General features: G+C 60.9%; 420 protein-coding genes, 3 tRNA genes, 4 pseudogenes and 1 riboswitch (1 of these 428 running past the window's edge). Of the genes and pseudogenes, 260 read left to right on the top strand and 167 right to left on the bottom strand.

Annotated elements, in window-relative coordinates:
• The first annotated feature begins 997 nt into the window (after positions 1 to 997).
• Positions 998 to 1381: a DUF6124 family protein gene (locus KI235_RS04665; RefSeq protein ID WP_013692262.1), complete on the top strand. Its 384-nt coding sequence runs from the start codon at positions 998 to 1000 to the stop codon at positions 1379 to 1381.
• Between the two features lie 198 nt (positions 1382 to 1579).
• On the opposite strand, the gene KI235_RS04670 is transcribed toward KI235_RS04665, so the two are convergent.
• Positions 1580 to 2296: an SIMPL domain-containing protein gene (locus KI235_RS04670; protein WP_003197790.1), complete on the bottom strand. Its 717-nt coding sequence runs from the start codon at positions 2294 to 2296 to the stop codon at positions 1580 to 1582.
• Positions 2297 to 2530: 234 nt separating this feature from the next.
• Here KI235_RS04670 and KI235_RS04675 point away from each other — a divergent pair, with 234 nt between their 5' ends.
• From KI235_RS04675 to KI235_RS04690, 4 genes are all read left to right on the top strand, one after another.
• Entirely contained in the window at positions 2531 to 3790 is a 1260-nt protein-coding gene (locus KI235_RS04675; RefSeq protein WP_003197792.1) for an ATP-binding protein, read from the top strand.
• A complete protein-coding gene (locus KI235_RS04680) occupies positions 3787 to 4347 on the top strand; it encodes a response regulator transcription factor (protein ID WP_003177957.1) in 561 nt (186 codons plus the stop codon). The genes KI235_RS04675 and KI235_RS04680 overlap by 4 nt, the downstream gene beginning before the upstream one ends.
• Before the next feature lie 98 nt (positions 4348 to 4445).
• Complete coding sequence (locus KI235_RS04685) at positions 4446 to 6173, top strand: ABC transporter ATP-binding protein/permease (protein ID WP_027911945.1); 1728 nt, start codon at positions 4446 to 4448, stop codon at positions 6171 to 6173.
• A gap of 277 nt (positions 6174 to 6450) precedes the next feature.
• Positions 6451 to 7197, top strand: coding sequence for a FadR/GntR family transcriptional regulator (locus KI235_RS04690; RefSeq protein ID WP_003197797.1), 747 nt, complete (start codon positions 6451 to 6453; stop codon positions 7195 to 7197).
• A gap of 175 nt (positions 7198 to 7372) precedes the next feature.
• Here the strand turns inward: KI235_RS04690 and KI235_RS04695 are convergent, their stop codons facing one another.
• Positions 7373 to 7729: a hypothetical protein gene (locus KI235_RS04695; RefSeq protein ID WP_100264347.1), complete on the bottom strand. Its 357-nt coding sequence runs from the start codon at positions 7727 to 7729 to the stop codon at positions 7373 to 7375.
• A 372-nt stretch (positions 7730 to 8101) separates the two neighbouring features.
• Between KI235_RS04695 and kdgD the strand changes: the two genes are divergently transcribed.
• The 5 genes from kdgD to KI235_RS04720 all read left to right on the top strand — a co-directional run bounded on the left by kdgD (position 8102) and on the right by KI235_RS04720 (position 14808).
• Complete coding sequence (kdgD, locus tag KI235_RS04700; RefSeq protein WP_003177964.1) at positions 8102 to 9013, top strand: 5-dehydro-4-deoxyglucarate dehydratase; 912 nt, start codon at positions 8102 to 8104, stop codon at positions 9011 to 9013.
• Between the two features lie 129 nt (positions 9014 to 9142).
• Positions 9143 to 10588 (top strand): aldehyde dehydrogenase family protein, encoded by a 1446-nt coding sequence (locus KI235_RS04705; protein WP_003197801.1) that lies wholly within the window; start codon positions 9143 to 9145, stop codon positions 10586 to 10588.
• Between the two features lie 86 nt (positions 10589 to 10674).
• On the top strand, positions 10675 to 12039 hold the full coding sequence (locus KI235_RS04710; RefSeq protein ID WP_003197804.1) for an MFS transporter: 1365 nt from the start codon (positions 10675 to 10677) through the stop codon (positions 12037 to 12039).
• Between the two features lie 13 nt (positions 12040 to 12052).
• Positions 12053 to 13606 (top strand): galactarate dehydratase, encoded by a 1554-nt coding sequence (gene garD, locus KI235_RS04715; RefSeq protein WP_003197806.1) that lies wholly within the window; start codon positions 12053 to 12055, stop codon positions 13604 to 13606.
• A gap of 260 nt (positions 13607 to 13866) precedes the next feature.
• The gene (locus KI235_RS04720) at positions 13867 to 14808 is read left to right on the top strand and encodes an AEC family transporter (protein WP_003197808.1); all 942 of its coding nucleotides are present in this window, start codon (positions 13867 to 13869) and stop codon (positions 14806 to 14808) included.
• A 106-nt stretch (positions 14809 to 14914) separates the two neighbouring features.
• Here KI235_RS04720 and KI235_RS04725 read toward each other — a convergent pair whose 3' ends face one another.
• The 6 genes from KI235_RS04725 to gatC form a co-directional block, all read right to left on the bottom strand.
• Positions 14915 to 15295, bottom strand: coding sequence for a carboxymuconolactone decarboxylase family protein (locus KI235_RS04725; protein WP_003177973.1), 381 nt, complete (start codon positions 15293 to 15295; stop codon positions 14915 to 14917).
• The gene (locus tag KI235_RS04730) at positions 15292 to 16353 is read right to left on the bottom strand and encodes a calcium/sodium antiporter (RefSeq protein ID WP_028237167.1); all 1062 of its coding nucleotides are present in this window, start codon (positions 16351 to 16353) and stop codon (positions 15292 to 15294) included. The genes KI235_RS04725 and KI235_RS04730 overlap by 4 nt, the downstream gene beginning before the upstream one ends.
• 49 nt (positions 16354 to 16402) lie before the next feature.
• Positions 16403 to 16780, bottom strand: a complete 378-nt coding sequence (locus tag KI235_RS04735; protein ID WP_003197811.1) for a septal ring lytic transglycosylase RlpA family protein — start codon at positions 16778 to 16780, stop codon at positions 16403 to 16405.
• 133 nt (positions 16781 to 16913) lie between these two features.
• Positions 16914 to 18359 (bottom strand): Asp-tRNA(Asn)/Glu-tRNA(Gln) amidotransferase subunit GatB, encoded by a 1446-nt coding sequence (gene gatB / locus KI235_RS04740; RefSeq protein ID WP_003197813.1) that lies wholly within the window; start codon positions 18357 to 18359, stop codon positions 16914 to 16916.
• Positions 18360 to 18369: 10 nt separating this feature from the next.
• Positions 18370 to 19821 (bottom strand): Asp-tRNA(Asn)/Glu-tRNA(Gln) amidotransferase subunit GatA, encoded by a 1452-nt coding sequence (gene gatA, locus KI235_RS04745; protein WP_003197814.1) that lies wholly within the window; start codon positions 19819 to 19821, stop codon positions 18370 to 18372.
• 16 nt (positions 19822 to 19837) lie between these two features.
• Positions 19838 to 20125, bottom strand: coding sequence for an Asp-tRNA(Asn)/Glu-tRNA(Gln) amidotransferase subunit GatC (gatC, locus tag KI235_RS04750; protein ID WP_003197816.1), 288 nt, complete (start codon positions 20123 to 20125; stop codon positions 19838 to 19840).
• 214 nt (positions 20126 to 20339) lie between these two features.
• On the opposite strand from gatC, the gene mreB reads away from it, so the two are divergent.
• The 8 genes from mreB (at position 20340) to tldD (ending at position 31640) form a co-directional block, all read left to right on the top strand.
• Positions 20340 to 21377, top strand: a complete 1038-nt coding sequence (gene mreB / locus KI235_RS04755) for a rod shape-determining protein MreB (protein WP_002555108.1) — start codon at positions 20340 to 20342, stop codon at positions 21375 to 21377.
• A 140-nt stretch (positions 21378 to 21517) separates the two neighbouring features.
• Positions 21518 to 22669, top strand: a complete 1152-nt coding sequence (gene mreC, locus KI235_RS04760; protein ID WP_080684703.1) for a rod shape-determining protein MreC — start codon at positions 21518 to 21520, stop codon at positions 22667 to 22669.
• Positions 22666 to 23154 (top strand): rod shape-determining protein MreD, encoded by a 489-nt coding sequence (gene mreD, locus KI235_RS04765; protein WP_003197820.1) that lies wholly within the window; start codon positions 22666 to 22668, stop codon positions 23152 to 23154. The genes mreC and mreD overlap by 4 nt, the downstream gene beginning before the upstream one ends.
• 37 nt (positions 23155 to 23191) lie before the next feature.
• Entirely contained in the window at positions 23192 to 23788 is a 597-nt protein-coding gene (locus KI235_RS04770; RefSeq protein ID WP_212795562.1) for a Maf family protein, read from the top strand.
• Positions 23789 to 23844: 56 nt separating this feature from the next.
• Entirely contained in the window at positions 23845 to 25302 is a 1458-nt protein-coding gene (gene rng, locus KI235_RS04775) for a ribonuclease G (protein ID WP_018613976.1), read from the top strand.
• A gap of 60 nt (positions 25303 to 25362) precedes the next feature.
• Positions 25363 to 29166, top strand: coding sequence for a YhdP family protein (locus KI235_RS04780; RefSeq protein WP_212795563.1), 3804 nt, complete (start codon positions 25363 to 25365; stop codon positions 29164 to 29166).
• Between the two features lie 162 nt (positions 29167 to 29328).
• Positions 29329 to 30192, top strand: coding sequence for a carbon-nitrogen hydrolase family protein (locus KI235_RS04785; protein ID WP_041931114.1), 864 nt, complete (start codon positions 29329 to 29331; stop codon positions 30190 to 30192).
• Between the two features lie 5 nt (positions 30193 to 30197).
• A complete protein-coding gene (tldD, locus tag KI235_RS04790) occupies positions 30198 to 31640 on the top strand; it encodes a metalloprotease TldD (RefSeq protein ID WP_003197828.1) in 1443 nt (480 codons plus the stop codon).
• A gap of 46 nt (positions 31641 to 31686) precedes the next feature.
• Here tldD and yjgA read toward each other — a convergent pair whose 3' ends face one another.
• Complete coding sequence (gene yjgA / locus KI235_RS04795; RefSeq protein WP_003197830.1) at positions 31687 to 32211, bottom strand: ribosome biogenesis factor YjgA; 525 nt, start codon at positions 32209 to 32211, stop codon at positions 31687 to 31689.
• A gap of 252 nt (positions 32212 to 32463) precedes the next feature.
• On the opposite strand from yjgA, the pseudogene pmbA reads away from it, so the two are divergent.
• From pmbA to KI235_RS04825, 6 genes and pseudogenes are all read left to right on the top strand, one after another.
• Positions 32464 to 33809: pseudogene (gene pmbA / locus KI235_RS04800) on the top strand (metalloprotease PmbA).
• A 257-nt stretch (positions 33810 to 34066) separates the two neighbouring features.
• Positions 34067 to 34462 carry a hypothetical protein gene (locus KI235_RS04805; protein ID WP_003197833.1) on the top strand — a complete coding sequence of 132 codons (396 nt, stop codon included), beginning with the start codon at positions 34067 to 34069 and terminating at the stop codon, positions 34460 to 34462.
• Positions 34455 to 35831, top strand: a complete 1377-nt coding sequence (locus KI235_RS04810; protein WP_003197835.1) for a class II fumarate hydratase — start codon at positions 34455 to 34457, stop codon at positions 35829 to 35831. The genes KI235_RS04805 and KI235_RS04810 overlap by 8 nt, the downstream gene beginning before the upstream one ends.
• Before the next feature lie 27 nt (positions 35832 to 35858).
• Entirely contained in the window at positions 35859 to 36299 is a 441-nt protein-coding gene (locus KI235_RS04815) for a hypothetical protein (RefSeq protein ID WP_013692271.1), read from the top strand.
• A gap of 2 nt (positions 36300 to 36301) precedes the next feature.
• Positions 36302 to 36925: a superoxide dismutase gene (locus KI235_RS04820; RefSeq protein ID WP_013692272.1), complete on the top strand. Its 624-nt coding sequence runs from the start codon at positions 36302 to 36304 to the stop codon at positions 36923 to 36925.
• A gap of 19 nt (positions 36926 to 36944) precedes the next feature.
• Positions 36945 to 37835, top strand: a complete 891-nt coding sequence (locus tag KI235_RS04825) for a ZIP family metal transporter (RefSeq protein ID WP_003197841.1) — start codon at positions 36945 to 36947, stop codon at positions 37833 to 37835.
• Positions 37836 to 38017: 182 nt separating this feature from the next.
• Here the strand turns inward: KI235_RS04825 and KI235_RS04830 are convergent, their stop codons facing one another.
• From KI235_RS04830 to KI235_RS04875, 10 genes are all read right to left on the bottom strand, one after another.
• On the bottom strand, positions 38018 to 38293 hold the full coding sequence (locus tag KI235_RS04830; protein ID WP_003197843.1) for an HPr family phosphocarrier protein: 276 nt from the start codon (positions 38291 to 38293) through the stop codon (positions 38018 to 38020).
• Between the two features lie 15 nt (positions 38294 to 38308).
• Positions 38309 to 39166 carry an RNase adapter RapZ gene (gene rapZ, locus KI235_RS04835; RefSeq protein ID WP_003197845.1) on the bottom strand — a complete coding sequence of 286 codons (858 nt, stop codon included), beginning with the start codon at positions 39164 to 39166 and terminating at the stop codon, positions 38309 to 38311.
• A gap of 2 nt (positions 39167 to 39168) precedes the next feature.
• Complete coding sequence (gene ptsN, locus KI235_RS04840) at positions 39169 to 39633, bottom strand: PTS IIA-like nitrogen regulatory protein PtsN (protein WP_003197847.1); 465 nt, start codon at positions 39631 to 39633, stop codon at positions 39169 to 39171.
• A gap of 12 nt (positions 39634 to 39645) precedes the next feature.
• The gene (gene raiA, locus KI235_RS04845) at positions 39646 to 39954 is read right to left on the bottom strand and encodes a ribosome-associated translation inhibitor RaiA (RefSeq protein ID WP_003178005.1); all 309 of its coding nucleotides are present in this window, start codon (positions 39952 to 39954) and stop codon (positions 39646 to 39648) included.
• A 76-nt stretch (positions 39955 to 40030) separates the two neighbouring features.
• Positions 40031 to 41524 carry an RNA polymerase factor sigma-54 gene (locus tag KI235_RS04850; protein ID WP_003197849.1) on the bottom strand — a complete coding sequence of 498 codons (1494 nt, stop codon included), beginning with the start codon at positions 41522 to 41524 and terminating at the stop codon, positions 40031 to 40033.
• 164 nt (positions 41525 to 41688) lie between these two features.
• Positions 41689 to 42414, bottom strand: coding sequence for an LPS export ABC transporter ATP-binding protein (gene lptB / locus KI235_RS04855; RefSeq protein WP_003197851.1), 726 nt, complete (start codon positions 42412 to 42414; stop codon positions 41689 to 41691).
• A complete protein-coding gene (gene lptA / locus KI235_RS04860; protein ID WP_003197852.1) occupies positions 42414 to 42962 on the bottom strand; it encodes a lipopolysaccharide transport periplasmic protein LptA in 549 nt (182 codons plus the stop codon). Before lptA ends, lptB begins: the two co-directional genes overlap by 1 nt.
• Complete coding sequence (gene lptC, locus KI235_RS04865) at positions 42949 to 43518, bottom strand: LPS export ABC transporter periplasmic protein LptC (protein WP_003197854.1); 570 nt, start codon at positions 43516 to 43518, stop codon at positions 42949 to 42951. The genes lptA and lptC overlap by 14 nt, the downstream gene beginning before the upstream one ends.
• Positions 43519 to 43525: 7 nt before the next feature.
• Positions 43526 to 44050 carry an HAD family hydrolase gene (locus KI235_RS04870; protein WP_003197856.1) on the bottom strand — a complete coding sequence of 175 codons (525 nt, stop codon included), beginning with the start codon at positions 44048 to 44050 and terminating at the stop codon, positions 43526 to 43528.
• Positions 44051 to 45025 carry a KpsF/GutQ family sugar-phosphate isomerase gene (locus KI235_RS04875; protein ID WP_038858725.1) on the bottom strand — a complete coding sequence of 325 codons (975 nt, stop codon included), beginning with the start codon at positions 45023 to 45025 and terminating at the stop codon, positions 44051 to 44053.
• Between the two features lie 274 nt (positions 45026 to 45299).
• On the opposite strand from KI235_RS04875, the gene KI235_RS04880 reads away from it, so the two are divergent.
• The 10 genes from KI235_RS04880 (at position 45300) to hisC (ending at position 53389) form a co-directional block, all read left to right on the top strand.
• The gene (locus tag KI235_RS04880) at positions 45300 to 46109 is read left to right on the top strand and encodes an ATP-binding cassette domain-containing protein (protein ID WP_003197859.1); all 810 of its coding nucleotides are present in this window, start codon (positions 45300 to 45302) and stop codon (positions 46107 to 46109) included.
• Positions 46109 to 46906, top strand: a complete 798-nt coding sequence (gene mlaE, locus KI235_RS04885) for a lipid asymmetry maintenance ABC transporter permease subunit MlaE (protein ID WP_003197860.1) — start codon at positions 46109 to 46111, stop codon at positions 46904 to 46906. Before KI235_RS04880 ends, mlaE begins: the two co-directional genes overlap by 1 nt.
• Positions 46906 to 47373 (top strand): outer membrane lipid asymmetry maintenance protein MlaD, encoded by a 468-nt coding sequence (gene mlaD, locus KI235_RS04890; protein ID WP_003178020.1) that lies wholly within the window; start codon positions 46906 to 46908, stop codon positions 47371 to 47373. Before mlaE ends, mlaD begins: the two co-directional genes overlap by 1 nt.
• Before the next feature lie 11 nt (positions 47374 to 47384).
• The gene (locus KI235_RS04895; RefSeq protein WP_003197862.1) at positions 47385 to 48038 is read left to right on the top strand and encodes an ABC transporter substrate-binding protein; all 654 of its coding nucleotides are present in this window, start codon (positions 47385 to 47387) and stop codon (positions 48036 to 48038) included.
• Between the two features lie 8 nt (positions 48039 to 48046).
• Positions 48047 to 48352, top strand: coding sequence for an STAS domain-containing protein (locus KI235_RS04900; RefSeq protein ID WP_003197864.1), 306 nt, complete (start codon positions 48047 to 48049; stop codon positions 48350 to 48352).
• 115 nt (positions 48353 to 48467) lie between these two features.
• On the top strand, positions 48468 to 48707 hold the full coding sequence (locus KI235_RS04905) for a BolA family protein (protein ID WP_003197866.1): 240 nt from the start codon (positions 48468 to 48470) through the stop codon (positions 48705 to 48707).
• Positions 48708 to 48729: 22 nt separating this feature from the next.
• On the top strand, positions 48730 to 49995 hold the full coding sequence (gene murA, locus KI235_RS04910) for a UDP-N-acetylglucosamine 1-carboxyvinyltransferase (protein ID WP_003197868.1): 1266 nt from the start codon (positions 48730 to 48732) through the stop codon (positions 49993 to 49995).
• Between the two features lie 243 nt (positions 49996 to 50238).
• Positions 50239 to 50874, top strand: a complete 636-nt coding sequence (gene hisG, locus KI235_RS04915) for an ATP phosphoribosyltransferase (protein ID WP_003197870.1) — start codon at positions 50239 to 50241, stop codon at positions 50872 to 50874.
• Positions 50875 to 50997: 123 nt separating this feature from the next.
• Positions 50998 to 52335, top strand: a complete 1338-nt coding sequence (hisD, locus tag KI235_RS04920) for a histidinol dehydrogenase (RefSeq protein ID WP_003197871.1) — start codon at positions 50998 to 51000, stop codon at positions 52333 to 52335.
• Position 52336: 1 nt separating this feature from the next.
• Complete coding sequence (hisC, locus tag KI235_RS04925; protein WP_003197873.1) at positions 52337 to 53389, top strand: histidinol-phosphate transaminase; 1053 nt, start codon at positions 52337 to 52339, stop codon at positions 53387 to 53389.
• Between the two features lie 187 nt (positions 53390 to 53576).
• Here the strand turns inward: hisC and KI235_RS04930 are convergent, their stop codons facing one another.
• A complete protein-coding gene (locus KI235_RS04930; protein WP_013692276.1) occupies positions 53577 to 55715 on the bottom strand; it encodes a methyl-accepting chemotaxis protein in 2139 nt (712 codons plus the stop codon).
• Positions 55716 to 55933: 218 nt separating this feature from the next.
• Between KI235_RS04930 and KI235_RS04935 the strand changes: the two genes are divergently transcribed.
• Positions 55934 to 56749: a M48 family metallopeptidase gene (locus KI235_RS04935; RefSeq protein WP_003197877.1), complete on the top strand. Its 816-nt coding sequence runs from the start codon at positions 55934 to 55936 to the stop codon at positions 56747 to 56749.
• A gap of 126 nt (positions 56750 to 56875) precedes the next feature.
• Here KI235_RS04935 and KI235_RS04940 read toward each other — a convergent pair whose 3' ends face one another.
• The 3 genes from KI235_RS04940 to KI235_RS04950 form a co-directional block, all read right to left on the bottom strand.
• Positions 56876 to 57460, bottom strand: coding sequence for a TMEM165/GDT1 family protein (locus KI235_RS04940; RefSeq protein WP_003197879.1), 585 nt, complete (start codon positions 57458 to 57460; stop codon positions 56876 to 56878).
• 89 nt (positions 57461 to 57549) lie between these two features.
• Positions 57550 to 57670, bottom strand: a riboswitch (yybP-ykoY riboswitch).
• Between the two features lie 50 nt (positions 57671 to 57720).
• Positions 57721 to 58719, bottom strand: a complete 999-nt coding sequence (locus KI235_RS04945; protein WP_003197881.1) for a class I SAM-dependent methyltransferase — start codon at positions 58717 to 58719, stop codon at positions 57721 to 57723.
• Between the two features lie 33 nt (positions 58720 to 58752).
• The gene (locus KI235_RS04950) at positions 58753 to 59718 is read right to left on the bottom strand and encodes a 2-hydroxyacid dehydrogenase (RefSeq protein WP_003197883.1); all 966 of its coding nucleotides are present in this window, start codon (positions 59716 to 59718) and stop codon (positions 58753 to 58755) included.
• A 144-nt stretch (positions 59719 to 59862) separates the two neighbouring features.
• Between KI235_RS04950 and KI235_RS04955 the strand changes: the two genes are divergently transcribed.
• The 6 genes from KI235_RS04955 to KI235_RS04980 all read left to right on the top strand — a co-directional run bounded on the left by KI235_RS04955 (position 59863) and on the right by KI235_RS04980 (position 69587).
• Positions 59863 to 60492 carry a LysE family transporter gene (locus KI235_RS04955; RefSeq protein ID WP_003197884.1) on the top strand — a complete coding sequence of 210 codons (630 nt, stop codon included), beginning with the start codon at positions 59863 to 59865 and terminating at the stop codon, positions 60490 to 60492.
• 156 nt (positions 60493 to 60648) lie between these two features.
• Entirely contained in the window at positions 60649 to 62331 is a 1683-nt protein-coding gene (locus tag KI235_RS04960) for a fatty acid--CoA ligase (RefSeq protein ID WP_003197887.1), read from the top strand.
• Between the two features lie 331 nt (positions 62332 to 62662).
• Complete coding sequence (locus tag KI235_RS04965) at positions 62663 to 64519, top strand: DUF1302 domain-containing protein (protein ID WP_003197889.1); 1857 nt, start codon at positions 62663 to 62665, stop codon at positions 64517 to 64519.
• Positions 64520 to 64544: 25 nt separating this feature from the next.
• The gene (locus tag KI235_RS04970) at positions 64545 to 65909 is read left to right on the top strand and encodes a DUF1329 domain-containing protein (RefSeq protein WP_003197892.1); all 1365 of its coding nucleotides are present in this window, start codon (positions 64545 to 64547) and stop codon (positions 65907 to 65909) included.
• 358 nt (positions 65910 to 66267) lie between these two features.
• On the top strand, positions 66268 to 69003 hold the full coding sequence (locus tag KI235_RS04975) for a LuxR C-terminal-related transcriptional regulator (RefSeq protein WP_013692280.1): 2736 nt from the start codon (positions 66268 to 66270) through the stop codon (positions 69001 to 69003).
• A gap of 83 nt (positions 69004 to 69086) precedes the next feature.
• A complete protein-coding gene (locus KI235_RS04980) occupies positions 69087 to 69587 on the top strand; it encodes a methylated-DNA--[protein]-cysteine S-methyltransferase (protein ID WP_013692281.1) in 501 nt (166 codons plus the stop codon).
• Between the two features lie 132 nt (positions 69588 to 69719).
• On the opposite strand, the gene KI235_RS04985 is transcribed toward KI235_RS04980, so the two are convergent.
• From KI235_RS04985 to dctP, 5 genes are all read right to left on the bottom strand, one after another.
• Entirely contained in the window at positions 69720 to 71624 is a 1905-nt protein-coding gene (locus tag KI235_RS04985) for an alkaline phosphatase D family protein (RefSeq protein WP_013692282.1), read from the bottom strand.
• A gap of 147 nt (positions 71625 to 71771) precedes the next feature.
• Positions 71772 to 72767: a TRAP transporter substrate-binding protein gene (locus tag KI235_RS04990; RefSeq protein ID WP_003197900.1), complete on the bottom strand. Its 996-nt coding sequence runs from the start codon at positions 72765 to 72767 to the stop codon at positions 71772 to 71774.
• Positions 72768 to 72876: 109 nt separating this feature from the next.
• The gene (gene dctM, locus KI235_RS04995; protein ID WP_003197901.1) at positions 72877 to 74160 is read right to left on the bottom strand and encodes a C4-dicarboxylate TRAP transporter large permease protein DctM; all 1284 of its coding nucleotides are present in this window, start codon (positions 74158 to 74160) and stop codon (positions 72877 to 72879) included.
• Positions 74157 to 74789, bottom strand: coding sequence for a TRAP transporter small permease (locus tag KI235_RS05000; RefSeq protein ID WP_003197903.1), 633 nt, complete (start codon positions 74787 to 74789; stop codon positions 74157 to 74159). The genes dctM and KI235_RS05000 overlap by 4 nt, the downstream gene beginning before the upstream one ends.
• A 65-nt stretch (positions 74790 to 74854) precedes the next feature.
• Positions 74855 to 75799, bottom strand: a complete 945-nt coding sequence (dctP, locus tag KI235_RS05005; protein ID WP_223524323.1) for a C4-dicarboxylate TRAP substrate-binding protein DctP — start codon at positions 75797 to 75799, stop codon at positions 74855 to 74857.
• Between the two features lie 408 nt (positions 75800 to 76207).
• On the opposite strand from dctP, the gene KI235_RS05010 reads away from it, so the two are divergent.
• The 9 genes from KI235_RS05010 to KI235_RS05050 all read left to right on the top strand — a co-directional run bounded on the left by KI235_RS05010 (position 76208) and on the right by KI235_RS05050 (position 84854).
• A complete protein-coding gene (locus KI235_RS05010) occupies positions 76208 to 76720 on the top strand; it encodes a T6SS effector amidase Tae4 family protein (RefSeq protein WP_003197908.1) in 513 nt (170 codons plus the stop codon).
• Positions 76717 to 76944 (top strand): hypothetical protein, encoded by a 228-nt coding sequence (locus KI235_RS05015; RefSeq protein WP_003197910.1) that lies wholly within the window; start codon positions 76717 to 76719, stop codon positions 76942 to 76944. Before KI235_RS05010 ends, KI235_RS05015 begins: the two co-directional genes overlap by 4 nt.
• A gap of 598 nt (positions 76945 to 77542) precedes the next feature.
• Positions 77543 to 78697, top strand: a complete 1155-nt coding sequence (locus KI235_RS05020) for a mandelate racemase family protein (protein ID WP_038858554.1) — start codon at positions 77543 to 77545, stop codon at positions 78695 to 78697.
• Between the two features lie 72 nt (positions 78698 to 78769).
• A complete protein-coding gene (locus KI235_RS05025; protein WP_028237159.1) occupies positions 78770 to 80392 on the top strand; it encodes an ABC transporter substrate-binding protein in 1623 nt (540 codons plus the stop codon).
• A 34-nt stretch (positions 80393 to 80426) separates the two neighbouring features.
• The gene (locus tag KI235_RS05030) at positions 80427 to 81464 is read left to right on the top strand and encodes an ABC transporter permease (RefSeq protein ID WP_013692286.1); all 1038 of its coding nucleotides are present in this window, start codon (positions 80427 to 80429) and stop codon (positions 81462 to 81464) included.
• Positions 81464 to 82369 carry an ABC transporter permease gene (locus tag KI235_RS05035; protein WP_013692287.1) on the top strand — a complete coding sequence of 302 codons (906 nt, stop codon included), beginning with the start codon at positions 81464 to 81466 and terminating at the stop codon, positions 82367 to 82369. The genes KI235_RS05030 and KI235_RS05035 overlap by 1 nt, the downstream gene beginning before the upstream one ends.
• Positions 82370 to 82379: 10 nt before the next feature.
• Positions 82380 to 83219 carry an ABC transporter ATP-binding protein gene (locus tag KI235_RS05040; RefSeq protein WP_013692288.1) on the top strand — a complete coding sequence of 280 codons (840 nt, stop codon included), beginning with the start codon at positions 82380 to 82382 and terminating at the stop codon, positions 83217 to 83219.
• 10 nt (positions 83220 to 83229) lie between these two features.
• Positions 83230 to 83997 carry an ABC transporter ATP-binding protein gene (locus tag KI235_RS05045; protein ID WP_212795564.1) on the top strand — a complete coding sequence of 256 codons (768 nt, stop codon included), beginning with the start codon at positions 83230 to 83232 and terminating at the stop codon, positions 83995 to 83997.
• Positions 83998 to 84131: 134 nt separating this feature from the next.
• Entirely contained in the window at positions 84132 to 84854 is a 723-nt protein-coding gene (locus KI235_RS05050; RefSeq protein ID WP_013692290.1) for an oligogalacturonate-specific porin KdgM family protein, read from the top strand.
• Positions 84855 to 87198: 2344 nt separating this feature from the next.
• Here the strand turns inward: KI235_RS05050 and KI235_RS05055 are convergent.
• Positions 87199 to 87942, bottom strand: coding sequence for a FadR/GntR family transcriptional regulator (locus KI235_RS05055; protein WP_013692291.1), 744 nt, complete (start codon positions 87940 to 87942; stop codon positions 87199 to 87201).
• A 97-nt stretch (positions 87943 to 88039) separates the two neighbouring features.
• Here KI235_RS05055 and KI235_RS05060 point away from each other — a divergent pair, with 97 nt between their 5' ends.
• The gene (locus KI235_RS05060) at positions 88040 to 88753 is read left to right on the top strand and encodes a FadR/GntR family transcriptional regulator (protein ID WP_053161890.1); all 714 of its coding nucleotides are present in this window, start codon (positions 88040 to 88042) and stop codon (positions 88751 to 88753) included.
• 62 nt (positions 88754 to 88815) lie between these two features.
• On the opposite strand, the gene KI235_RS05065 is transcribed toward KI235_RS05060, so the two are convergent.
• Entirely contained in the window at positions 88816 to 89865 is a 1050-nt protein-coding gene (locus KI235_RS05065; protein WP_013692293.1) for a hypothetical protein, read from the bottom strand.
• Positions 89866 to 89982: 117 nt separating this feature from the next.
• On the opposite strand from KI235_RS05065, the gene KI235_RS05070 reads away from it, so the two are divergent.
• The gene (locus KI235_RS05070; RefSeq protein ID WP_013692294.1) at positions 89983 to 90354 is read left to right on the top strand and encodes a PH domain-containing protein; all 372 of its coding nucleotides are present in this window, start codon (positions 89983 to 89985) and stop codon (positions 90352 to 90354) included.
• Positions 90355 to 90410: 56 nt separating this feature from the next.
• On the opposite strand, the gene KI235_RS05075 is transcribed toward KI235_RS05070, so the two are convergent.
• Positions 90411 to 90827: a VOC family protein gene (locus tag KI235_RS05075; protein WP_003197916.1), complete on the bottom strand. Its 417-nt coding sequence runs from the start codon at positions 90825 to 90827 to the stop codon at positions 90411 to 90413.
• 290 nt (positions 90828 to 91117) lie between these two features.
• Here KI235_RS05075 and KI235_RS05080 point away from each other — a divergent pair, with 290 nt between their 5' ends.
• The 4 genes from KI235_RS05080 to KI235_RS05095 all read left to right on the top strand — a co-directional run bounded on the left by KI235_RS05080 (position 91118) and on the right by KI235_RS05095 (position 94769).
• Positions 91118 to 92278 carry a hypothetical protein gene (locus KI235_RS05080; RefSeq protein ID WP_212795565.1) on the top strand — a complete coding sequence of 387 codons (1161 nt, stop codon included), beginning with the start codon at positions 91118 to 91120 and terminating at the stop codon, positions 92276 to 92278.
• A gap of 303 nt (positions 92279 to 92581) precedes the next feature.
• Entirely contained in the window at positions 92582 to 93286 is a 705-nt protein-coding gene (locus KI235_RS05085; RefSeq protein WP_003197919.1) for a hypothetical protein, read from the top strand.
• A gap of 38 nt (positions 93287 to 93324) precedes the next feature.
• Positions 93325 to 93978, top strand: a complete 654-nt coding sequence (locus KI235_RS05090; RefSeq protein WP_114731589.1) for an arylsulfatase — start codon at positions 93325 to 93327, stop codon at positions 93976 to 93978.
• A 41-nt stretch (positions 93979 to 94019) separates the two neighbouring features.
• Positions 94020 to 94769 (top strand): TIM barrel protein, encoded by a 750-nt coding sequence (locus tag KI235_RS05095; protein WP_003197927.1) that lies wholly within the window; start codon positions 94020 to 94022, stop codon positions 94767 to 94769.
• A gap of 125 nt (positions 94770 to 94894) precedes the next feature.
• Here the strand turns inward: KI235_RS05095 and KI235_RS05100 are convergent, their stop codons facing one another.
• Positions 94895 to 95407 (bottom strand): GNAT family N-acetyltransferase, encoded by a 513-nt coding sequence (locus tag KI235_RS05100; RefSeq protein WP_003197928.1) that lies wholly within the window; start codon positions 95405 to 95407, stop codon positions 94895 to 94897.
• Positions 95408 to 95813: 406 nt separating this feature from the next.
• On the opposite strand from KI235_RS05100, the gene KI235_RS05105 reads away from it, so the two are divergent.
• A complete protein-coding gene (locus KI235_RS05105; RefSeq protein WP_013692300.1) occupies positions 95814 to 96359 on the top strand; it encodes a DUF4256 domain-containing protein in 546 nt (181 codons plus the stop codon).
• A 57-nt stretch (positions 96360 to 96416) separates the two neighbouring features.
• On the opposite strand, the gene KI235_RS05110 is transcribed toward KI235_RS05105, so the two are convergent.
• The gene (locus KI235_RS05110) at positions 96417 to 97925 is read right to left on the bottom strand and encodes a hypothetical protein (RefSeq protein WP_212795566.1); all 1509 of its coding nucleotides are present in this window, start codon (positions 97923 to 97925) and stop codon (positions 96417 to 96419) included.
• Positions 97926 to 98512: 587 nt separating this feature from the next.
• On the bottom strand, positions 98513 to 98917 hold the full coding sequence (locus tag KI235_RS05115) for a DUF488 family protein (RefSeq protein ID WP_028237258.1): 405 nt from the start codon (positions 98915 to 98917) through the stop codon (positions 98513 to 98515).
• Between the two features lie 184 nt (positions 98918 to 99101).
• Between KI235_RS05115 and KI235_RS05120 the strand changes: the two genes are divergently transcribed.
• The 3 genes from KI235_RS05120 to KI235_RS05130 are packed head-to-tail and all read left to right on the top strand — an operon-like array spanning position 99102 to position 104675.
• Positions 99102 to 99938 carry a helix-turn-helix domain-containing protein gene (locus KI235_RS05120; RefSeq protein WP_180988348.1) on the top strand — a complete coding sequence of 279 codons (837 nt, stop codon included), beginning with the start codon at positions 99102 to 99104 and terminating at the stop codon, positions 99936 to 99938.
• Complete coding sequence (locus tag KI235_RS05125; protein WP_212795567.1) at positions 99938 to 102325, top strand: 7TM-DISM domain-containing protein; 2388 nt, start codon at positions 99938 to 99940, stop codon at positions 102323 to 102325. Before KI235_RS05120 ends, KI235_RS05125 begins: the two co-directional genes overlap by 1 nt.
• 1 nt (position 102326) lies before the next feature.
• A complete protein-coding gene (locus KI235_RS05130; protein ID WP_212795568.1) occupies positions 102327 to 104675 on the top strand; it encodes a TonB-dependent receptor in 2349 nt (782 codons plus the stop codon).
• Here KI235_RS05130 and KI235_RS30335 read toward each other — a convergent pair.
• The 3 genes from KI235_RS30335 to KI235_RS05140 form a co-directional block, all read right to left on the bottom strand.
• A complete protein-coding gene (locus KI235_RS30335; RefSeq protein ID WP_348532467.1) occupies positions 104659 to 104916 on the bottom strand; it encodes a diguanylate cyclase in 258 nt (85 codons plus the stop codon). The genes KI235_RS05130 and KI235_RS30335 overlap by 17 nt on opposite strands.
• Positions 104841 to 105743, bottom strand: a complete 903-nt coding sequence (locus KI235_RS05135; protein WP_244864287.1) for a GGDEF domain-containing protein — start codon at positions 105741 to 105743, stop codon at positions 104841 to 104843. Before KI235_RS05135 ends, KI235_RS30335 begins: the two co-directional genes overlap by 76 nt.
• Positions 105744 to 105941: 198 nt before the next feature.
• Positions 105942 to 107585, bottom strand: coding sequence for an alkaline phosphatase D family protein (locus tag KI235_RS05140; RefSeq protein WP_212795569.1), 1644 nt, complete (start codon positions 107583 to 107585; stop codon positions 105942 to 105944).
• Between the two features lie 356 nt (positions 107586 to 107941).
• Here KI235_RS05140 and KI235_RS05145 point away from each other — a divergent pair, with 356 nt between their 5' ends.
• The 3 genes from KI235_RS05145 to KI235_RS05155 all read left to right on the top strand — a co-directional run bounded on the left by KI235_RS05145 (position 107942) and on the right by KI235_RS05155 (position 109843).
• The gene (locus KI235_RS05145) at positions 107942 to 108427 is read left to right on the top strand and encodes a DUF3592 domain-containing protein (protein WP_212795570.1); all 486 of its coding nucleotides are present in this window, start codon (positions 107942 to 107944) and stop codon (positions 108425 to 108427) included.
• Between the two features lie 68 nt (positions 108428 to 108495).
• Positions 108496 to 109101 (top strand): hypothetical protein, encoded by a 606-nt coding sequence (locus KI235_RS05150; RefSeq protein WP_013692307.1) that lies wholly within the window; start codon positions 108496 to 108498, stop codon positions 109099 to 109101.
• Positions 109102 to 109483: 382 nt separating this feature from the next.
• Positions 109484 to 109843: a DUF6124 family protein gene (locus KI235_RS05155; RefSeq protein ID WP_212795571.1), complete on the top strand. Its 360-nt coding sequence runs from the start codon at positions 109484 to 109486 to the stop codon at positions 109841 to 109843.
• A gap of 157 nt (positions 109844 to 110000) precedes the next feature.
• Here the strand turns inward: KI235_RS05155 and KI235_RS05160 are convergent, their stop codons facing one another.
• The 7 genes from KI235_RS05160 to KI235_RS05190 form a co-directional block, all read right to left on the bottom strand.
• Positions 110001 to 111245 carry an IS256 family transposase gene (locus KI235_RS05160; protein ID WP_212795572.1) on the bottom strand — a complete coding sequence of 415 codons (1245 nt, stop codon included), beginning with the start codon at positions 111243 to 111245 and terminating at the stop codon, positions 110001 to 110003.
• A 280-nt stretch (positions 111246 to 111525) separates the two neighbouring features.
• Complete coding sequence (locus KI235_RS05165) at positions 111526 to 112356, bottom strand: hypothetical protein (protein ID WP_212795573.1); 831 nt, start codon at positions 112354 to 112356, stop codon at positions 111526 to 111528.
• A 128-nt stretch (positions 112357 to 112484) separates the two neighbouring features.
• Positions 112485 to 119024, bottom strand: coding sequence for a CHC2 zinc finger domain-containing protein (locus KI235_RS05170; protein WP_212795574.1), 6540 nt, complete (start codon positions 119022 to 119024; stop codon positions 112485 to 112487).
• 627 nt (positions 119025 to 119651) lie between these two features.
• Positions 119652 to 120011, bottom strand: a complete 360-nt coding sequence (locus KI235_RS05175; protein ID WP_212795575.1) for a hypothetical protein — start codon at positions 120009 to 120011, stop codon at positions 119652 to 119654.
• 383 nt (positions 120012 to 120394) lie between these two features.
• Positions 120395 to 120646 (bottom strand): hypothetical protein, encoded by a 252-nt coding sequence (locus KI235_RS05180; RefSeq protein ID WP_212795576.1) that lies wholly within the window; start codon positions 120644 to 120646, stop codon positions 120395 to 120397.
• 98 nt (positions 120647 to 120744) lie between these two features.
• Positions 120745 to 121074 carry a hypothetical protein gene (locus KI235_RS05185; protein WP_003197976.1) on the bottom strand — a complete coding sequence of 110 codons (330 nt, stop codon included), beginning with the start codon at positions 121072 to 121074 and terminating at the stop codon, positions 120745 to 120747.
• A 367-nt stretch (positions 121075 to 121441) separates the two neighbouring features.
• Positions 121442 to 121526: transfer RNA gene (locus KI235_RS05190), tRNA-Leu, on the bottom strand.
• Positions 121527 to 121634: 108 nt separating this feature from the next.
• On the opposite strand from KI235_RS05190, the gene queA reads away from it, so the two are divergent.
• The 6 genes from queA (at position 121635) to KI235_RS05220 (ending at position 127718) form a co-directional block, all read left to right on the top strand.
• Complete coding sequence (gene queA / locus KI235_RS05195; protein ID WP_013692319.1) at positions 121635 to 122684, top strand: tRNA preQ1(34) S-adenosylmethionine ribosyltransferase-isomerase QueA; 1050 nt, start codon at positions 121635 to 121637, stop codon at positions 122682 to 122684.
• A 14-nt stretch (positions 122685 to 122698) separates the two neighbouring features.
• Positions 122699 to 123814 carry a tRNA guanosine(34) transglycosylase Tgt gene (gene tgt / locus KI235_RS05200; RefSeq protein ID WP_161796642.1) on the top strand — a complete coding sequence of 372 codons (1116 nt, stop codon included), beginning with the start codon at positions 122699 to 122701 and terminating at the stop codon, positions 123812 to 123814.
• Positions 123815 to 123857: 43 nt separating this feature from the next.
• Entirely contained in the window at positions 123858 to 124196 is a 339-nt protein-coding gene (gene yajC / locus KI235_RS05205; RefSeq protein ID WP_003197982.1) for a preprotein translocase subunit YajC, read from the top strand.
• Positions 124197 to 124259: 63 nt separating this feature from the next.
• The gene (secD, locus tag KI235_RS05210; protein ID WP_027913128.1) at positions 124260 to 126128 is read left to right on the top strand and encodes a protein translocase subunit SecD; all 1869 of its coding nucleotides are present in this window, start codon (positions 124260 to 124262) and stop codon (positions 126126 to 126128) included.
• Positions 126129 to 126137: 9 nt separating this feature from the next.
• Positions 126138 to 127052 (top strand): protein translocase subunit SecF, encoded by a 915-nt coding sequence (gene secF / locus KI235_RS05215; protein ID WP_003197985.1) that lies wholly within the window; start codon positions 126138 to 126140, stop codon positions 127050 to 127052.
• A gap of 117 nt (positions 127053 to 127169) precedes the next feature.
• Complete coding sequence (locus KI235_RS05220) at positions 127170 to 127718, top strand: glycine zipper 2TM domain-containing protein (RefSeq protein ID WP_003197986.1); 549 nt, start codon at positions 127170 to 127172, stop codon at positions 127716 to 127718.
• Between the two features lie 754 nt (positions 127719 to 128472).
• Here KI235_RS05220 and suhB read toward each other — a convergent pair.
• Positions 128473 to 129291 (bottom strand): inositol-phosphate phosphatase, encoded by an 819-nt coding sequence (suhB, locus tag KI235_RS05225; protein WP_003185165.1) that lies wholly within the window; start codon positions 129289 to 129291, stop codon positions 128473 to 128475.
• Between the two features lie 144 nt (positions 129292 to 129435).
• On the opposite strand from suhB, the gene trmJ reads away from it, so the two are divergent.
• From trmJ to KI235_RS05335, 22 genes are all read left to right on the top strand, one after another.
• Positions 129436 to 130206 (top strand): tRNA (cytosine(32)/uridine(32)-2'-O)-methyltransferase TrmJ, encoded by a 771-nt coding sequence (trmJ, locus tag KI235_RS05230; protein ID WP_003197989.1) that lies wholly within the window; start codon positions 129436 to 129438, stop codon positions 130204 to 130206.
• A gap of 1 nt (position 130207) precedes the next feature.
• A complete protein-coding gene (cysE, locus tag KI235_RS05235) occupies positions 130208 to 130984 on the top strand; it encodes a serine O-acetyltransferase (protein ID WP_003197992.1) in 777 nt (258 codons plus the stop codon).
• 268 nt (positions 130985 to 131252) lie between these two features.
• Positions 131253 to 131744 carry a Fe-S cluster assembly transcriptional regulator IscR gene (gene iscR, locus KI235_RS05240; protein ID WP_003185160.1) on the top strand — a complete coding sequence of 164 codons (492 nt, stop codon included), beginning with the start codon at positions 131253 to 131255 and terminating at the stop codon, positions 131742 to 131744.
• Between the two features lie 50 nt (positions 131745 to 131794).
• Positions 131795 to 133009 (top strand): IscS subfamily cysteine desulfurase, encoded by a 1215-nt coding sequence (locus tag KI235_RS05245; RefSeq protein ID WP_003197994.1) that lies wholly within the window; start codon positions 131795 to 131797, stop codon positions 133007 to 133009.
• A 43-nt stretch (positions 133010 to 133052) separates the two neighbouring features.
• Positions 133053 to 133439 (top strand): Fe-S cluster assembly scaffold IscU, encoded by a 387-nt coding sequence (gene iscU, locus KI235_RS05250; protein WP_003185157.1) that lies wholly within the window; start codon positions 133053 to 133055, stop codon positions 133437 to 133439.
• Between the two features lie 25 nt (positions 133440 to 133464).
• Entirely contained in the window at positions 133465 to 133788 is a 324-nt protein-coding gene (gene iscA, locus KI235_RS05255; RefSeq protein WP_003185155.1) for an iron-sulfur cluster assembly protein IscA, read from the top strand.
• Positions 133789 to 133796: 8 nt separating this feature from the next.
• Positions 133797 to 134318: a co-chaperone HscB gene (gene hscB, locus KI235_RS05260; protein WP_003197997.1), complete on the top strand. Its 522-nt coding sequence runs from the start codon at positions 133797 to 133799 to the stop codon at positions 134316 to 134318.
• Positions 134319 to 134368: 50 nt separating this feature from the next.
• Positions 134369 to 136231 carry a Fe-S protein assembly chaperone HscA gene (hscA, locus tag KI235_RS05265; protein ID WP_212795577.1) on the top strand — a complete coding sequence of 621 codons (1863 nt, stop codon included), beginning with the start codon at positions 134369 to 134371 and terminating at the stop codon, positions 136229 to 136231.
• 3 nt (positions 136232 to 136234) lie between these two features.
• The gene (gene fdx / locus KI235_RS05270) at positions 136235 to 136576 is read left to right on the top strand and encodes an ISC system 2Fe-2S type ferredoxin (RefSeq protein WP_003198002.1); all 342 of its coding nucleotides are present in this window, start codon (positions 136235 to 136237) and stop codon (positions 136574 to 136576) included.
• A gap of 13 nt (positions 136577 to 136589) precedes the next feature.
• Positions 136590 to 136790 (top strand): Fe-S cluster assembly protein IscX, encoded by a 201-nt coding sequence (gene iscX, locus KI235_RS05275; protein ID WP_003198004.1) that lies wholly within the window; start codon positions 136590 to 136592, stop codon positions 136788 to 136790.
• 88 nt (positions 136791 to 136878) lie between these two features.
• A complete protein-coding gene (ndk, locus tag KI235_RS05280; RefSeq protein ID WP_003185145.1) occupies positions 136879 to 137304 on the top strand; it encodes a nucleoside-diphosphate kinase in 426 nt (141 codons plus the stop codon).
• A gap of 28 nt (positions 137305 to 137332) precedes the next feature.
• The gene (gene rlmN / locus KI235_RS05285; protein WP_003198007.1) at positions 137333 to 138481 is read left to right on the top strand and encodes a 23S rRNA (adenine(2503)-C(2))-methyltransferase RlmN; all 1149 of its coding nucleotides are present in this window, start codon (positions 137333 to 137335) and stop codon (positions 138479 to 138481) included.
• A gap of 12 nt (positions 138482 to 138493) precedes the next feature.
• The gene (gene pilW / locus KI235_RS05290) at positions 138494 to 139252 is read left to right on the top strand and encodes a type IV pilus biogenesis/stability protein PilW (protein ID WP_003198009.1); all 759 of its coding nucleotides are present in this window, start codon (positions 138494 to 138496) and stop codon (positions 139250 to 139252) included.
• Complete coding sequence (locus KI235_RS05295) at positions 139252 to 140274, top strand: RodZ family helix-turn-helix domain-containing protein (protein WP_003198012.1); 1023 nt, start codon at positions 139252 to 139254, stop codon at positions 140272 to 140274. Before pilW ends, KI235_RS05295 begins: the two co-directional genes overlap by 1 nt.
• Positions 140275 to 140277: 3 nt before the next feature.
• Complete coding sequence (gene ispG / locus KI235_RS05300) at positions 140278 to 141387, top strand: flavodoxin-dependent (E)-4-hydroxy-3-methylbut-2-enyl-diphosphate synthase (protein ID WP_003185136.1); 1110 nt, start codon at positions 140278 to 140280, stop codon at positions 141385 to 141387.
• 22 nt (positions 141388 to 141409) lie between these two features.
• Positions 141410 to 142699, top strand: coding sequence for a histidine--tRNA ligase (gene hisS, locus KI235_RS05305; protein ID WP_003198015.1), 1290 nt, complete (start codon positions 141410 to 141412; stop codon positions 142697 to 142699).
• Positions 142700 to 142739: 40 nt separating this feature from the next.
• The gene (locus KI235_RS05310; protein WP_003198017.1) at positions 142740 to 143381 is read left to right on the top strand and encodes a tetratricopeptide repeat protein; all 642 of its coding nucleotides are present in this window, start codon (positions 142740 to 142742) and stop codon (positions 143379 to 143381) included.
• A complete protein-coding gene (bamB, locus tag KI235_RS05315) occupies positions 143374 to 144525 on the top strand; it encodes an outer membrane protein assembly factor BamB (protein WP_003198019.1) in 1152 nt (383 codons plus the stop codon). Before KI235_RS05310 ends, bamB begins: the two co-directional genes overlap by 8 nt.
• A 133-nt stretch (positions 144526 to 144658) precedes the next feature.
• Positions 144659 to 146131, top strand: a complete 1473-nt coding sequence (gene der / locus KI235_RS05320) for a ribosome biogenesis GTPase Der (RefSeq protein WP_003198021.1) — start codon at positions 144659 to 144661, stop codon at positions 146129 to 146131.
• A 234-nt stretch (positions 146132 to 146365) separates the two neighbouring features.
• On the top strand, positions 146366 to 147514 hold the full coding sequence (locus KI235_RS05325; RefSeq protein ID WP_027913132.1) for a pyridoxal phosphate-dependent aminotransferase: 1149 nt from the start codon (positions 146366 to 146368) through the stop codon (positions 147512 to 147514).
• Complete coding sequence (locus tag KI235_RS05330; RefSeq protein WP_003198024.1) at positions 147502 to 148293, top strand: amidohydrolase; 792 nt, start codon at positions 147502 to 147504, stop codon at positions 148291 to 148293. Before KI235_RS05325 ends, KI235_RS05330 begins: the two co-directional genes overlap by 13 nt.
• 68 nt (positions 148294 to 148361) lie before the next feature.
• Positions 148362 to 148781, top strand: a complete 420-nt coding sequence (locus KI235_RS05335; protein WP_003198027.1) for a hypothetical protein — start codon at positions 148362 to 148364, stop codon at positions 148779 to 148781.
• A gap of 597 nt (positions 148782 to 149378) precedes the next feature.
• On the opposite strand, the gene leuA is transcribed toward KI235_RS05335, so the two are convergent.
• From leuA to xseA, 3 genes are all read right to left on the bottom strand, one after another.
• On the bottom strand, positions 149379 to 151058 hold the full coding sequence (leuA, locus tag KI235_RS05340) for a 2-isopropylmalate synthase (protein ID WP_003198029.1): 1680 nt from the start codon (positions 151056 to 151058) through the stop codon (positions 149379 to 149381).
• A gap of 446 nt (positions 151059 to 151504) precedes the next feature.
• Positions 151505 to 152326, bottom strand: coding sequence for a peptidoglycan DD-metalloendopeptidase family protein (locus KI235_RS05345; protein WP_003198031.1), 822 nt, complete (start codon positions 152324 to 152326; stop codon positions 151505 to 151507).
• A 3-nt stretch (positions 152327 to 152329) separates the two neighbouring features.
• Complete coding sequence (xseA, locus tag KI235_RS05350; RefSeq protein WP_003198033.1) at positions 152330 to 153709, bottom strand: exodeoxyribonuclease VII large subunit; 1380 nt, start codon at positions 153707 to 153709, stop codon at positions 152330 to 152332.
• A gap of 220 nt (positions 153710 to 153929) precedes the next feature.
• On the opposite strand from xseA, the gene KI235_RS05355 reads away from it, so the two are divergent.
• From KI235_RS05355 to KI235_RS05380, 6 genes and pseudogenes are all read left to right on the top strand, one after another.
• The gene (locus KI235_RS05355; RefSeq protein WP_003198035.1) at positions 153930 to 154697 is read left to right on the top strand and encodes a sulfite exporter TauE/SafE family protein; all 768 of its coding nucleotides are present in this window, start codon (positions 153930 to 153932) and stop codon (positions 154695 to 154697) included.
• A 70-nt stretch (positions 154698 to 154767) separates the two neighbouring features.
• Positions 154768 to 155316: a hypothetical protein gene (locus KI235_RS05360; protein ID WP_003198037.1), complete on the top strand. Its 549-nt coding sequence runs from the start codon at positions 154768 to 154770 to the stop codon at positions 155314 to 155316.
• Positions 155317 to 155558: 242 nt separating this feature from the next.
• The gene (gene guaB / locus KI235_RS05365) at positions 155559 to 157028 is read left to right on the top strand and encodes an IMP dehydrogenase (protein ID WP_028237046.1); all 1470 of its coding nucleotides are present in this window, start codon (positions 155559 to 155561) and stop codon (positions 157026 to 157028) included.
• A gap of 79 nt (positions 157029 to 157107) precedes the next feature.
• A complete protein-coding gene (guaA, locus tag KI235_RS05370; protein ID WP_003198041.1) occupies positions 157108 to 158685 on the top strand; it encodes a glutamine-hydrolyzing GMP synthase in 1578 nt (525 codons plus the stop codon).
• 388 nt (positions 158686 to 159073) lie between these two features.
• Positions 159074 to 159348, top strand: a pseudogene (locus KI235_RS05375) (hypothetical protein).
• Between the two features lie 4 nt (positions 159349 to 159352).
• The gene (locus KI235_RS05380; protein WP_212795857.1) at positions 159353 to 159877 is read left to right on the top strand and encodes a DNA-binding protein; all 525 of its coding nucleotides are present in this window, start codon (positions 159353 to 159355) and stop codon (positions 159875 to 159877) included.
• 177 nt (positions 159878 to 160054) lie between these two features.
• Here KI235_RS05380 and treR read toward each other — a convergent pair whose 3' ends face one another.
• On the bottom strand, positions 160055 to 160759 hold the full coding sequence (gene treR / locus KI235_RS05385; protein ID WP_003198045.1) for a trehalose operon repressor: 705 nt from the start codon (positions 160757 to 160759) through the stop codon (positions 160055 to 160057).
• 245 nt (positions 160760 to 161004) lie between these two features.
• Between treR and treP the strand changes: the two genes are divergently transcribed.
• From treP to KI235_RS05420, 7 genes are all read left to right on the top strand, one after another.
• A complete protein-coding gene (gene treP, locus KI235_RS05390; protein WP_003198050.1) occupies positions 161005 to 162447 on the top strand; it encodes a PTS system trehalose-specific EIIBC component in 1443 nt (480 codons plus the stop codon).
• A gap of 72 nt (positions 162448 to 162519) precedes the next feature.
• On the top strand, positions 162520 to 164166 hold the full coding sequence (gene treC / locus KI235_RS05395) for an alpha,alpha-phosphotrehalase (protein ID WP_212795578.1): 1647 nt from the start codon (positions 162520 to 162522) through the stop codon (positions 164164 to 164166).
• A gap of 143 nt (positions 164167 to 164309) precedes the next feature.
• Positions 164310 to 165533: a carbohydrate porin gene (locus tag KI235_RS05400; protein ID WP_013692328.1), complete on the top strand. Its 1224-nt coding sequence runs from the start codon at positions 164310 to 164312 to the stop codon at positions 165531 to 165533.
• Positions 165534 to 165607: 74 nt separating this feature from the next.
• Positions 165608 to 168142, top strand: a complete 2535-nt coding sequence (gene ptsP / locus KI235_RS05405; RefSeq protein WP_027913136.1) for a phosphoenolpyruvate--protein phosphotransferase — start codon at positions 165608 to 165610, stop codon at positions 168140 to 168142.
• Between the two features lie 2 nt (positions 168143 to 168144).
• Positions 168145 to 168432 (top strand): PTS transporter subunit EIIB, encoded by a 288-nt coding sequence (locus KI235_RS05410; protein WP_027913137.1) that lies wholly within the window; start codon positions 168145 to 168147, stop codon positions 168430 to 168432.
• 285 nt (positions 168433 to 168717) lie between these two features.
• On the top strand, positions 168718 to 170703 hold the full coding sequence (locus KI235_RS05415; protein ID WP_212795579.1) for a tetratricopeptide repeat protein: 1986 nt from the start codon (positions 168718 to 168720) through the stop codon (positions 170701 to 170703).
• 124 nt (positions 170704 to 170827) lie between these two features.
• Positions 170828 to 171223 carry a DUF6632 domain-containing protein gene (locus tag KI235_RS05420; protein ID WP_013692331.1) on the top strand — a complete coding sequence of 132 codons (396 nt, stop codon included), beginning with the start codon at positions 170828 to 170830 and terminating at the stop codon, positions 171221 to 171223.
• 13 nt (positions 171224 to 171236) lie between these two features.
• Here KI235_RS05420 and KI235_RS05425 read toward each other — a convergent pair whose 3' ends face one another.
• Entirely contained in the window at positions 171237 to 171875 is a 639-nt protein-coding gene (locus KI235_RS05425) for a TetR/AcrR family transcriptional regulator (protein WP_200889243.1), read from the bottom strand.
• Between the two features lie 359 nt (positions 171876 to 172234).
• On the opposite strand from KI235_RS05425, the gene KI235_RS05430 reads away from it, so the two are divergent.
• The 6 genes from KI235_RS05430 (at position 172235) to KI235_RS05455 (ending at position 179588) form a co-directional block, all read left to right on the top strand.
• The gene (locus KI235_RS05430; protein WP_013692333.1) at positions 172235 to 172756 is read left to right on the top strand and encodes a nuclear transport factor 2 family protein; all 522 of its coding nucleotides are present in this window, start codon (positions 172235 to 172237) and stop codon (positions 172754 to 172756) included.
• Positions 172757 to 172940: 184 nt separating this feature from the next.
• The gene (locus tag KI235_RS05435; protein ID WP_039012722.1) at positions 172941 to 174194 is read left to right on the top strand and encodes an oxidoreductase; all 1254 of its coding nucleotides are present in this window, start codon (positions 172941 to 172943) and stop codon (positions 174192 to 174194) included.
• A 122-nt stretch (positions 174195 to 174316) separates the two neighbouring features.
• On the top strand, positions 174317 to 175813 hold the full coding sequence (locus KI235_RS05440) for an MFS transporter (RefSeq protein ID WP_013692335.1): 1497 nt from the start codon (positions 174317 to 174319) through the stop codon (positions 175811 to 175813).
• A gap of 358 nt (positions 175814 to 176171) precedes the next feature.
• Positions 176172 to 177467 (top strand): oxidoreductase, encoded by a 1296-nt coding sequence (locus KI235_RS05445; protein ID WP_013692337.1) that lies wholly within the window; start codon positions 176172 to 176174, stop codon positions 177465 to 177467.
• A 4-nt stretch (positions 177468 to 177471) separates the two neighbouring features.
• Entirely contained in the window at positions 177472 to 177996 is a 525-nt protein-coding gene (locus tag KI235_RS05450; RefSeq protein ID WP_212795580.1) for a nuclear transport factor 2 family protein, read from the top strand.
• A gap of 221 nt (positions 177997 to 178217) precedes the next feature.
• Positions 178218 to 179588 (top strand): MFS transporter, encoded by a 1371-nt coding sequence (locus KI235_RS05455; RefSeq protein ID WP_212795581.1) that lies wholly within the window; start codon positions 178218 to 178220, stop codon positions 179586 to 179588.
• 516 nt (positions 179589 to 180104) lie between these two features.
• On the opposite strand, the gene KI235_RS05460 is transcribed toward KI235_RS05455, so the two are convergent.
• The 3 genes from KI235_RS05460 to KI235_RS05470 are packed head-to-tail and all read right to left on the bottom strand — an operon-like array spanning position 180105 to position 182934.
• Positions 180105 to 180989 carry an acetoacetate decarboxylase family protein gene (locus tag KI235_RS05460; protein ID WP_013692341.1) on the bottom strand — a complete coding sequence of 295 codons (885 nt, stop codon included), beginning with the start codon at positions 180987 to 180989 and terminating at the stop codon, positions 180105 to 180107.
• Positions 180990 to 181049: 60 nt separating this feature from the next.
• On the bottom strand, positions 181050 to 181973 hold the full coding sequence (locus KI235_RS05465; RefSeq protein WP_212795582.1) for a fumarylacetoacetate hydrolase family protein: 924 nt from the start codon (positions 181971 to 181973) through the stop codon (positions 181050 to 181052).
• Positions 181974 to 182001: 28 nt separating this feature from the next.
• Positions 182002 to 182934, bottom strand: coding sequence for a VOC family protein (locus KI235_RS05470; protein WP_013692343.1), 933 nt, complete (start codon positions 182932 to 182934; stop codon positions 182002 to 182004).
• Positions 182935 to 183248: 314 nt separating this feature from the next.
• Between KI235_RS05470 and KI235_RS05475 the strand changes: the two genes are divergently transcribed.
• The 3 genes from KI235_RS05475 to KI235_RS05485 all read left to right on the top strand — a co-directional run bounded on the left by KI235_RS05475 (position 183249) and on the right by KI235_RS05485 (position 186344).
• Positions 183249 to 184772: a carbohydrate porin gene (locus tag KI235_RS05475; RefSeq protein WP_158307170.1), complete on the top strand. Its 1524-nt coding sequence runs from the start codon at positions 183249 to 183251 to the stop codon at positions 184770 to 184772.
• Between the two features lie 208 nt (positions 184773 to 184980).
• A complete protein-coding gene (locus KI235_RS05480; protein WP_013692345.1) occupies positions 184981 to 185520 on the top strand; it encodes a kinase inhibitor in 540 nt (179 codons plus the stop codon).
• 5 nt (positions 185521 to 185525) lie between these two features.
• Positions 185526 to 186344 carry a helix-turn-helix transcriptional regulator gene (locus tag KI235_RS05485; RefSeq protein ID WP_039010639.1) on the top strand — a complete coding sequence of 273 codons (819 nt, stop codon included), beginning with the start codon at positions 185526 to 185528 and terminating at the stop codon, positions 186342 to 186344.
• A gap of 54 nt (positions 186345 to 186398) precedes the next feature.
• Here KI235_RS05485 and KI235_RS05490 read toward each other — a convergent pair whose 3' ends face one another.
• From KI235_RS05490 to KI235_RS05510, 5 genes and pseudogenes are all read right to left on the bottom strand, one after another.
• Positions 186399 to 187943, bottom strand: coding sequence for a DHA2 family efflux MFS transporter permease subunit (locus KI235_RS05490; protein ID WP_043042532.1), 1545 nt, complete (start codon positions 187941 to 187943; stop codon positions 186399 to 186401).
• Between the two features lie 751 nt (positions 187944 to 188694).
• Positions 188695 to 189351, bottom strand: a pseudogene (locus KI235_RS30340) (FCD domain-containing protein); the annotation flags it as partial.
• Positions 189352 to 189462: 111 nt separating this feature from the next.
• Entirely contained in the window at positions 189463 to 190074 is a 612-nt protein-coding gene (locus KI235_RS05500; RefSeq protein WP_013692349.1) for an NAD(P)H-dependent oxidoreductase, read from the bottom strand.
• A complete protein-coding gene (locus tag KI235_RS05505; RefSeq protein WP_013692350.1) occupies positions 190071 to 190673 on the bottom strand; it encodes a nitroreductase family protein in 603 nt (200 codons plus the stop codon). Before KI235_RS05505 ends, KI235_RS05500 begins: the two co-directional genes overlap by 4 nt.
• A 24-nt stretch (positions 190674 to 190697) precedes the next feature.
• Positions 190698 to 191978 (bottom strand): acyl-CoA dehydrogenase family protein, encoded by a 1281-nt coding sequence (locus KI235_RS05510; RefSeq protein WP_039010647.1) that lies wholly within the window; start codon positions 191976 to 191978, stop codon positions 190698 to 190700.
• A gap of 277 nt (positions 191979 to 192255) precedes the next feature.
• On the opposite strand from KI235_RS05510, the gene KI235_RS05515 reads away from it, so the two are divergent.
• The 4 genes from KI235_RS05515 (at position 192256) to tadA (ending at position 196390) form a co-directional block, all read left to right on the top strand.
• Positions 192256 to 193788, top strand: coding sequence for a hypothetical protein (locus KI235_RS05515; RefSeq protein WP_212795584.1), 1533 nt, complete (start codon positions 192256 to 192258; stop codon positions 193786 to 193788).
• 141 nt (positions 193789 to 193929) lie between these two features.
• Positions 193930 to 194364 carry a nuclear transport factor 2 family protein gene (locus tag KI235_RS05520; protein WP_060613410.1) on the top strand — a complete coding sequence of 145 codons (435 nt, stop codon included), beginning with the start codon at positions 193930 to 193932 and terminating at the stop codon, positions 194362 to 194364.
• A 152-nt stretch (positions 194365 to 194516) separates the two neighbouring features.
• Positions 194517 to 195893 carry a multicopper oxidase family protein gene (locus KI235_RS05525; RefSeq protein WP_003198067.1) on the top strand — a complete coding sequence of 459 codons (1377 nt, stop codon included), beginning with the start codon at positions 194517 to 194519 and terminating at the stop codon, positions 195891 to 195893.
• On the top strand, positions 195893 to 196390 hold the full coding sequence (tadA, locus tag KI235_RS05530; RefSeq protein ID WP_003198069.1) for a tRNA adenosine(34) deaminase TadA: 498 nt from the start codon (positions 195893 to 195895) through the stop codon (positions 196388 to 196390). The genes KI235_RS05525 and tadA overlap by 1 nt, the downstream gene beginning before the upstream one ends.
• Positions 196391 to 196592: 202 nt before the next feature.
• Here the strand turns inward: tadA and cmoB are convergent, their stop codons facing one another.
• The 8 genes from cmoB to ccsA all read right to left on the bottom strand — a co-directional run bounded on the left by cmoB (position 196593) and on the right by ccsA (position 205972).
• Positions 196593 to 197549, bottom strand: a complete 957-nt coding sequence (cmoB, locus tag KI235_RS05535; protein ID WP_013692355.1) for a tRNA 5-methoxyuridine(34)/uridine 5-oxyacetic acid(34) synthase CmoB — start codon at positions 197547 to 197549, stop codon at positions 196593 to 196595.
• Positions 197546 to 198289: a carboxy-S-adenosyl-L-methionine synthase CmoA gene (cmoA, locus tag KI235_RS05540; protein WP_003198073.1), complete on the bottom strand. Its 744-nt coding sequence runs from the start codon at positions 198287 to 198289 to the stop codon at positions 197546 to 197548. Before cmoA ends, cmoB begins: the two co-directional genes overlap by 4 nt.
• Positions 198290 to 198407: 118 nt before the next feature.
• The gene (locus KI235_RS05545) at positions 198408 to 199043 is read right to left on the bottom strand and encodes a lysoplasmalogenase (RefSeq protein WP_003198074.1); all 636 of its coding nucleotides are present in this window, start codon (positions 199041 to 199043) and stop codon (positions 198408 to 198410) included.
• Positions 199044 to 199045: 2 nt separating this feature from the next.
• Complete coding sequence (locus KI235_RS05550) at positions 199046 to 199438, bottom strand: protease inhibitor I42 family protein (RefSeq protein WP_003198077.1); 393 nt, start codon at positions 199436 to 199438, stop codon at positions 199046 to 199048.
• A 216-nt stretch (positions 199439 to 199654) separates the two neighbouring features.
• Complete coding sequence (gene lon, locus KI235_RS05555; protein WP_003198079.1) at positions 199655 to 202069, bottom strand: endopeptidase La; 2415 nt, start codon at positions 202067 to 202069, stop codon at positions 199655 to 199657.
• Positions 202070 to 202277: 208 nt separating this feature from the next.
• Entirely contained in the window at positions 202278 to 203591 is a 1314-nt protein-coding gene (locus KI235_RS05560; RefSeq protein WP_003198081.1) for an MFS transporter, read from the bottom strand.
• A gap of 314 nt (positions 203592 to 203905) precedes the next feature.
• Entirely contained in the window at positions 203906 to 205147 is a 1242-nt protein-coding gene (locus tag KI235_RS05565) for a CNNM domain-containing protein (protein ID WP_003198082.1), read from the bottom strand.
• 12 nt (positions 205148 to 205159) lie between these two features.
• Positions 205160 to 205972, bottom strand: a complete 813-nt coding sequence (ccsA, locus tag KI235_RS05570) for a cytochrome c biogenesis protein CcsA (protein ID WP_003198083.1) — start codon at positions 205970 to 205972, stop codon at positions 205160 to 205162.
• Between the two features lie 206 nt (positions 205973 to 206178).
• Between ccsA and ffh the strand changes: the two genes are divergently transcribed.
• From ffh to KI235_RS05625, 11 genes are all read left to right on the top strand, one after another.
• The gene (ffh, locus tag KI235_RS05575; RefSeq protein ID WP_003198085.1) at positions 206179 to 207555 is read left to right on the top strand and encodes a signal recognition particle protein; all 1377 of its coding nucleotides are present in this window, start codon (positions 206179 to 206181) and stop codon (positions 207553 to 207555) included.
• A 251-nt stretch (positions 207556 to 207806) separates the two neighbouring features.
• Positions 207807 to 208058: a 30S ribosomal protein S16 gene (gene rpsP, locus KI235_RS05580; protein WP_003198088.1), complete on the top strand. Its 252-nt coding sequence runs from the start codon at positions 207807 to 207809 to the stop codon at positions 208056 to 208058.
• Between the two features lie 5 nt (positions 208059 to 208063).
• Positions 208064 to 208600: a ribosome maturation factor RimM gene (rimM, locus tag KI235_RS05585; RefSeq protein WP_003198090.1), complete on the top strand. Its 537-nt coding sequence runs from the start codon at positions 208064 to 208066 to the stop codon at positions 208598 to 208600.
• Positions 208582 to 209355 (top strand): tRNA (guanosine(37)-N1)-methyltransferase TrmD, encoded by a 774-nt coding sequence (gene trmD / locus KI235_RS05590; RefSeq protein WP_170845966.1) that lies wholly within the window; start codon positions 208582 to 208584, stop codon positions 209353 to 209355. Before rimM ends, trmD begins: the two co-directional genes overlap by 19 nt.
• 45 nt (positions 209356 to 209400) lie before the next feature.
• A complete protein-coding gene (gene rplS / locus KI235_RS05595) occupies positions 209401 to 209751 on the top strand; it encodes a 50S ribosomal protein L19 (RefSeq protein ID WP_003175895.1) in 351 nt (116 codons plus the stop codon).
• Between the two features lie 132 nt (positions 209752 to 209883).
• The gene (gene xerD, locus KI235_RS05600) at positions 209884 to 210780 is read left to right on the top strand and encodes a site-specific tyrosine recombinase XerD (protein ID WP_003198093.1); all 897 of its coding nucleotides are present in this window, start codon (positions 209884 to 209886) and stop codon (positions 210778 to 210780) included.
• A 285-nt stretch (positions 210781 to 211065) separates the two neighbouring features.
• A complete protein-coding gene (locus KI235_RS05605; RefSeq protein WP_003198095.1) occupies positions 211066 to 211797 on the top strand; it encodes a DsbC family protein in 732 nt (243 codons plus the stop codon).
• Between the two features lie 132 nt (positions 211798 to 211929).
• Positions 211930 to 213234, top strand: a complete 1305-nt coding sequence (locus KI235_RS05610; protein WP_003198098.1) for a homoserine dehydrogenase — start codon at positions 211930 to 211932, stop codon at positions 213232 to 213234.
• Positions 213235 to 213339: 105 nt separating this feature from the next.
• The gene (thrC, locus tag KI235_RS05615) at positions 213340 to 214749 is read left to right on the top strand and encodes a threonine synthase (RefSeq protein ID WP_212795585.1); all 1410 of its coding nucleotides are present in this window, start codon (positions 213340 to 213342) and stop codon (positions 214747 to 214749) included.
• 120 nt (positions 214750 to 214869) lie between these two features.
• A complete protein-coding gene (locus KI235_RS05620; protein ID WP_013692360.1) occupies positions 214870 to 216240 on the top strand; it encodes a transporter substrate-binding domain-containing protein in 1371 nt (456 codons plus the stop codon).
• A gap of 184 nt (positions 216241 to 216424) precedes the next feature.
• Positions 216425 to 216712 (top strand): DUF3509 domain-containing protein, encoded by a 288-nt coding sequence (locus KI235_RS05625; protein ID WP_003198105.1) that lies wholly within the window; start codon positions 216425 to 216427, stop codon positions 216710 to 216712.
• Positions 216713 to 217195: 483 nt separating this feature from the next.
• Here the strand turns inward: KI235_RS05625 and KI235_RS05630 are convergent, their stop codons facing one another.
• Positions 217196 to 218395: a CaiB/BaiF CoA-transferase family protein gene (locus KI235_RS05630; protein ID WP_003198107.1), complete on the bottom strand. Its 1200-nt coding sequence runs from the start codon at positions 218393 to 218395 to the stop codon at positions 217196 to 217198.
• A gap of 147 nt (positions 218396 to 218542) precedes the next feature.
• On the opposite strand from KI235_RS05630, the gene KI235_RS05635 reads away from it, so the two are divergent.
• From KI235_RS05635 to KI235_RS05645, 3 genes are all read left to right on the top strand, one after another.
• Entirely contained in the window at positions 218543 to 219085 is a 543-nt protein-coding gene (locus tag KI235_RS05635) for a YaeQ family protein (RefSeq protein WP_003198109.1), read from the top strand.
• A gap of 89 nt (positions 219086 to 219174) precedes the next feature.
• Positions 219175 to 220884, top strand: coding sequence for a single-stranded-DNA-specific exonuclease RecJ (gene recJ, locus KI235_RS05640; protein ID WP_003198111.1), 1710 nt, complete (start codon positions 219175 to 219177; stop codon positions 220882 to 220884).
• A 247-nt stretch (positions 220885 to 221131) separates the two neighbouring features.
• Positions 221132 to 222238 (top strand): NADH:flavin oxidoreductase/NADH oxidase, encoded by a 1107-nt coding sequence (locus tag KI235_RS05645; RefSeq protein WP_003198112.1) that lies wholly within the window; start codon positions 221132 to 221134, stop codon positions 222236 to 222238.
• A 202-nt stretch (positions 222239 to 222440) separates the two neighbouring features.
• Here the strand turns inward: KI235_RS05645 and KI235_RS05650 are convergent, their stop codons facing one another.
• Positions 222441 to 224069, bottom strand: coding sequence for a glucan biosynthesis protein D (locus KI235_RS05650; protein ID WP_013692362.1), 1629 nt, complete (start codon positions 224067 to 224069; stop codon positions 222441 to 222443).
• A 361-nt stretch (positions 224070 to 224430) separates the two neighbouring features.
• Here KI235_RS05650 and KI235_RS05655 point away from each other — a divergent pair, with 361 nt between their 5' ends.
• Positions 224431 to 224616, top strand: coding sequence for a hypothetical protein (locus KI235_RS05655; protein ID WP_003198116.1), 186 nt, complete (start codon positions 224431 to 224433; stop codon positions 224614 to 224616).
• Between the two features lie 45 nt (positions 224617 to 224661).
• Here the strand turns inward: KI235_RS05655 and KI235_RS05660 are convergent, their stop codons facing one another.
• The 9 genes from KI235_RS05660 to KI235_RS05700 form a co-directional block, all read right to left on the bottom strand.
• On the bottom strand, positions 224662 to 224961 hold the full coding sequence (locus KI235_RS05660) for a type II toxin-antitoxin system RelE/ParE family toxin (protein WP_003198117.1): 300 nt from the start codon (positions 224959 to 224961) through the stop codon (positions 224662 to 224664).
• Complete coding sequence (locus tag KI235_RS05665; RefSeq protein ID WP_003198119.1) at positions 224924 to 225187, bottom strand: ribbon-helix-helix protein, CopG family; 264 nt, start codon at positions 225185 to 225187, stop codon at positions 224924 to 224926. The genes KI235_RS05660 and KI235_RS05665 overlap by 38 nt, the downstream gene beginning before the upstream one ends.
• A gap of 146 nt (positions 225188 to 225333) precedes the next feature.
• Complete coding sequence (locus KI235_RS05670; protein WP_003198121.1) at positions 225334 to 226758, bottom strand: gamma-aminobutyraldehyde dehydrogenase; 1425 nt, start codon at positions 226756 to 226758, stop codon at positions 225334 to 225336.
• A gap of 147 nt (positions 226759 to 226905) precedes the next feature.
• Entirely contained in the window at positions 226906 to 227724 is an 819-nt protein-coding gene (locus KI235_RS05675) for an ABC transporter permease (protein WP_003198122.1), read from the bottom strand.
• Positions 227714 to 228661: an ABC transporter permease gene (locus KI235_RS05680; protein WP_013692364.1), complete on the bottom strand. Its 948-nt coding sequence runs from the start codon at positions 228659 to 228661 to the stop codon at positions 227714 to 227716. Before KI235_RS05680 ends, KI235_RS05675 begins: the two co-directional genes overlap by 11 nt.
• 1 nt (position 228662) lies before the next feature.
• Positions 228663 to 229700, bottom strand: coding sequence for an ABC transporter ATP-binding protein (locus KI235_RS05685; RefSeq protein WP_003198125.1), 1038 nt, complete (start codon positions 229698 to 229700; stop codon positions 228663 to 228665).
• 191 nt (positions 229701 to 229891) lie between these two features.
• Positions 229892 to 231043: a putative ABC transporter substrate-binding protein YdcS gene (gene ydcS / locus KI235_RS05690; protein ID WP_013692365.1), complete on the bottom strand. Its 1152-nt coding sequence runs from the start codon at positions 231041 to 231043 to the stop codon at positions 229892 to 229894.
• A gap of 90 nt (positions 231044 to 231133) precedes the next feature.
• Positions 231134 to 232591: a gamma-aminobutyraldehyde dehydrogenase gene (locus KI235_RS05695; protein ID WP_003198130.1), complete on the bottom strand. Its 1458-nt coding sequence runs from the start codon at positions 232589 to 232591 to the stop codon at positions 231134 to 231136.
• 193 nt (positions 232592 to 232784) lie between these two features.
• Entirely contained in the window at positions 232785 to 233699 is a 915-nt protein-coding gene (locus KI235_RS05700; RefSeq protein WP_003198132.1) for a LysR family transcriptional regulator, read from the bottom strand.
• Positions 233700 to 233881: 182 nt separating this feature from the next.
• Between KI235_RS05700 and KI235_RS05705 the strand changes: the two genes are divergently transcribed.
• From KI235_RS05705 to KI235_RS05775, 15 genes are all read left to right on the top strand, one after another.
• Positions 233882 to 234592, top strand: coding sequence for a tellurite resistance TerB family protein (locus tag KI235_RS05705; RefSeq protein ID WP_003198134.1), 711 nt, complete (start codon positions 233882 to 233884; stop codon positions 234590 to 234592).
• A 235-nt stretch (positions 234593 to 234827) separates the two neighbouring features.
• Positions 234828 to 236450 carry a methyl-accepting chemotaxis protein gene (locus tag KI235_RS05710; protein WP_003198136.1) on the top strand — a complete coding sequence of 541 codons (1623 nt, stop codon included), beginning with the start codon at positions 234828 to 234830 and terminating at the stop codon, positions 236448 to 236450.
• Positions 236450 to 236986 (top strand): chemotaxis protein CheW, encoded by a 537-nt coding sequence (locus tag KI235_RS05715; RefSeq protein WP_003198139.1) that lies wholly within the window; start codon positions 236450 to 236452, stop codon positions 236984 to 236986. The genes KI235_RS05710 and KI235_RS05715 overlap by 1 nt, the downstream gene beginning before the upstream one ends.
• Positions 236983 to 238248: a protein-glutamate O-methyltransferase CheR gene (locus KI235_RS05720; RefSeq protein ID WP_003198140.1), complete on the top strand. Its 1266-nt coding sequence runs from the start codon at positions 236983 to 236985 to the stop codon at positions 238246 to 238248. Before KI235_RS05715 ends, KI235_RS05720 begins: the two co-directional genes overlap by 4 nt.
• Positions 238245 to 238916 (top strand): chemotaxis protein CheW, encoded by a 672-nt coding sequence (locus KI235_RS05725; protein ID WP_028237035.1) that lies wholly within the window; start codon positions 238245 to 238247, stop codon positions 238914 to 238916. The genes KI235_RS05720 and KI235_RS05725 overlap by 4 nt, the downstream gene beginning before the upstream one ends.
• A complete protein-coding gene (locus KI235_RS05730; RefSeq protein WP_212795586.1) occupies positions 238913 to 241177 on the top strand; it encodes a hybrid sensor histidine kinase/response regulator in 2265 nt (754 codons plus the stop codon). The genes KI235_RS05725 and KI235_RS05730 overlap by 4 nt, the downstream gene beginning before the upstream one ends.
• Positions 241174 to 242184 carry a chemotaxis response regulator protein-glutamate methylesterase gene (locus KI235_RS05735; protein ID WP_212795587.1) on the top strand — a complete coding sequence of 337 codons (1011 nt, stop codon included), beginning with the start codon at positions 241174 to 241176 and terminating at the stop codon, positions 242182 to 242184. Before KI235_RS05730 ends, KI235_RS05735 begins: the two co-directional genes overlap by 4 nt.
• A 45-nt stretch (positions 242185 to 242229) precedes the next feature.
• On the top strand, positions 242230 to 243231 hold the full coding sequence (locus tag KI235_RS05740; RefSeq protein WP_003198149.1) for a diguanylate cyclase: 1002 nt from the start codon (positions 242230 to 242232) through the stop codon (positions 243229 to 243231).
• 157 nt (positions 243232 to 243388) lie between these two features.
• Positions 243389 to 244484, top strand: a protein-coding gene (prfB, locus tag KI235_RS05745; protein WP_095963568.1) for a peptide chain release factor 2 whose coding sequence is annotated in 2 segments (ribosomal slippage) — positions 243389 to 243460 and positions 243462 to 244484 — 1095 coding nt in all. Because the reading frame shifts where the segments join, the coding sequence is not laid out codon by codon here.
• Between the two features lie 109 nt (positions 244485 to 244593).
• The gene (gene lysS / locus KI235_RS05750) at positions 244594 to 246096 is read left to right on the top strand and encodes a lysine--tRNA ligase (protein WP_003198151.1); all 1503 of its coding nucleotides are present in this window, start codon (positions 244594 to 244596) and stop codon (positions 246094 to 246096) included.
• A 101-nt stretch (positions 246097 to 246197) separates the two neighbouring features.
• Positions 246198 to 246914, top strand: a complete 717-nt coding sequence (locus KI235_RS05755; RefSeq protein WP_003198153.1) for a TetR family transcriptional regulator — start codon at positions 246198 to 246200, stop codon at positions 246912 to 246914.
• Positions 246915 to 247055: 141 nt separating this feature from the next.
• A complete protein-coding gene (locus KI235_RS05760; RefSeq protein WP_003198156.1) occupies positions 247056 to 247610 on the top strand; it encodes a hypothetical protein in 555 nt (184 codons plus the stop codon).
• Positions 247611 to 247646: 36 nt separating this feature from the next.
• Positions 247647 to 248924: a flavohemoglobin expression-modulating QEGLA motif protein gene (locus KI235_RS05765; RefSeq protein WP_003185001.1), complete on the top strand. Its 1278-nt coding sequence runs from the start codon at positions 247647 to 247649 to the stop codon at positions 248922 to 248924.
• Between the two features lie 145 nt (positions 248925 to 249069).
• A complete protein-coding gene (locus KI235_RS05770; RefSeq protein WP_003198158.1) occupies positions 249070 to 249975 on the top strand; it encodes an alpha/beta hydrolase in 906 nt (301 codons plus the stop codon).
• On the top strand, positions 249972 to 250301 hold the full coding sequence (locus KI235_RS05775; RefSeq protein WP_003198160.1) for a hypothetical protein: 330 nt from the start codon (positions 249972 to 249974) through the stop codon (positions 250299 to 250301). Before KI235_RS05770 ends, KI235_RS05775 begins: the two co-directional genes overlap by 4 nt.
• A 188-nt stretch (positions 250302 to 250489) precedes the next feature.
• On the opposite strand, the gene KI235_RS05780 is transcribed toward KI235_RS05775, so the two are convergent.
• From KI235_RS05780 to KI235_RS05790, 3 genes are all read right to left on the bottom strand, one after another.
• The gene (locus KI235_RS05780) at positions 250490 to 251278 is read right to left on the bottom strand and encodes an OmpA family protein (protein WP_027913149.1); all 789 of its coding nucleotides are present in this window, start codon (positions 251276 to 251278) and stop codon (positions 250490 to 250492) included.
• Positions 251279 to 251329: 51 nt separating this feature from the next.
• Positions 251330 to 251743 (bottom strand): DUF4398 domain-containing protein, encoded by a 414-nt coding sequence (locus KI235_RS05785; RefSeq protein ID WP_003198164.1) that lies wholly within the window; start codon positions 251741 to 251743, stop codon positions 251330 to 251332.
• Positions 251744 to 252026: 283 nt separating this feature from the next.
• Positions 252027 to 252371: a hypothetical protein gene (locus KI235_RS05790; protein ID WP_003198166.1), complete on the bottom strand. Its 345-nt coding sequence runs from the start codon at positions 252369 to 252371 to the stop codon at positions 252027 to 252029.
• Positions 252372 to 252551: 180 nt separating this feature from the next.
• Here KI235_RS05790 and ppc point away from each other — a divergent pair, with 180 nt between their 5' ends.
• The 7 genes from ppc to KI235_RS05825 all read left to right on the top strand — a co-directional run bounded on the left by ppc (position 252552) and on the right by KI235_RS05825 (position 259895).
• Positions 252552 to 255182, top strand: a complete 2631-nt coding sequence (gene ppc / locus KI235_RS05795; protein WP_003198168.1) for a phosphoenolpyruvate carboxylase — start codon at positions 252552 to 252554, stop codon at positions 255180 to 255182.
• A 291-nt stretch (positions 255183 to 255473) separates the two neighbouring features.
• Positions 255474 to 256121 carry an adenylate kinase gene (gene adk / locus KI235_RS05800; RefSeq protein ID WP_003198170.1) on the top strand — a complete coding sequence of 216 codons (648 nt, stop codon included), beginning with the start codon at positions 255474 to 255476 and terminating at the stop codon, positions 256119 to 256121.
• A gap of 93 nt (positions 256122 to 256214) precedes the next feature.
• On the top strand, positions 256215 to 256892 hold the full coding sequence (gene tsaB / locus KI235_RS05805; RefSeq protein ID WP_003198172.1) for a tRNA (adenosine(37)-N6)-threonylcarbamoyltransferase complex dimerization subunit type 1 TsaB: 678 nt from the start codon (positions 256215 to 256217) through the stop codon (positions 256890 to 256892).
• Between the two features lie 261 nt (positions 256893 to 257153).
• Positions 257154 to 257465 (top strand): hypothetical protein, encoded by a 312-nt coding sequence (locus tag KI235_RS05810; RefSeq protein ID WP_003198174.1) that lies wholly within the window; start codon positions 257154 to 257156, stop codon positions 257463 to 257465.
• Entirely contained in the window at positions 257465 to 258325 is an 861-nt protein-coding gene (locus KI235_RS05815; protein ID WP_003198176.1) for a DUF72 domain-containing protein, read from the top strand. Before KI235_RS05810 ends, KI235_RS05815 begins: the two co-directional genes overlap by 1 nt.
• A 33-nt stretch (positions 258326 to 258358) precedes the next feature.
• Entirely contained in the window at positions 258359 to 259180 is an 822-nt protein-coding gene (locus KI235_RS05820) for an isocitrate lyase/phosphoenolpyruvate mutase family protein (protein WP_003198178.1), read from the top strand.
• Between the two features lie 16 nt (positions 259181 to 259196).
• On the top strand, positions 259197 to 259895 hold the full coding sequence (locus KI235_RS05825) for an extensin family protein (RefSeq protein ID WP_003198180.1): 699 nt from the start codon (positions 259197 to 259199) through the stop codon (positions 259893 to 259895).
• Position 259896: 1 nt separating this feature from the next.
• Here the strand turns inward: KI235_RS05825 and KI235_RS05830 are convergent, their stop codons facing one another.
• Positions 259897 to 260517, bottom strand: coding sequence for a hypothetical protein (locus KI235_RS05830; RefSeq protein ID WP_003198181.1), 621 nt, complete (start codon positions 260515 to 260517; stop codon positions 259897 to 259899).
• A 91-nt stretch (positions 260518 to 260608) separates the two neighbouring features.
• Here KI235_RS05830 and KI235_RS05835 point away from each other — a divergent pair, with 91 nt between their 5' ends.
• Positions 260609 to 261391, top strand: coding sequence for a class I SAM-dependent methyltransferase (locus tag KI235_RS05835; protein ID WP_212795588.1), 783 nt, complete (start codon positions 260609 to 260611; stop codon positions 261389 to 261391).
• A gap of 229 nt (positions 261392 to 261620) precedes the next feature.
• On the opposite strand, the gene KI235_RS05840 is transcribed toward KI235_RS05835, so the two are convergent.
• Complete coding sequence (locus KI235_RS05840; RefSeq protein ID WP_003198185.1) at positions 261621 to 262256, bottom strand: TetR/AcrR family transcriptional regulator; 636 nt, start codon at positions 262254 to 262256, stop codon at positions 261621 to 261623.
• 94 nt (positions 262257 to 262350) lie between these two features.
• Between KI235_RS05840 and KI235_RS05845 the strand changes: the two genes are divergently transcribed.
• Positions 262351 to 263451: an efflux RND transporter periplasmic adaptor subunit gene (locus KI235_RS05845; protein WP_003198187.1), complete on the top strand. Its 1101-nt coding sequence runs from the start codon at positions 262351 to 262353 to the stop codon at positions 263449 to 263451.
• Positions 263452 to 263457: 6 nt separating this feature from the next.
• A complete protein-coding gene (locus tag KI235_RS05850; protein WP_003198188.1) occupies positions 263458 to 266523 on the top strand; it encodes an efflux RND transporter permease subunit in 3066 nt (1021 codons plus the stop codon).
• 135 nt (positions 266524 to 266658) lie between these two features.
• On the opposite strand, the gene KI235_RS05855 is transcribed toward KI235_RS05850, so the two are convergent.
• From KI235_RS05855 to plsB, 4 genes are all read right to left on the bottom strand, one after another.
• Positions 266659 to 267348, bottom strand: a complete 690-nt coding sequence (locus tag KI235_RS05855; RefSeq protein WP_003198190.1) for a DUF4197 domain-containing protein — start codon at positions 267346 to 267348, stop codon at positions 266659 to 266661.
• A gap of 33 nt (positions 267349 to 267381) precedes the next feature.
• Entirely contained in the window at positions 267382 to 267777 is a 396-nt protein-coding gene (locus tag KI235_RS05860) for a YbaY family lipoprotein (protein ID WP_212795589.1), read from the bottom strand.
• A gap of 91 nt (positions 267778 to 267868) precedes the next feature.
• Complete coding sequence (locus tag KI235_RS05865) at positions 267869 to 268243, bottom strand: hypothetical protein (RefSeq protein WP_013692378.1); 375 nt, start codon at positions 268241 to 268243, stop codon at positions 267869 to 267871.
• 188 nt (positions 268244 to 268431) lie between these two features.
• On the bottom strand, positions 268432 to 270930 hold the full coding sequence (plsB, locus tag KI235_RS05870; protein ID WP_114731646.1) for a glycerol-3-phosphate 1-O-acyltransferase PlsB: 2499 nt from the start codon (positions 270928 to 270930) through the stop codon (positions 268432 to 268434).
• Positions 270931 to 271170: 240 nt separating this feature from the next.
• On the opposite strand from plsB, the gene KI235_RS05875 reads away from it, so the two are divergent.
• Positions 271171 to 271380, top strand: a complete 210-nt coding sequence (locus KI235_RS05875; protein WP_003198198.1) for a cold-shock protein — start codon at positions 271171 to 271173, stop codon at positions 271378 to 271380.
• Between the two features lie 147 nt (positions 271381 to 271527).
• Here the strand turns inward: KI235_RS05875 and KI235_RS05880 are convergent, their stop codons facing one another.
• The 3 genes from KI235_RS05880 to dapE all read right to left on the bottom strand — a co-directional run bounded on the left by KI235_RS05880 (position 271528) and on the right by dapE (position 273948).
• The gene (locus KI235_RS05880; RefSeq protein ID WP_053161935.1) at positions 271528 to 271905 is read right to left on the bottom strand and encodes a hypothetical protein; all 378 of its coding nucleotides are present in this window, start codon (positions 271903 to 271905) and stop codon (positions 271528 to 271530) included.
• Positions 271906 to 271987: 82 nt separating this feature from the next.
• A complete protein-coding gene (locus tag KI235_RS05885) occupies positions 271988 to 272797 on the bottom strand; it encodes a putative RNA methyltransferase (protein ID WP_003198202.1) in 810 nt (269 codons plus the stop codon).
• Positions 272797 to 273948, bottom strand: a complete 1152-nt coding sequence (gene dapE / locus KI235_RS05890; protein ID WP_003198203.1) for a succinyl-diaminopimelate desuccinylase — start codon at positions 273946 to 273948, stop codon at positions 272797 to 272799. The genes KI235_RS05885 and dapE overlap by 1 nt, the downstream gene beginning before the upstream one ends.
• Before the next feature lie 212 nt (positions 273949 to 274160).
• On the opposite strand from dapE, the gene tcdA reads away from it, so the two are divergent.
• Entirely contained in the window at positions 274161 to 274979 is an 819-nt protein-coding gene (gene tcdA, locus KI235_RS05895) for a tRNA cyclic N6-threonylcarbamoyladenosine(37) synthase TcdA (protein ID WP_013692379.1), read from the top strand.
• A 117-nt stretch (positions 274980 to 275096) separates the two neighbouring features.
• Here tcdA and KI235_RS05900 read toward each other — a convergent pair whose 3' ends face one another.
• The 4 genes from KI235_RS05900 to KI235_RS05915 all read right to left on the bottom strand — a co-directional run bounded on the left by KI235_RS05900 (position 275097) and on the right by KI235_RS05915 (position 278245).
• A complete protein-coding gene (locus KI235_RS05900) occupies positions 275097 to 275501 on the bottom strand; it encodes a SufE family protein (protein WP_003198207.1) in 405 nt (134 codons plus the stop codon).
• Positions 275498 to 276703: a cysteine desulfurase gene (locus KI235_RS05905; protein WP_028237032.1), complete on the bottom strand. Its 1206-nt coding sequence runs from the start codon at positions 276701 to 276703 to the stop codon at positions 275498 to 275500. Before KI235_RS05905 ends, KI235_RS05900 begins: the two co-directional genes overlap by 4 nt.
• Positions 276704 to 276815: 112 nt before the next feature.
• Positions 276816 to 277850, bottom strand: a complete 1035-nt coding sequence (gene dapD, locus KI235_RS05910) for a 2,3,4,5-tetrahydropyridine-2,6-dicarboxylate N-succinyltransferase (RefSeq protein WP_003198211.1) — start codon at positions 277848 to 277850, stop codon at positions 276816 to 276818.
• 32 nt (positions 277851 to 277882) lie between these two features.
• Entirely contained in the window at positions 277883 to 278245 is a 363-nt protein-coding gene (locus KI235_RS05915) for an ArsC family reductase (protein WP_003198212.1), read from the bottom strand.
• A gap of 176 nt (positions 278246 to 278421) precedes the next feature.
• On the opposite strand from KI235_RS05915, the gene KI235_RS05920 reads away from it, so the two are divergent.
• The 3 genes from KI235_RS05920 (at position 278422) to KI235_RS05930 (ending at position 282654) form a co-directional block, all read left to right on the top strand.
• Entirely contained in the window at positions 278422 to 279777 is a 1356-nt protein-coding gene (locus tag KI235_RS05920) for a hypothetical protein (RefSeq protein WP_003198215.1), read from the top strand.
• A 183-nt stretch (positions 279778 to 279960) separates the two neighbouring features.
• Positions 279961 to 281607 carry a Na+/H+ antiporter gene (locus KI235_RS05925; RefSeq protein WP_003198216.1) on the top strand — a complete coding sequence of 549 codons (1647 nt, stop codon included), beginning with the start codon at positions 279961 to 279963 and terminating at the stop codon, positions 281605 to 281607.
• Between the two features lie 687 nt (positions 281608 to 282294).
• Positions 282295 to 282654: a DUF6124 family protein gene (locus KI235_RS05930; RefSeq protein ID WP_123351224.1), complete on the top strand. Its 360-nt coding sequence runs from the start codon at positions 282295 to 282297 to the stop codon at positions 282652 to 282654.
• A gap of 180 nt (positions 282655 to 282834) precedes the next feature.
• Here KI235_RS05930 and KI235_RS05935 read toward each other — a convergent pair whose 3' ends face one another.
• The 5 genes from KI235_RS05935 to map form a co-directional block, all read right to left on the bottom strand.
• Positions 282835 to 283137, bottom strand: a complete 303-nt coding sequence (locus tag KI235_RS05935) for an XRE family transcriptional regulator (RefSeq protein WP_003198220.1) — start codon at positions 283135 to 283137, stop codon at positions 282835 to 282837.
• Between the two features lie 10 nt (positions 283138 to 283147).
• The gene (locus KI235_RS05940; protein WP_028237030.1) at positions 283148 to 283489 is read right to left on the bottom strand and encodes a type II toxin-antitoxin system RelE/ParE family toxin; all 342 of its coding nucleotides are present in this window, start codon (positions 283487 to 283489) and stop codon (positions 283148 to 283150) included.
• A 173-nt stretch (positions 283490 to 283662) separates the two neighbouring features.
• The gene (gene dapC / locus KI235_RS05945) at positions 283663 to 284862 is read right to left on the bottom strand and encodes a succinyldiaminopimelate transaminase (protein WP_003198225.1); all 1200 of its coding nucleotides are present in this window, start codon (positions 284860 to 284862) and stop codon (positions 283663 to 283665) included.
• A gap of 136 nt (positions 284863 to 284998) precedes the next feature.
• Positions 284999 to 287701: a [protein-PII] uridylyltransferase gene (locus tag KI235_RS05950; RefSeq protein ID WP_027913159.1), complete on the bottom strand. Its 2703-nt coding sequence runs from the start codon at positions 287699 to 287701 to the stop codon at positions 284999 to 285001.
• A 44-nt stretch (positions 287702 to 287745) separates the two neighbouring features.
• Positions 287746 to 288528, bottom strand: a complete 783-nt coding sequence (gene map, locus KI235_RS05955) for a type I methionyl aminopeptidase (protein WP_003198229.1) — start codon at positions 288526 to 288528, stop codon at positions 287746 to 287748.
• 432 nt (positions 288529 to 288960) lie between these two features.
• Here map and rpsB point away from each other — a divergent pair, with 432 nt between their 5' ends.
• The 23 genes from rpsB to ispD all read left to right on the top strand — a co-directional run bounded on the left by rpsB (position 288961) and on the right by ispD (position 315193).
• Positions 288961 to 289698 carry a 30S ribosomal protein S2 gene (gene rpsB / locus KI235_RS05960; protein WP_003198231.1) on the top strand — a complete coding sequence of 246 codons (738 nt, stop codon included), beginning with the start codon at positions 288961 to 288963 and terminating at the stop codon, positions 289696 to 289698.
• A 194-nt stretch (positions 289699 to 289892) separates the two neighbouring features.
• Positions 289893 to 290756, top strand: coding sequence for a translation elongation factor Ts (gene tsf, locus KI235_RS05965; RefSeq protein ID WP_003198233.1), 864 nt, complete (start codon positions 289893 to 289895; stop codon positions 290754 to 290756).
• Positions 290757 to 290968: 212 nt separating this feature from the next.
• Positions 290969 to 291712, top strand: coding sequence for a UMP kinase (gene pyrH, locus KI235_RS05970; protein WP_003198235.1), 744 nt, complete (start codon positions 290969 to 290971; stop codon positions 291710 to 291712).
• A complete protein-coding gene (gene frr, locus KI235_RS05975; protein ID WP_003198238.1) occupies positions 291709 to 292266 on the top strand; it encodes a ribosome recycling factor in 558 nt (185 codons plus the stop codon). The genes pyrH and frr overlap by 4 nt, the downstream gene beginning before the upstream one ends.
• Positions 292267 to 292279: 13 nt before the next feature.
• Entirely contained in the window at positions 292280 to 293035 is a 756-nt protein-coding gene (uppS, locus tag KI235_RS05980; RefSeq protein ID WP_003198241.1) for a polyprenyl diphosphate synthase, read from the top strand.
• Entirely contained in the window at positions 293035 to 293841 is an 807-nt protein-coding gene (locus KI235_RS05985) for a phosphatidate cytidylyltransferase (protein WP_013692381.1), read from the top strand. Before uppS ends, KI235_RS05985 begins: the two co-directional genes overlap by 1 nt.
• Positions 293838 to 295028 carry a 1-deoxy-D-xylulose-5-phosphate reductoisomerase gene (gene ispC, locus KI235_RS05990; RefSeq protein ID WP_003198244.1) on the top strand — a complete coding sequence of 397 codons (1191 nt, stop codon included), beginning with the start codon at positions 293838 to 293840 and terminating at the stop codon, positions 295026 to 295028. Before KI235_RS05985 ends, ispC begins: the two co-directional genes overlap by 4 nt.
• A gap of 52 nt (positions 295029 to 295080) precedes the next feature.
• Positions 295081 to 296433 carry an RIP metalloprotease RseP gene (gene rseP / locus KI235_RS05995; protein WP_027913160.1) on the top strand — a complete coding sequence of 451 codons (1353 nt, stop codon included), beginning with the start codon at positions 295081 to 295083 and terminating at the stop codon, positions 296431 to 296433.
• A 74-nt stretch (positions 296434 to 296507) separates the two neighbouring features.
• Positions 296508 to 298895: an outer membrane protein assembly factor BamA gene (bamA, locus tag KI235_RS06000; RefSeq protein WP_212795590.1), complete on the top strand. Its 2388-nt coding sequence runs from the start codon at positions 296508 to 296510 to the stop codon at positions 298893 to 298895.
• Between the two features lie 45 nt (positions 298896 to 298940).
• Positions 298941 to 299444 carry an OmpH family outer membrane protein gene (locus KI235_RS06005; protein WP_003184901.1) on the top strand — a complete coding sequence of 168 codons (504 nt, stop codon included), beginning with the start codon at positions 298941 to 298943 and terminating at the stop codon, positions 299442 to 299444.
• Positions 299445 to 299447: 3 nt separating this feature from the next.
• Entirely contained in the window at positions 299448 to 300503 is a 1056-nt protein-coding gene (gene lpxD, locus KI235_RS06010; RefSeq protein WP_003198250.1) for a UDP-3-O-(3-hydroxymyristoyl)glucosamine N-acyltransferase, read from the top strand.
• A gap of 105 nt (positions 300504 to 300608) precedes the next feature.
• Complete coding sequence (gene fabZ / locus KI235_RS06015; protein WP_003184897.1) at positions 300609 to 301049, top strand: 3-hydroxyacyl-ACP dehydratase FabZ; 441 nt, start codon at positions 300609 to 300611, stop codon at positions 301047 to 301049.
• Positions 301046 to 301822 (top strand): acyl-ACP--UDP-N-acetylglucosamine O-acyltransferase, encoded by a 777-nt coding sequence (gene lpxA, locus KI235_RS06020; RefSeq protein ID WP_003198252.1) that lies wholly within the window; start codon positions 301046 to 301048, stop codon positions 301820 to 301822. Before fabZ ends, lpxA begins: the two co-directional genes overlap by 4 nt.
• A 2-nt stretch (positions 301823 to 301824) precedes the next feature.
• Positions 301825 to 302955 carry a lipid-A-disaccharide synthase gene (lpxB, locus tag KI235_RS06025; RefSeq protein WP_003198254.1) on the top strand — a complete coding sequence of 377 codons (1131 nt, stop codon included), beginning with the start codon at positions 301825 to 301827 and terminating at the stop codon, positions 302953 to 302955.
• Positions 302952 to 303611, top strand: coding sequence for a ribonuclease HII (rnhB, locus tag KI235_RS06030; protein ID WP_212795591.1), 660 nt, complete (start codon positions 302952 to 302954; stop codon positions 303609 to 303611). The genes lpxB and rnhB overlap by 4 nt, the downstream gene beginning before the upstream one ends.
• Before the next feature lie 140 nt (positions 303612 to 303751).
• Positions 303752 to 307273 carry a DNA polymerase III subunit alpha gene (gene dnaE / locus KI235_RS06035; RefSeq protein ID WP_003198259.1) on the top strand — a complete coding sequence of 1174 codons (3522 nt, stop codon included), beginning with the start codon at positions 303752 to 303754 and terminating at the stop codon, positions 307271 to 307273.
• A 149-nt stretch (positions 307274 to 307422) separates the two neighbouring features.
• Positions 307423 to 308370, top strand: a complete 948-nt coding sequence (locus KI235_RS06040; protein WP_003198261.1) for an acetyl-CoA carboxylase carboxyltransferase subunit alpha — start codon at positions 307423 to 307425, stop codon at positions 308368 to 308370.
• Between the two features lie 133 nt (positions 308371 to 308503).
• Positions 308504 to 309832 carry a tRNA lysidine(34) synthetase TilS gene (gene tilS, locus KI235_RS06045; RefSeq protein WP_013692386.1) on the top strand — a complete coding sequence of 443 codons (1329 nt, stop codon included), beginning with the start codon at positions 308504 to 308506 and terminating at the stop codon, positions 309830 to 309832.
• 274 nt (positions 309833 to 310106) lie between these two features.
• A complete protein-coding gene (locus KI235_RS06050) occupies positions 310107 to 311738 on the top strand; it encodes a CTP synthase (protein ID WP_003198266.1) in 1632 nt (543 codons plus the stop codon).
• A 4-nt stretch (positions 311739 to 311742) separates the two neighbouring features.
• On the top strand, positions 311743 to 312588 hold the full coding sequence (gene kdsA / locus KI235_RS06055; RefSeq protein WP_003198268.1) for a 3-deoxy-8-phosphooctulonate synthase: 846 nt from the start codon (positions 311743 to 311745) through the stop codon (positions 312586 to 312588).
• A 161-nt stretch (positions 312589 to 312749) separates the two neighbouring features.
• A complete protein-coding gene (eno, locus tag KI235_RS06060) occupies positions 312750 to 314039 on the top strand; it encodes a phosphopyruvate hydratase (protein ID WP_013692387.1) in 1290 nt (429 codons plus the stop codon).
• Between the two features lie 171 nt (positions 314040 to 314210).
• Complete coding sequence (ftsB, locus tag KI235_RS06065) at positions 314211 to 314489, top strand: cell division protein FtsB (RefSeq protein ID WP_003184873.1); 279 nt, start codon at positions 314211 to 314213, stop codon at positions 314487 to 314489.
• Positions 314486 to 315193, top strand: coding sequence for a 2-C-methyl-D-erythritol 4-phosphate cytidylyltransferase (gene ispD, locus KI235_RS06070; protein ID WP_003198271.1), 708 nt, complete (start codon positions 314486 to 314488; stop codon positions 315191 to 315193). The genes ftsB and ispD overlap by 4 nt, the downstream gene beginning before the upstream one ends.
• 167 nt (positions 315194 to 315360) lie before the next feature.
• Here ispD and KI235_RS06075 read toward each other — a convergent pair whose 3' ends face one another.
• Positions 315361 to 316257, bottom strand: a complete 897-nt coding sequence (locus KI235_RS06075) for a LysR substrate-binding domain-containing protein (RefSeq protein ID WP_003198274.1) — start codon at positions 316255 to 316257, stop codon at positions 315361 to 315363.
• Positions 316258 to 316364: 107 nt separating this feature from the next.
• Between KI235_RS06075 and KI235_RS06080 the strand changes: the two genes are divergently transcribed.
• The 8 genes from KI235_RS06080 to rpoS all read left to right on the top strand — a co-directional run bounded on the left by KI235_RS06080 (position 316365) and on the right by rpoS (position 323488).
• Positions 316365 to 317477 (top strand): S-(hydroxymethyl)glutathione dehydrogenase/class III alcohol dehydrogenase, encoded by a 1113-nt coding sequence (locus KI235_RS06080; RefSeq protein WP_003198276.1) that lies wholly within the window; start codon positions 316365 to 316367, stop codon positions 317475 to 317477.
• An 8-nt stretch (positions 317478 to 317485) separates the two neighbouring features.
• Entirely contained in the window at positions 317486 to 318331 is an 846-nt protein-coding gene (gene fghA, locus KI235_RS06085) for an S-formylglutathione hydrolase (protein WP_212795592.1), read from the top strand.
• 43 nt (positions 318332 to 318374) lie between these two features.
• Positions 318375 to 318848, top strand: coding sequence for a 2-C-methyl-D-erythritol 2,4-cyclodiphosphate synthase (gene ispF / locus KI235_RS06090; protein ID WP_003184863.1), 474 nt, complete (start codon positions 318375 to 318377; stop codon positions 318846 to 318848).
• The gene (truD, locus tag KI235_RS06095) at positions 318845 to 319903 is read left to right on the top strand and encodes a tRNA pseudouridine(13) synthase TruD (RefSeq protein ID WP_003198280.1); all 1059 of its coding nucleotides are present in this window, start codon (positions 318845 to 318847) and stop codon (positions 319901 to 319903) included. The genes ispF and truD overlap by 4 nt, the downstream gene beginning before the upstream one ends.
• Positions 319891 to 320640, top strand: coding sequence for a 5'/3'-nucleotidase SurE (gene surE, locus KI235_RS06100; RefSeq protein WP_003198282.1), 750 nt, complete (start codon positions 319891 to 319893; stop codon positions 320638 to 320640). Before truD ends, surE begins: the two co-directional genes overlap by 13 nt.
• A 41-nt stretch (positions 320641 to 320681) precedes the next feature.
• Positions 320682 to 321317, top strand: a complete 636-nt coding sequence (locus KI235_RS06105) for a protein-L-isoaspartate(D-aspartate) O-methyltransferase (RefSeq protein ID WP_170862085.1) — start codon at positions 320682 to 320684, stop codon at positions 321315 to 321317.
• Between the two features lie 211 nt (positions 321318 to 321528).
• Entirely contained in the window at positions 321529 to 322374 is an 846-nt protein-coding gene (locus tag KI235_RS06110) for a peptidoglycan DD-metalloendopeptidase family protein (protein ID WP_003198287.1), read from the top strand.
• Between the two features lie 106 nt (positions 322375 to 322480).
• A complete protein-coding gene (gene rpoS / locus KI235_RS06115) occupies positions 322481 to 323488 on the top strand; it encodes an RNA polymerase sigma factor RpoS (RefSeq protein WP_003198289.1) in 1008 nt (335 codons plus the stop codon).
• A 1433-nt stretch (positions 323489 to 324921) separates the two neighbouring features.
• On the opposite strand, the gene fdxA is transcribed toward rpoS, so the two are convergent.
• From fdxA to KI235_RS06130, 3 genes are all read right to left on the bottom strand, one after another.
• On the bottom strand, positions 324922 to 325245 hold the full coding sequence (gene fdxA / locus KI235_RS06120; RefSeq protein ID WP_003198291.1) for a ferredoxin FdxA: 324 nt from the start codon (positions 325243 to 325245) through the stop codon (positions 324922 to 324924).
• 142 nt (positions 325246 to 325387) lie between these two features.
• The gene (gene mutS / locus KI235_RS06125) at positions 325388 to 327955 is read right to left on the bottom strand and encodes a DNA mismatch repair protein MutS (protein ID WP_167331288.1); all 2568 of its coding nucleotides are present in this window, start codon (positions 327953 to 327955) and stop codon (positions 325388 to 325390) included.
• A 753-nt stretch (positions 327956 to 328708) separates the two neighbouring features.
• Positions 328709 to 329062, bottom strand: coding sequence for a DUF6124 family protein (locus KI235_RS06130; RefSeq protein ID WP_212795593.1), 354 nt, complete (start codon positions 329060 to 329062; stop codon positions 328709 to 328711).
• Positions 329063 to 329610: 548 nt separating this feature from the next.
• Between KI235_RS06130 and KI235_RS06135 the strand changes: the two genes are divergently transcribed.
• From KI235_RS06135 to recX, 24 genes are all read left to right on the top strand, one after another.
• Positions 329611 to 330345, top strand: coding sequence for an XRE family transcriptional regulator (locus KI235_RS06135; protein WP_039012729.1), 735 nt, complete (start codon positions 329611 to 329613; stop codon positions 330343 to 330345).
• 460 nt (positions 330346 to 330805) lie between these two features.
• On the top strand, positions 330806 to 330964 hold the full coding sequence (locus tag KI235_RS06140; protein ID WP_080684707.1) for a Com family DNA-binding transcriptional regulator: 159 nt from the start codon (positions 330806 to 330808) through the stop codon (positions 330962 to 330964).
• Between the two features lie 38 nt (positions 330965 to 331002).
• Positions 331003 to 331584, top strand: coding sequence for a DUF642 domain-containing protein (locus tag KI235_RS06145; protein ID WP_028237203.1), 582 nt, complete (start codon positions 331003 to 331005; stop codon positions 331582 to 331584).
• A gap of 66 nt (positions 331585 to 331650) precedes the next feature.
• Entirely contained in the window at positions 331651 to 332001 is a 351-nt protein-coding gene (locus tag KI235_RS06150) for a phage holin family protein (protein WP_038855972.1), read from the top strand.
• A 36-nt stretch (positions 332002 to 332037) separates the two neighbouring features.
• On the top strand, positions 332038 to 332550 hold the full coding sequence (locus tag KI235_RS06155) for a hypothetical protein (protein ID WP_039010711.1): 513 nt from the start codon (positions 332038 to 332040) through the stop codon (positions 332548 to 332550).
• A 3-nt stretch (positions 332551 to 332553) separates the two neighbouring features.
• On the top strand, positions 332554 to 333165 hold the full coding sequence (locus KI235_RS06160; protein WP_038855974.1) for a phage baseplate assembly protein V: 612 nt from the start codon (positions 332554 to 332556) through the stop codon (positions 333163 to 333165).
• 11 nt (positions 333166 to 333176) lie between these two features.
• The gene (locus tag KI235_RS06165; protein WP_018607976.1) at positions 333177 to 333509 is read left to right on the top strand and encodes a hypothetical protein; all 333 of its coding nucleotides are present in this window, start codon (positions 333177 to 333179) and stop codon (positions 333507 to 333509) included.
• Positions 333506 to 334501, top strand: a complete 996-nt coding sequence (locus KI235_RS06170) for a baseplate J/gp47 family protein (protein WP_038855975.1) — start codon at positions 333506 to 333508, stop codon at positions 334499 to 334501. The genes KI235_RS06165 and KI235_RS06170 overlap by 4 nt, the downstream gene beginning before the upstream one ends.
• Positions 334498 to 335133, top strand: coding sequence for a phage tail protein I (locus tag KI235_RS06175; protein WP_039010714.1), 636 nt, complete (start codon positions 334498 to 334500; stop codon positions 335131 to 335133). The genes KI235_RS06170 and KI235_RS06175 overlap by 4 nt, the downstream gene beginning before the upstream one ends.
• A complete protein-coding gene (locus KI235_RS30345) occupies positions 335134 to 337077 on the top strand; it encodes a phage tail protein (protein WP_080766440.1) in 1944 nt (647 codons plus the stop codon). It abuts the gene before it with no gap.
• 7 nt (positions 337078 to 337084) lie between these two features.
• Positions 337085 to 337504, top strand: coding sequence for a phage tail assembly chaperone (locus tag KI235_RS06185; RefSeq protein ID WP_043042925.1), 420 nt, complete (start codon positions 337085 to 337087; stop codon positions 337502 to 337504).
• Positions 337505 to 337591: 87 nt separating this feature from the next.
• On the top strand, positions 337592 to 337801 hold the full coding sequence (locus KI235_RS06190; RefSeq protein WP_039010715.1) for a hypothetical protein: 210 nt from the start codon (positions 337592 to 337594) through the stop codon (positions 337799 to 337801).
• Between the two features lie 2 nt (positions 337802 to 337803).
• Positions 337804 to 338970: a tail protein gene (locus KI235_RS06195; protein WP_027912179.1), complete on the top strand. Its 1167-nt coding sequence runs from the start codon at positions 337804 to 337806 to the stop codon at positions 338968 to 338970.
• A complete protein-coding gene (locus tag KI235_RS06200) occupies positions 338970 to 339476 on the top strand; it encodes a phage major tail tube protein (protein WP_027912180.1) in 507 nt (168 codons plus the stop codon). The genes KI235_RS06195 and KI235_RS06200 overlap by 1 nt, the downstream gene beginning before the upstream one ends.
• A 169-nt stretch (positions 339477 to 339645) precedes the next feature.
• Entirely contained in the window at positions 339646 to 340212 is a 567-nt protein-coding gene (locus tag KI235_RS06205) for a phage tail assembly protein (protein ID WP_039010719.1), read from the top strand.
• A gap of 128 nt (positions 340213 to 340340) precedes the next feature.
• On the top strand, positions 340341 to 342518 hold the full coding sequence (locus KI235_RS06210; protein WP_027912182.1) for a phage tail tape measure protein: 2178 nt from the start codon (positions 340341 to 340343) through the stop codon (positions 342516 to 342518).
• Entirely contained in the window at positions 342518 to 342901 is a 384-nt protein-coding gene (locus KI235_RS06215) for a phage tail protein (protein WP_027912183.1), read from the top strand. Before KI235_RS06210 ends, KI235_RS06215 begins: the two co-directional genes overlap by 1 nt.
• On the top strand, positions 342894 to 343106 hold the full coding sequence (locus tag KI235_RS06220; protein ID WP_027912184.1) for a tail protein X: 213 nt from the start codon (positions 342894 to 342896) through the stop codon (positions 343104 to 343106). Before KI235_RS06215 ends, KI235_RS06220 begins: the two co-directional genes overlap by 8 nt.
• Positions 343107 to 343115: 9 nt before the next feature.
• Positions 343116 to 344132, top strand: a complete 1017-nt coding sequence (locus KI235_RS06225) for a contractile injection system protein, VgrG/Pvc8 family (RefSeq protein WP_027912185.1) — start codon at positions 343116 to 343118, stop codon at positions 344130 to 344132.
• Between the two features lie 129 nt (positions 344133 to 344261).
• Complete coding sequence (locus KI235_RS06230; RefSeq protein WP_013692401.1) at positions 344262 to 344825, top strand: glycoside hydrolase family 19 protein; 564 nt, start codon at positions 344262 to 344264, stop codon at positions 344823 to 344825.
• Positions 344807 to 345343 carry a lysis system i-spanin subunit Rz gene (locus KI235_RS06235; protein WP_013692402.1) on the top strand — a complete coding sequence of 179 codons (537 nt, stop codon included), beginning with the start codon at positions 344807 to 344809 and terminating at the stop codon, positions 345341 to 345343. Before KI235_RS06230 ends, KI235_RS06235 begins: the two co-directional genes overlap by 19 nt.
• 71 nt (positions 345344 to 345414) lie before the next feature.
• Entirely contained in the window at positions 345415 to 345915 is a 501-nt protein-coding gene (locus tag KI235_RS06240; RefSeq protein WP_027912188.1) for a CinA family protein, read from the top strand.
• Between the two features lie 83 nt (positions 345916 to 345998).
• Positions 345999 to 347051: a recombinase RecA gene (gene recA / locus KI235_RS06245; RefSeq protein WP_003198351.1), complete on the top strand. Its 1053-nt coding sequence runs from the start codon at positions 345999 to 346001 to the stop codon at positions 347049 to 347051.
• Between the two features lie 8 nt (positions 347052 to 347059).
• Positions 347060 to 347527 carry a recombination regulator RecX gene (gene recX / locus KI235_RS06250; RefSeq protein WP_003198353.1) on the top strand — a complete coding sequence of 156 codons (468 nt, stop codon included), beginning with the start codon at positions 347060 to 347062 and terminating at the stop codon, positions 347525 to 347527.
• Positions 347528 to 347572: 45 nt separating this feature from the next.
• Here the strand turns inward: recX and KI235_RS06255 are convergent, their stop codons facing one another.
• Entirely contained in the window at positions 347573 to 348691 is a 1119-nt protein-coding gene (locus KI235_RS06255) for a TIGR00730 family Rossman fold protein (protein WP_003198355.1), read from the bottom strand.
• A 254-nt stretch (positions 348692 to 348945) separates the two neighbouring features.
• On the opposite strand from KI235_RS06255, the gene KI235_RS30600 reads away from it, so the two are divergent.
• Positions 348946 to 349071 carry a hypothetical protein gene (locus KI235_RS30600; protein WP_256212898.1) on the top strand — a complete coding sequence of 42 codons (126 nt, stop codon included), beginning with the start codon at positions 348946 to 348948 and terminating at the stop codon, positions 349069 to 349071.
• An 85-nt stretch (positions 349072 to 349156) separates the two neighbouring features.
• Entirely contained in the window at positions 349157 to 349351 is a 195-nt protein-coding gene (locus KI235_RS06260; RefSeq protein ID WP_003198357.1) for a hypothetical protein, read from the top strand.
• Here the strand turns inward: KI235_RS06260 and KI235_RS06265 are convergent, their stop codons facing one another.
• Positions 349352 to 349774 carry a quorum-sensing-regulated virulence factor family protein gene (locus tag KI235_RS06265; RefSeq protein ID WP_003198359.1) on the bottom strand — a complete coding sequence of 141 codons (423 nt, stop codon included), beginning with the start codon at positions 349772 to 349774 and terminating at the stop codon, positions 349352 to 349354.
• Positions 349775 to 349958: 184 nt separating this feature from the next.
• Here KI235_RS06265 and KI235_RS06270 point away from each other — a divergent pair, with 184 nt between their 5' ends.
• From KI235_RS06270 to KI235_RS06280, 3 genes are all read left to right on the top strand, one after another.
• On the top strand, positions 349959 to 350705 hold the full coding sequence (locus KI235_RS06270) for a tRNA-uridine aminocarboxypropyltransferase (protein ID WP_003198361.1): 747 nt from the start codon (positions 349959 to 349961) through the stop codon (positions 350703 to 350705).
• Positions 350706 to 350918: 213 nt separating this feature from the next.
• Positions 350919 to 351572 carry a response regulator transcription factor ErdR gene (gene erdR / locus KI235_RS06275; RefSeq protein WP_003198362.1) on the top strand — a complete coding sequence of 218 codons (654 nt, stop codon included), beginning with the start codon at positions 350919 to 350921 and terminating at the stop codon, positions 351570 to 351572.
• Between the two features lie 72 nt (positions 351573 to 351644).
• Entirely contained in the window at positions 351645 to 352007 is a 363-nt protein-coding gene (locus KI235_RS06280) for a diacylglycerol kinase (RefSeq protein WP_003184792.1), read from the top strand.
• 4 nt (positions 352008 to 352011) lie between these two features.
• Here the strand turns inward: KI235_RS06280 and KI235_RS06285 are convergent, their stop codons facing one another.
• Entirely contained in the window at positions 352012 to 352938 is a 927-nt protein-coding gene (locus KI235_RS06285; RefSeq protein ID WP_003198364.1) for a LysR family transcriptional regulator, read from the bottom strand.
• A 121-nt stretch (positions 352939 to 353059) separates the two neighbouring features.
• Between KI235_RS06285 and fpr the strand changes: the two genes are divergently transcribed.
• Positions 353060 to 353839 (top strand): ferredoxin-NADP reductase, encoded by a 780-nt coding sequence (fpr, locus tag KI235_RS06290; RefSeq protein WP_003198368.1) that lies wholly within the window; start codon positions 353060 to 353062, stop codon positions 353837 to 353839.
• Positions 353840 to 354048: 209 nt separating this feature from the next.
• On the opposite strand, the gene tsaA is transcribed toward fpr, so the two are convergent.
• The 5 genes from tsaA to rimO form a co-directional block, all read right to left on the bottom strand.
• Positions 354049 to 354747: a tRNA (N6-threonylcarbamoyladenosine(37)-N6)-methyltransferase TrmO gene (gene tsaA, locus KI235_RS06295; protein WP_003198370.1), complete on the bottom strand. Its 699-nt coding sequence runs from the start codon at positions 354745 to 354747 to the stop codon at positions 354049 to 354051.
• Positions 354748 to 354752: 5 nt separating this feature from the next.
• A complete protein-coding gene (locus tag KI235_RS06300; protein ID WP_003198373.1) occupies positions 354753 to 355214 on the bottom strand; it encodes a DUF1456 family protein in 462 nt (153 codons plus the stop codon).
• A gap of 57 nt (positions 355215 to 355271) precedes the next feature.
• Entirely contained in the window at positions 355272 to 355982 is a 711-nt protein-coding gene (locus KI235_RS06305) for an rRNA pseudouridine synthase (protein WP_003198375.1), read from the bottom strand.
• A gap of 83 nt (positions 355983 to 356065) precedes the next feature.
• Positions 356066 to 356539: a GNAT family N-acetyltransferase gene (locus tag KI235_RS06310; protein WP_003198377.1), complete on the bottom strand. Its 474-nt coding sequence runs from the start codon at positions 356537 to 356539 to the stop codon at positions 356066 to 356068.
• A 228-nt stretch (positions 356540 to 356767) separates the two neighbouring features.
• Positions 356768 to 358108, bottom strand: a complete 1341-nt coding sequence (rimO, locus tag KI235_RS06315; protein ID WP_003198379.1) for a 30S ribosomal protein S12 methylthiotransferase RimO — start codon at positions 358106 to 358108, stop codon at positions 356768 to 356770.
• Between the two features lie 273 nt (positions 358109 to 358381).
• Here rimO and KI235_RS06320 point away from each other — a divergent pair, with 273 nt between their 5' ends.
• Positions 358382 to 360283 (top strand): potassium transporter Kup, encoded by a 1902-nt coding sequence (locus KI235_RS06320; protein ID WP_027912189.1) that lies wholly within the window; start codon positions 358382 to 358384, stop codon positions 360281 to 360283.
• 261 nt (positions 360284 to 360544) lie between these two features.
• On the opposite strand, the gene KI235_RS06325 is transcribed toward KI235_RS06320, so the two are convergent.
• From KI235_RS06325 to KI235_RS06340, 4 genes are all read right to left on the bottom strand, one after another.
• Complete coding sequence (locus KI235_RS06325; protein WP_003198382.1) at positions 360545 to 361834, bottom strand: AcvB/VirJ family lysyl-phosphatidylglycerol hydrolase; 1290 nt, start codon at positions 361832 to 361834, stop codon at positions 360545 to 360547.
• Complete coding sequence (gene mprF / locus KI235_RS06330; protein WP_013692407.1) at positions 361834 to 364476, bottom strand: bifunctional lysylphosphatidylglycerol flippase/synthetase MprF; 2643 nt, start codon at positions 364474 to 364476, stop codon at positions 361834 to 361836. The genes KI235_RS06325 and mprF overlap by 1 nt, the downstream gene beginning before the upstream one ends.
• Before the next feature lie 153 nt (positions 364477 to 364629).
• A tRNA-Met gene (locus KI235_RS06335) sits at positions 364630 to 364706 on the bottom strand.
• Between the two features lie 231 nt (positions 364707 to 364937).
• Positions 364938 to 365014: transfer RNA gene (locus KI235_RS06340), tRNA-Met, on the bottom strand.
• Between the two features lie 287 nt (positions 365015 to 365301).
• Between KI235_RS06340 and dinB the strand changes: the two genes are divergently transcribed.
• Positions 365302 to 366363, top strand: a complete 1062-nt coding sequence (gene dinB, locus KI235_RS06345) for a DNA polymerase IV (RefSeq protein ID WP_003198386.1) — start codon at positions 365302 to 365304, stop codon at positions 366361 to 366363.
• Positions 366364 to 366519: 156 nt separating this feature from the next.
• Here dinB and KI235_RS06350 read toward each other — a convergent pair whose 3' ends face one another.
• The 4 genes from KI235_RS06350 to KI235_RS06365 form a co-directional block, all read right to left on the bottom strand.
• Positions 366520 to 367473: a hypothetical protein gene (locus KI235_RS06350; RefSeq protein WP_003198388.1), complete on the bottom strand. Its 954-nt coding sequence runs from the start codon at positions 367471 to 367473 to the stop codon at positions 366520 to 366522.
• A 17-nt stretch (positions 367474 to 367490) separates the two neighbouring features.
• Complete coding sequence (locus KI235_RS06355; RefSeq protein WP_003198389.1) at positions 367491 to 369206, bottom strand: proline--tRNA ligase; 1716 nt, start codon at positions 369204 to 369206, stop codon at positions 367491 to 367493.
• Between the two features lie 129 nt (positions 369207 to 369335).
• Positions 369336 to 370895, bottom strand: coding sequence for an AmpG family muropeptide MFS transporter (locus KI235_RS06360; protein ID WP_212795594.1), 1560 nt, complete (start codon positions 370893 to 370895; stop codon positions 369336 to 369338).
• 44 nt (positions 370896 to 370939) lie between these two features.
• Positions 370940 to 371293, bottom strand: coding sequence for an MGMT family protein (locus tag KI235_RS06365; protein WP_003198393.1), 354 nt, complete (start codon positions 371291 to 371293; stop codon positions 370940 to 370942).
• Positions 371294 to 371458: 165 nt separating this feature from the next.
• On the opposite strand from KI235_RS06365, the gene KI235_RS06370 reads away from it, so the two are divergent.
• Positions 371459 to 372466, top strand: a complete 1008-nt coding sequence (locus KI235_RS06370) for a DUF481 domain-containing protein (protein ID WP_003198395.1) — start codon at positions 371459 to 371461, stop codon at positions 372464 to 372466.
• Positions 372467 to 372658: 192 nt separating this feature from the next.
• On the opposite strand, the gene KI235_RS06375 is transcribed toward KI235_RS06370, so the two are convergent.
• Entirely contained in the window at positions 372659 to 372868 is a 210-nt protein-coding gene (locus tag KI235_RS06375; protein ID WP_002554837.1) for a cold-shock protein, read from the bottom strand.
• A 354-nt stretch (positions 372869 to 373222) separates the two neighbouring features.
• Between KI235_RS06375 and dcd the strand changes: the two genes are divergently transcribed.
• Together dcd and KI235_RS06385 are read left to right on the top strand one after the other, a co-directional pair.
• Entirely contained in the window at positions 373223 to 373789 is a 567-nt protein-coding gene (gene dcd / locus KI235_RS06380; RefSeq protein ID WP_003184751.1) for a dCTP deaminase, read from the top strand.
• 102 nt (positions 373790 to 373891) lie between these two features.
• Positions 373892 to 374098 (top strand): hypothetical protein, encoded by a 207-nt coding sequence (locus tag KI235_RS06385; RefSeq protein WP_003184748.1) that lies wholly within the window; start codon positions 373892 to 373894, stop codon positions 374096 to 374098.
• Positions 374099 to 374134: 36 nt separating this feature from the next.
• On the opposite strand, the gene pdeM is transcribed toward KI235_RS06385, so the two are convergent.
• From pdeM to KI235_RS06435, 10 genes and pseudogenes are all read right to left on the bottom strand, one after another.
• Positions 374135 to 374791 carry a ligase-associated DNA damage response endonuclease PdeM gene (pdeM, locus tag KI235_RS06390; protein ID WP_013692411.1) on the bottom strand — a complete coding sequence of 219 codons (657 nt, stop codon included), beginning with the start codon at positions 374789 to 374791 and terminating at the stop codon, positions 374135 to 374137.
• Positions 374791 to 377277, bottom strand: coding sequence for a ligase-associated DNA damage response DEXH box helicase (locus KI235_RS06395; RefSeq protein ID WP_003198399.1), 2487 nt, complete (start codon positions 377275 to 377277; stop codon positions 374791 to 374793). Before KI235_RS06395 ends, pdeM begins: the two co-directional genes overlap by 1 nt.
• A 133-nt stretch (positions 377278 to 377410) precedes the next feature.
• Positions 377411 to 378175: an ATP-binding cassette domain-containing protein gene (locus KI235_RS06400; RefSeq protein WP_003198401.1), complete on the bottom strand. Its 765-nt coding sequence runs from the start codon at positions 378173 to 378175 to the stop codon at positions 377411 to 377413.
• A 13-nt stretch (positions 378176 to 378188) separates the two neighbouring features.
• A complete protein-coding gene (locus KI235_RS06405; protein WP_039010740.1) occupies positions 378189 to 379307 on the bottom strand; it encodes a succinylglutamate desuccinylase/aspartoacylase family protein in 1119 nt (372 codons plus the stop codon).
• Positions 379308 to 379334: 27 nt separating this feature from the next.
• The gene (locus KI235_RS06410) at positions 379335 to 380045 is read right to left on the bottom strand and encodes an ABC transporter permease (protein ID WP_003198404.1); all 711 of its coding nucleotides are present in this window, start codon (positions 380043 to 380045) and stop codon (positions 379335 to 379337) included.
• The gene (locus KI235_RS06415) at positions 380042 to 380770 is read right to left on the bottom strand and encodes an ABC transporter permease (RefSeq protein WP_028236896.1); all 729 of its coding nucleotides are present in this window, start codon (positions 380768 to 380770) and stop codon (positions 380042 to 380044) included. Before KI235_RS06415 ends, KI235_RS06410 begins: the two co-directional genes overlap by 4 nt.
• Positions 380771 to 380828: 58 nt before the next feature.
• Complete coding sequence (locus KI235_RS06420) at positions 380829 to 381611, bottom strand: transporter substrate-binding domain-containing protein (protein ID WP_212795595.1); 783 nt, start codon at positions 381609 to 381611, stop codon at positions 380829 to 380831.
• Positions 381612 to 381999: 388 nt separating this feature from the next.
• Positions 382000 to 383688, bottom strand: coding sequence for an ATP-dependent DNA ligase (locus KI235_RS06425; RefSeq protein WP_003198411.1), 1689 nt, complete (start codon positions 383686 to 383688; stop codon positions 382000 to 382002).
• A complete protein-coding gene (locus KI235_RS06430) occupies positions 383685 to 384716 on the bottom strand; it encodes a ligase-associated DNA damage response exonuclease (RefSeq protein WP_003198413.1) in 1032 nt (343 codons plus the stop codon). Before KI235_RS06430 ends, KI235_RS06425 begins: the two co-directional genes overlap by 4 nt.
• 284 nt (positions 384717 to 385000) lie before the next feature.
• Positions 385001 to 387450 (bottom strand): annotated as a pseudogene (locus tag KI235_RS06435) (penicillin acylase family protein).
• Positions 387451 to 387657: 207 nt separating this feature from the next.
• Between KI235_RS06435 and KI235_RS06440 the strand changes: the two are divergent.
• Positions 387658 to 388215 carry a cysteine hydrolase family protein gene (locus KI235_RS06440; protein WP_003198418.1) on the top strand — a complete coding sequence of 186 codons (558 nt, stop codon included), beginning with the start codon at positions 387658 to 387660 and terminating at the stop codon, positions 388213 to 388215.
• A gap of 133 nt (positions 388216 to 388348) precedes the next feature.
• Here the strand turns inward: KI235_RS06440 and KI235_RS06445 are convergent, their stop codons facing one another.
• The 4 genes from KI235_RS06445 to KI235_RS06460 all read right to left on the bottom strand — a co-directional run bounded on the left by KI235_RS06445 (position 388349) and on the right by KI235_RS06460 (position 390101).
• Complete coding sequence (locus KI235_RS06445) at positions 388349 to 388552, bottom strand: SEC-C metal-binding domain-containing protein (protein ID WP_003198420.1); 204 nt, start codon at positions 388550 to 388552, stop codon at positions 388349 to 388351.
• 5 nt (positions 388553 to 388557) lie between these two features.
• Positions 388558 to 389043, bottom strand: a complete 486-nt coding sequence (locus tag KI235_RS06450; protein WP_003198422.1) for an LEA type 2 family protein — start codon at positions 389041 to 389043, stop codon at positions 388558 to 388560.
• Between the two features lie 69 nt (positions 389044 to 389112).
• Positions 389113 to 389601: a YchJ family protein gene (locus KI235_RS06455; protein WP_003198424.1), complete on the bottom strand. Its 489-nt coding sequence runs from the start codon at positions 389599 to 389601 to the stop codon at positions 389113 to 389115.
• A 2-nt stretch (positions 389602 to 389603) separates the two neighbouring features.
• Positions 389604 to 390101, bottom strand: a complete 498-nt coding sequence (locus KI235_RS06460) for a DUF6231 family protein (protein ID WP_027912089.1) — start codon at positions 390099 to 390101, stop codon at positions 389604 to 389606.
• A 191-nt stretch (positions 390102 to 390292) separates the two neighbouring features.
• Here KI235_RS06460 and KI235_RS06465 point away from each other — a divergent pair, with 191 nt between their 5' ends.
• The 4 genes from KI235_RS06465 (at position 390293) to KI235_RS06480 (ending at position 392966) form a co-directional block, all read left to right on the top strand.
• Positions 390293 to 390988: an OmpA family protein gene (locus tag KI235_RS06465; protein ID WP_212795596.1), complete on the top strand. Its 696-nt coding sequence runs from the start codon at positions 390293 to 390295 to the stop codon at positions 390986 to 390988.
• 90 nt (positions 390989 to 391078) lie between these two features.
• Positions 391079 to 391804, top strand: coding sequence for an OmpA family protein (locus KI235_RS06470; protein ID WP_003198431.1), 726 nt, complete (start codon positions 391079 to 391081; stop codon positions 391802 to 391804).
• A gap of 138 nt (positions 391805 to 391942) precedes the next feature.
• On the top strand, positions 391943 to 392215 hold the full coding sequence (locus tag KI235_RS06475) for a DUF1145 domain-containing protein (RefSeq protein WP_003198434.1): 273 nt from the start codon (positions 391943 to 391945) through the stop codon (positions 392213 to 392215).
• Positions 392208 to 392966 carry a hypothetical protein gene (locus KI235_RS06480; protein ID WP_003198436.1) on the top strand — a complete coding sequence of 253 codons (759 nt, stop codon included), beginning with the start codon at positions 392208 to 392210 and terminating at the stop codon, positions 392964 to 392966. Before KI235_RS06475 ends, KI235_RS06480 begins: the two co-directional genes overlap by 8 nt.
• Positions 392967 to 393092: 126 nt before the next feature.
• Here the strand turns inward: KI235_RS06480 and KI235_RS06485 are convergent, their stop codons facing one another.
• Positions 393093 to 393557, bottom strand: a complete 465-nt coding sequence (locus KI235_RS06485; protein WP_003198438.1) for a DUF2269 family protein — start codon at positions 393555 to 393557, stop codon at positions 393093 to 393095.
• A 99-nt stretch (positions 393558 to 393656) separates the two neighbouring features.
• On the opposite strand from KI235_RS06485, the gene dinG reads away from it, so the two are divergent.
• The 4 genes from dinG to pdxH all read left to right on the top strand — a co-directional run bounded on the left by dinG (position 393657) and on the right by pdxH (position 399085).
• A complete protein-coding gene (gene dinG / locus KI235_RS06490) occupies positions 393657 to 395801 on the top strand; it encodes an ATP-dependent DNA helicase DinG (protein WP_003198440.1) in 2145 nt (714 codons plus the stop codon).
• A 236-nt stretch (positions 395802 to 396037) separates the two neighbouring features.
• Positions 396038 to 397183, top strand: coding sequence for an EstA family serine hydrolase (locus KI235_RS06495; protein WP_003198442.1), 1146 nt, complete (start codon positions 396038 to 396040; stop codon positions 397181 to 397183).
• A 117-nt stretch (positions 397184 to 397300) separates the two neighbouring features.
• Positions 397301 to 398413: an OmpA family protein gene (locus KI235_RS06500; protein WP_003198444.1), complete on the top strand. Its 1113-nt coding sequence runs from the start codon at positions 397301 to 397303 to the stop codon at positions 398411 to 398413.
• A 24-nt stretch (positions 398414 to 398437) separates the two neighbouring features.
• Positions 398438 to 399085 carry a pyridoxamine 5'-phosphate oxidase gene (gene pdxH / locus KI235_RS06505; RefSeq protein ID WP_003198446.1) on the top strand — a complete coding sequence of 216 codons (648 nt, stop codon included), beginning with the start codon at positions 398438 to 398440 and terminating at the stop codon, positions 399083 to 399085.
• On the opposite strand, the gene KI235_RS06510 is transcribed toward pdxH, so the two are convergent.
• Positions 399082 to 399318 (bottom strand): hypothetical protein, encoded by a 237-nt coding sequence (locus KI235_RS06510; protein ID WP_003198448.1) that lies wholly within the window; start codon positions 399316 to 399318, stop codon positions 399082 to 399084. The genes pdxH and KI235_RS06510 overlap by 4 nt on opposite strands.
• A 169-nt stretch (positions 399319 to 399487) precedes the next feature.
• On the opposite strand from KI235_RS06510, the gene KI235_RS06515 reads away from it, so the two are divergent.
• Complete coding sequence (locus tag KI235_RS06515; RefSeq protein WP_003184697.1) at positions 399488 to 399952, top strand: glycine zipper 2TM domain-containing protein; 465 nt, start codon at positions 399488 to 399490, stop codon at positions 399950 to 399952.
• A 133-nt stretch (positions 399953 to 400085) separates the two neighbouring features.
• Here KI235_RS06515 and nhaA read toward each other — a convergent pair whose 3' ends face one another.
• Positions 400086 to 401273 carry a Na+/H+ antiporter NhaA gene (nhaA, locus tag KI235_RS06520; protein ID WP_212795597.1) on the bottom strand — a complete coding sequence of 396 codons (1188 nt, stop codon included), beginning with the start codon at positions 401271 to 401273 and terminating at the stop codon, positions 400086 to 400088.
• A gap of 265 nt (positions 401274 to 401538) precedes the next feature.
• Between nhaA and KI235_RS06525 the strand changes: the two genes are divergently transcribed.
• Positions 401539 to 402636, top strand: a complete 1098-nt coding sequence (locus tag KI235_RS06525; RefSeq protein WP_172681393.1) for a PLP-dependent cysteine synthase family protein — start codon at positions 401539 to 401541, stop codon at positions 402634 to 402636.
• Between the two features lie 158 nt (positions 402637 to 402794).
• Here KI235_RS06525 and KI235_RS06530 read toward each other — a convergent pair whose 3' ends face one another.
• The 3 genes from KI235_RS06530 to KI235_RS06540 all read right to left on the bottom strand — a co-directional run bounded on the left by KI235_RS06530 (position 402795) and on the right by KI235_RS06540 (position 405816).
• The gene (locus tag KI235_RS06530; protein WP_013692417.1) at positions 402795 to 404408 is read right to left on the bottom strand and encodes an NAD(P)/FAD-dependent oxidoreductase; all 1614 of its coding nucleotides are present in this window, start codon (positions 404406 to 404408) and stop codon (positions 402795 to 402797) included.
• A 73-nt stretch (positions 404409 to 404481) separates the two neighbouring features.
• Positions 404482 to 405156 carry a hypothetical protein gene (locus tag KI235_RS06535; RefSeq protein ID WP_003198460.1) on the bottom strand — a complete coding sequence of 225 codons (675 nt, stop codon included), beginning with the start codon at positions 405154 to 405156 and terminating at the stop codon, positions 404482 to 404484.
• A 60-nt stretch (positions 405157 to 405216) separates the two neighbouring features.
• Positions 405217 to 405816, bottom strand: a complete 600-nt coding sequence (locus KI235_RS06540; protein ID WP_003198462.1) for a short chain dehydrogenase — start codon at positions 405814 to 405816, stop codon at positions 405217 to 405219.
• 104 nt (positions 405817 to 405920) lie between these two features.
• On the opposite strand from KI235_RS06540, the gene KI235_RS06545 reads away from it, so the two are divergent.
• A complete protein-coding gene (locus KI235_RS06545; protein WP_003198464.1) occupies positions 405921 to 406835 on the top strand; it encodes a LysR family transcriptional regulator in 915 nt (304 codons plus the stop codon).
• A 122-nt stretch (positions 406836 to 406957) separates the two neighbouring features.
• Here KI235_RS06545 and KI235_RS06550 read toward each other — a convergent pair whose 3' ends face one another.
• From KI235_RS06550 to KI235_RS06590, 9 genes are all read right to left on the bottom strand, one after another.
• The gene (locus KI235_RS06550) at positions 406958 to 407437 is read right to left on the bottom strand and encodes a DoxX family protein (RefSeq protein WP_013692420.1); all 480 of its coding nucleotides are present in this window, start codon (positions 407435 to 407437) and stop codon (positions 406958 to 406960) included.
• A complete protein-coding gene (locus tag KI235_RS06555) occupies positions 407434 to 408192 on the bottom strand; it encodes a DNA-binding domain-containing protein (RefSeq protein ID WP_053161966.1) in 759 nt (252 codons plus the stop codon). The genes KI235_RS06550 and KI235_RS06555 overlap by 4 nt, the downstream gene beginning before the upstream one ends.
• On the bottom strand, positions 408189 to 409058 hold the full coding sequence (locus KI235_RS06560; RefSeq protein WP_027912093.1) for a DUF692 domain-containing protein: 870 nt from the start codon (positions 409056 to 409058) through the stop codon (positions 408189 to 408191). The genes KI235_RS06555 and KI235_RS06560 overlap by 4 nt, the downstream gene beginning before the upstream one ends.
• A gap of 25 nt (positions 409059 to 409083) precedes the next feature.
• A complete protein-coding gene (locus tag KI235_RS06565; RefSeq protein ID WP_013692423.1) occupies positions 409084 to 409389 on the bottom strand; it encodes a DUF2282 domain-containing protein in 306 nt (101 codons plus the stop codon).
• A 153-nt stretch (positions 409390 to 409542) separates the two neighbouring features.
• Positions 409543 to 410244, bottom strand: a complete 702-nt coding sequence (locus KI235_RS06570; RefSeq protein WP_212795598.1) for an ABC transporter ATP-binding protein — start codon at positions 410242 to 410244, stop codon at positions 409543 to 409545.
• On the bottom strand, positions 410245 to 411012 hold the full coding sequence (gene livG, locus KI235_RS06575; RefSeq protein ID WP_003198476.1) for a high-affinity branched-chain amino acid ABC transporter ATP-binding protein LivG: 768 nt from the start codon (positions 411010 to 411012) through the stop codon (positions 410245 to 410247).
• Positions 411009 to 412265, bottom strand: coding sequence for a high-affinity branched-chain amino acid ABC transporter permease LivM (locus KI235_RS06580; RefSeq protein ID WP_003198478.1), 1257 nt, complete (start codon positions 412263 to 412265; stop codon positions 411009 to 411011). Before KI235_RS06580 ends, livG begins: the two co-directional genes overlap by 4 nt.
• The gene (gene livH, locus KI235_RS06585; protein ID WP_003198480.1) at positions 412262 to 413185 is read right to left on the bottom strand and encodes a high-affinity branched-chain amino acid ABC transporter permease LivH; all 924 of its coding nucleotides are present in this window, start codon (positions 413183 to 413185) and stop codon (positions 412262 to 412264) included. The genes KI235_RS06580 and livH overlap by 4 nt, the downstream gene beginning before the upstream one ends.
• 230 nt (positions 413186 to 413415) lie before the next feature.
• Positions 413416 to 414543, bottom strand: coding sequence for a branched-chain amino acid ABC transporter substrate-binding protein (locus KI235_RS06590; protein WP_003198482.1), 1128 nt, complete (start codon positions 414541 to 414543; stop codon positions 413416 to 413418).
• A gap of 340 nt (positions 414544 to 414883) precedes the next feature.
• Between KI235_RS06590 and KI235_RS06595 the strand changes: the two genes are divergently transcribed.
• Positions 414884 to 415189, top strand: coding sequence for a DUF2288 domain-containing protein (locus KI235_RS06595; RefSeq protein WP_003198483.1), 306 nt, complete (start codon positions 414884 to 414886; stop codon positions 415187 to 415189).
• A gap of 287 nt (positions 415190 to 415476) precedes the next feature.
• On the opposite strand, the gene KI235_RS06600 is transcribed toward KI235_RS06595, so the two are convergent.
• Complete coding sequence (locus tag KI235_RS06600) at positions 415477 to 417654, bottom strand: hypothetical protein (RefSeq protein WP_003198485.1); 2178 nt, start codon at positions 417652 to 417654, stop codon at positions 415477 to 415479.
• Between the two features lie 351 nt (positions 417655 to 418005).
• Here KI235_RS06600 and KI235_RS06605 point away from each other — a divergent pair, with 351 nt between their 5' ends.
• Positions 418006 to 419355: an MFS transporter gene (locus KI235_RS06605; RefSeq protein ID WP_003198487.1), complete on the top strand. Its 1350-nt coding sequence runs from the start codon at positions 418006 to 418008 to the stop codon at positions 419353 to 419355.
• Positions 419356 to 419493: 138 nt separating this feature from the next.
• On the opposite strand, the gene KI235_RS06610 is transcribed toward KI235_RS06605, so the two are convergent.
• Together KI235_RS06610 and pobA are read right to left on the bottom strand one after the other, a co-directional pair.
• Positions 419494 to 421011, bottom strand: a complete 1518-nt coding sequence (locus KI235_RS06610) for an MDR family MFS transporter (RefSeq protein WP_003198489.1) — start codon at positions 421009 to 421011, stop codon at positions 419494 to 419496.
• A 69-nt stretch (positions 421012 to 421080) separates the two neighbouring features.
• Complete coding sequence (gene pobA / locus KI235_RS06615; protein WP_003198491.1) at positions 421081 to 422271, bottom strand: 4-hydroxybenzoate 3-monooxygenase; 1191 nt, start codon at positions 422269 to 422271, stop codon at positions 421081 to 421083.
• 175 nt (positions 422272 to 422446) lie between these two features.
• Here pobA and KI235_RS06620 point away from each other — a divergent pair, with 175 nt between their 5' ends.
• Positions 422447 to 423340 carry a helix-turn-helix domain-containing protein gene (locus tag KI235_RS06620; protein WP_003198494.1) on the top strand — a complete coding sequence of 298 codons (894 nt, stop codon included), beginning with the start codon at positions 422447 to 422449 and terminating at the stop codon, positions 423338 to 423340.
• Between the two features lie 7 nt (positions 423341 to 423347).
• On the opposite strand, the gene KI235_RS06625 is transcribed toward KI235_RS06620, so the two are convergent.
• The 6 genes from KI235_RS06625 to arcD (KI235_RS06650) form a co-directional block, all read right to left on the bottom strand.
• Positions 423348 to 423524, bottom strand: coding sequence for a hypothetical protein (locus tag KI235_RS06625; protein WP_003198496.1), 177 nt, complete (start codon positions 423522 to 423524; stop codon positions 423348 to 423350).
• 258 nt (positions 423525 to 423782) lie between these two features.
• The gene (locus KI235_RS06630) at positions 423783 to 424142 is read right to left on the bottom strand and encodes a DUF5064 family protein (protein WP_003198498.1); all 360 of its coding nucleotides are present in this window, start codon (positions 424140 to 424142) and stop codon (positions 423783 to 423785) included.
• A 65-nt stretch (positions 424143 to 424207) separates the two neighbouring features.
• Positions 424208 to 425137, bottom strand: coding sequence for a carbamate kinase (gene arcC, locus KI235_RS06635; RefSeq protein WP_212795599.1), 930 nt, complete (start codon positions 425135 to 425137; stop codon positions 424208 to 424210).
• Positions 425138 to 425293: 156 nt separating this feature from the next.
• Entirely contained in the window at positions 425294 to 426304 is a 1011-nt protein-coding gene (locus KI235_RS06640; protein WP_003198502.1) for an ornithine carbamoyltransferase, read from the bottom strand.
• A gap of 84 nt (positions 426305 to 426388) precedes the next feature.
• Positions 426389 to 427645, bottom strand: a complete 1257-nt coding sequence (gene arcA / locus KI235_RS06645; protein ID WP_003198506.1) for an arginine deiminase — start codon at positions 427643 to 427645, stop codon at positions 426389 to 426391.
• Between the two features lie 31 nt (positions 427646 to 427676).
• Positions 427677 to 429104, bottom strand: a complete 1428-nt coding sequence (arcD, locus tag KI235_RS06650) for an arginine-ornithine antiporter (protein WP_212795600.1) — start codon at positions 429102 to 429104, stop codon at positions 427677 to 427679.
• Between the two features lie 396 nt (positions 429105 to 429500).
• Between arcD (KI235_RS06650) and arcD (KI235_RS06655) the strand changes: the two genes are divergently transcribed.
• Positions 429501 to 430928 carry an arginine-ornithine antiporter gene (gene arcD, locus KI235_RS06655; RefSeq protein ID WP_027912045.1) on the top strand — a complete coding sequence of 476 codons (1428 nt, stop codon included), beginning with the start codon at positions 429501 to 429503 and terminating at the stop codon, positions 430926 to 430928.
• A 139-nt stretch (positions 430929 to 431067) separates the two neighbouring features.
• Here arcD (KI235_RS06655) and KI235_RS06660 read toward each other — a convergent pair whose 3' ends face one another.
• From KI235_RS06660 to gap, 7 genes are all read right to left on the bottom strand, one after another.
• The gene (locus KI235_RS06660) at positions 431068 to 432414 is read right to left on the bottom strand and encodes a CoA transferase (protein ID WP_212795601.1); all 1347 of its coding nucleotides are present in this window, start codon (positions 432412 to 432414) and stop codon (positions 431068 to 431070) included.
• 34 nt (positions 432415 to 432448) lie between these two features.
• Entirely contained in the window at positions 432449 to 432889 is a 441-nt protein-coding gene (locus KI235_RS06665) for a YbaN family protein (protein ID WP_033028171.1), read from the bottom strand.
• Between the two features lie 169 nt (positions 432890 to 433058).
• A complete protein-coding gene (locus tag KI235_RS06670) occupies positions 433059 to 433649 on the bottom strand; it encodes a biliverdin-producing heme oxygenase (protein ID WP_003198514.1) in 591 nt (196 codons plus the stop codon).
• A gap of 169 nt (positions 433650 to 433818) precedes the next feature.
• Entirely contained in the window at positions 433819 to 436413 is a 2595-nt protein-coding gene (locus KI235_RS06675) for a TonB-dependent receptor (protein ID WP_053161976.1), read from the bottom strand.
• Between the two features lie 119 nt (positions 436414 to 436532).
• On the bottom strand, positions 436533 to 437495 hold the full coding sequence (locus KI235_RS06680) for a FecR domain-containing protein (protein WP_003198517.1): 963 nt from the start codon (positions 437493 to 437495) through the stop codon (positions 436533 to 436535).
• A gap of 99 nt (positions 437496 to 437594) precedes the next feature.
• Positions 437595 to 438116 (bottom strand): sigma-70 family RNA polymerase sigma factor, encoded by a 522-nt coding sequence (locus tag KI235_RS06685; RefSeq protein WP_003198520.1) that lies wholly within the window; start codon positions 438114 to 438116, stop codon positions 437595 to 437597.
• A 249-nt stretch (positions 438117 to 438365) separates the two neighbouring features.
• Positions 438366 to 439367: a type I glyceraldehyde-3-phosphate dehydrogenase gene (gene gap / locus KI235_RS06690; protein WP_003198523.1), complete on the bottom strand. Its 1002-nt coding sequence runs from the start codon at positions 439365 to 439367 to the stop codon at positions 438366 to 438368.
• 230 nt (positions 439368 to 439597) lie between these two features.
• On the opposite strand from gap, the gene edd reads away from it, so the two are divergent.
• The 11 genes from edd (at position 439598) to KI235_RS06745 (ending at position 453255) form a co-directional block, all read left to right on the top strand.
• Entirely contained in the window at positions 439598 to 441424 is a 1827-nt protein-coding gene (edd, locus tag KI235_RS06695) for a phosphogluconate dehydratase (RefSeq protein ID WP_003198525.1), read from the top strand.
• Complete coding sequence (locus KI235_RS06700) at positions 441421 to 442371, top strand: glucokinase (protein WP_003198527.1); 951 nt, start codon at positions 441421 to 441423, stop codon at positions 442369 to 442371. Before edd ends, KI235_RS06700 begins: the two co-directional genes overlap by 4 nt.
• Positions 442372 to 442540: 169 nt before the next feature.
• Positions 442541 to 443272 carry a response regulator transcription factor gene (locus KI235_RS06705; protein WP_003184616.1) on the top strand — a complete coding sequence of 244 codons (732 nt, stop codon included), beginning with the start codon at positions 442541 to 442543 and terminating at the stop codon, positions 443270 to 443272.
• On the top strand, positions 443262 to 444731 hold the full coding sequence (locus tag KI235_RS06710; RefSeq protein ID WP_003198529.1) for an ATP-binding protein: 1470 nt from the start codon (positions 443262 to 443264) through the stop codon (positions 444729 to 444731). Before KI235_RS06705 ends, KI235_RS06710 begins: the two co-directional genes overlap by 11 nt.
• Positions 444732 to 444968: 237 nt before the next feature.
• Entirely contained in the window at positions 444969 to 446228 is a 1260-nt protein-coding gene (locus KI235_RS06715) for an AGE family epimerase/isomerase (RefSeq protein ID WP_027912042.1), read from the top strand.
• A gap of 116 nt (positions 446229 to 446344) precedes the next feature.
• The gene (locus KI235_RS06720; protein WP_028236906.1) at positions 446345 to 447646 is read left to right on the top strand and encodes an ABC transporter substrate-binding protein; all 1302 of its coding nucleotides are present in this window, start codon (positions 446345 to 446347) and stop codon (positions 447644 to 447646) included.
• Positions 447647 to 447825: 179 nt separating this feature from the next.
• Positions 447826 to 448734, top strand: a complete 909-nt coding sequence (locus KI235_RS06725) for a sugar ABC transporter permease (protein ID WP_003198535.1) — start codon at positions 447826 to 447828, stop codon at positions 448732 to 448734.
• Positions 448727 to 449572 (top strand): carbohydrate ABC transporter permease, encoded by an 846-nt coding sequence (locus KI235_RS06730; RefSeq protein ID WP_003198539.1) that lies wholly within the window; start codon positions 448727 to 448729, stop codon positions 449570 to 449572. The genes KI235_RS06725 and KI235_RS06730 overlap by 8 nt, the downstream gene beginning before the upstream one ends.
• Before the next feature lie 2 nt (positions 449573 to 449574).
• Positions 449575 to 450735, top strand: coding sequence for an ABC transporter ATP-binding protein (locus KI235_RS06735; RefSeq protein WP_013692435.1), 1161 nt, complete (start codon positions 449575 to 449577; stop codon positions 450733 to 450735).
• A gap of 127 nt (positions 450736 to 450862) precedes the next feature.
• Complete coding sequence (locus KI235_RS06740) at positions 450863 to 452209, top strand: carbohydrate porin (protein WP_003198542.1); 1347 nt, start codon at positions 450863 to 450865, stop codon at positions 452207 to 452209.
• A 191-nt stretch (positions 452210 to 452400) separates the two neighbouring features.
• Complete coding sequence (locus KI235_RS06745; RefSeq protein ID WP_003198545.1) at positions 452401 to 453255, top strand: D-hexose-6-phosphate mutarotase; 855 nt, start codon at positions 452401 to 452403, stop codon at positions 453253 to 453255.
• A 153-nt stretch (positions 453256 to 453408) separates the two neighbouring features.
• Here KI235_RS06745 and KI235_RS06750 read toward each other — a convergent pair whose 3' ends face one another.
• A complete protein-coding gene (locus KI235_RS06750; RefSeq protein WP_170842276.1) occupies positions 453409 to 454269 on the bottom strand; it encodes a MurR/RpiR family transcriptional regulator in 861 nt (286 codons plus the stop codon).
• A 196-nt stretch (positions 454270 to 454465) separates the two neighbouring features.
• Between KI235_RS06750 and zwf the strand changes: the two genes are divergently transcribed.
• Genes zwf through KI235_RS06765 form a run of 3 tightly spaced genes read left to right on the top strand, consistent with a single transcriptional unit; the run spans position 454466 to position 457318 of the window.
• Positions 454466 to 455935: a glucose-6-phosphate dehydrogenase gene (gene zwf, locus KI235_RS06755; protein ID WP_003198549.1), complete on the top strand. Its 1470-nt coding sequence runs from the start codon at positions 454466 to 454468 to the stop codon at positions 455933 to 455935.
• On the top strand, positions 455922 to 456635 hold the full coding sequence (pgl, locus tag KI235_RS06760) for a 6-phosphogluconolactonase (protein WP_028236907.1): 714 nt from the start codon (positions 455922 to 455924) through the stop codon (positions 456633 to 456635). The genes zwf and pgl overlap by 14 nt, the downstream gene beginning before the upstream one ends.
• 17 nt (positions 456636 to 456652) lie before the next feature.
• A complete protein-coding gene (locus KI235_RS06765) occupies positions 456653 to 457318 on the top strand; it encodes a bifunctional 4-hydroxy-2-oxoglutarate aldolase/2-dehydro-3-deoxy-phosphogluconate aldolase (RefSeq protein WP_013692437.1) in 666 nt (221 codons plus the stop codon).
• A gap of 244 nt (positions 457319 to 457562) precedes the next feature.
• Here the strand turns inward: KI235_RS06765 and KI235_RS06770 are convergent, their stop codons facing one another.
• Positions 457563 to 458750, bottom strand: a complete 1188-nt coding sequence (locus KI235_RS06770) for an aminotransferase class V-fold PLP-dependent enzyme (protein ID WP_212795602.1) — start codon at positions 458748 to 458750, stop codon at positions 457563 to 457565.
• 17 nt (positions 458751 to 458767) lie between these two features.
• Entirely contained in the window at positions 458768 to 459004 is a 237-nt protein-coding gene (locus tag KI235_RS06775; RefSeq protein WP_027912035.1) for a DUF3820 family protein, read from the bottom strand.
• Between the two features lie 207 nt (positions 459005 to 459211).
• Between KI235_RS06775 and KI235_RS06780 the strand changes: the two genes are divergently transcribed.
• Both KI235_RS06780 and KI235_RS06785 read left to right on the top strand, forming a co-directional pair.
• Positions 459212 to 459676 carry a PA2169 family four-helix-bundle protein gene (locus tag KI235_RS06780; protein ID WP_003198561.1) on the top strand — a complete coding sequence of 155 codons (465 nt, stop codon included), beginning with the start codon at positions 459212 to 459214 and terminating at the stop codon, positions 459674 to 459676.
• A gap of 254 nt (positions 459677 to 459930) precedes the next feature.
• Positions 459931 to 461373, top strand: the 5' portion of a protein-coding gene (locus KI235_RS06785) for an FUSC family protein (RefSeq protein WP_013692439.1). It continues 558 nt past the right edge of the window; 1443 of the gene's 2001 nt are visible here — the first part of the coding sequence; the start codon lies at positions 459931 to 459933; its stop codon lies off the right edge, out of view.

The following is a 461373-nucleotide window of genomic DNA, read 5'->3' on the forward strand; positions in this document are numbered from 1 at the left end:
GTGCCCTCACTCCGGCATTGCTCCGTGGGCCGCCGCGAAGGGCCATCCATGGCCCAGCGCGGCTATCCCGGCATCCATGCCGGGATACCCACTCCACAATGCCTGCGTTCGGCCAGCGTGGTTAACGGGGCGCTGAGATCAACGTCCGCCCCGAGGCGGCCTGGTAGCCGACCTGGTTCTCCTGGTCGTACACCCATCAGATCTGTTTGAGCAGGACCTGTGGGAGCAAAGCTTGCTCGCGAGGCGGCCTTACAGCCGACCTGTTTCTTCGGCTGTCCCCAATCCAAATTGTGGGGGCGAGCTTGCTCGCGATGAGGCCAGTAAGCTCAACATCCATGTGACTGAACCACCGCCATCGCGAGCAAGCTTTGCTCCCACAGGAGAAACGCGGTCCCACCAAGAGCCAGGTCGGCTACCAGGCCGCCTCGCGGTGGACGTTGATCTCGGGCGCCCCGTTAACCACGCTGGCTGAACGAAGGTATTGCGCAGTGGGCAACCCGGCATGGATGCCGGGTTAGCCGCGCTGGGCCATGGATGGCCCTTCGCGGCGGCCCACGGAGCAATGCCTTCGTTCAGGCATGCCGAGCCTAAGCGAGGCACCGAGTGGTGGGGCAAAAGCGCTTTGGTTACTTTCGCGCTTTTCGAAAGTGACCCGCCGTCAGGGCGGAACCCTAAGTAGCCGTCACCAAAAAAACGGATATACACACAACTCTGAAAAGGGCCGCTTCGCAGCCCAGCGGGAGCAAGCTCCCTCGCCACGGGGTTTGCGGCGTCAGGAAGCGAAGCGGCACGAGTCATTCATTTGTGTCGGAAGGATCACCGGCCCCGAAAGGAAACATCCCACAGCTTTTTAGGGTTGTCCCTCGGAAGTGGGCTCTCTAACCTTTTTCCTGTCGCTGCAAAACAGCGACCGGGAGTGGGAACCCGAAATTAATAGGTCGTAAGCCTCACGACCATAACGGCAAGTGATGGCTCCAATTTCATCAGGAGCATGCACATGAACGAAGGAAAGACTGAACCGAACTTCAACAGAACAAATCCATTGGCGGATTTCGACGCCATCGAAGACCTACTCAAAGACCGCGCCGCCGCCGAGCGCGCCCTCAATCATTACCTCAACCCAAAGCCTCCAGAGCCAAGCACCGACCCGCGCATCGACAGCCTGTTTTCCGTCACCGCCAAAGCCGATGCCGACACGCTACTGACCAGCACCTCCGAAACCTTGGCCTCGATAAAAGCCATGGCCGAGGACCTGGCCTTTGAAGTAGAGGGCACGCGGCGCAGCGTGGCGTTGGGGATTCATCAGTTGGTGGAGTTGTGCCAGTTGCTGGTGGACAAGGCGTTGGATCAGCTTGAGGCGCCGGCCAGCCCGGCACCTTAACCACCTTGTGGCGAGGGAGCTTGCTCCCGCTGGGGCGCGAAGCGGCCCCAACAGCAGCGACTGGATCCATCTGATACACCGAGGCGTCTGGTTTGGGGCTGCTGCGCAGCCCAGCGGGAGCAAGCTCCCTCGCCACGGAGTATTCTCACTCGGCTTCGGTGGTTCAGTCAGTGAGACTGGCTGAACCACCGCCGATCATCACTGCATCAACACCTCAACCACCCCATCCGCCGTCATCGTCACCTGGCTGGTGCCCGCTTCAACTTCCGGCGTCACCGACTCAGCATCCATGGACGCGGCTTTCATCATCATCTGCGGGCGCATGTACGGTTGTGGATAACCGTTGGTATTGAAGTTCAGGTTGACGATTTTGTAACCCTTGCCGCCCAGGGCGTCGGTGGCCAGTTGGGCGCGGGCCTTGAAGGCGTTGACGGCGTCCTTGAGCAGGGCGTCTTCGCTGGTTTTGCGGGTGGCGGTGGCGATGGCGAAGTCCATGCCAGCCATTTTCATGTCACCCAGCAGTTCGCCGGTGAGTTTGGACAGGGCGGCGAAGTCGGCGCTTTCCAGGCGCAGTTCCGCGCGCTCACGCCAGCCGGTGATTTTCCCGCCTTTGTTGTCGTAGATCGGGTAGCTGTTGCGGCTGCCCTGGCGCAGATTGATGTCCTTGACCTCTTTGGCCTGGCCGATGGCTTTGTTCAGCGTGGTGCTGACGGCGGCGGCGAGTTTGGCCGGGTCGGTGTTCTGCTCCTCGGTGTAGAGGGTGACGATCATCAGGTCGCGGGCCACTTCCTGGCTGGCTTCGGCGCGCAGGGAAATCTGGTTGTAGTGCAGCTCATCGGCGGCCAGGGCCGGCAGGCTGGCGGCGGTGCCGAGGCTGAGGGCGAGCAGGGCGGCGGGGCGACGGAACGTGTGCATGAAAGCTCCTTGGGATGGTGCGCAGGGGTGAGGTCCGGGCCTGCGTGAACGTTAAGACTCTAGCTTTTATGGGTGGGTTCGCACAGTTACAACTTCTATACAGATGTGCATGAGTCCAATTGACAGGGGGTGTGTCATTTCGAGGCTGTGGCGCTTTGCCGCATATCTGCCGCTGCAAGCCGCGCCTTGGTTATACTCCGTGCGATTCGCCTGGAGCGCTCATCAGGAGAGCTCATGCTCGCCCCTTTGCAAATGACATCCGCCTCTCGCCAGAACCTCTGGCGCCTGACATTCATCCGCATCCTGGTCCTGGCGGCCCAGGCCGGCTCGGTGGGGCTCGCCTATTGGTTCAACCTGCTGCCGCTGCCCTGGCTGCAATTGGCGATCACCCTGGTCTGTTCCAGCGTGCTCTGCGCGCTGACGGCGATTCGCCTGCGCACCTCGTGGCCGGTAACTGAGCTGGAATACGCCGTACAGCTGGCCGGCGACCTGTTTATCCACAGCGCGCTGCTGTATTTCTCCGGCGGTTCCACCAACCCTTTCGTCTCTTATTACCTGGTGCCGCTGACCATCGCCGCGGTGACGTTGCCGTGGCGCTTTTCGTTGATCCTGTCTGGTATCGCCCTGGCGCTGTACACCTTGCTGCTGGCGCGGTTCTACCCGCTGGAAACCTTCCCCATCGCCCGGGAAAACCTGCAGATCTACGGCATGTGGCTGAGTTTCGCCCTGGCCGCGGCGGTCATCACGTTTTTTGCCGCGCGCATGGCCGAGGAGCTGCGTCGCCAGGAAGAATTGCGGGCCATCCGCCGTGAAGAGGGCCTGCGCGACGAGCAATTGCTGGCCGTGGCGACCCAGGCCGCTGGCGCCGCCCATGAGTTGGGCACGCCGCTGGCGACCATGAGTGTGCTGCTCAAGGAGATGCGCCAGGATCACCACGACCCGGCGTTGCAGGAGGACCTCAGCGTGCTGCAGGACCAGGTCAAGCTGTGCAAGGAGACCCTGCAGTACCTGGTGCGCGCCGCCGAGGCCAATCGTCGGCTGGCCATCGACATGCAAGATGTCACCGACTGGCTCGATGAGGCGTTGAACCGCTGGCACCTGATGCGCCCGGAAGCCAGTTATCGCTTCCAGCGCCTGGGCCAGGGCCCGGTGCCACGCATGGCACCGCCACCGGACCTGACCCAGGCGCTGCTGAACCTTCTGAACAACGCCGCCGACGCTTGCCCCGAAGGGCTGGAAGTGGCGTTGGACTGGAATGCCTATGAGCTGACCATCAGTATTCGCGACCACGGCGCCGGTGTGCCGCTGGCGATTGCCGAGCAGATCGGCAAGCCGTTCTATACCACCAAGGGCAAAGGTTTCGGCCTGGGCCTGTTTTTGAGCAAAGCCAGCGTGACACGCGCCGGCGGCTCGGTGAAACTCTACCCCCATGAGGAAGGCGGCACGCTCACCGAGCTGCGCCTGCCCCATGCCGACCGAGGAGACGAAACATGAGTGACGAGATCCAAGTCGACGGCGAAGAGCTGCCGCACCTGTTGCTGGTAGATGACGACGCCACGTTTACCCGCGTCATGGCCCGGGCGATGTCCCGTCGCGGTTTTCGCGTCAGCACCGCAGGTTCTGCCGAAGAAGGCCTGACCATCGCCCAGGCCGACCTGCCGGACTACGCCGCCCTGGACCTGAAAATGGACGGTGACTCGGGCCTGGTGCTGTTGCCCAAGCTGCTGGAGCTGGACCCGGAGATGCGCGTGGTGATCCTCACCGGTTATTCGAGCATCGCCACCGCAGTCGAGGCCATCAAGCGCGGTGCCTGCAATTACCTGTGCAAACCGGCGGACGCCGATGATGTACTGGCGGCGCTGTTGTCCGAGCACGCCGACCTCGACACCCTGGTGCCGGAAAACCCCATGTCGGTGGATCGCCTGCAATGGGAGCACATCCAGCGGGTGCTGACCGAGCACGAAGGCAATATCTCCGCCACGGCCCGCGCCTTGGGCATGCACCGGCGGACTTTGCAGCGCAAATTGCAAAAGCGTCCCGTGCGTCGCTGAACCTGCGCTGAACAGGTGTTGTCCACCCCCGCGACACATCGGGTCGTTGCTCTATATGATCGGCCCGAGTCTGTTCTTTTTTTTATAGAGCCTTAACCATGAATCAGAACGCTGAATATTCCGCGGTCAATGACGCGGTGCGCGGGCAGTTTTTCCGCCGTGTCTGGCAAATGACCACGCCGTACTGGCGCAGTGAGGAGAAGGGCAAGGCCTGGACGCTGTTGATCGCCGTCATCGCACTCTCGCTGTTCAGCGTGGCGATCTCGGTGTGGATCAACAGTTGGTACAAGGATTTCTACAACGCCCTGCAAGAGAAGGACAGCGCGGCGTTCTGGCAGTTGATCCTGTATTTCTGCGGCATCGCGGCGGTGGCGATCCTGGGCGCGGTATACCGCTTGTACCTCACGCAGATGCTCACCATCCGCTGGCGGGCCTGGCTCACCGAGCAGCATTTCGCCCGCTGGCTCGGTGACAAGAATTACTACCGGCTGGAGCAGGGCGGTTATACCGATAACCCGGACCAGCGGATTTCCGAAGACCTCAACAGTTTCACTACCAACACCCTGAGCCTGGGCTTGGGATTGCTGCGCACTGTGGTCAGCCTGGTGTCGTTCTCGATCATTTTGTGGGGCGTGTCAGGCAGCATCGAAGTGTTCGGCTACACCATCCCGGGCTACATGTTCTGGTGCGCGCTGGTGTATGCGGCGGTGGGCAGTTGGCTGACGCACTTGATCGGCCGACGCCTGATCGGTCTGAACAACAACCAGCAACGCTTCGAAGCCGACCTGCGTTTTTCCATGGTACGGGTGCGTGAAAACGCCGAGAGCATTGCGCTGTACAACGGTGAACCGAACGAGAACCGTCGCCTGAGCGGCCGTTTCGGCCTGGTCTGGCATAATTTCTGGGACATCATGCGAGTGTCCAAGCGCCTGACGTTCTTCACCTCCGGCTACGGCCAGATCGCGATCATCTTCCCGTTCATCGTCGCTGCACCGCGCTACTTCGCCGGCAAGATCCAGCTGGGCGAGCTCATGCAGATCAACTCGGCGTTCGGCAATGTGCAGGAGAATTTCAGCTGGTTCATCAGTGCTTATGCCGACCTCGCCGCGTGGCGCGCCACCTGCGATCGTCTGCTGAGTTTCCGCCAGGCCATGAGCGACAACGAAGACCGTGTGCCGGCCATCGATGTGCAAAACCAGGGCGATGGGTTGAAGGTTCATCACTTGGGGCTGGACCTGGCCGACGGTCGCCATCTGCTCGATAACGCCGACATGACCGTGGAGCCGGGCGAACGGGTGATGCTCAGTGGCCGTTCAGGCAGCGGCAAATCGACCCTGCTGCGGGCGATGGGGCATTTGTGGCCGGCAGGGCACGGGACGATCCGGCTTCCGGCCGCGCGTTACCTGTTCCTGCCGCAGAAGCCTTATCTACCGATTGGCAGCCTGCGTGAGGTATTGAGTTATCCACAGGCCGGCGATATCTATCCCAACGAACGTTATGCCCAGGTGCTGGAAACCTGCCGCCTGCCGCACCTGATCCCGCGGCTGGATGAAAGCAACCACTGGCAGCGCATGCTCTCGCCCGGCGAGCAACAACGCCTGGCCTTTGCCCGCGCATTGCTTTATGCACCGCAATGGTTGTACATGGACGAAGCCACGTCGGCGATGGATGAAGAAGACGAGGCGACGCTGTACCAGGCGCTGATCGACGAGTTACCGGGCCTGAGCATCGTCAGCGTCGGCCACCGAAGCAGTTTGAAACGTTTCCATCCGCGACATGTGCGTATCGAAAATGGCCAACTGGTGGAGCGCACCGTGACAGCATAAACACCCAAAACCTGTGGGAGCGAGCTTGCTCGCGATAGCGGTGTATCAGTTGATATTGATGTGGCTGACCCACCGCCATCGCGTGCAAGCTCGCTCCCACAGGGGTTTTGTGGTGAGCCGGATGCAAATGCACGCAACCGCTCTAGTGTGGGAGCGAGCCTGTTCGCGATGAAGGCGAATCGGTCTCAGCACCAGACTCGCCGCTGCACCCACGGTGATCGTACAACCACGTTGCGCTATGATGATGCCATTCAGCCGTTTACCGAGACACAACCCCATGGAAAACCCGATCGAAGTACCACGCTTTCCCCGCAAGCGCCGCAGCCTGGCGCAGGAGCTGGTGACGGTGTTGACCGAGCAGATTCGCGACGGCCTGCTCAAGCGTGGCGATAAATTGCCCACCGAGTCGGCGATCATGGAAGCCCATGGCGTCAGCCGTACCGTGGTGCGCGAGGCGATTTCCCGCTTGCAGGCGGCCGGCCAGGTGGAAACCCGCCATGGCATCGGCACTTTCGTGCTGGACACGCCGAGCCCCAGCGGTTTTCGCATCGACCCGGCCACCGTGGTCACCTTGCGTGACGTGCTGGCGATCCTGGAGTTGCGCATCAGCCTGGAAGTGGAATCCGCCGGGCTGGCGGCGCAGCGCCGCAGCGACGAGCAACTGGCCGCCATGCGCGCCGCCCTCGACGCCTTGAACGAAAGCGCCGCCCACGCCAGCGATGCGGTGGCCTCGGACTTCGCCTTCCACCTGGAAATCGCCCTGTCCACCGGCAACCGCTACTTCACCGACATCATGACTCACCTGGGTACCAGCATCATTCCGCGTACCCGGGTGAACTCGGCGCGTTTGGCCCACGATGACCAGCAGCGCTACATGAACCGCCTGAGCCGCGAGCACGAGGAGATCTACGACGCCATCGCCCGCCAGGACTCCGAGGCGGCCCGTGCGGCCATGCGTTTGCATCTGACCAACAGCCGCGAGCGGCTGCGCCAGGCCCATGAAGAGGCGCAGGCGCAGGGCTGAAGGCGCTTCGCTGCTCGGGTGGTAAGAATGCTTTGACGAGGAACCTTTTTCCCGCCGGGCTGCGTCGTAGGAGCTGTCGAGTGCAACGAGGCTGCGATCTTGTCCCTGGCAATTGAGTCGCCAGTGAAAGATCAAGATCAAAGATCGCAGCCTTCGGCAGCTCCTACACGCAGCCCTACGCCTTGATCCGCAACATTTGCGGCTCGGATATATCGGGATCCCAGCTCTCGTAGCTAACCTCGTAACGAAGCTCAACCAATTTGTCGATGTAAGCTGTCAAGTCGGCATTGGTTAGCGTCATTGTCACATCCTTGCAGGGCGTACCTTCCTCACCCTCGGTCAGCGGTGTAAACGCACCTACCGGAGTTGGAGACGTCGAGCCGACGCCCAGAGTCAGTCGGGCGTTCGAGTACGGTTCAAAAGCTGCATCCGGAATCTTCACGCTCAACGTCTTTACCTTTGACAAGCTGATCGTGACTTCCCCAGTGGCTGGAAAGTCCTTGAGCGTCGGTTTCGCATAGCTCTTCGCCATGATGTCACTCCCTGTGAGGCAGCCCTGATCGTTGCGTACGGGCGACTCACTTAAAAGATTGAGAAAAGGACTACAGCCGGGCATGACACGGCCATGCCTGGGTTATGCCCCCTTGTCGTGACGACGCCTACTGACAGAGTTGACAGTGGCGATGAGCGGTCCTGGTGCTCGGTCGGCAAGTTTTATCTGTCTTTTCCATCCTGCTCAAAGGCCCGATTTACAAGGTTCTGCGACAAACGCCTCAACCCCTGCACCCGACAAAAGACGAAATGCAGTTGACGTTCATATTTTAAGTTGTACGATGACCTACAACTTCACGTGAAGCTGAACCGTTTCCTACAACACATCATTTGCGTCCAGGGTGTTCGAATAATGAATCCACAAGAACTGAAGTCCATCCTCTCGTCTGGCCTGCTGTCGTTCCCGGTCACCGATTTCACTGCTCAAGGCGATTTCAATCGCGACAGCTACATCAAGCGCCTCGAGTGGCTGGCCCCGTATGGCGCCTCTGCATTGTTCGCAGCGGGCGGCACCGGTGAATTCTTCTCCCTGGCCGCCAGCGAGTATTCCCAAGTCATCAAGACCGCCGTCGATACCTGCGCCACCAGCGTGCCAATCCTTGCCGGTGTTGGCGGTGCCACTCGCCAGGCCATCGAATACGCTCAAGAAGCCGAGCGCCTGGGTGCCAAGGGCCTGTTGCTGCTGCCGCATTACCTGACCGAAGCCAGCCAGGACGGTGTTGCCGCCCACGTTGAAGCCGTGTGCAAATCGGTGAAGATCGGCGTGGTGGTGTACAACCGCAACGTCTGCCGCCTGAACGCCACTTTGCTGGAACAACTGGCCGAGCGCTGCCCTAACCTGATCGGCTACAAGGATGGCCTGGGCGATATCGAACTGATGGTGTCGATCCGTCGCCGCCTCGGTGATCGCTTCAGCTACCTGGGCGGCCTGCCGACCGCTGAAGTCTACGCTGCGGCCTACAAGGCCCTTGGCGTGCCGGTCTACTCCTCGGCGGTGTTCAACTTCATCCCGAAAACCGCGATGGATTTCTACCACGCCATTGCCCGCGACGATCACGAAACCGTCGGCAAGATCATCGACGACTTCTTCCTGCCATACCTGGACATTCGCAACCGCAAGGCCGGTTACGCAGTGAGCATCGTCAAGGCCGGCGCGAAGATCGTGGGCTATGACGCAGGTCCTGTGCGCACGCCGCTGACCGACCTGCTGCCAGAAGAATACGAAGCACTGGCCGCGCTGATCGACAAGCAAGGCAAGCAGTAACAGACCCGATAAGGCCGCTGAGCAATCAGCGGCTTTTTGCGTAAGGCTCGATCGCTCCCACGCATCGCGTGGGAATGCAGCCAGGGACGCTCTGCGTTCCTAGACAGCTTTTGTAGAAGGAGTAGCTCCGTGGCAGATTCAAAGCGTTTCGATAACTACATCAACGGTCAGTGGGTGGCTGGTGCTGACTATTGCACCAACATCAACCCGTCTGACTTGTCCGATGTCATCGGTGAATACGCCAAGGCTGACGCAGCGCAAGTCAATGCCGCCATCGAAGCCGCGCGCGCCGCGTTCCCGGCCTGGTCGACCTCGGGCATCCAGGCCCGTCACGATGCGCTGGACAAAGTCGGTAGCGAGATCCTCGCCCGCCGTGAAGAACTCGGCCAACTGCTGGCCCGGGAAGAGGGCAAGACCCTGCCCGAAGCCATCGGCGAAGTGACCCGCGCCGGTAACATTTTCAAGTTCTTCGCCGGTGAATGCCTGCGCCTGTCGGGTGATTACGTGCCGTCGGTGCGCCCAGGCGTCAACGTTGAAGTCACCCGTGAAGCCCTCGGTGTGGTCGGCCTGATCACCCCGTGGAACTTCCCGATCGCCATTCCCGCGTGGAAAATCGCCCCGGCCCTGGCCTACGGCAACTGCGTGGTGATCAAACCCGCCGAACTGGTGCCGGGCTGCGCCTGGGCCCTGGCCGAGATCATTTCCCGCGCCGGTTTCCCGGCCGGTGCGTTCAACCTGGTGATGGGCAGCGGCCGTGTGGTTGGCGAAGTGCTGGTCAACAGCCCGAAAGTCGACGGCATCAGCTTTACCGGTTCGGTGGGCGTGGGGCGGCAGATCGCCGTCAACTGCGTGTCGCGCCAGGCCAAGGTGCAGTTGGAAATGGGCGGCAAGAACCCGCAGATCATCCTCGACGACGCAGACCTCAAGCAGGCCGTCGAACTGGCGGTGCAGAGTGCGTTCTACTCCACCGGCCAGCGCTGCACGGCTTCGAGTCGCCTGATCGTCACCGCCGGCATCCACGACAAGTTCGTCGAGGCCATGGCCGAGCGCATGCAGTCGATCAAGGTCGGCCATGCGTTGAAGGCCGGCACCGATATCGGCCCGGTGGTTTCTGAAGCCCAGCTCAGCCAGGACTTGAAGTACATCGACATCGGCCAGAGCGAAGGTGCTCGGTTGGTCAGCGGTGGCGGCCTGGTGACGTGCGACACGGAAGGTTACTTCCTGGCGCCGACCCTGTTCGCCGACAGCGAAGCCTCGATGCGCATCAGCCGCGAAGAGATCTTCGGCCCGGTGGCCAACGTCGTGCGCGTGGCCGACTACGAGGCGGCGCTGGCGATGGCCAACGACACCGAGTTCGGTCTGTCCGCCGGTATCGCCACCACCTCGTTGAAGTATGCCAACCACTTCAAGCGCCATTCCCAGGCGGGCATGGTGATGGTCAACCTGCCGACGGCCGGCGTGGATTACCACGTGCCGTTCGGCGGACGCAAAGGCTCGTCCTATGGTTCGCGTGAGCAAGGTCGCTACGCGCAAGAGTTCTACACCGTGGTGAAGACCTCTTACATCGGTTCGTAAACGCAACACCGGCCGGGGCTGGATTTCCAGCTCTGGTCGTACAATCTGCTGACCCGCATAAAAATAAATAGTGGGAGTACCTCTACATGCAAGCGACCAAGCCGACTCACGTCCGCTATTTGATCCTGCTCATGCTGTTCCTGGTGACGACGATCAACTATGCCGACCGTGCCACCATCGCCATCGCAGGCTCCAGCCTGCAAAAAGACCTCGGCATCGATGCCGTCACCCTCGGTTATATCTTCTCCGCTTTCGGCTGGGCCTACGTGGCCGGGCAGATTCCCGGTGGCTGGCTGCTCGACCGTTTCGGCTCGAAAAAAATCTATGCCTTGAGCATCTTCACCTGGTCGCTGTTCACCGTGCTGCAAGGCTATGTGGGTGAATTCGGCATGTCCACGGCCGTGGTTGCACTGTTCATGCTGCGCTTTATGGTCGGTCTGGCCGAGGCGCCGTCCTTTCCGGGCAACGCACGTATCGTCGCCGCCTGGTTCCCGACCGCAGAACGCGGCACCGCCTCGGCGATTTTCAACTCGGCGCAATACTTCGCCACGGTGCTGTTCGCGCCGCTGATGGGTTGGATCGTCTATCGCTTCGGCTGGCAGCATGTGTTCATCGTGATGGGCGTGATCGGCATCGTGTTCTCGCTGATCTGGCTGAAAGTGATCCACAGCCCGCGTCAGCACCCAATGATCAACGAGGCCGAGTTCAATCACATCGCCGCCAATGGTGCGATGGTCGATATGGACCAGGACAAGGGCAAGGACAAGAAAACCGACGGTCCGAAGTGGGATTACATCCGCCAACTGCTGACCAACCGCATGATGCTCGGCGTGTACCTGGGCCAGTACTGCATCAACGGCATCACCTACTTCTTCCTGACCTGGTTCCCGGTATACCTGGTGCAGGAACGCGGCATGACCATCCTCAAGGCCGGTTTCATCGCGTCCTTGCCAGCGATCTGCGGTTTCATCGGCGGCGTCCTCGGCGGGGTGATTTCCGATTACCTGCTGCGCAAGGGCCACTCGCTGACCTTCGCCCGCAAGGCACCGATCATCGCCGGCCTGCTGGTGTCCAGCAGCATCGTGGCGTGCAACTACGTCGACATCGAATGGATGGTGGTGGGCTTCATGGCCCTGGCCTTCTTCGGTAAAGGCGTCGGCGCACTGGGCTGGGCCGTGGTCTCCGATACGTCGCCAAAACAGATCGCCGGCTTGAGCGGTGGCCTGTTCAACACCTTCGGCAACCTGGCATCGATCACCACGCCAATCGTCATCGGCTACATCATCAGCGCCACCGGTTCGTTCAAATGGGCGCTGGTGTTTGTCGGTTGCAACGCGCTGGTGGCGGTGTTCAGCTACCTGGTCATTGTGGGGCCGATCAAGCGTGTCGTGCTCAAGGAACCAACGGCCAAGGATGCCGACATCTCCAGCCTGTCTGAAGCAAAATCCTGAAGGAGCGGCGTCAATGCAACTGATTGAACATGCCGATTCGCCGCGTTATATCCGCTTGCATGAGCGGGACAACGTAGTGATCGTCGTCAATGACCAGGGTGTACCGGCCGGGACCGAGTTCCCGGACGGCCTGGTCACTGTGGACTTTGTGCCGCAGAGCCACAAGGTCACCCTGGTGGACATTCCCGAGGGAGGCGAGGTGATTCGCTATGGCCAGGTCATCGGCTATGCGCTGCAACCGATCCCTCGTGGCAGCTGGGTCAAGGAAGACCAGTTGCGCATGCCGACCGCGCCACCGCTGGACAGCCTGCCGCTGTCCACTGATGTGCCGGTGGCCGATGCGCCGTTGGAGGGCTACACCTTCGAGGGTTATCGCAACGCCGACGGTACCGTCGGCACGCGCAATATCCTGGGCATCACCACCACGGTGCAGTGCGTGACCGGGGTGCTGGACCATGCAGTCAAGCGCATCAAGGACGAGTTGCTGCCCAAGTACCCGAACGTCGATGACGTGGTGGCGCTGACCCACAGCTACGGCTGCGGCGTGGCGATCACTGCCACCGATGCCTACATCCCGATCCGTACCGTGCGCAACCTGGCACGTAACCCGAACCTGGGGGGCGAGGCGCTGGTGATCAGCCTGGGCTGCGAGAAATTGCAGGCCGGGCAGGTGATGCATGAGGGCGACAGCTCGGTGGACCTCAGCGAGCCTTGGTTGTATCGCTTACAGGATTCCAGTCACGGTTTCACCGAAATGATCGAGCAGATCATGGAACTGGCCGAGACCCGCCTGAAGAAACTCGACCAGCGCCGCCGCGAAACCGTACCGGCTTCGGAGCTGATCCTGGGCATGCAATGCGGTGGCAGCGATGCGTTTTCCGGCATCACCGCCAACCCGGCGCTGGGCTACGCCTCGGACCTGCTGCTGCGGGCCGGGGCAACGGTGATGTTTTCCGAAGTCACTGAAGTGCGCGATGCGATTTACCTGCTGACCTCCCGGGCACAAACCCAGGAAGTGGCCCAGGAACTGGTGCGTGAAATGGACTGGTACGACCGTTACCTGGCCAAGGGCGAAGCCGATCGCAGTGCCAATACCACGCCGGGCAACAAGAAGGGCGGGCTGTCGAACATCGTCGAAAAATCCCTGGGCTCGATCGTCAAATCCGGCAGCAGCGCGATCAATGGCGTGCTGGGTCCGGGCGAGCGCTTCAAGCAAAAGGGCCTGATCTTCTGCGCCACGCCGGCCAGTGATTTTGTCTGCGGCACGTTGCAACTGGCGGCGGGGATGAACCTGCACGTGTTCACCACCGGCCGCGGCACGCCGTACGGCTTGGCCATGGCCCCGGTGGTGAAGGTCTCGACCCGCACCGAACTGGCCCAACGCTGGCCGGACCTGATCGACATCGACGCCGGCCGGATCGCCACCGGACGCGCGACCATCGAGGAACTGGGTTGGGAGCTGTTCCACTACTACCTGGACGTGGCCAGCGGCAAGAAACAGACCTGGGCCGAGCGGCACAAGTTGTACAACGACATCACGTTGTTCAACCCTGCACCGATCACCTGATGATTTCGTGATCGCCGGAGATCCAGTGTGGGAGCGAGCTTGCTCGCGATAGCGGTGGTTCAGCTAGCATCGATGTTGGATGTGCTGCCGTCTTCGCGAGCAAGCTCGCTCCCACAGGGGATTTGCGGAGAGTGCGGATTTTGTGTTCACTGAAGAACACATGTGGGAGCGAGCTTGCTCGCGATAGCGCTCCACCAGACGCCAATGCCGTGAGTGGCTTATCATTAGCCACCTAACGACACCCTCTCAAGGTCCCCGGCATGCTGGCAATTTTCCTCGAAACCCTGAACATCACCGCGCCGGTGTTTGCCATGCTGTTTTTGGGGGTGTTGCTCAAGCGCATCAACTGGATCAACGACAACTTCATCCACATTGCCTCGTCCCTGGTGTTCAACGTCACCATGCCGGCGCTGTTGTTCCTCGGCATCCTCCATGCCGACCTGCATGCGGCGTTGCAGCCCGACCTGCTGATCTATTTCTCCGTCGCCACCCTGGCAAGTTTCGCCATGGCCTGGGGCTGGGCGATCTGGCGCTGCCCGCGCGAGGATCGCGGTATCTATACCCAAGGTGCGTTTCGCGGCAACAACGGGGTCATTGGCCTGGCGCTGGCGGCGAGCATGTATGGCGACTACGGGATTTCCCTGGGGGCGATTCTCGCGGCGCTGGTGATCCTGTTCTACAACACCTTGTCGACCATCGTGCTGGCGGTCTACAGCCCGGTGATCAAGTCTGACCCGTGGAGCATCTGCAAGAGTGTGATCAGCAACCCGCTGATCATCAGCGTGATCGTCGCCGCGCCGTTCGCCTATTGGCACATCGGCCTGCCAAACTGGTTCGAGACCTCGGCCAAGTACCTGTCGCAAATGACCTTGCCCCTGGCGTTGATCTGCATCGGCGGCACGCTGTCGCTGGCGGCCTTGCGCAAGAGCGGCAAGATGGCCCTGAGTTCGAGCCTGGTGAAGATGGTCGGGCTGCCGCTGCTGGCCACTCTCGGTGCGTGGCTCTGGGGCTTTCGCGGGGCGGAGTTGGGGATCCTGTTCCTGTACTTCGGCAGCCCCACCGCCGCCGCCAGTTACGTCATGGCCCGGGCGGCCGATGGCAACCATGAACTGGCAGCGGCGATTATCGTCATCACCACGCTGATGGCGGCGATTACCACCAACCTGGGGATCTTTGTGTTGCAGTGGGGTGGGTGGATCTAGCCTTGGGTTTGCGCTGTTCTTGAGGTCCAAATCGCGAGCAAGCTCGCTCCCAGGTGTATCGCAATCATCTGTGGGAGCGAGCATGCTCGCGATAGCGATCCAACGGTCACTCAGGTTTCTGATAGCTATCGATCACTTCCTGCGCCGCCCGAAACGCATCGATCGCCGCCGGCACGCCCGCGTACACCGCGCAATGCAGCAATGCCTCGCGAATCTCTTCCACCGTGCAGCCATTATTCAGCGCGCCGCGCACATGGCCTTTGAGTTCCTGCGGGCACTTGAGGGCGGTGAGGGCGGCCAGGGTGATCAGGCTGCGGGTCTTCAGCGGCAGGCCTTCGCGGCTCCAGACGCTGCCCCAGGCATGTTCGTTGACGAAGTCCTGCAATGGCTGGGTGAACTCGGTGGCGTTGCCCAGGGCGCGGTCGACGAATGCGTCGCCCATGACTTGGCGACGCATGTCCAGGCCGGTCTTTGGAGTGTCGGTCATGGCAAATCCCTCTTGTGGTGTTGGCGGCGCCAGGCGCGCAAGGAGGTGAACAGTAAAAACGCGAGCAGGGCCGGCAGCACATAAAACAGCATCAGCCGTTCCAGTTGGCCGGCCAGGGGCATGCCGGTGGTGAAGGACATCACGTGCAGCCCATAGGCCAGGTACAACCCCAGCAACAGCAGCCCTTCGGCGCGGGTGACACGATAACCGGAATAGAACACCGGCAGGCACAGCACCGCCACGCCGAGCATCACCGGCAGGTCGAAATCCAGGGCGTTCGGTGAGACCGACAATGGCGTGGGGGCGGCGAGGGCGGTTATCCCCAATACCCCGAGCAGGTTGAACAGGTTGCTGCCGATGACGTTGCCCACCGCAATGTCCCGTTGGCCGCGCAGGGCGGCGATCAACGAGGTGGCGAGCTCCGGCAGCGAGGTGCTGACGGCGACAATGGTCAGGCCGATGATGCGCTCCGAAAGCCCCAGGTCCGTGGCCACTTCCACCGCCGCGCCCAGCAGCAGGTGCCCGGCGAAAATCAGCATTGCCAAGCCCAGCACGATCATCGCCAGGCTCATGGGCCACGACCCCCGGGTCACCTCGATATCCACCGTGTGCGGCCGTCCCGAGTGCCGCGACTGGCGCAACAACAGGCCCAGGTACACCGCCAGGCCCACCAGCAGCCATACGCCGTCCAGCCGGGTCAGTTCCTCATTCCAGGCCAGCACGAACACCAGCAGGCTGGCACCGATCATCAACGGAATGTCCAGGCGCACCAGTTGGCGCGAGACGCGCAATGGAATGATCAGCGCCGACAGCCCGAGGGTGACGAGGATGTTGAAGATGCTGCTGCCGATCACGCTGCCCACGGCGATGTCGGCGTTTTGCGCCAGGGTTGCCTGCAGGCTGACGGCCATTTGTGGGGCGCTGCTGCCGAACGCGACGACGCTCAGGCCGATGATCAGTGGTCGTACCTGCAAGCGTGCCGCCAGGCCCACGGCGGCGCGCACCAGCAGTTCGGCGCCGCCGATCAGCAACAGCAGGGCGCCGAACAATTCGATCAGGCTGAGCAGCGGTAGGGCGGTGAGTAGGGAAATGGCCGGGCTCCGTCTATCAATCGTCGAGGGCTTGCACGCGCACCCGTGCGGTGCCGCTGCGCAACATGCCCAGTTGCTCGGCGGCTTCGCGGGACACGTCGATCAAGCGGCCTCGGGAGTATGGGCCACGGTCGTTGATGCGCACCACCACGCTGTCATTGTTGTTCAGGTTGGTGACTTTCACCCGGGTGCCGAACGGCAACTGGCGATGGGCGGCGGTCAGGCTGTGCTGGTCGAAACGCTCGCCGCTGGCGGTGCGCTTGCCGTGGTGCCTGGCACCGTAATACGAGGCGACGCCGGTCTGGTCGTAGCCGTGTGGATCGACCGTCCCGCTCTGGCTGGCGCAACCGGCCAACAGGGACAGCAGGGCGCAGGCGCCGAGGAGACGCTTCATTCGATGACCCCATGATCGTTCCCACGCTCTGCGTGGGAATGCAGCCCGTGACGCTCTGCGTCACAAAAAGCGGACGCGGAGCGTCCAGTGAGGCGTTCCCACGCAGAGCGTGGGAACGATCACCGTCGATAAGTCAGCCCTCGAGCTTGCTTTTGAGCAGTTCGTTGACCTGTTGCGGGTTGGCCTTGCCCTTGGAGGCTTTCATGGCCTGGCCGACGAAGAAGCCGAACATTTTGCCGCGCTTGGCTTCGTCTGCCGCACGGTACTGTTCGACCTGCTCGGCGTTGGCCGCGAGCATTTCATCGAGCACGGCGGAAATGGCGCCGGTATCGGTGACCTGCTTCAAGCCGCGCTTCTCGATGATCTCGTCGGCGCTGCCTTCACCATTGGCCATGGCTTCGAACACCATCTTGGCGATCTTGCCGGAAATGGTGTTGTCCTTGATCCGCACCAGCATCCCGCCCAGTTGTTCGGCCGAGACCGGCGACTGGTCGATTTCCAGTCCCTGTTTGTTCAACAGGCTGCCCAGTTCCACCATCACCCAGTTGGCCGCCAGCTTGGCGTCGCCGCCGATGCTCACGACTTTCTCGAAGTAATCGGCCTGTTCGCGACTGGTGGCCAGGACGTTGGCGTCATAGCTCGACAGCCCGAATTGCGCCTGGAAGCGCTCGCGTTTTTGCGGCGGCAGTTCCGGCAGGGTGGCGCGCACCTCGTCGAGGAACGAGTTCTCGATAACCACCGGCAGCAGGTCCGGGTCGGGGAAGTAACGGTAGTCGTTGGCTTCTTCCTTGCTGCGCATCGGACGGGTCTCGTCCTTGTTCGGGTCGTACAGGCGGGTCTGCTGGATGACCTTGCCACCGTCCTCGATCAGTTCGATCTGGCGCTGGATCTCGCTGTTGATCGCCTTCTCGATGAAGCGGAACGAGTTGACGTTCTTGATCTCGCAGCGGGTGCCGAACTCGACCTGGCCCTTGGGCCGGATCGATACGTTGCAGTCGCAGCGCAGCGAACCTTCGGCCATGTTGCCGTCGCAGATGCCCAAGTAGCGCACCAATGCGTGGATCGCCTTGACGTAGGCCACGGCTTCCTTGGCGCTGCGCATGTCCGGCTCGGAAACGATTTCCAGCAGCGGCGTGCCGGCGCGGTTCAGGTCGATGCCGGTGGCACCGTTGAATTCTTCGTGCAGGCTCTTGCCGGCATCTTCTTCCAGGTGCGCCCGGGTGATGCCGACGCGTTTGACCGTGCCGTCTTCCAGGGCGATGTCCAGGTGGCCCTTGCCTACGATCGGCAATTCCATCTGGCTGATCTGGTAGCCCTTGGGCAGGTCCGGGTAGAAGTAGTTCTTGCGGGCGAACACGTTGTGCTGGCCGATCTCGGCGTCAATCGCCAGGCCGAACATCACCGCCATGCGCACCGCTTCGGCGTTGAGCACCGGCAGAACGCCGGGCATGCCCAGGTCGACCAGGCTGGCCTGGGTGTTGGGCTCGGAGCCGAACGTGGTGGAGCTACCGGAAAAGATTTTCGACCGGGTGGTGAGCTGGGTATGAATCTCCAGCCCGATCACGACTTCCCATTGCATGTGTTTCTCCTCAGAAGCCGGTTGGGGTGCGGGTGTGCCAGTCAGTGTTCAACTGATACTGGTGGGCAACGTTCAACAGGCGGCCTTCCTGGAAATACGGCGCGAGCAACTGCACGCCCACTGGCAGGCCATCGACGAAACCGGCCGGCATGGACAGGCCCGGCAAGCCGGCGAGGTTCGCGGTGATGGTGTAGACGTCTTCCAGGTACTCGGCGACCGGGTCACTGTTCTTGGCACCGAGTTTCCAGGCCGGGTTCGGCGTGGTTGGACCGAGGATGATGTCGACCTCGTTGAAGGCGGCCATGAAGTCGTTCTTCACCAGGCGGCGGATTTTCTGCGCCTTGAGGTAGTAGGCGTCGTAGTAGCCGGCGGACAGCGCGTAGGCGCCGACCATGATCCGGCGCTGCACTTCGGCACCGAAGCCTTCGCCACGGGAGCGCTTGTACAGGTCGATCAGGTTTTCCGGGTTCTCGCAGCGATAGCCGAAGCGCACGCCGTCGAAACGCGACAGGTTCGAGGACGCTTCCGCCGGGGCGATCACGTAGTACGCCGGAATCGCGTGCTGCATGTTCGGCAGGCTGATTTCCTTGATGACCGCACCGAGCTTCTCCAGCTCCTTGACGCTGTTGTGGACCAGTTCGGCGATGCGTGGGTCGAGGCCGGCGCTGAAGTACTCCTTCGGCACACCGATGCGCAGGCCCTGCAGCGAGCCGTTGAGGCTGGCGCTGTAGTCCGGCACTGGCTCATCGATGCTGGTGGAGTCGTTCGGGTCGAAGCCGGCCATGCCTTGCAGCAGGATCGCGCAGTCTTCGGCGGTGCGGGCCAGCGGGCCACCCTGGTCGAGGCTGGAGGCGTAGGCGATCATGCCCCAGCGCGAGACACGGCCGTAGGTCGGCTTGAGGCCTGTGAGGTTGGTGAACGCCGCCGGTTGGCGAATCGAACCGCCGGTGTCGGTGGCGGTGGCGGCCGGCAACAGGCGTGCGGCCACGGCGGCGGCGGAACCACCGGACGAGCCGCCCGGTACGTGTTCCAGGTTCCACGGGTTTTTCACCGCGCCGTAATAGCTCGACTCGTTGGCCGAGCCCATGGCGAATTCGTCCATGTTGGTCTTGCCCAGGGTCACGGTGCCGGCGGCGGCCAGCTTGGCGACCACGGTGGCATCGTACGGCGCCTTGAAGTTGTCGAGCATCTTCGAGCCGCAGCTGGTGCGGATGCCCTGGGTGCAGAACAAGTCCTTGTGGGCGATCGGCGCACCGAGCAGGGCGCCGGTTTCACCATTGGCGCGCCGGGCGTCGGCGGCCTTGGCCTGGCTCAGGGCCAGCTCCTGGGTGAGGCTGATGAAGCTGTTGAGCTGTGGGTCGAGCTGGGCGATGCGCGCCAGCAGGACCTGGGTCAGTTCTTCGGAAGAAAACTTTTTATCGGCGAGTCCGCGGGCGATCTCGGCCAGGGTCATGTGATGCATGAGAGGCTCTTTCCCTTTAGTCGATGACTTTCGGAACCAGGTACAGGCCGTTTTCGACCGCTGGTGCGATGGACTGGTAGGCCTCGCGGTGATTGGACTCGGTCACGACGTCGGCGCGCAGGCGCTGGCTGGCTTCCAGTGGGTGTGCCAGTGGTTCGATACCGTCGGTATTGACCGCCTGCATCTCGTCGACCAGCCCCAGAATGCTGTTCAGGGCAGAAGTGATGTGTGGAAGATCGGCTTCATTGAGGCCCAGACAGGCCAGATGAGCGATTTTTTCCACGTCGGAGCGTTCAAGCGCCATGGGATTCTCCAGTGGAAAACAAAACGGACGCAGTCTGTCCGTGTGTTAGATTGTCGGAACACTACCGCATTTCTACGGTCTTACGGCCGCGATTTCGGGGTTTGGTGCACAGAAAAGCGGCCAATTTAACATATTGGCGCCTTGCCCAAAATCCCTGTCGTTGTTAGAGTTTGCCGCACTTTTTTACCCACGCGTTGCCTAGGGTCCCTTTCCCATGTTCAAGAAACTGCGTGGCATGTTTTCCAGCGATCTTTCCATTGACCTGGGCACTGCCAACACCCTTATTTACGTGCGCGAGCGCGGTATCGTCCTGAATGAACCCTCGGTCGTGGCCATCCGCACCCACGGTAACCAGAAAAGTGTCGTGGCTGTCGGTACGGAAGCCAAGCGCATGCTGGGCCGTACACCGGGCAACATCGCGGCCATTCGCCCAATGAAGGACGGCGTGATCGCCGACTTCAGCGTCTGCGAAAAGATGCTGCAGTACTTCATCAACAAGGTTCACGAAAACAGCTTCCTGCAGCCCAGCCCTCGTGTGCTGATCTGCGTTCCATGCAAGTCCACCCAGGTAGAGCGACGCGCTATCCGTGAATCGGCCCTCGGCGCCGGTGCCCGTGAAGTGTTCCTGATCGAAGAGCCAATGGCTGCTGCCATCGGTGCCGGCCTGCCGGTGGAAGAAGCCCGCGGTTCGATGGTCGTCGACATCGGTGGTGGTACCACTGAAATCGCGCTGATCTCCCTCAACGGTGTGGTCTACGCCGAATCCGTACGTGTGGGCGGCGACCGTTTCGACGAAGCGATCATCACTTATGTGCGTCGCAACTACGGCAGCTTGATCGGCGAATCCACCGCCGAGCGCATCAAGCAGGAAATCGGCACGGCCTACCCGGGCGGTGAAGTGCGTGAAGTCGACGTACGCGGTCGCAACCTGGCCGAAGGCGTTCCACGGGCCTTTACCCTCAACTCCAACGAAGTGCTCGAAGCGCTGCAAGAGTCGTTGGCGACCATCGTCCAGGCCGTCAAGAGCGCCCTGGAGCAGTCGCCGCCGGAACTGGCGTCGGACATCGCCGAGCGCGGCCTGGTGCTGACCGGTGGTGGCGCGCTGCTGCGTGACCTCGACAAGCTGCTGGCCCAGGAAACCGGGCTGCCGGTGATCGTTGCCGAAGACCCGTTGACCTGCGTTGCCCGCGGCGGTGGCCGTGCATTGGAAATGATGGACAAGCACACCATGGACCTGCTCTCCAGCGAATAAGTTGGCTGGATCGTCTATGTTGTTCGCTCCCGGGCAGCACTTTGCAGTGCTGCCCGTTGGCGTTTATCTTCTGTCATTCGTATCCAGGCCGGTTTGATGCCGTATGAATAAAGAAAACATTTGCCTGGGAGGAGCGGCCTATTAAACCGCTTTTCGCCAAAGGCCCCTCATTGGGTGTGCGCCTGCTGGTGCTGACCGTGCTGTCGGTCGCGCTGATGGTGGTCGACGCCCGCTTCACGCTGCTCAAGCCTGTGCGCAGCCAGATGTCGCTGGTGTTGATGGAGTCCTACTGGATCACCGACCTGCCGCAGCGCTTGTGGCAAGGTGTGGCCAGCCAGTTTGGCAGCCGGACCGAACTGGTCGCCGAAAACGAAAAACTCAAGACCGAAAACCTGCTGTTGCAGGGGCGCATGCAGAAGCTGGCGGCCCTCACCGAGCAGAACGTGCGGCTGCGCGAGTTGCTCAACTCTTCGGCGCTGGTCAACGAGAAGGTCGAAGTGGCCGAGTTGATCGGCATGGACCCCAACCCCTTCACCCACCGCATCATCATCAACAAGGGTGAGCGCGACGGCGTCGTCCTCGGCCAGCCGGTGCTCGACGCCCGGGGCCTGATGGGCCAGGTGGTGGAGTTGATGCCCTACACCTCCCGCGTGCTGCTGCTGACCGATACCACCCACAGCATTCCCGTGCAGGTCAATCGCAACGGCTTGCGCGCGATTGCCAGCGGCACCGGCAACCCGGAACGCCTGGAACTGCGGCATGTGGCCGATACCGCCGATATCAAGGAAGGCGACCTGCTGGTCAGCTCCGGTCTTGGCCAGCGCTTCCCGGCCGGTTATCCGGTGGCAACGGTCAAGGAAGTCATCCATGACTCCGGCCAGCCGTTTGCCATCGTTCGCGCGGTGCCGACGGCTGCATTGAATCGCAGCCGCTACCTGCTGCTGGTATTCAGCGACAACCGTACGCCCGAAGAGCGTGCCAACGACGCCGCCGTGGCCCAGGAAGCCCAGGACCGCCAGGGCGGCGAGTCGGCCGCCCCAGCGACAGCAGCGCCTGCGCCTGTCCCTGCCACTGTGCCGAAACCACAAGTGCCTGCGCCAGCGACGGCGGCTCCGGCCACCACGCCTGCGGCCACCCCGGCTACCCCACCCGCCGCGCCTGCTGTGAAACCGACCCGCTCGGCCACCCACGCGCCCGCCGCGCAGCCTGCTCAGCCAGCCCGGCCCGCCGCCAAACCGCCAGCCTCCACGCCGGCCACCGCGCCAGCCCCCAGGGGAGCACGAGAAGAATGAGCAGTACCCAATCCGGTAACGGCTGGATGGTCTGGCTGACCTTCGCCATCGGCCTGTTGCTCAGCGTTTCGCCGCTGCCGCAGTTCATGGAAATCCTGCGCCCACTGTGGCTGGCCCTGTTGCTGGCCTTCTGGGCGCTGGCCTTGCCGCACAAGGTCGGCATGGTCACCGCCTGGTGCCTGGGCCTGGCCGAGGACGTGCTTTACGGCACGTTGCTGGGGCAGAACGCGCTGATCCTGACGCTGATCACCTTCCTGGTGCTGTCGTTGCAACAACGCCTGCGGATGTTCCCCATGTGGCAGCAGTGCCTGGTGATCCTGGTGATCTTCGGCCTGGCGCAACTGGTGCAATTGTGGCTCAGCGCGCTGACCGGCAACCGCCAGCCGACCCTGGCATTGGTGTTGCCAGCCCTGGTCAGCGCCTTGCTCTGGCCCTGGGTCAGCTTCGGTTTGCGTGGCCTGCGCCTGCGTTTCAAAATCAACTGATTCGGTCAGGCATTGGCCTTGATAGGGAGATGTCTTGATGAAACCGCTTTACCTCGCCTCAGGCTCGCCGCGTCGGCGTGAACTGCTCACGCAGATCGGCGTGCCCTTTACCGCCATCGGTGCGGAGATCGACGAAACTCCCCTGGACCACGAAACCCCTTCGGCCTATGTCGAGCGCCTGGCGCGCGGCAAGGCCGAGGCGGGTCGGCAAGCCCTGGACGCCGGCGTGGATGGCTGCGTGCTGGGCGCCGATACGGCTGTGGTACTGGACGGACGAATTCTCGGCAAACCCGTGGACCATGCCGACTCCATGACGATGCTCTTGAGCCTGTCCGGTCGCGAACATGAAGTATTGACCGCCATTGCCATACTGGATGGGCAGCGTTGCGAATCCCGCATTGTGCGCAGCCTGGTGCGTTTTCGTTCGATCACGGAACAGGAAGCGGCGGCCTACTGGGCCAGCGGTGAACCCCGGGACAAGGCCGGCGGCTATGGTATTCAAGGGCTGGGCGCGGTGTTCGTCGCCGGGCTTGAAGGCAGTTATTCAGCCGTCGTTGGCCTGCCGCTGTGCGAAACCGCAGAACTACTGGGCCATTTCGGCATACCCTGTTGGCAAACCTTGAACGCGCGCTGAGCGCCGTCTGACTTGATGCGGCCATAATCGTGAACATGCCTGAACGAGACCCTGCCATGAGTGAAGAGATCCTGATCAACATCACGCCGATGGAATCGCGCGTGGCGGTGGTTGAAAACGGTGTTCTGCAAGAGGTCCACGTCGAGCGCACGCAAAAGCGTGGCATCGTCGGCAATATCTACAAAGGCAAGGTGGTACGGGTGCTGCCGGGCATGCAGGCGGCCTTCGTCGACATCGGCCTGGACCGCGCGGCATTCATCCACGCGTCGGAAATTTCCATGCGCGAAGGGCCGGCCGTGGAGAGCATCAGCGCGCTGGTGCATGAAGGCCAGAGCCTGGTGGTGCAGGTCACCAAGGACCCCATCGGCTCCAAGGGCGCGCGCCTGACCACGCAACTGTCGATTCCGTCGCGCTACCTGGTGTACATGCCGCGCACCGCCCATGTCGGCATTTCCCTGAAGATCGAAGACGAAGCCGAGCGCGAGCGCCTCAAGCAGGTGGTCAGCGACTGCGTGGAAAAAGAAGGTATCAAGGAAGCCGGTGGGTTCATCCTGCGCACCGCCGCCGAAGGGGCCGGGGCCGATGAGATCCTCATGGACATCCGCTACCTGCGCAGGCTTTGGGACCAGATCGCCGCGCAAATCAAGACCATCGCCACCCCCAGCGTGATCTACGAAGACCTGGGCCTGGCGCTGCGGACCTTGCGCGACCTGGTCAGCCCCAAGATCGAAAAAATCCGCATCGACTCCCGGGAAACCTTCCAGAAAACCACGCAGTTCGTCGCCGAACTGATGCCGGAAATCGCCGACCGCCTCGAGCATTACCCTGGCGAACGGCCAATTTTCGACCTGTACGGCGTCGAAGACGAAATCCAGAAAGCCCTGGAGCGCAAGGTGCCGCTCAAGTCCGGCGGCTACCTGGTGGTGGACCCGGCCGAGGCCATGAGCACCATCGATGTCAACACCGGGGCGTTCGTCGGCCATCGCAACCTGGAAGAAACCATCTTCAAGACCAACCTGGAAGCCGCCACCGCCATCGCCCGGCAACTGCGCCTGCGCAACCTGGGTGGGATCATCATCATCGACTTCATCGACATGGAAGATGAAGAGCACCAGCGCCAGGTGCTGCGGACCCTGGAAAAACAACTCGAACGCGACCACGCCAAGACCAACATCATCGGTATCACCGAGCTGGGCCTGGTGCAGATGACCCGCAAGCGCACCCGCGAAAGCCTCGAACAGGTACTGTGCGAGCCGTGCAGCAGTTGCCAGGGCCGTGGCAAGCTCAAGACCCCGGAAACTGTGTGTTACGAAATCTTCCGGGAAATCCTCCGGGAGGCGCGCGCCTACCAGGCGACTGGCTATAGAGTGTTGGCGAACCAGAAAGTGGTGGATCGCCTGCTCGACGAGGAGTCAGGCAATGTCGCGGAGCTGGAAGCGTTTATCGGACGCACGATTCGCTTCCAGGTGGAAACCATGTATTCCCAGGAACAATACGACGTGGTGCTGCTCTGAAGAGCTTCGGAAGCGGCGGGCCCGCGGATTTGATTGTCTTTGCCAGGGGAGCCCACTGACATGGAGCGTCTGACACGTATTTTGGCGGCGCTGACTCGCTGGGGGCTGGGGCTGTGTGCGCTGCTGCTGGTGTTGCTGGCGTTGTACGTCAGCCTCGGTCGTGAGCTGGTCCCGCTGGTGGCCGAATACCGCGCCGAGGTCGAGACCCGGGCCAGCGCTGCCTTGGGCATGCCTGTGCACATCGGAAGCCTCGACGGTAGCTGGAGCGCCCTGGCGCCAATCCTGGCAGCGCGCGACGTGGTGGTCGGCGAAGGCCCCAACGCCTTGCACCTGGACCAGGTGCGAGCCGTGCCTGACCTGTGGGACAGCCTGCTGGCACGTCAGGTGCGCATTGCCCACCTGGAAGTCAGCGGCCTGAAGATCAGCCTCAAGGAAGGCGCCGACGGCAAGTGGGCCCTGGAAGGCCTGCCGGTGAAGGACGACCAGCCCCTCGATCCGCAGCAATTGCTCGAACGCATGCAGGTGGTTTCCAAGTTCTCGCTGCTCGACAGCCAGGTGACCTTGCAACCTGTCGAGCAACCACCGCTGACCCTCACCTACGTCGGTTTGAGCCTGCGCACCGGCGCCACCCGCCAACGGCTGGACGTGCGCTTGACCCTGCCTGACGGTCAGCCCGTGGCGATCAACCTGCGCACCCGTATCCGCGCCAGTGATTGGAAGAATGGCCAGGCCGATGCGTACCTGAGCCTGCCGCAAAGCGACTGGTCCAAATGGCTGCCCAAACGCCTGACCCAGCAATGGAATTTTTCCCGGATCAAGGCCGGTGGCGAGTTCTGGCTGAGTTGGGGGGACGGTACGGTGCAAAGCGCGGCCATGCGCTTGAACGCTCCTGACATCCTGGGTGCCTACGCCGAGCGCAAGCCGGTGCAGATCCATAACCTGGCGCTCAATGGATATTTCCAGCGTGGCGACCAGGGATTTACCGCGACCTTCGATTCCCTGGCGATGAACCTGGGCGAAACCCGCTGGGAATCGCGCCTTCAACTGCAACAGAGTGCTGCCACCGAAAAGGCCGAGGAGCGCTGGCACCTGCAGGCCGACCGCCTCGACTTGACCCCCCTGACGCCTTTGCTCAATGCCCTGGCACCGTTGCCCGAAGGCCTGGCGACGACCATCGACCGTCTCAAGGTGACCGGTGGCCTGCGCAACGTGCTGCTGGACTACCGGCCGCAGAACACTGGTGACCAGAAAATCAGCTTCGCCACCAACCTGGACACCGTGGGCTTTGATGCCTATCGCGGCGCCCCGGCTGCGCGCAACGTATCGGGGAGCCTGAGCGGCGACCTCGGTGGCGGCGAGCTGCGCATGGACAGCAAGGATTTTTCCCTGCACCTGGACCCGATTTTCGCCAAGCCCTGGCAGTACCTGCAGGCCAACGCCCGGTTGACCTGGAAGCTCGACAAGCAAGGCTTCACCCTGATCGCGCCGTATTTGAAGGTGCTGGGCGAGGAGGGCCGGATTGCCGGCGACTTCCTGATCCGCCTGCATTTCGACCACAGCCAGGAAGACTACATGGACCTGCGGGTCGGCCTGGTGGACGGTGACGGACGCTATACCGCCAAGTACCTGCCAGCGGTCCTCAGCCCGGCGCTGGATGAGTGGCTGCGCACGGCCATCGTCAAGGGCGCGGTGGACGAAGGCTTTTTCCAGTATCAAGGCTCGCTCAATCACGGTGCCGAGGATGCGGCGCGCAGCATCAGCCTGTTTTTCAAGGTGCATGACGCCGAATTGGCGTTCCAGCCGGGCTGGCCTTCGGTCAGCAAGGTCAGCGGCGATGTCTTCGTCGAAGACAGTGGCGTGCGCATCTTCGCCAGCCAGGGACAATTGCTCGATACCCAGGTCAAGGATGTTTCGGTGAACATTCCCCATGTACCCAGCGGGCAGAGTGTTCATCTGTTTCTGGACGGCGGGTTCGCCGGAGGACTGGGCGACGGTCTGAAAATCCTCCAGACCGCGCCGATCGGGACCGCCGAGACATTCGCCGGCTGGGAGGGCGAGGGCGACCTGCAAGGCAGCGTGAAGCTCGACATTCCCCTGGTCAAAGGCGAGCAACCGAAGATCCTGGTGGACTTCGCCACCGACAAGGCCCGTCTCAAGCTCAGCGAGCCGGTATTGGAACTGACCCAACTCAAGGGCGATTTCCGCTTCGACAGCAACAAGGGCTTGAGCGGCAAGGGCATCAGTGCCCTGGCATTCGACCGGCCCGTGACCGCGCAGATTTTCGCTGAGGGCCGCGCCGGAGCGCTCAACACACGGGTCGCGGCGTCCGGGCAGGTGGAGATCAAGAAACTCACCAGTTGGCTGAATGTCACCCAGCCGTTGCCGGTATCCGGTGTCGTGCCCTACCAGTTGCAAGTGATCCTGGACGGCGCCGACAGCCAATTGTCGGTCAGTTCCAACCTCAAGGGCGTGGCGGTGGACCTGCCAGCACCCTTCGGCATGACTGCCGATGTCGGGCGCGACACGGTGTTTCGCATGACCCTGCAAGGACCGGAGCGCCGTTACTGGGTCAATTATGGCGACCTGGCCAGTTTCACTTACGCCGCGCCGAGCGGGAAAATCGCCGACGGTCGTGGCGAATTATTGCTGGGTGCCAGCGATGCCGTTCTGCCCGGGGCCAAGGGGCTGCGACTGCGTGGCAAACTGTCGGAACTGGACGTAAGTCCCTGGCAAGACCTGGTGAACAAGTACGCGGGCCAGGATCCGGGCGGCAGTGCCAAGCAACTGCTCAACAGCGTCGATCTGACCGTCGGCAAGCTCACGGCCATGGGCACGACCCTGGACCAGGCATCGGTGCAGTTGGACCGCAAGCCGGACGCCTGGGCCTTGCGGCTTGACAGTCAGCAGGCCAAGGGCGACGTCAGCCTGCCGGATGCGAAGGCCGCCCCGATTGGTATCAAGCTTGATTATGTGCGCCTGCCGGCCACAGACCCGACGGTCCAGGCGGATGAAAACTCTCCGGACCCGTTGGCGTCGGTCGATCCCGGCAAAATCCCGGCCATGGATATTGCCATCGACAAACTGTTCCAGGGCCCTGATCTCATCGGTGCGTGGTCGCTGAAAGTGCGACCGACCGCCAAGGGCATCGCGTTGAACGATCTGGACATGGGCCTCAAGGGCATGGTGTTGAACGGCAGTGGTGGTTGGGAAGGCACGCCCGGTTCCACCAGCAGTTGGTACAAGGGCCGTATCGGCGGCAAGAACCTGGGCGACGTGCTCAAGGGCTGGGGTTATGCCCCGAGCGTGACCAGCCAGACATTCCGGCTGGATGTCGACGGCCGCTGGCCCGGCTCGCCGGCGTGGGTCGCCACCAAGCGCTTTTCCGGCAGCCTCGACGCGTCGCTGAGCAAGGGCCAGTTTGTCGAAGTGGAAGGCAGCGCCCAGGCGCTGCGGGTATTTGGCCTGCTGAACTTCAACTCCATCGGCCGACGCTTGCGCCTGGACTTCTCCGACCTGTTCGGCAAGGGGTTGAGCTACGACCGGGTCAAGGGGCTGTTGGTAGCGAGCGACGGTGTCTACGTAACCCGCGAACCCATTACCCTGACCGGGCCGTCGAGCAACCTGGAGCTCAACGGTACGCTGGACATGGTGGCCGATCGGGTCGACGCCAAGCTGCTGGTGACGCTGCCGGTGACCAATAACCTGCCAATCGCCGCGCTGATCGTTGGCGCACCGGCGGTGGGTGGGGCGCTGTTTCTGATCGACAAACTGATCGGTGACCGCGTGGCGCGCTTTGCCAGCGTAAGATACGACGTCAAGGGGCCGTGGAAAGAGCCGAAGATCACCTTCGACAAGCCGTTTTGACAGTTCGACGCCAACTCCCTTGTGGGAGCGGGCCTGTGGGAGCAAAGCTTGCTCGCGATTGCGGTGTATCAGTCAGCCTATATGTTGGATGTACCTGCCTCATCGCGAGCAAGCTTTGCTCCCACTGCCGCCTTGGGCGAGGATAAAAAAGAGGGAGGAGCCATGCCAGTCGCAGTGATTCAAATGGTCAGCCAAAGCGATGTGCTCGCCAACCTGGCTCGTGCCCGTGTGCTGCTGGAGCAGGCTGCCGCAGGCGGTGCCAGGCTGGTCGTGCTGCCGGAGAATTTCGCCGCGATGGGACGGCGGGACATTGCCGATATCGGTCGAGCCGAAGCCTTTGGTCAGGGACCGATCCTGCCCTGGTTGAAACAGGTCGCCCGAGACCTCAAGTTATGGATTGTGGCCGGCACGTTGCCGTTGCCACCGGTGGACCAGCCCGAGGCCAGGTCCCATGCCTGTTCGTTGCTGGTCGACGATCAGGGGCAGATCGTGGCGCGCTACGACAAGCTGCACCTGTTCGATGTGGATGTGGCGGACAATCGCGGGCGCTATCGCGAGTCGGATGACTATGCTTATGGCGCTAACGTGGTGGTTGCCGATACCCCCGTGGGCCGGGTGGGCCTGACGGTCTGTTATGACTTGCGGTTCCCGGAGCTCTACAGCGAGCTGCGGGCTGCCGGGGCCGAACTGATCACGGCGCCGTCGGCGTTTACCGCGGTGACCGGCGCGGCCCATTGGGAGGTGCTGATTCGCGCCCGGGCCATCGAGACCCAGTGCTACGTGCTGGCGGCCGCCCAGGGCGGCGTGCATCCGGGGCCGCGGGAAACCTTTGGCCATGCCGCGATTGTCGACCCGTGGGGCCGTGTGCTGGCACAACAGGATCAAGGTGAGGCCGTGCTGCTGGCCGAGCGTGACAGCAGCGAACAGGCGTCCATCCGGGCGCGCATGCCGGTGGCCAGCCATCGGCGCTTTTTCTCGCAGGGCGCTCGACAGCGGCCTGTCCAAGACGACGAATTCAAGGCGTAAATCATATGAGCGGGTTGTTGTCCTCAGTCAGTGAACACCTTCTAGCCCCCGGCGGCGTGACCCTCGAAAGCCTGCAAGGCGTGCTGGGCGACCTGGCCGGCCCGGGCATCGATGCGGCCGACCTGTATTTCCAAGGGCAGATCTCCGAGTCCTGGTCCTTGGAAGACGGCATCGTCAAGGAAGGCAGTTTCAACCTCGACCAGGGCGTGGGCGTGCGCGCCCAGTCCGGGGAAAAGACCGGTTTTGCCTACAGCAACGCCATCACCCTCGAAGCCCTCGGCGCTGCTGCCCGTGCAGCCCGCTCGATCTCCCGCGCCGGGCAGAACGGCACGGTCCAGGCGTTCAGCAGCCAGGACGTGGCGCAGTTGTATGCGCCGGATAACCCGCTGGAAGTCATGAGCCGCGCCGAAAAAGTCGAGCTGCTCAAGCGCATCGACGTCGCCACCCGTGCCCTCGACCCGCGTATCCAGCAAGTGTCGGTCAGCATGGCCGGGGTCTGGGAACGGATCCTGGTGGCGTCCACCGACGGCGGCCTGGCGGCGGACGTGCGGCCGCTGGTGCGGTTCAACGTCAGCGTGATCGTCGAGCAGAACGGTCGCCGTGAGCGCGGCGGCCATGGCGGTGGCGGGCGCACCGACTACCGTTATTTCCTCAGCGAAGACCGCGCCATGGGCTACGCCCGCGAAGCGCTGCGTCAGGCGCTGGTCAACCTGGAGGCCATTCCGGCCCCGGCCGGTACGTTGCCGGTGGTGCTGGGGTCCGGCTGGTCCGGCGTGCTGCTGCACGAAGCAGTCGGCCACGGCCTGGAAGGCGATTTCAACCGCAAGGGCAGCTCGGCCTACAGTGGGCGCATGGGGGAAATGGTCGCCTCGAAACTCTGCACCATTGTCGATGACGGCACCCTGGCCGGGCGTCGTGGCTCCCTGAGCGTCGACGATGAAGGTACCCCGACCGAATGCACCACGCTGATCGAGAACGGTGTGCTCAAGGGCTACATGCAGGACAAGCTCAATGCCCGGCTGATGGGCGTGGCCCGCACTGGCAACGGTCGTCGTGAATCCTATGCGCACCTGCCGATGCCGCGCATGACCAACACCTACATGCTCGGTGGCCAAAGCGATCCGGCGGAAATCATCGCCTCGGTGAAAAAAGGCATCTATTGCGCCAACCTCGGCGGCGGCCAGGTGGACATCACCAGCGGCAAGTTCGTGTTCTCCACCAGCGAGGCCTACCTGATCGAAGACGGCAAGATCACCGCACCGGTCAAGGGCGCGACCCTGATCGGCAACGGGCCGGAGGCGATGAGCAAGGTGTCGATGGTCGGTAACGACCTGGCGCTGGACAGCGGTGTGGGCACGTGCGGCAAGGATGGGCAATCGGTGCCAGTGGGCGTCGGCCAGCCGACCCTGAAGATCGATGCGATTACCGTGGGTGGCACGGGCGCATGACCGGAGCATCGGGTGGAGTGCAAGGGCCTCCACCCGTGGGCGTTACTCAGCGCAGGCCGCGTTGGGTTTCGTCCAGCTCACGGATGTACTTGAAGATTTTACGGCTCGAGGCCGGTGGCTTGTTCTGTGCCAGTTCGTGCTGGGCCTGACGGATCAGGGAGCGCAATTGCTGACGGTCAGCCTCCGGGTAGTCGATGACGAATTTTTCCAGCACGCCGTCGTCGCCTGCGATCAAGCGATCGCGCCAGCGCTCCAGGTTGTGGAAACGTTCGTTGTACTGCCGGGTGGAGGCATCGAGTTGATCGAGCAGGACCAGGATGGCGTCAGTGTCCTGATCGCGCATCAGTTTGCCGATGAATTGCAGGTGCCGTTTACGCGCGATATTCGCGGTGTGCTTGGGCGCATCGGCCAGGGCCCGGCGCAAGGCGTCGGTCAAAGGCAGTTTGGCCAGCAAGTCAGGCTTGAGTGTTGTCAGGCGCTCGCCGAGGTCAACCAGAGCATGCAGCTCGCGTTTGACCTGGGATTTGCTTTTTTCACCCTCGTAGAGGGAGTCGTCGTAAGAATCAACCATGGTGGCAGTCCGCAAAGAAACGCCGCCATGATAACCAGTCGGGGGCCGCTTGTCCGGCCCGGTCGCTCGAAGGCCAAGGGTTTGTACGAAAAGTCGCCGAGCGGCGATCAGGCAAGGCGAAAACAGGCGAGGAAGCGGAGTTTACTGGTTGTAAATGAGCATTCCGAGCCTGTTTTCAACGCAGCATGATCGTCGCGCAGGCACTTTACGTACAAAGCCTTAACCGAAAGAAGAATTTGAGTGGAGAACACCATGAGTGCAGTTCAAAGCGTCGGCCCGCAGGCATTGCCGGCACTGCAGGAACAAGTCGAGCAGATCCTCGCCGAGGCCAAGCGCCAGGGCGCCAGTGCCTGTGAAGTGGCCGTATCGCTGGAGCAGGGCCTGTCGACGTCGGTGCGCCAGCGCGAGGTGGAAACCGTCGAATTCAATCGCGACCAGGGCTTTGGCATCACCTTGTACGTAGGCCAGCGCAAGGGCTCGGCCAGCACTTCGGCGAGCGGCCCGGAGGCCATTCGCGAAACCGTCGCCGCGGCACTGGCGATTGCCCAGCACACCTCCGAAGACGAAGCCTCGGGCCTGGCTGATGCCGCGCTGATGTGCAAGGAACTGCGCGACTTCGACCTGTTCCACGCCTGGGACATCACCCCGAGCAGGCCATCGAACAGGCACTGCGTTGCGAAGCCGCGGCATTCGAGGCCGACAGTCGCATCAAGAACGCCGACGGCACGACGCTCAATACCCACCAGGGCTGCCGGGTCTACGGCAACAGCCACGGTTTTATCGGCGGTTATGCATCGACCCGCCACAGTCTCAGTTGCGTGATGATCGCCGAGGCCAACGGCCAGATGCAGCGTGACTACTGGTACGACGTGAACCGCCAAGGCACCCTGCTGGCGGACCCGGTGAGCATTGGCCAGAAAGCCGCGCAACGGGCGGCCAGCCGCCTGGGCGCGCGGCCGGTGCCGACCTGCGAAGTGCCGGTGCTGTTTTCGGCCGAGCTGGCCGGCGGCCTGTTCGGCAGCTTCCTGTCGGCGGTGTCCGGCGGCAACCTGTACCGCAAGTCGTCGTTCCTCGAGGGCGCGCTGGGCCAGAAACTGTTCCCGGAATGGATGACCATCGACGAGCGTCCGCACCTGATGCAGGCCATGGGCAGCTCGGCGTTCGATGGCGACGGCCTGGCCACCTACGCCAAGCCGTTCGTGGAAAACGGCGAGTTGGTGTCCTACATCCTCGGCACCTATTCGGGCCGCAAGCTCGGTATGCCGAGCACCGCCAATGCCGGTGGCGTGCATAACCTGTTCGTGACCCATGGCGAAGAAGACCAGGCGGCCCTGCTGCGGCGCATGGGTCGTGGCCTGCTGGTGACCGAACTGATGGGCCACGGCCTGAACATGGTTACCGGGGACTATTCCCGTGGCGCGGCGGGTTTCTGGGTCGAGAACGGCGAGATCCAGTTCCCGGTCCAGGAAGTGACCATCGCCGGGAACATGCGTGACATGTTCAAGCAGATCGTGGCCGTGGGCAACGATCTGGAACTGCGCAGCAACATCCGCACCGGTTCGGTGCTGATCGAGCGGATGACGGTGGCAGGTAGCTAACGCTCACCGCTTGAAAAGGGCGCGTCATCCACGAGGTGACGCGCCTTTTTTGTACCCGCAAATCCTGTGGCGAAGGCGCTTTTGTGGCGAGGGAGCTTGCTCCCGCTGGGCCGCGAAGCGACCCCAAGATCTTGCGGTCGCTGCGCAACCGAGCGGGAGCAAGCTCCCTCGCCACAATGAATTTGTGCGGTCTAACAGTTGTGTTGCTTCTTATTATCATCTAATAATGAATCTCATTCGCCGAGTGAGCCCCGGTCATGAGTTCTGCCCTGCACGAACAACCCTACCTTGAAAGCTGGCGCTGGATGAGCCGCCAGATCCGTTGCGCGATGAACCCGGACGAGCCGCGGTTGATCGAGCACTACCTGGCCGAGGGCCGCTATCTGGCCTGCTGCACCGTCACTTCGCCATGGATGATCTCCGAGACCGCGTTCCGGCTGCTGCTCGATACCGCCTTGGATGTCGCGCTGCCCTGGCATTGGCGCAATCTCTGCCTCGACCAGGCCTGGCGCCCTCTGCGTGAGCTCGAACAACAATCACTGTGCCGCTGCCGCCTCAAGCGCTGGCAGAGCCATGCCTGGGCGCTGGCGACCTGCGCCCTGGAGCCGTCGATTCCTCTTATTGAACTGGTGCAAGGATCTCCCGATGAGTAATACCCGTATCGAACGCGACAGCATGGGCGAGCTGCAAGTCCCGGTGGATGCCCTCTATGGCGCCCAGACCCAGCGCGCAGTGGATAACTTTCCGGTCAGTGGCCAGCGTATGCCGGCACAGTTCATCCGCGCCCTGATCCTGGCCAAGGCTGCTGCCGCCCGGGCCAACGTAGAGCTGGAACAAATCAGCGCAGCCCAGGGCAAGGCCATTGTCGATGCGTCCCTGGGGCTGCTCGAAGGCCGTTTCATGGACCATTTCCCAGTGGATATCTTCCAGACCGGCTCCGGCACCAGCTCCAACATGAACGCCAACGAAGTGATCGCCACCCTCGCCAGTCGTCTGCTGGGGGAAACGGTCAATCCGAACGACCACGTCAATTGCGGCCAGAGCAGCAACGACATCATCCCCACCAGCATTCATGTCAGCGCGGCGCTGGCCTTGCATGAGCAACTGCTGCCGGCGCTGTCGCACCTGGTGCAGGTGATCGAGCGCAAGGCCGAAGAGGTCCACCCATTCATCAAGACGGGTCGCACCCATCTGATGGATGCCATGCCGGTGCGCCTGAGCCAGGTGCTCGATGGTTGGGCGCAGCAGCTCAAGGCCAATATCGGCCACTTGGAGGATGTGCTGCCGAGCCTGCAATCCCTGGCCCAGGGCGGTACGGCGGTCGGCACCGGGGTCAATGCCCATCCACGTTTCGCCGAGCTGTTCAGTCAACAACTGACGCAATTGACCCAGGTGCAATTCACCCCGGGCAAGAATCTGTTCGCGCTGATTGGCTCCCAAGACACCGCCGTAGCGGTTTCCGGGCAGCTCAAGACCACCGCCGTGTCGCTGATGAAAATCGCCAACGACCTGCGCTGGATGAATTCCGGGCCGCTGGCAGGCCTGGGCGAGATCGAGCTCGAAGGCTTGCAACCGGGCTCCTCGATCATGCCCGGCAAGGTCAACCCGGTCATTCCTGAAGCCACCGCGATGGTGGCGGCCCAAGTGATTGGCAACGACACGGTGATCACTATCGCCGGTCAATCGGGCAACTTCGAATTGAACGTGATGCTACCGATCATCGCCCAGAACCTGCTGAGCAGCATCGCCTTGATGTCCACCGCCAGCCGCTTGCTGGCGGACAAGGCCATCGCCACCTTCAAGGTCAACGAGGCACGGCTCAAGGAAGCGTTGTCGCGCAACCCGATCCTGGTGACCGCGCTCAATCCCATCATCGGTTACCAGAAGGCCGCTGAAATCGCCAAGAAGGCTTACCAGCAAGGTCGGCCGGTCATCGATGTCGCCCTGGAGCACACCGACCTGACACGCAGCGAACTCGAAGTCCTGCTGGACCCGGAGAAGCTCACCGCTGGCGGCGTGTAACCCCGACACCTGTGTGGAGGACTCATCATGGAACACTGGAAACGTACGATCGAACGGGCCAATCGCTGTTTCATGCTGGGCGAGCTGGTAGACGCCCGCGAAGCCTACCTGCAGGCCCTGGCGCTGGCCCAGGTGCTGTTCGAGCGTTGGGCGGATGCCGACGAAGCCGTGGCCGCGTGCGTCGTCTCCCATCACAACCTGGCAGACCTGCACTTGCGCCTGAACCAGCCGGAGGAGAGCGCCGAGTATTTGTGCGCGATCCACCAACGGTTGTTGCAGACGATGCAGGACGAACGCCTGGCACCGGCCCTGCGCACCGCCGCACTGCGTCAGAGCCACAAGACCTATGTCGAACTGCTGAGTTTCATCAGCGAGCACGGTGAATACCCACGGACCCAACGCCTGCTGCACTGCAATGCCGCTACGCCCCGGCAGCGCAATGCCCCTCTTCATCATGGAGCTCATTGAACATGGCTTTTACCTTGCCTGCATTGCCCTACGCCTACGACGCCCTGGAACCGCACATCGATGCGCAAACCATGGAGATCCACTACACCAAGCATCACCAGACCTACATCAATAACCTCAACGCAGCGGTGGACGGCACCGAGTACGCCGGGTGGCCTGTCGAAAAACTGGTGTCCAGTGTCGAGCAGTTGCCGGCAAGCCTGCAAGCCGCAGTGATCAACCAGGGCGGTGGTCATGCCAACCATTCGCTGTTCTGGGAAGTGATGACGCCCCGGGGCGGCGGCCAGCCCGATGGCGCACTGGCGGCGGCGATCGAAGCGCAACTGGGCGGTATCGAGGGTTTCAGGGAAGCCTTCACCAAAGCGGCGCTGACCCGTTTCGGCAGCGGTTGGGCCTGGTTGAGCGTGACCCCGCAAAAGACCCTGGTGGTGGAAAGCAGCGGCAACCAGGACAGCCCGCTGATGAAGGGCAACACACCGATTCTTGGCCTGGATGTCTGGGAGCACGCCTATTACCTGCGCTACCAGAACCGTCGTCCGGAATACATCAGCGCCTTCTACAACGTGATCAACTGGCCTGAGGTCGCCCGGCGCTACCAGGCTGCGCTGGCTTCGAGCCCTTCCTGAAAGCAACCCAAGGCTGACTATGGATACTCAAACACTGGCGATTGGAAGCGGACGGATGTTCCGCTATGCCTTGGGGTCGTTGTTGCTGCTGGCCGGAATGACATTGTTGGCTGCCCAGGGCCTGGCATGGCTGGACTTGGAGCCCAGGTTGTTGCGCGCGCTCGAGGGTGGCGGGCTCTGCGCCTTGGGCACCGCGCTGGGGGCCGTGCCGGTGTTGGTCATCCGGCGCATGCCCCAGGCCGTCAGCGATTCGCTGCTGGGATTCGGTGCCGGGGTGATGCTCGCGGCCACGGCATTTTCGCTGATCGTGCCGGGCATTGCTGCGGCCGAGCAGTTGGGACTGACGCCTTGGGCCGCCAGCGGCCTTATCAGTTTCGGCATTCTATCGGGCGCGTTCGGGCTGTATCTAGTGGACCGCAAAGTCTGCGCCTGTCCCGAAAGGCTGGTCGCTGCGCCAGGCCGGCCGATCATTGCGCCGCGGATCTGGCTGTTCGTGTTTGCCATCATCGCCCACAACATTCCCGAAGGCATGGCGGTGGGGGTGTCGGCGGGCGGCGGCATGCCGGATGCCGACAGCCTGGCGATGGGCATCGCCTTGCAGGATGTACCCGAAGGGCTGGTGATCGCGCTGGTGCTGGCTGCGGCGGGGATGTCGCGGGCCAGGGCGTTCCTGATTGGCGCGGCGTCAGGGTTGGTCGAGCCCGTGTTCGCGCTGCTGTGCGCCTGGTTGGTGAGTCTGGCCGAGATGCTCTTGCCCCTGGGGCTCGCGTTGGCGGCCGGGGCGATGTTGCTGGTGGTGACTCACGAGGTTATTCCCGAATCCCGTCGCAATGGTCACGAGAAACTGGCGAGCCTGGGCCTGTTGGTGGGGTTTTGTCTGATGATGGTGCTGGATACGGCGTTGGCGTGACAAACGGCAGGCATCTAGGGTGATGTGATTTATCTGTGGCGAGGGAATCTGTGGGAGCAAAGCTTGCTCGCGATCCAGGCACCTCGGTTTTCTGAGTTACCGAGTCGCCTTCATCGCGAGCAAGCTTTGCTCCCACAAATGAATTCCCTTGCCACAATAAATCCGCCTTGGGATTTGGTCGGTTATTCGCCTTCGTCGAAGTATCTGTTGATCAGATCCACCAGGGCATCCATCGCCTCCTGTGCCTGTTCACCTTCGGTGTGCAGGTGGATCTTGGTGCCCTTGCCAGCGGCGAGCATCATCATCGCCATGATGCTTTTACCGTCGACCGCAGTCTCGGGTGTGCGGCCAACCCTGATGGTGGTGTCCTTGAACTGGCCTGCGACTCCGACGAACTTGGCCGACGCTCGGGCATGCAAACCCAGCTTGTTGATGATTTCAATTTCCTGAGCAGGCATCGCGATGTGAATCCTTTAGCTGAGGTCGCGGTGGCGAACCTGGACGTTCTTCAGGGATTGTTGCAGGAGTTGACCCAGGCGTTCGGTCAGGTAGACGGAGCGGTGATGGCCGCCGGTACAACCGATGGCGATCGTGACATAGGCGCGGTTGCTCGCGGCAAAGCGGGGCAGCCATTTGAGCAGGTAGCTGGAGATGTCCTGGTACATTTCTTCGACATCCGGCTGGGCGGCCAGGTAGTCGATCACCGGTTGGTCGAGCCCGGACTGCGCGCGCAATTCCGGCTTCCAATAAGGATTGGGCAGGCAACGCACGTCGAACACCAGGTCGGCATCGACGGGCATGCCACGCTTGAAACCGAACGACTCCACCAGGAACGCCGTGCCCGGCTCGGGTTGGTTGAGCAGGCGCAGCTTGATCGTGTCACGCAACTGATACAGGTTCAGGTGCGTGGTGTTGACCTTCAGGTCCGCCAGGTCGGCAATCGGCCCCAGTAGCTGGCTTTCATCCTCGATGGCTTCGGCCAGCGAACGGTTGGCGTTGCTCAGTGGGTGGCGCCGGCGGGTTTCGGAAAAACGCTTGAGCAGTGTCTCTTCATCGGCATCCAGGTACAGCACGTCACACTGGATATGCCGGCTGCGCACTTCCTCGAGCAGTTCAGGAAAACGCGACAGGTGGCTTGGCAGGTTGCGCGCATCGATGGACACCGCCACCAGCGGCTGCGCCAGCTCGGTGTGGATCAGGGCGCGCTCGGCCAGTTCCGGCAGCAGGCCGGCGGGCAAATTGTCGATGCAATAGTAGCCGCTGTCCTCAAGCACGTTGAGGGCCGTGCTTTTACCGGAGCCGGAGCGGCCACTGACAATGATCATGCGCATTTTTAATGACCGTTCTGCTCGTCCAGGACAACCTGGTACAAAGCTTCGTTACTCGGTGCGCTGCGCAGTTTTTCGCGCACTTCCTTGCGGTCCAGCATGCTGGCAATCTGGCGCAGCAGCTCAAGGTGCGCATCGGTCGCCGCTTCCGGTACCAGCAATACAAACAGCAGGTCGACCGGGGCACCGTCGATGGCGTCGAAATCTATAGCGGTTTCAAGGTGCAACAGCGCGCTGATCGGCGCGGCACAACCCTTGAGACGGCAGTGGGGAATGGCGATGCCGTTGCCAAAACCGGTGGAACCGAGTTTTTCACGGGCAACCAATGCCTCGAAGACGTCCTGCATTTCCAGATCCGGTACCTCGCGGTGGATCAGGTTGGCAATGTGTTCGAGGGCTTTCTTCTTACTGCCGCCCGGCGCGTTCACCTGGGAACGGCCGGGGGTCAGGATGGTTTCTAGTCGGATCATGGATTGGGGGGGTTAACGACCGGTTGCGCCCTGGAGGAGGCTCTGGGTCTTTTCCTTATGCTTTTTGAGTTGGCGATCCAGCTTGTCGGTCAGCAGGTCAATCGCGGCATACATGTCTGTGTGCTCTGCGTTGGCAACCACTTCTCCGCCGGGGATATGCAGCGTGGCTTCGATTTTCTGCAGCAGCTTCTCGACGTTCATCGTGACTTGCACGTTGGTGATCTTGTCGAAATGCCTTTCCAATCGGTCGAGTTTTTCGCCGATGTAGGTGCGCAGGGGTTCGGTCACTTCCAGTTGGTGTCCACTGATGTTGACTTGCATACAGCTTCTCCTTCGTTGCCAGTGCATAAAGCGGCAGGCAGAAATGCCTGCCACTGGAACGCTGTGGCGTGGCCTGTTACATCAACCGCTTGCGTTCGCTCGAAGGCGCGATCCCGAGGGATTCGCGGTATTTGGCGACGGTACGGCGGGCCACCTGAATGCCTTGTGCCTCCAGTAAACCAGCGATCTTGCTGTCACTCAACGGCTTTTTCTGATTTTCCGCAGCTACCAGTTTTTTGATGATCGCGCGGATGGCCGTGGACGAGCATTCGCCGCCTTCGGAGGTGCTGACGTGGCTGGAGAAAAAGTATTTCAATTCATAGATACCCCGAGGGGTATGCATGAATTTCTGGGTGGTTACCCGGGAAATCGTCGACTCGTGCATGCCCACTGCCTCGGCAATGTCATGCAGGACCAACGGTTTCATCGCTTCATCGCCGTACTCCAGGAAGCCGCGCTGATGCTCGACGATCTGGGTGGCAACTTTCATCAGGGTTTCGTTGCGGCTTTGCAGGCTCTTGATGAACCAGCGCGCTTCCTGCAACTGGTTGCGCATGAAGGTGTTGTCGGCGCTGGTGTCGGCACGCTTCACAAAGCCGGCGTACTGGGCGTTGACCCGCAGCTTGGGCACCGACTCCTGGTTGAGCTCCACCAGCCAGCGATCATTGTGCTTGCGCACGATCACGTCGGGGACCACGTATTCGGGCTCGGTGGATTCGATCTGCGAGCCGGGGCGCGGGTTGAGGCTCTGCACCAGTTCGATGACCTGGCGCAGCTCATCTTCCTTGAGCTTCATGCGACGCATCAGTTGGCTGTAGTCGCGGCCGCCCAACAGGTCGATGTAATCGGTGACCAGTCGCTTGGCCTCGGCCAGCCATGGTGTCTTGGCGGACAACTGGCGCAGTTGCAGCAACAGGCACTCGCCCAGGTTGCGGGCACCGATGCCGGCCGGTTCGAACTGCTGGATGCGATGCAGGACGGCTTCGATCTCGTCCAGCTCGATGTCGAGCTCGGGGTCGAAGGCTTCCAGGATTTCTTCGAGGGTCTCGTCCAGGTAGCCCTGGTTGTTGATGCAGTCGATCAGGGTCACGGCGATCAGGCGATCGGTGTCGGACATCGGCGCCAGGTTCAACTGCCACAGCAGGTGGCTTTGCAGGCTTTCGCCAGCAGAGGTACGGGTGGTGAAGTCCCACTCGTCGTCATCGCTGCTCGGCAGGCTGCTGGCGCTGGTCTGGTAGACGTCTTCCCAGGCCGTGTCCACGGGTAGTTCGTTGGGGATGCGTTCGTTCCATTCGCCATCCTCGAGGTTGTCCACCGTCGGGGCGGTTTCCTGGTAGGCCGGTTCCGGGATTTCGGTGTTGGTCTTCTGCTCGACGTTGTCGGCCAGCGGATCGGTGTTGTCGAAGTCGTCGCCTTCTTCCTGGCGTTCGAGCATTGGATTGGACTCCAGGGCCTCCTGGATTTCCTGTTGCAGGTCCAGGGTCGACAATTGGAGCAGGCGGATGGCCTGTTGCAGCTGCGGTGTCATCGTCAGCTGCTGGCCCATTCTCAAGACTAGCGATGGTTTCATGGCAGGGGCTTAACACCTTATTAGCCGGCGCACATGCGCCATCCACTACAGGGCGCCGAGGCGCCAAACTTAAGCAAATTATATGCCTGAAACTGAAGTGTTTGCCTAGAGCGTCGCCATAATAAAATTAAACGACGCTCGGACAATTCGCCAGACACTTGTGCTTACAGGCGGAACTCATGGCCCAGATACACTTCCTTGACCAGGTCATTGGCCAGGATGGCTGCGGAGTCGCCTTCGGCGATCAGCTGGCCGTCGTTGACAATGTAGGCGGTTTCACAGATATCCAGCGTCTCGCGCACGTTGTGGTCGGTGATCAGCACGCCGATCCCCTTGGCCTTGAGGTGATGGATGATCTGCTTGATGTCGCCTACCGAGATCGGGTCCACGCCGGCGAACGGTTCGTCGAGCAGGATGAACTTCGGTGCGGTGGCCAGGGCGCGGGCGATTTCCACGCGACGCCGCTCGCCACCGGACAGGCTCATGCCCAGGTTGTCGCGAATGTGGCTGATGTGGAATTCCTGCAGCAGGCTTTCCAGTTCCTGGCGACGACCGGCCTTGTCGAGTTCCTTGCGGGTCTCGAGGATCGCCATGATGTTGTCGGCAACCGACAGTTTGCGGAAGATCGACGCTTCTTGCGGCAAATAGCCGATACCTGCCTTCGCCCGGCCGTGCATTGGCTGGTGGCTGACGTCCACGTCGTCGATCAGTACGCGACCCTGATCGGCCTGGACCAGGCCGACGATCATGTAGAAGCAGGTGGTCTTGCCCGCGCCGTTGGGGCCGAGCAGGCCGACGATCTGGCCGCTGTCGATGGACAGGCTGACATCACGCACGACTTGACGGCTCTTGTAGCTCTTGGCCAGGTGCTGAGCTTTCAGAGTTGCCATTACTGGGCCTTCTGCTCGTCGGTTTTCTTTTTCGGTTGGATCACCATGTCGATCCGCGGACGCGACTCGGTCACCTTGCTGCCGGTGGCGCGACCGGCGCTGGCCAGCTTCTTGACTGTGTCGTAGACGATTTTTTCGCCTTGGGTGACGTTGTTGTCCTTGTCGACGACCTTGGCGCGGTCGATCAGGACCACGCGATCCTGGGCGGCGTGGTACTGGATGGTTACCCCGTAGCCCTGCACTGGCTTGGTATCGCCTGCGGTTTGCAGTTGCTCGAAATAGGCCAGGTTGCCCACCGAAGTCACCACGTCGATGTCGCCGGACGGGGTGCGGGTGATGGTCACGGTATTGCCGGTGACCTTCATCGAGCCCTGGGTGATGATCACGTCGCCTTTATAGGTGGCGACGCCATTCTTGTCGTCGAGCTGGGCATCGTCGGCCTGGATGCGAATAGGCTGGTTGCGGTCGTCGGGAAGAGCCCAGGCGCTCGCGCTTCCCAGTGCTGCGCCCAGACTGAGCAAAATAGGGAGGGTTTTAGCGAGCTTCATACTGTCCTCTTACGTTCGATAGCAGGTGTATCCTGCTTTCCTTCAAATACGCTTTCATTCCCGTGCCGGTCGATACACCCCCGGCGCCGTCGATTCTAACGGGTTGCTCGGTCTGCGCATATTCTTGCTGTGGGAACACGGTCATGCGCGTGCTGGTGATGATGGTCGTACGGTTTTTTTCGTCGGTTCGGGCGACGCGCACCGAGTCGATCAGTTCCACTTCGGTACCGCCGGAATTGACTTCGGCGTGCTCGCTCTGCACATGCCACGGAAACTCGGTGCCGCGGAACATGTTCAGGTCGGGCTTCGTAACCAACGTAATGTCAGTGGCTTTTACGTGGTCGACCTTGTCGGACGTCATCTCGTATTGCACCTTGCCGTCGGGCAGGTACTGCAGGGTATGCGTGTTGGTCGCGTACCAGTCGATCTTTTCCTCGACCTGGGCCGCAGGCTGGTCGAGAAACCGTTCGGGGCTGATGTTCCAGTAGCCCACCGCAGCAAAAATCGCCGCGATACAGCCGAACACCACGATGGTGCGAATCTTCTTGCTCAGCATAAATGGCTCACAGGTACGCGGCGTTGGCCGCTTCGAGGCGGCCCTGGGCGCGCAGGATCAGTTCACAGAATTCGCGGGCCGCACCTTCGCCGCCTCGCGCCGTGGTGACGCCGTGGGCGTGCTCGCGGACGAAACTGGCCGCGTTGGCGACCGCCATGCCCAGGCCGACCCGGCGAATCACCGGCAGGTCTGGCAGGTCGTCACCGAGGTAGGCCACCTGTTCATAGTTTAGGTTGAGTTGACCCAGAAGCTCGTCCAGCACCACCAGCTTGTCTTCGCGCCCCTGGTAAAGGTGCGGGATGCCGAGGTTCTTCGCGCGCCGCTCGACCACCGGGGTCTTGCGGCCGCTGATGATAGCGGTCTGCACGCCGGCGGCCATCAACATCTTGATGCCTTGGCCGTCGAGGGTGTTGAACGTCTTGAACTCGCTGCCGTCTTCGAGGAAGTACAGGCGGCCGTCGGTCAGCACGCCGTCCACGTCGAAAACCGCCAGCTTGATGGCTTGGCCGCGTTGCAACAGGTCTGTGTTCATTTACATGACTCCCGCACGCAGAAGATCGTGCATGTTCAGGGCGCCCACCGGACGGTCTTCGTCGTCGACGACCACCAGGGCGCTGATCTTGTGGTCTTCCATGATTTTCAGGGCCTCGGCGGCGAGCATCTCGGCGCGGGCGGTCTTGCCGTGGGGCGTCATGACTTGCTCGATGGTCGCACTGTGGATGTCGATGGTGCGGTCCAGGGTGCGGCGCAGATCGCCGTCGGTGAAGATTCCGGCGAGCTTGCCGTCGACCTCCAGGACCACCGTCATGCCCAGCCCCTTGCGGGTCATTTCCATGAGCGCGTCCTTGAGCAGCGTGCCGCGCAGCACTTGTGGCAACTCCTGGCCAGCGTGCATCACGTTTTCGACTTTCAGCAGCAGGCGACGGCCGAGGGCGCCACCGGGATGGGAAAAGGCGAAATCTTCCGCGGTGAAGCCCCGGGCTTCCAGCAGCGCCACGGCCAGGGCGTCGCCCATGACCAGGGCCGCGGTGGTGGAGGAGGTCGGTGCCAGGTTCAGCGGGCAGGCTTCGTGTTCGACATGAACATTGAGGTTCACTTCGGCGGCCTTGGCCAGCGGCGAGTCCGGGTTGCCGGTCATGCTGATCAACTGGATGCCCAGGCGCTTGATCAGCGGCAGCAGCGTGATGATCTCATTGGTGGAGCCGGAGTTGGACAGGGCCAGGATGACGTCGTCCCGGGTGATCATGCCCATGTCCCCGTGGCTGGCTTCGGCCGGATGGACAAAAAAGGCCGTGGTGCCGGTGCTGGCGAGGGTGGCGGCGATCTTGTTGCCGATGTGCCCGGACTTGCCCATGCCGACCACGACCACGCGGCCTTTGCTGGCCAGAATCATCTCGCAGGCGCGTACGAAATCAGCGTCGATATGGGGCAGCAAGCCTTGCACGGCTTCGAGCTCGAGGCGGATGGTACGTTGTGCCGATTGAATCAGGTCGCTGGATTGGCTCATGTCAGAAATCGTATAGCCCGATGAAAAGGCGGCGATTATAGCGGCAATGAACAATTCCCTCACGTAAGTTCGTCATGCTTTGTTCGAGGGGCCGCAAGGTTCGACATAAAATGTGGCTTTTTACCTTAAACCAGGCTTAACAGGCGGGGCGTTGGCCTTGGGCGCTTGGCTGTTGCAGTGATATAGTTCGCCGCCGGTTCGTGTGCCCGGCGGTACCGGCGCTTGTCGGCTGCCCTGGGCATTCGAATGTGAGGCTGCATCGCAAGGAGTTTAGATGAGTGCCGACAACGCCTACGCGGTCGAGCTGAAGGGACTGTCCTTCAAGCGAGGGACGCGCAGCATTTTCAATGACATCGATATTCGCATTCCGCGCGGCAAGGTCACCGGCATCATGGGGCCTTCCGGGTGTGGCAAGACCACGCTGCTGCGGCTGATCGGGGCACAATTGCGCCCCAGCGCCGGCGAAGTCTGGGTCAATGGTCAGAACCTTCCCGAGTTGTCTCGCAGCGACCTGTTCGATGCGCGCAAGCACATGGGTGTGCTGTTCCAGAGTGGCGCGCTGTTTACCGATCTCGATGTATTCGAGAACGTGGCGTTCCCGCTGCGGGTCCATACCGAGCTGCCGGAAGAGATGATTCGCGACATCGTCCTGCTAAAGTTGCAGGCCGTTGGGCTGCGGGGCGCCCTCGACCTGATGCCCGACGAGCTGTCCGGCGGCATGAAGCGTCGGGTCGCGTTGGCGCGGGCTATTGCCCTCGATCCGAAGATCCTCATGTACGACGAGCCCTTCGTCGGCCAGGACCCGATCGCCATGGGCGTGCTCGTGCGCCTGATCCGCCTGCTCAACGATGCGCTGGGCATCACCAGCATCGTGGTCTCCCACGACCTGGCCGAAACCGCGAGCATTGCCGACTACATCTATGTGGTTGGCGATAGCCAGGTGCTGGGGCAGGGCACGCCCCAGGAACTGGCGGATTCGGACAATCCGCGCATCCGCCAATTCATGAAGGGTGATCCGGACGGGCCGGTGGCGTTCCATTTTCCGGCCACGGATTACCGTACCGATCTGCTGGGGAAGCGCTGATGCGCAAGAAATCACTATTGGAAAGAGTTCGCCTGTTCGGCCGTTCCGGCATCGATGTGGTGGCGGTACTGGGCCGTTCCTCGCTGTTCCTGATGCACGCCTTGCTCGGTCGCAACTCGACGGGCGGCGGTTTCGGCCTGCTGGTCAAGCAGTTGCACTCGGTGGGCGTGATGTCCCTGGTGATCATCGTGGTCTCCGGGATCTTCATCGGCATGGTCCTGGCGCTGCAAGGTTTCAACATCTTGTCCAGCTACGGTTCGGAGCAGGCGGTCGGGCAGATGGTTGCGCTGACGCTGCTGCGTGAGCTCGGCCCGGTGGTCACGGCGCTGCTGTTCGCCGGGCGTGCCGGTTCGGCGTTGACCGCCGAAATCGGCAACATGAAGTCCACCGAACAATTGTCCAGCCTGGAAATGATCGGCGTCGACCCACTCAAATACATCATTGCCCCGCGCCTGTGGGCCGGTTTCATTTCCCTGCCGGTGCTGGCGATCATTTTCAGCGTCGTGGGGATCTGGGGCGGCTCGTGGGTGGCGGTAGACTGGCTGGGGGTCTATGAAGGTTCCTACTGGTCGAACATGCAAAACAGCGTCGACTTCCTCGACGATGTCCTCAATGGCGTGATCAAAAGTGCCGTATTCGCTTTCGTCGTGACCTGGATCGCCGTGTTTCAAGGCTATGACTGTGAGCCCACGTCAGAGGGGATCAGCCGTGCCACAACCAAGACCGTGGTGTACGCCTCGCTGGCGGTCCTGGGCCTTGACTTTATTCTGACCGCCTTGATGTTTGGAGATTTCTGATGCAAAACCGCACCCTGGAAATCGGTGTCGGCCTTTTCTTGCTGGCTGGCATCCTGGCTTTGCTGCTGCTGGCCCTGCGGGTCAGTGGGCTGGCGCCGACGGCAAGCACCGATACTTATAAACTTTATGCAAACTTTGACAATATCGCCGGTTTGACGGTCAGAGCCAAAGTGACCATGGCCGGTGTCACCATCGGCAAGGTCACGGCAATCGATCTGAATCGCGAGGATTTCACCGGTCGGGTGACGCTGCAGTTGGAAAAGCGCGTGGATAACCTGCCGACTGATTCCACTGCATCTATCCTCACGGCTGGGCTGCTGGGTGAGAAATACATTGGCATCAGCGTGGGTGGGGAAGATACCGTGCTCAAGGACGGTGGCGTTATCCACGACACGCAATCATCCCTGGTGCTCGAGGACCTGATCGGTAAATTCCTGCTCAATACCGTTAGCAAAGACGCCAAATGAGGAGCTTTTGAATGATCTCTATCTTGCGACGTGGCTTGTTGGTGCTGCTCGCCGCGCTGCCGTTGATGGCTAACGCCGTGGCTGCGCCTTCGGCCCATGACATCATCCAGGACACGACGACCCGGCTGTTGGCGGACCTTTCCGCCAACAAAGAGAAATACAAGCAGGACCCGAGCGCGTTCTATGACGCGCTGAACGGCATCGTCGGCCCCGTGGTGGACGCCGACGGCATCTCCAAGAGCATCATGACCGTCAAGTACTCGCGCAAGGCCAGCCCGGCGCAGATGACCCGGTTCCAGGAGAACTTCAAGCGCAGCCTGATGCAGTTCTATGGCAACGCCTTGCTTGAATACAACAACCAGGGCATCACCGTTTCGCCGGCCAAGGACGAAAGCGGCACCCGCACCAGCGTCGACATGCAGGTCAAAGGCAACAACGGCGCGATCTACCCTGTCTCCTACACACTCGAGAAAATCAACGACGAGTGGAAGGTGCGCAACGTGATCATCAATGGCATCAACATCGGCAAGCTGTTCCGCGATCAGTTCGCCGACGCGATGCAGCGCAATGGCAACGACCTGGACAAGACCATCAACGGTTGGGCCGGTGAGGTCGCCAAGGCCAAGGAAGTGGCCGAAGATGCCAAAGAGAAGCAGGCACAATGATCGAGTCGGTGAGTGAGTCCGCCGTTCGTCTGGGTGAGGCTGGCGTGCTAATGCTCAGTGGCGTGCTGGATTACCGCACCGGCCCGGCCCTGCGCAAGGAGGGCCAGGCGCTGATCAAGTCCGTCAGTGCCGCCGAGGTGGTCATTGACTGCTCGGCGGTGCAGAAGTCCAGCAGCGTCGGCCTGTCGCTGCTGCTGTGCTTCATGCGGGACGCCAAGGCAGCCGGCAAAACGTGGAGCATCCGTGGGATGCCCGAAGATATGCGCGAAATAGCCCAGGTCAGCGAGCTGACCGAGTTGTTGGCGCACCCCTGAGCCACATTGTTGGAAAAGTCCCCCCGTCAGAGTCCTGCTTCGCGGGGTTCGCAGGCGCGGGGCTTTTTTGTATGATGTGCGACCCGCGCGCACAGGGCGCCGATTGAGGTTGAGCATGCAGGCTGTAGAAGTGAAGAGCTTCCTAGAAGGAAAGCTGCCTGGTACGCAGGTGGAAGTTGAAGGCGAAGGCTGCAACTTCCAGTTGAACGTGATCAGCGATGAACTGGCGACGTTGAGCCCAGTGAAGCGTCAGCAGAGCATCTATGCCCATTTGAACCCATGGATCGCCGATGGCAGCATCCACGCGGTCACGATGAAATTTTTCAGCCGCGCGGCCTGGGCCGAGCGCACCTGAGCCCAAGGGCCTCGAGATTCTTATGGATAAACTGATTATTACCGGCGGCGTTCGTCTTGATGGCGAAATCCGTATTTCCGGGGCAAAGAACTCCGCCCTGCCGATCCTTGCCGCGACCCTGCTGTGCGATGGCCCGGTGACCGTGGCCAACCTGCCGCACCTGCACGACATCACCACGATGATCGAGCTGTTCGGCCGCATGGGCATTGAGCCGGTGATCGACGAGAAGCTCAGCGTCGAAATCGATCCACGCACCATCAAGACCCTGGTCGCCCCGTACGAGCTGGTGAAGACCATGCGTGCGTCGATCCTGGTATTGGGTCCGATGGTCGCCCGTTTCGGTGAAGCCGAAGTCGCCTTGCCTGGCGGTTGCGCCATTGGCTCGCGTCCGGTGGACCTGCACATTCGCGGCCTGGAAGCCATGGGCGCGGTAATCGACGTCGAAGGCGGCTACATCAAGGCCAAGGCGCCGGAAGGCGGCTTGCGCGGCGCGCACTTCTTCTTCGATACCGTCAGCGTGACCGGCACCGAGAACATCATGATGGCCGCCGCACTGGCCAAGGGTCGCAGCGTGCTGCAAAACGCCGCGCGCGAGCCTGAAGTGGTCGACCTGGCGAACTTCCTGATCGCCATGGGCGCCAAGATCAGCGGCGCTGGCACCGACACCATCACCATCGATGGCGTCGAGCGCCTGCATTCGGCCACCTACAAAGTGATGCCGGACCGGATCGAAACCGGCACCTACCTGGTGGCCGCTGCGGTCACCGGTGGCCGCGTCAAGGTCAAGGATACCGATCCGACCATCCTTGAAGCCGTCCTGGAGAAACTCAAGGAAGCCGGTGCCGAAGTCACCTGCGGCGAAGACTGGATCGAAGTGAATATGCACGGCAAGCGGCCAAAAGCCGTCAACGTGCGGACCGCTCCGTACCCGGCGTTCCCGACCGACATGCAGGCGCAGTTCATCTCCCTCAACGCCATTGCCGAAGGCACGGGCGCTGTGATCGAGACGATCTTCGAAAACCGTTTCATGCACGTCTACGAACTGCACCGCATGGGCGCCAAGATCCAGGTCGAAGGCAACACGGCCATTGTCACCGGCACCGAGAAGCTCAAGGGCGCGCCAGTGATGGCCACCGACCTGCGGGCCTCGGCCAGCCTGGTCATTTCGGCCCTGGTTGCCGAAGGCGATACCCTGATCGATCGCATCTACCACATCGACCGTGGCTATGAGTGCATCGAAGAAAAACTGCAGATGCTCGGCGCCAAGATCCGCCGCGTACCGGGCTAATTGGAAAGTGACTGCGCGGCGATCAGGCAAGGCGAAAACAGGCGAGGAAGCGGAGTTGACTGATTGTCAATGAGCATTCCGAGCCTGTTTTCAACGCAGTATGATCGTCGCGCAGGCACTTTCCGTGGGCACAAGGATGTGTCCGTTGATTTCGTTTCAGGTCGAGGGTGTTTGCACCCTCGATGTGTGTCCGGCGCCGCTTGCGACCGGGCATGAGTACCTTGATAAGGACTGACGTTTCCCATGTTGACCATCGCACTGTCCAAGGGCCGCATCCTTGACGACACCCTGCCGCTTCTGGCTGAAGCGGGCATCGTGCCGACCGAGAATCCGGACAAGAGCCGCAAGCTGATCATCCCCACGACCCAGGCCGACGTGCGCTTGCTGATCGTGCGTGCCACCGATGTGCCGACCTACGTGGAACATGGCGCCGCCGACCTGGGCGTTGCCGGCAAGGACGTGCTGATGGAATACGGCGGCCAGGGCCTGTACGAGCCCCTGGACCTGCAGATCGCCCGCTGCAAGCTGATGACCGCTGGTAAAGTTGGCGCGCCGGAGCCCAAGGGGCGTTTGCGCGTGGCGACCAAGTTCGTCAATATTGCCAAGCGTTATTACGCCGAGCAGGGCCGTCAGGTCGATATCATCAAGTTGTACGGTTCGATGGAGCTGGCGCCGCTGATCGGCCTGGCGGACAAGATCATCGACGTGGTCGACACCGGCAACACCCTGCGGGCAAATGGCCTGGAACCCCAGGATTTCATCGCCGACATCACCTCCCGGCTGATCGTCAACAAGGCTTCGATGAAAATGCAGCACGCCCGTATCCAGGCTCTGATCGATACCCTGCGCAAGGCAGTGGAATCGCGACACCGCGGCTGATTCACCTGCGCGACCTTGAGTCGCGCCCGTCTATCCGTGTCATAGCCAATTTTCTCAGGTGCCCACGCGAATGGACTGGTAGCTTAGGGCGCCTGAGCATTTGCCATTAATGAGGCCCTCGCTATGACCGCTCCCACTTCGATTCGCCGACTCAATGCTGCCGACCCGGATTTCGCACATCATCTGGATCATCTGCTGAGCTGGGAAAGCGTGTCTGACGACTCGGTCAATCAGCGGGTGCTGGACATCATCAAGGCTGTGCGCGAGCGTGGCGATGCTGCCCTGGTGGAATTCACCCAGAAGTTCGACGGCCTGCAAGTGGCGTCCATGGCCGACCTGATCCTGCCGCGCGAGCGACTGGAACTGGCCCTGACCCGGATCACCGTGCCCCAGCGCGAAGCCTTGGAAAAGGCCGCGTCCCGAGTGCGCGACTATCACGAAAGGCAGAAACAGGACTCCTGGAGCTACACCGAAGCCGACGGCACCGTGCTGGGCCAGAAGGTCACGCCGCTGGACCGCGCCGGCCTGTACGTGCCGGGTGGCAAGGCGTCCTATCCGTCCTCGGTGCTGATGAACGCCATCCCGGCCAAGGTTGCCGGCGTGACCGAAGTGGTCATGGTCGTCCCGACCCCGCGCGGTGAAATCAACGAACTGGTGCTGGCCGCCGCTTGCATCGCTGGTGTGGACCGGGTGTTCACCATCGGCGGTGCCCAGGCCGTGGCTGCGCTGGCCTATGGCACCGAAAGCGTGCCGCGGGTCGACAAGGTGGTCGGGCCGGGCAACATCTATGTCGCCACCGCCAAGCGCCACGTGTTTGGCCAGGTCGGCATCGACATGATCGCCGGCCCTTCGGAAATCCTCGTGGTGTGCGACGGCCAGACCGACCCGGACTGGATCGCCATGGACCTGTTTTCCCAGGCCGAGCACGACGAAGACGCCCAGGCGATCCTGGTCAGCCCGGACGCCGAGTTCCTCGACAAGGTCGCCGCCAGCATCGACAAGCTGCTGCCGACCATGGACCGCGCCGAGATCATCAATACGTCGATCAATGGCCGTGGCGCGCTGATCAAGGTCCGCGACATGGAGCAGGCCATCGAAGTCGCCAACCGTATCGCGCCGGAACACCTGGAATTGTCGGTCGCCGACCCGCAGGCCTGGCTGCCGCAGATTCGTCACGCCGGTGCGATCTTCATGGGTCGTCACACCAGTGAGGCCCTGGGCGACTATTGCGCAGGCCCCAACCACGTGTTGCCGACTTCCGGCACCGCGCGCTTCTCGTCGCCGCTGGGGGTGTATGACTTCCAGAAACGCTCGTCGATCATCTTCTGCTCCGAGCAGGGCGCCTCCGAACTGGGCAAGACCGCTTCGGTGCTGGCCCGTGGCGAATCGCTGAGCGCCCACGCCCGCAGCGCCGAGTACCGCATTCTTGACGAAAACTCCATTGAAGGTCAGGGGAACTGAAATGAGTAAATTCTGGAGCCCGTTCGTCAAGAACCTGGTGCCCTACGTGCCGGGCGAACAGCCGAAGCTGACCCGGCTGGTCAAGCTCAATACCAACGAGAACCCCTACGGCCCATCGCCCAAGGCCTTGGCGGCAATGCAGACCGAGTTGAACGACAACCTGCGCCTGTACCCGGATCCCAACAGTGACCTGCTGAAAGGCGCCGTGGCCCGATATTACGGCGTGCAGAGCAACCAGGTGTTCCTGGGTAATGGCTCGGATGAAGTGCTGGCGCACATTTTTCACGGCCTGTTGCAGCACGACCAGCCGCTGTTGTTCCCGGACATCAGCTACAGCTTCTATCCCGTGTATTGCGGGCTGTACGGCATCCAGTTCGATGCGGTGCCGCTGGATGAGCAATTCCGGATCGACCCGGCAGACTACGCCAAACCCAATGGCGGGATCATTTTCCCCAACCCGAACGCGCCGACCGGCTGCCTGCTGGCGCTGGAAGCGGTCGAGCAGATCCTCAAGGCCAGCCCGGATTCGGTGGTAGTGGTCGACGAGGCCTATATCGACTTCGGCGGCGAGACGGCCATCAGCCTGGTGGATCGCTATCCGAACCTGCTGGTGACCCAGACCCTGTCCAAGTCCCGCTCCCTGGCGGGGCTGCGCGTGGGCCTGGCGGTGGGCCATCCGGACCTGATCGAAGCGCTGGAGCGGATCAAGAACAGCTTCAACTCCTATCCGCTGGATCGCCTGGCGAATGTCGGCGGCGCGGCGGCGTTCGACGACCGCGAGCATTTCGACCGGACCTGCCAGTTGGTCATCGAGCACCGTGAATGGGTCGTGGCCCAACTGCAAGCCAAGGGCTTTGAAGTGCTGCCCTCGGCGGCCAACTTCATCTTCGCCCGCCACCCCCGGCACGATGCGGCAGGGTTGGCGGCGAAACTGCGGGAGCAGGGTGTGATCGTGCGGCACTTCAAACAGGAGCGGATTGCCCAGTTCCTGCGGATCAGCATCGGCACACCGGAGCAGAACCAAGCGCTGGTAGAAGCCCTCGGCGAACTCTAAACCCCTGCATTGAACCTGTGGGAGTCTGTGGGAGCAAAGCTTGCTCGCGATAGCGGTTTTGTTGTCCGTGACGACGCCATCGCGAGCAAGCTTTGCTCCCACAGTTGTTCTGCTGCGTTCACAAATCGGCATGCCACCGCCTACCCCCCCCTGTGGGAGCGAGCTTGCTCGCGATGGGGCCTTTGGATCAGACCCTGAACTGATTGATCAACCGCCGCTGCTGCTCCGCCAGTTTGGTCAACCCGGCGCTGGCTGCACTGGACTCATCGGCGCCGCTGGCGACTTCGTTCGCTACTTGCCCGATGTTGATCACGTTACGGTTGATGTCATCGGCCACGGCGCTTTGTTCCTCGGCGGCGCTGGCGATCTGGGTGTTCATGTCGTTGATCACCGACACTGCCTGGGTGATCGTCTCCAGGGCCTGGGCCGCTTTCGCCGCATGCTGCACGCTTTCGTCGGTACGGTTCTGGCTGTCTTCCATCACCCGCACCACATCCCGAGTGCCTTGTTGCAACTGTTGGATCATCGTCTGGATCTCTTCGGTCGCCTGTTGCGTCTTCTGCGCCAGGTTGCGCACTTCATCGGCGACTACCGCGAAACCACGGCCCTGTTCACCGGCCCGGGCGGCTTCGATGGCGGCGTTGAGGGCCAGCAGGTTGGTCTGCTCGGCGATTCCGCGGATGGCGGTGAGGATCGCGTTGATGTTCTCGCTGTCCTTGGCCAGGGTCTGCACCACGCCCACCGCCTTGCCGATTTCCACGGCCAGGGCACCGATGGAGGTGGAGGTGTCCCGCACGATCTGCATGCCCTGGCTGGCAGCCTGGTCTGCATGGCTGGCGGCCTGGGCGGCTTGGGTCGCGTTGCGGGCCACGTCCTGGGCGGTGGCGGTCATTTCGTGCACGGCAGTGGCGACCTGATCGATCTCCGACATCTGCTTGTGCACGCCCTGGTTGGTGCGGATCGCGATATCGGCGGTGTGCTCCGACGAATCGCTGACGCTCTGCACCGAGGTCACCACCTGGGTGATCATGCCCTGCAACTTGCTCAGGAAGGTGTTGAAGCCCCTGGCGATCGCCCCCAGTTCATCGGCGCGGTCGCTGACCAGGCGACGAGTCAGGTCGCCTTCGCCCTGGGCGATGTCATCGAGCATCGCCACCATTTGCTTGAGCGGACGGGCAATGCCGTGGCCCACCAGCCAGATCACCAGCAGCCCGATGCCGGCAATCACCAGGCCCACTATCGCCATGCCGAAGATATCGGCCTGACGCTGATGGTCGAGGTCCTTCTGCAGCGCTTGCAGGTCGGCCATGACCGCGTTCAGCGGCAGTTGCAACATCAGCGTCCAGCGGGCGTTGGTCTCGCCGATGCCGAACGGCATGTACACCTCGATATGCCCGTGTTCTTCGTCGATGTCATAGCGCACTTCGCCGGCGCCCAGCCTGGCGAGGTTATCCAGTGCACTGGCGTCCAGCAGGTCACTGGCCTTTTCCCCGAGTTTGCTCGGGTCCTTGGTAAAGGCCACCAGTCGATTGTTGCTGGAGAGCAAGGCCATTTCCCCGGCGCCGTCGTACAACTTGCCATCGGCGGCCACGAGCATGTCCTGGATGAAGTTCACCGACAGGTCGGCACCGACGATGCCCTGGAACTTGCCATCGATCATGATCGGTTCGATGAACGAGGCGAGCATGGTCATCGTGCTGCCCACGCGATAGGGCGCCGGGTCGATCACGCAGGCTTTCTTGCTGTCCTGGGAGCACAGGTAGTACTCACTGGCGCGGATGCCGGTGGAAAGCAGTTTCTGGTCGGTCACGTCGGCGAGTTTTTCCAGGCCCAGGGAGCCGTCCTGGTTACGGAACCACCACGGCAGGAAACGCCCGTTGGTTTCCATGCCCACCACCTGGCTGTTCACATAGTTGGCGTCGTCATGGTCGATGGCGTTCGGTTCCCAGGCGATGTAGGCACCGAGGATCTTCGGGTTGCGCACCACGGTTTCGCGCAACAGGCTGATCATTTGCTCGCGGGGCACCTTCAATTGCGGGTTGCCGTCCGTGCCGTTCATGCCCATCAAGGCGTTGCTGGTGGCCAGGCCGCGGGCGAGCAGCAGCGGGGCTTCCAGTTCCCGCTGGATCAGGCTCGCCTGGGTGCGGGCCAGGGCAGTGAGGCGTTGTTCGATGAGTTGTTCGAACTGCGCCTTGGTCCGCTGTTGCACCATATCCTGGGTGCGCGCGCCGGCAAACAGTGCGTACAGCACAAGGGCGGCCACCACGCTGAGCACAATGGCGCCGGCGAGGGCGGCCACGGAAAACTGGATCGATCTGAATTTCATAAAGGCTCCGGACGCGGAAATGACGTCTGGAGCCGTTATCGGCGTTTCTGTGGCGCGGCATGAGGCGCTGTTCGTCGGCTGACTGTTTTAGCTGCGTGGGTGTCGCAAATGGACTGTGTAGGGTCTGTCCGAAAAACCTGTAATCCCTCGTTCTGTATCTGGCGCCGATACAAATCAAGGCCTAGGATACGCCCACGTTTCCAGGGAGCTTCTTTTACATGAACAAGACATTGATGGTGAGTGCTCTGAGCGCGGCTCTGCTGCTCACCGGTTGCCAGTCGGTCAATACCACCAGCGGCGGAGCCGTGGGCGTGGAACGCAAGCAGTACATGTTCAGCATGCTGTCGACCGATGAGGTCAACCAGATGTACGCCCAGTCCTACCAGAAGACGATGGGTGAGGCGAAAGCCCAGGGCGCGCTGGACAAGACCAGTAACGATGCCAAGCGCATCCAGGTCATTGCCGACCGCTTGATCGCCCAGGCACCTGTGTTCCGCCCGGATTCGGCGCAGTGGAACTGGGAAGTGAACCTGATCAAGAGCGATGAGCTCAACGCCAATTGCGGTCCTGGCGGCAAGATCATGTTCTACACCGGCCTGATCGACCAGTTGAAGCTGACCGACGCTGAAATCGCCGCGATCATGGGCCACGAAATCGCCCACGCCCTGCGCGAGCACGGGCGCGAAGCGATGTCCAAGGCCTATGGCATCGAGATGGCCAAGCAGGGCGCTGGCGCCTTGTTCGGCCTGGGCCAGGACAGCCTGGCGTTGGCCGACACCGTCGCCAACTACGGCATGACCTTGCCCAACAGCCGCGGCAACGAGAACGAAGCCGACCTGATCGGCCTCGAACTGGCCGCCCGCGCCGGCTACGACCCGAACGCGGCGATCACCTTGTGGAACAAGATGGCCAAGGCCTCGGAAGGCGCACCACCGGAGTTCATGAGCACCCACCCGTCCTCGAGCAGCCGTATCGCTTCGTTGCAGGCGGCGATTCCGAAGGTGATGCCGCTTTATCAGCAGGCCAAGAAGTAAGCATCGTTGTGGGAGCAAAGCTTGCTCGCGACAGGGGCGACGCAGACGTCAATCAGGCCGCGTCATCGTTTATCGCGAGCAAGCTATGCTCCCACAGTTATCCTCTGCCCAAGGTGTGACACAGGGTCAAACCCACCCACTGCTCTGCATCGCCTTGTACACCGCCACGATCGCCAGGACGAAGAATGCCGAGGCGGCCAGGCGGCGGATCAGGGTCAGGGGCAGCTTCTCGGCGGCGAAATTGCCCGCCAGGACCACTGGCACGTTGGCAATCAACATGCCCACGGTGGTGCCGATGATTACCAACCACAACTCCGGGTATTGCGCGGCGAGCATCACTGTGGCGATCTGCGTCTTGTCGCCGATTTCCGCCAGGAAGAACGCAATCAGCGTGGTCAGGAACGGTCCGAACTTGCGGGCCGTGTTTGCTTCCTCATCGTCCAGTTTGTCCGGGACCAGGGTCCACAGCGCCGTGGCCGTGAAGCTTGCCGCCAGTATCCAGTGCAACACCGCATTGGAGAAAAATCCGCTGACCCAGGCCCCCACTGCCCCGGCGGCTGCGTGGTTGGCGAGTGTTGCGGCAATGATGCCGGCGATGATCGGCCAGGGTTTGCGAAAGCGAGCGGCCAGGATAAGCGCGAGCAATTGCGTCTTGTCGCCGATTTCGGCCAGCGCAACGATAGCGGTAGGTACGAGGAGTGAGTCCAGCATCAGGAATTCCTAAAGGGGCGGGTCGACACGGCTATGACACGTACAGCCTTCCCGCCCCGGGTAAGGTGTGCGTGTCATAGGTCTTGTCAAACCCAGCGACCATCTGCGTGGACGCTTGGGCCGCATACGCCATGGTCTGCTGACCAAGTATGTTGACGTATGCCGGGCGAGCATGGCGCTCGCGGGAGACTACTCCCCTAGGACGGAGCGGATTCTGCCTAGGCAAATCCGATTGAGCAAGTGCTGTTGCCTAAAAGTTTTCAACCGCGCTTGGCCCGGTAGATACGAAAGCCCTGGCCTTCGGCCTTGATGGCGCAGACGCCCAGATGTTCCTCGATCAGTGGCTGGTACTTGAGGAAACTATTGGCAACCAGCCGCAGTTCGCCGCCATTTTTCAGATGTTTGGCCGCTTTTCGCAGCAGATTCTCCGTGGCGTGGTAATCGGTGTGCACACCGACATGGAATGGTGGGTTGCTCAGGATCGCGCTCAAGCCCATCGGTGCGGCGTCGATGCCGTCACCAGTCAGCACCTCGGCCTCCAGGCCGTTGGCGGCCAGGGTCAGGCGACTGCTGGCGGCGGCAAATGCGTCCACGTCCAACAGGGTGACGGTGTTGTGCGGATAGCGCCGCTTGACCGCCGCCCCCAGTACCCCGGCACCGCAGCCAAAGTCCAGCAAATGCCCGCTGGGCAGTTTATCCAGGTGTTCCAACAGCAGCGCACTGCCGCGGTCCAGGCGACCATGGCTGAACACCCCTGGCAGGCTGATGACTTTCAGCGGGCCTTCGGCCAGGGGTAATTCGTAGGTCTGGGCCAGGCTTTCCAGTGGCGTGGCCTCGGGCGCGTTGGCGACGGTGACCTGCCACAGTTGGCAATGCCGCGCGCTGTCGAGCTTGCGTGGCTTGCCGAACGGGTTGAGCTGCTTGGACGCGCCTTCGATGCCGCTGCGTTTTTCCCCCACCAGGTACACCTCGCGCCCGGCCAGGCGCGCCGCCACGGCGTTGAGGATGTAGTCGGTCAGGTCCTTGGCCTTGGGCAGGAACACCACGGCCGTGTCGAACCCACGCTCGGGTACGTTCACGCCAAAGTGGCTGCGCTCGGGGAAGCGAGCCTCCAGCGCTGCCTGATCTCCAGCATGCCAGCACCAGCCATGAGCCTCGGGCAAACGGCCGAGCAGGTCATCGGCGGGCAGGCCGGCCAACAACACCGAACCCTGGAATAACTCGGCCTGACGAAGCAGTACTTCACTGCGCGGATCCATGGTCTGCTCCTTGAAAAAAAGTGCGGCAGTTTATCAACTGACGACACGCCGCGCTGTACCGCTGAAAAAGCCCTGGGCGTTTTCGCTCATTTGCCCGACGATCCGTTGCCGCGCCTCGCGGCTGCCCCAGGCGTTATGTGGCGTGACGATCAACCGTGGAATATCGCCGGCCAGCAGCGGGTTGCCTTGGGTCGGTGGCTCCACGCTGAGCACGTCGGTAGCGGCGCCCCCCAAGTGACCGCTGCGCAGGGCTTCGGCCAGGGCCTGTTCGTCGATCAGGCCGCCACGGGCGGTGTTGACCACGAATGTACCGGGCTTGAGCAGCGCCAGTTCGCGGGCGCCGATGAAGTTCCGGGTGTGCTCATTGAGCGGGCAGTGCAGGGTCAACGCATCGACTTGCGGCAACAACTGTTCCAGCGGCAAGCGGTCGGGGCGGGCCGGGCGCCCGGGGATCTGCCCCAGCAGCACACGCATGCCAAAGGCTTCGGCCAGCCGCCCGACGGCACTGCCCAATTCACCATGGCCCAGCAAGCCCAGGGTCTTGCCTTCCAGTTCGACAATCGGATAGTCCAGCAGGCAGAACTGCGAAGCCTGTTGCCAGCGACCGTCACCCACCGCTTTTTGATAATCGGCCAGGCGCGTCGCCAGGTTCAGCAACAGCATGATCGTATGTTGGGCCACTGACGGTGTGCCATAGCCCTGGCAATTGCACACGGTGATGCCGTGGCTGCGGGCGGCGGCCAGGTCGACATTGTTGGTGCCGGTGGCGCTGATCAGGATCAGCTTCAGTTCGGGGCTGGCCGCCATGGCCTGTGCATCGATCACGATCTTGTTGGTGATCGCCACGGTGGCGCCCTTGAGCCGCTCGATGACCTGGTCCGGCGTGGTCCGGGCGAACAGTTGCAGGTCGCTGAAGCAGTTGCGCAGCGGGCCCAGGTCCAGATCGCCGAGGTCCAGGGAAGGGTGGTCGAGGAAGACTGCGCGGGCGGTGTTCGTCATCAGCTGTACCTTTTATGTGAAGAACCGAAGGCGTAATGTGGCGAGCCTATCAGATGTGTGTGGGAGCAAGCTTTGCTCCCACACAGCCCCCTCACTGCACAGTTGATGTTTGTTTCGAGATTGCGTTAGCCAGGGAGCTCCACCATGTACCTCACCGAATTCCTCACCGTCGCCCTGATCCACCTGTTGGCCGTTGCCAGCCCCGGGCCGGATTTTGCCGTGGTGGTGCGTGAAAGCGTGACCCATGGCCGGCGTGCCGGGACCTGGACGGCGCTGGGCGTCGGCACGGCGATTTTCCTGCATGTGGGGTACTCGCTGTTGGGTATCGGCCTGATCGTGTCGCAATCGATCGTGCTGTTCAACGCGCTGAAATGGGCCGCCGCCGCGTATCTGCTGTACATCGGCTTCAAGGCACTGCGGGCACAACCGGCCAAGCCCGCCGAGGACAACCTGCACAAGGAGGCCGGTGAACGTACCCCTCGCGGCGCGTTCACCTCGGGCTTCGTCACCAATGGCCTGAATCCCAAGGCCACCCTGTTTTTCCTGTCGCTGTTCACCGTGGTGATCAACCCACACACCCCACTGGCTGTCCAGGCCGGTTACGGCGTGTATCTGGCGGTTGCGACGGCTGCCTGGTTCTGCCTGGTGGCGCTGCTGTTCAGCCAGCAACGGGTGCGCGCCGGTTTTGCGCGCATGGGCCACTGGTTCGACCGGACCATGGGCGCGGTACTCGTCGCCATTGGGGTGAAGCTGGCGTTTACCGAGGCGCACTGATCCCGCTCTGTGTAGGAGCTCCTACAGTCCTGGACATGGCTCAAGGCTAGTATTTGCCCACTGATCAAATCATTCCTTTGGCTGATTTGATCAGTGTATAAGCGCTCTAGAGTGCTTACTTCCAGCCAAGACCGTGCAGTCAGAAAAGGGACTCTTATGTTGCAGACTCGCGTTATTCCTCCAGCCGAAGGCGCTTATCAATATCCGCTGCTGATCAAGCGGCTGCTGATGTCCGGCACGCGTTACGAGAAAACCCGCGAGATCATCTACCGTGACCAGTTGCGCTACAGCTATCCGACGCTGATAGAGCGGGTCGCGCGGCTGGCCAACGTGTTGACCGAGGCAGGGGTCAAGGCCGGTGATACCGTGGCGGTGATGGACTGGGACAGCCATCGTTATCTGGAATGCATGTTCGCGATTCCGATGATCGGCGCGGTGATCCACACCATCAATGTGCGCCTGTCCCCGGAACAGATCCTCTACACCATGAACCACGCCGAGGACCGCTTCGTGCTGGTCAACAGCGAGTTCGTCGGCTTGTACCAGGCGATTGCCGGGCACCTGACCACGGTGGACAAGACCCTGCTGCTGACCGACCTGCCGGAGAAAACCGCCGACCTGCCGAACCTGGTGGGTGAATACGAGCAACTGCTGGCCGCCGCCGCCCCCACCTACGACTTCCAGGATTTCGACGAAAACTCCGTCGCCACCACGTTCTATACCACCGGCACCACGGGCAACCCCAAGGGCGTGTACTTCACCCATCGGCAACTGGTGCTGCACACCATGGGCGTGGCGACCATCATGGGGTCTATCGACAGCGTGCGGCTGCTGGGCACCAACGACGTGTACATGCCCATCACGCCGATGTTCCATGTCCACGCCTGGGGCCTGCCCTATGTCGCGACCATGCTCGGGCTCAAGCAGGTCTACCCGGGCCGCTACGACCCCGAATTCCTGGTCCAGTTGTGGCGCAAGGAAAAGGTCACCTTTTCCCATTGCGTGCCGACCATCCTGCAAATGGTCCTCAATGCCAAGGGGGCCCAGGACACCGATTTCGGCGGTTGGAAAATCGTCATCGGTGGCAGCGCCCTGAATCGCAGCCTCTACGAAGCGGCCAAGGCGCGGGGCATCCAGCTCACTGCCGCCTATGGCATGTCGGAAACCGGCCCGTTGGTGTCCTGTGCCCACCTCAACGATGAACTGATGGCCGGCAGCGAAGACGAACGCACCACCTACCGGATCAAGGCCGGTGTGCCGGGTCCGCTGGTGGAGGCGGCGATCGTCGACACCGAAGGGCGCTTCCTGCCGGCCGACGGCGAGACCCAGGGCGAACTGGTGCTGCGCGCGCCTTGGCTCACCGAGGGCTATTTCAACGAGCCGCAGAAGGGCGCCGAGCTCTGGGCCGGCGGCTGGCTACACACCGGTGACGTCGCCACGCTGGACAACATGGGCTTCATCGACATCCGTGATCGCATCAAGGACGTGATCAAGACCGGTGGCGAGTGGATCTCCTCCCTGGACCTGGAAGACCTCATCAGCCGTCACGTGGCGGTACGCGAAGTAGCAGTGGTCGGCATTCCCGATCCGCAGTGGGGTGAGCGGCCGTTTGCCCTGCTGGTGATTCGCGAAGGGCATCAGATCGGGGCTCGCGAACTCAAGGAACACCTCAAGCCGTTCGTCGAGCTTGGGCACTTGAGCAAGTGGGCGATCCCGAGCCAGATCGCCCTTGTTACTGAAATTCCCAAGACCAGCGTCGGCAAGCTCGACAAAAAGCGCATCCGCGTCGACATCACCGAATGGCAGAGCAACAACAGCACCTTCCTCTCCACGCTTTAGGCCTTTTTGCCGTGCCCGAAAGGGCACGGCAGCCCCACCAAGCAAGCGCTTGCCTTGTCAAACTGAAAATTTCAGCCATCCTTGCCGTGCCGACATCTGTCGGCCTGGCGAAAGGACTGTTCCAGAGTGGTTGAGGGCTGCAAATCACACTTTAGAGGGATCAAGCCGTACTACCTGCTGGCTATAGTCCGCTCACGGATTCTCAGGAACGGGGCGCACGCACGAAAGGGCGATGCGACTTTGACGGATGTCGGGACGCTGCCGCTCCCAGCCATCGAGGTGTTCTTGAAATGTCCACTGCCATAACAATAATGCACATGGAGTAGCGTCGATGACCTCAGCAACCACGTTCTGGCGCCGGGCAAAACTGCCTCTGGCGGTCAGTCTCGCCTCTTCGCTCGCCGGGCCAGCATTCGGCGTCAGTTTCAACATCGGTGAAATCGAAGGCCAGTTCGACTCGTCCCTGTCGGTCGGTGCGAGCTGGTCCACGGCCAACGCCAACAAGGACCTGATCGGTGTCAACAATGGCGGCAAGGGTTTGTCGCAGACCTCCGATGACGGCCACTTGAACTTCAAACGAGGGGAAACCTTCTCGAAGATCTTCAAGGGCATCCATGACTTGGAACTGAAGTACGGCGATACCGGCGTGTTCGTGCGCGGCAAGTACTGGTACGACTTCGAACTCAAGGACGAAAGCCGCCTGTACAAGGACATCAGTGACAACAACCGCAAGGAAGGCGCCAAGTCCTCCGGCGGACAGATCCTCGATGCATTCGTCTACCACAACTACGCCATCGCCGATCAGCCGGGTTCGGTCCGTCTGGGCAAGCAGGTGGTCAGCTGGGGTGAAAGTACCTTCATCCAGGGCGGCATCAACTCCATCAACCCGGTCGACGTGTCCGCGTTCCGTCGTCCTGGTGCCGAGATCAAGGAAGGCCTGATCCCGGTCAACATGTTCTACGTCTCCCAGAGCCTGACCGACAATCTGTCGGCCGAGGCGTTCTACCAGTTGGAGTGGGACCAGACCGTGGTGGATAACTGCGGTACGTTCTTCTCCCAGCCGGATGTGATTGCCGATGGGTGTACCGATAACCTGCGGGTGCTGAACAAGCGTTCGACCATTCCGCTGCCGGGCGTCATTCTTCCAATATTGGAAGGCCAGGGTGTCGATATCAATGAAGAAGGCGTGCTGGTACGCCGTGGTCCGGACCGCGATGCCCGCGACAGCGGCCAGTGGGGCGCATCGTTGAAGTACATGTTCGAACCGCTGGACACCGAGTTCGGCGCCTACTTCATGAACTACCACAGTCGTGCGCCGATTTTCAGTGCCCAGGGGGCTGCGCAGCAGTTCTACACCGCGGGGCCAATCGCGGCACTGCGTCCTCTGATCGTGGCAGGTAACTCCAACTACTTCGTCGAATACCCGGAAGACATCCGTCTCTATGGCCTGAGTTTCTCCACGACACTGCCTACCGGCACGGCGTGGAGCGGTGAGATCAGCTATCGCCCGAATGCGCCAGTGCAACTGAGCACCACTGACATTCTCTTCGCCGGTGTGACGCCGCTTCCCGGTTTTGGCGATGCATCGGTGCTTCAGGGCACGCCAGGCCAGGACCTGCATGGCTATCGCCGTAAAGAGATCACTCAGTTCCAGACCACGTTCACTCACTTCCTGGACCAGGTCATGGGCGCCAGCCGCTTGACCCTGGTGGGAGAAATCGGGGTGACCCATGTCGGTGGCCTGGAGAGCAAATCCGACGCTCGCTACGGCCGCGATCCGGTGTTCGGGCCGGGCGAGCTGCCCAACGGTTTCTGTAACTCGCTCAATACCTCTACTGCGTCGGGTGGCGGCCAGACCATCAACGACGTGAACAGCAACTGCAACAACGACGGCTTCACCACCTCCACCTCCTGGGGCTACCGTGCGCGCGCCATCTGGGAATACCCGGACGTCTTCGCCGGCGTGAACCTCAAGCCCAACGTGGCCTGGTCCCATGACGTCAAAGGCTACTCGCCAGGCCCTGGCGGCAACTTCGAAGAAGGCCGCAAAGCCGTCAGCCTCGGGCTGGATGCCGAGTACCAGAACACCTACAACGCCAGCCTGGCCTACACCAACTTCTTTGGTGGCGACTTCAGCACTGTGGACGATCGTGACTTCCTGGCGCTCAGCGTCGGCGTGACCTTCTAAGCACCGTATTTCAGGACGACACACTATGAAAATAACAAAGAATCTGTTGCAGGCCGGTGTTCTGGGGCTCTCCCTGCTGGCCGCCAGCGTCATGGCGGCAGTGCCTGCGGCCGAGGCTGATAAACTCGGCAAGAGCCTGACACCGATGGGCGCCGAGATGGCCGGCAATGCCGACGGTTCGATCTCGGCCTGGAAACCCATGGCCAAGAATGCCGGTTCCGTGGACAGCAAGGGCTTCCTCGCCGACCCATACGCCAGTGAAAAACCGCTGTTCACCATCACCGCGCAGAACGTCGACCAGTACAAGGACAAGCTCGCGCCGGGCCAGTACGCGATGTTCAAGCGTTACCCGGAAACCTTCAAGATGCCGGTCTATCCGACCCATCGCGGTGCCACCGTGCCGGACGAGGTGTTCGCCTCCATCAAGAAAAACGCGGTCAACACCAAGCTGGTCTCCGGCGGTAACGGCCTGGAGAACTTCGAGACGGCCGTGCCGTTCCCGATTCCGCAGAGCGGCGTGGAAGTCATCTGGAACCACATCACTCGTTATCGCGGCGGTAGCGTGACGCGTCTGGTCACCCAGGCCACCCCACAGCCCAACGGTTCGTACAGCCTGGTGTATTTCCGCGACCAGTTCGTGTTCCGCGACAAGATGAAGGACTTCGATCCGGCCAACCCTGGCAACATCCTGTTCTACTTCAAGCAGCAAGTGACCGCGCCGGCGCGCCTGGCCGGTGGCGTGCTGTTGGTGCACGAAACCCTCGACCAAGTGAAGGAGCCGCGTTCGGCGTGGGTCTACAACGCCGGCCAGCGTCGTGTGCGCCGTGCCCCGCAAGTGTCCTACGACGGCCCGGGTACCGCCGCCGACGGCCTGCGTACCTCCGACAACCTGGACATGTACAACGGCGCGCCGGACCGCTACGACTGGAAGCTGGAAGGCAAGAAAGAGCTGTACATCGCCTCCAACAGCTACAAGATCGATTCGCCGCAACTCAAGTACGCCGACATCCTCAAGGCCGGCCACATCAACCAGGACCTGGCACGCTACGAGCTGCGTCGTGTCTGGCACGTGACCGCGACGCTGAAGGAAGGCCAGCGCCACATCTACGCCAAGCGTGACTTCTTCATCGATGAAGACACCTGGCAAGCTGCGGTGATTGACCATTACGACGGCCGTGGCCAACTGTGGCGCGTGGCCGAGGCCCATGCCGAGAACTACTACGACAAGCAAGTGCCGTGGTACGCCCTGGAAACCCTCTACGACCTGCAGTCCGGCCGCTACCTGGCACTGGGCATGAAGAACGAAGAGAAATCGGCCTACGACTTCGGCTTCACCGCCACCACCGCCGATTTCACCCCGAACGCCCTGCGTCAGGACGGCATCCGCTAAACCGCTTTACCCGAGGCCGCATCCTCGAAGAAACGCCCCGACTGGTTCGGGGCGTTTTTTTTGAGCAACACAACCCCCCTGTGGCGAGGGAGCTTGCTCCCGCTGGGCTGCGCAGCAGCCCCAAACCAGCCTTCTCATTGTGTCAGGTACAACGCAGTCGCTGCCTTTGGGGGTTGCTTCGCAACCCAGCGGGAGCAAGCTCCCTCGCCACAAGAGCGGTGGCTGCCTAAGTTTTTCAAGTCGGTCGGCGTGTAGTCTTTTTGTAGCCATTTGTAGCACTCCCTTCAATACCTCCTCGTTTACCGCTAGTCTGCGGACATCTGCAACGCCGCCACCCGCATTCCAACAAGAGCCGGCCATGACTGATTTGTCTTCACTTCCGGATTCTGCCCGCGCAGCCATCGCGGTACAGGACGGGCGTTTCTACCGCCCGCCCTTGCCCGACGGCCATGTCGTGCGGCCCCGGTTGTGCGAGCGTTTGAGCGCAGGGCTCGCAGGCAGGTTGCTGTTGGTCAGTGCCCCGGCGGGGTTCGGTAAAAGCTCCCTGGCGGTGGAGTTCTGCCAGAGCCTGCCGGCCCATTGGCAAAGCCTCTGGCTGGGGCTCAGCGCCCGGGACAACGATCCCGGCCGCTTCCTGGAACGGTTGCTCGAAGGGCTCCAGGCGTTTTTCCCGCAACTGGGCGGTCGGGCCCTGGGGCTGCTGAAAATGCGCCAGCGTCATCAACCCTTTGCCTTCGAAGAATGGCTCGATGGCCTGCTGGACGAACTGTCCACGCACTTATCGCCCCATGAGCCCTTGCTGCTGGTGCTCGACGATTACCACCTGGCCCAAAGCCCGGTGCTGGATCGCTGCCTGCAATTTTTCCTCAATCACCTGCCCGACGGGTTGCTGGTCCTTGTCACCAGCCGCCAGCGGCCGGATTGGCATTTGGCGCGCTTGCGCCTGTCGCGGCAACTGCTCGAACTCAATGAGCAGGACCTGCGCCTGACCCATGACGAAGCCTTGACCCTGCTCCAGCACCACAGCAGTTCGTTGCGCGGTGAGGCGCTGGAAAACCTTATCCAGCGCAGCGAAGGTTGGGTGGCCGGGCTGCGTTTCTGGTTGCTGGCCGCCTCCGAAGCCGGTACCGAAGGCCTGCTGCCCCAGGCCTTGCACGGCGGCGAAGGGCTGATTCGCGATTATCTGCTTGAAGAGGTCATCGACTGCCTGCCCGCCGAGGTGCAGGCATTTCTCTACGACACGGCCCCTCAGGAACGCTTTTGCAGCGAACTGTGCGACGCCGTGCGCGAGGCCCATGACAGCGCCGAAATCCTGCGTTACCTGGCGGCCCACCAGGTGTTCCTGGTGCCGCTGGACGAGCACGGCCATTGGTACCGATACCACCATCTGTTTTCCGACCTGCTGCGCAGTCGCCCCAGCGCACCGGCCATGGTCCCGGCCGCGACCCTGCACTTGCGAGCCTGCCGCTGGTTCAACGCCCAGGGCCTGATCGACGAAGCCGTGGAGCAGGCGCTGCGGGCCGGGCACCTGGACGTGGCGGCGAACCTGGTGCAGAACCTCTCGGAGGAGCAACTGCTGGCCGAGCAGAACGTCGGCATGTTGCTGCGCTGGAAAATGGACTTGCCCGACAGCCTGCTCATCAGCACCCCGCGGCTGATCGTGCTCTACAGCTGGGCGTTGGGGCTGGCCTGCCAGTTGGACGCTGCCGAAGAGCTGGCGGCGCACTTGAGTCGTTTCCTGCCGGCTCCCTCGGCCACAGCGCAAAAATCCATGCTCGCCCAATGGCTGGCCCTGAGCGGGATCGTCGCCCGTGGCCGGGGCGACCGCGAGGCCACCGTGCGGTATTGCAGCGAAGCTTTGGAGAGCCTGCCGCAAAAACGCTACGGCCAGCGCCTGATGTGCCTGTCCACACTGTCGAACCTGGCGATTGCCGACGGCGACCTGTGGCGCGCCCGGAACCTGAACCGTGATTCCCTGGAGCTGGCGCAGCGGGTCGGTAATCCACTGTTCGAGGCCCTGGCCCATTATGATCGTGCCCGGGTCCTGCAGGCACGGGGGGAGATACTGCGGGCGCTGGATGAAGTGCACCAGGGCCTGCAACGTTTGCACAAGCTGTCGCCCCAGCGGCTTTATGCGGTACGGGCGCGCTTGATCATGTACGAAGGTTTTTTGCTGACCTTGCGCATGCAGCCCCAGGCCGGCCTTGCGCGGCTGCAGGCGGGCCTCACCGAGGCCCGTGCCTGCCGCGACATCAGCGTGCTGATCGGTCATTGCGTGATCGCGCGTATCGAAGGCTACAGTGGCGAGTTCGCCCGGGCCTTCGCCGAACTGGCTGAAGCCGAGCGCCTGATGCATATCTGGGATGTTCCCCCGATCTACTATCTGGCGATGATCACCCTGGTCAAGTGCGAACTCTGGTTGGCCCAGGGCCGCACCGACCTGGCCGAAGCCTGGTTGGCCCGGTTGGGCCAGACCTACACGGGCGAACGGGCCGCCGCACCACCGGAATTCCACCCGCAACTGCCGCTGCATGTCGAATTGCAACAGGCGGTGCTGGAGTCCATCCGGGGCCAACCGATACTCGCGCAAGGGCGGCTCGATGCCTTGCTTGAACACGGTCAGCAGAGTGGCCGGCAGATGCTCAGCGTGATGGCGCTCAACCAGAAAGTCGCCTTGCTGCTGAGCATCGGGCGTGAACCCGAAGCCCGTCGCACCCTGGCCCAGGCTTTCGAAGCCGCCAGCGGCGGGGTATTGCAGCCTTTCGAGTGGTTGTTCGGCGAGCACCGTGAATGGTTGCGCGAACAGCTGCTGCAGGCACCGCCCAGTACCTTGCGCGAGCACCTGCTCGAACGCCTGCCCTCGACGGTGGCCCAGCCTGCCGACCCAGCGGCACCGGTCGAAACCCTCAGCAGTCGCGAGCGGGCGGTGTTGCAGTTGATTGCCCAAGGCTGCTCGAACCAGGAAATCAGCGAGCAGTTGTTTATCTCGCTGCACACCGTCAAGACCCACGCCAGTCACATCAACAGCAAACTCGGCGTCGAGCGCCGCACCCAGGCGGTGGCGCGGGCGAAGGCGTTGGGGTTGTTGGGTTGAGCGAGATTTTGGGAGCGGTGAGAACCCCCTGTGGCGAGGGAGCAAGCTCCCTCGCCACAAAGGCTTTGACAAGGAATCCTTCGATGTTGCCTCTGTACAAAACCATCCAATCCCCCGTCGGCCAACTGATCCTCGTCGCCCGGGAGACACGGCTGGCGGCCATCCTCTGGGAAAACGAGCGGCTCAATCGGGTGCGGCTGGGGCCTTTGGAGGAGGACCCCCAGCATCCGGTCCTGAAGGAAACCGAGCGTCAGTTGCTGGAATACTTCGCCGGCCAGCGCCGTCGTTTCGAGCTGGAGCTGGACTTCGCAGGGACTGATTTCCAGATCCGCGTCTGGCAAGCCCTGTTGACCATCCCCTTCGGCGAAACCCGCAGCTACCGCGACATCGCCATCCAGATTGGCCAACCGACGGCGGTTCGGGCGGTTGGCGCCGCCAATGGCCGCAACCCCATCTCGATCATCGCCCCATGCCACCGCGTCATCGGCAGTTCCGGCAGCCTTACCGGCTTCGCTGGCGGCCTGGCGGCGAAGCAGCTGCTGCTCAGCCTTGAAGGTCAGCAGAGCCTGCAATTGGCGTTCTGACCTGCCGACTTCCCTGTGGGAGCGACCTTGCTCGCGATAGCGGAGTGTCAGCTTGCGAAAATACTGATCATGCCGCCGTCATCGCGAGCAAGCTCGCTCCCACAGGTGTTTTTGCATCCGCTCCCACAGGTTTCAGGCTGGTGGGGATTTGGGAGGCCGCATGCGCGTCGGCGGTTGGCCGTTGGCGTTGTGCTGGTAGATCTTCGTGGGCTGGCCCTGTTCATTGAAGAACACCTGGCCAATGCCTGCGCTGTTCCACAGCCGCTCACCGGCTTCGGCGTGTTCCGGGGTGTGGGGGACGATGCGCATGCTGCGGCGCTTGGTGAACCAATTCAAGGGCGAGCGCGGCGAGTAGAGCCAGCGGTTCAGGCGGTCGAACCATTCCAGCAGCGCAGGCGGAAATTCATTCTTGATGCCACTGCTGGTGATCTGCCAGATACGCGGACCGCCCTTGCGGTGTGGGATCAATACTTCGTAAACGAAGGAATAATGCACGTCCCCGGACAGCACCACGTAATTACCGGGCGTACGCGAGTGGCGGAAAATATTCAGGATCACCTGGGCAGCGCCGCGATGGGCCATCCAGTTTTCCGCATCCACCAGCAGCGGATAACCGCACCAACTGAACACCCGCTGCACAGTCTCGATCAGCTTCACACCGAAGATCGGTGCCGGTGAGACGATGATCGCCGACGGGTGATCCAACAACTCCTGCTGCAACTCGCTCAGGGCTTCCCAATCCAGCAGGCCGGAAGGCTGCTTGAGGTTGTTCTCGCTGCGCCAGCGGCGGGTGCGGGTGTCGAGCACCACCAGGGCCGGGGTGCTCGGCAGCACGTAATGCCATTGCTGGAAAGCCAGCAGGGTGTCGATCAGTTGGTCCTGGGGTTCGCTGTCGAGGTAACGATCCCGGGCGGTGTCGCTCAGGGCCAAGGTTTGCGGGAGCACGTCAGCGAAGGCATCCGGGTTGTTGCCCCAGCCCTGGCAGAGCATGTAGGCGATCAACGCATTACCGATGATGCGTTTGGAGAACGGATGGCCGTAGGCCGTTTCCTCCCACTGCGCAGACAGGTTCCAGTCATCGGTAATGTCGTGGTCGTCGAAAATCATCAGGCACGACAGGTGCGCAAACACCCGCGCCACACCGCCCAGCCCGGTCTTGAACGCATCGATGCGCTGCTGTTCCAGGTCGTAGCGCTGGCGCCGTTCGACGGTCAGTTCGGGCGGTTGCACCGTGATCAGCGTCCAAGGCACGGGTGACCACACCAGCAGGTACATCGCCATGACCTCGGCGAAAGTCACCAGGTGATTGTCGGCGCTGCTGCTGGTGAAAATCGGCTTGCGGGCCCCGCCGAAAAATCGCTCGCGCAGGGTTTCGTTACTCTCAAGTGCCGGCAGCAAATCGGCACGATGGTAATAACTGGCCGGGTGCTGATAGAGCTTGGCGCTGTCTTCCACCACGGCACCGTCCAGGCATTCCTCGAACAGCCCCAAGCGTTCGATCAGCGCATGAATCGCCCGCAACATGGGCCCGGCGACATCGTCGGCATAGACCTGGTCGCCGCTCATCATCAGCAATGCCGGGCGCTGCTCCGGGGTTTGCGCCAATAGCCGGTCGACGCAGAGCAGGCCGTCGTTGGCTGGGTAGTGGGGTTTGCGGCAAGAGCCGTGGACCAGTTGCTCGATGCGCGAATGCAACATGAAATTCGGGCACGGTGCGCCGTCATACAGCAGATGCGGCGCCCATTCGGCGATGGGTGCGCCGTCCACCAGCAAGTCGTAGTCAATCGTCACGTCCCGGGGCAGGGGGCTGTCGAGCCGTACATCGATCAGGTGTACAAAAGCCTGCTGCCCCACCGGCACCACGGTGCAGCACGTCGCATCCAGTGCACGATCGCCCACGCCGGCCACGCGCAACGTCAACGCCAATGCTCGCGTACCCACCAGCCACATCACCAGCCGCGAGGGCTCCAGCCGTCGCAACAGTGGGCCGACCAGGACGGCGGGCAGGGCGGTGGTATCGGCGGTGGACGGCAGCATTCGCGAGTAAAAGCTCTGTTCAGGGAGAGGCGGGGATCATAACGCAATGTGCCGGGTTGCTGGGGACGGTGGATTCAACGTGGATGACCGCTTTTGTGGCGAGGGAGCCTGCTCCCTCGCCACAGGGCCGTGCTATACCTTGTTACATCACTGGGCCTTGTTGGAAGCCTCAGCCGCCTTGATCAGGTCCGGCCCGATCTCCTGTTCAAACTTCGCCCACACCGGCTTCATTTTTTCGCGCCAGGCGTTACGCTGCTCTGGTGTGAGGGTAATGATCTCGGTGGTCTTGGCGTCCAGCACATGCTGCTTGTCCTGCTGGTTGAATCGCTCTGCTTCCTGGTTGGCATGGGCGGTGGATTCGACCACGATCTTGTCCAGTTCGCTGCGGATATCCGGCGGCAGGCCGTTCCAGAAGTCCGAGGTGGTGATCAGCATGTAGTCGAGTATGCCGTGGTTGGACTCGGTGACGTATTTCTGCACTTCATTGAGTTTCTGGTTGTAGAAGTTCGAATAGGTGTTTTCCGTGCCGTTGACCAGACCGGTGCGCAAAGCCTGGTACACCACCGAGAAGATCATCGGTTGCGCCTTGGCGCCCACGGCCTGGAACTGTTCCTGCAGCACCGCGGAGGTCTGTATCCGGAACGCCAGGCCGCGGGCATCCTCGGGGGTGCGCAGCGGCTTGTTGGCCGATAGCTGCTTCATGCCGTTGTGCCAATAGGCCAGGCCGGTGATGTTCTTGCTTTCCATGGACTTGAGCAGCTTCTGGCCCTCGGGGCTGCGCTGGAAACGGTCCACGGCGGCTATGTCGTTGAACAGGAAGGGCAAGTCGAACAACTGCACCGACTTGGTGTACTGATCGAACTTGGCCAGCGACCGCGCAATGATCTGCACTTCCCCGAGGAGCAAGGCTTCCAGCTCCTTGTCATCGCCATACAGCGTGGAGTTTGGGTACACCTCCACCTTCACCTTGCCCGCCAGTCGTTCATCCACGAGCTTCTTGAACATCAACGCGCCCTGGCCTTTGGGCGTTTGTTCGGCCACGACATGGGAAAACTTGATCACGATCGGTTCCGCCGCCGTGGCCGTGCCCAACGCACTGAAGGCCAGGGTACAGGCGAGCGTTATCCACATAGGTTTGAGCATTGCCGGATTTCCTTATGCATGTGTCGACGGTGCATTAACCACACCAGGAGCTGCACCTGCGGAGTGATGAGCCAGTGCCTTCGCTCCGCAGGTCTGTGTTCGGTTGGGCTTAACTCATCCCCAACCAGTTCGGTAGCACCAGCGAGATCCACGGCACATAGGTAATCAGCACCAGGAACGCCAGCAGAATCATCAACCATGGCATGGCGGCGCGGATGGTGGCGGGCAGGGACATGCCGGTCACCGCCGAGGTGACGAACAGGTTCAATCCCACCGGTGGCGTGATCAGGCCGATCTCCAGGTTCACCACCATGATGATGCCCAGGTGGATCGGGTCGATGCCCAGCTTCATGGCGATAGGGAACAGGATCGGCGCCAGGATCAGGATGATCGCCGAAGGCTCCATGAACGCGCCCGCGACCAGCAGCACGATGTTCACCACCAGCAGGAAGGTCACCGGCGTCAAGCCGGCATCGATCACCCATGCGGTGATTTGCTGCGGCAGTTGCTCGGTGGTCAGTACGTGGGCGAAGAGCATGGCGTTGGCGATGATGAACATCAGCATGATGCTCAGCTTGGCCGACTCCAGCAGCACTTTCGGCGTCTCACGGAACGTCAGGTCCTTGTAGACGAACAACGCAATGAACGCCGAATACACCGCCGCCACCGCCGCTGCTTCGGTGGGGGTGAACATCCCGGAGTAAATCCCGCCGAGGATGATGAACATCAGCAGCAGGCCCCAGATGGCCTGGCGTGCCGTGCTCAACCATTCACGGAGCGTCGCCCGGGGCAGGGCTGGGAGGTTTTTCTTCACAGCGACGATGTAGATCGCCACCATCAGGAAAAAACCCAACAACAAGCCGGGAATCACACCGGCCATGAACAGCTTGCCCACCGAGGTTTCGGTCGCCGCGGCATACACCACCATCACGATCGAGGGCGGAATCAGGATGCCCAGGGTCCCGGCGTTGCACACGATGCCTGCGCCAAACGCCTGTGGATAACCCGAGCGCACCATCCCGGCAATGGCGATGGAGCCGACCGCTGCCACCGTCGCGGGGCTTGAGCCCGACAACGCCGCAAACAGCATGCAAGCCAGCACCGCCGCAATCGCCAGGCCGCCACGGATATGCCCGACGCAGGCGTTGGCAAAGTCGATCAGCCGTCGTGCCACACCGCCGGTGGTCATGAACGCACCGGCCAGCAGGAAGAACGGAATCGCCAGCAACGTGTAGTGCTCGGACGTTTCGAACAGCTTGATCGCCAGGGAACGCACCGAGTCGGGGCTGAAGAAAATGATAGTCAGCGAACCGGCCAATCCCAGCGAAATGGCAATGGGCACGCCGATGAACATCAGCACGAACAGTGCTATGAACAGGAAGGCAATGGTCATGGCTTGTCTTCCTCATGTTCGGTCAACTTGATGGCTTCGGCCGCTTCATCGGCCAGGCCCAGACCGGTCTGGCGGTTGCGCAGGATCCGCACGAGAATTTCTGCGAAACGGATAAACACCAGGGCAAAACCGACCGGTACGATCAACCCGATATGCCACTGCATGATGCCGAAATGGCCGAGATCCTCGGCGCCGATCTGGGCAATCATCAAGGTGTTGATCCATTCGAAACTCGCCACCGCCAGCAGCCCGGCATAGCCAAGGCAGCACAGGCAAGCAATGACGCCGATGACGCGCTGCACCGGTTTGCTCGCCAGTTTCACCAGCGCATCGACGCCGATGTGCCCGGCCGTGCGCACGCCGTACGACAACCCGAAAAAGATCAGCCAGCCAAACAGGGCCTTGGTCAGTGACGTGCTCCAGGTCATGGCCTGGGCCATGCCCATGACGGTGTCACCAATGGCGAACATCGACTCGCTCGCGGCTGACCATTGGTCGCCGAGGCTATAGAAAACGGTATAGAGATTGTTGAGTACCACGTAGACGAACGTTACAAGCGTCATGGCGGCCAGAAGGAAGGCAATGAAAGCTTCCTCGAAGTGTTCCCAGATGCGCCGAAGGGCGTTCATGGCGTGACCTCTCCTGTGGGGGACGACAGGCCGGCGCTACCAGGGCGGCAGCACCGGCCAACCAATCACTGGGCCTTGTTGGAGGCTTCGGCGGCTTTGATCAGGTCAGCGCCGATATCACCTTCGAACTTTTTCCATACCGGTTTCATCTTGTCGCGCCATTCGCCACGTTCTTCTGGCGTCAGGGTGATGATCTCGGTGGTCTTGGCGTCGAGGATGCGCTGTTTGTCGTGCTCGTTCAGTTGCGCGGCCTCTTTGTTCACGTGGGCCGTGACTTCTACCAGGATCTTGTCCAGTTCAGTGCGGATGTCCGGCGGCAGGCCGTTCCAGAACTTGGTGTTGGTGATCAGCATGTAGTCGAGTACACCGTGGTTGGATTCGGTGATGTACTTCTGCACTTCATGCATTTTCTGGCTGTAGATGTTCGAGTACGGGTTTTCCGCACCGTTGACCACGCCGGTCTGCAAACCTTGGTAAACCTCGGCGAAACTCATCTTGCGCGGGTTGGCGTTCACCGCCTTGAATTGCTCTTCCAGTACCGCCGATGCCTGTACGCGGAACTTCAGGCCACGAGCATCCTTGGGTTCACGCAGGGGTTTGTTCGCCGACAGCTGCTTCATGCCGTTGTGCCAATAAGCCAGGCCGGTGATGTTCTTGCTTTCCATGGATTTGAGCAGCTTCTGGCCTTCAGGGCTCAACTGGAAACGGTCCACGGCGGAGATGTCATCGAACAGGAACGGCAAGTCAAACAACTGTACGGTCTTGGTGTATTGCTCGAACTTGGCCAGTGACGGCGCGATCATCTGCACGTCGCCCAATAGCAGGGCTTCCATTTCCTTGCCATCGCCGAACAGTGAAGAGTTGGGGTAGACCTCGACCTTCACTTTGCCTGGCAACCGTTCTTCCACGAGTTTTTTGAACAGCAGCGCGCCTTGGCCTTTTGGTGTTTGTTCGGCGACCACATGGGAGAACTTGATCACCACCGGATCTGCCGCCATGGCCGTGCTCATCGCACTAAGGGCCAATGTGCAAGCGAGCGCTTTCCAGATAGGTTTGAACATTACGGGCTTTCCTCTTGTTTTTAGTATTTTCGTGCGGGCTCATTCAAAACACAGCGCACGGCGGAACAATGATGAGTCTAGGCAGAAAAACAACTTGTCGAGTGCGGTTAACAGGAAAACCGTCCTTTGGCTGTACATCTCGACAGGTTGCGCTAGAGCCCTCCTTGCGTCGGGCTGAAACATCACAAACGGGTCATTTCGAAAGGTTTCAGTCAATAACCGTGCTGGGGCAGGAAACCATAAAGGAGCGGTGATGGCTACTGGCTTTCAATCTTGCGCCAGCGCTTATTGAATCCATGGTGCGAGCAGGTCTGCTAGGCTATTCGTCCAGGATAAAAACCTCATGGAGAGGGCAGAATGTTTACATTCGACACATTGTGGAAAAGCCATCCGCAGATATTTGGTGATGCCGCGCCTTGCAGAACCAATGGTGCCAAGAACTTCAGTGACCAATGCGCGATCAACCTCGGCGTGGCCCTGCGTCGCGCTGGTGCAGACATGAGTCAGCTCAAAAGCGTGCGACATTGCTGGCAACACCCCAAGAGCGACGGGCACATATTGGCCGCCGAAGAGCTCGCCAAGGCCTTGAGCCGCGCCAAGATTCCTGGCTTGCAGGCCATGAAGACCATTAAAAGCGAAGAATTCGAAGAGACCCTGAGCGGGCAGCAGGGCGTTATTTTCTTCAAGGACTTCTGGCGTCGGGCAAACGAAACCACGACCAACCGCAGCGGCGATCACATCGACCTGTGGAATGGCCGTCGCCTGACGGATTGGCTGAGCTACCCACGTATACAAATGGGTTTTTCGATCGAAGGCACGTTCTCGGACTTTCACGATTCCAAGGACATCTGGTTCTGGAAAGTCATATGAACGTCATCAAGGAAACTTTGTTTGTTCTCCTGATCATCGTGTTGGCGGTCGGTACATTTAATTTGGCGTTCATGGCCGTTGGTAGTTATTTCGGGCCGTTCTACGAGAGCGAAGCAGACCAGAGCCGCAACTTTGCGATCTGGTTGTTTGGCAATGTCGGGGTGGTGGTCGTGGCTGCGACGGTGGGCATTGTCTGGAGTCGACGGCGCAAACCTCGAATCTAGCCAGGCAGCCAAAGTCAGCACAAAATCTGTGACAGGGAGTCCACCCTCCGCAGCCACCGCCTCCCACAGTTTTTGATTGCGGCTGTTCACAAGTTCGGCGTTCGCCAGAGATCCCTGTGGGAGCGAGCCTGCTCGCGATGACGGCGGCACAGTCAACATCACCGCCGCTGACACACCTCTATCGCGAGCAAGCTCGCTCCCACAGTTTTGATCCCTGGTGTTCACGAATTCTGCGTTCACCACAGTCCCCCTGTGGGAGCGAGCTTGCTCGCGATGCCGGCGGCACAGCCAACATCACCGTCTCAGACAGACCGCTATCGCGAGCAAGCTCGCTCCACAGTCGCCCATCCCCTGGCCCACGTCTTCAGCCTTCAAGGCACTACGTCGTCTGCGACAAGTGGTCTCACTTCACGCTGCGTGGTATGACGACATTTTAGAGTTTTGCTCATGGAAATAACCTCTTCTTCGCGGAAAACCTCGTGCGTACGCAAGTTTTATTGCGTTTAAGGGGTTGACAGTCCACCGGGAACGTCAGAATAATCCGCTACGTTGTATGACGACATACAAATAAACAATAACAACATTGGTGTTCCTCCCCATGAGAATCACAGGCGTTCACGTCGACGTTTTTTCCACCCCTTCGCGCCGTGCCCAGGACAGCGCCGGCCATGCCCATCCAGGCGATGAGGTCATGATCAAGATGGCTTTGCTGCGAATCGGTTGCGACGATGGCTCCGAGGGTTATGCCTTCGGCCCGCCTGAGTTGATTCGTCCGCACATCATCGAGTCCTTTGTGCGCAAAGTGCTGATCGGTCGCGACCCGATGGACCGCGAGAGCATCTGGCAAGACCTGGCACACTGGCAGCGCGGCAGTGCCGGGCAGTTCACCGACCGGGCGCTGGCGCTGGTGGAGCAAGCCTTGTGGGACTTGGCCGGGCGTGCGCTCAAGCTGCCGGTGCACAAGTTGATTGGCGGCTATCGTGACAAGGTTCCGGCGTACGGCTCGACGATGTGCGGCGACGATTTGCCGGGTGGCCTGTCGACGCCGGACGAGTACGCTCAGTTCGCCGAGAAGCTGGTCCAGCGCGGCTACAAGGCCATCAAGTTGCACACCTGGATGCCGCCGATTTCCTTCGCCCCCAACCCGCAAATGGACATCCAGGCCTGCGCCGCCGTGCGTGAGGCGGTCGGCCCCAACATCGCGTTGATGCTCGACGGTTACCACTGGTACAGCCGCATGGACGCGCTGACCATTGGCAAGGCACTACAGGAGCTGAATTTCGCCTGGTTCGAGGAGCCGATGATGGAAGACTCGGCCGAGTCCTATGCCTGGCTGGCGGCCAACCTGGATATTCCGGTGCTGGGCCCGGAAAGCATCGCCGGCAAGTTTCACAGCCGCGCCAGTTGGGTCACCCACAAGTCCTGTGACATCCTGCGTGCCGGCGTGGCCGGGGTCGGTGGTATCGGGCCGTGCCTGAAGGTGGCGCACTTGGCTGAGTCGTTCGGCATGGATTGCGAAGTCCACGGCAATGGCGCGGCGAACCTGGCGGTGGTCGGTGCCATCAGCAACTGTCGTTGGTACGAGCGCGGCTTGCTGCACCCGTTCCTCGACTATGAAGAAGTCCCGGCGCACCTCAACAGCATCGTCGACCCCATGGACGCCGACGGTTTTGTGCACCTGTCGGATCGGCCAGGGTTGGGCGAAGACATCAACTTCGCGTATATCGAGGCCAACACCCTGTCTCGACATTGATCCTGTTCCACGCCTGAGGCTGATGACTGCCCGGGCGACAAAGTCTTTATAAATATAAGAAAGGACTGAACCATGAATCTCTGGCCCAAGCGCCTGACCAGGCTGCTATGCGTCGCCGTGGCCCTGTGCGCAGTGCAGGTGCCCGTCAGCCTGGCCCAAGGCGAAACGCCCCCCGACCAATTGGTGGTGGGCATGAGCATGATCAACCTGCTGTCCCTGGACCCCGCTGCGGCCACCGGCCTGGAGGTCGCCGAAGTCAATGCCAACGTCTATGACATGCTCCTGGAGCAGGACGCGGCGCAGCCGGACACGCTGATTCCGGCCCTGGCGAAAACCTGGGAAGTCAGCCCCGACCGCATGCGCCTGACGTTCCAGTTGCGCGACGACGTGCGTTTTCACTCCGGTGCGCCACTGACCGCGCAAGACGTCGCCTGGTCATTGCAACGGGTGGTCACCCTCAACCGCGCCCTGGCTTCAACCTGGAAAGCCTACGGCTTCACCGCCGACAACGTCGTCAAACTGATGCGTGCCGAAGGGCCGCACACCTTTGTCATGGAGCTGCCCCGCATTACCGACCCGATGCTGGTGCTCAATACCCTGGCGACCTCTCCCAGTGCCTTCATCATCGATCGCTCGGTCGCCTTGCAACATCAGGTCGGCGACGACCAGGGCGCCGCATGGCTGGCGACGCACACGGCCGGGTCCGGCGCGTTCAAGCTCGACATCTGGCGGGCCAACGACGTGATCCTGATGAGTCGTCATGACGACTATTGGCGCGGCCCCGCGAAGTTGCGCCGGGTGATCATGCGCAACATGACCGAGTCCCAGGCGCTGCGCCTGATGGTCGAGCGCGGTGACCTGGACGTCGCCCGGGGCATGGCCGCCACCGACATCAAGGCGCTGGGCAAGGTCGATGAAGTGCGCATCCAGAGCATCGCACGGGGCACGCTGTATTACGTGGCGATGAGCATGCAGCAACCGTTGTTCCAAGACATCCGCGTGCGCCAGGCCATCCGCCTGCTGATCGACTACCAGGGCATCAACGATGTGGTGATGCCGCACTACGGCGTGATCAATCAGCGGCCGTTGCAGTTGGGACTGCCTGCACGCCTGGAGGATCCGGGCTATCGCCTGGATGTGGCCGAGGCCAAGCGCCTGCTGGCGGCGGCCGGACATGCCGAAGGCTTCAAGGTGACCATCCGTTCGCTGACCGATCCACCGTTCATCAACATCGCCACCAGCCTGCAGGCGACACTGGCCCAGGCGGGCATCCAGGCGACGATCATCACCGGCACTGGCAACCAGATCTATGGGGCGATGCGCGACCGCCAATTCGACATCCTCGTCGGTCGTGGCGGTGGTGGGGCGGAGCGTCACCCGCACTCGAGCCTGCGGGCCCTGGTGTACAACCCGGACAACCGCACCGAAGCCAAGCTGAGCAACTTCCAGGGCTGGCGCACCTCGTTTTTCAACCCGCAGCTCAATCAATTGATCGAGCAAGCCGAGCGCGAGCGTGACCCCGAGCACCAGCGCGAAATCTACGCGCAGATCCAGACCCTCTACGACCAACAGGCCGGGGCGATCATGCCGGTCTCACAGATGGTGGACGAAGTGGTGATCCATGCGGATGTGCGCAACTACATCGGCCACACCGCCGCCACCACGCGTCTTCGGGACGTCTACAAGCAGCGCTGAAATCGACGGCCACAGGGCCAAGGCAGGAATGAACATGTCGACTGCATCCTTTTCAATCTGGACCACCCGGGCCGCTTCGGCGACCCGGCGCGGCGGCTCGGTGGCGGTGACGTTGCTGGGGTTGCTGCTACTGACTTTTTTCATCGGGCGAGTGATGCCCCTGGACCCGGTGCTGGCCATCGTCGGCCCGGACGCCGACGCCTCGGCCTACGCCCAGGTGTACAAAGAGCTGGGCCTGGACAAACCGTTGTGGACCCAGTTCGCGATCTACCTCGGTGACCTGTTGCACGGTGATTTCGGCATGGCCTTGCTGACCGGCAACCCGGTCATCACCGACATCGCCCGGGTCTTCCCGGCTACGTTGGAACTGGCGACCCTGGCCATTCTGTTCGGCGTGTTGGCGGGCCTGCCGCTGGGTGTCTACGCCGCGACTCATCAGGGACGTGCCGGTGACCATATCGCGCGCCTGATTACCCTGTTCGGTTATTCCACACCGATTTTCTGGATCGGCATGATGGCTTTCCTGGTGTTCTACGCCTGGCTGGGTTGGGCCGGTGGCGTCGGGCGCATCGGCCTGGCCTATGACGGGCTGATCCCGAGACACACCGGGCTGTTGTTGATCGACACCGCCTGGTCCGGCGACTGGGAGGCCTTTCGCAGTGCGTTGCGCCATATCCTGTTGCCGGCGGTAATCCTCAGCTTCAACTCGGTCGCCTACATCAGCCGCATGACCCGCAGCTTCATGCTCGAGCAGCTGTCCCAGGAATACATCATCACCGCCCGGGTCAAGGGTTTGTCCCAGCGGCGCATCGTCTGGGGTCATGCGTTCGGCAACATCCGCGTGCAGTTGCTGACCATCGTCGCGCTGGCCTACGGCGGCCTGCTGGAGGGCGCGGTGCTGATCGAAACCGTGTTCGCCTGGCCGGGCTTCGGCCAGTACCTGACCAGCAGTTTGCTGCTCGGTGACATGAACGCGGTGATGGCCTGCGTGCTGTTGATCGGCCTCATCTTCGTGACGCTGAACCTGATCAGCGACGCGCTGTACAAGATCTTCGACCCGAGGACTCGCTAATGAACCTGCCCCTGGCTTCCAGCGCACCCGCCGCCGCGCTGCCCGCTTCCAGTACCGCAGCGATGGCCGCCAGCACCTTGCGCCTGCTGCGTTTCCTGCTGCGCAACCCGATGACCTTCGCCGGCCTGGTCGTTGTCTCGACCCTGATGCTGGTCGCGGCTTTTGCTCCCTGGATCGCCGGCCACGATCCGTTGCTGCAGAACCTCGCCGGCGCGTTGCAGGCACCCAGTAGCGCGCACTGGTTCGGCACTGACGAATACGGTCGCGATGTGTTCGCCCGGCTCGTCTACGGCTCGCGCATCACCCTGTACATCGTCTTGCTGGTGACGGTGATTGTCGGCCCCATCGGCCTGCTGGTCGGGACGGTTTCCGGTTACTTCGGTGGCTGGGTCGACAGCCTGTTCATGCGCATCACCGACATCTTCATCTCGTTCCCCAGCCTGGTCCTGGCGCTGGCGTTCATCGCCGCCCTCGGCCCGGGGCTGGAGCACGCAGTAATCGCCATCGCACTCACCGCATGGCCGCCGATTGCCCGGCTTGCCCGCGCCGAAACACTGCCGTTGCGCAACGCTGACTTCGTCGTCGCGGTACAGCTCCAGGGTGCATCCAGTACCCGGGTCATCCTGCGGCACATCATTCCAATGTGCCTGTCGTCGGTGATCATCCGCCTGACCATGAACATGGCGAGCATCATCCTCACCGCCGCCGCCCTGGGCTTTCTCGGCCTCGGCGCCCAGGCACCGTTGCCGGAGTGGGGCGCGATGATCTCCACCGGGCGGCGCTACATGCTCGAAAGCTGGTGGCTGGTGGCGGCGCCCGGTGCGGCGATCATGCTGGTCAGCCTGGCTTTCAACCTGTTGGGCGACGGCTTGCGCGACGTCCTTGACCCCCGCAGCCAATCCTGAGGACAGCCCCATGACTGAGATAAAACTTGCGGTACAGGACTTGTGCGTGGAGTTTCGCAACGCCGGCAAAACCTCCCTGGCGGTGCGTGACGTGTCGTTCACCCTGGGCCGGGAAAAACTCGCCATCGTTGGTGAATCAGGCTCGGGCAAATCCACCGTCGGCCGCAGCCTTTTGCGTCTGCATCCGCCGACCGCGCGGGTCACCGCCAAGACGTTGCGCTTCGCCGACATCGATCTGTTGGCCGCCAGCGAAAAGCAGATCCAGGCGATTCGCGGCGCGCGCATGTCGATGATCATGCAAGACCCAAAGTACTCGCTGAACCCCGTGGTGCGGGTCGGCGAACAAATCGCCGAGGCCTATCTGGCCCATCACAAAGTGCCCCATCGCGAGGCCCGCGAACGCGCCCTGGACATGCTCGCCAAGGTGCACATTCGCGACCCTCGGCGGGTCTATGAACTGTACCCCCACGAGGTCTCGGGCGGCATGGGCCAGCGGATCATGATCGCCATGATGGTGATCACCGATCCCCAGGTAATCATCGCCGACGAACCGACTTCGGCGCTGGACGTGTCGGTGCGCCGCCAGGTGCTCAACGTGCTGGAAGAGTTGGTCAGCGAGCGTGACCTGGGGCTGATTTTCATCAGTCACGATTTGAATCTGGTGCGGCATTTCTGTGACCGCGTGCTGGTGATGTACGCCGGTCGCGTGGTCGAGTCGATTGCCGCCGCCGACCTGGGTAACGCCACCCATCCTTACACCCAGGGCCTGTTGGCTGCATTGCCGAGCCTGGACCATCCACGCGCCACGCTGCCGGTGCTGCAGCGCGACCCACACTGGTTGAATGCTTGAGGAGCCTGTCATGAGCATGATTGAAATCGCCGGCCTGAACCTCAGTTTTGGCACGGGCGCGACACTGAACGCGGTATTGCACGACGTCGATTTGAGCGTCGCCGAAGGTGAGGCATTCGGCCTGGTGGGGGAGTCCGGTTCGGGCAAGACCACCGTGCTGCGCTGCCTGGCCGGGCAGTACCAGCATTGGAGTGGACAACTGCGGGTCGCAGGGCAAGCCGTCACGCGCAACCTGCCGCTGAATCACTACCGCACCGTGCAGATGGTGTTTCAGGACCCGTATGCTTCGTTGCATCCGCGCTACACCGTCGATGCCGCGTTGCAGGAACCGCTGCGCATCCACGGCATCGACGGACGTGCGCAGAAGGTCAGCGAGATCCTGCGCAAGGTCGGCTTGAACGACAGCTTCCGCTTCCGCTATCCGCATCAGTTGTCCGGCGGTCAGCGCCAACGGGTGGCGATTGCCCGTGCGCTGATCCTGCGTCCCCGGGTGCTGTTGCTGGACGAGCCGACCTCGGCGCTGGATGTCTCGGTGCAGGCGGAGATCCTCAACCTGCTGGCCGACTTGCGTCGCCAGGAAGGGCTGACCTACCTGATGGTCACCCATGATCTGGCGGTGGTGGCGCACCTGTGTGATCGGCTGGCAGTGATGCAGCAGGCCAGGGTGGTGGAGACGCTCGACAGTCACCTGCTGGCGAGCGACGGCGCTGTCCATGCGTACACCCGTTTGCTGGTGCAAGCCAGTCGCGACATACAACGTGTACCCATCGCTGTCTGAGTTTTTTAACTGACGAGTTGTACTTGTTTTAACCCGTAAAAGACGTTGAACCCCAGGTATCAATGCCGCGCACGCGCTCGCCTGTGATTTGGCGTTTACCCCAACTAACTATTAAACCAACAAGAATAAAAAACATGAAAAAGTCCCTCGTAGTTCTGTCCATCGCTTCGTTGTTCACGTCGGTTGTTGCACAGGCCGATACCGGTTATATCAACGTTCGCCATCAATATGCGGAACAGTCGCGCATGCATGCCGACCGCGCCAAGTTCGGCATGCGGCTGGACAACGGCATTGGGTTGGAAGGTGAACTCAAATACAAGACCGCCGGTGATCGCGAAGACGTCGCCTTCGACAACACCGTTGGCAGCGGCCATGAATTCACCGTCAACTATCAGCACAAGATCGATGACCGCTGGACGCTGACGCCCTCGTTCGCCATGGAGAGCGATGAGGAATCCACCACCTACAAATTGGGCATGCGCCTGGGCTACAAGATCACCAAGGAACTGAGCATCGCCGGTCGCTACCGCTACGATTCGTCCAAGCTGGACCGTGACAAGGTTGATCATGACGTGCCGGACAACGGCCAGGACGATCAGAAAATCAATCGCTACGACGTCTACGTCAACTACGCCGATCAAGGGCCGTGGGCTTATGAGTATCAACTGACGTACTTCGATGCCAACTACATCCGTTATAACGGTGGCACCGATGACTATGAACAGAATGCCGTGGTCAAGTACAAGTGGGATAAGCGCTGGGCACCGTTCTTTGAAGTGGGCGATATCAAGGTCAACTCGGTCGACAGTGATCGCCAACTGCGCCTGCGGGTCGGCATTCAATACAACTTTTTCTAAGTTGTGGTAGCACTGGGATCAACTTGTGGGAGCCGAGCGTTCATAGATCAGGCTTTCACCATAGATCCCCTGTGGGAGCTGAGCTTGCTCGCGATGGCGGTGTGTCTGTGCCAATGATGTTGGATGTATCGCCGTCATCGCGAGCAAGCTCGGCTCCCACACTGGTTTTCGAGCGTTCACAGATCAGGCGCTTACCATAGATCCCCTATGGGAGCTGAGCTTGCTCGCGATGGCGGTGTGTCTGTGCCGATGATGTTGAATATATCGCCGTCATCGCGAGCAAGCTCGGCTCCTACACTGGTTTTCGGGCGTTCACAGATCAGGCGCTCACCCTAGATCCCCTGTGGGAGCTGAGCTTGCTCGCGATGGCGGTGTGTCTGTGCCGATGATGTTGAATATATCGCCGTCATCGCGAGCAAGCTCGGCTCCTACACTGGTTTTTGAGCGTTCACAGATCAGGCGTTCACCATAGCTCCCCTGTGGGAGCTGAGCTCGCTCGCGATAGCGGTCTGCCTGTGCCGATGATGTTGAATGTATCGCCGTCATCGCGAGCAAGCTCGGCTCCCACACTGATTTTCGGGCGTTCACAGATCAGGCGCTCACCCTAGATCCCCTGTGGGAGCTGAGCTCGCTCGCGATAGCGGTCTGCCTGTGCCAATGATGTTGAATGTCTCGCCGTCATCGCGAGCAAGCTCGGCTCCCACACTGGTTTTCGAGCGTTCACAGATCAGGCGCTTACCATAGATCCCCTGTGGGAGCTGAGCTTGCTCGCGATGGCGGTGTGTCTGTGCCAATGATGTTGGATGTATCGCCGTCATCGCGAGCAAGCTCGGCTCCCACACTGGTTTTCGAGCGTTCACAGATCAGGCGCTAGATCCCCTGTGGGAGCTGAGCTCGCTCGCGATAGCGGTCTGCCTGTGCCGATGATGTTGAATGTCTCGCCGTCATCGCGAGCAAGCTCGGCTCCCACACTGGTTTTCGAGCGTTCACAGATCAGGCGTTCACCATAGCTCCCCTGTGGGAGCTGAGCTTGCTCGCGATGGCGGTGTGTCTGTGCCAATGATGTTGGATGTATCGCCGTCATCGCGAGCAAGCTCGGCGCCCACACTGGTTTTCGAGCGTTCACAGATCAGGCGCTCACCATAGCTCCTCTGTGGGAGCTGAGCTCGCTCGCGATAGCGGTCTGCCTGTGCCGATGATGTTGAATGTATCGCCGTCATCGCGAGCAAGCTCGGCTCCCACACTGATTTTCGGGCGTTCACAGATCAGGCGCTCACCCTAGATCCCCTGTGGGAGCTGAGCTCGCTCGCGATAGCGGTCTGCCTGTGCCAATGATGTTGAATGTCTCGCCGTCATCGCGAGCAAGCTCGGCTCCCACACTGGTTTTCGAGCGTTCACAGATCAGGCGCTTACCATAGATCCCCTGTGGGAGCTGAGCTTGCTCGCGATGGCGGTGTGTCTGTGCCAATGATGTTGGATGTATCGCCGTCATCGCGAGCAAGCTCGGCTCCCACACTGGTTTTCGAGCGTTCACAGATCAGGCGTTCACCATAGCTCCCCTGTGGGAGCTGAGCTTGCTCGCGATAGCGGTCTGCCTGTGCCGATGATGTTGAATATATCGCCGTCATCGCGAGCAAGCTCGGCTCCCACACTGGTTTTCGGGCGTTCACAGATCAGGCGCTCACCCTAGATCCCCTGTGGGAGCTGAGCTTGCTCGCGATGGCGGTGTGTCTGTGCCGATGATGTTGAATATATCGCCGTCATCGCGAGCAAGCTCGGCTCCTACACTGGTTTTCGAGCGTTCACAGATCAGGCGCTTACCATAGATCCCCTGTGGGAGCTGAGCTTGCTCGCGATGGCGGTGTGTCTGTGCCGATGATGTTGAATATATCGCCGTCATCGCGAGCAAGCTCGGCTCCCACACTGGTTTTCGAGCGTTCACAGATCAGGCGCTTACCATAGATCCCCTGTGGGAGCTGAGCTTGCTCGCGATGGCGGTGTGTCTGTGCCGATGATGTTGAATATATCGCCGTCATCGCGAGCAAGCTCGGCTCCTACACTGGTTTTCGAGCGTTCACAGATCAGGCGTTCACCATAGCTCCCCTGTGGGAGCTGAGCTTGCTCGCGATAGCGGTCTGCCTGTGCCGATGATGTTGGATGTATCGCCGTCATCGCGAGCAAGCTCGGCTCCCACACTGGTTTTCGAGCGTTCACAGATCAGGCGCTTACCATAGATCCCCTGTGGGAGCTGAGCTTGCTCGCGATGGCGGTGTGTCTGTGCCGATGATGTTGAATATATCGCCGTCATCGCGAGCAAGCTCGGCTCCCACAGAAGCAGTGTGGGTTATTCGTTGTAGAACGCCTGGCGTTGTTGGGTTTCACACAGGCGCATGCGGCTGTTGCTCAAATGCAGGTACATGGCCGCCCGCGCTGCATCGACGTTCCCACTGACGATCGCGTCGAAAATCTGCTGGTGTTCGGCGTTGATCCCCTGAAGATAAGCACTTCGATCACTTTGTCCGGAGTAGGCAGAGTTCATGCGCGTACGCGGGATCAGCTTCGTGCCCAGGTGCTTCATGATGTCGATCAGGTAGTAATTGCCGGCGGCCTTGGCGATTTTCAGATGGAACTGGAAATCGGCATTGATGGTGGTGCCGGATTTTTCCGGGCCTTGCAGCAACGCCTCCAGGGCCTGGGCCAGTTCGGCCAGGGCTTCAGGCGTTGCGCGCTCGGCGGCCATGCCAGCGGCCTGGACTTCCAGGCTCAGGCGAAACTCCAACAGGTTGAGCACATCCGACAACGTCGCAATCGTCGCCGGCCCCAAGGTGAAGCCCTCCGGCGCCGGCATGTCGAGGACAAAGGTGCCGACGCCATGCCGCGTCTCCACCAGCCCCGCCGCCTGCAAGCGCGACAGCGCCTCACGCACCACCGAACGACTGACGCCTTCGGCCTCCATGATGTGCACTTCGGTGGGGAGCTTTTCGCCGCACTTGAGAATGCCGTCGCGCATGCGCTGGGCAAAGCGGTCGACCAGGGTTTCGGCGAGGCGGCGCGGCTTGTTCAGTGGAGATAACGCTTGATCCGTCATCGGCTTGCTCTTGAGTGATCAGCGGGCATTATAGTGCGTTTCGCCGCGAGGTCGCGGCTATAATGCCGCGATCGTCTGGCTTTAATGGATAGGTGCAATGGACCATGTCACACCCGATCGACGCCTGAGCATGACTCAGCAACTGGTGGTCGACCTGACGCAGCAGATACTGGCCGGCGAACTGCCCGCGGGCAGCAAACTGCCGACCGAACAGGTCATCATCAAGGAACGCGGCGTCAGTCGGACGGTGGTTCGCGAAGCCATGTCGCGGCTCCAGGCCGAAGGCTTGGTGGAGACGCGCCACGGCATTGGCACCTTCGTGGTCGACACCGCTCGCCCGGGGGATTTCCAGGGCAGCAAGCACGTCAAGGGCGGCGCCTACGATGCGTTGGCCGTCATCGAACTGCGCCTGAGCCTGGAAGTTGAAGCGGCCGGCATTGCCGCGCAACGGGCCACGCCGGAGCAACTGGTGGCGATGCGTGAAGCGCTGGATGCAGCGAGTGCCTTTAGCGCAACGGATGACGAAAGCGCGCGGGTCGATTTCGCGTTTCATCTGCAGATTGCCCAGTGCACAGGCAACAGTTTTTTCATCGACGCCATGGCCCATGTGGGCAATAGCCTGATCGCGGTCGTGCAACAGGCCGGGCCGGCGGTGACGGGTGAAAATCGGGCGTCGGTGGTGCGTGAGCGCGAGCAGATCTACGCGGCGTTGGCGCGACGTGATTCCGAAGCGGCGCGGGCGTCGATGCGTTTGCACTTGATCAATATGCTGCAGCGGGTTCGGGGTGTGGTCGAGTCGACGGCGCAATAACCTCCCACCGCAGAACCCTGTGGGAGCGAGCCTGCTCGCGATGACGGTGGCCCATTCGCTTGCTAGTTGCGCTTCCAGCACTCCGCAAACCGCGCACATACCCCGTAACGCTCATCCATCTGCGCCATCCTCTCCAAGTGATGACCTACCGCTTCGACCGTCACCCCATTCCCGATCCGGAAGTACTCCACCATCATCGCGACGTCCAGGTCGATCTCGGCTTTTTCCGGCTTGGCATTGGCGGTTTTGGGCAACGCCCACTGTTCCAACTGCTCGTCCTTCAACTGCCGCAGGCGCGTCTGGTATTCGTCTTTGAAGCGTTCCATCGAGTGCGCCTTGTTCTGCGCCATATCATCGCCAAACGTCTTCAGGTTTTCCCGGTACAGCGTCCAGTAGTCAGCCGGCAGGTCGAAGCCGAGCTTGGCCTTGCGTTCGCTGATCAGGGTGTCCAGCTTCTCTGGCGAATAACTCTCGACTTTTTCCTTGGCCGGATCGGTCTTCACCGTGACGACCAGGCTTTTATCGATGACCCGGCTCATCAGCTCCAGGCGATGGGGCGTGTCCGGGTAGGTCTTGGGGAACAGCGCATTGCGACCGGCGCAGGCGGGAAAGTCTTTTTTCAGGATCGGGATCGGTGTGCGCACATCCTTGCCGTCGACCCGTTGCAAGCGTTGCAACTGAGTCAGGCAGAAGTTCTTCTCGGACTTGAACGTCACCTCGTATTCGGCATTGGCCTCGGGCGTAAAGTTGAAGCCCTTGCCGCACACGGCATAACCGCTGTTCATGTTGGTGCGCAGGTGAATCTGCTCACCCGGCTTGAGCTTGACCTCCAAATAACCCCTGGCATCCTTGGGCGCCGGAACGCTCATCCCCACCCGCCGCGCGGTATCGCTCAGCAGCATATTGTTGAGAATGCCGGTGGTTTGCCCGTCGCAATGGGCCGCGTCGAAATAATCCAGCGTGGCGTTGCTGGTATTGGCGACGAACCGCAACTTGGCGGCGTCCGGTTCGATGGCATCGGGGTAACTGCCATTGACGCTGCAACCGCCGAGCAATACAAACAACGCGGACAATGCTAATAACGGGGCAGGACGGCGAGGCAGGGCGAGCATGGGTCATCCTTGAAGGATCGATAAAGTTGGCGAATGCTACTGAAGTGCCACTATTGCGTCCATCACCTGCCGCTGGGCTGTAGGCAATACTATTTTCTTCTCGACAAGGACTTATCGATGATCGACTTCAACAACAAAGGCTTCTTCAAGCTCAAGCAAAACGACGAATATGCCGAGCGCGTCACGGCGCTGCTGCTGGACGGTGAACAGGTCATCGACGCTTACAAATCGATGCGCGACGGTGTGGTCTTCACCAACAAACGCATCATCGCGGTGAACGTGCAAGGCATCACCGGCAGCAAAAAAGACTTCACTTCCTTACCCTACAAAAACATCGTCGCCTACTCGGTCGAAACCTCCGGCACCTTCGACCTGGACTCTGAACTGGAGATCTACTTTTCATCCCTGGGCAAAGTGAAATTCGAATTCACCGGCAAGACCGGCATTGTGGAAATATCCAAGGTAATCTCCAAACACCTCCTGACCTGATCGGCAAACTCAGTGTCCACCGCCAACCCCCTGTGGGAGCGCTCGCCAGTTGCTGCTCAAGGCTCCAACGCCGGCCCCTTCAACTCGATCTGGTTGCCGTCCGGATCGAAGCAGTAAATCGACCAACCCTTGCCCTCCGCGCCATAGCGCTTCTGCGCTTTCTCAACCTCCAGGCCAGCTGAAGCCAGATGCGCGAGGAGGGCTTGTTCATCAAACGGCTCGATACGCAGGCAGAGGTGATCGACGTTGTGCCCTTGCTTTCCGGCCGCCGGCCCGCCCTGGCGACCGAGAGGCCCGTCGACGGCTACCAGGTCAATCATCGAAACACCGGTGCCCAGATGAATCATGCCAAGATCGTCCCGGCGCTTCTTGAGCTCGCAACCAAGCACCGACGTGTAGAAAGCGAGGCTGCGCTCGATGTCTTTTACGCGCAGGACGATGTGGTCGATACGTTGAATCGTGAAGTTCTTCATACGGGCCTCATGTGCTCAGTGATGGACGCTACGGGTTACTTCACCTTAGCTATTCATGCTGGAATGTCATCTCAACACAAAAAACTGTGGGAGCGAGCTTGCTCGCGAAAACGGCAGCACATACAACATCGCAGGTTAGACCGGTCGCATCGCGAACCAGCTCCCCTTTACGCCCGGTATCCTGCAGGCTAAAGGTCATCGACGTGCGGTCGATAGGGTGATTCTGGAGACGTGCGCATCCATCTGTGTTTCTCCTCATTGTTCAGTTTGGAATGGAAAAGGAAAAGGTAATGGAGCAAGAATTCGGCACAACGGACGAGAAACAGAAACCTGCCTCATTCCAACAGGATATCTACGCGGCTCTGAAATTGATGGCGGAGCATTGGGGCCTGATAGGCAGTCTGGGGGCGTTAATCAGTGCGGTGCTCAGTTTTGGAATCCTGATGACGTACGCGAAGGCGATCGATCGGATCGACCTTTTACCGCTGGTGTTCGATAAGAAGCTCTCTGCATTGCTTCCGTGGATGGGAGTGGTTGCCTTTGTCCTGTTTCTTTACATGGTGGTGATGTGTGTCACTACCATGTTCTACGCCTTAGCCGTGTCTTTTTTCAACCAGACGCCCAACCTCAGGCCAACGGTTGCCCGCTGGTTTTTCTGGGCGGCGGTCGTGGGGTCGTTGATTTTTGTGGCCTTTGCGTTCCAGGCGCCTAAGCTCGAGCATTGGATTGTCGCCTTGGTCATCCTTTCAGGCATGAGCGCGGTCTTGGGCTTATCGTTGAAATCGCAAAGAATTCGAATGGCCTTGAAGTTGGTGTCCCTCTTTAACAACCTCAAAGGCCTTGGGGTTTGGTGGCATCAGGCAGGCGTATTCTTTTTTGCCTACTCTATTTTGATAATCGCCGTTTTCGCCGCCGTCTACCCGATGTTGATATTGCTGAAGTCGTACACGGGCAAAGACACCCCGGAAGCGATCAACTCGCTGATGGTCATTTCCATGGTGGCGGTCGTCTTGCTGTTCTTACCAGCCTTGATCTTCTTCGTGAGCAAAAAACATATCGTCGCCCGCGGGCTGTTGTCGTTCGGATCGGCATTGCTTGTCACCTTGGTGGTTGTCGCCACGTATCCGGGCGCGAGCTCTACCGTGGTGTTCAAGGCGGCGGGGATGATGGGGGTGCGTGAGACGACTCCACTCAAATATCGGTTGTTGAAGAATTTTGAGGCCAAAGACTTTGATCCGGCGAGCTGGGGAACGGTGGACGCGAGCCTGGATCTCCCGGTTGTAGAGGCCTTTCCACTCTTTTCCCTTGGGGATGTTCTTCTGCTGTGCCCCGGTGACTTGAGCGACACGCACCTGGGCCAATGGCCAGAACATTCACATGTCTGCATCGTCACGCAACGCAGTGACGTGGTGATATTGCCTGGCGCGACGGCCGCGCCCAAGCAAGCGTAGACGCCGATCAGGCAAGGTTGCCAATCAAGGACCCCTATCTTTATTACCGGATACCCAGCCAAGTCGTACGCCAGCGTACACCCCATGGTGATGGCAAGATTCGCTTCCGCGCTGGCAACCTGCCTCAGTCCTATCGTGGGCTCATTACCCATTCACAGACGGGGGGAGAGAGTGAATGTCCTGGTTTGATGGGGAATCAGGATTCTGGTGAGACAAAATGCTGCGAACACTGATGATTGTGGGAGCGAGCCTGTTCGCGATGACGTCATTTTAGCCAACACCAATGCCCGGACACGCCACCTCATGATGAAATGGTTCAATTCCCTCACTCGAACAGACGCCATTGCAACACTGGCTTTGATCGTCTCCATCGCCTCAGCCTACTTCAGCTACCAGCAATACCAGGACAGCGTCGCCAGCCGCAGAACTCCACTCATCATCCGGGTCGGCGCTGAACACAGCAAAGTGTCCTTCTACAAAGCCTACCAGGATGACCAGGAGGTGCTGTTCAAGCAGCGCTACAAAATCATCCTCACCAATAACAGCTTCAACCCGGAAAGCGTTATCGGCTGGCGAATATCGGAACGCAGGGGAAATAGCAGTGACGCGTACGCCGGCATGAATTCAAAGCTGTTCGATTCGACGGGCGAGTCCATGACTTTGCCATTCCTGATCGCCGCGAAAGAAAGCAAGGTGGTCTTCCTGGATGTCGGGCAAAAAGTATCTCCGGCGGCATGGGCAATGGTGGAGCCGCTCGTAGCCTTGCACAAGGAGATGGACTGGTATGAAGCGGAGCAACTGTTTACCAATGCAGGCTATCCGCTGTTCGGGCAGCTCGAACCCGGCGAAAGTACCCTCCACCAAAACCTGAAAGTTGACCGTTGGCGGGCCGGTCCTGCGTACCAGGAATTTCAGTTGCGCTTCAGCAAAGCCGACGGACAAGAAGTGGCGGCAAAGTTGTCGTTGAATGTGAGCGACATTTATCCACAGGGAGAGGCTGAGCGGTAGTTGCTGCTGGCCGAAAAACCTTATCGAGGCACATGAGCATGAAGGCTCCAAGAATTTTCATGATCCACGCAACCCCTTTGGCAATCGAGCCCATCACGGCGGCTTTTACCCGGCATTGGCCGCAGGCACGGATCATCAATTTGCTCGAGGACTCGTTGCCCCAGGACCGGGTGGAAGAGGGCGAGTTGACCACGAGCATGAAAGCGCGCTTCCTGACGCTGTCCCATTACGCCGTACAAAGCGCGGCGGATGCCATTCTGTTTACTTGCTCGGCCTTTGGTGATGCCATCGACCTGGTTAAACCCGAGGTGGCCATTCCCGTGCTCAAGCCGAACGAAGCCATGATCGACCAGGCGCTGAGCCAGGCATCGCGCATTGCTGTGCTGGCAACGTTCGAACCCACCATTACCTCGATGATGCCCGAGTTCAAGCAAGCGGCAGAGCGCAGTGGCCGCGCGGTGGAAGTGGTGCCCTATTTCGTTCCGGGGGCATTGCAGGCGTTGAAAGACGGCAACCCGCAAGCCCACGATGCCGCCATCGTGGAAATGGCCGCCCGGGTCGGGGGTTGCGACCTGATCTGTTTCGCCCAGTTTTCGATGACCAGTGCTGCCGAACAGGCCCAGGCTCGCTCCGGACTACCGGTATTGACCACACCCGACAGTGCCGTGCTGGCGCTGCGCAAGTTGCTCTAAACGGATGATTTCGTTTCTTCCCAGGATGGATGATTTACCCAATGCCCAAGTTCAACGCTCATCTCGGTTTTCAATTCAATGAAGTGCCTTTTCTACAACGCATCGAAGCCGCCGCTGCTGCGGGCTTTCGCGCGGTGGAATTCCCGTCGCCCTATGAGTTCGACGCCAGTCTTCTGGCCGATCATCTGACTCGACACAACCTGCCGTTGATCCAGTTCGCTGCACCGGCTGGCGTGACCAAAGGCATCGCAGCCTTGCACGGCAAGGACGAGGAGTTTCGCAGCGGCTTGCTCCAGGCTGCTCGCTATGCAAAGGCGCTGGCGTGTTCGGATGTCCACATCATGTCGGGCGTTACGACTCAGGAAGACGCCGCGCTTATCTATGGGCGCAATCTGGAGTACGCCGTCAAATTTCTCGAAGACCAGGGGTTGCGGCCGTTGATCGAAGTCATCTGCGTGCAGGAAATGCCGGACTACTACATGTCCGACTTCAGCAGGGCGCAGCAGGTGCTGGAGACGTTCCCGAGTGTTGGGCTGATCCTCGATCTTTACCATGCCCAACGGCTGACCGGGGACGCGGCGGATATCCTGGCTCGTTTCTATGACCGAACCGTCCATGTACAAATTGCCGACTGTCCGGGGCGTCATGAACCAGGGACGGGGAGCATGGATTTTGCGGCTTTGTTCGCAGACCTGGAGCGGCGTGGCTACCAAGGGTGGATCGGCTGTGAATACCGTCCCGCCGGCTCTACCGTGGCAGGCCTTGATTGGATCAAGCAGTTCAGTGCTTAACTGAAGGAGTGTGAAGGCATTATCTTGAGCGCCGGGTACTTCAAGGAAGTCATTTCCCCTTCCGATACGACGCGCTCTTTTTCGAGGAGCCAGAATCTCAAAGTCCGATTTTGCACCACAGGCCCTTAGCCAATGGGCTTTTCCATCAAGCGCAAGCGCAGTTCTGGCTTGTCCTGTCTGGGCCCGATATCAGTCCAACCATGGTGGCTATAAAACTGCGCCGCCCTCTGGTTCGTTTCGCTCACCGACAATCTCATCCGCTCGCAGCCCAGCCCCGCAAGAAAGTCGGTCGCGTAAGCCAACAGCAACTTCCCGGCACCGCGTGATCGCCAGTCAGGGATGAGATAGAAAAAGTGGATGTAACCCACTGCAGGTTCTGTCTTCAGCAGCGATATCTCTATCTGTCCCACAATCCGTGTTTCATCCCAGGCATGGACAACGCTGCCAGGAACCGCGGCTGCTTTTTCTTGCAGCGACTGAAGGTATCGCTGCCTACCATCGGGACCGTGTAGCTGTTGTGCGCAACCAAACGCACACAGCAGCATGTCCTCGAAGAAATGCACGCAAACGTCGCTGTCTTGATCAAGGTTGGCTGGACGAAAACTCAGGGACGAGTCTGAAGCGTTTTCTGTAACCATTGGGCAGCACTCAGGCCTCATTTTGGCGGGCAACGTGGAACAAGGCCCCTCGCTGGACGGTGTGAAATACGCTGTCTAGAGTGAAGTATTCGCTCTGAATGCAACATCGGGAGGGATTCCAATGAACCACCTTAACGACTACACCAATCAAGACGAAGCGCTGAATAAAAAAACCTGGCGCTGGCGCCCAAAGAACGGCGAGACGGCGTAAAAACCACATTGTTTTTTACGCCGGATACCGAGTTCGACTCTAAACCATTGACCTTGACGACCGGCAGCTATCCCTTTACCCCGATAGGAAGCCTTGGCATTACGCAGGTGAGTACCACCGGGCAGGTCTTTATTCTAGCCTCCTGTGGGCAATAAGTGCGGGGCTTGCAACCGACCATCAATGGATTCCAGGACCATGAAAAAACAAGAACAAGAAAGTTTGCTCAACACCCTGAAGGCCCGCTTCGACCAAAATCCCCAACGCCACCCAGGTATCTCTTGGGCCGACATCCAAGCCCGGCTTGAAGCCAACCCCAATGCCCTGAAGTCCCTCCAGGCCATGGAAGCCACCGGAGGCGAGCCGGACGTGATCGGCCTCGATCCGAAAACCGGCGCTGTCACCTTCTGCGATTGCGCCAAAGAAAGCCCAACCGGTCGCCGAAGCCTCTGCTACGACCGCGCCGCCCTGGATGCACGCAAGGAGAACAAGCCCAAGGGCAGTGCCGTCGAAATGGCCGAAGAGATGGGTATCGCCCTGCTGACGGAAGACCAGTACCGAGCCCTGCAAACGCTCGGTGAGTTTGATGCCAAGACATCCAGTTGGCTGGCAACCCCTCCAGCGCTTCGCTCGCTCGATGGGGCGATTTTTGGCGACTACCGTTATGGCCGGGTGTTCATCTACCACAATGGCGTGCAGTCGTATTACGCGGCGCGCGGGTTTCGCGGCGTGCTAAGTATCTAAGCAAACCTGTGGCGAGGGCGCTTGCTCCCTCGCCACAAAAGCTCCTGCGTAACCGTCTCACTCAAAAACCAAAACCTCACACCCCTTGGCCTCAACCATCTCACTGAACTCCGGCAACCGCGCCACAAACTCTGTCTCAAACGCCAGGTACCGATCCTGCGCCGGCACGTAACGAACATCCGGTTTAATACGCGGGATGTCCTTGGTCGACAGCTTCACCACCTCATTGCTGCGTTGATTCCAAAACCACGCCAGCGTCTGCGACCCAAACGTATTGGCGCGATAACTCCATACCCACCAATCCCCATGCCCCCGGGACACATGAAGCTGCCCATGAAACGTGCGTAAGGTAATGACCTGCTTGGGCTGCGTGACGAGCAGGCGCGTGTCCTGGCGCAGTTCACTGCCGAAACCATCCAATGTCGCCTTTGTCGCAGTGCCAATCATGAAGTTGAAGCGCCACGCCAACAGCACCGTCTCCTGATAACCCGAGTGCTCGACGTTCTGCCGCGCGCCTTCGCTGAACAACAGGATCTCGTCACCCCCCAGGTACGCGGTTGAGGCCCGCAGCTTATAAGCCTCAGCGGGCATCGGTTTGGCGACGATGGCCTGGTGCGGCGGGTCTTGATTCCAGACCCAGCACTTCGGGCCGTTGTGCTGCATGAACAGTAAACGGCGAGGGCCGATGGGCAGGACCGTCAGTTCATCCGCGTACTCGAAAATCACCTCGCTGCTGTCCGCCGTGATCCGCCAGATCCGCGTCAAATGCTCGGGTTCGTAAATACGCTGGCGTTCGAATATCTCCGAGCCCACCACCACGCAGGGCTGTTCAACCTCCGGCCACTGCACCCCGGCAGGTCCGAACGTCGCGATCTCATCGCCTTGCCGAATCTCGTACTGGTAACGGTCATCCGCACTGTAATCGCCGCGTACGACCCGACGTTTCCACAGGCTGCGCTGGGCATCGGCATCGATGAGCTGCAAGTCCGCGCCGTCCACGCCATCGGTCCGGTGTTCGAGCATGTCCTGTTCGGTGGGCGGCCACTGGTTGTAATCGATCAGGAAGCACAACCACTGGTCTTCGTCCTGCTCGGTGATGGCGGCCCAACCGTTGCGGTAGTTGTATTCATGCACATAGGTGGTGCCGGGATAGTCATGCACGTCCTGCAACCAGTTCAACTTGCTGCGTTTGGCCTTGGGTTTTTTGCGCTCGACTGCGACAGGTTTCGGCGGCTCGATCAACGTCGGCGTGTAGCCTGGCTCTGCGTTTTGTTCCCGCCAGTGTTGTGCAAACGCCTCGCGCTGATCGACCGGGACAATCACCGGCCGATAATCATCGCCACCGGCATCCAGGTTCCACAAGTCGTAACCCTGAGCCGCCAACACCGGCGCCAGCGCCTCGAAGCAGACCTCGGGCATCTCGTTGGACAGCTCATCCAACAACGCCTCGAATTCCGGGCCGGAAAACACACCGATGTCGGGATAGTAATGCTGCAACAGCCCGAGCAAGTCGCTGCCCGGTGTTTTCCAATCGATATGAACCAACGGATCAAATGGCGATTGCATCGCGGCTGTCTTCCTTGTGGTTTCTCTGCGCGCCATCTTAGCCGCACGCCGCCGAACTTAAGCAAACCAATTACCCCGTGGAGAGCTCTGTGCAGTGCATTGATTGTTCCCACACTCTGCGTCACCTCGCAGAAGCGGAACGCGGAGCGTCCCTGGCGGCGTTCCCACGCGGAGCGTGAGGAACGATCTTCCACCGCCGCCGCACCCTGATCGTTCCCACGCTCTGCGTGGGCATGCATCCCGTGACGCTCTGCGTCACCTCGCAGAAGCGGAACGCGGAGCGTCCCTGGCGGCGTTCCCACGCGGAGCGTGAGGAACGATCTTCCACCGCCGCCGCACCCTGATCGTTCCCACGCTCTGCGTGGGCATGCATCCCGTGACGCTCTGCGTCACCTCGCAGAAGCGGAACGCGGAGCATCCCTGGCGGCGTTCCCACGCGGAGCGTGAGGAACGATCTTCCACCGCCGCCGCACCCTGATCGTTCCCACGCTCTGCGTGGGCATGCATCCCGTGACGCTCTGCGTCACCTCGCAGAAGCGGAACGCGGAGCATCCCTGGCGGCGTTCCCACGCGGGAGCGTGGGAAACTCAAAGCTCCGGAAACTCAGACAAATAACAAACCGGCGAACTCCCCTCCGCCCGTTTCTCCACCTCATCCTCCAACCACTGCGCCAACACCACCGCATTGTTCTCAACCGTCGACTTGGCCGCATACACCAACGTCAGCGTCCCATCCCGCGCAATATCCACCAGCTTCCACCAATGCTCTGGCCGCGCCGCCAGCTCACGCCGATACGCCACGCTGAACTCGGCAAACGAAACCGCCCCCGCCTTGAACGCCTTGCGCAACTCATGGGAAGGCCCGACCTCCGGCAGCCACTGCGCAATCGCCAACGCATCCTTGCGGCAATTGCGCGGCCACAAGCGGTCCACCAGAACCCGTACGCCATCCGCGGCGCTGGCTGTTTCATAGGCGCGTTTGCACTGGATCATCAAAGCCTGCCTGTCGAAGTAGGATCGCCTCAGCATAGCGGCCATGGACATATCGGCGCCTTCAAGTCTTCGCCGCACCTGCCGCTATTGGTGTAACGATTTTTACCGATCCATCGATTTTGCGTTGCGATACCGTTGCTTTCCGGCAATTAATTGGCAAACGCACGATAAGAGAACGTAGCGAATGGACGACGGACGATACGAAAGGCGGGCGGCTCTGGAGGCAAGCGCGGCGGTGTCGTCCGAGCCGACGCATATTCTGCTGATCGACGACGTCCCGGAGGATATCCGTGCGACGCTCATCTTGCTCAAGGCCCAACCCTGGCGCATTTCCCTGGCCAGCGATGCTCACCAGGGTTATCAGCGGGCACTGGCCTTGCGTCCGGATTTGATCGTGCTGGACGTGCACATGCCGCACATGAACGGTTTCAGCCTGTGCCGGCTGTTGCGCGAGGCGCCGTCGACCCGGCACACGCCCATCCTGTTCCTGTCGTCGGCCAACAGCTCCATCGAACGCCTGGAAGGGCTCACCGTGGGCGGGGTGGATTACATCCCCAAGTCCTGCGCACCCGAGGAAGTGCTGGCGCGTATCAAGATCCACCTGCAATTGACCTGGCGCGCGCCGCCCACCCACCAACAGAACCCGGCGGATCCGGAGCCGGAAGGCGATGAGATCGTCCTGCGCGCCGCGATGCGGTTGATCGAAGACCACCTCGATGACATGCCGTCCCTGGTCCAACTGGCGCAAAAAGTCGGCACTCACGAGAAACGTCTCTCGCGAATCTTTCGCGAGCACCTGGGGCTGACCGTGTTCGCCTACATTCGCGACGCACGACTGCGGCGCGGCCAGGATCTGCTTTCCGAAAGCGCCATGAGCGTGCAAGACGTTGCCGAACTGGTGGGCTTTCGCAACGCCTGCAACTTCACCACGGCCTTCCGCCAGCGAATCGGCATGACGCCCAGCCAGTTTCGCCAGCAAGCCCTGGGTATCACCGAAACCGAGTTGGCCGGGCGCGCCTGATGCGGCTCCTACAGGTTTTATTGCTGACGATAGCGTTGTTATCCACAGGCTTGCTGCGCGCCGCGCCTGTGGATATCTGCCGGGCTGACCACCTGGACCTGATGCCCGCGATACAGATTTTCGAGGACACCCAGGCCAGCCTGAGCCAGGAAGAAGTCACTCAACTACCCAACACGTATTTCAACCACGCAACCCCAGGCTGGCCGACCCAAGGCTACAGCCGCTCCGCCTTCTGGTTGAAAGTGCAGCTCAGCAACTCAAGTACTGCGGCGTGTTCGCGCCTGCTGGTGGTCGGCGCGCCGCGCCTGGAAGACATCCGCGTCTATCAACCGGGTCAGGATGCCCATGCCGGCGGCGCCTATCCCTTGGCCGAATGGCCGCAGCCGGCGACACGTCAGCCGGCGTTCCCGGTCTCGCTGGCGGCAGGGGAGAGCGCCACGCTGTTCATCCGCGTGGCGAGCAATTTCCAGATGTTGCTGGAGCCGGAACTGTGGTCCGAACCGGCGCTGCTGCGCAGTCAGCAACAGACTTACCTGAGCGACGGACTCACCCTCGGCATTGTCCTGCTGGTGGTCCCGTTCGGTTTCATCGTCGGCTGGATCCTGCGCTCCCAACTGCTGACCGTGAACGCGGGCGCGATATTTAGCTACATCCTGCTGACCTGCATCCTCAACGGCTACCTGATCTATTGGCCCACCGCACTTGGCTGGACACGCGAGTTGCTGACCTGCGCCAGCGCGTTCTCGTTCGTACTCTTCCTGGCCTACATACGCGTCCTGTTGCAGGTTGCCCGTCTGCCCGGAATCATCGGCTGGAGCTATTGGGGGCCGCTGCTGGGCTGCATCCTCGGCCGACTCTGGTGGCTGAAGATCGATCCAGTCCAAGGCGCGCAGATCGTCCAGATATCCTTGATGAGTTTCTATGGCGTACTGCTTGCCACGCTGTTCATGGCTTGGCGCGCACGACTGAGCTACAACTGGATGGCCTGGCTGGTGCCGGCGCTGTTGCTTGGGCAATTGCTGATGCGGCTGTTCTTCCCCCAGGAGCAATTGCCCTGGCAGTCGCCGCAAAGCAAATACAGCCTATCGTCCACCCTGGCGGGCGTGGCGTTGCTGGTGTGTACGTTGATCATGGAAGTCGCCCGCAGTCGCAACCGTGAAAAAAACGCCCTGTCCACCCTCGACCAACAACGCCAAGCCGAACAGGAACGCCTGGAAAGCACCGTGGCGCTGCGCACGTCGCAGTTGCGCGAATCCCTGGCGGCGCGCAGTGCGTTGATGGCGCGGATCAGCCACGACCTGCGCTCGCCGCTGGTACGCATCATCGACTACGCGCGGCTGTTGCACGCCGGCCCCAACCGCGACTATCAAGCCACCATCGAGCGCAACGCCCGCCAGCAACTGGAGCTGATCGACGAGATGCTCGAGTTCTCCCATGGCGAGCTGGAGCAGATGCAACTGACCCTCGCGCCGGGTTATCTGTACGGCTTCCTCACTGAGATCGCAGACGAAGCGGGCTTTCTCGCCGCACGCCAGGGCAACACCTTTGAGGCGGTGCTGGCGGATGACCTGCCGCCACTGGTAGAGGCCGATTTCAAACGCCTCCGGCAGATCCTCATGAACCTCCTGGCGAACGCGGCGAAATTCACTCGCAACGGCCAGATCCGTTTCGAAGTGAGCGCTTCTTCAGGTGCGAGCACCAATACCGTGGAACTGCGCTTCAGCGTGATCGACACCGGCATCGGCATCGATCCGCAGGAATTCGAACAACTCCTGCAACCGTTCCGCCGCGGCCGCAATGCCCAGCGCTTCGAAGGCAGCGGGCTGGGCCTGTCCATCGTCACGCAACTGCTGGAGCGCATGGACAGCCGCCTCGAACCCCAAACCACGGGGCAGGGCAGCCACTTCAGTTTTCGCCTGCAACTGAACTGCGCTCAAGAACACGACCTGGAAAACGGCATCGTCGACAACAACGCCACGCCATTTGACGGCCAGGGCAAACACGTCCTGCTGGTGGACGACATCGAACAGAACAGCGAATGGCTCTACGACCTGCTGGCCGGTTACGGCTTCGACGTGAGCATGGCGGCGAACGGCGAAGACGCCTTGGCCTGCCTGGCTGAACAATCGATTGACCTGCTGATCAGCGACCAGATGATGCCCGGCATGGACGGCTGGGAACTGCTGCGCCAAGTGCGCGACGGTCCGCGCGATCTACCCGTGATGCTTTATTCCGCAGTGCCGCCACGCAGGCCGGAGAACTATCCACAGGACCTGGCCTTCGACGCGGTACTGCTCAAGCCCGCCGACAGCCGCGAATTGCTGGCGTGCGTCAAGACTCTGACCTGCGCGGACACGGCGGGTCCGGCGATGGCTCGGGAGCAATAGCGTGCAGGGTTGGGGTTACCGACTGCTTTTGCTCGGCAGCCTTTCGATGGTGCCCTGGGCGAAGGTCCAGGCTGAACAAGCGGCGCCCAGCGTCCTCACGCTCGACGAAACCACCGTCACCGCCCGCCGCCGCGAGGAAGATCCGCAAAACGTGCCGATCCCGATCAACGTCCTCTACGGCGATCAATTGGACGAAGCCGGCCTGCACCGGCTGCAAGACATTCAACAACGCGTGCCGGGCTTGATAGTGTCCGGCCACGATGCCCGCTACGCCGGCTTCGGCCTGCGCGGCTTCGGCGCCACCGCCTACAACGAAGGCCTGGAAGGCAGCGTCGGCACCTATGTCGATGGCGTTTACCAGGCGCGCCAGGGCATGGCCTTCACCGAGTTGATGGACATCGAGCGCATCGAAGTTTTGCGCGGGCCGCAAGGCACCTTGTTCGGCAAAAACACCACCGCCGGCGCGCTGAACATCATCACCAAACAACCGACGTTCCAGCCCGAAGCCAACCTCGAAGCCAGCTACGGCGAGCGCGGTTTGCATGAGTATCGCGGGACGATTTCCGGGCCACTGCAAGACGACGTGCTGGCCGGGCGACTCAACGTTTTCGACAGCGCCTCCGATGGCGCCGTGGAAAACCTGCAAGACGGCAGCCGCCTCGGCGACGCCGACAGCCAAGGCCTGCGCGGCCAATTGCTGTGGACGCCGAACCCGGACTTCAGCGCCCGCCTGATCGCCGACTATGCCGAGCAAAACGAAGCCGGCAACGTCCTGCTGGTCAATCATTACGGCGAGCAAACCCGCAAGCGCGCCAAGTTCCTCGGCTATCCGCTGGCCGAGCCCGACCCCTACCAACGCGAAACGCGGATCGACGCGCCGGGTCATCCGCAAACCTTGCAGAACGGCGTCTCACTGGAATTGAACTGGGACCTCGACGAGGCAATGCGCTTCACCAGCATCACCGCCTACCGCGACTGGGACTACCGCGCCACCCGCGACAGCGACAGCACCGCGCTGTCGGTGATCCAGTCCGAAACCGAGCTGGGCCACCGGCAGTTCAGCCAGGAATGGCGCCTGTCCGGCACGGCCGGCTCGTCCGTCGACTATGTCGCCGGCCTTTACTACCTGCGCCAGCAGCTCGACCGGCAGATCGACGCCGAGTTCGGCAAGGACGCCGCGCCCTGGTTCGTCGGCGATCAACTGGAGCAACTGAAGAAACTGCGCATCACCATCACCGATCCGAGCCAGGTGCCGGCCATGCTGCTGGACGGCGCCCGGCAACGTTACGACGGCGAGCAGAAGGGCGACAGCCGAGCGATTTTCGGCCAGCTCTCCTGGCGCCCGATTGACCCGCTGGAACTCACCGGCGGCCTGCGCTACAGCCAGGAGCGCAAGGACGGCTGGATCTCCCGCGACGTCAGCAACCTCGCCCCGCTGACTGGCTTGCCCCCGGTGTTCCAGGCCGGTGGGCAATTGCTGCGCGACATTGCCCTCGGTGGTGCTTATTACCGCGAGGACTCGATTGAAGAACACAACGTCTCCAGCCTCCTCAGCGCCAGCTACCGTTTCAGCGAGGCGGTGATGGGCTACGTCAGCTGGTCGCGGGGCTACAAGGCCGGCGGCATCAACTTCGACGTGGTCGGCCCGTTCACCGCGCCGACCTTCGAACCCGAGCGGGCCACATCACTGGAACTGGGCATGAAAACGCGGTTCTGGGATGAGCGCGCCTTGCTCGACCTCGCCGTCTACCAGACCGACGTCGACAACTACCAAGCGCTCACCTACAGCCCACCGACGTCGCTGTTCGCACCACCCCTGCGGGACAACCTGATCAACGTCGGCAAAGTCCGCCTGCGCGGCATCGAACTCGATTCCGCCTGGCAACTCACCCCCCGACTCACCGGCCGCCTGGGCGTGGCCTGGAGCGATGCGCGCTACCGCAGCTTCCCCAACGCCCCGTGCCCACCGGCCTCGGGCCAATGGACCTGCGACCTCAGCGGCGAGCGCCTCTACAACGCACCGGAATGGACCCTCAGCAGCGGCCTCGACCACACCCACCCGCTGCCCTACGGATTGGAAGCCTTCAGCGGCATCGACTACAGCTTCCGCACCGGCTACTCCGGCACCCTCGAAGGTGGTGAAGGCAGCTATCAACCCAGCTACGGCCTCACCAACCTGCGCCTGGGCCTGCGCAGCCAGGACCGTGCCTGGGAAGTCGAAGGCTGGGTGCGCAACCTCTTCGACCGCAACTACATCACCGCCGTCTATTCACTGCTCGGCACCGGCGACTACGGCGTCATCACCGGCAGCGAACGCACCCTCGGCACCACCGTCAGGCTTCGCTATTGACCGAAATAAACCGCGTCGGACAAAACGCCAAACGATTACCGCCAGCCTTCTTCGACAGATACATCGCCTGATCCGCCTTACTGATCAGCCCATCGATCTCATGCCCATGCTCAGGGTAAAACGCCACCCCGATACTCGCCGCGATCTCCACCGTTTGCGCGCCAATCAAAATCGGCGCATTCGCCGCCGCCAGCATCCGCTTGAGCAACGGCTCGCAGTCCTCCACCGCCTGCAACTCCACCAGCCCCGCGACAAACTCATCACCCCCAGCCGCGCCAACGTATCGCCCTCACGCAACGTCGCATTGATCCGCGCCGCGACAATCTGCAACACCCGGTCCCCCCAGTCATGCCCGTAGCTGTCGTTCAGCGCCTTGAACCCATCCAGATCAATAAACGCAATCGCCACCTTCTGCTGATAAATACGCGCCTTGCCCAACGCCTGACGCATCCGCTCGGCCAACAACAACCGATTGGGCAACTGCGTGAGCGCGTCATACCGGGCATCGCGCTCCAGCAACTGCAGACGCTGCTTCATCTGCGTCATGTCGCTGAACAGCGCCACATAGTGCTGAACATTGCCGTGACGGTCATGCACCGCACTGATGCTGATCCGCGAGGTCATCTCCCGGCCGTCCTTGTGGTTGCTTTGGATTTCACCGGACCAATGCCCGTGGAAATCCAACGCGTTTTTCATGGGGGCGTAAAAGGCGGTGAGGCGACGGACCATGCGATGGGAGTTCAGCTCGCGGCCCTTGATCTCTTCCTGCCCGTAACCGGTGAGGCGGGTGAAGGCCTCGTTCACGGCGATGACCCGGCCGAAGGGGTCGACCAGGATGATGCCTTCGCGGGCGTGGCTGAACACAGTGGCGGCCAGCTCTGGGCACACGGTGTTGAGGCGTCGGTCGAGCGTGGATTCGTCACGGGCGGCTGGCCATATGTTGGAATCGAAGCCTTGCTGGGCCAGGTAGGCGGCCAGGGATGACAGCGCTCGGTGCAGCCGGGTCAGGGCATGCGTGGCGAGCCTGGAGTTGAGGCAATAGCTCCGGATGAAGGTGCGTAGGGTCATGGGGGGTACACGGTGCTCGGTTGCAACGCTGGGGTGTGTGAAGCGGGGATTATCGACGCGGGGGATTGGAGGGGCGTTTGCTGGAGCGGATGGGAGCTTTGCGGGAAGGGATGGAGTGGAAAGATTTTCGGGACGTGACTGCGCACCATAGCGACTTACAGTGCGCAGGTTTTATCAAGGCCTTGCGTCAAGCGGGAGTCAGCGAAGTCGTAGGGTTTTCACCACGGCTTCGCCTTGTGAGCCACCAGGCCAACAGAGATCGACAGATGCCGAGGCTCCACCCGCTACGTGGAATATTGCAAAGTTCTTATCTTCCGAGTGACTGAAAAGGTGCTCGAAATAGATGGAATCATGACCGTTGATCTTTCCAGAATTTGCGATCCCGGTTCCGGCGAACTGCCCGGCGGGCATTCGGGAAATAGCGCTGGAGGTCACCTGATAAATACTGGCTTTACGATATTTATCATGGCTCAGTCGAAACGCAGCGGCACAGTGAACGTCGCCACTGATGAACACCAATGTCTTGCCGCTTTTGTCCAGCGCTGGAAAGATGGAATCCAGCAGAATGTTTCGCTCTGCATGGTTGCTGCTATGGTCCCACTCATCCATGCAATCATCTTTGGCGGAGTCAAGCCAGGATCCAGCCGTCAAGAGCACCGATTTCCAGTGAACGAATGGCACCGGGCTAACCACAAATAACAAGGGAGAGGATGAGTTCGCGCTACTTTTCAACCATTCTTGGAATCGTTCGATTTGTTTTGTACCGAGAAGAAAGTTCTTCTTTTCCGGGGTTTCGACGTCGTGATGTCCACGCATGTCAAGCATATAAAATGGAATGCCGCCTTTTTCAAAACCGTAATCCCAGATACAGGTCTCTGGTTTTTTCAAAGAGCCTTTGGAAACGCCAGTCTCGGGATTGTGGCTGTGCGCATATTCAAAGTAAGCCGTCCGCGCAGCCGTCCACATTGAATTAACCAATTTTCTATCTATTACCTTGTCATCGCGTTCGAAATACCTGGAAATTATTGCGATTCGCTCTTCGTCGGTACGAGAACCCCAGCCATCCATGATTTCATGATCATCCCAGATCATGTATTGCGGGTATTTGGAGAACGCTTCCTGGAGGTGTGGAAATTTCCAATACACTCGATAGTACCAGCGATACAGATTGAGCAGGTACGCGTCGAGCTTTTTAAGGTCAAGCTTACCTTTTGTAGAACACTCTGCGATCAAGTCGTCCTTGTTGTCTTTCAACCACTCCCAGATGTCAGGAAAGTGCTTGCTTTCCTGGCAATCAACATACACCTGATCGCCACCCCCTATAGCGAATCTGGCGTTTGAAACATCCATTTTTTCCAGAAAAAGAGGCCAGGCGCCATAACTTCCATTTGCGTTGAACGGATCATGGCAACTATAGAATCCAAAGCTGAAATCAAGCATCTCGTCTGCCATGGTCCGGAAGGCGAGTGACTTATGACAACCGATTTCGGTCCTGCGGAATGTGTCCGTACCGTCCGTCTCGTCGGTCATTAAATAGTAGAAATAAGTCGTGTCTTGCTCCAGGCCCTGAAGGTCGAAGGTATGGGTCAGATCATCTTCCCAGCTGAATGCGTATGAGTCATAAGCACAGTTATACGGTTTCAAAAACTCGGCCAGCGGTTTGCCATCCAGCTTTACCAAATCGCCTTCGATTGCATTTTTTGACCAAACCAGGCTCCAGTTTCCTGGTGTATAGACGCGAATCCAAATGCGTGCAGACTGGGTGGTGACGTGTCCGATAATACTTGCACTTTGTAGTTTGGAAACGTCGTACTCGTTATTTCTAGGGTCGACCAAAGCCATGGGGAATTCCTTTGTCCGAGCATAGTTATCTCAGAACAGGAGATGAGTCCGGTTCGGATGCTTACGTCCCTCCGGCAGGATCTACAGCGAAGGATTCAAATCCAATCAGGATGGAGGCATTGTGAATATAGCCGTACCGCTTCGCTTGTCGAATCGACTCGCCTGTTTTTGGCGATAATTGAAAGTGTTGACGGCGTGCTGTTAAGTAAATGAAACACTTGGCAGGATAACAAACCGTTGAATCCTGCTTATCGACAGGCCGACAGCAACGAACGGGCCGTGGCCTCAATAAAAACTCAAGTTGCCCGGTCGCTCGCCGATAGGTTGCGCAGCAATCCCATTCGAAGGACCGGAGCATGTTTTACCCACGCGAAGCTGAAAAAGACCACCTGTATAACCGAATCGTCCTGCTTACCGTTGCTTGCTGTGTACTGCTATTTCTAGCCTCCCTGGCAAAACACTCAGGGTCCATTTATGGGGCCATTCGGTGGAGCGCTGTCGAGGTAAACGGCACCGTGACGCAACTGGAAAGCATCCCGATGAATGAAAACGGCATCATCATTCGTTACCAATATGCCGACGGTGATCAGCAAGTCCATGAAGACGAATACGTGGACCAACGCTATAACGAACATGATCAGTACGAGGTAGGGGGGGACGTTCCCCTGCTGTATTCACGTTGGTTTCCCCGAATCAGCAGCATCGCCACCGAGCTACACACTTATCGCGCCAGCTTCTTCGTCATGGCTGGCGGGGTATTGCTGACATTGGTGTTCTTCGGAATTTCCTTCATGACGTTCGGTCGCATTTACCGCATGAAAGAAGAAGACCGCTTCTATTGAGCGGTCTGGCAACAACCGCTCAGGCAAACCGGAGTGCTGCGCGCCTCCTCATGGATAAGGAGTTATGGATGACCGCTGTCTCGACACTCAAGCAGTACTCGCTAAAAAGCTGGGCCGCGATCGTGGCGATTGTTGGCTTGTTGGCCGGGTTCCCCAGCATTTCATCCTGGTTGGCCGAAATGAGGGCCGACTACTACAAAAGCCACTTCATTGGTCGTTGGACCGAAGCGTTCAGCTATCCCAACGGCGACGGCATGAAGTTCGAGTTCAAGGGCACCATCGAATACTTCGCCAACAATCATTACAACGTCAGCGGCGTCGTCGCGCTGGTTGGGACAGAGCCTTCGAAGCCGTTCAGGCTCGAATACAGCGCCAATGGCGCCGGCACCTGGAGCGCAGACAGCGAAAACCTGTCGTTCACGCTGCAGCAGATGAAGACGTTACCCAAGACCTACTCGGTTGACGGCCAAGATATTTCGCCTTTGACAGTGGCGCAATTTATAGGCCCCAGCATGCCCAACCTCAGTGATATCTACCCCGAAGGGGGATCGGGGCAGGCGCGCATCAAGGAGGTGGATAAGAACAGGATGGTCCTGGAGCAAATGGATCTTGAGGGCAGGCCCTTTATCGTGACTGCGGATCGTCAGGTAGCAGGGCCGTCTGGTAAGCCTTGATTTGAAGCCCGGGTATCCGGCTGAAATGGGTAACGTAAGCCGGGTCTGTCAGGCAACGAGCGACCTCCGCTCGTAAGCTACGTCGCCTTGCGCCTTTGCCTACAACTACGCCAGAATCCGCCGGCTTGTTCGCCTGGGGTTGCGTCGGTAGTTTGGGACCTGTCACTGCTCATCAGTGATCGGGTTTAGCAGCTCGTGGTGAAACAGGTTGTGCAAGGCGTCATCCAGTCAGGAATCTCCATCCTGCACTTGATGGTGGCTGTGCGCAGGGCGTCCCCGGACGCGCCGGTTTCTTGTTTCCCCGGTCTGCTAACCTGCGTACAGCTGCCTCCCATCGTTTAGCAGCGAGCGGGTGATGGCTCCAACTACAGGAAGCAAGACGATGGCAAAAGATACTCCGAATCCCCCCGATACGAACGAACACGTCTCCCGCGCCCAGTCCGCCCGCAACAAGAAAATCGATGACGCTGCCACGCGAGCGTTGGATTACTACCTGAAACCCAAGCCTAAGAGCGAAACGTCTGACAAGACTGACTCCATTCTTCGGATTGATCCGAGTGTGGATTCTGAGTGTTTGCTTGCGAATCTCAGTGAGAACCTGGCTTCGGCGAATGCCATGATCAGTGATTTAGCGTTTGATCTGGATGGGTCGAGGCGGCGTGTTGCGATGGGGATTTTGCAGGTGGTTGAGGTGAGTGAGCTGTTGGCGAATCGGGCTTTGGATATTGTTGAGGTGAGGTAGCGCGGCAGGGCTAAGCTCTGACACTGGATTGAAAAAAGGTCTTGCTTGGCAAGACCTTTTTTTGTGTCCGAGGGAGACCCTAGAATTCTATATTTTTGGGAGTGTCAGTTTTTTTGTGTGCGGGCCGGTGACGGCCTGCCGTTAGGCAGACCTTCATTTACCACGTCGGCCTGATGAACCGGTCCCCGTACAGGATCGCGAATTGATTCATGGCGCTTTTCCAGTCATGGGCTGCACTGCCCCAGTTTGCGGTGATGTTGCGCAAGCCCAGCCAGATTAATTTGGTGGCAGCGTCATCAGTTGGGAAGTGGCCTCTTGTCTTGATGATCTTTCGCAACTGAGCGTTGATGCTCTCGATCGCGTTGGTCGTATAGATCACTTTCCGAATGGCGGGTGGGAAGACAAAAAACGGGATAACTCGATCCCAGGCGCGTCGCCAAGCAGCGACGACGGTCGGGTACTGTTTGCCCCAAGGCCCATTTTCGAACGAGTCCAAAGCCGCTTCGGCGGCCTCGGCGTTGATCGCTTGATAGATCGGTTTGAGAGCCTTGGCCAGTTCCCGACGTTTGTCCCAGGCTGCATAGTCGAGGCTGTTGCGGATCAGATGCACGATGCAGGTTTGCAACGTCGTCTCAGGAAACACCGCGCTCAGGGCTTCTGGCATGCCTTTGAGGCCATCGGTCACGGCAATCAACACGTCTTCGACGCCGCGTGTCTTGAGGTCATTGAAGACCTTCATCCAGAACTTGGCGCCTTCCGTTGTCTCGATCCAGATGCCCAAGATATCGCGGGTTCCGTCCGGTAGTACGCCCAAGGCCAAGTAGATGGCCTTATTGCGGACCAGACCTTCTTCCCTGATTTTGACCCGCAGCGCGTCGAAGAAGATGACCGGGTACATCGGCTCAAGCGGTCGTTGCTGCCAAGCGCCGATCTCTTCCATCACCGCGTCGGTGACTGAGCTGATGAAGTCGTGCGAAACATCTGTGCCGTACTGTTCCAGGAGAAACGCTCTGATCTCGCGAACCGTCATGCCCCGGGCGTACATGGCGATGATCTTGTCGTCGAAACCGGTGTAACGGCGCTCGTGTTTGGGGATCAAAATGGGCGAAAAACTGCCATCCCGGTCGCGTGGGATATCCAGCCGCAGCGGGCCATCTCCGGTCAAAACGGTTTTTCCACTCTTGCCATTGCGCTGATTAGTTTCATCCTCCGGGCGCTGCGCGCCCGGGGGATAGCCCAAGTGATGGCCGAGTTCAGCGGTCAAGGCTCGTTCAATCAGGGCCTTCTTGAACGCCGAGGCGTCCTCGATGGCTTCCGCTGTCATCAGCCCCTCACCAAACTGCTCAAGCAGCTCTTTGGGGATTTTGGGCAGGTCACGCAGGGGGTTCTTTTTGGTTGGCATACATGCACCTCTTACTCATGTTATGCCCGAACACAAAATTTCTGACAGTCCCATATTTTTCGTGACCTGTAGTCGAATTATATTCATGAGGGATACACATGGGGATACATAGCCTGCTCTTCTGCGACACCTGTACGATTCGAAGCCTCCTCCATTACTTCGCTGCACTCATGTTGCGAGACCACTGTATGGGGAAACACACCGTCTGAGACTCGAGGCCCTTCATGAGCGGAAATCGACCTCCAATACGAGGCCTCGATTTTGCCGAAGACGGAAAAACTCAGGTTAAAGGAAGCTTCCATGGAGGAACATCAATGGTAGGGAGATCTTGGTGATCGTCCAATGTCAAGCTGACGTCAATCCAGTCGTAAAACGCAGGTGTGGCAAGCATACCCATTGAACCTTTTGGAGCACTTGGCTGCATATCACCATTGTTTCGATATGCGTCCGCACGGGACGAAAGAGCACGCGAATCAGAAAATTTACGCCAAATTTCATCAAGAGTCTCTTCGTTAAGACGCTCTTTGGTCATGCTTATAAGCTTCCAAAAGTCCTCTTCGTTCTGAGGGCGTTTTTTTGACTTGCCGGCCGATGCTTTTATCGATTTACCCGGCGAAGCCGGTAGTTTTTTTATCAAATTACTTTGTGTGACTTCCCAATTGATAGTCTCAATGATTGGTGCGTAGGCGACAAGTTGTAATGGGGACGGCATTGTTTGAGGACGAGGCCTGCCCTCCATCATATTGTGTGGATCAATATCTGCTATTACTAAAGCTTGATCCTTTGAACTTAGAGCATCATCTCTATTATTATAGTAAATGCCTTTAGACCAGCCATGATAGGGTGTTATCTTGGACAGATAGCCCAGCGCTGTTTCTTCTGTCTTCCAGCTTCCTCGACCGATGAAGCAGCTGCCACCAACGAGCGTCTTTCCATCAATACTGTTGCAGAACACAGTAGTTGTCCCGCCGGCTAAGAAACATCCCTGTCCTGCAAACCAATAGTCCGCAGACCTCGAAGTAGCGGCAGGAACAGTTAGGATAGATCGTCGACCCGTTTTTCCATCTCCGGTTATTGACAGTCGTGCAGATAATGCTTTGATGTCGTTCATGACTTCGTCTCCATCCGCTGATCTCCCAAACCTACCCCACATGGCTTTTAAATCTTCGCCCATATGTAGGTAGTTTGCTGGGCTAGAGACTAGAAACGCTTCTGAACATATTAGTTCCATAAAGTGTTTTAGGGGAGTTCAGATTCTGTAAATAAATGACTTATCACATCAGCTGTGGGTTCAAAGCCGACTACTTTTTCGAGCTCTGTTGCTAATTCATTAAGATTGAATAGTGGTTTTAAGGGTTGAGATGATGGCCGGAAAAACTCATCTAGAGCGATTGAGCGGTATTTCTTATTTCGTGCAAAGTCGAGGACGTGACCACGATCCAGTGCGTCGAAATGTTTGTGTTCGCCGAGATTCCTCTTTTGTAGTGACGCGGTATAAATATTGGAGATTTTGGGGGGTAGAGGCCAAAGAAGAGTCAGTGTGGCAGATAAATAATCTTTATCTGAGGTGTTGCATGTATTCATGTAAGTTCCGGCGAGAACGGAAACGCTCTTTTTCTGAATGTAAGATTTTATCCATTCAATAGTATCTCTCCGGACTGAATACTCAGGCAGCACCAATAGATCCACGCCAAAGTTCTGGCATGCATCTATAGCTCTGCTAATAATCCTCCTGCGGCGATGTTCTGCCCAACTTGGTAGTGATTCAAACGCTGTCCATAAGTGTGCTGTGTTATGTTTTTCAGTCGCTCTTAGCAGTCGCTCATATACGGAGTCCACATCACTTCTCAAACTTGTAGTGATCGCTTCGATGGTTTTGCTGCAAAACGGCCACTGGCTAGGGCAAGCTTCTATTAATGGATGTTGATAGGTCAAGTCAAAGTCAGCTTGCAACAGTGCGATTCTAACTAGCCCTTGTGGTTTGCACTTTTCTCCACGCCTTGTCCACTGTTCAGATTGTTGTTTGCGAAAAGCGTTCGCATCGCGACTATATTCTGCGTTTTTAGATAACTGAGAAGCGGTTCCTTCACTGGAAAAAGGTGCCCGGCTCTCTACAGAGGAGAGTGATTCTTCATCTAAGATATCTGGCTGAGTTCCTGCGACTTGTTCATCTATGGAAGATGCGTCGTTATCGCTTACGTTGGCCGCTGGCAAAGCTGCTGGTAGCCCTAATGTACCTTCGTGATGTTTTGGAATTTCCGAGTTTTGTTCTTCAGCTATAGGCTCACCTTCAGTTTGCAATAAAGACTGAAGGTTCGGCTTAGAAATTGCTATAGACGCAAACGGTTCACCCAGCGCTGATACCGATAAAAGTTTTCCACTCGCTTTATCGAAAACCTCGGTCCACACTCGAAGGAACTGATCGTTATGAGATATCTCTTCGATGTGCTTCGTCAACCTAGGAAATTGAGTAATCATCCAAGGCGTAACGTCGCGGACCCCATTCCTTGAGTCAGTAAAGCGTTTGTTTTGCGGGTTATATCCATATGATTTTTCAATTACCAAAATCGGCTCGAAGCCGAGGTGGTTATCGATCATACCAATCAGGGCCGCAACGGATTCCAATAGCTCTAAATTAAGGAGGTTTAGGCTTTCGCTGCTCAATAACTCAAAAGGCCATTCTAAGAATGTTTCATTTTCAATATCAGTGTTTTCGATTTGGGCCAGGGTTTTTGCTATTGAGCTGAGACGATCATATATGGCTAAAGGCACACTATCGGAAGAACCTATAACTATCCTATGGGCCAAATGCTGCACTAGGAGTCGGCATTGTTCGATCAGTGGGATACGTTTGTTTACTTGGGAGCTTTTTTTATTGGTGATTATGTCGTTGATTTTCTGTTCTGTTGCTCTTGGGATATTCCAGTCGTCTGGGAAATCGAAATTAACGTTACGTTCGTATGAACCATGACTTCTGAGAGAGGCGATCAAGCCATCAAATGCTGTTGCAATACCAGTACAAACTATACCTGCGCGCAAGGCTTTCCAGGCCGGGAAATCAGTAATGGGTGAGTCGTGCGTTACGGAGAATAAGCGCTTTGCAAAGCAAAGTTGGCCAGCCAAGTCTCTCCGAGTTGAGCTCGGACTAAGATCAGAAGTTGAAAGAGCTTCTCCTACAGAAAGTGGAAGACGGTTTAGAACTTTGTTTGTAAGTGAAATTAGAAATCCAGAAGCATGATCGTTTTCAAATTGGTCGCGAAGAGCTAGATACATCCCAGCGGATTCAGATTCAGCAGTCAGGACATAGAGCAGTTGATCGCATTGTTCGCTATCAGCTTTTTCTTCCGGAAAAGTCTCTAACAAACGGAGAGCTCGGACTATCGTCGCTGGCAGTGAGTTACCTTCGCTACGTCTTTTACCAATTTTTGAGTCAGCGTAGGCGCCACGAAGCTTGCGTAATTGCGACCGCAGTACGTATCTAGCAGGATTGGCTAGAGCGGCCTCGTCCAAAGAGATATCAGCGTCAACGCTACTGAATTTTGTAAAGTCATCGTGAAGTCCGAGGTAGTCTGAGATAGCTACTCCTACCCTCCAGAGATTAGCTTCATAAATCGGAACTTCAGCCGTTCTCAGGGCTCTCCCACCATCTCTAACGAAAACACTGCTCCCCAACTGATCTCTCGATACACCCTCGGCGACTAGGTAATAGAAATTCGATTCCACATCAGTGGCAATGTACGGCCAAGCAGGAACTAATTCCTTGTTCTCATGGCTCTCTGAATACGTTATGACGATTTGGGCTATTGCCCTATATATTTTTGCAGCTAGCTTAAGTGTTTCTGCTGATACATAAATATTAGCAGGTGCGACGAATTCTCTAAGTCGAATTTGCTCCTCTTTTGATAGATTGGCTTTAAGGCGAGTTAGAGATGTAGCGATAGTCTCAGGGGTCCAGGTGGGCCGTAATTCTCTTATGGATTCGCCATTCTCGGAGCCAAGAAAGGTTGGCATTTGTTCCACTTTAGAGAAGTCCAGTGCCTCAAATTCTTGAATATTTACGATGCCGTCTCTTTCAATTTTACCTAAACAGGAAAACAGACGTGATGTAATGATTCCCGGAAGGGGCGGAAGTATGACTCGGTTTAGGAGGTCTTTGGATTGCGATCCCCAGATTAGATTGCTCCTTCGACTCAAACATACAGGTAACTGATCCTTTGGAACGATACTTGCCAAAGTTTGTAATGCGATTTTTTCGGCGGAAGGACTCTCATTTCTTAGCTGATCAGGTTGGTGATCTTCCGAAGGCAGCAAAGCTGAGAAAACGTCTGCTGCAAAACCTGACATAGTCCCATTTCGTTTGTGGTTCGCTGTTTGAGCCACAAAGGGAGTCAATGGGTCTTGGTCTGAATGGTCCGCGTTCACAAGGAGGCCAACCGCTTCATGCATCCATTCGAATGGTTTCCACTCTTGCACCAGTTTATAACGCTCTGCTTCAAGCATTGATGTTGAGTGAGGATGCACGCCAATTAGTCGCATCGCCTTCCATTTTATCAATGATAAGCGAACAGTTAATTGATGTTTTGGGCCTTGGGCGACGTCTAGTACGTAGGAGTTGAATCCTTTGCTTAGTATTAATTCTGCAAGCCAGGCAATTCGTTTGCGTCTCACGGAGTTTTCTTCTGCGGACAATTCGGGAATATCGCGTGATTGCTTGTCTAAGAGATGTTCAAGTCCCTCAAGTGCAAATAGAATTGGCGATTCCCATTCGTTTTCGGCTGGATAAAGGCTCCACGGAGCATCCAGCACACACTCATTCCAGTCGTCTAAATATTGCTTAAGAAGCTCAGTAGTTTCCTTATTTCCTAGATGTTCCACTGCGATAGCGTACCAAATTAATCTGGCGGCTTTGGGCAGTTCCGATGCACGAAGATCAGGTGCTTGGAATGCTGTTTTTACAGTTTTAAGAAGGGTTGACTTAGATGCCTTGTAGAGCTCTACGTTGTGGAGTAACTGTAGAGCTGATTGACGATCGGTCGCCGGAGCAATAGACCAAAAGTCCCAGCCAGATTCTCCATCCCCTATTAATGGAGGCTCCCAAGCGGGACCGTACGCGGCTAAAGCTCTACCTTGATTTATATACGTCGAAAAGTCTTCGGCGCTCATAGCGGGTATTTCGTCTGCCTTAGCTAACAGTGTTAACTCAAGCTTGCGAGCGCATTGATCAATTGCTTCTCTCATTTCAGCTAGCGTTATCGGATCATCAGCAAGAAGTACGATATCATCAACATATCGGGCATAGCCAACGCGCTTTTTATTGGTATTGGTACGCATCATGAAGCGATGGGCTACTTCATCAACAGGAAATAATGCAATTGATCCGATCCAAGCTGATAAAACTGGGCCCTGTGGAATGCCCATAGAAGGATCCGTACTATCTTCGGTTCCAGTATCCGGTTTTAAATAATTTACACCAAAAAGATGTTCGTCAAGGCGATCTAGAATTGTACTTGCTTTCGTAGCGGCGTCAGGATTTAAGATGTCAAAATTTAATAGTTCTGCGAATTCTGGAGTATTACCTGTCACTGATGCTACAGCGCTTTGAAGAGGAGCGAGTAATCGATCACGCACGACATATCGCCTAAGCCTATCGTAGTAGCGCTTAACATCAAGCCGTATCGAGTGTACGGTCCCAATTTCTTGAGCCTGATCTGTCAAGGAAGCCATAAACTCACGCCAGCATTCAGCATAAGGTCTGTACATTCCTTGATCTGTGGCGGGTTGGCGCCCCTCAAGAACATCCATGTCAATTTGGTAAGCAAAACTAAGTGTTGGCGTTGTTAATACTGTCCTAGTTCCATCTCCTTTGATGTCGAATCCCGTGGTTATAGTTTTTCGAGTCTCCCGGTAGTAACGTACTGCAGGGATCGAATAGCTAAATCCTGAACCGGTATAGGTATTCTGGTCCCATCTTTCGGTGAGTATTTCGTTTAGTAGGTATTGCTGGATTACCAAGTCTTCGGGGCGAGGCATTATTTTAAGTCTATGTTCGTTCCCGCCGAAAGACCTAGGCACCCAAACTGCGTTATAGGCGCTTATGGGGGCGCTGGCTTGACTGCTATATAATCTGTCAGCGAGTAGCGTGTTGAAGGCAGTCGCTGCAATATCCAAGCGCTCCCATCGAGGTTCATCACACGGAAGTTCTCCTCGTCTGGATCCCATATATGCGAGAATTCGAGAGTGGTTAAGCCGAGCGCCAGCGTTATTCAAAAACTCTTCACTATGAGTTTTGTGGTTTTTTACCCGAGGCTCATCTATAAAGTCAATCCAATCATTGAGAGCCGTGGTATTAAAGCTTGTTGGCCAAATTGAGACAGAGCTTTTAAATGTTTCTATTGTCTGAGAACCAATCGCTTTCTCTATATGGTTGAGTGCTTGATTAAAAGCCCGGAATCGTCTAGCTCTTGGCGCGGACGACCATATGTCTTTGTCAAGTAACTCATCGGCAGTTGTGCCGAAAGCGTAAGCCAGAATTGCTAATGCCGGTGCATATGTCGAATCACTGAGACCTTGGCGGATTGTTTCGACGTCATAGCACTGAAGGTAATCATCGGGGTCTTTCGTACTGCCCGGATCACCTCCCATACTTGCGATATGTGAGTCCGACGGCCAAAGGAACTCACACTCAAGAGCGGCATTCATTAGTTTAAGGCAGGCGTCCGCTGCTCCTCGTAAACCTGCTTCATCCCTGTCAAAGCTTAAAGCAATAGTCAAAGTTGTATCTTTTGGCAGGCTGTCTCTCAACGATGCTAGTAAGACTATTTGCTGCTCACTGATTGAACTTCCCATAATGGCGACGGATGTAAGTCCGAGCTGCTCAAAGCGAAGGGAGTCAAAAAAACCCTCGCAAATATAAATAGTGACGTGTTTACTGCCTTTTTTTGCTTCCCCTCTAATAGCCTTGAAGGCAGTATCGGCGCGATACAATATGGAGGACTTTGGGAACTCTCTAGTCAACTGATATTTCGGTATCGTTGATCCTGAGGTTTTGTTGGCAGCCCTGCCGGCTAATCCAACTAATTGACCTTTCTCATCATTTATAGGTAGGATAATTCGATCTTCGATGAAAAAATCGCTGTATCTGTTGAATGAATCTATTCTGGAATTTAGTTGTAGGTGCGTATTGGTACTCACGCCAGGTACTACTTTGCGGATCAGAAGTGCATCTTCTAGGTCGCCAGTGTACTCTCGCCTGATAGAGCGGTCTTTTTGGCTTTCTAATGTTCGAGACAGAATGTTGCGTGGTGCATAGGTAAGTCCTGCTTTTTTTGCAAGTTCGAAGTCAATTTTGCGTTGGTCTAGCCAAGACTTTAATTTGGCGGTGACGGATTCTTTTTTGTATAAGTTGTAGCCAAACTGTAGGGCGGGAAAAGAGGCGGCGGGGATTGAATTTTTGTGGGCTGTGTTCTTGTTGATGTTTCGATTCGCAGAGATATTGCTAGAGGGACTTAACCATTCAACTGCATCTTTAAATCCAAGCCCAAGCTTTTTCTTGACGAGATCAATGGTGTCACCATGTTCGCCGCAGGAAAAGCAATGATAGTGTTGTTGACCATTATTTTTGTTTGTATCAATGAGTAGTGATGGATTTTTGTCATCGTGAAAGGGGCAAAGTGTTCGGAATTGATCGTTTCCGGTTTTTTTTAATGTCATGCCTAGGCGGGTGGCAATATCTTCAATTGAAATATCGTTTAGTAGTTTTTGGTAGTCAATCCTAGGCACTTAATTGCTCCCTATTTTGAAATTTGATAATGATAGATATTCTTATCGTTTTTAAAGTTGTTATTTTTTTTAATGCCCCGGCAAATATTTTTCCCTGTAAAAGGAGGTTTGCTGATTCGATAGTAGCGATATCTCTCCAATAAACCAATCTAGCTGATTTTTATGAGCCTAACGGCTAGGACCTCCATAAAAAGACGGACATCCCTTAGGCGGATTCAGCTAGAGGAAAACTGCGAGTCTGATAACCCGTGTAGGGGGCGGCCCCCTAGGGAGGACCCATGATTCCTGGTTTCGTCAGCTGGCCTGAAGTCGCTTACTAGGTCAGAGCGGACGATCTGGATCACGAGCGAGCCAAAAAAAGACGCGCAATGCTGTGGTGGTGGCGCGTACTCCTCCGCTGAAGGCCACCGCTTGGCATGGGGCACGGGGGCTTTCAGATAGCTGGAAATTGGGTGTTCCGTGTGTTCCATGTGTTCCACCTGGGCTGGAAGCTCCGGTTTACAAGGGTTTCGCTGGTGGAACAACGAAAATGTAAAACCGGAACACAAGCTAAGTGGTACACGTTTGGTGTTCCGCCTAGGGGCACCGGTTTTGGATTATCACCGCTTCAGCGGTGATATGTTCGGGTCACGCTGCTAGCAATTCCTCGATAGAAAGTGCCTGTGCCATTTCAAGGATTTTGCGATGGGTGATGTGTTTGGGACCCATTGGGGCCTGCAAAGAGACGTTGAGATCCTCCAAGTTGCTATAGCGACGCCCGAGCGCTTTCTCTGTCGCGGTGAACTGTGCGGCGACTTTAGTAAAGTTTTGCGCCGCCTTGTCCAAGCGTTCTGCCCAGAGTAGGCGTGCCGCGTTCAGCTGGTCTTGATGATAATCTGCAAGGCGCTGCTTCGCGTCTGAGATCGCAACATCCAATTTCTCAATCTCGGTCGTTAACGTAGCCAGAAGCGTATTGAGTCCACGTTTACCTTGAGCGGCTTGCGTCATTGCTTCCGATGCTTGAGAGCTTTTTCGGCACGCTCTTCGGCTGCGTCGTCACCGTCGGCCAAAGCTGTTGCGTATGCGTCGGCAGCACGTTGTTCAGCGGTCTGAGCTTTTTCGATTTCGCCGAGTTGCTCCCGTTGTGCTTTCTCAAGCTTGGAGGAGATTTTCGTGCGTTTATCTCATGGCTGTTTGAACTCGCCTTTTTCCTCATGACTGAGGCTTGGCGGCCTCACTTCAGCCTTTGAAATCCGACAAAACAAACGAAGTACAGCTTGTAAGATAAACCTCAACCCTCTCCAACGACGGAATCACCTCGCTACACGACTCGGTGCGCTCCCCGTCCGCCTCCCGCATCACGCTAACGGTATACCCGCCCTCAGCCCGTCTCAGGATGCAGCATATTTAATCGCACGACCCTCTTCGTCACTAAACGACGTAGCGACGAGATCCTTCTCCGGCAAGGCTTGCACCGTTCGCGTCATCAGTGTTTTACGCTTCGCAGCGTAATCCTTCGCGGCGATCGCGCCGACAATCGCGACGGCAACCCAGAAGAGCATTTCCAGGTTGCTCACCATTCGCCGTTTCGCTTCATGGGTTTCGGTTAGCCAACTGCCTATCACTGTGATGATGTCGTCCATGGATTGCCTGCGTAGGCGTGTGTTCTGGCTGTTAAGTCTGCAACGCGGAGCGTCGCGGGATGCGTTACCACGCGGAGCGTGGGAACGAGCGCTGCGGTTTATAGAATATCTTTCACATAACCGTTAAGCGCGATGAGCGGAGCGTGAAGGTCGTCCATCTTCTGCACAGCGCTGAAATCCGCAGCTAAACGATGCAGCTCTCGGCCCAGCACCGTATCCATCCCGCCAATCGCTCCCAACGCTAAATCCAGGCATCGACTGATTTCGCCCTGAATCCCAGCCACATCGCCCCGCCGTATCAGCAACTCAAAAACCTCACGGTCGCAACTGCCCATCAACGGATCATCCCGCAGAATTGGGCTGTGGCCTTCTGTCTCATAAGCCAGCTTGAGGGAGTAAAGAGCGACCGTTTCCAGCAGCAATTCCATGGGGTGAAGTCCTTTGTGACTGGGTGAGGAGGGTGGGGTGATGGTTAATGTCTTGGATTTGGCTGCTCGGGGTATTGGTGAGGGTGGAGACTTTTTTGTGAGCGCTTCGCGCTCAAGCGGGAGCAAGCTCCCTCGCCACAGGTTCTTCTCCTACCACAGGATCTTCCCTGCCACCGGTTCTTCCTTGTCCCCAGGTTCTTCCTCACCATGGGGTTGGGTATTTGGGGCCGCTTCGCGACCCAGCGGGGATAAATCCCCTCGCCACAAAAGCGGATCGGGGTTTGGCTTGGATCTGCTTGGGCCCCGGCCAAACCACTTTCCTGTAGACGAAAAAAAAGACCTTGAATTTCAAGGTCTTTCTTTAAGATGGTGCCCCGAGGGAGACTCGAACTCCCACTCCTTTCGAAAACGGATTTTGAATCCGCCGCGTCTACCAATTCCGCCATCAGGGCTCAATGGCGGCGAAGTATAGAGAGGTGCCTACCGTTGGTCAATCACGTTTCATGGTGAATTTTTGATATTTCCGCTAGACTTTCCGGCCCTGCTAGACGAACCCCATCATGCGTGTTGCTGACTTTACCTTCGAACTCCCGGATTCGCTGATCGCTCGCCACCCCCTGGCCGAGCGTCGCGCCAGTCGACTGTTGACCCTGGACGGGGTCAGCGGTGCCATGGCTCACCGTCAATTCACTGATTTGCTTGAGCATTTGCGCCCGGGCGATTTGATGGTGTTCAACAATACCCGGGTGATTCCGGCGCGCTTGTTTGGCCAGAAGGCCTCCGGCGGCAAGCTGGAGATTCTGGTGGAGCGGGTGCTGGACAGCCATCGCGTGCTGGCCCATGTGCGGTCGAGCAAGTCGCCCAAGCCCGGTTCGTCGATCTTGATCGACGGCGGCGGTGAGGCGCGGATGGTGGCGCGCCATGATGCGTTGTTCGAGCTGGCGTTTGCCGAAGAGGTGTTGCCGCTGCTCGACCGTGTTGGGCACATGCCGTTGCCTCCTTATATAGACCGCCCGGACGAAGGTTCGGACCGCGAGCGTTATCAGACCGTGTACGCCGAGCGCTTGGGGGCGGTGGCGGCGCCGACGGCGGGGCTGCATTTTGATCAGCCGTTGCTGGAGGCCATTGCGGCCAAGGGCGTGGAGACGGCGTTCGTGACGCTGCACGTCGGCGCCGGGACGTTCCAGCCGGTGCGCGTGGAGCGCATCGAAGACCACCACATGCACAACGAATGGCTGGAAGTCAGCCAGGAAGTGGTCGATGCCGTGGCGGCCTGTCGCGCCCGCGGCGGTCGGGTGGTGGCGGTGGGGACCACCAGCGTGCGCTCCCTGGAAAGCGCAGCCCGCGATGGCGTGCTCAAGCCGTTCAGTGGCGACACCGATATCTTTATCTACCCGGGCCGGCCGTTTCATGTGGTCGATGCCCTGGTCACCAACTTTCATTTGCCTGAATCCACGCTGTTGATGCTGGTTTCGGCGTTCGCCGGTTATCCCGAAGCCATGGCCGCCTACAAGGCCGCTGTCGAGCATGGATACCGCTTTTTCAGCTACGGTGATGCGATGTTCATCACCCGTAACCCCGCGCCACGCGGACCCGAGGAAACAGTATGAGTCGCACCTGTCGCATGTCCTTCGAGTTGCTCGCCACCGATGGCAAGGCTCGTCGCGGTCGTCTGACCTTCCCCCGCGGTACCGTGGAAACCCCCGCGTTCATGCCGGTGGGCACCTACGGCACGGTCAAGGGCATGCTGCCGCGTGACATCGAGGCGATTGGCGCGGAAATCATCCTGGGTAATACCTTCCACCTGTGGCTGCGCCCGGGCATGGAAGTGATCAAGGCCCACGGCGACCTGCACGATTTCATGCAGTGGAAAGGCCCGATCCTGACCGACTCCGGCGGCTTCCAGGTGTTCAGCCTGGGCGCGATGCGCAAGATCAAGGAGGAGGGCGTGACCTTCGCTTCTCCGGTGGACGGTTCCAAGGTGTTCATGGGGCCGGAAGAGTCGATGCAGGTGCAACGCGACCTGGGCTCGGACATCGTGATGATCTTTGACGAATGCACGCCGTACCCGGCCGATGAAGACGTGGCGCGGGTGTCCATGGAGCTGTCGTTGCGCTGGGCCCAGCGGTCGAAGAACGCCCATGGCGACAACACCGCCGCGCTGTTCGGCATCGTCCAGGGCGGCATGCACCGCGACCTGCGCATGCGCTCGCTCGAAGGCCTGGACAAGATCGGCTTCGACGGCCTGGCGATTGGCGGCCTGTCGGTGGGCGAGCCCAAGCACGAGATGATCAAGGTGCTCGATTACCTGCCGGGCGAAATGCCCGCTGACAAACCTCGTTACCTTATGGGCGTTGGCAAACCGGAAGATCTGGTTGAGGGTGTGCGCCGCGGTGTGGACATGTTCGATTGCGTGATGCCAACCCGTAATGCCCGCAATGGGCATCTGTTCATCGACACTGGTGTGCTGAAGATCCGTAACGCGTTTCATCGCCATGATAATTCGCCGCTGGATCCGACGTGCGATTGCTACACCTGCCAGAACTTCTCTCGCGCTTATCTGCATCATTTGGACAAGTGCGGCGAAATGCTCGGCAGTATGCTCAATACCATCCACAATTTGCGCCATTACCAGGTGCTTATGGCTGGTTTGCGCGAGGCTATTCAACAGGGTACATTGGCCGCCTTTGTCGAGGCCTTCTATGCCAAGCGCGGGTTGCCTGTACCGCCCTTGGACTGAGTTTTCCGATCCCTAGATTCAATACTTGCAACTGGAGTGCTAAATGAGCTTTTTTATCTCTAATGCCATGGCTGACGCGGCTGCACCTGCTGCTGCCGGCCCTATGGGCGGCGGTTTCGAGTGGATTTTCCTGGTCGGCTTCCTGGTCATCTTCTATCTGATGATCTGGCGTCCACAGGCCAAGCGCGCCAAAGAGCAGAAGAACCTGCTGAGCAACTTGCAGAAGGGCGATGAAGTGGTCACCACCGGCGGTATCGCTGGCAAGATCACCAAAGTGGCTGATGACTTCGTGGTTCTGGAAGTGTCCGACACTGTTGAAATGAAGTTCCAGAAGGGCGCTATCGCGGCCACGCTGCCAAAGGGCACGCTGAAAGCGATCTAAGTAACAACTTCTATTCAATCGACGGGGCGCGCAAGGCGCCCCGCGTCATAAGCGGGCGGCGTGATGCTGAACAAATACCCTCTGTGGAAATATGTACTGATCCTGGCGGTGCTGGCGGTCGGTCTGATTTATTCCGCTCCCAATCTATACCCGGATGACCCGGCCATTCAGGTCAGTGGCGCAAGCACTGCGCTGCAGGTCACCCAGGCCGATCTGGACCGTGCGAGCGCTGCGCTCAAAGCGTCCAATATCGAGGTCAAGGCTGCGTCCATCGCCGAAAACGGCAAGGGCGGCCTGTTGCGTCTGGCCAAGGCCGAAGACCAACTGCCAGCCAAGGACGTGGTGCGCAAGGCGTTGGGCGACGATTACGTTGTGGCCCTGAACCTGGCCCAGACCACCCCGCAATGGCTGCGCAAGCTCGGCGCGCATCCGATGAAGCTGGGTCTGGACTTGTCCGGCGGTGTGCACTTCCTGCTGGAAGTGGACATGGAAAAAGCCCTCGATGCGCGACTGAAAGTCTACGAAGGCGACGTCAAGAGCTTGCTGCGTAAAGAGCGCGTGCGTTATCGCAGCCTGCCGCAACTCGACGGTGCCATTCAGTTGGGCTTCAGCGATACCGATACCCGCGAGCAGGCCCGTAGCCTGATCCGCAAGAACTTCAATGATTTCGACGTTGTGCCGGCCGACCTCAATGGTCAGCCAGTGCTGCGTCTGGCGATGACCCCGGCCAAGCTGGCGGAAATCCGCGAATACTCCATCAAGCAGAACTTGACCACGGTGCGTAACCGCGTCAACGAGCTGGGTGTGGCCGAGCCGATCGTGCAGCGCCAGGGCGCCAACCGCATCGTGGTTGAGCTGCCAGGCGTGCAGGACACTGCCGAAGCCAAGCGTATCCTCGGCAAGACCGCCAACCTGGAATTCCGCCTGGCCGCTGAGCCGGGTGCTTCCAAGGCGACTTCCGAGAGCTTCGAGTTCCGTGAGGGCAATCGTCCGGCGGCGCAGATCGAGCGTGGCCTGATCATCACCGGTGACCAGGTGACGGACGCCAAGGCGGGCTTCGACGAGCAGGGTCGTCCGCAGGTGAACATTCGCCTCGACGGCCATGGCGGCGAACTGATGAGCCGCGCTACGCGCAGCAACGTCGGTCGCAGCATGGCGGTGATCTTCATCGAGCAGAAGCCGACCACCACTTACACCAAGCAAGTGGTCAACGGCGTCGAGAAAGACGTCGCGGTGCAGACCTTCAAGGAAGAGAAAAAGATCATCAGCCTGGCGACCATCCAGTCGCCACTGGGCAGCCAGTTCCGCATCACCGGCCTGAACGGCCAGGGTGAATCTTCGGAACTGGCCCTGCTGCTGCGTGCCGGTGGTCTGGCCGCGCCAATGTACTTCGCTGAAGAGCGCACCATTGGCCCGAGCCTGGGTGCCGACAACATCACCAAGGGTATCGATGCTTCGCTGTGGGGCATGCTGTTCGTGTCGCTGTTCATCATCGCCATCTACCGCTTCTTCGGCATCATCGCCACCGTCGCGCTGGCAGTGAACATGGTGATGCTGCTGGCCTTGATGTCGCTGCTGGGTGCCACGCTGACCCTGCCGGGTATCGCCGGTATCGTGTTGACCATGGGTATGGCGGTGGACGCCAACGTGCTGATCTTCTCGCGGATACGTGAAGAGATCGCTGCGGGCATGACAGTTCAACGGGCAATCAACGAAGGCTTCGGCCGGGCATTCACCGCGATTCTCGACGCCAACCTGACCACGTTGCTGGTCGGCGGGATTCTCTTCGCCATGGGCACCGGCCCGGTCAAGGGCTTCGCAGTGACCATGTCCCTCGGGATCTTTACCTCGATGTTCACAGCCATCATGGTGACCCGCGCAATGGTCAACCTGATCTTTGGCGGTCGTGACTTCAAGAAGTTGTGGATTTAAGGGGCTGCCATGTTACGTACAATCAACTTCATGGGCGTTCGCAACGTTGCGTTCGGCGTCACATTGTTCCTTACCGTACTGGCGTTGTTCAGCTGGTTCCACAAGGGCCTGAACTACGGCCTGGACTTCACCGGCGGTACGCTCATCGAGCTGACCTACGAGCGTCCGGCCGACGTCACCAAGGTGCGTGAGCAGTTGGTGACCTCGGGCTACAGCGATGCCATCGTGCAGAGCTTTGGTGCGACCACCGACCTGCTGGTGCGTATGCCGGGTGCAGACCCGCAGTTGGGTCACCAGGTGGCTGAAGCCTTGCAGAAGGCCGGCGGTGACAACCCGGCCCAGGTCAAGCGCGTCGAGTTCGTTGGCCCGCAAGTGGGTGAAGAGCTGCGCGACCAGGGCGGCCTCGGCATGCTCATGGCCCTGGGCGGCATCCTGCTCTACCTGGCCTTCCGCTTTCAGTGGAAGTTCGCGGTGGGCGCGATTGTCTCGCTGATCCACGACGTGATCGTGACCGTGGGCATCCTGTCGTTCTTCCAGATCACCTTCGACCTGACGGTGCTGGCGGCGGTGCTGGCGATCATCGGTTACTCGCTCAACGACACCATCGTGGTGTTCGACCGGGTGCGTGAGAACTTCCGCGTGCTGCGCAAGGCCTCGCTGATCGAGAACATCAACATCTCGACCACCCAGACCCTGCTGCGGACCATGGCGACGTCGATCTCCACCTTGCTGGCGATTGCTGCGCTGTTGTTCTTTGGTGGCGACAACTTGTTCGGTTTCTCCATCGCGCTGTTCATCGGCGTGTTGGCGGGTACTTACTCGTCGATCTACATCGCCAACGTGGTGCTGATCTGGCTGAACCTGAGCACCGAGGACCTGATTCCTCCGGCTGCTGCTGAAACGGAAGTGGACGACCGCCCGTAAGGCTCCGGTTTCTATCCGTCACCACTGAAAAGGCGCGAGTTGAACTCGCGCCTTTTTTTGTGCTCCAAGGCTGGGAGAAGCGCGGATTAATCCGCTTGTGATGGTCAGGAGGTTCAAGTGAACAAATCGATGCTGGTTGGTGCGGTATTGGGTGCTGTCGGTGTAACAGCCGGTGGTGCGGTCGCCACCTACAGCTTGGTAAAAAGTGGCCCTGAGTATGCGCAAGTATTGGCCGTGGAGCCGGTCAAGACCCAAATCAAGACCCCGCGTGAAGTGTGCAAGGACGTCACCGTGACTCGGCAGAAGCCAGTCCAGGACCAGCACCAGATCGCCGGTACCGTCCTGGGCGCCGTAGCCGGTGGCCTGCTGGGCAACCAGATCGGCGGCGGCACCGGTAAGAAGATCGCAACCGTGGCGGGTGCGGCCGGTGGTGGTTATGCCGGTAACAAGATTCAGGAAGGCATGCAGGAGCGCGACACCTACACCACCACCCAGACTCGCTGCAACACGGTCAATGACATCAGCGACAAGGTTGTAGGCTACGACGTTCGCTACATGCTCGACGGCAAAGAAGGCAAAGTCCGCATGGACCGCGACCCGGGCAACCAGATCCCGGTGAACAAGGAAGGCCAACTGATCCTGGGCCAGAACGAACCGGCTCAGTGATCCAACCGCTATGAAAGAAGCACCCTTCGGGGTGCTTTTTTTTCGCCCGCATTTCATGCCCCACCCCAAATCCCATACTGGATGTGCCGGCCTCTTCGCGAGCAAGCTCGCTCCCACAGGGGATCTGCGGCAGGCTTCGATTTCCCGGCTACCCAAATCTTCTCTGTGGGAGCAAAGCTTGCTCGCGATAGTGGTGGGTCAGGTTGCAAGGATGTTGGATGTGTCGGCCTCTTCGCGAGCAAGCTCGCTCCCACAGGGGATCTGCGGCAGGCTTCGATTTCCCGGCTACCCAAATCTTCTCTGTGGGAGCAAAGCTTGCTCGCGATAGTGGTGGGTCAGGTTGCAAGGATGTTGGATGTGTCGGCCTCTTCGCGAGCAGGCTCGCTCCCACAGGGGATCTGCGGCAGGCTTCGATTTCCCGGCTACCCAAATCTCCTCTGTGGGAGCAAAGCTTGCTCGCGATAGCGGTGGGTCAGGTTGCAAGGATGTTGGATGTGTCGGCCTCTTCGCGAGCAAGCTCGCTCCCACAGGGGATCTGCGGCAGGCTTCGATTTCCCGGCTACCCAAGTCTTCTCTGTGGGAGCAAAGCTTGCTCGCGATAGCGGTGGGTCGGCTTGCATCAATGTTGGATGTGCCGCCGTCATCGCGAGCAAGCTTTGCTCCCACAGGCTTTGCTCTTGCAGATAATTGGAGGTATGTCGAAATCCGGGCATAAAAAAAGCACCCCGAAGGGTGCTTTTTTGTAGCCGGTTGCTTAGCGCTTCAGCGAAGCCGGCAGGTGCGGCTGGATGGCGGTGAGCACAGCCTTGAAGCATTTGGTGTTGCCGGCAACGATGTGGCCTTTTTCAAGGAAGTCGTGGCCGCCGGTGAAGTCGCTCACCAAACCACCGGCTTCCTGGATCAGCAGGGCGCCAGCAGCCATGTCCCACTCGGACAGGCCCGATTCCCAGAACGCATCGAAACGGCCAGCGGCCACATAAGCCAGGTCCAGGCTCGCAGCACCGGCGCGGCGGATGCCGGCGGTCTGGCCGACCAGGGCGCGGAACATGCCCAGGTAGTTGTCCAGGTTGTCCATCTGGTCATCGCGGAACGGGAAGCCGGTACCCAGCAGGGCGCCGTCCAGGCTGGTGCGGCCGCTGACGCGCAGGCGACGGCCGTTCAGTTGGGCGCCACGGCCACGGCTGGCGGTGAATTCTTCCTGGCGAACCGGGTCCAGCACGACGGCGTGTTCCAGGCGGCCACGGTATTTGCAGGCGATGCTGACAGCGAAGTGAGGAATGCCGCGCAGGAAGTTGGTGGTGCCGTCCAGCGGATCGATGATCCACAGGTACTCTTCGCCTTCGATGCCAGTGCCGGCGTGCATGCCGGTCTCTTCACCGAGGATGGAGTGGTTCGGGTAAGCCTTGCGCAGGGCGTCGACGATTTTTTGCTCGGCGGCGCGATCAACCTCGGACACATAGTCCTTGGCGTCTTTTTCATCGACCTTGATGGTATCCAGGCGCTCGATGGAGCGGAAGATCAGTTCACTGGCGCTGCGGGCGGCGCGCAGCGCGATATTCAGCATGGGCTGCATGGATGTGTCACCTAAGGTTGTTAAAGAAAGCCGCGCATTCTATCAGAAAGTTTTCTCAGGAGAAGGTTGGTGTTCGCTTTCATAGCTTAACGGTAGGTGCTTCTGTAAGATTTGCTCCCTTTATCGTGTTCGAGAGCGCCTCCCTTGTTGCAGAACATTCGTGTCGTCCTGGTCAATACCAGCCATCCGGGTAACATCGGCGGAGCTGCGCGGGCCATGAAGAACATGGGCCTGTCGCGCCTGGTGCTGGTCGAACCGCGCTTGTTTCCCCATCACGAAGCTGACGCCCGGGCCTCTGGCGCTGGTGACATCCTCGCCAACGCGCAGGTCGTCGCTACTCTGGAAGATGCCCTGGTGGGGTGCAACCTGGTGCTCGGCACCAGCGCCCGCGACCGACGTATCCCCTGGCCGCTGCTCGACCCCCGCGAATGCGGCACCAAAGTGGTCGAGGAAGCCGCGCAAGGCTTTGAGATTGCCCTGGTGTTCGGCCGTGAAGACTCCGGCCTGACCAACGACGAGCTGCAGCGATGTCACTTTCACGTGCATATCCCTTCCGACCCCGAGTTCAGTTCCTTGAACCTGGGGGCGGCGGTGCAGGTGTTGAGCTATGAAGTGCGCATGGCTTGGCTGGCAGCCGAAGGCAAGCCCAGCAAAATCGAAAAAACCGAGGTCACGTCGCCGCGCAGTGAGACACTGGCGACCATGGACGAACTGGAACGGTTCTATGAACACCTGGAACAGACCCTGGTGGACATCGAGTTCCTCGACCCGGAAAAGCCGCGACACTTGATGGCGCGCCTGCGTCGGTTGTACGGACGAAGCTCGGTCAGCCGGGCGGAGATGAATATATTGCGCGGCATCCTCACGGAAACCCAGAAAGCGGCCCGTGGCGAGCTGATTAAGCGGAAGAAATAAAATGTTCGAACGTTTGCGTGAAGATATCCAAAGTGTTTTCCATCGTGACCCGGCGGCGCGCAATGCCTTTGAAGTGCTGACCTGCTACCCGGGGATGCACGCGATCTGGATCCACCGCCTGTCCGGCGCCTTGTGGAACATGGGCTGGAAGTGGCTGGCGCGGCTGGTCTCGAACTTCGGGCGCTGGCTGACCGGGATCGAGATCCACCCGGGCGCCAAGGTCGGTCGCCGGTTCTTCATCGACCACGGCATGGGCATCGTCATTGGCGAAACCGCCGAGATCGGCGACGACGTGACGCTATACCAGGGCGTGACCCTCGGCGGCACCAGCTGGAACAAAGGCAAACGCCACCCGACCCTGGAAGACGGTGTGGTAGTGGGCGCCGGCGCCAAGGTGCTCGGGCCGTTCACGGTTGGGGCGGGGGCGAAAGTCGGCTCCAATGCCGTGGTCACCAAGGCCGTGCCGCCTGGCGCGACCGTGGTGGGTATTCCGGGGCGGATCATCGTCAAGTCCGATGACGAGCAGGACGCCCGCCGCAAGGCCATGGCCGAGAAGATCGGTTTCGACGCCTACGGTGTCGGCGAAGACATGCCCGACCCGGTCGCCCGCGCCATCAACCAGTTGCTCGATCACCTGCAGGCCGTCGATGGGCGCCTGGAGGGGATGTGCGGCGCCCTGAAGGACCTGGGCAGTAATTACTGTGCCAAGGACCTGCCTGAACTGCGCGAGGAAGACTTTGCGTGTGTGAAGGACAAGGATGAGACCCAGGCCAGCTGAAACCCTACTGGCCTCATCGCGAGCAAGCTCGCTCCCACAGGGGGGCTTTGGTGGATGCACAATTCGTGTACGCCGCAGATCCCATGTGGGAGCGAGCTTGCTCGCGATAAACGATAACGCGGTATCACTGGTCGCCGCCGGCCAGCCTTTGCTATGATGCGCGCGCTCTTTCGCGGGTAAACCTGAGTAAAGCACTAGGTCTTATACTTGACTTAAATACTCGGGAATTGCATACTCGCCCCCATTCCGAACTCCGTGGTAATTGTCCATGCGACTGACTACAAAAGGCCGATACGCCGTGACCGCAATGCTGGATCTGGCATTGCATGCGCAGCACGGGCCGGTGTCCCTGGCCGATATCTCCGAGCGCCAGGGCATTTCCCTGTCTTATCTTGAACAGCTGTTCGCCAAGCTGCGCCGTAGCAACCTGGTTTCCAGCGTTCGCGGCCCCGGCGGCGGCTACCAGCTGTCGCGCGACATGCAGGGCATCCAGGTCGCCCAGGTGATCGATGCGGTGAACGAATCGGTCGATGCGACCAAATGCCAGGGCCTTGGCGACTGCCATGGCGGCGATACTTGCCTGACCCACCACTTGTGGTGCGATCTCAGCCTGCAGATTCACGAATTTCTAAGCGGTATCAGCTTGGCTGACCTTGTAACTCGTCGTGAGGTGCAAGAAGTAGCCCAGCGTCAGGACCAGCGTCGTTGCAATAGCAAGGCGCCGCACCTGGACAAGATTGAAGCGTCCGCCGTCGAATGACTGCCGCAGAGCACGCGGAACGCCAGCCAGCCTGATTTAGGAGAGAGTCCATGAAATTGCCGATTTACCTTGATTACTCAGCGACCACCCCGGTTGACCCGCGTGTTGCGCAAAAAATGAGTGAATGCCTGCTGGTCGACGGAAACTTCGGTAACCCGGCGTCCCGTTCCCACGTGTTCGGCTGGAAGGCCGAAGAGTCGGTCGAAAACGCCCGTCGCCAGGTCGCTGACCTGGTCAACGCCGACCCGCGTGAAATCGTCTGGACCTCCGGTGCCACTGAATCCGACAACCTGGCAATCAAGGGCGTCGCGCATTTCTATCACACCAAGGGCAAGCACCTGATCACCTCCAAGATCGAGCACAAGGCTGTCCTGGACACCATGCGCCAACTGGAGCGTGAAGGCTTCGAAGTCACCTACATCGAGCCAGGTGAAGACGGCATCATCACTCCAGCCATGGTCGAAGCCGCCCTGCGCGACGACACCATCCTGGTTTCGATCATGCACGTGAACAACGAAATCGGCACCGTCAACGACATCGCGGCCATCGGCGAGCTGACCCGTTCCAAGGGCATCCTGTTCCACGTCGACGCGGCCCAGTCCACCGGCAAGGTCGACATCGACCTGTCCAAGCTGAAAGTCGACCTGATGTCGTTCTCGGCCCACAAGACCTACGGCCCTAAAGGCATTGGCGCGCTGTACGTCAGCCGCAAGCCGCGTGTTCGCCTCGAAGCGACCATGCACGGCGGCGGTCACGAGCGTGGCATGCGTTCTGGCACCCTGGCGACCCACCAGATCGTCGGCATGGGCGAAGCCTTCCGTGTAGCCAAGGAAGACATGGCTGCCGAGAACGTGCGCATCAAGGCCCTGAGCGACCGCTTCTTCAAGCAGGTCGAGGACCTCGAAGAACTCTACGTCAACGGCAGCATGACCGCCCGCGTACCGCACAACCTGAACCTGAGCTTCAACTATGTTGAAGGCGAGTCGCTGATCATGGCGCTCAAGGATCTGGCCGTGTCGTCCGGTTCGGCCTGCACCTCGGCATCGCTCGAGCCTTCGTACGTACTGCGCGCCCTGGGCCGCAACGACGAACTGGCCCACAGCTCGATCCGCTTCACCTTCGGCCGCTTCACCACCGAAGAAGAAATCGATTACGCCGCGCAGAAAGTCTGCGAGGCCGTTACCAAGCTGCGCGCTCTGTCGCCGCTGTGGGACATGTACAAAGACGGCGTCGACATTTCGAAAATCGAGTGGGCGGCGCACTGAAGAAGTCGCCACCAGAGCGACTCACTGATGAGGATTAAAGCAAATGGCATATAGCGAAAAGGTCATCGACCACTACGAGAACCCGCGCAACGTCGGCAAGATGGACGCGCAGGATCCTGATGTCGGCACCGGCATGGTCGGCGCCCCAGCGTGCGGCGACGTCATGCGCCTGCAGATCAAGGTCAACGAGCAAGGCATCATCGAAGATGCCAAGTTCAAGACCTACGGCTGCGGTTCCGCGATCGCGTCCAGCTCCCTGGCCACCGAGTGGATGAAGGGCAAGACCCTTGATGAAGCCGAAACCATCAAGAACACCCAGCTGGCCGAAGAACTGGCCCTGCCGCCAGTGAAGATCCACTGCTCGGTACTCGCCGAAGACGCCATCAAGGCCGCCGTTCGCGATTACAAGCAGAAGAAAGGCTTGATCTGATCCGCGTTACGGTAAGGAGTTTTCCATGGCTATCCAGATGACAGAAGCGGCAGCTAACCATATCCAGCGCTCACTTGCGGGGCGCGGCAAGGGCGAGGGTATCCGCCTGGGTGTTCGCACCACGGGCTGTTCTGGCCTCGCCTATGTACTGGAATTCGTCGACGAAGTGGGCGAAGACGATCAGGTGTTCGAGAGTCATGGTCAGAAAGTGATCATCGACCCGAAAAGCCTGACGTACCTGGACGGCACCGAACTGGATTTCGTCAAGGAAGGGTTGAACGAAGGCTTCAAGTTCAACAACCCCAACGTGCGCGGTGAATGTGGCTGCGGCGAAAGCTTCAACATCTGAGGCAGCTTGTGGGTACTCCTTGTCATTTTGCGTTGTTCCAGATGCAGCCTGCGTTCCAGCTGGATCTCGACCAGTTGTCCGCGCGTTATCTGGAATTGGCCCGTGGTGTCCACCCGGACCGCTTTGCTGACGCCTCCGAAGCCGAGCAGCGCCGGGCGCTTGAGCAGTCTGCGAACCTCAACGAGGCGTACCAGACACTCAAGAGTCCAGCCAAGCGCGCGCGTTACCTGCTCGCCATCAGCGGCCATGAGTTGCCGCTGGAGGTCACGGTCCACGATCCCGAGTTTCTTTTGCAGCAGATGCAATGGCGCGAAGAGCTCGAAGACCTGCAGGACAGCGCCGACCTGGCCGGTGTCGCGGTATTCAAGCGCCGCTTGAAAGACGCCCAGCACACATTGAACGAAAGCTTCGCAGCCTGCTGGAACGATGCCGCGCAGCGCGAACAGGCCGAACGCCTGATGCGGCGCATGCAGTTCCTCGACAAGCTCACCTACGAAGTGCGCCAGCTCGAAGAGCGCCTCGACGATTAACCCAGTGCCGCTCCGGTCGCACGCCTGATTACAGATAAGTCCTGATTACGATGGCCCTACTGCAGATCGCCGAACCCGGCCAAAGTCCACAACCGCACCAGCGTCGCCTGGCTGTCGGGATTGACTTGGGTACCACCAATTCCCTGGTCGCTGCCTTGCGCAGCGGTCTTTCCGAACCGCTGGCCGATGAGCAAGGGCAAGTGATCCTGCCGTCCGCCGTGCGCTATCACGCCGATCACGTCGAAGTGGGCGAGTCGGCCAAGCTGGCCGCCGCCGCCGATCCGTTGAACACCATCGTCTCGGTCAAACGCTTGATGGGCCGTGGTCTGTCCGACGTCAAGCAATTGGGCGACCAACTGCCGTACCGCTTCGTCGGTGGCGAATCCCACATGCCGTTCATCGAAACCGTACAGGGCCCGAAAAGCCCGGTAGAGGTTTCCGCCGACATTCTCAAGGTCTTGCGCCAGCGCGCCGAAGCGGCACTGGGCGGTGAATTGGTGGGCGCGGTCATTACCGTCCCGGCTTATTTCGACGATGCCCAGCGCCAAGCCACCAAGGATGCCGCCAAGCTCGCCGGCCTGAACGTGCTGCGCCTGCTCAACGAGCCGACGGCCGCTGCGGTGGCGTATGGCCTGGACCAGCATGCCGAAGGCCTGGTCGCCATCTACGACTTGGGTGGCGGTACTTTCGATATTTCGATCCTGCGCCTGACTGGCGGTGTCTTCGAAGTCCTGGCCACCGGCGGCGACAGCGCCCTGGGCGGCGATGACTTCGACCACGCCATCGCCGGCTGGATCATCGAGCAAGCCGGTTTGTCCGCTGACCTCGACCCGGGTGCGCAACGCCATCTGCTGCAAACCGCCTGCGCCGCCAAGGAAGCCTTGACCGACGCCGCCACGGTTGAAGTCGCTTATGGCGACTGGAAAGCCGCGCTGACCCGCGAAGCCTTCGATGCCCTGATCGAACCCATGGTCGCCCGCAGCCTCAAGGCCTGCCGCCGTGCCGTGCGCGATTCCGGCGTAGAGCTCGAAGACGTCAAGGCCGTGGTCATGGTCGGTGGTTCGACCCGCGTACCTCGGGTTCGCGAAGCCGTGGCCGAGGCCTTTGGCCGCCAGCCGCTGACTGAAATCGACCCGGACCAGGTGGTTGCCATTGGCGCCGCGATCCAGGCCGATACCCTGGCCGGCAACAAGCGCGATGGCGGCGAACTGCTGCTGCTCGACGTGATTCCGTTGTCCCTGGGCCTGGAGACCATGGGCGGCCTGATGGAGAAGGTGATTCCGCGTAACACCACCATCCCCGTTGCCCGCGCCCAGGACTTCACCACCTATAAAGACGGCCAGTCGGCCATGATGGTCCACGTGCTGCAAGGCGAGCGTGAGCTGATCAGCGACTGCCGCTCCCTGGCTCGCTTCGAATTGCGCGGCATCCCGCCGATGGTGGCGGGTGCGGCGAAGATCCGCGTGACCTTCCAGGTCGATGCCGACGGCTTGCTCAACGTCTCCGCCCGCGAACTGGGTTCGGGCGTGGAGGCGAGCATCCAGGTCAAGCCGTCCTATGGCCTGACCGACGGCGAAATCGCCAAGATGCTCAAGGATTCCTTCCAGCATGCCAGCGACGACAAAGTCGCCCGTGTGCTGCGCGAGCAGCAGGTCGACGCCCAGCGCCTGATCGAAGCCGTGCAAGGTGCCCTTGAGGCTGACGGCGACCGTTTGTTGGATGCCGAAGAGCGCATGGTCATCGAGCTGCAGATGCAGGAATTGTCCGAATTGATCAAAGGCACCGATGGCTATGCCATCGAGCAGCAGACCAAGCGTCTGTCGCACGTCACCGACGCCTTTGCTGCCCGCCGCCTGGACTCGACGGTGAAAGCCGCCCTGGCGGGGCGCAACCTGAATGAAATCGAGGAATAACTGATGCCGCAGATCATTTTTCTGCCACACGCCGAGCATTGCCCGGACGGTATGGTGGTAGAGGCCGAAACCGGCAAGTCCATTCTTGAAGTGGCCCACGACAACCACATCGAGATCGAGAGCGCCTGCGGCGGTGTCTGTGCCTGCACCACGTGCCATTGCATCATTCGCGAAGGTTTCGACTCGCTGAATGAGGCCGATGAGCTGGAAGAAGACTACCTTGATAGGGCCTGGGGCCTGGAACCGACGTCGCGCCTGACCTGTCAGGCCAAGGTCGGTACCGAAGACCTGGTGGTCGAAATCCCGAAATATTCGCTTAACCATGCGGCCGAAGCGCCGCACTGATGGTGACACTGTCATGAGCTATGGTTGGAATGATGTACAACGCATCGCAGAAGAACTGGCCGAAGCCAAGCCGGACGTGGATCCGCTGAAGGTCAATTTCGTCGATCTGCAGCACTGGATCATGGAGCTTCCCGGTTTCGACAGCACCTCTGGCCGTTGCGGCGAGAAGGTCTTGGAAGCGGTCCAGGCGCTCTGGATCGAAGAAATCGACTGATCGACCTGGCAGGTTAGGCAATACCCCTGAACCCGCGTATAATTCGCGGGTTTAATTTTTCGCAAATTACCGTTTCTGGAGTTACACCATGGCTGTTCAACGTACTTTCTCCATCATCAAGCCTGACGCCGTTGCTAAAAACGTGATCGGCAAGATCGTTACCCGCTTCGAAGACGCTGGCCTGCGCGTTGTAGCTTCGAAAATGAAGCAACTGTCCAAAGCCGAAGCCGAAGGCTTCTACGCTGAGCACAGCGAGCGCGGTTTCTTCGGTGAGCTGGTTGCTTTCATGACTTCCGGTCCGGTTGTCGTTCAGGTGCTGGAAGGCGAAAACGCTATCGCTCGCAACCGTGAGCTGATGGGCGCTACCAACCCTAAAGAAGCTGCTGCCGGCACCATTCGCGCTGACTTCGCCGAGTCCATCGACGCCAACGCCGTTCACGGTTCGGACTCCGAAGCCGCTGCTGCTCGCGAAATCGCTTACTTTTTCGCTGCTACTGAAGTAACCGCTCGCTAAGCATTGGCTTGAGAGTGAAGGTGAATCCATGACTACATCGACTGTTAAAACCAATCTGCTGGGGCTGACCCAGCCGGAAATGGAGAAATTCTTCGACTCGATCGGGGAGAAGCGTTTCCGTGCCGGTCAGGTGATGAAATGGATTCACCACTTTGGCGTCGACGACTTCGACGCCATGACGAATGTCGGCAAGGCCCTGCGCGAAAAGCTCAAGGCTGTTGCCGAGATTCGCGGCCCCGAAGTGGTCAGCCAGGACATTTCCAGCGACGGCACCCGCAAGTGGGTGGTGCGCGTGGCGTCCGGCAGCTGCGTCGAGACCGTCTACATTCCCCAGGGCAAACGCGGCACCTTGTGCGTTTCGTCCCAGGCAGGCTGTGCCCTGGACTGCAGTTTCTGCTCCACCGGCAAGCAAGGCTTCAATAGCAACCTCACCGCCGCCGAAGTGATCGGCCAGGTGTGGATTGCCAACAAATCCTTTGGCAGCGTCCCGGCGACCGTCGACCGTGCCATCACCAACGTGGTGATGATGGGCATGGGTGAGCCGCTGCTGAACTTCGACAACGTCGTTTCCGCCATGCACCTGATGATGGACGACCTGGGCTACGGCATCTCCAAGCGCCGCGTGACCTTGTCCACTTCCGGCGTGGTGCCGATGATCGATGAGCTGGCCAAGCACATCGACGTCTCCCTGGCGTTGTCGCTGCACGCACCCAATGACGCATTGCGTAACCAATTGGTGCCGATCAACAAGAAATATCCGCTTAAGATGCTGCTCGAGTCGTGCCAGCGCTACATGTCGTCCCTGGGCGAAAAGCGCGTGCTGACCATCGAGTACACGCTGCTCAAGGATGTGAACGACAAGGTCGAACACGCGGTCGAGATGATCGAGCTGCTCAAGAACATCCCGTGCAAGATCAACCTGATTCCGTTCAACCCGTTCCCGCATTCCGGTTACGAGCGTCCGAGCAACAACGCGATTCGTCGCTTCCAGGATCAGCTTCACCACGCTGGCTTCAACGTCACCGTGCGCACCACCCGCGGCGAAGACATCGACGCCGCCTGTGGCCAATTGGTAGGACAGGTGCTGGATCGCACCCGTCGCAGCGAACGCTACATTGCCGTGCGTGAGTTGAACGCCGCGGACGATGCGGTGCAAAACGCTGCGAACAGTCACTAAGAGAGGAACTCTATGTCCCTGCGCTTCGCGCTCGTTTTGCTGTTGGCCGGCCTTTGTTCCGGTTGTGTCCTGTCGGGTGACTACAACCCGATGAGGACCAGCAAAGGGCGCGACGAGGCGCGTGTGGCCTACGTGCAACTGGGCATTGGCTACCTGCAGCAGGGCATGACCGAACGGGCCAAGGTGCCGCTCAAGAAAGCCCTGGAGCTGGACGATTCCGACCCGGACGCCAACGCGGCCCTGGCCCTGGTGTTCCAGGCCGAGATGGAACCGGAGCTGGCCGACCAGCATTTTCGCAAGGCGCTGTCTGCCCGCCCGCAAGACGCACGGATCCTGAACAACTACGGCAGCTTTCTTTTCGAGCAGAAACGTTACAAGGAAGCCTACGAGCGCTTCGAGCAGGCTGCCGCCGACACCCTTTACCCTGAGCGTTCGCGGGTTTTCGAAAACCTCGGCATGACGGCCGCGCAGCTGGGCCAGCGTGACCTGGCCCGCCAGCAGCTGGAAAAGGCGCTGCGGCTCAACCGCCAGCAACCGCGGGCGCTGCTGGAAATGGCTGAGTTGTCCTACGAAGACAGGCATTATGTGCCCGCGCGTGACTACTACGAGCGTTTTAGCCTGCTGAGCGAGCAAAATGCACGTAGTCTATTGCTCGGCGTTCGGCTGGCACATGTGTTTGAAGATCGCGACAAGGCTGCAAGTTACGGCCTGCAACTCAAAAGACTCTATCCCGGTACGCCGGAATATCAGCAATACCTGTCGGAGCAATGATGAAAGCGGCGCATCCCGAAGTTGTAGCAGCGACTCGCGTAAATCCTGGTGAGACCCTGCGTCAAGCCCGCGAAAGCAATGGTTGGTCGCTGGCCGAAGTGGCCCTCAAGCTCAATCTCACCGTGGCCTCCTTGGGCAATCTGGAAGCGGGCGCGTTCGACAAGCTGCCTGGGCATACCTTCGCCCGCGGCTATATCCGCGCCTATGCCAAGTTGCTCGGCATGGACCAGACCGTGCTGGTCCAGCAATTCGATCAATACACCGGTTCCGATGCCCAGGGCAGCAACGTGCACAGCCTGGGTCGCATCGAGGAGCCGGTTCGCGTTTCCCACACCATTTTGCGAATCGTCAGCCTGTTGCTGCTGATCGCGGTGATTGGTGGCGGTTTTGTCTGGTGGCAGGATCAGGCTTCCTTGCGCAACAAAGAGCCGGTCGCCATGAACCCTGAGCACGTTGAGGTCGAAGGCGCCGACGGCACCACCCAGATCCATCCGCTGGACGAGCCGGAAGACCAGGCTGTCGTCGAAGGCCAGGCCGAAGGCGAAACCGCCCTGGCGTTGCCACAGGGCCAGGACGCCGCCGATGCCGAAGCGGGTGCCGAGCCGGCTGTTCCAGCCCCTGTGCCAGCTGCACCAACAGCGCCGACTGCACCGATTGCCACCGCCCCTGCCGCACCGAGCACGCCAGCGCCAACCGCGACTGCGCCTGCGACCCACGCGGCTCCAGCCGCGCCAGTTGTTCCGGCAGCCCCGGCGGCCCCGACCCCGGCTCCAGCGGCAGGTGAAGGCCAGGTACAGATTCAGTTTGTCGCCGACTGCTGGACGCAGATCACCGACGGCAACGGCAAGGTGCTGTTCAGTGGCCTCAAGCGCAAGGGCGACAGCACCTCCATCAACGGCAAGCCACCCTTTGCCGTACGCCTGGGTTATGCCCGTGGCGCGCAGGTCAGCTACAACGGCCAGCCGGTCGACATCGCTCCGTTCACCAGTGGCGAGACCGCTCGCCTGAAGTTGGGTCAATAAGTCATGCACGGCGAATCTCCAATCAAGCGTCGCGAATCCCGAAAAATCTGGGTCGGCAACGTGCCCGTGGGCGGCGATGCGCCTATCGCTGTGCAGAGCATGACCAACAGCGACACCAATGACGTGGCCGCCACGGTCGCCCAGATCAACCGCCTGGAAGCCGCCGGTGTCGACATCGTGCGGGTATCGGTGCCAGACATGGACGCCGCCGAGGCGTTCGGCAAGATCAAGCAACTGGTCAAGGTGCCCTTGGTGGCCGACATCCATTTCGACTACCGCATCGCCTTGCGTGTGGCCGAGTTGGGCGTCGATTGCCTGCGTATCAACCCGGGCAACATCGGTCGCGAAGACCGTGTCCGTGCCGTGGTGGATGCCGCCCGCGACCGGGGCATCCCGATCCGCATCGGCGTGAACGCCGGTTCCCTGGAAAAAGACCTGCAGAAGAAATACGGCGAACCGACCCCCGCGGCACTGGTGGAGTCGGCCCTGCGCCACGTCGAGCACCTCGAACGCCTGAATTTCCAGGACTTCAAGGTCAGCGTGAAGGCGTCCGACGTGTTCATGGCCGTCGAAGCCTACCGCCTGCTGGCCAAGGAAATCGTCCAGCCGCTGCACCTGGGCATCACCGAAGCCGGTGGGTTGCGTTCGGGCACGGTGAAATCCGCCGTCGGCCTCGGTATGCTGCTCGCCGAAGGGATTGGCGATACCATCCGCATCTCGTTGGCGGCTGACCCGGTCGAGGAAGTGAAAGTCGGCTACGACATTCTCAAGTCCTTGCACCTGCGTTCCCGTGGCATCAACTTCATCGCCTGCCCGAGCTGCTCGCGGCAGAATTTCGATGTGGTCAAGACCATGAACGAGCTGGAAGGGCGCCTTGAAGACCTGCTGGTGCCGCTGGATGTCGCGGTGATCGGTTGCGTGGTCAACGGGCCGGGCGAAGCCAAGGAGGCCCATATCGGCCTGACTGGCGGTACACCGAACCTGATTTACATCGACGGCAAGCCGTCGCAGAAACTGACGAATGACAATCTGGTGGATGAGCTGGAACGGCTGATCCGCCAGAAAGCGGCCGAAAAGGTCGAAGCCGACGCAGCGGTCATCGCGCGCGGTTAAGTCGAAAGATTAAGGAATACACGTGAGCAAGTCCCTGCAAGCCATTCGTGGCATGAACGACATCCTGCCCGAGCAGACGCCCCTGTGGCGCTATTTCGAGGGCACCGTGGCGCGTCTGCTGGATAACTACGGCTATCGGCAGATCCGCATGCCGATCGTCGAGTTCACCGAGCTGTTCAAGCGCTCCATCGGCGAAGTGACCGACATCGTCGAAAAAGAGATGTACACCTTCGACGACCGCAACGGCGATTCCCTGACCCTGCGCCCCGAAGGCACGGCGGCCTGCGTGCGTGCGGTGCTCGAGCACGGCATCACCGGCGGCGGTCAGGTGCAGAAACTCTGGTACGTCGGCCCGATGTTCCGTCACGAGCGTCCGCAGAAAGGCCGTTATCGCCAGTTCCACCAGATTGGCCTGGAGGTGTTCAACCTCGAGGGTCCGGACATCGATGCCGAGCTGATCGTCATGACCTGGCGCCTGTGGGGCGAGCTGGGGCTTCGCGATGCGGTCAAGCTTGAGCTCAACAGCCTGGGCACCAGCGAGTCCCGTGGCCGCTACCGTGAAGCGTTGGTGGAGTTTCTTTCCGCCCACCTGGACAAGCTCGACGAAGACAGCCAGCGCCGTCTGAAGACCAACCCGCTGCGTGTGCTCGACACCAAGAATGCCGAGACCCAAGCGGTTCTGGTCGACGCGCCGAAAATGGCCGACTACCTCGACGACGAATCCCGTGCACACTTCGAAGGGCTGAAGGCGCGCCTCGACGCCGTGGGCATCCCTTACGTGATCAACCCCAAGTTGGTCCGTGGCCTGGACTACTACAGCAAGACCGTCTTCGAGTGGGTCACCGACAAGCTCGGCGCCCAGGGCACCGTGTGTGCCGGCGGCCGCTACGACGGGCTGGTTGAGCAGATGGGCGGCAAGCCGACCCCGGGCGTGGGCTTTGCCATGGGCATCGAGCGCCTGGTGCTGATGCTTGAAGCCTTGGACAAGGTCCCCGAAGAACTGGCCCGTCAGGTCGACGTCTACTTGTGCGCCTTTGGCGAGGCCGCCGAGCTGGCAGCCCTGTCGTTGAGCGAGCGGATCCGCGACCAGTTGCCCAACCTGCGCCTGCAGATCAACGCCGGTGCTGGCAGCTTCAAGAGCCAATTCAAGAAGGCCGACAAGAGCGGTGCGCTGTACGCACTGATCCTCGGTGACGACGAACTGGCCCAACAAGTGGTAGGTTTCAAACCCCTGCGTGGCCAGGGCGAACAACAAAGCATTGCCTGGGATGCGCTTGCTGCACACCTGGCCACCTGCGTCGTGCAGGGTTGAAGCTGTCAAACAGCCGATTTAGCGATTAAGGAGTATTGGGGTGTCGAGTACCGAAGATGAACAGCTGGCGGATTTGAAGGACTGGTGGACGCGCAACGGCAAGCCGCTGGTCACTGGCGGCCTGTTGGCGCTGGTCATCGTGTTCGGCTGGCAGGCCTACCAGAAATACCAGAGCAACCAGTCGCAAGGCGCCTCGGTGCTCTACCAGCAATTGCTGGAAACCACCCTGACCCCGGACGGCAAGCCTGACGCTGCCCGCGTGGCGGACCTGGCCGGCAAGCTGGACAAGGAATTCGGCGGCACCGCCTACGCCCAATACGGTCGCCTGTTCGTGGCCAAGGTGGCGGTGGACAGCGGCAAGCTGGACGACGCGGCCACCGAGCTCAAGGGTATCGTCGACAAACCGGCCAACCCGACCCTGGGCGAAGTGGCGCGTCAGCGCCTGGCGCAGGTGCTGGCGGCACAGAACAAGGCCGAAGACGCCTTGAAGCTGCTCGACGGTGATGCCGACAAGGCATTCCTGGCGACCCGCGAAGAACTCAAGGGCGACCTGCTGGTACAGCTGGGCCGTGCCGATGAGGCCCATGCGGCCTACCAAAAAGCCAAGGCTGCGCTGTCGGATGAAGCCGCAGTCGGTGGCCTGCAAATCAAGCTGGACGACCTGGCCAAAGGGGATGCGTGACGTGATCCGTTGGAAACATGCAGCATTGCTGGCTCTGGCCATTCTGGCCGCGGGTTGCAGCAGCAACAGCAAGAAAGAACTGCCTCCGGCCGAACTGACCGACTTCAAAGAAGAAGTCGTGCTGCAGAAGCAGTGGAGCCGTTCCATCGGCGATGGCCAGGGCGAAACCTACAACATGCTGGTGCCGGCCATTGACGGCGACACCATCTATGCAGGTGATGTCACGGGCGTGGTGATGGCGATGGACCGCACCAACGGCGATGTCAAATGGAAGAAAGATCTTGAACTGCCTGTTTCCGGCGCCGTTGGCGTGGGTTACGGCCTGGTCATGATCGGCACGCTCAAGGGCGAGATCGTCGCCCTGGACGCGAGCAGCGGTGAAGAGAAATGGCGCGCCCGCGTGACCAGTGAAGTGCTCGCACCGCCGGCCACCAACGGTGACGTGGTGGTGGTCCAGACCCAGGACGACCGTCTGATCGGCCTGGATGCCGCTACCGGCAACCAACGCTGGTTGTACGACAGCACCCCGGCGGTACTGACCCTGCGCGGCACCAGCGCGCCAGTCGTCACCAACCGCCTGGCGGTGGCTGGTTTGTCGACCGGTAAAGTGGTGGCCCTGGATATTTCCAACGGCGTGCCGGTCTGGGAACAGCGCGTAGCGATCCCGCAAGGTCGTTCGGAGCTGGAGCGTGTGGTCGACATCGACGGCGGCTTGCTGCTGTCTGGCGGCACACTGTACGTCGCCAGCTACCAGGGCCGCGTTGCAGCATTGGACCTGGAAAGCGGTCGTCCGCTGTGGCAGCGCGATGCGTCCAGCTACGCCGGTGTCGCCCAAGGCTTTGGCAGCGTCTACGTGAGCCTGTCCTCGGGCACCGTCGAAGGTGTTGACGAGCGTTCCACCACCGCCTTGTGGAGCAACGACTCCCTGGCCCGTCGTCAACTGTCGGCCCCGGAAGTGTTCTCCAGCTACGTCGCAGTGGGTGACCTGGAAGGTTACCTGCACCTGCTCAGCCAGGTGGACGGTCGTTTCGTCGGCCGTGAGCGCATCGACAGCGACGGCCTGCGTGCCCGTCCGCTGGTGGTGGGCAACATGATCTATGTGTATGGCAACAGCGGCAAACTGGAAGCCCTGACCATCAAGTAAGACTATGCTTGGGGCTAATCCCCCAAGCGGCCTTGTTCACAAGGTTTGCAGGGCTTGCACAGACTGCCCCGAGCACCAGCCGCTGCCTCGCAGCGGCTTTTGTATTTTCTGAAATAACGAAGTGGAGAGCCGCATGGTTCCCGTAATCGCCCTGGTGGGCCGACCGAACGTCGGCAAGTCCACCTTGTTCAACCGCCTGACCAGGACTCGCGACGCCATTGTCGGCGACTTGTCCGGTCTGACCCGTGATCGCCAATACGGTGAGGCCAAGTGGCAAGGGCGTACCTATATTCTGGTCGACACCGGCGGCATCTCCGGTGATGAACACGGCATGGACGAAAAAATGGCCGAGCAGTCGCTGCTCGCCATTGAAGAAGCCGATGTGGTGCTGTTCCTGGTAGACGCCAAGGCCGGTTTTACCGCCGCCGACCAGATGATCGCCGAGCATTTGCGCAAGCGTAACAAGCGTTCCTACGTGGTCGCCAACAAGGTCGACAATATCGACCCGGACATGGCCCGCGCCGAATTCGCACCGTTGGGCATGGGCCAGGCGATCCCGATCGCCGGCGCCCACGGTCGTGGCATCACCCAGATGCTGGAAATCGCTCTGGAGAGTTTCCCGAAAGACGACGTGGAAGAGCCGGAAGAGGGCGAGGAAGAGATCGTTGCCGAAGGCGAGGAAGCCAAGCGCATTCCTGGCCCGAGCGAAAAGGACGGGATCAAGATCGCCATCATCGGCCGCCCGAACGTGGGCAAGTCGACGCTGGTCAACCGCATGCTCGGCGAAGACCGGGTCATCGTCTACGACCAGCCCGGCACCACCCGCGACAGCATCTACATTCCCTTCGAGCGTAACGAAGAGAAGTACACGCTGATCGACACCGCCGGTGTGCGCAAGCGCGGCAAGATCCACGAAGAAGTTGAAAAGTTCTCCGTGGTCAAGACTCTGCAAGCGATCAAAGACGCCAACGTGGTGATCTTCGTGATGGACGCCCGCGAAGGCGTGGTCGATCACGACTTGAACCTGCTGGGGTTCGCCCTGGAAGCCGGTCGTGCGTTGGTCATCGCGATCAACAAGTGGGACGGCATGACGCCGAGCGAACGGGATTTCGTGAAGATCGAATTGCAGCGTCGCCTGTTCTTCGTCGACTTCGCCGATATCCACTTCATCTCGGCTCTGCACGGCACGGGCGTGGGCAACCTCTACGCTTCGGTGCAGAACTCGTTCAAGTCGGCGGTGACCCGCTGGCCGACCAACCGCCTGACCCAGATCCTCGAAGATGCGGTAGGCGAGCACGCGCCACCGATGGTCAACAACCGTCGGATCAAGCTGCGCTACGCCCACTTGGGCGGTGCCAACCCGCCGATTATCGTGATCCACGGTAACCAGATCGAGAAGGTGCCCAAGTCGTACGTTCGTTACCTGGAGAACACCTACCGTCGCGTCCTGAAGCTGGTCGGCACGCCGATCCGCATCGAGTTCAAGGGCGGCGAGAACCCGTACGAAGGCAACAAGAACACGCTCACCGACCGCCAGGTCAACAAGAAGCGCCGCTTGATGTCGCACCACAAGAAGGCCGACAAGAAGCGCCGCGACAAGCGCTGATTCAGTCTGGATCTGGGATCTGGACCTGTGGACCTATGGAACTGTGGGAGCAAGGCCTTGCTCCCACAGTCTTGGCCTCACAGTCTTGCCTACCACAGCTCTGGCTCCCACAGGGCATGAGTCTTCAGCATGAGAAGGGTGCCCTGGGTGGCACCCTTTTTCATGCCCGGCGATTGGGCTATCCTCGAGCTCTCCCGCGCCGCACCAGAGCCGGGTGCAGAGCAGGGACCCTTCATGATCACCAGCAAGTTGCCGAATGTCGGCATCACTATTTTCACCCAGATGTCCCAGCTCGCCGCGCAAACGGGCGCGCTGAACCTGTCCCAGGGCTTTCCCGATTTCGATGGTCCGCAGGCCCTGCGCGATGCGGTCGGCCGGCACATTGCCCAAGGCCATAACCAGTATTCGCCCATGACCGGCCTGCCGGCGCTGCGCCAGCAAATCGCGGCGAAGATCGCCCGCAGCTACGGCGCCAGTGTCGATGCCGATCAGGAAGTCACCGTGACCCCGGGCGCGACCCAGGCGATTTTCTGTGCCATCGCGGCGGTGGTCCACAGCGGCGACGAAGTGATCGTCTTCGACCCCAGCTACGACAGCTACGAGCCCGCCGTGCTATTGGCCGGCGGGCGTTGCGTGCACGTGCCATTGGGCCTGGATGATTTCGCCATCGACTTCGAGAAGCTCGGCGAAGCCCTGAGCCCGCGTACACGCATGATCATCCTCAACTCGCCGCACAACCCCAGCGGCGCCCTGATCAGCCGCGCCGAACTGGATCAGTTGGCGACGCTGATTCGCGACCGTGACATCTACCTGGTCAGCGACGAGGTCTACGAACACCTGGTGTTCGACGGCGTCGCCCACGCCAGTGTCCTGGCCCATGAAGAGCTATACCGCCGCGCCTTCGTGGTCAGTTCGTTCGGCAAGACCTACCACGTCACCGGCTGGAAAACCGGCTACGTGGTGGCGCCAGCGGCCCTGACGGCGGAACTGCGCAAGGTGCACCAGTACGTCAGCTTCTGCGGCGTGACGCCCTTGCAGTACGCCCTGGCCGACTATATGGCCGAGCATCCGGAACACGTCGATGAGCTGCCGGACTTCTACCAGGCCAAGCGCGACCTGTTCTGCGATTTGCTGGCGCCGTCGCGGTTCAGCTTCAAGCGCGTGACCGGCACTTATTTCCAGTTGGTGGACTATTCGCAGATTCGCCCGGACCTGAATGACGTCGACATGGCGGTGTGGATGACCCGTGAGCATGGCGTGGCGACGATTCCGATCTCGGTGTTCTACCAGCACCCACCACAAGGCCGGCGCCTGGTGCGCCTGTGCTTTGCCAAACGCGAGGAGACGCTGCGCGAAGCGGCGCAAAAGCTATGCGTGATTTGAGTACATTGCCAGACCTCGACATTGCCCTGGTCCAGACCACCCTGGCCTGGCACGACCGCCGGGCCAACCTGGAGCATTTTGAAGCGCTGCTTGAGCAGGCGCGCGGGGCTGACCTGATCATCCTCCCGGAAATGTTCACCACCGGTTTCTCCATGGAGTCCGAGACCCTGGCGGAGCCGGAGAACGGCCCGACGCGCCAATGGCTCAAAGCCCAGGCTGCGAAGCTGGACGCGGTGATCACCGGCAGTGTGATCATCCAGGCCGCTGACGGCAGCCATCGCAATCGCCTGCTCTGGGCGCGGCCGGATGGAGAGGTGCTGCATTACGACAAGCGCCATCTGTTTCGCATGGCGGGGGAGCACAACCACTACACCCCGGGTGAGCGACAGGTGCTGTTCGAACTCAAGGGCTGGCGGATTCGTCCGCTGATTTGCTACGACCTGCGCTTCCCGGTCTGGAGCCGCGACGCCGAGGACACCGACCTGCTGCTGTACACCGCCAACTGGCCCGGGGCGCGGCGTCTGCACTGGAATCGGCTGTTGCCGGCCCGGGCGATCGAGAACCTGTGCTACGTGGCGGCGGTAAACCGTGTTGGCACCGACGGCAAGGGCTTCGCCTACACCGGTGACAGCCAGGTGCTGGATTTCCAGGGCGAGAGCTTGCTCAGCGCCGGCGAGGCGGATGGTGTGTTCAAGGTGTGCTTGAACGCAGCGGACCTGGCGGCGTATCGCACGCGGTTTCCGGCGAACCTGGATGCCGACTCGTTCGAATTCATCTAACTGAAACGTTTCAACCCTTCAGGAACGGTGTTGCGTGCCGATAACCGGTCAGCCAAGGAGAAGTCCCTATGACCAGTATCAGCGCAACCACCGTCAACCCTTATCCATTGTCAGCCCCTAAAGTCTCCATCCGTGGGGCTGAAGAAGAGAAAGCGGTCAGTCCAGTGGCATCGACTGACAGCAGCGAAGACAAAGACAAGAAATTGGAAGTCGACACCAGCGGCGCGAATATCGCAGGTGCGGGTGGCAGCAGCGGCAGCGGCGATGTCATCGAACAACTGAAGAAGCAGATCGAACAGACCGAGAAGTTGCTGGCCGAACAGCAAGCCCAGCTAGCTCGGGTGCAAAAAAGCCGGGCTGATGAGGAGCAGAAAGCTCAGGAAACCATGGCGATCCAGACTCAGATCATGGCGACCCAAGCCACATTGCAGACCCTGCAGGCCGCTCTGTTGCAGGCAATGACTGTCTCGATCGATACCCATGCCTGACATTTTGGTTGTCTGACAGGCCGCCATCGCGAGCAAGCTCGCTCCCACAGGGGGGGGCAGCGCCGCTATCCAAATGTGGGAGGAGCAGAAAGCTCAGGAAACCATGGCGATCCAGACTCAGATCATGGCGACCCAAGCCACATTGCAGACCCTGCAGGCCGCTCTGTTGCAGGCAATGACTGTCTCGATCGATACCCATGCCTGACATTTTGGTTGTCTGACAGACCGCCATCGCGAGCAAGCTCGCTCCCACAGGGGGGGGCAGCGCCGCTATCCAAATGTGGGAGGAGCAGAAAGCTCAGGAAACCATGGCGATCCAGACTCAGATCATGGCGACCCAAGCCACATTGCAGACCCTGCAGGCCGCTCTGTTGCAGGCAATGACTGTCTCGATCGATACCCATGCCTGACATTTTGGTTGTCTGACAGACCGCCATCGCGAGCAAGCTCGCTCCCACAGGGGGGGCAGCGCCGCTATCCAAATGTGGGAGCGAGCTTGCTCGCGATGAGGCCCTACCAGACCACACAAAACCATCAGCCAAACAAAAAGGCCCCAGGGTTCACACCCCGGGGCCTTTTTGATTTTTCAGCGCCCGATCAGGCCGCTTTGGCTTCCGGCTGGCTCAGCGACCGGTTCAGTGCACTGAACAGCGCCTTGAAGCTGGCGGTGGTGATGTTTTCATCAATGCCCACGCCGTGCACCGCACGCTCGCCGTTGACCCGCAGTTCGATGTACGCCGCCGCCTTGGCATTGGTGCCGGCGCCGATGGCGTGTTCGTTGTAGTCCATGATCTCCACCGGAATTGGCAGGCCGGCCACCAGGGCTTCCAGCGCGCCGTTGCCCTTGCCGCGCCAGTGCAGGTTGGTCTCGCCCTGGCCCTTGCTCGCCACTTCCACTTCCACGGCGCTGTTGCCGTTTTCTTCCTGCAGGCGATGGCTGACCAGCGCGTACGGGGTGTTGGCTTGCAGGTATTCACGCTGCAGCAGGGCGTGGATCTGCTGGGCAGTCATTTCCAGGCCCAGGCGATCGGTTTCGCGCTGTACTACCTGGCTGAACTCGATCTGCATGCGACGCGGCAGGCTGATGCCGTATTCCTGTTCCAGCAGGTAGGCGATGCCGCCCTTGCCCGACTGACTGTTGACGCGAATCACCGCCTCGTAGCTGCGGCCAATGTCGGCCGGGTCGATCGGCAGGTAAGGCACTTCCCACAGACCGTCCGATTTCTGCTGGGCGAAGCCCTTGCGGATGGCGTCCTGGTGCGAGCCGGAGAACGCGGTGTGGACCAGGTCGCCAACGTACGGATGACGCGGGTGTACCGGGATCTGGTTGCATTCCTCGACCACTTTGCGCACGCCGTCGATGTCGGAGAAGTCCAGCTCAGGGTTGATACCCTGGGTGTAGAGGTTCAGCGCCACGGTCACCAGGTCGACGTTACCGGTGCGTTCGCCGTTGCCGAACAGGCAGCCTTCGACACGGTCGGCGCCGGCCATCAGGCCCAGCTCGGTAGCGGCCACGCCGGTGCCACGGTCGTTGTGGGTGTGCAGGCTGATCAGCACGCTGTCACGACGGGTGATGTTGCGGTGGAACCACTCGATCTGGTCGGCGTAGATGTTCGGCGTGGCGACTTCCACGGTAGCGGGCAGGTTGAGGATCACCTTGCGCTCTGGCGTCGGATTCCAGACTTCGATCACCGCGTCGCAGACTTCCTTGGCGAACTCCAGCTCAGTGGCGCTGAAAGTCTCTGGCGAGTATTCGAACTGCCATTGGGTTTCCGGTTGCTGCGCGGCGTATTTGACGAACAGCTTGGCCGCGTTCACCGCGATTTCCTTCACGCCTTCCTTGTCCTGGTTGAACACGATGCGGCGGAACGACGGGCAGGTGGCGTTGTACAGGTGAACGATGGCCTTTTTCGCGCCGCGCAGGGATTCGAACGTACGGGCGATCAGGTCTTCACGGGCCTGGGTCAGCACCTGGATGGTGGTGTCGTCCGGGATGTGGCCTTCTTCGATGAGGGTACGCACGAAGTCGAAGTCGGTCTGCGAAGCGGCTGGGAACGAAGCTTCGATTTCCTTCACGCCCACCGCGACGAGGGTTTTCCAGAAGCGCAGCTTCTTGACCGCGTCCATCGGCTCGATCAGCGACTGGTTGCCGTCACGCAGGTCGGAGCTGCACCAGATCGGCGCGGCGGTGATGGTCTTCGACGGCCAGGTGCGGTCCGGCAGGTTGATCGTCGGGAAAGCACGGTATTTGGAAGACGGGTCTTTGAGCATGCTCATGGGGAAATCCTTATTGTCGTGGCCGGAAAGAGGCGGCCTGCCGGTGGTTCTATGGGGGTGGCTTCACAGCCGGGACGAGGTGCCGCGATTCAGCCCGGCAGTCGTGCGCTGACGAGGCACAGGCTGCGGTGCTGGCGAAGCTGAATGAGGGTGTGAGAGGTTTTCATGCCTTCAACCCTAACCGCGTGAGGAGAGGATCGCAAGCAGTCGGAAAAAATTGAGATAAGTTCTGCTTTTAGGCGGGTTTGCGAGATTTAATCGCGCATGTATCAGGTACGGATGTCAGAAATTGCGTCGATGTTTTGAGCTTGGCAATTCAAAGGAGGGGGTGATGCGGCTGCCGTCATCGCGAGCAAGCTCGCTCCCACAGGAGATCTATGTCGCACTGAAGATCAAATGTGGGAGCGAGCTTGCTCGCGATGAGGCCAGTAGCCCCACCATCCCATTCAGGGTTGGAAAGCTCCGATAAAAATCGCCGGATCCACCCGCGCATCGTTCAGGCTGATGTTCCAGTGCATGTGCGGCCCCGTCGCGCGGCCGGTGGCGCCGACCTTGCCCACTACGGTGCCCCGGGCCAGTTGCTGGCCGACCTTCACGTCGATCTTCGACATGTGGCAGAACATGCTGATGAAGCCCTGGCCATGGTCGACGAACACGGTGTTGCCATTGAAGAAGTAGTTGCCGGTGAGGATCACCTTGCCGGCGGCCGGGGTCTTGATCGGCGTGCCGGCGGGCACGGCGAAGTCCAGGCCGGCGTGGGGGTTGCGCTCTTCGCCGTTGAAGAAGCGGCGCACGCCGAACTTGCTCGACAGCGGGCCGTCGACCGGTTTGTCCAGCAGCAGGTTGCTGGGGATGTTCGGGCTGAAGCTGCGATAAGCCTTCAGTTGCACCGTCAGCTCGGCGTCGATGCGCTTGAGGTCCGCCGGGTTCGGGTTGACCTGGCGCTTATTCTTCAGGGTGATGTGTTGCTCGGGGTACTTCTTGTAGCCGACCACGAACGGCTGGGTGCCGCCGCCACTGCTGATCTGCTGGGTGCCGGGCTGGACCGTCAGCGGGATGCCGACAATCGCCAGCCAGTTGTCCTGTTCCTTGACCACCAGCACCGGCTTGCCCTGGTAACTGGCTTTCGGTGCCTTGGCGGCGCTGCCCAGGTCTACCACGGCCACGCCGCCGGGCACTGGTTTGTTCAGCAGGCGGGTAATGTAACTGTCGGCGTGGGCGTTGAAGGTCAGGCACAGCAAGAGCAAGGGGGCGAGATATCGCGGCATGAATCAATCCAGTAAAGAAAGGGTGACCGGCGTCAGGTGATTGTCTTCGACCCGTACCAGCAATTCGCCTTCGCCGAGCTTGGCGGTCAGGCGCTGGCCGGTCTGGGTTTGCCCGGCACTGCGGATCGCCTGGCCGCGTTCGTCGAGCAAAATGCTGTAGCCGCGGCCGAGGGTCGCCAGGGGGCTGACAATGTGCAGCGTCTGCATCTGGTTGTGCAATTGCACGCGGCGGTTTTTCAGACCTTCGCGCATGGCCCGGGGCAGGCGTTCGGCCAGGCTGTCCAGGCGCTGGCGCAGCAAGGCCAGTTGCCGGCCCGGATGTTGCCCGGCCAGGCGGGTTTCCAGGCGGATCAGGCGTTCGCGGCGGGTATTGAGGCTGCGCTCGAACGCCCGGCGCATGCGCATGTCCAGGTCGTCGAGGCGCTGGGCTTGCTGGCGCAGGCGTTCGCCGGGGTGACGCAGGCGTCGGGTGAGGCCTTCGAGACGCAGTTGATCGCGCATCAGCCGGTCACGCATGCGCATCACCAGCCGGCGATGCAGGCTTTCGACCCGACGCACCAGGTCGCCGGCATCCGGGGCCAGCAGTTCGGCGGCGGCGGACGGGGTCGGGGCGCGTACGTCGGCGACGAAATCGCTGATGGACACGTCGGTCTCATGGCCTACGGCGCTGACGATCGGCGTGACGCAGGCATCCACCGCCCGGGCCACGGCTTCTTCGTTGAAGCACCACAAGTCTTCCAGCGAACCGCCGCCCCGGGCCAGGATCAGCGCATCGAAACCACGGGCGTCGGCCAGCTTCAGGGCGCGGACGATTTGTGCGGTGGCTTCGCGGCCTTGCACGGCAGTGGGAATCAGGGTCAGGGCAATCTGCGGCGCGCGGCGACGGAACACGCTGATGATGTCGCGGATCACCGCGCCCGTGGGTGAACTGATAATACCGATGCGTTGCGGATGGGCCGGCAACGGCACCTTGCGTTCGGCGCTGAACAGGCCTTCGGCGCTGAGCTTTTCCTTCAAGGCATCGAAGGCCAGGCGCAGTGCGCCATCGCCGGCCGGCTCGACGGTGTCGAGGATCAGTTGATAGTCGCCACGGCCTTCGAACAGCGAGACCTTGCCGCGCACTTTCACCGCCAGCCCGTCTTTCAAGGCCTGGCGCACCCGCGCGGCATTCTGCCGGAACAGCGCACAACGCACCTGGGCGCCACTGTCCTTGAGGGTGAAGTACACATGGCCGGAGGCCGGACGGGCGAGGTTGGAGATTTCGCCCTCGACCCAGATGTTGCTGAACACGTCTTCAAGCAACACCCGCGCACGGCCGTTGAGCTGGCTGACAGTCAGGACCTCGCGGTCCAGGCCCAGTCGGGCAAAGGGATCTTTAATCATGGGCGGCATGATAAGGGGATTCGCCGGTGGTGTGCAGACAATTAGACCGGGTTGCCTGCATCGCGAGCAAGCTCGCTCCCACAGGAGATCTATGTCGCACTGAAGATCAAATGTGGGAGCGAGCTTGCTCGCGATAGCGATAGGCCAATCACCACAAATGCTGGAAGTAACCCCCCGCATCTGGCTAAAGTCGCCGCTTTCGCCATCAAGGAAGTGCCGGATGAGTCTTCTCCCATGGTTGGGCCAATGGGCATTTGCCCCCACGCAATGGCTGGTGATCGGCTCGGCCATTGCCCTGGCCTATATCGTCTTCGGTATCGCCGGGTTCGGCACAGCGCTGGTGGCCGCGCCCATTCTGCTGCTGTTCATGCCCCTGTCGAAAATCGTCCCGCTGCTGGTCTTGCTGGATTTTGTCGCGGCCTTCGGCAACTTGCTGCCGTCGCGTCGGGACGTGTCCCGGCCGGAGCTGCTGCGGTTGTTGCCGTGCATGGCGCTGGGCTGCACCCTCGGGGTGATTTTCCTGCTCAACCTCAAGTCCGACCTGTTGTTGCTGCTGATGGGGGTGTTCATCAGTTGCTATGCGATCTACAGCCTGCTGATCAAGACCCGGCCGACGCAGTTGTCATCGCTGTGGGCGGTTCCGATGGGCACGGTGGGCGGGATGTTCGGCGCGTTGTTTGGCAGTGGCGGCTTTTTATATGCCATCTACCTGAACAGTCGCTTGCCCAAGGACCCGGCCCGAGCCACGCAAAGTGCCCTGATCAGTTGCAGCACCGTGGTGCGCCTGAGTCTGTTTATCGTGGCCGGGGTCTATGCCGAGCTACCCTTGTTGGTACTGGCGCTGTGTTTGTTGCCGGCCATGGCGCTGGGGTTGTGGGTAGGGCGTCGCTTGACCATGAAGATGTCGCGAGAGGCATTCGTGCGGCTGGTCACCTGGCTGGTGCTTGCCAGCGGCCTCGCGTTGATCGGGCGCTACCTGAGTGCTTGACCTGGCCCCGCCAGGGATTAAGCTGCCGGCCTTTGATCAGACCCTGCCAGGGAAACAGCCAGGCCTCGCCATGAACTCGCAAAGCATCATCGTTCCGAAAATTTCCACCCTGCCGGTCCACGAGCCTCGGGCCCGGGCGATCGTGCGCTGGCTGGTGCGCAAGAATATCGTCGAAGAACAACTGACCACCTGCGGGCGCACCGGCAATCGCATGGCCCACGCCATCGCCCCCGGAGCCCGCGAGGTGGTCCTGCATCCCGAAGCCTTGCCGTTCGGTGAAGCGATCAATGGCCTGGAGATCATCACCAAGCGCTGCATCTATACACCGGCCAAGGGCTTTCTCGAAGAAGCCGGTTGCGCCGAGTGCCGCAAGGAAGTCGGCGAAGCGCTGTTCGAAAGCCTCGAAGACTGGATGCCGGCGCGCACCGACAACTTCACTTGCCCCGAATGCGGTCATGAAGACGACATCAACGGCTTCCTGTTCCTGCAGCCCTGCGGCTTTTCCAACCTGGGGTTCATCTTCAACAACTGGCTGGAGGCGGGGTTCAAGCAGGACTTTCTCGATGAGTTCGCCGATTGGCTCGATCAGCCGGTGAGTTGGGTGAAGGTGGAGTTGTAAGGACACCGATGAGCGAGTGTGGGAGCGAGCTTGCTCGCGATGGCGTCGGGTCAGTTGGTGCGGTGTTGACTGATACGCCGCCATCGCGAGCAAGCTCGCTCCCACAGGGAATGTGCTGGCAATCGGGCAGTGATTTAGCCCGTCAATCAGCCCGGCAATAATAGACAGAGTTTTACATTGAGCCAGACGGGGTCCATGAGTATAATGGCGCGCTTCCATTTTCCCGCTCGGGAGCCCCCGCGATGCTGCGTATCAGCCAAGAAGCTCTGACCTTCGACGACATTCTCCTAGTGCCCGGTTATTCCGAAGTACTGCCTAACGAAGTCAGTCTCAAAACCCGTCTCACCCGTGGCATCGAACTGAATATCCCCCTGGTTTCCGCCGCCATGGACACCGTGACCGAAGCCCGTCTGGCCATTGCCATGGCCCAGGAAGGCGGTATCGGTATCATCCACAAGAACATGACCATCGAACAGCAGGCCGCCGAAGTGCGCAAGGTCAAGCGGTTCGAGGCTGGCGTGGTCAAGGATCCGATCACCATCGAGGCTGACGCCACGGTCCGGGATCTGTTCGAACTGACCCGCATGCACAACATCTCCGGCGTTCCGGTGCTGCACGATGGCGACCTGGTCGGCATCGTCACCTCCCGCGACGTGCGTTTCGAGAATCGCCTGGATGCCACCGTCCGCCAAGTGATGACGCCTAAAGAGCGCCTGGTCACGGTCAAGGAAGGCACCAACAAGGAAGAAGTCCGCGAGTTGCTGCACAAGCACCGCATCGAGCGCGTGCTGATCGTCGACGACAAATTCGCCCTCAAGGGCATGATGACCGTCAACGACATCGAAAAAGCCAAGGCCTACCCGCTGGCGAGCAAGGACGACCAAGGTCGTCTGCGCGTCGGCGCTGCGGTCGGCACCGGCAAGGACACCGGTGACCGTGTCGCCGCCCTGGTCAGTGCCGGTGTTGACGTGGTGGTGGTCGACACCGCCCACGGCCACTCCAAAGGCGTGATCGACCGCGTTCGCTGGGTCAAGCAGAACTTCCCTGAAGTGCAGGTGATCGGCGGCAACATCGCCACCGGCGCTGCCGCCAAGGCCCTGGCCGAAGCCGGCGCCGACGCGGTCAAGGTCGGTATCGGCCCTGGCTCGATCTGCACCACCCGTATCGTTGCCGGTGTCGGCGTGCCGCAGATCAGTGCCATCGCCAACGTCGCCGCCGCCCTTGAAGGCACTGGCGTGCCGTTGATCGCCGACGGCGGTATCCGGTTCTCCGGTGACCTGTCCAAGGCCATCGTAGCCGGTGCCTCCTGCGTGATGATGGGTTCGATGTTCGCCGGTACCGAAGAAGCACCGGGCGAGATCGAGCTGTTCCAGGGCCGTAGCTACAAGGCTTATCGCGGCATGGGTTCGCTGGGCGCCATGTCCCAGGCCCAGGGCTCTTCCGACCGTTACTTCCAGGACTCCTCCGCGGGTGCCGAGAAGCTGGTGCCGGAAGGCATCGAAGGTCGCGTGCCGTACAAAGGCACCCTGAGCGCCATCATCCATCAACTGATGGGCGGCCTGCGTTCTTCCATGGGCTACACCGGCAGCGCCAACATCGAAGAGATGCGCACCAAGCCGGAATTCGTGCGTATCACCGGCGCTGGCATGGCCGAGTCCCATGTCCACGACGTGCAGATCACCAAGGAAGCGCCGAACTACCGCGTAGGTTAAGGCTTCCAGCAAAACGTTAATCACCGGGGCTGTTCATTCAGCCCCGAGTTGTTTCTGATTCACTACATGAGAATGAGTCATGGCCCTCGACATTCACGCTCACCGCATCCTGATCCTCGACTTCGGTTCCCAGTACACCCAGCTGATCGCCCGCCGCGTGCGTGAAATCGGTGTGTACTGCGAATTGCATCCGTTCGACATGGATGATGAAGCGATTCGCGAATTCGCGCCTAAAGGCGTCATCCTCGCCGGCGGCCCCGAGTCCGTGCACGAAGCCGACAGCCCGCGCTGCCCGCAAGCCGTGTTCGACCTGGGCGTGCCCGTCTTCGGTATCTGCTACGGCATGCAGACCATGGCTGAACAGCTGGGCGGCAAGGTCGAAGGTTCGGACCTGCGTGAGTTCGGTTATGCCCGCGTTGACGTAGTCGGCAAGAGCCGCCTGCTGGACGGCATCGAGGACCACGTCGACGCCGACGGCCTGTTCGGCCTGGACGTGTGGATGAGCCACGGTGACAAGGTCACCAGGATGCCGGAAGACTTCCACATCCTGGCCAGCACCCCGAGCTGCCCGATTGCCGGCATGTTCAACGATGATCGCCGTTACTACGGCGTGCAGTTCCACCCTGAAGTGACCCACACCAAGCAGGGCGGCCGCATCTTGTCGCGCTTCATCCTCGACATCTGCGAGTGCGAAGCCCTGTGGACCCCGTCGAAAATCGCTGAAGATGCCATCGCCCAGGTGCGCGCCCAGGTTGGCACCGACAACGTGCTGCTGGGCCTGTCTGGCGGCGTTGACTCCTCGGTGGTTGCCGCATTGCTGCACAAGGCTATCGGCGACCAACTGACCTGCGTCTTCGTCGACAACGGCCTGCTGCGCCTGCACGAAGGCGAGCAAGTGATGGCCATGTTCGCCGAGAACATGGGCGTCAAAGTGATCCGCGCCAACGCCGAAGAGCAGTTCCTGAACAACCTGGCCGGCGAGTCCGACCCGGAGAAGAAGCGCAAGATCATCGGCCGCACCTTCATCGACGTGTTCGATGCCCAGTCCAACAAGCTGGACAACATCAAGTACCTGGCCCAGGGCACCATCTACCCCGACGTGATCGAGTCGGCCGGCGCCAAGAGCGGCAAGGCCCACGTGATCAAGTCCCACCACAACGTCGGTGGCCTGCCGGAAGAGATGAACCTCAAGCTGGTCGAGCCGTTGCGCGAACTGTTCAAGGACGAAGTGCGTCGCCTCGGCCTGGAGCTGGGCCTGCCGTACGACATGGTCTACCGTCACCCATTCCCGGGCCCGGGCCTGGGCGTGCGGATCCTCGGTGAAGTGAAGAAGGAATACGCCGACCTGCTGCGTCGCGCCGACCACATCTTCATCGAAGAACTGCGCAAGGCCGACTGGTACCACAAGGTCAGCCAGGCGTTCGTGGTGTTCCAGCCAGTGAAATCGGTGGGCGTGGTCGGCGATGGCCGTCGTTACGCCTGGGTTGTGGCCCTGCGTGCCGTGGAAACCATCGACTTCATGACCGCGCGCTGGGCACACCTGCCGTACGAGCTGCTGGAAACCGTTTCCGGGCGCATCATCAATGAAATCGAAGGTATCTCGCGCGTGACGTATGACGTGTCGAGCAAGCCGCCGGCGACGATTGAGTGGGAATGAGTCAGGCTTAGATATCTGACTGCTGACGGCCACTATTGGCCCTGGCGCCCGTTTTGAACGAAAGCCCTGTGGATAACTTCCATGGGGCTTTTTTCATTTTGGCTCAATTCCAGGCTTCATCAGCTTCCGCCCGTAGTGACCTAGCGTGACGGTATTGGGAGGGCGGTGCCGTCACCGTTCGCTACGATTACCCGCCTTAGCGGTGTTCCGGAAACGCTTATCATCGGGCGGCATGGCCCCAAGAGTATTTCACCGTACGGTTCACGAGGACCTGTCACATGCCAACCTATCTCCTCGTTTGAGACGCTGCTGAGTGGCGCCGCTTGAAGCGGATGCTTAGGTTGTCATCTGACAATCTGGCGACTCATGCGAATACTGAAGATCACGGATGATTCGTCCAACGCACCCGAAGAAAGAAATCGAAGAAGCGCTTAGGCATGCCGAAGGGCAGGGGTGGCGTATAGAAGTTGGCGGCAGTCACGCCTGGGGACGGGTTTATTGCCCGTACAACGATGAGACGTGCCGCTGCGGCGAGTTCTGCATCACCTCGATATGGTGCACGCCGAAGAACCCTGGCAACCATGCGCGAGCATGCGACGCGTCGTGGACAATTGCACTGCGCATCGCAATCGGCGTGAGGCTGATGACGATGCTGAGCAATAGAACAATGGACTATATTTTTACCTTGAAATATCAGCTTGCTGACGATGGCTGTGCCATGGATGAACTGATCGAGCGCTTGGGAGAAGCGGGCTGCGACGATGCCCTGGTCGGCATCGGGCAGCCGGGGCGACTGGCGCTTGAGTTCACTCGCGATGCTCCTGATGCGGTCAAGGCAGTGCTTAGTGCTCTGGCCGACGTCCATCGCGCGGTGCCGTCGGCCAGATTGATCGAGGTAGCGCCTGATTTGGTAGGGCTGACCGATGTAGCTGAGATCGTAGGTGTGTCTCGGCAGAACATGCGCAAGCTGATGTTGGCTCATCCAGGTAGCTTCCCAGCGCCGGTGCACGAGGGGAGTGCTTCTATCTGGCATTTGGCAGACGTGCTGACCTGGCTGCAGGCCAAGGGCAGCTATTCGCTTACCAAGAATGTGTTGGATGTGGCCCAGGTGGCGTTGCAGGTCAACGTTGCGAAAGAAGGTCGACGGTTACCTGGTATGGCTTGCGAAGAGTTGGAAGCTTTGGTTGGGTGATAGTCATGCTCAGCCTCTCCTCAGTTTGACGAGCCGGTTGGCAGGAGTAATCGTTTTTGTGCGCGACTCTTGTTATCTAATCGTTTTTTTACAACCTTAACCGTTAGCTACAAGATCAGGTGCACGACATCATTTCTGGAATGCCCGCGCTGCAACAGGTAGGGGTATGGGCCGAAATCAACGCCGCGCCACATCCGAAAAATAAAACTTGTCCAGCGTATGCCGCGATTCGGTGTACTCGAACTGTCGGCCGTCCTGGAGAAAGGTCTGGTTGCTGACCACGATCACATGGCTCTGGCCGTCGAGGTCCAGGTGTTGCTGGTCGTCCTTGCCGCAGCGGACTGCTTCGATGGTGCGCTGGGCGTAGGCGATTTGCAGGTGCAGGGTCTGTTCGATGAAGGCATAGATCGACTGCATGGCGATGTCGCGGGTCAGGCCAGGGATCACGTCGCTGACGAAGTGGTTGATGTCCAGGATCACGCGCTTGCCGTCGATTCGCCGGACCCGCTTGATGCGGGTGATCGGGCTCCCGGCGGGGGCCTTGATGTGTTCGAGCAGCGCTCCTTCCAACGGAAACTGGCTGAACTCGACCACTTCGGTGCTGACATCGTTGCCCAGGCGCGGGTAGGTCTCCTGGAAGCTGACGATGCCGCCGAGCTGGAATTCGATGGGCTGGGTCGACAGCACAAAGGTGCCCTTGCCATGGATCTTCTGGGCGAAGCCGCGCTCCTGGAGTTGTTCGATGGCCTTGCGCACCGTGCCACGGCTGGCCTGATAGCTGTCCATCAGTTCGGTTTCGGAGGGCAGGCGAGCGCCTCGCTCCAGGCGTTCGGTGGTAATGCTGGTCAGCAGATCGTTGTAGATCTGGTTGTATTTGCTCATGGAGAGGGCTCTGTACCGCGCTGTTCACCGGGGCGGAACCTTACGGGCCAAGTGGGGGAGTTGTCCATTCGGCTGTCATTATTTGACGACAGGAGCGTAGGACGTTTCCCGGTTTTTCGGAGGCTCATCATAAACAAAAACAAAACTCGTCTGTACGAGTTGTTGATTTAACTCGTACAGACGAGTACTTTCTCTTCCACGTGCTGTCGACTCTCAATAACAAGAATGACGCGGAAGAAAAAAGCATGAGCCACGATTACTCCAAAATCGCCAGCGAGCTGCTGCAAAGCTTGGGTGGCGTCGACAATATCGAGCAGGCGGCCCATTGCGTGACGCGCCTGCGCCTGTCCCTCAAGGACGCGGCCCGGGTGGACAGTGCCACGCTGAACCAGATCGACCTGGTCAAGGGTTCGTTTTTTACCGGTGGCCTGTTCCAGGTGGTCATTGGCCCGGGCGAGGTGGAAAAGGTCTATGCCGCCCTGCGCGAGCTGACGGGCCTGGCCGCCGCGACCATTGCCGACGTCAAGCGCCAGGGCGCGCAGAAGGGCAACGGCATGCAGCGCCTGGTGCGGGTACTGTCCGATGTGTTCATGCCCATTTTGCCTGCCCTGGTGATCGCCGGCCTGCTGATGGGCGTCAACAACCTGTTGGGTGCCAAGGGCATGTTCATTGCCGGGCAGACGTTGCTCGATGCCTATCCGCACCTGGATGGCGTCTGGAGCCTGATCAACCTCATGGCCAATACCTCCTTTGTCTTTCTCCCGGCCCTGGTGGGCTGGTCGGCGGCCAAGCGTTTCGGCGGCAGTGAGATCCTTGGCATCGTGCTGGGCCTGATGCTCGTCCACCCGGACCTGCTCAACGCCTGGAACTACGGCAAGGCCGTGGCGGGGCTGGAAGGCCAGAGCCTGCCGTACTTCGACATCTTCGGCTGGTTCCGGATCGAGAAAGTCGGTTACCAGGGGCAGATCCTGCCGATCCTGCTGGCGGCCTATGTCATGAGCGTGATCGAGCGATGGTTGCGGGCCAGGGTGCCCAACGCCATCCAGTTGCTCGTGATCCCCATCACCACCATCGTCATCACCGGTGTACTGGCCCTTGCCATCATCGGTCCGGTCACCCGGCACCTGGGCATCCTGATTACCGAAGGCATGGTGGCGCTGTTCGACCTGGCGCCGGTGATTGGCGGGGCGATTTTCGGCCTGCTCTATGCGCCGCTGGTGGTGACCGGCATGCACCACATGTTCCTGGCGGTGGACCTGCAATTGATCTCGACCCAGGGTGGCACCTTCATCTGGCCGATGATCGTCATGTCCAACCTGGCCCAGGGCAGCGCGGCGCTGGCGGTGTTCTACATGACCCGCAATGCGCGGGACAAGAGCATGGCGTCCACGTCGGCGATTTCCGCTTATTTCGGCATCACCGAACCGGCAATGTTCGGGGTCAACCTGCGCTACAAATTCCCCTTCTATTGCGCCCTGGCCGGCTCGGCCCTGGGCTGCATTTTCCTGTCACTGAACAAGATCAAGGCCTCGGCGATTGGCGTCGGGGGCCTGCCGGGTTTCATTTCGATCGTACCTGACTACATACCGATGTTCGTGGTTGGCATGGTCATCGCCATGAGCGTGCCCTTTGCCCTGACTTGCGCGTTGAGCATGAAGATCGTCCGGCCGGGGTATCGGGTGGCTTGACACCTGTGGGAGCCGGGCTTGCCCGCGATGAGGCCTGTGAGGCCGGTACAAAACAGACTGAAGGAAACGCACATGCAAGACTGGCAACGCTCGGTGATCTATCAGATCTACCCCAAGAGTTTCTACAGCCATGGCGGCCAGGCCACCGGTGATTTGCGAGGGGTGGTGGACAAGCTCGACTACTTGCACTGGCTGGGTGTGGATTACCTGTGGCTGACACCGTTCCTGCGTTCGCCGCAACGGGACAACGGCTACGACATCAGCGACTACTACGCCATCGACCCCAGCTACGGCACCATGGCCGATTGCGAATTATTGATTACCGAAGCGAGCAAGCGCGGTATCAAGCTGATGCTCGACATCGTGGTCAATCACACCTCCATCGAGCATCCGTGGTTCCAGGCCGCCCGCAGCAGCCTCGACAATCCGTACCGCGATTTCTATATCTGGCGGGACCAGCCGAACAACTGGGAATCCAAGTTCGGCGGTTCGGCCTGGGAGTACGAAGCACAGACCGGCCAGTATTACCTGCACCTGTTCGACCACACCCAGGCCGACCTGAACTGGGACAACCCCCAGGTGCGCGCCGAAGTGTTCAAGATGATGCGTTTCTGGCGGGACAAGGGGGTGGGGGGCTTTCGTCTCGATGTGATCAACCTGATCTCCAAACCGGCCGACTTCCCTGACGACCATACCGATGGCCGGCGTTTCTACACCGACGGCCCCAACGTGCATCGCTACCTGCAGGAAATGCACCGGGAAGTCTTCGAGGGGTTCGACCTGATCAACGTCGGCGAGATGTCGTCCACCAGCCTCGAACACTGTGTTCGCTATTCGTGTCCGGCGTCCCGTGAACTGTCTATGACGTTCAATTTCCATCACTTGAAGGTGGATTACCCGAACCTGCAAAAGTGGGTGCGGGCCGACTTCGATTTTCTCGAACTCAAACGCATCCTGTCCGACTGGCAAGTCGGCATGCAGGCCGGTGACGGTTGGAATGCGCTGTTCTGGTGTAACCATGACCAGCCGCGGGTGGTGTCGCGGTTCGGCGATGACGGTGAGTACCGCGAGCCTTCGGCGAAGATGCTCGCCACGGCGTTGCACTTTCTCCAGGGCACCCCGTTCGTGTACCAGGGCGAGGAGTTGGGGATGACCAATCCGGGCTTCGAGCACATCGAGCAGTATCGCGATGTGGAAACCCTGAACATCTATCGTCTCAAGCGCAACGCCGGGGTGTCGGAGGCCGACGCCATGGCGCCGATCATGCAGAAGTCCCGTGACAACGGGCGCACGCCGATGCAATGGAATGCCGGGCCGAACGCGGGTTTCAGCCGGGCCGAACCCTGGATCGGCGTGCCCGCCAACGCCGCTTTCATCAACGTCGAGCAGCAACAGCAAGACCCGACCTCGGTGCTGCATTACTACCGTCAATTGATCGCCCTGCGCCGCAGCGAAGCCTTGATCCAGGACGGCGTCTACCGCCTGCTATTGCCCGAACATCCACACGTGTGGGCGTACCTGCGCGAAGGGCAAGGCGAGCGCCTGTTGGTGGTCAGCCATTTTTATGGAGGCGACTGCGAGGTGGAACTGCCCGAAGGGGTCCTCACCCATGACACGAAACAACGCTGGGTGATCGGCAACTACGAGGCCGGCGAACACCGATACCGACGGCTGCGCTTGCGGCCTTACGAGTCGTTTGTGTTGCACCTGAGCGACTGAATAAAAACTTCCCCTGACCCAGGCAATGCCTGACAGCGAACACGTTGCGCCAGACGCATCGTGGGCCCTTTTTCGTCAGCCAAATGGCGGCCAAGGGGGGAAGTCATGGAGCAAAAAAACAATAAGAAATAATGGAGAGGCGTATGAAAACAATAATAAACCGTGGCCTTGCCGCGTCCTGTATCTGCCTGGCGCTGCCGTTCCCGGTTCAGGCCCTGGAGTTTTCCGGTTATCTGCGCAGCGGCGTCGGCAGCGCGACCAATGGTCGTTCACAATCCTGCTTCCAGTTGCCCGGGGCGCAGACTAAATATCGGTTGGGCAATGAATGCGAGCAGTACGGGGAACTGGAACTGCGCCAGGATCTTTTCACCCTCGACGATGGCTCGGTGTTGAGCGTGGACGGCATGGCGTCGCTGTACAACCGCTATGACCGCACGCCGACTTTCCAGGGTGAAAACGGCTCGGCACGCATGCCGCAGATGTATGCCCAATGGTCGAACATGCCCAGCCTGAACGGCGGGTCGCTGTGGGCCGGTCGGCGTTACTACAAACGTAACGACATCCATATCTCGGATTTCTACTACTGGAACCAGAGTGCTACCGGTGGCGGGATCGAGGACGTGCTGATCGGCGGGTTGAAATACAGCTACGCCTTCTCGCGCAAGGACAACCTGTACCAGAAAGACCCGGTCAACCGGCATGACTTCAACGTCGCCGGTTTCAAGGCCAACCCCGGTGGCGAGTTGGAGTTTGGCCTGAGCTTCATCGACCGGGCGGACCGTCGCGACGCCCATCGCGGCTGGGCCTTGACCGCCCAGCATGTGCAACAGGACTTCCTGGGTGGGAAGAATAAACTGGCCTTGCAATATGGCGAGGGGCCCGGCACCGGGCTGGGTTATACCGGCGACACCGGATTGGACGACAGCAACAAGAGTTATCGTCTGGTGGAGTTTTTCGATTGGCAGGTCACGCCACGTTTCGGCGGGCAGGTGCAAGCGGTGTACCAGAAGGACATCCGCCCCGATGGTGCTGACCAGGACTGGCTGTCGTTGGGGGTTCGCCCGGCATACGCCATCACCGATCAGTTCAAGCTGGTGGCTGAACTGGGCCATGACCAGGTTCAGGCCAGCGATGGAACTCGCAAGCTGAGCAAATTCACCTTTGCGCCCACCTGGTCGCCCAAGGGCCCGGAATTCTGGGCTCGCCCGGAAATACGCCTCTACTACACCTACGCCAGTTGGAACGAGGCGGCCAAGCGTGCAGCCAATGAACTGGCAGCCGGTTCGGCGCTGTCGGACACCGGTGTATTTGGCGGTGCGCGACATGGTTCCAACGTGGGCCTGCAAGTCGAATACTGGTGGAAATGACCCGTGTAGCGCGGGTCGCTGATCTCTGCGTGCCCGCGATGCCAAAAAGAACAGACAGCAGCAGGTGAAGTCTCATGAACACAACGCAACCTTTGCAATTGCTCGCACCGTTGTCCGGGGTCTTGATGCCCTTGGACAGCGTGCCGGATCCGGTCTTCTCCAGCCGAGTAGTGGGGGATGGCATCTGCATCGATCCGACCTCGCAGACCCTTTGCGCACCGCTGTCCGGTGTCATCGGCACGCTTCAGGACAGCGCCCATGCGGTGAGTGTCACCGCTGATAACGGCGTCCAGGTGCTGATGCATATTGGCCTGGACACGGTCAATCTGGCGGGCAAGGGGTTCACCTCGCGGGTGACCATGGGGCAACGGGTCGAGGCCGGCCAGCCGCTGATCGATTTCGATGCCGATTACATCGCCCTGCATGCGCGAAGCCTGTTGACGCTGATGCTGGTGGTCAGCGGCGAACCCTTCAGTCTGCTCGGGGACGGGGCGAGCTGTATCGAGAGTGGTGCTCCGTTGTTGCGTGTGTGCCCAGCGGAACAGGGGCCTGTCGACGAGGCGCAGCAGGGCTCGGTGCTGTTTTCCAAGCCGCTGATCGTGCCCAATGAAAGTGGCCTGCATGCCCGTCCTGCCGCGGTGTTCGCCCAGGCGGCCAAGGGGTTTGATGCCAATATCCAACTGCATAAGCAGCAAGCCGGCGCCAATGCCAAATCGCTGGTCGCGATCATGGCGTTGCAGACGGCCAAGGGCGACAGTGTGCAGATCAGCGCCGCCGGCCCTCAGGCCGGACAGGCCATCGAAGCGTTGGAACACTTGCTGTTGTCGGGGTGCGGCGAAACGGTGCAAGCGCCGCTGACGCCGGCGCCGACCGTCACCGACGAGCCATCGATACCTGGTCGGCTGCGGGGTGTCTGTGCGTCGCCCGGTTCGGCGTTTGGTGAAGTGGTCCAGGTCGCCTCCCAGGTGTTGGATATCGAGGAGAAGGGGGCCGGCATCGAGGTTGAGCAGGCCGCCCTGGATCAAGGGCTGGAGCAAGCGACGCAAGCCTTGAAGGCGTTGCAGGACGAGGCGGCGGGCAGCGTTCAGGCGCAGATTTTTCGCGCCCATCAAGAGTTGCTGGAAGACCCCACCTTGCTGGAGCAGGCCCTAGCCTTGATCACCGAGGGCAAGAGCGCGGCGTTCGCCTGGAGGACCGCTACCGAGGCGAGCGCTGCGCTGTTCCAGCAATTGGGCAGCGCTTTGCTGGCCGAGCGCGCAGCGGACCTGGCCGACGTCGGGCAACGGGTGCTCAAGCTGATCCTGGGGGTTCAGGACAACGCCTGGAACCTGCCTGAACGGTCGATCCTGGTGGCCGAGCAACTGACGCCCTCTCAGACCGCCAGCCTCGACACTTCACGCATCGCCGGTTTCGTCACCGTGGGTGGCGGCGCCACTAGCCATGTTGCGATCCTCGCCCGTGCGCTGGGCCTGCCCTCGTTGTGTGGCGTGGCGCACCCCGTGCTGGCCCTGGATAACGGCACCCGGGTGTTGCTGGATGCCGACAATGGCGAACTGCACGTGAACCCGGATCAAGCCCTGGTCGAGCAACTCCAGGCCACTCGTGACCGACAGCACCAGCGGCATCAGCGTGACCTCGAACAATCGGCCCAGGCGGCTCGCACCCTTGACGGTCATCGAGTCGAGGTCAGCGCCAATGTCGGGTCGCTGCGGGACGTGGAGCAGGCCATGAGCCTGGGCGGCGAAGGGGTCGGGCTGTTGCGCTCCGAACTGCTTTACCTGGATCGCGCACACCCTCCTGGCCATGACGAGCAAGCGGCCCTGTACAGCGCCGTCGCCCGGACCCTGGGGCCTGAGCGCAATCTGGTGGTACGTACCCTGGATGTGGGCGGGGACAAACCGCTGGCCTATGTGCCGATGGCTCATGAGGCCAATCCATTCCTCGGCATGCGCGGTATTCGCCTGTGCCTGGAGCGCCCCCAGTTGTTGCGTGAACAGTTCCGGGCCATTCTCGCCTGTTCGGGGCTGGCGCGGCTGCACATCATGCTGCCCATGGTCACGCAACTGGCAGAGCTGCGCCTGGCGCGGCAGATGCTGGACGAAGAGGTCCGCCACCTGGGACTCAAACAGGCGCCGAAGCTGGGCATCATGATCGAAGTGCCGGCGGCGGCGCTGATGGCCGACCTGTTTGCCCCAGAAGTGGATTTCTTCTCCATCGGCACCAACGACCTGACCCAATACACCCTGGCCATGGACCGTGACCACCCACGCCTGGCCAGCCAGGCCGATAGCCTGCATCCCTCGGTGTTGCGCCTGATCGCCCGTACGGCCGAGGCCGCCCGTGCCCATGGCAAATGGGTCGGTGTGTGTGGTGCGCTGGCCTCGGAACCCCTGGCGGTGCCGGTGCTGCTGGGGCTGGGCGTGGATGAGCTATCGGTCAGTGTGCCGCTGATTCCGGCGATCAAGGCCTGCGTGCGTGAATGGAACCTTAGCGAGTGCCGTACGCTGGCCCAACAGGCCCTGGGCCAGGAAAGCGCCGAGCAGGTGCGTGACCTCCTGCGTACTCATTCATCCACGGCCACCCCGGCCACCCTGGCCATGGAGCATTGAACATGTTCGACAAACTGCAACAGGCATTCTGGAAAGCCCTGACCCCGGACCTGGTGCCGGAAGAGCCCAAGCGACCGGCCTCGGTAGATGGGCTGGCGCCGGCCATCATCGCTGCGTTGGGCGGTGCGGAAAACCTCAAGACCCATCAGCCCGTGGCACTGACGCGGCTGCGGGTGGAACTGCGGGATGTGGCGCGGATCGATCGGATGGGCTTGAGTGCCGCCGGTGTGGCAGGCGTGATGACGCTGGACAACGGTGTGGTGCATCTGATCACTGGCTTGGGAGGCTGAACCGAAGCTGGCACACCGCGAAGACGGTTCTGGGGCTGCTGCGCAGCCCAACGGGGATAAATCCCCTCGCCACGGGGGAACGATCAACGCCCAGGCTCTGCGCAAAGTCGGGTTTTAAATTGTGCTTAAATGCCAACTTCCCCATCGTTGCTCTTGGCTTGTCCACGTTTGTCCGTCGCTCTCTGCAAGTGAATGCGCAAAGCTGTCGGCCGCTCACAACAAGACTGCAAACTTCCATCCCAAGAACACCGTGCCGACAAACTCAGAAACGGTGTCACTGCCCTTATGTTCAAACGCATCCTGTCCGCTCTGAGCGGCAAGAAATCCAGCACGTCGACACCGGTTTCTTCCGCGCACACTGACGCGCCACCGCCCCAGCCGGACGAGAGTGAATTGATCACGGTCTACGACAGCTACGGTCGCGAGATGCAGATCACCCGCAACGAGTGGCGCAACAACGTCTTCCTGCCAAACCTGCGAGAGAAATGGAATTCTGCCGACGAGCTCTACAGCCTGATCATCTCGGGTTTGAATGATGGTTTTGTCGCTGACTTGATCCCGGCCGCGGCACAACTGGTCGAGATCGACAGCAATCCCGAGCGCAGCCATGTCATCCAGGGCATTGTGTTGCTGGAGAACGGCCAACTCGATGCCGCCGAAAACGCGCTGCGCACGGGGATGGCGAAAGTGGGCGCGACAGGCACCTTGCTGACCAACCTGGCCAAGGTCTTCAGCGACCGAGGCGAGCAGGCGCTTGCCGACGAAACGCTTTGGCACGCGGTTCAAGCCGACCCGAATCAAGAGAATGGCCTGTTGTGGTGGGCGGCCATTCAGCGGGAAAAGGCCGGCGAGGCGGGTTATCTCGAAGCACTGCGTACCGTGGCTGCGTTACCCGGCAGTTGGCGTGCGCCCTTGTGGCTGGCGCGTCATTGCCTGGAACAGAAGGATGTCGAATCGGCACGCGTGTTTTACACGCAGGTGCTGACGGCGGGTACGTTCGACGGCAGCGCGCTGATGATGATCTCGGGCGACTTGGGTAACAACGGCCAGATTCCACTGATCATCGAGTTGGTCGAGCCCGTCTACGATGAGCACAAACACGACCCCATGGCCGGTATCAACTTGCTGCGCGCCTATCAGGAACTTGGCCAAGCGGCCGAAGGCGAGGCGCTGCTCGCCCGCCTGTATGCCCTGGGTTTTGTGCCGATCAAAAGCCAGCTCGACCAGTTTGCCCAAGCCTTCCAGCAAATGCACAAGCAGGACGCCCAAGGCGTGCCGGTGGATCCTGAAAACCTGCAGTTCGCGACGTTGGCATTGAGCCAGCCGATCTGGCACTACGGTTTGCGCAACGCCGATTGGTTCTTCGCGCAGAAACCGGAAGGGGCATCGGAAATCGGTTTCTTCGCGCTGTCCAAAAGCACAGACGGGGCAGTACGCGCCGAATCGCAACGGGAGGATGAACTGGGACGCTTCTCGCGCGCGATTCTTCTATACCTGGCCGAAGCCGTGCACTACTGGAGCGACCATGTAGGCACTTGCTATATCCAAATCGTGGAAGGCGGCGGCCCGGTGCTGTCGGGGTGTGAAGCCGACGGCCAAGCGCTTTTCGATATCGTGCCGCCGACGATGAAGTCCTTCATCACCGGCGAGATCGGCTGTTCGGGTGAGGGTGATCAAGCCCAATGGCAGCTTTCCCTGAGCCTCTGGGACTGCGCGACCCGCACCAGGCAAACTACCGAAAGCGGCAGCGCGGTGAAGGCTGATATCGGTGCGCTGGTACTCGACCTTGAGCAGCGCTTGCTTGCCCGCATTGGCCTGAGTCGCGAGACGCCCGTGGATTCGTTCTACCTGCACCCCACCGCCGAGGTCCTGCCGGTCTACCTGACCGAGCTGGGCCAGGCCTTCATGTTGACGCTGCTGGCGAACGGGCGCATGCCCAAATCCGCGATGTGGGGGGAGCGTGCCATGCTCGACTGGCCGCTCAACATGGCCCTTCATTGGCCCACGGTGGAGGTCGCCAAGCTGATGTACATCTCCGGGTTGGGCAAGGCCCACGATTACCAGTCGGACGTACTCGCCGAATACAAGGAGCGCAGCCTGCAGTGGCTGCGCGAGTTGGAGCAGGCGGGCAACCCTGCATCGCGCTTGGCGCCGCTGATATGGAAGGTGTTCGGTATGCAGGCGGAGCTACAGGCTTACCTGCGCAACTTGCCCGACGATACAAGTGCTGCGCACAAGGCCTGGCTGGAGCGGGTGAGCGAGGCTGGATGATCGACAAGTCGCTCGGGAGGGCCCAGGCGACTGACGGCATGGGGAGGCCGGTGTGCGTTACAGGCGCGTTCTATACTCCTGGCACTCATTGCGGCGACAGCCACGCCGCAACAAGGAGCCAGCCATGAACGACACCCAACGACTCGCCGCCTTGCGTATGGTTTTGATCGTTGTCGGCCTGATCGCCGTCTTCGCGTTCTGGCCGCTGATGAACCTGTGGCCGTCTGGCTGGGCGTGGCACAGCGGCCATTCCCACTATCCGCTGATGATTGTCGGAATCTACGCCACCCTCGGAGTGTTCCTGCTGAAGGCGTCGCGCGATCCGATGAAACACCTGAGCCTGATCTGGTTCACGGTATGGTCGAGCATCGTGCACGGCGCGATCATGGCCGTGCAGTCCTTCGACGTCGAGATGGATGGGACCCGGCATATGGGGCATTTACTCGGCGATGTGCCGGCGCTGTTCATTGCCGCGGCGGCGCTGGCTTTTTTCATGCCCAGAGGTGACAAGGCGCGCTAGCCGCACGTTATGCCTATAACGTCCGAATGGGGTACACGTAGACGGGCGGTAGGGTGGCGACTTTCGCCTCGTTGTTCTTGGGGCCTATCCCATCGAAGAAAATGTCCACGATGAGCCTGATATGGGCGGCTAACAGTTCGTCCGACGGGCGGAAGTTCGCAACGAGGGTGTCGAATTGGGTGCCGGGTGCAGTCAATCGAATCAGCAGCGTGGCGTATCGCTCCGGGTCTTCGACACGATAACCGCGGGTATTGGCCACTTCGACGATGAGCGAGGCAAGGATCCGGATCACGTCCGGCATCCCCGACTGAACCCGCTCAAAAATGGCCTGCAACTCGCTGCGTCGATCGATCTCCGAAATGAGCACCCGGAAATAGGCGGTCAACTGAGGGGCCGATGCTGCCTTGACCACTTCGATCAGCGCAATGATCAGTTGCTCTTGCGGATCGGCTACCGATCGGCTTTCCACCACGCTGCCCAGGTCGAATGCGAAGTCTGACGCGGCCTCTGCCATGACTGCGTGGAATAGCTCGAGCTTATCGGAGAAGTGCGCATACACCGTTGTTTTTGAAACGCCAGCCTTGGCCGCCACGGCGTCCATCGACGTTCGCTCGTACCCGTTAGCCAAAAGAAGATCGACGGCTGCGGCCATGATCAGCGCTCGTTTTGGCCGGGAAATCTGGGGTTGCGGGTGAGGCATTGTTCAGGTCCTACCGTAAGTGCTGCGGTCTATTCAGGTGCTTGGAGGGGCGCGCGAGGGCGCCGACCGTCACCGGCCTTATAACGTATAAACGGGGACGATCAAAGGCTTAGTCTCCTGGCTGTATTCCAGGAAAGCGCTATCTCCCGACCCCGCAAAAAACATTTGACAGGACTGTACTGTACAGTACAGCCTAATGCCAGTCGAAGTTCTTGATCAAAAAAATAAGAGGAGCTGAAGATGGTCTGTCATTTGTCGCCCATGCACGATGTACCGCCTGTGCCCGGTGGTCCGAAGGGAGGACCCCACCAGTGAGCGGATTCACGATCGTTAACGGCATTGCTGAGATCAGCGATCCCGCCATCTACACCAACTGGCTCGATAACGACGAATTCAAGGCTGCTGTCGCCGCCGACCCGTCGCCAGAGCGTACTGCGATCAAGCGGTTGCTTATCGAGTTCGAAGCCGATCTTTCCCGGATAGTCCGTGACAATGTGGTGCAGGAACGGGTCGCCGAGGTGATGACGAAGTACATCGCCGAGGACTACATCCAGCACGACCCGAACGCGTTCGGCCATGGCCGTGACAAGCTCATTGAGCAATTCAGGCTTGTGCCTATCGTCGGCTCGACGCCGCCGCCGGTGGTGAGTGTCATTCTCGACGGCGAGGTCGGCTGCCTCATGATGCGTGAACTCGCGCCCGATCCAGTCGTGCCGGGCGCGACTTACCAGTGGAATATCCTCACCGTCTTCAGGGTCCACAACGGCAAGATCGCCGAACACTGGAGCACCTTCCGCAAGGTGGTACCCGGTCAGAACCCGATGGGGAGTTGAACATACCCAAGCTGCAAGTCCTGACGTGACTCTCAACCACAATAAAAGTAGGGCACAACTGATGACCTTGGAAATGAAACCGCCCGTAGGGGGGCCCCCTTCTGGATTGCCGTCGCTGGGAGGGCCTTCGGCCCACCAGCAGAAATTTGCCGAGTCGCCATACCTCAGCGAGGTGGGGCGTCGGATGCGCGATGAGATCCTCGAGATGCTGCCGCTGCTGCGCCAGCATGCGGCCGAAGGCGAGCAGCTCGGAGCGCTTGCGCCGGCCACGCTCGAGGCGGTTGACCGCGTCGGGGCTTTCAAGATCACGATCCCTCTTGAACTGGGGGGGTACGCGTTGGGCGCACGCGATTCCGCGGAAGTTGTGAAAGCACTCGGTCAGGGTGATGCCTCGGCCGGCTGGCTCGTGATCGTCTCAAGCGCCGCGAGGAACGCCTTGGGTTTTGACTCGAAGGCCCGCGATGAAGTCTTCGCGTCCATCACCGATTGGGTCGGGCCCATCATGTTCGGCGCTACCGTCTTTGCGCCGAAGGTCGGCGATGGGCGCAAGGTCGACGGCGGTTATTGGGTGAAGGGCAAATGGTCCTTCGGCAGCGGCTGCAAACACGCTGCGTGGGGGGCCGTTGGGTTCGAGTACGACGATGGGGCAAGCGGAGAGCGTCGGCGCGCGATGGGCATCCTCTCACGCGACCAATACACGATCGTCGACGACTGGAATGTCATGGGGCTGCAAGCGACGAACTCGAACAGTGTCCGAGCGGAGCAGGAGGTCTTCGTGCCGGACTACCGCGTCGTCCACACCAACGACCTGCCACGACTGACGGATGAGTTGCGCGGAAAGTATTCCGGACTGGCCTTCAAGCACAGCCCGATTGGCAGCATGGTCGCCACGACGTGCTCCTTCGCTGCACTGGCGGTCGGCATCGCCCAGGGCGCCCTCGACTCGTTCATCGAGCAGGCGGCGAAACGACCGCCATTCAACCTTCCCTACAAGACGATGTCGGAGATGGCGTCGATCCAGGTCGTCGCGGCCAAGGCCCGTGCGGTCATCAATGGGGCCAATGCTGTGCTCTGGCGCCATGCCGACGAGATCGACCGGCGCGCACTCGCGCAGGAGGAATTCTTCCCTTGGGATGAGCCCGAGATCACGATGGATCTTGTCCACCAAATCCACGAGTGCTTGCGTGTGGTCGATGGCTTGCTGCTGGCCCTCGGTTCGTCAGCCGTCGTTCTGAGCAATCCGCTGCAGCGCGCCGTGCGCGACATTCATGTGCTGGCCACGCACGGTGCGTTCCGCATCGATCCGATGGCGGAAATCAACGGACGGGCGATGTTTGGCCTGGATCCCTTTCCGATGATTGCAGCCCTGAGTTCGCCTGCGTCGGGAGCCGGGCAGGCACAGGTTCCACCACCTGGGAGGGCGCCATCACCTGTTTAGACTCGTTGCGTTAGAGCACCCGATCGCCATTTCCAATAACAATAATCAATAGCGCGAACAATAACTGAATAGCTCGGCCGTCACCGTCGACGCCAGTTGTTCAGTGAGTTCAAGGAGTTCCGATGTCTCAAGCGAATCTATCTGTACCGACGGGGTCTCCCGCTACCCCCTATTCATCAGGTGGAACAATACCGACCCGCGACGGCGCTCCACCGACAGTCAGTTGGAAGCAGTACGTCACCGACTTCATGAACGCGTCCGGCCGAGCCAAGGCAGCACTGATCGGCAGTCTCATCCTTGTGGCCATCGGCCCGGCCGGCCTTTCGGCACTCACTCCGTTCGTGGTGCCGGCGTTCGCGATGAAGACCGGCACGCCGCCGCCGGAAGCGATTCTTCTTTTCGTCACGCTGCCCTTGATCATCGGCCCGCTGATCCTGCCTTTCGTCGGCGTATGGGTTGATCGGCTGGGGGCCCAGCGTGCTGCGTTTCCGGCGCTGCTCCTGTACGCGATGACTACGGCGATTATCCCCCTTTCCGTGGATTCGCCCTGGTTGCTGGGAACGTTGCTCATTCTTGCTTCGATCTTCGGGTTCGGTGCGAGCCTGGGGATCGCGTTCAAGGTCATCTCCGGGTGGTTTCCCGAGCACCGCGGGATCGGTTTTGGCCTCGTCGGGGTGGCATCCAGCCTCTTTAGCGCGGTTTTCTCTCCGCTGTTTCAGTGGCTCGTGAACGGCAATGTTCCAGCGTCGCTCCCGAGAATGCCAGGCATGAACGGCGGTATGCCCGCGAATGCACCTCCCGTAGGAGTGGTTCCCACTGTCGACCCCGGTGTGTTCGCCGGACTCGGCTGGGACGGCACCTATTATGTGATCGCAGGCGCGATCGCCGTCATCGGGATCCCGGCTGTCCTCTGGCTTGTCTCCGAACCGAAGGTAACCGCAGCCGTGGTCATGCCCAGGACCGTGGATGTCCATATGCCCGGCGTGCCGTTCAGGAAAGCCATTTCGACGCGTGCGTGGATCTTCATCACGTTGTTCCTTGCACTCGCTGCCGCAGGGCCCATTGCAATGCGCCTGAACGCAGTGGACTTCTACGGTCAGGTTGGCCTTGATCCAGCCACGGTGTCCCTGGCGTTGTCCGTGCTCTTTGGCACGTCGGTTGTCGGGCTGCTCGCCGCCGGGGCTGTCCTCGATCGGGCAAGCCGTCCATGGGTCGTGGCCGTGCTCCTCGCGGCGGTGCCGATCGGCCTGGCGCTCGCGCTCTTCAACAACGGTTCTGCTTTGCTTCTCTATGTCTCCATGGCATTGCTCGGTTTCGCAACCGGTGCAGAGTCCACACTCGGCCCGACATTGATCGCCAGGTACTTTGGGTTGAAGTCTTTTGCGGCATTGCAAGGCCTGACCCTCGCGATCACGTCGCCGGCCCTGGCGGTGTCGCCGTACCTCGTCAGTGCTGTCAAGACAGGGTCCGGCAGCTACACCGTTCCCCTTCTGGTGCTCATCGGCATCGGCGTGATCGCGGTCATTCTCGCGGCCATGCTCCCGAAGTACCCGAGACCGTGGAAGCTCCAACCACCTCTCGAAGAGACGGTACCCGCTCGGATGACTGCGACCTCATAACCGCCTCGGATCCGTAGAACGCAGACCTTCGCGCCGCTCCTACAGCGTTATGGCTTGCTTGTGTGGCGCTTTGGGGAAGTGCATCAAATGCACCGGGCGACACTCGCTTTTCGATAAATAACTCATTACTAATCAACTAGTTAGATAGGCGTCGTTCTTCAGGGAACCTAACGACCTTTCCTTCAAAAAAAGCAATTGACAGGACTGTACTGTACAGTACAGTCTGGTTGCAGCCGAAATTCTTGGCCAAAATAAGAGGAGCTCAACGATGTCCAGTAACTTGTCGCCAATGCCCGGTATGCCGTCTGCGCCCGGAGTTCCCGTTTCCGGGATGCCCCCCGTGCCTGGATTACCCCCAATGCCTGGTATGCCGCCCTTTGTCCCGGCGGCGCCGGTCGAGTCGCAATGGCTGAGCGAGTTGGGCCGCGAGATTCGGGATAAGGCCAGGGCACTCATTCCCCTGATTCGGGAACAGGCGCGCGAAGGCGAGCAGATTGGGGCGTTGACGCCGGATGTGCTCACGGCGCTCGAGGCGATCGGTATCTACAAGATGGCCATGCCCACTGAATGGGGTGGCTACGCGCTGGGCACACGGGATCTGGTCGACATTATTGCCACCCTGGGCGAAGCGGATGGATCGGCCGGCTGGGCCGGCTTTGTCGCAGTAGGGATAAAAAACCTGCTGGCGCTCGATGCCGAGGTGGTCAAGGAAGTTCTTGAAGACACGCGAGACTGGGTCGGCCCGACGGTCGTTGGCGCGTCCGTCTTCGCCACAAAAGTCGGGGATGGCCGTAAGGTCGACGGCGGCTGGATGGTGAAGGGGCGCTGGGCTTTTGGCAGTGGCTGCAAACATGCCAAGTGGGCAATGTTGGGGATCACCTACGATCCGAAGACCGCAGGCGGTACGGGACGTGGCGTTGTTGTCGTCGATCGTTCCAAGTATGAAATCGTCGATGATTGGCATGTCATGGGGTTGTCGGGCAGCGCCAGTAATAGTCTTGCCATTGCCGAAGAGGTGTTTGTACCCGATCATCGATTCCTCGACCTGGCCGAATACCCTGTGCGCTTTCAGCATCTGCACACGCGATACCAGGGCATCGCCTATCAGCAGCGCGGGCTTGCCATGCTCACGACGGTGTCCTTGTGTGACATGTCGATTGCGCTCGGCATGGCTCGCGGGGCGCTCAGTTGCTTCGTGGAACAGGCCAAAAAACGCCAGCCGTTCACGCTGCCCTATCCAACGATCGCGGATATGGCATCGGCGCAAGTCGCGGCTGGCAAGGCGCTCGCCATGATCAACGTCGCTGCGGCCGTGATCGAGAGCTACGCCGATCAGGTTGATGCCAGGACTGCGGCAGGCCTCGACTTTACACCTGAAGAAGATTCAGAAATCAGTTTGAACCTCGCTTACGTTGCCAGCCTTTGCGAAGACGCCATCAGCCTGCTGCAAAAGACCATCGGCTCATCGACCATGTCGCTGAGCAATCCCATCCAGCGTTTTGTCCGCGACGTCCGCGTCCTGACTTCCCATGGCGCCGTTCGGCTGGATCCGCAAGCCGAGGTCAATGGCAGGCGGCTGTTGGGTCTCAAACCGTTCCCCATGTTCGCCGGCGCAGTGCCGGAACGTTCCCATACTGAAGAGAAGGGGATGTAAGTCCATGAGCGATTTCATGATCATTGACGGTATCGCACAGATCCACGACCCCAAGCTCTATGAAACCTGGCTGGACAGGGAAGATTATCTGGCGGCAGTGTCGGCATCGCCCTCTCCGGAAGTCGCCGCGACAAAGCGTCTTCTCATCGATTTTCAGGTGGCGCTTGCCAAGATCGTCCGCGACAAGACGGTCGAGGAAAATGTCGCGGCCGTCATGACGAAGTTCGTCGGCGACGAATATATCCAGCATGACCCGAATGCGTTGGGCAACGGTCGGGACAATCTGATCGAGTATTTGCGCAAGGCTCCCCTGGACAGAGGCACGGCTCCTCCGGTGGTGAGTGTGACCGTCGAAGGCGAACTGGGGTGTGTCATGTTCAGGCATCCGATGCCGGATCCCGTCGCGCGGGGGCAGACTTACGATTGGTACATCCTCACCACCTTTCGGGTCCGCGGTGGAAAGCTCATTGAGCACTGGAGCGCCTTCCAAAAAATGCAGGCACCGTTGATTCCAAAACCTTCGGCTTAAGTGAAATCGGCGCGCTGGCGCGACATTGTGGTCAATCCTGGCAATGGTATGCACGACCCTGCTTCAACACCTGGGCACAGGATGAAGAGCAGGGCGGTGAGCGCTATACGGGTCGATGCCGCGATGTCGCTCCCCAGGGCCAGGCATTCACACTTCAGGTTAATCAGTAATAGGCGTGCACTAATAAAATCAATAAAAACCAATAAAAAGGACTCATGTCCATGGGACAGGCGCAGATCTCTTCTACTTCTCCGCTTCAGAAAAAAACACTACGAGCGTATTTTGCAGATCTGGTTGGTGCCCCCGGAAAAGCCCGCAGGGCTTTGTTGGGCGCTCTGGTCTTGATGGTCATCAGCCCGGCAGGTTTTTCGGCCATTACCCCCTTCGTGACAGCTGCCTTTTCAGCAGCGACACACCAAACGCAATCTGAAGCGATCCTGATCTTTGTTGCGATGCCGCTGTTGCTCGGCCCACTCATCCTGCCGATCGCAGGTGCATGGGTAGATCGCTGGGGGGCAAGGGCCGTCACGATTCCCGCCGTGATTCTATACGCGGCGACGACAGCGCTGATCCCCCTCGCCAGTGGCGCACCGTGGTTGCTTGCTCCGCTGATCATCCTGGCTGCGATGTTTGGTTTCATGTGCAGTCTCGCGGTGGTTTTCAAAGTCATCACCGGCTGGTTTCCCGAGCATCGAGGCATCGGGTTTGCACTGATTGGCATTCTTTCAAGTTTTACCGGGGCGGTATTTTCGCCAGTGTTCCAATGGTTGATATATGGAAGTTCGGGAGGTGACGGAGCGGTTTCTGCGCTTGGCCAACCCGGTGGCATCGGTTGGAGCGGGGCCTACTTCGTGATGGCCGGCTTGATTGCCGTGTTGGGCATTCCCTCGGGACTCTTTCTGATTTCAGAGCCTGCCGGCCGTACGCTTGGCAGGTTCCTTCCCATGCCCGTAGCGTCGTTGCGCAAGCATGATGTACCTGGCGTATCCCTTGGAGCCGCCATCAAGACAAGGACCTGGATATCGATCACTTTCTTCCTGGCGATTACGGCGGCGGGCCCCATGACCGTGCGCCAGAACTCCGTTGATTTCTTCCAGCAGCGTGGCTTTGATTTAGGCGACATCGCACTTTCGCAATCCATCCTATTCATGGCTTCGATCGTGGGCCTTCTGATCGGCGGCATGGTCCTTGATCGCAGTCGCCGGCCATGGATCATCGCGCCCTTGCTCGCGATGGTGCCGATGGGGCTGATCATCGCTTACGGCAATCACGGCTCGGTTCCTTTGTTGTATATAGCAATGGGTGCTCTGGGATTTGCCACTGGCGCGGAGTCAGCGCTTGGCCCATTCCTGATTGCTCGTTATTTCGGCCCCAAAGCCTTCGCACAACTCCAGGGTTTGACGTTGGCAATCTGCTCGCTGTCTTTTGGCCTGACCCCCTTCGTTGCCAGCGTCATGGCACTGGCGGTCGGGAGCTACTTCATTCCGTTTGCAATCCTCATCGGGCTTACGATGGTCGCGGTTGTGGCGGCGGCGCTGCTACCGGGTTATCCGCCAGAGTGGCCAGTACCCGTTGACATGGATGCAAGGTGAACACTGCGAGGGCTGAATTCTGTGGTAACGGCTGCGGGCGGTTCCGCTCTTACAGCGGGTCACTTTCGAAAAGCCGGAATGCCGGCCCAGGCGAAAGTAACCAAAGCGCTTTTGCCCCACCACTCGGCACCTCGCTAACGGGGCGCCGAAATCAACGTCCACCGCGAGGCGGCCTTACAGCCGACCTGGTTCTCCTGGTCGTACACCCATCAGCTCTGTGGGAGCAAAGCTTGCTCGCGAAGAGGCCGGCACATTCGACATCTTCATCTGCTGCGGCACCGCCTTCGCGAGCAGGCTCGCTCCCACAGGGGAAACGCGATCAATCAAAAAACAGGTCGGCTGTCAGGCTGCCTCGCTAAGCTTTTGGTCTGGGGCGCACCGTTAACCATGATGGCCAGAGTGCGGGCATGCCGAGCCTAGGCGAGGCCAGCGGCCGTTACCGCAGAAATGGATATACACGCCAAAACAAGTAAATACCAAGCCCCCAAATCCGATCGCGAAAACGCCAACCTGCGGTTATTCCACAGGCCGAATCACATTGGCACTGACACCGATGCCCGGTCCGGAAAATTCAATCATCTCTGCACCCAGGTATTCGAGGATCTCCAGGTCCGCCAGACCATTGACCACATGGAAGGTCGTCGGCAATTGTTCGAACGTCGCGCGATTCCATTTCACTGAGCCGCCCGTTCCCTTCCACTTGCGGAAGTTCGCATCGGTGAATTTGATCGGCGAAGTATCGCCTGTCGCACCCGGCAAAGGTTGCGAAGTGGTTGCATAGGCGATATCGCAGCCACCGCTGCCCAAAGGTCCGGTGCGTGGCATGTATTTATAGAACAACGACGCGCCGCCAGGTCCGGGAAGACGCTTGTCGCTCGAGGTTTCGGCAAGGCCGTTCAATTCGATCTCGAAGAATCTGAAACCAAACCACGAGGCCTCGCCACCAGCCGTCCCCGCTGCGTGATCGATGTCCGGAAGTGGGATATCCGCAAACAGCTTGGGAAAACCCAACTCCTCCCGGCCCGTCATGATCGCGTCGGCAACGCCTTCGAACAGGACAGGACAAAATGACCCTTCGATTGTCTCGCTACGACCGGTATAGATCGCCGGTATTTCTACGTTGAGAATGCCGTAGCCCCGGCCGGCGAGCCACCAGAGGTTATGGAAATACGCCAGTGAGATATGGACCTGCGGCTCGCCGCGCAGCGCGAAACCTGGCGGCAGGATGCGCTCCAGGCTTGAACGCTCGGTGCGGTAGCTCACGGTCATCCATTGTGCGTTCATCGTGCCGGTTTCTTCCGGCCTCCAGAGGGTGCCATCGGCTTTCTGGCGGGGCCCTGGCGCGGGGCCGAATACGGCGGGCATGCGATAGCGCACGCCGGGCTTGAGTTCGATCGTCATGGGACGTCTCCTGTCTTTATTGTTTGCACAATGGGTTGTGACGCGGCGGCGTCTGTCGCATCACCAGGCCCTTTTGGGGGCAAAGTAGGTATCGCTAAGGACCGTCCCTGTCGGTTCGACGGCGACCGTATTTTCGATATAGCCCAGGTGTTCGATTTCCACGCGCACTACGTCCCCAAGCTGCAGGAATTTCCCCAGTGCTATGCCGACGTTTGCGCAGGTGCCCGTTGCAATCAGATCACCTGGCTCCAGTGTCATGACTTGCGAGAGCTCGTGGATCTGCTGCCAGATGTTGTAGATCATGCCCCCCGTGCTGGTGCTTTGGCGCGGCTCGCCATTGACCCACAGATTCATCTGCAACGCGTGGGGGTCGGCAATCTCATCGGCCGTGGTGATCCATGGACCGATCGGCCCGTGGCTGTCGAAGGACTTGCCGAGGGTGTAGGTCTGGCTCTTGAACTGCCAGTCGCGTGCCGTCACGTCGTTTGCGACGAAGTAGCCGCCGACCACGCTCGCCGCTTCATCGACAGACACGTAGCGGCAGCGTCGCCCGATCACGACACCCAGTTCGGCTTCGTAATCCATCATCTGCGAGACGTGTGGCTTGTAGATCGGATCGTACGGTCCGGTGATGCATGAGACTTGTTTGTTGAACCACAGCTGGTTTTTCGGCACCGCGATCCCGGCCCGTGCCGCTTCCTCGGCGTGATCGTGGTAGTTCATGCCGATGGCGAGGTATTTCTGTGGGTCGGGAATCGGCGCTTCGAGCCGGACTTCGGCGAGCGGAACCCCGCCCGTCGCGCCCTCGAGCCGTTGCGCAAGCCACTCGATATACATCGGCCCTTCGGCGAGCACCTCACGAATGGTGTCAGGCGCCGCTGGATCGAGTGCCGAGAGCGGCACGACACGATTACCCACGACAATGCCGATGCTCGTGACACCCGGGTGAAAGGTACTGCCGTAGGAATAACGCGCAAGCTTCATGAAGGCTTCCTGAAAAAAGACGATAGGGTCACTCGTAGAATTCCGGCATCAACGGCGGGGCCCACTGGCTCATTTCGTTGTTGGAGATTTCGGCGTGGCCTACGGGCATGCCGTCGTTGACCAGGTCTCCGTCGGTCCAGTGCTCGATCTTGTTGCCAAACGGATCACGCCAGTAATCGAAGATCTGGCTGCCTTGAACATGGCGACCTACACCCCATGAATGTGTGTAGCCACGTTCCCGGAGGTATTCGCCGCCCTGGAACAGATCGTCCAGATCCAGCACCTCGAACGCGCAATGATCGAAACGTGCGATGCCATCCTGCGCAGCCACTAGCGCGATGGTGTGATGGTCGGTCCACTGCTCTCCGAGGCCACAGTGCAGAAAGGCGGCGATGGTGTTCTGCTTGTCGCCGGCCCAGTAGGTGTCCGAGGGACGGAAGCCCAGCACGTCGCGATAGAACGCGAGCGTTTCCTGAAAGTTCGGCACCAGCACCGCTACGTGCCCCAGGCGTACGACCGAACTCGGTTGGCGTGCCACACGGACCTTTTCGCCGAAGCGCTGGCGCCGCACTGACGGATTCATAGCCAGTGGCTCGCGCGCCGCCAAAGGTTCATGGCGCGCCTGGCCGTGAATGACATCGACCACGAACCCTGCCGGATCGGTGAAGCGCACACGCTTGCCGCCACCGGGTTCGGGGTTGTCCTCTACAGACAGATTCAAGTGCGTGGCGAGTCGTTCCAGGTCGGCAAGCGACTGAGCCACCAGCCCGAACCCTACGGTAGCGCTCTTGTTTCCAAGTTCACTGATGTGCACATGATGTTCGGCGCCCGCCGCCCGCATGAACAGAGTGCGCTCGGTGCGCGCGACCCGATGCAGTCCAAAGTCGACCAAAAACTGTTCCATGCATTCCAGGTCGGGAACCTGGTAGCGCACAAATGCAATGTCTTTAACGGTAATCAACGCCCACCTCCTTTCGTTGCAACGGCCCCGCCAGGTATGGCCTGGCTCGCTGTGGCTGGAACCCATGACGCTGTTGGCAGCCAGTCACGATTAGGCATCGAAATATCGGTGGGATATAGGTGTATCAATACCGCTGGCGAACGCGGACTGCCCATCAAAAACGGGCAACGGGAAACACGCGGGGGCGTCAGGAAAATCGATGGTTTCAGGAAAAGTGACGAGTGGACCACCCCTTTTTACCCATCACGAGGGAAAACAGTCCGGGGCAAATGTCGCGATAGATGCACCTATTTTTTGAGAATGCAGAGCGGATCATGAGCACTCGTAGCAGTCACCGCTACTCAAATAATAATAAGGGGAACACCGTGCTCTACATGAATGATAAGAGAGAGGCTGTGCTTCAGACTTGCCTTGCAGCAACGCGGTCGCCGTCAACGCTCAACGTAATCTTGCTGATGTCGATGTTCACCTTCCTGAGCGCGCCCGAATGCAGGGCGCAGGCACAAACACAGGACGGTTCGCAGACACCCGTAGCGCCTACGGTGCAATCAACGCAAATCCTGACCCCTCCGCCGTTGGAGGGGACGACGCTTCCACCGGTCGATTCAAAGTGTCTCAAATACGATCAAACCAATACCCGGATCATGAGCACGATCTATTTGCCGACGACGTGCGATACCATTTCGCCAACCTTGTTCGGTCTTCGAGACGCGCTGACTGACGCAGGTTGGGGCATACGCGGTCGGGTAAGTGCCGCGATGGATTACGATGTTAAAAACAGGTACAGCTCTTCCACACCACAAAAGTATTCCGGGCAAAATCTTAGCGCTTACACAATCAGCAACGTCTATGTCACTTATGATTTGGGGCGAAACGGATTTCCGTTGGGTTCCCAGTTTACCGGTAGCCTGACTCAGGTTAACTCTTCTGGTGGGCAGGGCGAGCCGGCTGATATGGACCCGGCGGTGGCCATTCTGGGGGTCACTGTACCGTTGCTGGATAATGCGCTGGAACTCAAAGCCGGCTACTTTCTGTTGAGTCAGGATTTTGTCGGAAGCAATCTTACCGGCAACGCGGGAACCGTCTCACAAGGGGTGCAGAGTTCAATCCCTGCGTTGGTGGGGATGAGTGTGTTCACCCCAACGCCAACGGCGGAAATTACCATCAGGGATCCTTGGACCAAGAACTTCTATCTCCACTCTGCGGTGTCCAATAGCGTCAGTTCTGAAGGTGCCATCACGGAGTTGGAGCGAAATCCTACGGGGCTGAAGTGGGGCACCAAAGACACCGGCCCGATGTATGTCAATGAAGTGGGTTACAAAACGGCAATGACCCCCACTAGCCTGCCTGTCTGGGCCCGGGCCGGTTTTATCTACAATACAACCGACTATGCCAAGTTCAACGGGGGGCAATCAGACGATAACTACGCAGCCTATGCCGGCCTGACGATGCAACTCACCAAAAACGCGACTAACCCTGGAGGTCTGAACCTCGATATAAAAGTCGATGCGGCGCCCTCGGACCGCAATATCTACACCAAAGATTTTGCGATTAACCTTTTTTATGTGGCTCCCTTCGAGAGCCGACCATTCGATATGGTTTCGGTCGGGTACAGCAAGTCCTGGGAAAGTCCTGAGCTACAGGATGCTGTCGCAGCGGGTGGGGTTCGAAACACTTCGAGAGTGACCAGCCAAGGAGCCGTGTCGTACGCGTATCGACTGGATCAAGGCATATATTTCATCTCGACCGCGTCTTACGTCACGAACCCTGGAACGGTGGCGGAAGAGGAAATGCCGGCGGCCCTGATTGTCAACGCGGCGTTAATGTTTAACTTCTGATAAAACAGCTGCTCACCGCTCGCAAAGGGTGGGCAGTAGTTATATTTTTCCAGGTCATCGAGCTTGAGCCGCACCTCTTCGAGAGGGCGTCGATCGGTGGCCTGAACCAATCGAGCGTTTCGGCACAGTTGTCGAGCATTTCGGCACATTAAACCGTCGTTGTTCAACCTAGACTCTCGCTTCATTTTCAGCCTTGAGCGGAGTCGCTATGAACATCAGATCAATCCTGCCTGCACTTTCCATGGCTGTGGTATTCAGTGGACATGCCGCCGACTTTTCACTGACCAGCCAGGACATTGCTGACAATCGCCCATTGACCCGGCGGGAAGTGTTCCAAGGCTTCGGTTGCGAAGGCGGCAACACCTCCCCGCAGCTTTCCTGGATAAACGCCCCCACCGGCACTAAAAGCTACGCGATCACGGTCTACGATCCCGATGCGCCGACGGGTAGCGGTTGGTGGCATTGGACGGTCTTTAACCTGCCCGCTTCTGTCCATAGCCTGCCAAGAGGGGCGGGGCCGAGTTTGCCTGCCGGTGCAGTACAAGGGCGAACTGACTTTGGTCAATCCGAGTTTGGCGGCGCGTGTCCTCCAGTTGGGGATAAACCCCATCGCTATCAATTCACCGTATGGGCATTGAAAGTCGATAAGCTAGCGCTCGACAACCAGGCCAGCGGGGCTTTGGTCGGGTACATGCTCAATGCCAACGCCTTGGCCAAAGCGACCATTACTTCAACTTACGGACGTTAAGCACGATGCACCCTTGTGAGGGCGTACAGCACCGGGAAAATATTATCGATGCGTGTGTCATTCGGGCGCGCCAGCCCCTGACCTTGTCAAGGGTGCCGGTGTTCGTGACGACTTTGTGTCGAGTACGACAAGGGGAAAAGTTGTTGCAGTGGGATGGCCGGGAGATGCGCGCCGGGCCGCAACATCTGATACTGATGCCGGCCGGGCGCGAGTTGGGTCTCTCAAACCTGCCCGGTCTCCACGGCCACTACATCGCCGATGCGGTGACCTTTCCCGCCTCGACATTGCGCAGCTTCAGTACCCGTTATAGCCAGCAGATCATGAGCCGTCGCGGTGCACTGAAGAGTGATCTATGCGTTCCCCTGGACAGGCACACGATACAGGCATGGGATCAGTTGCTGGCTGCCATCAGCGCGGACGCCCCGCCTGTATTACGCACACATTATGGGGAAGCGGTTCTCCTGGGCCTGTGCCTTGGCGGCCAACTCGGCCCCTTGCTGATGGGGCGCAACGATCCACTTTGCGAACGTGTACAGCAGTTGGTCATGGGCAACCCGCAGAGAGATTGGACGGTGGCGGACGTCGCACAACACCTGAACCTGGGTGAGTCGACGTTGCGTCGCCAATTGGCAAATGAAGGGGACAGTTTCCGCAATATTCTGGAGGGCGTTCGATTGGCGACTGCGCTGCAATGGCTGCAGACCACTTCTCGCCCCATCGGTGAAATTGCCGGGACCTGTGGTTACGCCTCGGCCTCTCGTTTTGCAGTGCGCTTCCGTTCGCATTATGGCCTCTCGCCGCGGGAATTGCGGGCAGGGATTTAAGCGTTCCGCGAGGCCATGAACTTGTTGGCTTTCAAGGCGCGGGACACGTTCCAGTCAGGTGTTTGCCCGAGAGCTCCCTTCACTGATCCGCTGCGCAGAGGGCGCATCCCCATTGCCTTCTACCGCCGTTTTGCTCAGCAAGAATAGGGCGGCGAACCCCGACAACACGATGAGAGCGAGCGCCCAAAGAAAAGCGTGGCTGAATACCTGTTCGAGCCCGAGCGAGAGATTGAGCTGCGCGGTCGCAGCGACTCCCGAGGCCAACTCTCCAGCGCTGCTGCCTGGAGCGGAGGTGGCTATCCCACGCGTCAGGATCACTGCCAGCAACGCCGTGCCGAGCGCGCCACCGGCTCGCTGCAAAACGTTCAGCCCACTCGTGGCACGAGCGATCTCGTGCTTTTGTAATGTACTGAGCGCCGCGCTCGTCGCAGGCATCATGGTCGCGCCTTTGCCAAAGCCCACAATGAACAGCATCACTTCAATGCTCCAGAGCGGTGTTGTATTTTCGACCATGCTCAGGCCCAGAACAGCACATGCCGTGCACAAGATGCCGAATAACACCACTTTTCCGGCCCCGATCTTGTCGGCCAGATAACCCGCCGTTGGCATTGAAAGCACCGCCCCGAGCCCTTCCACGACGACCAGGAGACCGGTGTCGAAAGCCGAATAGCCACGCACTATCTGGAAATACAGGGGAAACAAAAGGGACATGCCGAAAGCGGCTGCGCTCAACAAAAAGGTGGTGAAGGCGACGGCACCCACGGTCCGACGACCAAACAGCCGGACGTCGATCAGCGCATTGTCGCGCCGCCGGGCATGCAGGATGAACCCGACGATCATTGCCACACCTGCCAGTGCACAGGCATCGGCTGTCATTGAGTTGAAGCTGCCGGCAGCGGTGATTTGCGTAAGGCCATAGATGAAGATCCCCAACCCTGGGGGAAGAAGCAACAAGCCGCGCCAGTCCAGGGTGTGCTGGGGTTTGGATTCGTCAGGATCAAGTACACGGTAGGCGACATACAACGCAATCGCACCGACCGGCAGATTGATGAGGAAGATCCAGCGCCAGGAAACGTCATCCACCAACCACCCGCCCAAGGTCGGGCCCAGGATCGGGCCCAGCACCATGGGCAGTCCGATGATGCCCATCAGGCGCCCCATGCGCTGTGGGCCGGCGGCAAGGCTCAGGAGCGTCATGCCGGTGGGCAGGATCATGCCGCCACCGAGCCCCTGCAGCACGCGGAACAGGATCAGCGATGACATCGACCAGGCGGCGCCGGACAAGGCGGATCCGATTAAAAACAGCAGGATCGAGATCAGGTACAGGCGTTTGGTGCCGAAGCGGTCGGCCGCCCAACCTGCCAGAGGGATGATCGTAGTAAGGGCTAGCATGTAGCCGGTCGAAATCCACTGGGTGGTTTCCAGCGGAGCCTGGAAGGATGTTGTCAGACCCTGGATCGCAACATTGACGATTGTCGTGTCGAGGATCGACATGAATGCGCCCAGCACTACTACGCCGGCGACACGTATCAGATGCGGGTCCAGTCTGTCGGGCCGTTCGGAATCCGGAGTGGCGGGAGCGGGTTCGACGATACTCATGAGCCCCCATGATTTCGCGCTTCATCAATTCGCTTTTGCGCCTGGCCGCACTGACGGCAGCCATTGCATCGCCCATTCGGACGGCACGCGAGATCTCCAGGCTGCACGCTTGCATGGCCGAGGGCACCTGGCCTGAGAAGTAGGAAAGATCCTCCCACCTCTTACTGAGCAAGGATTGAAGTGCCAGGCTGCGCACGAGAATCACGAGGATCGGGTTGCCCATCATTTCGAACAGCGTGTTATCGATGTCGATGAGGTCGGTCAGCTTGGCGATTTTCTGCGAAGGCAAATCGTTGTGCGAGGAGGGGGCAGTGCCATTGTTGCGTTCGGCAGCTACGCGGATTCCTTCGATCACGAGCAGGCTCGACAACTCGAAGTTTTGCTCCAGGGAGATGCCGCAACTCGCGATACCGGAGCTGATCAAGCGTACGATCGTTCCGGTCCTGGGTTGCGTGCTGACCACGCCGCCGCTGCGTCCGCGGCAGCATTCAACGATGCCCAGATCCTCGAGTATGCGCAGGGCCGGGCGGACGATTTCGCTGGCGAAGCCGTAACGAGCGCCGATATCCCACTCGGATCCGAGCTTGAACGACACCGTTGCCGCATGGGCCAGAATTTCCTCGACGATCAATCCCGCCAGGCGACCGGAGGAGTTTTTCATGTCGAGGAAGGTCGTCGTTTGTTCAAAGCTGACTTGATCCATCGGTCGGTTCACCCCAACCAGGTCAAGCGAATGGATGCGGTCCCGGACCAGGCAGCATGCCATTTCCGCGTCACCTGAGCGCATGGCCTCGATGAGGGCTTTATCCAGCAGTTCTGTGTGGATCTCGGCTTTTTGTGGATCGGCGGCAACGAAGCGTTGTTGCAGTTCTTCCAGAAGATCCATCAGGAAAGCGATCGCTGGATTGCCGCAGGCGTGGGCTAATTGACGATAGAAGTTTGAACCTGACGCCTTGCCGATATTGGACGGGGTGTCCTGGTAGATAAAGGGCACGTTGCGCCTGATGAGCGAGCGGATGGCCAGCTGACAGACGATGAGACGTGCATCGCGAAGAGCGAGCGGCGAGGTGCGGCTGAGGACCAGATGCAGGATGAGCGCTTGTACGGTGTCGTTCAATCCTGGACGGGAAACATAGAGACCACCACCGACACCTCGGCGGACATTGATGAGCCGGCGTGTCTGCATGATGGCGATGACTTCCTGGCAGACCTTGCGTCCCATCCCGAAACGCTGCCGCAGTTCTGAAACCGAACCGATGAGATGACCTTCCGGCCAGTCGCGAGCGCAGAGGTCTTCTTCCATCTCGGCCACGATGTCATGCGCCAGTTTATGCCGTCTGTTGTCTGGGCCGGCAATACGTTCGCTGAAGTCGCGTCGGACCTCAGTCCTAAGATCGGGAAAGTTCATGACGTCTCCACTTATTCTTATTTTTGGTTTATGCCGACGCTCGATCGAACGCCGGCGAAGTACCTGTCTTTTTCCGTCCTCTTGGGCTGTCGCGTGAACCGCTTTGGTTTTCTAGTTGATGTTTCTGAGCGGCCTTGAGGGCGCTTGCGTCGCGTGATGGGCCGACCGGCCCGCGAATTCGACGACCTGACGGCCAACCAGATTGAGCTGATTGGCTGCCGCCTCGTCCTGGCAGACACCGTTGGAAAAGATCTTTCCGCTTGAGTTGATGGCGGCCCCCATGGGGGTCGGCCAGCCGCGAAGCGCGTGAACGATCGAACGCAGCGCGCCGAGGGTCCCACCGGTCGCTTGCCAGCCATACGCGGTCGCGATCAACCCGACGGGCAACCCATCCAGGTAGACCCTCTTGTCCTTGGACATTTCTTCGAAGTAGTCGATGGCGTTCTTGACCAGACCCGAGATGGAGCCGTGATAGCCAGGGCTGGCGATGATGAGCCCATCGGCTGCGCGAACTGCCTCGATCAGCGCCTGTCCGTCGCTGTTGAGAGGGCCGCTGCCGTAGTGCGGGAGCGCCAGGAGAGCTTCACCGTCAAAGAGCTGCGTTCTCCCACCTGCGGCTTGCGCGGCCGATAGGGCGATGGTCAGTGCCTGTTCGGTGGAGGAACCTTTGGAAGCCGTACCGCCGATGCCGACGATAAAGGGTTTGTCCGAGGACATGTTCATGACTGGAAACCTCCCTCCATGACCAGCTCCTCGACCGGCAGCCGATTGTTGGGCTGCTCGCGTTCCTGCAAGGGTGGAGGCAACTGACTCTTATCGCCGATCCTGCCGATGGCGATAATGGTTTCGACCCGATAGGTCTTGGGCACATCAAGCGCTTGATAGGTGCGCTCGACATCGAATCCAGCCATCGCATGTGCGTACCAGCCAAGTCGTGTCGCCTGCAGGGCAAGATAGGCCCAGGCCGCGCCAGCATCGAGCGAATGGGTGTAGGAAGGAACGGGGCCGGGTGCGCCAGGCAGTTGCGCCATATTGGCCGACACAAGCACGACCAGCGCCGAGGCTCCGGCGGCCCAGCCCTGGTTCATGGGCACGAGCAGATCGAACAGCCGCGACCATTGCGGCGTGTCTTTGCGCGCATAGATGAAGCGCCAGGGTTGCGAGTTAAAAGACGACGGTGCCCAATGCGCGGCCTCGAAGAGGGTCATCAGGTCCTGGTCGGAAATGACCGCATCCCGATCAAACGCGCGTGGGGACCAGCGTTCCAGAAAGATCGGATCGATGGGGTAAGTCGAGGTTCGGGTGTTGGAAGAACTGGACATGGTTTTTTTCTCTTTGTGAAGGTGTCAGCGTTGGGCCAAGCCGCCGGCGAACATGTTGAAGGGCGCAAGACCAAGAACGTGGCGTCCTGCGATTTCTGCAGCTGGATCCCGACGGATAGCACCGTGGGTCAGCATTACCCGTGCATCCCGGGCGAAGCGTTGAATAGGGTTGCGCAGGCTGACGGTCGAAGAACCGATGCAAAGCTGCATCTCGTCAATGGCCTCGCCGCAGAGATTTGCCGCATAGACCAGGCTCATCGTGGCGAGAGATTCCTCGCGAGGCAGGAAGTCTTCCGCTCGGCGGGTGCGTGCATCGACTTCGTCAGCCGTTTGCAGGATCAGCGCCTCGGCGGCTTTGATCTTGGCGTGCACCAGCCCTGCGACGACCTGGGTCGACGGCGTTGCCGCGACTGTTTCATAAGGCAGGTTGAAGGGCAGGCGCTTGTTGGCCTGTTCGACGAAGCAATCAAGACAGCCCCTTGCCATGCCGAGGGTGATGGCGATGTTGGCGAGCGCCGTGGACAGCATGGTCGCCATGGGGCCCATCCGATACGTGAGCCCTTCATAGTTCTGTGCAAGAGCACCCAAGGCCACAGGCAGGTCCGCATGGCGGATCACGCGATACGCCGGAACGAAGATCTCGTTCTTGGCCACGATGCTGTTGCTTGAACTCGCGCCCATGCCCATGACGTACCAGTCGTCGAGGATCTCGTACTGATCTCGAGAGATCAGTGCCAAGCCACGGACAGGCTTGTCGTCCTCTTGCCATTCGATGCCAACGACGGCCCATGCGGCATAACTGCAGCCGCTGCCGTACATCCACTTGCCCGTGACCAGGAACCCCTCGTCGGTGCGCTTGGCCTGTCCGACGATATTGGAAAAGATCGAAGCCCCTACTGCGGCCGGTCCGACCCAATCGGCGATCTGCGCCGAAAATTCGTCGACCGCCTGCGGACTGAACGCCAGGACCATGCGGATGCCGGACGCAGCAAAGCCGCTCCAGCCGGCAGAGCCATCGGCATAAGACGCGGCGGCGATCACTTCTACCAGATCACGGGCGCCGAAGGCCGAACCGCCGAATTTTTCCGGCAGCGTAATACGAAAAAAACCGGTCTTGTCCAACGCCCGCAATGCCTCGGGTACGAGCGCCGTCGCTTTCTCGCTTTCCCACGCGGTTTCGCGCAGCAGCGGTGTCAGCGCCAGGATCGCATCGCGCATCTGGATTGCTTCGGGACTTGGGCCGGGGGCCTTGATGGGCCCGACGCTGGAATCCGTCGGCTGGTTGAGCTTGCTGAGTGGGTTCATTTTTTTGTCGTTTTCGTCGGGTTGAACATGGCGAAGATAGTGGCGCCCACCCGGCGGGGAAACGAAGTCTCAGAGGGTTACGCTCATCAGGCTTGAACGCCGACGGCTACTTGTGACGTGTTGTGACCTGTGCGGCCATGGCGCCATGGGGTATGAACCGAAAAAAGGGATTAGGATGCGTAAATCTGCCGCACGATGAACGAGCATGACCATGGCTCCAAGTGTCATCACCACCGTCGACCTGCAAGAGGAGCGCGCCATCGCGGCGCTGCATGCTGTGCTGCAAAGCGAAACCTTTCAGCGCACCAAACGCCTGCGGGAGTTGCTGCAGTACCTGGTGTCTGAAACGCTGGCTGGCCGTGGTGATCGGCTGAAACAGTTCAATATCGCCGTGGATGCCTTCGGTCGCGATGGGGGGTTCGACCCGCGGGTCGACACCAGCGTACGGACCGAAGCCTGGCGACTGAGAACCCGGCTGGAGCTTTACTATCGGACCGAGGGCGCGCTGGACCCGGTGCGAATTTCGCTGCCCAAAGGAGGGTTCACACCCAGGTTCCAATTCATGGCCAGGGGGATCGAGACGGCAGCGCTGCGAACTCCCGTGCGTGAGCAAGCCCGACCACGGCTGCTGATTCTGCCCTTCTCAGGGCTGAGCATTGACGAGCCCGACTTGGTCACCTCGTTTCATGATGAGATCAGCCTGTACCTTGCCAATCTCCCGGGCCTGGCTGTGCTTTCCCAGGGCTCCAGCCAGAAGTTCGGTCAGGCCGCCACGGACCTGCAGCTTGTCGCTCAAGCGGCACACGCGTCCTATGTCATGGAAGGAAGCCTGTTCCGGCAAGATCGGACCTATCGGTTGAATGTGCGCATCATCGATCCAATCCAGGATGTGGCTGTTTGGTCGGGACGTCATGAGCAGCAGGTGGACGACATGATTGCCTTTCAACGCAAGGTCGCGACCGAGGTTGCGTCCTCCATTCACGCCTGGCTCAGTTCCAGGCCTTGTGCAATGGTCGACGAGGATGAGAGGGCGCCGCGCTATGTGCTGCGCGATAACAGTCTGTTGCGTGAATATTTGCGTGGCGCGATCCATGACCGGACAGCCGGTGAACAGGTCGCCCTCGGGGTGGGGCGCCTCACCAGCGGCTATGCCGATGAAGCGACGATGATGTTCAACCAGGCAATCATGGCCAGCCCGGCAGATGGCTTGCCCCATACCGCGATGGGGTTGGGCTACCTTCAAGCCGGGCGGCTGAAGGAGGCATACCAGGCCGCCGAGCGTGGCGTCGAACTGGCTCCGCGATCGGCCTTCGCGCTTTCTTCGCTGGCCGCGATCTGCATGCACATGCGCGACTTCGATGGGGCGATCATGTTCGCCCAGAGGTCTGTGGCGCTGGCGCCCGAGTTCGATGCGGTCAAGCTATTGCTGGGCGATTGCTTCCTTTATGCCGGACTTGCCAACACCGCTATCGCTCAATTGGAAGAAACCTGCCGTTTAATGGACGAACATCCAATCGCCTTGGGCCACCTGGGCTACGCCTATGCCCAAACCGGACAGGAAACCAAGGCAAGGCAGCTTTTGAATGTTTTGCAGGACAGTAGCGACAATCCGCAGGGACCGAACTCGGCGGCGATGACGATGATTCACGTCGGGTTGCAAGAGGTGGAGCAGGCTTTTCATTGGCTGGATCAAGCCCTCACTTCGCGCACTCATACCCAGGAATTATTGCTGCTCACATCGCCCGCCTACGACATCCTGCGTTCCCATCCTCATTTCAATTCATTCGCCGGTCGCCTGAACGCTTCCTAGGTCTTATTCACAGGAAGGTGGTGCGACCCTCTGTGACTTACGTGCGCGATTTTCCCCTCGGCATACTCCTGAGCAGAACCTGACCCACTGAAAGGGGCAGGGCCTGTATTCATGTGATGTTCTGCCACGGAAATAAAAACTATGACTAACCAACACCAATCGATGGATCAAGCCGCTCGTAACCGTCAGCTCGTGATCGATTTCTACCGGCATGTGTTCGATGCTCGCAATCCTGCGGCGGTAAAGGATTTCGTGACGGAGGACTATCGGCAGCACAGTGATCATCTGCCGGGTGGTCGTGCCGGCCTGGAGGCTCTGGTGGCTGAAATATTTCGCGGCCAGCCGCCGCTGCCGGTCAGACCGGACTTGCTCATACCGCCAACGCTCCTGGTTGCCGAGGGGGATATGGTGGTGATCGCGGGCGAATTTCCCCAACCTGAGCCGCAAGACCCAACGCGGACCTATCCCTTTTTTGTGTTCGATGCCTATCGCGTGCGTGATGGAAAACTCGCCGAACACTGGAGTGGCATCAACAAGATCGCGCCGCCTAAACACCCCGAGATGTCGAAACCCTGAAAGTTGAGCTGATAGGGACTGAGAAGACCTGTGGATAATTTCTATAGGTTTTTTCATTTTTGCAGCCCTTACCGTTTCTCATCTGCGGGTGTATCGTATTCGCCTTTTGCGGGCCCAACGGTTCGCCGCGGATTCAATAGGTGGTTGCGTTCATGTCCTTTACCCGTCGCCAAATACTCGGTGGCCTGGCCGGTCTTGTTGTCGTTGGCGTGGGTGCGGGAGGTGCGTCACGGTATTGGTTGGGCAAGCGCGCCGATGCCGAGGCCGGTCATGACTATGAATTGATCGCCGCACCGCTGGACGTCGAGCTGGTGGCCGGGCACAAGACCCAGGCCTGGGCGTTTGGCCCCTCGGCGCCGGGCACCGAGCTGCGGGTGCGCCAGGGCGAATGGTTGCGGGTACGCTTTATCAATCACCTGCCGGTCGCCACCACCATTCATTGGCACGGGATCCGTTTGCCGCTGGAGATGGACGGCGTGCCGTATGTCTCGCAATTGCCGGTGTTGCCGGGCGAGTATTTCGATTACAAGTTCCGTGTGCCAGACGCCGGCAGCTATTGGTATCACCCTCACGTCAACAGCAGCGAAGAGCTTGGGCGGGGGCTGGTGGGACCGTTGATCATCGAAGAGCGTGAGCCCACCGGCTTCAAATACGAGCAGACCCTGAGCCTCAAGAGCTGGCATGTGGACGAGCAGGGCGAGTTCGTCGCGTTCAGCATTCCCCGTGAAGCGGCGCGTGGTGGCACGGCCGGCCGGCTGGCGACCATCAACGGCGTGGCGCAAGCGGTGATTGACCTGCCGGCCGGGCAGATCACCCGGGTGCGCTTGCTCAACCTGGACAACACCCTGACGTATCGCATCAACATCCCAGGCGTAGAAGCGCAGATCTATGCGCTGGACGGCAACCCCATCGAACCGCGCCCGTTGGGCAAGGAATACTGGCTCGGCCCGGGCATGCGCATTTGCCTGGCGATCAAGGCACCGCCAGCCGGTGAAGAGTTGTCGTTGCGCAATGGCCCGGTGCGCCTGGGCACCCTGCGTTCGGTGCCTAACAGTGACGCGCCGAGCCAATGGCCGCCGGCGCTGCCGCCCAACCCGGTGTCGGAGCCGGACCTGGCCAATGCCGAAAAACTCAACTTCAATTTCGAATGGGTCGGCTCGGTGTCGGTCAATGTCGACAATGGCAAGCCGCCGAGCCTGTGGCAGATCAACGGCAAGGCCTGGGACATCACCGACAAGACCTGCGCCGACCGGCCGATCGCCACGCTGAAGAAAGGCCAGAGCTACATTTTCGAATTGAAGAACATGACCCAGTACCAGCACCCGATCCATTTGCACGGCATGAGTTTCAAGGTGATCGCGTCGAACCGGCACAAGGTCGTGCCGTATTTCACCGACACTTACCTGCTGGGCAAGAACGAACGGGCGCAGGTGGCGCTGGTGGCGGATAATCCAGGCGTGTGGATGTTCCACTGCCATGTGATCGACCACATGGAAACCGGCCTGATGGCCGCCATCGAGGTGGCTTGATGCGCCAGATTCGCCCTGCCAGGATCATCGACCGCAGCCGTGACCAGGACTTCATGCGCGAAGCCCTGGCCCTCGCCGCACAAGGCGCAGCCCTGGGCGAAGTGCCGGTGGGCGCAGTGCTGGTGCAGGACGGCGAGATCATCGGGCGCGGCTTCAACTGCCCCATCAGCGGCCACGACCCCAGTGCCCATGCGGAAATGGTCGCCATCCGCGCCGCCGCCCAGGCGGTGAGCAACTATCGCCTGCCCGGCAGCACGCTGTATGTGACGTTGGAGCCATGCAGCATGTGCGCTGGCCTGATCGTCCATTCGCGTATCGCCCGGGTCGTCTACGGCGCCCTGGAGCCCAAGGCCGGCATCGTGCAGAGCCAGGGGCAGTTCTTCAGCCAGGGTTTCCTGAACCATCGGGTGATGTACGAGGGCGGGGTGCTGGCGGAGGAATGCAGCACCGTGCTGAGTGAGTTCTTCAAGGCCCGAAGAGCCAAGCCCTCAGACTGACACCGTCCCCCTGTGGGAGTGAACCTCTGTGGGAGTGAACCTTTGTGGGAGTGAACCTTTGTGGGAGTGAACCTTTGTGGGAGCAAGGCTTGCCCGCGATGAACGATAACGCGGCCTTGCTATAGACCGCGGTGCCTCCATCGCGGGCAAGCCTTGCTCCCACAGGGGTTTTGTGGTGCTTGGGTGATTCAGCTTGGGCGATTTACTTGCGCGCCACGATCACCGCCCGCATCGGCGCCGGCAGCCCTTCGATGGTCTTGCTGTGGTCGGCGGGGTCGAGGAAGTCGCTCAGCGACTGATACTTCATCCACTCGGTACTGCGCTGTTCCTCTACGGTGGTCAGGCTCACGTCCACGCAACGCACATCGCTGAACCCGGCGCGGCGCAGCCAGCGCTCCAGGGCCGGGACCGACGGCAGGAACCACACGTTGCGCATCTGCGCGTAGCGGTCCTCGGGCACCAGCACCTGGTGTTCGTCGCCCTCGATCACCAGGGTTTCCAGCACCAGTTCGCCGCCCTTGACCAGGCAGTCCTTCAAGGACAGCAGGTGCTCGATCGGCGAGCGCCGGTGGTAGAACACGCCCATGGAGAACACCGTGTCGAAACCTTCCAGCTCCGCTGGCAGGGCCTCGAACGGGAACGGCAGGTGCCAGGCGTTGGGCTGCGACAGGTAGCGCTGCACCGCCTGGAACTGGCAGAAGAATAGCCAGTTGGGGTCGACGCCGATCACCGTGTCAGCTCCGGCGCCGAGCATCCGCCACATGTAGTAGCCGTTGCCGCAGCCCACATCGAGGATGCGTTTGCCTTTCAGGTCCAGGTGCGGGGCCACTCGTGACCACTTCCAGTCCGAGCGCCATTCGGTGTCCACGTGCACGCCAAACAGGTCGAAAGGTCCTTTGCGCCATGGCGACAGGCCCATCAACGCGGTACGCATTTGCGCACGGGTTTCGTCGGAACAATCGGTGTCGAGCGTCAGGCCGTTCAGCAGGTCGACCGTGGTGGGTTGCAAGGCCGGTAGCGCATCGAGTGCGCTTTGCCAACGCTCCAGATCGCCATGGCCCTTTTCCATCTTGCTGTCGAGTTGCGTCTGCAGCGTCGCGGCCCAATCGGCCAGGGGCGTGCCGGCCAGATGGCGGGCGAGGGGGGACAGATCAATCATGGCAGGGCAATCAACGAGGCGAAGTTAAGACACTGGAACCACGGCACGACTTTCGAGAACCCGGCCGCCAGCAGGCGTTCGCGGTGTTCTTCGAGGCTGTCGGGCTTCATGACGTTTTCGATGGCGCTGCGTTTCTGGGCAATTTCCAGCTCGCTATAGCCGTTGGCGCGCTTGAACGCCACGTGCAGGTCGGTGAGCAGGGCGTGTTCCTCGGCATCGTTGAAACGCAACTTTTCCGACAGGATCAGGGCGCCACCGGGCAGCAAGGACTGGCGAATGCGGCTCAACAATGCGGTGCGTTGGTCCGGCGCGATGAATTGCAGGGTGAAGTTCAGTGCCACCACCGAGGCCGGCTGGAACGTCAGGGCGAGGATGTCGCCTTCGATCACTTCCACCGGCAGCAGCTCCTGGAACATCGAGTCCTGGCCGTTGAGGTATTCGCGGCAGCGCTCGACCATGGCCGCCGAGTTATCCACAGCGATTACCCGGCAACCGTCGGTGCGCACGTGGCGGCGCAGGGCCTGGGTCACGGCGCCCAGGGACGAGCCCAGGTCGTAGAGCACGCTATTGGGCTGGGCGAATTGCGCGGCGAGCACGCCGAGGTTTTCGACGATGGTCGGGTAGCCCGGCACCGAACGCTTGATCATGTCCGGAAACACCCGCACCACGTCCTCGTTGAAGGCGAAGTCCGGCACTTGGGCCAGGGGTTGGGCGAATAGGCGATCGGGGTCTTTGCTCACGGCGGTTCCAGCGGCATGGGTGGTGAAAAGGCCGGCATTTTAACCAAAAAAACTGTGGGAGCGAGCTTTGTGGGGCAAGCCTTGCTCCCACAGACCTTGCTCCCACATTTATCTTTGTTCAGTGCCGCTTTTGGATAAACGCCGACGCCGTAATCCCCCATTGGCCCAGCCAATAACTGACGATGATCAGGTAAGGCGCGGCATGGAAGGGCTGCACGAACCGGTTGATGCCGATCAGGCTGTCGGAGAACACAAACGCCAGTGCCCCGGCGGCGGCCAGCCAGGCCGAGCGTTTCGGCACGCCGCTGCCCAGCCGCGCCAACGCTCGCCAAAGCATGGCGCTGATGGCCAGGCCGTAGACAATCACCGGCACCAGCAACGGCCCGAGGCCGTTCGAGACCAGAATCCCCAATAGCACCGCGCCGATGCCCAAGGCCAGGGCCAATGGCAGCAGTGCCGGGCGGCGGCAGTCGCTGAGGTAGGCTTTCAGGTAGGCCAGGTGCGCCAGCAGAAACGCGCCGAGGCCGAACACGAACAGATCCCCCGGCCAGGCCAGCAACACATCACCCACCAGCGAAAAAATCAGCCCGAGGCTGATCCAGCGCCGATAGTCACTGGGCGGCGCATCGTGCAGCCAGCCGAGCAGGGCCAGGACCGGCATGGGCTTGACCAGCAGGCACAAGAGTGTGGCGTGCACGCTCAGGCCGTACAGGTAGGTGGCTGCGCCCATCAGTGCAAGGATCAGCCAGCCCACGGTCAATTCACCGAAATGGCGCAGTCAAAGGTTTCCACGGGCGGCACTTCCGGGGCCCAGGGCTGTTGATAAGTCAGGCGCAAGCGCCCGGTGCCGGTACTGAACGCTTGGAAGCGCCAGGTCGAGACACCCGCGGCGCCAACAATGCCGGCGTCTTCAGGATTGCGATAAACCTCCGGACCCAAGCCTTTGAGCACGCCACCGGCCGAATCCTGGATCGCCCAGCGATAACCGGTGGTGGGGTTGCTGGGCAAGCTCAGGATCAGGTTCTGCCCGTTATTGAGCCTTACCGGGCACTGGCTCAGTTTTTCCACGGTCACGTTGTTGCCGGTTTGCGTGGCGCAGGCGCTCAGCAGGGCGAGGCTGAGGGGGACGAGCAGGCGGGTGAGGGACATAAGGGTGGTGGCTCCGGCATTTACGACGAACGGCGAGCATAACCGAAGATGATACTGGGTGTGTCAGCTGGGCATATGTTGTTGCTGATGCCGCCTTCGCGGGCAAGCCTTGCTCCCACAATGGATCTTTGTTGCAGACAAAATCTGTGAGCGACATTTAACCCGGTGGGAGCAAGGCTTGCCCGCGATGGGGCCCGCACAAGCGCTAGAGGAACATCAGAACAACACCTTGGCCACATCCGCAAACCGCTTGGCAAAGTGCACCGTGACGCCTTCCTTGAGGTAGTCCGGCAGTTCTTCGAAGTTGCCCCGGTTGGCTTCCGGCAGGATCAGCTCGTTGATTTTCTGCCGCCGCGCCGCGATGACCTTCTCGCGCACCCCGCCAATCGGCAGGACGTGCCCGGTGAGGGTCAGTTCGCCGGTCATGGCCACGCCTTTTTTCGGCGGCTGGTTGCGGGCCAGGGACAGCAATGCGCTGGCCATGGTCACGCCGGCGCTCGGTCCGTCCTTGGGCGTGGCGCCTTCCGGTACGTGCAGGTGAACGAAGGCCTCGTCAAAGAACTTCGGATCGCCGCCAAATTGCTTCAGGTGCGAACTGACATAGCTGTGGGCGATTTCCGCCGATTCCTTCATCACGTCCCCCAGTTGCCCGGTCAGCTTGAAGCCGCGATTGAGGGTGTGGATGCGCGTCGCCTCGATCGGCAAGGTCGCGCCGCCCATGCTGGTCCAGGCCAGGCCGGTGATCACGCCGATGCCGGACAACACCTGCTCGTTGCGAAATACCGGTTTGCCCAGGGAGGCTTCGAGGTCCTTCGGCCCGAGCTTGATCACGGCCTTGGGGTCGTCGATCAGCTTCATCACCGCCTTGCGCACCAGTTTGCCCAGCTGTTTCTCCAGCTGTCGCACCCCGGCTTCACGGGCATAGCCGTCGATCAGGGCCTTGAGGGCGCTGTCGTTGATACTCAGGCTGCCCTTGGACACGCCAGCCTTGGCCAGTTGCTTGGGCCACAAGTGACGCTTGGCGATGGCGACTTTTTCTTCGGTGATGTAGCCCGACAGGCGGATCACTTCCATCCGGTCCAGCAGCGGGCCGGGGATCGAGTCCAGGGTGTTGGCGGTGCAGACAAAGAGCACTTTCGACAGGTCCAGGCGCAGGTCCAGGTAGTGGTCGAGGAATTCGACGTTCTGCTCCGGGTCGAGGGTCTCCAGCAGGGCCGAGGCCGGGTCGCCCTGGTAGCTCTGGCCCATCTTGTCGATCTCGTCGAGCATGATCACCGGGTTCATCACTTCGACATCTTTCAGCGCCTGCACCAGCTTGCCCGGCTGGGCGCCGATGTAGGTGCGCCGATGGCCCTTGATCTCGGCTTCGTCGCGCATGCCGCCGAGGCTGAAGCGGTAGAACGGCCGCCCCAGGGATTCGGCGATGGATTTGCCGACGCTGGTCTTGCCCACGCCCGGCGGGCCGACCAGCAGTACGATGGAGCCGCTGATCTCGCCTTTGTAGGCGCCGACGGCGAGGAACTCCAGGATGCGGTCCTTGATGTCGTCCAGGCCGGCGTGGTGCTGGTCGAGCACCTTGCGCGCGTGCTTGAGGTCAAGCTTGTCCTGGCCATACACGCCCCACGGCACCGAGGTTGCCCAATCCAGGTAATTGCGGGTGACGGCATATTCCGGCGAACCGGTTTCCAGGATCGAGAGTTTGTTCATTTCCTCTTCGATGCGCTTCTGTGCCTGGGCCGGCAGCACCTTGCCTTCGAGCCGCTGCTCGAACTGTTCGATATCGGCGCTGCGGTCGTCCTTGGTCAGCCCCAGCTCCTGCTGGATGACCTTGAGCTGCTCCTTGAGGAAGAACTCGCGCTGATGTTCGCCGATCTTGTTGTTGACCTCGGCGGAAATCTCTTTCTGCAGCCGCGCCACTTCGACTTCCTTGCGCAGCATCGGCAGGACTTTTTCCATGCGCTTGAGCATGGGCACGCAGTCGAGCACTTCCTGCAGCTCATTGCCGGTAGCGGAGGTGAGCGCAGCGGCAAAGTCGGTCAGTGGCGAAGGGTCGTTGGGGCTGAAGCGGTTGAGGTAGTTCTTCAGCTCTTCGCTGTACAGCGGGTTGAGCGGCAGCAGTTCCTTGATCGCGTTGATCAGCGCCATGCCGTAGGCCTTGACCTCGTCGGTCGGCTCACTCGGCTGGTGTGGATATTCGACTTCCACCAGGTACGGTGGGCGATGGTGCTTGAGCCAGGTGCGGATACGCACGCGGGTCAGGCCCTGGGCGACGAATTGCAGTTTGCCGCCTTCCCGGCTGGCGTGGTGCACCTTCACCAGCGTGCCATACAGCGGCAGTTTCGAGGTGTCGAAATGACGCGGGTCTTCCTGGGGCGAGTCCATGAAGAACAGCGCCAGGGAGTGATGGTCGGACTTGGCCACCAGCTCCAGGGTCTCGGCCCACGGTTCTTCGTTGACGATGACCGGCAACACCTGGGCTGGGAAGAACGGACGATTGTGGATCGGGATGATGTAGACCTTGTCCGGCAAGTTCTGTCCAGGCAGGGCCAGGCCGGTGCCGGAGGAGGTGTGTTCGATGTGTTCGGAGTCAGCGTATTCGTTGGTGGCTTCGGTAGAGTGCTGGTCGCTCATGGGGCACCTGCGCAATGGAGTATGGGTCTTAGATGGGGCAGGTGGGGGGTGGTTTCAATGGCGGGTGATTGTTAGCGGTTATTTCATTGACCGGTTTTGCCCCGTAGGAACTGCCGAGCGAAGCCAGGCTGCGATCTTTCCCCTGACGCTTGAATCTCAAGCGAAAGCTCAAAAGATCGCAGCCAGCAGCCGCGCCTGCGGGTTCGCGTCAGGCAACCCGGTTCAAGTCGTTATGACGCGTTTCCTTCAAGCACAGCACGGCGATCACGCTGAGCAGTGCGGCCGCTGAAACGTAGCCCCCGACATAACTCAAACCACCCATTGCCACCAGTTTCTGGGCGAAGAACGGCGCGGCCGAGGCGCCGACGATGCCGCCCAGGTTGTAGGCCGCCGAGGCGCCGGTGTAGCGCACGTGGGTGGGAAACAGTTCCGGCAGCAAGGCGCCCATGGGGGCGAAGGTCACGCCCATCAGGAACAGCTCGATGCACAGGAACAGCGCCACGCCGCCGGTCGAGCCGTGGGTCAGCAAGGGTTCCATGAGGAAACCCGAGGCAATCGCCAACACGCCGCCGACGATCAGCACCGGTTTGCGCCCGTAGCGGTCGCTGGCCCAGGCCGACAGGGGCGTAGCGGCGGCCATGAACAGCACGGCAAAGCACAGCAGGCCCAGGAAGGTCTCGCGGCTGTAGCCGAGGGTGGACACGCCGTAGCTCAGGGAAAACACCGTCGAGATATAGAACAGCGCGTAACACACCACCATCGCCGCCGCGCCCAGCAAGGTTGGCGCCCAGTACTGGCTGAACAGCTCGACCAACGGCACTTTCACCCGCTCCTGGCGGGCCATGGCATTGGCGAACACCGGGGTTTCATGGAGCTTGAGTCGAACATAGAGGCCGACGATCACCAGTACTGCACTGAGCAGGAACGGAATCCGCCAACCCCAGGCGCGAAATTGCTCATCGTCCAGGCTCATGGCCAGGGTCAGGAACAGCCCGTTGGCCGCCAGGAAGCCGATGGAGGGCCCCAGTTGGGGGAACATGCCGAACCAGGCGCGCTTGCCCTTGGGCGCGTTCTCGGTGGCGAGCAGCGCCGCGCCGCCCCATTCACCGCCCAACCCCAGGCCCTGGCCGAAACGCAGCACGCACAGCAGGATCGGCGCCCAGGCGCCAATGCTGGCGTAGCCGGGCAGCACGCCGATGAGGGTGGTGCACACGCCCATCAGCAGCAGGGACGCCACCAGCGTCGACTTGCGCCCGATCCGGTCGCCGAAATGGCCGAACAGCGCAGAGCCCAGCGGGCGGGCAAGGAAGGCGATGCCGAACGTCAGGAAGGACGACAGCATCTGTGCCGTGCCTGAGGTTTGCGGGAAGAACACCGGCCCGATCACCAGGGCCGCAGCCGTGGCGTAGACGTAGAAATCGTAGAACTCGATGGCGGTGCCGATGAAACTCGCGGTGGCCACGCGTGTGGTCGAGTTTGTCGGCTGGGCAGACACAGCCTCGTTGCAGGTAGCGGTCGTCATGCGGTTATCCCTGACAGTCATGTGCTCCATTGGAGCGAATTATTATGGTCGAACACCCAGGGATATGGGCGGGTATCCTTTCGCTGTTTCGGGTAGGAACAGTCGCAGGACTGATGCGGGTTTTGCCGATGAACTGGCTGGGTGCGGGTAAGCACGAGGTTCGGGCGGGGCTGGGTAAGCGGATTGAGTATAGGAAGGAGGCTAACGATTCAACAAGTGAGCTCGCACACAATATTGAAGCGTGCGCTGGGCTTTTTGTGGCGAGGGGATAAATCCCCTCGGCACAACTGTGTTTTACCTTGAGCCTGGGGGATTCAGGAAGCCGTGGGCACCGAACTGTTATGCCACGCCAGCACCTGGCTGACACGGTTGTCCACGGTCTCGATGATTTCCAGTCGATAACGACCGATCTTCAGGCACACCGGGCTTTCGGGGATGGTTTCCAGGGCTTCGGTCACCAGCCCGTTGAGGGTCTTGGGGCCGTCGCAAGGCAGATGCCAGCCAAGGGTCCTGTTCAATTCGCGGATCGACGCCGCGCCATCGATCATCAGGCGACCATCGGGCTGGGGGTGCACGTGGGGGTTGTCGAGGCTGTGCTCGCTTTCGAATTCGCCGACGATTTCTTCGAGGATGTCTTCCAGGGTGACGATACCCAGCACTTCGCCGTATTCGTCCACCACCATGCCCAGGCGCCGCTGCTGCTTGTGGAAATTCAGCAATTGCAGTTGCAGTGGCGTGCTTTCAGGGACGAAGTAGGGCTCGTGGGAGGCGGCCAGTAGCGCTTCCTGGGTCAGGCTCGCATCCGCCAGCAAATGACGGATCTGGCGCGTGTTGAGCACCGCTTCGACCTGGTTGATGTCGCTGTGGAACACCGGCAGGCGGGTGCGACGGTTCAGGCGCAGCTGTTCGATGATCTCGCCGATGGGGTCGTCGAGGTTGATTCCGTCGACCTCGCTGCGGGGCACGAGGATATCGTTGACGGTGATGTTGTCCAGGGCGTGGATGCCGGAAATCGGATGCAGTCGGCTGCTGCCGTGCTCAGGTTCGTGCTCGCTGCGCGGTGGCGCGGGCATTTCGTCGTCGCTCTGTTGCACCATGCTGGCTTTGCGCGCAAAGGGGCGCAGCAACAATTGGCTGGCACCATTCAACAGCCAGGCAAACGGATAGAGGATCTTCAACGGTATGCCAAGCAAGGCGTTGCCCAGCGCCAGCACCGCTTCGGGCTGGCGGGTGGCCAAGGTGCGCGGCAGGTAGTCGGCAAATACCAGCAGGGCGGCGCTGGTGCCGAGCCAGGCTACCCAAGGGCCGTTTTCCAGCCAGGTAAAAATCGCCAGCAAGGTGCCGATGACCACGGCCAGGGTGCGACAGAGGGTATTGCACAGGATCAGGCTGGCCAGCGGGAATGTCAGCGTTGCCAGCGGTTTGTCACTGGCGCGCGAGGCCGTGCGCTGGGCCAGCAGGTGCTGCTGGGCGGCTTCGATGGCGGTGAACAGGGCCGACCAGAGGATCAGCACCACGAGCACGGCAAACAGCGGCGCCACGGGCAACGTATCCATCAGGGCCGTCCGTCACACATGCAGGATGTATTCGCGAACCAGCTTGCTGCCGAAGTACGCGAGCATCAGCAGGCAGAAACCAGCCAGGGTCCAGCGAATCGCCTTGTGGCCGCGCCAGCCGAGGCGGTTGCGGCCCCACAGCAGCACGCTGAAGACTATCCAGGCCAGGCAGGCCAGCAGGGTCTTGTGTACCAGGTGCTGGGCGAACAGGTTCTCGACGAACAGCCAGCCGGAGATCAGCGACAGCGACAGCAGGCTCCAGCCGGCCCAGAGGAAGCCGAACAGCAGGCTTTCCATGGTTTGCAATGGCGGGAAATTGCGGATCAGTCCGGACGGGTGCTTGTTTTTGAGCTGGTGGTCCTGCACCAGCAGCAGCAAGGCCTGGAACACCGCGATGGTGAACAGGCCATAGGCAAGGATCGACAGCAGGATATGGGCAAGGATGCCCGGCTCTTCGTCGATGATCTGCACCGTGCCCGACGGCGCGAACTGCGCCAGCAGCACCGTGGCCAGCCCCAGCGGGAACAGTAGCACCAGCAGGTTTTCCACCGGGATGCGCGAGCAGGCCAGCAGCGTCAGGGCGATCACGGCGACGGCGATCAGGCTGGCGGCGTTGAAAAAGTCCAGGCCCAGGCCGATCGGCGTCATCAGGTGGGTATAAAGGCTGGCCGCGTGGCCGAGCACCGCCAGCACGCCAAGCGTGACCAGCAGGCGTTTGTTCGCCTTGGCGCCGGTGGCCAGGCGGGTGCCTTGATAGAGGGTCGCAGCGGCATAAAGGCAGGCGGCGGCGAGCGTGGCAAGCAAGCTGGGTGACAAGGGGAGCATAAATCCTGTTAGGCAAGCCCGAAAGGCGCTGAGTTTGGCATAGAACCCCCTCCGCACGAAAGACCACAGCAACTGACAGTAAGGTGTACGTAGCCCGCTTCTTCGCTATAATCCGCGACCTGCCCACGCCGCAGGCTCGCCGAGCACATTTTTCACGGTCTGGGCCGCCATTATCCCGGTCTCATCTGGGCCTGAAAGGATCGCGCATGTTTGAAAACCTAACCGACCGTCTCTCGCAGACGCTGCGCCATGTCACCGGCAAGGCGAAACTGACCGAGGACAACATCAAAGACACCCTGCGCGAAGTGCGCATGGCGTTGCTCGAAGCCGACGTCGCCCTGCCGGTGGTCAAGGACTTCGTCAATTCGGTCAAGGAACGCGCCGTCGGCACCGAAGTGTCGCGCAGCCTGACACCGGGCCAGGCGTTCGTGAAGATCGTCCAGGCCGAACTCGAAAGCCTGATGGGCGCCGCCAACGAAGACCTGAACCTGAGCGCCGTACCGCCAGCGGTGGTGCTGATGGCTGGTCTGCAGGGCGCGGGCAAGACCACGACAGCCGGCAAGCTGGCGCGCTTCCTTAAAGAGCGCAAGAAGAAGTCGGTGATGGTGGTGTCGGCGGACATCTACCGTCCGGCGGCGATCAAGCAACTGGAAACCCTGGCCAACGACATCGGCGTGACGTTCTTCCCGTCCGACCTGAGCCAGAAGCCGGTGGACATCGCCCAGGCGGCTATTAAAGAAGCAAAACTGAAATTCATCGACGTGGTCATCGTCGATACCGCCGGTCGCCTGCACATCGATGAAGAAATGATGGGCGAGATCAAGGCGCTGCATGCCGCGATCAACCCGGTGGAAACCCTGTTCGTGGTCGATGCCATGACCGGCCAGGACGCGGCCAACACCGCCAAGGCGTTCGGTGATGCACTGCCGTTGACCGGCGTGATCCTGACCAAGGTCGACGGTGACGCCCGTGGCGGTGCCGCGCTGTCGGTACGCGCCATCACCGGCAAGCCGATCAAGTTCATCGGTATGGGCGAGAAGAGCGAAGCGCTCGAGCCGTTCCACCCCGAGCGTATCGCTTCGCGCATCCTCGGCATGGGGGACGTGCTCAGCCTGATCGAGCAGGCCGAACAGACCCTCGACAAGGACAAGGCCGACAAACTGGCCAAGAAGCTGAAGAAGGGCAAGGGCTTCGACCTCGAAGACTTCCGCGACCAGCTGCAACAAATGAAGAACATGGGCGGCCTTGGCGGCCTCATGGACAAACTGCCGAACATCGGTGGCGTGAACCTGGCGCAGATGGGCAATGCCCAGGGTGCGGCTGAAAAGCAGTTCAAGCAGATGGAAGCCATCATCAACTCCATGACCCCGGCCGAGCGCCGCGACCCTGAGCTGATCAGCGGTTCGCGCAAACGCCGTATCGCCATGGGTTCCGGCACCCAGGTGCAGGACATCGGTCGCTTGATCAAGCAGCACAAGCAGATGCAGAAGATGATGAAGAAATTCTCCGCCAAGGGCGGAATGGCCAAGATGATGCGCGGCATGGGCGGTATGTTGCCCGGCGGCGGCATGCCGAAAATGTAAAGAATCTGCGCCGGCTGTCATGTCGGCGTTGCCCCGCACGGATGCGGGGATCTCCAGCAAACCCGCGCTACGCGGGAGCTGACTTGCCGTTTTTCATGACGGCTCTATGGCAAATCTTGATCGCATGGCGCCAGGCGCCGGAAAAAGACATTTGCAAAAGTCCGGATATTCCTTAGAATATGCGGCCTTTCGGGCACCTATGCCCGCTGTGCATTTAGATTTGCAGCACCGACTACAGGAACGATGTTCACATGCTAACAATCCGTCTTGCCCTTGGCGGCTCCAAAAAGCGCCCGTTTTACCACCTGACCGTAACCGACAGCCGCAACCCGCGTGACGGTTCCCACAAGGAACAGGTTGGTTTCTTCAACCCTGTTGCCCGTGGTCAGGAAGTACGTCTGTCCGTGAACCAAGAGCGCGTAGCCTACTGGCTGAGCGTTGGTGCACAACCTTCTGAGCGCGTTGCTCAGTTGTTGAAGGAATCGGCTAAGGCTGCGGCCTGAGCAATATGAACGCGACGCCAAAAGATGCTGATGATTTGATCGTTGTCGGCAAGATCTACTCTGTACATGGCGTTCGCGGCGAAGTGAAGGTGTATTCCTTTACTGATCCGATCAAGAACCTGTTGGACTACAAAACCTGGACGCTCAAGCGCGAAGGTAGCGTGAAACAGGTGGAGCTGGTCAGCGGACGCGGGAACGACAAGTTCCTGGTCGCGAAGCTCAAGGATCTCGATGATCGTGAAGAAGCGCGTCTTCTGGCCGGTTATGAGATCTGCGTGCCGCGCAACCTGTTCCCTGAACTGACCGACGGCGAGTACTACTGGTACCAGCTGGTGGGTCTGAAGGTCATCGACCACCTCGGGCAATTGCTCGGGAAAATCGATCACCTGCTCGAGACCGGTTCGAACGATGTCATGGTGGTCAAGCCTTGCGTCGGCAGCCTGGATGATCGCGAACGCCTGTTGCCCTATACCGAGCAATGCGTGTTGGCCGTCGACCTTGCCGCAGGCGAGATGAAGGTGGAATGGGATGCGGATTTCTAAACGTGGCTAACTTGCGCGTTGAAGTCATCACATTGTTTCCCGAGATGTTTTCCGCCATCAGCGAGTACGGCATAACCAGCCGCGCGGTGAAACAGGAGCTGTTGCAGCTCACCTGTTGGAATCCGCGGGACTACACCACGGATCGACATCACACTGTGGACGATCGCCCGTTTGGCGGTGGTCCGGGCATGGTGATGAAGATCAAGCCCCTGGAAGATGCGCTGGTTCAGGCCAGGACGGCAGCCGGGGAGGGTGCGAAGGTGATCTACCTGTCGCCCCAAGGTCGCCAACTGACTCAGTCGGCGGTACGCGAGCTGGCGAATTCGGATGCATTGATCCTGATTGCCGGCCGTTATGAAGGCATTGACGAGCGTTTCATTGAAGCTCATGTCGATGAAGAGTGGTCGATTGGCGACTATGTACTGTCTGGCGGCGAGCTGCCGGCGATGGTCCTGATCGATGCGGTTACACGACTGCTGCCTGGAGCTTTAGGGCATGCAGATTCCGCTGAGGAAGATTCCTTTACGGATGGTCTGCTGGATTGCCCGCACTACACCCGACCGGAGGTGTATGCGGATCAGCGTGTTCCCGACGTGTTGCTAAGTGGCAACCACGCGCACATCCGGCGTTGGCGTTTACAGCAGTCCCTTGGTCGGACCTATGAACGACGCGCCGATCTTCTGGAAAGCCGCTCGCTTTCTGGAGAAGAGAAGAAGCTGCTCGAGGAATACATCCGCGAGCGGGACGATAGTTAACAACGTATCGATGGTGAGTCCGACGACTTGCCTTAGGAGCACAGCATGACTAACAAAATCATCCTTGCACTCGAAGCAGAGCAGATGACCAAAGAAATCCCTACCTTTGCCCCAGGCGACACCATTGTCGTTCAGGTGAAAGTGAAGGAAGGCGACCGTTCCCGTCTGCAAGCGTTCGAAGGCGTCGTTATCGCCAAGCGTAACCGTGGCGTGAACAGTGCATTCACCGTTCGTAAAATCTCCAACGGTGTTGGCGTAGAGCGTACTTTCCAGACCTACAGCCCGCAAATCGACAGCATGGCTGTCAAGCGTCGCGGTGACGTACGTAAAGCCAAGCTGTACTACCTGCGTGACCTGTCGGGTAAAGCAGCTCGCATCAAGGAAAAACTGGCTTAAGTCCAGCTTCCGATGCAAAAAAAGCAGCCTGCGGGCTGCTTTTTTGTTGCCTGCGATTTGCTCTTTGAGCACCCTGCATAGCTTCATTTGCCATTTTGATGCTGTGTGTGCCCGCATCCTTCAAGAGTTTTTATGCCAGCCATCGATCATCCGCTGATAGACCAGTTTCTCGACGCCCTGTGGCTGGAGAAGGGCCTGTCCGATAACACCCGCGATGCCTATCGCAGTGACCTGGCGCTGTTCAACGGTTGGCTGCAGGAAAACCACCTGGAACTGATCAATGCCGGCCGGGAGCTGATCCTCGATCACTTGGCGTGGCGCCTGGAGCAGAACTACAAACCGCGCTCGACGGCGCGGTTTCTCTCCGGCCTGCGTGGGTTCTATCGCTATTTGCTGCGGGAAAAGCTGATCGCGGTGGACCCGACCTTGCGCGTGGAAATGCCGCAATTGGGGCGTCCATTGCCCAAGTCCCTCTCGGAAGCCGATGTGGAAGCGCTGCTGGCGGCGCCCGACCTCAGCGAAGCCATCGGTCAGCGCGACCGGGCCATGCTGGAAGTCTTGTACGCCTGCGGCCTGCGGGTCACCGAGTTGATCAGCTTGACGCTGGAGCAGGTCAACCTGCGCCAGGGCGTGCTGCGTGTGATGGGCAAAGGCAGCAAGGAGCGCCTGGTGCCGATGGGTGAGGAAGCGATCGTCTGGGTCGAGCGCTACATGCGCGATGCCCGCCACGAACTGCTGGGCGGGCGCCCCAGCGACGTGCTGTTCCCCAGCCTGCGCGGCGAGCAGATGACCCGCCAGACCTTTTGGCACCGGATCAAGCACCAGGCCAAGGTGGCCGGGATCAATAAATCCCTCTCGCCCCACACCCTGCGCCATGCCTTCGCCACGCACCTGCTCAACCACGGCGCCGACCTGCGGGTGGTACAGATGCTGCTCGGCCACAGCGACCTCTCCACCACCCAGATCTACACCCACGTCGCCCGGGCACGGCTGCAGGACCTGCATGCCAAACACCACCCTCGCGGTTGAATGAAATCCCCTGTGGGAGCGAGCTTGTGGGAGCAAGGCTTGCCCGCGATGAACGATAACGCGGTGTAGTTGTTACACCGCGGCGCGGCCATCGCGGGCAAGCCTTGCTCCCACAGGACAGCTCCCACAGAAAAGCCTGCATCAATCTTCAAAGCGTCTTGCATCAGCGGCATTCGGTCACGCGGGCCTTATGTGGTAGGCTTTCCCGGTTTGCACAGTGGGCGGTTGGAACCCGAATCTGCGGGTCGGCGTTTCCCGTCTCATTTGTTCGCCTCAGGAGTCCCCATGCGTTTGATCCAGATGTTCACCGCCGCCGCCATTGCGCTGGCCAGTACCTTTGCCATCGCCGACGACGCGGCCGACAAGGCTATCCGCAAGAGCCTGGAAAACCTTCAGCTCGAAGTGCCGATCGAAACCATCTCGGCCAGTCCCATGGCCGGCCTGTATGAGATCAAGCTCAAGGGCAGCCGCGTGCTTTACGCCAGCGCCGACGGTCAGTACATCGTCCAGGGCAACCTGTTCGAGCTCAAGGACGGCAAGCCGGTCAATCTCACCGAGATGACCGAGCGCCAGGGCATTTCCAAGTTGATCAACGGCATTCCAGTCGCTGAAACCGTGGTCTATCCGGCGATTGGCGAAACCAAGTCGCACATCACCGTGTTCACTGACACCACCTGCCCGTATTGCCACAAGCTGCACGCCGAAGTGCCGGAGCTGAACAAGCGCGGCATCGAAGTGCGCTATGTTGCGTTCCCGCGCCAGGGCCTGGGCTCGCCGGGCGATGAGCAGTTGCAGGCGGTCTGGTGCTCCAAGGACAAGAAAGCGGCCATGGACAAGATGGTCGATGGCAAGGAAATCAAGGCCGCCAAGTGCGAGAACCCGGTTTCCAAGCAGTTCGCCCTTGGCCAGTCCATTGGAGTGAACGGCACGCCGGCCATCGTTTTGGCTGACGGCCAGGTGATTCCGGGCTACCAGCCGGCGCCACAAGTCGCCAAACTGGCCCTGGGCGCAAAATGATCATGGGCGATCCGCTTCTGAAGATCACGGCTCGGCGAAAACCTTCGTCGGGCCGTTAAACACAAAGTCGCGTTGCTGCGCGGCTGTATTTCACGGCCGACCTTGCGTCGGCCGTTTCATGGGGAGTCAAGAGTGAATCCGGTCAAAGTAGGCATCTGTGGGTTAGGTACCGTCGGTGGCGGCACCTTCAACGTACTTCAGCGCAACGCCGAGGAAATTGCTCGTCGTGCCGGGCGTGGGATCGAAGTGGCACAAATTGCCATGCGCACGCCAAAGCCTCAGTTCCAGACGACCGGTATTGCGATTACCAACGATGTCTTCGAAGTGGCCACGAACCCTGAGATCGACATCGTCATAGAGCTGGTCGGCGGCTACACCGTTGCCCGTGAGCTGGTACTCAAGGCCATCGAGAATGGCAAGCATGTGGTCACCGCGAACAAGGCGCTTATCGCTGTTCACGGTAATGAAATTTTCGCCAAGGCCCGCGAGAAGGGCGTGATCGTGGCTTTCGAAGCCGCCGTGGCCGGTGGCATCCCGGTGATCAAGGCGATCCGCGAAGGCCTGTCGGCCAACCGCATCAACTGGGTCGCGGGGATCATCAACGGCACCGGCAACTTCATCCTCACCGAGATGCGCGAGAAGGGTCGCACCTTCGAAGACGTGCTCGCCGAAGCCCAGGCCCTGGGCTACGCAGAGGCTGATCCGACGTTCGACGTGGAAGGCATCGACGCAGCGCACAAGCTGACGATCCTGGCCTCCATTGCGTTCGGCATTCCGTTGCAGTTCGACAAGGCCTACACCGAAGGCATCACCAAGCTGACCACCGCTGACGTGAACTACGCCGAAGCCTTGGGCTATCGCATCAAGCACCTGGGCGTGGCGCGCAGCACCGCCAACGGCATCGAGCTGCGCGTGCACCCGACCTTGATCCCGGCCGATCGCCTGATCGCCAACGTCAACGGCGTGATGAACGCGGTGATGGTCAACGGCGACGCCTCCGGCTCGACGCTGTTCTACGGCGCCGGTGCGGGCATGGAGCCGACGGCCTCCTCGGTGATCGCCGACCTGGTGGACGTGGTTCGCGCCATGACCTCGGACCCGGAAAACCGTGTGCCACACCTGGCCTTCCAGCCAGACTCGCTGTCGGCTCACCCGATTCTTCCGATCGAGGCATGCGAAAGCTCCTACTACCTGCGCATCCAGGCCAAGGACCATCCAGGTGTGCTGGCCCAAGTGGCGAGCATCCTTTCGGAACGCGGCATCAACATCGAGTCGATCATGCAGAAGGAAGTCGAGGAACACGACGGCCTGGTGCCGATGATCCTGCTGACCCACCGTGTGGTCGAGCAGCGCATCAACGACGCGATTGCGGCGCTGGAAGCGCTCCAGGGTGTCGTTGGCCCGGTGGTCCGTATCCGCGTCGAACATTTGAATTAATTTAGCGGCAAGCGGTAAGTTGCAGGCTGCGAACGAAGGCAAACTTGCCTTTGAGTGTGTCGCCTGCAGCTTCAACGCTTGAAGCCCAAACCGAAGGTTTGCCCCATGCGCTATATCAGCACCCGCGGCCAGGCACCGGCCCTGAATTTCGAAGATGTCCTCCTGGCCGGCCTGGCCACGGACGGCGGTCTCTATGTGCCGGAAAACCTGCCGCGCTTCACCCAGGAAGAAATCGCTTCCTGGGCCGGCCTGCCGTATCACGAGCTGGCGTTCCGGGTCATGCGCCCGTTCGTCACCGGCAGCATCCCGGACGCCGATTTCAAGAAAATCCTCGAAGAGACCTATGGCGTCTTTTCCCACAACGCCATCGCACCGCTGCGTCAGCTCAACGGTAACGAATGGGTCATGGAGCTGTTCCACGGCCCCACCCTGGCGTTCAAGGACTTCGCCCTGCAATTGCTCGGTCGCCTGCTGGACTACGTGCTGCAAAAGCGTGGCGAGCGTGTGGTGATCGTCGGTGCCACTTCTGGCGACACCGGTTCGGCGGCCATCGAAGGCTGCAAGCATTGCGAGAACGTCGACATTTTCATCCTGCACCCGCACAACCGGGTTTCGGAAGTGCAACGTCGGCAGATGACGACGATTTTCGGCGATAACATCCACAACATCGCCATCGAAGGCAACTTCGATGACTGCCAGGAAATGGTCAAGGCCAGTTTCGCCGACCAGAGCTTCCTCAAGGGCACGCGGCTGGTGGCGGTGAACTCGATCAACTGGGCGCGGATCATGGCCCAGATCGTTTATTACTTCCACGCGGCCCTGCAATTGGGCGGCCCGGCCCGCTCCGTGTCGTTCTCGGTGCCGACCGGCAACTTCGGCGATATCTTCGCCGGCTACCTGGCGCGCAACATGGGTCTGCCGATCAATCAATTGATCGTCGCCACCAACCGCAACGACATCCTGCACCGCTTCATGAGCGGCAACCAGTACGTCAAGGAAACCCTGCACGCCACCCTGTCGCCGTCGATGGATATCATGGTGTCGTCGAACTTCGAACGCCTGCTGTTCGACCTGCACGGTCGCAATGGTGCGGCGATTGCCGGCCTGATGGACAGCTTCCGCCAGCGCGGCGGTTTCAGCGTCGAGCCTGAGCGCTGGACCGAAGCCCGCAAGTTGTTCGACTCCCTGGCCGTGGACGATGAGCAGACTTGCGAAACCATCGCCGAGGTGTTCGAGCAGAGCGGTGAGTTGCTCGATCCGCACACGGCCATCGGTGTCAGGGCCGCTCGTGAGTGCCGTCGTAGCCTGGACATCCCGATGGTGATCCTGGGCACGGCTCACCCGGTCAAGTTCCCGGAAGCCGTGGAGAAAGCCGGTGTAGGAAAAGCGCTTGAACTACCTGCACATCTTTCTGATTTGTTTGAGCGAGATGAGCGTTGCACCGTGTTGCCCAACGACTTGAAGGCTGTGCAGGCCTTTGTCAGCCAGCATGGCAACCGCGGCAAGCCGCTCTGAGCGCGTAAACCTGTCACATTTTGAAGCCCGTCTCCTGACGGGCTTTCTTGTTTCTGCATGCCAAACTGGTCGGGTTTTCGCCCTTGGAGGAACGGGCGAGTCATCTCGAAGGAAATGCAGATGTCGTTTTTTAGCAAAGGCAAGCCAGCCTTGGGCTGGGTAATGGGCCTGGCCCTGATGTACTGGGCGCAAGGGGGCGATGCGGCGCAGTTGGCGGCTTTCGAAACGCCGCCGTTCAATCCTGGCGAGCGGCTGGTATTGGATGCGCAGGAATTGAAGTGGATCAAGGATAACCCCCGCGTCATCGTGGCCACGATGCAGTTTCCGTTGTACCTGTTCAAGGATGAGCTGGGGCAGTGGAGCGGTCTGAACCACGACATTCTCCAACGCATTACGCAAATGACGGGCCTTGAGTTCGTGCATCGGGAGTCGTTCTCCCCCGGCGAGTTGCTGACGCTGCTGGAAAACAGCGAAGCCGACATGACAACCCTCCTGGCGATGAATGATGAACGCAGGGATTTCCTGAGTTTCAGCCATGCATTTGGTGGCTCGGGCTGGGTATTTGTTGGCCGTGACGGAGAATCGATCCTCCATTCGCTGGAGCAGCTGGAAGGGAAGGTCCTGGCGTTGCCGGCGCGGCATGCCTTGGAAGCGGAGATCAGGCGCGACTACCCGGCCATCAAATTGCGCACGACCAAGACCTATGGCGAAGCGCGGGCATTGGTCGAGAGCCGGGAAGCCTATGCCACCATCGAAAATGAAACCGGGGTGCATCTCTATCCGGCGGGTCAATTGCAAGTAGGCAGGGGCCTGGAGGGCAAGTGGGAACCCGATTACCTCGCGGTACGCCAAGACCTGACCGTGCTGCTGGGTATCTTGAATAAAGCGCTGGAAGCCTTCCCGGCCAAGGACATGCGCGCGCTGCGTTCCAAATGGGTGGCCGGTATCACACCCGTCCAGGCGCCATCGATCTGGGAGCGGGTGTCCCGCTGGGGTTACTGGTGCGTGGTCGTGGTCGTGGTGTTCGGCCTCCTGTCCCTGCTATGGAACCGCCGCCTGCAGATACAGATCGATCAGCGCCTCAAGGCCGAGGCGATCCTCAAGGACCAGTTGATGCTCCAGCGGGCCTTGATGGATGCCATTCCCGACCCGATTTTCATCCGGGATCTGGAAGGGCGCCTGATCATGTGCAACAAAAGCTACGAGGACCAGTTTGCGACCCGCTTCGAAAAGCTGCGGGGCACGCGGCTGACAGATTCGGCGGCATTCCCACCGGCCACCGCCGAGTTGCTCCATGGGGAGGTGATGGAGCAATTGCGCACCGGCCAGTCTCGGTTCGTCGACCGGCAATTGATGTTCAGCAGCGGCTTGCGGGAAATCTATCATTGGTCGGTACCCTTTTATGGAGCCGACGGGCAGTTACGCGGCATTCTGGGGGGCTGGACCGATGCCGGGCGTCGGTGGCGCCGTTGCGACAAGTTGATGGCCTGACGCCGACCGTCACCACGCCAAGGTTTCAAGAAAAGGCTGTTGTTTGCCTGTCATATTGGGCGCGCATGCTCGGTTGAACAGGTTGAAGGCGTGCCGGTTCGGTGCGCTGACGAACTTTCTGCTGCGGCTCACGGTCACTTACTGTGAACATGCAGTTGTTTTCGGACTATTGAAGGGTGAGCGAATGGAAAGTATCAGCCTATTGCTGGGTGAGGCTTTGAGCCCGTATCAGGTCACGCTGACTCCCTCCGGCGCCAAGGGCGAATGCCTGGTGACGCTGAAGAATGCCTCCGGGGCCATCATGGTCGAGCGAGTGTTCAATCAGGCCCAATTGACCGACAAGCGTCAGTTGACGGATGTGGTCGATGGCCTGCATCGCGATGTGCTGATTGCCGAGGGGCGCCTGGAGCCCTGTGTGATTGCGGCGCTGCGCAATCTGGCGCGCGACAAGGTCATGGTCGGGGCGAATTGACTGGGGTTTTGTGGGAACCTTCCTACGTCCTGATGAGTCAGACTCTTTACCAACAAGAGCGAGCATTGTGCTCCGGTGCTTGTCGCTTGTTGTACGGACCATGAGTGGTCACGTTTAACCCCGAGTCGTCTCCCCACTTCTCGGGGTTTCTTTTTGCCTGGCTTTTGTGGTTTTAGCGTGGTTTGTCAGGTGTTGGCGCCGTTGTGGGAGCAAAGCTTGCTCGCGAGGCGGCCTGACAGCCGGCCTGGTTCTCCCGGTCGTACACCCATCAGATCTGTTTGAGCAGGACCTGTGGGAGCAAAGCTTGCTCGCGAGGCGGCCCGACAGCCGGCCTGATTCTCCCGGATGAAGCCAAGCTTAATGTGGGAGCGAGCTTGCTCGCGATTGCGGTGTGTCAGTCAGCATCAAATCGATTGAACGGACGCTATCGCGAGCAAGCTCGCTCCCACAGTTTGATCTTCAGTGACTGCCCGTTGCGGTGTGTCAAATGGCCCCGTCACTGCGCAGCTTGGCGATCTGCTGTGCATCGTAGCCAAGTTCGCCGAGCACTTGTGCGTTGTGTTCACCCAGCGCCGGCCCGACCCATTCGGAGGTGCCCGGGGTGTCGGAGAGCTTCGGTACGATCCCCGGCATCTTGAATGCCTTGCCGTCGGGCAACTTGGCCTGCAGGAACATTTCACGGGCCAGGAACTGCGGGTCGCTGAACATATCCTCGGCGCTGAAGATCCGACTGGCCGGCACTCCGGCCTGGTTCAGTTGGTCGATAACGCTGTCGAGCGGCAGCGAGTTGACCCAGCGATCGATGACGCCGTACAGCTCGTCACGGCGGCTGTCACGGCCATCGTTGCTGGCCAGTTGTGGGTCATTGGCCAGGTCGTCACGGCCGATGATCTGCATGAAGCGCTTGAAGATCGCGTCGCCGTTGGCCCCAATCTGCACGTGCTTGCCGTCAGCGCTGGTGTGGATGGACGAGGGGGTGATGCCGGGCATGATATTGCCGGTGCGCTCGCGGATGAAGCCGAACACGTCGAACTCCGGCACCATGCTTTCCATCATGGCGAAAATCGCCTCGTACAAGGCCACGTCCACCACTTGCCCGGTTCCGCCATTGATCTCGCGGTGACGTAGGGCCATCAATGCGCCGATCACGCCCCAGAGCGCGGCGATGGAGTCGCCGATGGAAATCCCGGTGCGCACCGGCGGGCGGTCTTCGAAGCCGGTGATGTAGCGCAGGCCGCCCATGGACTCGCCCACCGCACCAAACCCCGGTTGATCTTTCATCGGCCCGGTCTGGCCGAAGCCCGAAAGCCGCACCATCACCAGTTTCGGGTTCAGTGCGTGCAATACATCCCAGCCCAGGCCGAGCTTTTCCAGTACGCCGGGGCGGAAATTCTCGATCAGGATATCGGCTTCGCCAATCAGTTTTTTCAGGATCGCCAGGCCTTCAGGGTGCTTGAGGTTCAAGGTCAGGGACTTCTTGTTGCGAGCCTGGACGAACCACCACAGCGAGGTGCCTTCGTACAGCTTGCGCCACTTGCGCAGGGGGTCGCCGCCGTCGGGCGATTCGACCTTGATGACTTCGGCACCGAATTCACCGCAGATGCGCGAGGCGAAGGGCCCGGCGATCAAGGTGCCGAGTTCGATGACTTTGACACCGGCAAGGGGTTTGGCAGTAAGCGACATGACAGATCCTGTAGGACAAAGGCAGAACGAATAGAGCGTTTTATCATAGGCCAAGGTCAGTCGCCGCAGGTTGATGGTCGGCAATTCGTGGATTGCCCGCGTCATCGGTTAGACTTGCCGCCTTTCCTCGTATCAAGAAGCCCGTTCATGGCCCAGCCGTCCACGACTTACAAGTTTGAACTGAACCTCACCGATCTCGACCGCAATGTGTATGAGAATGTGAAGCAGACCATCGCCCGCCACCCTTCGGAAACCGAAGAGCGCATGACTGTGCGCCTGCTGGCTTACGCGTTCTGGTACAACGAGCTGCTGGCGTTTGGTCGTGGTCTGTCAGACGTCGACGAGCCTGCGCTGTGGGAAAAAAGCCTGGATGACCGTGTGCTGCACTGGATCGAAGTCGGCCAGCCGGATGCCGATCGCCTGACCTGGTGCTCGCGCCGGACCGAGCGCACCAGCCTGCTGGCTTACGGCAGCCTGCGGGTCTGGGAAGGCAAGGTGATCCCGGCGGTCAAGAACCTGAAAAACGTCAACATCGCCGCGGTGCCCCAGGAAGTGCTAGAAACCCTGGCCCAGGACATGCCCCGGGTGATCAAGTGGGATGTGATGATCAGCGAGGGCACGATTTTCGTGACCGACGACCGTGGCCAGCATGAAGTCCAGCTGCAATGGTTGCTGGGCGAGCGTGGTTGAGCCATTGACCCGGTATTGAATGAGCCATTGTGGGAGCGAGCTCTCCTTGCCACAATCTTCACGATTTCCAGAGAAAACTTTGTCACCCCATGCGCATAGAACCCCGCCAACTGCCCGACACCCTGCCATTCCTCGGTGACCTGCCGCCCCTGTTGACCCGCCTGTACGCAGCGCGTGGCGTGCAGTCCGAGGCTGAACTGGACAAGAGTCTGGCGCGCTTGATTCCCTTCCAGCAGCTCAAGGGGATCGACGCCGCGGTGGATCTGCTGGTGACGGCGCTGGAGCAACGCCAGCGCATCCTGATCGTGGGCGACTTCGATGCCGATGGCGCGACCGCCAGCACCGTGGGCATGCTCGGGCTGCGCCTGCTCGGTGCGGCCCATGTCGATTACCTGGTGCCCAATCGCTTCGAATATGGCTACGGGCTGACCCCGGAAATCGTCGAAGTCGCCCTGGCTCGCGAACCGCAGTTGCTGATCACTGTGGATAACGGTATTTCCAGCGTGGAAGGCGTGGCGGCGGCGAAAGCGGCGGGACTTCAGGTGCTGGTCACCGACCACCACTTGCCCGGCCTCGAGCTGCCGGCAGCCGATGCCATTGTCAATCCGAACCAGCCGGGCTGCGAGTTTCCGAGCAAGGCCTTGGCCGGTGTCGGCGTCATTTTTTATGTGCTGATGGCCCTGCGGGCGCGTCTGCGCAGCCTGGGGTGGTATGCCAGCACACCTCAGCCGAACATCGGCGAATTGCTCGACCTGGTGGCCCTGGGCAGCGTGGCCGACGTGGTGCCCCTGGACGCGAATAACCGGATCCTGGTGCATCAGGGCCTGGAACGGATTCGCGCCGGACGTGCCCGGCCCGGCATCAAGGCTATTCTGGAAGTGGCCAAGCGCGATGCGTCACGGATTACCTCCACCGACCTTGGTTTTATCCTCGGGCCGCGTCTGAATGCGGCAGGGCGCCTGGACGACATGAGCCTGGGCATCGAATGCCTGCTCACCAACGATCCGGCCCTGGCGCGGGAGATGGCGGCGCAACTGGACGGCATGAACCAGGACCGCAAGTCCATCGAGCAGGGCATGCAGCGCGAAGCCCTGGCCCAGCTCAAGGACCTGCCGGTGGAGTCGATGCCATTCGGTTTGTGCCTGTTCGATCCGCAGTGGCACCAGGGGGTCATCGGCATTCTCGCCTCGCGAATGAAAGAGCGCTATTTCCGTCCGACCATTGCTTTTGCCGATGCCGGGGACGGTTTGCTCAAGGGCTCGGGTCGCTCGGTGCCGGGCTTTCACATTCGCGATGCGCTGAGCGTGGTGGCGGCGCAGCATCCCACCCTGATCAGCAAGTACGGCGGTCACGCCATGGCGGCGGGGCTGACGCTGCCGGAGGCTAATTTTCCGTTGTTCGCCGAAGCGTTCGATGCGGAAGTGCGCCGGCAGTTGCGCGAAGAAGACCTGACCGGCCGGCTGTTGTCGGATGGCACCCTGGCGGTGGAGGAGTTCCACCTGGAGCTGGCCCGGGCACTGCGCCACGCCGGCCCCTGGGGCCAGCATTTTCCTGAGCCGATGTTCCACGGCCTGTTCCAGTTGGTCGAACAGCGCGTGGTGGGCGAACGGCACCTGAAGGTCATCCTCAAGAGCGAGTGCGGCTCGGTGAAGCTCGATGGCATCGCCTTTGGCATCGACCGCGAGATCTGGCCCAACCCTACCGTGCGCTGGGTGGAACTGGCCTACAAGCTCGACCTCAACGAGTTCCGCGGCCAGGAAACGGTGCAGTTGATGATTGCCCATATCGAGCCGCGGTAGCCGATACGCCGATCGGCCTTTGTGGCGAGGGTCGCCTTAAGTGAACTGCAGTGCGCCACACCGTCGGTTTTTAAGTTCTGAACCCTCCGTCCTTGCGGGTTGTCGACTAGGCTCTAAGCACTGCTTGATAGCCCTTGTGACGTCTTGTCGAATTTTTTGCCCGCGGGGGCGGGTGTTGCACCTTTTGTCACTCGTCGACTTTTCAAACAGAACCCTGGAGCCTGCCCACTGATTCGAGAGGTGCCCCATGAGTCTGCTGCTGGAACCCTATACCCTTCGCCAATTGACCCTGCCCAATCGCATCGCGGTATCGCCGATGTGCCAGTATTCGAGCACCGATGGCCTGGCCAACGATTGGCACCTGGTGCACTTGGGCAGCCGTGCCGTGGGCGGTGCCGGCCTGGTGTTCACCGAAGCCACCGCCGTCACCGCCGACGGTCGCATCACCGCCCAGGACCTGGGGCTGTGGAATGATGAACAGATCGAACCCTTGCAACGCATCACCCGGTTCATCACCGCCCAAGGGGCCGTGCCGGGCATACAACTGGCCCATGCCGGACGCAAGGCCAGCACCTGGCGACCCTGGCTGGGCAAGCATGGCAGCGTAAAACCGGCGGACGGCGGCTGGGTTCCGGTCGGCCCGTCGCCGATTGCCTTCGACCCGCAACACACCCCGCCGGTGCAGTTGGACGAAGGGCAGATCGCCGATGTGATCCAGGCCTTCGTGGATTCGGCCAAGCGCGCCCTCACGGCCGGCTTCAAAGTGGTCGAGGTTCACGCTGCCCATGGTTATCTGCTGCATCAATTCCTCTCGCCGTTGAGCAATCAGCGCCGCGATCAATACGGCGGCTCGTTCGAGAATCGCATCCGCCTGGTGCTGCAAGTCACCGAAGCGGTGCGGGCCGTATGGCCTGAAGAACTGCCGGTGTTCGTTCGCGTTTCCGCCACCGATTGGGTCGAGGACGGGTGGAACCCGGACGAAACCGTGGAGCTGGCGCGGCGATTCAGGGCCCTGGGGGTGGATTTGATCGACGTGTCATCGGGTGGCACGGCGGCCAATGCGGAAATTCCCACCGGCCCGGGTTACCAGACACGCTTTGCCGAGCGGGTGCGCAAGGAGTCGGAAATCGCCACCGGCACCGTCGGCATGATCACCGAACCGGCCCAGGCCGAACACATCCTGCGCACCTGCCAGGCCGATATCATCTTCCTGGCGCGCGAATTGTTGCGCGATCCGTACTGGGCCCTGCATGCCGATGATGACCTGGGCGGCCGCAAGGCCACGTGGCCGGCGCAGTACCAGCGGGCAACGCATCGGGACCAGCCGATTCATGAGTCGGATTTGCGCGATTGAGTGTTTGGTAAAACAAAAAGCCCCGGTCGTCATTGGCCGGGGCTTTTTGTTTGTTTGAAAAAAATTGGTGCTTGTACCGGCCTCATCGCGAGCAGGCTCGCTCCCACAGTGGATCTGTTGTGTGGCGTGGATAGCGTTCACAACAAGGCTCAATGTGGGAGCGAGCCTGCTCGCGAAGGCGTCATCCCTGACGCAGCAGGGCTCAGGGATATTTGCGCTTATCCGGCGCTGGCGGGAAGTACTGGTACAACCAGGTCTCGCTCAAGGTGCGGTCCTTGGTGCGAATGAACAGGCGCATCTGCACCGGCTCCACACTGTCGTCGGTCGGGTACCAGTCGAAGGTGATGCGGTAGCCCTTGATTGCATCCATCACCAGCACGTTGAAGTCTTTCACTTCACCGTGGGAACAGGTCACCACCGGTTCGATGCCGGTGCCCGGCGGCAGTTGGTCGAGGCCGCCGCCGCTGAAGTCCACGGCAAAACGACGGGCCCAGACGGTCGGGTAATGCTCGCCCGGGGCCCAGCCTTCGATGAAACCGCCCATGCCTGAGCGGGTGGCGTCGACGTGGGCCAGGTCCGTGCTGACTGGCGGCAGCGCGCTCCAGTAGAGCTTGTAGCCATAGTTCAGCGAGTCGCCGGCGGCCACCGGTTTTTTCGGCGTCCAGAACGCGACAATGTTGTCCAGGGTTTCGCCGGTGGTAGGAATCTCCAGCAGGTCGACCGAGCCTTCGCCCCAGGCCGTCGTCGGCTCGACCCACAGGCTTGGGCGCTTGCTGTACCAGTCCACGGTGTCCTGGTAGCTGGCAAAGTCGTGGTCGGTCTGTACCAGGCCGAAACCTTTCGGGTCCTTGTCGGCGAAGGCGTTGAATTGCAGGGTGGCGGGGTTGTTCAACGGACGGCACACCCATTCGCCATTGCCGCGCCACATGGCCAGCCGGTCGGAATCGTGGATTTGCGGGTGAATGGTGTCGCACATGCGCCGTTCGACGGTGCCACAGCTGAACATGCTGGTCATGGGCGCGATACCCAGCTGCTCGATTGCGGTACGGGCATTGATGTGCGCGTCGATCTCCATCACCACCCGGGTCGGCTGGCAATCGATGTCAAACCGATAGGCACCGGTGGCGCTGGGGGAGTCGAGCAGGGCATAGACCACGAACCGGGTGCTGTTCTTTTCCGGGGTTTCGAACCAGAACTTGGTGAAGTCCGGGAACTCCTCACGCTTCTTCGCATAGGTGTCGATGGCCAGGCCGCGGGCCGATAGCCCGTACTGGCCGCTGGCATCCACGGCGCGGAAGTAGCTGGCCCCCAGAAACGAAACGATGTCGTGCCGGTCCAGCTCCGGCGCCTTGAAGACGCGGAAGCCGGCGAAACCCAGGTCACCCTTCAATTGCGCGGTGTTGACCGTGGTTTTCTGATAGTTGAACAGTTCCGGGCGGAAGTGCACCTCACGGGCCATACGCGTCTTCGGATCGACGCTGTACATGCGCACCGGCTGCTTGAAGCCCATGCCGACATGGAAGAACTGCGCATCCAGTTGCCGCCCGTCGAGGTCATTCCACAGCGAGTGGTTGACGTCGTACTGGATGGCGTTGAACTGCAACGGCGACATCTGGGCCAAGGTTTCTGGCAGGACTTGCTTGGTGTCGACATAGCGGCTCTCGGCCAGCCGCCGGGCTTGATCTTTCAAACCGTTGAAGTCGAAAGGACGGGCTTCGCCGTCGGCGGTCTGATCGGCGGCCCAGGCGCGTGCGGCCATGAGTCCGGAGGCCGATAGCCCAGTGTAGGCGGCGAAGGCCATGGAGGCCTTGAGCAGATTCCTGCGGTGCATAAATACAACCTTTCTCGAAACAGTCCCGAGCCGATCCTGGCAACAGAGACTGATAAGGGAGTTCGGACATGCCATTGGCCAAACGCGACGAACGTTAGAACAGATGCCTGAGAGCTGGATCGGTTCACCGAGGGGCAAAATCATAGGGGAAATACGGGCTTTGAGAGAAAGGAAAGCGTGGCTTGGTCAAATTTTCTTACAGTTATTTCTTTTTTTATGTCGATTCCGACTTTTTTTGACTAATTACTCTAAAACTCCCTTTTCACGCTTTGAATCCTCCCTATTCTTTAGCGTGATAGGCGATCTGGCCCGGATTCAGACGGCGCTATCAGGTCAACCTCGACGTAAAGAAGGACAACTCATGACAAAAATACAGGGCATTACCGAAATGCTGGGGATCTTTCCAGGCCTGACCAACCCGCGCAGGACACGCCGGCTCAGCCTGGAAGAATTGAGACTGGTAGAGCGCTATCGGGAGTTGTCGGAAAACGACCGCATCGCCATGCGCTATCTGGTGGATGCGATGCGCAGTGTTTCGCGGTTTTGAAGCGTGGCGCAGGTGAGCGGTCGGGGCGGGGAGCACCGGCCTACATCACTCCACCGACCAGTCCTGGAGGCGTTCGGTGCGCTGGTGCAGTATCCGCAGGACCTGCAGTTGTCCATGCTTGAGCCGGTAGGGGGCTACGAATGGGTAGCGCGTCAGTACCAGCTCTCGAATATCAGGAGCGACTGACGGACGCCCCGAGCCGGGAAAGCGTTGCAGTTGGCGCAGTGTCTCCAGGATGGCGCTGATGACATCATCGGCGCCTTCTGCACCGATGGCGCTTTGGTAATGTTCGTGGATCGAGTCGAGGTCACTCTGTGCTTTGTCGGTCAGTACGATGCTCGGCACGTTTTGCCCACTTAGCCTTCACGGCGTCCAGATCGGTCAGGTTTCCAGCGTCGGCATCGGCTATGCCTTCGCTGATGGCTTGCAGATGCCAGGATTCGGCCTCCACATATCGGACCAATGCACGCTTGAGGTGATACTGACGGTCGCGGTCGGTGGCGGCAGCCAGCAAGTCCAGCTGTTGGGCCAGACCTTCTTCCACACGAAAGGACAAAACGGGCGAGGCCATGGCTGATCTCCAGGGTGTATACGTTGTAGACACCCTAGGTGCTGCCAGGATTTCCGTCAACCGGCGAGCGTGCACCGATCGACGAAAACCTTAGCAGGACGAACGCAGGGCAAGCGCAGGCATGTGTTGCCAAGGTTGTCTTGTCGTCAATGCTTGAACATCACATGCCGCACTACCGTGTAATCCTCCAGTCCATACATGGACATGTCCTTGCCATAGCCGGAACGTTTCTGACCGCCATGGGGCATTTCGCTGACGAGCATGAAGTGGGTATTCACCCAGGTGCAGCCATATTGCAGGCGTGCCGACAGACGATGGGCTCGGCCGATGTCGGCGGTCCATACCGATGAGGCCAGGCCGTAGTCCGAATCGTTGGCCCACGCCAGCACTTGTGCCTCGTCGAGGAACGGCGTGACGGACACCACAGGCCCGAAGACTTCCCGACGGACGATTTCGTCATCCTGCTGGGCGTCGGCCAACACCGTCGGCTCGAAGAAGAACCCGTTGCCGTCCACGGCCTTGCCGCCGGTGATCAGGCGAATATGCGGCTGGGCAATGGCCCGTTCGACAAAACCGGCCACGCGGTCGCGGTGCTGGGCGGTGATCAGTGGGCCCATCTCGGTGTCTGGCGCGGTTTGCGGGCCGTACTTGATACTGCCCACCGCGGCGCCGAGCTTCTCGACGAACTGGTCGTAGATGCCTTGCTGGGCATAGATGCGGCAGGCTGCGGTGCAGTCCTGGCCGGCGTTGTAGAAACCGAAGGTACGGATGCCTTCCACGGCCGCGTCAATGTCGGCGTCGTCGAAAATGATCACCGGGGCCTTGCCGCCCAGCTCCATGTGCATGCGCTTGACGCTGTCGGACGTGCTGGAAATGATGTTCGAGCCGGTGGCGATGGAGCCGGTCAGCGACACCATGCGCACTTTCGGGTGGGTGACCAGCGGGTTGCCGACGGTTTGCCCACGACCGAATATCACGTTGAGCACGCCAGCTGGGAAAATTTCCGACGCCAGTTCTGCCAGGCGCAGCGCGGTCAGCGGAGTCTGCTCCGATGGCTTGAGCACCACGGTATTACCGGCGGCCAGGGCCGGGGCGATTTTCCAGGCGACCATCATCAACGGGTAGTTCCACGGCGCGATGGAGGCGATGACGCCCACCGGGTCGCGGCGGATCATCGAGGTATGCCCCGGCAGGTATTCACCGCCCGCCGAACCACTCATGCAGCGGCTGGCGCCGGCAAAGAAACGGAACACGTCAGCAATCGCCGGGATCTCGTCATTCAGTGCGGCGCTCAAGGGTTTGCCGCAGTTGTCCGACTCCAGCTTCGCCAGTTCCTCGCCGTGGGCTTCGATGGCATCGGCCAGCTTGAGCAGCAACAGCGAACGGTCCTTGGGCGGCACTTGCGACCAAGACTCGAAGGCGGTGTCGGCGGCGCGCACGGCGGCATCGACCTGGGCCTCGCTGGCTTCATTGATTTCCACCAGCACCCGGCCCAGCGCCGGGTTGAACACCGCTTGGCCAGGGCCTTCGCCGTTCACCAGGTGGCCGTTGATCAGCAGTTTGGTTTGCATAGCATTGTCCTCATCGAAGCAGTCTTGTGTCTGCTGGAACCGATCCCTGTGGGAGCGAGCTTGCTCGCGATAACGGTCTTACAGTCGACATCTGTGTTGAATATTTGTCAGTCATCGCGAGCAAGCTCGCTCCCACAAAAAGCCCTTCTACTTCCCGCCGCTACCGGCCACGCTCTCTCCGCCTCGGGTCAGGTAATACGCGCCCAATATCGGCAACATCGTGACCATCATCACCAGCATTGCCACCACGTTGGTCACTGGTACATCGCGAGGGCGGCTGAGTTGGTTGAGCAGCCACAGCGGCAGCGTGCGTTCGTGGCCGGCGGTGAAGGTGGTGACGATGATCTCGTCGAATGACAGCGCAAACGCCAGCATTCCGCCGGCCAGCAACGCCGAGCCGAGGTTGGGCAAGATGATGTAGCGAAAGGTCTGCCAACCGTCGGCCCCCAGGTCCATCGAAGCCTCGATCAGGCTGTGGGAGGTACGGCGCAGGCGGGCGATGACGTTGTTGTAGACGATCACCACGCAAAAAGTGGCATGGCCGACGATGATGGTGAACATGCCGGGCTCGATGCCCAGGGTCTTGAAGGTCGCCAGCAGCGCAATGCCGGTGATGATGCCCGGCAAGGCAATCGGCAGGATCAGCATCAGCGAAATGCCTTGCTTGCCGAAGAAATCGCGCCGGTACAGCGCCGCCGAGGCCAGCGTGCCAAGCACCATGGCGATCAGCGTGGCGATGGCTGCGACCTGCAACGACAGCTTGATCGCCTCCAGCACATCCGGGCGCGCGAAGGCGACGCTGAACCACTTCAGGGTCAGGCCCTTGGGCGGGAAGCTGAACGCGGCGTCCTCGGTATTGAAGGCGTAGAGGAAGATGATCAGGATCGGGAAATGCAGGAACACCAGCCCGCCCCACGCCGCGATCCGCAAGCCCCACGAGGCCCGGTCTTGAGAGTCAGAGTGCATCGAAAGCCCCCAGGCGCTTGACGATAGACAGGTAGATGGCGATCAGCACGATGGGCACCAGGGTGAACGCCGCGGCCATGGGCATGTTGCCGATGGCGCCTTGCTGGGCGTAGACCATGCTGCCGACGAAGTAGCCCGGCGGGCCCACCAGTTGCGGCACGATGAAATCCCCCAGGGTCAGCGAGAAGGTGAAGATCGAGCCGGCGGCGATGCCGGGGATCGACAGCGGCAGGATCACCTGCATGAACGTCTGGTGTGGCCTGGCGCCCAGGTCTGCCGAGGCTTGCAGCAGCGATGGCGGCAGACGCTCCAGGGACGCCTGGATCGGCAGGATCATGAACGGCAGCCAGATGTAGACGAATACCAGAAAACGCCCCAGGTGTGAGGTGGACAAGGTGCTGCCACCCACGCCCGGGATTCCCAGCACGAACTGCAACACCGGCCCCAGGCCCAGGTGCTGGACGAACCACTGCGCCACGCCACCCTTGGCCAGCAGCAGCGTCCAGGCATAGGCCTTGACGATATAGCTGGCCCACATCGGCAGCATCACCGCGATGTAGAAAAACGCCTTGGTCTTGCCACTGGTGTAGCGCGCCATGTAGTAGGCAATCGGGAACGCGACGATGGCGCTGGCGATGGACACCGCTATCGCCATGCTCAGGGTGCGCAAAATGATGTCGAAGTTCGACGGCTGGAACAGCGCCGCGAAATTCGCCAGGGTCAGGTCCGGCGTGACCGCCATGGTGAAGTCGTCGAAGGTGTAGAAACCCTGCCACAGCAAGGTCAGCAGCGAGCCCAGGTAGATCGCGCCGAACCAGATCAGCGGTGGCACCAGCAACATCGACAGGTACAGGTTGGGGCGCCGGTACAGCAGGTTGGAAAATCGTCGCAACGGTGAACCGGGTGTGGGCGTTTGAGCGATGGCCAGGGTGTTCATCTCACACCTCGCCACTGACAGTGTCGTGCAACGCGACCATCGCCTCCCGCGCCCAGCGTACGCTCAGGTGCTGGCCGGTCTGGTGCTGGGCTGTGTTGTCGAGCCACTGGGTGTTGGCCTGGCTGAGGTTCAGGGTCTGGCCGTTGGCAAGTTTCAACTCGTAGCGTGTGGCGCTGCCCTGGTACTGAATGTCGTGCAGCAGGCCGTGGACTTCGATCTCACCACTGGCCAACGGACCTTCGGCGAAACGCACGTGTTCCGGGCGAATCGAGAACGGTTGTGGATAACCGCTCAGTTCCCGGGCCAGCTCGCCACGGATCACGTTGGAGGTGCCGACGAATTCGGCGACGAAGGTGGTCGCCGGTTTCATGTACAGGTTGCGTGGGGTATCGACTTGTTCGATGCGGCCCTTGTTGAACACCGCCACGCGGTCGGACATCGACAGCGCTTCGGTCTGGTCGTGGGTGACGAAAATGAAGGTGATGCCCAACTGGCGTTGCAGCTTCTTCAATTCGCCCTGCATTTGCTCACGCAGCTTCAGGTCGAGGGCGCCCAAGGGTTCATCGAGCAGCAACACCCGCGGGCGATTGACCAGCGCGCGGGCCAAGGCCACGCGTTGGCGCTGGCCGCCGGAGAGCTGCACCGGCTTGCGTTCGCCGTAGCCGCCCAGGGCAACCATCTCCAGCGCTTCGTCAGCGCGCTGGATGCGCTCGGCCTTGGCGACGCCTTTGACTTTCAGACCGTAGGCCACGTTGTCGCGCACGTTCATATGGGGGAAGAGGGCGTAATCCTGGAACACCGTGTTGACGTCCCGTTGGTACGGCGCAAGCCCGGTGGCCTCTTCGCCGTGGATGCGGATCGAGCCGGCACTGGGTTGTTCGAACCCGGCGATCAGTCGCAGGCAGGTGGTCTTGCCCGAACCGGACGGGCCCAGCATGGAAAAGAACTCGCCGTCCTGGATGTCGATGCAAACCCGGTCAACGGCCTTCACATCGCCGAACTGACGGGATACCTGGGTGAATTGGACTGCAAGCGTCATGGTGCGGGGCTCCAAAAAGTGCGACTTCTATTGGATCGTGGGTGGGTTGCCGTGCACCAGACCTGTGAGAGCAACGCTATGGGAGCAAAGCTTGCTCGCGATACAGGCGCCTCGGTTCCCCGGGAGACCGCATCATCTTCATCGCGGGCAAGCCTTGCTCCCACACAGCGAACTACACCGACTGATTGGGCTTAGCGCCCGCCCATGATCGCAATGTAGTCCTGGGTCCAGCGGCTGTACGGCACGAACTTGCCGCCCTCGGCCTGTGGGGTTTTCCAGAAGGCGATCTTGTCGAACTGATCGAAACCGTTGGTCTTGCAGCCTTCGGCGCCCAGCAGTTCGCTGCCCTTGCACGCCGCGGGCACCGCCGGTAACGAGCCGAACCACGCCGCCACGTCACCCTGGACTTTCGGTTGCAGCGACCAGTCCATCCACTTGTACGCGCAGTTGGGGTGCTTGGCCTCGGCGTGCAACATCGTGGTGTCGGCCCACCCGGTGGCGCCTTCTTTCGGAATGGTCGAGGCGATCGGTTGCTTCTCGTTCATCAGGCCGTTGACCTGATATGGCCAGGCGCCAGAGGCCACCACGCCTTCGTTCTTGAAATCGCTCATCTGCACGGTGGTGTCGTGCCAGTAGCGGTGGATCAGCGGCTGCTGGGCCCGCAGCAATTCCAACACGGCCTTGTACTGGGCTTCGTCGAGTTGGTATGGGTCCTTGATGCCCAGCTCAGGCTTGGCGGTCTTGAGGTAGAGCGCCGCGTCGGCGATGTAGATCGGGCCATCGTAGGCTTGCACGCGGCCTTTGTTCGGCTTGCCGTCGGGCAGGTTCTGGGCGCTGAACAGCACGCTCCAACTGACGGGCGCCTGCTTGAACACGTCGGTGTTGTACATCAGCACGTTCGGGCCCCACTGGTACGGGGTGCCGTAGGTCTGCTGGTTGACCACGTACCACGGTGCATCCTTGAGGCGCGGGTCGAGGTTTTTCCAGTTGGGGATCAGCGCGGTGTTGATCGGCTGCACGCGCTTGCCGGCAATCAGCCGCAACGAGGCGTCGCCCGAGGCGGTGACCAGGTCGTAGCCGCCCTTGGTCATCAGGCTGACCATTTCGTCGGACGTAGCGGCAGTTTTCACATTGACCTTGCAACCGGTTTCCTTCTCGAAACCGGTGACCCAATCGTAGGCCTTGTCGCTTTCGCCGCGTTCGATGTAACCCGGCCAGGCGACGATATCCAGTTGGCCCTCACCGGCGCCAACGGCCTTGAGCGGTTCGGCGGCCTGGAGGCTGACGCTGGTCAGCAGCGCCGTGGTGATTGCACTGAGCAATACGGTCTTGTGCGCGTACATGGAAATCCCTCTTGCTTTAATTATGGTCGGGGCAGTGTTCGAACAGGGTGAAGCGCCATGGATGGCCTGTTATTAGAGTAGTGCTGTTATCTACAGATGCTGGCCGTGGCGGGCCATGATGTGGCGCACCACGCTGTAGTCCTGGAGCGAATCGCTGGATAGGTCTTTGCCGTAGCCCGAACGTTTCAGGCCGCCGTGGGGCATTTCGCTGACCAGCATGAAATGGCTGTTGATCCAGGTGCAGCCGTATTGCAGCCGCGCCGCCACTTGCATGGCCTTGTCGAGGTTCTGGGTCCATACCGAAGAAGCCAGGCCGTATTCGGAATCGTTGGCCCAGTCCACCGCCTGGCTGAGTTCGTCGAAGCGGGTCACGGTGACGACCGGGCCGAACACTTCGCGCTGGACGATTTCATCGCTTTGCTTGCAGCCGGCCAGCAGCGTGGGTTGGTAGTAGAAACCGGCGCCGGAATGCACCGCCGCGCCGGTAATGCGTTCGATGTGTGGCTGGCCGAGGGCGCGCTCGACAAAACTGGCGACCCGGTCGCGCTGGCGGGTGCTGATCAGCGGGCCGATCTCATTGTCGGCGTCGCGCTTGCCGGCAAAGCGCAGGCTGCTGACCGCCGCGCCGAGTTCGGCCACCAGGCGGTCGTGAATCGCGCCTTGGGCGTAGATCCGACACGCCGCCGTGCAATCCTGCCCGGCGTTGTAATAACCATAGGTGCGCACGCCTTCGACCACGGCCTGGATGTCGGCGTCGTTGCACACGATCACCGGCGCCTTGCCGCCCAGTTCCAGGTGCGTGCGCTTGAGGGTTTTCGCCGCTGCCTGGAGGATCTTCTGCCCGGTGACGATATCGCCGGTCAACGAGACCATGCGCACTTTGGGATGGCTGACCAGATGGCTGCCCACACCTTCGCCGCCCCCGCAGAGGATGTTGATCACGCCCCGTGGCAGGATCTGGGCCAGTGTCGGCGCCAGGGCCAGGATCGACAGCGGTGTGTGTTCCGACGGCTTGAACACCAGCGTATTACCGGCAGCCAGGGCCGGGGCGATTTTCCACGCGGCCATCATGATCGGGTAATTCCACGGTGCAATGGACGCCACCACGCCAATCGGGTCGCGGCGCACCATGCTGGTGTAGCCGGGCAGGTATTCGCCACTGAGCTGGCCGGTCTGGCAGCGCACGGCGCCAGCGAAGAAACGGAATACATCCACCGTCGCACTGAGGTCGTCCTGGCGCGCCAGGTGCAGCGGCTTGCCGCAGTTCAGGGATTCGAGGCGGGCCAGCTCATCGGCGTTCTTTTCGATGGCGCTGGCGATGTCCAGCAGCAGGTTAGAGCGTTGTTGCGGCGTGGTGCGCGACCAGCCGTCGAAGGCCTGGTGGGCGGCGAGGATCGCGGCTTCGACCTGCTCGGTACTGGCCTCGGCGATGTGAGCCACCACTTCGCCAGTGGCCGGGTTGAGGATCGGCTCGACAATGCCTTCACCGGGAACCAGTTCCCCGTCGATCAGCAACGCGGTGCACAACGGGGTTTGCGTACCAGCCATTTTTATAGGTCTCAGTTGAAACAAAGAACCTGTGGGAGCGAGCTTGCTCGCGATAGCGGTTTGTCAGTCGAATCTATGTTGCCTGACCCACCGCTATCGCGAGCAAGCTCGCTCCCACAGGAAAGAGGCGTGCAGTCAGATTAGTGCTCAGATCCGAGGCCGACAAATTCGAAATACTCAAGGCTACGTTCGATTAAATAGATGGCTTTCGCCCGCCATGGGGTTGTTCCCGGGCGACGGCCAGGAACGGGTCGACCGACGCCGGTCGCGCCGTGCCCCGGCGCCAGGCCAGGCCGACGTCGAGGGTCTGGTTGAGGTCGGCAATCGGTCGCGCTTCGATGATGTCGCCTTCCAGCGACCAAGGGCGGTAGGTCATGTCCGGCTGGATCGACACCCCCAAGCCTGCCGCCACCAGGCTGCGCACCGCTTCGGTCGAGGCGGTGCGCAGGGTGACCCTGGGTTGCAGACCGGCACCGCGCCACAGGCGCTGGGCGTTGCGGTCCATTTCATCGACGTTCAGCTGGATCAGCGGCTCGCGGGCCACGTCGGCCAGGTTGATGCTGTCGTGTTCCAGCAGCGGGTGCTGCGCTGGCAGCCACAAACGGTGTGGTGAATGCGTCAGCACTTCGGTCTGCAAGGCGTGGCGGTCTTCCAGGTTGGACAGGATCAACACCCCGACGTCGATTTCGCCGCTGACCAGCAAATGCTCGATATACGGCCGCTCGTCCTCCATCACCCGGATCTCCACGTTGGGATAGGCGCGCTGGAAACGGGTCAGCAGGTCCGCCAGGTAATAGCCGGCGACCAGGCTGGTGACGCCGATGGTGACCTGGCCGGCGACCTGGTCGGTGCTCTGTTGCAGGCTGCGCTTGGCGTTGTCGACGGTGGCCAGGATCAAATGGGCCTGGCGCAGGAATTGATGACCCTGATGGGTCAGGGTCATGCCCTTGGCGTGGCGGTTGAACAGGCTGACGCCGATTTCCTGCTCCAGTTGCTGGATGGCCAGGGTCAAGGTCGACTGGGAAATGAACGCCGTTTGCGCAGCGGCAGAGATGGAGCCGGTTTCGGCCACGGCGATGAAATGGCGGATCTGGCGCAGGGTCATCATGGTCGAATATCCGGTGGGCGGTTTTATCGATGTGCTGGAGTGTATATCGTTTTTTTAGAATGAAAGGGGAGTGTGTCTTGGAATGAGCCAGGCAACATCTGGAAGCAATCTCGCCAACGGCGCCGGGGCACTTTCGATCTAGGCTGGTGGCCTTACGTTGACCCGAAATGTGGAGACAACAAATGAACACCCGTGGATTGCTCGATCAGCTTCTCAAGTCCGGCCAGGAAATGTTGCAGAACAAGGCTGGCGGGTCCCAAGGCAAGTCCTCCGGCGGTCTGGGCGGTTTGCTCGGCGGCTCCGGCAACCTTGGCGGGATGCTTTCCGGTGCGGGCGGCGGCGCTCTGGCCGCCGGGGCCATGGGCCTGTTGCTGGGCAACAAGAAAGCCCGCAGCTTCGGTGGCAAGGCCCTGGCCTATGGTGGTCTCGCGGCCTTGGGCGTGATCGCCTACAAGGCCTACGGCAATTGGCAGGCCCAGCAAGGCACCGCGCCGAAAACCGAACCGCAGACCCTCGACCGCGTGCCCCCGGCGCAGGTCGAGCAGCACAGCCAGGCGATCCTCAAGGCGCTGGTGGCGGCGGCCAAGGCCGACGGCCATGTGGACGAGCGCGAGCGGCAGTTGATCGAAGGCGAATTCACCAAGCTCGACAACGACCAGGAACTGCAACACTGGCTGCACGCCGAACTCAACAAGCCCCTGGACCCCACCGACGTCGCCCGCGCTGCCAGCACCCCGGAAATGGCAGCGGAAATGTACATCGCCAGCGTGATGCTGGTGGACGAGGAAAATTTCATGGAGAAGTCCTACCTCGATGAACTGGCGCGCCAACTCAAGCTGGAGCCGGGGCTGAAGGTGGAGTTGGAGAAACAGGTGCGCCAGGCGACTGTATAGATCAGTCCCACCTCATTCCCTGTGGGAGCGAGCTTGCTCGCGATGGGGTTCGGTCAGTCACAGCCGCGTGGTCTGACACGCCGCTATTGCGAGCAAGCTCGCTCCCACGGGGGCATTGCTCATCTTGAGAAAACTACGAGCCTCGCCTTCGTCAAAAATCCCCTCAAACCGCCATACAGGCCCGGTGCCGCCCTCGGCTATACTCCCCAGCATTTCAAATGCCCGAGGTTTTACCGTGAAGAATTGGACATTGCGCCAACGCATCCTGGCGAGTTTTGCAGTGATCATCGCCATCATGCTGTTGATGGTGGTTGTCTCGTATTCACGGTTGTTGAAGATCGAGGACAGTGAAGAAAACGTCCGGGTCGATGCGGTGCCAGGGGTGTATTACAGCTCCATGATTCGCGGTGGCTGGGTTGACAGCTACGTCTTGACCCAACAAATCGTCGGCCTTTCGGGCAACCGGGAAATCACCGCTGAGGATAAGGCCCGCTACCAGGGCTTCGAGCAGCACCTGCGCGAAGAGATGCAGAACTATCAAAAACTGATCCAGAACCCCGCCGACCAAGCCTCTTTCGACGAGTTCGAGGCCAATCACCTGGCGTTCAACCAGGCCATGGCAAAGGTCCTGGACTTGTACCAGCGCAAGGACTACGAAGGGGCGCGGCAGGCTTTGGACAAAGAGCTGACGCCAGAATGGATCGGCGGCCGCGGGCATTTGAATCACATCATCGAGCGCAATCGTGAGCTGGCGGAAAACGCCACCCAGACCATCGGCGATGCGGTAACGGCGGCCAAGGTCGCCATGGGCCTGTCGTTCCTGGTCGCGTTGATCGTCGCCGTACTCTGTGGCCTGCTGTTGATGCGGGCGATCATGGGACCGATGAACCGCATCGTCGAGATCCTCGAGATCATGCGCAGCGGCGACCTGAGCGGGCGCCTGAACCTGGCGCGCAAAGACGAATTCGGTGCAGTGGAAACCGGCTTCAACGACATGATGGCCGAGCTGACCTCACTGGTGTCCCAGGCCCAACGCTCCTCCGTGCAGGTCACCACCTCGGTGACCGAGATCGCCGCCACCTCGCGCCAGCAACAGGCCACGGCCACCGAAACCGCCGCCACCACCACCGAGATCGGCGCGACGTCCCGGGAAATCGCCGCCACCTCCCGAGACCTGGTGCGCACCATGACCGAAGTGTCCACCGCCGCCGATCAGGCTTCGGTGGCCGCCGGCTCCGGTCAGCAAGGCCTGGCGCGCATGGAGGAAACCATGCATTCGGTGATGGGCGCCGCCGACCTGGTGAACGCCAAGCTGGCGATCCTCAACGAGAAGGCCGGCAACATCAACCAGGTGGTGGTGACCATCGTCAAAGTGGCCGACCAGACCAACCTGTTATCCCTCAACGCGGCCATCGAGGCCGAAAAGGCCGGCGAGTACGGTCGTGGTTTCGCCGTGGTCGCCACTGAAGTACGACGCTTGGCTGACCAGACCGCCGTAGCGACCTATGACATCGAGCAGATGGTGCGCGAGATCCAGTCCGCGGTATCGGCCGGGGTGATGGGCATGGACAAGTTTTCCGAAGAAGTGCGTCGAGGCATGGCCGAAGTGCAGCAGGTGGGTGAGCAACTGTCGCAGATCATCCATCAGGTCCAGGCCCTGGCGCCGCGGGTGTTGATGGTCAACGAAGGCATGCAGGCCCAGGCCACCGGTGCCGAGCAGATCAACCACGCCCTGGTGCAGTTGGGCGATGCCAGCAGCCAGACCGTGGATTCCCTGCGCCAGGCCAGTTCCGCCATCGACGAGCTGAGCCAGGTAGCCGTAGGGCTGCGCAGCGGCGTCTCGCGTTTCAAAGTCTGATGGGCGAACTCGAGACCCGGCGTGGCGCCGCACCGACGGCCCGCCAGTCGTTGTTCCTGGTGTTCTGCATCGGCAACGAACGTTACGCCCTGCAGGCCATCGATGTGGTGGAAGTGCTGCCGCGCCTGCCCCTCAAGCCGATTGCCCGGGCGCCGTCCTGGGTGGCGGGGGTGTTTGCCTGGCGTGGCACGGTGGTGCCGGTGATCGACCTGTGCGCCCTGACCTTTGGCCAGAGCGCACAGGCCCGGACCAGTACGCGACTGGTGCTGGTGCGCTATCAGGGCGACGCGCAACAAACGGGACAGGTGCTGGGCCTGATCCTGGAACAGGCGACCGACACCGTGCGCTGTGACCCGGCCGATTTCAAACCCTATGGCCTGGACAACCGGCAGGCGCCGTACCTCGGCCCGGTGCGCGAAGATGCCCACGGGTTGCTGCAATGGGTGCGCGTCAATGACCTGCTCGATGAATCCGTTCGGGCGCTGCTGTTTCCTGCGCCGCCGCTGAACCTCGACGACCTCGAGGCAACGCCATGAACAACGACCAGCGTTTTTTCGATTTTCTCAAGGAGCGCATCGGCCTGGATGTGACCTCCGTCGGCACCGCGATCATTGAGCGGGCCGTGCGCCAACGCATCATTGCCGTGCCCGGGCGAACCGCCGATGAGTACTGGCAAGGCCTGCAGCATTCGGCCCAGGAGCAGCAAGCGCTGATCGAAGCGGTGATCGTCCCGGAGACCTGGTTCTTCCGCTACCCCGAATCCTTCGCGACCCTCGCCAGGCTGGCCGTCAAGCGCCTGGCCGAGATCAAGCACCTGCGCGCGCTGCGTATCCTCAGCTTGCCGTGTTCCACCGGCGAAGAACCTTATTCGATTGCCATGGCCTTGCTCGACGCAGGCCTGGGGCCACATCAGTTCAAGGTGGACGGCCTGGACGTCAGCCCGCTGTCGGTGGCGCGGGCCAAGGAAGCGCGTTACGGCAGGAATTCCTTCCGTGGCGCGGAGCTGGGTTTTCGCGAGCGTTACTTCGACGCCGAAGACGAGGGCTACCGCCTCAGCGAGCGGGTGCGCGAACAGGTGCGTTTGCAAGTGGGCAACCTGCTGGATCCGGCTTTGTTGGCGAACGAGGCACCTTACGACTTTGTGTTCTGTCGCAACCTGTTGATCTATTTCGACCAGCCGACCCAGCAGCAGGTGTTCGAGGTGCTCAAGCGCCTGACCCATCAGGACGGTGTGCTGTTTATCGGCCCCGCCGAGGGCAGCTTGCTCGGCCGACTGGGCATGCGCTCGATCGGGGTCGCCCAATCGTTCGCCTTCAGCCGCCAGGGGGCACCCGAGCCGCAACCGTTACCGGCCTTGATGCCGACCCCGCTGCCGGTTCGTCAGCCTCCGCCCCGTGTCGTTGCGCCGGTGATTCGGCCGCGACCGTTTGCGGCGAGCGTGACGCCGATTGTCGAGCCCAAAAGCAGCGACGCGGCGACCTTGCTGGCCAATATCGCTGCCCTGGCCAACGGTGGTAAAAGCGCCGAGGCCCGGGTGGCTTGCGAAGCCTACTTGCGCAGCCACGCGCCAAACGCCCAGGTGTTCTATTGGTTGGGCCTGCTCAGCGACATGGCTGGCAGCGCGCTTGAAGCCCAGGGTTTTTATCGCAAGGCGCTTTATCTTGAACCGCAACACGCCGAGGCCCTGGTGCATCTGGCGGCGCTGCTGGCTTCCCAGGGAGACGCGGCCGGAGCCCGTCGATTGCAGGAACGCGCCGCCCGTAGCGGGCGCGCGGCAGACAGTGAGCACAAACGATGAGCGGTTCGGCTTCTTATTCCGTCACCCATGACGATGCTCAGGCTATCGACGACTGCTGGAATCGCATCGGGGTGCATGGCGACAAATCCTGTCCTTTGCTGGTCGAGCATATCCATTGCCGCAATTGCTCGGTGTATTCGGCGGCCGCCACCCGGCTGCTCGACCGTTATGCCTTGCCGCAGGATCAGCGGGATCTGTCCCTTGCCCCCGCGGACACCGATGTGGTCACGCGCTCGCTGCTGATGTTCCGCCTCGGCGAGGAATGGCTGGGCCTGACGACGCGCAGCCTGGTGGAAGTGGCACCATTGCAGCCGATCCATTCCTTGCCCCACCAGCGCTCGCGGGCCTTGTTGGGCGTGGCGAATGTACGCGGGGCGCTGGTGGCCTGCCTGTCGCTGGTGGAGCTGTTGGACCTGGAGCCCGGCGCGGCGGTGGTTTCCGGCGCACGGGTGATGCCGCGCATGTTGATTGTCGCGGCCAAGGGCGGGCCGGTGGTGGTGCCGGTGGATGAGGTGGACGGCATCCACGCCATCGATGAGCGCATCCTGGCGAGCGCTTCGCAATCGACGGGCAAGTACACCCGTGGTGTGCTGCCCTTCAAGGGCCGCAGCCTGCGCTGGCTGGATGAAGAACAACTGCTGTCCGCCGTGGCTCGGAGCCTGTCATGACCCCTGATCAGATGCGCGACGCCTCGTTGCTGGAGCTGTTCAGCCTGGAAGCCGAAGCCCAGGTCCAGGTGTTGAGTGCCGGCCTGCTGGCCCTGGAGCGCGATCCGACCCAGGCCGATTACCTGGAGTCGTGCATGCGCGCGGCGCATTCCCTCAAGGGTGCGGCACGCATAGTCGGGGTGGACGCCGGGGTTAGCGTGGCCCATGTGATGGAAGATTGCCTGGTCAGCGCCCAGGAGCGGCGCCTGGTGCTGGGCGCTGAACACATCGATGCCTTGCTGCAAGGTACTGACCTGCTGACGCGCATCGCCACCCCGGGCAACAGCGTCGGCGCCCCGGACATCGACGCCTATGTGGCGTTGATGGGGCGTCTGCTTGATCCCAACGCGCCACAGGCCCCGGCAGTGGTCTTACCAAGCGTCGAGACACCGGTCGAGCCGCTACGCATCGAGCTGCCGGAAGTGGAACCGCTCCCGGCAACGGAGCCGGCCCCCAAGCGCAAACGGGTCACCGAAGGCGGCGAGCGGGTCTTGCGGGTCACGGCCGAACGCCTCAACAGCTTGCTCGATCTGTCGAGCAAGTCCCTGGTGGAGACCCAGCGCCTCAAGCCCTGGCTGGCGACGATGCAGCGGCTCAAGCGCCAGCAAAGCAGCGGTTTGCGCGCCCTTGAAGAGCTGAACGTGCACCTCAAGGACCATGCCCTGAGCCTGCAAGCCCAGGAAGCCCTTGGCGATGCTCGCCGTTTGCTCGCCGAAACCCAGCAATTGCTGGCGCAGAAAACCGCCGAGCTGGATGAATTCGCCTGGCAGGCCAGTCAGCGGGCGCAGGTGCTGTATGACACGGCGCTGGCCTGTCGCATGCGCCCGTTCGCCGATGTGCTTTCGGGTCAGGCACGCATGGTCCGTGACCTGGGCCGCAGCCTGGGCAAACAGGTGCGCCTGGAGATTGAAGGCGAGAAGACCCAGGTCGACCGCGATGTGCTGGAAAAGCTCGAAGCGCCGCTGACGCATTTGCTGCGCAATGCCGTGGACCATGGCATCGAATCCCCGGAGCAACGAATACTGGCCGGCAAGCCCGCCGAAGGCCTGATCCGCCTGCGGGCTTCCCATCAGGCTGGCCTGTTGGTGCTGGAGCTGGCGGACGACGGCGCCGGGGTGGACCTGGATCGGGTACGCCGCAGCATCGTCGAGCGTGGCCTTTCCCCTGAGCAAACCGCCGCCAGCCTCAGCGAGGAGGAACTGCTGACCTTCCTGTTCCTGCCCGGTTTCAGCCTGCGCGACAAAGTCACCGAAGTGTCCGGGCGCGGCGTCGGCCTGGACGCGGTCCAGCACATGGTCCGGCAGTTGCGCGGCGCGGTGGTGCTGGAGCAGACGGCGGGCGAGGGCAGTCGTTTCCATCTTGAGGTGCCGCTGACGCTGTCGGTGGTGCGCAGCCTGGTGGTGGAAGTCGGCGATGAAGCGTACGCCTTTCCCCTGGCCCACATCGAACGCATGTGCGACCTGGCGCCGGAGGACATCGTCCAGGTCGAAGGCCGCCAGCATTTCTGGCACGAGGGCCGGCATATCGGGCTGGTCGCCGCCAGCCAATTGCTCAATCGCCCGGCGACGCAAGGCAGCAGCCAGACCCTCAAGGTCGTGGTGATCCGCGAGCGCGAGACGATCTACGGCGTGGCGGTGGAGCGCTTCGTTGGCGAGCGGACCCTGGTGGTCCTGCCCCTGGACGAACGCCTGGGCAAGGTCCAGGACATTTCCGCCGGGGCCTTGCTCGACGATGGCTCAGTGGTGTTGATTGTCGATGTCGAAGACCTGTTGCGTTCGGTGGACAAGTTGCTCGATACCGGACGCCTGGAGCGCATCGCCCGGCAGAACCAGGCCCAGGCCCCGCGCAAGCGGATCCTGGTGGTGGACGATTCCCTGACTGTGCGCGAGCTGCAGCGCAAGTTGTTGCTCAATCGCGGCTACGACGTGGCGGTGGCGGTGGATGGCATGGACGGTTGGAACGCCTTGCGCTCGGAGGATTTCGACTTGCTGATCACCGACATCGACATGCCGCGCATGGACGGTATTGAACTGGTGTCGCTGTTGCGGCGTGACAACCGACTGCAATCGCTGCCGGTGATGGTGGTGTCCTACAAGGACCGCGAAGAGGATCGCCGCCGTGGCCTGGACGCTGGCGCCGACTATTATCTGGCCAAGGCGAGTTTCCACGACGACGCCTTGCTCGACGCCGTGGTTGAATTGATCGGAGGGGCACGCGCTTGAAGATCGCCATCGTCAATGACATGCCCCTGGCGGTCGAAGCCCTGCGCCGCGCCCTGGCGTTCGAGCCGGCGCATCAACTGGTCTGGGTGGCGGTCAATGGGGCCGAGGCGGTGCAGCGCTGCGCCGAATACCCCCCGGACCTGATCCTCATGGACTTGTTCATGCCGATCATGGATGGCGTGGAGGCCACCCGAAGGATCATGGCCGACAGTCCCTGCGCTGTTGTGATCGTCACCGGTGACAGCCAGCAGAACGTCCACCGGGTGTTCGAGGCCATGGGCCATGGCGCGCTGGATGTGGTCGATACCCCGGCCCTGGGCGTCGGTAACCCGGCAGATGCGGCGGCGCCGTTGCTGCGCAAGATCACTAACATCGGCTGGCTGATCGGTGAGCGCAACAAGCGTGAACGACCGGTGCCGACGGCGCAGCGTGCGGCAGTGTCGCGCAAGAGCCTGGTGGCCATCGGGTCGTCGGCGGGCGGTCCGGCGGCGCTGGAGGTGCTGCTCAAGGCGCTGCCGCGTAACTTTGCCCCGGCCATCGTGCTGGTCCAGCATGTGGACGAGGTGTTTGCCGCGGGCATGGCCGAGTGGCTGGGCAGTGTCTCGGGCCACACGGTGCGCCTGGCCCGGCACGGCGAGACGCCGCAGAGCGGCACGGTGTTGCTGGCCGGGACCAACCATCATCTGCGTTTGTTGAAGGACGGTACCCTGGCCTACACCGCCGAGCCGGTGAACGAGATCTACCGGCCCTCCATCGACGTGTTTTTTGAAAGTGTCGCCCAGTACTGGAGCGGTGACGCGGTGGGCGTATTGCTCACCGGCATGGGTCGCGACGGTGCACAAGGGCTTAAGCTCATGCGCGAACAGGGCTATGTGACCATCGCCCAGGACCAGCGCAGCAGTGCGGTGTACGGGATGCCCAAAGCGGCGGCCGCCATCGACGCCGCCGCCCATATTCTCGCCCTGGACGCTATCGCGCCTCGGCTGTTGGAGATTTTTACCCCATGAAGAACCCCGCCAGTGTTGCCCCAGGGCGTACTCAGGTAAGCCACCATGAATGATCTGCAGCTAGACGATTTCAAGCGCGATGAGAACGCGGCCATGGTCTTGCTCATCGACGATCAGGCGATGATCGGCGAGGCGGTGCGGCGCGGGCTATCGAACGAAGACAACATCGACTTCCATTTCTGCTCCGATCCTCACCAGGCCATCGCCCATGCGGTTCGCATCAAGCCGACGGTGATTCTCCAGGACCTGGTGATGCCCGGCCTGGATGGCCTGAGCCTGGTGCGCGAGTACCGTAACCATCCGGCCACCCGCGATATCCCGATCATTGTCCTGTCCACCAAGGAGGACCCGCTGGTCAAGAGCGCGGCGTTCGCCGCCGGGGCCAACGACTACCTGGTCAAGTTGCCGGACAACATCGAGCTGGTGGCGCGCATCCGCTATCACTCGCGTTCCTACATGATGCTTTTGCAACGCGACGCGGCCTATCGGGCACTGCGGGTCAGCCAGCAGCAACTGCTCGACACCAACCTGGTGCTGCAACGCTTGATGAACTCCGACGGCCTGACCGGGTTGTCCAATCGTCGCCACTTCGACGAATACCTGGAGTTGGAATGGCGCAGGGCGATGCGCGACCAGAGCCAGCTGTCGCTGCTGATGATCGATGTGGACTACTTCAAGGCCTACAACGACAACTTCGGCCATTTGGAAGGCGACGAAGCGCTGCGCAAGGTCGCCACGGCGATCCGCGAGGCGTGCAGCCGTCCATCCGACTTGCCGGCCCGTTACGGCGGCGAGGAGTTCGCCCTGGTCCTGCCCGGCACCTCGCCGGGCGGCGCCCGGCTGATGGCCGAGAAACTGCGCCAGGGCGTCGTCGCCCTGAAAATCCCCCACACCACGCCCGACGGCGGCGAAAACCTGACCGTCAGCATCGGCGTCTCGACCTTCATCCCCCAGCAGGGTAGCGATTGCCGGCAATTGATCTCGGCGGCGGACAAGGGGCTGTACCTGGCCAAGCACAATGGGCGTAATCGGGTGGGGGTTGAATAAATCCCTGCTTGGCGAAGAGGCTTTTTGTGGTGAGGGGGATTGTGCAGATCAATCCCTGAACCTCATTACCCCTAAAGCCGCCAGGCGGGCTGCCGCTGGCGCTTGATTACGTTATACTCGCCGGCTTTCAAAAGTTCGCCAACGAGTGCTGCCCGCCATGGAAATCAACCCGATCCTTAACACCATCAAGGACCTGTCCGAGCGCTCCGAAACTATTCGGGGGTATCTTTGACTACGATCAAAAGCATGAGCGTCTGACCGAAGTCAATCGCGAGCTTGAAGATCCGAATGTCTGGAACAACCCTTCGTACGCCCAGGAACTGGGCCGCGAGCGTTCTGCGCTGGCGCAGATCGTCGAGACCCTGGACGAGTTGTCCAGCGGCCTGGCTGATTGCCGCGACCTGCTGGACATGGCTGTCGAAGAGAACGATGAGGGCGCGGTCGGCGATGTCGTCGCCGAGCTGACACGTCTCGACGAGAACCTCGCCAAGCTGGAATTCCGTCGCATGTTCAGCGGCGAGATGGACATGAACAACGCCTACCTGGACATCCAGGCCGGCTCCGGCGGCACCGAAGCCCAGGACTGGGCCAACATCCTGCTGCGCATGTACCTGCGCTGGGCTGACAAACGCGGTTTCGACGCCACCATCATGGAACTGTCGGCCGGTGAAGTCGCCGGGATCAAGGGCGCCACCGTGCACATCAAGGGCGAATACGCCTTTGGCTGGCTGCGGACCGAGATCGGCGTGCACCGCCTGGTGCGCAAGAGCCCGTTCGACTCCGGCAACCGCCGCCACACCTCGTTCTCGGCCGTATTCGTTTCGCCGGAAATCGATGACAACATCGAGATCGAGATCAACCCGGCGGACTTGCGCATCGACACCTACCGTTCCTCCGGGGCCGGTGGTCAGCACGTTAACACCACCGACTCGGCCGTACGGATTACCCACGTACCGACCAACACCGTGGTCAGCTGCCAGAACGAGCGTTCCCAGCACGCCAACAAAGACACCGCGATGAAGATGCTCCGGGCTCGCCTGTACGAGCAGGAAGTGCAGAAGCGCAACGCGGCGTCCCAGGCGCTGGAAGACACCAAGTCGGACATCGGCTGGGGTCACCAGATCCGTTCGTACGTGCTCGATGCCTCGCGGATCAAGGATCTGCGGACCAGCATCGAACGCAGCGATTGCGACAAGGTGCTCGATGGCGATATCGATGAATACCTGATCGCCAGCCTCAAACAAGGGCTGTAACGCGACACCCATGCGGCGGGCAGGCATGCTTCCATCAAGGAGCATGACTCGCCCGCAAACTCCGGCCCGGGGCCGGGGGCAACGAACCTGTGATGGAATCCTTAAAGACATGAGCGACCTAGAACTCGACCCGCAAGCCCTGCAACAGGAAGAAAACTCCCTGATCGCCCTGCGCAAGGAAAAGCTTGCTGCCGAGCGCGCCAAGGGCCAGGCCTTCCCCAACGACTTCCGCCGCGACGCCTACTGCGACGTCTTGCAGAAGCAGTATGCGGACAAGACCAAGGAAGAGCTGGCCGAGGCGGCGATTCCAGTCAAGGTGGCCGGTCGTATCGTGCTCGATCGTGGTTCGTTCATGGTGATCCAGGACATGACCGGGCGCCTCCAGGTCTACGTCAACCGCAAGACCCTGCCGGAAGAAACCCTGGCCGCCGTCAAGACCTGGGACCTGGGCGACATCATTGCCGCCGAAGGCACCCTGGCCCGTTCCGGCAAGGGCGACCTGTACGTCGAGATGACCAGCGTGCGCCTGCTGACCAAGTCCCTGCGCCCGCTGCCGGACAAGCACCACGGCCTGACCGACACCGAGCAGCGCTATCGCCAGCGCTACGTCGACCTGATCGTCAACGAAGACGTGCGCCAGACGTTCCGCGTGCGCTCGCAAGTCATCGCCCACATCCGCAGCTTCCTGATGAAGCGTGACTTCCTGGAAGTCGAGACGCCGATGCTGCAGACCATCCCTGGCGGTGCGGCGGCCAAGCCGTTCGAAACCCACCACAACGCCCTGGACATGGAAATGTTCCTGCGTATCGCGCCGGAGCTGTACCTCAAGCGTCTGGTTGTGGGTGGCTTCGAAAAGGTCTTCGAGATCAACCGCAACTTCCGTAACGAAGGTGTTTCGACCCGGCACAACCCCGAGTTCACCATGCTCGAGTTCTACCAGGCCTACGCCGACTACGAAGACAACATGGACCTGACCGAGGAACTGTTCCGCGAGCTGGCCCAGCTTGTTCTCGGGACGACCGACGTGCCGTACGGCGACAAGGTGTTCCACTTCGGCGAGCCGTTCGTGCGCCTGTCGGTGTTCGACTCGATCCTCAAGTACAACCCTGAACTGACTGCCGATGATCTGAACGACATCGAAAAGGCTCGCGCCATCGCCAAGAAGGCCGGTGCCAAGGTGCTCGGCTTCGAAGGTCTGGGCAAGCTGCAAGTGATGATTTTCGAAGAGCTGGTCGAGCACAAGCTGGAGCAGCCGCACTTCATCACCCAGTACCCGTTCGAAGTGTCGCCGCTGGCCCGTCGTAACGACGAGAACCCAAGCGTGACCGACCGTTTCGAGCTGTTCATCGGTGGCCGTGAAATCGCCAACGCCTATTCCGAGCTCAACGATGCAGAAGACCAGGCCGAGCGTTTCATGGCCCAGGTGGCTGACAAGGACGCCGGCGACGACGAAGCCATGCACTACGATGCCGACTTCGTGCGTGCCCTGGAGTACGGCATGCCGCCGACCGCTGGCGAAGGCATCGGCATCGATCGCCTGGTGATGTTGTTGACCAACTCACCGTCGATCCGGGACGTGATTCTCTTCCCGCACATGCGGCCTCAAGCGTAAGTGCTTCAACTAAAAAGCCGCCTGGAAGGGCGGCTTTTTATTGCCTGTCTGGTACAAACGTATCAATTGGTTACTTTTTCAAAGAGCGAGGAAGACCTGTCGTGAATCGTGCAATGGCTTCAGAAGGTGCAGCGGGCGTCGCCACGGCTGTCGCTGAAAGTGTTCAGTACCAGGGCCGCAAGGCCAGCCGACAGGGCAGTGAGCAGCGTCGCCAGGAGATTCTCGACGCGGCCATGCGCATTGTGGTGCGCGACGGCGTGCGAGCCGTGCGTCACCGCGCCGTGGCCGCCGAAGCGGGCGTGCCGCTGTCGGCCACCACGTATTATTTCAAGGACATCGATGACTTGCTCACCGATACCTTCGCCCAGTATGTGGAACGCAGCGCGGCGTTCATGGCCAAGCTGTGGACCAACAACGAAGGCCTGCTGCGGGAAATGGTCGCTTACGGTGACGGCAGCGCCCAATCGCGCTCGCAGCTGGCGGACGACATTGCCCGGATGACCGCCGACTACGTGCAACACCAATTGGACAGTCGCCGTGAATACCTGATGGCCGAACAGGCCTTCCGCCAGGAAGCGCTGCTCAACCCGCGCCTGGCGGTGTTGGTGCGTTCCCACCAGCAGATTTTGCTGCACGGCACCTGTCAGTTTTTCCAGGTATTGGGCTCCCGTGAGCCGCAACAGGATGCCAAAGTGTTGACGGCGATTATCGGACGGATGGAATATCAGGGCTTGCTCAATGGCGCCGAGCCGGTAGCCGATGAAGATATGCTCGGCATCCTGACCCGCTACATGCACCTGGTACTGGCGTCGGTGTAACCCCGAACTGATCGTTCCCACGCTCCGCGTGGGAATGAATCCCGTGACGCTCTGCGTCACAGTGGACGCGGAGCGTCCATGGCTGCATTCCCACGCAGAGCGTGGGAACGATCAACGCGTTGTGTGCCATAGGGAGTTCAAATGAAAGCCTGGCGTGCCGTTGTACTGGCCGTGTCGTTGCTGCTGCTCAGTGGTTGTCTGGTGTCGTTCAAGGCGCCGTTGCCTGACAGCGAAGCGGCGCCCGAGGGCCTGCTCGGTCACTGGACCAGCACCAATGCCTGGGGCGAACCGTTGAACCTGGAGCTGACGAAGGTCGGCAAGCACCGCTACCAGGCCATCAGCTACTTCAGGGCCAGGCCCCATGAGCGCGAAGCCATCCCGCTGACCGTTTCCCGTCATGGCAGCCGCTGGTACGTGTCAGCCAAGGTGCCGGCCCGGTTTGGCGGCCATTATTTGATCGCCGGTTTCGAGTTGACCGACAAGCAAGAATTGGTGGTCTACAACCTGGACCTGGATCAGATCAACCAGGCCATCGCCCAGAAACGCCTCAGCGGCCAGCCGAACCAGAGCGAGGAAGGCGATGGCGTGCTAGTGGACAGCGACATGAACAAGGTTTTCAGTTACCTCGACGACCCGGCCAATTCCGATGTGTTCTCGGAGGCCGTGCGCTACCAGCGGCTGGTCAAATCCCAATAACAGCAACAAGCGGACGTTTTTTCACAGGAGTTCCGGGTGGACGATTACCAGCAGACGATACGCACCTTGTCCGATCGCATTGTGCTGGCGCAAACGCCGATTCGCATCCTCGACGCGGTGAAGTGGGACGAGAACATCCGCAAGGGCTTTCTCAAGGCCAAGGGCAAGGAAATGCCCGCGGTGGATCGCGACTATTACCTCAACCGGCCACTGTCCTTCGATTCGAGCAAGGTGAAGCTGGAGTTCCAGAACATCGAGCGCGACATCACCCGCCAGCTTGGGCAGTTCAACCCGGTTGGCCAGATCATGCGCCGCATGTGCAAGGAATACCGCATGGTGGTGCGCATGCTCGAGGCGCGTGGCACCGAGGATTTCGGGTTGATCTCCCAGGAGCTCTATGGCGCCGCCTCCGATGCTTTCCACGCCGGCGACCCGACCCTGGCCGACCTGGGCCTGATGCTCTCCGATTACCTGAACAACATCGATGGCCGTGGCGACCTCAAGGACGAGCCGAAAGTCCTCAGCGCCAAGGAAGCCGTCAGCCTGCTGCAACACCGCCTCAACCGGGTGTTTGGCGAAGCCGAGGAAACCATCCGGGTGTTCGAGTCCGATGGCATCGTGGCCGACGCAGCGGCGGGCGCGGACTACATCAAGATCCGCACCGATGCGATGTTCAACGAGCGCGACGTACGAGCGCTGGAAGTCCACGAAGGGTTGGTGCACGTCGGCACCACCCTCAACGGCCTCAACCAGCCGATCTGCACCTTCCTGTCCAAGGGCCCACCCTCGTCCACGGTGACTCAGGAAGGCCTGGCGATCCTGATGGAAATCATCACCTTCGCCTCCTACCCGAGCCGCCTGCGCAAACTGACCAACCGCACCCGGGCCATTCACATGGTGGAGGAGGGCGCCGATTTCCTGCAGGTCTTCGAGTTCTTCCGCGAGCAGGGTTTTGAAATGGCCGAAAGTTACGGCAACGCCAGTCGGGTTTTCCGAGGGTCGGTGCCGACGGGGCTGCCATTCACCAAAGACTTGTCCTACCTCAAAGGCTTCATCATGGTTTACAACTACATTCAGTTGGCCGTGCGCAAGGGCAAGCTGGAACAGGTGCCGCTGCTGTTCTGCGGCAAGACCACCCTCGAGGACATGCGCACGTTGCGGCAACTGGTGGACGAAGGCCTGGTCGTACCGCCCAAGTACCTGCCCGAGCAGTTCCGCGACATGAACGCCCTGTCGGCCTGGATGTGTTTCTCCAACTTCCTGAACCACCTGAGCCTGGACCGGATCGAAGCGGATTATTCCAATATCCTCTAATCGCACCACCAATCCCTGTGGGAGCGAGCTTGCTCGCGATAGCGTCAGCACAGTCAGTACGGCTGTGACTGACCCACCGCTATCGCGAGCGAGCTCGCTCCCACAGGGGGACTGCGTTTACTTCTGACTTGCGAGGTTTCACCGGATGCGAACCCTCGGCATCATTTGCCTGCTGCTGGCCCTGAGCGGTTGCAGCTCCCTGCTGTTCTACCCCGAGCACGGCCTGCCGTTCACCCCGGAGCGGGCCAGGCTCGAATACCGCGACGTCACCCTGACCACCGCCGACGGTCTCAAGCTCCACGGCTGGTGGCTGCCGGTCAAACCGGGTGTGGAGGTCAAGGGCACGGTCCTGCATTTGCACGGCAACGGTGGCAACCTGGCCTGGCACCTGGGCGGGAGCTGGTGGTTGCCGGAGCAGGGCTACCAGGTGTTGATGGTCGACTACCGGGGTTATGGCCTGTCCGAAGGCGAGCCGAGCCTGCCGGCGATTTACCAGGACATTGACGCCGCGTTCCAATGGCTCGACCAGGCGCCCGAGGTGCAGGGCAAGCCTCTGGTGCTGCTCGGCCAGAGCCTGGGCGGTGCGCTGGCGGTGCATTACCTGGTCGAGCACCCGCAGCGCCAACGGCAGCTCAAGGCCCTGGTGCTCGATGGCGTGCCTGCCAGCTATCGTGACGTCGGCCGGTTTGCCCTGAGCACCTCGTGGTTGACCTGGCCGTTCCAGGTGCCATTGTCCTGGCTGGTACCGGACGGTGACAGCGCGATCAGTTCCGTGGCGCAATTGAATGGCGTGCCGAAATTGATCTACCACAGCCTGGACGACCCCATCGTGCCCCTTTCCAATGGCATCCGCCTGTATCAAGCTGCGCCGCCGCCGCGGGTCTTGCAGTTGACACGCGGCGGCCATGTGCAGACATTCGCCGACCCAACCTGGCGCACCGTGATGCTGCGCTACCTCGACGACCCCCAGCACTTCGACGGCCTGCGCCGCCTGGGCGAGGTCCCGAATTACCCGAAATCACCCGTTGAATCACCAGAGAGTCCGCAATGAGCGAAGAACGTAACGCCATCCCCCTGATCATCACCGGTATCTGCAGCATCCTCGGCACCGTTGCGACGCTGTGGTACTACGGCTACCTGCACTTCGCCAAGCCCGAGGACGCGTTGCTGCTCAACCAGTTCACCATGCTCAAGACCGTACCGGGCGAGGACTACAAGGTTTCCCTGGAGCCGGCCCCCCAGGTCGCCCAATGCATCGATGGTGTGCTGGTGTTGTTCGACACCGAGCAGAAAGGCCTGACCGGCGTGCTGATCAACGAGAAGAAACGCGCGGTGCGCTGCATGGGCCAGGAAACGCCGCAGAAGCTTCAGCCATAAGCGAGACCCCTGTGGGAGCGAGCTTGCTCGCGATAGCGGTGGTTCAGCAGCATAAATAGTGCCTGACACGCCGCCATCGCGAGCAAGCTCGCTCCCACAGGGGTTGTGTACAGCCAAACCTATTCGGCCATGAAAAAAGCCCCGCCTGACTAGAAATCAGGCGGGGCTTTTTTGTTGCTCTCAGCCGATCAGTTGGCGCTCATGGTCGAACGTGGGGCCACTGGCTGGTTGTCGTTGGAGATGGTCACTTCCACGCGCCGGTTCATGGCACGGCCCGAGACGCTGGTGTTGTCAGCCACCGGGAATTCCTTGCCGTAGCCCTGTGTCACGATGCGAGCCGGGTCGACGCCCATCTTCACCAGCGCGAGTTGCACAGAACTGGCGCGGCGCTCGGACAGGGACTGGTTATAGGAATCCGAACCGGTGCTGTCGGTGTAGCCTTCGATGATCACCTTGCGGTCCGGGTTTTCCTGGAGGAACTGCGCCAGTTTGCTCACATTCGTCATGCCGCTGGCGCGCAGGTCGGACTTGTTGGTGGCGAACAGCACGTCGCCGAAGGTCACCAGCGTACCGCGTTCGGTCTGCTTGGCGTTGAGGCTGTCCTGCAGTTGCTTGATCTGCGCATTACGCGCATCGAGCAGGGCACGGGCACGTTCGTCACCGGCGTTTTTCAGCTCGGCTTCGGCGTTGCGCAGGGCGATGGTCTGCTTGGCCACTTCGACGCGCTGGTTGGTCAGGTAGGCCAACTGGTCGACCTTGGCTTCGTCTTCTTTGTCCATGTAGGCCTTGTCAGCCTTGGCCAGGAAGTCGGCGGCGTCCTTGGTTTCCAATGCAGCCACTTTGGTCGCCGCTGGATCAGCCTGCAGGCCGTTGTAGTTGGTCCGTGCCTGTTCCAGGTTCGCGTTAGGGTCGTGGGAGCAAGCGGCCAGGGCTACGCAGGCAGCGAGCAGGGCGGGCATCATCAAGTGTTTGTGCATCATAGTCTGTCGTCCTTTTATCAATGAGAAGTACGTCGTGGCGTGAACGGCTTACTGAACCTTGTTCATGCCTTCCTGACGCAGTTCCTGAACCCCTTTCTGAGAGTCCTTGAGTGCTTGTTCGGCCTTGGCGGCCTGAGCCTTGCGCTCGGCGACGCGGGCGTCCCACTCGGCCTGTTCGGCCAGACGCTTGGCTTCGTCGTATTTCTTGTCATGCATGGCGATTTCGGCCTGCTTGAGTTTGTCCTGGGCCGATTTCATTTCCACAGCCGCGAATTCGGTACCGCCGGCGCTGACGGCGCTATTGACCGCCGATTGGGTAACCGCGTACTGCTCCGAAGGTGGATTACCGGCGCAACCGGCGAGAATGAAGCTGCTACCGATCGCCAGGGCAGCCAACTTCAAGCCGCGCAGGCCAGTGGACGAGGGTTTGGCAGTGCAGGTATTCATAGGCTTCAACTCCATTGGAAAACTCCTGAAAAAACTACAAATCCATGCTGGGACCGAAGCCGTGACGTCTGGTTTGGTGCTGGCGCCAAGGCGCGTTTATTTAAACAACCGTTCCAGTATGGTTACTCGGTGTGACCCGAGGCGTTTTTCAAAAGTTCAGCGAAGATGGCCATTCGCCAAAAGAATTACTGACTGATCGGTCAGTCGCAGAAAAGCTGAACTTTCAAGGCGCGCAGCGGTATTCCGGCGCGGGTGGGAAAGCATCGCGCCGGAAAGTCGCAACCAGGAATGAAAGCGGTCAGTGTTTGGATTTGTCGTTCTGCGAGGAAAGTTCGTGCAGATGCCGCCGGGACAAGGCGAGGAATCGCGGGGTCGGACCCACGTCTTCGTACAGCGGGTCGCCTTCTTCATCGGTCGCGACGACTTGCGAACCCTTGATGTAGGGGAAGCTTGCTTCCAGCTCTTCCAGTGCCGCCCCGATCAGCTCGCCGAGCAGCTCCTCGGGCTGGCGCTTGGGGTACATGTCGCAGATCGCCGCCAGCCGTGCGGCGGCTTCCACGTCCAGATGAATCGTGTAGCCAGTCTGGGTCAGACGGCCCTTGGCGTTTTCTTCCCAATGCTGGGCAAGCTCACGAATTTTCATGATGACCTCAATAAGCCTGCTCGTGGCAGGCGCGGTGAGTGACAAGCCGTGGTGTGGCTTAATCATGAGACTAGCTTTGTCCTGCAAGGTTTAAAGTCCCTTCGTCGCTTGTCAGAAACGGTGGGCATCGGCACTCTCTAATCCAAGAGCTGTCCGGACTTTTTTGCTGGAGAAATGCTGATGACCGATATCGATGCACGCTTGCGCGAAGACGTTCACCTGCTCGGTGAGCTATTGGGCAACACCATCCGTGAACAATACGGGGACACGTTTCTCGACAAGATCGAGCAGATCCGCAAGGGTGCCAAGGCTGATCGACGCGGTTCCGTGGACGCCGAACTCAGCGCCAGCCTCAACCAGTTGAGCGAGGACGAACTGCTGCCGGTGGCGCGGGCGTTCAACCAGTTTCTCAACCTGGCCAACATCGCCGAGCAATACCAACTTATCCACCGCCGCGAAGAATCGCAGCCGGAACCCTTCGAGGCGCGGGTGTTGCCCGAGTTGCTCGCCCGGTTGCGGGCCGAAGGCCATGGCGCAGAGGCCCTGGCCCGGCAATTGGGGCGGCTGGAGATCGAATTGGTTCTCACGGCCCACCCCACGGAAGTGGCTCGCCGTACGCTGATCCAGAAATACGACGCCATTGCCGCGCAATTGGCCGCCCAGGATCACCGCGACCTGACCAGCGCCGAGCGCGCGCAGATTCACGAACGCCTGCAACGCTTGATCGCCGAAGCCTGGCACACCGAAGAAATCCGCCGCACCCGGCCGACCCCGGTGGACGAGGCCAAGTGGGGGTTCGCGGTAATCGAGCACTCGCTGTGGCAGGCCATTCCCAATTACCTGCGCAAGGCTGACCAGGCGCTGCATGCCGCCACCGGCTTGCGCCTGCCGCTGGAGGCCGCGCCGATCCGTTTTGCCTCGTGGATGGGCGGCGACCGTGACGGCAACCCGAATGTCACCGCCGCCGTGACCCGCGAGGTGCTTTTGCTGGCGCGGTGGATGGCGGCGGACCTGTACCTGCGTGACGTCGATCAACTGGCGGCCGAGCTGTCGATGCAACACGCCAGCGAGGCCTTGCGTGCCCAGGCCGGCGACAGCGCCGAACCTTATCGCGCAGTGCTCAAGCAACTGCGTGAACGCCTGCGCGCCACCCGCAACTGGGCCCACGCCTCCCTGAGCGCCGCCACGCCGCCAAGCGCCGACGTGTTGCAGCACAACCGCGAGCTGCTGGACCCCCTGGAGCTGTGCTACCACTCGTTGCACGAATGCGGCATGGGCGTGATTGCCGACGGGCCGCTGCTAGATTGCCTGCGCCGGGCAGTGACCTTCGGCCTGTTCCTGGTGCGCCTCGACGTGCGCCAGGACTCGACGCGCCATACCGCTGCCATGACGGAAATAACCGACTACCTGGGCCTGGGGCGCTATGAGGATTGGAACGAGGAGCAGCGCATCAGCTTCTTGCTGGCGGAACTGAGCAACCGGCGTCCGCTGCTGCCGGCCCATTTCAAGCCATCGGCTGACACGGCGGAAGTTTTGGCGACGTGCCGGGAAGTGGCTGCGGCGCCAGCGGCATCCCTGGGTTCCTACGTGATCTCCATGGCCGGTGCGGCTTCCGATGTCCTCGCGGTGCAGCTGTTATTGAAGGACGCCGGCGTGTTGCGGCCAATGCGGGTGGTGCCGCTGTTCGAGACCCTGGCCGACCTGGACAACGCCGGGCCGGTGATCGAGCGGCTGTTGCTGCTGCCCGGCTATCGCTCGCGGCTGCAAGGTCCTCAGGAAGTGATGATCGGCTATTCCGATTCGGCCAAGGACGCCGGGACCACCGCGGCGGCCTGGGCGCAGTATCGGGCCCAGGAGCGGTTGGTGGACATCTGCCGCGAGCAGCAAGTCGAACTGCTGTTGTTCCATGGTCGCGGCGGCACCGTGGGCCGTGGTGGTGGTCCGGCGCACGCGGCGATCCTGTCCCAGCCGCCGGGTTCGGTGGCCGGGCGTTTCCGTACCACTGAGCAAGGTGAAATGATTCGTTTCAAATTCGGCCTGCCGGACATCGCCGAACAGAACCTCAACCTTTATCTCGCTGCTGTGCTTGAAGCTACGCTGCTGCCACCGCCGCCGCCCACGCCGCAGTGGCGGCACCTGATGGACGAACTGGCGGCCGATGGCGTCAAGGCCTACCGCGCCGTGGTGCGGGAAAACCCGCAATTTGTCGAGTACTTCCGCCAGTCCACCCCCGAGCAGGAACTGGGGCGCCTGCCCCTGGGCAGCCGTCCGGCCAAGCGTCGGGCCGGTGGCATCGAAAGCCTGCGGGCTATCCCGTGGATCTTCGGCTGGACCCAGACCCGCCTGATGCTGCCGGCCTGGCTCGGCTGGGAAACCGCACTGAGCAAGGCCCTGGAGCGTGGCGAAGGTGAGTTGCTGGGGCAGATGCGCGAGCAATGGCCGTTCTTCCGGACCCGCATCGACATGCTGGAGATGGTGCTGGCCAAGGCCGACGCCGATATTGCCCGCTCCTACGACGAGCGTTTGGTGGAACCTGGGCTGCTGCCTTTGGGTGCGCATTTACGCGACCTATTGTCGCAGGCCTGCTCGGTGGTCCTTGGGTTGACCGGTCAGTCGCAGCTACTGGCACATAGCCCAGCCACGCTGGAATTCATTCGTCTGCGCAACACTTACCTCGACCCGCTGCACCTGTTGCAGGCCGAACTGTTGGCGCGCTCGCGGCAGCAGGATGTAGCCCAGGGCAGCCCCGTGGAACAGGCGTTGCTGGTGTCTGTGGCGGGGATTGCCGCCGGTTTGCGCAATACCGGCTAAGGTTAGGCAGCGCACCGAAACGGCTCGCCCGGCGTTCCCGGGCGTTGTCCGTCGGGGGAGGGAACAGGTTGGCCAGGCGACAGTTCGTTGCCCGGTTGCGACTCTCGCCACCCCCTCCGAAGGTCGTATCGGGCGCGGGTTCCTCCGACTTTCGGCGGCTTGTGTGGGTCGGGCCTGCTGTGTATCTTGATCAGCCTTTGGCCGTTTGGGCGGTCACGATCCTGTTTTTCGAAGATTGGCCCCACGAGGCGAATCCGAGCGTTTTACATAAAAAAATTGAGGAGCACATCGATGCGCGTCATTCTGCTGGGAGCTCCCGGGGCCGGTAAAGGTACTCAGGCAAAGTTCATCACCGAAAAATTCGGTATCCCGCAAATTTCCACTGGCGACATGCTGCGTGCCGCAGTCAAGGCGGGCACCGAGCTGGGCGTCAAGGCCAAGAGCATCATGGATGCCGGCGGCCTGGTGTCGGATGACCTGATCATCGCCCTGGTCAAGGATCGTATCGCTCAAGCCGATTGCGCCAACGGCTTCCTGTTCGACGGCTTCCCACGCACCATTCCCCAGGCTGAAGCCCTGGTGACTGCCGGTGTTGAGCTCGATCACGTGGTCGAAATCGCGGTCGACGACGAAGAGATCGTCCAGCGCATTGCCGGTCGTCGTGTCCACGAGCCGTCCGGCCGTGTCTACCACACCGTCTACAACCCGCCGAAAGTCGCGGGCAAGGACGACGTCACCGGTGAAGAGCTGGTGCAGCGCAAGGACGACACCGAAGAAACCGTGCGTCATCGCCTGTCGGTCTACCATTCCCAGACCAAGCCGCTGGTGGCGTTCTACCAGAATCTGTCGGCTGCCCAGGGCAAGCCGAAGTACAGCCACATCCCGGGCGTTGGCACGGTCGATGCGATCACCGGCAAGGTGCTCGAAGCGCTGAGCTGAAAAGTCTGATCAGTTGCATCAACTACGGCCCGCTTGCGGGCCGTAGTTGTTTATACTGGCGCACTTTTTTCCACCTGATTTACGGACACATCGATGAGCACCTTGCTGGCCCTGGACACCGCGACTGAAGCTTGCTCCGTTGCCTTGCTGCACGACGGCAAGGTCACGAGCCATTACGAGGTGATCCCGCGCCTGCATGCGCAGAAGCTGTTGCCGATGATCCAGAAACTGCTGAGCGATGCCGGGACGACCTTGCAGGCAGTGGACGCGATTGCCTTCGGTCGCGGGCCGGGGGCTTTTACCGGCGTGCGCATCGCCATCGGCGTGGTGCAAGGACTGGCGTTTGCCCTGGAGCGGCCGGTGTTGCCGGTGTCGAACCTGGCGGTGCTGGCCCAGCGCGCTTTGCGCGAACAAGGCGCCCGCCAAGTCGCAGCGGCCATCGATGCGCGCATGGACGAGGTGTACTGGGGCTGCTATCGCGAAACCGACGGCGAGATGCGTCTGGTGGGTGCCGAAGCGGTATTGCCGCCCGAAGCAGCGGCGTTGCCGAGCGGGGCCGACGGTGATTGGTTCGGTGCCGGTACCGGCTGGGGCTACGGCGAGCGCATCGCCGTCAGCCTGACCGGCCAGGACGCCACCTTGCTGCCTCACGCCGAAGACCTGCTGGCCCTGGCGCGCTTCGCCTGGGCCCGTGGTGAAGCCATTGTGGCCGATGATGCGCAGCCGGTGTACTTGCGGGACAAGGTCGCAACCCCCAAGTCCGAGCGATAAACCCAGCCTTTGTGGGAGCAAAGCTTGCTCGCGATACAGGCGCCTCGGTTTCCCGGCAGACCGTGTCATCTTCATCGCGGGCAAGCCTTGCTCCCACAAAGACATTCCCCCACCCAAAAGTCACACCAAATATTGCCAGTCGTCATTTTTTCAGCCCGTTTTTAAACCTTTTGGGCTTTATGTGTTCTAGTTATCACTTGCGCATTTGCGCGGCTGCGAAAGTGCCGCTAAATTGCCATCATTGATACCGAGCATTCTGTTATGCGTATAGACGGCTTTTCATCCCAGTCCTATCCCATCAAGCGCAAGCCTCGTGCAGGCAAAATCGCTGAGCAAGAATCCTTCGATGATGATATCGATGGCGAACTGGAGTTCCCGTCTGAAGAGCAATTGGCCGCCCGTGCCGCCAAAGCCTCCGCGCAACGCCTGAGCAATCTTCCCGCCCGCCAGCAAGACATGCTCTATCACCGTGCAATGAGCCGCAGTGTCGCCACGGCCCTGGCGAGCTACCTGAGCACCGCCGGTTTCGTCGATTGGGATATGGAAGTGCTGGGTCTCGATCTCTACATCTGATGGTCTTGCCTTACTACCTGGGCTGCCCCTCCTGGAGCGAAAACGCCTGGCGTGATTATCTTTATCCCCAGGACGCCAAAAGCACCGACTTCCTGAATCTCTATTCCCAAGTGTTCAATGCCGTGGAAGGCAATACGACCTTCTACGCCAGCCCGTCTGCGGCCACGGTCCAGCGCTGGGCCGAAATCATGCCCGAGCACTTTCGCTTCACCGCCAAGTTTCCCGGTGACATCAGCCACAACGGCGACTTGCGCGAGCGCCTGACGGCCACCGAAACCTTCCTGCAACTGCTCAGTCCCTTGGGTGAGCGCGTCTCGCCGTACTGGCTGCAACTGTCCAAGGCCTTCACCCCGAATCGGTTGCCGGAACTGGCGGGGTTCATCGACGCCTTGCAGCGCCCCTTGGCCGTGGAGGTCCGTCACGATGAGTTCTTCGCCAAGGGCGATGCCGAACGGCGCCTCAATCGCCTGTTGCTCGATCGTGGTGTTGAACGCATCTGTCTCGATCCCCGGGCCTTGTTCAGTTGCACCTCGCTTGATCCTGCGGTGCTTCACGCGCAATCGAAAAAGCCTCGCGTGCCGCTCCGGCCTGCGGCGTTCACCCAATGTCCGCAAGTGCGCTTCATCGGTCATCCGGTGCTGGAAGCCAATGAACCGTTCCTGACGCCGTGGGTGGAGAAAATCGCCGGATGGATCGAAGAGGGGCGCACGCCCTATATCTTCCTGCACACCGCCGACAACCTGCTGGCGGCCAAACTCGCGCAACGCTTCCACACTCGCCTGATGAGTCGTTTGCCTGGATTGCCGGCCCTGCCTGAGCTATATAGAGAGCCCGCCGCCGAGCAACTGGGTTTGCTCTGAGGCCCATTCCTTCTCTGCTCAGGAGCGAACTACATGGATGCGCAAACTCGTCGAGCCCAGGCGTTCAAGGCCTTGCACGAACGTGAAGGGGCTTTTGTCATTCCCAACCCGTGGGATGCCGGTTCGGCCAAGATGCTGGCCAGCCTCGGCTTTGAAACCCTGGCGACCACCAGCGCCGGCCACGCCTTTTCCTTGGGCCGGCCCGATGGCGCGCTGGGCCTGGAGGACACGCTGGCCAATGTGCGGGCGATTGTGGCGGCCACCGACCTGCCCGTGGCTGTAGACCTGGAGAACGGTTTTGCCGATGCCCCCGACGATTGCGCGCGTAACCTGCTCCGTGCGGCGCAGGCCGGTGCGGTGGGTGGTTCGATCGAAGATGCCACGGGGCGCGAAGACAGCCCGATCTATTGCTTCGACCATGCCGTGGCGCGGGTCAAGGCCGCCGCCGACGCGGTGCGCAGCCTGCCGTATCCCTTCCTGCTGACGGCCCGGGCGGAGAACTTCCTGCACGGCAATCCGGACCTGGACGACACCATTCGCCGCTTGAAGGCTTTCGCAGACGCAGGTGCCGACGTGTTGTACGCCCCGGGGCTGAGCAGCGCCGAGCAAGTGCTTGCCGTGGTGCGGGCCGTGGCGCCGAAACCGGTGAATGTGCTGATGTCCGGGGCGCTGGACCTGACCGTCGCGCAGTTGAGCGAGTTGGGCGTCAAGCGCATCAGCGTCGGATCGGCGTTGGCCCTGGCCGCGCTTGGCGAGTTCTTCCGCGCCGCCGAGGAAATCCAGCAGCAGGGCACGTTCACCTTCACGCGCCGCTCGATGCCGTTCAAGCAGGCCAACCAATTATTCAAGGGTTGATGCCCGAGGCAACATCGTGCGGTTTTTGAAAGTTCTTGCGGTCGTGGCACTGCTCGTTGGCGTCGCAGTGCTGGGGGTATGGCGCGGCTGGGTGGCGGTGCCGCCCCAATGGAATCCCTGGGCGCCCCTGGACGTCAACCTTGCGCCGAACCTGCTGACCCGTTTCAAGCTCATGGCCCTGCGCAACGACCCACAGCTGTGCGACCAGGCCCTCGCCACGTCGGGGCTGCGCACCGCTCGCCAGGCTGACAGCGGCGCCAATACCGATTGCCCGCTGACCAACGTGCTGAGGGTGCAGGGCGGTGAGGTAGCGCTGAGCAGCAGTTTCCTCGCCAGTTGCCCGCTGGCCGTGGCCTTCGCGCTGTTCGAGCGCCATGGGTTGCAGCCGGCGGCAGCGGCGGTCTATGGGCAGAAAGTGACGCGAGTCGATCACCTCGGCAGTTTCGCCTGTCGCAACATGTACGGTCGTGAGAACGGCTCGCGTAGCCAGCACGCCACTGCCAGTGCGCTGGACATCGCCGGGTTTCGCCTGGCCGATGGGCGCACGGTCAGCGTGCTCAAGGACTGGCCCAAGGACAATGCCGATGCGCGCTTTCTACGTCAGGCCCGCGACGGTGCCTGCGATATGTTCAGTGTGGTCTTGAGCCCGGATTACAACGCGGCGCACCGCAACCATTTTCATCTGGATGTGGGGCCTTGGTGGATCTGTCGCTGATTTAAGCGGCGATGCGCAGGTTCTGCAGCACGATCGGACGTGCCCAGCGGGTGTCGAAGTCCAGTTGTTTCTGCTGCGCCACCAATTCCTCTTCCGGGAAGGGCGGGAACGGCTTGTCCAGCAGGTCGAGTTCGAACTCGGCAATCGGCAGGTGCAGTGGGCGCGGTTGCGGTGCAGGGCCGGGCTCCGGCAGTGGTTGGCCGGCGGTGAGGACGAGTGGGCGAACCCAATTGCTTTCGAAGGTCTGCTGTTTTTGCTGGGCGGCGATTTCTTCCGCTGGGAAAGGCGGGAACGGCTTGTCCAGCAGGTCGAGTTCGAATTCAGCGATGGGCAGGAACAGCGGCTCAGGCGGCTTGACCGGTGTTTCGGTCACTTCGCAGGTGCGCTGGCTGACGATGTGCTCCAGCAGTTCGGCGCCGAGGGTCGGTTCAACCGCTTCATCGAGGGCCACTGGCTGGTAGCTGCCAGGTGCCGGTGCGTTATCACCCAGTTGATCGGCCAGGGCCCGGGCAAAAAAATCCTGCCACAGGTGACTGACGCCGCTCAGCGCTTGGGTGTTACGCAGGCTGTAATCGCCGTAAGGGGAGATAACGCCTATCGATGTGGATTGAATGTCTGACATTTTTCTCGGTCGACGCTCAGCTCTGGCAAAATGCCGTTCACCGTTGTTATCGGCCGTTTTTGCCGATCCTTAATTTTTTGAGCATGTTTCCATGAGTGAGCAACCCGCGGCCTGCCGCATCCATGTCGAGGCCCTGGCCCCGGCCTTCCAATCGCAGGCCGAGCACTGGGCCGAGCGGCTTGGCCTGCCTTTGCAAGTGGACGATGGCGAGTTTGCCTTGCAGATCGGCGAGCAGGGATTGCAGTTGCAGCAACTGGGCCCGGACGCGCCAGGACCGGTGCGGGTGGACTTTGTCGAGGGCGGAGCAGCCCATCGGCGTTTGTACGGTGGCGGCAGCGGCCAGATGATCGCCAAGGCGGTCGGTATCGCCCAAGGTGTGCGTCCGCGGGTGCTGGATGCCACGGCCGGGTTGGGCAAGGATGCGTTTGTGCTGGCCAGCCTGGGCTGCGAAATGAGCCTGATCGAGCGTCAACCGTTGATTGGGGCCCTGCTGGAGGATGGCCTGGCCCGCGCGGCGGAGGATTTCGACGTGGCGCCGATCGTGGCGCGCATGCGTTTGCTCAAGGGCAATTCCATCGAAGTGATGCGCGACTGGGAAGGCGAACCGCCCCAGGTGATCTACCTGGACCCGATGTTTCCCCACCGGGAGAAAACCGCCCTGGTGAAGAAGGAAATGCGCCTGTTCCGCCCTCTGGTGGGCGATGACCCGGACGCCCCGGCGCTGCTCGCTGCGGCCCTGGCCCTGGCGTCCCACCGGGTAGTGGTCAAGCGCCCACGCAAGGCTCCGTGCATCGAAGGGCCGAAGCCGAGTCATGGGCTCGATGGCAAATCCAGTCGCTACGATATCTACCCGAAGAAAGCGCTCAAGCCCTGATCTGTGGGAAAAGGTGTTCTGTCGGAGAAGAATGATCTGTGGGAGCAAAGCTTGCTCGCGATGAACGATGACGCGGTGTTCTGAGAGATCGCAGCGCCGCCATCGCGAGCAAGCTTTGCTCCCACAGGTCAACCTCTGTCGGGGAAAGCTTTGCTCCCACAGGTCAACCTCTGTCAGGGAAAGCTTTGCTCCCGCAGGTCCACCTCAGTCAGAGAAACCGGTGGCAGGCCTAAGGCCGATAAGCCCGCATAAACAACTCCACCACTTCCTGCACATGGGCCTCGGCCGCTTCAGGCTCCAGTGGCGCGCCGCAGCCATACAACAGGCGGAAGTTCGCTGCGCCCTTGATCAGGCAGAAGAAATGCTCGGCGGCGTTGCGCGGTTTGTCGATGCTCAGGGCGCCGTGCTGGTTGACCTTGGTCAGCAGGCGTTCCATGCCTGAGAGTATCCGTTGCGGGCCGGCTTCGAAGAAAATCGACGACAGCTTCGGGTCCTGGCTACCCAAGGCCATGATCAACCGATGCAGATTCAGCGATTCGTCGCTGTTGATCAGTTGGTTGAAACCGCGAGCGATGTTCAACAACACATTTTCGATCGGAACGCCGTCAGGCCATTCAAAAAAAAGCGTCGGTACCTGTTCCTCACACTTGGCGATCACGGCGGAGGAAAATAGCGTCTCCTTGTCCTTGAAATGGCTGTAGACCGTAAGTTTCGACACGCCCGCCTCAGTGGCGACGGCGTCCATACTGGTGCTGGCATAACCCAGATGCATGAACAGTTTCTTCGCCGCGTCGAGAATGGCCTGGCGCTTGGCCAAGTCCTTGGGACGGCCGGGGCCGGAAGGGATTGGAGGATTGTTCGACATTTCTTCGCTTTAATACTGGACTGGTGAGTTTGCTATTAATAACATACTCGCCAGTATAATTATTCCAAGCACCATTAGCGAAAGGTCACTCGCCATGTTCCGCTATGCCTTGCCCCTCGCCGTGCCAGTCACCCTGGCTTTTTTATTGTCTGCGTGCGGTCATGACGAGCCGGTCCCGGTCGCCGTGCGCCCGGCCCTGGTGGTGAAACCACAACCTTCAACCCAGGCGATGGACAGTTACCCCGGTGAAGTGCGAGCACGGTTCGAGCCCGACCTGGCCTTTCGCATTGGCGGCAAGGTGAGCCGACGACTGGTCGAAGAGGGCCAGCGGGTCAAGGCCAATCAACCACTGGCCGAACTCGATCCCGAAGATGTGCGCCTGCAACTGGAGGCCTCCCGTGCCCAGGTCGCTGCCGCCGAGGCTAACCTGAATCTGGTGCGCGCCGAGCGTGACCGCTACAAAACCTTGATGGAACGGCAGATGGTCAGCCGCTCCCAGTACGACAATGCCGAAAACCTTTACCGCTCCGGCACCGCGCGGCTCAAGCAGATCAAGGCCGAGTTCGACGTCGCCAACAACCAGGCCAGCTATTCGGTGCTGCGTGCGCCCCAGGATGGCGTGGTTGCGCGGCGTTCGGTGGAGGTCGGGCAGGTGGTGGCGGCCGGTCAAACGGTGTTCACCCTGGCGACCGACGGCGAGCGTGAAGTGCTGATCAGCCTGCCGGAACAGGGTTTTGGCCGGTTCAAGATCGGCCAGCCGGTTTCGGTCGAACTGTGGAGCCAGCCCGACCAGCGTTTCAGCGGACGTATTCGCGAGCTCTCGCCGGCCGCCGACCCCAAGTCCCGTACCTTCGCCGCCCGTGTGGCCTTCACCGCTGGCAGTGTCCCGGCCGAGCTGGGCCAGAGCGCCCGGGTGTTTATCCAGACTGCCGACAAGGTGCCGCTGTCGGTGCCCTTGTCGGCCCTGACGGCTGAAAATGGCGCGACGTACGTTTGGGTGGTCAACGCCAACAACACCCTGAAAAAAGTCCCGGTGCGGGTCGGCGCCTTCGGCGAAAAGACCGTTCCGGTGCTTGAAGGCCTCAACCCAGATGACTGGGTGGTGGCGGCCGGCGTGCATGTGCTCCTCGACGGCCAGCAGGTGCGGCCGGTGGATCGCTCCAACCGCGTGGTCAACCTGACGGCCAAGGAGTAATCCCCGATGGGTTTCAATCTTTCCGAATGGGCGCTGCGCAACCGCCAGATTGTACTGTTCCTGATGCTGTTGCTGGCGATCGTTGGCGCGCTTTCCTACACCAAGCTCGGCCAGAGCGAAGACCCACCGTTCACCTTCAAGGCCATGGTCATCCGCACCAACTGGCCGGGCGCCACGGCCGAGGAAGTCTCGCGTCAGGTCACTGAGCGCATTGAAAAGAAGCTGATGGAAACCGGCGATTACGAACGGATCGTCTCGTTCTCCCGTCCGGGCGAGTCCCAGGTGACCTTCGTGGCCCGCGACTCCCTGCATTCGGTGCAGATTCCCGAGCTGTGGTACCAGATACGCAAGAAGATCAGTGACATCCGCCACACCTTGCCGCCGGGTATCCAAGGGCCATTTTTCAACGATGAATTCGGCACCACCTTCGGCAACATCTATGCGCTGACCGGTGACGGCTTCGACTACGCCGTGCTCAAGGACTACGCCGATCGCGTCCAGATCCAGCTGCAACGGGTCAAGGACGTGGGCAAGGTCGAGCTGCTCGGTTTGCAGGACGAGAAGATCTGGATCGAGCTGTCGAACGTCAAGCTGGCGACCCTCGGCCTGCCCTTGGCGGCGGTCCAGCAGGCTCTGGAAGAGCAGAACGCCGTATCGACCGCCGGCTTCTTCGAAACCGGCAGCGAGCGATTGCAGCTACGGGTTTCCGGGAATTTTCAGTCCGTGGAAGAGATCCGCAACTTCCCGATCCGGGTTGCCGATCGTACGTTCCGCATCAGCGATCTGGCCGATGTGCGCCGGGGGTTCAACGATCCACCGGCGCCACGCATGCGTTTCATGGGCGAAGACGCCATTGGCCTGGCCGTGGCCATGAAGGAAGGTGGTGACATCCTGGTGTTGGGCAAGGCCCTCGAGGTCGATTTTGCCCGGATCCAGAACACGCTCCCGGCCGGCATGCAATTGCGCAAGGTGTCGGACCAACCGGCGGCGGTGAAGACCGGGGTTGGTGAGTTCGTCCAGGTGCTGGTGGAAGCTCTGACGATTGTGTTGCTGGTGAGCTTCTTCTCCTTGGGGCTGCGCACTGGGATGGTGGTGGCCCTGGCGATCCCGCTGGTGCTGGCAATGACGTTTGCCGCGATGTATTACCTGGGTATCGGCCTGCACAAGATTTCCCTCGGTGCGCTGGTATTGGCACTGGGGCTGCTGGTGGACGACGCGATCATCGCGGTGGAGATGATGGCGATCAAGATGGAGCAGGGCTTCGACCGGATCAAGGCCGCCAGTTTCGCGTGGACCAGCACGGCATTCCCGATGCTCACCGGTACGTTGATCACCGCGGCTGGCTTCCTGCCAATCGCCACTGCGCAATCGGGCACCGGCGAATACACCCGTTCGATTTTCCAGGTCGTGACCCTGGCGCTGCTGGCGTCCTGGGTGGCTGCCGTGGTGTTCGTGCCTTACCTGGGGGAAAAGCTCCTGCCGGACCTGGCGAAAATTCACGCGGCCAAACATGGCACGGCTGACGGCCAGACCGACCCGTACGGCACGCCGTTCTATAAGCGTGTCCGGCGGATGGTGGAGTGGTGCGTGCGTCGTCGCAAAACCGTCATCATCCTGACCGTGCTGTTGTTCGTCGGCTCGGTGGTGTTGTTCCGTTTCGTGCCGCAGCAGTTCTTCCCGGCATCGGGGCGGCTGGAACTGATGGTCGACCTGAAGCTGCAGGAAGGCGCCTCCCTGAGCAACACCGCCGAGCAGGTCAAGCGCCTTGAAGCGCTGCTCAAGGACCACGTGGGCATCGACAATTACGTGGCCTACGTCGGCACCGGTTCGCCGCGTTTCTACCTGCCGCTGGATCAACAATTGCCAGCGTCCAGCTTCGCCCAGTTCGTGGTGCTGGCCAAGACCATCGAAGACCGCGAGCCTTTGCGCAGTTGGTTGATCTCGACCCTGAACGAACAATTCCCGACCCTGCGCTCGCGGGTCACCCGTCTGGAAAACGGCCCTCCAGTCGGCTACCCGGTGCAGTTCCGCGTCACGGGCGAACACATCGAAAAGGTTCGCGCCCTGGCGCGCAAAGTGGCGGAGAAAGTTCGCGAAAACCCTTACGTGACCAATGTGCACCTGGACTGGGAAGAGCCGAGCAAGGTGGTGTACCTGAACGTCGACCAGGACCGCGCCCGAGCCCTGGGCGTGAGCACGGCCAACCTGGCGAGTTTCCTGCGCAGCTCCCTCACTGGCTCCAGCGTAAGTCAGTATCGGGAAGACAACGAGCTGATCGAAATCCTGCTGCGTGGCACGGTGCATGAGCGCACCGAACTGTCGTTGCTGCCGAGCCTGGCGGTGCCGACCGACAACGGCAAGAGCGTTGCCCTGTCGCAGATTGCGACCCTGGAATACGGCTTCGAAGAAGGCGTGATCTGGCACCGCAACCGCTTGCCGAGCGTGACCGTACGGGCCGATATCTACGGCAAGGAACAACCGGCGACCTTGGTGCAGCAGATCTTCCCGACCCTGGACCCGATTCGTGCAGAACTGCCGGACGGATACCTGCTGGAGGTGGGCGGTACGGTAGAGGATTCGGCCCGCGGCCAGAAATCGGTGAACGCCGGGGTGCCGTTGTTCATCGTGGTGGTGCTGACCTTGCTGATGCTGCAACTGCGCAGTTTCTCACGCACCGTCATGGTGTTTCTCACCGCACCGCTGGGGTTGATCGGTGTCACGCTGTTCCTGTTGATGTTCCGCCAGCCGTTTGGTTTCGTCGCCATGCTCGGCACGATCGCGCTGTCGGGGATGATCATGCGCAACTCGGTGATCCTGGTGGACCAGATCGAACAGGACATCAAGGCGGGGCTGTCGCCCTGGCAGGCGATCATCGAAGCGACGGTACGCCGCTTCCGCCCGATTGTGCTCACCGCACTGGCGGCGGTGCTGGCGATGATCCCGCTGTCACGCAGCCTGTTCTTCGGCCCGATGGCCGTGGCGATAATGGGCGGGTTGATTGTGGCGACGGCGTTGACGCTGTTGTTCCTGCCGGCGTTGTATGCGGCGTGGTTCAGGGTCAAGAAAACCTGAGGCGTTCAGAGGCCAGAACAGATCCAATGTGGGAGCGAGCTTGCTCGCGATAGCGGTGTAACAGTCAACCAAGATGTTGAAGCCAATACCGCCATCGCGAGCAAGCTCGCTCCCACAGTTGTTTCGGATTGAGACTCAGAGCGTACCGAAAACCTTCTTCGCCAAACTGGTCGCCGCAGCCGCCGGATTCTGGCGAATGGTGGCTTCCTGCTTGCCGATCATCTCGAACAACCCGTCCAGCGCCTGCTCGGTCACGTAGTTTTCGATGTTGGCGCTCTTGGCGTCCAGCACGCCGAAGGTCGCGGCCTGGCCGGCGAAGGCATTGTATTTCTGCGCCAGGCCGACCTTGTCGGTGGCTTGCTTGACGATGGGCAGGAACTTGGCGCGGATCTGCTCGCGGCTGCTCTTGTTCAGGTATTGCGTGGCGGAGTCTTGGCCGCCGCTGAGAATGCCCTTGGCATCGTCCACGCTCATGTTCTTCACGGCATTGACCAGGATCGGCTGGGCCTGGACCACCGCAGCTTCGGCGGCCTGGTTCATGCTGGTTTCCAGTTGATCGACCTGATCACCCATGCCGAAGGCTTTCATCTTGCTGGCGACTTTGCCGAGCTTGCCCGGCAGTTCGATCTTCACATCCGGGTTGTTGCTGAAGCCGCCGGGTGTGCCCAGTTGCTTGACCGCTACCTGCGCGCCTTGGGTCAAGGCGTCCTTGAGTCCGCCCGTGGCGTCTTTTTGCGACAGGTCGCCCAGGGACAGGGCCATGGCATTGGCGCAGATCAGCAGGCCTGCGCACAGGCTGGTGAAACGGAAGGTTGAAAGAAGCATGATGGCGTCCTTGATGAAAGTTTGAAAAAGGAATCAGCGTGCGGCGTTGACGCGGATCTTCAACGGCTGCGGATCCTTGCCATCGAGTTGCACGGCGTGTTGTTCAGTGGTGATGAACATCAACTGGCCGTCCACTTCGATGCGGGCACTCACGGCATAACGATGCCCGGGCTTGACCTGGGCCGGATCATAACTGAGGTGGAACGGCAGTGGGACCTGGCCTTTGATCGGGCCGCTCTGCTCATCGAGTACCACCGCAGGGGCGTCGGCCAGGGAAACGTCCTGCAGGCTCACGCTCAAGGTAGCGTTGGGCGGCAGGGCAATGCGCTGCAGATAGAAGACTTCGCCATCGAGGGACGCGGAGGGTGGGGGTGTCGATTGGCAAGCGGCCAGTAGCGCCATGGATGCAAGCAGAGCGAGTTTTTTCATTGGAAGCACCTGGCTCATTGACGCCAGCCACGCGGGCGTCAATGAGCATTTAGCGGATTTGCGTCCAAGCATCCATTCGTAACGTCGCGGTTCAGGAACCGAACGCGGGCGCTTGAACAGTTTCAGCCAGCGATGCTGGCGCCAGGCTCAGCAGGATGTCAACGTGTTGATTGCCGCCATCCCAGGTGAAGGCCTGTTCGGTTTCAAGAAAAAGCGCGGTGTCACCTTCGTACGCTTGTGCCTTGACCGAGAGTTCCTCCCCTACGGGCGTCGTCTTGGGGTCGAGGAGAAAGCGATATTGCCAAGGCTGCTGGGCCACTGGCTCCTTAGGCGCCATGTTGGAACCCTGGCCGCCGCTGGCGCTGATCTGAGCGCCGGCAGCATTTTGCACACTGACTTCGGTGCGAGCGGCTTCCGGGAGTTGAAAGCCTTCGGGCAGTTGCAGGGTTAACGTGATGATGTTCATGCTGAATTCCTTTTCAGTACGTCGACATTGACGTGAGCCCATCCTAAAGGCCTGCTCCAAAGTTCTCTGTAGGTCTTTTCTTGGTTTGACGTCGCCTTAGCCGCTGCGCAGCGTCGGAGTAAGCTGGTTGACTGTCCCATCAACTCACCGCAAGCGTTCCATGCTTCTCGGTGAGTGATCGACAACCTTCAACTGTCGGGGCTGATGGCGACCTCTGCGGCATCTTCACTGCGATGCAGCGCCACCTGGCGGATCGACAGGCGAATTTCCGCCGGCAGCACTCGCTTGGCCGCGCCTTCGGCCAGTTCGCCCAGCAGTTCGTGGTAGCTGAGTTTGCCGGCCTCGTCGCGGCGCAGTACTTCGAGGTCGAGCATGGTCTGGATGAAGTGGCGGAACAGGCTCTTGTCGAAGAACTCCGGCGCATTCAGGCCATGCAGGATCGACAGGCGCTGGGCCATGACGGTGCAGAGGTCTTCCAGTTCTTCGGCGCTGATGGTGTTCTGGCCGCTGTTGAGCAGCAGCGAAACGGTCATGTAGAAGCGCTGCAAGGTCTGGGCGATGCTTTTTGACAGCAGAGTCAGCAGCACGAAGTGCCGCGAACTCGGCGCCGGACGCAGGTACAGGTCATTTTCGAAACGCAGCAGGCCCTGTTCGACGAATGCTTCGAGCCACTGGTCGACCACGCCATCCAGTTCTTCCAGCGACCAGCGAATGAACAGCTCCGATTGCAGGTACGGGTACAACGCATGGGTGTAGCGCAGGATCTGCTCGCGGCTCATGCGCGAGCTGCTCTGGAAGAAGCTCGCCAGCAACGCCGGCAGGGCGAAGATGTGCAGGACGTTGTTGCGGTAGTAGGTCATCAGTACCGCGTTCTGCTCATCCAGGTACAGAATTTTGCCCAGGGCATCGCTCTGTTCCGACAGCAGGTCCATGCCTTTTACATGTTCGATCAGCGCCCGGCCATCGCCTTCGGGCAGGGTGGTGTGGGGCGAGTACGGGACCTTGCGCAGCAACGCCAGGTACAGGTCGAGCACCCGGGCCATGGCGCGGTCGTCCAGGGCCAGGCGGCTGGTGGACAACAGCGCCAGGGCGACGAGGTTGACCGGGTTGATCGCCGCGGCTTCGTTCAGGTGCCGGGCCACGCGCTCGCCGAGGCGGTTGGTGGTCGCGTTGAGCCAGGCCGGTTTGAATTGCGGGCCCAGTTCCTGTTGGCGCCAATCCGGTTGTTCGCCGTCGAGGAATTCCGCCAGCTTGATCGGTTCGCCGAAGTTCACCGCCACCTGGCCGAAGCGTTGCTTGAGGGCGCCGATGACCTTGAAGATGTCGAAGATCGATTCTTTTTTCTTGCTGGCCCCGCGCAGTTCGCCCAGGTAGGTGCGGCCTTCCAGTACGCGCTCATAACCGATGTAGACCGGCACGAACACGATGGGCATGCGCGACGAGCGCAGGAAGCTGCGCAGGGTGATGGCGAGCATGCCGGTCTTGGGTTGCAGCATGCGCCCGGTGCGCGAACGCCCGCCCTCGACGAAGTACTCCACCGGAAAACCTTTGGTGAACAGCGTGTGCAGGTATTCGTTGAACACGGCGGTGTAGAGCGGGTTGCCCTTGAAGGTGCGACGCATGAAGAACGCCCCGCCACGGCGCAGCAGGCCGCCGATCACCGGCATGTTGAGGTTGATGCCGGCGGCGATGTGCGGCGGCGTCAGGCCGTTGCGAAACAGCAGGTACGACAGCAGCAGGTAGTCGATGTGGCTGCGGTGGCACGGCACGTAGATGACTTCGTGGCCTTGGGCGACGTTCTGCACGCCTTCGATGTGGTTGACCTTGATGCCGTCGTAGATCTTGTTCCAGAACCAGCTCAGCACCACTTCCAGGAAACGGATCGCGGTGTAGGTGTAGTCCGAGGCGATCTCGTTGCCGTAGCGCAGGGCCTGGGCCTTGGCTTTTTCGGCGGAGATCTTTTCCCGCTCGGCTTCCTCGGCAATCGCCTGCTTGACCAGCGGCTGGTTCAACAGGCCCTTGACCAGGTTGCGTCGGTGGGAGATGTCGGGGCCGATGACCGCTGCTTTCAGATTGCGGAAATGCACCCGCAGGATCCGCTGGGCCATGCGTACAGTGCGTTCGTGGCCCTTGTCGTGTTCGATCAGTTCGCGCAGGTGGATCGGCGCGGAGAACTGCACGCGAGTCTTGCGCCCCAGAATCATGATGCTCAACAGGCGGCGCAGGCGTCCGGTGACGGCCCAACTGTCGGCGAACAACAGTTTCCAGGGACTGGATTCGCTGTCGGGCGACTGCCCCCAGAACACGCTGACCGGGATGATCTGGGCGTCTTCGGCGGCATTGTGGGTCAAGGCGTTGACCAGCCGAGTCAGGGTGGGCGGCGCACCGCGCTTGTCCTGGCGGCCGATCCAGTCCGGCGCTGGCGTCAGGTAGAAAAACGCTGCCGGTTCCAGCAGGTTGCCCACCGAGACCGGCAGCACCGGACGGGGCAGGCCGGCCTTGGTGCATTCGGTGTCGAGCACCGCCAGGTCAGTGAGCGAAGGATCTTGCAGGACGTAGAACACCGGACGACTGCGGTCGAGGTTGAGGGTGAAGGACGACTGGTTGATCGTCTCTGAGCGAACCCAGAGGTACAACAGTCGGCGCAGGGTGCCAAACACAAGACGGCGGAACGGGGAGCGGGTCATACGGCTTCTGCATGAGTGAATGGGATGGGGCGGGCGCCAGTGTGCCGGATTCGCCGAAAATCGGCAAAAAAGCGCCGAAGTAAAGTCAGTTGAGAGTTTTCTCGTGTGTCATATACTCGGCCAGTGACTGCCACGGCCTCCCTTATGGATGGCCGGAGGGTGGCTAAAGTTCGTACGGCTTTGCCTTTTGCGGTTGGGCGGGAAAAGCCGACTCAAAAAATAAAAATGGGAGTGAGCATCATGGCAGCACGGGAAACCGGCAGTGTGAAGTGGTTCAACGACGCGAAGGGCTACGGCTTCATCCAGCGTGAAGGCGGGGCGGATGTGTTCGTGCATTACCGCGCCATCCGCGGCGAAGGCCACCGTTCACTGACCGAAGGCCAGCAGGTCGAGTACGCGGTCGTGGAAGGGCAGAAGGGCTTGCAGGCTGAGGATGTGGTGGGGTTGTAACCCGCATTCACTGCCTACACAAAAACCATTGTGGGAGCGAGCTTGCTCGCGATAGCGGTGTGTCAGTCACTTCTAATCTGGCTGATCTACCGCTATCGCGAGCAAGCTCGCTCCCACATTGGCTCTTCGGTGGGCTGGAAGTCAGCGTCACGCCGTCTTCCAGGTAATCTCTTCTTCCCCATCGGCGCTGATGCGAATCCAGCGATCCGCCGACTCCTCGCCTTCTTCCTCGACCCATGACCCAGGCGCGCAGCGCACTTCGACATTCAGTGCGGTGAAGGCGGCGCGGGCGCAGGCGATGTCGTCTTCCCACGGGGTCTGGTCACTTTCCAGGTACAGGCTGTTCCATTTGCCCACGGCCTTGGGCAGCCAGGTCACCGGGATGTTGCCGGCCTTGCACTTGTAGGTCTGGCCTTTCTGCACCCAGTCGCTGCACGGGCCCAGGGCCTGGCCGAGCCAGGCGGCGATGGCCTTGTGGTCGACGTCGGCGTCTTTGAGGTAAATCTCGATATCGGGTTGGCGCATGGATGTCCTCGCTGCGGTCTTGAAAAATCCATTCGCGGATTTAACGGGGCCCGAGCGGTTGCCCGGGACCGGAATCAAAAGGTTATTGAAGAACGAAATAATCGTAGCGCATCGACACCGTGACCTGGAACGGCTCGGCCTGCTCGATCACGCTGGCACGGCGTTCGGCACTGGCGCGCCAGCCGTGGGGCGTCATGGCCAGCAGGTTGGCGCGGTCCTGGCCACTGTCGAGGGTCAGCTTGAATTCGAGGGTTTCGCTGTGATCCAGCACCATGCCCGGCGGCACCAGGGCCAGGTGCTTGTCGTCGGTGTACTCGCGCACTTCGTCGTACAGGCGCTCGCGCAATTCCATCAAGTGGCCGGCGGTGGGGCCGACTTTCATCAGGCCGCCGCCGGGGCTGAGCAAGCGCTTGGCCTCCTGCCAGTCCAGCGGGCTGAATACGCTGGCCAGGAACTGGCAGCAGCCGTCCGCCAGCGGCACCCGGGCCATGCTGGCGATCAACCAGGTCAGCTGCGGGTTGCGTTTGCAGGCGCGCTTGACCGCCTCGCGGGAAATGTCCAGGGCATAGCCATCGGCGTTGGGCAATGCTTCGGCGATCTGCGCGGTGTAGTAGCCCTCGCCACAGCCGATGTCCAGCCAGCGTCCGGGCGCGCGTTCGGCGGCCAGTTCCGCCAGGCGCCGGGCGACCGGGGCGTAATGCCCGGCGTTGAGGAAGTCGCGGCGGGCTTCGACCATCGCCTGGTTGTCACCGGGGTCGCGGCTGTTCTTGTGCTGCACCGGCAGCAGGTTCAGGTAACCCTGCCGCGCGCGGTCGAAGCGGTGGCCGGCCGGGCACACCACGCCGTTGTCCACCGCGTTCAGCGGTTCACTGCAGATCGGGCAGGCGAGCATCAGGCGAGCAACTTGATCAGCGTCTTGTAGTAGATCTCGGTCAGCACATCGAGATCGGCGGCCAGCACGCGTTCGTTGACCTGGTGGATGGTCGCGTTGACCGGTCCCAGTTCCACCACTTGCGTGCCCATGGTGGCGATGAAGCGACCGTCGGACGTGCCGCCGCTGGTGGACGCCTGGGTCTCGCGCCCGGTGACGTCCTTGATGCTCGACGATACGGCGTCGAGCAGCGCACCGGGTTCGGTGAGGAACGGCAGGCCGGACAGCGCCCAGTCGATGTGCCAGTCCAGCTGATGCTTGTCGAGGATATCGGCAACGCGCTGTTGCAGGCCTTCGACGGTGGATTCGGTGGAAAAGCGGAAGTTGAACACCGCCACCAGATCACCGGGGATCACGTTGGTCGCGCCGGTGCCGGAATTGAGGTTGGAGATCTGGAAACTGGTCGGCGGGAAGAAGTCGTTGCCGTGGTCCCAATGCTCGGCGGCCAGTTCAGCCAAGGCGGGCGCGGCCAGGTGGATCGGGTTCTTCGCCAGGTGTGGATAAGCCACGTGGCCTTGCTTGCCGCGCACGGTCAACTTCGCGCCGAGGGAACCGCGCCGGCCATTCTTGACCACGTCGCCCACCAGCGTGGTGCTCGACGGTTCGCCGACGATGCACCAGTCCAGTCGTTCCTGACGGGCCTTGAGGCGTTCGACCACGGCTTTGGTGCCGTGGTGGGCCGGGCCTTCTTCATCGCTGGTGATCAGGAAGGTCAGTGAGCCCTTGTGGTCCGGGTAGTCGGCGACGAACCGTTCGGCCGCCACGACCATCGCCGCCAAGCTGCCTTTCATGTCTGCCGCGCCACGGCCGCAGAGCATGCCCTGTTCGTCGATGACCGCATCGAACGGGTCGAGCTGCCAGGCCTGCACCGGACCGGTCGGCACCACGTCGGTGTGCCCGGCGAAGCACAGCACCGGGCCGTCATGCTTGCCATGGCTGGCCCAGAAGTTATCCACATCCTCGATACGCATCGGTTCGAGCGCAAAGCCCGCGTTGCCCAGGCGCTGCATCATCAGTTTCTGGCAATCGGCATCCACCGGCGTCACGGACGGACGGCGGATCAGGTCGCAGGCGAGTTGCAGGGTCGGCGAGAGGTCGGCGTGGGCCGTCATGAAAGCTCCGGGAATATAGTGTGAACGCAAGGCTTATGCAGGCGCGGGCTGGCTCGCGCAAAATGGCGGTTATCTTATAGCAAAACGACCACCATGGGCCCCTGGTGCGGGACAGGTGGAGCACAAAACCTGTGGGAGCAAGCTCGCTCTCACAGAGGTTTTGCTTAAATTGCCGAGACAAAGCCCTATAATGCGCGCCGGTTTTTGGGGTAATGGTCATGAGTACAGAAGATCCACGGTTTGCCGGTATCGCCCGTTTGTATGGCATCGAAGGCCTGGAGCGCCTGCGGGCGGCCCATGTGGCGATTGTCGGGGTTGGCGGTGTCGGCTCCTGGGCGGCGGAAGCCATTGCCCGTTGCGGCGTGGGCGAGATCTCGCTGTTTGACCTGGACGATGTCTGCGTCAGCAACGCCAACCGTCAGTTGCACGCCCTGGACAGTACCGTCGGCAAACCCAAGGTGGAGGTGATGGCCGAGCGACTGCGCGGGATCAACCCCGACTGCACCGTGCACGCGGTGGCCGACTTCGTCACCCGCGACACCATGGCCGAATACATCACGCCGAACATCGATTGCGTGATCGACTGCATCGACAGCGTCAACGCCAAGGCTGCGCTGATCGCCTGGTGCAAGCGCCGCAAGATCCAGATCATCACCACCGGCGGCGCGGGCGGGCAGATCGACCCGACGCTGATCCAGGTTTGCGACTTGAACCGTACGTTCAACGATCCGCTGGCCTCCAAGGTGCGCTCCACCTTGCGCCGCGACTACGGCTTTTCCCGCACCGTGACCCGTCACTACAGCGTGCCCTGCGTGTTCTCCACCGAACAACTGCGCTACCCGAAACCGGACGGCAGCATTTGCTTGCAGAAGAGTTTTGTCGGCGACGGCGTCAAGCTCGACTGCGCCGGCGGGTTCGGCGCGGTGATGATGGTGACGGCGACGTTCGGCATGGTCGCGGCGACCAAGGCTGTGGATAAGATCGTGGCGGGTGTGCGGCGGCCGGCGGATAGGGTCAAGCCTCAGGTTTGAGCACTGGAGCTGATGCCTTCATCGCGAGCAGGCTCGCTCCCACATTGGATCTTAAGGAACACAAATTTTGTGTACGACACGGATCCCCTGTGGGAGCGAGCCTGCTCGCGATGGCGATCATTCAGTCAGCTCAAGCATCCGCTTCAACACTGCATTCAAGCCATTGCTACGCGACGGCGACAACTGTCGCGACAATCCCAACTGATTGAACCAGCCCGGCAAATCCACCTGCTGCAACTCTTCAGCGGACAATCCGTTGACCCGCGCCAACAGCAACGCCACCAGCCCACGGATCAACCGCGCATCGCTGCTGGCGCAAAACTGCCAATGCCCGTCGTGCAACTGACCCACCAGCCACACCTGGCTTTCACAGCCGTGGACGAGGTTGGCCTCGCACTTGTCTTCGTCGCTCAGGGGCGGCAGGCGCTCGCCCCATTGCATCAGCAGTCGGGCGCGTTGTTCCCAACCTGACGCGTCCTGGAAAATCTGCAGCGCGGTGGCGGCCTCGGCGGGCAGGTTCATCGGAGCATCTCCAGGGCCTGGTCCAGCGCCTCGAAGAAACGCTCGAGATCAGCGGAGTCGTTGTACAGCGCCAGCGACACCCGAATCGCCCCCGACAGATTCAAATGCTTGAACAACGGCATTGCGCAGTGATGCCCGGCGCGCACGGCGATGCCTTGCTCGGTCAGCAGGTGGGCCAGGTCGGCGTTGTGGATGCCTTCGACCACGAAGCTGACCAGGGCCAGGCGCGGGTTGCCCACCAGGCGAACGCCGTTGCGGGCCAACAGGCCATGGAGCAGGTAGTCATGCAGCGCTGCCTCATGCTCGATGACCGCCAGCGGGTCGAGGTCGGACAGGTAATCCAGGGTCGCCCCCAGGCCGATCACGCTGGCAATCGGCGGCGTGCCCGCTTCGAAACCCAGCGGCGCCGGGCGGAAGCTGGCGCTGTGGTAATCGGCCTGTTGCACCATTTCGCCGCCGAACTGCCAATGACGCAAATTGCCGAGGGCTTCGGTACGGCCAAACAGCACGCCCAGCCCATCGGGGCCGTAGAGTTTGTGGCTGGAAAACACGTAAAAGTCGCAACCCAGCGCCTCCACGTTGTGGCGACCGTGAACCACGCCTTGGGCGCCGTCGATCACCGTCAGCGCGCCCTGGGCCTTGGCCAGCGCCAGCAGCGCCGGCACCGGCTGCCAGGCCCCGAGCACATTGGATAACTGGCTCACCGCCAGCAAGCGCGTACGCGGGCCGATCAGTTCGGCGGCGGCGCCAGGGTCGATCACCCCGTCGGCATCCAGTGGCAACACCACCAGGGTCAATGAACGGCGTTCGGCCAGTTGCTGCCACGGCAGCAGGTTGGCGTGGTGTTCCAGGGCGCTGATGACGATCTCATCGCCCGGGTTGAATAGATGTTCCAGCCCATAGGCCAGTAGGTTCAGCGCCGAAGTGGCGCCGTGGGTGAAGACTACTTGTCCGCAGTTTCCGGCATTGAGCCACTGCGAAACCTTGAGGCGGCTGTCCTCGAACGCCTGTGTGGCATGGGCGCCCGGCAAATGTTGCGCACGGTGCACGTTGGCCGCGCCATTGACGTAGTAATGCGTCAGGGCATCCAGCAGTGCTTGGGGTTTTTGCGTGGTGGCGGCGCTGTCCAGGTAGGTCTGGCCTTGCCGTTGCAGGGCGGCGATGGCCGGGAAATCGGCACGCCAGGGGGATTGGATCAACATGCTTTCGGGCCCTGCTCGAATGACGCCGGACCCTGTGGGAGCGGGCTTTTTTTGTGGGAGCCAAGCTTGGCTCCCACAAAAAGGCTCGCTCCCACAGGTGGTGGTGTGAAGCTTAGTTGTGGGCGTGCAGTGCTTCGTTCAGCTCGATGGCCGATTTGTGCGTCTTGCATTCCACCGCACCGGTCTCGGAGTTGCGGCGGAACAACAGGTCAGGCTGGCCGGCCAGGTCGCGGGCCTTGACCACTTTGACCAGTTGGTTGTTTTCGTCCAGCAGCTTCACTTTGGTGCCGGCGGTCACGTACAGGCCCGACTCCACGGTGTTGCGGTCGCCCAGTGGGATACCGATGCCGGCGTTGGCGCCGATCAGGCAGCCTTCGCCGACCTTGATCACGATGTTGCCGCCGCCCGACAGGGTGCCCATGGTCGAGCAACCGCCGCCCAGGTCCGAGCCCTTGCCGACGAATACGCCCGCCGAAACACGGCCTTCGATCATGCCCGGGCCTTCGGTGCCAGCGTTGAAGTTGACGAAACCTTCGTGCATCACGGTGGTGCCTTCGCCCACGTAGGCGCCCAGGCGGACCCGTGCGGCATCGGCGATACGCACGCCGGCCGGAACCACGTAGTCGGTCATTTTCGGGAACTTGTCCACCGAGAACACTTCCAGCAGCTCGCCACGCAGGCGGGCTTCGAGCTGATGCTCAGCCAGTTCGCTCAAGTCGATCGCGCCCTGGCTGGTCCAGGCCACGTTCGGCAGCAGCGGGAAGATGCCGGCCAGGTTCAGGCCATGAGGCTTGACCAGGCGATGGGACAGCAGGTGCAGCTTGAGGTAGGCCTCAGGGGTGGAAGACAGTTGGGCGTCTTCGGCCAGCAGCGTGGCGACCAGCGGCTTGTGGCTTTCGGCCAGGCGGGTCAGCAGCGCGGCTTGCGCGGCATCGACACCCTTGAGTGCTTCTGCCAGTTGCGAGGCCTGGGCGGTGGTGAAGGTGATGGCCTGGTTGCCTTCGCTGTAGCCGAGAATCGGCGCGATGGCTGCGACGATGTCAGCCGACGGGTTGAGCAGCGGCTGTGCGTAGAACACTTCCAGCCAGGCGCCTTGACGGTTTTGAGTGCCGACACCGAAGGCCAGGCTGAACAGGGTAGTGGACATGAAATTACCTCTACAAAATGGACTGGGCAGGCTTACTTGATCTCTGCCGCATAAATATCTGGCTTGAAGCCAATCAGGGTTCGGTCACCGAGGTCAAGCACCGGGCGCTTGATCATCGAGGGTTGGGCGAGCATCAGTTCGATGGCTTTCGGCTGGTCGAGATCGGCTTTGCGTTCGTCGTCGAGTTTGCGAAAGGTCGTACCGGCACGGTTCAACACCACTTGCCAGCCATGCTCGTTGCACCATTGGGTCAGGCGCTCACGGTCGATGCCGGCAGTTTTGTAATCGTGAAAGTCATAGCGCACCGCGTGCTCATCGAGCCAGGTACGCGCTTTTTTCATCGTATCGCAGGCTTTGATGCCGAAAAGCTGTAAGTGCTTGTTTTCCTTGGGCATGAATGCTCCCCCAAAACGTTCCCGGTATCGTCCTGAAAATCAGCGGACGATTATGCCACGTCGTTCCTTTCAGTGCCTTGACTGTCGCGACGGATCGGACGAGGCGGAACCGATAGGAAAGAGGTGGCCACACAGCGCAGGTAAACCCAGCACTTTTGCGCACAAGAGACCCGCCCATGGATTCCATCTCCCTGACACCGCCCCATCCACTGACCAATCAGACTGAAGAAACCCTCCCGCCCCATTCAACGACATCGGCCACCGGGACCGCTGCATCTGTCCCGATCGGCCCCGTCACGGCTGAACAGGACCTGGCAAATCGGACTGGTGCAATCAAGGCCCAGCTCACCCGGGTATTCGAGCCGCATATGAACGGTGCCAATCGCGAGACCTTCGAAGCACTGATCGACGATCGTTCGCGTACCTTGGCCAATGACGGGGAAACCGCGGAAAGCGTCGATGCCGTGCTGACCAAAGGCTCGCGGCTGGATCGTGCGGCCCATGACACTGTTGGATTCCTTCGTTCGGTTCCCTTCGGCGCGGCGTCCATCGCGCTGGACTTCGTCCCGGCGGTGACCGGTAATGGCTCGATTACCGCGCCGTTGGCACTGTCGGCGATTGCCGGCCTGGTCAGCAGCGCCAGCGACACGGTCGGCAACGGCCTGATCAAGCGTGCCACCAGCGACACCCAGTGGCTGGTGGCCGAAAATGCCGATCTGGAGCCGGTCATGCAGGAAGCCGCCCAGGCGGTGAAGCCGAGCCTGACGACCCAGGCTATCGAAGGCAGCCTGACTTTCCAGACCTTCTCCGCGCGAAACGTGTTGCGTACGGTCATCCAACCCGTCGTGACGAAGACCGTCGATGCGCAAACGGGCAGCAAGGTGGACTCTGTGATAGCTGCCATCGGCTCTCCGCTTTCAGGCATGGCCGCCTATGACCTGCAACATTCCATCGATAAATCCAAACACCGGATTGGCCCGGAATACCTGTTGGGGCGTCAAGACTGGCACCAGCGTTACAAGGACCTCAAGAATTATGGCGTAGGGAGTGCTGCGATGGGCATTGCGAAGCGGGTCGGCAGTCTGCCGCTGGACGCGATGCGCGATGGCAGCAAATCGCTGCAAGCCTTGGTTACGCCGACAGGCCTGGTCAGTGGTCTCGGAGCGTTGGCCGGCGGTATTACTGCGATCGGCATGGCCCAGACCGCCGCTGTCAACGCAGCCAGGAGCGCCGGGATTTCGCCTGCGGGTGTTGCGGCGGCGGGGAAGGCGACGGTTACGGCCACGATGGCCCCGGTGCTCGCCGCCTGGGTGACAACGGGAGTGATGACCCAGCCGTTGGCGGACAAGGCCTCCGCCGCGTTGGACAGGCTATCCGCCGGTCCCGCTCATCCGGATGAGCTGCAGGGAATGTTGCCCTTGGTCGAAATGTCGACGGCCGAACAGATCGGGGAAGACAGCGACAATGAGGGTGACGGCGTCGATGTTGTCTCGGGCCGCTCGACCCTCAATGCCGCCGAGCGAGCTGTTTAGCGTCGGATAGTCGTCGGTCGCTCCTGCCGCGTGGAGGTTGGGAGCGGCCAAGGGACGCCTGCGCATTGACGCCGCTGAGGTGCGACCAATGTGCAAAGGCAGCGGTTCACCGTGGCAGTTAATATGGCACTTCACCGGCCAGCTGTTGCCGCAGATGTGTATGGCTGTCATTGGAAGTCCGTTATGCAAAGCGCCTATACCGTCCTGATCCTGTTGATGCTGGTGGGCGTGTCGCGCCTGATCGGACGGTTGATCCCGCTGCCGTTGCCCCTGGTGCAGATTGGTGCTGGCGCCGTGCTGGCCTGGCCCTCGCTGGGGCTGCATGTGGCGCTTGATCCCGAGTTGTTCCTGTTTCTGTTCCTGCCGCCGCTGCTGTTCTCCGATGGTTGGCGCATGCCCAAGCGTGAACTCTGGCGCCTGCGCGGGCCGATCCTGACGCTGGCGGTGGGGTTGGTGCTGTTTACGGTAGTTGGGGCGGGGTATTTCATTCATTGGCTGCTACCCGGTATCCCGTTGCCGGTGGCCTTCGCCCTGGCTGCAGTCCTGTCACCCACCGACGCCGTGGCGGTCTCGGCGATTGCCCGGGACCGCTTGCCCGCGCCGTTGATGCACATGCTCCAGGGCGAAGCCTTGATGAACGATGCGTCGGGCCTGGTGACCTTCAAGTTCGCCCTGGCGGCGGCGATCACCGGCGTGTTTTCCCTGGCGGGCGCGAGCCTGACCTTTGTCCTGGTGGCGATCGGTGGATTGCTGGTAGGCGTGGCTTTGAGTTGGCTAGTGGGCCGCTTGCGGGCCTGGATGATTGCCCGGGGCTGGGACGATCCGGCCACCCACGTAGTATTCATGTTGTTACTGCCGTTCGCGGCCTATGTGCTGGCTGAACGCTTGGGCGCCTCGGGGATTCTCTCGGCGGTGGCGGCGGGGATGATGCAGAGCTGGCTCGACCTGCTGCCACGCCAGACCGGCACGCGTCTGCTCAATCGCAGTGTCTGGTCGCTGTTGGAATTTGCCTTCAATGGCTTGATCTTCCTGCTGCTGGGCTTGCAACTGCCGGACATCGTCAAGGCGGTGACCAGCCATGAGCCGACGTTGTGGCCAGCGTTGTTCTATCGCTGCCTGGACGTGGTGGCGATTTTCCTGGTGTTGTTGGTGCTGCGGTTTGTCTGGGTACAAAGCATCTGGCGCGTATCCGGGCTGTTGCGCCGCTGGCGCGGCAAGGGCGAGTTGACCCTGGTGCCGACGGCGCGTTCCTGCTGGTTGCTGACCTTCGGCGGTGTGCGCGGGGCGGTGACGTTGGCGGGGGTGTTGTCGGTACCGTTGTTGTTAAGCGCTGGTGTTGAATTCCCGGAGCGCGACTTGCTGATCTTCATTGCCGCCGGGGTGATTCTGCTGTCGCTGATTGCGGCCTGCATTGCCTTGCCACTGCTGCTGCGTGGCATCGAGAAGAGCCCCGATGACAAGCGTCGCAACGAAGTTCGCGAGGCCTGGCGCAAAACCGCTGAAGCGGCGATTCATGCACTGGAAGTGGAGGAGCCGGCCGAAGCGACCAGTACGCCGGATGCGGCCCAGGCGGCGCTGGCGACCGAGGTCAAGGCGCGGCTGATGTCTGAGTATCGCCATCAGTTGGAGGTGTTCAACGACTCCGCCGAAGCCCAGGCGCTGGCGTTCGAAATGGACCTGCTGGAACGCCGGCTGCGCTTGAAGGCTTACCGGGCGCAGCGGTTGGAGTTGTATCGCCTCAGTCGTCATCATCAGATTGGGGATGATGTGTTGCGTGAGGTGCTGGGGGAGTTGGATTTGGCTGAAGCGAATTTGGGGTTGGGTAAGTAGCAATGATGCGCCGGCCCTTTGTGGCGAGGGGAGATCCCACCACTTTGCGGAGCTTCGGCATTTCAGGCGCAACAAAGCCCGGCGTGCCTTGTTCTCATAAAAAGCAAAGCCGCCCGAAGGCGGCTTCAATCGACACGCAACTGAGCTTGCTTGGCCCCGTCTGCGTGGCTGGGTCAACCCGAAGAGGGACCCAGACTCCTGCCAGCGTTCACTGGTGACGGGGCGATCATGGCTGCCGGTAATAACGAATTCAAGCCAGCTTGATTCTTGAAACAGGGCTGTGTGAGATCTGTTGAGGTGCTTAACCAGTGAAATCAATGGCTTGCTTTATGGAGGTGCGTTTTATTTCTTTTCTTGTCTGAGCAAGTGATCGTGGTCTGTCAGACGCGCCGAAGTTTCCGACAAGTTTTTAAGGTTGTCCGTCGGAAGCGAGAGCTCTAGCCTCTGGGTGTCGCTGCCAATTCAGCGACCGGACGTGAGAATCCGAACTCCTCTAGGCGCGCAGGCGTCGACCATATAAAGTGCAGGCGCTTTTCGTCTGCGCATTATGTTATGGCGGCTGTGCGCGGGCATGCTTCGGCATGGCCGGGCTCCTAGAGGCTCGGATTCTCACCCCGCGTACGGCTGCCACCCTCCGGTCCGTGAGAAGACTCGGTGGCGGCTCCCACTTCTCTAGGAGCTATAAACATGATCAAAGAAACTCCCAATCCTCCAAAGCCGGCCTCCACTTTCCCTTACGGCGATTACGCACCCGAAAAGCTGCAAGAGGCCGCTCACCGTGTGCTGGATCAATACCTCAAACCTGACGACAGCAAGTCAGAACCCAAGCCCTCGGTACAGTTATTCACTGTGGCTGAAGGTATCGACACCGAAGTGTTGCTGGCCAACCTCAGTGAAACCCTGGCTTCGGCCAATGCAATGCTCAACGACCTTGCCTTCGATCAGGACGGCTCGCGACGACATGTAGCATTGGGGGTGGCCCAGATGATTGAGTTGGGGATGTTGTTGGCGAACAAGTGCCTGGACCGGGTAGAGCTTCGGACTTGATGTAATAAGTGCCGACCTCATCGCGAGCAAGCTTTGCTCCCACAGGGGATTTGTGGTGTTTGAACCTTCCCACGCAGAGCGTGGGAAGGTTCAAACGGAATACGTCAGGCAGATTGAGTTGACTGCTTCAGGGGCCGCTACGCAGCCCAGCGGGGATAAATCCCCTCGCCACAGCAGCGCTTAGGCGTGGGCCTCTTCCTGCTCGGGCACCAACCGTACTTCCACCCTCTGACCCAACGCACGCGCTGCGCTGGCAAGTGTTGCCAGCGTCATTCCCGCATCGTTCTGATCCAGCGCACGATCAACAGCAGTGCGACTGGTGTGCATCCGCTGTGCCAAGGCTTTTTTGGTCACTTTCTGAAGCCTCATTGCTTCGGCAATCTGCCAGGCAATAACGCGTTTGAGCGCAGCTGCGGAAACTTCTTCGGCGATACCTTGCTCGGCGAGGAAGTCGTCAAAATCAGATCCGATGTGCTTGTTCATTTGCTGTGCCTCATAGTCTTGCTTTGCGCTGCTTGGCGGTTGCCATGTCGGTGGTTGGCGTTTTTTGACTTTTCTTTATGAAAGCGTGGAGTAGAACCATGTCAGAGCCCACCACAGTGAAGAGAACGCGGGCGATGGTATCTCCAAGGTCAATTCTGACCTCCCATAGCCCAGTGTCCAGCTTGCGAACCACCGGCATACCTATAGGCCAACCAATCTGAACGGTCTTGATGTCAGTTCCGATCATCCGTCTATGCTCGCGAGGCAGGTCAGTCAGCCATTCGCGAACAGGCTCATTCCCGGCGTCTGTGCGGAAGAAACGTACGTTCAGTATGGGGGCGATATCAACCATGAGTGGAGTGTACCGAAATAGGTGCATTGCGCAACCTGGGCGTTACTGAAGATTTGTACAGGGGAGGCGGTGTTATGGATCGTTCCCACGCTCCGCGTGGGAATGCCGCCAGGGACGCTCCGCGTTCCGCTTCGGGGAGGTGACGCAGAGCGTGGGAACGATCGATGGGGTGATTAACCCCGACGTTGGATGAACGCGCGAATCCGCTCGGCCGCTTCCACGCATTCAGCCAATGGCGCAACCAAGGCCATGCGCACGCGCCCGGCGCCTGGGTTGACGCCGTCCACGTCGCGGGACAGGTAGGAGCCCGGCACGACCGTCACGTGTTCCTGTTCGAACAGGTCCCGGCAGAACGCCGCATCGTCGCCCGCCACGTTCGGCCACAGGTAGAAGCTGCCATCGGGGCGTTGCACGTCCAGCACCGGGCTGAGGATCTCCAGCACCGCGTCGAATTTCTCCCGGTACAGCGCGCGGTTGGCGCGTACGTGCACTTCGTCGTTCCACGCGGCAATGCTCGCCAGTTGGGTCTGAACCGGCATCGCGCAGCCATGGTAGGTGCGGTACAGCAGGAAACCCTTGAGGATGTCCGCGTCGCCAGCGACGAAACCGGAACGCAGGCCCGGCAGGTTGGAGCGTTTGGACAGGCTGTGGAACACCACGCAGCGCTTGAAATCCTTGCGACCGAGTTCGACGCAGGCGCTGAGCAGCCCCGGCGGCGGGGTTTGTTCGTCGAAGTACAGTTCGCTGTAGCACTCGTCCGCGGCGATGACGAAGTCATATTCGTCAGCCAGGGCGATGAGTTTCTTCAGTACATCCACCGGGATCAGCGCGCCGGTCGGGTTGCCAGGGGAGCACAGGAACAGGATCTGGCAGCGTTTCCAGATGTCCGGCGATACCGCATCGAAATCCGGATTGAAGCCGTTCGCGTCCAGGCACGGCAGGTAGTGCGGCTTGGCCCCGGCCAGGAACGCCGCGCCTTCGTAGATCTGATAGAACGGGTTCGGGCTGACCACCAGGGCGTCGTCGCCACGGTTGACTACGGTCTGGGTGAAAGCGAACAGGGCTTCACGGGTGCCATTGACCGGCAGCACATGGCGCGCCGGGTCCAGCCAGCCGTTTGGCACGTTGAAGCGGCGCTCGCACCAACCGGTGATGGCCTCACGCAACTCGGGGATGCCGAGGGTGGTCGGGTAGACCGCCATCTTTTCCAGATTGCTGGCCAGGGCCTCAGCCACGAAGCTGGGCGAGCGATGCTTGGGTTCGCCGATGGACAGGGCGATCGGGCGTTTGTCCGGGTTGGGCGTGACGCTGCCAAGCAAGGCGCGGAGCTTTTCGAACGGGTAGGGCTGGAGCTGGTTCAGAGCGTTGTTCATCAAGGGCCTCGTCAATGTGGGCGCGGTCCTTGTGGGAGCGAGCTTGCTCGCGATGGCGGTGAGTCAGGCAGCATCAATGCTGGATGCTCCGTCGCTATCGCGAGCAAGCTCGCTCCCACAGAGGGAGATTGTTCGTTCAGATGCTGATACGTGTCATGTGAGCATCGGGTTCCTGGTTGACGCTCAAATGCTGCACGATCGCTTCCTGCAAGCGGCTGCACAGCTGCGGATCGGACAGCGGCTGGTTATGTGCGTCGGTGATGAAGAAGACGTCTTCCACCCGTTCGCCGAGGGTGGCGATCTTGGCGTTTTGCAGCGACAGGTCGAACTCCAGGAAAATATGGCCGATCCGCGCCAGCAGGCCCGGGCGGTCCGGAGCGCTGAGCTCCAGCACGGTGACCTGGCGCTGGGCGTCGTTGTGGATCGTCACCTGCGGCGCGAAGGCGAAGTGCTTGAGCTGGCGCGGCACCCGGCGCTGGATGATGGTCGGGTAGTCCGCCGGGTTGCGCAGGGCTTCGGTCAGGCCGTCGCGGATCTGCTTGACCCGCGCCGGGTTATCGCCAATCGAGTCGCCGTCGGTGTCGAGCACGATGTAGGTGTCGAGGGTGAACTGGCTGCTAGAGGTAATGACCCGGGCGTCGTGAATGTTGAGGTTGAGCTGGTCCATCGCCGCCACGGTCACGGCGAAGAAGTCGTGCTGGTCCGGGGCGTAGATGAAGATCTGCGTGCCACCTTCGAACTCGCGCTGGGTGGTTTCCTTGATCAGCACCAGCGGCCCGCCATCGGCCGGTTGCTGGAGGATCGCGTCGCTGTGCCAGGCCACGTCGCCGGCGGTATGGCGCAGGAAATAGTCATCGCCCAGTTGCGACCAGAGCTGCTCGACGTCGTCCGGATCGGTGCCGCCGCGCACCAGGATGTCCAGGGCTGCGCTTTGGGTGCGACGGATCTGCTCTTCGCGGTCCACCGGGTTTTCCAGGCCGCGGCGCAAGGCGCGCTTGGTCTCGGTGTAGAGCTGGCGCAACAGGCTGGCGCGCCAGGAATTCCACAGGGTCGGATTGGTGGCGTTGATGTCGGCCACGGTCAGCACGTAGAGGTAATCCAGACGTGTTTCATCGCCGACGTTCTGGGCGAAGTCGTGGATCACCTGCGGGTCGGACAAGTCCTTGCGCTGGGCGGTGGTGGACATCATCAGGTGGTTCTGCACCAGCCAGACGATCAGCCGGCTGTCCCACAGGGGCAGTTGATGGCGCTGGCAGAACGCCTCGGCATCCACCGCACCAATCTCGGAATGATCGCCTTGGCGGCCCTTGCCAATGTCGTGGTACAGCCCTGCCATGTAGATCAGTTCGGGCTTGGGCAACTTGGCCATGAGCTTGCTGGCCAGCGGGAATTTCTCCGACACCTGGGTGTACTGCAGCTTACGCAGGTGCTTGATCAGGTTCAGGGTGTGGGCATCGACCGTGTAGATGTGGAACAGGTCATGTTGCATCTGCCCGACGATGAAGCCGAACTCCGGCAGATAACGCCCGAGGATCCCGTAGCGGTTCATGCGTCGCAGGTTGCGGTGCACGCCGATCTTGCACTTGAACAACTCGATGAACAGGCTGGTGTTGCGGATGTCGTTGCGGAAGTCTTCATCGATCAGGTGACGGTTTTCCCGCAGCAGGCGAATGGTGTCGGCGCGTACACCCTTGATTTCCGGCTGCTGGGCCATGAGCACGAAGATTTCCAGCATGGCGAACGGCGTGCGGCGGAATACATTGGCGTTGCGCGCCTCGATGTAGCCGTCGTGCAGTTGGAAACGAGAGTTGATCGGCTGCGGCGGTTCTTCGTCTTCGGGGGCGAGGATGACTTCCTCGAAGTGCTGGATGATCAATTCGCTGAGCTGGGCAATGCTCATCACCACGCGGTAGTACTGCTGCATGAAGTTTTCGATGGTTTGCTTGGCATCCTGCCCTTCGAAACCCAACAGGCTGGCGATGGAGCGCTGATGGTCGAACAGCAGGCGGTCCTCGGAGCGCCCGGCCAGCATGTGCAGGGCGTAGCGGACCTTCCACAGAAATTCCTGGGACGAGGCCAGCAAGGCGTTTTCGCTTTCCACCAGGAAACCTTCACCGGCCAGGGCGCGCAGGTTCAGCGTGCCGTACTGGCGACGGGCGACCCACAGGATCGTCTGGATGTCCCGCAGCCCGCCGGGCGAGCCCTTGACGTTGGGCTCCAGGTTGTATTCGGTGTCGTTGTACTTGTGGTGGCGGGCCTTCTGCTCGGCGCGCTTGGCCAGGAAAAAGTCCTTGCTGGGCCACATGTGCGCCGTGCTGGTGACATCGAGCATGCGCTGGCGCAGGTGCTCGGGGCCGGCAATGGTGCGGCTTTCCATCAGGTTGGTGATCACCGTCAGGTCGGCGCGGGCCTCGTCGGCGCATTCCTGCACCGAACGCACGCTCTGGCCGACTTCCAGGCCGATGTCCCACAGCAGCGTCAGGAACCGTTCGATGGAGTCACGGAAAACTTCATGATCGGCGCTGTCGAGCAGGATCAGCAGATCGATGTCGGAGTAGGGGTGCAGTTCGCCGCGCCCGTAGCCGCCGACCGCGACCAGCGCGATGTCGGCATCCTCGCTCCAGTTGAACTGCTCCCAGGCCTTTTGCAGGATGTTATCGACGAACCAGGCGCGGTCCTCGATCAGCCGCCGAATGTCCCGGCCACTGCGAAAGCGCTGGTCGAGCACTTCGTGGGCCTGGCGGATCGCCTTCTTGAACGCCGAGATGGGGCTTGCCTTCAGGGCCAGTTCAGCCTGGAACTGGCCGCGGTCGAAGAGTTCGGGATCCACCTGCGGCATTGAATGACTTTCCTTTCTATCTATATCTATAGGCTGGGTTCGGATCAGGCGGAAACGCGAGGGATGGTGTCATCGCTGCGCAGGGTGAAGATCTCGTATCCGGTCTCGGTGACCAGCAAGGTGTGTTCCCACTGGGCCGACAGCTTGCGATCCTTGGTGATGGCAGTCCAGCCGTCGCCCAGCACCTTGGTGTCGGCGCGCCCCTGGTTGATCATCGGCTCGATGGTGAAGGTCATGCCCGCCTGCAGTTCCATGCCCGTGCCGGCACGGCCGTAGTGCAGGATCTGCGGTTCTTCGTGGAACACCTTGCCGATGCCATGGCCGCAGAACTCGCGAACCACCGAGAAGCCGTTTTTCTGCGCGTGCTTCTGGATCACTTCGCCGATGTCCCCCAGGCGGCAGCCCGGTTTCACCAGTTCGATGGCCATGTACATGCATTCCTGGGTGACCTTGGACAGGCGCTGGGCCCACTCCGGCACGTTGCCGACATGGAACATGCGGCTGGTGTCGCCGTGAAAGCCGTCCTTGATGACGGTGACGTCGATGTTCAGGGTGTCGCCATCCTTCAACGGTTTTTCGTTGGGGATGCCGTGGCAGACCACGTGGTTGATCGAGGTGCAGATCGACTTCGGGAAGCCTTTGTAGTTGAGCGGGGCCGGGATGGCTTTCTGCTCGTTGACGATGTAGTCATGGCAGATGCGGTCCAGCTCTTCGGTGGTCACGCCAGGCTTGACGTAGTCGGCGATCATCTCCAGCACATCGGCGGCGAGTTTGCCGGCGACACGCATTTTGGCGATGTCCTCGGGAGTCTTGAGGGTAACGGTCATACAGGCTCTCTCTGCGCCTGACGGCGCTGTTCAAAACGAAATGGGCGGCGGATGATGGTTCACGTGGCCCTGAAAGAGGCGATTCTAACAGACGATCAGCGCAAAGAACTCCCCAGCCCGAACTCTGTGGCAAGGGGGGCGAGTGGGAGCAAAGCTTGCTCGCGAAGCAGGCGACTCGATTTCTGAAGGACCGCGTAGCCTTCATCGCGGGCAAGCCTTGCTCCCACATTCCACTCACCGGAGAGGATTTCAGAATCCGTGTTCCGTTTTCGCCCTTGCTGTGGTATAAAATGCGCCGCTTTCCGGGGATGACCCCGTAAGCTTAAATCCACACACGTGTCGACACGATGACCTGGGTGCCTTTGGCTTTTATAGCCGCTGGTTGGTCATTGGGATACGTGGAGGCCAAACCCGACTTATCAAGGAACTATCATGTCCCAAGTCAACATGCGCGATATGCTGAAGGCCGGTGTGCACTTCGGTCACCAGACCCGTTACTGGAACCCGAAAATGGGCAAGTACATTTTCGGTGCGCGTAACAAGATCCACATCATCAACCTTGAAAAAACCCTGCCGATGTTCAACGAAGCACTGACCTTCGTAGAGCGCCTGGCCCAGGGCAAAAACAAGATTCTGTTCGTCGGCACCAAGCGTTCCGCTGGCAAGATCGTTGCTGAAGAAGCAGCACGTTGCGGTTCGCCGTACGTCGATCACCGCTGGTTGGGCGGCATGCTGACCAACTTCAAGACCATTCGCGCTTCCATCAAGCGTCTGCGTGACCTTGAAGTCCAGTCCGAAGACGGTACTTTCGCCAAGCTGACCAAGAAAGAAGCGCTGATGCGCACTCGCGATCTTGAGAAGCTGGACCGCTCCCTGGGCGGTATCAAGGACATGGGCGGTCTGCCTGACGCACTGTTCGTGATCGACGTTGATCACGAGCGCATCGCGATCACCGAAGCCAACAAGCTGGGTATCCCGGTCATCGGCGTTGTCGATACCAACAGCAGCCCGGAAGGCGTTGACTACATCATCCCAGGCAACGATGACGCCATCCGCGCCATCCAGCTGTACATGGGTTCGATGGCTGACGCTGTTATCCGTGGTCGCAACAACGTGAATGGCGGCACCGAAGTCTTCGCTGAAGAAGCTCCGGCAGCAGCCGCTGAGTAATTGACGCCCTGGCGTTGACTCAGTAAGCAAAAAGGGGGCTTGGCCCCCTTTTTGCCACCTCGAAAACCATTTGCCGCCAGCGCAGTGACCTGTTTGTAACCTGCCGCGGCCTATAAGCAGTGGTTTTCCAGGAAGAATTGATCGCCCGTTCGATCGGGTGGAATGGTTGAAAACCTATCCAAGAGGATTTTGAAATGGCAGAGATTACTGCAGCGTTGGTCAAAGAACTGCGCGAGCGTACCGGCGAAGGCATGATGGACTGCAAGAAAGCCTTGACCAAGGCTGGCGGCGACATCGAAAAAGCCATTGATGACATGCGTGCTTCGGGCGCCATCAAGGCTGCCAAGAAAGCGGGCAACGTTGCCGCTGAAGGCGCGATCGGCATCAAGGATGACGGTAAGGCTGCCGTTATCATCGAAGTCAACTCGCAGACTGACTTCCTGGCTCTGCAAGACGACTTCAAGGCATTCGTTGCTGCCAGCGTAGAAAAAGCATTCGCCGACAAACTGACCGACGCAGCTCCGCTGATCGCCGCTCAGGAATCGGCTCGTGAAGCCCTGGTTGCCAAAGTAGGCGAAAACGTCAACATCCGTCGTCTGGTTCGCGTCGAAGGTGATGTTGTCGGTTCCTACCTGCACGGCAACAAGATCGGCGTCGTTGTAGCCCTCAAAGGCGGCAGCATCGAGCTGGCCAAGGACATCGCGATGCACGTCGCTGCCAGCAACCCTGAGTTCCTGCTGCCGTCGGAAGTTTCCGCTGATGCCATTGAGCGCGAGAAAGCCGTGTTCATGCAGCTCAACGAAGACAAGATCAAAGGCAAACCAGCCGAAATCGTTGAAAAAATGGTTGCCGGTCGTATCACCAAGTTCCTGGCTGAAGCCAGCCTGGTTGAGCAGGCGTTCGTCAAGAACCCTGAAATCAAGGTCGGTGAACTGGCCAAGAAAGGCGGCGCTGAAATCGTTTCCTTCACCTACTTCAAAGTGGGCGAAGGCATCGAGAAGCCAGTAGACAACTTCGCTGAAGAAGTTGCTGCTCAGCTGGCTGCCAGCAAGCAATAAGACAGTTTTTATAACTGTCGCCCTGAAGAGGCTGCCCGCTCACGCGCGCAGCCTCTTTTCGGATGGGGATGCCGATTTTTATTGGTTTCCTGTCGGAACTGGCTTACAAAGCCGTGTTCCGATGACGCTGTGTCAGCGTCAAGCTAGAGTGAACGCAGGCTGAAAACAGCTTGCAAAGAATTTTCGAAAATACGCCGCAGGAGAGATTCGCAATGGCTCAGCAGGGCAGTGGTTATCAGGCTCGCTATAAACGCATTCTACTCAAGCTTAGCGGCGAGGCCCTGATGGGCTCGGAAGAGTTCGGGATCGATCCGAAAGTGCTGGATCGCATGGCCCTGGAAGTCGGCCAGCTGGTCGGGATCGGCGTTCAGGTCGGCCTGGTCATCGGCGGCGGCAACCTGTTCCGCGGCGCAGCGCTGAGCGCGGCCGGCATGGATCGGGTCACGGGCGACCACATGGGTATGCTGGCCACTGTGATGAACGCCCTGGCTATGCGTGACGCGCTGGAGCGTGCCAATATCTCGGCCATCGTGATGTCGGCCATTTCCATGGTTGGCGTGACCGATCACTACGACCGCCGCAAAGCCATGCGCCACCTCAATTCCAAGGAAGTGGTGATTTTTGCCGCCGGTACCGGTAATCCGTTCTTCACCACGGATTCGGCCGCCTGCCTGCGAGCGATCGAGATCGATGCCGATGTCGTGCTCAAGGCAACCAAGGTCGATGGCGTGTATACCGCTGACCCGTTCAAGGACCCGCATGCCGAGAAGTTCGATCATCTGACCTACGATGAAGTGCTGGATCGCAAGCTGGGTGTAATGGATCTGACGGCTATCTGCCTGTGCCGCGACCACAAGATGCCGCTGCGCGTCTTTAACATGAACAAGCCCGGTGCCCTGCTGAATATCGTCCATGGCGGCGCCGAAGGAACACTGATCGAGGAAGTTCAACAATGATCAACGAAATCAAGAAAGACGCTGAACAGCGCATGCAGAAATCCCTGGAGTCCCTGGCGCACAACTTCGGTCGCATCCGCACCGGCCAGGCGCACCCGAGCATCCTTGAAGGCGTGATGGTTCCGTACTACGGCTCCGACACCCCGATCAAGCAAGTGGCCAACATCACCGTCAAGGACGCTCGCACCCTGCAGGTCGTGGCCTTTGAGCGCAACATGCTGGGCGCAGTCGACAAGGCCATCGGCAGTGCCGGTCTGAACCTGAACCCGACCAACCTGGGTGAGCTGCTGCTGATCTCCATGCCGGCCCTGACCGAGGAGACCCGCAAGGGCTTCACCAAGCAGGCCCGTGATGTGGCTGAAGACGCCCGTGTTGCCGTGCGCAACATCCGTCGTGATGCCAACAGCCAGCTCAAGGACCTGGTCAAGGAAAAGGAAATCAGCGAAGACGAAGAGCGTCGTGCCACTGGCGAGATCGACGACCTGACCAAGAAGTACGTGGCTAAGATCGACGCGGATTTGGCGCAGAAAGAAAAAGACCTGATGGCCGTATAAGGGTCTCGTTTTCATGGAAAAGACCAAGCAGGCCGTGCCGTTCGCGGTGCCGCGCCACGTGGCGATCATCATGGACGGCAATAACCGCTGGGCCAAGAAACGCTTTATGCCTGGCGTTGCCGGGCACAAGGCGGGGGTCGACGCGGTTCGTGCGGTCATCGAGGTGTGCGCCGAGGCAGGGGTCGAGGTGCTGACCCTGTTCGCCTTCTCCAGTGAGAACTGGCAGCGTCCGGCCGATGAAGTCAGTGCCTTGATGGACCTGTTCCTCAAGGCCCTGCGTCGTGAGGCCAAGCGCCTCAACGAGAACAAGATCAGCCTGCGGATCATCGGTGATCGCTCGCGCTTCCATCCTGAATTGCAGGCTGCGATGCGCGAAGCCGAATCCGCGACGGCAGGCCCTGATCGGTTTGTCCTGCAGATCGCCGCCAACTATGGTGGTCAGTGGGACATTGCCCAGGCTGCCCAGCGGCTGGCGCGGGAAGTCCAGGCCGGGCACTTGCGCCCGGAAGACATCACGCCGGAACTGTTGCAGACCTGCCTGGCGACCGGCGACCTGCCGTTGCCGGACCTGTGCATCCGTACCGGTGGCGAACATCGCATCAGCAACTTCCTGCTCTGGCAGTTGGCGTATGCCGAGTTGTACTTCTCCGACCTGTTCTGGCCGGACTTCAAACACGAAGCCATGCGCACCGCACTGGCCGATTTCGCTTCCCGTCAGCGTCGCTTCGGTAAAACGAGCGAGCAGATCGAAGCTGGAGCCCGGGTTTAATGCTTAAACAACGAATCATCACTGCCTTGATCCTGTTGCCTATCGCCCTGGGTGGTTTCTTCCTGCTCGAAGGCGCCAGTTTTGCGCTGTTCATCGGGCTGGTCGTGACCTTGGGTGCGTGGGAATGGGCGCGGCTGGCGGGTTTTCCTGCGCAGTCGGCGCGCGTGGCCTACGCGGCGGCCGTGGCGGCCATGCTGTTCATCATGTACGTGGTGCCTGGCCTCGCGCCTTGGGTGCTGGGCGCTGCGGTGCTGTGGTGGGCGACGGCGACCTTCCTGGTCTTGACCTACCCGCAGACTACCCAGCATTGGGCCAATGCCGCGACCAAGCTGGTGATCGGCCTGTTGATCCTGTTGCCGGCCTGGCAGGGTCTGATCTGGATCAAGCAAGGCCCGTTGGGCAACTGGCAGATCATGGCCGTGATGGTGCTGGTCTGGGGTGCTGACGTCGGCGCCTACTTCTCCGGCAAGGCCTTCGGCAAGCGCAAGCTGGCGCCGAAGGTCAGCCCTGGCAAGAGCTGGGAAGGGGTCTATGGTGGCCTGGCCTTGAGCCTGGTGATCACGACCGTGGTCGGCTTCGTGCGGGACTGGACGGTCGCGCAGCTGCTGATGGGCCTTATTGGCGCCGCCTTGATCGTATTTGTGTCCGTGGTCGGCGACCTGACCGAAAGCATGTTCAAGCGTCAATCGGGGATCAAGGACAGCAGTAACCTGTTGCCCGGTCACGGTGGCGTGCTGGATCGCATCGACAGCCTTACCGCCGCGATCCCGATCTTTGCCGTGCTGTTGTGGATGGCGGCGTCGTGAGTCGCCCCCAGCAGATCACGGTCCTTGGTGCCACCGGTTCGATCGGCCTGAGTACGCTTGACGTCATTGGTCGGCATCCGCAGCGTTACCAGGTGTTCGCCCTCAGTGGCTTCACGCGCATGAGTGAGTTGCTGGCCTTGTGCATACGCCACACGCCGCGGTTTGCCGTGGTGCCTGAGGCCGCCGTGGCGCGGGCGCTGCAGGACGATCTGCGCGCCGCTGGCTTGCAAACCCGTGTGCTGGTGGGAGAGGAGGGCCTCTGCCAAGTGGCGTCCGACCCCGAAGTCGACGCCGTTATGGCGGCAATTGTCGGTGCGGCGGGCTTGCGTCCGACGCTGGCGGCGGTGGAAGCCGGCAAGAAGATCCTGCTGGCCAACAAAGAAGCGCTGGTGATGTCCGGCGCGCTGTTCATGCAGGCTGTGCGCAAAAGCGGTTCGGTGTTGCTGCCCATCGACAGCGAGCACAATGCGATTTTTCAGTGCATGCCGCAGGATTTTTCCCGTGGCCTCGGCGCGGTGGGTGTCCGGCGGATTTTGCTGACAGCCTCCGGTGGTCCGTTCCGGCAGACACCGCTGGAAGAATTGGTGCATGTTTCACCCGAGCAGGCCTGTGCGCACCCGAATTGGTCCATGGGGCGCAAGATTTCCGTGGATTCGGCCAGCATGATGAACAAGGGGCTGGAGCTGATCGAGGCCTGTTGGCTGTTCGATGCCAAGCCGTCCCAGGTCGAGGTGGTGATTCATCCCCAGAGCGTGATTCATTCCCTGGTGGACTACGTCGACGGTTCGGTGCTGGCCCAGTTGGGCAATCCGGACATGCGCACTCCGATCGCCAATGCCCTGGCCTGGCCAGAGCGCATCGATTCGGGTGTTGCGCCGCTGGACCTGTTCGCCATCGCTCGCCTGGACTTCCAGGCGCCCGATGAGCAGCGTTTCCCCTGCCTGCGCCTGGCGCGCCAGGCGGCCGAGGCGGGCGACAGTGCGCCGGCCATGCTTAACGCCGCCAATGAAGTGGCGGTTGCAGCGTTTCTCGATGGACGTGTCCGTTACCTCGAGATCGCGAGTATCATCGAGGAAGTCTTGAATCTCGAGGCCGTGGTTTCGGTCAATGACCTCGATACGGTATTTACGGCGGATGCCAGGGCTCGTGAATTGGCGGGCCAATGGCTGCGGCGCCATGGGCGTTGAAGCTGCGATACGTTAGCCAGGGTTGCCCTGGACAGGATTGCGGAGAAAACAGATGAGCGCGCTCTATATGATTGTCGGCACCCTGGTTGCCTTGGGGGTGTTGGTCACATTTCACGAATTCGGTCATTTCTGGGTCGCGCGGCGCTGTGGCGTCAAGGTCCTGCGTTTTTCCGTGGGCTTTGGCATGCCCTTGTTGCGCTGGCACGACAAGAAAGGCACCGAGTTCGTCGTAGCGGCCATCCCGCTGGGCGGCTACGTCAAGATGCTCGACGAGCGCGAAGGCGAAGTCCCGGCCGACCAGCTCGATCAATCCTTCAATCGCAAGACCGTCCGTCAGCGTATCGCCATCGTCGCCGCAGGGCCGATCGCCAACTTCCTGCTGGCCATGGTGTTTTTCTGGGGCCTGGCCATGCTGGGCAGCGAGCAGGTGCGTCCGGTCATTGGTGCGGTGGAGTCGGGTAGCGTTGCCGCCCGTGCCGGGCTGGGTGCCGGGCAGGAAATCGTCGCTATCGATGGCGAGCCGACCTCGGGCTGGGCGGCGGTCAATCTGCAGCTGGTGCGTCGCCTGGGTGAGAGCGGCTCGTTGCAACTGATGGTGCGCGAGCAGGGCTCCACGGTGGATTCGCCTCGTGAACTGGTCTTGGACAAATGGCTCAAGGGCGCCGACGAGCCGGATCCGATCCGGTCCCTGGGGATCCGTCCATGGCGTCCGGCGATGCCGCCGATACTCGCTGAACTTGATCCGAAAGGCCCGGCCCAGGCCGCAGGCTTGAAGACCGGCGATCGGTTGCTGGCGCTCGACGGCCAGCCGGTCAGCGACTGGCAGCAGGTGGTCGATTCGGTTCGCGTACGTCCTGATAGCAAGATTGTGCTGCGCATCGAGCGCGACGGTGCTCCAATCGATGTCCCGGTGACCCTGGCCGCCCGTGGCGAGAGCAAGGCGCCGACCGGTTACCTGGGGGCGGGCGTCAAGGCTGTCGACTGGCCGCCGGAAATGATTCGCGAGGTCAGTTTCGGCCCTGTGGCGGCGATTGGTGAAGGTGCGCGTCGTACCTGGACCATGAGTGTCCTGACGCTGGACTCGCTCAAGAAAATGTTGTTCGGCGAGCTCTCGGTAAAAAACTTGAGTGGACCGATAACCATTGCTAAAGTGGCGGGCGCTTCTGCCCAGTCGGGCGTCGCTGATTTCCTGAATTTCCTTGCTTATCTGAGCATTAGCCTGGGGGTTCTGAATTTGCTGCCCATCCCGGTACTGGATGGGGGGCATTTGCTGTTTTATCTGATCGAGTGGGCGCGTGGTCGTCCCTTGTCGGATCGGGTGCAGGGTTGGGGGATACAGATCGGTATCAGCTTGGTGGTCGGGGTCATGTTGCTTGCCCTCGTCAACGATCTGGGTCGTCTGTAACGCTTCGCTGAATTGCGAATCTGCCGCATTTTGCGGCAGTTTGTTTATTGCCAGTTGGAATAAGAAAGGACTTCATGAAACGTCTGCTGCTAACTGCGGTTCTCACCGTATTGATGATCGCCGAAGTTCACGCCGAGTCCTTCACTATCTCTGATATTCGCGTCAATGGCCTCCAGCGGGTCTCCGCGGGTAGCGTCTTTGGTGCCTTGCCGTTGAACGTCGGCGAGCAGGCGGATGATCGGCGCCTGGTGGAATCCACTCGTGCGCTGTTCAAGACCGGCTTCTTTCAAGATATCCAACTGGGCCGTGACGGCAATGTCCTGGTCATCACCGTTGTCGAGCGCCCGTCGGTCGCCAGTATCGAGATCGAAGGCAACAAGGCGATATCCACTGAAGACCTGATGAAAGGCCTCAAGCAATCCGGCCTGGCCGAAGGCGAGATCTTCCAGCGCGCCACCCTCGAAGGTGTACGTAACGAGCTGCAACGCCAGTACGTTGCCCAGGGCCGCTACTCGGCCACCGTCGACACCGAAGTGGAGCCGCAGCCGCGCAACCGCGTCGGCCTGAAGGTCAACATCAACGAAGGCACCGTGGCAGCCATCCAGCACATCAACGTGGTGGGCAACACGGTTTTCCCTGATGAAGACCTGATCGACCTGTTCGAGCTCAAGACCACCAACTGGCTGTCGTTCTTCAAGAACGATGACAAGTACGCCCGTGAAAAACTCTCCGGTGACCTGGAGCGCCTGCGTTCCTACTACCTGGACCGCGGCTACATCAACATGGACATCGCCTCGACCCAGGTGTCCATCACCCCGGACAAGAAGCACGTCTACATCACCGTCAACGTCAACGAAGGCGAGAAGTACACCGTTCGTGACGTCAAGCTCAGCGGCGACCTGAAAGTGCCTGAAGACCAGGTCAAGTCGCTGCTGCTGGTGCAGAAGGGCCAGGTGTTCTCGCGCAAGCTGATGACCACCACGTCCGAGCTGATCACCCGTCGCCTGGGTAACGAGGGCTACACCTTCGCCAACGTCAACGGCGTGCCACAGCCGCATGATGAAGACCACACCGTCGACATCACCTTCGCCGTGGACCCGGGCAAGCGTGCCTACGTCAACCGCATCAACTTCCGTGGCAACACCAAGTCCGAAGACGAAGTGCTGCGCCGTGAAATGCGCCAGATGGAAGGTGGCTGGGCCTCGACCTACCTGATCGACCAGTCCAAGACCCGCCTGGAGCGCCTGGGCTTCTTCAAGGAAGTCAACGTCGAGACCCCGGCCGTACCGGGCGTCGATGACCAGGTCGATGTGAACTACAGCGTCGAAGAGCAGGCTTCCGGCTCGATCACCGCCAGCGTCGGTTTCGCCCAGAGCGCCGGTCTGATCCTCGGTGGCTCGATCACCCAGAACAACTTCCTGGGTACCGGTAACAAGGTCAGCATCGGCTTGACCCGCAGCGAATACCAGACTCGCTACAACTTCGGTTATGTGGACCCCTACTGGACCGCTGATGGTGTGAGCCTGGGCTACAACGCCTTCTACCGCACCACCGACTATGACGAGCTCGATTCCGATATCTCCAGCTATGCGGTGGACAGCTTCGGTGTTGGCGCCAACGTGGGTTACCCGATCAGCGAGACTTCGCGCCTGACCTTCGGCCTCACCGCCCAGCAGGACAAGATCAACACCGGTAAGTACACCGTTGACGAGATTTTTGACTTCGTTAAGAAGGAAGGCGATAGCTACCTGAACTTCAAGGCGTCTGCCGGTTGGTCCGAGTCGACCCTGAACAAGGGCGTACTGGCGACCCGTGGCCATTCCCAGAGCCTGGTTCTGGAAACGACGACGCCTGGCAGCGACCTGTCGTTCTTCAAGCTTGACTACCGTGGCCAGCTGTTCCAGCCGTTGACCGACAACTACACCATGCGCCTGCACACCGAGCTGGGCTACGGTGACGGTTACGGTTCGACCGACGGCCTGCCGTTCTACGAGAACTACTACGCTGGTGGTTTCAACTCGGTGCGTGGCTTCAAGGACAGTACCTTGGGCCCGCGCAGTACTCCAAGCCGTGGTGCGTCCGTCACGGGTAACCAAGGCACATTGGCGGACCCGGACCAGGATCCGCTGCCATTCGGTGGCAACGTCCTTATCCAGGGTGGTGTCGAGGTGCTGTTTCCAATGCCGTTCGTCAAGGATCAACGCTCCCTGCGTACTTCGGTATTCTGGGACGTGGGTAACGTATTCGACTCCAGTTGCGATAACACCACTAATACCAATGGCACTTCATCCAGCGCAAAATGCAACGACATCAGCCTGAGCAACATGGCCAGTTCCGTCGGCGTGGGTGTGACCTGGGTCACCGCGCTGGGTCCTTTGAGCTTCGCATTGGCGATGCCGATCAAGAAACCGGATGACGCTGAAACCCAAGTGTTCCAATTCTCCCTCGGCCAGACGTTCTAAGCGTCTGACCCATGACAACGACAATGGATTTTGTAGGAGTACATCGTGCGTAAGTTGACTCAATTGGTTCTCCTGGCGACCGTACTGGTCGCTGGTCCGGCTTTTGCCGACATGAAGATCGCCGTGCTGAATTATCAGATGGCCCTGCTGGAATCCGACGCGGCGAAGAAGTACGCCGTGGATGCCGAGAAGAAATTCGGCCCGCAACTGACCAAGCTCAAGGGCCTGGAAAGCAGCGCCAAGGGCATTCAGGATCGTCTGGTGGCCGGTGGCGACAAGATGGCCCAGGGCGAGCGCGAGCGTCTGGAGCTTGAATTCAAGCAAAAGGCCCGTGACTTCCAGTTCCAGTCCAAGGAGCTGAACGAAGCGAAAGCTGTTGCCGACCGCGAAATGCTCAAGCAGCTCAAGCCGAAACTCGACAGCGCCGTGGAAGAGGTCATCAAGAAAGGTGGTTTTGACCTGGTGTTCGAGCGTGGCGCAGTGATCGATGTCAAGCCTCAATACGACATCACGCGCCAAGTGATCGAGCGCATGAATCAGCTGAAGTAATCCATGACCGCGACCATCAAGCTCGGCCAATTGGCCGAGTTCCTCGGCGCCACCCTGCGTGGCGACCCGGAGAAGGCAATTACTGGGCTAGCCACTTTGCAAGAGGCTGGCCCAGCTCAGTTGAGCTTTCTGGCAAATCCTCAATACCGCAAGTACCTGGCCGACAGCCGGGCAGCCGCGCTGTTGCTCAAGGCTGCTGATGCCGATGGGTTTGCCGGCGATGCCCTGATCGTGCCCGATCCGTACTTGGCGTATGCCCGTATTTCCCATCTGTTCGATCCCAAGCCGAAAGCGGTTGCCGGTATTCATCCCAGCGCCGTGATCGCTGCTGATGCCGTGGTTGACCCCACGGCCAGCATCGGCCCATTCGTGGTCGTCGAAAGCGCGGCCCGAATCGGTGCCGGCGTCACGCTGGGTGCCCATTGTGTCATTGGCGCGCGCAGCGAGATCGGCGAAGGCGGTTGGCTGGCACCACGGGTCACCCTGTATCACGATGTGCGCATCGGCAAGCGGGTCGTGATTCAGTCTGGCGCAGTACTGGGCGGCGAAGGGTTCGGGTTTGCCAACGAGAAAGGCATCTGGCAGAAAATTGCCCAGATCGGCGGCGTCACCGTTGGTGATGACGTGGAGATTGGCGTCAACACCGCGATCGACCGTGGTGCCCTGGCCGACACGGTCATCGGCAATGGCGTCAAGCTCGACAACCAGATCCAGATCGCCCACAACGTCCAGGTCGGTGACCACACCGCCATGGCCGCCTGCGTGGGCATCTCCGGCAGCACCAAGATCGGCAAGCACTGCATGCTCGCCGGTGGCGTGGGGCTGGTGGGTCATATCGATATCTGTGACAACGTATTCCTGACCGGGATGACCATGGTGACCCACTCGATTACCGAGCCAGGTGCCTACTCTTCCGGTACGGCCATGCAGCCGGCAGCCGAATGGCGCAAGAGCGCGGCGCGTATCCGCCAGCTCGACGACATCGCGCGGCGCCTCAAGCAGGTGGAAAAGCGTGTAGGGGACGTGACCCCTGGCGGTAATGCTTCATCAGATGGCTGATACCATTTCCATATCAAGTGTGCACAGCCGTTAGGGCATCTTGATTTGCTAGCGGAGTGCGCGTCACTCGTGCGCTTCCAATCTTTACATAGGCTTCCCCCCGAAATGATGGACATCAACGAGATTCGCGAATACCTGCCTCACCGTTACCCGTTCCTGCTGGTGGATCGGGTGGTGGACCTGGACGTTGAAGGCAAGCGCATTCGCGCCTACAAGAATGTCAGCATCAACGAGCCGTTCTTCAATGGTCACTTCCCTGCGCATCCAATCATGCCGGGTGTATTGATCATCGAGGCAATGGCTCAGGCTGCCGGGATCCTTGGTTTCAAAATGCTCGACGTAAAACCTGCCGACGGCACGCTCTATTACTTCGTCGGTTCCGACAAGCTGCGTTTCCGCCAGCCAGTCACCCCGGGCGATCAGTTGATCCTCGAAGCCAAGTTCATCAGTTGCAAGCGCCAGATCTGGAAATTCGAATGCCAGGCTTCGGTCGACGGCAAGCCAGTCTGCTCCGCTGAAATCATCTGTGCGGAACGCAAACTATGAGTTTGATTGACCCTCGCGCAATCATCGATCCGACGGCCGTTCTGGCCGCCGATGTCGAGGTCGGCCCGTGGTCGATTGTCGGCGCAGGTGTGGAAATCGGCGAGGGTACGGTGATCGGTCCCCACGTAATTCTCAAGGGACCGACCCGGATTGGTCGGCACAATCGCATCTACCAGTTTTCTTCGGTAGGCGAGGACACGCCCGATCTCAAGTACAAAGGTGAAGAAACCCGTCTGGTCATCGGCGATCACAACGTGATCCGCGAAGGCGTGACGATTCACCGTGGCACCGTTCAGGATCGTTCCGAAACGACCCTGGGCGACCACAACCTGATCATGGCCTACGCGCACATCGGCCATGACAGCGTGATTGGCAACCATTGCATCCTGGTCAACAACACTGCACTGGCCGGTCATGTGCACGTGGACGATTGGGCGATCCTGTCCGGTTTCACCCTGGTGCACCAGTATTGCCATATCGGCGCCCACAGCTTCTCTGGCATGGGCACTGCCATCGGCAAGGACGTCCCGGCCTATGTCACGGTGTTTGGCAACCCGGCCGAAGCCCGCAGCATGAACTTCGAAGGCATGCGCCGTCGTGGTTTCAGCGAAGAGGCGATTACGGCGCTGCGTCGCGCCTACAAGGTCGTGTATCGCCAGGGCCTGACGGTCGAGCAGGCGCTCGCCGAATTGGCCGAGGCTTCGGCGCAACACCCGGAAGTCGCGATTTTCCGTGACTCCATCCAGTCTTCGACCCGCGGCATCACTCGCTGACCATGGCTAATTTGCGTATTGCACTGGTGGCGGGAGAGGCTTCCGGTGACATTCTGGGCGCCGGTCTGATGCGCGCGCTCAAGGTGCAGCATCCCGCTGTCGAATTCATTGGTGTTGGCGGGCCGTTGATGGAGGCCGAAGGCCTGGCGTCCTATTTCCCGATGGAACGCCTGTCGGTGATGGGCCTGGTGGAAGTACTCGGTCGCCTGCGCGAGCTGCTGGCCCGGCGCAAGAAGCTGATCCAGACCCTGATCGACGAAAAACCGGATGTGTTCATCGGCATTGATGCGCCGGATTTCACCCTCAATATCGAACTCAAGTTACGTCAGGCCGGTATCAAGACCGTGCATTACGTCAGCCCGTCGGTCTGGGCCTGGCGGCAGAAGCGGGTGCTCAAGATTCGCGAAGGTTGCGACCTGATGCTGACGCTGCTGCCGTTCGAAGCCCGGTTCTACGAAGAGAAGGGCGTGCCGGTGCGGTTTGTCGGGCACACCCTGGCCGATACCATTCCCCTGGAAGCCGATCGCGATGCGGCCCGCCAGGCGTTGGGCCTGCCCGAGGGGCCACTGGTGGCCTTGATGCCCGGCAGCCGGGGCGGCGAAGTGAGTCGCTTGGGCGGTCTGTTTTTCGACGCCGCCGAACGCCTTCGGGCGCTGCGACCCGGTGTACGTTTTGTCCTGCCGTGTGCCAGTGCGCAGCGTCGCGTCCAGTTGGAAGCGCTGCTGGTCGGCCGCGATTTGCCGGTGATGCTGCTCGACGGTCGTTCCCATGAAGCGTTGGCGGCCTGCGATGCCGTGTTGATTGCCTCCGGCACTGCTACCCTTGAGGCGCTGTTGTATAAGCGCCCGATGGTGGTCGCCTATCGCCTGGCGCCGCTGACGTTCTGGATTCTCAAGCGCATGGTCAAGAGCCCCTACGTGTCCTTGCCGAACCTGTTGGCCCAGCGCTTGCTGGTGCCGGAGCTGTTGCAGGACGATGCGACCGCCGAGGCGCTGGCTACCACGCTGTCGCCCTTGATCGATGGCGGCGAGGAACAGACCCGGGGCTTTGATGAAATCCATCGTACTTTGCGTCGTGATGCTTCCAACCAGGCGGCTGACGCGGTACTGACCCTGATTGGCGCAAAACCATGAGCAACTCAAAGCTACAGATGGGCCTGGACTTCAACCTGGTCGCCGAAGTGGAAGAACTGGTGGCCGGTGTCGATGAAGTGGGGCGTGGCCCGTTGTGCGGCGCGGTGGTGACGGCGGCGGTGATTCTTGACCCGAAGCGGCTGATCCTTGGCCTCAACGATTCGAAGAAACTCACTGAAGCCCGTCGCGAAAAGCTCTACGACGAGATCTGCGAGAAAGCCTTGAGCTGGTGCATCGCCCGGGCCGAAGTCGAAGAAATCGATGAACTCAATATCCTGCACGCCACCATGCTTGCCATGCAGCGTGCAGTGCAGGGCCTGCACATCACGCCGAAACTGGCGATGATCGATGGCAATCGCTGCCCGAAACTGTCGATGCGCGCCGAAGCGGTGATCCAGGGCGACGGCAAAGTGCCGGCCATCGCGGCGGCCTCGATTCTGGCGAAGGTCAGCCGTGACCGGGAAATGGCCGCTTTCGAATTGATTTACCCGGGCTATGGCATCGGCGGCCACAAGGGTTACCCGACTCCCGTTCATCTAGAAGCCCTGGCGCGCCTTGGGCCAACGCCGATCCATCGGCGTTCGTTCGCCCCGGTGCGGCTGGCTTATGAAGCTCGTGATGGCTTGATCGTGGGTAATCAGGCTACGGTCTCTTGATGCAGGCCTTTGTGGCGAGGGGATAAATCCCCTCGCCACAAAGGCAGTGTTTGCCAGGCAGAAGACTCATGGCTGATGTTTTACCCAAGGCCCGGTACAATCCGGGCCTTGTTGTTTTCATGACTTAACGCAGGATCACTATGCCGGCTTCATTCGTTCATCTACGCCTGCACACTGAATACTCCCTGGTCGACGGTCTGGTGCGGATCAAGCCCCTGGTCAAGACCCTGGTGGGCATGAACATGCCTGCCGTGGCGGTCACCGACCAGAACAACATGTGTTCGCTGGTCAAGTTCTACAAGGCCGCCATGGGCGCCGGGATCAAGCCGATCTGTGGTGCCGACCTGTGGCTGTCGAACAAGGATCCGGACGCTCCGCTGAGCCGTATCAGCCTGTTGGTGATGAACGCTCTGGGTTATCGCAACCTCACCGAGCTGATCTCCCGTGGTTTTATCGACGGCCAGCGCAACGGCTCGATCATCATCGAGCGCGAGTGGGTGGCCGAGGCCAGCGAAGGGCTGATCATGCTGTCGGCGGCCAAGGAAGGTGAAATCGGCCTGGCGCTGCTCAGTGGCAACCCCGAGGAAGCCGAGACCCTGGCTCGTGACTGGATGTCGGTGTTCCCGGATCGCTTCTACATCGAAGTGCAGCGCACCAATCGTCCGAATGACGAAGAGCACCTGCACGCCGCCGTGGCCCTGGCCGACAAGATCGGCGCGCCGCTGGTGGCGACCAACGATGTGCGGTTCATCAAGCAGGACGATTTCGAAGCTCACGAAACCCGCGTTTGCATCGGTGAGGGCCGTGCCCTCGATGATCCGCGGCGGTCGAAGAACTACAGCAACCAGCAATACCTCAAGAGCGCCGAGGAAATGGCCGAGTTGTTCAGCGACCTGCCCGAGGCGCTGGAAAACACCGTCGAGATCGCCAAGCGCTGCAACATCGACGTGAAGCTGGGCAAACACTTCCTGCCCAACTTCCCGATCCCCGATGGCATGACCATCGACGAGTATTTCCGCAAGGTGTCCTTCGACGGCCTTGAGGAGCGCCTCAGCGTCCTGTTGCCCAAGGACACCACCGAAGATTACGAAGCCAAGCGCCAGGTCTATGTCGACCGGTTGAATTTCGAGCTGGATATCATTATCCAGATGGGCTTTCCCGGCTATTTCCTGATCGTGATGGACTTTATCCAGTGGGCCAAGAACAACGGCGTGCCGGTGGGCCCAGGCCGTGGGTCGGGTGCCGGGTCGCTGGTGGCCTATGTGCAGAAGATCACCGACCTCGACCCGCTGGAATATGACCTGCTGTTCGAACGTTTCCTCAACCCGGAACGGGTATCCATGCCCGACTTCGACGTCGACTTCTGCATGGACGGTCGCGACCGGGTGATCGATTACGTGGCCGAGAAGTATGGCCGCAACGCGGTGAGCCAGATCATCACCTTCGGTTCCATGGCCGCCAAGGCTGTGGTGCGCGACGTGGCGCGGGTGCAGGGCAAGTCCTACGGCTTGGCGGATCGTCTGTCGAAGATGATTCCGTTCGAAGTTGGCATGACCCTGGAAAAAGCCTACGAGCAGGAAGAAATCCTGCGGGACTTCATCAAGGTCGATGAAGAAGCCGCGGAAATCTGGGAGATGGCCCGCAAGCTTGAAGGCGTGGTGCGTAACGTCGGCAAGCACGCCGGGGGCGTGGTGATCGCGCCGACCAAGCTGACTGACTTCTCGCCGATCTATTGCGACGAAGAAGGCGACGGCCTGGTGACCCAGTTCGACAAGGATGACGTCGAGGCGGCGGGCCTGGTGAAGTTCGACTTCCTCGGCCTGCGCACCCTGACCATCATCGACTGGGCGCTGAAAACCATCAACCGTGACCGGGCCAAGGTCGGTGAAGAACCGCTGGACATCGCCTTCATCCCGCTGGATGACAAGCCGACCTACAGCCTGTTGCAAAAAGCCGAAACCACGGCGGTGTTCCAGCTTGAATCCCGGGGCATGAAGGAGCTGATCAAAAAGCTCAAGCCCGACTGCCTGGAAGACCTGATCGCACTGGTGGCCCTGTTTCGTCCGGGCCCGTTGCAATCGGGCATGGTGGATGACTTCATCAACCGTAAGCACGGCCGCGCCGAGCTGGCGTACCCGCACTCGGACTATCAGTACGAAGGCTTGAAACCGGTGCTCGCACCGACCTACGGCATCATCCTGTATCAGGAACAGGTGATGCAGATTGCCCAGGTCATGGCCGGTTACACCCTCGGCGGCGCGGACATGCTGCGTCGGGCGATGGGTAAGAAAAAACCCGAGGAAATGGCCAAGCAGCGCGGCGGTTTCATCGAGGGTTGCGCCACCAACGGCATCGACCCTGACCTGGCCGGTAACATTTTCGACCTGGTGGAAAAGTTCGCCGGCTACGGCTTCAACAAATCCCACTCCGCCGCCTATGGCCTGGTGTCGTACCAGACCGCGTGGCTGAAGGCGCACTATCCGGCGCCGTTCATGGCCGCGGTACTGTCGGCGGATATGCACAACACCGACAAGGTCGTGACCTTGATCGAAGAAGTGCGGACCATGAAGTTGCGCCTCGACGCACCGGACGTGAACGCTTCGGAGTTCAAGTTCACGGTGAACGACGAAGGCCGCATCATTTACGGCCTGGGCGCGATCAAGGGTGTGGGCGAGGGGCCGGTGGAAGCCATTACCGAAGCGCGCCAGGACGGGCCATTCAAGGACCTGTTCGATTTCTGCGCCCGGGTTGACCTCAAGCGCATCAACAAGCGCACCCTCGACGGATTGATCCGCAGTGGTGCCCTGGACCGGCTGGGACCTTACTTCCAGGATGAGCCCAAGGCCTACCAGGCCAACATCGACCGCAACCGCGCGGTGTTGCTGGCGGCGATGGAGGAGGCGATCAAGGCCGCCGAACAGACCGCCCGTACCCATGACAGCGGCCACGCCGACCTGTTTGGCGGGCTGTTCGTCGAAGAAGACGCCGATGTCTATGGCAACCATCGCAAGGCCAAGGAGCTGACCCTCAAGGAACGCCTCAAGGGTGAGAAAGACACCTTGGGCCTGTACCTCACCGGTCACCCGATCGACGAATACGAAGGCGAGATCCGCCGCTTCGCCCGTCAGCGCATCATCGACCTCAAGCCGGCACGCGACACGCAGACCGTCGCCGGCATGATCATCGCCCTGCGGGTGATGAAGAACAAAAAGGGCGACAAGATGGGCTTCATCACCCTCGACGACCGCTCCGGGCGCATCGAGGCCTCATTGTTCGCCGATGCGTTCCACTCGGCGCAGTCGCTGTTGCAGACTGACGCGATGGTGGTGGTGGAAGGCGAGGTCAGCAACGATGACTTTTCCGGTGGCCTGCGCCTGCGGGTCAAGCGGGTGATGAGCATGGAAGATGCCCGTACCAACCTGGCTGAAAGCCTGCGCCTGAAGTTGCAGACCCAGGATCTCAAGGGCGATCAGCTACGCTGGTTGGGCGAATTGTTCAAGCGCCATCGCGGTGCCTGCCCGATCACCATGGAGTATGTACGCCCCGACGCCAAGGCTGTGTTGCAGTTCGGCGAAGGCTGGCGGATCGATCCGGCGGATGCGTTGATTCAAGCCTTGCGTGACCAGTTCGGCAAAGACAACGTCTTCCTCCAATACCGTTGACGGCCAGGGGCCATTCTCGAAACCGGAATACCCCTGATCTCGACCCGAATTTTTAATCTCGACCTGAACGCGCCTCTCCCTTAAGGTAGGCGCGAATAGACAACCGGCCGGCCCAAGCTCTCTTGGACGTCGACCCAAGACGGACGCCTATGAACCCGAATTTTCTAGATTTCGAACAGCCGATCGCCGACCTGCAAGCCAAGATCGAAGAGTTGCGCTTGGTCGGTAATGACAATTCGCTGAATATCGGCGATGAAATCTCTCGTCTGCAGGACAAAAGTCGCACGCTGACCGAAGACATCTTCGGCAAGCTGACCAGCTGGCAGATTGCCCGCCTGGCGCGTCATCCACGTCGTCCCTATACCCTGGACTACATCGACCACATCTTCACCGAGTTCGATGAGCTGCATGGCGACCGCCACTTCTCCGACGACGCCGCGATCGTCGGCGGTGTCGCCCGCCTGGACGACCAGCCGGTGATGGTTATCGGTCATCAGAAAGGCCGTGAAGTGCGCGAGAAGGTGCGCCGCAACTTCGGCATGCCGCGTCCGGAAGGCTACCGCAAGGCCTGCCGCCTGATGGAAATGGCCGAGCGCTTCAAGATGCCGATCCTGACCTTCATCGACACGCCGGGCGCCTACCCGGGCATCGACGCCGAAGAGCGCAACCAGAGCGAGGCGATTGCCTGGAACCTGCGCGTCATGGCGCGCCTGAAAACCCCGATCATCGCCACTGTAATTGGCGAAGGTGGTTCCGGCGGTGCACTGGCCATCGGTGTCTGCGACCAGTTGAACATGCTGCAATATTCCACCTATGCGGTGATCTCGCCGGAAGGCTGCGCCTCGATCCTGTGGAAAACCGCCGAGAAGGCGCCGGATGCCGCTGAGGCCATGGGCATTACCGCCGAACGTCTCAAAGGCCTGGGCATCGTCGACAAAGTGATCAACGAGCCAGTCGGCGGCGCTCACCGCGACCCGGCTGCGGCTGCGGCACTGATCCGCGCCGAGCTGAGCTCGCAATTGTCGATGCTCAAGAAGTTCGACAACGAAGCGCTGCTGGCTCGTCGCTACGAGCGGTTGATGAGCTACGGTCTCTGATTCAGCGCTGTACCCCTGTGTGGGAGCGAGCTTGCTCGCGATGACGGGTTAACATTCAACAGATAAGTTGACTGAGATACCGCTATCGCGAGCAAGCTCGCTCCCACATTTGATTTGTGTGAAGGCAGTTGCGATGAATCAGCCCACGATTGATCTGCCAACCCGGCTCCTCAAACACATGCTCCCCTGGCGCAACGCCGCCACCTGGCGCATCGCCTTCTCCGGCGGCCTCGACTCCACCGTCCTGCTGCACCTGCTCGTAACCCTTTCGCAACGCCAACCCTTGCCCGCGCTGAGCGCTATTCATGTGCATCACGGCCTCCAGGCTGTAGCTGAGGCGTGGCCGGACCATTGTCGTTCGGTCTGCGCGGCCCTGGGCGTGCCGCTGGACGTGGTGACTGTGCAAGTGCGCCCTGGCGCCAGTGTCGAGCGCGCCGCGCGGGAAGCGCGTTACGCGGCCTTTGTAGCGGCGATCCACAGCGATGAAGTGCTGCTTACCGCCCAGCATCGCGATGATCAGGCCGAAACCCTGCTGTTTCGCCTGCTAAGGGGGGCGGGGGTGAAGGGCTTGGCGGCGATGCCGCCGCAGCGTCCGTTGGGCCAAGGGCATTTGCTGCGGCCCTTGCTCGATGTGTCCCGTGTGGAGCTGGAAGCCTATGCGAGGCAGCAGGGCTTGAGCTGGATCGAAGATCCCTCCAACGACGATCACCGGCATGCGCGCAATTACCTGCGCCAGCGGGTTTTTCCAGTGTTGGCCGAGCAATGGCCCCAAGCTTCGACGACCCTGGCTCGCAGCGCTGCGCACATGGGTGAAGCCCAAACTTTGCTGGACGATTTGGCGCGGATCGACCTGGCCCGGGCCGCGACCCCGGGCGTGTTCGACTGGCTCGGGCTGCAATCCCTGGCGCTGGCGCCTTTGCGGGCGTTGTCGCCGGCCCGTCAGCGCAACGCCTTGAGCCACTGGCTGGCACCGATGACCCTGCTGCCCGACACCGATCACTGGTCGGGCTGGGACTCGTTGCGCGATGCCGCCGACGATGCCCGACCGATCTGGCGCCTGGCCGGTGGCGAGCTGCATCGGGCCGCCGGGCGGGTCTGGTGGTTATCCGACCACTGGCTATGTTCGCTGCCAGGCACCGTCGACTGGGCCGATCCGGCGGTTGCGCTGCGGCTGCCGGGCAATGGTCGGGTGGTGCTCGACGGCACGCCGCCTGCGGGGCCGCTCAGCGTGCGCTATCGTCAGGGCGGCGAGGTAATGGCGTTAGCGGGTCGTGGTCACCGTGACCTCAAGCGTTTGCTCAATGAAAAGGCAGTGCCGGCGTTCGTTCGAGGTCGATTGCCGCTGCTCTATCAGGGCGAGCAATTGCTGGCGGTAGCCAACCTGGCCGGGCTCGATGCACAGGCTGATGGCAGTTGGCAATTGATCTGGACGCCAGGAAGCCAAGATCTGGGTTTGAGCTGAAAGGGGCTTTCCGGTAGACTACGCTCCCTTCTTGATACAACTTCTGTGGATTCGCCTGAATTGCAGGAGTTGCCGATTACCAAGCAGTCTTTGCTGGGCGATTCCAAAAAATGTGTAGCGAGCAACGTACCGGTGATTTCACTTCCGGTCTGTCCCAACGCGGCGGTTTTTTTGAAAGGTGCACTGTGATTAATGCAGGTGATCGGGGGCTTCGGCCTTCCTTCGCTTTCCCCGGCGGCTCGGACCGCTTTAACGCAGACTTCTAGGGTTTTTCATGACGCGCTACATATTCGTCACGGGCGGTGTTGTTTCTTCATTGGGGAAAGGCATTGCCTCGGCTTCATTGGCGGCCATCCTGGAGGCGCGGGGACTTAAGGTCACCATGCTCAAGCTGGACCCGTACATCAACGTTGACCCGGGCACCATGAGCCCGTTCCAGCACGGTGAAGTGTTCGTCACCCACGACGGCGCCGAGACCGACCTGGACCTGGGCCACTACGAGCGGTTCATCCGCACGACCATGACCCAGAACAACAACTTCACCACCGGCCGTGTCTACGAACACGTGCTGCGCAAGGAGCGTCGTGGTGACTACCTGGGCGCGACCATCCAGGTCATCCCGCACATCACCGACGAAATCAAGCGTCGCATCATCAAGGGTGCGGGCGATGCCGACGTGGCGATGGTCGAAATCGGCGGCACCGTGGGCGACATCGAGTCCCAGCCGTTCCTCGAGGCCATCCGCCAGTTGCGTTTCGAAATCGGCGCCAAGCGCGCGATGCTGATGCACCTGACACTGGTGCCGTACATCGCCACGGCCGGCGAAACCAAGACCAAGCCCACCCAGCACTCGGTCAAGGAACTGCGTTCCATCGGCCTGCAGCCGGACGTGCTGATCTGCCGCTCCGATCACCCGATCGACATCTCGTCGCGTCGCAAGATCGCCCAGTTCACCAACGTTGAAGAGCGTGCGGTCATCGGCCTGGAAGACGCCGACACCATCTACAAGATCCCGGGCATCCTGCACTCCCAGGGCCTGGACGACTTCGTCGTCGAGCGCTTCGGCCTGCAATGCGCCAGCGCCGACCTGTCCGAATGGGAAGCCGTGGTCGATGCCAAGCTCAACCCGGAACACGAAGTCACCATTGCCATGGTCGGCAAGTACATGGAGCTGCTGGACGCCTACAAGTCTCTGATCGAGGCGATGAGTCACGCTGGCATCAGCAACCGTACCAAGGTCAACCTGCGCTACATCGATTCCGAAGACATCGAGAACCAGGGCACCGGCCTGCTCGAAGGCGCCGATGCGATCCTCGTGCCGGGCGGCTTCGGCCTGCGGGGCGTGGAAGGCAAGATCACTGCCGTGCAATACGCTCGCGAAAACAAGGTGCCTTACCTGGGTATCTGCCTGGGCATGCAAGTGGCGGTCATCGAGTTCGCCCGTAACGTGCTGGGCTGGAAAGACGCCAACTCCACCGAGTTCGATCGCGCCAGCGGTCATCCGGTCGTGGGCCTGATCACCGAGTGGGAAGATGCCACTGGTGCGGTGGAAGTGCGTACCGAAAGTTCGGACCTGGGCGGCACCATGCGTCTCGGTGCCCAGGAATGCCTGCTGGAAGCCGGCTCCAAGGTGCACGATTGCTACGCCAAGGATGTGATCGTCGAGCGTCACCGTCATCGCTATGAAGTGAACAACAACCTGCTGCCGCAGTTGATCGAAGCCGGCCTGAAAATCTCCGGTCGTTCCGGTGACGGCGCGCTGGTCGAAGTGGTCGAGGCCCCGGATCACCCATGGTTCGTCGCTTGCCAATTCCACCCCGAGTTCACCTCGACGCCACGGGACGGTCATCCGCTGTTCAGCGGTTTCGTGAAAGCCGCTTTGGCTCAACACCAGAAAAAGGCATAAGACGATGGCCCAGAAGATCATTCGTGTCGGCGACATCGAGATTGCCAACGACAAGCCCATGGTGCTGTTTGGCGGCATGAACGTGCTGGAAAGCCGCGACATGGCGATGCAGGTCTGCGAGGAGTACGTGAAGGTCACCCAGAAGTTGGGTATCCCTTACGTGTTCAAGGCCAGCTTCGACAAGGCCAACCGTTCGTCCGTGACCTCCTACCGTGGCCCGGGCCTGGAAGAAGGCATGCGGATCTTCCAGGACATCAAGCAAGCCTTTGGCGTGCCGATCATCACCGACGTCCACGAGCCGGCCCAGGCCGCGGTCGTCGCCGAGGTCTGCGACATCATCCAGTTGCCGGCTTTCCTGTCGCGCCAGACCGACCTGGTGGTCGCGATGGCCAAGACCGGCGCGGTGATCAATATCAAGAAAGCCCAGTTCCTCGCGCCCCAGGAAATGAAACACATCCTGAGCAAGTGCGAAGAGGCTGGGAATGACCAGTTGATCCTCTGCGAGCGCGGTTCGAGCTTCGGTTACAACAACCTGGTAGTCGACATGCTCGGCTTCGGCATCATGAAGCAGTTCGAATACCCGGTATTCTTCGACGTGACGCACGCCTTGCAGATGCCGGGCGGTCGTTCCGACTCCGCCGGCGGTCGTCGCGCCCAGGTGACCGACCTGGCCAAGGCTGGCATCAGCCAATCCCTGGCTGGCCTGTTCCTTGAAGCCCACCCGGATCCGGACAATGCCAAGTGCGACGGCCCTTGTGCCTTGCGCTTGAACAAGCTGGAACCTTTCCTGTCTCAGCTCAAGGCGTTGGACGAGCTGGTCAAGAGTTTTCCGACGATAGAAACCGCGTAACGCGGTTTTCTCCGGTAAAGTACCGCTCGATTATCGCTCTGGCCCGCTGGCCGCACTGCTCTTGTGGGAGCATGGCTTGCCAGCGATGGCGTCCTTGAGGCCCCATCGCCGGCAAGCCGTGCTCCCACAGCGTTTTCGTCAACTTTGGAGTGTTTACAACAATGGCAAAAATCGTCGACATCAAAGGTCGTGAAGTTCTCGACTCCCGTGGCAACCCCACTGTTGAAGCGGACGTGCTTCTCGACAACGGTATCATCGGCAGCGCCTGCGCGCCGTCCGGTGCTTCCACTGGCTCGCGCGAAGCGCTGGAGCTGCGCGATGGCGACAAGAGCCGTTACCTGGGCAAGGGCGTGCTCAAAGCCGTCGCCAACATCAACGGTCCGATCCGCGAGCTGTTGCTGGGCAAGGATCCTGCCGACCAGAAAGCCCTCGATCACGCGATGATCAAGCTCGACGGTACCGAAAACAAAGCCACCCTGGGCGCCAACGCAATCCTCGCCGTGTCCCTGGCCGCTGCCAAGGCTGCTGCCCAGGACCAGGACCTGCCGCTGTACGCCCACATCGCCAACCTCAACGGTACCCCGGGTGTCTACTCGATGCCGGTGCCGATGATGAACATCATCAACGGCGGCGAGCATGCCGATAACAACGTCGACATCCAGGAATTCATGGTGCAGCCGGTTGGCGCCAAGACCTTCTCCGAAGGCCTGCGCATGGGCACCGAGATTTTCCATCACCTCAAGGCTGTGCTCAAAGCCCGTGGCCTGAGCACCGCGGTTGGCGACGAAGGCGGTTTCGCACCGAACCTGGCGTCCAACGAAGACGCGCTGAAAGTGATCTCCGAAGCCGTGGCCAATGCTGGCTACAAGCTGGGCACCGACGTGACCCTGGCCCTGGACTGCGCCGCCAGTGAATTCTACGAAGACGGCAAGTACAACCTGTCCGGCGAAGGCCAGGTGTTCACCGCCGAAGGTTTCGCTGACTACCTCAAGGGCCTGACCGAACGCTATCCGATCATCTCCATCGAAGACGGCCTGGACGAGTCCGACTGGGCTGGCTGGAAAATCCTCACCGACAAGATCGGCGAGAAAACCCAGCTGGTGGGTGACGACCTGTTCGTGACCAACACCAAGATCCTGAAAGAAGGCATCGACAAGAAGATCGCCAACTCGATCCTGATCAAGTTCAACCAGATCGGTACCCTGACCGAAACCCTGGAAGCCATCCAGATGGCCAAGGCGGCCGGCTACACCGCCGTGATCTCCCACCGCTCCGGTGAAACCGAAGACTCGACCATTGCCGACCTGGCCGTGGGCACTGCGGCAGGCCAGATCAAGACCGGTTCGCTGTGCCGTTCCGACCGCGTTTCCAAGTACAACCAGCTGCTGCGTATCGAAGAGCAGTTGAACGGCAAGGCCAAGTACAACGGTCGCGCCGAGTTTCGCGGTTAAGCGGTAAATGGTAAAAAGACAGCGGATTAGGTCGCAAAAGTCGCCATGGCGGCGGTTTTGCCTCTAATCTGATGCCTTATCAAGCACAAGCCTGGGTTTTCCAGGCTTCGTGCTATCAGACGCTTCAAAGTTTGGCATGGCGGTCTTTTTTCACTGGATACCTGATATTCGATGCGCAGTCCCAATTGGTTGTTTCTTGTCTTGCTCCTGTTGCTGGCCGGCCTGCAGTACCGCCTGTGGGTGGGCAATGGCAGCTTGGCGCAAGTGGCCGACCTGACTCAGCAAATTGCCGACCAACACGCCGAGAACGAGGCGCTGCTTGAGCGTAATCGGGTGATGGACGCCGAAGTGACAGAGCTGAAAAAAGGCATGGAGACCGTTGAAGAACGGGCTCGACATGAACTGGGCATGGTCAAGGAGGGCGAAACCCTCTACCAGTTGGCCCAATGAGTATTCGTTTGCCGGCCTTCTGGGCCGTGATTCCTGCCGCGGGCGTTGGCGCTCGTATGGCCGCGGACCGTCCCAAGCAATACCTGCAGTTGGGCGGACGCACAATTCTTGAACACAGCCTCGGCTGTTTCCTCGACCATCCCACCGTCAAGGGCGTGGTGGTCAGCCTTGCACACGATGATCCTTACTGGCCGACCCTGGCCTGTGCCAACGACACACGCATCCAGCGCGTCGACGGTGGCGAGCAACGTTCGGATTCAGTGCTCAATGCCTTGCTGTACCTGCACGAGCAGGGCGCCGACGATCACGACTGGGTGCTGGTGCACGACGCCGCCCGGCCCAATCTGGCCCGGGATGATCTGGACACACTGCTCAGCGAGTTGGCGACCGATCCAGTCGGCGGCCTGCTGGCCGTCCCGGCGCGCGACACCCTCAAGCGCGTCGACAAACACGGCCGCGTGCTGGAGACAGTTGATCGCAGCGTGATCTGGCAAGCCTACACGCCACAGATGTTCCGCCTCGGCGCCTTGCATCGGGCCTTGGCCGACAGCCTGGTTGCAGATGCGCTGATTACCGACGAAGCGTCCGCCATGGAATGGGCCGGGCAGGCGCCGCGGCTGATCGAAGGGCGGGCCGATAACATCAAGGTCACCCGGCCGGAAGATCTGGAGTGGTTGCGCCAGCGCTGGGCGAATCGGCATTAAACCGGATATGTTTCCTCGTTAGATCTTCATCGTCTGGGCCGGCGCCATCGCGAGCAAGCTCGCTCCCACAGTGGGTTGGTGTGAACACTTGACCGTCATTCGACGATAACCCTGTGGGAGCGAGCTTGCTCGCGATGGCGTCACCCCCAGACGACAAAAAACCACTGTCATCCCCGATATTCCGGCCGCCCAGCCAACCCTTCCTTCAAAAAATCCACCAACTTGCGCACCTTCGGCGACAGGTGCCGCTGCTGCGGGTACAACGCCCACACCGCCGTATTCGGTGGCTGATGAGCCTCCAGCAGCGAGATCAATGCACCGCTGTGCAAATGCTCCAATACGTAATAATCCGGCAGTTGGCACAACCCCACCCCTTGCAGCGCCGCGTCCAACACCGCTTGCCCACTGTTGCAGCGCCAGTTTCCCTGTACCCGTTGGGAAAATTCCCGCCCGTTCTGCTCCAGTTGCCAGACGTCGGAGCTGCCGATCAGGCAATTGTGGCGGCTCAGTTCCGACAAGCTATGGGGCCGCCCGTAGCGTTCCAGGTAAGAGGGTGAAGCGCACAGGTACATGCGCCGCGGTGCCAGGCGCGTGGCGACCAGGCGGGAGTCCTGCAGGCGACCCAGGCGAATCGCCAGGTCGAGGCCTTCGTGCACCAGGTCCAGAGGACGGTTGCTCAGCTCGATGTCTACCCGCAACTGCGGGTACAGCCCCATGAACCGCGTTACCAGAGGCACGATGAACCGTTCGCCATAGGCCACGGCGCAGGTCATGCGCAGCATGCCCTTGGGTTCGCTGGTGAGATCGCCCACCGCCCGCAGTGCTTCCTCGCGCCCGTCCTGCAGGCGTTGGCAATGCTGCAAAAATGTCTGGCCGGCCTCGGTCAGGGTGACCCGCCGGGTACTGCGGTAGAGCAAACGTGTCTGCAAACGCTCTTCAAGCCGTACGATTTGTCGACTGATGTGGGAAGACGAAACCCCGAGACGTTCAGCGGCGGCGGTGAATTGACTGCATTCGGCCACGGCGACGAACTCGTCGATCCCTTCCCAGCGGTTATCGGACATGAAGGATTATCCCTGTACAGCAATAATGTTTTGCTTTTGGTTGGATTATTCATCGTCCGGCGGAGGATTACACTCCCGGTCTTGTTTTTATTTGCTGGAGAGTCCGGATGATCAAGTCGCGCGCTGCCGTTGCCTTCGAGGCCAAGAAACCCCTGGAAATCGTTGAAGTCGACGTCGCCATGCCCAAGGCGGGCGAAGTGCTGTTGCGCGTGGTGGCTTCCGGTGTCTGCCACACCGACGCCTATACCTTGTCGGGCGCCGACCCGGAAGGGATCTTCCCGTCGATCCTCGGTCACGAAGGCGGTGCGATTGTCGAAGCCATCGGCGAAGGCGTGACCTCGGTCGCGGTGGGCGACCATGTGATCCCGCTGTACACGCCGGAATGCGGTCAGTGCAAATTCTGTAAGTCAGGCAAGACCAACCTCTGCCAGGCGATTCGCGCCACCCAGGGCAAAGGCCTGATGCCGGACGGCACCTCGCGTTTTTCCTACAAGGGCGAGACGATTTTCCACTACATGGGCACCTCGACGTTCTCTGAGTACACCGTGCTGCCGGAAATCTCCGTCGCGAAGATTCAAAAAGAAGCCCCGCTGGAAAAGGTCTGCCTGCTGGGTTGCGGCGTCACCACCGGTATCGGCGCGGTCCTCAACACCGCCAAGGTCAAGCCGGGTGACACCGTGGCGATCTTCGGCCTGGGCGGCATCGGCCTGTCGGCAGTGATTGGCGCGGTGAAGGCCAAGGCTTCGCGCATCATCGCCATCGACATCAACCCGGCCAAGTTCGAAATCGCCAAGCAACTGGGTGCCACCGATTGCGTCAACCCGAAAGACTTCGACCGTCCGATCCAGGAAGTCATCGTCGATATGACTGACGGCGGCGTGGACTTTTCCTTCGAGTGCATCGGCAATGTCCAGTTGATGCGTGCCGCGCTGGAGTGCTGCCACAAAGGCTGGGGCGAGTCGGTGATCATCGGTGTGGCCGGCGCCGGCCAGGAAATCGCCACCCGTCCCTTCCAGTTGGTGACCGGGCGCGTCTGGCGCGGTTCGGCCTTTGGTGGCGTGCGCGGTCGCAGCGAGTTGCCAAGCTATGTGGCAATGGCCGAGACGGGCGAGATCCCGCTGGATACGTTCATTACCCACACCATGGGCCTGGAAGATATCAACAAGGCGTTCGACCTGATGCATGAAGGCAAGAGCATCCGCACCGTTATCCATTTCTGAGGTCGGTCATGAGTCTGGAAAACATCTCCTGCCAGAAAAGCTTCGGCGGCTGGCACAAACGTTACCGGCACCGTTCCGACGTGCTCGGTTGTGACATGGTGTTTGCCGTGTACCTGCCGCCGCAAGCCGAGCAGGGCGGCAAGTTGCCTGTCCTGTATTGGTTGTCCGGGCTGACCTGCACCGACGAGAACTTCATGCAAAAGGCCGGTGCCCAGCGCATGGCCGCCGAGTTGGGCCTGATCATCGTCGCGCCGGACACCAGCCCTCGTGGCGCCGACGTGCCGGGCGATCCGGACGGTGCCTGGGACTTCGGCCTGGGGGCGGGTTTTTATCTGAACGCCACGCAGGATCCGTGGGCACGGCACTATCGGATGCATGACTACGTGGTGCAGGAATTGCCGACACTCGTCGAAGCGCATTTCCCGGCCTCGGACAAACGCGGCATCAGTGGTCATTCCATGGGCGGTCATGGCGCGCTGGTCTGCGCCTTGCGCAACCCGGGGCGTTACCGCTCGGTGTCGGCCTTTTCGCCGATCAACAATCCGATGGATTGCCCATGGGGCCAGAAGGCTTTCTCTCGTTACCTGGGGGAAGACCGTTCGAAATGGCGTGAATGGGATGCCTGTGCATTGATTGCCGAGGCGCAGGAGAAGCTGCCACTGCTGGTGGACCAGGGCGATCGCGATGATTTCCTGACCAACCAGCTCAAGCCCGAAGCCCTGCAACAGGCGGCCAAGGCTGCCGACCATCCGCTGGAACTGCGCCTGCAACCGGGCTACGACCACAGCTATTTCTTCATCGCCAGCTTCATTGATGACCACTTGCAGCATCATGCGCGCGCTCTAAACGCCTAATGCAGGTAGAATCACGCCCTGACAAAAATCGGGGCGTTTTTTTATGCGTATTGGCCACGGCTACGATGTTCACCGTTTCGCTGAAGGCGATTTCATTACCCTGGGCGGCGTGCGGATCGCACACGGCTTCGGGCTGCTCGCGCATTCTGACGGTGATGTCCTGCTGCACGCCTTGAGCGATGCGTTGCTCGGCGCGGCTGCCCTGGGTGACATCGGCAAGCACTTCCCCGACACCGACCCGCAATTCAAGGGCGCCGACAGCCGCGTGCTGCTGCGCCATGTGGTCTCGCTGATCCACGCCAAGGGCTGGAAAGTCGGCAATGTCGATAACACCATCGTTGCCCAGGCCCCCAAGATGGCGCCGCACATCGAAGCGATGCGCCAATTGATTGCCGAGGATCTTCAAGTTGAGTTGGACCAAGTGAACGTGAAAGCCACCACCACCGAGAAGCTTGGCTTCGTCGGTCGCGAAGAAGGCATTGCCGTCCACTCCGTTGCCTTGTTGCTGCGCCCATGACTGAACTGGAACTGTTGGGGCCGCGGGCCTACGGCGAACCGCTGGGCAGCGCGGTACTCAAGGCCACCGCTGAAGATTTCCAGGTCGATGAAGTGCTCGACATCCCGTTGACCGGCGATGGCGAGCACTTGTGGATCTGGGTTGAAAAACGTGGCTTGAACACCGAAGAAGCGGCCCGGCGAATCGCCAAGGCTGCCGGCGTGCCGCTGCGCACCGTCAGCTACGCCGGGCTCAAGGACCGTCAGGCCCTGACCCGCCAGTGGTTCAGCGTCCAATTGCCGGGCAAGGCCGATCCGGACCTGTCGGCGGCGGAGAACGACACGCTGAAAATCCTCAAGACCGCACGCCACAGGCGCAAGCTGCAACGCGGCGCGCACTCGGCCAATGGCTTTACCTTGCGCCTGACCCAATTCAAGGGCGATACGGCGGCGATCGATGCGCGCCTGCAACGGATTGTCCGCCAGGGCATCCCCAACTATTTTGGCGCCCAGCGTTTCGGCCATGACGGCGGCAACGTCGTCGATGCTCGGGCCTGGGCGGTGCGCAAGGCGTTGCCGGAACAGCGCAATGTGCGCTCGCGGCTGTTGTCCACCGCCCGCAGTTTCCTGTTCAACCGGGTGCTGGCGGCGCGGGTCGCCGACGGTACCTGGCAAAAAGCCCAGGTGGGCGATTTGCTTGCCTTCACCGACAGCCGCAGTTTTTTCCCGGCCGGCGAGGCTGAATGCAGCGACCCGCGCCTGGCCATTCTCGACCTGCACCCGACCGGGCCGCAGTGGGGCGAGGGACCTTCGCCTGCCGCTGGTGCGACGTTCGAGCTGGAACAAGCCATCGCCGCGGGCGAGGCCGATTTGCGGGACTGGTTGATAAACGCGGGAATGAGTCACGAACGTCGCATCCTGCGACTGCCCATTGGCGGGCTGTCGTGGCATTATCCCTCGCTGGACATTCTGCAACTGGAATTCGTCCTGCCGGCCGGATGTTTCGCCACTGTCTTGGTGCGCGAACTCGTCGATCTGGTGCCGGTGGGGCAGACGGACAGCCCATGCGTATTCTGATTTCTAACGACGACGGGGTGACTGCACCCGGTCTTGCCGCGCTTTATGCTGCGCTGGCGGATTTTGCCGAGTGCGTGGTCATCGCCCCGGACCAGGACAAAAGCGGCGCCAGCAGCTCGCTGACGCTCGACCGTCCGTTGCACCCCTGCTATCTGGATAACGGTTTCATCAGCCTCAACGGCACTCCGACCGATTGCGTGCACCTGGGCCTCAACGGCTTGCTGGAGCGTGAGCCGGACATGGTGGTGTCGGGTATCAACCTGGGCGCCAACCTGGGGGACGACGTGCTTTATTCCGGCACGGTTGCCGCCGCCCTGGAAGGTCGCTTCCTGGAAAAGCCATCGTTTGCCTTTTCGTTTGTTTCGCGGCAGGTCGATAACTTGCCGACCGCCGCCTACTTCGCCCGTAAACTGGTCGAAGCCCACGGCGAGCTGGAGCTGCCGCCACGCACGGTGCTGAACGTGAATATCCCCAACCTGCCGCTCGATCACATCCGTGGCATCCAGCTCACTCGCCTGGGCCACCGTGCCCGCGCCGCCAAACCGATGCATGTCGTCGACCCGCGCGGCAAGGCCGGTTACTGGATCGCCGCCGCCGGTGATGCCGAGGACGGCGGGCCGGGCACTGATTTCCATGCGGTGATGCAAGGTTATGTCTCGATCACGCCGTTGCAGTTGGACCGTACCTTCAACGACGCCTTTCGAAATCTCGATGGCTGGCTGGAGGGGCTGCGCTGATGGCTCGTGAGCAAGACGATATGCTGCGCCGCGGAATCGGCATGACCTCCCAGCGCACCCGTGAACGACTGATCCAGCGTCTCTACGAAGAAGGTCTCTCCAACGCCCAGGTGTTGGAAGTCATTCGCCGCACGCCGCGCCATCTGTTCGTCGATGAGGCCCTGGCCCATCGCGCCTATGAAGATACGGCGTTGCCGATCGGCCACAACCAGACCATTTCCCAGCCATACATGGTGGCCCGCATGAGCGAGTTGCTGCTGGAGGCGGGACCGCTGGACAAGGTGATGGAGATCGGTACCGGCTCGGGTTACCAGACGGCGGTGTTGTCGCAACTGGTCGAGCGGGTGTTTTCCGTAGAGCGGATCAAGGTACTGCAGGATCGCGCCAAGGAACGCCTGGTTGAGTTGAACCTGCGCAACGTGGTGTTTCGCTGGGGCGATGGCTGGGAGGGGTGGCCGGCCCTGGCACCGTACAACGGCATCATCGTGACTGCGGTGGCCACCGATGTTCCCCAGGCCCTGCTGGATCAGCTTGCTCCCGGCGGGCGACTGGTCATTCCGGTGGGTGCCGGTGAAGTCCAGCAACTGATGCTGATCGTGCGCGAAGAACACGGTTTTTCGCGACACGTCCTGGGGGCGGTGCGGTTCGTGCCGTTACTCAATGGGCCGTTGGCCTGAGCATTTATAAACAGACGCTGAATTCCGTGGCCCAGCCTGTGTCTTACAGCGGCACCGATTTGCTGAACAGAGTCCAACGGCGTCGAGCAAACGTGTGCGGCGACACATTGCGCTTCATTAATAGAGGCGCAGTCGTTGCCAGCTATATTTATATGAGTTCTGCCTGGACAGGCAGTTTCCAATTTTTCTGCCACCACAAAGGGAGCGGCGGGTGAGTCTCACAGTCATTGCGCAGCGTATGGGTATCACAAGCTTTCAGCGCCTGGTGACTGGCCTTGTCTTGAGCACTTTGCTGGTCGGATGTTCCAGTACGCCGTCGGGTAATGTCCGGGTTGTCGATCGCAACAATGCAACACCTCAACGTCCTACAGTAACGACCGGCCAATATGTAGTCCGTCGCGGCGATACGCTGTTTTCCATCGCTTTCCGCTACGGCTGGGACTACAAAGCCCTTGCGGCGCGTAACAACATTCCTGCGCCTTATACGATTCACCCAGGTCAGACGATTCGCTTCGATGGCCGTAGCGGTTCAACGCCTACCGCGGTGGTTACGCAGTCGGGTTCGACGCCTTCTTCCTCGAGTAAAACCACGGTTATTCGCCGGCCGACGGGGGCTGAAGCGGCGACAGTACCGTCCGTCGCGAGCAAACCGACCCCCGTTCCGATGCCTCCGGCAGGCCCCGCCCCGACAGGCTGGGGATGGCCTTCTAGTGGCGTTCTCATTGGAAAATTCTCTTCAAACGGTAGTTTGAATAAAGGAATTGATATCGCCGGGGATTTGGGACAGCCTGTTTTAGCCGCGTCTGATGGCACGGTTGTGTACGCCGGGAGTGGTTTGAGGGGCTACGGCGAACTCGTGATCATCAAACACAGCGATACCTACGTCAGTGCCTACGGTCACAACCGCAGGCTGTTGGTTCGGGAGGGGCAGCAGGTCAAGGTCGGACAGACAATTGCCGAAATGGGATCAACGGGAACAGACCGGGTGAAACTGCATTTTGAGATTCGCCGACAAGGTAAACCAGTCGATCCGCTGCAATTCCTGCCACGGCGTTGATTTGATTGTCAGCCTGTTCCGTCACGTAGAGGGAACAGGCTCCAGCGTTGCCAAGGATAAAGGCGTCGCTTGAGCTTGAGGTCGAACTCACCAAAGGACTATAACAATGGCTCTCAGTAAAGAAGTGCCGGAGTTTGACATCGACGATGAGGTTCTCCTTATGGAGACCGGCATCGCTATGGATTCGATGTCGAATGATGAAGGGGCGACTCCACCTTCCGTTCGTGCCAAATCCAAACACTCCGCTTCGCTTAAACAACATAAGTACATCGATTACACCCGGGCGCTGGACGCCACTCAGCTGTATCTCAACGAAATCGGTTTTTCGCCACTGCTCTCCCCCGAGGAAGAAGTTCATTTTGCGCGGCTGTCGCAAAGTGGCGACCCGGCCGGTCGAAAACGCATGATTGAAAGCAACCTGCGCCTGGTGGTGAAAATCGCCCGACGCTATGTCAATCGTGGGCTTTCGCTGCTGGACCTGATCGAAGAGGGCAACTTGGGCCTGATTCGCGCCGTCGAGAAATTCGACCCCGAACGCGGCTTCCGTTTCTCGACCTACGCCACCTGGTGGATCCGCCAGACCATCGAACGGGCGATCATGAACCAGACCCGGACCATCCGGTTGCCGATTCATGTGGTCAAGGAGCTGAACGTCTACCTGCGGGCCGCTCGTGAGTTGACCCAAAAACTCGACCATGAACCTTCACCCGAAGAAATCGCCAACCTGCTGGAAAAACCGGTAGGTGAGGTCAAGCGCATGCTTGGGCTCAACGAGCGGGTCTCTTCGGTAGACGTCTCGCTGGGGCCGGACTCGGATAAGACCCTGCTGGATACCCTGACCGACGATCGTCCGACCGATCCGTGCGAGTTGCTCCAGGACGATGACTTGTCCCAGAGCATCGACCAGTGGCTTTCGGAACTTACGGACAAGCAACGGGAAGTGGTGATTCGCCGCTTCGGCTTGCGCGGTCATGAAAGCAGCACGCTTGAAGATGTGGGCCTGGAGATTGGTTTGACCCGTGAGCGGGTGAGGCAGATCCAGGTTGAAGGTCTCAAGCGTCTGCGAGAGATCCTGGAGAAGAACGGCTTGTCGAGCGAGTCGTTGTTTCAATAACCCAAGGCGAGTGCAGCAGAAAGGCCCTGATTGGCTGTGATGCTGTTCACTTGGAAAAAACGGTGCTTCTTTCAGAAATGGAAAGTGCCGTTTTTTTTGGCTTGGGTTTGGGGGTATATCCGTTTCTTCGGTCACGGCTACTTATGGTTCCGCCCTTACGGCGGGTCACTTTTGGAAAGAGCGCCAAAAGTAACCAAAAACGCTCTGCCCCACCACTCGACACCTCGCTTAGGCTCGGTGTGCCCTCACTCCGGCATTGCTCCGTGGGCCCGCCGCGAAGGGCCATTCATGGCCCAGCGCGGCTACCTCGGCATCCATGCTGAGGTGCCCACTCCACAATGCCTGCGTTCGGCCAGCGTGGTTTAACGGGGCGCCCAGATCAAAAGCCAGGGCGAGGCGGCCTTATAGCCGACCTGACTCCGGGTGGGACCGCGTTTCCCTTGTGGGAGCGGGCTTGCTCGCGAAGGCGGCGTTACAGTCGATGAAGATGTTGGATGTGCTGACCTCTTCGCGAGCAAGCGCTCCCACAGTGGGACTGTGTTGGATATGAATTTTGTGTCCGCTGAAGATTGAATGCGGGAGCGAGCCTGCTCGCGATGACGGTGGTTCAGTCACATGGATGTTGGGTTTGCTGGCCTCATCGCGAGCAAGCTTTGCTCCCACAGATCTGATGGGTGTACGACCGGGAGAGCCAGGTCGGCTGTTAGGCCGCCTCGCGGTGGACGTTGATCTCGGACGCCCCCGTTAACCACGCTGGCCGAACGCAGGCATTGCGCAGTGGGCATCTCGGCATGGATGCCGAGGTAGCCGCGCTGGGCCATGGATGGCCTTTCGCGGCGGGCCCATGGTTACTTTTGGCGCTCTTCCAAAAGTGACCCGCTGTAAGAGCGGAACCATAAGCCGCCGTTACCGCAGAAACGGATATACACACCACTCCTGAAACCCCCGCTCGTAAAACTATAGAACATCGCGACTGGTTCGAATCTTCTGCGTATCTGAAGAGTCGCTTTTCCAACCCCAACTCCATTTGTAGGTTCAGCGTGTAAGCCTTTGCCTAGTGTTACGTAAGCGATCAGTTCCCCATCGGCCGGACAGACCGCTATAAATACCGTGATCTTTTTGTATTTGACTGATTTATAACGAAAATTTGTTGATGAACGTAGCGTGACAGAGCAAACCACCTGTATCAGTCGCGTTGCACTCGCCTGGGAAAATACTAATATCAGTCCTGTGTCGACGGACAGACACACCCGTCAAGGACGATGGGAAGGAAGGACATCGCAGGACGCGATTCATCAGGATGATGAAAAGGATTAAAGGGATTAGGGAAAAAATGTGGGCGGGTCAAACCGCCCCTTTTTTTTGCCTGCGATTTCTTGACCCGAAAAAGCAAAAAGGCCCGCAAGGGGCCTTTTCCACGAAAGCAGCAACGATCAGCGTTCCAGATCCTTGAGCTTGCCTTCCTTGCCATCCCACTCTTCGGCGTCCGGCAGCGCATCTTTCTTCTCGGTGATGTTCGGCCAGATGTCCGCCAGTTCTGCGTTCAGCTCGATGAAGTTCTCCATGCCGGCCGGCACTTCGTCTTCCGAGAAAATGGCGTTCGCCGGGCATTCCGGTTCACACAGGGCGCAGTCGATGCACTCGTCCGGGTGAATGACCAGGAAATTCGGCCCTTCGTAAAAGCAGTCCACCGGACACACTTCTACGCAGTCGGTGTACTTGCACTTGATGCAGTTGTCGGTGACGACGAAGGTCATTTCTAATTCTCTCCTCAGGCGGCGGCAGCGAAGCCCCTTCACGGTAGGGTCGCCAGGTTTGGGAGCGATAGTCTGCGAACCAGGCTAATAGTCCGCAGCATCCCAAACCGCGCGCGATTCTAACAGCTTGAAAGCCTGTGTGTTAGATCCGTGTCTTCAATGTATAGAGTAAATCCAGTGCCCGACGAGGTGTCAGGTCGTCCAGATCGAGCTTGGCCAGTTCATCGAGCACCGGATGCGGCAGGCTGGCGAACAGGTCGCTTTGCTGCGGTGCGGCCGGTTTGCCTTTGGTCGGGCGCGGCGCTTCGTGGGGCAGGCTGGTGGTTTCCAGGCGGCTCAGGTGCTCGCGGGCACGGGTAATGACTTCACTTGGCACGCCGGCCAGTTGCGCCACCGCCAGGCCGTAGCTCTGGCTGGCCGGGCCGGGCAGCACGTGGTGCAGGAAGACGATGCGTTCGTTGTGCTCGGTTGCATTGAGGTGGACGTTGGCCACCAAAGGCTGGCTTTCCGGCAACACGGTGAGTTCGAAGTAATGGGTGGCGAACAGCGTGTAGGCCCGCAGGTGCGCGAGGCGTTCGGCCGCTGCCCAGGCCAGGGACAAGCCGTCGAAGGTGCTGGTGCCGCGTCCGACTTCGTCCATCAGCACCAGGCTGCGTTCGGTGGCGTTGTGCAGAATGTTCGCGGTTTCGCTCATTTCCACCATGAACGTCGAACGTCCACCGGCCAGGTCGTCGCTGGAGCCGATGCGGGTGAAGATCCGGTCCACCAAGGACAATTCGCAGCTGGCCGCCGGAACGAAGCTGCCAATATGGGCCAGCAGCACGATCAACGCGGTTTGGCGCATGTAGGTGGATTTACCGCCCATGTTCGGGCCGGTGATCACCAGCATGCGGGTGTTGTCGTCCAGGCTCAGGTCGTTGGCCACGAACGGCGTGGTCAGTACTTGCTCGACCACCGGGTGACGACCCTGGCTGATGCGCATGCACGGCTCACTGACGAAGCGCGGGCAATTGAGGTCCAGGTTCAGCGCGCGTTCGGCCAGGTTGCTCAGCACATCCAGTTCCGCTAGGGCGCCAGCAGTGTCCTGTAACGGCGGCAGTTGGCTGATCAGGTCTTCGAGCAACGCTTCATAGAGCATCTTTTCCCGGGCCAGGGCGCGGCTCTTGGCCGACAGCGCCTTGTCTTCGAACGCCTTGAGTTCCGGGGTGATGAAACGCTCGGCGCCCTTGAGGGTCTGGCGGCGAACATAATCGGCTGGTGCCTGTTCGGCCTGCTTGCTCGGCAATTCGATGAAATAACCGTGGATACGGTTGTAGCCGACCTTGAGGTTGGCAAGGCCGGTACGGGCTTTTTCCCGGGCTTCGAGGTCGATCAGGAACTGGCCGGCGTTCTCGCTCAGCGCTTGCAGCTCGTCGAGTTCGGCGTCGTAGCCGGTTTTCAGCACGCCACCGTCACGGATCACCGCCGGTGGGTTATCGATAATGGCTTTTTCCAGCAGCGCGGCCAGCTCCGGGTAGGTGCTGGTGGTGCGCGCCAGTTGCTGCAGGTGCGGCGCTTCGAGGTCGGTCATCGCCACTTGCAGTTCGGGCAATGCGCCAAGGGCATCGCGCAGGCGCGCCAGGTCGCGGGGACGGGCGTTGCGCAAACCGATGCGGGCGAGAATCCGCTCGATGTCACCGATTTCCTTGAGCTGCGGTTGCAACTGCTCGAAGCGATAACGATCCAGCAGGCAGGTAATGGAGGACTGGCGCGCCAGCAGCACGGTCAAGTCCCGCAGCGGCCGATTCAACCAGCGTGTCAGCAGGCGGCTGCCCATGGCGGTCTGGCAGCGATCGACCACCGATTGCAAGGTGTTGTCGCGCCCGCCGGCCAGGTTGGTGTCCAGTTCCAGGTTGCGGCGGCTCGCGCCGTCCAGCACCACGGTGTCATCCAGGCGTTCGTGCCGCAGGCTGCGCAAGTGGGGCAGGGCGGTGCGCTGGGTTTCCTTGGCGTAGGCCAGCAGGCAACCGGCAGCGCCGATGGCCAGGGTCAGGTTCTCGCAACCGAAGCCCTTGAGGTCCTGGGTGGAAAACTGCTGGCAGAGACTTTTCAGCGCCGAATCACGCTCAAAATCCCACGGCGCCCGACGACGCACGCCACGGCGTTTTTCTGCCGGCAGGTCTTTGGGCCAGTCATCAGGAATTAAAAGCTCTACTGGATTGACCCGTTCCAGTTCCGCCAGCAGGTTTTCCCAGCCCTTGATTTCCAGTACCGAGAAGTTACCGCTGGTGATGTCCAGCACCGCCAGGCCGAACAGGCGTTCATCGCCCAGCACTGCGGCGATCAGGTTGTCCCGGCGTTCATCCAGCAAGGCTTCGTCACTGACCGTGCCTGGGGTGATGATCCGCACGACTTGGCGTTCCACCGGGCCCTTGCTGGTGGCCGGGTCGCCGACTTGTTCGCAGATCACCACGGATTCGCCGAGCTTGACCAGCTTCGCCAGGTAACCTTCTGCCGCGTGGTAAGGAATCCCGCACATCGGAATGGCCATGCCCGCCGATTGCCCACGTGCCGTCAGGGTGATGTCCAACAGCTTGGCGGCCTTCTTTGCGTCCTCGTAGAAGATTTCGTAGAAGTCGCCCATGCGGTAGAACATCAGCTGATCGGGGTGCTGGTTCTTCAGGCGCCAGTATTGCTGCATCATCGGCGTGTGGCTGGAGAGGTCGTTCACGGCGGTATTCATGGGTGTCAGGCAAGCTCGTTGAAAGGTGTGGGGCAAAAGGAGGGGCATTGGCCCGGCTTTTCCGCGATGGGCGCAAGGTTAACATGGGAGGTCTGTGCTACCCATATGTGAGTGGTTTTTGGGATTGGGGACTTATCCGTTTTTTCGGTAACGGCTGCTTAGGGTTCCGCCCTGACGGCGGCTCACTTTTGAAAAGCCCGGAAGCCGGCCCAGTCAAAAGTAAGCAAAACGCTTTTGCCCCACCACTTGGTGCCTCGCCTAGGCTCGGCATCCTTGCCGGGTTGCCCACTGCGCAATACCTTCGTTCAGCCAGCGTGGTTAACGGGGCGCCCGAGATCAACGTCCACCGCGAGGCGGCCTGATAGCCGACCTGGCTCTCCCGGTCGTACACCCATCAGAACTGTGGGAGCAAAGCTTGCTCGCGATGGCGGTGGCTCAGTCACATGGATGTTGGGTTTGCTGGCCTCATCGCGAGCAAGCTTTGCTCCCACAGGTGATCCTGGGTGTCCATGAGTTCTGTGTTCACTGCGGCCCATTGTGGGAGCGAGCCTGCTCGCGAAGGCGGCCTGACAGTCGGCCTGTCTTTCCGGCTGTACCCGATCAAATTGTGGGAGCGAGCTTGCTCGCGATGACGGCAGCCAATACAACTTAGCTGTAACTGAACTACCGCTATCGCGAGCAAGCTCGCTCCCACAGTGATTGCTCGGGCTTCTCTTAGGTCTCGGCTTGCATCATGGATGCCTACCTCACCTCAACCACATCCAACGCCCGATTCGCCAGCAACTGGCTCAGCTCGATCATTTGCTGGACCCCTAGCGCTATATTCCGTCGCGAGCCCTTCAGGTCGAATGCCAGGTCGCTGACCATGGCGTTTGCCGAGGCCAGGGTTTCGCTGAGGTTGGCGAGCAGGCATTCGGCGTCGATGTTGGGGGCGATGATGAAAAGGGTGTCGGGTGTGTCGGCGGTGTCTTTGTCGGCTTTCGGCTTGAGGTAATAGTCCAGGGCGCGAGTGGCCGCGTCGTCGAGTTTCTTGGCGTTGGCCGATTGGCTGCGGGAGATGTGATCGTCTGGGGGATTTGGAGTGTTCTTCGGCATTCTATGGATCCTTGAAGTTGAGCCACCACTCACTCGCGACTAAACGAGGGGCGGCAGCTGTACGCAGGTTAGTCGACCGGGGATCCAAGAAACCGGCGCGCCCGAGGGCGCCCTGCGCACAGCTACCATCAAGTGCAGGAATAGAAGTACCTGACTGAATGGAGCAATGAGCACCTTGGAATACCGAGCGACTAAACCCGATCACTGATGGGCAGTGACAGGATCAAAAGTACCGAGGGGCCCCAAGGCGCACAAGCCGGCGGATTCTGGCGTAGTTGTAGGCAGAGGCGCAAGGCAACGTAGCCTTGTGTTGCGCAGTTGAAGGACGCGATTGGAGTCTTTTCTTAGGGGCCTGTAGGGCAAATCCCGGGCGGGAGAGTTTGGCTTTTGTAGGAGCTGGCGAAGCCTGCGATCTTTTGATCTTTCGCTTGAGATTCAAGTGTCTGGGGAAAGATCGCAGCCTCGTTGCACTCGACAGCTCCTACACATTGCATATTTATGCAAAACAGCATTTGTCTTCTGCGAAAAGAACAAGCACTATGCGCGTTATGCAAAAACGCAACGTTTCTACCGTATTAAGAGCATTGCTCGATCAGCACGGGATCTCCCCCACGGAGCTTCACCGGCGTACCGGCGTGCCTCAGTCCACCCTCTCGCGGATCCTCAGCGGCAAGATTGTCGACCCTTCGGATAAACACATCTCGAAGATCGCCGAATACTTCGCCGTGAGCACCGACCAGTTGCGCGGGCGCGCGGACGTTGTGCTCGTCGGCAATGCCCGCCGCGATGAGCCGCACTCCGAACTCAAGGACATAAGCCTGTGGGACGACGAAACACCGGTCGAAGAAGACGAAGTGTCGGTCCCTTTTCTGCGCGAGGTTGAATTGGCTGCTGGATCAGGAAGATTCGTCATCGAGGAAAGCGAGCGCTCAAGCCTGCGCTTTGGCAAGCGCAGCCTGCGCCATAATGGCGTGCAGTTCGACCAGGCCAAGTGCGTGACGGTGCGCGGCAACAGCATGTTGCCAGTGCTGCGCGACGGGGCCACGGTTGGGGTGAACGCAGGCAAGTGTGGGATCGGCGACATTGTCGACGGCGACCTCTACGCCATCAATCACAACGGCCAACTGCGGGTGAAGCAGCTTTACCGCTTGCCCACCGGCATTCGCCTGCGCAGCTTCAACCGCGATGAGCACCCGGACGAGGACTACACCTTCCAGGAAATGCAGGACGAGCAAATCGTCATCCTCGGTCACGTCTTCTGGTGGGGCATGTACGCCCGTTAACCCCTCCGCTGTCAGATAAAACCCGCCGCCGTGCGGGTTTTTTTTCGCCTCCTGAAAAGCCGCAACCCCCGTGTTCCCGAGGGTTTCATGCATTTGTGCATTGGTTGCGCATAAATAAATGCATTTACGCATTGACTGTATATGCATCCATGCATATTCTGTGTCCAAGCCGCTCGACAAAGCGGCTGGCAACGAAGCTCTTTAGTTCCACCAACAGGCAGCGATGAACCGGCCTTAACGGTTCAGAGGGTTGGCAACTGACCCGGGTGTGCAGCGTAAAGCACCAGAAGCAGTTATCCGGCGGGCAGGGACCGCGGTCGGAGGAACAATTTGAATGGATCCGTACCGCGCCAGTCGCGCCGAAAGATCAAGCGCATTACTGAAAAGCCTGGGCAACCGGGCTTTTTGGAATGCCTGTGCCGCGAGGCACTTCAAACCGCCGCCAATGGGAGGGCTTTCGATGCTGAAGGATTTCAGATGCGGTCACTGCAAAAGACTTCTGGCCCGCATGGGCGAGAACACCGAACTCCAGATCAAGTGTTCCCGATGCGGAGCGTTGAATCATGTGAAGGCCGTTGAGCCTCGAGTGATCGCCAGAGAGCGAGATGAGCGCTGTTGATCAACCGCGCGATCAATCAATAACTCAAGAGGTGAATCATGAATCGTTTCAAGAAATACGTCGCCCCACTGTTGCTGTCCATTGCGCTGCTCGGCGTTGGGAGCAAGGCTAGCGCCGCCAACCTTCTGCTCAACGGTAGCTTCGAACAGCCAGGCTGCAGCGGCAGTTGCATCCTCGATACTCCGGCGAAAGCCAACTTCATCACCGGTTGGACGACGTTTTTGTCCGGTGCCGAGTACTTCAATATGCCCGCCTCGATCGGGGGGTCCGTGGCTGCGGATGGCGTTGTGATTGTCGACCTGGCCAATTATGTCTATGGCAACGGCGGTGGTATCCAGCAGAACTTCGCCACCGCGGTCGGCGCCAAGTACCGTTTGACCTTCAGCGCGGGTAATTCGCGCTACGCCAGCCGCTCCGGCGACGGCACCATCCAAGTCAAGGTGGCGGGGCAGAGTGTCACCTTCAACACGCCGTCGGCGAAAGGTACCGCGGTGGAGTGGAGCACCATCACGTATGACTTCACGGCCACTTCGGCTCAAACGACTTTGGCGTTCTCCAATGAGCAGAACCCTTACGCCAACTTCGCCTTCATCGACAACGTCATCGTGGAGCCACTGTAAAACATCGTTTGCCCTGCGAAGCCCCGCCGCCCCCAAGCAATCATCCATCACCCCAGGAAACGAGACATGACAAACGAGCAACAAGCGTTGCTGGACATGCCGATCTGGCTGGTCATCGTGCTCGCCCTGGTGGGCGGGGTGTCCGGCGAGATGTGGCGCGCAGACAAGGAGGGCGCCCGTGGCTGGTCGTTATTGCGGCGCCTGGCCTTGCGCTCCGGTGCCTGCGTGGTCTGCGGCGTATCGGCAACCATGCTTTTGTACGCCCTCGGCATGTCGATCTGGAGCGCCTGCGCCTTGGGTTGCCTGACCGCCATGGCTGGCGCCGATGTGGCGATCGGTCTTTACGAGCGCTGGGTCGCCAAGCGGATCGGCGTTTGCGAAGTCCCTCCGCGGGACGTTCCTCCCGACCAGCAGTGAAGCGACAGCGCTGATCCATACCAAAGGAGGCGATCAATGCCTGCCCTTATCGAAAAACCGTCGCAGTTGTGCTCGGCCATTGCCCAGACGCTGCGCGCCATTTATCCCGCCTTGAAAGTCGGCAGCCCCCAGGATTTCGATGGCACCGACGATCAACCCTGGGTGCTGATTGCCCTTGAGCGTGATGCGCCCGGTAACCGCGCCAATGACGGGCGTATCGCTCATGTCCTGACGGTTTCCTTGCAAGTGGTCATGGCCGTTCCAGGATGGGATGCCTGCGATCTGGCCGGGGAGTTGAAACACCTGGTCATGGATAACCGCTGGGGGCTATCGGGCGATCAATGCGACCTGCCCACGGAGCTCGATGGCCTGCCATCCACGTTCATTAACCCGGCGCGGGCGTACACCGCCTGGACCCTTTCCTTCAACCAAACCCTGTACTTGGGCCCGACGCTGTTGGAAGACCCGCTGGGCATCCCGAAGTTTGCCCGTACCTGGGAAGTGTCGAACATCGACGACCCGGACCAATACACCGCACTCGAGGGCTGACCCATGTTTGATGCGCTGTTACGGATGCATCTGGGGCCGATCATCGAGCGTCTGGCGCAGATGGAAACCGAGCTGGAAGACATGCATCGGCGGGCGGAGAGTTTCTGCCGCATCGGCGTTTGCCAGGAAGTCGACGCGGCCAGCAATACCTGCAAAGTCAGCCATGGCGGACTGCTAACCCCGGCGATCCGCTTTTTCAACCCGAGTGCCGGGGCCCAGAGCGAGTCGCGGATTCCGTCCGTGGGTGAGCAATGCCTGTTGCTCAACCATGGCGGCGGCGAGAGCGGCGGGCAGGCGGTGGCGTTGTTCGGCCTCAACGGTGGTCAGTTCCCGCCCGTCTCGACCCAGGCCTCGCTGACGCGGCGCCTCTATCAGGACGGTACGGAAAACGGCTACGACCACGCCAGCCATGTCCTGCACTGGCAAAACGGCCCGGCGGCGTTCAGCGGTTCTCGTGAAGCCCTGCAGTTGAACATTGGCCCGTCGCGGCTGGCGATGACACCCGAGGTCATCGAATTGCAAGTCGGCGCCGTCGGCATTCGGCTCGACGCCTCCGGTGTGCACCTGAGCGGCCCGGTAGTGGATCACCAGGGACGCGTCATCAGTACCGCATAAGAGATTTCCTCATGATTGGAATCGATCGAAACACCGGCGCCACGGTCGACGACTGGCTGCAGTTCGTGCAGCGCGCCACCCGTGCATTGACCACGCCGTTGGGCACTCGCCAGAAGCGCCCGTTGTATGGCTGCGCACTCACGCAGTTGCTGGGGCAGAACCTCGGTGACGACCTGCTGATCCTTGCCCAGAGCCACGCGGCCCAAGCGTTCTACAACCCGGATAACGGCATCGATGATTTCGAGCCGCAGGTCATTGTCGCCAGCCGACAGGGGGCCGGATTGTTGTTGCGTTTCGCCGGCACCTGGAAAAACCGCAAACAGACTTTCGAGGTGGTGACATGAGCATGTTGATACCCGGCCAGAACCAACTGGCCGAACCGGCCATCGTCACCGTCGAAGCGTTTGAGGACCTGCTCGCCGAATTCAAGACCTTCGTGGTCGAGTACGTCGGCGCACGCTCTCCCGCCAGCGCGGCGAAGCTGGTGGACAGCCTCGAAAACGAAAGTGAACTGCTGACCCTGGCCCTTGAGGCGTTCTGCGTCCGACTGCAAACCCACGAACGCAAATACAACGCCCGCATCAAGCAGATGTTGGCGTGGTGGGCCACGGGCACCAACCTCGACGCTCGCCTCGCGGACATGGGCCTTGAGCGTCAGTTGCTCGATCCGGGCGATCCGGCGGCATTCCCGCCCATCCCCGCGGTCTACGAGAGCGATGACGATGCGCGGTTGCGCTACTACCTGGCGCCCCATGCCCCGGCGGCCGGATCGCGCATGCAGTATCGGCGGGAGATTTTTACCTTGGGTGAACGGCCGGTGGTGAAGGTGGAAAACGCCTCGGCGGGTGTGGTGACGGTCACCTACACCTTCGACCCGGATGGTCATGCGGCGCAGGTCAAGGACGGTAATGGGCGTCGCACGGCACCGGGCGAAGTCACGGTCACAGTGCTGTCCCGTGACGGCGACGGCACGCCGACCGAGGCACTGCTCGACGGTGTTCGCCAGCATTTCGCCCGGCCGGATGTACGCCCGGAAACGGACCTGGTCATCGTCCAGGCCGCGCAGATCAAACCTTACAAAATCCGCGTCGTGGCGAAGATCAATGCCGGCCCGGATTCAGGCTTGACCCAGGTTGCCGCCGAGCAGCAGTTGCAGGCGTATGCCGAGGCGTGTCATCGCCTGGAAGGGCGGGTGGATCCGAGCTGGATCGACTACACGCTGCACAGCGCGGGCGCGGTTCAGCTGCAGATTCTCGAACCGCTTGCGCCGATTGTGACGACGGCTTTTCAAGCCCCGTACTGCACGGGCATCGAGGTCGAGGTGGATACGTTATGAGTGACGACACACCTCGCCCGAGCCTGCTGCCGGTCAACAGTTCACCGCTGGAAAGGGCACTGGATCTGGGGTTCGCGCGGTTGCTCGAACGCATCGATCCGCCGTTTCCCGAGCTGATGAACCCGGCGACCACGCCCTTGGCGTTCCTGCCGTATCTCGCGGCGGATCGTGGGGTCAACGAGTGGAGCTCCGCGGCGTCCGAGGCGGAAAAGCGCCTGACCGTTGAACTCGCCTGGCCTACCGCCCGGCAGGCCGGGACGCGAAAGGCGCTGGAAAATGCCGCCAAGGGTTTGCAACTGATGCCTGAGGTGCGCGCCTGGTATGAGCAAACACCCCCTGGCCCGCCCTACAGTTTTTCCGTCAGGGCATTTACCGAGCAGCCCTACAGCGAAGAAATCGACGCCCGTCTCGACCGTCGCCTGGCGGAGGCCAAAAGCGAGCGCGACACCTTGAAGGTGTCTGTCGGCTTGAGCGCCTTCGGCCGTCACGTCATCGGCGCCGCCACGCTGTGCGGCGAACTGACCACGGTTTATCCGATCGTCATCGAAGGGCTGGAAACCTCGGGCCAGGCCTTCATGGCCGCCGGACTCTACACCGTCGAAACCTCCACTATTTATCCACAGGGGTCCTAAATGGCCGACTACTACACCCTACTCACCGATGCGGGGATCGCCTACGAAACCGCCTGCAAGGCGGCGGGCACACCGATCAAGCTGTCGCAGATTTCCGTCGGTGACGGCGGCGGCGCAGAATACAACCCGGCTGCAACGGCGACGGCACTCAAGCGCGAAGTCTGGCGCGGGCCGCTCAATGCGTTGTTCCAGGATGAAAACAACCCGAGCTGGCTGCTGGCCGAGGTCACCATCCCCTCCGATGTGGGCGGCTGGTATGTGCGTGAGGCCGGGATCTGGACCGATACCGGGATCCTGTACGCGATTGTCAAATATCCGGAGTCGTTCAAACCGGTGTTGGCGACGTCCGGTTCGGGCAAAGAGTTCTACATTCGATCGATCTTCGAGACCAGCAATGCTGAGCTGGTGACGCTGCTGATTGACGACACGGTGGTCAAGGCGACGCGGGCCTGGGTTGCAAGTTACGTTGCTGATGAGCTTGCCAAGCTCGACAGGAAGCAGTCGGTGCGGGTGGCGACGACGGCCAACATTGTCTTGAGTGGCGCGCAGGCGATAGATGGTATTGCGGTGATCGCCGGAAATCGGGTCCTGGTCAAGTCCCAGACCTTGGCAAAGGACAACGGTATTTACGTGGCCGCGAACGGCGCTTGGGTTCGGGCAAAGGATGCCGATGCGAGTGCGGAAGTGACTTCGGGTTTGATTGTCTCGGTGGAGGAGGGCGCGACGCTTGGCAACACGATCTGGCAGTTGATTACCGATGGTGTGATTGTGCTGGGCACTACGGCGTTGGCGTTTCAGAACATCACGCAGGGGTTTGCGCCGCTCAATTCGCCGGTGTTGGTTAATCCGACGGCCAACACGCCGGCGCTATTCGACAATACGAAGTCGATCGCGACGACTGAATACGTCATGCGCGCCAGCGGTAACTATCGTGGTTTTACCAACGCGACGGCAGCGGCCACGTTGACGGCGGCTGCCGCTGGCACGCTGGTTACGGCCATCGGGTCGTTCACGCTCACCCTGCCGTTGGTCAATGCTTTACCTTACGGCGGTGCGATCCACTTTCGTAATATCGGCAGCGGCGTTGTCACTGTCGTTTGTGCTGGCGCTGACAGCATAAACTCGGGTGCCGGACAGATTACGAGTATTGAGTTGCAAGTAGGTGCCTCTCTGGAGCTGACCGGTAATGGTGCGAGCTCCTGGTGGGCTGCGGGATCCGCGCAATTGCAATACTCCAAGGTATTTGGCGCCACGCCGGCGCAATTCGACAGCAGTAAGTTGCTGGCCACGACCGAGTTTGTGAAGCGAATGGGGGTCGAATGGTCGGGGTTCACCTCAGTCAGCGCCAGCACAGTGCTGGGAAACTCAAGCGCCGGCGGCATCGTCAGTGCGTCATCTTCGACGGCAATCAACGTTACCTTGCCGCCCACCGGACCAGTGGGGCAAGGAGCCATGATCGTGGTGCTGAGTGGTGGAGCCGGAGCCGTCACGCTTCTTGCTTCGGCTGGCGATGGCATGACGAATTCAAGCGGTAGCGCAATAACGATTGTTTTGGGGCAAGGTGATTCAGCGCTACTGACTAGAGCCTCCGGAGAATGGCGCTTGATTGGTGGGACAGTGGCTACGCGGTATTCGGCTACTTTCGCCGCAACTTTTGGATATACCGCCAATCAGGTATTGCCGAGCGGTTGGATGTTCAAAATCGGACACGCATCAACCGATGTAGCGACAGGAACAGTGCCGGTAACGTTTCCCGTCGCCTTCCCAACAGCCTGCATGTACGTGGGGGCAATCTATGCCGGGGCTACTTCCGCAACGAGTCCATCCGTTTGTCAATCCGGAATACCGACCCGTACAGGTTTTACGGGCTACATCACTAATGTGGCTGGCAATAACTCTGCTGTCACTGTGGGTGGTTACAACTGGCTAGCCATCGGCTATTGAGGCGACTATGTACGCAAAATGGATTGAAGAAGACGGTCGATTTGCCTTCGAGTTAATTGATAACGGTGGCATTGAGATATCCGATGAAGATCATGCGGCGCTCTTTGAACCGCGACAGGAGGGGAAGATCATCGGCAGGGGGCCTGATGGTTATCCGCAATTGCAAGCCCCGCCGTTGCCGACGCCCGCTGAACTATCGCTCCTTGAGCGTGCCTGGCGGGATAGGCAGCTTTCACTGACTGATGGGAGGGTAGCGCGTCATCGTGATGAGCTGGAAGACGGGGTCGAAACCACGCTTTCGATTGAGCAATACGCTGAGCTGCAAGCGTATCGCCGGGCTCTACGTAATTGGCCTGAGGCTGGGGAGTTCCCGCTGAAGGAACATCGTCCGCTCGCACCGTCCTGGCTTGCTGAACAACTCCAATAAACGCCCCGCACCGACGGGGCGTTTTCTTATCCTTCAAAAACCAAAAGCCCCTTCTCAAGGGGCTTTTTCATATCTGGAGAAACACAAATGGCACCACGCCAAACCTACACCGTGCTCCTCCCATTCCCCACCGGGGGTGGTCACTGGTCGAGCGTCGGCCAGGAACTCGATCTGCTCGACGTCGAGGCCAACGCCTTGCGCAGCGCCGGTCGCCTGGAGCTGAAAAAAACCGAAGTCGTCGAACCGGCTTCTGTGTCCATCCCGGCCAAAAAGGCCGCCACCAAAAAGGCTGAATAACCATGGCTGAGGTTTTGAACTTCGAGCACAACGGCATTACCGTCAATGCCACCGAATCTCCCGAGGCCATGGGTGGCCTGGGTGACAACGTCATCGGGCTGGTCGGCACCGCGCCGAATGCCAACGCGCTGATTCCGAAAAACACCCCGTTCCGTATCAACAGCTTCACCACCCAGGCCCAGTTGGACCCGACCGGCGCCGAGGCGGGTACGCTGTTCCAGGCGGTTTACCAGATCCTCAAAGTGGTCAAGGTGCCGGTCTACGTGGTCATCGTCGAAGAGGGCGCGACACTGGCCGACACGCAGAACAATGTGATCGGCGGCATCGAGGCGCAGACCGGTCGCAAGCTGGGCCTGGCAGCGCTGAGTGGGGTTGCCGAAGACCTGACCATCATCGGCGCGCCGGGCTTCACCGGCACCAAGGCGGTGGCCAGCGAGTTCGCCTCGTTCGGCAAGCGCATCAAGGCCCGCGTGGTGCTCGATGGCAAGGACGCCTCGGTCGCCGATCAAGTGACCTACAGCCAGGAACTGGGCGGCGCGGACCTCGGTTTCGACCGTTGCCTGGTGGTGCACAACATGCCGGCGGTGTACTCCAAGGCCGCGAAGAAAAACGTCTTCCTGGCCCCGTCGAGCCTGGCTATCGCCGCCCTCGCCAAGGTCAAGCAATGGGAGAGCCCGGGCAACCAGGTCACCTACGCCGAAGACGTCTCGCGTACCGTCGAATACAACATTCTCGACACCTCCACCGAAGGCGATCTGCTCAACCGTTACGGCGTCAGCTACTACGCCCGGACCATCCTCGGCGGCTTCTCGCTGCTGGGCAACCGTTCCATCACCGGCAAGTTCATCAGCTACGTCGGCCTGGAAGATGCCATCAGCCGCAAGCTGGTGAAGGCCGGCCAGAAGGCCATGGCCAAGAACCTGACCAAGTCGTTCATGGACCAGGAGGTCAAGCGCATCAACGACTGGCTGCAAACCCTGGTCGCCGACGAAACCATCCCTGGCGGCAGCGTGTACCTGCATCCGGAATTGAACAGCGTCGAGAAGTACAAGAACGGCACCTGGTACGTGGTCATCGACTACGGCCGCTACGCGCCGAACGAACACATGATTTATCAACTCAATGCCCGCGATGAAATCATCGAGCAGTTCCTGGAGGACGTTCTCTAATGTTTACCAACCGCGTAAGACAGGCCATCGCGGCCACCCTGCAAGGCCTGCCGTTGTCGGCGACCGTAGAAGAGTTCACCCCGCCGAAGATCGAATTCGACATGGAAGAGATGCGCGGCGGCCGTTTCATTGGCGAGGAAATGGCCAAGGGCGGCAAGGTGCTGACGGCCAAGCTGACGCTGCAAGGTCTCGGTCCGGAAGTCATGCTGGCGCTGGGCGTGAGCGTGGGCGACGACATTCTGCTGAACGTGCGTGAAGCCGGCCAGGATCAGGACGGCAACACCTGGTTTACCTACCACACGGTGGGCGGCAAGTTGAAATCCCTCGAGGAAACTCTGCTGAAAATGGGCGAGAAACCCAAGACCAACCTGGAGCTGTCCTGCCGCACCTACAACCGCCTGGAAAACGGCGTCCCGGTGATCGACATCGACGTGCGCACCCAGAAGTTCGTGCTCAACGGTGTCGACATTCTCGGTGATGCGCGCCGTGCGGTGTTGTTGCCTTAAACCAATACCAATCCCTGTGGGAGCGAGCCTGCTCGCGATAGCGGTGTACAGACACCTCGATGCTGAATGCTCCGACGTCATCGCGAGCAGACTCGCTCCCACAGGTGGCGCGGCTTGATTTTCCGGTATTGCGCAACACCTTCCCAGTACCCACCAAGGAACCGATTTCATGTCCTGGATGCCTCCTACACACGAGCTGTTGTCGCCGATCACTGGTGACGATGGCTCGCAGATCGAGCAGCTCCCACTCAAACCACTGTTCTACGCCGCGCAGAAAGAAGCCCTGGCCCGTGCCGGTGATGATGAAGACGACCAGTTCTTCGAGCTGGCCAAACTGGCCACCGGCCTGTCGATCAAGGAACTCGATCAGCTCAAGCGCCCGGACTACGTCAGCGTTGCGCAATACGTGCACGAAATGTCCACGCGTCCGGCGTCGTACTTTCTGGATGACCCACAGGCCGATCCCGACCAGGTGCAACTGCTGCAACCGCTCGACGTCGCGGGCCGTAGCCTGACCGCGCTGACCCTGGAAATGCCGGTGCTGCGTGCGACCAAGGCGATGAAAAAACTGAAGACGGCCAAGGAACGCGCCGAGTTCATCACGGCCCATTGCACCGGCCTGATGATTCCCGATCTGGACCTGCTGACCGTGCCCGACTGGACACAACTTCAGGTGCGCATCGACGATTTTTTAAACAAACCGGCGGACTTCTTTCGGAGCGCGACATCGAAGTGATCCTCGATGTGGTGCCGCTCATTTACTCGGTAAGTGAGGCGGAAATCCTGGAGTGGGACGCCGGCAAGGCCTTGCGCCGCTACGACATCGCGATCACTCGCCTTGGCGTGAAACAGGAGTAGAGCGGGATGGCGGACGATAGATATTCGCTCAAGTACGCAACCTTCAATGAGCCTGGGTTGGCGTTCGGTAATACCAGCCTCACCAGTGGCGTGTCGGCACAAGGCGCGTTTGCCAGGGATCAACTGGCGAGCCTCGATCTGGCGCTGGAAACACTCGGGCTCAAGCTCGGCCTGCTGACCACGGCGATCGAGTCGCTGACCGTAAAGCTTTCGGCGCAACGATTGTTTTCCCAAACGATGGGCGCTGGCGCCAAGGGCGAGTCGGCCAATGAGTCAAAGGGTAAGTCGGGTGGCGGCATCGAACCACCGGCGCTGCTCAAACCCGCGATAGCGATGGATTCGGCCATGGCCGATCTGAAGCAGGCCGGCCAATTCACGCCTCGCCAGATTGCAGAGATGGCAGAACCAACCCAGCGTATCGCCAGTGCGCCATTGGTGGCGGCCGGCGGGACCACGGCGGTTGAGTTAGTGAGGATGGAAAGTCTGGCGGCCAGGGCGGGAATCGGCAGCGACCTGCCCAATGCCTCGGACCGGCAATTGGCACTGTTGCGCTTCGCCAGTGATGCGGGCGTCACAGCATCGACGTTCAAAATGCCGGCCATGGAAGCCGCTGAAATGGTGCTCGGCTGGCGCACTTCCATGAAGCTCAGTGCAGAGAAAGCATTTGATCTGGCGGATGCAACCAACCACCTGAGCAAGATTCCCGGTGGTGCGAAAGCGAGTGAGATCGGCACAGTGCTGCAGCGTGACGGTGCAGCTGCGACCTCGGCGGGCCTGCAGCCTGCCCAAGCTGCGGCACTGACGGCGGCACTTCTCAATACCGGCGCACAACAAGCTGAAGCGGGTGTGGCGCTCGATCACTTCACGACCGCTTTAGGCAAGGGCGATCAGGCCTCGGCGACCGAGCAAGCGGCCTGGAAGCAACTGGGGCTTGATCCCAAAGAGGTAGCGAGCGGCTTGCGTGACAAGGACGCCGCGCCGGGGACAGTCATGTCGGTCCTGGCGGCCTTGAACGCGCAGCCGGCCGAAAAACGCTCGACCCTGGCCTCTTCGCTGTTTGGCACTGGGGATGCGGCGGTACTGCGCATGTCGCAGAAACTCGACGATGTGAACGCGGCGTTCTGGCAGGTGAAAGACCCAGGCCAATACGCTACATCGCAATTGGGCAACAACGGTTCGGTGCGGCAGGACGCGTTGGCGCTGTCGAACACCCGTCAGGGTCAACTGAACGTCCTCGACGCCCGCAGCGAGCGTTTGTCGGTGGCCACGGGAAATGCCCTGATGCCCTCGGCGGATACCTCGTTCCAGTGGCTGGGTTCGCTGGCCGATGGCATGAGTGAGTTGGCTGAGTCCTCACCTAAAGCCGCCGCAGCCATCGTATTGATTGGCGCAGCGATCAAACCGCTGGTGGGCGCGTTGCTCAAGGCTGTAGGGGATGAGATGTCCAATCAGGTGGCCAAGCGGGTGTTAGGTAGGGCTGCTCCGCACCTTCCCGGCCGATTGGGTGAGGTGATCTCCGAAGATTTCAGAAATCCTCGTGTGAACAAGCTGGATACAAGCAATGCAAACCAGCGTCCCGAATCCACGAGCAGGCCGAAAATACGTGTCAGTACAGGAGGCTCACTGGGAGACGCAGGGCATTTTTCATTCGGGCCAACCGCCTCGTTACGCTCGATGACTCGCAGGGCGCCCGGTCCATTGAAAGTAGTCGGCGCCGTCGCTGATGTGGCCGAGGGTGTGCTGACCGGCGACAAACGAATGATGGGCGCAGGCCTGGGCGCCGCAGGTGGCGGCTGGGCAGGCGCTGCTGCGGGATCTGCGGCCGGTGCCGCTTTGGGGAGTGTTGTTCCGCTGCTCGGCACTGCCATTGGTGGTCTGATTGGCGGACTGCTGGGCGGCTGGTTGGGGAGCGATGCCGGCGCGTCCCTGGGTGAGAAGCTTGTCGCCCCCGCCGACAGACTCGCCGCTCCAGACCAGGTCAGCAAGGAGCTGGCCAGCACCCAGACAACCACGCAACAGAACACCATGACCGCAAACATCTACATCAACGGCCAGGACCAGGCCAGCGCGAGTCAGTTGGCCAACCTGGTCGTGCAGCAGCTCTCGGGCCAATTCGGCTTGACGACCATGCCCAACTCACTCGCCATGCGCAGTGACGCGGCCCTGACCGACGGAGGTACCTGATGCGTCAGCAAATGGCACTCGGCAGTTTCATTTTCGGCCTGTCGAGAAACTTTGCGTACCACAGCCTGGTACGCACCTCGGACGGTGGCTGGAAGAGCATCGACATCCTCACCAGCAAACCCAAGTCCAGCCAGGTCGGCCAAGGCCTGCAAGGGCTGACGATCACCGGCAAGTCGATGTACGCGACCGCCATGGATCGCCTCGATGAGTTGCGCGCCTTGCAGGCGCAGCGCGTGCCCGTGCCGTTGGTTGATGGCATCGGTCGCAATTGGGGCCTGTGGCAGATCACCAAGGTGACGGAAACCCAGACCGAGATCATCGATGACGGTACGGCGATGGTGGTCGGCTGGGTGGTTGAATTGACGGAGTTCGCCAATGCGTAGGGTTCGGAGTATCGCCGGTGATTCGGTGAATCTGTTGCTGTACCGCGAGCTTGAGCGTTGTGACGATATCGTCGAGGAGGCGCTCTGGCTACTCAATCCGAGCTTGGCTGAATGGGGCCCGGTGTTGCCTGCGGGTGTCTGGGTGGTCTTGCCGGAAGTGGACCTCAAACCTGTTGCGCCCACACCGGTTTCGGCCTGGGATTAAGGAGGCAACATGTCACTGGGTTTCACGCCTGCGGTGGAAATTTATGGTGCGAACGCCGCACTGCTCAACGAACGCCTGCTCAAGTGGGAGCATGTCGACGCGGCGGGTATCGAGTCCGATCAGCTGACGCTCACCATCAGCCTGGACGGTCTGGAAGGGTTGCCCAGCCTGGGCGGGAAGATCGGTCTGCGGGTCGGTTATCTGGAGTCGGGGCTGGTGGATAAAGGCGAGTTCGTCATCACCCGGCGCACGCCGTTCCTGTTTCCGCTGCAACTCGTGCTGGTGGCCATGGCGGCGCCATTCAGTGCTGCGGACCAGACCGGGTTCAAGCAGCGCCGATCCGTCAGCCATGGCCCGACCACACTGGGGGCGCTGTTTCGTCAGTTGACCTCCAGGCACGGGTTTTCCCCCCGCGTGGCGCCGGACCTGTCGCTGATCAAAATCGAGCACATCGACCAGACCAACGAAACCGACATGGGTTTCCTCACGCGCCTGGCCCACCGTTATGACGCCGTCGCCAAGCCGATCAACGAGTTGTATGTGCTGGCTCGGCGCGGTCAGGCGAAGTCGTTGTCGGGCAAGGTCCTGCCCGAGATGAAATTGTCGGTGACGACGAATAATCGCCCGGGCGACCACGCCTTCATTTCGGCCAAGTTTGATGAAACCGCCCGGGCCAAGTACCAGGGCTGCAAGACCCGGTGGTGGGATGCGGCGGCCGGCAAGCTGAAGGTCGAGGAGAGCGGCATCGCGCCGTTCAAGACCCTGCGCCAGCGCTTCCAGAGCGCAGACGATGCCCGTGCCGCTGGAGAAGGCGAGGTACGCCGGATGGAGCGCGAAGCACTCAAGGTGACCATCGAGTGCCCTGGCAACCCGGGGCTGTCCGCCGAGGGCATCGTATTGCTGGATCCCACCTGGCCGGATTTCATGCGCGGTCGCTGGTCGATCGACAAGGTCACCGCCAGTGGCGACCGGGAAAAAAGCTACCGCTGCTTGATTCATGCAACCTGCCTGGATGCCAAGGCCTGACCCCAATCCCCTGTGGGGCTTGCTCGCGATTGCGATATGACATTCGACATCTCCATTGCCTGACACACCGCAATCGCGAGTCCCCCCGTTGGCCGGGCATTTCAATAACGTGTTTTCGATGACCTGAACATGGACCTTACGCAGCAGCAACTTATCAACATCATGCCCAACGCCCGCACCCAAGCGGGCGTTTTTATTTCCGCGCTGAACACCGCCATGTCCCACTATCGTATCGACACACCCAAACGCATGGCCGCGTTCCTGGCCCAGGTCGGTCATGAGTCGGGACAATTGCGTTATGTACGCGAGCTGGGCGGCGAGCAATACCTTAGCAAGTACGATACCGGAACCCTGGCTGTTCGCCTGGGCAACTCGCCCCAGGCTGACGGCGACGGGCAGAAGTATCGCGGCCGAGGACTGATCCAGATAACCGGCCGTGACAATTACCTTCGCTGCAGTCAGGGGCTGTTCGGCGACGAACGCCTGCTGGCCTTGCCTGAGCTTCTTGAACAGCCGCAATGGGCCAGCGAGTCCGCCGCTTGGTTCTGGGAGCAGAACGGCTTGAACGAACTGGCCGACCGCGATCAGTTCAACAGCATCACCCGGCGTATCAACGGCGGTTTGAACGGCTTGGAGGAGCGTCTGCAGCTCTGGGCCCGGGCGAAGGCGGTGTTATGCCAACCTTCGACCTGATGCCTTTTTCGTCTCGCGCCCTGGGCATTGTGGTGCTGCTCGCGCTGCTGGCCGGCGGTTCGGCGATGCTCGCGTGGCAGTTCCAGGACTGGCGTTACGGACAGCAGTTGGCCCGACTCGCACAGTCCCAGGCCGAGACGCTTAATCAAATGACCCAAGCGGCCGCGACGCAGCAAAAGGCCGAGCAAGACAAGCGCCTGGCCCTGGAGCAGCAGCTCGCCGCCAGCGAACAAACCCATTACAGAGCTTTGAACGATGCCCAACGTGACCAGGATCGTCTGCGCGATCGCCTTGCTACTGCCGATGTACGGCTGTCAGTCCTCCTCGACGCCGACGATGTTGCCGCCGGTTGTGCAGTGCCTGCCGCCTCCCGCGCCAGCGGCCTGGATCATGGCGCCCCACGCGCCCGACTTGACCCGGCGCATGCTCAACGAATTATCGCCATCACCGACGCCGGTGATCGCGGACTGATTGCCTTGCAGGCCTGTCAGGCCTATATCAGAGCGCTGGGTCGGTAATCCCTCGAGCCTTGCAAGCTTCCATTGCTCGTGTACGGTAGGCCTCAATTGCGTGGAATCAGGAGAGCACCATGGACGACATTACCGAACTGGCCGCTGAGTTGGGCAGGCGCCTGCAGTTGCTCAATGCCCACGTCACCACGGCCGAATCCTGCACGGGCGGCGGGATCGCCGAGGCGATTACCCGGATTCCCGGGAGTTCGGCCTGGTTCGAGGCCGGTTTTGTCACTTATTCCAATCGCCAGAAGACCCAGCAGTTGGGCGTACCGGCCGAGTTGTTCGGTACGGTAGGGGCGGTCAGCCGCGAGGTGGTCGAGGCCATGGTGCGAGGTGCCCAGCATAAAAGCCTGGCGCGTTTTGCCGTGGCGGTCAGCGGTGTAGCGGGGCCGGACGGTGGTTCGCCGAACAAGCCGGTGGGCACGGTGTGGCTGGCCTGGGGCGTTGGCGAGACGGTGATCAGCGAGCAGCGATTCTTTGCAGGCAACCGCGACGAGGTCCGCCGACAAACGGTGAAGGCCGCGCTAGAGGGGCTGCTGCAACATGCCGCTGTAGAAATCTCAAATCAGGGGTAGGCGATCCTCAATCGCTGTGGAATAATACTGGCTACTTATACAGGTGTTGGCCGTCAGGCCTTATTGATTACGTGAGGACTTTAATGGACGACAACAAGAAGAAAGCCTTGGCTGCGGCCTTGGGTCAGATCGAACGTCAATTCGGCAAGGGTGCCGTAATGCGTATGGGCGATCAGGACCGTCAGGCTATTCCTTCCATCTCCACCGGCTCCCTGGGCCTGGACATTGCGCTTGGCATCGGCGGCCTGCCAAAAGGCCGAATCGTTGAAATCTACGGTCCTGAGTCTTCCGGTAAAACCACACTGACCCTGTCCGTGATCGCCCAGGCCCAAAAAGCCGGTGCGACCTGCGCCTTCGTCGATGCTGAACACGCCCTGGACCCGGAATACGCCGGCAAACTGGGGGTCAACGTCGACGACCTGCTGGTTTCCCAGCCGGACACCGGCGAACAGGCCCTGGAAATCACCGACATGCTGGTGCGTTCCAACGCGGTTGACGTGATCATCGTCGACTCCGTGGCGGCACTGGTGCCGAAGGCTGAAATCGAAGGTGAAATGGGCGACATGCACGTCGGCCTCCAGGCTCGCCTGATGTCCCAGGCCCTGCGCAAGATCACCGGTAACATCAAGAATGCCAACTGCCTGGTGATCTTCATCAACCAGATCCGTATGAAGATTGGCGTGATGTTCGGCAGCCCGGAAACCACCACCGGTGGTAACGCGCTGAAGTTCTACGCCTCGGTTCGCCTCGACATCCGCCGTACTGGCGCGGTGAAAGAAGGTGATGAGGTTGTCGGCAGCGAAACCCGCGTCAAGGTCGTGAAGAACAAGGTGGCTTCGCCGTTCCGTCAGGCCGAGTTCCAGATTCTTTACGGCAAGGGCATCTACCTCAATGGCGAGATGATCGACCTGGGTGTATTGCACGGTTTCGTCGAGAAGTCGGGCGCCTGGTATGCCTACAACGGTACCAAGATCGGTCAGGGCAAGGCCAACTCGGCCAAGTTCCTGGCGGATAACCCGGAAGTCGCCGCCGCCCTTGAGAAGCAACTGCGTGACAAGCTGTTGAGCCCGGTGGCAGACGTCAAGTCCGTGGCTAATCGCGAGACCGCTGACGACCTGGCTGACGCTGACATCTGATCGATTCGATGACCGTCGTACTCGATACCCTCGTCGCGGTGCGGCGAACAGCAATGGACCTGCTCGCCAGGCGCGAGCACGGTCGAGTCGAGCTGACGCGTAAGCTGCGTCAGCGCGGCGCTCCCGATGAGTTGATCGACACAGCCCTCGACCGTTTGACCGAAGAGGGCTTGCTGTCGGAGTCCCGTTACCTGGAAAGCTTTGTCTCTTATCGCGCTCGCTCCGGTTATGGTCCTTTGCGAATTCGTGAGGAACTGGGCCAGCGTGGTTTGCAACGCCCGGATATCGAACTTGCCTTGCGCGAAAGCGGTATCGATTGGCAGGAGCAACTGACGGACACCTGGCGCCGCAAGTTCTCAGGACATTTACCTATCGATGCACGGGAACGAGCCAAACAAGGGCGTTTCCTGGCGTATCGAGGCTACTCCATGGAAATGATCAACCGCTTGTTCAGCGGTCGCGGTATGGATGACTAAACAAAAACGGCCTGCTATTTCGATAGCAGGCCGTTTTTTATGGGCTCAGGTTACCTTGATCGGCTCCCATGTGAGGGGATGGGGTTTTTGGGCGGGCTGGGCCCAGTTTTCCGGCAGGTTGATGTAATCCACCAGCTCCCTCAAGCGACCGTGATCCCGAGCGTTGAAGGCAAACGCCAGTCGCGTCAGATGACTGAACTGGGCTTCGTCGTGCTCTTCACCGCTGTAGTCATGTTGATGAAAACAGTCATTCAGGCACAAATCGGCGAACTCTCTCTGCATCTGTTGCAGCGCTTGTTCATTTAGCTTGTGATTCATGCGGATCACGAACTGATGCTTGAGCCAGCGACTGGAGTGGAAGTTGCGGTAGAACCGGTTGATCTCTTCCACGGCCTCTTCGGCGTTGTATACCAGGCGCATCAGCTTCATGTCGGTGGGCAGGATGTAGCGGTTTTCCTCCAATTGCTCGCGGATAAAGTTCAGGGCTCCTTGCCAGAACTTGCCGCCCGGGACATCCAGCAGGACCACCGGCACCAGCGGGCTCTTGCCTGTCTGTACCAGCGTCAGGACTTCCAGCGCTTCATCAAGCGTGCCGAAACCGCCGGGGCAGAGCACCAGTGCGTCGGCCTCTTTGACGAAAAACAGTTTACGGGTGAAGAAGAAGTGGAACGGCAGCAGGTTCGGCGTGCCTTCAACGGTCGGATTTGCGTGTTGCTCGAAAGGCAGGGTGATATTGAATCCCAGGCTGTGGTCACGCCCTGCGCCTTCATGGGCGGCGGCCATGATGCCACCGCCGGCGCCGGTGATGACCATCATGTCCGAGCGGGCCAGTGCAGCCCCCAGCTCTCGGGCCAGGCCATACAGTGGATGTTCGATAGGCGTTCGGGCCGAGCCGAAGACCGTGACCTTGCGCCGGCCCTTGAACTGCTCGAGGGTACGGAAGGCGTGTTCCAGTTCCCTCAGGGCTTGTAGCGTGATCTTGGCATTCCAACGGTTGTGATCTTCCTGGGCCATGCGCAGCACAGTCAGGATCATGTCTCGGTAAATGGGGAGGTTGGGGCTGTTGGGGGAGACCAGGTTGAGTTGTTCTTCGACCTTGCGGGTGAGGTCGTGGCCGTGGTTCTCAAAATGACGACTGAGCAGGTCATTCGGTTTGTAAGGCATTCAGCTTCTCCTTCTTAACAGGACCCCGGCCCGGACGAGAGATTCATCGAGGCCACGACACTCCGTGTGTCGTTGTCAGCCCAGGCATCGGCCTGGAGGGCGACCTGGCTTGACGCGGTCTGCAGCAAGGCGACCAAGCCATCCAGCGGGTTCTGCTTTTCCCTTTGATAAAAACAATCACACGCCAAGGTGTTGGCCGGGCAGCCTCTTTCTGCCCGATGAAAAGACTATGGATACTTTGAATCTAGACCGTCATGCCGATCTTTGCTGCCTTGATCATGGCGCTCAAAAGTGACCGTTGGCAACCGCTGATACATGCCCTGAACTATCGCACCGCTCGTCAGATCGCCGGCCGGGTGCGTGCCGCTCTGATTTACTGATAACAAGCGTGCCAATGCAATTTGACGCCCAGGGTTGGGTGCCACGTGATGGATTGAAGCGGATCGGGGCAGGGAGGCGGGAGAAATGACCAGGGTCACTCTGGAGCTCGACAGGCAGTTGTACTTGATGCTGTTGGAATCGGCACAGGCCAATCGGGTGAGTCTTGAGGAAGAATGCTGTCGTCGGCTGGGAGGGCGAGCATGGCGCTCGCGTTACTTGCAGGCGCTGGTGGCGGAGTTGCGCGCCGACGATGAGCAGCGGCGCGCAAGCTCAGGTTGATTACTTCTTCGTCTTGGCCGGTTTCGGGCAATCCGATTCCTGGAAGCGCTCGGTCGCGACCGGGCGGTTGGTCTTAACCTCGGTGAACTCGTAGCGCATGGTTGCGCCCTTGGCCATCAACTTGCGGAAACCTGGATTGGTGCACACCGTAGAGCCCAACTGGAAATATACAGCCTTGGGGTCTGCGCGCATTTTCTGGGCGTGACTGCTTTGCACGCTGAGGTGGTTGATCAGCTCGGTGCCTTCGACGGTATAACCCTGGTCGAGAATGTCTTCGTTGATCGCCCGCGGCGTACCGACGCTACTTTCCTTGGCGACGTTCTGCAGCATCTTGTTCAGTTCGAGTTCTTTCAGCGAAGCAGCCTGAGCGCTGAAGGACGTCGCCAGCAGAACGGCAACGGTAGGGACGATAAGGCGCAGCATGAAACTCTCCTGGTTCAGTGACTGGTGGTTCGACCGATCACATGACTGTGCGTTCAGTGGCGGGGAATTATAGGGGAGCCCGGGCGGACGGTACAGGCTCGTGCGCTCTGGTAGACTGCCGGCCTTTATTGCCCTGCCGAGTGTTGTTCGTGTCGAGTTTTCCTGTCTGTCGGCGTTGCCCATGATGAATCACGCCCCTAACGCCGTAGCCCGCTTGCGCGACCAGCGCATCGATGAAGGGATCAGGCCGATCCAGGCCCGTGGCTGGCGCGCGCCCCGTTGCAGCGCCTGCCGAGTGATCGAGAGCCATTGCCTGTGCGCCTGGCGTCCGAGTGTCGAGACCCGCTCCGGGGTCTGCCTGATCATGACCAACAAGGAAGTGTTCAAGCCGAGCAACACCGGTTGGCTGATTGCCGATGTGGTGCGCGACAATCACGCGTTCATCTGGTCGCGCACCGACGTCGACGAGCAACTACTGGCGCTGCTGAACGATCCGCAATGGCAACCGTACCTGGTGTTTCCGGGCGAATACGTCGAGCCATCGCGAGTTACCCACACGGTTGACCTCGATCATTCCAAGCGCCCGCTGTTCATTCTGCTGGATGCGACCTGGACCGAGGCGCGGAAGATTTTTCGTAAAAGCCCGTATTTCGACCGACTGCCGATCCTGAGCCTGCTGCCCGACAGACTGTCGCGTTACCGTCTGCGCCGTTCGACCCGCAGCGAGCACCTGTGCACCGCCGAAGTGGCGGCATTGTGTCTGGAGCTGGCGGGGGACAGCGATGCCGCTTCGGCCCTGGACGCCTATTTCGATGTGTTCAGCCAGCATTACCTGGGCGCCAAGGGCCAGCAGGAGGTGAACGTGTCGACCCCGGCCCACGCCGAGTTGCAACCCTTTATCCGTACGCCGCAAGCAGTATTGGCCCAATAGTGGCCCATACTGGACACTGTGGCGGCTGTGCTGCTTGACCACCCCGGCTTCGCTGGGCATGCTTGGCGCCGACCAGGGCGCCGCCAATGTTTGAAACGCCGTGTTTGGCGTTGAATGTGCCCCTGTGGATGCTGCTGCATGGCGGTGTCTTGAGTTGTCTTGGCGAGGCGCGAATGCATCGGGCCTGCCATTAAAAACAGGATCATTTGAAAAATGGCCACATACGAAATCCTGATTGCCGATGACCACCCGCTCTTTCGCAGCGCGTTGCATCAGGCTGTGACCCTGGGCCTCGGCCCGGCTGTCCGGTTGACGGAGGTGGCCAGTATCGCGGAACTGGAGGTCCAGTTGACGGCGAAGGCCGATTGGGACCTGGTGCTGCTGGACCTGAACATGCCCGGCGCTTATGGCTTTTCAGGGCTGGTGCTGTTGCGGGGCCAATACCCGCAGATCCCTGTGGTCATGGTCTCGGCCCAGGAAGAAGCCTCGGTGATGGTCAAGGCCCGGGAGTTCGGTGCCAGCGGATTCATACCCAAGTCCAGTTCCCTTGAGATGATTCAGAAGGCCGTGAAGGCCGTCCTGGACGGCGATGTCTGCTGGCCGCCCCAGGCGTTCGAAGCGGTGAGCGTGTCCGAGGAAGCCAAGGCCGCCAGCGAAGGGCTGGCCAGCCTCACGCCGCAGCAGTTCCGGGTGTTGACCATGGTCTGCGAAGGCTTGCTGAACAAGCAGATTGCCTACGAACTGAACGTGTCGGAGGCCACCATCAAGGCCCACGTCACGGCGATTTTTCGTAAACTGAACGTGCGCACCCGGACCCAGGCGGCCTTGCTGCTGCAACAACTTGAGTCAATTTCGCCGCAGGCTTAGTGTTCCGGTTCACGCTTTTTTGACCGGGTTTGCATTAGCTTCTCCACTCCTTTTCGATCAGTTGCCCACTCTATGTCACCTTTTAAAGGCCAGACCGGCCTGAAACGCATCCTCAACGCCTCCGGCTATTCCTTGGACGGCCTGCGTGCAGCTTTTGTCGGCGAAGCGGCTTTCCGTCAGTTGGTGCTGCTCAACGTCGTGTTGATTCCGTTGTCATTCTTCCTGAACGTCAGTCGTGTCGAGCAGGCGCTGCTGATTGCCGTGTGCCTGTTGGCATTGATCGTGGAATTGCTCAACTCGGCGGTGGAGGCGGCTATCGACCGCATCTCCCTGGAGCTGCACCCATTGTCAAAAAACGCCAAGGACATGGGCAGCGCCGCCCAGTTCGTCGCCCTGACGATGATCGCGTTGGTGTGGGGCGTGGTGCTGTTGTAACGGCTCAGGCAATGGTCGGCAGCACGATTTCGTCGCTGCGCTGGGCTCCGGCGGTGAAAGCCCGGCACAGCTCGAGGAATTCGCGCATGGCCGAGGTCTGATACTTCTGTTTATGCCAGATGAAATAAAACTGTCGCGCCAGGTCCATGTCCGGTGTTTCCACTGCGACGAGGCTGCCGCGGCGGAAAGCGTCGCGCAGGGCCAGGCGTGAGATGCAGCCAATGCCCAGGCCGGATTCCACGGCGCGCTTGATCGCTTCGGTGTGTTCCAGCTCCAGGCGGATATTCAGCGCGCTGCGGTGGTGACGCATGGCCTGGTCGAAGGTCAGGCGCGTGCCGGAACCCTGTTCCCGTAGAATCCACGCCTCATGGGTCAGTTCCTCCATGGTCGCCTGGCCGCGCTTGGCCAGCGGGTGTTGAGGAGCGCAGAACACCACCAGTTCGTCCTCGACCCAGCTCTGTACCTCGATGTCCGGATGGCTGCAGTCACCTTCGATTAGACCCAGATCAATTTCATAGTGGGCAACCTGGTGCACGATATTGGCAGTGTTCTGCACGTGCAGCTTCACTTGGCTTTCTGGATGGCGCTGCATGAAACCGCCGATCAACAAGGTCGCCAGGTAATTGCCGATGGTCAGGGTGGCACCGACCGCCAGTGAGCCGAAACCGGACTTGCCATTGAGCAGGTCTTCGATTTCCTTGGCCTGGTCCAGCAGCGCCACTGCCTGGGGCAGCAGTTGTTTGCCCAGGGCGTTGAGACTCAGGCGCTTGCCGGCACGGTCGAACAATTGGCAGCTCGATTGCCGCTCCAGTTCGGTGATGGAGGTGCTGGCCGCCGACTGCGACAGATTGAGATGGCCCGCGGCGCGAGACACGCTTTCTTGCTGGGCGACGGCGACGAAGACTTGAAGTTGACGGAGAGTAAATCGCATATCGATATAACCGATAACCCTTATCTTAATAATCCATTTAACAGATATTGTCGCCGCCATTAGAATGCGATGCAATTGCGCAGATTATCGGCGCAGGCATTCTTCCCAGGAGTCCCCGTACATGAGCAACATGAACCACGAGCGTGTCCTCAGTGTTCATCACTGGAACGACACTCTGTTCAGCTTCAAGTGCACCCGCGATCCGGGCCTGCGCTTCGAGAACGGTCAGTTCGTGATGATCGGCCTGCAACAGCCCAATGGCCGCCCGCTTATGCGCGCTTACTCGATTGCCAGCCCGAACTGGGAAGAGCATCTCGAATTCTTCAGCATCAAGGTGCCTGATGGTCCGCTGACTTCCCAGCTGCAACACCTGAAGGAAGGCGACGAGATCATCATCAGCAAGAAACCCACCGGCACCCTCGTGCTGGACGATCTCAAGCCTGGCAAGCATTTGTACCTGCTCAGCACCGGTACTGGCCTGGCGCCGTTCATGAGCGTCATCCAGGATCCGGAAACCTATGAGCGTTTCGAAAAAGTGATCCTGTGCCACGGCGTGCGTTACGTCAATGAAGTCGCTTACCGCGAGTTCATCACCGAACACTTGCCGCAGAACGAGTTCTTCGGCGAAGCGCTGCGTGAAAAGCTGATCTACTACCCGACCGTGACGCGCGAGCCGTTCGAGAACGAAGGCCGCCTGACCGACCTGATGCGCAGCGGCAAGCTGTTCCGCGACATCGGCCTGCCACCGATCAACCCGCAGGACGACCGCGCCATGTTGTGCGGCAGCCCGAGCATGCTCGACGAGACCAGCGAAGTGCTCAACAGCTTCGGCCTGACCGTTTCGCCGCGTATGCGCGAGCCGGGTGATTACCTGATCGAGCGGGCGTTTGTAGAGAAGTAAGCCTCGGTTTATGCGATGGCTGACCGAAAGCTATCGCGATCAGGCTCGCTCCCACAATGGAGCATGTGTGACCACACACTCTTGTAGTCACTGCAGATCAAATGTGGGAGCGAGCCTGCTCGCGATGGTAGCGACTCGGTCCAAATGACAGACCAAAAAAAGCCCGCGCCGCCTGATAAAGGCCGCGCGGGCTTTTTCGTTTCTGGTGTCTACGGTTTCGCCGGAATCACTTCCAACACCCGAATCAACCCCGCCTGCGGGTAATGCCAACGAACATCCAGGTCCCAGAACTGCGCGCCATATTCCCGTTCGGCGGTAGGAACCTGGTACGCCGGGCGCGGGTCTTGGGCCAGGCATTGTTCAATCAGCTCCACCAGGGGCTCTCCCAGGCGCGTGGCGTGCTCGCGCGCTTGAAGCAGGGCAGTGTCCGCCCATTGCACCGGAATCAATTCAGGCGCTGCGCTGGCGATGCTGTTGGAAGCCGAGCCGATGATGTCGGCGTAGGGCACGTAGGGCTTGATGTCCAGCACCGGTGTGCCGTCCAGCAAGTCGATACCCGAGATCCACAGCCGCCCGGCTTCGATCCGCTCCAGCTTAACTACCGACTGGCCGATGCCGTTGGGGCGGTGGGTGGCGCGGGTGGCGAACACGCCCATGGACTTGTTGCCGCCCAGGCGCGGCGGGCGCACTTTCAACCGCGGCTTGTCTTCCAGCGCCTGGTGGAACAGGAACAGCAGCCAGACATGGCTGACCTGCTCCAACCCCTGCACTGCCTCGCCCTGATCAAACGGCGCCACCAGCTCCAGCACACCACGTGCGGCCGGCGCCAACTGCGGTTGGCGGGGGATGGCGAACTTCTCCTTGAAGCAGGAGCGGACGAAGCCGATGGGGGAGACGTTGTAAGTCACGGGTGTCAGCCGCGAACGCGCAGCGTCAGGCCCTTGAGGAAATTGCGCAGCAACTGGTCGCCACACGGGCGGTAGTTGGTGTGGCCGAACTTGCGGAACAGCGCGCTCAGTTCCGGCTTGGACACCGGGAACTCGGCGGCCTTGAGGATGGCGTGCATGTCGTCTTCCTTCAGCTCGAACGCCACTCGCAGTTTCTTGAGGATGATGTTGTTGGTCACCGGCACTTCGATCGGCTGCGGCGGACGGCTTTCGTCCTTGCCACGCTTGAAGATCACCAGGCCATCGAGAAAATGCGCCATGACCTCGTCAGGGCAGAATACGAAGCCTTCTTCCTCGTCTTTCTTGAGGTAGCCCGTCAGGTCCGCCAGGGAGACTTCCAGGCCGCCCAGCTTGATGATCTCGATGACTTTCTTGTCGCTGATGTCGAGCATGTAGCGCACGCTGCGCAGTACGTCGTTGTGAATCATGTGTGCAGTCCTGATCAATCGGCAGTGGGCGCCCCGGTTCGGTGCGGCGCCGGAAAATTAGAATTTCTCTTTGGCAGACAGGTAGCGCCACTGGCCCAGCGGCACCTTGCCGATGGACACGCCGCCGATGCGAATGCGGCGAATGGCGACGACCTTGAGCCCGACCGCCTGGCAAAACAGAGCGATCACGCCGGGCTGCGGGTTTTTCATGGCAAAGCGCAGGCGGTTCTCGTTCTGCCAGCTGGCCTTGACCGCCGGCAGTTCCTTGCCCTTGTAGGTCAAGCCATGGTTCAGGCGATTGAGGCCATGGGCGACCATCTCGCCTTCGACTTCCACCACGTATTCCTGCTCGATCTTGGCGGCGTCGGCGGTGAGCTTGCGCAAGATTTTCCAGTCCTGGGTGAACACCAGCAGCCCGCTGGCGTTGGCCTGCAGGTCGGCGCTGGCGGTCAGGCGCAGGAAATGGCCCTTGAGCGGGCGTTTGCCGAAGCGATGTTCTTCGCTCAGGGTCTGCGGTCCGAGGGAGGCCATGGCAGTGTCCACATCCGTGCCGGCCGGGACGTTGAGCAGGAGCGTCACCGGTTCCGGCGCGGTGGCCTTGGCCTCGGGGTCGAGTTCGACCTTCTGGGTGGTGACCTTGAACTGCGGCTCATCGATCACTTCGCCATCCACGGTGACCCAGCCGCCCTCGATGAACAGCTCAGCCTCCCGACGGGAACAGCCGACGAGTTCGATGAGGCGTTTGGAGAGACGAATCGGGTCAGTCATGACGGGGGCCGTAACAAAAAGAGGGTGGGCATTGTACCTGCCTGGCGCCGGTTAATCGCGGGTCCATTTGCCTCATGCCGCTTTTAGCCGCGCCCAGCCTTCAGGTCGGGCTGCTTGTAGCGCATGTGCAGCAGCGGGTAGGGTTGGTTCATGCCATCTTTTGCCGAACGCCCGACCACTTCGAAGCCTTGCTTGAGGTAAAAGCCCAGGGCTTGCGGGTTCTGCTCGTTGACGTCCAGTTGATCGGCGTTCAGGTGTTCCATGGCGTAGCGCAGCAGTTGCTTGCCCAGGCCCTGGCCACGGTGCTGCGGGTCGATGAAGAGCATCTCGATCTTGCCGGCCGCGACGCCGGCGAAACCGGTGATCCGCTGGCGCGCGTCCCGGGTGCAGATGAGCATCACCGCATCCAGGTAACGGGTGAGCACCAGGTTTTTCAGCAGCTCGATGTAGCTGTCCGGCAGGAAGTCGTGGGTGGCGCGTACCGACGCCTCCCACACCTGGGTCAGTTCCTGGTAATCGCTCGGTTTCGGTGTGTGGATGACCGAATGCTGACGCATGCCCGCCTGTTCCTTGTGCTGGATATCTCCATACGATAGCTGCAAAAAAGCCCCGCATCTTGTGATGATGACGGGGCTTTTCAATTTTTCGGCTTGTGAAAGCACCTGTGGGAGCCGAGCTTGCTCGCGATGGCGTCGTGTCAGCCAATATTGATGTTGGCTGATGCACCGCTATCGCGAGCAAGCTCGGCTCCCACAGGTATCACATTGAGTCTGTGAAGCCGCGGATCAACCGATCTGCTCAGCCCACAAATCGTACTCATCGGCGTCGGTCACCTTGCACCAGACTTTGTCGCCCGGCTTGAGGTTGCTGCCATTGTCGATGAAGACGTTGCCGTCGATTTCCGGGGCGTCGAAGAAGCAGCGGCCCACGGCGCCTTGCTCGTCCACTTCATCCACCAGCACTTCGATTTCACGGCCGATGCGCATTTGCAGGCGCGCCGAGCTGATGGCCTGCTGGTGCGCCATGAAGCGCTCCCAACGGTCCTGCTTGACGTCGTCCGGCACCACGTCCAGGTCCAGGTCGTTGGCCGGTGCGCCTTCGACAGGGGAGTACTGGAAGCAGCCGACGCGGTCGAGCTGGGCTTCGGTCAGCCAGTCCAGCAGGTACTGGAAGTCTTCCTCGGTTTCACCGGGGAAGCCGACGATGAACGTCGAACGGATAATCAGGTCCGGGCAGATCTCGCGCCAGTTCTTGATGCGGGCCAGGGTCTTGTCTTCGAACGCCGGGCGCTTCATGGCCTTGAGGACTTTCGGGCTGGCGTGCTGGAACGGGATGTCCAGGTACGGCAGGATCTTGCCGGCGGCCATCAGAGGGATCAGTTCGTCGACGTGCGGGTATGGGTAGACGTAATGCAGGCGGACCCAGACGCCGAGGGTGCTGAGGGCTTCGCACAGTTCGGTCATGCGGGTTTTCACCGGCGCGCCGTTCCAGAAACCGGTGCGGTATTTCACGTCGACGCCGTAGGCGCTGGTGTCCTGGGAGATCACCAGCAGTTCCTTGACGCCGGCCTTGACCAGGCGCTGGGCCTCGTCGAGCACATCGCCCACCGGGCGGCTCACCAGCTTGCCGCGCATCGACGGGATGATGCAGAAGCTGCAGCTGTGGTTGCAGCCTTCGGAAATCTTCAGGTAGGCGTAGTGGCGCGGGGTCAGCTTGATGCCTTGTGGCGGCACCAGGTCGATCAGCGGGTTATGGTCCTGGCGTGGCGGCACCACGTCGTGCACGGCGTTGACCACCTGCTCGTACTGCTGCGGACCGGTCACGGACAACACGCTCGGGTGCACGTTGCGGATGTTGCCTTCTTCCACACCCATGCAGCCGGTGACGATGACCTTGCCGTTTTCCTTGATGGCTTCGCCGATCACTTCCAGGGATTCGGCCTTGGCCGAGTCGATGAAGCCGCAGGTGTTGACCACGACCACGTCGGCGTCCTGATAGGTGGACACAACGTCATAGCCTTCCATGCGCAACTGGGTCAGGATGCGCTCGGAGTCGACCAGAGCCTTCGGGCAACCCAGGGATACGAAGCCAACCTTCGGATTGGCTGGCGCGGTAGTGGTGGACATGTCTAACCTCGGTGTAGGGGGATCGTCTCTTGCCGAGACAGGGCGCCTGGCGCGCCTCTGATCAAAAAGTGCGCAATTCTATCTGTGGCCGGGCTGCTTGACCAGCTTTATACCGGGAAATGCGACGAGTGCTGCGCTATGCTTCGCGCCTTTGCGTTCTGACGATTGCTACAGTCAACAAAACGTCTGTAACAATACGTAAAACAGCGCATGCTGCCTCAACAAAGCATAGTGCTTCGTTCAAGAAGCCAGGTCTGGAATCAGGAGTGTTGGATGGGTCATGCAAGTAGTCAGGCGGTGGGTGCCGAGCATTCGGCAGCGAAACCGCTGAGCATGCTGGTCGCGGCGGTCGGAGTGGTTTATGGCGACATCGGCACGAGCCCACTGTACACCCTCAAGGAAGTGTTTTCCGGTGCCTACGGCGTACCTGTCAACCACGATGGGGTGCTGGGGATCCTCTCGCTGATTTTCTGGTCGCTGATCTGGGTCGTGTCGATCAAGTACATGATGTTCGTCCTGCGCGCCGATAACCAGGGTGAGGGCGGGATCATGGCGCTCACCGCCCTGGCGCGGCGGGCAGCGGCGGGGCGGGCGCGGTTGCGCAAATTGCTGGTGGTCTGCGGCTTGATCGGGGCGGCGTTGTTCTATGGCGACAGCATGATCACCCCGGCGATTTCCGTGCTCTCGGCGATCGAAGGCGTTGGCCTGGCGTTCGAGGGCATCGATCATTGGGTCGTGCCACTGTCCTTGGTCGTGCTGGTAGGGCTCTTTATCATCCAGCGCCACGGTACCGCACGGATCGGCATCCTGTTCGGCCCGATCATGGTCACCTGGTTCCTGGTGCTCGGCGCGCTCGGTGTCTACGGCATCAGCCAACACCCGGAAGTGTTGCAGGCGTTGAACCCAGTCTGGGCCGTGCGTTTCTTCGTCGTCCATTCGGGCATGGGCGTGGCGATCCTCGGCGCCGTGGTGCTGGCGCTGACCGGTGCCGAAGCGCTGTACGCCGACATGGGCCACTTCGGGCGCAAACCCATTGCACGGGCCTGGTTCATCCTGGTGCTGCCGGCGCTGGTACTCAATTATTTCGGTCAGGGCGCGTTGTTGCTGGGTGACCCGGAAGCGGCGCGCAACCCGTTCTATCTGTTGGCACCGAGCTGGGCGCTGATTCCGCTGGTGGGTCTGTCGACCCTGGCCACGGTGATCGCTTCGCAAGCGGTGATTTCCGGCGCATTCTCCCTGACGCGCCAGGCGATCCAGCTCGGCTACATCCCGCGCATGTATATCCAGCACACCTCCAGCGCCGAGCAGGGCCAGATCTACATCGGTGCGGTGAACTGGTCACTGATGGTTGGCGTGGTGCTGCTGGTGCTGGGTTTCGAATCTTCCGGCGCATTGGCTTCGGCCTATGGCGTGGCCGTGACCGGTACCATGCTGATGACCACGATCCTGGTCTCGGCGGTCATGCTGTTGTTGTGGAAATGGCCGCCGCTGCTGGCGGTGCCGGTATTGATCGGTTTCCTGCTGGTCGATGGCCTGTACTTTGCCGCTAACGTGCCGAAAATCGTTCAGGGCGGCGCTTTCCCGGTGATCGCCGGTATCGCCTTGTTTGTGTTGATGACCACCTGGAAGCGCGGCAAGCAATTGCTGGTGGAGCGCCTGGACGAAGGCGCGCTGCCGCTGCCGATCTTCATCAGCAGTATTCGCGTGCAACCGCCCCATCGCGTACAGGGCACCGCCGTGTTCCTGACCGCACGTTCGGACGCCGTGCCCCATGCGCTGTTGCACAACCTGCTGCACAACCAGGTGCTGCATGAGCAAGTGGTGCTGCTGACGGTGGTGTACGAAGACATCCCCCGGGTACCGCCGCAGCGGCGCTTCGAGGTCGATGCCTATGGCGAAGGCTTCTTCCGGGTGATCCTGCATTTTGGCTTCACCGACGAGCCGGACGTCCCGCAGGCACTCAAGCTCTGCCATCTGGATGACCTGGACTTCAGCCCGATGCGCACCACCTACTTCCTCAGCCGCGAAACGGTCATCGCGTCGAAACTCGAAGGTATGGCGCGCTGGCGCGAGGCGTTGTTCGCCTTCATGTTGAAGAACGCCAACGGCAATCTGCGCTTCTTCAATCTTCCGTTGAACCGGGTGATTGAACTGGGGACGCAGGTGGAGATGTAGCGACCAGAAAACAAAAAGCCCTCGTTGCCTTGCGGCGGCGGGGGCTTTTTTGTCGGTCGCACAAATGCAAGATGACCAGTGAACCTTTGTGGGAGCGAGCCTGCTCGCGATGGTTGTGGGTCAGTTGGCAGTTATGTTGACTGTGCTGCCGTCATCGTGAGCAGGCTCGCTCCCACAAGGGGCCCTATGTGCAGTCGAGCTGGCACAAAAAAGCCCCGGTAACCGTAAGGTTGCCGGGGCTTTTCTCTGTTCTGCGTCAGATCACTGTTCGGTTGTCTTGTTCTGCCGCTTGTTGATCTCATCGATCAGGCGCTTGGCCAGGGCCGGGTAATTTTCGTCGAAGTGGTGGCCGCCAGGCAGCTTGATGGCCTCGCCCACGGCGGTCTTGTCGGTACAGCCGCTTTCGTCGGCTTCTTCACCGCCGTAGATGCACACCACTTTCTCGGCTGGCAGCTTGGCCATTTCCGGGCCGGTGGCGGCTTCCGTGCCGGCGTTACCGAGCCAGCCTTCGACTTCGATCTCGAAGCTGCCTGTGCGGGCGAAAGCCAGCAGGATGATCGCATCGACCCGCTGTTGTTCGGTGGCTGGCAGGCGATTGTAGATGGCTGGCAACACGTCGGCACCGAAGGAGTAGCCGGTCAGGACGAAGCGCTTGGTGCCCCAGACCTGACGGTAGTGCTGCATCAGTTCGGTCAGATCCGCCGCGCTTTGCTCCGGGCTCTTGTGCTGCCAGTAGTAGCGCAGGGTGTCGATGCCGACCACTGGGTAGCCAATCTTGGCCATTTCATCGGCCACGTCGCGGTCCAGGTCGCGCCAGCCGCCGTCTCCGGAGAGAAACAGGGTCACGGTATCCCGCGTCTGGCTGGCTGGGACTTCCACCACCGGGATGCTCAGGCCACCCTTGGCCTTGTCAGTGCCGACCAGGATCTTGCGCAGCTCGTTGTTCAGTACTTGCGGCAGGTTGATGTCGTAGTCGCTGATGCTGGTCTCGGCATTCCGCTGATCGCGTACGAAGCCGGCGCTGGTGTCGTCGGGGTTATCGTTCCAGGCCACCAGCCAGTGGCCGTGGGCTGCGCTTTTGGGCAGCAAGTGTGTGCAGCCGGGTTTTTCCAGGGCCAGGTCCACCGACACGGCCTTGGCCTTGTCATCCTTCTGCTCGGCCAGCCAGCGCCAGGCCAGCACGGCGCCAGGGCCGATGCCGCTGACCAGCGTGGCTGGCCCTTGGAGCTGCCGCAGGCCCGTCTGCAGGGCGCGACCTTGCAACATGCAGTCCTTGGGCAGGATCACTTGGACGATCTGCGCCGAGCCGCTGCGGCTGAGGGTCGTCAACTGCGTGTCGCTGAGCTTCTGGTCCTCATTGACCGCCACCAGCACCTGGGCGCGCGGCTTGGTGCCGGGGATGACCCGCGTCATCGCCACGCCATCGGTGGGCGCCAGCTGTTCCAGGGTTGGTTGCGGGGCCGGGCGTTTCAAGTACCAGTAACCGCCACCGAGAATTACCGCCAGCACCAGCAGGGCGGCCACTACGTATCGCCAGGAGCGTTGCATCATCAGCGTTTCACCAATCCAGTCAGGCCGCCTGCAATCAGGGCGGCGGTATCAGCCAGCGCCACCAGCGGATCGAGTCCGGCGGGCACGGCCATGTAGCGAGGTTCCCAGTCAGGCTGGAATTTGTCTTTGAAGCGGCGCAGCCCCTGGAAGTTATAGAGCTGCTCGCCACGGCGGAAAACCATCGAACCCAGGCGTTGGGTCAACGGTGCGCCGCGACGCGGTTGCAGGCCCGACAGCGGGACCATGCCGAGGCTGAAGCGGGCGTAGTCATGGTTTTTGTAATGCTGGATGAGGCCGACCATCATGAATTCCATGGTCAGTTTCGGGGCTTCGGGGTGGGCGCGCATCAGGTCGAGGCTGGCCAGTTCGTGACTGTGGGTTTCCAGCAGGTTGGCGAACGCCACCGGCCGGCCCTCGAAACGAATTACCGCGATGCGAAAATGCTTGAGGTAGTCATCGCTGAAACGGCCCAGGGAGAAACCTTTCTCACGCACGTTCTTGCCGGTCAGCCAGGCATCGGAAATGACCTTGAGCTCATCCATCGGCGCCTGGCCCGGTTCGTGGATCTCCAGTGACAGGCCGTCACGGGTGCCGCGGTTCCAGGTGTAGCGCAGGTCCTTCATCTCCTTGCCCTTGGCTTCGAGATCGAAACGCTTGAGGTCGACCCGTGCTTCCTCGCCCAGCTTGATGGCTGTCAGGCCGATGTCCATGTAGTACGGCAGGTTCTCGGCACGTACCTGATAGAACACGGGGCGGGCATGGTGGATGTCACACAGGTCGCGGAACTGCCAGATCATTTCAGCCCGTTGCTGGGTAGGACCGATCGGGTCGTACAACGCCACCAGGCTGCGACCACGGCGGGCGTACATCAGGAACGCTTCGTCGTTGGGGTGAAACAGCAACGCCTTGTCGCCGGTCAGGGCCAGGCCGCCGTCGGGTTGCGAAGACGTCATGAGAATCGTCTTGGCCCGCTCCAGTTCTTCTGTCGTCGGCAAATGGATCACCGGTCGCGCGGTGCGCAGCAACCAGGTCAGGGACACCACCACCAGCAGCACCGCGGCGCCCAGCAGGGAGCGCAGGCCGCGAGGGGCGTCGGCGTCGAGAGTGAACTGCCACCAGAGTTGATGGCTGTAGGGCACATCCTGGTAAGCAAACAGCAGCAGCCAGATCGACGCGCCGAGCACGCAGATACTGGCGATCAGGAACAGCGGGGAAAAGGGCAGTTCAGTCAGGCGACTCGGACGATAGAAGGAGCGCCGGAACACCGCCAGCAGGGTGGCCGTCAGCGTCAGTAGCGTGGCTTCTTCCCAGTCAAAACCCTTGAGCAGCGAGAGCAGGGCGCCGACCAGGAGCAAGACCGTGGTCAGCATCCAGGCGGCCGACAGGCGACGGCGCAGGCCTTGGGCGAGCAACAGGCACAACACGCCCACCAGGCTGGCGCCGAAGTGCGAAGCGTCGACCAGCCGATGAGGGATAAGGAAGCCGATGTGCTCCAGGCGGGTGTCGATTTCCGGCGTTACCCCGGAAAACAACAGCACGACACCTGAGAGGAACACCAGCACCGCCAGGATTGGCGCCGCGAAACCCGATGCCGCCCGCAGGGTCTGGCGCGTCTGGAACAGCCGTTGCGCCTCATTGATCAGCAACAGTACGCAGGCCACCAGCATCGGCAGCAGCACGTAGATCAAGCGATACAGCAACAGCGCGGCGGCCAGTGGCGCGGCCCCGAGTTTGTCGGCGAACGCGGCCAGCAGGATCGCTTCGAACACCCCGACACCGCCCGGTACATGGCTGAGCACCCCGGCAGCCAGCGCCAGCAGGTACACCAGCAGGAAGGCGCCGAACGGCGGCGCTTCGGGCAGCAACAGATACAACACGGTGGCGGCGGCGGCGACATCCAGCGCGGTGATTACCAATTGCAGGAAGGTCAGGCGTCGGCCCGGCAGGCGCAGCGTGCGGCGCCCGGCTTTTACCAGCAGGCTGTCGCGATGAGGCTGTTCCGGCAGGCGTCGACGATAGATGCCGACGGCCAACACGCTGGTGAGCAGCAGCACCGCGACGGAAATGGTCCCCAGCAAAGCCGCAGGCAGGTGCAGCGCGGTGGACGCGGCGGGCAGGTTGCTGAGCGTCGCCAGGGCCGCCAGCGGCGGCAACGCGCAGCCCAGGGACAGGCTGGCGAACAGCGTCATGTGGGCGACATCCGAGGCCCCCAGGCCATGACGCGCATACAGACGGTAGCGAACCGAGCCGCCCGACAGCAGTGACAGGCCAATGGCATTGCCGATGGCGAACGCGGTGAATCCACCCAGGACCATGGTTTGTGGCGGCAGTGTCACCCCGGCATAACGGCTGGCGGACCACTCGTAGCCTAAAAGAATGATGAAGCCGGCTACCGTGGCGGCGATCGCGCCCAGCAGGGCCGGTCGTGGCACTTCCAGAATTGAATCATGCAGGGCGTAAAGATCGAGCTCGCTCAGCAAGTGGCGACAGGCAATCAAGGCAATCGCAAACAGCAGCAACGTTACCGCGAGACCAATAGGCTGGCGGTATTGACTGATCCGATCCAGCCAGCGCAATCGTTCGGCCTTGATCGGTTGTGTCGCAGTAACAGGGTCTTGCGGGTCAGACGAGTGGGCGCGCATCAATCACCTCTTGAGCTATGCGCGACAGGATGGGGGTATCCAGCCAAGTTACCAATCCCCGCGGAGGAAAATAATTACAAAATCTTTGTAATGTAGGGCTTTTTTCGCCAGACACAAAAAAGGCCACTCTTTCGAGCAGCCTTTCTTGATATTTGGTTGCGGGAGCCGGATTTGAACCGACGACCTTCGGGTTATGAGCCCGACGAGCTACCAGACTGCTCCATCCCGCGTCTGTGTGGCGGCATTCTACAGGCGAACGCCCGAGTGTCAACCGTTAAAAGGTAATGGGCTCAAATAAACCCTCGATCCGCCCCTTGTCTTCCTAAACGCTCGGAATTTAAAGGAAATTGTCCTACAACTGGTTGTGGGTAGGGTGGCGTAGGCGGCGACTCTCTGATCAGGCAGTCAAAAACGGGCACGCACAAAAAAGGCCACTCTTTCGAGTAGCCTTTTTTGATGTTTGGTTGCGGGAGCCGGATTTGAACCGACGACCTTCGGGTTATGAGCCCGACGAGCTACCAGACTGCTCCATCCCGCGTCTGTGTGGCGGCATTCTACAGAGAATCGCGCGGCTGTCAACCCTGGCTATATAAAAAACTGTTCCGCTTCAAGTGCTTAGCCTTGGAGAAAGGCATTGTGACAGCGCTGTGACGCAAGCCTGGCAAGGGCTGAAGCTCTATTGGAGGCTTCATTGCGATTGAAGAAGTAAATTTGTGTAGGCACTTTCGGGTCTCGACGAAGGATCTTTTAAACTACTGGTGCTATATACAGGTGCCGGTGCGATACTGGTGGCCCCGATTCGTCGCACACTCTGCTGCTTTATTTATGACGCAACGTAAGATCATCCATGTCGACTGTGACTGTTTCTACGCCGCCATCGAGATGCGCGATGACCCGCGGCTGGCCGGCAAACCCTTGGCGGTGGGAGGTTCGGCGGATCGGCGGGGCGTGATTGCCACCTGTAACTACGAAGCGCGGGCCTACGGAGTGCGCTCGGCCATGTCTTCCGGCCACGCCTTGAAGCTTTGCCCGGACCTCACCATCGTCAAGCCACGAATGGATGCCTATCGGGAAGCGTCGAAGGAAATTCATACGATTTTCAGCGATTACACTGACCTGATCGAGCCGCTGTCGCTGGACGAGGCCTACCTGGACGTCTCCGCCAGTGCCCATTTCGGTGGCAGCGCCACGCGCATCGCCCAGGATATTCGTCGGCGGGTTTCCAACCAGTTGCACATCACTGTGTCCGCAGGCGTCGCGCCGAACAAGTTCCTGGCCAAGATCGCCAGTGACTGGAAAAAGCCCAACGGGTTGTTCGTCATCACCCCCGACCAGGTCGATGACTTTGTTTCGGCCCTGCCGGTCAGCAAGCTCCACGGTGTTGGAAAGGTCACCGCCGATAAGCTGAACCGACTCGGCATCGTCGATTGCCTGCAGTTGCGCCAATGGGACAAGTTGGCGCTGGTGCGCGAATTTGGCAGTTTCGGTGAGCGGCTCTGGAGCCTGGCTCGTGGGATCGATGAGCGGCTGGTGCACAACGACAGCCGACGTCAGTCCATCAGTGTGGAAAACACCTACGATGTCGACCTGCCCGACCTGGTGAGTTGCCTCGCCAAGCTGCCGGAACTGATGGAAACCCTCAACGGACGCATGGCGCGGATCGACAGCAGTTATCGACCGGGCAAGCCGTTCGTCAAAGTGAAATTCCACGACTTCACCCAAACCACACTGGAACAGGCCGGGGCAGGGCGGGACCTGGGCAGCTACCAGCTGCTGTTGACCCAGGCGTTCAACCGGGGCGGCAAGCCGGTGCGGTTATTGGGGATAGGGGTGCGGCTGGAGGATTTGCGCGGTGGGTTTGAGCAGTTGGAGTTGTTTGAGCGGTGAGGCTGACGATGAGCCCCTGCTTGGCGCGGTCCTGTTGGCAAGGGAATCCTGTGGGAGCAAAGCTTGCTCGCGATGGCATCCTTGAGGCCGCCATCGCGGGCAAGCCTTGCTCCCACAGGTCTTGCCCTCACAAAACCCCCTTGCCACAGGGGGATTTCAGTTAACGCCAGGATCCGCCACCAACCGCCCGCCATCCTTGGTCAGTGCTTTCATGAATTCGGCCTGCAACTCCGGATCATTGCGGGTCAGTTCGATCAGGCTCTGTTCCAGTTCGCTGGCCTCTTCTTCAAGTCCCAGCTCCGACAGGCGCTTGACTCGATGTACCCATTGGCTCACCTCGTCATCTTCCAGGTCGTCGTAGATCAACGCGTGGGCTTCCAGCAGCTTGCTGCGCAAGGTGCTGCTGATGCTCAGGGATGAGTCGGTGTGCACTTCGTCCTGGGCATCCGTCACGCTGACCTGCAATTTGCCGAACTGGCTCAGGTCCTGCTCGGCGAACGGGCTTTCCAGCAGGTTCAAGCGCAGCACGCCGTTACGGTCGGTGCTCAGCTCGAAGGTCTGTCGGGCGGCCTTGACCTCCACCGGGCGTTCGCTCCAAGGCAGACTCGAGTGTTCCGTACGCTTGTCGCGCTGGACTTCGTCGATGCCCGCCAGGTTCTGCTGGGCACGGCCATGGGAAGGGACGTTCATGAACGGGTTGAGCCCGGCGAAACCGTAGCTGATCCAGTCACGGGTCACGGTGTCCGGCAGATTGCCGAGGGCGAACACATTGACCACGTTCGCGCCGACACCCGCTACTACCGCCACCGCGCCCAGGGGGATCTCGTAAATTTCCCGCCAGGGTTGGTACGGCGTGTAGCGATCATAATGGCGAGTGACCTCGAATTCAGTGACTTCGAAGGTCTTCTGCTCATTGATTCGCACCCGACGCTGCGGCAGGTCGAGCACCTTGGGTTCGCCCACGTCGATCTGCAGGCTGTGGTCGAGCAATTTGCGCTCGACCCGCTCTTCGTGCTCGCTGCGTTGTGACATTTGGTTGGCACAGCCGCTGACCAGCAGGGCGCCGCACAGGGCGGCACCACCGAGGCCTAAGGTGTTTCGCTTGAACATGACGTCTCTATCTGGTGTCAGCGGCGGATACGGGCCTGGAGGAACGACAGCACGTCGGCGACCGGCAGCGCTTGCGGCTCGGCCTCGGTGCGGCTCTTGTATTCCAGGTTGCCTTCGGCCAGGCCACGATCACTGACGACGATCCGATGCGGGATGCCGATCAGTTCCATGTCCGCGAACTTGATGCCGGGGCTGGTTTTCTTGTCGCGGTCGTCGAGCAGCACTTCGAAGCCGGCGGCCGTCAGTTCGGCGTAGAGCTTGTCGGTGGCTTCACGCACCAGGTCGGTTTCATAGCGCAGCGGCACCAGGGCAATCTGGAAAGGCGCCAGCGTGTCGCTCCAGATGATGCCTTTCTCGTCGTTGTTCTGCTCGATGGCGGCAGCCACCACGCGGGAAACGCCGATGCCGTAGCAACCCATTTCCAGGGTGACCGGCTTGCCGTTTTCGCCCAGCACTTCGCACTTCATCGCCTTGCTGTACTTGTTGCCCAGCTGGAAGATGTGCCCGACTTCGATGCCTCGCTTGATTTCCAGGGTGCCCTTGCCGTCCGGGCTCGGGTCGCCGGCCACGACGTTGCGCAGGTCCGCGACGGTTGGAACCGGCAGGTCGCGTTCCCAGTTCACGCCGAAATAGTGCTTGTCGTCGACGTTGGCGCCGATGGCGAAGTCGCTCATCAGTTCCACCGAGCGGTCGATGATGATCGGCAGTGGCAGGTTCAACGGGCCGAGAGAACCGGCACCGGCACCGATGGCGTCGCGCAGGTCGGCTTCGGTAGCCATGACCAGCGGGCTGGCGACGCCTGGCTGGTTGGCGGCCTTGATTTCATTGAGCTCGTGGTCGCCACGGACGATCAGGGCAATCAGCTTGCCTTCCTCTTCGGCCCGCACGATCAGGGTCTTGATGGTGCGCTCGATTGGCAGGTTGTAGCCTTCCACCAGTTGGGCAATGGTCTTGGCGTTCGGCGTGTCCACCAGGCGCAACTCTTCGGTCGGCGCGGCGCGGGAGGTTTCCCGTGGCACGGCTTCGGCTTTCTCGATGTTGGCGGCGTAGTCGGAGCCATTGCTGAAGACGATGTCGTCTTCGCCGGACTCGGCCAGTACATGGAATTCGTGGGAGCCGGCGCCGCCGATGGAGCCGTTGTCGGCTTCAACCGGACGGAACTTCAGGCCCAGGCGGGTGAAAATGTTGCAGTACGCCTGGTGCATGCGGTCGTAGGTGATCTGTAGCGAAGCCAGGTCGGCGTGGAAGGAGTAGGAATCCTTCATGATGAATTCGCGACCGCGCATCAGGCCGAAGCGTGGACGGATTTCGTCACGGAATTTGGTCTGGATCTGATACAGGTTGATCGGCAGCTGCTTGTAGCTGCTCAACTCGTTGCGCATCAGGTCGGTGATCACTTCTTCGTGAGTCGGGCCTGCACAGAAGTCGCGACCGTGACGGTCTTTGATGCGCAGCAGCTCAGGGCCGTATTCTTCCCAGCGCCCCGATTCCTGCCACAGCTCGGCCGGTTGGGTGCCCGGCATCAACACTTCCAGAGAACCGGCAGCGTCCATCTCTTCGCGAACGATGGCTTCCACCTTGCGCATGACCCGCAGGCCCATCGGCAGCCAGGTGTACAGGCCCGAGGCGAGTTTGCGGATCATGCCGGCACGCAGCATCAACTGATGGCTGATCACGACGGCGTCGGAAGGCGTTTCTTTCTGTGTGGCGAGCAAATATTGACTGGTGCGCATGGTTGGCCGTTGTCGGTTGCTGATGACGAGAAGTGACGGAGCATTGTACGGGCGAGATGCCTTGGCGTACAGGCGCGTGGGCGGTCGCCCGATGCGAACGCCGGTTTCCCCGGCGTTTTCTGAAGTTTCCTACGACTCTTCCGCAGGCCGGGTGGGCGTCGGTTCCGCAGTGGGTGTCGAGCCCTGGCGACGGTTCTCCTGGAACCAGTGCAAGGCGATCAGCAACAGGGTCGGAACGCCCAGCAACGCGGTGATCAGGAAGAAGTTGTGATAGCCGAACTTCTCCACCATCACGCCCGAATAACCACCGATCAGGCGTGGCAGCAACAGCATGATCGAGCTGAGCAGGGCGTATTGGGTGGCGGAGAATTTCAGGTTGGTCAGGCTCGACAGGTAGGCGACGAACGCCGAAGTAGCCAGGCCGGAGCTGAAGTTGTCCAGGGAGATGGTGACAATCAACATCTTCAGGTCGGCGCCCATGTCGGTGAGCATCAGGAAGAGGATGTTGGTGCCGGCCGAGGCGACACCGCCGATGAGCAGGATGGGCAGGATACCGAAACGTACGATCAGCAGGCCGCCCATGCCGGCACCGACGAGGGTCATGATCAACCCGAAAATCTTGCTGACGCTGGCGATCTGGTCCTTGGTGAACCCCTGGTCGATGTAGAACACGTTGGCCATGACGCCCATGACGGTGTCAGACATCCGATAGGTCGCGATCAGCCCGAGCAGCAGCAGGGCCTGCCAGCGGTAACGCAGGATGAAATCGTTGACCGGCGTCAGCACCGGTGCCAATCCGCGGCGGCCCACAGCCGACAGGCACAGGGCGGTCAGGATGATATAGAGGATGGCTCGCAGGAATGCGCGGTCTTCGAGCAGCAGGTCGAGCAGGCTGACACCCTCGAACAGCACGCTGGCGAAGTCGGTGTTGTAGAGCTGGGTGAACATCGCCGGGACAGACACCAGCAGCACGATCAGCACGAACACCGACGCCAGTTGATGGGCGAACGAGTAGCGTCCGGCCTGCAGTTGAGTGCGCAGCGGCACCGGCGGTTCGCGCATGAACAGCGAGGTGAGCAGCGCCGGGACCATCAATACGCCGAACAGCAGGTAGGTGCCGGCCCAGGCCGAGTGTTTGTAGCTGAAGCCGGTGGAGCCAAACCCTTCGGCGAAGAACAGGGCGCCAGCGGTGGCCAGCAGTGCCGCGATGCGGTAGCCGGACATGTAGCTGGCGGCGAGGGCGGCCTGGCGGGTGTCGTCGGCGATCTCCAGGCGATAGGCGTCGACGGCGATGTCCTGCGTCGCAGAGGCGAAAGCCACGATAACGGCGATGGCGATCAACCATGACAGGTGTTTCTGTGGGTCGCAGAAACCCATGCCGATCAGGCCGAGGATCACCAGGCCCTGGGAGAGCACCAGCCATGAACGCCGACGCCCGAGTTTACCCAGCAGCGGCAGGCGCCATTGGTCGAGCAGCGGCGACCAGACCCACTTAAAGGCGTATGCCAGGCCGATCAGGCTCGCGTAGCCAATGGTTTCGCGGGCCACACCGGCTTCGCGCAACCAGACCGAAAGCGTGGAAAACACCAGCATGTACGGCAAGCCGGCGGCGAAGCCAAGCAGCAACAGCACGAGCGTCGAGGGACTGGCATAGGCGGCGAGGGCGGCGCGCCAGGTTTTACGGGGCATGGGCTGGAGTCTGCCTCAAAAATTGCGAAAACAAAGCGCGCACTCTAACCGCTGTGCTCTACCGGGCGCCAGCCATGGCGCTGAATATCAACACGATTGTTCAGGACGCTGATCCCTTCCATGCGCAGGCGTGCGCGCTGTTCATCCCCTGAGGCGCTGCCCACCGGCAGGCTGATCCGACCGCCGGCACCCAATACCCGATGCCAGGGCAGTTTCGTGTCGTTCGGCAATTGGCTGAGGGTCCGCCCGACCCAGCGCGCCGCGCGGCCCAGGCCGGCCATTTCAGCCAGTTGACCATAGGTGACCACCTTGCCCGCTGGCACCTGTGCCAGGGTCAGGTAAAGGGTGGTGCGGCGGATTTGGGCGGCGTTCTCGGTATCCAGGGATGCATCAGTCACGTTCAGGCGTCCGAAAAAGAGGGTGTGTGGCCGTTTGTAGGTTAAGTCCTGTAAAGCTGGTTGAGAAATGAACTCATTACAAATACTTTGGTCAGTCCTTGCTGAGGTGTCGTCCCGGGGGATAATGCCGCCTTTTCACCGCAAACTTGAGCTCTTTATACGCTTATGTTGTCTAGAACCCTGCTTTGTCTGGCTGTTGCCAGTACCTCCATGCCCTTGCTTGCCGACACCGTCTGGTTGAAGAATGGGGACAAACTCAGTGGCAAGATTACCGTTTTTGATGGCGGCAAGTTGCTGATCCAGACCGATTACGCCGGCGCGATTCCCATCGACTGGAAACAGGTCAAGACACTGGAGAGTGATCAGCAGCTCTTGGTCAAGCAGGATGCTTATACCGGCGAGAAAGCCAAGGCGCTGCATGCGGCCGAGGATGGCAAGGTCACCTTGGCCAACGGTGATGCGCCCAAGACTGTCGATCTGGCCAGTATCCAGCAGATTCTCAAGCCCAAGCCGGTGGTCGAGGATCTGGTGTGGAAGGGCAACATCGATGCCGCGCTGGATTACCAGCGTGCGGAAAAAGATACCGACGACTACGACATCGACTTCAAGACTTCGGCGCGCCACGGCAGATGGCGGCACACCGCCGAGGGTGAATACAACCGTGAGTTCCAGGACGATGTGGTTTCCGCCGATAACTGGCGCCTGGAATATTCCCTCGACCGGTTCCTGACGGACAAATGGTTCTGGCAAGGCCGCCTGAACTACAAGCGCGACAAAGTCGAAGACCTGGCGCGCCAGCGCGTGGTGGGTACCGGTCCGGGTTATCAGTTCTGGGATGACGAGCTGGGCGCGTTCTCGCTGGGCTCGCTGTTGAACCGCACCGACTATGAATACCGCGACGGCGGCAAGGACAACTTCTATTCCGTCGCCATGAAGTGGGACTACAACCGCTACCTGATTGGCAAGCGCGTCGAGTTCTTCACCAACGGCGAAGTGGGCAAGCCACTGTCCGACGTGGCGGATTACGCCTATGACGCTGAAGTGGGGCTGCGCTACAAGGTTACCGATTGGGCGTCGCTCAACCTCAAGGCTGAGAAGGATGTCATTGAAGGCACCGAAGACAGCGACTTGAGCAAGACGCGCTACACGGCTGGGTTTGGCGTGACCTGGTAAACCCAGGCGAGTAACAAATCCTGTGGGAGCGAGCTTGCTCGCGATAGCGGTATGTCAGCAATATGAATGTTGACTGAAGCGCCGCTATCGCGAGCAAGCTCGCTCCCACATTATTTTTTGTGCCTGCAAAACAGACAGGCACAAAAAAGCCCCGCTTTTGAGGGCGGGGCCTTTTACTAAAGCAAGGACAAGTTAGATAACTTGAACTTCTTCAGCTTGCATGCCTTTCTGACCGCGGGTAGCGATGAAAGAAACCTGTTGGCCTTCTTTCAGGCTTTTGAAGCCGTCGGATTGGATAGCTTTGAAGTGAACGAACAGGTCGTCACCGGATTGTGGGGTGATGAAGCCGAAGCCTTTTTCATCGTTGAACCACTTAACGGTACCGGTTTGGCGATTAGACATGGTGTAACTCCTTGAACAAAGATAACTGCGACTCAGGAAGAACCCTGGCCGAGACTGAGTGCAAAGAGCAGGAAAAATTCTTGTAGATGGTTGGATCGAAATTCAACATATCGTGTAGAGATTCTCAGTGACACAAGCAGCACAGTGGCGCCACCTTAACCCTTTTTCCAGAATGTGCCAATGGTCTTTGCGAAGGTTTCTCTTATTTGGTGACTGACGGCGCGGGCGATGGCCGGCAGGACCCGGAAATCAAGGCGGATCGGCGAGATTTGCGTGCCGCGCTTTGAACTCGGACCCGCGCCCCAGTAAGATGCCGGACGTATTTTTTCCACCTCGCTATTTCAGGAAACCGCCATGAGCATCAAATCGGACAAGTGGATTCGCCGCATGGCGCAAGAGCACGGCATGATCGAGCCCTTCGTCGAACGCCAGATGCGTGGCGAAGGCGCCGACCGGCTGATCTCCTTCGGTGTCTCCAGCTACGGCTACGACGTGCGCTGCGCCGACGAATTCAAGGTGTTCACCAATATCAATTCGGCCACCGTCGACCCGAAGAACTTCGATGAGAAGAGCTTCGTCGACGTCAAGAGCGACGTTTGCATCATCCCGCCGAACTCCTTCGCCCTGGCGCGCACCGTCGAGTACTTCCGCATTCCGCGCAACGTGCTGACCATCTGCCTGGGCAAGAGTACCTATGCCCGTTGCGGCATCATCGTCAACGTCACGCCGCTGGAACCCGAGTGGGAAGGCCACGTGACCCTGGAATTCTCCAACACCACGACCCTGCCAGCGAAAATCTACGCCAACGAGGGTGTGGCGCAGATGCTGTTCCTGGAATCCGATGAAGAATGTGAAGTTTCCTACAAGGATCGTGGCGGCAAGTACCAGGGCCAGCGCGGTGTGACACTGCCGCGTACCTGAATCTGACGAGCTGTTGGAATTCCTGGGCGGGCAGACACTCTATTGCGTGTACTGCCCGTTTTTGTGCGTCAGCGCAGCGGGCCTTCGCTCAGGAGTTGCTCTATGAAGATCGATCCGCGAATCAGTGCCGAACTGGCAAGGCTTGAGCCCAATCAGATCGGCGTCATGGCCTGGTCATTGCTGGCCCATCCTGTCGAAGCGGCGGGCGGCATCCCTGGCCAGCCCGATCCCGATACCCCCAACGAACAACCTACCGAACCCGGCGAGCCTACCCTGCCGGACGAGCCGCCTCCTGCGCCTGTTGCCTGATGAGACGATGGCCCGCCAGCGATAGCACAGAGTGCTTCAGTTGACGGGCCATATTTCGTTATCGCCGATGACAAAAATTCTGCAATCGCTGTCTTGCTCGACTCGATAACCGCCCGTGAACGCACCGAAGGCCGGCAGCAGGCTGATTTCGCTGCCCAGCCGAAAGCAGGCCAGGCGCAGGCGTTGCCGGCCCTTGCCGCTCAGGTGGTAGACCGGGTGCACGTGACCGGCCAGCACATGGCGGCTGGGGTGTGGGGCAGGCTCGTGTTGCACGGCGAAAGGGCCCAGAAGCAACGGCTCCGGTACGACGCGAATGTTCAGCGCTTGCGGCGGGTCACCGGCGCGTTTGTCGTGGTTGCCACGAATCAGCGTCATGGCCAAGTGCGGATGTCGCTCACGCCAGTCGGAAAGTGCCTTCAAGGTGCCGGGCGCATGAGAGCCGGGACCGTGGAGAAAATCCCCGAGAAAAATCAACTGTCGGCACGGCAGGCTGGCCAGCAATGCATCCAGTACTGCGATGTTGCTGGCGGTGGTGCCGTGGGGCACCGGTTGCCCGAGGCTGCGATAGGCGGCGGCCTTGCCGAAATGAACATCGGCCACCATCAGGGTTTCCTGGGCGGGCCAGTACACGGCTTTTTCCGGGAGCAACCAGAGTTCTTCGCCGGCCAGGCTGATGGGGTAAGGCGCTGGCATCAGGCGTCACCGCGATCGGCAGTCTTTTCCAGTTCGCTGACCATCCGCCGGATGCGGTCGGCGAGCTTTTCCGAACTCATGCTTTCCCGGAATCGCTCCACCTGCAGCGCAAACCCGAGCGGGGTGGGGCGCTTGATCACGTGCAGGTCCAGCTTCAAGGTATTGAGGCGTTGCAAGGTCTGCTCCAGTCGATGGATATCCAATTCTTCGCGCAAGACTTCCTCCCCAGCCTGGGCCAGCAAGAGATTGTTGGCGTCGTATTGCTTGAACACCTGGAAGAACAACCCGCTGGACGCCTGGACTTGCCGGGTGCTTTTCGGCGCACCGGGGTAGCCGGCGAAGACCAGCCCGGCGATCCGGGCGATTTCGCGAAAGCGCCTGAGGGCCAATTCCCCGGCATTCAGGCTCGCGAGCACGTCGGTCAGCAGATGATCGACGCTCAGCAGGCCCGGGGTCAGGTATTGCGACCAATCCACTGCCGTGGCACTGAGCAGTTCCAGGCCGTAGTCGTTGACCGCAATGGAAAATGTCAGCGGCTGTTGCCGGCTGACACGCCAGGCCAGCAGGCTGGCCAGGCCCAGATGAACCTGGCGTCCGGCAAACGGGTAGAGGAATAGGTGCCAGCCTTCCCGGGACTTGAGGGCTTCGGCCAGCAATGTGCTTTGCGTGGGCAAACCGGACCAGCGTTGTTGGGTCAAGAGCAGGGGCTGTACGGCGTGCATCTCCGGGCCCTCGAAGCGGCCCGCGGCGGCTTCGCTCAGACGGGCCACGACGGCGGCGGCCAGTTCGCTGGAGAGCGGCATGCGCCCGCCGTTCCAGCGCGGCACAGCGGCCTTCCTGGCCTGGCTGCGTCGCACGTAGGCGGTCATGTCCTCGACCCGGACCAATTCCAGCAACCGCCCGGCGAACAGGAAACCGTCACCGGGGCGCAGACGGGCGATGAAGCCTTCCTCTACGCTACCCAGGATCTTGCCGCCTCCGCCCTTGCTCCAGAACTTCAATTGCAGGCTGGCATCGCTGACGATGGTGCCGATGCTCATGCGGTGACGCCGGGCCAGGCGTGCGTCAGGCACTCGCCAGATCCCGTGTTCGTCCGGCTCGACGCGTCGGTAATCGGGGTAGGCGGTCAATGACAGGCCGCCATGGCGCACAAACGCCAGGGCCCAGGCCCATTCGGCCGGGTTGAGGTCGCGGTAGGCCCAGGCACCTCGCACTTCCTCGAACAATTCGTCGGGAACGAAGCCGCCACCCAGGGCCATGCTCACCAAGTGCTGCACCAGGACATCCAGCGGCTTGTGGGGCGATTCGCGCGGTTCGATGCGCCGTTGGGCCACGGCGTCCTGCGCGGCGGCGGCCTCGATCAATTCCAGGCTGTGGGTCGGCACCAGCGTCACCCGCGAGGTCCGGCCCGGTGCGTGGCCGGAGCGCCCGGCCCGTTGCATCAGTCGGGCTACGCCCTTGGCCGAGCCGATCTGCAGCACCCGTTCCACTGGCAGGAAGTCCACCCCCAGGTCCAGGCTGGACGTGCAGACCACCGCTTTGAGCTGGCCGTCCTTCAATGCCTGTTCCACCCAATCCCGGGTGTCACGCGACAGCGAGCCATGGTGCAGGGCGATCAGCCCGGCCCAATCGGGTCGCGCCTCAAGAAGCGCCTGATACCAGATTTCCGATTGTGCCCGGGTGTTGGTGAAGACCAGGCAACTGCTGCTGGCGTCGATTTCGGCTACGACCTGAGGCAGCATCTTCAGGCCGATATGCCCGGCCCACGGGAAACGTTCGAGGGTCGGGGGTAACAGCGTGTCGACCCGCAGCGCCTTGCCATCGGCCCCCCGCACGCTGATCCCGTTACCTTGCGGGATCAATACCTGTTCGGCGTGGGCCTGGTTGCCCAGGGTCGCGGAGACGCCCCAGACGATGAGTTCGGGGTGCCAGCGCCGCAAGCGCGCCAGGGCCAGTTGCAATTGCACACCACGTTTGTTGCCGAGCAACTCGTGCCATTCATCCACCACGACCATGCGCAGGGTCGAGACGGCGGCGTGCGCATCGGCCCGGGCGAGGATCAGGGTGAGGCTTTCGGGGGTGGTGATCAGCGTGGTGGGCAGGCGCCGGCCCTGGCGGGCGCGTTCGTTGGCGCTGGTATCGCCGGTGCGCAGGCCGACGCTCCATGGCAGGTGCAGGTCTGCCAGGGGTGCTTCGAGGGCTTTGCCGGTGTCGGCCGCCAATGCGCGCATCGGCGTGATCCACAGGACAGTCAGTGGTTCGGCCGGCGGTTTACGTTTGCGCGGTTTATCCAGCGGCGGTGCCGGCCGTGCGAAACGGTTGAGGGCGGCAAACCAGACGGCGTAGGTCTTGCCGGCACCGGTATTGGCATGCAGCAGCCCGGATTCCCCCCGCTTGACCGCGGCCCATACCTGCTTCTGAAAGGCGAACGGCTTCCAGCCGCGGGCATCGAACCACTGTTTCGCGAAATTGTTGGATGTCGCCATGCCTGCCGTGTGCGCCCTGAACGTCTTCTTTCAGTGACCACGGCGGGATGCGAAAGGTTTTATGCAGGATATCGTGGTGAGCGTCCCTGGCGACATTCCCACGCAGGAGCGTGGGAACGATCGAACCCGAGGTTTATTTCAGGTTGCCACTGAGAAACTGCTTGAGTCGTTCGCTGGTGGGATTGCCCAGCACGTCTTCCGGCCTGCCTTCTTCTTCCACCAGGCCCTGGTGCAGGAACAGCACCTGGTTCGAGACTTTGCGGGCGAAGCTCATTTCGTGGGTCACCATGATCATGGTCCGGCCTTCCTCAGCCAGGCCCTGGATCACCTTCAGTACTTCACCCACCAGCTCCGGGTCCAGGGCCGAGGTGGGTTCGTCGAACAGCATCACCTCCGGCTCCATCGCCAGGGCGCGGGCAATGGCCACGCGCTGTTGCTGGCCGCCGGAGAGGAACGCCGGGTATTGCTCGGCGACCCGTGCCGGCAGGCCGACCTTGTCGAGATAACGACGGGCGCGGTCGTCGGCTTCCTGCTTGCTGACCCCCAGCACCCGGCGTGGCGCCATGGTGATGTTTTCCAGCACGGTCATGTGGCTCCACAGGTTGAAGTGTTGGAACACCATGGCCAGGCGCGTGCGGATGCGTTGCAGTTCGTCGGCGTCGGCCACGTGCATGCCGTGGCGGTCCTTGATCATCTGGATCGGCTGGCCGTCCAGGCTCATGGCGCCGTCGTTGGGTTGTTCGAGGAAGTTGATGCAGCGCAAAAAGGTACTTTTGCCTGAGCCGCTGGCGCCAATGAGGCTGATGACGTCGCCGGTCTTGGCCTTGAGCGAAACGCCCTTGAGCACTTCATGTTCGCCATAGCTTTTATGCAGGCCTTCGATGGTCAGTTTGTACATGGAGCATGCATCCTCAAGGCGAAAGTAGGTAGCCGCTGCGATAGGCTTCGGTGCCGGCGACATGGGCGATCACCATGCCGGCCGTGGCCATGCGGCGTAGCGAACGGGCGTATAGCAGCCCGGCGTTACGGCAATGAACGGGGGTGACGGTGTCGTTGACCGGGTCGATGACTTCCGCGATCAACTGCCCCGCCTCCAGGTATTCGCCAGGCAGGGCGCTGTAGACCAGCAATCCACCCACGGGCGTTGCCACCGGCTCGACAGCGGCCAGCGGCGTGGCCGGGTAAGGCAGCTCGGGCATGGGCATCGGTTCGCCGTCGATGGCGCCGTAACGGATCAGGTATTCGATCAAGGCCTGGCAGTCCAGGCTCGCCAGCCCGTGGTTGACGTCACCCTGGCCACGCAATTCCACGGTGACCGAAAAGCTGCCCAGGGGAATCTCGAAGCGTTCGCCGAAGCGTTCCTTGAGTTGCCACCAGAGCAGGGTGAAGCATTCGTCGAACGACTGGCCGCCCGAATCGGTCGCCAGCAGGCAGGCTTCGGCGCCGATGTAGCGGGCCAGCGGTTCGACCTGTGGCCAGGCTTCGGGTGTGGTGTAGAGGTGGGCCACGGCTTCGAAGTCGCAATGCAGGTCCAGCACCATGTCGGCGTCGCAGGCCAGCCGTTGCAGGGCCAGGCGCAGGGATTGCAATTGCGTGCCTGGGGTCTGCCGGGCGAGGGCGTCGCGCAGGCTGGTGCGGATCAGCATCAGGTTGTGCTGCGGATCGTCGGTGAGCAGGTCCTGGATTTCGTTGCCGATCTCTTCGCTCAGGTCGACGAAGCGGCGGTTGAAGTTCTGCCCGCTCTCGGTTTCGTAGCGGCCCAGGGGCACGTCCATCAGCACTTGTTCGAGGCCGATAGGGTTGGCGACGGGCACCAGCACGATCTCGTGCCGCAGGTGGCCCGACGCTTCGAGTTCGGCCAGGCGCTGCTTGAGGTGCCAGGCGACCAGCATGCCCGGCAGCTCATCGGCGTGCAGGGACGACTGGATATAGATTTTGCCGACGGCTTTTTCCGGGCCGAAGTGAAAGCTGTGGATCTTGCGTGCGGTCCCCGGTACCGGGGCCAGCAGGTCATGGATCTGGTGGCGCATTTGCGTGTGTGTCCTGGAACAAAAGCCCTAGTGGGTCGGCCCGAGAAAGGCCAGCCAGCGGCGTTCGGCGAGGCGGAAGAGGCCCACCAGTGCAAAGGTGACGGTCAGGTAGATCAACGCGGCGATCCCGAACGACTGGAACGTCAGGAACGTCGCCGAGTTGGCGTCCCGGGCCACTTTCAGCACGTCTGGAACGGTAGCGGTGAACGCCACGGTCGTCGAGTGCAGCATCAAGATGACTTCGTTGCTGTAATACGGCAGCGAGCGGCGCAACGCCGACGGCATGATCACGTAGGTGTACAGCTTCCAACCGGTCAGGCCGTAGGCCTTGGCCGCCTCGACTTCGCCATGGTTCATGCTGCGAATCGCCCCGGCGAAAATTTCCGTGGTGTAGGCGCAGGTGTTCAAGGCGAAGGCCAGGATCGTGCAGTTCATCGCGTCGCGAAAGAAACTGTCGAGCATGGGCTGGGCGCGCACCGCCGCGATGCTGTAGATGCCGGTGTAGCAGATCAGCAGTTGGATATAGAGCGGCGTACCACGGAACAGGTAGGTGTAGAACTGCACCGGCCAGCGGACGTAGAACTTGGGTGAAACCCGGGCGATGGACAGCGGTATCGACACCAGGAAACCGATCAGCAGCGAGGCGCTGAGCAGCCATAGGGTCATGGCCAGGCCCGTGACGTTGACGCCATCGCTGTAAAGGAATGGCCGCCAGTATTCTTGTAGAAGTTCGATCATCGCAGCGCCTCCCGGGCTCCGGCGGCGTAGCGGCGTTCAAGCCACCGCAGGATGAAGTTGGACGCGCTGGTGATCAGCAGATAGATCAATGCCGCCAGTACCAGGAAGTAGAACAGCTGGTAGGTGCTCTTGCCCGCATCCTGGGCGGCCTTGACCAGGTCGGCCAGGCCGATGATCGACACCAGCGCGGTGGCCTTGAGCATCACCATCCAGTTGTTGCCGATACCCGGCAGGGCAAAGCGCATCATTTGTGGAAACACCACGAAGCGAAAGCGCTGGCCACGTTTGAGGCCATACGCGGTGGCGGCTTCGACCTGGCCTCGGGGGACCGCGAGGATCGCGCCGCGAAAGGTTTCGGTGAAGTACGCGCCATAGATGAAGCCCAGGGTGATCACCCCGGCGCCGAATGGGTCGATCTCGATGTATTCCCATTCCATGAAGTCGGTAAGCGAGGTCAGCCAGGTTTGCAGGCTGTAGAAGATCAGCAGCATCAGCACCAGGTCCGGCACGCCGCGGATCAGCGTGGTGTAGAGCTGGGCGGGGATTCGCAGCAGTTTGACGCTGGACAGCTTGGCACTGGCGCCCAGCAGGCCGAGCAAGACGCTCAGCAACAGGGACAGGGCCGACAGCTTGATGGTCATCCAGGTGCCTTGCATCAGCAACGGGCCAAAGCCCTGCAGGCTGAAGGCGGAGAGCCCCAGATTTTGTAGGAGTTGTTCAAACATGGAAGAAAGCCTTTGGCAGGAGAAAAGCGCCCATCCGAGACCGGATGGGCGCAGCGCATTATTTGCCGCTGTACAGATTCAGATCGCCAAAGTGTTTTTTCTGGATCTCGGCGTATTTGCCGTCGTCGTGTAACGCTTTGATACCTTTATCCAAAAGTGCCTTCAGCTCACTGTTACCTTTCTTGATACCGATCGCGGTCTTGGCGGGCAACAGCTCGCTGTCCACCGGCTTGCTGATTTCATAGCCTTCGCCTTTTGGCGATTTCAGGAAGCCCAATTCGGCCTGCAGCATGTCCTGGATCGCTGCATCGAGGCGGCCGGAGGTCAGGTCGGAATAAACCTGGTCCTGGTTCTGGTAGGCCTGGGTCTTGACGCCGGCCTTGTCCAGCACGGCCTTGGCGTAGGCTTCCTGGATGGTGCCTTGCTCGTAGCCGACGGTCTTGCTTTTGAGCGAGGCAACGTCTTCGCTCAGGCCCGAGCCCTTCTTGAAGACATAGGCCGTTGGGCCGGAGAACAGCTCGCTGGAGAAGTCGATGGCTTTTTCGCGAGCCGGGGTAACGGTCATGGAGGAGATCACGCCGTCGAATTTATTGGCCTTGAGGCCTGGGATCATGCCGTCGAAATCGCTTTCGACCCATTTGCATTTGACCTTCAGCTCTGCGCAGATCGCGTTGCCCAGATCGATGTCGAAACCGACCAGGCTGCCGTCGGCGGCTTTGGACTCAAACGGGGCGTAGGAAGGATCGACACCAAAACGCAGTTCCTTGTATTCCTTGGCCGTGGCGACGCCAGCAGCCATGCACAACGCCAGTGCAGAAAGGGTCAGCAGTGCTTTTTTCATTATTCAATCCCTAAAACCAATATGAGCGCTTGTGGCGCGTAAGTATTGTTACCGGTGAAGGCGAGAACGGTATGACGGCATAAAGGTAGCAATTTCCGAACCAGAGTGCCGAACAAGTGTTTTAAAAGCTTCGACGGCTGGCAACGGAATGCGATGGTGCGCGGGGATGAGCGTACATCAAAAGATGCACCGGGATGGAGCGTGCGTTGTTTGGGAAACACTATGGGGTGAGCAATTATTTGTGGCGAGGGGATTTATCCCCGCTGGGCTGCGCAGCAGCCCCAACAGTCAGTCGCCTCGGAGTGTCAGGTTGTTCATCTCAGGCTTTTTGGGGGCCGCTTCGCAGCCCAGCGGGGATAAATCCCCTCGCCACAAAGAGCGTACCGCGCTATTTCAGCAGGTCCTGAAGTGTTGCCAAGGTATCTGCCTCTTCGACGGTTTTATCCTGGCGCCAGCGCAACATCCGTGGAAAGCGCACCGCGATCCCGCTCTTGTGGCGATTGGACAGGGCGATGCCTTCGAAACCCAGTTCGAACACCAGGGTGGGCGTGACGCTGCTCACCGGGCCGAACTTCTCCACGGTGGTCTTGCGCACGATGCTGTCGACCTGGCGCATTTCTGCATCGGTCAGCCCTGAATAAGCCTTGGCAAACGGCACCAGCGTGCGCTCGCGACTGTCCGGCGGGTTGTCCCATACGGCGAAGGTGTAGTCGCTGTACAGGCTGGCGCGCCGGCCGTGGCCGCGCTGGGCGTAGATCAGCACCGCGTCGACGCTGAAGGGGTCGATCTTCCATTTCCACCACACGCCCATGTCCTTGGTGCGACCGACGCCGTATAGCGCGTTGCGAGCCTTGAGCATCATGCCCTCGACACCGAGGCGGCGAGAGGCTTCACGTTGCCGGGCGAGGTCGAACCAGTCCTGGCCGGTGACCGTCGGCGATGGCAACAACACCGGGCTGTGAACACGGGCGATCAGCGCTTCCAGCCGTTCGCGGCGCTCGGCCTGGGGGCGGCTGCGCCAGTCCTCGCCTTGCCATTCCAGCAGGTCGTAGGCCATCACCACTACCGGGGCATCCTCGAGGATTTTCTTGCCCAGGGTCTTGCGACCGATGCGCTGTTGCAACAGGGCGAAGGGTTGCACCGCCGGCTGCAACGGCGCGTCCGGGTCGAAGGCGTCCCCGGTCACCGGTCGGGCGGTTTTCCACACCACGATTTCGCCATCGATCACGGTACCGTCGGGCAGTACCTGCGCCAGGGCGTGCAGTTCGGGGAAGCGCTCGGTCACCAGTTCTTCGCCTCGAGACCAGACCCATAAATGGCCATCGCGCTTGATCACCTGGGAACGGATGCCGTCCCATTTCCATTCCACCTGCCAGTCGTTGGCCGGTCCCAGCAGGGTGTCGAAATGCTCCACCGGGGCAGACAGGGCATGGGCCAGGAAAAACGGATAAGGCTGGCCGCCGCGCTGGGCATGTTCATCGGCGGATTCGGCCGCGATCAGCTTGAGGTAACTGGCGGCCGTCGGACGATGGGACAGGTCGGTGTAGCCCACCAGGCGTTGGGCCACCCGCTTGCTGTCCAGGTTGGCCATGCCGGCCAGGGCCCGGGTTACCAGCAGTTTTGACACGCCGACGCGAAAGCTGCCGGTAATGAGCTTGATGCACAGCATCAGGCTCGGCCGATCGAGTTGCGCCCACAGCGCCGGGAGCTGTTCAGCCAGGATTTCGGGCGACTCACCGCGCAACGGCAGCAGCTTCTCTTCGATCCACAGCGCCAGGCCTTCATCGGAGCTATGGGGCGATTCGGGTAATACCAGCGAAATGGTTTCGGCCAGGTCGCCCACGGCCTGATAACTTTCCTCGAACAGCCAGAGCGACAACCCGGATACCTGGACCGCCAACTCCCGCAGGATTTTTACCGGCACCAGTTGCCGTGGTCGCCCGCCGGACAGGAAGTACACGGCCCACGCCGCGTCCTGAGGCGAGGCCTTGGTGAAATAGGCTTGCATGGCGGCAAGCTTGGCATTGCTTGAGGTGGTGGCGTCCAGTTCGGCGTACAGCTCGGCGAAGGCTTTCATGACGCCTCCTCACCGCTGTCGGTGGCCGTGGCGAGGTCTTCTTCATCGTCACCGTATTCGGTACTGAACCCCTGGGCGTCGAGGCCTTGCTCGCAGAGATGGCGCACCAGCACGCTTACCGAGCCGTGCGTGACCATCACCCGCTCGGCGCCGGTCTGTTCGATGGCCCAGAGCAGGCCAGGCCAGTCGGCGTGGTCGGACAGCACAAAACCCCGGTCCACGCCGCGCCGCCGCCGCGTACCGCGCAGGCGCATCCAGCCGCTGGCGAAGGCGTCGCTGTAGTCGCCGAAGCGGCGCATCCAGCTGCTGCCACCGGCAGAGGGCGGGGCGATGACCAGCGCCCGGCCCATGATCGGGTCGTTCTTGTTGATGTCGCTGGCATAAATTGTCGGCGGCAGGTGAACACCGGCCTCGCGGTAGACCCGGTTCAGTGGCTCCACCGCCCCATGGGCCAGGATCGGGCCGAGGCTTTCATCGATGCCGTGAAGAATCCGCTGGGCCTTGCCGAAGGAATAGCAGAACAACACGCTGGCTCGGCCGGCGGCGATGTTCCCGCGCCACCACTGGTTGATCTCTTCGAAGATCTGCGCCTGGGGCTGCCAGCGGTAGATTGGCAGGCCGAAGGTCGATTCAGTGATGAAGGTATGGCATTTCACCGGCTCGAACGGGGTGCAGGTGCCGTCAGGCTCGACTTTGTAATCCCCCGACGCCACCCAGACCTCGCCTTGATATTCCAGCCGCACCTGGGCCGAGCCCAGCACATGGCCGGCGGGGTGAAAGCTCAAGGTCACGCCATGATGCGACAGGCGTTCGCCGTAGGGCAGGGTTTGCAGGTTGATGTCCTGGCCCAGGCGTGAACGCAGAATGCCTTCGCCGGGTGCCGCTGCCAGGTAGTGTTGGTTGCCGCTGCGGGCATGGTCGCCGTGGGCGTGGGTGATGACCGAACGTTCCACCGCACGCCACGGGTCGATGTAGAAATCCCCGGGCGGACAGTACAAGCCTTCGGGGCGGGCAATGACAAGATCCATGCAGTCACCGGAGCGATGGGCTTGTCAGGTAGAGGCGAGGGTAAGGGGAGAAGTTCTATCGGATTTTCGGGGGGCAGGATCGGGTGATGGGATGGACAAATGTGGCGAGGAAATCTAGCAAAACGTCGCCCCGCCCCGCTGGCCTGTGGGACTGTAGGAGCTGACGAGTGCAACGAGGCTGCGATCTTTCCCCTGACGCTTGAATCTCAAGCGAAAGCTCAAAAGATCGTCCGAACGCGGCCCGAGCCTTCGGCAGCTCCTACAGGGCGATGAACAGCCTGCTGTTATTTGCCAGGCACCAGGGTCAACCGCGACTTGCCATAGCCCCGATCGAAATTCTGCGATTGCAACGGCAGGCTCTGGTACTGCCCCTTGATCCACGGATCGATGCCATTGGCGTAGTTCGGGCTGACCGGGTTGCCGGACTGTCCGGCACCATCCTGGATCATCAACGGTTCAGGCTGGCCGAAGTCGATGATAAAGCGCATGGCTGGCGCCAGGGTGGTGTTGAAGTCCTGCCCCCAGCGAACGCTGCGGTGTTGAGCGTGCTGGCGTCGCCACCGGCCGGCAGCGGGCCGCGTACGATCTGGCTGTTGCTGTTCTTCCACGCGTAGCGATGCAACTGGCCCCACTGCCAAGCCTTGCGATCACCGCCCAACTGGCTTTCACCGGCGCTGATGGTGGCGGCCAGGCTGCGGGCGAGGATGACGGCCTTGTCTTCTTTCTGAGGTGTGCGCACATCGTCCCAGAACGGGCTGTCTTCACGCCCCAGCAGATGATCGGCCTGGGCCGAGTAGGACAATTGGCCGTTGGCGACCAGCGCCTTCCACGCCGCGCTGCTGTCCGGGCCCAGTTCGTCGAGGAAAATCTGCTTCATGCTTTCCTGCAGGAACAGCTCATAGATCGCCGCGTCGGCGGAGGTCGGGCTGAGCCGGCCATCAAATGCCATCAAGCGAGTGTAGGCCTCGCGGGCCTTGGCCCGGTCAGCCACCGGCAGGGCTTCGATCGCCTGTTTGAGCGGCTGGGCCATGCCCGGTGCTTCGAAGACTTTCTTGAGCTTGGCCGCGAACGTCGTGCCTTGGTCATATTGCATGGCGGTCAGGCTGCGAGTGTCGTGCTTGCCCGCGCCGGCCAGCTCGGCCATGCGTTCGCCACGCTCCGGTGCGGCCCACGAGTTGGACAGCTGCATGCCATAGCCGTGTGGGATGACCCGTTGGTTGGCCGTGCCAAGCCAGCCCTGGGCCGGGTCCTGATCATAAGGGTGCAGCATCGGGTCGGCGTAACCGTCCCAATCGTAGCGACCGTCCCAACCCGGCGACGGCAACAGGCCTTCGCCTTCGCGGCGGTTTGGATAGCGACCGGTGACTTGCCAGCCGATATGGCTGGCGTCGGCAAATACCAGGTTCACCGCCATGGCGCGGATTTCCCGGCTGGCGTCGGAGGCTTTCTCGACGGTCTGCGCCCGGGACAGGTCGAAGAAGGCATCCAAAGTCTTGTCGTCGCTCAAGCTCGGCGTCTGCAAGGCCAGGCCAAAGCCGTTGGCCATGGCCGGGCCCTGGGCGCTGTTGAGCAGCGGGCCGTGACGGGTCTCGAACACCGCTTCACGAATCGGCCGCTGGCCTTTGATGAAATAGGTTTCGTTGCGCACGATCGCTGGCTGCCATTTGCCGTTGACCTCATAGGACAGGCTGTTGCCCTGGCGGCGGATTTTTTCCAGGAACAGGTCCTGGTTGTCCCCCAGTACGCTGGTCATGCTCCAGGCCACTTTGCCGTTGAACCCGGCCAGGATCATCGGGATCCCCGCCACGGAAATCCCGGCCGCCTGGTACTTGGGTGCGCGGATCTGTACGGGGCTCCACAGCCCCGGCATGCCCAGCGGCCCATGGCTGTCGCTGGCCAACAGGCTCTTGCCGCTGCGGCTGCGTTGCGGCGCGATGGCCCAGTTACTCGAAGACGCAGCGCTCAAAAGGTTCAGCTCGGCCAACTGGCTGGTGGCCTTGCTGATCTCGTTCAGGCCCGGAATCTGGCCATTGAGTCGCAAGCCCTGGAGTTTGTCGGCCTCGGCCATGGGCAGTGGTTCGTCTGGATAGGACGGGCTCAGCCAGGCGAGTTTGTCATTGGTGACGGTCTGGGCCAGTACCAGGCTGGCGATTTCTTCCGGCAGGTTGGCTGACTGGCTGAAATTCAGCAGGCAGAACATCAGCGCCGAGTCTTCCGGTTTCCAGTATTCGGGTTTGTAGCCGGTGGCGGCCAGGTCCGACGGCAACTTGTCGCGGTAGCGGAACAGGTAGGCGTTGACGCCGCGGGCATAGACTTCGAAGAAGCGCTTGAGCCGTGGCGAAGATGCCTTGTACAGCTCGTCGGCGTTTTTCTTCAGGTTGACGGCGCGCATGTAGCGGTCGACGTCCAGCCGTTCGGCGCCGGACATCTCTGCCAGCCGCCCCTGGGCCAGTAGGCGCAGGGTCACCATCTGGGTGATGCGATCGCTGGCGTGGACGTAGCCGAGGGTGAACAGGGCGTCATGGAAGCTGTTGCTTTCGATCAGCGGCATGCCCGTGGCATTGCGCCGGACCGAGACGTTCTGCGCCAGCCCCTTGAGCGGTTGCACACCGGAAGTCGGTGGGACAGTGTCCTGGGCATTCCAGGTCTGGCATCCGCTCAAGCCGAGCACACTGGCCACTGCGGCGGCAACGCCGAGCCGGGGGATAAGGGAAATAGAGGCTGGCGAGGCCATGGCAAAGCTCCTGCGGGAGGGGGGGTGGCACCAATAAAGGCGCTACGTTAGTGAGCAGGAGGGGGCCGCGCAAGCGGGGCGAGGGTTATTTGTTGGTTTGGCGATGAAACTCCGGGGCTGGGGCATCGCTTTTGCTCGAAGGCTTGCCTGTAGGAAGAGGTGATGCTCAAGTGTGGAAGATTCAGTGATCGAGAAGAGAAAACTGGTATGGAGCTACAACACAACGCAGCGCTGATCCTCATCGATCAACAAAAAGGCATCCTTCATCCCAGACTCGGCCCTCGCAACAATCCCGAGGCAGAGCTGCGCATGCTCGAGCTACTGGCTTTATGGCGACACACGGCACGACCGGTGATTCACGTCCACCACTTGTCCCGCTCGCCGGACTCGGTGTTCTGGCCGGGGCAGTCGGGCGTGGAGGTCCAGCCACGGTTCGAACCGCTGGCGGGGGAAGGGCTGGTGCAGAAACAAGTACCGGATGCGTTCAGTGGCACGCGCCTGGAGGAAGACCTGCGCAGGGCGGGCATCGGGCAACTGGTGATCGTCGGCGTGGCGACGCACAACTCGGTGGAGTCCACGGCGCGTACGGCCGGCAACCTGGGATTCGACACGTGGGTGGTCGAGGATGCCTGCTTTACCTTCGACAAGAGCGATTACTTCGGCAACGCCCGTTCGGCGGCCGACGTGCATGCCATGTCCCTGGGCAACTTGCATGGCGAGTATGCGACGGTGGTTGCTGTGAAGCGGATTTTGCAGGCGGGCTGACAGACAGGTGCTGAATGTGCCGGCCTCATCGCGAGCAGGCTCGCTCCCACATTGATTCTTCGCAAATCTCCTGTGGGAGCGAGCTTGCTCGCGATGACGGTCTAGCAGGCGAAAAGGTTTTTCGCCCGGACCCTCAAGCCCCGTGGCACTTCTTGAATTTCTTGCCATTGCCGCACGGGCAAGGGTCGTTGCGGCCGACATCCTTCAGGGCGTTGCGCACCGGTTCCTGGTGGGCGTGGCCGCAGTTCGGACCGTGGACATGGCCGTGGTCATGATCGTGATGATGGTCGTGATCGTGGTTGCAATCAGGGCCATGGACGTGGGGTTGTTGGGTCATCGGGGTTACTCCGCAATAAAATCGGCGGCGATTATCACGCCATTGCGTTCCAGGTGCACGTAGTGAGCGATGAATAATCCGGTTTCCAGCTCACCTTCCAGACGATAGGGGATCTGTTCCCGGGGTTTCTCCAGCAACTTCACCACCTGCCGCACCTGCGGCCACAGGTTGGTGCGGATCGGCACCTTGAAGTAGGCGCTGTGCCGGGGGCTCACGGTGAACCAGTGTTCATGCTCACCTTCGGTCAGCAACAGGTCGCCCAGGTGGATGCGGTATGTCAGGCCGCGAACGGTCAGGTCGCTGTCGCCGGGGTTATCGACGCGAAAGTGCAGCATGAACTTCTGTTCCAGCAGCCGGGCCCGCACCACCTCGACCTTGACCAGGTGCACCTGTGGTTCAGGGGCTTCTTCACCTTGCCAGGACGCGCAACCGCCGAGCCCGACGAACAGCAGCAGGCAGGTGATGCGCAGCAGGAGTGATGTGGCGGTCATGTCCGAGCCTCTGGTTTACCCCCAGTCTAGCCCCATGGGCCGATGGATGAGTGTCGGACATTTGCGAGATCAACGATTGAAGTAGCCGGCGCAGCACTTTTTGAATTTATGCCCGCTACCGCAAGGGCAGCCGTCGTTGCGGCCGGTCTTGACCGGTACGGTCGGGTCGATGAAGTACCAGCGCCCGCTGTTCTGTACGAAGGAGGACTGCTCGCGGTGGCTGTGCTCGCCCTGGCCGTCGTGCCAGCGTGCCGTGAACGTGACAAAGGCGTGTTCCGGTTGACCACCGAGCACTTCGCTGCTTTCCACTTCCAGCCCCAACCAGGTGCTGTTGGCGCTCCACTCGCTGATCGACTGGCGATCGAGGCCTGGCTGCTGGGCGGGCAGGGTGGTGGCGACCAGGTAATCAACCAGCCCCAGCACATAGGCGCTGTAGCGCGAGCGCATCAAGGCTTCGGCGCAGGGCGCCGGGTGACCGTCGTGGTAGTGGCCGCAGCAGGCGTCCAGTGGGTTTCCACTGCCGCAGGGGCAAATGGGTGTGTGCGGGCTTGTGTTCACGGTTACCACCAGTATTTTCCAAAATTTTCCGGGTTGGCCCAAAAGCGCGAGTTGAGCCAGTCGGGGACCTGTTTGTATTCAAGCAGATCGTAGGTAAACAGGGTCAGGACCTGATCTTCGCGCTGGAATCGCTCGCTGGCTTGCAGGGCCAGGGAAAAAAAGTCCGTCTCTTGCCAGCCGCAGGCGTTGAGGTCTGCCAGCACGGCGATGCGGCTGGCATTGAGATTGCGGATGCCACCCAACAGGTTCAGACCCTCGCGCTTGGGCAAATGCTCCAGGCAATCGAGCGCCAGGGCCAGGTCAAAACGCCGCGCCGCCACCTCCGCCGGCAGTGCGCCGGGGCTGGCGTGGACCACTTCGGTGTCGGGATGGGCCTGCTGGAATGCTTCGAGCGCGGGAAAGCCGCTGGCACCGATCAATAGCAGTTTTTGCGGGGCATAACGGTCAAGCACGGCCGCCAAGGCTTGCTGGGGCGTACGCGCAGAAATGGCAACGGTCATCGAAGTTCCTCAGTCAGAACCACCACGATAGCCTGCCCGGACATCGTGGCCTAGAGCGGTTTGTCCCTGAACGTGCGGAATCTTCGCAAACACGGGGCGAAAACCCGCGATTACTCAGGCTGGCGCAGATTCGAAGACGGGTCTTTACTCCCCTGAATCGGCGACAAGCCGATCCCTCAAGGAGAAAACCGATGAGCATAGTTCGGACAGCGTTACCCCTGGTTCTGCTAACCAGTGTGTTGACTGGTTGCGCAGGTTTGCAGAAAACCGACTGGCCGACCTGTGCCGCCGTCGGCGGTGTGATCGGCGCAGGCTTGGGCGCCACCGAAAGTAGTTCCTGGGCTGGCGGCGGCGCGTTGTTCGTCGGTGGCATGGCGGCGGCTTATTGCTGGGTACACGGCGATGGCGATGAAGACGGCGATGGCGTGCCGGACAGCCGCGACAAGTGCCCGGGCACACCGAAGGGCGTGCAGGTCGATGCCGACGGTTGCCCACCTCCCGCACCACCGCCAATGGCTGAAGAGCCTCCAGTGGTCAAGGAAGAAACCATCGTGATCCGCGACGTGCACTTTGAGTTCAACAAAGCCACGCTGACCCCGGCCGACAAAAATGTCCTGAGCGGCGTTGCGACCCGGCTGAAACAGGAAACGTCCACCACGCAACTGCGGGTCACCGGCCATACCGACAGTGTCGGCAGCGATGCCTACAACCAACGGTTGTCGGAGAAACGGGCCAACTCGGTGGTGCAGTACCTGGTCGACAACGGCGTACCGCGTGCCAGTTTTGTCTCGGTGTCCGGCGCCGGTGAGAGCCAGCCGGTGGCCGATAACAAGACCGCCGACGGCCGCGCAATGAACCGTCGCACGGAAATCAAGATAAACCGTTGAAACCCTTGCCATCCGCGGCTTGTGGAGTTGCGGATGCGGGTCTTTACTCCTGTGTGACCGGTATGGGCCGGTGACACAGGAGCCTTCATCATGAACGTTCTAATCAGGGCCGCCTTACCGGTACTGCTGGCGAGCAGTCTGTTGTCCGGTTGCGCCACTCACAGCGACGGCAGCGCACCTCTCAATCAACGCACCTGGCCAATCTGTAGCCTGATCGGCGGTCTGGTCGGTGGCGGGTTGGGGGCCATTGAAAGCAGCGGTTGGGCCGCCGGTGGCGCCGCGTTGGGGCTGCTGGGCGGTGGTTTGATCTGCTACGCCCAGGATGGCGATGAAGACGACGACGGGGTGTTCGACCGCCGCGACCGTTGCCCTGATACACCGGCCAATACCCCTGTCGAACATCACGGTTGCCCGGTGCCGCAATACCCGGCCAGTGCCCCACCTGTGGAGCCTGAAGCACCGGCTAGCGAGGTCATCACCCTCAACGATGCCGGCAAGGTACTGTTCGATTTCGACAAATCCGACCTCACCGCAGAAGCTCGAAGCCAGCTCGATGGGCTGATGGGCAAGCTCAGCCATGCCAATGTCGCTAGCATCCGGGTCGTGGGTCACACCGACAGTGTCGGCAGTGATGCCTATAACCAGGGGCTGTCTGAACGTCGGGCCAGCAGCGTCGTGGAGTATTTGCTGACCCAGGGGCTGGCCCCCGACAAACTCACCAGCGAAGGCAAAGGCGAAAGCGAGCCGGTGGCCGACAATGAGACCGACGAAGGACGGGCGCAGAACCGTCGGGTCGAGCTGCATATCCAGCGTTGAAGCGCGGGCCAGGGCTACCGGGTCGTCGGGAAGGCGAGCCGGGGCTCAGGTTAGATTAAATTTGCCTGACCCTCTGGCTTATCCTGCGCGCAAGCCGTTACTGTGCGCGCAAAGAATAATTCCCGATCAGGGGGGCATATGAAGGTGTTTTGGGGGCTGGGGCGCTTGCTGACCCTGTTGTTCTGGCTGGTGGTGCTGGTCAATCTGGTCGTGCCGTTCGTCCATCCGCTGCATCTGCTGGTCAACGTCGCCGGCGCGTTTTTGCTGGTGCTCCATGTGCTGGAACTGCTGTTGTTCAGGGCCAGTTTCCGTGGCCGCCCCGCGCCAGGTCGTGATCGCCTCAGAGTGCTGCTGTTCGGTATCTTCCATTTGCAAACCCTCCCGACCGCGCCAGAGGCTTCCCATGCGTAAATTGTGTCTGCTCGCCGCACTCGTATGCCCGTGGGCTTCGGCCCAGGTGGTCCAGGTCGAAAGCCATTCGTTGATGCGCCTGCCCAACACCACCAGCACCCTGGCCCTCGAGCGACTGGACGTGGCCGACTACGGCACGCTGCTGGTGCCTTCCAATGTCACTGAACTGACCATCGATCAATTGCACCTGGGACGTGAGGCGCGGATCGCCATCGTGCCAGCGCAGCAGGTATTGGAAATGAAAGTGGCCCAGGCTGAGCTGGCCGAGGGCAGCCAGATCACTTCACGCGGCGCACCGGGTACCTATACCAAGGCCGCGCGGCCTGGGCGCGATCTCAACCTGCGTTTCAATGCCTTGAATGCGCCGCTGTTGTCGGTGGATGCCCGCGGTGGTACCGGTGCGCCGGGTTTCGTCGGTCTTGACGGCGCCAATGGCCAGGCGCCGGGTTGCACCTGGGGTTCGGCCGGTCGCGGGGCCGACGGCAGCAATGGCAGCGATGGCCAGCCGGGTGCGGCCGGTGCGCTGGTACGCCTTGAACTGCCCCGCGCCTATCCTGCCGAGCAGATCAAAGTGACGGTGGACGGCGGTGCCGGTGGCGCGGCGGGGCACGGCGGCAAACCCGGGGCGGGAGGCAAGGCCAAGGGCTGCCTGGTCTATACCGCTGACGGCGGCAAAAGCGGTCGTCCTGGCGCTGACGGTCAGCCTGGGCCTGCCGGAGCGGCTGGGGTGGTAACGGTGCAGCGGTTCTGAAGAAAAACCTGATCTGAACCTGTGGGAGCGAGCTTGCTCGCGATAGTGGTATGTCAGTCACATAAGGCTGACTGATCCACCGCTATCGCGAGCAAGCTCGCTCCCACAGGGTCTTGTACAATCTTTTCAGAACATCGGTCGCGCCGCGCCAATCGCCACCACCAGCAAGCCGATCAACAGGTTGATCCCCACCAACCGCCGAATCTTCCCCAGCACCGCCGCACCCGCCGGCCAGTCCTGCGCCGTCACGGCGCTACGCAATGCCGGCAGCTGCAGGCCTTGGATGCGGATAAACAGCGCTGTCATCACCACGTACAACCCCATCATCACCTGCACGTACCGCGGCGCGGTTTCGAAACCGGCGAAGCGCACATGGATCAGGCCTACACCGCTGATCGGTAAAAGCACCACGGCGACCCAGACCCAGACGAAAAAACGCTGAAACACTTCTACCCACAGCTTGAGCCGGGCAGGGCCCTCAAGCGCCGTCATTGCGGCGGGGCGCAGGATCATCCAGGCGAAGAACATGCCGCCGACCCAGACCAGGGCCGCCAGTAAATGCAGGGTGTAGACGAGGGCAAAGGGTGTCATTGGGTTACTCCGTTCTGCGCAGGATTCATTAGCGGGGTATGATAACCGCCGATCCGAACCACTGAAAATTTATCCAGCGTTTTTAGCGCCCGACCATACATGATCAGCACCGAACTCAAAACCACGATCCAGGGCGCCTATTCGCGTTTTCTCGAAGCCAAGAGCCTCAAGCCGCGATATGGCCAGCGCCTGATGATTGCCGAAGTGGCAAAAGTCCTGGGTGACATCGACACCGACGACGAAGGTCGGCGCAGTGGCGAGCCCGCTATCGTGGCGGTGGAGGCCGGCACCGGTACCGGCAAGACCGTGGCCTACAGCCTGGCGGCGATTCCCACTGCCAAGGCCGCCGGCAAACGCCTGGTGATCGCCACGGCCACCGTCGCCCTGCAGGAGCAGATCGTCTACAAGGACCTGCCCGACCTGATGCGCAATAGCGGGCTGAATTTCACGTTCGCGCTGGCCAAGGGCCGTGGGCGCTACATGTGCCTTTCCAAGCTCGACATGTTGCTCCAGGAAGGCCACGCGCAGACCGCCACGGCCCAGTTGTTCGAAGAAGAAGGCTTCAAGATTGAAGTCGATGAGGCCAGCCAGAAGCTGTTCACCAGCATGATCGAGAAGCTGGCCGGCAATAAATGGGACGGCGACCGCGACAGCTGGTCCACGGCCCTGGAAGACGCCGACTGGTCCCGCCTGACCACCGATCATAGCCAGTGCACCAACCGGCATTGCCCGAACTTCGGCCAGTGCGCCTTCTACAAGGCTCGCGAAGGCATGGGCAAGGTCGACGTCATCGTCACCAACCACGACATGGTGCTGGCCGACCTGGCCCTGGGCGGTGGTGCGGTGCTGCCGGACCCGCGCGACACGATCTACGTGTTCGACGAAGGTCACCACCTGCCGGACAAGGCCATCGGCCATTTCGCCCATTACACCCGGCTGCGCTCCACCGCCGACTGGCTGGAAACCACTGCCAAGAACCTCACCAAACTGTTGGCCCAGCATCCATTGCCGGGCGACCTGGGCAAGTTCATCGAGCAAGTGCCGGAGCTGGCGCGGGAAATCAAGACGAACCAGCAGTTCATGTTCACCGCTTGCGAGCAGGTGGCCGACTTCAAGCCCGGCGAAGACGTCGAGGGCCGCGAGCGGCCACGCCATCGGTTTGTCGGCGGGGTGATCCCCGAGCACATGCGCGAAATGGGCATCGAGCTCAAGAAAGGTTTCGCACGCCTGACCGACCTGTTCACGCGCCTGACCGACCTGCTCAAGGAAGGCATGGATGGCGAGGTCAACATCGGAATCGCCAGCAACCAGGCCGAGGAGTGGTACCCGCTGTTTGGCAGCCTGTTGTCCCGCTCACAAGGCAACTGGGAACTGTGGACGGCCTTCACCGCCGAAGACCCGGAAGACAACCCGCCAATGGCGCGGTGGCTGACCCTGGCCGAAAGCGGTTCGCTGTTCGATATCGAGGTCAATGCCAGCCCGATCCTGGCGGCGGAAATGCTGCGTCGCAACCTGTGGAACGTGGCCTATGGCGCGCTGGTGACGTCCGCCACGCTGACCGCCCTGGGCACGTTCGACCGCTTCCGCATGCGCGCCGGCCTGCCGAAGAAAGCCGTGACCGCCGTGGTCCCGAGCCCCTTCCACCACGCCGACGCCGGCGTGCTGCGGGTGCCGGACCTCAAGGCCGATCCGCGGGATGCCGCTGCCCACACGGCGGCGATCATCCGCGACCTGCCGGAACTGGTGGAAGGCTCACGGGGCACCCTGGTGCTGTTTTCCTCGCGCAAACAGATGCAGGACGTGTTCGATGGCCTTGACCGTGACTGGCGCAAGCAGGTGTTCATCCAGGGCAACCTGTCGAAGCAGGAAACCCTGAACAAACACAAGGCGCGGGTCGATGGTGGGGATTCCAGCGTGCTGTTCGGTCTGGCGAGTTTTGCCGAAGGCGTGGACTTGCCCGGTGCCTATTGCGAGCACGTGGTGATTGCCAAGATTCCGTTCTCGGTCCCCGATGACCCGGTGGAAGCCGCGCTGGCCGAGTGGATCGAAGCCCGAGGCGGCAACCCGTTCATGGAAATTTCCGTACCGGACGCTTCGCTGAAGCTGGTCCAGGCGTGTGGCCGCCTGCTGCGCACCGAGGAAGACCGCGGCACCATCACCTTGCTCGACCGCAGGCTGGTAACCCAGCGCTATGGCAAGGCGATCCTCAACGCGCTGCCGCCGTTTCGGCGGGAGATTTCCTGAGGCTGCTGCGATTTCACGGTGAAGCAATGTATTTGTGGGAGCAAGGCTGCCCGCGATGAAGGCACCTGAGTTTCAGAAAGACCTCGCGGGCCTCATCGCGGGCAAGCCTTGCTCCCACAGGTTCTTCTTGCCTCGGTGGGCATGCTTAGCCAGCCGTCTTGCGACGGTTCCCAAAAACCCTAATGGCTGAAACAATGCCTGCCACCTTAAAAGTGTTTGTTTCAAGGGAGTTACGGGTGCAGATTCAAGGCCATTATGAACTTCAGTTCGAGGCGGTGCGTGAAGCGTTCGCGGCGCTGTTCGATAATCCCCAGGAGCGCGGCGCGGCGTTGTGCATCCAGGTGGGTGGTCGCACGGTAATCGATCTGTGGGCCGGTACCGCCGACAAGGATGGCCATGAAGCCTGGCACAGCGACACCATCGCCAACCTGTTTTCCTGCACCAAGACCTTCACCGCCGTCACCGCCCTGCAACTGGTGGCCGAAGGCAAGTTGCAGCTGGATGCCCCGGTAGCCCGCTATTGGCCCGAGTTTGCCGCCGCCGGCAAGCAATCCATTACCCTGCGTCAGTTGCTCTGCCATCAGGCCGGGCTGCCGGCGCTGCGTGAATTGCTGCCGCCCGAAGCGCTTTATGACTGGCAAGCCATGGTCGATGCCCTGGCCGCCGAAGCACCTTGGTGGACGCCGGGCGAGGGTCACGGTTATGCCGCGATCACCTATGGCTGGCTGATCGGCGAGCTGCTGCGAAGGGCTGATGGGCGTGGTCCGGGTGAGTCCATCGTGGCCCGTGTGGCCAAGCCGTTGGGCCTGGATTTTCATGTTGGCCTGGCCGACGAGGAGTTTCATCGCGTGGCCCACATCGCCCGTGGCAAAGGTAACGTCGGCGATGCCGCGGCCCAACGCCTGCTGCAGGTGACGATGCGCGAGCCCACGGCCATGACCACCCGGGCCTTCACCAACCCGCCGTCGATCATGACCAGTACCAACAAATCGGAGTGGCGGCGCATGCAGCAACCGGCGGCCAACGGCCACGGTAACGCCCGTAGCCTGGCCGGGTTCTATGCGGGGCTGCTGGATGGCAGCCTGCTGGAAGGTGAAATGCTCGATGAACTGACTCGCCAGCACAGCTTCGGCGAGGATAAGACTTTGTTGACCCAGACCCGTTTCGGCCTGGGTTGCATGCTCGACCAGCCGGATGTGCCGAATGCGACCTACGGCCTCGGCCCACGGGCGTTCGGTCATCCGGGGGCCGGGGGCTCCTTGGGTTTTGCCGACCCGGAACATGATGTGGCTTTTGGCTTCGTGACCAACACGCTCGGGCCTTACGTATTGATGGACCCGCGCGCGCAGAACCTTGCGAAGGTACTTGCCACTTGTCTATAAAACGCCATTGAAGGCGGCGGGCACCGGAACCTCGGGGCCTTTTCAGTTTCCAAGCGACTGTTTATGCGGCCAAAACATGGCCTTTATTTTCCATTTACATCATTTTGTGGATATCCAATGTCATCGAATAAAACCCTCGCTCTGGCGCTGTGCTTCGCTATCACCGGTTGCGCACAAACCCCACAAAATGATGCCGAAGGCGGCAGTAGCTGGTGGTCGTTCGGCTCTTCCGACAAGGTCGTGGCCAAGGACACGGCGCCAGCGGCGCCTCTGAAACCGGCCGCCGTCGCACCGCAAGCCAAGGCGGAGAGCGCCACCCACTGGTGGTGGCCGTTCTCTTCCGATGATGCTGCCGACGTTGCGAAGAAAGATGACGTCAAGCCCCAGGACAAGCCTGAAGCCAAGGCGCCGGCCGTTGCCAAGGCCGAAGCCGAAAGCAACGGCAAGTGGTGGTGGCCGTTTGGCGGCAAGGATCAGGAAACCGCCAAGGCGGTGCCGATGCCCGATCCGAAAGTCACCCAGGCCTGGCTCGACGACTACGAGCCGAAGCTGCGCACGGCTATCCAGGACAGCAAGCTCCAACTCGAGCGCCGCGACAACGTGCTGGTGGTCACCGCGCCCGTGGACGGCTCCTTCAACCCGGACCGTCCGGCCATGCTGCTGCCCGTGACCCTAGGGCCGTTCACCCGCGTGGCGAAGATCCTTGAAGCCGACCCCAAGACCGCCGTGCTGATCCTCGGCCACGCCGACACCTCGGGCGCCGCACCTGCGAACCTGAAGCTCAGCCAGGAGCGTGCCCAGTCCGTGGCGGCGATTTTCCGTCTCAGCGGTCTGCAACGTGATCGCCTGATGCTGCGCGGCATGGGCGCAGTGGCGCCACGTGCGGCCAACGACAGTGTGGAAGGGCGTGCCTTGAACCGTCGCGTGGAACTGCTGGTCACGCCGGCCAACACCATGGTTGCGCTGCTGAGTAAATACAACATGCCAGCCCCCGCACCAGTGACGCTGGTGGCGGCCCAGGACGTGAAGCCCGTGGCCCCGGCCCCAGCGCCTGCGGCGAAAAAAGCCGTGACCCCGACCAGCAAAAAAGCACCGGCCAAAAAAGCCGTGGCCAAGGCACCTGCCAAGAAAGCCCCTGCCAAGGCCACTACCCCGGCGAAGAAAACCCAACCGGCCAAAGCCGCCACCGATACCAAGAAAGTCGCGGCCGCCGATACCCCCAAGCAGTGATGGGCTAACCACAAGGAACGCGCCATGACCCAACCGCTGGCTGATATGCGCCGCGACTACACCCGCGATGGCTTGACCGAGGCGCAAGCTCCGGCCGAGCCGTTTGCACTGTTCCACCAATGGTTCGCCGACGCGGTGAAAACCGAACAGGCCCCGGTGGAGGCCAACGCCATGACCTTGGCGACGGTGGATGCAGAAGGGCGCCCGCATTGCCGGATCCTGCTGCTCAAGGGCCTGGATGCCCTGGGTTTCACGTTCTTCACCAACTACGACAGCGCCAAGGGCCAGCAATTGGCCGCGAATCCATTCGCGGCCATGACGTTTTTCTGGCCGGCCCTGGAGCGCCAGGTGCGCATCGAGGGCAAAGTGGTGAAGGTCACCGCGCAGGAGTCGGACGCGTATTATCAGGTTCGCCCGCTAGGCAGCCGCCTCGGCGCCTGGGCTTCACCCCAGAGCCGAGTGATTTCAGGGCGCGCTGAGCTGGACGACTTGCTCAAGGCCACCGAACAACGCTTCAGCGACAGCCAACCGCACTGCCCGGAACATTGGGGCGGTTATCGTTTGCTGCCCGAGCGCATCGAGTTCTGGCAGGGGCGTCCGAGCCGCCTGCACGATCGCCTCAACTACCGCCTGCAAGGGGCGAACTGGACGCGCGAGCGTCTGGCGCCTTAACTTTCGGGGTAACCTGCCGCAGCGGTTTTAAGCCATTGCGGCAAGTCCCGGCGCTTGACCCCTTGCTCCCGGGCGCGGGCCAATTGTTGCAGCATGTAGGTCTTTTTCTGCTCATCCTGCCCCGCCAGGGACAGCGCCAGGTCGCGGTCCATCCAGCGTTTGATTCGTACGTACAGCCACCAGTGGAAGTACAAACCGGCCACGGTGACCGCGACGATGATGAAATAATCCATGAAAATCCCCGGGTTGATGACGCAGGTTTCGGAAATTGGCGCTACTGTTTGGTGAATTTTTCGGGTGCGCCTGTATCCCACCTGAATGAAAACAATTTTATCCCGGCGAGGCCGTGACAGGCGTCAAGCTGCGGAGTTTAATGAATCCCTGTCTTTTGGAGTTGATGCTATGCGTAAGTCTGTTTTGCTGGTTGCTTCCTTTTCCACGATGGCGATGTTGCTCACTGGCTGTCAGTCGAGCCTGACCGGTGACTCCTACTCCCGTGACGAAGCGCGTCGCGTGCAGACGATTCGCATGGGGACCATCGAGTCCTTGCGCCCTGTGAAGATCGAAGGCACCAAGACCCCGATCGGCGGTGCGGCCGGTGCGGTGGTCGGTGGTGTCGGTGGCAGTGCCATCGGTGGTGGCCGTGGCAGCATCGTCGCCGCTGTGATTGGCGCGGTAGCTGGTGGCCTGATTGGTTCTGCGACTGAGGAAGGCCTGACCCGTACCCAGGGTGTGGAAATCACCGTTCGTGAAGATGACGGTAGCATGCGCGCCTATGTGCAGCAGGTTCAGGAGAACGAGGTGTTCCGTGTGGGTGAGCGGGTTCGTATCTCCACTGTGGATGGTACGAGTCGCGTATCGCACTAAGCTTGAGTCGGTAAGAGAAAACGGCGCTTATTCCGGGAATGGAAAGCGCCGTTTTTTTATGGGGTTGGATTGGATTGGGTACATATCCGTTACCGCAGCAACGGATATGCACACCCCTCCTGGCAGCCAGGAATCAGCTTGGCAATGCCGACTGCTTGCGACTGGCCGCCGCCGTCACCGCATAACCAAGCAACGCCGCCAGGATCGAACCAGTGAGAATCCCCATCCGGTCCATGCCCGCGTAATCACTTACGCCAGGCTCGAACGCCAGGGACCCGACAAACAAGCTCATGGTGAACCCGATACCGCACAGGATCGCCACCCCCAATACCTGGCCCCAGTTGGCGCCAAGGGGCAGGCTGGCGATGCCGATTTTCACGGCCAGCCAGGTCAGGCCGAAGACGCCGACGGTCTTGCCCAGCAACAGGCCGATGGCAATGCCCATTGGCACATGATGGGTGAAGCTTTCGACGGTGACGCCGCTCAGGGACAAGCCGGCGTTGGCGAAGGCGAACAGCGGCAGGATGCCATAGGCCACCCAGGGATGCAGGGCATGTTCCAGGGTGAGCAGGGGCGAAGTCTCGGCGTTTTTCGTGCGCAGCGGGATGCAGAACGCGAGGGTTACCCCGGCCAGGGTGGCATGGACACCGCTCTTGAGCACGCAGACCCACAGAATCAGGCCCACAACCATGTAGGGCCCGAGCTTGACCACGCCCATCCGGTTCATCGCCACCAGCGCGGCGATGCAGGTTGCCGCCAGTATGAGCGACAGGCTGGACAGGGCGCCGGAGTAAAAGATCGCGATGATGATAATGGCGCCCAGGTCGTCGATGATCGCCAGGGTCATCAGGAACAGCTTGAGCGACACCGGCACCCGCTTGCCCAGCAAGGCCAGCACGCCGAGGGCGAACGCGATGTCGGTGGCCGTCGGAATTGCCCAGCCGGCGAGGGCGGGAGGATTGTCGCGGTTGAGGAACCAGTAGATCAGCGCCGGCACTACCATGCCGCCAATCGCTGCTGCACCGGGCAAGACGATTTGCGACGGTTTCGACAGTTGCCCGCCGAGGACCTCTCGCTTGACTTCGAGGCCGATGAGCAGGAAGAACATCGCCATCAAGCCGTCGTTGATCCACAGCAACAAGGGTTTGGCGATCTTCAACGCGCCGACCTGGGCGACCACCGGCGTGTCCAGCAGACCGTTATACAGCCAGGACAGCGGTGAATTATTGATGGCCAGGGCCAGCAGGGCGGCGGCGATCAGCAGCAGGCCGCTGGCAGCCTCCAGTTGGAAAAAACGTGTCAGAGAATTACGTAGAGCCACGATCGCTCTCCATTCATTGAATCAAAAAGATGGCACACCCTAACCCGTACTGTTAGTTGTTAAAACAAAAGTTATATTCTTTTTTGTTATATGTCGTTACAACGCTTGCTCCACGCAGTCAGGCAGTTATGGGCCATATTGGACCTTAGCTGTACCTGTGCGCGATGTCGGTTTTTTCCTAAGCTTGCGACTGGTTTTTCCGAGACCACGTTGCGCCTGCATGACCATCAGCTTTCCCCGCGTCGAACCGAGCCAGTGAGAAAACATCATGAACGACCATCGCCAGTGGGCGCGCGAAGCGATCCGCATCATCGAGGCTGACTTCCAGCGCAGCGCCGATACTCACCTGATTCCGCTGCCGCTGCCTGGCCTGCCGGGCATCGAACTGTATTTCAAGGATGAGTCCAGCCATCCCACCGGCAGCCTCAAGCATCGGCTGGCCCGTTCGCTGTTTCTCTACGCGTTGTGTAACGGCTGGCTCAAGCCCGGAGCGCCGGTGATCGAGGCCTCCAGCGGCTCGACGGCGATTTCCGAGGCTTACTTCGCCAGGTTGCTGGGCCTGCCGTTCATTGCGGTAATGCCGGCGACCACCTCCCGGGAAAAAATCGCACAGATCGCTTTCTATGGCGGCCAGAGCCACCTGGTAGACGATCCTACGCAGATCTACGCCGAATCCGAACGCTTGGCCCACGAGCATGATGGACACTTCATCGACCAATTCACCTACGCCGAGCGCGCCACGGACTGGCGGGCCAATAACAACATTGCCGAATCGATCTTCCAGCAGATGCGCTTCGAGCGGCACCCGGAGCCGAGCTGGTTGATTTCAAGCCCCGGCACTGGCGGCACCACGGCCACTCTGGGGCGCTACGTCCGTTATCGCCAGCACGGTACCCGCGTGCTGTGTGCCGACGCCGAGCGTTCAGTGTTCTTCGACTACTACCGCAGCGGCGATGCCAGCCTGCGCCTGGATTGCGGTTCACGCATCGAGGGTATCGGCCGGCCACGGGTCGAGGCGTCGTTCTTGCCGAAAGTCATCGATGCGATGGTCAAGGTCCCGGACGCCTTGTCATTGGCGGCCATGCATTACCTGGCCCAGCGCTTGGGACGACGGGTCGGCGGGTCCAGCGGCACCAACCTGATCGGCGCACTCATGGCGGCCCGGCAGATGGTGGATGCGGGTGAGTCGGGGTCGATCGTGGCGATTTTGTGTGACGGTGGCGAGCGCTACGCCACGACCTATTACGACCCGGTGTGGCTCAAGGCCCAGGGGTATGAGTTGAGCGGGCTGATGGACATCGTGGCGGCGTGTGTGGAACGGGGCGAGGCGCTGCCGGAGAGCGTGTTGCGGGCCAATATCTGAATCACTGAGGTCCCTTGTGGGAGCGAGCCTGCTCGCGATAGCGGTGGATCAGTCAACATCTGTGTTGATGACAGGCCGCCATCGCGAGCAAGCTCGCTCCCACAGGGTCATGCTGTTCACTCAGGCAAATTCTGCCTTGAGTGAACAGCATCGGCCCCTCAGGCCTCGAGCCCGAGGATATCCCGCGCCACCGCCTCGGCAATCCGGATCCCGTCCACGCCCGCCGACAGGATCCCGCCGGCATAACCGGCGCCTTCACCGGCCGGGAACAGGCCCTTGACGTTCAGGCTCTGCAGCGATTCGTTGCGGGTGATGCGCAGGGGCGATGAGGTGCGGGTTTCGATGCCAGTCAGCACGGCGTCGTGCAGCGAGTAACCGCGAATCTGTTTCTCGAACGCCGGCAGGGCCTCGCGGATCGCTTCGATGGCGAAATCCGGCAGGGCCAGGGCCAAATCGCCCAGGGACACCCCGGGCTTGTAGGACGGTTCGACGCTGCCCAGTGCCGTAGACGGTTTGCCGGCGATGAAGTCACCCACCAGTTGCGCCGGGGCCTCGTAGTTGCTGCCACCGAGTACGTACGCGTGGGATTCCAGGCGTTCCTGCAACTCGATCCCGGCCAGCGGGCCACCGGGATAATCCACTTCCGGGGTAATCCCGACGACGATGCCGGAGTTGGCGTTGCGCTCGTTGCGCGAATACTGGCTCATGCCGTTGGTCACGACGCGGTTCGGCTCGGACGTCGCGGCTACCACGGTGCCGCCCGGGCACATGCAGAAGCTGTACACCGAACGACCATTCTTGGCGTGGTGCACCAGTTTGTAGTCGGCGGCCCCAAGTTTCGGGTGGCCGGCGTACTTGCCCAGGCGCGCGCTGTCGATCAGCGATTGCGGGTGTTCGATACGGAAACCCACCGAGAACGGCTTGGCTTCCATGTACACGCCGCGGCTGTGGAGCATGCGGAAGGTGTCCCGGGCGCTGTGACCCAGGGCCAGGATCACATGTTTCGAATGAATCTGTTCGCCGTTGGCCAGTTCGACGCCGACCAGTTGGCCGTCTTCGATCAGCACATCGGTGACCCGCTGCTGGAAGCGTACTTCGCCGCCCAGGGCGCGAATCTGCTCACGCATGGTTTCCACCACACCTGTCAGACGGAACGTGCCGATGTGCGGCTTGCTGACGTAGAGGATTTCTTCCGGCGCTCCGGCCTTGACGAATTCGTGCAAAACCTTGCGGCCAAGGAATTTCGGATCCTTGATCTGGCTGTAGAGCTTGCCGTCGGAAAACGTCCCCGCGCCGCCTTCACCGAATTGCACGTTGGATTCGGGGTTGAGCACGCTTTTGCGCCACAGGCCCCAGGTGTCCTTGGTGCGCTGGCGCACTTCCGGGCCACGCTCGAGGATGATCGGCTTGAAGCCCATCTGTGCCAGCAGCAGGGCGGCGAAGATCCCGCACGGGCCGAAGCCGACCACGATCGGCCGCTCGCTCAGGTCAGCCGGTGCCTGGCCCACCACTTTGTAGCTGACATCCGGCGCCTCGTTGACGTTACGGTCATCGGCGAACTTGCGCAGCAGGCTGGCTTCGTCGCGCACCGTCAGGTCGATGGTGTAGATGAAGCACAGTTCGGAGGATTTCTTGCGCGCGTCGTAGCTGCGCTTGAACAAGGTGAAGTCGAGCAGGTCATCGCTGGCGATGCCCAGGCGTTGCACGATGGCGGGGCGCAGGTCTTCTTCGGGGTGGTCGATCGGCAGCTTGAGTTCGGTGATTCGTAACATGGTGGGATCCGGTTCGCGGGATGCACAACTGCACCAGGGCGTGAACCGGCGATTATAAGCCAAAACCGGCGAATCAGTCGTTGCGCGCACCACCGAAGTAGGCACAGCCACGCTGGACCTGACCGTTGACCCGCAGTTCGGCGCTCATGTGCTGCACACCGCCGGTGACGCTGTCGACGCAGCGCTGGGCGGCGAGCCAGAGCTCGACCTTCTGGCCGTTGGCTTCGGTGCTGAGATTGAAGCGACCATCGCCCAGTTGTTCTTCAAGGTAAGGCACCGCCAGTGTCGGTTGGCCTTCACGCTCGAGCACCATGCCTTTGCCGCTGGCCTTGAGGTTCCATTCCGGGCCATGACCGGCGGCACGCAAGACCAGCAGTTTGAAATTACCGTCATCGCAAGCGGTGCCCGAGCGCTCCAGGCGATACAACTGTTCCAGGTCCAACTGGCTGTCGGTGCCGGCCGCTGCGCTGGAGACGATACGGCCGCGCACATCGGCAAACAGCTTGCCCTGGTCATCGGCCAGGCTGGCGGCCTGCTGCAGCACGCTGGTGCCACCGCTGTCATTGACGATGTAGCGGCGCTGTTCCTGGCACGGCTGGAACACCAGCTTGCCGTCGGCCGCCGTGAGCTCGCCCTGCATACGCGTCTGGCCGGCGTGGGAGGCGCTCTGACGAGGGGCATCGAGCAATTGGCAGCCGGTGAACAGCGGCAGGAGGGCGACAAACAGCAGGGAGCGGGCGGCACGCATCATTGGGTCTCCAGACAAGTGCCGCCACGTTACTCAGACTGATCCTGCATCACAAGGGGGTTAGCCCACGTGAAAGGTCTGACCGGTTTGCAGGCCTTCGACACTCTTGGCGTAGGCCAATGCGACATCGACGGCCGGAACCGGTTTGTAGCCGCGGAAGTACGGGGCGTACTTGTCCATGGCTTCCAGCAACACGTTCGGGCTCACCGAGTTGACCCGCAAGCCCCGTGGCAACTCGATTGCCGCGGCGCGCACGAAACTGTCCAGGGCACCGTTGACCAGGGCCGCCGAAGCACCACTCTTGATCGGATCGTGGCTGAGCACGCCGGTGGTGAAAGTGAAGGACGCGCCGTCGTTGGCGAACTCGCGGCCGATCAGCAGCAGGTTGACCTGGCCCATCAGTTTGTCTTTCAGACCCAGGGCGAAGCTGTCTTCGGTCATGTCGGCCAGGGGCGCAAAGGTGACGTTGCCGGCGGCGCAAACCAGGGCATCAAAGCGGCCGGTCTTTGCGAACAAGGCACGGATCGAAGCGCTGTCGCTGATATCCACCTGCAGTTCACCGCTGTGGCGGCCGATTCGAACGATCTCGTGGCGCGGCGACAATTCGTTATCAATGGCCGAACCGATGGTGCCGTTAGCGCCGATCAACAGGATTTTCATGAGCTGTTCCTCAATGGGGTGAATGAGTTTTCAGTCTAGAGGGGTTCTTTCCATTGATAATCATGCTAATAGGCAGCCTTTGGTTTTCAATTGGAAACAATCCAATGAGCGAAATGGATGACCTGGCGGCGTTCGCCGTGTTGATGGAGGCCGGCAGCTTCACCCAGGCGGCCCAGCAGTTAGGCTGCAGCAAGGGCCAGTTGTCCAAGCGCATCAGTCTGTTGGAGAGGCGGTTTTCGGTGGTGTTGCTGCAACGCACCACGCGGCGCCTGAGCCTCACGGCGGCAGGGGCGGCGTTGCTGCCCCAGGCCCAGGCGCTGCTGGTGCAGGTAGAAAGGGCGCGTCAGGCATTGGCCCGGTTGAAGGACGATATTTCCGGACCGGTGCGTATGACGGTTCCGGTTTCGTTGGGCGAAACGTTCTTCGAAGGCTTGCTGATGGAGTTCGCTCGTACGTATCCCAACGTGCAGATCGAGCTGGAGCTCAACAACGGTTACCGTGACCTGACCCGCGATGGTTTCGATCTGGCGATCCGTTCCGACGCCGCCATCGACGAGCGGCTGGTGGCCCGGCCATTGTTGGCGTGGCACGAAATGACCTGCGCCAGCCCGGCCTACCTGGAACGCTATGGCGAACCTGAGACCCCTCAGGCCCTGGCTGAGCATCGCTGCCTGCTCAACAGCCACTACAGCGGCCGGGAAGAATGGCTTTACCACCAGCAACACGAACTGCTGCGGGTCCGAGTGTCGGGGCCGTTCGCCAGTAACCACTACAGCCTGCTGAAAAAAGCCGCCTTGGCCGGCGCCGGAATCGCCCGGCTGCCGTCGTACCTGCTGCATGAGGAGTTGGCCGACGGACGCCTGCACTGGCTGCTGCGCGACTACCAGACCCGGCGCATGCCGATGTACCTGGTGCACCCGTACCAGGGTGGATTGCCCAAGCGCACCCAGGTGCTGGCTGACTATCTGATCGACTGGTTCAAGCGCAGCGGCGAGGCGTTGGATCGGCTTCAGCGATAGTCCATCCATTGGACAGTCCCTGTGGGAGCGAGCTTGCTCGCGAAGGCGGTGGCACATCCGGCATTTGTGCAAGCTGACCCGCCGCTATCGCGAGCAAGCTCGCTCCCACAGGGGATCTGTGTTCAGTCGTGGGCGTAACGCCTGGCAATCAGGTGGTCGATGGACAGTACCCCCGGCCCGCGCGCCATCAGGTAGAGCAAGACCGCTGCCCAGGTGCCATGGGTCGGGTAGGCGTCCGGGTAGACGAACAGCTGGATGGTCAAGGTCATCCCCAGCAAGGCCAGCGCTGAAAAGCGTGTCGCCAGGCCAAACAGGATCAGGACCGGGAACACATGCTCGGCAGAGGCTGCCAGGTGCGCAGCCAGTTCCGGTGACAGCAACGGCAGGGCGTATTCGCTTTTGAACAGGGGAATGGTCGAGTCCGCCAGCCGCGGCAGACCGATCTGGAAGGTGCCGTCGAACAGGTCGATGGCCAGGCCTTCGATTTTGGTCTGGCCGGATTTCCAGAACACCGCGGCAATCGAGAATCGCGCGATGAAGGCGATCAGGCTGTGGGGGATTTTCTCCAGCCATTGAATGGAACCGGCAATCAGCGTGTTCATGGGGATACCTGTCCAGCTAGGAGGTGAGTGATAGCTCTGTGGCGAATGAGCCCCGCCAGGGTCTGTTCCAGGTCGAGGTCGATTGAGGTTTCAATGGCGGCGGTCAGGGACCGCCCCTGTTGCAGGGCGCTGATGAACCCATGGGCCGCGTGATTGATCGCGAACACTTGCACATCGAGGCCGTCGCGCAGCACCAAGGCGTTTTGTGCAGCAGACGCCTCGAACGGTACGGGTGTCTCGTGCTGATGGGCGGCCCAGATCGTCACCACGGCGAAGGGCGATTGCAGCAGCCGCAGTGACGGGTGCAGACCGATCTTCAGGTGCCTTGTCAGCGTGGGGGATGACAGCGCCTCGACGATGCGTTCTTGCGCCATGGGCTCGGCGTCGGCGGCATGCCAGGCTTGCAGGTGCAGTCGTTCCAGGCGGGCGACGTCCGCCAGATACGGTACGCAGGCGGCGGGTTCGAAGCCTTCGATGAACCCGGCAAAATCATCCCCATAGTTGCTCATCACCGGGCTTCGCGGTGGCGCCGACTGGACGTAGACCCCAGCCATGCCTCGGAAAAATTCCTCGCCCACCAGTTGCGTCACCACCGGGTAATTGTCGGCCAGGGCGTTGATCAATGAGCTGAGCACGTTATTGCGGTACACCGCGAAGCGGCTCTGCGGGTCGGCGCCGTTGGCGCTGACCAGGCCGGGCGGACAAGCCTTGCGCGGGTCGAGCAGGGCGGCGGCGAATGTGCGCTGGTCGCTCATGACCGGGCTCCAACGGCATTTAAAAGTTGATCGGCCTGGCGCGCTTCGGCCAGCAGCACCTCCCATGGGGGGATGTGGTTGTCGCGCTCGATCAAGGTGGCTACCGGCCCGGTCTGCGCCAGAACCTTGAGGTACAGCTGCCAGACTGCGTTGTCGATTGGCGCGCCGTGGTCGTCTATCAACAGACGCTCGCCAAGGCTGTCGGTGTCTTCGGCAAAACCGGCCAGATGGATTTCGCCGGTCGCTTGCAGCGGCAGGGCGTTGAGGTAGGCCAGTGGATCGCGGCGGTGGTTGATGCACGAAACGTAAACGTTGTTCACATCCAGCAGCAGGCCGCAGCCGGTGCGCCGGATCACTTCGCTGATGAAGTGTGGCTCGTCGAGTGTCGAGGCTTCGAACGCCAGATAGGTCGCCGGGTTCTCCAGCAAGAGCGTGCGTTTGAGGCTGGACTGCACCTGGTCGACGTGTTCGCAGACACGGTCTAGGGTCGCTTCGTCGTAGGCCAGGGGGAGCAGGTCATTGAGGAACACCGGGCCGTGGCTGGACCAGGCCAGGTGTTCGGAAAAGGATTGGGGCTGATAGCGGTCGATCAATGCGGCCAGGCGCTGCAAATGCGCGATATCCAGCGGCCCCTCCCCTCCGATCGACAGGCCGACGCCGTGCAGCGACAGCGGGTACTGTTCGCGTATCCGCCCCAGGAAGTGGTGAAGCGGCCCGCCGGCCACCATGTAGTTTTCCGCGTGCACTTCGAAAAAGCCCAGATCCGGTTGGGTCTGGAGCACCTCACGAAAATGCTCGCTCTTGAGCCCCAACCCTGCCCTTGGCGGCAGCCGGTTATCAGTGGCGAGGGATGGGGTATTCAACATGCTGGCGGGCCTCCGGCAGATGCGATCAGGACTTGGCTTTGAACGCTTCGAGCTGGCCGAAACCGGTGGGGGAGGTTTCGCTTTTGGTAGTGGTGCAAGTGCCTTTGGGTACCGATTTCCAGGCGTTGCCCTGATAGTCCATTTTCGCCGTACCGGCGCAGGTGGTGCCGGCACCGGCGGCGCAGTTGTTCTTGCCTTTGAGGGCGACACCGAAGCATTTCTCCATGGTGTCGTCGGCTGCGTGGACGGTCGAGACGGCTGTCATGCTCAGGGCAGAACCCAGGGCCAGGATCAGGGCGGTGGCGGACAGGGTGCGGGTCGAAACAGTCATGATGATTCTCCAGTCATTCAGGGAAATGAACCGGCGTTAGCGCCGGTCTGCTGAACTAGAGAAGGGGGATGGGGAAGTGTTACAGCGGGTCCTCGATTTTTTTGTCTACTCCAAAAAAAACGGCCCGAAGGCCGTTTTTCTATAGCTGCAGACTCAACCGCCCAGGTACGCCTCGCGCACTTTCGGGTCGGTCAGCAGGGCTTCACCGGTGCCTTGCATCACCACGCGACCGTTCTCCAGCACGTACGCCCGGTCGGCGATTTTCAGCGCCTGGTTGGCGTTCTGCTCCACCAGGAACACCGTCACGCCATCCTTGCGCAGTTGTTCGATGATGTCGAAGATCTGCTGGATGATGATCGGTGCCAGGCCCAGGGAAGGCTCGTCGAGCAGCAGCAGGTTGGGCTTGCTCATCAGCGCACGGCCGATGGCGAGCATTTGCTGTTCGCCGCCGGACATGGTGCCGCCGCGCTGGGTAAAGCGTTCTTTCAGGCGTGGGAAAAGGTGAAGGACCTTGTCCATTTGTTCCTGATAGTCGCCCTTGTCAGTGAAGAATCCGCCCATGGCGAGGTTTTCTTCCACGGTCAGCCGGGCAAATACCCGACGACCTTCCGGCACCACCGCGATGCTCTTGCGCATGATCCGTGACGAGTCCTGGCCCACCAGTTCCTCACCCATGTAGCGGATGCTGCCGCTGTGGGCCTGGGGCGAACCGCAGAGCGTCATCAGCAGGGTGGATTTGCCGGCGCCGTTGGCACCGATCAGCGTCACGATTTCGCCCTGGCGGACTTCGACGTTGACGCTGTGCAAGGCCTGGATCTTGCCGTAGAAGGTGGAAACGTTTTCGAATTGCAGCATTTACGCTTCCCCCAGGTAGGCTTTGATCACTTCAGGATTGTCGCGGATCTGTTCCGGCGAGCCGTTGGCCAGAGGGGTGCCCTGGTTGATCACGACGATGTGGTCGGAAATGCTCATGACCAGCTTCATGTCGTGCTCGATCAGCAGCACAGTGACGTTGTGCTCCTCGCGCAGCACGCCGATCAGCGCTTTCAGGTCTTCGGTTTCCTTGGGGTTCAGGCCGGCGGCCGGCTCGTCGAGCATGAGGATCCGCGGACGGGTCATCATGCAGCGGGCGATTTCCAGGCGTCGTTGCTGACCGTAGGCCAGGGTCCCGGCGGTACGGTTGGCGAATTCCTTGAGGTTGACCTTGTCCAGCCAGTACTCGGCGTACTCCATGGCGTCGCGTTCGCTTTTGCGGAACGCCGGGGTCTTGAACAGGCCGGCAAAGAAGTTGGTGTTCAGGTGACGATGCTGGGCGATCAACAGGTTTTCGACCGCCGTCATGTCCTTGAACAGCCGCACGTTCTGGAAGGTGCGCACCACACCCTTGCGGGCGATCTGGTGGCCGGGCAGGCCCTGGATCGGCTCGCCGTCCAGCACGATGGTGCCACCGGTGGGTTGGTAGAAGCCGGTCAGGCAGTTGAACACGGTGGTCTTGCCCGCGCCGTTCGGCCCGATCAGCGCAACGACCTGTTTCTCTTTCACGGTCAGGGCTACGCCATTGACCGCCAGCAAGCCGCCGAAGCGCATGCTTAAATTTTCAACTTTCAGGATCTCGCGGCTCATTTGCGCAGCTCCATGTGGGGGCGTTGCATAGGCAGCAGACCTTGAGGACGCCAGATCATCATCAGCACCATCAAGGCGCCGAACATCAACATGCGGTATTCGCTGAATTCACGCATCATTTCGGGCAGCAGGATCATCACGATGGCTGCCAGGATCACGCCCAGCTGCGAGCCCATCCCGCCCAGCACCACGATGGCGAGGATGATCGCCGACTCGATGAAGGTGAAGGATTCCGGCGTCACCAGGCCCTGGCGTGCGGCGAAGAAACTGCCGGCAAAACCGGCAAACGCAGCACCGAGGGTGAAGGCCGACAGCTTGATGATCGTCGGGTTGAGACCCAGGGCACGGCAGGCGATTTCGTCTTCACGCAATGCCTCCCAGGCGCGGCCGATCGGCATGCGCAGCAGGCGGTTGATGACGAACAGCGCGGCCAGGGCCAGCAACAGGGCAACCAGGTAGAGGAAGATCACCTTGTTGATCGAGTTGTATTCCAGGCCGAAGTACTCGTGGAAGGTCTGCAGGCCTTCGGCGGCTTTACGTTCGAAGGTCAGGCCGAAGAACGTCGGTTTCTCGATGTTGCTGATGCCGTTCGGGCCACCGGTGATGTCGGTCAGGTTGCGCAGGAACAGACGGATGATCTCGCCAAAACCCAGGGTCACGATGGCCAGGTAGTCACCGCGCAAGCGCAGGACCGGGAACCCCAGCAGGAAACCGAAGGTGGCGGCCATCATCCCGGCGATCGGCAGGCAGATCCAGAAGCTCAGGCCGAAGTAGTGGGACAGCAGCGCATAGCTGTAGGCGCCGACGGCGTAAAAGCCGACATAACCCAGGTCCAGCAGGCCGGCCAGGCCTACCACGATGTTCAGGCCAAGGCCGAGCATCACGTAGATCAGGATCAGCGTGGCGATGTCCACCGCGCCGCGGGAGCCGAAGAACGGCCAGACCAGTGCCACGACGATCAGGCCCAGCACGATCCAGCGCTGGGTCGATGGCAGGGTGAGGAAGTTGCTGGCCTTGGCCGGGATCACCGGCAGGCCGGGCGACGACTTCCACATGGCGCTGATCTGCGTGCTGAACAGCACCCGCAGGAACATCAGCAGCGAACACACGGCGATGGTCGCCAGGATGGCCGGGCTGGTGCCATGCACTTCCAGGTTGATGCCGACGATGGTCAGTTTAAGACCCAGTACCGGGTAGGCCACGGCCCAGACCAGCAGGGCGCTGAAGAGCGCCGATTTGAGATGCCTAGTCATACTTTCTCAACCTCCGGGCGGCCCAGGATGCCGGTCGGCCGGAATAACAGAACCAGAACCAACAAGCCGAATGCCACGACGTCCTTGTACTGGTCGCCGAAGATGTCGGCGCCAAAGGCTTCCGCCACGCCCAGCACCAGCCCGCCGAGCATCGCGCCGGGAATGCTGCCGATGCCGCCCAGTACCGCGGCGGTGAAGGCTTTCAGGCCGACGAGGAAGCCGGCGTTGGGGTTGATCACGCCGTATTGCATGCTCAACAGCACCGCGGCGATGGCCGCCAGGGCCGCACCGATGACGAAGGTCAGGGCGATGATGTTGTTGGTGTTGATGCCCAGCAGGTTGGCCATCTTGATGTCCTCGGCACAGGCGCGGCAGGCGCGGCCCAGGCGGGAACGGGAGATGAACAGCGTCAGGCCGAGCATGGCGACCAGGGTCACCACGAACACCACGATTTGCATGTAGGAAATCAGCACTTCATGTGCCCCACCTGGCCCGATGGCAAAGTTGCCCGGAATCAGGTTGGGTATGGATTTGTCCTTGGAGTCTTGCGAAAGCAGTACCGTGTTCTGCAGGAAGATCGACATGCCGATGGCGGAAATCAGCGGGATCAGACGGTTGCTGCCGCGCAGGGGGCGGTAGGCGATCCGTTCGATGCTGTAGCCATAGGAGCTGGTGACGACGATGCTCGCGATGAAAGCCGCGGTCATCAACAGCGGGACACTGTCGAGTCCCATCATGCTCAGCCCGGCGATGGCGATGAACGCCACGTAGGAGCCGATCATGTACACCTCGCCGTGGGCGAAGTTGATCATTCCAATGATGCCGTAAACCATCGTATAGCCGATGGCGATCAGGGCATACGTGCTGCCAACGGTCAGGCCGTTAACCAGCTGCTGGAAGAAGTGATAGATGTCAGGCATTACAGCGCTCCTAAAAACCTGATACGCATTTCACTGGTGGAGTCATTTTCCCGCCCGGGTCCCGTGGATCTGCATCCACTTCGAACACGAGGTTTGCCAGCGAACCGCTGATGACGGTTTTGAGATTTTCAGGTGGGGAGACTGGCGGATCACGCCAGCGCGGCCCAATACATTTAAAACAAAGCCCACGGCACGCCGTGGGCTTTATTGGCAGTCAGTCAGACCAGGCCTTACTGAGGCGAAGCTTCGGTTTTAGGTTTGCCGAAGTGCCACTCGTAGACCACGAACTTGAAGTCCTTCAGGTCGCCCTTCGCGTCGAAGCTCAGGTCACCGGTTGGGGTCTTGAAGGTGCCGGCGTGGATGGCTTCAGCCACTTTGGCCGCGTCTTCGCTCTTGGCTGTGGTGATGGCCTGGGCAATCACCTGGACAGCGGAGTAGGACGGGAACACGAACGGACCGCTCGGGTCTTCTTTCTTGGCCTTGAACGCGTCAGCCAGGGCGACGTTGGCCGGATCCTGGTCGAAGGATTTCGGCAGGGTCACCAGCAGGCCTTCGGAAGCGTCCTTGGCGATTTGCGAGATGGAGTCGTTACCCACGCCTTCCGGACCCATGAACTTGGCCTTCAGGCCTTTTTCCTGGGATTGACGCAGGATCAGGCCCAGCTCCGGGTGGTAGCCGCCGTAGTAGACGAAGTCGACGTTGGCTTGCTTGAGCTTGGCGATCATCGAGGAGAAGTCTTTGTCGCCGGCGTTCACGCCTTCGAAGACGGCAACCTTGACGCCTTTGCCTTCGAGGGTTTTCTTCACGGCGCTGGCGATGCCTTCACCGTACTGCTGCTTGTCGTGCAGGACCGCAACGATCTTCGGCTTGACGTGGTCGGCGATGTAGTTGCCGGCCGCAGGGCCTTGGGCGCTGTCCAGGCCGATGGTGCGGAAGATCATCTTGTAGCCGCGAGCGGTGATGTCCGGGCTGGTAGCGGCCGGGGTGATCATGACCACGCCTTCGTCTTCATAGATGTCCGAAGCCGGCTGGGTGGAGCTGGAGCACAGGTGGCCGACCACGAACTTGACGCCGTCGTTGACGACTTTGTTCGCGACCGCGACCGCTTGTTTTGGATCGCAGGCGTCATCGTATTCAACGGCGACGAGTTGCTTGCCGTTGACGCCGCCCTTGGCGTTGATCTGTTCGATGGCCATTTTGGAGCCACTGAACTGCATGTCGCCGTATTGGGCTACAGGGCCGGTTTTTGGGCCGGCGATGCCGATCTTGATGGTGTCGGCGGCGAACGAATGGCTGGCAACCCCGGCCAGAACCATAGCGGCAAACAGTTTGGAAATCTGCTTAGTAGCCTTAGTCATAGTGCTCCACTCATGCTGTTGTAGTTTTTATAGTCCTGGCGCCGTAGCAGCAGAACCGGGTCAGATATCTTGGATATCCTCGCGGAAAATGCCCCCGGCAACTGTACCGGTACAGTGTAGAGCGCCGATTGTTGGCAAGGGAAGCTGGCGCTTGGGGGCAAAACCTGAGGGTGTCGCTTAATTGAAAGAAAAAGACAGAATAGCGGCGGGGTTTTGTCCGGTCATATCGGCAATCCTTGGCTTTCCTGCGCTTTTCAATCGGTACTGCAGTTACTACCGGGTTTTTCTGCCAGAGCACCGACGTTATCATTCGCGCCGATTTCTTTTCCGGACAGGTCCCATGAGTCAAGAACCTAGCACCCTCTATGCCAAGCTGCTTGGTGAAACCGCATCCATCACCTGGAAAGAGCTGGAGCCGTTCTTTGCCAAGGGTGCCCTATTGTGGGTCGATCCGGCACTGGATTTGATCGCAGCCGCCGAGGCCGTCGCCCAGGACGAAGGTACCAAAGTCGCCGCCTGGCTGGCCGCCGACCAGCTCGCCAAGCTGTCTGAAACGCGGGCGCTGGATTTTCTGGAACGCGATCCGCAGCTTTGGGCGGTGGTGGTTTCGCCCTGGATTATGATCCAGGAAAGGGCGTCGAACTGATCGATGCACCAAATTGGTTCGTGTTCGGGTGGGCAAGAAAGTGTGTAGGTGAGTAGCGTGATGGCGTCCTGCCGTGGCGAAACGCCACAGGGGAGGGTGACGTATACGTAACGGGAACAGTTTATGGAGCAGCCTTTGGGCTGCTCAATTGTTTCTGGATGTTGTCCAGGTGCGGGATTCAGGACCGCTATCGCGAGCAGGCTCGCTCCCACATTGGGTCTGTGTTCACAAATCCCTGTGGGAGCGAGCAGGCTCGCGATTGGAGGCAACACGGTGCTGCGCCGGCCTCAGTAAGTCCTGCCAGTATGGTTATTAAGGGAAATAACCTTGGTCTTGCCAATGCGGTGACGGTAGATCTCGCGCAGGTACTTGATGGCTTTTTTCACGCAGTCGCGGGACAGGCGGATGTCGTTGATCGAGACGAACTTGTCCTTGTCGTTGATCAGCTCGCGATACTTCTTCTCGTACATCGGCTTGATCGCGTACCAGTTGGTGTCGAGGATCTTCGCCGGGTTTTCGAATTCGTTGAGCAGGTCGTCGATCCGTTCTTCGTCGAAGTCTTCATTGATGATGAAGTCCAGGATCGAGTTGTCCAGGGTGTCGTCGAAGCGGTACGGGGTGCGGGCGAAGCAGCGTTTGATGAAGGCCACGATCAGGGTCAGGAAATCATCCGACAGGCACGGGCTCTTGGCGATCAGGGTGGTCAGCGACAGGTTGGCCGACGCGCCGATCACCAACGCGTAACGCTTGAGCGTGGTGTTGGGGAACAGGCTGTTGAGGTGGGTCTTGAGCCGGTTCAGGTCCATGTAGGACAGCTTGTAGTCCTTGGGCAGGGAGACGATGGACACCACCGACGAGCAGTTCTTGAAGAAGTGCAGGTCATGCAGGGCCGCGGCGTCGTAGCCGGAATTCTTGTACTGCTCCAGCGACGCCCGGTAGCGCTTGGATTCGATCGGCAACAGACTGATGCCTTCGATGGCCTGGGTGACTTTGTTGAAGTGCGGCAGGTCGATGGAACGGAAGAACAGGTCGTCGATGTTCAGGCGCGGCGGTTCTTTCTCGAACACCTTGAACTTGTCGCCGCTCGGCGCCGGGGTTTCCGGGACGACGGACTCGGCGTAGGCAATCGCCACCGGGCCGGCCAGACTCATGAACAGGTCGTTGGCGTCCAGGCGAATGGTTTCGCCAATGTCGATGCCGGCACGGCGGAAGTAGTTCTGATCGTAGTCGGTGGTAACCGCCTGGGCCGTCAGGATGTTGAAGATCTGCTGGGAGATGTACTGGTTGGCGTGCTTCTCCATGGCATTGACATCAATGTTCTGGATGTTGCCGTCATCGCTTTCTTCGGCATAGCGCATGATGTCGTTGGAGATCAGCATCATCGCGTTCCATGGGCGGATACGGCCCATCACGCTGGCTTCGCTGCTGTCTTCGTTGGCGAAGTTGTACGAGAAATCCCATTCTTCCGACAGGTACTTGCACAGCAGGCGTCCGGCGTTGATGTGCAAGGCCTCGGACATTTCGCTGCGATGGTCGGAAATATTCGGCAGTACGCAGATGCCGCTGGTGAAAATCGGTTCGAAGACGAAGGAGTGACCGCTCTTGCTGTCGTGTTCGTCCATCGGCTTGGTGTCGAACGTCTTGTTCATGTACGAGTATTGCTGGGCCAGGCCGAACTCCGAGGCCATGCCTGAACCGGTACCGCCGCCAGCACTGAAGATCGAGAAGTACAGGCGCGACTGGTTGGCCTTGATGCCGCAGCTGTCGATCAGGTACGAGTGGATCATTTTCCAGTCGGGGCTGGAGAAGCGCTGGGTGTCCTTGTTCAGGATGATCTTGGCCAGGTACTGGCCCAGGATCGGCGCGTTACCGGCGCCACCGGCATGGACTTCCGACAAGTCCATGATCTTCATCTTGCTGTAGTCGCGCAAAAAGCCGCTTTTCTCGCCCTTGCGCGAAAAACGGATACGCCCGGCGATGTCCTTGTCCAGGTCGCCGAGCATCACCAGCGGTTCCACCAGGAACACCGGTTTGCTGGCCTTGCTGGTGCCAAGACGCAGGTTGTTGCGGATCCACTGCGCGGGGCTGTAGCCCTTGTCGCTGTAAGCCTTGTCTTCAGCATTGAATTCGTTGAGGTAGAACTTGCGGGCGTTGTACACCAGCTCCGCCACGTCCAGGGCGATGTTGGAACCGCAGCGCCCCAGGCCGATCAGGCACACCGACGGGAATTCCTGCTGGGCGCGGTCGCTCTCGTCTTCCACCAGATGGGGCGGTCGCGGGAACACCGCGTCGCGCAGGCCATCGAGGTTGTCGAGGATCCGGTCGGTGTTGGTTTCGGTGAAATACAGATACTGCTGAGTCGACAGGGGACGCGAGCTGCTCGATGGTTTCGAGACTTCAGGGCCGTTGGCGGCCGGGCTCAGGGTCAGATCGGATACCGCAGTGGCTGTTTTTTTGGAAGTCATTGTGCGCCATATGCCTGAACTGGTTGGCTCGACGAGCGCTGTCATCGAGCCATCGCGGATGGGAGCTCGCGTCCTGGATGGCGCGAAGGTCGGCCCCGAGCGTCCAGGGCTATAGCCTGGGCGCCGCTCGAGAGATTCTTTCCTGATAGGTTGAATCGGCCATCGGCAGGCGATCTTTAATCAAGAATGGGCGAAATGATGGCAATTGTTACAGGAAATTGACCGTTATCAAGAATCGCGCCGCTCGCCATGGGTGGGTATCAGCCTTGCGAATGATTGGAGACAGTCCGCGCACCGCTGTCTAGATTGCAGATTCCGCTAATGCTCCATAACAATAAAAGAGACGGACCCATGCAGAACTCGACCCAAGCGGCGAATGCCTGGCGCATTCTGTTCCTGTTGTTCCTGGCCAACCTGTTCAACTTCTTCGACCGCACCATCCCGGCGATCATCATCGAGCCGATCCGCATGGAGTGGAGCCTCAGCGACTTCCAGATCGGCATCATCGGCACCGCTTTCACCATCGTCTACGCCATTGCCGGGTTGCCATTGGGACGCATGGCCGATACCGGTTCGCGCAGCAAGTTGATGGGCTGGGGCCTGGCGACCTGGAGCGCGCTGACGGCGGTCAACGGTCTGGTGGGCAGTTTCTGGGCGTTCCTGCTGGTGCGCATGGGCGTCGGGATCGGCGAGGCGAGTTATGCGCCGGCGGCCAACTCACTGATTGGCGATCTGTTCCCGGCCCATCGCCGGGCGCGGGCCATGGGCATTTTCATGCTGGGCCTGCCGATTGGCCTGCTGCTGGCGTTCTTCACCATCGGCGCGATGGTCAAGGCCTTTGACAGCTGGCGCGCGCCGTTCTTTATCGCGGCGGTGCCAGGCTTGGTGCTGGCGTTGTTCATGTTCTTCATCAAGGAGCCCAAGCGCGGCGCGGCGGAAACCGTGCAGGTGTCCCAGGAAAAAATCGACCGGCCGATCCGTCGAGTGTTGGCGATTCCCACTTTCCTGTGGTTGGTGCTGGCTGGGTTGTGCTTCAACTTCGCCACTTATGCCTGCAACTCCTTCCTGGTGCCGATGCTGCAACGCTATTTCCTGATGCCGCTGCACGAGGCGGCGGTGGCCACCGGGATCATGGTGGGCGTGACCGGGTTGTTCGGCTTGACCCTCGGCGGCTGGATCGCCGACAAGATTCATCAGCGCGTGCCCAGTGGTCGCTTGCTGTTCGCCGCGTTCAGCCTGGTGATCTCGACGCTCACCACTGCCTGGGCATTGCATGCCGGGCGGATTGAAATCGGTGTGTTCGTCGCGGTGTTCAGTGTCGGCTGGTTGTTCGCCTATACCTTTTATACCTGCGTGTACACGGCGATCCAGGACGTGGTCGAGCCGCGCCTGCGGGCCACGGCGATGGCGCTGTTCTTCGCTGGCCTGTACTTGCTCGGTGGCGGCCTGGGGCCGGTGGTGGTGGGTGGCTTGTCCGACTACTTCGCCCGCACGGCCATGGCCGCGGCCGGGGTCGACCAGATGACCGAAGCGTTCAAGGCCATCGGCCTGCATGACGCGATGTACCTGATTCCGGTGGCACTGTTCCTGACCATGGTGTTCCTGTTCCTGGCGTCACGTTGCTTTGTGCGCGATGCCAAGCGGATGAAGGACGGGATGAGCGCGGTGGTGCTGCCCGAAGGTGTCGTGGCGACTGCCTAAAAAGATTTTGTGGCAATGATGCTGATCGTTCCCACGCTCTGCGTGGGAACGCCTCGACGGACGCTCTGCGTTCGGCTCTGCAGGGACGCGGAGCGTCCCGGGCTGCATTCCCACGCAGAGCGTGGGAACGATCATGTGCTAGCGGACCTTCTCATCTCGCCCGCGCAGCAAGCGATTGGGCATCGCCAGCGCCGCGGCCAACCCCAGCAGCGACACCGCCGCGCTGATCGCCAGCAAATGCCGGAACGTCGCCTGCAACTCCTGGCGCAAGGCATTTTGTGCCTCGCCCGGGGCGGCGTTCAGGCCGTCCAGCAAGACGCTGCCGGAATGCCCTTCACCGATCATCGACGAGCTGGCGAGCTGGGCGAAGCTTGAATCCTGCAGCAAGGCCAGCAGCAACGCGGACATCAGTGCCACGCCCACCGCGCCGCCAAGGGAGCGGAACAGGTTGGTGGTGCTGGTGGCGACGCCGATGTCCTGTTGGTGCACGGCGTTCTGCGCACCCACCAGTGAAGTGGGAAACTGCATGCCGGAGGCGATGCCGCTGAGCAGCATGAACAGGCTGCTCAGCCAGAGCGCGGCGGGCGGGGTGAAAGCCATGCCCAGGATAGCGAACGGGAAGAGCAGGGCGCCGCTCAGGATCATCGGCTTGTAGCGCCCCGTGACCGAGGTCCGGCGTCCGGCGAAATACGCGCCGATCGGCAGCCCGATTGCCAGCGGCAACAAGTGCAACGCCGCACTGTCGGCACCGGCGCCGGTCACGCTCTGGAAGCGTAACGGCACCAGCACCGTCAGGGAGATCGCCTGGAAGCTGGTGAAGAACACCGTGCACCAACACAGCACCGCATCGCGGTTGGCGAACAGGTGCATCGGCAACAACGGCTCCCGCGCCCGGCGCTCGTGCCAGGCGAACACCCCCAGCGCTGCTCCTGCGCAACCCAGCAATCCCAGCACTTCACGGCTGTGCCAGGCATGACCCTGGCCGACCTGGGTGATCCCCAGCAGCAGCGCCGTCAGGCCGATGATCAGCAACACGGTGCCCAGGTAATCGATGATCGGCGTGCGTTGCGGCACCGGCAACCCGACCAGGCTGCGTCGGGCCACCCACCAGGCCACCAGTCCCAGCGGCAGGTTGATCCAGAACACCCAGCGCCACGACAGGTACTCGGTCATGTAGCCGCCGAGCACCGGCCCGGCGACGCTGGCCACCGCGTACATGCTGCTGAAATAACCCTGGTAGCGACCGCGTTCGCGGGGCGGGATAATGTCGCCGATGATCGCCTGGCTCACCGAAATCATCCCGCCGGCGCCGATGCCCTGGAAAATCCGCGCCAGCACCAGTTGCTCCATGTTTTGGGCCAGGCCGCAGAACAGCGAGGCCAGGGTGAACAGGCCCATGCCGAACAGCATCAGTGGCCGGCGACCGTAGAGGTCACCGAGCTTGCCGTAGATCGGCACCGCCACGGTCATGGCGACCATGTAGCCGGAAATCACCCAGGCCAGCAGGCTGACGTCGGCAAACTGTGCGGAGATGGCCGGCATCGAGACGGCGACGATGGTCTGGTCCAGCGCACCCAGGAAAATCGCCAGCATCAGGGCTGCCAGCACGCTGCGGATGGCCGGTTTTGGGGCTTGGAGCGTATTGAACTGAGTCAAGGCAGAACCTGCGGGCATCGCGCCGGAGAGGCAAAATGGACGAAACCCGCAGTTTAAGTCGATAGGCGACTATTCGATAGCCTCGTAAGGAAGTCCGACGTAATTTTCCGCGATGGTCTTGCGACCGGCCTCGGAGTCGACGAAATATTCCAGCTCGGCTTCGCTGATGCGCTGGTTGAAGGCATCGTCGTCGAAGCGGTGCAGCATCGAAGTCATCCACCAGGAGAACCGTTCGGCTTTCCAGACGCGCCGCAGGCAGATGGCTGAATACTTCTCCAGCAGATCCACACGGCCGTCGCGATAGACCTTGAGCAGGATGTTGAACAGCGTGCTGACATCGCTGGCCGCCAGGTTCAGCCCTTTGGCGCCGGTGGGCGGGACGATGTGGGCCGCATCGCCTACCAGGAACATCCGCCCATACTGCATCGGCTCGACCACGAAGCTGCGCAGCGGGGCGATGCTTTTCTCGATGGACGGGCCGGTCACCAGGGCTTCGGCCAGGTCGGCGGGCAGGCGGTTTTTCAGTTCATCCCAGAAACGCTCGTCCGGCCAGTCGGCCACTTGTTCCTCGGCGGGCACTTGCAGGTAATAACGGGTGCGGGTCTTGGAGCGCATGCTGCACAAGGCAAAGCCGCGTGCGTGGCGAGCGTAGACCAGTTCTTCGTGGACCGGTGGGGTGTCGGCCAGCACGCCGAGCCAGCCAAACGGGTAGACGCGTTCGAAGACCTTGAGTTTTTCCGCAGGAATGGACTGTCGCGCCACGCCGTGGAAACCGTCGCAACCGGCAATGTAGTCGCAGTCCAGGCGCCAGGTTTCCCCTTCATGCTCGAAGGTCACGAAAGGGGTTTCGGTTTGCATGTCGTGGGGCTGGGCATTGCTGGCCAGGTACAGGGTCCGGGCGCCGGCGGCTTCGCGGGCGGCCATCAAGTCGCGGGTCACTTCGGTCTGGCCGTAGACCATGACATTTTTACCACCGGTCAGGCCCTTGAGGTCGATGTGCACCCGCCGATCGTTGAGCACCAGTTCAAAACCGTCATGGGGCAGGCCTTCGGTGTCCATGCGCTGGCCAACGCCAGCCTGGCGCAGCAGCTCGACCATGCCTTGCTCCAGCACACCGGCGCGGATGCGGCTCAGTACGTATTCCGGGGTCTGGCGTTCGAGGATGACAGTGTCGATTCCTGCGTTGTGCAGCAACTGGCCGAGCAGCAGGCCAGAGGGGCCGGCACCGATAATAGCGACTTGGGTCTTGAGGGTTTTCATTGTTGTTATGACTCGCACGAAGCACGCGACCAGGGTCGGTGTTGATTATTAGAAATCGAGTGCCTACATTTTTCGCTTGCGGACCTGTCAGTTGAAGGGGAAAACTGAGCCGATACCTGTTCTTTTTACCAATTGGTGCGATTATCGCCCGCAACCCCAGGCCCGGATCCACGTTATGAAAAAACCTGACCTGCCTTCGATCCCGGTGTTCAAGCTCTATGGCGAGAGCCAGGAATGGCCGACGCCGGACTTGTTGCACTGCGAGACCATCTCCAAGCGCAGTCGCGAGCATCAATGGGAAATCAAGCCTCATCGGCATGCCGATCTGTGCCAGTTGTTGTTTGTCTTCAAGGGCCAGGCGGAACTGGAAATCGAGGGCCGGCGCACGCTACTCACCGAACCGGCCGTGCAGATCCTGCCGCCGCTGTCGGTCCACGGCTTTCGTTTTTCCGAGGATGTGGAAGGTTACGTGGTGACCCTGGCGGCGCCGCTGGTCACGCACCTGCAAGCGCAACTGGGGCATTCGGTCAACGTCCTGGCCCAGGCCGAAAGCTACCCCGCCCTTGAGAATGCCGAGTACCTCAACAGCCTGTTCAGCGCCTTGCAGAATGAGTACGTGGGGCATCAACCGGCGCGGGAAATGCTGATGCATGCGCTGGTCAGCGTGATCATGGTCTGGGTCAGCCGCCAGGTGATGCAGCGACACACCCAGGCCCAGCGCCCGCAACGGGCCCGGGAATACCTCAACGGCTTCATTCAGTTGGTGGAAGAAACCTATCGCGAGCACGTCAAGGTCGAAGACCTGGCCCACCGCCTGGGCATTTCCGTGTCGCACCTCAACGGCACTTGCCGGGAACTGGCGGGGCAACCGGCGTTGCAGATCATGCATGAGCGCCAGTTGCTGGAAGCCAAGCGTCTGCTGACCTACACCGGCATGACCATCTACGAGATTTCCGAAATGCTCGGGTTTTCCGACCCGACCAACTTCACCCGGCTGTTCCGCCGACGCGTCGGCATCTCGCCCAAGGCGTTCCGGGACCGGCTCAAGACCGATCAACAGGACGACTGACCACGCCTCAGCGCAGGGCGTTCAGGGTTGCGCTGTGGGGGATGCACCGTTCGAAGTTGCAACTGGCGTATTCACGGGGCAGTTGCCTGGCCTGCTCGACCCGGTAGGCCGCGGTGCCGTACAGCGCAAGCGTGGCGGCGCAGGTGACGAAAATGGCGAGGCGTCTTTTTATTTTAATGTTCATGGCGGTGACCTCTGAACGAATACCCGGGGGTACTACTTTCAGAATAGGTCAGCCGTGGCGAGTTGCCAGCCTGGCAGTGAGTGCGTTTAACCCGATATTCAGAGCACTGATAACCCTTGTGGGAGCGAGCTTGTGGGAGCAAGGCTTGCCCGCGATGCAAACACCTCGGTGTAACTGATAGACCGAGGCGATGCCATCGCGGGCAAGCCTTGCTCCCACAGGTCTGCTCCCACAAACAGGGGTAGGGGGGGCGGGCGGTTATGCCAGGTGTTCTGGTTTCATCGGGTCGCCCGGCTTGACGTCCAGTTGCTTGCGCACGTCCTCGAACATTTCGTCGTAGTACTTGTGCATCGAGCCGATGCTCGCGGTCTTGGGCAAGCCATACTTCTGGGCGACGCGCGTGGCATGGCGGGCGAAGTCGAAGGCCTGGTCCTTGGCCAGGAAGAACGTCTCGTCCAGGGACTTGTCTTCGACGGTGCCATGCACCCGGAATGACATGCCCGTGCCCTCCTTGCCGTCCTGATCGACCTTGTAGTCGATGAACAGGTTGTAGCTGAAGTCATCCTTGTTCAGCGCATGGCGCTCCATGTGCAGGTGTCCGGGTTCGAACATGGCCATAAGCAACTCTCCTTTGAAGGCATGGGGAGTAGGGCAGACCCTGGATCCGCCCCGCAAGTTTCCTGTTATCGATAAGCGATGCCAGGTGTCGCCGTGCTGATGCGGGTGCCGGCCTTGCCCTGGACGATCGCTTCGATGTTCGAGAGTGAACCGATCACCGCAACCTTGCCAGTGTTGCGCGCGAATTCGCAGGCGGCCTGTACCTTCGGCCCCATGGAGCCGGCAGCGAAGCCGAGCTTTTCCATTTCGTCGGGGTGGGCCTGGGCGATGGCTTTCTGGGTCGGCTTGCCGAAGTCGATGAACGCGGCGTTGACGTCGGTGGCGATCACCAGCAGATCGCTTTCCAGCTGTTCGGCCAGCAGCGCCGAGCACAGGTCCTTGTCGATCACCGCTTCCACGCCTTGCAGCTTGCCGTCGGCGTCGTACATCGTCGGGATGCCGCCACCGCCGGCGCAGATCACGATGCTGCCCTTTTCCAGCAGCCATTTGATCGGGCGGATTTCAAAGATGCGCTTGGGCCTGGGGCTTGCGACCACGCGGCGGAACTTGTCGCCGTCGGGGGCGATGGACCAGCCCTTTTCGGCCGCGAGCTTTTGCGCCTCGCTTTTGCTGTAGACCGGGCCGATGGGCTTGCTGGGCTTCTGGAAGGCCGGGTCGTTGCCATCCACTTCGACCTGGGTCAGGAGCGTGGCGAAGGGGACTTCGAAGTCCAGCAGATTGCCCAGTTCCTGTTCGATGATGTAGCCGATCATGCCTTCGGTTTCGGCGCCGAGCACGTCCAGCGGATACGGCGTGACCGAGGTGTAGGCCGCCGCCTGCAACGACAGCAGGCCGACCTGCGGGCCGTTGCCGTGGGCGATGACCAGTTGGTTGCCAGGGTGGATTTTCGCGATCTGTTCGGTCGCGGTGCGGATGTTGATGCGTTGATTGTCTGCGGTCATGGGTTCACCCCGACGCAGGAGGGCGTTACCGCCCAGGGCAACGACGATACGCATGGTGCTGTCCTTTCAAAAATGGAACGAGAACGCAGTGATGATCGTTCCCACGCTCTGCGTGGGAACTCCGCCCGGGACGCTCCGCGTCCCCTGTGACGCAGAGCGTCACCGGATGCATTCCCACGCAGAGCGTGGGAACGATCACTCTTCAAGCGCCTAGATATCCGCCAACGCCGACACCAGGATCGCCTTGATGGTGTGCATGCGGTTTTCCGCTTGCTCGAAGGCGATGTTGGCCGGCGATTCGAACACTTCCTCGGTCACTTCCACGCCATTGGCCAGGTTCGGATAACGGGCGGCGATGTCCTTGCCGACCTTGGTTTCGCTGTTATGGAACGCCGGCAGGCAGTGCATGAACTTCACCCGCGGGTTGCCCGAGGCTTTCATCATTTGCGCATTGACCTGGTAGGGCAGCAATTGCTCGATGCGCTCGTCCCAGGCTTCCACCGGCTCGCCCATGGACACCCAGATGTCGGTGTGGATGAAGTCCACGCCCTTGACGGCTTCCTTCGGGTCTTCGGTGATGGTGAGGCGGGCGCCACTTTCGGCGGCGAAGGCCTGGCACTGGTCGATGAAGTCCTGATGCGGCCACAAGGCTTTCGGCGCGCCGATGCGCACGTCCATGCCCAGTTTGGCGCCGATCATCAGCAGCGAATTGCCCATGTTGTAGCGGGCATCGCCCAGGTAGGCGTAGCTGATGTCATGCAGCGGCTTGTCGCTGTGTTCGCGCATGGTCAGGGTGTCGGCAATCATTTGGGTGGGGTGGAATTCAGCGGTCAGGCCGTTGAACACCGGCACCCCGGCGAACTTGGCCAGTTCCTCGACGATCTCCTGTTCGAAGCCTCGGTATTCGATGGCGTCGAACATCCGCCCCAGGACCCGGGCGGTGTCTTTCATGCTTTCCTTGTGACCGATCTGCGATGACACCGGGTCGATGTAGGTGACGTGGGCGCCCTGGTCATGGGCCGCGACTTCGAAGGCGCAGCGGGTGCGGGTCGAGGTCTTTTCGAAGATCAGCGCGATGTTTTTGCCTTGCAGGTGTGGACGCTCGGTGCCGGTGTATTTGGCACGTTTGAGGTCGCGGGACAGGTCCAGCAAGTAGTGCAGCTCGCGGTTGGTGTGGTGCATCAGACTCAGCAGGCTGCGGTTGCGCATGTTGAACGCCATGATGTGGATCTCCTCAGGTGTAGGTTATCCCCGGGGCCGGTCTCTGCCGTTGGATGCAGAGCAGTGCCGGCCCAGGCTCAAAGGTTAGTAATCGATCGGGTCGCGGATGATCGGGCAGGTCATGCAGTGACCGCCGCCCCGGCCCCGGCCCAGTTCGCTGGCACTGATGGTGATGACTTCCACACCGGCCTTGCGCAGCAGCGTGTTGGTGTAGGTGTTGCGGTCGTAGCCGATCACCACGCCCGGCTCCACGGCCACCACGTTGTTGCCGTCGTCCCATTGCTCGCGTTCGGCGGCGAAGCTGTTGCCGCCGGTTTCCACCACTCGCAGCGCTGGCAGCTTGAGGGCCGCGGCCACGGTGTCGAGGAAACTGCTGTCCTCGCGGCGCACGTCGATGCCGCCGGGTTTGCTCTCGTCAGGGCGCAGGGAGAAGGCGACGATCTGGCTCACCACTTCCGGGAAAATCGTGACCAGGTCGCGGTCGCAGAAGCTGAACACGGTGTCCAGGTGCATGGCGGCGCGGGATTTCGGCAAGCCGGCGACGATCACCCGCTCCACGGCTTTGTGCTTGAACAGGTTCAGCGCCAATTGGCCGATGGCCTGGCGGGACGAGCGTTCGCCCATGCCGATCAGCACCACGCCGTTGCCGATGGGCATCACGTCGCCGCCTTCGAGGGTGGCGTTGCCGTGCTCCTGGTCCGGGTCGCCGTACCAGACCTGGAAGTCAGCCTGGGTGAACTCGGGGTGGAATTTGTAGATGGCGCTGGCCAGCAGGGTTTCCTGGCGGCGCGCCGGCCAATACATCGGGTTCAGGGTCACGCCGCCGTAGATCCAGCAGGTGGTGTCGCGGGTGAACTGGGTGTTGGGCAGCGGCGGCAGGATGAAGCTGGAGTGCCCGAGGAAGTCGCGGAACATCTGGATGGTCTTGCCACCGAAGCTGTCCGGCAGGTCATCGGCCGAGACGCCACCGATCAGGAATTCGGCGATATGGCGCGGCTCCAGGCTGCGCAGCCACGAACCGACTTCGTTCACCAGGCCCAGGCCCACCGAGTTGGCGGTGATCTTGCGCTGCAGGATCCAGTCCAGGGCTTCGGGGATGGCGACGATGTCGGTCAGCAGGTTGTGCATCTCCAGCACGTCGATGTCGCGCTCGCGCATCTTGGTGACGAAATCGAAATGGTCGCGCTTGGCCTGGTTGACCCAGATCACATCGTCGAACAGCAGTTCGTCGCAGTTGTTCGGGGTCAGCCGCTGGTGGGCCAGGCCTGGGGAGCACACCATGACTTTACGTAATTTGCCGGCTTCGGAATGCACGCCGTATTTCACTTTTTCCGTGGTCATTACAAATCCTCCAGTTAGAACAATCAGCCAACTACAAGGTCAGGAAGCCGTCGTAGAGTCCGTAGGCCGCCACCAGGGCGCCTGCGATCACTGCGGCAAAAATCAGCTTCTCGACAGAGGTGAAAATCGGTTTGCCCAGCTCGTGCTTGGCCTTGGCGAACAGGATCGCGCCGGGGGCATAGAGCAGGGCGGAGAGCAGCAGGTACTTGATGCCGCCGGCATACAGCAGCCACACCGCGTAGATCAGGGCGATGGCACCGATGGCCAGGTCTTTGCGGCGCTCGGCCAGGGCGTTCTCATAGGTCTCGCCGCGCACCGCCAGCAGCACTGCGTAGGCCGCCGACCACAGGTACGGCACCAGGATCATCGAGGTGGCGAGGTAGATCAGTGACAGGTAGGTGCTGGCCGAGAACAGGGTGATGACCAAAAACAGCTGGACCATTGCATTGGTCAGCCACAGGGCGTTGGCCGGTACGTGGTTGGCGTTCTCCCGGCGCAGGAACTCGGGCATGGTGTGGTCTTTGGCGGCGGCGAACATGATCTCGGCGCACAGCAACACCCAGGACAGCAGGGCGCCGAGCAGCGAGATAATCAGGCCGACGCTGATCAGCACCGCGCCCCAATGCCCCACGACATGCTCCAGAACGGCGGCCATGGACGGATTCTGCAACTTCGCCAGTTCAGGCTGGGTCATGATGCCCAGGGACAGCACGTTCACCAGTACCAGGAACAGCAGCACGGTGATGAAGCCGATGACGGTGGCCTTGCCCACGTCGGTGCGTTTCTCGGCGCGGGCGGAAAAAATACTCGCGCCCTCGATGCCGATGAACACCCACACGGTGACCAGCATCATCCTGCGCACCTGGTTCAGCACGCTGCCCAGGTCTGGGTTCTTCAGGCCCCAGATATCAGCGGTGAAAATATCGAGCTTGAACGCGAATACGGCGATCAGCACAAACAATACAAGCGGTACGACCTTGGCGATGGTGGTCACAAGGTTGATGAATGCCGCTTCCTTGATGCCTCGCAATACCAGGAAGTGCACGGCCCATAGCAGGACCGATGAGCCGATCACCGCTGCGACGGTATTACCTTCACCAAACACCGGGAAGAAGTAGCCCAAGGTGCTGAACAGCAGCACGAAGTAGCCGACGTTGCCCAGCCAGGCGCTGATCCAGTAACCCCAGGCGGATGAGAAACCCATGTAGTCGCCGAACCCGGCCTTGGCGTAGGCGTACACCCCGCCATCCAGATCGGGTTTGCGGTTGGCCAGGGTCTGGAACACGAAGGCCAGGGTCAGCATGCCGACGGCGGTAATCGCCCAGCCGATCAGCACTGCACCGACATCGGCACTGGCCGCCATGTTTTGTGGCAAGGAAAAGATTCCCCCGCCGATCATTGAGCCGACCACCAGTGCAACCAGCGCACCCAATCGAAGTTTTCCGGGCGTATCAGACATTTGCGAGACTCCAGTGCAGGAGAAGAGAGTCAATAGACTAAGTCGATTTGAAAGTTGAATATCTGATCTGGATCAGTGCATGACAACATTCCATTGTTAATGAAGGAGTTAACACCGTCCGTTGGCGTCTTGAAGTTGCTCGAAAGGCCCGTTTCAGGGCCTTTGGCAAAGGGTTTGTGAAGGTTTTCTTGCCGCAGGATTATTCACGCTAGTTGATTTCCGTTGAGTCGCAACTATTTTGTAGGCTGCATTCGTGACAAAAAAATAACGGGCGTCATGGTCTTTTTAATTACGCTCTTGGAGAATGGTCGAGTCATAAGCCTTTGGACTTTGTGTGGATGACGTTATTCAAAAACGTTATGTCGCCTTATTTACTTAATTTAATAGTGAGAAAAAATGCCGCAGCCGATTGAAAAGTTGCCATTGGGCGCACTGATCGCACTGGTGGTGGGGTCAATGATCGGCGGCGGGATTTTTTCCCTGCCGCAAAACATGGCGGCTCGGGCCGATGTCGGTGCGGTGCTGATCGGCTGGTCGATTACTGCCGTCGGCATGCTGACCCTGGCCTTCGTGTTCCAGACCCTGGCCAATCGCAAGCCGGAATTGGACTCGGGCGTGTACGCCTATGCCAAGGCCGGGTTCGGCGACTACATGGGCTTCTCGTCTGCCTGGGGCTACTGGATCAGCGCCTGGATGGGCAATGTCGGCTACTTCGTGTTGCTGTTCAGCACCTTGGGCTACTTCTTCCCGGTGTTCGGCCAAGGCAACACGCCGGTGGCCATCGGCTGTGCGTCGTTATTGCTGTGGGCGGTGCATTTCCTGGTGCTGCGCGGGATCAAGGAGGCGGCGCTCATCAACCTGGTGACCACCGTGGCCAAGGTCGTGCCGCTGTTGATGTTCGTCGTCATGGCCGCCGTGGCCTTCAAGGCCGAGATTTTCACCCGCGATATCTGGGGCGCGATGAGCCCGGACCTGGGCAGTGTGATGGACCAGGTGCGGCACATGATGCTGGTGACGGTGTTCGTGTTCATCGGCATCGAAGGCGCCAGCGTCTATTCGGCACGGGCAGAGAGACGTGTGGACGTAGGGCGTGCGACGGTGATCGGGTTCCTCGGGGTATTGGCGCTGCTGGTGCTGGTGAATGTGTTGTCCCTGGGGGTCATGAGCCAGCCGGAACTGGCGAAGTTGCAGAACCCGTCCCTGGCCGGTGTCCTGGAGCACATTGTCGGGCCTTGGGGTGCGTTGCTGATCAGCCTGGGGCTGGCGGTTTCACTGTTGGGAGCCTTGCTGTCCTGGGCGCTGTTGTGCGCTGAAATCCTCTACGCCACCGCCCGGGACAAGACCATGCCGGCGTTCCTGACCAAGGAAAATGCCAACCACGCGCCGGTCAACGCGCTGTGGCTGACCAATGGCATGATCCAGCTGTTTTTGCTGATCACTCTGTTTTCCGCAGGCACCTACACCAGCCTGATCTACCTCGCCTCGTCGATGATCCTGGTGCCATACCTGTGGTCGGCGGCCTATGCGGTGCTGCTTTGCGCCCGGGGGGAAACCTACGAACAGGGCTCGGCCCGGCGCATGAAAGACCTGTTCATCGGTGGTGTGGCGCTGTGCTACGCGGTGTGGCTGCTGTACGCCGGCGGCGTGAAATACCTGCTGCTGTCGGCGTTGTTGTATGCGCCCGGGGTGATCCTGTTTGCCCAGGCCAAGCGCGAGCAGCGCCAACCCTTGTTCACCCATGTGGAAAAGGGGATTTTTGCTTGCGTGATGTCAGGGGCGGGCATGGCGGCGTATGGGTTGTACAGTGGGTTTTTGGAATTGTGAGGCTTACCGCGATGTTGAGGTGTCTCCTGTGGCGAGGGGGGGTATGTGGGAGCAAAGCTTGCTCGCGAAACAGGCACCTCGATTTCTGAGAGACCGCATCGCTTCCATCGCGGGCAAGCCTTGCTCCCACATCAACGCGTCACCAACGTGCTCTATGCGCGCCCAGTTCCGCCGCTGGCAAGGTCCATTGCAGCGGCGTCCCGGTGATTTTCAAGGGCACCTGCAGGCGATGGGCCGGTCCCCATGGGGTCTGTTCGACCACCAGGCCCTGATCATCCTCGGCCTCGGCTCGCAATGGGCTCGAATCCCCGACGCCACGCTCGATCAACAGCTTTGCCGTGCGTGCCAGTGACAAGCGTGCCGAGCCGCCGTGACCGCTTGCCAGGCGCCGGGACAACAACACCAGGGCGCTGGCCGCCAGCAGATAGCCGGTGCCGTGATCCAGCGCTTGCACCGGCAGTGGTGTCGGTTTGTCGGTGTGTTTCCAGCCCATGCCGGCTTCGGCGATGCCGCTGCTCATTTGCACCAGGCTGTCGAAGCCGCGCCGGTTCAGCCACGGACCGCTCCAGCCATAGGCATTGAGGCTGACGTCGATCAGGCCGGGGGCCATCTGCCGGCGCTGCTCGGCGCCGTAGCCCAGGCGTTCCAGGGCGTCGGCACGGTAGCCGTGCAAGAGGATGTCGGTGTCCTTGAGCAATGCCTCGAACGCCGCGCGATCTTCGGCCCGATGCAAGTCGAGGCGGGCGCAGCGTTTGCCCAGGGTGACTTCCGGCACCACGCCGGGTTCGTTCCAGGTCGGCGGGTCGATGCGCAGCACGTCGGCCCCCAGGCCGGCGAGGAAGCGGCTGGCGACGGGGCCGGCCAGCACGCGGGTCAGGTCCAGCACCTTGAGCCCCGCCAGTGGCTGGGTCACGGAGCCGAGCCAGGGTTTGCGCTGCTCTCCAGTCGTCTTACTCAGGTGCACCAGCGGCTCGGCATTGACCGCCAGGCCTTGGGGATGGGCCTGCCACGCTTGCCACGAACGCATCTCGGCGGCGCAACCGCCAGCGTCGACCACGGCCTGCTCCAGCTCGGCCTTGTTCCATCGGGCCACCCTGGCCGCCATGTCGGCGCGGTCGGTACAGGTGCCGAGAACTTTTTCCGCCGCAAGGCGATGATGCGGTGCGTTGGTGTGCAGGCGAATCCAGCCGTCGGCGCTGGCGTAGTCGCCGGCCACCGGGTCCCACATCGGCGGCACGCTCCAGCCGATGGGGCGCAGGGAGGTGGAGAACCAGAACGACGCCAGGCGCCGGTCGACCTCGACAGGCGCCTGGCGAGCGGTTTGTTGCTGGATGAGTTCGGCGGTCGCCTGCCCGGCCACGGCGATGCAGGCGCTGGCCAGCTCCGTGACGGCGAAGGCCGAGGGCAGCGCGCCGTCGCCAGTGAAGGTGATCGGGGTCGTGGGCAAACCGAGTGCGGTTTGCATGGACGTGAGCAGATCTGACATCGAAAGCCCTCCAGTACGAGAGGGCGATCATAGTTCAAAAATCCGTTGGGGGCCGCTTTGCGGCCCAGCGGGAACAAGCTCCCTCGCCACGAGAGCCCTTTGCCTGTTCCGGGCGCGACCAGATCCACAGATTGCCCAGGCCCATGCCGGCGAGTGCGAGGTAAACCGGCCAGGCGTGGTCGAGCAGCACCAGCATCAAGCCCGCGCAGAGCAGCATGCTGGTGGTGGCACCGACCTTGGCCCGGCGCGGGATGACCTTGCCGTTGCGCCAGTTGTGCAGCATCGACCCGAACAGACGATGGTTCTCCAGCCAGGCGCTCAGGCGCGGCGAACTGCGGGTCGCGGCCCAGGCGGCCAACAGGATGAACTCGGTCGTCGGCAAGCCGGGCACGACGATGGCGACCAGGCCGATGGCCAGGCTGGTGTAGGCGAGCAGGGCGAAGAGCAGTTGGGTGAGTTTTGAGGGGCGGTTCATTGGCTTGCGTTCTGGCATGCGAATTTGCGGTGTGATCACTGATTGTTATTCGCTGATATCCCTGTGGGAGCGAGCCTGCTCGCGATAGCGGTATGTCAGTCACATTGATGCTGACTGATCCAACGCCATCGCGAGCAGGCTCGCTCCCACAATGGAAAGTACGGACACTTCAGGCCAGTTCGGCCGCATAAGCGCGTTCCAGGAGCACCGTAAACCGGTTGAAGGCGTCCAGTGCGCCTTGGTCCGCCTCGGCTTCCTGTTGTTCGCTGAAGGCCAGGCCGTCGAGGGTGCGGGTGAAGGATTTCCAGCCTTCGGCGCGCCCTCCGGCAGGTTCTGCCAGGTGCCGGGCGCCGAAGGTCTCGCTCAATCCCAGGCCCACGGCACGCTTGATCAAGAACGCGGCGCCGAGCTTGGAGCCCTCGGAGACGAACAGCCAGCCCAGGGCTTCGGCCTGGGTCGGGTTTTTCACCGCACCGGCCACTGGCGCAGGGACTTCGGTGTCCAGGTCTGCCAGATCCGCCTTGGCCGCCTCTGCCCGGCACCGGGCCGGGAGGTCGGGGATCAGGGCGGACAGTTCGGCGTCGTTGTACAGCGCCACCAGTTCCGACTGGAACAGGTACTGAGCGACGACGAAACGGGCGAAGCTGGCCGGGGTTTCGAACGGGGCGTGGGCCTTGACCAGCGCGTCGAGCCGGCTGTGGGGCTCGTGGGTGATCTGGTTCAGGCGTTGGGAGCGTGAAGCGGGATGTTGTGTGGTCATGAAAAAAATCCTTCGAATTAGAACGGTGTGGCAAGGGGTGTGGGAGCAAAGCTTGCTCGCGAAACAGGCGCCTCGATCTCTGAAAGACCGCATCGCCTGCATCGCGGGCAAGCCTTGCTCCCACATGACTCTCCTCATCACAGGTATTTGTTTTGCCTGGCAAATCGAGTCAGATATCCCAGATCAGGTTCACCGCGAAGTTACGCCCTGGTGCCGTCAGGCGATCGAGATTGGCGGGGCTCAGCACCGCCGCTTCGCCGACGCTGTCGTAGCCGCGCACGTCGTCCCACAGCCAGTACTTCTTGTCGGTGAGGTTGTAGAGGCCGCCGCTGACGGTTACGTCGTCGGTCACCTTGTAGAAACCGCTCAGGTCGAGGATGCCGAAGCCCGGTGTCTTGAACTGGCTGCTCACGCCATCGGGCGAGTTGAAGTTGCTGTCGTCGACGCGGTCCTTTTTCTTGACCAAGGTCCAACTGAGCAACGTGCCGTAGCGGTCCTGGTCGTAGCCCAGGCCGAACACGCCGGTCAGCGGGTTGACGCTGTTGAGCGGCTCGCCGGTGTCGTTGTTGCGACCGTACGCGTAGGCCACCGAGCCTTGGGTGTACAAGCCCTTCGGTGCGCCAAACACGTCCAGTTCCAGGCGTCCCCTGGCCTCGGCGCCCTTGATGGTGGCGTGCTGGATGTTGTTGCTCTGGAAGGTCAACTGGTCGGCGCCGGGGGTGATGGCATCTTCGTTGATGAAGTCGCGGTACTTGTTGTAGAACACCGCCACGTCGAACGAGCCGGAATCGAAACGGCCGCGCAGGCCGGTCTCGTAGCTCTTGCTTTTTTCCGGTTCCAGATCGGGGTTGGGTTCTACGCTATAGCCGGCGCCGGGGTTGTCGAAACGACCGTACAGGGCCTTGGCGGTCGGGGTGCGAAAGCCTTCGGCGTACTGGCCGTACCAGGTGTACTCATCGCTCAGGGCGTAGGTCACGCCGAACTTCGGTGAGACGCGGTGCCAGGTCTTGTTCTTGCCGCTGACGTCACCGCCGCCGCTGGGGTCCACGGTGTTGAGGAATTCCTCGGTCAGGTGCGGCTTGAGCCGGGTGTAGTCGTAGCGCAGGCCAGGTGTGAAGGTCCATTTGTCCCAACTGATCTGGTCCTGGGCGAACAGGCTGTAGGTGTTGATGGTCGGGTCCGGGAAATCGCTGGCTTTTGCCAGCACGTCCCGGGTGCTGATGGCGCCTACCGCGGAGCAACCGACGCCGACCGCCAGGCACACGCCATTGCCGCTGCGCGAGCCGGTGACTTTCTGCTGCTTGAGGGTGGTGCCGTAAGTCAGCGCGTGATCGGTGTCGGCGACGCTGAAGGCCTTGTCCAGTTGCGCGTCGAAGACCCACTGTTTCTCTTCATAGAGGGTCTCCCGGGTGCGCAGGACCCGGCGGGTGATGGGGAAGTAGAATTCGGCGGTGCTCTGGTCGGTCTTGGCGACCTGGTGATTCAGGCTCCACTTCATGTGATCGGCCAGCAGGCTGTCGAGGGCGAAGCTGTGCTCCAGGCCGAAACGCTCGCGGGTGATGGTGTCGTTGCCGGTGCGCCACTGGTACATGCCGCCGGGCAGCACAGAGGCGGGGATGGCCGGTTGACCGTTGGCGTAGGGGCCGCCGTAGGCGCTTTTCAGGTCGCTGTCGCGGTCGTCCTTGTATTTCTCGTAGACCAGGCCAAGGCGTGATTCATCGCTGTAGTTCCAGCCGAGCTTGGCCAGCACGTTGTTGGCGCGCACGTCTTCGGGGTTGGCGGCGGTGCGGTCCAGGCCCGTGCCGTTGTGGCTGCCGTAGGATTCGGTTTCATGACCGTCGCGTTGGCTGTAGTGCAACAGGCCGTCGAACTGCCCGCTGCGGCCAGCGACGGTGGCGGACTTGAGCCAGCTTTCGTCGGCGGAGCTGTAGCCGGTCTTCAGGCGGGCGCCAACGTCTTGGCCCGGCTTGATGATGTCATCTGGATCGAGAGTGAAATAGCTGACGGCACCACCAATGGCATTGCTGCCGTACAGCACCGAGGCCGGGCCGCGCAGGATTTCCACGCGCTTGATGATTTCCGGGTCGACGTAGTTGCGCTGGGTCTTGGCGTAGGGGCCGTTGAAGAAGCCGCCGGGGATCTCCACGCCGTCGACCTGGGTCAGGATCCGGTTGCCGTCGATGCCGCGGATATTGTAGCCGCTGATACCGCCGCGCTGGCCCGCGCCGCCCACCGATACGCCCGGCTCATAGCGCACCAGGTCCTTGAGGGTATTGACGTTGTTGCGGTCCAGTTCCTGGCGGTCGTGGACGGTGACCGTGCTCGGCACGCTGGTGATGTCCTGTTCCTGGCGGGTGGCGCTGATGGTCACCTGTTGCAACTCCAGCGCGCTGCCGGCACTGCGTTTTTCCAGGACGATGCTGTTGTCGCCCAGCTTGCGGTAGCTCAGGTTGGTCCCCACCAACAGGCGCTCCAGGGCTTTTTCAGGTGGCAGCGAGCCGTTCACCCCAGGCGAGGCTACGCCTGCAGCCAGTTCCGCCGGCATGCCGACTTGCCAGCCGGTGACCGCAGTGAATGCATTCAGGGCCGAGACCAGTGGCTGCCGGGCGATGGCAAAGCTGTAGTCGCCCATGTTGCGTGCAGCGGGTTGCACGGTGGTGGCGGCCAGGGCGAGCGGCGCGGCGCCGGCCATCAGCAGGGCGGCGGTGAGCAGTGACAGCGTGCAAGAGGGGGCAAGGAACCGGCAAGTAAGACGAGAGGACATCGATAGCGCTCCGTGTCGCATCTGTTATAGGTGCAGATTCACATCGTTGGATGCGAATCAATTGCATTGGCTATAACGAGACGAATCAACGGAGCCTATCGAGTAAAAATAATTCTCATTTAGTTCAGGATCACCAGCGCCGGGAACTCCTGGAGCCGAGCCGAGGTGATATGGGCCAGCGAACGGACCACCTCCAGCGGCTGGTCGAGGCGGTAATTGCCAGTCACAGCAACGTTGGCCAATTGTTCGTTACCGTTGATGATCCAGCCAGGGTAATAGCGTCGCAGCTCGGCCAGTACCTGGTTTAATGGCCGGTTTTCGAACACCAGCCGACCCTGGACCCAGGCCAGGTCGGTGTTGGCATCGAGCCGGGCCGGACGGTCGAAGCCGTTGGGGCCGATGCGGATGCTTTCGCCGGCTGACAGCCGCACATGGGTGTCGTTGCGGGTGGCCCGCAGGTCCACGTCGCCGCGCTGCACCTGGACCTGGGCCACGCCGTCGAGGTAACGCACGGCGAACGTGGTGTCGCTGACGCTGGCCATGACCGGGCCGGCATCGATTTCCAGCGGCAGGCTACGGTTGCCCGGGACTTCGAAAAACGCCTCGCCCTTGTACAGACGCGCCACCTGCCGCTGCTCGTTGAACGTGCTGGAGAAGGCCGAATCGGTGTTGAGCAGGACCTTGGAGCCGTCCTCCAACTGCAAGCGCTGGCGCTCACCGACCACGGTCAGGTGGTCGGCCTGCAAGCGCAGGGGCAGGTCGCTGAAGTTGAACAGGCCGAGAAACAGCACTGCGGCAGTGGCCAGGGGCTTCCAGTGGGCGCGCAGGCGCGACAGCGCGGTGACCTTGGGCGTGGCTTCAAGTTGGCGGGCACTTTCCATCACCTGCGGGCCGTTCCAGATCGCCTGGGCCCGGGCGAACGCCTCGCCATGGCGTGGATCGGCCGCCAGCCAGGCGTGGAACTGCCGCGTCTGTTCCTCGCTGGGGTTGTCCAGCAGGATCAGCCAGTCCAGCGCCTGTTCCATGGCATGGGCGGTTTGCTGCGTCGCAGTGTGCTCGGCAGAGCGGTGATTGTCCGTCACAGTCGGTTCTCGGTATTTAGCGGCACGGGCTCAAGCTACAAGCTGTACGCAGCAAGTGGCAAGCGTGTGCGCAGCTTATGGCCTGAAGCGTGGAGCGGGTCACTGCTCGCCGTGGCTACGTTCAGCCACACCCACACAGATCGCCATGATCAATTTCAGTTCCTTTTGCACGGTGCTCAGGGACACGCCCAGGCGTTCGGCGATTTGCTGGTAACTGTGGCCATGCAGGCGGCTGAGAATGAAGATCTGCTGCTGTCGCGAACTCAGGGCCTGGAGGCTGACGTTCAGGCGCTCGAGCAGTTGTTGGGCATGGGCGGCGTCCTCGGCGCTGCTCTGGGGGGCGACGACGTTGTGGACGACCTCCGGCGGTACGTCATCCAGCAAGGTTCGCGACTGGATGCGTCGGGCACGCAGATGGTCCAGCGCCAGGTTGCGGGCGGTCTGGAAAACAAAGGGTTCGAGGTGCTCGACCGTGCGTTCGCCCAGTGCGCGGGTGACGCGCAGGTAGGTTTCCTGGAGCAGGTCTTCGGCGGTACTGGGGTTGCTGACCATGCGCTCGAGGGTGCGCAGCAGCGGCGTGCGCTGGGCGAGGAAGACGTGATGAAAGCGCGATTGACTCACGGTAGGGCCCGATCTGGTTCGAGTAGATGATAATGCTTATCATCTGCTGGGCAGGTCAAGTCTTCATTTCATCACGCCGAAACCCTGTGTGGAGCGCAAACCTGTGGGAGCAAAGCTTGCTCGCGATAGCGATTTCAAAGCCAGCACAGATGCTGCATGTGACGGTGTCATCGCGAGCAAGCTTTGCTCCCACAGGCCTGCTCCCAGGGTTTGCTCTTACAGGCCCGCTCCACATTGGCCAGCAATGAGTTACTCGGCGTTACACAACGCCAGGCAGTTATCCAGCATGCGGTTGGAGAAGCCCCATTCGTTGTCATACCAGGCCAGTACCTTGAGCAGCTTGCCGCTGGCCTTGGTGTGGTTGGCGTCGAAGATCGACGACAGCGGGTTGTGGTTGAAGTCACTGGAGACCAGCGGCAGGGTGTTGTAGCCGAGGATCTTCGAATGCTGGCTGGCATGGCGCAGCAGTTCGTTGACTTCTTCGGCCGACGCTTCGCGCTTGAGCTGTACGGTCAGGTCGACCAGGGACACGTTGATCACCGGTACACGCACCGCCATGCCGGTCAGCTTGCCCGCCAGTTCCGGCAGCACCAGGCCCACCGCCTCGGCGGCGCCGGTCTTGCTCGGGATCATGTTCTGGGTCGCCGAACGGGCGCGGTACGGGTCGCTGTGGTAGACGTCGGTCAGGTTCTGGTCGTTGGTGTAGGCATGGATGGTGGTCATCAGGCCGCTTTCGATGCCCAGCTCGCGGTGCAGTACCTGGGCCACTGGGGCCAGGCAGTTGGTGGTGCACGAAGCGTTGGAGATGATCTGGTGGGACTGGCGCAGGATATCGTGGTTCACACCGTACACGACGGTGGCATCGGCGCCCTTGGCCGGGGCCGAGATGATCACCTTGCGGGCGCCGGCGCTGATATGCGCGGCTGCCTTGGAGCGATCGGTGAACAGGCCGGTGCATTCGAACACGACGTCGATTTTTTCAGCCGCCCAAGGCAGTTCGGCCGGGTTGCGGATGGCGCTGACCGAGATGCGGTCGCCATTGACCGTCAGGCTTTCGTGATCGTGCTGCACGTCGGCATCGAACGTGCCGTGGACGGTGTCGAACTTGAGCAGATGAGCATTGATTGCACTGTCACCCAGGTCGTTGATGGCGACGATCTGCAGGTCGCGACGATAGCCTTGGGTATACAGTGCACGGAGGACGTTGCGGCCGATGCGGCCAAAACCATTGATTGCGATTCTAAGAGTCATTAACTGCGCCGCCGTCGATTTGTTGTTGGAATTACAAGATTATTCGCATAAAAATAGAAAACAAGCCTTTTTAGTGGCAATATTTTGTTTTATCTACAACGAGTGACCTGAATCAACTGGTCCGAATGGTCAAAAATCGTCTGTCGCCTCGCCTTTTACACAGCGTGCAGCGGGCTTTTGATCAGCATAGACAATCAGGTCGCCACACCCGTTAGCCTGGAGTTCTACACATGCATCCCCGCGTTCTTGAGGTCACCGAACGGCTTATCGCCCGCAGCCGCGCCACGCGTCAGGCTTACCTTGCATTGATCCATGGTGCTGCCAGCGACGGTCCGATGCGCGGCAAGCTGCAGTGCGCCAACTTCGCTCACGGCGTGGCTGGTTGCGGCACCGAAGACAAGCATCACCTACGGATGATGAACGCCGCCAACATCGCCATCGTGTCGTCCTATAACGACATGCTCTCGGCCCACCAGCCCTACGAAACCTTCCCGGAACAGATCAAGAAAGCCCTGCGCGAAATCGGCTCGGTCGGCCAGTTCGCCGGTGGCACGCCAGCGATGTGCGATGGCGTGACCCAGGGCGAGGCGGGGATGGAACTGAGCCTGCCGAGCCGCGAAGTGATCGCCCTCTCAACGGCGGTGGCGCTGTCCCACAACATGTTTGACGGCGCACTGATGCTCGGCATCTGCGACAAGATCGTCCCGGGCCTGATGATGGGCGCGCTGCGCTTCGGTCACTTGCCGACGATCTTCGTGCCAGGCGGGCCGATGGTCTCGGGCATTTCCAACAAGGAAAAAGCCGACGTCCGCCAGCGCTACGCCGAAGGCAAGGCCACCCGCGAAGAGCTGCTGGAATCGGAGATGAAGTCCTACCACAGCCCCGGCACCTGCACCTTCTACGGCACCGCCAACACCAACCAGTTGTTGATGGAGGTGATGGGCCTGCACTTGCCGGGCGCCTCGTTCGTCAATCCGAACACGCCATTGCGCGATGCCCTGACCCGTGAAGCGGCGTTCCAGGTCACGCGCATGACCAAGCAAAGCGGCAACTTCATGCCCATCGGCGAAATCGTCGACGAACGCTCGCTGGTCAACTCCATCGTTGCGCTGCACGCCACTGGCGGCTCTACCAACCACACCCTGCACATGCCGGCCATCGCCATGGCGGCGGGCATCCAGCTGACCTGGCAGGACATGGCCGACCTCTCCGAGGTGGTGCCAACCCTGAGTCACGTCTATCCGAACGGCAAGGCCGACATCAACCACTTCCAGGCGGCGGGCGGGATGTCGTTCCTGATCCGTGAATTGCTGGAAGCCGGTTTGCTCCACGAAAACGTCAACACCGTGCTCGGTCACGGCCTGAGCCGCTACACCCAGGAACCGTTCCTCGAGGACGGCGAGCTGGTGTGGCGCGACGGCCCGATCGAAAGCCTCGACGAAAACATCCTGCGCCCGGTGGCTCGCGCGTTCTCGTCTGAAGGCGGCCTGCGGGTGATGGAAGGCAACTTGGGCCGTGGCGTGATGAAGGTCTCCGCCGTGGCCTTGGAAAACCAGGTTGTCGAAGCGCCTGCGATGGTGTTCCAGGATCAACAGGACCTGGCCGACGCGTTCAAGGCCGGCCTGCTGGAGAAAGACTTCGTCGCGGTGATGCGTTTCCAGGGCCCGCGCTCCAACGGCATGCCGGAGCTGCACAAGATGACGCCGTTCCTCGGCGTATTGCAGGACCGTGGCTTCAAAGTGGCGCTGGTGACCGACGGGCGCATGTCTGGCGCATCGGGGAAAATCCCGGCGGCCATTCATGTCAGCCCCGAAGCTTATGTCGGTGGTGCGTTGGCCCGGGTGCAGGAGGGCGATATCATCCGTGTCGATGGCGTCAAAGGCACCTTGGAATTGAAGGTGGACGCCGAGGAATTCGCCGCGCGCACGCCGGCCAAGGGCCTGTTGGGCAACAACATCGGCACTGGTCGCGAGCTGTTCGGTTTCATGCGCATGGCCTTCAGCTCGGCGGAGCAGGGCGCCAGCGCCTTCACCTCTGCCCTGGAGACGCTTAATTGAAACTGGCTTTGGTCGGTGACATCGGTGGGACCAACGCACGCTTTGCGCTGTGGAAAAACCACACCCTGGAAAACATCCAGGTGCTGGCAACGGCGGATTATGCCTGCCCGGAAGATGCCATTCAGGTGTACCTCAGTGGCCTGGGCCTGAAGCCGGGCGCCATCGGTTCGGTGTGCCTGTCGGTGGCCGGTCCCGTGAGCGGCGATGAGTTTCGCTTTACCAACAATCACTGGCGCCTGAGCAACCTGGCGTTCTGCCAGACCTTGCAGGTGGAGAAGCTGTTGCTGGTCAACGACTTCTCGGCCATGGCCCTGGGCATGACTTGCTTGCGTCCCGATGAGTACCGGGTCGTGTGCGAAGGCACCCCGGAGCCGTTGCGCCCGGCAGTGGTGATCGGCCCGGGCACCGGGCTGGGCGTCGGTACGCTGCTGGACCTGGGCGAGGGTCGTTTCGCGGCGTTGCCGGGGGAGGGCGGCCATGTCGACCTGCCCATGAGCAGCCCGCGGGAAACCCAGCTGTGGCAGCACATCTACAACGAAATCGGCCACGTCAGCGCCGAAACCGCCCTGAGTGGCAGCGGCTTGCCTCGGGTGTACCGGGCCATTTGCGCAGTGGACGGCCATGTGCCGGTGCTCGACACCCCCGAATCCATCACTGCCGCTGGCCTGGCTGGCGACCCGATTGCCCTGGAAGTGCTCGAGCAGTTCTGCCGCTGGCTGGGGCGCGTGGCCGGCAACAATGTGTTGACGCTGGGCGGGCGTGGCGGTGTCTATATCGTCGGGGGCGTGGTCCCGCGGTTTGCCGATTTCTTCCTCGAAAGTGGTTTCGCCCGTTGCTTCGCCGACAAGGGCTGCATGAGCGATTACTTCAAGGGCATTCCGGTCTGGCTGGTGACCGCGCCGTACTCGGGCCTGATGGGCGCGGGTGTGGCGTTGGAGCAAAGTTAAGACCGCGTCGCTTGCATCGCGGGCAAGCCTTGCTCCCACAAGATGTGCTTGATCTTGCGGGGAGCACTGTGGGAGCAAAGCTTGCTCGCGATAAGGTCCGAACAGGCGATAAAAAACTCGATGTCCATCAGGCATAATCGCCCCCATCCAAACAACAAGGACGAGGCCCGTGAGTTCAGTGAACAAATCGATTTTGTTGGTCGACGACGACCAGGAGATTCGCGAACTGCTGGACACCTACCTCAGCCGTGCGGGGTTCCAGGTGCGGACCACACCCGACGGTGCCGGGTTTCGCCAGGCGCTGAACGATGCACCGAGCGACCTGGTGATCCTTGATGTGATGCTGCCCGATGAAGACGGCTTCAGCCTTTGCCGCTGGGTTCGCCAGCACCCACGCCAGGCCCATGTGCCGATCATCATGCTCACCGCCAGTTCCGACGAGGCCGACCGGGTCATTGGTCTTGAACTGGGCGCCGATGATTACTTGGGCAAGCCTTTCAGCCCACGGGAATTGCAGGCGCGCATCAAGGCGCTGCTGCGTCGGGCGCAATTCGGCCAGGAACGCTCCGGCGGTGAAGTGCTGGCCTTCGATGAATGGCGGCTGGACATGGTCAGTCATCGGTTGTTTCACACCGACGGTGAAGAAGTGATTCTCTCCGGTGCCGATTTCGCCCTGCTCAAGTTGTTTCTCGATCATCCCCAGGAAATCCTCGATCGCGACACCATCGGCAATGCGACCCGTGGTCGTGAGCTGATGCCCCTGGACCGAATCGTCGACATGGCAGTCAGTCGCCTGCGCCAGCGCCTGCGTGATACCGACAAGCCGCCACGGCTGATTCGCACGGTGCGTGGCAGCGGTTATCAGCTGGCGGCCAGTGTGGTTGCCAGCAATGGTCATTGACTGGATCAAAAAAGTCGCCCGACGGGTACCGGTACCGCGCTCGTTGCTGGGGCGGATGCTGTTGCTGACCTTGCTGGTGGTGCTGTTCGCCCAGACCCTGTCCAGCCTGATCTGGGTCTCGCAACTGCGCGCCACCCAGCTCGAAGGTCTGGTCACCAGTGCCCGCAGCCTGGCTCATTCGATGACCGCCAGCGTCAGTTATTTGCGTTCGCTGCCAGTGGCGTATCGGCCATTGGTGCTGGACCAGTTGCGCAGCATGGGCGGCACGCGGTTTGTCGTGACGCTCAACGATAAGCCCCTGGGTATGGATGTGCTGCCGATCACGCCGCGCAAACTGGCGGTGCTCAAGGCAGTGGACGACGTGCTGCGCCGGTCCCTGGGCAATAGCGCCGACATCTCGGTGAATTTTGTCAGCCCCGACGACCTGCGGATCTTCAATGCCGGGCTCAAGCTCGATGAGCTGCCCCGTTCGTGGGCTCACTACGCCTTGACCCTGGAACCGGTGAACCCGCCGGTGCTGGTCACGCAGATCCAGATGGCGCCGGGGGAGTGGCTGTACATCGCCTCGCTGCTGCCCGAACCCTACACCAGCCTCGAAGAGCAGGACCTGCCCAAGCAACAGGTCGGTTTCATCGTGCTCACCAGCAGCTTGTTGTTGCTGTTCATCGGTTTGCTGGTGCACTGGCAGAGCCGACCGCTCAAGCGTTTGGCCCGGGCCGCGCGGGACATGTCCCTGGGCGCCGAAGTGGAGCCGGTGGCCGAGGGCGGTGGTAGCGAAGTGGTGGAGGTGGGGCGTGCGTTCAATGCCATGCGCGAACGCATCAGCCGTTACCTGACGGAGCGCAGTCAATTGTTCAGCGCGATCTCCCACGACTTGCGCACACCGATCACCCGATTGCGGCTGCGAGTCGAGCTGCTGGAAGACGAGAACCTGCAGGCCAAGTTCGGTCGTGACCTGGATGAGCTGGAACTGCTGGTCAAAGGCGCGCTGCAATGCGTCAAGGACACCGACATCCACGAAAACATCGAGCCGGTGGACCTCAACCATGTGCTCGATTGCCTGGTCGAACCTTACCTGGCGCCCAACGGCAACGGCCGGGTGACCCAGGATGGCCGGGCGCTGGCGCCATATCCCGGCAAGCCGCTGGCCCTCAAGCGCTGCATCGGCAACCTGATCGACAACGCCTTGAAATACGGCCAGAACGCCCACCTGCACATCGATGACGATGAAACTGCCTTCATCCTGCACGTCGACGACGAAGGCCCCGGCGTGCCGGAACAGCGCCTGGAGCAGGTCTTCGAACCGCACTTCCGCCTCGCCGGGCAGCAGCAAGGCTATGGCCTGGGCCTGGGCATCGCCCGCAACATCGCCCACAGCCATGGCGGGGAAGTGAGCCTGCAGAACCTTCGCGAGGGCGGATTGCGGGTGACGTTGCAGTTGCCCCGCAGTGTGGAGTAGCCAGCCGTGTTGACTGATCGTTCCCACGCTCTGCGTGGGAATGCAGCCCGGGACGCTCTGCGTCCCATCTAAAGCCGAACGCGGAGCGTCCGTTGATGCATTCCCACGCAGAGCGTGGGAACGATCATCAAAGTAAATGTCACAGCTTGGTGACATAACTCGCCCCTTTCGTTACCTGCCCCTCGCCATCCCTTGTTTAGACTCCCTGCGTCAAAACAACAAAAAAGGTACCACCCAATGGACACCTTCCAACCGGCCTTCAGCAGTTGGCTGAACGCCCCTGCCCACCAGCAATGGCTTGCCGACGAAGGCTTGCGGCTGCTGGCGTTCGCCAAGGCGTCGAAGCTGGCGGACGGCTTCGGCAACCTGGACGAGCGCGGCCACCTGCCGGCCGATGCCCGGGCCGAGACCATGAACACTGCGCGCATGACCCACAGCTTCGCCATGGCCCACATCCAGGGCCTGCCGGGGTTTGCCGAGCTGGTGGACCACGGCGTCCAGGCGCTGAGCGGCTCCTTGCGCGACGCCGAGCACGGTGGCTGGTTTGCCACGACGCGGCCTGATGAAGACGGCGCGGGCAAGGCGGCCTACCTGCATGCCTTCGTTGCCCTGGCGGCCAGTTCCGCGGTGGTGGCCCAGCGTCCCGGCGCCCAGGCGTTGCTGGACGAAGCGGTGCGGATCATCGATGAGCATTTCTGGAGCGAGGAAGAGGGGGCACTGCGCGAATCCTTCAACCGCGACTGGAGCGAGGAAGAGGCCTATCGTGGCGCCAACAGCAACATGCACGCCACCGAAGCCTTCCTCGCCCTGGCCGATGCCACCGACGACCCACGCTGGCTGGCTCGCGCCCTGCACATCGTCGAACGGGTGATCCACACCCATGCCGCCGCCAACGACTACCTGGTGGTGGAGCATTTCGATCGCCACTGGCAGCCGCTGCGCGAATACAACCAGGACAACCCTGCCGATGGTTTTCGTCCCTACGGCACCACCCCAGGCCACGGTTTCGAATGGGCGCGACTGCTGCTGCACCTTGAAGCGGCGCGCGTCCAGATCGGCATGCTGACCCCGGGCTGGCTGGCCCAGGATGCGCAAAAGCTCTTCGACCATAACTGTCGTCACGGCTGGGACGTCGATGGTGCGCCGGGCATTGTCTACACCCTGGATTGGGACAACCGCGCCGTGGTTCGCCATCGCCTGCACTGGGTTCACGCCGAAGCGGCGGCCGCTGCCAGCGCCTTGCTCAAGCGCACCGACGAGGCGAAGTACGAAGCCTGGTACCGGCGCTTCTGGGAGTTCTGTGACAAACATTTCATCGACCGCTGCAACGGCAGTTGGCATCACGAACTCGATCCGCAAAATTGCCCCAGCGCCGATATCTGGCCGGGCAAGCCGGACCTGTATCACGCCTGGCAGGCGGTCCTGATTCCGCGCCTGCCCTTGGCACCAAGCATGGCGTCAGCCCTGGCGCGGTTATCCAGTCCTTCGCCTGTGTAACCATGTCGTGACATTTGCACGTCCCTTCGTTACCTGCGAAGGGATTCCCTCTGATTAGAATCCATGCAGCGCAAGCACCAGACTTGCATGCATAACAACAAGAAAGGTAATTCTAGATGAATGCGATTTCTCGCCTCGCTACTGTCATTTCTCTTGCTTCCTTGCTTCCCGTCGCAGCATTCCCTGTCACTACCCTTGCCGCCGAATCCAAAGGTTCCGTGGAAGTCGTCCACTGGTGGACGTCGGGTGGCGAAAAAGCCGCGGTCGATGTGCTCAAGGCCCAGGTAGAAAAAGACGGCTTTACCTGGAAGGACGGCGCTGTCGCCGGTGGTGGCGGTTCCACTGCCATGACCGTGCTCAAGAGCCGTGCCGTGGCCGGCAACCCACCGGGCGTCGCCCAGATCAAGGGTCCGGACATCCAGGAATGGGCGTCCACCGGGCTGCTCGACACCGACATCCTCAAAGATGTTGCCAAAGCCGAGAAGTGGGACAGCCTGCTCGACAAGAAAGTCTCCGATACCGTGAAGTACGAAGGTGACTACGTCGCCGTGCCGGTGAACATCCACCGCGTCAACTGGCTGTGGATCAACCCGGAAGTCTTCAAGAAAGCCGGCATCACCAAGAACCCGACCACCCTCGAAGAATTCTACGCGGCCGGCGACAAGCTCAAGGCAGCGGGCTTTATTGCGCTCGCCCACGGTGGCCAGCCTTGGCAGGACAGCACCGTATTCGAAGCCGTGGTGCTCTCGGTCATGGGCGCTGATGGCTACAAGAAAGCCCTGGTCGACCTGGACAGCAAGGCGCTGACGGGGCCGGAAATGGTCAAGGCGCTGACCGAACTGAAGAAAGTCGCGACCTACATGGACGCCGACGGCAAGGGCCAGGACTGGAACCTTGAAGCGGCCAAGGTCATCAACGGCAAGGCCGGCATGCAGATCATGGGTGACTGGGCCAAGAGCGAGTGGACCGCGGCGAAGAAAGTCGCCGGCAAGGACTACGAGTGCGTGGCCTTCCCGGGCACCGACAAGGCCTTCACCTACAACATCGACTCCCTGGCGGTGTTCAAGCAGAAGGACAAGGGCACTGCGGCTGGCCAGCAGGACATCGCCAAAGTCGTGTTGGGCGAGAACTTCCAGAAAGTCTTCAGCATCAACAAAGGCTCGATCCCGGTTCGTAACGACATGCTCGGCGACATGGCCAAGTACGGTTTCGATTCCTGTGCCCAGACCGCTGCCAAGGACTTCCTGACAGACGCCAAGTCCGGCGGCCTGCAGCCAAGCATGGCGCACAACATGGCGACCACGCTGGCCGTACAGGGTGCGTTCTTCGATGTGGTGACCAACTACATCAACGACCCGAAAGCCGACCCTGCCGATGCCGCCAAGAAACTCGGCGCAGCGGTTCAGTCTGCGAAGTAATTAGCGCCGCTTCCCTTGTGGGAGCGAGCCTGTGGGAGCAAAGCCTGCTCGCGATGAACGATAACGCGGTCATTGGAAAGACCGAGGTGCCTTCATCGCGAGCAAGCTCAGTTCCCACACAAGCCCGCTCCCACACAGGGAATGTTTTGTAGTCCTTTTCTCTTGTACTGGATCTTCCCATGAGTTCTGTTGCTGTGTTCAGCAAGGCCTCGCCGTTCGATGCATTGCAGCGCTGGCTCCCGAAACTGGTGCTGGCGCCGAGCATGTTCATCGTCCTGGTGGGCTTCTATGGCTATATCTTGTGGACGTTCGTCCTGTCGTTCACCACGTCGACGTTTCTGCCGAACTACAAATGGGCAGGCCTGGCGCAATACGCGCGGCTGATGGACAACGATCGTTGGTGGGTGGCGAGCAAGAACCTGGCGCTGTTCGGCGGCCTGTTCATCGGTATCACCCTGGTGATCGGCGTGTTGCTGGCGGTGTTCCTTGACCAGCGCATTCGTCGCGAAGGTTTCATCCGCACCATTTACCTGTACCCGATGGCGCTCTCGATGATCGTCACCGGTACGGCCTGGAAATGGCTGCTCAACCCGGGCATGGGCCTGGACAAATTGTTGCGTGACTGGGGTTGGGAAGGCTTCCGCCTGGATTGGCTGATCGACCCGGATCGCGTGGTGTACTGCCTGGTGATCGCAGCGGTATGGCAGGCCTCGGGTTTCATCATGGCGATGTTCCTGGCCGGCCTGCGGGGTGTCGATCAATCGATCATCCGTGCCGCGCAGATCGATGGCGCGAGCATGCCGCGCATCTACTGGAAAGTGGTGCTGCCGAGCCTGCGCCCGGTGTTCTTCAGCGCCGTGATGATCCTGGCGCACATCGCGATCAAGAGCTTCGACCTGGTGGCCGCGATGACGGCCGGCGGCCCGGGCTATTCTTCCGACCTGCCAGCCATGTTCATGTATTCCTTCACGTTCAGTCGCGGTCAGATGGGCATGGGCTCGGCCAGTGCAATCCTGATGCTCGGTGCGATTCTCGCAATCATCGTGCCTTACCTGTACTCCGAGCTGAGGACCAAGCGTCATGACTAGTCTCGCTGCCAAACCTTCCATCAGCCTGAGTCGCATCGCCATCTACGCGGTGCTGATCCTCGCCGTACTGCTTTACCTGGTGCCGTTGGTGGTCATGCTGTTGACCAGCTTCAAGACGCCGGAAGACATCAGTACCGGCAACCTGCTGAGCTGGCCGACCGTGGTCAGTGGCATCGGCTGGGTCAAGGCCTGGGCCACCGTCGACGGCTACTTCTGGAACTCGATCAAGATCACCGTCCCGGCGGTGCTGATCTCTACCGCCATCGGTGCCTTGAACGGCTACGTGCTGTCGATGTGGCGTTTTCGCGGTTCGCAGTTGTTCTTCGGCCTGTTGCTGTTCGGGTGCTTCCTGCCGTTCCAGACCGTCCTGCTGCCGGCCTCGTTCACCCTCGGCAAAATGGGCCTGGCCAGCACCACCACAGGCCTGGTGTTCGTGCACGTGGTCTACGGCCTGGCATTCACCACGCTGTTCTTCCGCAACTACTACGTCAGCATTCCCGATGCACTGGTGAAGGCGGCGCGACTGGACGGTGCGGGGTTCTTCACCATTTTCCGGCGGATCATCCTGCCAATGTCCACCCCGATCATCATGGTCTGCCTGATCTGGCAGTTCACGCAGATCTGGAACGACTTCCTGTTCGGCGTGGTGTTCTCCAGCGGTGACTCGCAGCCCATCACGGTGGCGCTGAACAACTTGGTCAACACCAGTACCGGGGCCAAGGAATACAACGTGGACATGGCGGCGGCGATGATCGCCGGGCTGCCGACCCTGCTGGTCTATGTGGTCGCAGGCAAGTATTTCGTGCGCGGTCTGACGGCCGGCGCAGTCAAGGGGTAATCATGGCAACGCTTGAACTTCGCAACGTAAACAAGACCTATGGTGCCGGCCTGCCGGACACCCTGAAGAACATCGAGTTGTCGATCAAGGACGGTGAGTTCCTGATCCTGGTCGGACCTTCGGGCTGTGGCAAGTCGACACTGATGAACTGCATCGCCGGCCTTGAGACCATCACCGGCGGCGCGATCATGATCGGCGACCAGGATGTCAGCGGCATGAGCCCGAAAGATCGCGACATCGCCATGGTGTTCCAGTCCTACGCGCTGTACCCGACCATGAGCGTGCGCGAGAACATCGAGTTCGGTCTGAAAATCCGCAAGATGAAACAGTCGGACATCGACGAAGAGGTCAACCGCGTGGCCAAGCTGCTGCAGATCGAGCACCTGCTCAATCGCAAGCCCGGCCAGCTCTCCGGCGGCCAGCAACAGCGTGTGGCCATGGGCCGGGCACTGGCGCGGCGGCCGAAGATCTACCTGTTCGATGAACCACTGTCCAACCTCGACGCCAAGTTGCGGGTCGAGATGCGTACCGAAATGAAGCTGATGCACCAGCGCTTGAAGACCACCACGGTCTACGTGACCCACGACCAGATCGAAGCGATGACCCTGGGCGACAAGGTGGCGGTGATGAAGGACGGGATCATCCAGCAGTTCGGTACGCCGAAAGACATCTACACCAACCCGGCCAACCTGTTCGTGGCGAGTTTCATCGGTTCGCCACCGATGAACTTCATCCCGCTGCGCCTGCAACGCAAGGACGGTCGCCTGCTGGCGCTGCTCGACAGCGGCCAGGCTCGTTGCGAACTGCCGATGGGCATGCAGGACGCCGGCCTGGAAGACCGCGAAGTGATCCTGGGCATGCGCCCGGAGCAGATCATGCTGGCCGGCAGCGAGCCCAACGGCTTGCCGACCATTCGCGCCGAAGTCCAGGTCACCGAGCCCACCGGGCCGGACACCCTGGTGTTCGTCAACCTCAACGACACCAAGGTCTGCTGCCGCCTGGCGCCGGACGTGGCACCGCAAGTCGGGGAGACCCTGACGCTGCAATTCGATCCATCGAAAGTGTTGCTGTTCGACGCCAAGTCCGGTGAGCGCCTGGGCGTGGCCGGCCAGGCGCAAGCCGATGCCCGGTCGGCGAACGTGGCGCAGTTCAAAGGCCGATGAAGAACAAATGGGGGAGCAGGCCTGCTCCCACAGCAAGGAGTATGCGGTGGATGGGGACATCCGCCGCAATCGTTGTAAACCGCGTTAGATAAAAACAGTTAATAACAATAAAGACGAGGATGTAGGGATGAAGAAGAAAAATAACGCCCAGCTTATCTGCCAGTTGTCAGCCGTTGCGGCGATGATGCTGGCCGGTAGCGCACACGCTGCCGACGCGTTCAGCGCCGATTCGCAGTGGATGACGGGTGACTGGGGTGGCGAGCGGACCAAGCTGATCGAGCAAGGTATCGATATCAAGGCTGACTACGTCGGTGAAGTGGGCGCCAACCTGCATGGCGGCTACAACAACGACAAGACGGCGCGTTACTCCGACCAGTTCGGTCTGGGTGTGGCGCTGGACCTGGAAAAACTGATGGGCTGGGATAACACCCAGGCCAAGGTCCAGCTTACCAACCGTAACGGTGAAAACATTTCCAATGACCGTGTCGGCGACCCGCGTGCCGGCACCTTGAGTTCTTCCCAGGAAGTCTACGGCCGTGGCCACATGGTCCGTCTGACCCAATTGTGGATCAAGCACCAGTTCCTCGATGGCAAGCTGGACGTCAAGGCCGGTTACTTCGGCGAAGGCGAAGACTTCAACACCTTCCCTTGCGAGTTCCAGAACCTGGCATTCTGTGGGTCCCAAGCGGGTAACTGGGCGACCGGCATCTGGTACAACTGGCCGGTCATGCAGGCGGCGATTCGCGTGAAGTACAACATCACGCCTGAGTTCTATGCGCAGATCGGTGCATACAACCAGAACCCATCGCAACTGGAACACGGTAACGGCTTCAAGCTCAGCGGCAGTGGTACCAAGGGTACCGTCATCCCAGTCGAGCTGGTCTGGTCGCCGAAGGTCAACAACCTGCCGGGCGAATACCGTGTCGGGTACTACAAGAGCACGGCTGATGCCAATGACGTCCGTGAAGACGACAATGGCGATGACGCCGCGACTACCGGCAACGCCTATCGCAGCCACAACAGCAAACACGGCTACTGGTTTGTCGCGCAACAACAACTCACCACTCACAACGGTGACGCTTCCCGCGGCCTGAACATCGCGGCCAACGCGACCTTTCACGACAAGGACACCAACTTCGTCGACAACTACCAGTCGCTGATGTTCGTGTACAAGGGGCCGTTTGATGCGCGTCCTAAAGATGACATCGGGATTGGTTTCTCCCGTATCCATGTCAACGATGACGTGAAGAAAAACGCTGAGCTGACCAACGCTGCCAATGGTGTCACCGACTACAACGACCCACTGTTCGCACCGCTGCGTAGCACTGAGTACAACTACGAACTCAACTACGGCGTCCACGTCACCAACTGGCTGACCGTGCGTCCCAACCTGCAATACATCACTCACCCAGGTGGTGTGGATGAAGTCGATAACGCGCTGGTGGCCGGCCTGAAAATTCAGTCGGTGTTCTAACGTTGTTGCGATAAGCTCCTCTCTATGTGCGCATATTTGCGGACGGCCAAGGCTGTCCGCTTTTTTTTGGGGTACGTGTTTGGTTGCGCGCAGACCTGTGGGAGCAAGCTTTGCTCCCACAGATAAATCGCCTTGCCACAACAAGCGTTGCAAACAGATGAGCAATTCAATGATTTCCAGGACCGCGGCCCATGCATGAGCATCCGCTACAACGCTTTTTCAGATCCTTGCGCGAACGCCCGGTGTTCGCGTGGGAGCGCTATCGGCAGCGCGATGTGTTGGTGATCGACCACCCGTTGTGCCAGGCGGTGTTCAGTCGCCAGGGCGCACAGTTGCTGCATTTTCAACCGCGAGGCCAAAAGCCGTGGTTGTGGTGCGCGGCCAAGTGGCCACACGTCGGGGCGATCCGTGGCGGGGTGCCGGTGTGCTGGCCTTGGTATGGTCGTCATCCCAGCGAAAACGCCTGGCCATCCCACGGTTGGGCGCGGTTGATCGACTGGAAGTTGCTCGACAGCCGCAGTGATGAAGACGGTGTGCATTTGCACTGGCAACTGCAGCTGTGCGACTGGCAAGTGGACCTGCATGCGGACTTGGGTGAACGCATGGAACTGCGCCTGAGCACCGAGCACCAGGACAGCCTGCCGTGCCAGCTGAGCCAGGCTTTGCACGCCTATTGGCGTATTGGAGACGTCGGTGAGGTAGCGCTGTCTGGGCTCGAGGGCGCACAGGGTTACGATCAGTTGAGCCGTGCGGTTTGCCAGCAGGAAGGCGAGTTGCGGGTCGAGGGCGGCTGCCAGCGGGTGTTCCAGCATGAGGGGGAATTGCAGCTCAAGGACCACGCCTGGCAGCGCGAATTGTGCATCGACACCGGCGACAGCGCCGACACCGTGGTCTGGCATCCCGGCGCGCGACCGTTGCTGGGAGTGAGTTGGGATGAGGTTAGCGAATTCGTCTGCGTCGAAGCGGCCAGTGGCGGCACCGACAGCCTGTGCCTGGCGCCGGGGGAGCGGGCGCACCTGAGTTTGCAGGCGTGGGTGGGGGCTTAGCTCTGGATCTGCGGTGAGGCGGCTGGCCCCATCATCGGATCGCCGCCCGGAGCAAGCTCGCTCCCACAGGGGCTTGTGAACGCCGAAGATCCAGTGTGGGAGCGAGCCTGCTCGCGAAGACGGACTATCAGGCACCGAAGATTCTGGACCGAATCAGTTGAACTCATCCCCCACCGGATACCGGCTGGCATTCAAGCTTTCCTTGATCTTGCGCAGATGCGGCTGGAAGTCCACGCCCCGACGCAGGGTCATGCCGGTGGCGAGCACGTCCAGTACGGTGAGCTGGATGATCCGTGAGGTCATCGGCATATAGATATCGGTGTCTTCGGGCAGCGGAATGTTCAGGCTCAAGGTACTGGCCTTGGCCAATGGCGAGCCTTCGGCGGTCAGGCCCAGCACCGACGCGCCGTTTTCCCGGGCGATGCGCGCCACTTCCACGAGCTCGCGGGTACGACCGGTGTAGGAAATGATCACGAACAGTTCACCGGTATGGGCCACCGACGCGATCATGCGCTGCATCAGTACGTCGGCGTGAGCGGTCACCGCCAGGTTGAAGCGGAAAAACTTGTGCTGGGCATCCAGCGCCACCGGGGCGGAGGCGCCGAGACCGAAGAAGTGGATCTGCCGGGCCTGGATCAGCAGGTCCACGGCGCGACTGATCAAATTGGGATCAAGGGCCTGGCAGGCGCTGTCCAATGAGGCAATGGCACTGCCAAAGATTTTCCGGGTGTAGGCTTCCGGGTTGTCGTCGGCCTCCACCGCACGGCTCACATAAGCAGCGCCGCTGGCCAGGCTTTGGGCCAGTTGCAGCTTGAGTTCCGGGTAACCGCTGACGCCGAACGAGCGGCAGAAACGGTTGACGGTCGGTTCACTGACCGAAGCCGCCTGGGCGAGGGCGGCGATGCTGAAGCGGGTCGCCTGCTGCGGGTTGAGCAGGATGATCTCGGCCACTTTGCGTTCGGCCTTGTTCAGGTCTTCAAGGCGACTCTGGATCTGTTCCAGTAAATTTCGCACGCGGTCCATACAAGATTCCTAGGAAGACGGGTCTTTGATACGACCCTTTGCGGTGGCCTATCCTACTGATGGCTCCGACGGACCACCACTCGGAATCGGTATTTTCGAAAAATGTTGTGGTTATTACTACATTTTTCCTTGAGTGATACCTTGAAAAAAGGTATTTGTAGTTTAACTTGATAAAAGAACAAACATCATGCCTTCGATTACGGTTGAACCGTGCACCTTTGCCTTGTTCGGCGCGTTGGGCGATCTGGCCTTGCGCAAGCTCTTTCCTGCCCTGTATCAGCTCGATGGCGCCCAGTTGCTGCACGAGGACACGCGAATCATTGCGCTGGCCCGTGAACCCGGCAGTGAGCAGCAGCACCTGGCATTCATCACCGCCGAACTGCGACGCTACGTCGGGGAAAAAGACCTGGATGAAGGCGTACTCGAGCGCTTCCTGGCACGGTTGACCTACCTGCACGTGGATTTTCTCAAGGCCGACGATTACGTCGCCTTGGCCGAAGCAGCCGGTTCGACCCAGCAGGTCATTGCCTATTTCGCCACCCCAGCGGCGGTGTATGGGGCGATTTGCGAGAACCTGGCGAAGGTTGGCTTGAGCGAAAACACCCGTGTCGTGCTGGAGAAGCCCATCGGTTCGGACCTGGAGTCTTCGCGCAAGGTCAACGACGCCGTGGCGCAGTTCTTCCCGGAAAACCGTACCTATCGCATCGACCATTACCTGGGTAAAGAGACGGTCCAGAACCTGATCGCGCTGCGGTTCGCCAACAGCCTGTTCGAAACCCAGTGGAACCAGAACTACATTTCCCACGTGGAAATCACCGTGGCCGAGAAGGTCGGTATCGAAGGCCGCTGGGGCTATTTCGACAAGGCCGGTCAACTGCGGGACATGATCCAGAACCACCTGTTGCAGCTGCTGTGCCTGATCGCCATGGACCCACCGGCCGACTTGTCCGCCGACAGTATCCGTGACGAGAAGGTCAAGGTGCTCAAGGCCCTGGCGCCGATCAGCCCGGAAGGCCTGACCACCCAGGTGGTGCGCGGCCAGTACATCGCCGGCCACAGCGAGGGCAAGGCAGTGCCTGGCTACCTCGAAGAACCCAACTCCAACACCCAGAGCGACACCGAGACGTTCGTCGCCCTGCGCGCCGACATCCGCAACTGGCGTTGGGCCGGGGTGCCGTTTTACCTGCGTACCGGCAAGCGCATGCCGCAAAAGCTGTCGCAGATCGTCATCCACTTCAAGGAACCGTCCCACTACATCTTCGCGCCCGAGCAGCGCTTGCAGATCAGCAACAAGCTGATCATCCGCCTGCAACCGGACGAAGGGATTTCCTTGCGAGTGATGACCAAGGAGCAGGGCCTGGACAAGGGCATGCAATTGCGCAGCGGTCCGTTGCAACTCAACTTCTCCGACACCTATCGCAGCGCACGTATTCCCGATGCCTACGAGCGGTTGTTGCTGGAAGTCATGAACGGCAATCAGAACCTGTTTGTCCGTAAAGATGAAATTGAAGCCGCGTGGACGTGGTGTGACCAGTTGATCGCCGGGTGGAAGAAATCCGGCGATGCGCCCAAGCCGTATGCGGCTGGGTCCTGGGGGCCGATGAGCTCCATTGCACTGATCACGCGGGATGGGAGGTCATGGTATGGCGATATCTGAATTGAAACTGCCGCAGGGCGTTAGCGCCCATGAATTCAAGAACCCGGTGGTGCTGGCCGAAGGCCTGGCGCTGAACGTGGCCGAGCAGTTGCGCAATGCAATCGAGGCGCGCGGTGCGGCGACCCTGGTGGTCTCCGGTGGCCGCAGCCCGGTGGCGTTTTTCCAGCACCTGGCCAAGCAGGCGCTGGACTGGTCCAAAGTGGTGGTCAGCCTGGCCGATGAGCGCTGGGTACCGGTTGAACACGCCGACAGCAATGCCGGCCTGCTCAAGCGTTACCTGCTGCAAGGCGCGGCGGCCAAGGCCCAGTTCCTGAGCCTCTATAGCGCCAGCGCCAACCTGGAAGCGGCTGCCGAGCAGGCCGATCGCCTGTTGGCCGAGCTGCCGCCGATCGATGTGCTGGTATTGGGCATGGGCGATGACGGGCACACCGCCTCGCTGTTCCCAGGTAGCCCGAACCTGGCCCAGGCCCTGGACGCCAATGGCACACGTCGCTGCTGGCCGATGCTGGCGCCGACCGTGCCGCACCAGCGCTTGACCATGAGCCGCGCCTTGCTGGCTTCGGCGCAACATAAAGTGCTGTCGATTTCCGGTCAGTCGAAATTGACCACCTTGAACGCTGCGGTGGCCGGTGACGATGTCGCCGAAATGCCGATCCGCGCGTTTCTGCAATCTACGTTAGAGATTTACTGGTGCCCATGAACCAAGGATCAGCCGCTATGACAAACCCATCCCCGACCGTTTCCATGGCGGACAAAGTTGCCCTGATCGACAGCCTCTGCGCCAAGGCGCGGATCCTGCCGGTGATCACCATCGCCCGTGAACAGGACATCCTGCCGCTGGCCGATGCCCTGGCCGCCGGTGGCCTGACGGCGCTGGAAGTGACGCTGCGTTCCCAATACGGCCTCAAGGCCATCCAGGTGCTGCGCGAGCAACGTCCGGAGCTGGTGACCGGTGCCGGCACGGTGCTCGACCGCCACATGCTGGACGCCGCCGAGGCGGCCGGTTCGCAGTTCATCGTCACCCCGGGCATCACCCGTGATCTGCTTGAGGCCAGCGTCTACAGCCCTATCCCGTTACTGCCAGGTATCAGCAACGCTTCGGGCATCATGGAAGGCTACAGCCTGGGCTATCGCCGCTTCAAATTGTTCCCGGCCGAAGTCAGTGGCGGCGTCGCGGCCATCAAGGCCTTGGGTGGCCCGTTCGGCGAAGTGAAATTCTGCCCGACCGGCGGCGTGAGCCCGGCCAACATCAAGAGCTACATGGCGTTGAAAAACGTGATGTGTGTGGGCGGAAGCTGGATGCTTGATCCTGAGTGGATCAAGAACGGCGACTGGGCCCGCATTCAGGAATGCACCGCCGAGGCCTTGGCGCTGCTGGACTGATTGTTTTACCGAACCTCGTTGGGTGTTCTACGGTTTTACGGTGCGCTTGGTCGGCGCGCCGTTTTTTTTTGCCTGGGTTTTATCTCTCCAAGCAGGGTGAACACTGAATTTGTGGCGAGGGGATTTATCCCCGCTGGGCTGCGCAGCAGCCCCAAACAAGGTTGACTCAACCTATCTGACGCACCGAGTTGTCAGGTTTTGGGGCCGCTGCGCGCCCCAACGGGGATAAATCCCCTCGCCACAACTACATTCGGTTCAGGTGAATAAGTGCTTGGGTCAACCGCTCGATATCACTCGCCAAGGTAATCAGCCCCGGTGTAATGCGAATGCACGGCCCGACGCTGGTATGGCGCACCACGGTGAAGATTCCATGCTCATTGAGCAATCGATCGGCCATCGCTTGTTGATCGGCTCGGGCGGTGAAGCGCATCGCGGTGATCCCGCAATAGAGACGCCGGTCATCCGGGGTCATGACTTCGATGCCCGGCACATCGCGCACGGCGCTCACCCACAGGTCACGCAGATAACAGAGGCGCGCGCCTTTGGCCGAAGCGCCACCCAGGGCCTGGTGTTCTTCGAAGACCAGCGGCAGGGTGAGCAAGGCAGGGATGTTGGGCGTGCTGTGGGGCGTGCGCGAGCGGACGTCGGTGGCGGGGTAGCTGTCTTCGTCCATGTCCGGGTCGATGTCGGCCAAGCGCTGCGGGGCGATGTACAGGAAGCCCTGGGAGAGGGGCCCGCCAATCCACTTCTGCAGGTTGAACCCGGCGAATTCGATCCCGAGCTTCTTCAGGTCGAAATCGATCTGGCCCAGGGCGTGGGCACCGTCGAGGATGATGTCGACGGCAAACTCGCGGGCACTCTCGGCGATGGCCTGGACCGGCATCACCAGCCCGGTGAGGTGGTTGACGTAGGTCAGCGCCATCAACTTGAGGCGAGGGTAGCGAATGAACGCTTCGCGGTAAGTGCCCACCAGGCTTTCGAAACTGGCCGGGTGCTGGTGGACGATTTCGATCACCTCCACGCCACGCTGGCGGGCCAGCCAGCGCATTGCACTCTTGACCGAGGCGTATTCCAGATCACAGATCAGTACTTGATCCCCTGGCTTGAGGCCGTTGTAGTTGCGAATCAGCGTCTGCAAGGCATCCACCGCGCTGCCGGCCAACCCCACGCTCTGGGGTGAAGCGTGGATAAGCTGGGCCACCTGTCGACGAATGGCTTCGCCGTGTTCACGGTCGAAATGCTGGCGCACGTACACCGAGTTGCCTCGGTTGATGAACTCGATGTTGCGCTGGTACTCCTCCACCACGGTGCGGGACATGCGTGCGAAGTAACCGTTTTCCAGGTTGAGCGGCCCGACGGGATCGACGTCATAGCGGCCGACAAACGTCTGCCAGAAAGCTTCATCGTGGGCGCGTAGCGTGTTTTCGGGCATGACGGGGGCTCAACTGGTCAGGGGCGAGGCTTGGGCTTGCCGTGTTTGGCACGCAATGGATCGAGCAGGTCCGACAGCCCGTTGTGATCGATTTCCTGCATCAGTGCCAGCAAACCACCCAACTCACCGTGAGGAAAACCCTCGCGGGCGAACCAGTTCAGGTATTGACCGGGCAGGTCAGCCAGGATTCGACCCTTGTATTTGCCGAACGGCATTTGACGCGTGACGAGCAATTCGAGCTTTTCCGGGTTCATGGCAATCGTCTGATTCAAGTCTGCCTCGAAAATACAGGCATTCTGCATGCAGGCCAAATGACAGATCATGCAAATAACGCGGATACAGTTTTCTGGTTTTTTGTTAACTGGCTGATTTTAAAGAAAATTAACTGGGTTCTTTGACTGGCATGGCCGATGCAACATCCCTTGCAGGGTTTTTTATTCACCAAGCAAAGGAACTGAAAAATGACTGACATCAACAAAGAATCCATCTCCGTCTTGAACGACCTGATCGAGACCAGCAAAGATGGCCAGGAAGGCTTCAAGACCTGCGCTGAAGACATCAAGCACCCACAACTCAAGGCGCTGTTCGTTCAACGTGCTGCCGATTGCGCGACTGCTGCGGCCGAACTGCAAGCGGCGGTTCGCTCCCTGGGCGGCGATCCGGAAACCTCCACCAGCGTCGCCGGTGACCTGCACCGTCGTTGGGTGGACGTGAAATCCATGTTCACCGGCAAGGACGAAGAAGCGGTGCTCAACGAAGCCGAGCGTGGCGAAGACCATGCGCTCAAGGCCTACAAGGAAGCGCTCGAGAAAATCACCAAGCACAACCTGGTCGGCATTCGTGACTTGGTTGAGCGTCAGTACCACGGTGTGCAACGCAACCACGACCAGGTCAAGGCCCTGCGCAACCAGGCGCGCGCCAGCTAACAACGCGTCCTGATCGAAAAAAAACGCCAGCATGCTGGCGTTTTTTTGTGGCGACGACTCAGATTTAAGGTGAACACTGTTGTGGCGAGTGAGGGCGATGGCATTTCAACTCGCTCAGCATCAAACAGAAAAGTGTGTTGTTGAATCCATCAATAATCAGCTCTGGACTCGGATAGATAGCTAGCTAATAATTGCGTCGCCTATCCCCCTGCATTGCATCTATTGTTACTGGCGTCCCCCAAAGAGTTTTTCGCGTGCCCATTACCTTCCAGGCCTTGTTTGCCCCTGACCGCCTCGCTTTGCAGTTCGCCATCAAGACGGTGCTTGGTGCTGGACTGGCGTTGTGGCTGGCGCTGCGCTGGGGGCTGGAGCAGCCGTCATGGGCGCTGATGACCGCGATCATCGTCGCCCAGCCACTGTCCGGGATGGTGGTGCAGAAGGGGTTGGCGCGATTGGTCGGCACGCTGGTGGGCACCGTCATGTCGGTGGTGTTCATGGGCCTGTTTGCCCAGGCGCCCTGGTTGTTCCTGCTGGCCTTGGCGCTCTGGCTGGGGTTGTGCACAGCGTGTTCGACGCTGCTGCGCAGTGCCTGGTCGTATTCGTTCGTGCTGGCCGGTTACACGGTGGCGATCATTGCCTTGCCAGCCATTTCCCATCCGCTGGGTGTGTTCGAGCAGGCGGTGGCGCGCTGCACCGAGATCAGCCTGGGCATTGTCTGCGCCACGGCGGCCAGTGCCTTGCTCTGGCCGTTGCGGGTCGAGCGGCAACTGGCCGGTCAGGCCCTTGCGGCCTGGCAGAGCGGCATGCTGGCCGCCCGCGTGACCCTGGCTGGCGATGTCCAGGCGCGAAAAGGGTTGCTGGAAATTCTGGGCAGGATCGTCGCGGTGGATGCCCAGCGCGAACATGCCTGGTTCGAAGGCAGCCGTGGTCGACAGCGAGCCCGAGCCATCAGCGGCTTGAGCCAGAAATTGCTGATGTTGCTGCGCCTTTCGCGCTCGGTGCGGCGGCAGTGGAAACAGCTCGACCCCGAGGAGGCCGAGGCCCTCCAACCCTGGATGAACGAGGTACAGCAGGCCCTCGATGCCGACAGTGCGACCTTGCAGGCCTTACGCCCCCGGGTATGGGATGCGTCTCACGACCCGCAGATCAGCTCGGCGCAAAGTTACTGCCTGGCGCGGTTCGCCCTGTTGCTCGATACCGCCCTGGCCGCCTGCGCAGCCTTGACGGCGGTACGGGAGGGCAGGGAGGCGGCGGATCCACCGCGAACCCTGGCGCCTCATCGTGATCTGTCCCTGGCCATGGTCTTTGGTGCTCGCAGCGCCCTGGCGTTCCTGGCGGTTGCCTGTTTCTGGCTGGCGACTGCCTGGCCCGCCGCTTCGGGTGCGCTGGTGCTGACGTGCGTGGTGTGCAGCCTGTTTGCCAGTCGCGAAAACGGCGCGCAGATCGGCATGAGTTTTCTGCGGGGCATCCTGTTGGCCGTGCCGACGGCGTTCGTGATCGGTGAACTCGTACTCCCGCAATGGAGCAGTTTTGCGATGCTCTGCATGGCCATGGGCGTGCCGTTGTTTTTCGGCGCGCTGGGTATGGCCAAGCCGCAGATCTTCGCCACGGCGACCTCGTTCTGCCTGCATTTCGTGGTGTTGATTTCACCGCTCAATGCCATGAAGTACGACGTCGCGGCGTTCTTCAACAACGCC

Source organism: Pseudomonas sp. St386 (genome assembly GCF_018325865.1).
In the GTDB taxonomy this organism is placed as follows: domain Bacteria; phylum Pseudomonadota; class Gammaproteobacteria; order Pseudomonadales; family Pseudomonadaceae; genus Aquipseudomonas; species Aquipseudomonas brassicacearum.

Bases quoted from the DNA above. Each gene is read 5' to 3' on its own strand.
- KI235_RS04665 (WP_013692262.1), top strand. From the start codon at position 998: ATGAACGAAGGAAAGACTGAACCGAACTTCAACAGAACAAATCCATTG.
- KI235_RS04670 (WP_003197790.1), bottom strand. From the start codon at position 2,296: ATGCACACGTTCCGTCGCCCCGCCGCCCTGCTCGCCCTCAGCCTCGGC.
- KI235_RS04675 (WP_003197792.1), top strand. From the start codon at position 2,531: ATGCTCGCCCCTTTGCAAATGACATCCGCCTCTCGCCAGAACCTCTGG.
- KI235_RS04680 (WP_003177957.1), top strand. From the start codon at position 3,787: ATGAGTGACGAGATCCAAGTCGACGGCGAAGAGCTGCCGCACCTGTTG.
- KI235_RS04685 (WP_027911945.1), top strand. From the start codon at position 4,446: ATGAATCAGAACGCTGAATATTCCGCGGTCAATGACGCGGTGCGCGGG.
- KI235_RS04690 (WP_003197797.1), top strand. From the start codon at position 6,451: ATGGAAAACCCGATCGAAGTACCACGCTTTCCCCGCAAGCGCCGCAGC.
- KI235_RS04695 (WP_100264347.1), bottom strand. From the start codon at position 7,729: ATGGCGAAGAGCTATGCGAAACCGACGCTCAAGGACTTTCCAGCCACT.
- kdgD (WP_003177964.1), top strand. From the start codon at position 8,102: ATGAATCCACAAGAACTGAAGTCCATCCTCTCGTCTGGCCTGCTGTCG.
- KI235_RS04710 (WP_003197804.1), top strand. From the start codon at position 10,675: ATGCAAGCGACCAAGCCGACTCACGTCCGCTATTTGATCCTGCTCATG.
- garD (WP_003197806.1), top strand. From the start codon at position 12,053: ATGCAACTGATTGAACATGCCGATTCGCCGCGTTATATCCGCTTGCAT.
- KI235_RS04720 (WP_003197808.1), top strand. From the start codon at position 13,867: ATGCTGGCAATTTTCCTCGAAACCCTGAACATCACCGCGCCGGTGTTT.
- KI235_RS04725 (WP_003177973.1), bottom strand. From the start codon at position 15,295: ATGACCGACACTCCAAAGACCGGCCTGGACATGCGTCGCCAAGTCATG.
- KI235_RS04735 (WP_003197811.1), bottom strand. From the start codon at position 16,780: ATGAAGCGTCTCCTCGGCGCCTGCGCCCTGCTGTCCCTGTTGGCCGGT.
- gatB (WP_003197813.1), bottom strand. From the start codon at position 18,359: ATGCAATGGGAAGTCGTGATCGGGCTGGAGATTCATACCCAGCTCACC.
- gatA (WP_003197814.1), bottom strand. From the start codon at position 19,821: ATGCATCACATGACCCTGGCCGAGATCGCCCGCGGACTCGCCGATAAA.
- gatC (WP_003197816.1), bottom strand. From the start codon at position 20,125: ATGGCGCTTGAACGCTCCGACGTGGAAAAAATCGCTCATCTGGCCTGT.
- mreB (WP_002555108.1), top strand. From the start codon at position 20,340: ATGTTCAAGAAACTGCGTGGCATGTTTTCCAGCGATCTTTCCATTGAC.
- mreD (WP_003197820.1), top strand. From the start codon at position 22,666: ATGAGCAGTACCCAATCCGGTAACGGCTGGATGGTCTGGCTGACCTTC.
- KI235_RS04770 (WP_212795562.1), top strand. From the start codon at position 23,192: ATGAAACCGCTTTACCTCGCCTCAGGCTCGCCGCGTCGGCGTGAACTG.
- rng (WP_018613976.1), top strand. From the start codon at position 23,845: ATGAGTGAAGAGATCCTGATCAACATCACGCCGATGGAATCGCGCGTG.
- KI235_RS04780 (WP_212795563.1), top strand. From the start codon at position 25,363: ATGGAGCGTCTGACACGTATTTTGGCGGCGCTGACTCGCTGGGGGCTG.
- KI235_RS04785 (WP_041931114.1), top strand. From the start codon at position 29,329: ATGCCAGTCGCAGTGATTCAAATGGTCAGCCAAAGCGATGTGCTCGCC.
- tldD (WP_003197828.1), top strand. From the start codon at position 30,198: ATGAGCGGGTTGTTGTCCTCAGTCAGTGAACACCTTCTAGCCCCCGGC.
- yjgA (WP_003197830.1), bottom strand. From the start codon at position 32,211: ATGGTTGATTCTTACGACGACTCCCTCTACGAGGGTGAAAAAAGCAAA.
- KI235_RS04805 (WP_003197833.1), top strand. From the start codon at position 34,067: ATGAGTTCTGCCCTGCACGAACAACCCTACCTTGAAAGCTGGCGCTGG.
- KI235_RS04810 (WP_003197835.1), top strand. From the start codon at position 34,455: ATGAGTAATACCCGTATCGAACGCGACAGCATGGGCGAGCTGCAAGTC.
- KI235_RS04815 (WP_013692271.1), top strand. From the start codon at position 35,859: ATGGAACACTGGAAACGTACGATCGAACGGGCCAATCGCTGTTTCATG.
- KI235_RS04820 (WP_013692272.1), top strand. From the start codon at position 36,302: ATGGCTTTTACCTTGCCTGCATTGCCCTACGCCTACGACGCCCTGGAA.
- KI235_RS04825 (WP_003197841.1), top strand. From the start codon at position 36,945: ATGGATACTCAAACACTGGCGATTGGAAGCGGACGGATGTTCCGCTAT.
- KI235_RS04830 (WP_003197843.1), bottom strand. From the start codon at position 38,293: ATGCCTGCTCAGGAAATTGAAATCATCAACAAGCTGGGTTTGCATGCC.
- rapZ (WP_003197845.1), bottom strand. From the start codon at position 39,166: ATGCGCATGATCATTGTCAGTGGCCGCTCCGGCTCCGGTAAAAGCACG.
- ptsN (WP_003197847.1), bottom strand. From the start codon at position 39,633: ATGATCCGACTAGAAACCATCCTGACCCCCGGCCGTTCCCAGGTGAAC.
- raiA (WP_003178005.1), bottom strand. From the start codon at position 39,954: ATGCAAGTCAACATCAGTGGACACCAACTGGAAGTGACCGAACCCCTG.
- KI235_RS04850 (WP_003197849.1), bottom strand. From the start codon at position 41,524: ATGAAACCATCGCTAGTCTTGAGAATGGGCCAGCAGCTGACGATGACA.
- lptB (WP_003197851.1), bottom strand. From the start codon at position 42,414: ATGGCAACTCTGAAAGCTCAGCACCTGGCCAAGAGCTACAAGAGCCGT.
- lptA (WP_003197852.1), bottom strand. From the start codon at position 42,962: ATGAAGCTCGCTAAAACCCTCCCTATTTTGCTCAGTCTGGGCGCAGCA.
- lptC (WP_003197854.1), bottom strand. From the start codon at position 43,518: ATGCTGAGCAAGAAGATTCGCACCATCGTGGTGTTCGGCTGTATCGCG.
- KI235_RS04870 (WP_003197856.1), bottom strand. From the start codon at position 44,050: ATGAACACAGACCTGTTGCAACGCGGCCAAGCCATCAAGCTGGCGGTT.
- KI235_RS04875 (WP_038858725.1), bottom strand. From the start codon at position 45,025: ATGAGCCAATCCAGCGACCTGATTCAATCGGCACAACGTACCATCCGC.
- KI235_RS04880 (WP_003197859.1), top strand. From the start codon at position 45,300: ATGAGTGCCGACAACGCCTACGCGGTCGAGCTGAAGGGACTGTCCTTC.
- mlaE (WP_003197860.1), top strand. From the start codon at position 46,109: ATGCGCAAGAAATCACTATTGGAAAGAGTTCGCCTGTTCGGCCGTTCC.
- mlaD (WP_003178020.1), top strand. From the start codon at position 46,906: ATGCAAAACCGCACCCTGGAAATCGGTGTCGGCCTTTTCTTGCTGGCT.
- KI235_RS04895 (WP_003197862.1), top strand. From the start codon at position 47,385: ATGATCTCTATCTTGCGACGTGGCTTGTTGGTGCTGCTCGCCGCGCTG.
- KI235_RS04905 (WP_003197866.1), top strand. From the start codon at position 48,468: ATGCAGGCTGTAGAAGTGAAGAGCTTCCTAGAAGGAAAGCTGCCTGGT.
- murA (WP_003197868.1), top strand. From the start codon at position 48,730: ATGGATAAACTGATTATTACCGGCGGCGTTCGTCTTGATGGCGAAATC.
- hisG (WP_003197870.1), top strand. From the start codon at position 50,239: ATGTTGACCATCGCACTGTCCAAGGGCCGCATCCTTGACGACACCCTG.
- hisD (WP_003197871.1), top strand. From the start codon at position 50,998: ATGACCGCTCCCACTTCGATTCGCCGACTCAATGCTGCCGACCCGGAT.
- hisC (WP_003197873.1), top strand. From the start codon at position 52,337: ATGAGTAAATTCTGGAGCCCGTTCGTCAAGAACCTGGTGCCCTACGTG.
- KI235_RS04930 (WP_013692276.1), bottom strand. From the start codon at position 55,715: ATGAAATTCAGATCGATCCAGTTTTCCGTGGCCGCCCTCGCCGGCGCC.
- KI235_RS04935 (WP_003197877.1), top strand. From the start codon at position 55,934: ATGAACAAGACATTGATGGTGAGTGCTCTGAGCGCGGCTCTGCTGCTC.
- KI235_RS04940 (WP_003197879.1), bottom strand. From the start codon at position 57,460: ATGCTGGACTCACTCCTCGTACCTACCGCTATCGTTGCGCTGGCCGAA.
- KI235_RS04945 (WP_003197881.1), bottom strand. From the start codon at position 58,719: ATGGATCCGCGCAGTGAAGTACTGCTTCGTCAGGCCGAGTTATTCCAG.
- KI235_RS04950 (WP_003197883.1), bottom strand. From the start codon at position 59,718: ATGACGAACACCGCCCGCGCAGTCTTCCTCGACCACCCTTCCCTGGAC.
- KI235_RS04955 (WP_003197884.1), top strand. From the start codon at position 59,863: ATGTACCTCACCGAATTCCTCACCGTCGCCCTGATCCACCTGTTGGCC.
- KI235_RS04960 (WP_003197887.1), top strand. From the start codon at position 60,649: ATGTTGCAGACTCGCGTTATTCCTCCAGCCGAAGGCGCTTATCAATAT.
- KI235_RS04965 (WP_003197889.1), top strand. From the start codon at position 62,663: ATGACCTCAGCAACCACGTTCTGGCGCCGGGCAAAACTGCCTCTGGCG.
- KI235_RS04970 (WP_003197892.1), top strand. From the start codon at position 64,545: ATGAAAATAACAAAGAATCTGTTGCAGGCCGGTGTTCTGGGGCTCTCC.
- KI235_RS04975 (WP_013692280.1), top strand. From the start codon at position 66,268: ATGACTGATTTGTCTTCACTTCCGGATTCTGCCCGCGCAGCCATCGCG.
- KI235_RS04980 (WP_013692281.1), top strand. From the start codon at position 69,087: ATGTTGCCTCTGTACAAAACCATCCAATCCCCCGTCGGCCAACTGATC.
- KI235_RS04985 (WP_013692282.1), bottom strand. From the start codon at position 71,624: ATGCTGCCGTCCACCGCCGATACCACCGCCCTGCCCGCCGTCCTGGTC.
- KI235_RS04990 (WP_003197900.1), bottom strand. From the start codon at position 72,767: ATGCTCAAACCTATGTGGATAACGCTCGCCTGTACCCTGGCCTTCAGT.
- dctM (WP_003197901.1), bottom strand. From the start codon at position 74,160: ATGACCATTGCCTTCCTGTTCATAGCACTGTTCGTGCTGATGTTCATC.
- KI235_RS05000 (WP_003197903.1), bottom strand. From the start codon at position 74,789: ATGAACGCCCTTCGGCGCATCTGGGAACACTTCGAGGAAGCTTTCATT.
- dctP (WP_223524323.1), bottom strand. From the start codon at position 75,799: ATGAGCACGGCCATGGCGGCAGATCCGGTGGTGATCAAGTTCTCCCAT.
- KI235_RS05010 (WP_003197908.1), top strand. From the start codon at position 76,208: ATGTTTACATTCGACACATTGTGGAAAAGCCATCCGCAGATATTTGGT.
- KI235_RS05015 (WP_003197910.1), top strand. From the start codon at position 76,717: ATGAACGTCATCAAGGAAACTTTGTTTGTTCTCCTGATCATCGTGTTG.
- KI235_RS05020 (WP_038858554.1), top strand. From the start codon at position 77,543: ATGAGAATCACAGGCGTTCACGTCGACGTTTTTTCCACCCCTTCGCGC.
- KI235_RS05025 (WP_028237159.1), top strand. From the start codon at position 78,770: ATGAATCTCTGGCCCAAGCGCCTGACCAGGCTGCTATGCGTCGCCGTG.
- KI235_RS05030 (WP_013692286.1), top strand. From the start codon at position 80,427: ATGTCGACTGCATCCTTTTCAATCTGGACCACCCGGGCCGCTTCGGCG.
- KI235_RS05035 (WP_013692287.1), top strand. From the start codon at position 81,464: ATGAACCTGCCCCTGGCTTCCAGCGCACCCGCCGCCGCGCTGCCCGCT.
- KI235_RS05040 (WP_013692288.1), top strand. From the start codon at position 82,380: ATGACTGAGATAAAACTTGCGGTACAGGACTTGTGCGTGGAGTTTCGC.
- KI235_RS05045 (WP_212795564.1), top strand. From the start codon at position 83,230: ATGAGCATGATTGAAATCGCCGGCCTGAACCTCAGTTTTGGCACGGGC.
- KI235_RS05050 (WP_013692290.1), top strand. From the start codon at position 84,132: ATGAAAAAGTCCCTCGTAGTTCTGTCCATCGCTTCGTTGTTCACGTCG.
- KI235_RS05055 (WP_013692291.1), bottom strand. From the start codon at position 87,942: ATGACGGATCAAGCGTTATCTCCACTGAACAAGCCGCGCCGCCTCGCC.
- KI235_RS05060 (WP_053161890.1), top strand. From the start codon at position 88,040: ATGGACCATGTCACACCCGATCGACGCCTGAGCATGACTCAGCAACTG.
- KI235_RS05065 (WP_013692293.1), bottom strand. From the start codon at position 89,865: ATGCTCGCCCTGCCTCGCCGTCCTGCCCCGTTATTAGCATTGTCCGCG.
- KI235_RS05070 (WP_013692294.1), top strand. From the start codon at position 89,983: ATGATCGACTTCAACAACAAAGGCTTCTTCAAGCTCAAGCAAAACGAC.
- KI235_RS05075 (WP_003197916.1), bottom strand. From the start codon at position 90,827: ATGAAGAACTTCACGATTCAACGTATCGACCACATCGTCCTGCGCGTA.
- KI235_RS05080 (WP_212795565.1), top strand. From the start codon at position 91,118: ATGGAGCAAGAATTCGGCACAACGGACGAGAAACAGAAACCTGCCTCA.
- KI235_RS05085 (WP_003197919.1), top strand. From the start codon at position 92,582: ATGATGAAATGGTTCAATTCCCTCACTCGAACAGACGCCATTGCAACA.
- KI235_RS05090 (WP_114731589.1), top strand. From the start codon at position 93,325: ATGAAGGCTCCAAGAATTTTCATGATCCACGCAACCCCTTTGGCAATC.
- KI235_RS05095 (WP_003197927.1), top strand. From the start codon at position 94,020: ATGCCCAAGTTCAACGCTCATCTCGGTTTTCAATTCAATGAAGTGCCT.
- KI235_RS05100 (WP_003197928.1), bottom strand. From the start codon at position 95,407: ATGGTTACAGAAAACGCTTCAGACTCGTCCCTGAGTTTTCGTCCAGCC.
- KI235_RS05105 (WP_013692300.1), top strand. From the start codon at position 95,814: ATGAAAAAACAAGAACAAGAAAGTTTGCTCAACACCCTGAAGGCCCGC.
- KI235_RS05110 (WP_212795566.1), bottom strand. From the start codon at position 97,925: ATGCAATCGCCATTTGATCCGTTGGTTCATATCGATTGGAAAACACCG.
- KI235_RS05115 (WP_028237258.1), bottom strand. From the start codon at position 98,917: ATGATCCAGTGCAAACGCGCCTATGAAACAGCCAGCGCCGCGGATGGC.
- KI235_RS05120 (WP_180988348.1), top strand. From the start codon at position 99,102: ATGGACGACGGACGATACGAAAGGCGGGCGGCTCTGGAGGCAAGCGCG.
- KI235_RS05125 (WP_212795567.1), top strand. From the start codon at position 99,938: ATGCGGCTCCTACAGGTTTTATTGCTGACGATAGCGTTGTTATCCACA.
- KI235_RS05135 (WP_244864287.1), bottom strand. From the start codon at position 105,743: ATGACCCTACGCACCTTCATCCGGAGCTATTGCCTCAACTCCAGGCTC.
- KI235_RS05140 (WP_212795569.1), bottom strand. From the start codon at position 107,585: ATGGCTTTGGTCGACCCTAGAAATAACGAGTACGACGTTTCCAAACTA.
- KI235_RS05145 (WP_212795570.1), top strand. From the start codon at position 107,942: ATGTTTTACCCACGCGAAGCTGAAAAAGACCACCTGTATAACCGAATC.
- KI235_RS05150 (WP_013692307.1), top strand. From the start codon at position 108,496: ATGACCGCTGTCTCGACACTCAAGCAGTACTCGCTAAAAAGCTGGGCC.
- KI235_RS05155 (WP_212795571.1), top strand. From the start codon at position 109,484: ATGGCAAAAGATACTCCGAATCCCCCCGATACGAACGAACACGTCTCC.
- KI235_RS05160 (WP_212795572.1), bottom strand. From the start codon at position 111,245: ATGCCAACCAAAAAGAACCCCCTGCGTGACCTGCCCAAAATCCCCAAA.
- KI235_RS05165 (WP_212795573.1), bottom strand. From the start codon at position 112,356: ATGAACGACATCAAAGCATTATCTGCACGACTGTCAATAACCGGAGAT.
- KI235_RS05175 (WP_212795575.1), bottom strand. From the start codon at position 120,011: ATGACGCAAGCCGCTCAAGGTAAACGTGGACTCAATACGCTTCTGGCT.
- KI235_RS05180 (WP_212795576.1), bottom strand. From the start codon at position 120,646: ATGGACGACATCATCACAGTGATAGGCAGTTGGCTAACCGAAACCCAT.
- KI235_RS05185 (WP_003197976.1), bottom strand. From the start codon at position 121,074: ATGGAATTGCTGCTGGAAACGGTCGCTCTTTACTCCCTCAAGCTGGCT.
- queA (WP_013692319.1), top strand. From the start codon at position 121,635: ATGCGTGTTGCTGACTTTACCTTCGAACTCCCGGATTCGCTGATCGCT.
- tgt (WP_161796642.1), top strand. From the start codon at position 122,699: ATGTCCTTCGAGTTGCTCGCCACCGATGGCAAGGCTCGTCGCGGTCGT.
- yajC (WP_003197982.1), top strand. From the start codon at position 123,858: ATGAGCTTTTTTATCTCTAATGCCATGGCTGACGCGGCTGCACCTGCT.
- secD (WP_027913128.1), top strand. From the start codon at position 124,260: ATGCTGAACAAATACCCTCTGTGGAAATATGTACTGATCCTGGCGGTG.
- secF (WP_003197985.1), top strand. From the start codon at position 126,138: ATGTTACGTACAATCAACTTCATGGGCGTTCGCAACGTTGCGTTCGGC.
- suhB (WP_003185165.1), bottom strand. From the start codon at position 129,291: ATGCAGCCCATGCTGAATATCGCGCTGCGCGCCGCCCGCAGCGCCAGT.
- cysE (WP_003197992.1), top strand. From the start codon at position 130,208: ATGTTCGAACGTTTGCGTGAAGATATCCAAAGTGTTTTCCATCGTGAC.
- iscR (WP_003185160.1), top strand. From the start codon at position 131,253: ATGCGACTGACTACAAAAGGCCGATACGCCGTGACCGCAATGCTGGAT.
- KI235_RS05245 (WP_003197994.1), top strand. From the start codon at position 131,795: ATGAAATTGCCGATTTACCTTGATTACTCAGCGACCACCCCGGTTGAC.
- iscU (WP_003185157.1), top strand. From the start codon at position 133,053: ATGGCATATAGCGAAAAGGTCATCGACCACTACGAGAACCCGCGCAAC.
- iscA (WP_003185155.1), top strand. From the start codon at position 133,465: ATGGCTATCCAGATGACAGAAGCGGCAGCTAACCATATCCAGCGCTCA.
- hscA (WP_212795577.1), top strand. From the start codon at position 134,369: ATGGCCCTACTGCAGATCGCCGAACCCGGCCAAAGTCCACAACCGCAC.
- fdx (WP_003198002.1), top strand. From the start codon at position 136,235: ATGCCGCAGATCATTTTTCTGCCACACGCCGAGCATTGCCCGGACGGT.
- iscX (WP_003198004.1), top strand. From the start codon at position 136,590: ATGAGCTATGGTTGGAATGATGTACAACGCATCGCAGAAGAACTGGCC.
- ndk (WP_003185145.1), top strand. From the start codon at position 136,879: ATGGCTGTTCAACGTACTTTCTCCATCATCAAGCCTGACGCCGTTGCT.
- rlmN (WP_003198007.1), top strand. From the start codon at position 137,333: ATGACTACATCGACTGTTAAAACCAATCTGCTGGGGCTGACCCAGCCG.
- pilW (WP_003198009.1), top strand. From the start codon at position 138,494: ATGTCCCTGCGCTTCGCGCTCGTTTTGCTGTTGGCCGGCCTTTGTTCC.
- KI235_RS05295 (WP_003198012.1), top strand. From the start codon at position 139,252: ATGAAAGCGGCGCATCCCGAAGTTGTAGCAGCGACTCGCGTAAATCCT.
- ispG (WP_003185136.1), top strand. From the start codon at position 140,278: ATGCACGGCGAATCTCCAATCAAGCGTCGCGAATCCCGAAAAATCTGG.
- bamB (WP_003198019.1), top strand. From the start codon at position 143,374: ATGCGTGACGTGATCCGTTGGAAACATGCAGCATTGCTGGCTCTGGCC.
- der (WP_003198021.1), top strand. From the start codon at position 144,659: ATGGTTCCCGTAATCGCCCTGGTGGGCCGACCGAACGTCGGCAAGTCC.
- KI235_RS05325 (WP_027913132.1), top strand. From the start codon at position 146,366: ATGATCACCAGCAAGTTGCCGAATGTCGGCATCACTATTTTCACCCAG.
- KI235_RS05330 (WP_003198024.1), top strand. From the start codon at position 147,502: ATGCGTGATTTGAGTACATTGCCAGACCTCGACATTGCCCTGGTCCAG.
- KI235_RS05335 (WP_003198027.1), top strand. From the start codon at position 148,362: ATGACCAGTATCAGCGCAACCACCGTCAACCCTTATCCATTGTCAGCC.
- leuA (WP_003198029.1), bottom strand. From the start codon at position 151,058: ATGAGCATGCTCAAAGACCCGTCTTCCAAATACCGTGCTTTCCCGACG.
- KI235_RS05345 (WP_003198031.1), bottom strand. From the start codon at position 152,326: ATGCCGCGATATCTCGCCCCCTTGCTCTTGCTGTGCCTGACCTTCAAC.
- xseA (WP_003198033.1), bottom strand. From the start codon at position 153,709: ATGATTAAAGATCCCTTTGCCCGACTGGGCCTGGACCGCGAGGTCCTG.
- KI235_RS05355 (WP_003198035.1), top strand. From the start codon at position 153,930: ATGAGTCTTCTCCCATGGTTGGGCCAATGGGCATTTGCCCCCACGCAA.
- KI235_RS05360 (WP_003198037.1), top strand. From the start codon at position 154,768: ATGAACTCGCAAAGCATCATCGTTCCGAAAATTTCCACCCTGCCGGTC.
- guaB (WP_028237046.1), top strand. From the start codon at position 155,559: ATGCTGCGTATCAGCCAAGAAGCTCTGACCTTCGACGACATTCTCCTA.
- guaA (WP_003198041.1), top strand. From the start codon at position 157,108: ATGGCCCTCGACATTCACGCTCACCGCATCCTGATCCTCGACTTCGGT.
- KI235_RS05380 (WP_212795857.1), top strand. From the start codon at position 159,353: ATGGACTATATTTTTACCTTGAAATATCAGCTTGCTGACGATGGCTGT.
- treR (WP_003198045.1), bottom strand. From the start codon at position 160,759: ATGAGCAAATACAACCAGATCTACAACGATCTGCTGACCAGCATTACC.
- treP (WP_003198050.1), top strand. From the start codon at position 161,005: ATGAGCCACGATTACTCCAAAATCGCCAGCGAGCTGCTGCAAAGCTTG.
- treC (WP_212795578.1), top strand. From the start codon at position 162,520: ATGCAAGACTGGCAACGCTCGGTGATCTATCAGATCTACCCCAAGAGT.
- KI235_RS05400 (WP_013692328.1), top strand. From the start codon at position 164,310: ATGAAAACAATAATAAACCGTGGCCTTGCCGCGTCCTGTATCTGCCTG.
- ptsP (WP_027913136.1), top strand. From the start codon at position 165,608: ATGAACACAACGCAACCTTTGCAATTGCTCGCACCGTTGTCCGGGGTC.
- KI235_RS05410 (WP_027913137.1), top strand. From the start codon at position 168,145: ATGTTCGACAAACTGCAACAGGCATTCTGGAAAGCCCTGACCCCGGAC.
- KI235_RS05415 (WP_212795579.1), top strand. From the start codon at position 168,718: ATGTTCAAACGCATCCTGTCCGCTCTGAGCGGCAAGAAATCCAGCACG.
- KI235_RS05420 (WP_013692331.1), top strand. From the start codon at position 170,828: ATGAACGACACCCAACGACTCGCCGCCTTGCGTATGGTTTTGATCGTT.
- KI235_RS05425 (WP_200889243.1), bottom strand. From the start codon at position 171,875: ATGGCCGCAGCCGTCGATCTTCTTTTGGCTAACGGGTACGAGCGAACG.
- KI235_RS05435 (WP_039012722.1), top strand. From the start codon at position 172,941: ATGCGCGATGAGATCCTCGAGATGCTGCCGCTGCTGCGCCAGCATGCG.
- KI235_RS05440 (WP_013692335.1), top strand. From the start codon at position 174,317: ATGTCTCAAGCGAATCTATCTGTACCGACGGGGTCTCCCGCTACCCCC.
- KI235_RS05445 (WP_013692337.1), top strand. From the start codon at position 176,172: ATGCCTGGTATGCCGCCCTTTGTCCCGGCGGCGCCGGTCGAGTCGCAA.
- KI235_RS05450 (WP_212795580.1), top strand. From the start codon at position 177,472: ATGAGCGATTTCATGATCATTGACGGTATCGCACAGATCCACGACCCC.
- KI235_RS05455 (WP_212795581.1), top strand. From the start codon at position 178,218: ATGGGACAGGCGCAGATCTCTTCTACTTCTCCGCTTCAGAAAAAAACA.
- KI235_RS05460 (WP_013692341.1), bottom strand. From the start codon at position 180,989: ATGACGATCGAACTCAAGCCCGGCGTGCGCTATCGCATGCCCGCCGTA.
- KI235_RS05465 (WP_212795582.1), bottom strand. From the start codon at position 181,973: ATGAAGCTTGCGCGTTATTCCTACGGCAGTACCTTTCACCCGGGTGTC.
- KI235_RS05475 (WP_158307170.1), top strand. From the start codon at position 183,249: ATGAGCACTCGTAGCAGTCACCGCTACTCAAATAATAATAAGGGGAAC.
- KI235_RS05480 (WP_013692345.1), top strand. From the start codon at position 184,981: ATGAACATCAGATCAATCCTGCCTGCACTTTCCATGGCTGTGGTATTC.
- KI235_RS05485 (WP_039010639.1), top strand. From the start codon at position 185,526: ATGCACCCTTGTGAGGGCGTACAGCACCGGGAAAATATTATCGATGCG.
- KI235_RS05490 (WP_043042532.1), bottom strand. From the start codon at position 187,943: ATGAGTATCGTCGAACCCGCTCCCGCCACTCCGGATTCCGAACGGCCC.
- KI235_RS05500 (WP_013692349.1), bottom strand. From the start codon at position 190,074: ATGAACATGTCCTCGGACAAACCCTTTATCGTCGGCATCGGCGGTACG.
- KI235_RS05505 (WP_013692350.1), bottom strand. From the start codon at position 190,673: ATGTCCAGTTCTTCCAACACCCGAACCTCGACTTACCCCATCGATCCG.
- KI235_RS05510 (WP_039010647.1), bottom strand. From the start codon at position 191,978: ATGAACCCACTCAGCAAGCTCAACCAGCCGACGGATTCCAGCGTCGGG.
- KI235_RS05520 (WP_060613410.1), top strand. From the start codon at position 193,930: ATGACTAACCAACACCAATCGATGGATCAAGCCGCTCGTAACCGTCAG.
- KI235_RS05525 (WP_003198067.1), top strand. From the start codon at position 194,517: ATGTCCTTTACCCGTCGCCAAATACTCGGTGGCCTGGCCGGTCTTGTT.
- tadA (WP_003198069.1), top strand. From the start codon at position 195,893: ATGCGCCAGATTCGCCCTGCCAGGATCATCGACCGCAGCCGTGACCAG.
- cmoB (WP_013692355.1), bottom strand. From the start codon at position 197,549: ATGATTGATCTGTCCCCCCTCGCCCGCCATCTGGCCGGCACGCCCCTG.
- KI235_RS05550 (WP_003198077.1), bottom strand. From the start codon at position 199,438: ATGTCCCTCACCCGCCTGCTCGTCCCCCTCAGCCTCGCCCTGCTGAGC.
- lon (WP_003198079.1), bottom strand. From the start codon at position 202,069: ATGAGCGACCAGCACTCTACCGAAGCCACCAACGAATACGCTGACTCC.
- KI235_RS05560 (WP_003198081.1), bottom strand. From the start codon at position 203,591: ATGACGACCGCTACCTGCAACGAGGCTGTGTCTGCCCAGCCGACAAAC.
- KI235_RS05565 (WP_003198082.1), bottom strand. From the start codon at position 205,147: ATGGATACGTTGCCCGTGGCGCCGCTGTTTGCCGTGCTCGTGGTGCTG.
- ccsA (WP_003198083.1), bottom strand. From the start codon at position 205,972: ATGCTCCCCTTGTCACCCAGCTTGCTTGCCACGCTCGCCGCCGCCTGC.
- ffh (WP_003198085.1), top strand. From the start codon at position 206,179: ATGTTTGAAAACCTAACCGACCGTCTCTCGCAGACGCTGCGCCATGTC.
- rpsP (WP_003198088.1), top strand. From the start codon at position 207,807: ATGCTAACAATCCGTCTTGCCCTTGGCGGCTCCAAAAAGCGCCCGTTT.
- rimM (WP_003198090.1), top strand. From the start codon at position 208,064: ATGAACGCGACGCCAAAAGATGCTGATGATTTGATCGTTGTCGGCAAG.
- trmD (WP_170845966.1), top strand. From the start codon at position 208,582: ATGGGATGCGGATTTCTAAACGTGGCTAACTTGCGCGTTGAAGTCATC.
- rplS (WP_003175895.1), top strand. From the start codon at position 209,401: ATGACTAACAAAATCATCCTTGCACTCGAAGCAGAGCAGATGACCAAA.
- xerD (WP_003198093.1), top strand. From the start codon at position 209,884: ATGCCAGCCATCGATCATCCGCTGATAGACCAGTTTCTCGACGCCCTG.
- KI235_RS05605 (WP_003198095.1), top strand. From the start codon at position 211,066: ATGCGTTTGATCCAGATGTTCACCGCCGCCGCCATTGCGCTGGCCAGT.
- thrC (WP_212795585.1), top strand. From the start codon at position 213,340: ATGCGCTATATCAGCACCCGCGGCCAGGCACCGGCCCTGAATTTCGAA.
- KI235_RS05620 (WP_013692360.1), top strand. From the start codon at position 214,870: ATGTCGTTTTTTAGCAAAGGCAAGCCAGCCTTGGGCTGGGTAATGGGC.
- KI235_RS05625 (WP_003198105.1), top strand. From the start codon at position 216,425: ATGGAAAGTATCAGCCTATTGCTGGGTGAGGCTTTGAGCCCGTATCAG.
- KI235_RS05630 (WP_003198107.1), bottom strand. From the start codon at position 218,395: ATGTCGCTTACTGCCAAACCCCTTGCCGGTGTCAAAGTCATCGAACTC.
- KI235_RS05635 (WP_003198109.1), top strand. From the start codon at position 218,543: ATGGCCCAGCCGTCCACGACTTACAAGTTTGAACTGAACCTCACCGAT.
- recJ (WP_003198111.1), top strand. From the start codon at position 219,175: ATGCGCATAGAACCCCGCCAACTGCCCGACACCCTGCCATTCCTCGGT.
- KI235_RS05645 (WP_003198112.1), top strand. From the start codon at position 221,132: ATGAGTCTGCTGCTGGAACCCTATACCCTTCGCCAATTGACCCTGCCC.
- KI235_RS05650 (WP_013692362.1), bottom strand. From the start codon at position 224,069: ATGCACCGCAGGAATCTGCTCAAGGCCTCCATGGCCTTCGCCGCCTAC.
- KI235_RS05655 (WP_003198116.1), top strand. From the start codon at position 224,431: ATGACAAAAATACAGGGCATTACCGAAATGCTGGGGATCTTTCCAGGC.
- KI235_RS05665 (WP_003198119.1), bottom strand. From the start codon at position 225,187: ATGGCCTCGCCCGTTTTGTCCTTTCGTGTGGAAGAAGGTCTGGCCCAA.
- KI235_RS05670 (WP_003198121.1), bottom strand. From the start codon at position 226,758: ATGCAAACCAAACTGCTGATCAACGGCCACCTGGTGAACGGCGAAGGC.
- KI235_RS05675 (WP_003198122.1), bottom strand. From the start codon at position 227,724: ATGCACTCTGACTCTCAAGACCGGGCCTCGTGGGGCTTGCGGATCGCG.
- KI235_RS05680 (WP_013692364.1), bottom strand. From the start codon at position 228,661: ATGAACACCCTGGCCATCGCTCAAACGCCCACACCCGGTTCACCGTTG.
- KI235_RS05685 (WP_003198125.1), bottom strand. From the start codon at position 229,700: ATGACGCTTGCAGTCCAATTCACCCAGGTATCCCGTCAGTTCGGCGAT.
- ydcS (WP_013692365.1), bottom strand. From the start codon at position 231,043: ATGTACGCGCACAAGACCGTATTGCTCAGTGCAATCACCACGGCGCTG.
- KI235_RS05695 (WP_003198130.1), bottom strand. From the start codon at position 232,591: ATGGCTGGTACGCAAACCCCGTTGTGCACCGCGTTGCTGATCGACGGG.
- KI235_RS05700 (WP_003198132.1), bottom strand. From the start codon at position 233,699: ATGATGACCCTGCGCCAGATCCGCCATTTCATCGCCGTGGCCGAAACC.
- KI235_RS05705 (WP_003198134.1), top strand. From the start codon at position 233,882: ATGAACACCCGTGGATTGCTCGATCAGCTTCTCAAGTCCGGCCAGGAA.
- KI235_RS05715 (WP_003198139.1), top strand. From the start codon at position 236,450: ATGGGCGAACTCGAGACCCGGCGTGGCGCCGCACCGACGGCCCGCCAG.
- KI235_RS05720 (WP_003198140.1), top strand. From the start codon at position 236,983: ATGAACAACGACCAGCGTTTTTTCGATTTTCTCAAGGAGCGCATCGGC.
- KI235_RS05725 (WP_028237035.1), top strand. From the start codon at position 238,245: ATGAGCGGTTCGGCTTCTTATTCCGTCACCCATGACGATGCTCAGGCT.
- KI235_RS05730 (WP_212795586.1), top strand. From the start codon at position 238,913: ATGACCCCTGATCAGATGCGCGACGCCTCGTTGCTGGAGCTGTTCAGC.
- KI235_RS05740 (WP_003198149.1), top strand. From the start codon at position 242,230: ATGAATGATCTGCAGCTAGACGATTTCAAGCGCGATGAGAACGCGGCC.
- lysS (WP_003198151.1), top strand. From the start codon at position 244,594: ATGAGCGACCTAGAACTCGACCCGCAAGCCCTGCAACAGGAAGAAAAC.
- KI235_RS05760 (WP_003198156.1), top strand. From the start codon at position 247,056: ATGAAAGCCTGGCGTGCCGTTGTACTGGCCGTGTCGTTGCTGCTGCTC.
- KI235_RS05770 (WP_003198158.1), top strand. From the start codon at position 249,070: ATGCGAACCCTCGGCATCATTTGCCTGCTGCTGGCCCTGAGCGGTTGC.
- KI235_RS05775 (WP_003198160.1), top strand. From the start codon at position 249,972: ATGAGCGAAGAACGTAACGCCATCCCCCTGATCATCACCGGTATCTGC.
- KI235_RS05780 (WP_027913149.1), bottom strand. From the start codon at position 251,278: ATGCACAAACACTTGATGATGCCCGCCCTGCTCGCTGCCTGCGTAGCC.
- KI235_RS05785 (WP_003198164.1), bottom strand. From the start codon at position 251,743: ATGGAGTTGAAGCCTATGAATACCTGCACTGCCAAACCCTCGTCCACT.
- KI235_RS05790 (WP_003198166.1), bottom strand. From the start codon at position 252,371: ATGAAAATTCGTGAGCTTGCCCAGCATTGGGAAGAAAACGCCAAGGGC.
- ppc (WP_003198168.1), top strand. From the start codon at position 252,552: ATGACCGATATCGATGCACGCTTGCGCGAAGACGTTCACCTGCTCGGT.
- adk (WP_003198170.1), top strand. From the start codon at position 255,474: ATGCGCGTCATTCTGCTGGGAGCTCCCGGGGCCGGTAAAGGTACTCAG.
- tsaB (WP_003198172.1), top strand. From the start codon at position 256,215: ATGAGCACCTTGCTGGCCCTGGACACCGCGACTGAAGCTTGCTCCGTT.
- KI235_RS05810 (WP_003198174.1), top strand. From the start codon at position 257,154: ATGCGTATAGACGGCTTTTCATCCCAGTCCTATCCCATCAAGCGCAAG.
- KI235_RS05815 (WP_003198176.1), top strand. From the start codon at position 257,465: ATGGTCTTGCCTTACTACCTGGGCTGCCCCTCCTGGAGCGAAAACGCC.
- KI235_RS05820 (WP_003198178.1), top strand. From the start codon at position 258,359: ATGGATGCGCAAACTCGTCGAGCCCAGGCGTTCAAGGCCTTGCACGAA.
- KI235_RS05830 (WP_003198181.1), bottom strand. From the start codon at position 260,517: ATGTCAGACATTCAATCCACATCGATAGGCGTTATCTCCCCTTACGGC.
- KI235_RS05835 (WP_212795588.1), top strand. From the start codon at position 260,609: ATGAGTGAGCAACCCGCGGCCTGCCGCATCCATGTCGAGGCCCTGGCC.
- KI235_RS05840 (WP_003198185.1), bottom strand. From the start codon at position 262,256: ATGTCGAACAATCCTCCAATCCCTTCCGGCCCCGGCCGTCCCAAGGAC.
- KI235_RS05845 (WP_003198187.1), top strand. From the start codon at position 262,351: ATGTTCCGCTATGCCTTGCCCCTCGCCGTGCCAGTCACCCTGGCTTTT.
- KI235_RS05850 (WP_003198188.1), top strand. From the start codon at position 263,458: ATGGGTTTCAATCTTTCCGAATGGGCGCTGCGCAACCGCCAGATTGTA.
- KI235_RS05855 (WP_003198190.1), bottom strand. From the start codon at position 267,348: ATGCTTCTTTCAACCTTCCGTTTCACCAGCCTGTGCGCAGGCCTGCTG.
- KI235_RS05860 (WP_212795589.1), bottom strand. From the start codon at position 267,777: ATGAAAAAACTCGCTCTGCTTGCATCCATGGCGCTACTGGCCGCTTGC.
- KI235_RS05865 (WP_013692378.1), bottom strand. From the start codon at position 268,243: ATGAACATCATCACGTTAACCCTGCAACTGCCCGAAGGCTTTCAACTC.
- plsB (WP_114731646.1), bottom strand. From the start codon at position 270,930: ATGACCCGCTCCCCGTTCCGCCGTCTTGTGTTTGGCACCCTGCGCCGA.
- KI235_RS05875 (WP_003198198.1), top strand. From the start codon at position 271,171: ATGGCAGCACGGGAAACCGGCAGTGTGAAGTGGTTCAACGACGCGAAG.
- KI235_RS05880 (WP_053161935.1), bottom strand. From the start codon at position 271,905: ATGCGCCAACCCGATATCGAGATTTACCTCAAAGACGCCGACGTCGAC.
- KI235_RS05885 (WP_003198202.1), bottom strand. From the start codon at position 272,797: ATGCTCGCCTGCCCGATCTGCAGTGAACCGCTGAACGCGGTGGACAAC.
- dapE (WP_003198203.1), bottom strand. From the start codon at position 273,948: ATGACGGCCCACGCCGACCTCTCGCCGACCCTGCAACTCGCCTGCGAC.
- tcdA (WP_013692379.1), top strand. From the start codon at position 274,161: ATGGTCATGAGTACAGAAGATCCACGGTTTGCCGGTATCGCCCGTTTG.
- KI235_RS05900 (WP_003198207.1), bottom strand. From the start codon at position 275,501: ATGAACCTGCCCGCCGAGGCCGCCACCGCGCTGCAGATTTTCCAGGAC.
- KI235_RS05905 (WP_028237032.1), bottom strand. From the start codon at position 276,703: ATGTTGATCCAATCCCCCTGGCGTGCCGATTTCCCGGCCATCGCCGCC.
- dapD (WP_003198211.1), bottom strand. From the start codon at position 277,850: ATGTCCACTACCCTGTTCAGCCTGGCCTTCGGTGTCGGCACTCAAAAC.
- KI235_RS05915 (WP_003198212.1), bottom strand. From the start codon at position 278,245: ATGCCCAAGGAAAACAAGCACTTACAGCTTTTCGGCATCAAAGCCTGC.
- KI235_RS05920 (WP_003198215.1), top strand. From the start codon at position 278,422: ATGGATTCCATCTCCCTGACACCGCCCCATCCACTGACCAATCAGACT.
- KI235_RS05925 (WP_003198216.1), top strand. From the start codon at position 279,961: ATGCAAAGCGCCTATACCGTCCTGATCCTGTTGATGCTGGTGGGCGTG.
- KI235_RS05930 (WP_123351224.1), top strand. From the start codon at position 282,295: ATGATCAAAGAAACTCCCAATCCTCCAAAGCCGGCCTCCACTTTCCCT.
- KI235_RS05935 (WP_003198220.1), bottom strand. From the start codon at position 283,137: ATGAACAAGCACATCGGATCTGATTTTGACGACTTCCTCGCCGAGCAA.
- KI235_RS05940 (WP_028237030.1), bottom strand. From the start codon at position 283,489: ATGGTTGATATCGCCCCCATACTGAACGTACGTTTCTTCCGCACAGAC.
- dapC (WP_003198225.1), bottom strand. From the start codon at position 284,862: ATGAACAACGCTCTGAACCAGCTCCAGCCCTACCCGTTCGAAAAGCTC.
- KI235_RS05950 (WP_027913159.1), bottom strand. From the start codon at position 287,701: ATGCCGCAGGTGGATCCCGAACTCTTCGACCGCGGCCAGTTCCAGGCT.
- map (WP_003198229.1), bottom strand. From the start codon at position 288,528: ATGACCGTTACCCTCAAGACTCCCGAGGACATCGCCAAAATGCGTGTC.
- rpsB (WP_003198231.1), top strand. From the start codon at position 288,961: ATGTCCCAAGTCAACATGCGCGATATGCTGAAGGCCGGTGTGCACTTC.
- tsf (WP_003198233.1), top strand. From the start codon at position 289,893: ATGGCAGAGATTACTGCAGCGTTGGTCAAAGAACTGCGCGAGCGTACC.
- pyrH (WP_003198235.1), top strand. From the start codon at position 290,969: ATGGCTCAGCAGGGCAGTGGTTATCAGGCTCGCTATAAACGCATTCTA.
- frr (WP_003198238.1), top strand. From the start codon at position 291,709: ATGATCAACGAAATCAAGAAAGACGCTGAACAGCGCATGCAGAAATCC.
- uppS (WP_003198241.1), top strand. From the start codon at position 292,280: ATGGAAAAGACCAAGCAGGCCGTGCCGTTCGCGGTGCCGCGCCACGTG.
- KI235_RS05985 (WP_013692381.1), top strand. From the start codon at position 293,035: ATGCTTAAACAACGAATCATCACTGCCTTGATCCTGTTGCCTATCGCC.
- rseP (WP_027913160.1), top strand. From the start codon at position 295,081: ATGAGCGCGCTCTATATGATTGTCGGCACCCTGGTTGCCTTGGGGGTG.
- bamA (WP_212795590.1), top strand. From the start codon at position 296,508: ATGAAACGTCTGCTGCTAACTGCGGTTCTCACCGTATTGATGATCGCC.
- lpxD (WP_003198250.1), top strand. From the start codon at position 299,448: ATGACCGCGACCATCAAGCTCGGCCAATTGGCCGAGTTCCTCGGCGCC.
- fabZ (WP_003184897.1), top strand. From the start codon at position 300,609: ATGATGGACATCAACGAGATTCGCGAATACCTGCCTCACCGTTACCCG.
- lpxA (WP_003198252.1), top strand. From the start codon at position 301,046: ATGAGTTTGATTGACCCTCGCGCAATCATCGATCCGACGGCCGTTCTG.
- lpxB (WP_003198254.1), top strand. From the start codon at position 301,825: ATGGCTAATTTGCGTATTGCACTGGTGGCGGGAGAGGCTTCCGGTGAC.
- rnhB (WP_212795591.1), top strand. From the start codon at position 302,952: ATGAGCAACTCAAAGCTACAGATGGGCCTGGACTTCAACCTGGTCGCC.
- dnaE (WP_003198259.1), top strand. From the start codon at position 303,752: ATGCCGGCTTCATTCGTTCATCTACGCCTGCACACTGAATACTCCCTG.
- KI235_RS06040 (WP_003198261.1), top strand. From the start codon at position 307,423: ATGAACCCGAATTTTCTAGATTTCGAACAGCCGATCGCCGACCTGCAA.
- tilS (WP_013692386.1), top strand. From the start codon at position 308,504: ATGAATCAGCCCACGATTGATCTGCCAACCCGGCTCCTCAAACACATG.
- KI235_RS06050 (WP_003198266.1), top strand. From the start codon at position 310,107: ATGACGCGCTACATATTCGTCACGGGCGGTGTTGTTTCTTCATTGGGG.
- kdsA (WP_003198268.1), top strand. From the start codon at position 311,743: ATGGCCCAGAAGATCATTCGTGTCGGCGACATCGAGATTGCCAACGAC.
- eno (WP_013692387.1), top strand. From the start codon at position 312,750: ATGGCAAAAATCGTCGACATCAAAGGTCGTGAAGTTCTCGACTCCCGT.
- ftsB (WP_003184873.1), top strand. From the start codon at position 314,211: ATGCGCAGTCCCAATTGGTTGTTTCTTGTCTTGCTCCTGTTGCTGGCC.
- ispD (WP_003198271.1), top strand. From the start codon at position 314,486: ATGAGTATTCGTTTGCCGGCCTTCTGGGCCGTGATTCCTGCCGCGGGC.
- KI235_RS06075 (WP_003198274.1), bottom strand. From the start codon at position 316,257: ATGTCCGATAACCGCTGGGAAGGGATCGACGAGTTCGTCGCCGTGGCC.
- KI235_RS06080 (WP_003198276.1), top strand. From the start codon at position 316,365: ATGATCAAGTCGCGCGCTGCCGTTGCCTTCGAGGCCAAGAAACCCCTG.
- fghA (WP_212795592.1), top strand. From the start codon at position 317,486: ATGAGTCTGGAAAACATCTCCTGCCAGAAAAGCTTCGGCGGCTGGCAC.
- ispF (WP_003184863.1), top strand. From the start codon at position 318,375: ATGCGTATTGGCCACGGCTACGATGTTCACCGTTTCGCTGAAGGCGAT.
- truD (WP_003198280.1), top strand. From the start codon at position 318,845: ATGACTGAACTGGAACTGTTGGGGCCGCGGGCCTACGGCGAACCGCTG.
- surE (WP_003198282.1), top strand. From the start codon at position 319,891: ATGCGTATTCTGATTTCTAACGACGACGGGGTGACTGCACCCGGTCTT.
- KI235_RS06105 (WP_170862085.1), top strand. From the start codon at position 320,682: ATGACCTCCCAGCGCACCCGTGAACGACTGATCCAGCGTCTCTACGAA.
- rpoS (WP_003198289.1), top strand. From the start codon at position 322,481: ATGGCTCTCAGTAAAGAAGTGCCGGAGTTTGACATCGACGATGAGGTT.
- fdxA (WP_003198291.1), bottom strand. From the start codon at position 325,245: ATGACCTTCGTCGTCACCGACAACTGCATCAAGTGCAAGTACACCGAC.
- KI235_RS06130 (WP_212795593.1), bottom strand. From the start codon at position 329,062: ATGCCGAAGAACACTCCAAATCCCCCAGACGATCACATCTCCCGCAGC.
- KI235_RS06135 (WP_039012729.1), top strand. From the start codon at position 329,611: ATGCAAAAACGCAACGTTTCTACCGTATTAAGAGCATTGCTCGATCAG.
- KI235_RS06140 (WP_080684707.1), top strand. From the start codon at position 330,806: ATGCTGAAGGATTTCAGATGCGGTCACTGCAAAAGACTTCTGGCCCGC.
- KI235_RS06145 (WP_028237203.1), top strand. From the start codon at position 331,003: ATGAATCGTTTCAAGAAATACGTCGCCCCACTGTTGCTGTCCATTGCG.
- KI235_RS06150 (WP_038855972.1), top strand. From the start codon at position 331,651: ATGACAAACGAGCAACAAGCGTTGCTGGACATGCCGATCTGGCTGGTC.
- KI235_RS06155 (WP_039010711.1), top strand. From the start codon at position 332,038: ATGCCTGCCCTTATCGAAAAACCGTCGCAGTTGTGCTCGGCCATTGCC.
- KI235_RS06160 (WP_038855974.1), top strand. From the start codon at position 332,554: ATGTTTGATGCGCTGTTACGGATGCATCTGGGGCCGATCATCGAGCGT.
- KI235_RS06165 (WP_018607976.1), top strand. From the start codon at position 333,177: ATGATTGGAATCGATCGAAACACCGGCGCCACGGTCGACGACTGGCTG.
- KI235_RS06170 (WP_038855975.1), top strand. From the start codon at position 333,506: ATGAGCATGTTGATACCCGGCCAGAACCAACTGGCCGAACCGGCCATC.
- KI235_RS06175 (WP_039010714.1), top strand. From the start codon at position 334,498: ATGAGTGACGACACACCTCGCCCGAGCCTGCTGCCGGTCAACAGTTCA.
- KI235_RS30345 (WP_080766440.1), top strand. From the start codon at position 335,134: ATGGCCGACTACTACACCCTACTCACCGATGCGGGGATCGCCTACGAA.
- KI235_RS06185 (WP_043042925.1), top strand. From the start codon at position 337,085: ATGTACGCAAAATGGATTGAAGAAGACGGTCGATTTGCCTTCGAGTTA.
- KI235_RS06190 (WP_039010715.1), top strand. From the start codon at position 337,592: ATGGCACCACGCCAAACCTACACCGTGCTCCTCCCATTCCCCACCGGG.
- KI235_RS06195 (WP_027912179.1), top strand. From the start codon at position 337,804: ATGGCTGAGGTTTTGAACTTCGAGCACAACGGCATTACCGTCAATGCC.
- KI235_RS06200 (WP_027912180.1), top strand. From the start codon at position 338,970: ATGTTTACCAACCGCGTAAGACAGGCCATCGCGGCCACCCTGCAAGGC.
- KI235_RS06205 (WP_039010719.1), top strand. From the start codon at position 339,646: ATGTCCTGGATGCCTCCTACACACGAGCTGTTGTCGCCGATCACTGGT.
- KI235_RS06210 (WP_027912182.1), top strand. From the start codon at position 340,341: ATGGCGGACGATAGATATTCGCTCAAGTACGCAACCTTCAATGAGCCT.
- KI235_RS06215 (WP_027912183.1), top strand. From the start codon at position 342,518: ATGCGTCAGCAAATGGCACTCGGCAGTTTCATTTTCGGCCTGTCGAGA.
- KI235_RS06220 (WP_027912184.1), top strand. From the start codon at position 342,894: ATGCGTAGGGTTCGGAGTATCGCCGGTGATTCGGTGAATCTGTTGCTG.
- KI235_RS06225 (WP_027912185.1), top strand. From the start codon at position 343,116: ATGTCACTGGGTTTCACGCCTGCGGTGGAAATTTATGGTGCGAACGCC.
- KI235_RS06230 (WP_013692401.1), top strand. From the start codon at position 344,262: ATGGACCTTACGCAGCAGCAACTTATCAACATCATGCCCAACGCCCGC.
- KI235_RS06235 (WP_013692402.1), top strand. From the start codon at position 344,807: ATGCCAACCTTCGACCTGATGCCTTTTTCGTCTCGCGCCCTGGGCATT.
- KI235_RS06240 (WP_027912188.1), top strand. From the start codon at position 345,415: ATGGACGACATTACCGAACTGGCCGCTGAGTTGGGCAGGCGCCTGCAG.
- recA (WP_003198351.1), top strand. From the start codon at position 345,999: ATGGACGACAACAAGAAGAAAGCCTTGGCTGCGGCCTTGGGTCAGATC.
- recX (WP_003198353.1), top strand. From the start codon at position 347,060: ATGACCGTCGTACTCGATACCCTCGTCGCGGTGCGGCGAACAGCAATG.
- KI235_RS06255 (WP_003198355.1), bottom strand. From the start codon at position 348,691: ATGCCTTACAAACCGAATGACCTGCTCAGTCGTCATTTTGAGAACCAC.
- KI235_RS30600 (WP_256212898.1), top strand. From the start codon at position 348,946: ATGCCGATCTTTGCTGCCTTGATCATGGCGCTCAAAAGTGACCGTTGG.
- KI235_RS06260 (WP_003198357.1), top strand. From the start codon at position 349,157: ATGACCAGGGTCACTCTGGAGCTCGACAGGCAGTTGTACTTGATGCTG.
- KI235_RS06265 (WP_003198359.1), bottom strand. From the start codon at position 349,774: ATGCTGCGCCTTATCGTCCCTACCGTTGCCGTTCTGCTGGCGACGTCC.
- KI235_RS06270 (WP_003198361.1), top strand. From the start codon at position 349,959: ATGAATCACGCCCCTAACGCCGTAGCCCGCTTGCGCGACCAGCGCATC.
- erdR (WP_003198362.1), top strand. From the start codon at position 350,919: ATGGCCACATACGAAATCCTGATTGCCGATGACCACCCGCTCTTTCGC.
- KI235_RS06280 (WP_003184792.1), top strand. From the start codon at position 351,645: ATGTCACCTTTTAAAGGCCAGACCGGCCTGAAACGCATCCTCAACGCC.
- KI235_RS06285 (WP_003198364.1), bottom strand. From the start codon at position 352,938: ATGCGATTTACTCTCCGTCAACTTCAAGTCTTCGTCGCCGTCGCCCAG.
- fpr (WP_003198368.1), top strand. From the start codon at position 353,060: ATGAGCAACATGAACCACGAGCGTGTCCTCAGTGTTCATCACTGGAAC.
- KI235_RS06300 (WP_003198373.1), bottom strand. From the start codon at position 355,214: ATGATTCACAACGACGTACTGCGCAGCGTGCGCTACATGCTCGACATC.
- KI235_RS06305 (WP_003198375.1), bottom strand. From the start codon at position 355,982: ATGACTGACCCGATTCGTCTCTCCAAACGCCTCATCGAACTCGTCGGC.
- KI235_RS06310 (WP_003198377.1), bottom strand. From the start codon at position 356,539: ATGCGTCAGCATTCGGTCATCCACACACCGAAACCGAGCGATTACCAG.
- rimO (WP_003198379.1), bottom strand. From the start codon at position 358,108: ATGTCCACCACTACCGCGCCAGCCAATCCGAAGGTTGGCTTCGTATCC.
- KI235_RS06320 (WP_027912189.1), top strand. From the start codon at position 358,382: ATGGGTCATGCAAGTAGTCAGGCGGTGGGTGCCGAGCATTCGGCAGCG.
- KI235_RS06325 (WP_003198382.1), bottom strand. From the start codon at position 361,834: ATGATGCAACGCTCCTGGCGATACGTAGTGGCCGCCCTGCTGGTGCTG.
- mprF (WP_013692407.1), bottom strand. From the start codon at position 364,476: ATGCGCGCCCACTCGTCTGACCCGCAAGACCCTGTTACTGCGACACAA.
- dinB (WP_003198386.1), top strand. From the start codon at position 365,302: ATGACGCAACGTAAGATCATCCATGTCGACTGTGACTGTTTCTACGCC.
- KI235_RS06350 (WP_003198388.1), bottom strand. From the start codon at position 367,473: ATGTTCAAGCGAAACACCTTAGGCCTCGGTGGTGCCGCCCTGTGCGGC.
- KI235_RS06355 (WP_003198389.1), bottom strand. From the start codon at position 369,206: ATGCGCACCAGTCAATATTTGCTCGCCACACAGAAAGAAACGCCTTCC.
- KI235_RS06360 (WP_212795594.1), bottom strand. From the start codon at position 370,895: ATGCCCCGTAAAACCTGGCGCGCCGCCCTCGCCGCCTATGCCAGTCCC.
- KI235_RS06370 (WP_003198395.1), top strand. From the start codon at position 371,459: ATGTTGTCTAGAACCCTGCTTTGTCTGGCTGTTGCCAGTACCTCCATG.
- KI235_RS06375 (WP_002554837.1), bottom strand. From the start codon at position 372,868: ATGTCTAATCGCCAAACCGGTACCGTTAAGTGGTTCAACGATGAAAAA.
- dcd (WP_003184751.1), top strand. From the start codon at position 373,223: ATGAGCATCAAATCGGACAAGTGGATTCGCCGCATGGCGCAAGAGCAC.
- KI235_RS06385 (WP_003184748.1), top strand. From the start codon at position 373,892: ATGAAGATCGATCCGCGAATCAGTGCCGAACTGGCAAGGCTTGAGCCC.
- pdeM (WP_013692411.1), bottom strand. From the start codon at position 374,791: ATGCCAGCGCCTTACCCCATCAGCCTGGCCGGCGAAGAACTCTGGTTG.
- KI235_RS06395 (WP_003198399.1), bottom strand. From the start codon at position 377,277: ATGGCGACATCCAACAATTTCGCGAAACAGTGGTTCGATGCCCGCGGC.
- KI235_RS06400 (WP_003198401.1), bottom strand. From the start codon at position 378,175: ATGTACAAACTGACCATCGAAGGCCTGCATAAAAGCTATGGCGAACAT.
- KI235_RS06405 (WP_039010740.1), bottom strand. From the start codon at position 379,307: ATGCGCCACCAGATCCATGACCTGCTGGCCCCGGTACCGGGGACCGCA.
- KI235_RS06410 (WP_003198404.1), bottom strand. From the start codon at position 380,045: ATGATCGAACTTCTACAAGAATACTGGCGGCCATTCCTTTACAGCGAT.
- KI235_RS06415 (WP_028236896.1), bottom strand. From the start codon at position 380,770: ATGTTTGAACAACTCCTACAAAATCTGGGGCTCTCCGCCTTCAGCCTG.
- KI235_RS06420 (WP_212795595.1), bottom strand. From the start codon at position 381,611: ATGAAAAAAGCACTGCTGACCCTTTCTGCACTGGCGTTGTGCATGGCT.
- KI235_RS06425 (WP_003198411.1), bottom strand. From the start codon at position 383,688: ATGAAAGCCTTCGCCGAGCTGTACGCCGAACTGGACGCCACCACCTCA.
- KI235_RS06430 (WP_003198413.1), bottom strand. From the start codon at position 384,716: ATGGATCTTGTCATTGCCCGCCCCGAAGGCTTGTACTGTCCGCCCGGG.
- KI235_RS06440 (WP_003198418.1), top strand. From the start codon at position 387,658: ATGGAGCTACAACACAACGCAGCGCTGATCCTCATCGATCAACAAAAA.
- KI235_RS06445 (WP_003198420.1), bottom strand. From the start codon at position 388,552: ATGACCCAACAACCCCACGTCCATGGCCCTGATTGCAACCACGATCAC.
- KI235_RS06450 (WP_003198422.1), bottom strand. From the start codon at position 389,043: ATGACCGCCACATCACTCCTGCTGCGCATCACCTGCCTGCTGCTGTTC.
- KI235_RS06460 (WP_027912089.1), bottom strand. From the start codon at position 390,101: ATGACCGTTGCCATTTCTGCGCGTACGCCCCAGCAAGCCTTGGCGGCC.
- KI235_RS06465 (WP_212795596.1), top strand. From the start codon at position 390,293: ATGAGCATAGTTCGGACAGCGTTACCCCTGGTTCTGCTAACCAGTGTG.
- KI235_RS06470 (WP_003198431.1), top strand. From the start codon at position 391,079: ATGAACGTTCTAATCAGGGCCGCCTTACCGGTACTGCTGGCGAGCAGT.
- KI235_RS06475 (WP_003198434.1), top strand. From the start codon at position 391,943: ATGAAGGTGTTTTGGGGGCTGGGGCGCTTGCTGACCCTGTTGTTCTGG.
- KI235_RS06480 (WP_003198436.1), top strand. From the start codon at position 392,208: ATGCGTAAATTGTGTCTGCTCGCCGCACTCGTATGCCCGTGGGCTTCG.
- KI235_RS06485 (WP_003198438.1), bottom strand. From the start codon at position 393,557: ATGACACCCTTTGCCCTCGTCTACACCCTGCATTTACTGGCGGCCCTG.
- dinG (WP_003198440.1), top strand. From the start codon at position 393,657: ATGATCAGCACCGAACTCAAAACCACGATCCAGGGCGCCTATTCGCGT.
- KI235_RS06500 (WP_003198444.1), top strand. From the start codon at position 397,301: ATGTCATCGAATAAAACCCTCGCTCTGGCGCTGTGCTTCGCTATCACC.
- pdxH (WP_003198446.1), top strand. From the start codon at position 398,438: ATGACCCAACCGCTGGCTGATATGCGCCGCGACTACACCCGCGATGGC.
- KI235_RS06510 (WP_003198448.1), bottom strand. From the start codon at position 399,318: ATGGATTATTTCATCATCGTCGCGGTCACCGTGGCCGGTTTGTACTTC.
- KI235_RS06515 (WP_003184697.1), top strand. From the start codon at position 399,488: ATGCGTAAGTCTGTTTTGCTGGTTGCTTCCTTTTCCACGATGGCGATG.
- KI235_RS06530 (WP_013692417.1), bottom strand. From the start codon at position 404,408: ATGTTACGAATCACCGAACTCAAGCTGCCGATCGACCACCCCGAAGAA.
- KI235_RS06535 (WP_003198460.1), bottom strand. From the start codon at position 405,156: ATGCGTGCCGCCCGCTCCCTGCTGTTTGTCGCCCTCCTGCCGCTGTTC.
- KI235_RS06540 (WP_003198462.1), bottom strand. From the start codon at position 405,816: ATGAAAATCCTGTTGATCGGCGCTAACGGCACCATCGGTTCGGCCATT.
- KI235_RS06545 (WP_003198464.1), top strand. From the start codon at position 405,921: ATGAGCGAAATGGATGACCTGGCGGCGTTCGCCGTGTTGATGGAGGCC.
- KI235_RS06550 (WP_013692420.1), bottom strand. From the start codon at position 407,437: ATGAACACGCTGATTGCCGGTTCCATTCAATGGCTGGAGAAAATCCCC.
- KI235_RS06555 (WP_053161966.1), bottom strand. From the start codon at position 408,192: ATGAGCGACCAGCGCACATTCGCCGCCGCCCTGCTCGACCCGCGCAAG.
- KI235_RS06560 (WP_027912093.1), bottom strand. From the start codon at position 409,058: ATGTTGAATACCCCATCCCTCGCCACTGATAACCGGCTGCCGCCAAGG.
- KI235_RS06565 (WP_013692423.1), bottom strand. From the start codon at position 409,389: ATGACTGTTTCGACCCGCACCCTGTCCGCCACCGCCCTGATCCTGGCC.
- KI235_RS06570 (WP_212795598.1), bottom strand. From the start codon at position 410,244: ATGCTGCAATTCGAAAACGTTTCCACCTTCTACGGCAAGATCCAGGCC.
- livG (WP_003198476.1), bottom strand. From the start codon at position 411,012: ATGAGCCGCGAGATCCTGAAAGTTGAAAATTTAAGCATGCGCTTCGGC.
- KI235_RS06580 (WP_003198478.1), bottom strand. From the start codon at position 412,265: ATGACTAGGCATCTCAAATCGGCGCTCTTCAGCGCCCTGCTGGTCTGG.
- livH (WP_003198480.1), bottom strand. From the start codon at position 413,185: ATGCCTGACATCTATCACTTCTTCCAGCAGCTGGTTAACGGCCTGACC.
- KI235_RS06590 (WP_003198482.1), bottom strand. From the start codon at position 414,543: ATGACTAAGGCTACTAAGCAGATTTCCAAACTGTTTGCCGCTATGGTT.
- KI235_RS06595 (WP_003198483.1), top strand. From the start codon at position 414,884: ATGAGTCAAGAACCTAGCACCCTCTATGCCAAGCTGCTTGGTGAAACC.
- KI235_RS06600 (WP_003198485.1), bottom strand. From the start codon at position 417,654: ATGACTTCCAAAAAAACAGCCACTGCGGTATCCGATCTGACCCTGAGC.
- KI235_RS06605 (WP_003198487.1), top strand. From the start codon at position 418,006: ATGCAGAACTCGACCCAAGCGGCGAATGCCTGGCGCATTCTGTTCCTG.
- pobA (WP_003198491.1), bottom strand. From the start codon at position 422,271: ATGAAAACCCTCAAGACCCAAGTCGCTATTATCGGTGCCGGCCCCTCT.
- KI235_RS06620 (WP_003198494.1), top strand. From the start codon at position 422,447: ATGAAAAAACCTGACCTGCCTTCGATCCCGGTGTTCAAGCTCTATGGC.
- KI235_RS06625 (WP_003198496.1), bottom strand. From the start codon at position 423,524: ATGAACATTAAAATAAAAAGACGCCTCGCCATTTTCGTCACCTGCGCC.
- KI235_RS06630 (WP_003198498.1), bottom strand. From the start codon at position 424,142: ATGGCCATGTTCGAACCCGGACACCTGCACATGGAGCGCCATGCGCTG.
- arcC (WP_212795599.1), bottom strand. From the start codon at position 425,137: ATGCGTATCGTCGTTGCCCTGGGCGGTAACGCCCTCCTGCGTCGGGGT.
- KI235_RS06640 (WP_003198502.1), bottom strand. From the start codon at position 426,304: ATGGCGTTCAACATGCGCAACCGCAGCCTGCTGAGTCTGATGCACCAC.
- arcA (WP_003198506.1), bottom strand. From the start codon at position 427,645: ATGACCACGGAAAAAGTGAAATACGGCGTGCATTCCGAAGCCGGCAAA.
- arcD (WP_212795600.1), bottom strand. From the start codon at position 429,104: ATGTCTGATACGCCCGGAAAACTTCGATTGGGTGCGCTGGTTGCACTG.
- arcD (WP_027912045.1), top strand. From the start codon at position 429,501: ATGCCGCAGCCGATTGAAAAGTTGCCATTGGGCGCACTGATCGCACTG.
- KI235_RS06660 (WP_212795601.1), bottom strand. From the start codon at position 432,414: ATGTCAGATCTGCTCACGTCCATGCAAACCGCACTCGGTTTGCCCACG.
- KI235_RS06665 (WP_033028171.1), bottom strand. From the start codon at position 432,889: ATGAACCGCCCCTCAAAACTCACCCAACTGCTCTTCGCCCTGCTCGCC.
- KI235_RS06670 (WP_003198514.1), bottom strand. From the start codon at position 433,649: ATGACCACACAACATCCCGCTTCACGCTCCCAACGCCTGAACCAGATC.
- KI235_RS06675 (WP_053161976.1), bottom strand. From the start codon at position 436,413: ATGTCCTCTCGTCTTACTTGCCGGTTCCTTGCCCCCTCTTGCACGCTG.
- gap (WP_003198523.1), bottom strand. From the start codon at position 439,367: ATGACTCTTAGAATCGCAATCAATGGTTTTGGCCGCATCGGCCGCAAC.
- edd (WP_003198525.1), top strand. From the start codon at position 439,598: ATGCATCCCCGCGTTCTTGAGGTCACCGAACGGCTTATCGCCCGCAGC.
- KI235_RS06710 (WP_003198529.1), top strand. From the start codon at position 443,262: ATGGTCATTGACTGGATCAAAAAAGTCGCCCGACGGGTACCGGTACCG.
- KI235_RS06715 (WP_027912042.1), top strand. From the start codon at position 444,969: ATGGACACCTTCCAACCGGCCTTCAGCAGTTGGCTGAACGCCCCTGCC.
- KI235_RS06720 (WP_028236906.1), top strand. From the start codon at position 446,345: ATGAATGCGATTTCTCGCCTCGCTACTGTCATTTCTCTTGCTTCCTTG.
- KI235_RS06725 (WP_003198535.1), top strand. From the start codon at position 447,826: ATGAGTTCTGTTGCTGTGTTCAGCAAGGCCTCGCCGTTCGATGCATTG.
- KI235_RS06730 (WP_003198539.1), top strand. From the start codon at position 448,727: ATGACTAGTCTCGCTGCCAAACCTTCCATCAGCCTGAGTCGCATCGCC.
- KI235_RS06735 (WP_013692435.1), top strand. From the start codon at position 449,575: ATGGCAACGCTTGAACTTCGCAACGTAAACAAGACCTATGGTGCCGGC.
- KI235_RS06740 (WP_003198542.1), top strand. From the start codon at position 450,863: ATGAAGAAGAAAAATAACGCCCAGCTTATCTGCCAGTTGTCAGCCGTT.
- KI235_RS06745 (WP_003198545.1), top strand. From the start codon at position 452,401: ATGCATGAGCATCCGCTACAACGCTTTTTCAGATCCTTGCGCGAACGC.
- zwf (WP_003198549.1), top strand. From the start codon at position 454,466: ATGCCTTCGATTACGGTTGAACCGTGCACCTTTGCCTTGTTCGGCGCG.
- pgl (WP_028236907.1), top strand. From the start codon at position 455,922: ATGGCGATATCTGAATTGAAACTGCCGCAGGGCGTTAGCGCCCATGAA.
- KI235_RS06765 (WP_013692437.1), top strand. From the start codon at position 456,653: ATGACAAACCCATCCCCGACCGTTTCCATGGCGGACAAAGTTGCCCTG.
- KI235_RS06770 (WP_212795602.1), bottom strand. From the start codon at position 458,750: ATGCCCGAAAACACGCTACGCGCCCACGATGAAGCTTTCTGGCAGACG.
- KI235_RS06775 (WP_027912035.1), bottom strand. From the start codon at position 459,004: ATGAACCCGGAAAAGCTCGAATTGCTCGTCACGCGTCAAATGCCGTTC.
- KI235_RS06780 (WP_003198561.1), top strand. From the start codon at position 459,212: ATGACTGACATCAACAAAGAATCCATCTCCGTCTTGAACGACCTGATC.